General features: G+C 70.0%; 422 protein-coding genes and 6 tRNA genes (2 of these 428 running past the window's edge). 165 read left to right on the forward strand and 263 right to left on the reverse strand.

Annotated features, from left to right (window positions below):
• Window positions 1–718: the 3' portion of a sulfate adenylyltransferase subunit CysD gene (gene cysD / locus ASD84_RS08245; protein ID WP_056708919.1), read on the forward strand. It extends 197 nt beyond the left edge of the window; the window shows 718 of its 915 coding nt (coding positions 198–915); its start codon lies beyond the left edge, outside the window; the stop codon is at window positions 716–718.
• A complete protein-coding gene (locus tag ASD84_RS08250) occupies window positions 718–1,998 on the forward strand; it encodes a sulfate adenylyltransferase subunit 1 (RefSeq protein WP_235531033.1) in 1,281 nt (426 codons plus the stop codon). Before cysD ends, ASD84_RS08250 begins: the two co-directional genes overlap by 1 nt.
• A gap of 96 nt (window positions 1,999–2,094) precedes the next feature.
• Here ASD84_RS08250 and ASD84_RS08255 read toward each other — a convergent pair whose 3' ends face one another.
• Genes ASD84_RS08255 through ASD84_RS08270 form a run of 4 tightly spaced genes read right to left on the reverse strand, consistent with a single transcriptional unit; the run spans window position 2,095 to window position 4,481 of the window.
• Window positions 2,095–3,054, reverse strand: a complete 960-nt coding sequence (locus ASD84_RS08255; protein WP_056708922.1) for a YgfZ/GcvT domain-containing protein — start codon at window positions 3,052–3,054, stop codon at window positions 2,095–2,097.
• Window positions 3,051–3,527, reverse strand: coding sequence for an adenylyltransferase/cytidyltransferase family protein (locus ASD84_RS08260; protein ID WP_056708924.1), 477 nt, complete (start codon window positions 3,525–3,527; stop codon window positions 3,051–3,053). Before ASD84_RS08260 ends, ASD84_RS08255 begins: the two co-directional genes overlap by 4 nt.
• Window positions 3,524–3,994, reverse strand: a complete 471-nt coding sequence (locus ASD84_RS08265; RefSeq protein ID WP_235531034.1) for a Fur family transcriptional regulator — start codon at window positions 3,992–3,994, stop codon at window positions 3,524–3,526. The genes ASD84_RS08260 and ASD84_RS08265 overlap by 4 nt, the downstream gene beginning before the upstream one ends.
• A complete protein-coding gene (locus tag ASD84_RS08270; RefSeq protein ID WP_056708931.1) occupies window positions 3,987–4,481 on the reverse strand; it encodes an FABP family protein in 495 nt (164 codons plus the stop codon). The genes ASD84_RS08265 and ASD84_RS08270 overlap by 8 nt, the downstream gene beginning before the upstream one ends.
• Window positions 4,482–4,524: 43 nt before the next feature.
• Here ASD84_RS08270 and ASD84_RS08275 point away from each other — a divergent pair, with 43 nt between their 5' ends.
• The 3 genes from ASD84_RS08275 to dtd are packed head-to-tail and all read left to right on the forward strand — an operon-like array spanning window position 4,525 to window position 6,204.
• Window positions 4,525–4,887 (forward strand): DsrE family protein, encoded by a 363-nt coding sequence (locus ASD84_RS08275; RefSeq protein ID WP_056708935.1) that lies wholly within the window; start codon window positions 4,525–4,527, stop codon window positions 4,885–4,887.
• 37 nt (window positions 4,888–4,924) lie between these two features.
• The gene (locus ASD84_RS08280) at window positions 4,925–5,776 is read left to right on the forward strand and encodes an SGNH/GDSL hydrolase family protein (RefSeq protein ID WP_056708938.1); all 852 of its coding nucleotides are present in this window, start codon (window positions 4,925–4,927) and stop codon (window positions 5,774–5,776) included.
• Window positions 5,776–6,204: a D-aminoacyl-tRNA deacylase gene (gene dtd / locus ASD84_RS08285; protein WP_056708941.1), complete on the forward strand. Its 429-nt coding sequence runs from the start codon at window positions 5,776–5,778 to the stop codon at window positions 6,202–6,204. Before ASD84_RS08280 ends, dtd begins: the two co-directional genes overlap by 1 nt.
• Window positions 6,205–6,215: 11 nt before the next feature.
• Here dtd and ASD84_RS08290 read toward each other — a convergent pair whose 3' ends face one another.
• From ASD84_RS08290 to ASD84_RS08310, 6 genes are all read right to left on the reverse strand, one after another.
• Entirely contained in the window at window positions 6,216–6,683 is a 468-nt protein-coding gene (locus ASD84_RS08290) for a DUF4395 domain-containing protein (protein WP_056708945.1), read from the reverse strand.
• Entirely contained in the window at window positions 6,683–7,168 is a 486-nt protein-coding gene (locus ASD84_RS08295) for a TlpA family protein disulfide reductase (protein WP_056708947.1), read from the reverse strand. The genes ASD84_RS08290 and ASD84_RS08295 overlap by 1 nt, the downstream gene beginning before the upstream one ends.
• 95 nt (window positions 7,169–7,263) lie before the next feature.
• The gene (locus ASD84_RS08300) at window positions 7,264–7,572 is read right to left on the reverse strand and encodes a DUF1416 domain-containing protein (protein ID WP_056708950.1); all 309 of its coding nucleotides are present in this window, start codon (window positions 7,570–7,572) and stop codon (window positions 7,264–7,266) included.
• Window positions 7,572–8,420 carry a sulfurtransferase gene (locus tag ASD84_RS08305; RefSeq protein WP_056708953.1) on the reverse strand — a complete coding sequence of 283 codons (849 nt, stop codon included), beginning with the start codon at window positions 8,418–8,420 and terminating at the stop codon, window positions 7,572–7,574. Before ASD84_RS08305 ends, ASD84_RS08300 begins: the two co-directional genes overlap by 1 nt.
• A 194-nt stretch (window positions 8,421–8,614) precedes the next feature.
• Complete coding sequence (locus tag ASD84_RS26165) at window positions 8,615–8,746, reverse strand: putative leader peptide (protein WP_414858590.1); 132 nt, start codon at window positions 8,744–8,746, stop codon at window positions 8,615–8,617.
• Window positions 8,747–8,774: 28 nt separating this feature from the next.
• A complete protein-coding gene (locus ASD84_RS08310) occupies window positions 8,775–10,598 on the reverse strand; it encodes a DUF4012 domain-containing protein (RefSeq protein WP_056708956.1) in 1,824 nt (607 codons plus the stop codon).
• 118 nt (window positions 10,599–10,716) lie between these two features.
• Between ASD84_RS08310 and ASD84_RS08315 the strand changes: the two genes are divergently transcribed.
• Window positions 10,717–12,153: a polysaccharide biosynthesis tyrosine autokinase gene (locus tag ASD84_RS08315; RefSeq protein ID WP_268788460.1), complete on the forward strand. Its 1,437-nt coding sequence runs from the start codon at window positions 10,717–10,719 to the stop codon at window positions 12,151–12,153.
• Here ASD84_RS08315 and ASD84_RS08320 read toward each other — a convergent pair whose 3' ends face one another.
• The 4 genes from ASD84_RS08320 to ASD84_RS08335 all read right to left on the reverse strand — a co-directional run bounded on the left by ASD84_RS08320 (window position 12,154) and on the right by ASD84_RS08335 (window position 16,302).
• Entirely contained in the window at window positions 12,154–12,921 is a 768-nt protein-coding gene (locus ASD84_RS08320) for a class I SAM-dependent methyltransferase (RefSeq protein ID WP_156391667.1), read from the reverse strand. It abuts the gene before it with no gap.
• 81 nt (window positions 12,922–13,002) lie between these two features.
• A complete protein-coding gene (locus ASD84_RS08325) occupies window positions 13,003–14,256 on the reverse strand; it encodes a glycosyltransferase family 61 protein (protein ID WP_056708964.1) in 1,254 nt (417 codons plus the stop codon).
• On the reverse strand, window positions 14,253–15,296 hold the full coding sequence (locus ASD84_RS08330; protein ID WP_082573223.1) for a glycosyltransferase: 1,044 nt from the start codon (window positions 15,294–15,296) through the stop codon (window positions 14,253–14,255). The genes ASD84_RS08325 and ASD84_RS08330 overlap by 4 nt, the downstream gene beginning before the upstream one ends.
• Window positions 15,289–16,302: a glycosyltransferase gene (locus tag ASD84_RS08335; protein WP_056708969.1), complete on the reverse strand. Its 1,014-nt coding sequence runs from the start codon at window positions 16,300–16,302 to the stop codon at window positions 15,289–15,291. The genes ASD84_RS08330 and ASD84_RS08335 overlap by 8 nt, the downstream gene beginning before the upstream one ends.
• A 107-nt stretch (window positions 16,303–16,409) precedes the next feature.
• Between ASD84_RS08335 and ASD84_RS08340 the strand changes: the two genes are divergently transcribed.
• Complete coding sequence (locus ASD84_RS08340) at window positions 16,410–17,483, forward strand: putative sugar O-methyltransferase (RefSeq protein WP_156391673.1); 1,074 nt, start codon at window positions 16,410–16,412, stop codon at window positions 17,481–17,483.
• 22 nt (window positions 17,484–17,505) lie between these two features.
• Here ASD84_RS08340 and ASD84_RS08345 read toward each other — a convergent pair whose 3' ends face one another.
• Both ASD84_RS08345 and ASD84_RS08350 read right to left on the reverse strand, forming a co-directional pair.
• Window positions 17,506–18,270 (reverse strand): methyltransferase domain-containing protein, encoded by a 765-nt coding sequence (locus ASD84_RS08345; protein ID WP_056708973.1) that lies wholly within the window; start codon window positions 18,268–18,270, stop codon window positions 17,506–17,508.
• Between the two features lie 23 nt (window positions 18,271–18,293).
• The gene (locus ASD84_RS08350; RefSeq protein ID WP_162251505.1) at window positions 18,294–19,184 is read right to left on the reverse strand and encodes an FkbM family methyltransferase; all 891 of its coding nucleotides are present in this window, start codon (window positions 19,182–19,184) and stop codon (window positions 18,294–18,296) included.
• Window positions 19,185–19,261: 77 nt separating this feature from the next.
• Between ASD84_RS08350 and ASD84_RS08355 the strand changes: the two genes are divergently transcribed.
• Window positions 19,262–20,338 carry a class I SAM-dependent methyltransferase gene (locus ASD84_RS08355; protein WP_056708978.1) on the forward strand — a complete coding sequence of 359 codons (1,077 nt, stop codon included), beginning with the start codon at window positions 19,262–19,264 and terminating at the stop codon, window positions 20,336–20,338.
• Between the two features lie 45 nt (window positions 20,339–20,383).
• Here ASD84_RS08355 and ASD84_RS08360 read toward each other — a convergent pair whose 3' ends face one another.
• Window positions 20,384–21,445, reverse strand: coding sequence for a sulfotransferase family protein (locus ASD84_RS08360; protein ID WP_156391677.1), 1,062 nt, complete (start codon window positions 21,443–21,445; stop codon window positions 20,384–20,386).
• A 140-nt stretch (window positions 21,446–21,585) separates the two neighbouring features.
• Between ASD84_RS08360 and ASD84_RS08365 the strand changes: the two genes are divergently transcribed.
• The 5 genes from ASD84_RS08365 (at window position 21,586) to ASD84_RS08385 (ending at window position 25,593) form a co-directional block, all read left to right on the forward strand.
• Window positions 21,586–22,260 carry an acyltransferase gene (locus tag ASD84_RS08365; RefSeq protein ID WP_056708985.1) on the forward strand — a complete coding sequence of 225 codons (675 nt, stop codon included), beginning with the start codon at window positions 21,586–21,588 and terminating at the stop codon, window positions 22,258–22,260.
• Window positions 22,261–22,341: 81 nt separating this feature from the next.
• A complete protein-coding gene (locus ASD84_RS08370; RefSeq protein ID WP_162251506.1) occupies window positions 22,342–22,608 on the forward strand; it encodes a phosphopantetheine-binding protein in 267 nt (88 codons plus the stop codon).
• Window positions 22,605–23,345 (forward strand): SDR family NAD(P)-dependent oxidoreductase, encoded by a 741-nt coding sequence (locus ASD84_RS08375; RefSeq protein WP_056708991.1) that lies wholly within the window; start codon window positions 22,605–22,607, stop codon window positions 23,343–23,345. Before ASD84_RS08370 ends, ASD84_RS08375 begins: the two co-directional genes overlap by 4 nt.
• Window positions 23,346–23,382: 37 nt before the next feature.
• Window positions 23,383–24,225 carry an SAM-dependent methyltransferase gene (locus ASD84_RS08380; RefSeq protein ID WP_056708993.1) on the forward strand — a complete coding sequence of 281 codons (843 nt, stop codon included), beginning with the start codon at window positions 23,383–23,385 and terminating at the stop codon, window positions 24,223–24,225.
• A gap of 9 nt (window positions 24,226–24,234) precedes the next feature.
• Window positions 24,235–25,593 carry a class I adenylate-forming enzyme family protein gene (locus tag ASD84_RS08385; RefSeq protein WP_056708995.1) on the forward strand — a complete coding sequence of 453 codons (1,359 nt, stop codon included), beginning with the start codon at window positions 24,235–24,237 and terminating at the stop codon, window positions 25,591–25,593.
• Here the strand turns inward: ASD84_RS08385 and ASD84_RS08390 are convergent.
• The gene (locus ASD84_RS08390; RefSeq protein ID WP_056708998.1) at window positions 25,590–26,912 is read right to left on the reverse strand and encodes a hypothetical protein; all 1,323 of its coding nucleotides are present in this window, start codon (window positions 26,910–26,912) and stop codon (window positions 25,590–25,592) included. The genes ASD84_RS08385 and ASD84_RS08390 overlap by 4 nt on opposite strands.
• A gap of 119 nt (window positions 26,913–27,031) precedes the next feature.
• Here ASD84_RS08390 and ASD84_RS08395 point away from each other — a divergent pair, with 119 nt between their 5' ends.
• Window positions 27,032–28,024: a hypothetical protein gene (locus ASD84_RS08395; protein WP_056709000.1), complete on the forward strand. Its 993-nt coding sequence runs from the start codon at window positions 27,032–27,034 to the stop codon at window positions 28,022–28,024.
• Window positions 28,021–28,782 carry a class I SAM-dependent methyltransferase gene (locus ASD84_RS08400; protein ID WP_156391678.1) on the forward strand — a complete coding sequence of 254 codons (762 nt, stop codon included), beginning with the start codon at window positions 28,021–28,023 and terminating at the stop codon, window positions 28,780–28,782. The genes ASD84_RS08395 and ASD84_RS08400 overlap by 4 nt, the downstream gene beginning before the upstream one ends.
• A gap of 60 nt (window positions 28,783–28,842) precedes the next feature.
• On the opposite strand, the gene gmd is transcribed toward ASD84_RS08400, so the two are convergent.
• Window positions 28,843–29,841, reverse strand: coding sequence for a GDP-mannose 4,6-dehydratase (gmd, locus tag ASD84_RS08405; protein ID WP_200954468.1), 999 nt, complete (start codon window positions 29,839–29,841; stop codon window positions 28,843–28,845).
• A 24-nt stretch (window positions 29,842–29,865) separates the two neighbouring features.
• Here gmd and ASD84_RS08410 point away from each other — a divergent pair, with 24 nt between their 5' ends.
• Window positions 29,866–30,924 (forward strand): glycosyltransferase, encoded by a 1,059-nt coding sequence (locus tag ASD84_RS08410; RefSeq protein ID WP_156391681.1) that lies wholly within the window; start codon window positions 29,866–29,868, stop codon window positions 30,922–30,924.
• 52 nt (window positions 30,925–30,976) lie between these two features.
• Entirely contained in the window at window positions 30,977–31,876 is a 900-nt protein-coding gene (locus ASD84_RS08415) for a class I SAM-dependent methyltransferase (protein ID WP_056709008.1), read from the forward strand.
• On the opposite strand, the gene ASD84_RS08420 is transcribed toward ASD84_RS08415, so the two are convergent.
• Entirely contained in the window at window positions 31,873–32,865 is a 993-nt protein-coding gene (locus ASD84_RS08420) for a GDP-mannose 4,6-dehydratase (protein WP_056709011.1), read from the reverse strand. The genes ASD84_RS08415 and ASD84_RS08420 overlap by 4 nt on opposite strands.
• Before the next feature lie 146 nt (window positions 32,866–33,011).
• Here ASD84_RS08420 and ASD84_RS08425 point away from each other — a divergent pair, with 146 nt between their 5' ends.
• From ASD84_RS08425 to ASD84_RS08435, 3 genes are all read left to right on the forward strand, one after another.
• Complete coding sequence (locus ASD84_RS08425) at window positions 33,012–33,995, forward strand: NAD-dependent epimerase/dehydratase family protein (protein WP_056709013.1); 984 nt, start codon at window positions 33,012–33,014, stop codon at window positions 33,993–33,995.
• Window positions 33,996–34,009: 14 nt separating this feature from the next.
• A complete protein-coding gene (locus ASD84_RS08430; protein WP_056709015.1) occupies window positions 34,010–35,230 on the forward strand; it encodes a glycosyltransferase family 4 protein in 1,221 nt (406 codons plus the stop codon).
• Window positions 35,231–35,361: 131 nt separating this feature from the next.
• Window positions 35,362–36,060 (forward strand): sugar transferase, encoded by a 699-nt coding sequence (locus ASD84_RS08435; RefSeq protein ID WP_056709018.1) that lies wholly within the window; start codon window positions 35,362–35,364, stop codon window positions 36,058–36,060.
• A gap of 79 nt (window positions 36,061–36,139) precedes the next feature.
• Here the strand turns inward: ASD84_RS08435 and ASD84_RS08440 are convergent, their stop codons facing one another.
• The 4 genes from ASD84_RS08440 to ASD84_RS08455 all read right to left on the reverse strand — a co-directional run bounded on the left by ASD84_RS08440 (window position 36,140) and on the right by ASD84_RS08455 (window position 39,390).
• A complete protein-coding gene (locus ASD84_RS08440) occupies window positions 36,140–36,853 on the reverse strand; it encodes a TylF/MycF/NovP-related O-methyltransferase (RefSeq protein ID WP_082573226.1) in 714 nt (237 codons plus the stop codon).
• Window positions 36,854–36,957: 104 nt separating this feature from the next.
• On the reverse strand, window positions 36,958–37,710 hold the full coding sequence (locus tag ASD84_RS08445) for an FkbM family methyltransferase (RefSeq protein WP_082573227.1): 753 nt from the start codon (window positions 37,708–37,710) through the stop codon (window positions 36,958–36,960).
• Window positions 37,710–39,029 carry an O-antigen ligase family protein gene (locus ASD84_RS08450; protein ID WP_156391683.1) on the reverse strand — a complete coding sequence of 440 codons (1,320 nt, stop codon included), beginning with the start codon at window positions 39,027–39,029 and terminating at the stop codon, window positions 37,710–37,712. The genes ASD84_RS08445 and ASD84_RS08450 overlap by 1 nt, the downstream gene beginning before the upstream one ends.
• 94 nt (window positions 39,030–39,123) lie before the next feature.
• The gene (locus ASD84_RS08455; RefSeq protein ID WP_056710837.1) at window positions 39,124–39,390 is read right to left on the reverse strand and encodes a MoaD/ThiS family protein; all 267 of its coding nucleotides are present in this window, start codon (window positions 39,388–39,390) and stop codon (window positions 39,124–39,126) included.
• 137 nt (window positions 39,391–39,527) lie between these two features.
• Between ASD84_RS08455 and ASD84_RS08460 the strand changes: the two genes are divergently transcribed.
• Window positions 39,528–40,262: a response regulator transcription factor gene (locus ASD84_RS08460; RefSeq protein ID WP_056709028.1), complete on the forward strand. Its 735-nt coding sequence runs from the start codon at window positions 39,528–39,530 to the stop codon at window positions 40,260–40,262.
• A gap of 8 nt (window positions 40,263–40,270) precedes the next feature.
• Here the strand turns inward: ASD84_RS08460 and ASD84_RS08465 are convergent, their stop codons facing one another.
• Window positions 40,271–41,821, reverse strand: coding sequence for an FMN-binding glutamate synthase family protein (locus ASD84_RS08465; protein ID WP_056709032.1), 1,551 nt, complete (start codon window positions 41,819–41,821; stop codon window positions 40,271–40,273).
• Window positions 41,822–41,912: 91 nt separating this feature from the next.
• Here ASD84_RS08465 and mshD point away from each other — a divergent pair, with 91 nt between their 5' ends.
• From mshD to ASD84_RS08480, 3 genes are read left to right on the forward strand one after another with little or no spacing between them, the layout of a single operon-like run.
• Window positions 41,913–42,782, forward strand: a complete 870-nt coding sequence (gene mshD / locus ASD84_RS08470; RefSeq protein ID WP_235531035.1) for a mycothiol synthase — start codon at window positions 41,913–41,915, stop codon at window positions 42,780–42,782.
• A gap of 30 nt (window positions 42,783–42,812) precedes the next feature.
• On the forward strand, window positions 42,813–47,336 hold the full coding sequence (locus ASD84_RS08475; RefSeq protein WP_056709035.1) for a hypothetical protein: 4,524 nt from the start codon (window positions 42,813–42,815) through the stop codon (window positions 47,334–47,336).
• Between the two features lie 11 nt (window positions 47,337–47,347).
• On the forward strand, window positions 47,348–47,953 hold the full coding sequence (locus ASD84_RS08480; protein WP_056709037.1) for a hypothetical protein: 606 nt from the start codon (window positions 47,348–47,350) through the stop codon (window positions 47,951–47,953).
• 5 nt (window positions 47,954–47,958) lie between these two features.
• Here the strand turns inward: ASD84_RS08480 and ASD84_RS08485 are convergent, their stop codons facing one another.
• A complete protein-coding gene (locus ASD84_RS08485) occupies window positions 47,959–48,993 on the reverse strand; it encodes an alpha/beta hydrolase (RefSeq protein WP_235531036.1) in 1,035 nt (344 codons plus the stop codon).
• An 86-nt stretch (window positions 48,994–49,079) separates the two neighbouring features.
• Here ASD84_RS08485 and ASD84_RS08490 point away from each other — a divergent pair, with 86 nt between their 5' ends.
• The 3 genes from ASD84_RS08490 (at window position 49,080) to ASD84_RS08500 (ending at window position 53,100) form a co-directional block, all read left to right on the forward strand.
• Window positions 49,080–51,263 carry an RNA degradosome polyphosphate kinase gene (locus ASD84_RS08490; RefSeq protein ID WP_082573228.1) on the forward strand — a complete coding sequence of 728 codons (2,184 nt, stop codon included), beginning with the start codon at window positions 49,080–49,082 and terminating at the stop codon, window positions 51,261–51,263.
• Between the two features lie 188 nt (window positions 51,264–51,451).
• Window positions 51,452–52,069, forward strand: coding sequence for a DUF47 domain-containing protein (locus ASD84_RS08495; protein WP_156391685.1), 618 nt, complete (start codon window positions 51,452–51,454; stop codon window positions 52,067–52,069).
• A 2-nt stretch (window positions 52,070–52,071) separates the two neighbouring features.
• A complete protein-coding gene (locus tag ASD84_RS08500) occupies window positions 52,072–53,100 on the forward strand; it encodes an inorganic phosphate transporter (protein WP_056709046.1) in 1,029 nt (342 codons plus the stop codon).
• Here the strand turns inward: ASD84_RS08500 and ASD84_RS08505 are convergent, their stop codons facing one another.
• The 6 genes from ASD84_RS08505 to ASD84_RS08530 all read right to left on the reverse strand — a co-directional run bounded on the left by ASD84_RS08505 (window position 53,101) and on the right by ASD84_RS08530 (window position 58,886).
• A complete protein-coding gene (locus ASD84_RS08505) occupies window positions 53,101–53,841 on the reverse strand; it encodes a response regulator transcription factor (RefSeq protein ID WP_056709049.1) in 741 nt (246 codons plus the stop codon).
• Window positions 53,841–54,620 (reverse strand): phosphate ABC transporter ATP-binding protein PstB, encoded by a 780-nt coding sequence (gene pstB / locus ASD84_RS08510; RefSeq protein ID WP_056709052.1) that lies wholly within the window; start codon window positions 54,618–54,620, stop codon window positions 53,841–53,843. The genes ASD84_RS08505 and pstB overlap by 1 nt, the downstream gene beginning before the upstream one ends.
• Window positions 54,621–54,634: 14 nt before the next feature.
• Window positions 54,635–55,705: a phosphate ABC transporter permease PstA gene (gene pstA / locus ASD84_RS08515; RefSeq protein ID WP_056709056.1), complete on the reverse strand. Its 1,071-nt coding sequence runs from the start codon at window positions 55,703–55,705 to the stop codon at window positions 54,635–54,637.
• Window positions 55,702–56,658 (reverse strand): phosphate ABC transporter permease subunit PstC, encoded by a 957-nt coding sequence (pstC, locus tag ASD84_RS08520; protein ID WP_056709059.1) that lies wholly within the window; start codon window positions 56,656–56,658, stop codon window positions 55,702–55,704. The genes pstA and pstC overlap by 4 nt, the downstream gene beginning before the upstream one ends.
• Before the next feature lie 103 nt (window positions 56,659–56,761).
• A complete protein-coding gene (locus ASD84_RS08525; RefSeq protein ID WP_056709062.1) occupies window positions 56,762–57,850 on the reverse strand; it encodes a phosphate ABC transporter substrate-binding protein PstS in 1,089 nt (362 codons plus the stop codon).
• Between the two features lie 163 nt (window positions 57,851–58,013).
• Entirely contained in the window at window positions 58,014–58,886 is an 873-nt protein-coding gene (locus tag ASD84_RS08530) for an NUDIX hydrolase (protein ID WP_056709066.1), read from the reverse strand.
• A gap of 47 nt (window positions 58,887–58,933) precedes the next feature.
• On the opposite strand from ASD84_RS08530, the gene ASD84_RS08535 reads away from it, so the two are divergent.
• The gene (locus ASD84_RS08535; protein WP_056709069.1) at window positions 58,934–60,007 is read left to right on the forward strand and encodes a hypothetical protein; all 1,074 of its coding nucleotides are present in this window, start codon (window positions 58,934–58,936) and stop codon (window positions 60,005–60,007) included.
• A gap of 6 nt (window positions 60,008–60,013) precedes the next feature.
• Here the strand turns inward: ASD84_RS08535 and ASD84_RS08540 are convergent, their stop codons facing one another.
• A complete protein-coding gene (locus ASD84_RS08540) occupies window positions 60,014–61,459 on the reverse strand; it encodes an MFS transporter (RefSeq protein ID WP_056709072.1) in 1,446 nt (481 codons plus the stop codon).
• A 159-nt stretch (window positions 61,460–61,618) separates the two neighbouring features.
• Here ASD84_RS08540 and ASD84_RS08545 point away from each other — a divergent pair, with 159 nt between their 5' ends.
• From ASD84_RS08545 to ASD84_RS08560, 4 genes are read left to right on the forward strand one after another with little or no spacing between them, the layout of a single operon-like run.
• Window positions 61,619–61,921 (forward strand): metal-sensitive transcriptional regulator, encoded by a 303-nt coding sequence (locus ASD84_RS08545; RefSeq protein ID WP_182380950.1) that lies wholly within the window; start codon window positions 61,619–61,621, stop codon window positions 61,919–61,921.
• Window positions 61,922–61,963: 42 nt separating this feature from the next.
• Window positions 61,964–62,182, forward strand: coding sequence for a heavy-metal-associated domain-containing protein (locus ASD84_RS08550; RefSeq protein ID WP_056709079.1), 219 nt, complete (start codon window positions 61,964–61,966; stop codon window positions 62,180–62,182).
• Window positions 62,179–63,129 (forward strand): hypothetical protein, encoded by a 951-nt coding sequence (locus tag ASD84_RS08555; protein WP_056709081.1) that lies wholly within the window; start codon window positions 62,179–62,181, stop codon window positions 63,127–63,129. The genes ASD84_RS08550 and ASD84_RS08555 overlap by 4 nt, the downstream gene beginning before the upstream one ends.
• A 34-nt stretch (window positions 63,130–63,163) precedes the next feature.
• The gene (locus ASD84_RS08560; protein ID WP_235531090.1) at window positions 63,164–65,404 is read left to right on the forward strand and encodes a heavy metal translocating P-type ATPase; all 2,241 of its coding nucleotides are present in this window, start codon (window positions 63,164–63,166) and stop codon (window positions 65,402–65,404) included.
• 4 nt (window positions 65,405–65,408) lie between these two features.
• On the opposite strand, the gene ASD84_RS25470 is transcribed toward ASD84_RS08560, so the two are convergent.
• The 4 genes from ASD84_RS25470 to ASD84_RS08575 all read right to left on the reverse strand — a co-directional run bounded on the left by ASD84_RS25470 (window position 65,409) and on the right by ASD84_RS08575 (window position 68,401).
• On the reverse strand, window positions 65,409–65,564 hold the full coding sequence (locus tag ASD84_RS25470; RefSeq protein ID WP_200954469.1) for a hypothetical protein: 156 nt from the start codon (window positions 65,562–65,564) through the stop codon (window positions 65,409–65,411).
• 157 nt (window positions 65,565–65,721) lie between these two features.
• Window positions 65,722–65,925, reverse strand: a complete 204-nt coding sequence (locus tag ASD84_RS08565; RefSeq protein WP_056709087.1) for a cold-shock protein — start codon at window positions 65,923–65,925, stop codon at window positions 65,722–65,724.
• A gap of 260 nt (window positions 65,926–66,185) precedes the next feature.
• The gene (locus ASD84_RS08570; protein ID WP_056709091.1) at window positions 66,186–67,262 is read right to left on the reverse strand and encodes an alanine/ornithine racemase family PLP-dependent enzyme; all 1,077 of its coding nucleotides are present in this window, start codon (window positions 67,260–67,262) and stop codon (window positions 66,186–66,188) included.
• Window positions 67,259–68,401 (reverse strand): DUF1611 domain-containing protein, encoded by a 1,143-nt coding sequence (locus tag ASD84_RS08575; protein WP_235531091.1) that lies wholly within the window; start codon window positions 68,399–68,401, stop codon window positions 67,259–67,261. The genes ASD84_RS08570 and ASD84_RS08575 overlap by 4 nt, the downstream gene beginning before the upstream one ends.
• Before the next feature lie 211 nt (window positions 68,402–68,612).
• Here ASD84_RS08575 and ASD84_RS08580 point away from each other — a divergent pair.
• Window positions 68,613–68,685, forward strand: a tRNA-Lys gene (locus ASD84_RS08580).
• 19 nt (window positions 68,686–68,704) lie between these two features.
• Here ASD84_RS08580 and ASD84_RS08585 read toward each other — a convergent pair.
• Window positions 68,705–69,124 carry a Fur family transcriptional regulator gene (locus tag ASD84_RS08585; protein ID WP_056709095.1) on the reverse strand — a complete coding sequence of 140 codons (420 nt, stop codon included), beginning with the start codon at window positions 69,122–69,124 and terminating at the stop codon, window positions 68,705–68,707.
• A gap of 171 nt (window positions 69,125–69,295) precedes the next feature.
• Between ASD84_RS08585 and ASD84_RS08590 the strand changes: the two genes are divergently transcribed.
• Window positions 69,296–70,420 carry a hypothetical protein gene (locus ASD84_RS08590; protein WP_156391687.1) on the forward strand — a complete coding sequence of 375 codons (1,125 nt, stop codon included), beginning with the start codon at window positions 69,296–69,298 and terminating at the stop codon, window positions 70,418–70,420.
• 81 nt (window positions 70,421–70,501) lie between these two features.
• A complete protein-coding gene (locus tag ASD84_RS08595) occupies window positions 70,502–71,185 on the forward strand; it encodes a PaaI family thioesterase (RefSeq protein ID WP_056709099.1) in 684 nt (227 codons plus the stop codon).
• Window positions 71,186–71,194: 9 nt separating this feature from the next.
• Here ASD84_RS08595 and ASD84_RS08600 read toward each other — a convergent pair whose 3' ends face one another.
• Window positions 71,195–72,682 carry an NAD(P)/FAD-dependent oxidoreductase gene (locus tag ASD84_RS08600; protein WP_162251507.1) on the reverse strand — a complete coding sequence of 496 codons (1,488 nt, stop codon included), beginning with the start codon at window positions 72,680–72,682 and terminating at the stop codon, window positions 71,195–71,197.
• 244 nt (window positions 72,683–72,926) lie between these two features.
• Here ASD84_RS08600 and ASD84_RS08605 point away from each other — a divergent pair, with 244 nt between their 5' ends.
• From ASD84_RS08605 to ASD84_RS08615, 3 genes are read left to right on the forward strand one after another with little or no spacing between them, the layout of a single operon-like run.
• Window positions 72,927–73,907 carry an ATP-binding protein gene (locus tag ASD84_RS08605; RefSeq protein ID WP_156391689.1) on the forward strand — a complete coding sequence of 327 codons (981 nt, stop codon included), beginning with the start codon at window positions 72,927–72,929 and terminating at the stop codon, window positions 73,905–73,907.
• A gap of 41 nt (window positions 73,908–73,948) precedes the next feature.
• Window positions 73,949–74,341, forward strand: coding sequence for a fluoride efflux transporter FluC (locus tag ASD84_RS08610; protein WP_056709105.1), 393 nt, complete (start codon window positions 73,949–73,951; stop codon window positions 74,339–74,341).
• Window positions 74,338–74,664 (forward strand): fluoride efflux transporter FluC, encoded by a 327-nt coding sequence (locus tag ASD84_RS08615; RefSeq protein WP_056709108.1) that lies wholly within the window; start codon window positions 74,338–74,340, stop codon window positions 74,662–74,664. Before ASD84_RS08610 ends, ASD84_RS08615 begins: the two co-directional genes overlap by 4 nt.
• Before the next feature lie 8 nt (window positions 74,665–74,672).
• Here the strand turns inward: ASD84_RS08615 and ASD84_RS08620 are convergent, their stop codons facing one another.
• The 3 genes from ASD84_RS08620 to ASD84_RS08630 all read right to left on the reverse strand — a co-directional run bounded on the left by ASD84_RS08620 (window position 74,673) and on the right by ASD84_RS08630 (window position 75,393).
• Window positions 74,673–75,038, reverse strand: coding sequence for a metallopeptidase family protein (locus tag ASD84_RS08620; RefSeq protein ID WP_082573230.1), 366 nt, complete (start codon window positions 75,036–75,038; stop codon window positions 74,673–74,675).
• A gap of 125 nt (window positions 75,039–75,163) precedes the next feature.
• Window positions 75,164–75,237 (reverse strand) — tRNA-Asp (locus tag ASD84_RS08625).
• 83 nt (window positions 75,238–75,320) lie between these two features.
• Window positions 75,321–75,393: transfer RNA gene (locus ASD84_RS08630), tRNA-Glu, on the reverse strand.
• 155 nt (window positions 75,394–75,548) lie between these two features.
• On the opposite strand from ASD84_RS08630, the gene ASD84_RS08635 reads away from it, so the two are divergent.
• From ASD84_RS08635 to ASD84_RS08650, 3 genes are all read left to right on the forward strand, one after another.
• Window positions 75,549–75,622: transfer RNA gene (locus tag ASD84_RS08635), tRNA-Phe, on the forward strand.
• An 85-nt stretch (window positions 75,623–75,707) separates the two neighbouring features.
• Complete coding sequence (locus tag ASD84_RS08640; protein ID WP_056709114.1) at window positions 75,708–76,436, forward strand: phosphatase PAP2 family protein; 729 nt, start codon at window positions 75,708–75,710, stop codon at window positions 76,434–76,436.
• Between the two features lie 507 nt (window positions 76,437–76,943).
• A complete protein-coding gene (locus ASD84_RS08650; protein WP_056709118.1) occupies window positions 76,944–78,329 on the forward strand; it encodes a hypothetical protein in 1,386 nt (461 codons plus the stop codon).
• A 21-nt stretch (window positions 78,330–78,350) separates the two neighbouring features.
• Here ASD84_RS08650 and ASD84_RS08655 read toward each other — a convergent pair whose 3' ends face one another.
• The 6 genes from ASD84_RS08655 to ASD84_RS08680 all read right to left on the reverse strand — a co-directional run bounded on the left by ASD84_RS08655 (window position 78,351) and on the right by ASD84_RS08680 (window position 83,659).
• Window positions 78,351–78,533 carry a DUF3073 domain-containing protein gene (locus ASD84_RS08655; RefSeq protein ID WP_056709121.1) on the reverse strand — a complete coding sequence of 61 codons (183 nt, stop codon included), beginning with the start codon at window positions 78,531–78,533 and terminating at the stop codon, window positions 78,351–78,353.
• Window positions 78,534–78,711: 178 nt separating this feature from the next.
• Window positions 78,712–79,776 (reverse strand): phosphoribosylformylglycinamidine cyclo-ligase, encoded by a 1,065-nt coding sequence (gene purM / locus ASD84_RS08660; protein ID WP_056709124.1) that lies wholly within the window; start codon window positions 79,774–79,776, stop codon window positions 78,712–78,714.
• Between the two features lie 52 nt (window positions 79,777–79,828).
• The gene (gene purF, locus ASD84_RS08665) at window positions 79,829–81,289 is read right to left on the reverse strand and encodes an amidophosphoribosyltransferase (RefSeq protein ID WP_056709128.1); all 1,461 of its coding nucleotides are present in this window, start codon (window positions 81,287–81,289) and stop codon (window positions 79,829–79,831) included.
• 45 nt (window positions 81,290–81,334) lie between these two features.
• Window positions 81,335–82,690: a dipeptidase gene (locus ASD84_RS08670; RefSeq protein WP_056709130.1), complete on the reverse strand. Its 1,356-nt coding sequence runs from the start codon at window positions 82,688–82,690 to the stop codon at window positions 81,335–81,337.
• A gap of 37 nt (window positions 82,691–82,727) precedes the next feature.
• Window positions 82,728–83,087, reverse strand: coding sequence for a sterol carrier family protein (locus tag ASD84_RS08675; protein ID WP_056709133.1), 360 nt, complete (start codon window positions 83,085–83,087; stop codon window positions 82,728–82,730).
• The gene (locus tag ASD84_RS08680; RefSeq protein WP_056709135.1) at window positions 83,087–83,659 is read right to left on the reverse strand and encodes a winged helix-turn-helix domain-containing protein; all 573 of its coding nucleotides are present in this window, start codon (window positions 83,657–83,659) and stop codon (window positions 83,087–83,089) included. Before ASD84_RS08680 ends, ASD84_RS08675 begins: the two co-directional genes overlap by 1 nt.
• A gap of 81 nt (window positions 83,660–83,740) precedes the next feature.
• Between ASD84_RS08680 and ASD84_RS08685 the strand changes: the two genes are divergently transcribed.
• Together ASD84_RS08685 and ASD84_RS08690 are read left to right on the forward strand one after the other, a co-directional pair.
• On the forward strand, window positions 83,741–85,009 hold the full coding sequence (locus ASD84_RS08685) for an MFS transporter (RefSeq protein ID WP_056709138.1): 1,269 nt from the start codon (window positions 83,741–83,743) through the stop codon (window positions 85,007–85,009).
• A 13-nt stretch (window positions 85,010–85,022) separates the two neighbouring features.
• Window positions 85,023–86,054: a hypothetical protein gene (locus tag ASD84_RS08690; protein ID WP_056709141.1), complete on the forward strand. Its 1,032-nt coding sequence runs from the start codon at window positions 85,023–85,025 to the stop codon at window positions 86,052–86,054.
• Window positions 86,055–86,093: 39 nt separating this feature from the next.
• Here ASD84_RS08690 and purL read toward each other — a convergent pair whose 3' ends face one another.
• On the reverse strand, window positions 86,094–88,367 hold the full coding sequence (purL, locus tag ASD84_RS08695) for a phosphoribosylformylglycinamidine synthase subunit PurL (protein WP_056709144.1): 2,274 nt from the start codon (window positions 88,365–88,367) through the stop codon (window positions 86,094–86,096).
• Between the two features lie 207 nt (window positions 88,368–88,574).
• Here purL and ASD84_RS08700 point away from each other — a divergent pair, with 207 nt between their 5' ends.
• Window positions 88,575–90,014 carry a glycoside hydrolase domain-containing protein gene (locus ASD84_RS08700; RefSeq protein ID WP_056709148.1) on the forward strand — a complete coding sequence of 480 codons (1,440 nt, stop codon included), beginning with the start codon at window positions 88,575–88,577 and terminating at the stop codon, window positions 90,012–90,014.
• A 3-nt stretch (window positions 90,015–90,017) separates the two neighbouring features.
• Here ASD84_RS08700 and purQ read toward each other — a convergent pair whose 3' ends face one another.
• The 4 genes from purQ to ASD84_RS08720 all read right to left on the reverse strand — a co-directional run bounded on the left by purQ (window position 90,018) and on the right by ASD84_RS08720 (window position 93,531).
• Window positions 90,018–90,686 carry a phosphoribosylformylglycinamidine synthase subunit PurQ gene (purQ, locus tag ASD84_RS08705; protein WP_056709151.1) on the reverse strand — a complete coding sequence of 223 codons (669 nt, stop codon included), beginning with the start codon at window positions 90,684–90,686 and terminating at the stop codon, window positions 90,018–90,020.
• Window positions 90,683–90,928 carry a phosphoribosylformylglycinamidine synthase subunit PurS gene (gene purS / locus ASD84_RS08710; protein WP_056709153.1) on the reverse strand — a complete coding sequence of 82 codons (246 nt, stop codon included), beginning with the start codon at window positions 90,926–90,928 and terminating at the stop codon, window positions 90,683–90,685. The genes purQ and purS overlap by 4 nt, the downstream gene beginning before the upstream one ends.
• 53 nt (window positions 90,929–90,981) lie before the next feature.
• A complete protein-coding gene (locus tag ASD84_RS08715) occupies window positions 90,982–92,538 on the reverse strand; it encodes a long-chain-fatty-acid--CoA ligase (RefSeq protein WP_056709157.1) in 1,557 nt (518 codons plus the stop codon).
• A gap of 96 nt (window positions 92,539–92,634) precedes the next feature.
• Window positions 92,635–93,531, reverse strand: coding sequence for a phosphoribosylaminoimidazolesuccinocarboxamide synthase (locus ASD84_RS08720; RefSeq protein WP_056709159.1), 897 nt, complete (start codon window positions 93,529–93,531; stop codon window positions 92,635–92,637).
• A 79-nt stretch (window positions 93,532–93,610) separates the two neighbouring features.
• Here ASD84_RS08720 and ASD84_RS08725 point away from each other — a divergent pair, with 79 nt between their 5' ends.
• The gene (locus ASD84_RS08725) at window positions 93,611–94,609 is read left to right on the forward strand and encodes a sulfotransferase family protein (protein ID WP_056709160.1); all 999 of its coding nucleotides are present in this window, start codon (window positions 93,611–93,613) and stop codon (window positions 94,607–94,609) included.
• Here the strand turns inward: ASD84_RS08725 and ASD84_RS08730 are convergent.
• Window positions 94,593–95,486: a hypothetical protein gene (locus ASD84_RS08730; RefSeq protein ID WP_056709163.1), complete on the reverse strand. Its 894-nt coding sequence runs from the start codon at window positions 95,484–95,486 to the stop codon at window positions 94,593–94,595. The two genes, ASD84_RS08725 and ASD84_RS08730, sit on opposite strands and share 17 nt — an antisense overlap.
• An 80-nt stretch (window positions 95,487–95,566) precedes the next feature.
• Here ASD84_RS08730 and ASD84_RS08735 point away from each other — a divergent pair, with 80 nt between their 5' ends.
• Together ASD84_RS08735 and ASD84_RS08740 are read left to right on the forward strand one after the other, a co-directional pair.
• Window positions 95,567–95,929 carry a hypothetical protein gene (locus tag ASD84_RS08735; RefSeq protein ID WP_056709165.1) on the forward strand — a complete coding sequence of 121 codons (363 nt, stop codon included), beginning with the start codon at window positions 95,567–95,569 and terminating at the stop codon, window positions 95,927–95,929.
• A gap of 47 nt (window positions 95,930–95,976) precedes the next feature.
• The gene (locus ASD84_RS08740) at window positions 95,977–96,294 is read left to right on the forward strand and encodes an antibiotic biosynthesis monooxygenase family protein (RefSeq protein ID WP_056709167.1); all 318 of its coding nucleotides are present in this window, start codon (window positions 95,977–95,979) and stop codon (window positions 96,292–96,294) included.
• Here ASD84_RS08740 and ASD84_RS08745 read toward each other — a convergent pair.
• The 5 genes from ASD84_RS08745 to ASD84_RS08765 all read right to left on the reverse strand — a co-directional run bounded on the left by ASD84_RS08745 (window position 96,281) and on the right by ASD84_RS08765 (window position 103,244).
• A complete protein-coding gene (locus ASD84_RS08745) occupies window positions 96,281–97,291 on the reverse strand; it encodes an alpha/beta hydrolase (RefSeq protein ID WP_056709168.1) in 1,011 nt (336 codons plus the stop codon). The genes ASD84_RS08740 and ASD84_RS08745 overlap by 14 nt on opposite strands.
• Before the next feature lie 5 nt (window positions 97,292–97,296).
• The gene (locus ASD84_RS08750; protein ID WP_056709170.1) at window positions 97,297–99,789 is read right to left on the reverse strand and encodes a beta-glucosidase family protein; all 2,493 of its coding nucleotides are present in this window, start codon (window positions 99,787–99,789) and stop codon (window positions 97,297–97,299) included.
• A 74-nt stretch (window positions 99,790–99,863) separates the two neighbouring features.
• On the reverse strand, window positions 99,864–101,651 hold the full coding sequence (locus ASD84_RS08755) for a sulfatase-like hydrolase/transferase (RefSeq protein ID WP_056709172.1): 1,788 nt from the start codon (window positions 101,649–101,651) through the stop codon (window positions 99,864–99,866).
• A 39-nt stretch (window positions 101,652–101,690) separates the two neighbouring features.
• Window positions 101,691–102,317, reverse strand: a complete 627-nt coding sequence (locus ASD84_RS08760; protein ID WP_056709175.1) for a TetR/AcrR family transcriptional regulator — start codon at window positions 102,315–102,317, stop codon at window positions 101,691–101,693.
• Window positions 102,318–102,326: 9 nt separating this feature from the next.
• On the reverse strand, window positions 102,327–103,244 hold the full coding sequence (locus ASD84_RS08765; RefSeq protein WP_235531037.1) for a formylglycine-generating enzyme family protein: 918 nt from the start codon (window positions 103,242–103,244) through the stop codon (window positions 102,327–102,329).
• A gap of 139 nt (window positions 103,245–103,383) precedes the next feature.
• On the opposite strand from ASD84_RS08765, the gene ASD84_RS08770 reads away from it, so the two are divergent.
• On the forward strand, window positions 103,384–104,931 hold the full coding sequence (locus ASD84_RS08770; RefSeq protein ID WP_056709178.1) for a sulfatase: 1,548 nt from the start codon (window positions 103,384–103,386) through the stop codon (window positions 104,929–104,931).
• A gap of 19 nt (window positions 104,932–104,950) precedes the next feature.
• Here the strand turns inward: ASD84_RS08770 and ASD84_RS08775 are convergent, their stop codons facing one another.
• The 3 genes from ASD84_RS08775 to ASD84_RS08785 are packed head-to-tail and all read right to left on the reverse strand — an operon-like array spanning window position 104,951 to window position 108,698.
• Window positions 104,951–106,120: a family 1 glycosylhydrolase gene (locus tag ASD84_RS08775; protein ID WP_056709181.1), complete on the reverse strand. Its 1,170-nt coding sequence runs from the start codon at window positions 106,118–106,120 to the stop codon at window positions 104,951–104,953.
• Window positions 106,117–106,923, reverse strand: coding sequence for an alpha/beta hydrolase (locus ASD84_RS08780; protein ID WP_056709183.1), 807 nt, complete (start codon window positions 106,921–106,923; stop codon window positions 106,117–106,119). The genes ASD84_RS08775 and ASD84_RS08780 overlap by 4 nt, the downstream gene beginning before the upstream one ends.
• Window positions 106,920–108,698, reverse strand: a complete 1,779-nt coding sequence (locus ASD84_RS08785; RefSeq protein ID WP_056709184.1) for a sulfatase — start codon at window positions 108,696–108,698, stop codon at window positions 106,920–106,922. The genes ASD84_RS08780 and ASD84_RS08785 overlap by 4 nt, the downstream gene beginning before the upstream one ends.
• A 75-nt stretch (window positions 108,699–108,773) precedes the next feature.
• Between ASD84_RS08785 and ASD84_RS08790 the strand changes: the two genes are divergently transcribed.
• On the forward strand, window positions 108,774–109,928 hold the full coding sequence (locus tag ASD84_RS08790) for a serine hydrolase domain-containing protein (protein ID WP_056709187.1): 1,155 nt from the start codon (window positions 108,774–108,776) through the stop codon (window positions 109,926–109,928).
• Window positions 109,929–109,954: 26 nt separating this feature from the next.
• Here the strand turns inward: ASD84_RS08790 and ASD84_RS08795 are convergent, their stop codons facing one another.
• The 8 genes from ASD84_RS08795 to ASD84_RS08825 are packed head-to-tail and all read right to left on the reverse strand — an operon-like array spanning window position 109,955 to window position 117,968.
• Complete coding sequence (locus ASD84_RS08795) at window positions 109,955–110,911, reverse strand: ROK family protein (protein WP_056709189.1); 957 nt, start codon at window positions 110,909–110,911, stop codon at window positions 109,955–109,957.
• Window positions 110,908–111,858 carry a DUF3068 domain-containing protein gene (locus ASD84_RS08800; protein WP_056709191.1) on the reverse strand — a complete coding sequence of 317 codons (951 nt, stop codon included), beginning with the start codon at window positions 111,856–111,858 and terminating at the stop codon, window positions 110,908–110,910. Before ASD84_RS08800 ends, ASD84_RS08795 begins: the two co-directional genes overlap by 4 nt.
• A gap of 36 nt (window positions 111,859–111,894) precedes the next feature.
• On the reverse strand, window positions 111,895–112,701 hold the full coding sequence (locus tag ASD84_RS08805; RefSeq protein ID WP_162251508.1) for a glycosyltransferase: 807 nt from the start codon (window positions 112,699–112,701) through the stop codon (window positions 111,895–111,897).
• Window positions 112,694–112,828, reverse strand: coding sequence for a hypothetical protein (locus ASD84_RS26000; protein WP_268788462.1), 135 nt, complete (start codon window positions 112,826–112,828; stop codon window positions 112,694–112,696). Before ASD84_RS26000 ends, ASD84_RS08805 begins: the two co-directional genes overlap by 8 nt.
• Complete coding sequence (locus ASD84_RS08810) at window positions 112,825–113,691, reverse strand: dipeptide/oligopeptide/nickel ABC transporter ATP-binding protein (RefSeq protein ID WP_056709194.1); 867 nt, start codon at window positions 113,689–113,691, stop codon at window positions 112,825–112,827. The genes ASD84_RS26000 and ASD84_RS08810 overlap by 4 nt, the downstream gene beginning before the upstream one ends.
• Window positions 113,688–115,493 (reverse strand): dipeptide/oligopeptide/nickel ABC transporter permease/ATP-binding protein, encoded by a 1,806-nt coding sequence (locus ASD84_RS08815; protein WP_056709196.1) that lies wholly within the window; start codon window positions 115,491–115,493, stop codon window positions 113,688–113,690. Before ASD84_RS08815 ends, ASD84_RS08810 begins: the two co-directional genes overlap by 4 nt.
• Entirely contained in the window at window positions 115,490–116,431 is a 942-nt protein-coding gene (locus tag ASD84_RS08820; protein ID WP_056709199.1) for an ABC transporter permease, read from the reverse strand. The genes ASD84_RS08815 and ASD84_RS08820 overlap by 4 nt, the downstream gene beginning before the upstream one ends.
• 7 nt (window positions 116,432–116,438) lie before the next feature.
• Window positions 116,439–117,968: an ABC transporter substrate-binding protein gene (locus ASD84_RS08825; RefSeq protein ID WP_162251509.1), complete on the reverse strand. Its 1,530-nt coding sequence runs from the start codon at window positions 117,966–117,968 to the stop codon at window positions 116,439–116,441.
• 134 nt (window positions 117,969–118,102) lie between these two features.
• Here ASD84_RS08825 and ASD84_RS08830 point away from each other — a divergent pair, with 134 nt between their 5' ends.
• From ASD84_RS08830 to ASD84_RS08845, 4 genes are all read left to right on the forward strand, one after another.
• Entirely contained in the window at window positions 118,103–118,708 is a 606-nt protein-coding gene (locus tag ASD84_RS08830) for a TetR/AcrR family transcriptional regulator (protein ID WP_056709203.1), read from the forward strand.
• Entirely contained in the window at window positions 118,705–119,067 is a 363-nt protein-coding gene (locus tag ASD84_RS08835; protein ID WP_056709205.1) for a YidH family protein, read from the forward strand. The genes ASD84_RS08830 and ASD84_RS08835 overlap by 4 nt, the downstream gene beginning before the upstream one ends.
• Before the next feature lie 82 nt (window positions 119,068–119,149).
• Window positions 119,150–119,977 carry an SDR family NAD(P)-dependent oxidoreductase gene (locus ASD84_RS08840; protein WP_056709206.1) on the forward strand — a complete coding sequence of 276 codons (828 nt, stop codon included), beginning with the start codon at window positions 119,150–119,152 and terminating at the stop codon, window positions 119,975–119,977.
• A 5-nt stretch (window positions 119,978–119,982) separates the two neighbouring features.
• Window positions 119,983–121,182, forward strand: a complete 1,200-nt coding sequence (locus ASD84_RS08845; RefSeq protein ID WP_056709208.1) for a glycosyltransferase family 4 protein — start codon at window positions 119,983–119,985, stop codon at window positions 121,180–121,182.
• Between the two features lie 10 nt (window positions 121,183–121,192).
• On the opposite strand, the gene ASD84_RS08850 is transcribed toward ASD84_RS08845, so the two are convergent.
• The 14 genes from ASD84_RS08850 to purD form a co-directional block, all read right to left on the reverse strand.
• The gene (locus ASD84_RS08850; RefSeq protein WP_156391691.1) at window positions 121,193–122,479 is read right to left on the reverse strand and encodes an ABC transporter substrate-binding protein; all 1,287 of its coding nucleotides are present in this window, start codon (window positions 122,477–122,479) and stop codon (window positions 121,193–121,195) included.
• A 57-nt stretch (window positions 122,480–122,536) separates the two neighbouring features.
• Window positions 122,537–123,664, reverse strand: a complete 1,128-nt coding sequence (locus tag ASD84_RS08855) for a branched-chain amino acid ABC transporter permease (RefSeq protein ID WP_056709212.1) — start codon at window positions 123,662–123,664, stop codon at window positions 122,537–122,539.
• Window positions 123,661–124,548 carry a branched-chain amino acid ABC transporter permease gene (locus ASD84_RS08860; protein ID WP_056709214.1) on the reverse strand — a complete coding sequence of 296 codons (888 nt, stop codon included), beginning with the start codon at window positions 124,546–124,548 and terminating at the stop codon, window positions 123,661–123,663. The genes ASD84_RS08855 and ASD84_RS08860 overlap by 4 nt, the downstream gene beginning before the upstream one ends.
• On the reverse strand, window positions 124,545–126,380 hold the full coding sequence (locus ASD84_RS08865; protein WP_056709217.1) for an AMP-dependent synthetase/ligase: 1,836 nt from the start codon (window positions 126,378–126,380) through the stop codon (window positions 124,545–124,547). The genes ASD84_RS08860 and ASD84_RS08865 overlap by 4 nt, the downstream gene beginning before the upstream one ends.
• Complete coding sequence (locus tag ASD84_RS08870) at window positions 126,377–127,186, reverse strand: ABC transporter ATP-binding protein (protein ID WP_235531038.1); 810 nt, start codon at window positions 127,184–127,186, stop codon at window positions 126,377–126,379. The genes ASD84_RS08865 and ASD84_RS08870 overlap by 4 nt, the downstream gene beginning before the upstream one ends.
• Window positions 127,183–127,971: an ABC transporter ATP-binding protein gene (locus ASD84_RS08875; protein WP_056709220.1), complete on the reverse strand. Its 789-nt coding sequence runs from the start codon at window positions 127,969–127,971 to the stop codon at window positions 127,183–127,185. The genes ASD84_RS08870 and ASD84_RS08875 overlap by 4 nt, the downstream gene beginning before the upstream one ends.
• Before the next feature lie 100 nt (window positions 127,972–128,071).
• Window positions 128,072–128,566, reverse strand: a complete 495-nt coding sequence (locus ASD84_RS08880) for an SRPBCC family protein (RefSeq protein WP_056709221.1) — start codon at window positions 128,564–128,566, stop codon at window positions 128,072–128,074.
• Window positions 128,494–129,912 carry an adenylosuccinate lyase gene (purB, locus tag ASD84_RS08885; RefSeq protein ID WP_056710846.1) on the reverse strand — a complete coding sequence of 473 codons (1,419 nt, stop codon included), beginning with the start codon at window positions 129,910–129,912 and terminating at the stop codon, window positions 128,494–128,496. The genes ASD84_RS08880 and purB overlap by 73 nt, the downstream gene beginning before the upstream one ends.
• A gap of 59 nt (window positions 129,913–129,971) precedes the next feature.
• On the reverse strand, window positions 129,972–130,463 hold the full coding sequence (locus tag ASD84_RS08890; protein ID WP_056709223.1) for a GNAT family N-acetyltransferase: 492 nt from the start codon (window positions 130,461–130,463) through the stop codon (window positions 129,972–129,974).
• Complete coding sequence (locus ASD84_RS08895; protein ID WP_082573234.1) at window positions 130,463–131,074, reverse strand: hypothetical protein; 612 nt, start codon at window positions 131,072–131,074, stop codon at window positions 130,463–130,465. Before ASD84_RS08895 ends, ASD84_RS08890 begins: the two co-directional genes overlap by 1 nt.
• A complete protein-coding gene (locus ASD84_RS24710; protein WP_162251510.1) occupies window positions 131,067–131,618 on the reverse strand; it encodes a GNAT family N-acetyltransferase in 552 nt (183 codons plus the stop codon). Before ASD84_RS24710 ends, ASD84_RS08895 begins: the two co-directional genes overlap by 8 nt.
• A gap of 98 nt (window positions 131,619–131,716) precedes the next feature.
• Entirely contained in the window at window positions 131,717–132,349 is a 633-nt protein-coding gene (locus ASD84_RS08905; RefSeq protein ID WP_156391694.1) for a hypothetical protein, read from the reverse strand.
• 9 nt (window positions 132,350–132,358) lie between these two features.
• Window positions 132,359–132,850: a GNAT family N-acetyltransferase gene (locus ASD84_RS08910; protein WP_056709230.1), complete on the reverse strand. Its 492-nt coding sequence runs from the start codon at window positions 132,848–132,850 to the stop codon at window positions 132,359–132,361.
• A 4-nt stretch (window positions 132,851–132,854) separates the two neighbouring features.
• A complete protein-coding gene (gene purD / locus ASD84_RS08915) occupies window positions 132,855–134,138 on the reverse strand; it encodes a phosphoribosylamine--glycine ligase (protein WP_056709232.1) in 1,284 nt (427 codons plus the stop codon).
• 84 nt (window positions 134,139–134,222) lie between these two features.
• On the opposite strand from purD, the gene ASD84_RS08920 reads away from it, so the two are divergent.
• A complete protein-coding gene (locus tag ASD84_RS08920) occupies window positions 134,223–136,328 on the forward strand; it encodes a protein kinase domain-containing protein (RefSeq protein WP_162251511.1) in 2,106 nt (701 codons plus the stop codon).
• 51 nt (window positions 136,329–136,379) lie between these two features.
• On the opposite strand, the gene ASD84_RS08925 is transcribed toward ASD84_RS08920, so the two are convergent.
• Together ASD84_RS08925 and ASD84_RS08930 are read right to left on the reverse strand one after the other, a co-directional pair.
• Window positions 136,380–138,275, reverse strand: a complete 1,896-nt coding sequence (locus ASD84_RS08925) for a PAS domain S-box protein (RefSeq protein ID WP_056709236.1) — start codon at window positions 138,273–138,275, stop codon at window positions 136,380–136,382.
• 92 nt (window positions 138,276–138,367) lie between these two features.
• Window positions 138,368–139,651 (reverse strand): adenylosuccinate synthase, encoded by a 1,284-nt coding sequence (locus ASD84_RS08930; protein ID WP_056709239.1) that lies wholly within the window; start codon window positions 139,649–139,651, stop codon window positions 138,368–138,370.
• 215 nt (window positions 139,652–139,866) lie between these two features.
• On the opposite strand from ASD84_RS08930, the gene ASD84_RS08935 reads away from it, so the two are divergent.
• Entirely contained in the window at window positions 139,867–140,241 is a 375-nt protein-coding gene (locus ASD84_RS08935) for a nuclear transport factor 2 family protein (RefSeq protein WP_056709241.1), read from the forward strand.
• 10 nt (window positions 140,242–140,251) lie between these two features.
• On the opposite strand, the gene ASD84_RS08940 is transcribed toward ASD84_RS08935, so the two are convergent.
• Both ASD84_RS08940 and ASD84_RS08945 read right to left on the reverse strand, forming a co-directional pair.
• On the reverse strand, window positions 140,252–140,473 hold the full coding sequence (locus ASD84_RS08940; RefSeq protein ID WP_156391696.1) for a hypothetical protein: 222 nt from the start codon (window positions 140,471–140,473) through the stop codon (window positions 140,252–140,254).
• 63 nt (window positions 140,474–140,536) lie between these two features.
• A complete protein-coding gene (locus tag ASD84_RS08945; RefSeq protein WP_056709245.1) occupies window positions 140,537–141,964 on the reverse strand; it encodes a carboxyl transferase domain-containing protein in 1,428 nt (475 codons plus the stop codon).
• Between the two features lie 23 nt (window positions 141,965–141,987).
• Between ASD84_RS08945 and ASD84_RS08950 the strand changes: the two genes are divergently transcribed.
• On the forward strand, window positions 141,988–142,944 hold the full coding sequence (locus ASD84_RS08950; protein ID WP_235531040.1) for a diacylglycerol/lipid kinase family protein: 957 nt from the start codon (window positions 141,988–141,990) through the stop codon (window positions 142,942–142,944).
• Here the strand turns inward: ASD84_RS08950 and ASD84_RS08955 are convergent.
• Window positions 142,941–144,620 (reverse strand): hypothetical protein, encoded by a 1,680-nt coding sequence (locus tag ASD84_RS08955; RefSeq protein ID WP_056709247.1) that lies wholly within the window; start codon window positions 144,618–144,620, stop codon window positions 142,941–142,943. The genes ASD84_RS08950 and ASD84_RS08955 overlap by 4 nt on opposite strands.
• A gap of 130 nt (window positions 144,621–144,750) precedes the next feature.
• Here ASD84_RS08955 and lysS point away from each other — a divergent pair, with 130 nt between their 5' ends.
• Window positions 144,751–146,472 carry a lysine--tRNA ligase gene (lysS, locus tag ASD84_RS08960; RefSeq protein WP_200954471.1) on the forward strand — a complete coding sequence of 574 codons (1,722 nt, stop codon included), beginning with the start codon at window positions 144,751–144,753 and terminating at the stop codon, window positions 146,470–146,472.
• A 1-nt stretch (window position 146,473) separates the two neighbouring features.
• Here lysS and ASD84_RS08965 read toward each other — a convergent pair whose 3' ends face one another.
• From ASD84_RS08965 to ASD84_RS25045, 3 genes are all read right to left on the reverse strand, one after another.
• Window positions 146,474–147,550, reverse strand: coding sequence for an alkaline phosphatase family protein (locus ASD84_RS08965; RefSeq protein ID WP_056709248.1), 1,077 nt, complete (start codon window positions 147,548–147,550; stop codon window positions 146,474–146,476).
• The gene (locus ASD84_RS08970) at window positions 147,547–148,263 is read right to left on the reverse strand and encodes a hypothetical protein (RefSeq protein WP_156391698.1); all 717 of its coding nucleotides are present in this window, start codon (window positions 148,261–148,263) and stop codon (window positions 147,547–147,549) included. Before ASD84_RS08970 ends, ASD84_RS08965 begins: the two co-directional genes overlap by 4 nt.
• A 331-nt stretch (window positions 148,264–148,594) precedes the next feature.
• The gene (locus tag ASD84_RS25045; protein ID WP_056709252.1) at window positions 148,595–149,014 is read right to left on the reverse strand and encodes a DUF3151 domain-containing protein; all 420 of its coding nucleotides are present in this window, start codon (window positions 149,012–149,014) and stop codon (window positions 148,595–148,597) included.
• Window positions 149,015–149,071: 57 nt separating this feature from the next.
• Between ASD84_RS25045 and ASD84_RS08980 the strand changes: the two genes are divergently transcribed.
• Window positions 149,072–150,568: a DHA2 family efflux MFS transporter permease subunit gene (locus ASD84_RS08980; RefSeq protein ID WP_268788463.1), complete on the forward strand. Its 1,497-nt coding sequence runs from the start codon at window positions 149,072–149,074 to the stop codon at window positions 150,566–150,568.
• On the opposite strand, the gene ilvA is transcribed toward ASD84_RS08980, so the two are convergent.
• Both ilvA and fbaA read right to left on the reverse strand, forming a co-directional pair.
• A complete protein-coding gene (gene ilvA, locus ASD84_RS08985; RefSeq protein WP_056709256.1) occupies window positions 150,565–151,857 on the reverse strand; it encodes a threonine ammonia-lyase IlvA in 1,293 nt (430 codons plus the stop codon). The two genes, ASD84_RS08980 and ilvA, sit on opposite strands and share 4 nt — an antisense overlap.
• Before the next feature lie 4 nt (window positions 151,858–151,861).
• Window positions 151,862–152,893 (reverse strand): class II fructose-bisphosphate aldolase, encoded by a 1,032-nt coding sequence (fbaA, locus tag ASD84_RS08990; RefSeq protein ID WP_056709258.1) that lies wholly within the window; start codon window positions 152,891–152,893, stop codon window positions 151,862–151,864.
• A gap of 138 nt (window positions 152,894–153,031) precedes the next feature.
• Between fbaA and ASD84_RS08995 the strand changes: the two genes are divergently transcribed.
• Together ASD84_RS08995 and ASD84_RS09000 are read left to right on the forward strand one after the other, a co-directional pair.
• Entirely contained in the window at window positions 153,032–153,862 is an 831-nt protein-coding gene (locus ASD84_RS08995) for a hypothetical protein (protein ID WP_056709261.1), read from the forward strand.
• The gene (locus tag ASD84_RS09000; RefSeq protein WP_056709262.1) at window positions 153,859–154,356 is read left to right on the forward strand and encodes a SigE family RNA polymerase sigma factor; all 498 of its coding nucleotides are present in this window, start codon (window positions 153,859–153,861) and stop codon (window positions 154,354–154,356) included. Before ASD84_RS08995 ends, ASD84_RS09000 begins: the two co-directional genes overlap by 4 nt.
• Here ASD84_RS09000 and ASD84_RS09005 read toward each other — a convergent pair.
• The gene (locus ASD84_RS09005) at window positions 154,353–155,018 is read right to left on the reverse strand and encodes a TrmH family RNA methyltransferase (RefSeq protein WP_056710851.1); all 666 of its coding nucleotides are present in this window, start codon (window positions 155,016–155,018) and stop codon (window positions 154,353–154,355) included. The two genes, ASD84_RS09000 and ASD84_RS09005, sit on opposite strands and share 4 nt — an antisense overlap.
• Before the next feature lie 103 nt (window positions 155,019–155,121).
• Here ASD84_RS09005 and ASD84_RS09010 point away from each other — a divergent pair, with 103 nt between their 5' ends.
• Window positions 155,122–155,865: a DedA family protein gene (locus ASD84_RS09010; RefSeq protein WP_235531041.1), complete on the forward strand. Its 744-nt coding sequence runs from the start codon at window positions 155,122–155,124 to the stop codon at window positions 155,863–155,865.
• Window positions 155,866–155,940: 75 nt separating this feature from the next.
• The gene (locus ASD84_RS09015; RefSeq protein ID WP_082573242.1) at window positions 155,941–156,375 is read left to right on the forward strand and encodes a VOC family protein; all 435 of its coding nucleotides are present in this window, start codon (window positions 155,941–155,943) and stop codon (window positions 156,373–156,375) included.
• Window positions 156,376–156,378: 3 nt separating this feature from the next.
• Here ASD84_RS09015 and pyrE read toward each other — a convergent pair whose 3' ends face one another.
• Entirely contained in the window at window positions 156,379–156,924 is a 546-nt protein-coding gene (gene pyrE / locus ASD84_RS09020; RefSeq protein ID WP_056709264.1) for an orotate phosphoribosyltransferase, read from the reverse strand.
• Between the two features lie 43 nt (window positions 156,925–156,967).
• Between pyrE and ASD84_RS09025 the strand changes: the two genes are divergently transcribed.
• Window positions 156,968–158,164: a pyridoxal phosphate-dependent aminotransferase gene (locus ASD84_RS09025; RefSeq protein ID WP_268788464.1), complete on the forward strand. Its 1,197-nt coding sequence runs from the start codon at window positions 156,968–156,970 to the stop codon at window positions 158,162–158,164.
• 4 nt (window positions 158,165–158,168) lie between these two features.
• Here the strand turns inward: ASD84_RS09025 and ASD84_RS09030 are convergent, their stop codons facing one another.
• From ASD84_RS09030 to ASD84_RS09080, 11 genes are all read right to left on the reverse strand, one after another.
• On the reverse strand, window positions 158,169–159,218 hold the full coding sequence (locus ASD84_RS09030; protein WP_156391701.1) for a hypothetical protein: 1,050 nt from the start codon (window positions 159,216–159,218) through the stop codon (window positions 158,169–158,171).
• A 25-nt stretch (window positions 159,219–159,243) separates the two neighbouring features.
• Complete coding sequence (clpB, locus tag ASD84_RS09035; RefSeq protein WP_056709276.1) at window positions 159,244–161,859, reverse strand: ATP-dependent chaperone ClpB; 2,616 nt, start codon at window positions 161,857–161,859, stop codon at window positions 159,244–159,246.
• 102 nt (window positions 161,860–161,961) lie between these two features.
• Complete coding sequence (locus ASD84_RS25475) at window positions 161,962–162,921, reverse strand: Abi-alpha family protein (protein WP_200954472.1); 960 nt, start codon at window positions 162,919–162,921, stop codon at window positions 161,962–161,964.
• A 73-nt stretch (window positions 162,922–162,994) separates the two neighbouring features.
• A complete protein-coding gene (locus ASD84_RS09045; RefSeq protein WP_200954473.1) occupies window positions 162,995–164,302 on the reverse strand; it encodes a hypothetical protein in 1,308 nt (435 codons plus the stop codon).
• 177 nt (window positions 164,303–164,479) lie between these two features.
• Window positions 164,480–165,100, reverse strand: a complete 621-nt coding sequence (locus ASD84_RS09050; protein ID WP_056709280.1) for a hypothetical protein — start codon at window positions 165,098–165,100, stop codon at window positions 164,480–164,482.
• Window positions 165,100–165,861 carry a DUF6230 family protein gene (locus ASD84_RS09055; protein ID WP_056709281.1) on the reverse strand — a complete coding sequence of 254 codons (762 nt, stop codon included), beginning with the start codon at window positions 165,859–165,861 and terminating at the stop codon, window positions 165,100–165,102. Before ASD84_RS09055 ends, ASD84_RS09050 begins: the two co-directional genes overlap by 1 nt.
• Entirely contained in the window at window positions 165,858–166,907 is a 1,050-nt protein-coding gene (locus tag ASD84_RS09060; RefSeq protein WP_156391703.1) for a hypothetical protein, read from the reverse strand. Before ASD84_RS09060 ends, ASD84_RS09055 begins: the two co-directional genes overlap by 4 nt.
• Window positions 166,876–167,394: a DUF6114 domain-containing protein gene (locus ASD84_RS09065; RefSeq protein WP_200954474.1), complete on the reverse strand. Its 519-nt coding sequence runs from the start codon at window positions 167,392–167,394 to the stop codon at window positions 166,876–166,878. The genes ASD84_RS09060 and ASD84_RS09065 overlap by 32 nt, the downstream gene beginning before the upstream one ends.
• Window positions 167,391–168,050 (reverse strand): DUF6230 family protein, encoded by a 660-nt coding sequence (locus ASD84_RS09070; protein ID WP_156391705.1) that lies wholly within the window; start codon window positions 168,048–168,050, stop codon window positions 167,391–167,393. The genes ASD84_RS09065 and ASD84_RS09070 overlap by 4 nt, the downstream gene beginning before the upstream one ends.
• 107 nt (window positions 168,051–168,157) lie before the next feature.
• A complete protein-coding gene (locus ASD84_RS09075) occupies window positions 168,158–168,697 on the reverse strand; it encodes a DUF6114 domain-containing protein (protein ID WP_056709287.1) in 540 nt (179 codons plus the stop codon).
• Window positions 168,698–168,784: 87 nt separating this feature from the next.
• Complete coding sequence (locus ASD84_RS09080) at window positions 168,785–169,426, reverse strand: DUF6230 family protein (protein WP_056709288.1); 642 nt, start codon at window positions 169,424–169,426, stop codon at window positions 168,785–168,787.
• A 338-nt stretch (window positions 169,427–169,764) separates the two neighbouring features.
• On the opposite strand from ASD84_RS09080, the gene lepB reads away from it, so the two are divergent.
• Complete coding sequence (lepB, locus tag ASD84_RS09085) at window positions 169,765–170,388, forward strand: signal peptidase I (protein WP_056709290.1); 624 nt, start codon at window positions 169,765–169,767, stop codon at window positions 170,386–170,388.
• Window positions 170,389–170,392: 4 nt separating this feature from the next.
• On the opposite strand, the gene ASD84_RS09090 is transcribed toward lepB, so the two are convergent.
• Genes ASD84_RS09090 through dnaK form a run of 6 tightly spaced genes read right to left on the reverse strand, consistent with a single transcriptional unit; the run spans window position 170,393 to window position 175,740 of the window.
• Window positions 170,393–171,013 (reverse strand): hypothetical protein, encoded by a 621-nt coding sequence (locus ASD84_RS09090; protein WP_056709292.1) that lies wholly within the window; start codon window positions 171,011–171,013, stop codon window positions 170,393–170,395.
• Complete coding sequence (locus ASD84_RS09095) at window positions 171,010–171,618, reverse strand: TetR/AcrR family transcriptional regulator (protein ID WP_056709295.1); 609 nt, start codon at window positions 171,616–171,618, stop codon at window positions 171,010–171,012. Before ASD84_RS09095 ends, ASD84_RS09090 begins: the two co-directional genes overlap by 4 nt.
• 56 nt (window positions 171,619–171,674) lie before the next feature.
• Window positions 171,675–172,106, reverse strand: coding sequence for a heat shock protein transcriptional repressor HspR (locus tag ASD84_RS09100; RefSeq protein ID WP_056709297.1), 432 nt, complete (start codon window positions 172,104–172,106; stop codon window positions 171,675–171,677).
• Window positions 172,106–173,269 (reverse strand): molecular chaperone DnaJ, encoded by a 1,164-nt coding sequence (dnaJ, locus tag ASD84_RS09105; RefSeq protein ID WP_056709299.1) that lies wholly within the window; start codon window positions 173,267–173,269, stop codon window positions 172,106–172,108. Before dnaJ ends, ASD84_RS09100 begins: the two co-directional genes overlap by 1 nt.
• A 24-nt stretch (window positions 173,270–173,293) precedes the next feature.
• The gene (gene grpE / locus ASD84_RS09110) at window positions 173,294–173,878 is read right to left on the reverse strand and encodes a nucleotide exchange factor GrpE (protein ID WP_082573244.1); all 585 of its coding nucleotides are present in this window, start codon (window positions 173,876–173,878) and stop codon (window positions 173,294–173,296) included.
• A complete protein-coding gene (dnaK, locus tag ASD84_RS09115; protein ID WP_056709300.1) occupies window positions 173,875–175,740 on the reverse strand; it encodes a molecular chaperone DnaK in 1,866 nt (621 codons plus the stop codon). The genes grpE and dnaK overlap by 4 nt, the downstream gene beginning before the upstream one ends.
• A gap of 209 nt (window positions 175,741–175,949) precedes the next feature.
• Between dnaK and ASD84_RS25730 the strand changes: the two genes are divergently transcribed.
• Both ASD84_RS25730 and ASD84_RS09125 read left to right on the forward strand, forming a co-directional pair.
• On the forward strand, window positions 175,950–177,512 hold the full coding sequence (locus tag ASD84_RS25730) for a helix-turn-helix transcriptional regulator (protein WP_156391707.1): 1,563 nt from the start codon (window positions 175,950–175,952) through the stop codon (window positions 177,510–177,512).
• 90 nt (window positions 177,513–177,602) lie between these two features.
• On the forward strand, window positions 177,603–178,151 hold the full coding sequence (locus ASD84_RS09125; protein WP_056709304.1) for a hypothetical protein: 549 nt from the start codon (window positions 177,603–177,605) through the stop codon (window positions 178,149–178,151).
• An 18-nt stretch (window positions 178,152–178,169) separates the two neighbouring features.
• On the opposite strand, the gene ASD84_RS09130 is transcribed toward ASD84_RS09125, so the two are convergent.
• The 6 genes from ASD84_RS09130 to ASD84_RS09155 all read right to left on the reverse strand — a co-directional run bounded on the left by ASD84_RS09130 (window position 178,170) and on the right by ASD84_RS09155 (window position 183,045).
• The gene (locus tag ASD84_RS09130) at window positions 178,170–179,738 is read right to left on the reverse strand and encodes a LuxR C-terminal-related transcriptional regulator (RefSeq protein WP_056709305.1); all 1,569 of its coding nucleotides are present in this window, start codon (window positions 179,736–179,738) and stop codon (window positions 178,170–178,172) included.
• A 152-nt stretch (window positions 179,739–179,890) separates the two neighbouring features.
• Window positions 179,891–180,499 (reverse strand): hypothetical protein, encoded by a 609-nt coding sequence (locus ASD84_RS09135; protein ID WP_056709307.1) that lies wholly within the window; start codon window positions 180,497–180,499, stop codon window positions 179,891–179,893.
• Window positions 180,500–180,554: 55 nt separating this feature from the next.
• Complete coding sequence (locus ASD84_RS09140; protein ID WP_056709309.1) at window positions 180,555–181,508, reverse strand: hypothetical protein; 954 nt, start codon at window positions 181,506–181,508, stop codon at window positions 180,555–180,557.
• Window positions 181,508–182,017, reverse strand: coding sequence for a SigE family RNA polymerase sigma factor (locus ASD84_RS09145; protein ID WP_056709311.1), 510 nt, complete (start codon window positions 182,015–182,017; stop codon window positions 181,508–181,510). The genes ASD84_RS09140 and ASD84_RS09145 overlap by 1 nt, the downstream gene beginning before the upstream one ends.
• A 69-nt stretch (window positions 182,018–182,086) precedes the next feature.
• The gene (locus tag ASD84_RS09150; protein ID WP_056709313.1) at window positions 182,087–182,530 is read right to left on the reverse strand and encodes a nuclear transport factor 2 family protein; all 444 of its coding nucleotides are present in this window, start codon (window positions 182,528–182,530) and stop codon (window positions 182,087–182,089) included.
• Complete coding sequence (locus ASD84_RS09155) at window positions 182,530–183,045, reverse strand: nitroreductase/quinone reductase family protein (RefSeq protein WP_056709315.1); 516 nt, start codon at window positions 183,043–183,045, stop codon at window positions 182,530–182,532. Before ASD84_RS09155 ends, ASD84_RS09150 begins: the two co-directional genes overlap by 1 nt.
• Window positions 183,046–183,091: 46 nt before the next feature.
• Here ASD84_RS09155 and ASD84_RS09160 point away from each other — a divergent pair, with 46 nt between their 5' ends.
• Together ASD84_RS09160 and ASD84_RS09165 are read left to right on the forward strand one after the other, a co-directional pair.
• Complete coding sequence (locus ASD84_RS09160; protein ID WP_056709317.1) at window positions 183,092–183,982, forward strand: TIGR03619 family F420-dependent LLM class oxidoreductase; 891 nt, start codon at window positions 183,092–183,094, stop codon at window positions 183,980–183,982.
• A complete protein-coding gene (locus ASD84_RS09165; RefSeq protein ID WP_200954477.1) occupies window positions 183,979–185,139 on the forward strand; it encodes a hypothetical protein in 1,161 nt (386 codons plus the stop codon). The genes ASD84_RS09160 and ASD84_RS09165 overlap by 4 nt, the downstream gene beginning before the upstream one ends.
• A gap of 13 nt (window positions 185,140–185,152) precedes the next feature.
• Here ASD84_RS09165 and ASD84_RS09170 read toward each other — a convergent pair whose 3' ends face one another.
• The gene (locus ASD84_RS09170) at window positions 185,153–186,001 is read right to left on the reverse strand and encodes an aldo/keto reductase (RefSeq protein WP_056709319.1); all 849 of its coding nucleotides are present in this window, start codon (window positions 185,999–186,001) and stop codon (window positions 185,153–185,155) included.
• Window positions 186,002–186,081: 80 nt separating this feature from the next.
• Here ASD84_RS09170 and ASD84_RS09175 point away from each other — a divergent pair, with 80 nt between their 5' ends.
• Both ASD84_RS09175 and ASD84_RS09180 read left to right on the forward strand, forming a co-directional pair.
• Complete coding sequence (locus tag ASD84_RS09175) at window positions 186,082–186,879, forward strand: SDR family oxidoreductase (protein WP_056709321.1); 798 nt, start codon at window positions 186,082–186,084, stop codon at window positions 186,877–186,879.
• A complete protein-coding gene (locus ASD84_RS09180; protein WP_056709323.1) occupies window positions 186,869–188,026 on the forward strand; it encodes a sulfotransferase family protein in 1,158 nt (385 codons plus the stop codon). The genes ASD84_RS09175 and ASD84_RS09180 overlap by 11 nt, the downstream gene beginning before the upstream one ends.
• Before the next feature lie 10 nt (window positions 188,027–188,036).
• On the opposite strand, the gene ASD84_RS09185 is transcribed toward ASD84_RS09180, so the two are convergent.
• A complete protein-coding gene (locus tag ASD84_RS09185; protein ID WP_056709325.1) occupies window positions 188,037–188,396 on the reverse strand; it encodes a VOC family protein in 360 nt (119 codons plus the stop codon).
• Between the two features lie 94 nt (window positions 188,397–188,490).
• Between ASD84_RS09185 and ASD84_RS09190 the strand changes: the two genes are divergently transcribed.
• Window positions 188,491–188,958 (forward strand): hypothetical protein, encoded by a 468-nt coding sequence (locus ASD84_RS09190; protein WP_056709328.1) that lies wholly within the window; start codon window positions 188,491–188,493, stop codon window positions 188,956–188,958.
• On the opposite strand, the gene ASD84_RS09195 is transcribed toward ASD84_RS09190, so the two are convergent.
• The 3 genes from ASD84_RS09195 to ASD84_RS25050 form a co-directional block, all read right to left on the reverse strand.
• Entirely contained in the window at window positions 188,909–190,327 is a 1,419-nt protein-coding gene (locus ASD84_RS09195) for a cytochrome P450 (protein ID WP_235531043.1), read from the reverse strand. The genes ASD84_RS09190 and ASD84_RS09195 overlap by 50 nt on opposite strands.
• 22 nt (window positions 190,328–190,349) lie before the next feature.
• Window positions 190,350–193,325 carry a helix-turn-helix transcriptional regulator gene (locus ASD84_RS26090; protein ID WP_162251512.1) on the reverse strand — a complete coding sequence of 992 codons (2,976 nt, stop codon included), beginning with the start codon at window positions 193,323–193,325 and terminating at the stop codon, window positions 190,350–190,352.
• A gap of 83 nt (window positions 193,326–193,408) precedes the next feature.
• Window positions 193,409–193,561, reverse strand: coding sequence for a hypothetical protein (locus ASD84_RS25050; RefSeq protein WP_156391709.1), 153 nt, complete (start codon window positions 193,559–193,561; stop codon window positions 193,409–193,411).
• A gap of 119 nt (window positions 193,562–193,680) precedes the next feature.
• Here ASD84_RS25050 and ASD84_RS09205 point away from each other — a divergent pair, with 119 nt between their 5' ends.
• A complete protein-coding gene (locus ASD84_RS09205) occupies window positions 193,681–194,340 on the forward strand; it encodes a nitroreductase family protein (RefSeq protein ID WP_056709332.1) in 660 nt (219 codons plus the stop codon).
• Complete coding sequence (locus tag ASD84_RS09210; RefSeq protein WP_056709334.1) at window positions 194,340–196,301, forward strand: ABC transporter ATP-binding protein; 1,962 nt, start codon at window positions 194,340–194,342, stop codon at window positions 196,299–196,301. Before ASD84_RS09205 ends, ASD84_RS09210 begins: the two co-directional genes overlap by 1 nt.
• 79 nt (window positions 196,302–196,380) lie before the next feature.
• Here the strand turns inward: ASD84_RS09210 and ASD84_RS09215 are convergent, their stop codons facing one another.
• Complete coding sequence (locus tag ASD84_RS09215) at window positions 196,381–197,565, reverse strand: PucR family transcriptional regulator (protein WP_156391711.1); 1,185 nt, start codon at window positions 197,563–197,565, stop codon at window positions 196,381–196,383.
• Between the two features lie 130 nt (window positions 197,566–197,695).
• Between ASD84_RS09215 and ASD84_RS09220 the strand changes: the two genes are divergently transcribed.
• Window positions 197,696–199,387, forward strand: a complete 1,692-nt coding sequence (locus ASD84_RS09220; RefSeq protein ID WP_056709337.1) for a PHA/PHB synthase family protein — start codon at window positions 197,696–197,698, stop codon at window positions 199,385–199,387.
• A 10-nt stretch (window positions 199,388–199,397) separates the two neighbouring features.
• A complete protein-coding gene (gene phaZ / locus ASD84_RS09225; protein WP_056709340.1) occupies window positions 199,398–200,210 on the forward strand; it encodes a poly(3-hydroxyalkanoate) depolymerase in 813 nt (270 codons plus the stop codon).
• A gap of 13 nt (window positions 200,211–200,223) precedes the next feature.
• Here the strand turns inward: phaZ and ASD84_RS09230 are convergent, their stop codons facing one another.
• Window positions 200,224–201,069: an esterase/lipase family protein gene (locus tag ASD84_RS09230; protein ID WP_056709342.1), complete on the reverse strand. Its 846-nt coding sequence runs from the start codon at window positions 201,067–201,069 to the stop codon at window positions 200,224–200,226.
• A gap of 173 nt (window positions 201,070–201,242) precedes the next feature.
• Here ASD84_RS09230 and ASD84_RS09235 point away from each other — a divergent pair, with 173 nt between their 5' ends.
• Complete coding sequence (locus ASD84_RS09235; RefSeq protein ID WP_056709345.1) at window positions 201,243–201,773, forward strand: DUF1992 domain-containing protein; 531 nt, start codon at window positions 201,243–201,245, stop codon at window positions 201,771–201,773.
• A gap of 10 nt (window positions 201,774–201,783) precedes the next feature.
• On the opposite strand, the gene ASD84_RS09240 is transcribed toward ASD84_RS09235, so the two are convergent.
• Window positions 201,784–202,230, reverse strand: a complete 447-nt coding sequence (locus ASD84_RS09240) for a hypothetical protein (protein WP_156391713.1) — start codon at window positions 202,228–202,230, stop codon at window positions 201,784–201,786.
• A gap of 37 nt (window positions 202,231–202,267) precedes the next feature.
• On the opposite strand from ASD84_RS09240, the gene ASD84_RS09245 reads away from it, so the two are divergent.
• Together ASD84_RS09245 and ASD84_RS09250 are read left to right on the forward strand one after the other, a co-directional pair.
• Window positions 202,268–203,353: an HpcH/HpaI aldolase/citrate lyase family protein gene (locus tag ASD84_RS09245; protein WP_235531044.1), complete on the forward strand. Its 1,086-nt coding sequence runs from the start codon at window positions 202,268–202,270 to the stop codon at window positions 203,351–203,353.
• Window positions 203,350–204,216 (forward strand): HpcH/HpaI aldolase/citrate lyase family protein, encoded by an 867-nt coding sequence (locus tag ASD84_RS09250; protein ID WP_056709354.1) that lies wholly within the window; start codon window positions 203,350–203,352, stop codon window positions 204,214–204,216. Before ASD84_RS09245 ends, ASD84_RS09250 begins: the two co-directional genes overlap by 4 nt.
• Window positions 204,217–204,231: 15 nt before the next feature.
• Here the strand turns inward: ASD84_RS09250 and ASD84_RS09255 are convergent, their stop codons facing one another.
• Together ASD84_RS09255 and ASD84_RS09260 are read right to left on the reverse strand one after the other, a co-directional pair.
• On the reverse strand, window positions 204,232–205,113 hold the full coding sequence (locus tag ASD84_RS09255; protein ID WP_056709355.1) for an SGNH/GDSL hydrolase family protein: 882 nt from the start codon (window positions 205,111–205,113) through the stop codon (window positions 204,232–204,234).
• The gene (locus ASD84_RS09260) at window positions 205,110–206,285 is read right to left on the reverse strand and encodes a PucR family transcriptional regulator (protein ID WP_056709357.1); all 1,176 of its coding nucleotides are present in this window, start codon (window positions 206,283–206,285) and stop codon (window positions 205,110–205,112) included. Before ASD84_RS09260 ends, ASD84_RS09255 begins: the two co-directional genes overlap by 4 nt.
• A gap of 105 nt (window positions 206,286–206,390) precedes the next feature.
• Here ASD84_RS09260 and ASD84_RS09265 point away from each other — a divergent pair, with 105 nt between their 5' ends.
• The 4 genes from ASD84_RS09265 (at window position 206,391) to ASD84_RS25485 (ending at window position 209,932) form a co-directional block, all read left to right on the forward strand.
• The gene (locus ASD84_RS09265) at window positions 206,391–207,545 is read left to right on the forward strand and encodes a ferredoxin reductase (protein ID WP_056709359.1); all 1,155 of its coding nucleotides are present in this window, start codon (window positions 206,391–206,393) and stop codon (window positions 207,543–207,545) included.
• Window positions 207,542–208,792, forward strand: coding sequence for a fatty acid desaturase family protein (locus ASD84_RS09270; protein WP_056709361.1), 1,251 nt, complete (start codon window positions 207,542–207,544; stop codon window positions 208,790–208,792). Before ASD84_RS09265 ends, ASD84_RS09270 begins: the two co-directional genes overlap by 4 nt.
• Window positions 208,793–208,830: 38 nt before the next feature.
• A complete protein-coding gene (locus ASD84_RS09275; protein ID WP_056709363.1) occupies window positions 208,831–209,625 on the forward strand; it encodes a crotonase/enoyl-CoA hydratase family protein in 795 nt (264 codons plus the stop codon).
• 154 nt (window positions 209,626–209,779) lie between these two features.
• On the forward strand, window positions 209,780–209,932 hold the full coding sequence (locus tag ASD84_RS25485; protein WP_200954481.1) for a hypothetical protein: 153 nt from the start codon (window positions 209,780–209,782) through the stop codon (window positions 209,930–209,932).
• Between the two features lie 9 nt (window positions 209,933–209,941).
• Here the strand turns inward: ASD84_RS25485 and ASD84_RS09280 are convergent, their stop codons facing one another.
• The 5 genes from ASD84_RS09280 to ASD84_RS09300 form a co-directional block, all read right to left on the reverse strand.
• The gene (locus tag ASD84_RS09280) at window positions 209,942–211,780 is read right to left on the reverse strand and encodes a hypothetical protein (protein WP_056709365.1); all 1,839 of its coding nucleotides are present in this window, start codon (window positions 211,778–211,780) and stop codon (window positions 209,942–209,944) included.
• 137 nt (window positions 211,781–211,917) lie between these two features.
• Entirely contained in the window at window positions 211,918–212,841 is a 924-nt protein-coding gene (locus ASD84_RS09285; RefSeq protein ID WP_056709368.1) for an oxidoreductase, read from the reverse strand.
• 48 nt (window positions 212,842–212,889) lie between these two features.
• On the reverse strand, window positions 212,890–213,705 hold the full coding sequence (locus ASD84_RS09290; RefSeq protein WP_056709370.1) for a maleylpyruvate isomerase family mycothiol-dependent enzyme: 816 nt from the start codon (window positions 213,703–213,705) through the stop codon (window positions 212,890–212,892).
• Between the two features lie 30 nt (window positions 213,706–213,735).
• Complete coding sequence (locus ASD84_RS09295; protein WP_056709372.1) at window positions 213,736–214,461, reverse strand: hypothetical protein; 726 nt, start codon at window positions 214,459–214,461, stop codon at window positions 213,736–213,738.
• A gap of 119 nt (window positions 214,462–214,580) precedes the next feature.
• Window positions 214,581–216,443, reverse strand: a complete 1,863-nt coding sequence (locus tag ASD84_RS09300; protein ID WP_056709374.1) for an acyl-CoA dehydrogenase — start codon at window positions 216,441–216,443, stop codon at window positions 214,581–214,583.
• A 173-nt stretch (window positions 216,444–216,616) separates the two neighbouring features.
• Between ASD84_RS09300 and ASD84_RS09305 the strand changes: the two genes are divergently transcribed.
• Entirely contained in the window at window positions 216,617–217,075 is a 459-nt protein-coding gene (locus ASD84_RS09305; RefSeq protein WP_056709376.1) for an RrF2 family transcriptional regulator, read from the forward strand.
• Window positions 217,076–217,148: 73 nt separating this feature from the next.
• Window positions 217,149–219,755, forward strand: a complete 2,607-nt coding sequence (locus ASD84_RS09310) for a hypothetical protein (RefSeq protein ID WP_056709378.1) — start codon at window positions 217,149–217,151, stop codon at window positions 219,753–219,755.
• A 4-nt stretch (window positions 219,756–219,759) separates the two neighbouring features.
• Here ASD84_RS09310 and ASD84_RS09315 read toward each other — a convergent pair whose 3' ends face one another.
• Complete coding sequence (locus tag ASD84_RS09315; RefSeq protein ID WP_056709380.1) at window positions 219,760–220,437, reverse strand: hypothetical protein; 678 nt, start codon at window positions 220,435–220,437, stop codon at window positions 219,760–219,762.
• A gap of 117 nt (window positions 220,438–220,554) precedes the next feature.
• Between ASD84_RS09315 and ASD84_RS09320 the strand changes: the two genes are divergently transcribed.
• The gene (locus tag ASD84_RS09320; protein WP_056709382.1) at window positions 220,555–221,007 is read left to right on the forward strand and encodes a nuclear transport factor 2 family protein; all 453 of its coding nucleotides are present in this window, start codon (window positions 220,555–220,557) and stop codon (window positions 221,005–221,007) included.
• A 77-nt stretch (window positions 221,008–221,084) separates the two neighbouring features.
• On the opposite strand, the gene ASD84_RS09325 is transcribed toward ASD84_RS09320, so the two are convergent.
• From ASD84_RS09325 to ASD84_RS09345, 5 genes are all read right to left on the reverse strand, one after another.
• Complete coding sequence (locus ASD84_RS09325; RefSeq protein ID WP_056709384.1) at window positions 221,085–221,720, reverse strand: DUF2461 domain-containing protein; 636 nt, start codon at window positions 221,718–221,720, stop codon at window positions 221,085–221,087.
• A 10-nt stretch (window positions 221,721–221,730) separates the two neighbouring features.
• Window positions 221,731–222,327: a hypothetical protein gene (locus ASD84_RS09330; protein WP_156391715.1), complete on the reverse strand. Its 597-nt coding sequence runs from the start codon at window positions 222,325–222,327 to the stop codon at window positions 221,731–221,733.
• A complete protein-coding gene (locus ASD84_RS09335) occupies window positions 222,320–223,111 on the reverse strand; it encodes a DUF3592 domain-containing protein (RefSeq protein WP_056709388.1) in 792 nt (263 codons plus the stop codon). Before ASD84_RS09335 ends, ASD84_RS09330 begins: the two co-directional genes overlap by 8 nt.
• A gap of 36 nt (window positions 223,112–223,147) precedes the next feature.
• A tRNA-Gly gene (locus tag ASD84_RS09340) sits at window positions 223,148–223,220 on the reverse strand.
• Between the two features lie 30 nt (window positions 223,221–223,250).
• Complete coding sequence (locus tag ASD84_RS09345) at window positions 223,251–224,024, reverse strand: SGNH/GDSL hydrolase family protein (RefSeq protein ID WP_056709390.1); 774 nt, start codon at window positions 224,022–224,024, stop codon at window positions 223,251–223,253.
• A 53-nt stretch (window positions 224,025–224,077) separates the two neighbouring features.
• Here ASD84_RS09345 and dcd point away from each other — a divergent pair, with 53 nt between their 5' ends.
• Window positions 224,078–224,653, forward strand: coding sequence for a dCTP deaminase (gene dcd / locus ASD84_RS09350; protein ID WP_056709392.1), 576 nt, complete (start codon window positions 224,078–224,080; stop codon window positions 224,651–224,653).
• Between the two features lie 43 nt (window positions 224,654–224,696).
• Window positions 224,697–225,698, forward strand: coding sequence for a siderophore-interacting protein (locus tag ASD84_RS09355; RefSeq protein ID WP_056709394.1), 1,002 nt, complete (start codon window positions 224,697–224,699; stop codon window positions 225,696–225,698).
• On the opposite strand, the gene ASD84_RS09360 is transcribed toward ASD84_RS09355, so the two are convergent.
• The 6 genes from ASD84_RS09360 to ASD84_RS09380 are packed head-to-tail and all read right to left on the reverse strand — an operon-like array spanning window position 225,695 to window position 231,172.
• The gene (locus ASD84_RS09360) at window positions 225,695–227,599 is read right to left on the reverse strand and encodes a CocE/NonD family hydrolase (RefSeq protein WP_082573247.1); all 1,905 of its coding nucleotides are present in this window, start codon (window positions 227,597–227,599) and stop codon (window positions 225,695–225,697) included. The genes ASD84_RS09355 and ASD84_RS09360 overlap by 4 nt on opposite strands.
• Window positions 227,600–227,652: 53 nt before the next feature.
• Entirely contained in the window at window positions 227,653–227,778 is a 126-nt protein-coding gene (locus ASD84_RS26005) for a hypothetical protein (RefSeq protein WP_268788465.1), read from the reverse strand.
• Between the two features lie 58 nt (window positions 227,779–227,836).
• Complete coding sequence (locus tag ASD84_RS09365) at window positions 227,837–228,670, reverse strand: DUF4097 family beta strand repeat-containing protein (RefSeq protein WP_056709399.1); 834 nt, start codon at window positions 228,668–228,670, stop codon at window positions 227,837–227,839.
• Between the two features lie 49 nt (window positions 228,671–228,719).
• A complete protein-coding gene (locus ASD84_RS09370) occupies window positions 228,720–229,256 on the reverse strand; it encodes a toxin-antitoxin system HicB family antitoxin (RefSeq protein ID WP_056709401.1) in 537 nt (178 codons plus the stop codon).
• A 49-nt stretch (window positions 229,257–229,305) separates the two neighbouring features.
• Window positions 229,306–230,709, reverse strand: coding sequence for a PASTA domain-containing protein (locus ASD84_RS09375; protein WP_056709403.1), 1,404 nt, complete (start codon window positions 230,707–230,709; stop codon window positions 229,306–229,308).
• Complete coding sequence (locus tag ASD84_RS09380) at window positions 230,699–231,172, reverse strand: SigE family RNA polymerase sigma factor (protein WP_056709407.1); 474 nt, start codon at window positions 231,170–231,172, stop codon at window positions 230,699–230,701. The genes ASD84_RS09375 and ASD84_RS09380 overlap by 11 nt, the downstream gene beginning before the upstream one ends.
• Before the next feature lie 135 nt (window positions 231,173–231,307).
• On the opposite strand from ASD84_RS09380, the gene ASD84_RS09385 reads away from it, so the two are divergent.
• The gene (locus ASD84_RS09385) at window positions 231,308–232,318 is read left to right on the forward strand and encodes a type IV toxin-antitoxin system AbiEi family antitoxin domain-containing protein (protein ID WP_056709409.1); all 1,011 of its coding nucleotides are present in this window, start codon (window positions 231,308–231,310) and stop codon (window positions 232,316–232,318) included.
• 32 nt (window positions 232,319–232,350) lie between these two features.
• Here ASD84_RS09385 and ASD84_RS09390 read toward each other — a convergent pair whose 3' ends face one another.
• Window positions 232,351–235,749 carry a (Fe-S)-binding protein gene (locus tag ASD84_RS09390; RefSeq protein WP_056710862.1) on the reverse strand — a complete coding sequence of 1,133 codons (3,399 nt, stop codon included), beginning with the start codon at window positions 235,747–235,749 and terminating at the stop codon, window positions 232,351–232,353.
• Window positions 235,750–235,925: 176 nt separating this feature from the next.
• Window positions 235,926–238,541 carry a hypothetical protein gene (locus ASD84_RS09395; protein ID WP_056709411.1) on the reverse strand — a complete coding sequence of 872 codons (2,616 nt, stop codon included), beginning with the start codon at window positions 238,539–238,541 and terminating at the stop codon, window positions 235,926–235,928.
• Between the two features lie 182 nt (window positions 238,542–238,723).
• Between ASD84_RS09395 and ASD84_RS09400 the strand changes: the two genes are divergently transcribed.
• Both ASD84_RS09400 and ASD84_RS09405 read left to right on the forward strand, forming a co-directional pair.
• A complete protein-coding gene (locus ASD84_RS09400) occupies window positions 238,724–240,208 on the forward strand; it encodes a M1 family metallopeptidase (RefSeq protein ID WP_162251513.1) in 1,485 nt (494 codons plus the stop codon).
• Between the two features lie 51 nt (window positions 240,209–240,259).
• Entirely contained in the window at window positions 240,260–241,804 is a 1,545-nt protein-coding gene (locus ASD84_RS09405; protein WP_056709414.1) for a hypothetical protein, read from the forward strand.
• An 8-nt stretch (window positions 241,805–241,812) separates the two neighbouring features.
• Here the strand turns inward: ASD84_RS09405 and ASD84_RS09410 are convergent, their stop codons facing one another.
• Entirely contained in the window at window positions 241,813–243,054 is a 1,242-nt protein-coding gene (locus ASD84_RS09410) for a serine/threonine-protein kinase (RefSeq protein WP_056709416.1), read from the reverse strand.
• 100 nt (window positions 243,055–243,154) lie between these two features.
• On the opposite strand from ASD84_RS09410, the gene ASD84_RS09415 reads away from it, so the two are divergent.
• Complete coding sequence (locus tag ASD84_RS09415; protein WP_235531046.1) at window positions 243,155–243,433, forward strand: type II toxin-antitoxin system Phd/YefM family antitoxin; 279 nt, start codon at window positions 243,155–243,157, stop codon at window positions 243,431–243,433.
• On the forward strand, window positions 243,423–243,851 hold the full coding sequence (locus tag ASD84_RS09420) for a type II toxin-antitoxin system VapC family toxin (protein ID WP_056709420.1): 429 nt from the start codon (window positions 243,423–243,425) through the stop codon (window positions 243,849–243,851). Before ASD84_RS09415 ends, ASD84_RS09420 begins: the two co-directional genes overlap by 11 nt.
• A 16-nt stretch (window positions 243,852–243,867) precedes the next feature.
• Here the strand turns inward: ASD84_RS09420 and ASD84_RS09425 are convergent, their stop codons facing one another.
• From ASD84_RS09425 to ASD84_RS09475, 11 genes are all read right to left on the reverse strand, one after another.
• On the reverse strand, window positions 243,868–245,238 hold the full coding sequence (locus ASD84_RS09425; RefSeq protein ID WP_056709422.1) for a dihydrolipoamide acetyltransferase family protein: 1,371 nt from the start codon (window positions 245,236–245,238) through the stop codon (window positions 243,868–243,870).
• Between the two features lie 12 nt (window positions 245,239–245,250).
• Window positions 245,251–246,228 (reverse strand): alpha-ketoacid dehydrogenase subunit beta, encoded by a 978-nt coding sequence (locus tag ASD84_RS09430; RefSeq protein ID WP_056709423.1) that lies wholly within the window; start codon window positions 246,226–246,228, stop codon window positions 245,251–245,253.
• Complete coding sequence (gene pdhA / locus ASD84_RS09435; protein ID WP_056709425.1) at window positions 246,225–247,382, reverse strand: pyruvate dehydrogenase (acetyl-transferring) E1 component subunit alpha; 1,158 nt, start codon at window positions 247,380–247,382, stop codon at window positions 246,225–246,227. Before pdhA ends, ASD84_RS09430 begins: the two co-directional genes overlap by 4 nt.
• Before the next feature lie 170 nt (window positions 247,383–247,552).
• Window positions 247,553–248,410, reverse strand: a complete 858-nt coding sequence (locus ASD84_RS09440) for a hypothetical protein (RefSeq protein WP_156391717.1) — start codon at window positions 248,408–248,410, stop codon at window positions 247,553–247,555.
• A gap of 24 nt (window positions 248,411–248,434) precedes the next feature.
• Complete coding sequence (locus ASD84_RS09445; protein ID WP_056709428.1) at window positions 248,435–249,322, reverse strand: hypothetical protein; 888 nt, start codon at window positions 249,320–249,322, stop codon at window positions 248,435–248,437.
• A gap of 10 nt (window positions 249,323–249,332) precedes the next feature.
• Window positions 249,333–250,343, reverse strand: coding sequence for a DUF2510 domain-containing protein (locus tag ASD84_RS25490; RefSeq protein ID WP_056709430.1), 1,011 nt, complete (start codon window positions 250,341–250,343; stop codon window positions 249,333–249,335).
• A gap of 121 nt (window positions 250,344–250,464) precedes the next feature.
• The gene (locus ASD84_RS09455; protein ID WP_156391719.1) at window positions 250,465–250,932 is read right to left on the reverse strand and encodes a hypothetical protein; all 468 of its coding nucleotides are present in this window, start codon (window positions 250,930–250,932) and stop codon (window positions 250,465–250,467) included.
• Window positions 250,929–251,906 (reverse strand): putative zinc-binding metallopeptidase, encoded by a 978-nt coding sequence (locus tag ASD84_RS09460; protein ID WP_056709434.1) that lies wholly within the window; start codon window positions 251,904–251,906, stop codon window positions 250,929–250,931. The genes ASD84_RS09455 and ASD84_RS09460 overlap by 4 nt, the downstream gene beginning before the upstream one ends.
• The gene (locus tag ASD84_RS09465) at window positions 251,907–252,227 is read right to left on the reverse strand and encodes a hypothetical protein (RefSeq protein WP_056709438.1); all 321 of its coding nucleotides are present in this window, start codon (window positions 252,225–252,227) and stop codon (window positions 251,907–251,909) included. It lies immediately after the preceding gene.
• Window positions 252,228–252,456: 229 nt separating this feature from the next.
• On the reverse strand, window positions 252,457–253,347 hold the full coding sequence (locus ASD84_RS09470; RefSeq protein WP_156391721.1) for a hypothetical protein: 891 nt from the start codon (window positions 253,345–253,347) through the stop codon (window positions 252,457–252,459).
• 68 nt (window positions 253,348–253,415) lie between these two features.
• The gene (locus ASD84_RS09475; RefSeq protein WP_082573250.1) at window positions 253,416–253,805 is read right to left on the reverse strand and encodes a GIY-YIG nuclease family protein; all 390 of its coding nucleotides are present in this window, start codon (window positions 253,803–253,805) and stop codon (window positions 253,416–253,418) included.
• A gap of 252 nt (window positions 253,806–254,057) precedes the next feature.
• On the opposite strand from ASD84_RS09475, the gene ASD84_RS09480 reads away from it, so the two are divergent.
• Together ASD84_RS09480 and ASD84_RS09485 are read left to right on the forward strand one after the other, a co-directional pair.
• Window positions 254,058–256,178: a putative bifunctional diguanylate cyclase/phosphodiesterase gene (locus tag ASD84_RS09480; RefSeq protein WP_082573251.1), complete on the forward strand. Its 2,121-nt coding sequence runs from the start codon at window positions 254,058–254,060 to the stop codon at window positions 256,176–256,178.
• The gene (locus ASD84_RS09485; protein WP_156391723.1) at window positions 256,175–256,972 is read left to right on the forward strand and encodes an HDOD domain-containing protein; all 798 of its coding nucleotides are present in this window, start codon (window positions 256,175–256,177) and stop codon (window positions 256,970–256,972) included. The genes ASD84_RS09480 and ASD84_RS09485 overlap by 4 nt, the downstream gene beginning before the upstream one ends.
• A 12-nt stretch (window positions 256,973–256,984) precedes the next feature.
• Here the strand turns inward: ASD84_RS09485 and ASD84_RS09490 are convergent, their stop codons facing one another.
• From ASD84_RS09490 to ASD84_RS09515, 6 genes are all read right to left on the reverse strand, one after another.
• The gene (locus tag ASD84_RS09490; RefSeq protein ID WP_056709442.1) at window positions 256,985–257,863 is read right to left on the reverse strand and encodes a transglutaminase family protein; all 879 of its coding nucleotides are present in this window, start codon (window positions 257,861–257,863) and stop codon (window positions 256,985–256,987) included.
• A complete protein-coding gene (locus ASD84_RS09495) occupies window positions 257,860–260,364 on the reverse strand; it encodes a circularly permuted type 2 ATP-grasp protein (protein WP_056709443.1) in 2,505 nt (834 codons plus the stop codon). Before ASD84_RS09495 ends, ASD84_RS09490 begins: the two co-directional genes overlap by 4 nt.
• On the reverse strand, window positions 260,361–263,720 hold the full coding sequence (locus ASD84_RS09500) for a DUF2126 domain-containing protein (protein WP_056709445.1): 3,360 nt from the start codon (window positions 263,718–263,720) through the stop codon (window positions 260,361–260,363). The genes ASD84_RS09495 and ASD84_RS09500 overlap by 4 nt, the downstream gene beginning before the upstream one ends.
• 104 nt (window positions 263,721–263,824) lie before the next feature.
• Window positions 263,825–264,871 carry a DUF4878 domain-containing protein gene (locus ASD84_RS09505; RefSeq protein ID WP_056709447.1) on the reverse strand — a complete coding sequence of 349 codons (1,047 nt, stop codon included), beginning with the start codon at window positions 264,869–264,871 and terminating at the stop codon, window positions 263,825–263,827.
• On the reverse strand, window positions 264,868–265,269 hold the full coding sequence (locus ASD84_RS09510; RefSeq protein WP_056709449.1) for a hypothetical protein: 402 nt from the start codon (window positions 265,267–265,269) through the stop codon (window positions 264,868–264,870). Before ASD84_RS09510 ends, ASD84_RS09505 begins: the two co-directional genes overlap by 4 nt.
• 76 nt (window positions 265,270–265,345) lie before the next feature.
• Window positions 265,346–266,263 (reverse strand): dimethylarginine dimethylaminohydrolase family protein, encoded by a 918-nt coding sequence (locus ASD84_RS09515; protein WP_056709451.1) that lies wholly within the window; start codon window positions 266,261–266,263, stop codon window positions 265,346–265,348.
• Between the two features lie 139 nt (window positions 266,264–266,402).
• Here ASD84_RS09515 and ASD84_RS09520 point away from each other — a divergent pair, with 139 nt between their 5' ends.
• From ASD84_RS09520 to ASD84_RS09535, 4 genes are all read left to right on the forward strand, one after another.
• Entirely contained in the window at window positions 266,403–267,110 is a 708-nt protein-coding gene (locus ASD84_RS09520) for a GntR family transcriptional regulator (protein ID WP_056709454.1), read from the forward strand.
• Between the two features lie 29 nt (window positions 267,111–267,139).
• Window positions 267,140–267,535, forward strand: coding sequence for a phage holin family protein (locus ASD84_RS09525; RefSeq protein WP_056709456.1), 396 nt, complete (start codon window positions 267,140–267,142; stop codon window positions 267,533–267,535).
• A 2-nt stretch (window positions 267,536–267,537) separates the two neighbouring features.
• Window positions 267,538–268,050, forward strand: coding sequence for a low molecular weight protein-tyrosine-phosphatase (locus ASD84_RS09530; protein WP_235531047.1), 513 nt, complete (start codon window positions 267,538–267,540; stop codon window positions 268,048–268,050).
• Between the two features lie 93 nt (window positions 268,051–268,143).
• Window positions 268,144–268,995, forward strand: a complete 852-nt coding sequence (locus ASD84_RS09535) for a 3-hydroxybutyryl-CoA dehydrogenase (RefSeq protein ID WP_056709459.1) — start codon at window positions 268,144–268,146, stop codon at window positions 268,993–268,995.
• Here the strand turns inward: ASD84_RS09535 and ASD84_RS09540 are convergent, their stop codons facing one another.
• Window positions 268,996–269,499 carry a MarR family winged helix-turn-helix transcriptional regulator gene (locus ASD84_RS09540; RefSeq protein WP_056709460.1) on the reverse strand — a complete coding sequence of 168 codons (504 nt, stop codon included), beginning with the start codon at window positions 269,497–269,499 and terminating at the stop codon, window positions 268,996–268,998.
• A gap of 103 nt (window positions 269,500–269,602) precedes the next feature.
• On the opposite strand from ASD84_RS09540, the gene icmF reads away from it, so the two are divergent.
• From icmF to ASD84_RS09560, 4 genes are all read left to right on the forward strand, one after another.
• Entirely contained in the window at window positions 269,603–272,824 is a 3,222-nt protein-coding gene (gene icmF / locus ASD84_RS09545; protein WP_056709464.1) for a fused isobutyryl-CoA mutase/GTPase IcmF, read from the forward strand.
• 121 nt (window positions 272,825–272,945) lie between these two features.
• Window positions 272,946–273,296 carry a YciI family protein gene (locus ASD84_RS09550; RefSeq protein ID WP_235531048.1) on the forward strand — a complete coding sequence of 117 codons (351 nt, stop codon included), beginning with the start codon at window positions 272,946–272,948 and terminating at the stop codon, window positions 273,294–273,296.
• A gap of 41 nt (window positions 273,297–273,337) precedes the next feature.
• Window positions 273,338–274,645 carry an RNA polymerase sigma factor gene (locus tag ASD84_RS09555; protein WP_056709468.1) on the forward strand — a complete coding sequence of 436 codons (1,308 nt, stop codon included), beginning with the start codon at window positions 273,338–273,340 and terminating at the stop codon, window positions 274,643–274,645.
• A 10-nt stretch (window positions 274,646–274,655) separates the two neighbouring features.
• The gene (locus ASD84_RS09560) at window positions 274,656–275,153 is read left to right on the forward strand and encodes a thioesterase family protein (protein WP_056709470.1); all 498 of its coding nucleotides are present in this window, start codon (window positions 274,656–274,658) and stop codon (window positions 275,151–275,153) included.
• 27 nt (window positions 275,154–275,180) lie between these two features.
• Here ASD84_RS09560 and ASD84_RS09565 read toward each other — a convergent pair whose 3' ends face one another.
• The 3 genes from ASD84_RS09565 to ASD84_RS09575 form a co-directional block, all read right to left on the reverse strand.
• A complete protein-coding gene (locus ASD84_RS09565) occupies window positions 275,181–275,528 on the reverse strand; it encodes a YrdB family protein (RefSeq protein ID WP_056709471.1) in 348 nt (115 codons plus the stop codon).
• A 52-nt stretch (window positions 275,529–275,580) separates the two neighbouring features.
• The gene (locus ASD84_RS09570; protein ID WP_056709472.1) at window positions 275,581–276,471 is read right to left on the reverse strand and encodes a family 16 glycosylhydrolase; all 891 of its coding nucleotides are present in this window, start codon (window positions 276,469–276,471) and stop codon (window positions 275,581–275,583) included.
• A gap of 147 nt (window positions 276,472–276,618) precedes the next feature.
• The gene (locus tag ASD84_RS09575; RefSeq protein WP_162251514.1) at window positions 276,619–277,539 is read right to left on the reverse strand and encodes a family 16 glycosylhydrolase; all 921 of its coding nucleotides are present in this window, start codon (window positions 277,537–277,539) and stop codon (window positions 276,619–276,621) included.
• A gap of 103 nt (window positions 277,540–277,642) precedes the next feature.
• On the opposite strand from ASD84_RS09575, the gene ASD84_RS09580 reads away from it, so the two are divergent.
• Window positions 277,643–278,413: a helical backbone metal receptor gene (locus ASD84_RS09580; RefSeq protein ID WP_056709477.1), complete on the forward strand. Its 771-nt coding sequence runs from the start codon at window positions 277,643–277,645 to the stop codon at window positions 278,411–278,413.
• 5 nt (window positions 278,414–278,418) lie between these two features.
• Complete coding sequence (locus ASD84_RS09585) at window positions 278,419–278,700, forward strand: hypothetical protein (protein WP_056709479.1); 282 nt, start codon at window positions 278,419–278,421, stop codon at window positions 278,698–278,700.
• Between the two features lie 23 nt (window positions 278,701–278,723).
• Here ASD84_RS09585 and ASD84_RS09590 read toward each other — a convergent pair whose 3' ends face one another.
• A complete protein-coding gene (locus ASD84_RS09590; protein WP_235531050.1) occupies window positions 278,724–279,239 on the reverse strand; it encodes a nuclear transport factor 2 family protein in 516 nt (171 codons plus the stop codon).
• A gap of 91 nt (window positions 279,240–279,330) precedes the next feature.
• On the opposite strand from ASD84_RS09590, the gene ASD84_RS09595 reads away from it, so the two are divergent.
• Window positions 279,331–279,573, forward strand: coding sequence for a hypothetical protein (locus ASD84_RS09595; protein WP_056709481.1), 243 nt, complete (start codon window positions 279,331–279,333; stop codon window positions 279,571–279,573).
• On the opposite strand, the gene ASD84_RS09600 is transcribed toward ASD84_RS09595, so the two are convergent.
• The 3 genes from ASD84_RS09600 to ASD84_RS09610 form a co-directional block, all read right to left on the reverse strand.
• A complete protein-coding gene (locus tag ASD84_RS09600; RefSeq protein WP_056709488.1) occupies window positions 279,570–279,899 on the reverse strand; it encodes a contact-dependent growth inhibition system immunity protein in 330 nt (109 codons plus the stop codon). The two genes, ASD84_RS09595 and ASD84_RS09600, sit on opposite strands and share 4 nt — an antisense overlap.
• Complete coding sequence (locus tag ASD84_RS09605) at window positions 279,899–280,441, reverse strand: RNase A-like domain-containing protein (protein WP_056709489.1); 543 nt, start codon at window positions 280,439–280,441, stop codon at window positions 279,899–279,901. The genes ASD84_RS09600 and ASD84_RS09605 overlap by 1 nt, the downstream gene beginning before the upstream one ends.
• A gap of 93 nt (window positions 280,442–280,534) precedes the next feature.
• On the reverse strand, window positions 280,535–282,184 hold the full coding sequence (locus tag ASD84_RS09610) for a helicase HerA-like domain-containing protein (protein ID WP_156391725.1): 1,650 nt from the start codon (window positions 282,182–282,184) through the stop codon (window positions 280,535–280,537).
• Window positions 282,185–282,266: 82 nt separating this feature from the next.
• Between ASD84_RS09610 and ASD84_RS09615 the strand changes: the two genes are divergently transcribed.
• Both ASD84_RS09615 and ASD84_RS09620 read left to right on the forward strand, forming a co-directional pair.
• Window positions 282,267–282,563, forward strand: coding sequence for a type II toxin-antitoxin system VapB family antitoxin (locus ASD84_RS09615; protein WP_056709490.1), 297 nt, complete (start codon window positions 282,267–282,269; stop codon window positions 282,561–282,563).
• A gap of 3 nt (window positions 282,564–282,566) precedes the next feature.
• Window positions 282,567–283,103 carry a LytR C-terminal domain-containing protein gene (locus tag ASD84_RS09620; protein ID WP_056709491.1) on the forward strand — a complete coding sequence of 179 codons (537 nt, stop codon included), beginning with the start codon at window positions 282,567–282,569 and terminating at the stop codon, window positions 283,101–283,103.
• Window positions 283,104–283,127: 24 nt separating this feature from the next.
• Here the strand turns inward: ASD84_RS09620 and ASD84_RS09625 are convergent, their stop codons facing one another.
• Entirely contained in the window at window positions 283,128–284,642 is a 1,515-nt protein-coding gene (locus ASD84_RS09625) for a potassium/proton antiporter (RefSeq protein WP_056709493.1), read from the reverse strand.
• Between the two features lie 80 nt (window positions 284,643–284,722).
• Here ASD84_RS09625 and ASD84_RS09630 point away from each other — a divergent pair, with 80 nt between their 5' ends.
• The 9 genes from ASD84_RS09630 to ASD84_RS09670 all read left to right on the forward strand — a co-directional run bounded on the left by ASD84_RS09630 (window position 284,723) and on the right by ASD84_RS09670 (window position 295,458).
• Window positions 284,723–286,222, forward strand: coding sequence for an FAD-binding protein (locus ASD84_RS09630; protein ID WP_056709494.1), 1,500 nt, complete (start codon window positions 284,723–284,725; stop codon window positions 286,220–286,222).
• 115 nt (window positions 286,223–286,337) lie between these two features.
• Entirely contained in the window at window positions 286,338–287,504 is a 1,167-nt protein-coding gene (locus tag ASD84_RS09635) for a pyridoxal phosphate-dependent aminotransferase (RefSeq protein WP_056709495.1), read from the forward strand.
• Between the two features lie 44 nt (window positions 287,505–287,548).
• Window positions 287,549–287,998, forward strand: coding sequence for a WXG100 family type VII secretion target (locus tag ASD84_RS09640; RefSeq protein WP_056709496.1), 450 nt, complete (start codon window positions 287,549–287,551; stop codon window positions 287,996–287,998).
• 2 nt (window positions 287,999–288,000) lie between these two features.
• Entirely contained in the window at window positions 288,001–288,972 is a 972-nt protein-coding gene (locus tag ASD84_RS09645; RefSeq protein WP_056709497.1) for a hypothetical protein, read from the forward strand.
• Complete coding sequence (locus ASD84_RS09650) at window positions 288,969–290,381, forward strand: hypothetical protein (protein WP_056709499.1); 1,413 nt, start codon at window positions 288,969–288,971, stop codon at window positions 290,379–290,381. The genes ASD84_RS09645 and ASD84_RS09650 overlap by 4 nt, the downstream gene beginning before the upstream one ends.
• Window positions 290,382–290,556: 175 nt before the next feature.
• Window positions 290,557–291,555, forward strand: coding sequence for an AurF N-oxygenase family protein (locus tag ASD84_RS09655; RefSeq protein ID WP_056709501.1), 999 nt, complete (start codon window positions 290,557–290,559; stop codon window positions 291,553–291,555).
• A gap of 24 nt (window positions 291,556–291,579) precedes the next feature.
• The gene (locus ASD84_RS09660; protein WP_056709506.1) at window positions 291,580–293,271 is read left to right on the forward strand and encodes an FAD-dependent oxidoreductase; all 1,692 of its coding nucleotides are present in this window, start codon (window positions 291,580–291,582) and stop codon (window positions 293,269–293,271) included.
• A gap of 28 nt (window positions 293,272–293,299) precedes the next feature.
• Window positions 293,300–294,013, forward strand: coding sequence for a TetR/AcrR family transcriptional regulator (locus ASD84_RS09665; RefSeq protein WP_056709507.1), 714 nt, complete (start codon window positions 293,300–293,302; stop codon window positions 294,011–294,013).
• Window positions 294,010–295,458, forward strand: coding sequence for a flavin-containing monooxygenase (locus tag ASD84_RS09670; protein WP_056709508.1), 1,449 nt, complete (start codon window positions 294,010–294,012; stop codon window positions 295,456–295,458). The genes ASD84_RS09665 and ASD84_RS09670 overlap by 4 nt, the downstream gene beginning before the upstream one ends.
• A 63-nt stretch (window positions 295,459–295,521) precedes the next feature.
• Here the strand turns inward: ASD84_RS09670 and ASD84_RS09675 are convergent, their stop codons facing one another.
• Genes ASD84_RS09675 through ASD84_RS09705 form a run of 7 tightly spaced genes read right to left on the reverse strand, consistent with a single transcriptional unit; the run spans window position 295,522 to window position 303,600 of the window.
• Window positions 295,522–296,679, reverse strand: a complete 1,158-nt coding sequence (locus ASD84_RS09675; RefSeq protein WP_056709509.1) for an acyl-CoA dehydrogenase family protein — start codon at window positions 296,677–296,679, stop codon at window positions 295,522–295,524.
• Window positions 296,680–296,725: 46 nt separating this feature from the next.
• Window positions 296,726–297,865 (reverse strand): CaiB/BaiF CoA transferase family protein, encoded by a 1,140-nt coding sequence (locus ASD84_RS09680; RefSeq protein ID WP_056709510.1) that lies wholly within the window; start codon window positions 297,863–297,865, stop codon window positions 296,726–296,728.
• The gene (locus ASD84_RS09685; protein WP_056709512.1) at window positions 297,862–300,096 is read right to left on the reverse strand and encodes an acyl-CoA dehydrogenase; all 2,235 of its coding nucleotides are present in this window, start codon (window positions 300,094–300,096) and stop codon (window positions 297,862–297,864) included. Before ASD84_RS09685 ends, ASD84_RS09680 begins: the two co-directional genes overlap by 4 nt.
• A 29-nt stretch (window positions 300,097–300,125) precedes the next feature.
• Window positions 300,126–300,995: an SDR family oxidoreductase gene (locus tag ASD84_RS09690; RefSeq protein ID WP_056709513.1), complete on the reverse strand. Its 870-nt coding sequence runs from the start codon at window positions 300,993–300,995 to the stop codon at window positions 300,126–300,128.
• A 17-nt stretch (window positions 300,996–301,012) separates the two neighbouring features.
• On the reverse strand, window positions 301,013–301,882 hold the full coding sequence (locus tag ASD84_RS09695) for a MaoC/PaaZ C-terminal domain-containing protein (RefSeq protein WP_056709514.1): 870 nt from the start codon (window positions 301,880–301,882) through the stop codon (window positions 301,013–301,015).
• Between the two features lie 36 nt (window positions 301,883–301,918).
• Entirely contained in the window at window positions 301,919–302,353 is a 435-nt protein-coding gene (locus ASD84_RS09700) for an SRPBCC family protein (RefSeq protein ID WP_056709515.1), read from the reverse strand.
• 50 nt (window positions 302,354–302,403) lie between these two features.
• Window positions 302,404–303,600, reverse strand: a complete 1,197-nt coding sequence (locus ASD84_RS09705) for a lipid-transfer protein (RefSeq protein WP_056709517.1) — start codon at window positions 303,598–303,600, stop codon at window positions 302,404–302,406.
• 96 nt (window positions 303,601–303,696) lie between these two features.
• On the opposite strand from ASD84_RS09705, the gene ASD84_RS09710 reads away from it, so the two are divergent.
• Window positions 303,697–304,398 carry a TetR/AcrR family transcriptional regulator gene (locus tag ASD84_RS09710; protein WP_056709519.1) on the forward strand — a complete coding sequence of 234 codons (702 nt, stop codon included), beginning with the start codon at window positions 303,697–303,699 and terminating at the stop codon, window positions 304,396–304,398.
• A gap of 97 nt (window positions 304,399–304,495) precedes the next feature.
• Here the strand turns inward: ASD84_RS09710 and ASD84_RS09715 are convergent, their stop codons facing one another.
• Both ASD84_RS09715 and ASD84_RS09720 read right to left on the reverse strand, forming a co-directional pair.
• Window positions 304,496–305,932, reverse strand: coding sequence for a VWA domain-containing protein (locus ASD84_RS09715; protein WP_056709521.1), 1,437 nt, complete (start codon window positions 305,930–305,932; stop codon window positions 304,496–304,498).
• Window positions 305,933–305,936: 4 nt separating this feature from the next.
• On the reverse strand, window positions 305,937–306,824 hold the full coding sequence (locus ASD84_RS09720) for an AAA family ATPase (RefSeq protein ID WP_056709522.1): 888 nt from the start codon (window positions 306,822–306,824) through the stop codon (window positions 305,937–305,939).
• A gap of 146 nt (window positions 306,825–306,970) precedes the next feature.
• On the opposite strand from ASD84_RS09720, the gene ASD84_RS09725 reads away from it, so the two are divergent.
• Entirely contained in the window at window positions 306,971–307,348 is a 378-nt protein-coding gene (locus tag ASD84_RS09725; protein WP_156391729.1) for a hypothetical protein, read from the forward strand.
• 4 nt (window positions 307,349–307,352) lie between these two features.
• On the opposite strand, the gene ASD84_RS09730 is transcribed toward ASD84_RS09725, so the two are convergent.
• Both ASD84_RS09730 and ASD84_RS09735 read right to left on the reverse strand, forming a co-directional pair.
• Entirely contained in the window at window positions 307,353–308,300 is a 948-nt protein-coding gene (locus ASD84_RS09730; RefSeq protein WP_235532839.1) for an alpha/beta hydrolase, read from the reverse strand.
• 12 nt (window positions 308,301–308,312) lie between these two features.
• On the reverse strand, window positions 308,313–309,617 hold the full coding sequence (locus ASD84_RS09735; protein WP_162251515.1) for an ABC transporter substrate-binding protein: 1,305 nt from the start codon (window positions 309,615–309,617) through the stop codon (window positions 308,313–308,315).
• Between the two features lie 90 nt (window positions 309,618–309,707).
• Here ASD84_RS09735 and ASD84_RS09740 point away from each other — a divergent pair, with 90 nt between their 5' ends.
• Window positions 309,708–310,787 (forward strand): GGDEF domain-containing protein, encoded by a 1,080-nt coding sequence (locus ASD84_RS09740; protein WP_056709526.1) that lies wholly within the window; start codon window positions 309,708–309,710, stop codon window positions 310,785–310,787.
• A 30-nt stretch (window positions 310,788–310,817) separates the two neighbouring features.
• Here ASD84_RS09740 and ASD84_RS09745 read toward each other — a convergent pair whose 3' ends face one another.
• Complete coding sequence (locus tag ASD84_RS09745) at window positions 310,818–311,540, reverse strand: DUF922 domain-containing protein (protein WP_056709533.1); 723 nt, start codon at window positions 311,538–311,540, stop codon at window positions 310,818–310,820.
• Between the two features lie 130 nt (window positions 311,541–311,670).
• Window positions 311,671–311,760, reverse strand: a tRNA-Ser gene (locus ASD84_RS09750).
• Between the two features lie 133 nt (window positions 311,761–311,893).
• On the opposite strand from ASD84_RS09750, the gene ASD84_RS09755 reads away from it, so the two are divergent.
• From ASD84_RS09755 to ASD84_RS09765, 3 genes are all read left to right on the forward strand, one after another.
• Complete coding sequence (locus ASD84_RS09755) at window positions 311,894–313,096, forward strand: helix-turn-helix domain-containing protein (RefSeq protein ID WP_056709536.1); 1,203 nt, start codon at window positions 311,894–311,896, stop codon at window positions 313,094–313,096.
• A 128-nt stretch (window positions 313,097–313,224) separates the two neighbouring features.
• The gene (locus ASD84_RS09760; protein ID WP_056709538.1) at window positions 313,225–314,748 is read left to right on the forward strand and encodes an aldehyde dehydrogenase family protein; all 1,524 of its coding nucleotides are present in this window, start codon (window positions 313,225–313,227) and stop codon (window positions 314,746–314,748) included.
• Window positions 314,748–315,116 (forward strand): DUF779 domain-containing protein, encoded by a 369-nt coding sequence (locus ASD84_RS09765; protein WP_056709539.1) that lies wholly within the window; start codon window positions 314,748–314,750, stop codon window positions 315,114–315,116. The genes ASD84_RS09760 and ASD84_RS09765 overlap by 1 nt, the downstream gene beginning before the upstream one ends.
• 48 nt (window positions 315,117–315,164) lie before the next feature.
• Here ASD84_RS09765 and ASD84_RS25060 read toward each other — a convergent pair whose 3' ends face one another.
• From ASD84_RS25060 to ASD84_RS09810, 10 genes are all read right to left on the reverse strand, one after another.
• Complete coding sequence (locus ASD84_RS25060; protein ID WP_156391733.1) at window positions 315,165–315,335, reverse strand: Ig-like domain repeat protein; 171 nt, start codon at window positions 315,333–315,335, stop codon at window positions 315,165–315,167.
• A 481-nt stretch (window positions 315,336–315,816) separates the two neighbouring features.
• Window positions 315,817–317,331 carry a pyruvate kinase gene (gene pyk / locus ASD84_RS09770; RefSeq protein ID WP_082573255.1) on the reverse strand — a complete coding sequence of 505 codons (1,515 nt, stop codon included), beginning with the start codon at window positions 317,329–317,331 and terminating at the stop codon, window positions 315,817–315,819.
• Window positions 317,332–317,408: 77 nt separating this feature from the next.
• A complete protein-coding gene (gene araA, locus ASD84_RS09775; RefSeq protein WP_056710877.1) occupies window positions 317,409–318,899 on the reverse strand; it encodes an L-arabinose isomerase in 1,491 nt (496 codons plus the stop codon).
• Between the two features lie 71 nt (window positions 318,900–318,970).
• Window positions 318,971–319,648: an L-ribulose-5-phosphate 4-epimerase gene (locus ASD84_RS09780; RefSeq protein ID WP_056709541.1), complete on the reverse strand. Its 678-nt coding sequence runs from the start codon at window positions 319,646–319,648 to the stop codon at window positions 318,971–318,973.
• On the reverse strand, window positions 319,645–321,297 hold the full coding sequence (gene araB / locus ASD84_RS09785) for a ribulokinase (protein ID WP_200954534.1): 1,653 nt from the start codon (window positions 321,295–321,297) through the stop codon (window positions 319,645–319,647). The genes ASD84_RS09780 and araB overlap by 4 nt, the downstream gene beginning before the upstream one ends.
• An 11-nt stretch (window positions 321,298–321,308) precedes the next feature.
• On the reverse strand, window positions 321,309–322,364 hold the full coding sequence (locus ASD84_RS09790; RefSeq protein ID WP_056709545.1) for a LacI family DNA-binding transcriptional regulator: 1,056 nt from the start codon (window positions 322,362–322,364) through the stop codon (window positions 321,309–321,311).
• On the reverse strand, window positions 322,361–323,368 hold the full coding sequence (gene yjfF / locus ASD84_RS09795) for a galactofuranose ABC transporter, permease protein YjfF (protein WP_082573257.1): 1,008 nt from the start codon (window positions 323,366–323,368) through the stop codon (window positions 322,361–322,363). Before yjfF ends, ASD84_RS09790 begins: the two co-directional genes overlap by 4 nt.
• Complete coding sequence (locus ASD84_RS09800; protein ID WP_082573258.1) at window positions 323,365–324,495, reverse strand: ABC transporter permease; 1,131 nt, start codon at window positions 324,493–324,495, stop codon at window positions 323,365–323,367. Before ASD84_RS09800 ends, yjfF begins: the two co-directional genes overlap by 4 nt.
• Window positions 324,488–326,059: a sugar ABC transporter ATP-binding protein gene (locus tag ASD84_RS09805; RefSeq protein WP_235531051.1), complete on the reverse strand. Its 1,572-nt coding sequence runs from the start codon at window positions 326,057–326,059 to the stop codon at window positions 324,488–324,490. Before ASD84_RS09805 ends, ASD84_RS09800 begins: the two co-directional genes overlap by 8 nt.
• An 85-nt stretch (window positions 326,060–326,144) precedes the next feature.
• The gene (locus ASD84_RS09810) at window positions 326,145–327,131 is read right to left on the reverse strand and encodes an ABC transporter substrate-binding protein (protein ID WP_056709548.1); all 987 of its coding nucleotides are present in this window, start codon (window positions 327,129–327,131) and stop codon (window positions 326,145–326,147) included.
• A 200-nt stretch (window positions 327,132–327,331) separates the two neighbouring features.
• Here ASD84_RS09810 and ASD84_RS09815 point away from each other — a divergent pair, with 200 nt between their 5' ends.
• Window positions 327,332–328,270, forward strand: coding sequence for a helix-turn-helix transcriptional regulator (locus ASD84_RS09815; protein WP_056709549.1), 939 nt, complete (start codon window positions 327,332–327,334; stop codon window positions 328,268–328,270).
• Here the strand turns inward: ASD84_RS09815 and ASD84_RS09820 are convergent.
• From ASD84_RS09820 to ASD84_RS09835, 4 genes are all read right to left on the reverse strand, one after another.
• The gene (locus ASD84_RS09820; protein WP_162251516.1) at window positions 328,231–329,241 is read right to left on the reverse strand and encodes an aldose epimerase family protein; all 1,011 of its coding nucleotides are present in this window, start codon (window positions 329,239–329,241) and stop codon (window positions 328,231–328,233) included. The two genes, ASD84_RS09815 and ASD84_RS09820, sit on opposite strands and share 40 nt — an antisense overlap.
• A gap of 16 nt (window positions 329,242–329,257) precedes the next feature.
• A complete protein-coding gene (locus ASD84_RS09825; protein ID WP_056709553.1) occupies window positions 329,258–330,295 on the reverse strand; it encodes a LacI family DNA-binding transcriptional regulator in 1,038 nt (345 codons plus the stop codon).
• A gap of 77 nt (window positions 330,296–330,372) precedes the next feature.
• Window positions 330,373–334,065: an immunoglobulin-like domain-containing protein gene (locus ASD84_RS09830; RefSeq protein WP_056709558.1), complete on the reverse strand. Its 3,693-nt coding sequence runs from the start codon at window positions 334,063–334,065 to the stop codon at window positions 330,373–330,375.
• Window positions 334,066–334,093: 28 nt separating this feature from the next.
• Window positions 334,094–338,743 (reverse strand): alpha-L-arabinofuranosidase C-terminal domain-containing protein, encoded by a 4,650-nt coding sequence (locus ASD84_RS09835; RefSeq protein ID WP_056709560.1) that lies wholly within the window; start codon window positions 338,741–338,743, stop codon window positions 334,094–334,096.
• A gap of 127 nt (window positions 338,744–338,870) precedes the next feature.
• Here ASD84_RS09835 and ASD84_RS09840 point away from each other — a divergent pair, with 127 nt between their 5' ends.
• A complete protein-coding gene (locus ASD84_RS09840; protein ID WP_082573262.1) occupies window positions 338,871–343,307 on the forward strand; it encodes a family 43 glycosylhydrolase in 4,437 nt (1,478 codons plus the stop codon).
• A gap of 46 nt (window positions 343,308–343,353) precedes the next feature.
• Here the strand turns inward: ASD84_RS09840 and ASD84_RS09845 are convergent, their stop codons facing one another.
• Both ASD84_RS09845 and ASD84_RS09850 read right to left on the reverse strand, forming a co-directional pair.
• Window positions 343,354–344,349 (reverse strand): aldo/keto reductase, encoded by a 996-nt coding sequence (locus ASD84_RS09845; protein WP_056709562.1) that lies wholly within the window; start codon window positions 344,347–344,349, stop codon window positions 343,354–343,356.
• 60 nt (window positions 344,350–344,409) lie between these two features.
• On the reverse strand, window positions 344,410–345,600 hold the full coding sequence (locus ASD84_RS09850; RefSeq protein ID WP_235531052.1) for an ROK family protein: 1,191 nt from the start codon (window positions 345,598–345,600) through the stop codon (window positions 344,410–344,412).
• A 106-nt stretch (window positions 345,601–345,706) separates the two neighbouring features.
• Here ASD84_RS09850 and zwf point away from each other — a divergent pair, with 106 nt between their 5' ends.
• From zwf to eda, 3 genes are read left to right on the forward strand one after another with little or no spacing between them, the layout of a single operon-like run.
• Window positions 345,707–347,179 (forward strand): glucose-6-phosphate dehydrogenase, encoded by a 1,473-nt coding sequence (gene zwf, locus ASD84_RS09855; RefSeq protein WP_056709564.1) that lies wholly within the window; start codon window positions 345,707–345,709, stop codon window positions 347,177–347,179.
• Window positions 347,176–349,041 carry a phosphogluconate dehydratase gene (gene edd / locus ASD84_RS09860; protein WP_056709566.1) on the forward strand — a complete coding sequence of 622 codons (1,866 nt, stop codon included), beginning with the start codon at window positions 347,176–347,178 and terminating at the stop codon, window positions 349,039–349,041. Before zwf ends, edd begins: the two co-directional genes overlap by 4 nt.
• On the forward strand, window positions 349,028–349,651 hold the full coding sequence (gene eda / locus ASD84_RS09865; RefSeq protein WP_082573264.1) for a bifunctional 4-hydroxy-2-oxoglutarate aldolase/2-dehydro-3-deoxy-phosphogluconate aldolase: 624 nt from the start codon (window positions 349,028–349,030) through the stop codon (window positions 349,649–349,651). The genes edd and eda overlap by 14 nt, the downstream gene beginning before the upstream one ends.
• 15 nt (window positions 349,652–349,666) lie before the next feature.
• Here the strand turns inward: eda and ASD84_RS09870 are convergent, their stop codons facing one another.
• From ASD84_RS09870 to ASD84_RS09885, 4 genes are all read right to left on the reverse strand, one after another.
• Window positions 349,667–350,635, reverse strand: a complete 969-nt coding sequence (locus tag ASD84_RS09870; RefSeq protein ID WP_056914041.1) for a hypothetical protein — start codon at window positions 350,633–350,635, stop codon at window positions 349,667–349,669.
• A 75-nt stretch (window positions 350,636–350,710) separates the two neighbouring features.
• Window positions 350,711–351,286 (reverse strand): TIGR03086 family metal-binding protein, encoded by a 576-nt coding sequence (locus tag ASD84_RS09875; protein ID WP_056709570.1) that lies wholly within the window; start codon window positions 351,284–351,286, stop codon window positions 350,711–350,713.
• A 31-nt stretch (window positions 351,287–351,317) separates the two neighbouring features.
• Entirely contained in the window at window positions 351,318–351,752 is a 435-nt protein-coding gene (locus tag ASD84_RS09880; protein ID WP_056710887.1) for a nucleoside deaminase, read from the reverse strand.
• A 17-nt stretch (window positions 351,753–351,769) separates the two neighbouring features.
• On the reverse strand, window positions 351,770–352,252 hold the full coding sequence (locus ASD84_RS09885) for a tRNA adenosine deaminase-associated protein (protein WP_056709572.1): 483 nt from the start codon (window positions 352,250–352,252) through the stop codon (window positions 351,770–351,772).
• A gap of 87 nt (window positions 352,253–352,339) precedes the next feature.
• Here ASD84_RS09885 and upp point away from each other — a divergent pair, with 87 nt between their 5' ends.
• From upp to ASD84_RS09905, 4 genes are all read left to right on the forward strand, one after another.
• Window positions 352,340–352,984, forward strand: a complete 645-nt coding sequence (gene upp, locus ASD84_RS09890) for a uracil phosphoribosyltransferase (RefSeq protein WP_056709574.1) — start codon at window positions 352,340–352,342, stop codon at window positions 352,982–352,984.
• A gap of 121 nt (window positions 352,985–353,105) precedes the next feature.
• A complete protein-coding gene (locus tag ASD84_RS09895) occupies window positions 353,106–354,638 on the forward strand; it encodes a Re/Si-specific NAD(P)(+) transhydrogenase subunit alpha (RefSeq protein WP_056709576.1) in 1,533 nt (510 codons plus the stop codon).
• 2 nt (window positions 354,639–354,640) lie between these two features.
• Window positions 354,641–356,062 carry a Re/Si-specific NAD(P)(+) transhydrogenase subunit beta gene (pntB, locus tag ASD84_RS09900; protein WP_056709578.1) on the forward strand — a complete coding sequence of 474 codons (1,422 nt, stop codon included), beginning with the start codon at window positions 354,641–354,643 and terminating at the stop codon, window positions 356,060–356,062.
• 139 nt (window positions 356,063–356,201) lie between these two features.
• The gene (locus tag ASD84_RS09905; protein ID WP_056709580.1) at window positions 356,202–356,774 is read left to right on the forward strand and encodes an adenylate kinase; all 573 of its coding nucleotides are present in this window, start codon (window positions 356,202–356,204) and stop codon (window positions 356,772–356,774) included.
• Between the two features lie 19 nt (window positions 356,775–356,793).
• On the opposite strand, the gene thpR is transcribed toward ASD84_RS09905, so the two are convergent.
• The 5 genes from thpR to ASD84_RS09930 all read right to left on the reverse strand — a co-directional run bounded on the left by thpR (window position 356,794) and on the right by ASD84_RS09930 (window position 362,823).
• Window positions 356,794–357,345 (reverse strand): RNA 2',3'-cyclic phosphodiesterase, encoded by a 552-nt coding sequence (gene thpR / locus ASD84_RS09910; RefSeq protein ID WP_056709582.1) that lies wholly within the window; start codon window positions 357,343–357,345, stop codon window positions 356,794–356,796.
• Entirely contained in the window at window positions 357,345–358,085 is a 741-nt protein-coding gene (locus ASD84_RS09915) for a VIT family protein (RefSeq protein ID WP_200954482.1), read from the reverse strand. The genes thpR and ASD84_RS09915 overlap by 1 nt, the downstream gene beginning before the upstream one ends.
• A 132-nt stretch (window positions 358,086–358,217) precedes the next feature.
• Window positions 358,218–359,363: an acyl-CoA dehydrogenase family protein gene (locus tag ASD84_RS09920; protein WP_056709584.1), complete on the reverse strand. Its 1,146-nt coding sequence runs from the start codon at window positions 359,361–359,363 to the stop codon at window positions 358,218–358,220.
• Window positions 359,364–359,435: 72 nt separating this feature from the next.
• Entirely contained in the window at window positions 359,436–360,911 is a 1,476-nt protein-coding gene (locus ASD84_RS09925; protein WP_235531053.1) for an MFS transporter, read from the reverse strand.
• Window positions 360,912–360,975: 64 nt separating this feature from the next.
• Window positions 360,976–362,823, reverse strand: a complete 1,848-nt coding sequence (locus ASD84_RS09930) for a serine/threonine-protein kinase (protein ID WP_056709585.1) — start codon at window positions 362,821–362,823, stop codon at window positions 360,976–360,978.
• A gap of 268 nt (window positions 362,824–363,091) precedes the next feature.
• On the opposite strand from ASD84_RS09930, the gene ASD84_RS09935 reads away from it, so the two are divergent.
• A complete protein-coding gene (locus ASD84_RS09935) occupies window positions 363,092–365,266 on the forward strand; it encodes a sensor histidine kinase (RefSeq protein WP_156391735.1) in 2,175 nt (724 codons plus the stop codon).
• On the opposite strand, the gene ASD84_RS09940 is transcribed toward ASD84_RS09935, so the two are convergent.
• Entirely contained in the window at window positions 365,229–365,867 is a 639-nt protein-coding gene (locus ASD84_RS09940; protein WP_156391737.1) for a response regulator transcription factor, read from the reverse strand. The genes ASD84_RS09935 and ASD84_RS09940 overlap by 38 nt on opposite strands.
• Before the next feature lie 44 nt (window positions 365,868–365,911).
• The gene (locus ASD84_RS09945; RefSeq protein WP_056709588.1) at window positions 365,912–368,089 is read right to left on the reverse strand and encodes an MMPL family transporter; all 2,178 of its coding nucleotides are present in this window, start codon (window positions 368,087–368,089) and stop codon (window positions 365,912–365,914) included.
• A 128-nt stretch (window positions 368,090–368,217) separates the two neighbouring features.
• On the opposite strand from ASD84_RS09945, the gene ASD84_RS09950 reads away from it, so the two are divergent.
• Both ASD84_RS09950 and ASD84_RS09955 read left to right on the forward strand, forming a co-directional pair.
• On the forward strand, window positions 368,218–368,979 hold the full coding sequence (locus tag ASD84_RS09950; protein WP_056709589.1) for a TetR/AcrR family transcriptional regulator: 762 nt from the start codon (window positions 368,218–368,220) through the stop codon (window positions 368,977–368,979).
• A 47-nt stretch (window positions 368,980–369,026) separates the two neighbouring features.
• Window positions 369,027–369,959 (forward strand): hypothetical protein, encoded by a 933-nt coding sequence (locus ASD84_RS09955; protein ID WP_056709590.1) that lies wholly within the window; start codon window positions 369,027–369,029, stop codon window positions 369,957–369,959.
• A gap of 10 nt (window positions 369,960–369,969) precedes the next feature.
• On the opposite strand, the gene ASD84_RS09960 is transcribed toward ASD84_RS09955, so the two are convergent.
• A complete protein-coding gene (locus ASD84_RS09960; protein WP_056709591.1) occupies window positions 369,970–370,662 on the reverse strand; it encodes an NAD-dependent deacylase in 693 nt (230 codons plus the stop codon).
• A gap of 81 nt (window positions 370,663–370,743) precedes the next feature.
• Between ASD84_RS09960 and ASD84_RS09965 the strand changes: the two genes are divergently transcribed.
• Window positions 370,744–371,214 carry a hypothetical protein gene (locus tag ASD84_RS09965; protein ID WP_056709592.1) on the forward strand — a complete coding sequence of 157 codons (471 nt, stop codon included), beginning with the start codon at window positions 370,744–370,746 and terminating at the stop codon, window positions 371,212–371,214.
• 12 nt (window positions 371,215–371,226) lie between these two features.
• Here the strand turns inward: ASD84_RS09965 and ASD84_RS09970 are convergent, their stop codons facing one another.
• The gene (locus ASD84_RS09970) at window positions 371,227–373,116 is read right to left on the reverse strand and encodes an acyltransferase family protein (RefSeq protein ID WP_162251517.1); all 1,890 of its coding nucleotides are present in this window, start codon (window positions 373,114–373,116) and stop codon (window positions 371,227–371,229) included.
• A 134-nt stretch (window positions 373,117–373,250) separates the two neighbouring features.
• On the opposite strand from ASD84_RS09970, the gene ASD84_RS09975 reads away from it, so the two are divergent.
• The 3 genes from ASD84_RS09975 (at window position 373,251) to ASD84_RS09985 (ending at window position 376,272) form a co-directional block, all read left to right on the forward strand.
• The gene (locus ASD84_RS09975; protein WP_056709595.1) at window positions 373,251–373,595 is read left to right on the forward strand and encodes a cupin domain-containing protein; all 345 of its coding nucleotides are present in this window, start codon (window positions 373,251–373,253) and stop codon (window positions 373,593–373,595) included.
• A 205-nt stretch (window positions 373,596–373,800) separates the two neighbouring features.
• The gene (locus ASD84_RS09980) at window positions 373,801–375,159 is read left to right on the forward strand and encodes a helix-turn-helix domain-containing protein (RefSeq protein WP_162251518.1); all 1,359 of its coding nucleotides are present in this window, start codon (window positions 373,801–373,803) and stop codon (window positions 375,157–375,159) included.
• A 255-nt stretch (window positions 375,160–375,414) separates the two neighbouring features.
• Window positions 375,415–376,272 carry an alpha/beta fold hydrolase gene (locus ASD84_RS09985; protein ID WP_056709597.1) on the forward strand — a complete coding sequence of 286 codons (858 nt, stop codon included), beginning with the start codon at window positions 375,415–375,417 and terminating at the stop codon, window positions 376,270–376,272.
• 14 nt (window positions 376,273–376,286) lie between these two features.
• On the opposite strand, the gene ASD84_RS09990 is transcribed toward ASD84_RS09985, so the two are convergent.
• The 5 genes from ASD84_RS09990 to ASD84_RS10010 form a co-directional block, all read right to left on the reverse strand.
• The gene (locus ASD84_RS09990; RefSeq protein ID WP_056709599.1) at window positions 376,287–376,811 is read right to left on the reverse strand and encodes a DUF4395 domain-containing protein; all 525 of its coding nucleotides are present in this window, start codon (window positions 376,809–376,811) and stop codon (window positions 376,287–376,289) included.
• Entirely contained in the window at window positions 376,808–379,669 is a 2,862-nt protein-coding gene (locus ASD84_RS09995) for a copper resistance protein CopC (protein WP_056709600.1), read from the reverse strand. The genes ASD84_RS09990 and ASD84_RS09995 overlap by 4 nt, the downstream gene beginning before the upstream one ends.
• Window positions 379,666–381,870, reverse strand: a complete 2,205-nt coding sequence (locus ASD84_RS10000) for a hypothetical protein (RefSeq protein ID WP_056709601.1) — start codon at window positions 381,868–381,870, stop codon at window positions 379,666–379,668. Before ASD84_RS10000 ends, ASD84_RS09995 begins: the two co-directional genes overlap by 4 nt.
• 291 nt (window positions 381,871–382,161) lie before the next feature.
• Window positions 382,162–382,863, reverse strand: coding sequence for a hypothetical protein (locus ASD84_RS10005; RefSeq protein WP_156391739.1), 702 nt, complete (start codon window positions 382,861–382,863; stop codon window positions 382,162–382,164).
• Window positions 382,860–383,747, reverse strand: coding sequence for a hypothetical protein (locus tag ASD84_RS10010; protein ID WP_156391741.1), 888 nt, complete (start codon window positions 383,745–383,747; stop codon window positions 382,860–382,862). Before ASD84_RS10010 ends, ASD84_RS10005 begins: the two co-directional genes overlap by 4 nt.
• Before the next feature lie 100 nt (window positions 383,748–383,847).
• On the opposite strand from ASD84_RS10010, the gene ASD84_RS25070 reads away from it, so the two are divergent.
• Genes ASD84_RS25070 through ASD84_RS10025 form a run of 3 tightly spaced genes read left to right on the forward strand, consistent with a single transcriptional unit; the run spans window position 383,848 to window position 386,275 of the window.
• Window positions 383,848–384,981: a hypothetical protein gene (locus ASD84_RS25070; RefSeq protein WP_056709604.1), complete on the forward strand. Its 1,134-nt coding sequence runs from the start codon at window positions 383,848–383,850 to the stop codon at window positions 384,979–384,981.
• On the forward strand, window positions 384,978–385,811 hold the full coding sequence (locus ASD84_RS10020) for a hypothetical protein (protein ID WP_056709608.1): 834 nt from the start codon (window positions 384,978–384,980) through the stop codon (window positions 385,809–385,811). Before ASD84_RS25070 ends, ASD84_RS10020 begins: the two co-directional genes overlap by 4 nt.
• Window positions 385,808–386,275 (forward strand): hypothetical protein, encoded by a 468-nt coding sequence (locus ASD84_RS10025; protein ID WP_056709609.1) that lies wholly within the window; start codon window positions 385,808–385,810, stop codon window positions 386,273–386,275. The genes ASD84_RS10020 and ASD84_RS10025 overlap by 4 nt, the downstream gene beginning before the upstream one ends.
• 12 nt (window positions 386,276–386,287) lie before the next feature.
• Here ASD84_RS10025 and ASD84_RS10030 read toward each other — a convergent pair whose 3' ends face one another.
• Together ASD84_RS10030 and ASD84_RS10035 are read right to left on the reverse strand one after the other, a co-directional pair.
• On the reverse strand, window positions 386,288–387,232 hold the full coding sequence (locus tag ASD84_RS10030) for a 1,4-dihydroxy-2-naphthoyl-CoA synthase (protein WP_056709611.1): 945 nt from the start codon (window positions 387,230–387,232) through the stop codon (window positions 386,288–386,290).
• A gap of 10 nt (window positions 387,233–387,242) precedes the next feature.
• The gene (locus ASD84_RS10035) at window positions 387,243–387,707 is read right to left on the reverse strand and encodes an SRPBCC family protein (protein WP_056709618.1); all 465 of its coding nucleotides are present in this window, start codon (window positions 387,705–387,707) and stop codon (window positions 387,243–387,245) included.
• Window positions 387,708–387,782: 75 nt separating this feature from the next.
• On the opposite strand from ASD84_RS10035, the gene ASD84_RS10040 reads away from it, so the two are divergent.
• On the forward strand, window positions 387,783–388,229 hold the full coding sequence (locus ASD84_RS10040; protein ID WP_056709620.1) for a nitroreductase family deazaflavin-dependent oxidoreductase: 447 nt from the start codon (window positions 387,783–387,785) through the stop codon (window positions 388,227–388,229).
• Between the two features lie 10 nt (window positions 388,230–388,239).
• Here the strand turns inward: ASD84_RS10040 and ASD84_RS10045 are convergent, their stop codons facing one another.
• The 5 genes from ASD84_RS10045 to ASD84_RS10065 all read right to left on the reverse strand — a co-directional run bounded on the left by ASD84_RS10045 (window position 388,240) and on the right by ASD84_RS10065 (window position 398,437).
• Window positions 388,240–388,848, reverse strand: coding sequence for an ACT domain-containing protein (locus ASD84_RS10045; protein ID WP_056709622.1), 609 nt, complete (start codon window positions 388,846–388,848; stop codon window positions 388,240–388,242).
• Between the two features lie 63 nt (window positions 388,849–388,911).
• On the reverse strand, window positions 388,912–390,681 hold the full coding sequence (recD, locus tag ASD84_RS10050) for an exodeoxyribonuclease V subunit alpha (RefSeq protein WP_056709624.1): 1,770 nt from the start codon (window positions 390,679–390,681) through the stop codon (window positions 388,912–388,914).
• The gene (locus tag ASD84_RS10055; protein ID WP_235531054.1) at window positions 390,678–394,049 is read right to left on the reverse strand and encodes a UvrD-helicase domain-containing protein; all 3,372 of its coding nucleotides are present in this window, start codon (window positions 394,047–394,049) and stop codon (window positions 390,678–390,680) included. The genes recD and ASD84_RS10055 overlap by 4 nt, the downstream gene beginning before the upstream one ends.
• Window positions 394,049–397,456, reverse strand: a complete 3,408-nt coding sequence (gene recC, locus ASD84_RS10060) for an exodeoxyribonuclease V subunit gamma (protein ID WP_056709626.1) — start codon at window positions 397,454–397,456, stop codon at window positions 394,049–394,051. The genes ASD84_RS10055 and recC overlap by 1 nt, the downstream gene beginning before the upstream one ends.
• Before the next feature lie 12 nt (window positions 397,457–397,468).
• Window positions 397,469–398,437, reverse strand: a complete 969-nt coding sequence (locus ASD84_RS10065) for a patatin family protein (protein WP_056709627.1) — start codon at window positions 398,435–398,437, stop codon at window positions 397,469–397,471.
• 309 nt (window positions 398,438–398,746) lie between these two features.
• Between ASD84_RS10065 and ASD84_RS10070 the strand changes: the two genes are divergently transcribed.
• Window positions 398,747–398,986: a hypothetical protein gene (locus ASD84_RS10070; RefSeq protein WP_056709629.1), complete on the forward strand. Its 240-nt coding sequence runs from the start codon at window positions 398,747–398,749 to the stop codon at window positions 398,984–398,986.
• 45 nt (window positions 398,987–399,031) lie between these two features.
• On the opposite strand, the gene ASD84_RS10075 is transcribed toward ASD84_RS10070, so the two are convergent.
• The 6 genes from ASD84_RS10075 to ASD84_RS10100 all read right to left on the reverse strand — a co-directional run bounded on the left by ASD84_RS10075 (window position 399,032) and on the right by ASD84_RS10100 (window position 404,186).
• Window positions 399,032–400,477 (reverse strand): hypothetical protein, encoded by a 1,446-nt coding sequence (locus ASD84_RS10075; RefSeq protein ID WP_156394683.1) that lies wholly within the window; start codon window positions 400,475–400,477, stop codon window positions 399,032–399,034.
• Window positions 400,478–400,601: 124 nt separating this feature from the next.
• Window positions 400,602–401,555 (reverse strand): hypothetical protein, encoded by a 954-nt coding sequence (locus ASD84_RS10080; RefSeq protein WP_056709634.1) that lies wholly within the window; start codon window positions 401,553–401,555, stop codon window positions 400,602–400,604.
• 74 nt (window positions 401,556–401,629) lie between these two features.
• Window positions 401,630–402,517 (reverse strand): hypothetical protein, encoded by an 888-nt coding sequence (locus tag ASD84_RS10085; RefSeq protein ID WP_056709636.1) that lies wholly within the window; start codon window positions 402,515–402,517, stop codon window positions 401,630–401,632.
• A gap of 2 nt (window positions 402,518–402,519) precedes the next feature.
• The gene (locus tag ASD84_RS10090; RefSeq protein ID WP_200954483.1) at window positions 402,520–403,131 is read right to left on the reverse strand and encodes a sugar O-acetyltransferase; all 612 of its coding nucleotides are present in this window, start codon (window positions 403,129–403,131) and stop codon (window positions 402,520–402,522) included.
• A 3-nt stretch (window positions 403,132–403,134) separates the two neighbouring features.
• The gene (locus tag ASD84_RS10095) at window positions 403,135–403,671 is read right to left on the reverse strand and encodes a PGPGW domain-containing protein (RefSeq protein ID WP_056709638.1); all 537 of its coding nucleotides are present in this window, start codon (window positions 403,669–403,671) and stop codon (window positions 403,135–403,137) included.
• Window positions 403,668–404,186, reverse strand: a complete 519-nt coding sequence (locus ASD84_RS10100) for a nuclear transport factor 2 family protein (protein ID WP_056709640.1) — start codon at window positions 404,184–404,186, stop codon at window positions 403,668–403,670. The genes ASD84_RS10095 and ASD84_RS10100 overlap by 4 nt, the downstream gene beginning before the upstream one ends.
• A 47-nt stretch (window positions 404,187–404,233) precedes the next feature.
• Here ASD84_RS10100 and ASD84_RS10105 point away from each other — a divergent pair, with 47 nt between their 5' ends.
• The gene (locus tag ASD84_RS10105; protein ID WP_056709641.1) at window positions 404,234–405,823 is read left to right on the forward strand and encodes an adenylate/guanylate cyclase domain-containing protein; all 1,590 of its coding nucleotides are present in this window, start codon (window positions 404,234–404,236) and stop codon (window positions 405,821–405,823) included.
• A 36-nt stretch (window positions 405,824–405,859) separates the two neighbouring features.
• Here the strand turns inward: ASD84_RS10105 and ASD84_RS10110 are convergent, their stop codons facing one another.
• The 12 genes from ASD84_RS10110 to ASD84_RS10165 form a co-directional block, all read right to left on the reverse strand.
• The gene (locus tag ASD84_RS10110; RefSeq protein WP_056709643.1) at window positions 405,860–406,498 is read right to left on the reverse strand and encodes a hypothetical protein; all 639 of its coding nucleotides are present in this window, start codon (window positions 406,496–406,498) and stop codon (window positions 405,860–405,862) included.
• A 5-nt stretch (window positions 406,499–406,503) separates the two neighbouring features.
• Window positions 406,504–407,580, reverse strand: coding sequence for an MCE family protein (locus ASD84_RS10115; RefSeq protein ID WP_056709645.1), 1,077 nt, complete (start codon window positions 407,578–407,580; stop codon window positions 406,504–406,506).
• Window positions 407,577–408,659 (reverse strand): MCE family protein, encoded by a 1,083-nt coding sequence (locus ASD84_RS10120; protein ID WP_082573274.1) that lies wholly within the window; start codon window positions 408,657–408,659, stop codon window positions 407,577–407,579. The genes ASD84_RS10115 and ASD84_RS10120 overlap by 4 nt, the downstream gene beginning before the upstream one ends.
• Window positions 408,659–409,729, reverse strand: a complete 1,071-nt coding sequence (locus ASD84_RS10125; protein ID WP_056709652.1) for an MCE family protein — start codon at window positions 409,727–409,729, stop codon at window positions 408,659–408,661. Before ASD84_RS10125 ends, ASD84_RS10120 begins: the two co-directional genes overlap by 1 nt.
• Window position 409,730: 1 nt before the next feature.
• A complete protein-coding gene (locus ASD84_RS10130; RefSeq protein ID WP_056709654.1) occupies window positions 409,731–410,705 on the reverse strand; it encodes an MCE family protein in 975 nt (324 codons plus the stop codon).
• On the reverse strand, window positions 410,702–411,736 hold the full coding sequence (locus ASD84_RS10135) for an MCE family protein (protein WP_056709656.1): 1,035 nt from the start codon (window positions 411,734–411,736) through the stop codon (window positions 410,702–410,704). The genes ASD84_RS10130 and ASD84_RS10135 overlap by 4 nt, the downstream gene beginning before the upstream one ends.
• Window positions 411,729–412,778 carry an MlaD family protein gene (locus ASD84_RS10140; protein ID WP_056709658.1) on the reverse strand — a complete coding sequence of 350 codons (1,050 nt, stop codon included), beginning with the start codon at window positions 412,776–412,778 and terminating at the stop codon, window positions 411,729–411,731. Before ASD84_RS10140 ends, ASD84_RS10135 begins: the two co-directional genes overlap by 8 nt.
• Before the next feature lie 2 nt (window positions 412,779–412,780).
• Entirely contained in the window at window positions 412,781–413,656 is an 876-nt protein-coding gene (locus tag ASD84_RS10145) for an MlaE family ABC transporter permease (RefSeq protein WP_082573275.1), read from the reverse strand.
• Window positions 413,656–414,525: an MlaE family ABC transporter permease gene (locus tag ASD84_RS10150; protein WP_082573276.1), complete on the reverse strand. Its 870-nt coding sequence runs from the start codon at window positions 414,523–414,525 to the stop codon at window positions 413,656–413,658. The genes ASD84_RS10145 and ASD84_RS10150 overlap by 1 nt, the downstream gene beginning before the upstream one ends.
• 121 nt (window positions 414,526–414,646) lie before the next feature.
• The gene (locus ASD84_RS10155; RefSeq protein ID WP_156391747.1) at window positions 414,647–415,450 is read right to left on the reverse strand and encodes a hypothetical protein; all 804 of its coding nucleotides are present in this window, start codon (window positions 415,448–415,450) and stop codon (window positions 414,647–414,649) included.
• Window positions 415,447–416,043, reverse strand: a complete 597-nt coding sequence (locus ASD84_RS10160) for a TetR/AcrR family transcriptional regulator (RefSeq protein WP_056709664.1) — start codon at window positions 416,041–416,043, stop codon at window positions 415,447–415,449. Before ASD84_RS10160 ends, ASD84_RS10155 begins: the two co-directional genes overlap by 4 nt.
• A 48-nt stretch (window positions 416,044–416,091) precedes the next feature.
• Window positions 416,092–416,691, reverse strand: a complete 600-nt coding sequence (locus tag ASD84_RS10165; protein WP_056709666.1) for a TetR/AcrR family transcriptional regulator — start codon at window positions 416,689–416,691, stop codon at window positions 416,092–416,094.
• A gap of 77 nt (window positions 416,692–416,768) precedes the next feature.
• Here ASD84_RS10165 and ASD84_RS10170 point away from each other — a divergent pair, with 77 nt between their 5' ends.
• Genes ASD84_RS10170 through ASD84_RS10180 form a run of 3 tightly spaced genes read left to right on the forward strand, consistent with a single transcriptional unit; the run spans window position 416,769 to window position 420,446 of the window.
• Entirely contained in the window at window positions 416,769–418,151 is a 1,383-nt protein-coding gene (locus ASD84_RS10170) for an aldehyde dehydrogenase family protein (RefSeq protein WP_056709668.1), read from the forward strand.
• A 22-nt stretch (window positions 418,152–418,173) separates the two neighbouring features.
• Complete coding sequence (locus ASD84_RS10175; RefSeq protein ID WP_056709670.1) at window positions 418,174–419,013, forward strand: SDR family oxidoreductase; 840 nt, start codon at window positions 418,174–418,176, stop codon at window positions 419,011–419,013.
• A complete protein-coding gene (locus ASD84_RS10180; RefSeq protein WP_056709672.1) occupies window positions 419,010–420,446 on the forward strand; it encodes a cytochrome P450 in 1,437 nt (478 codons plus the stop codon). Before ASD84_RS10175 ends, ASD84_RS10180 begins: the two co-directional genes overlap by 4 nt.
• On the opposite strand, the gene ASD84_RS10185 is transcribed toward ASD84_RS10180, so the two are convergent.
• Genes ASD84_RS10185 through ASD84_RS10195 form a run of 3 tightly spaced genes read right to left on the reverse strand, consistent with a single transcriptional unit; the run spans window position 420,424 to window position 423,181 of the window.
• Window positions 420,424–421,677 carry a DUF445 domain-containing protein gene (locus ASD84_RS10185; RefSeq protein ID WP_056709673.1) on the reverse strand — a complete coding sequence of 418 codons (1,254 nt, stop codon included), beginning with the start codon at window positions 421,675–421,677 and terminating at the stop codon, window positions 420,424–420,426. The genes ASD84_RS10180 and ASD84_RS10185 overlap by 23 nt on opposite strands.
• Window positions 421,674–422,351 (reverse strand): Abi-alpha family protein, encoded by a 678-nt coding sequence (locus ASD84_RS10190; protein WP_056709676.1) that lies wholly within the window; start codon window positions 422,349–422,351, stop codon window positions 421,674–421,676. Before ASD84_RS10190 ends, ASD84_RS10185 begins: the two co-directional genes overlap by 4 nt.
• 53 nt (window positions 422,352–422,404) lie before the next feature.
• Window positions 422,405–423,181, reverse strand: coding sequence for a MerR family transcriptional regulator (locus tag ASD84_RS10195; RefSeq protein WP_056709678.1), 777 nt, complete (start codon window positions 423,179–423,181; stop codon window positions 422,405–422,407).
• A gap of 109 nt (window positions 423,182–423,290) precedes the next feature.
• Between ASD84_RS10195 and ASD84_RS10200 the strand changes: the two genes are divergently transcribed.
• The 3 genes from ASD84_RS10200 to ASD84_RS10210 all read left to right on the forward strand — a co-directional run bounded on the left by ASD84_RS10200 (window position 423,291) and on the right by ASD84_RS10210 (window position 426,315).
• Window positions 423,291–424,430 (forward strand): acyl-CoA dehydrogenase family protein, encoded by a 1,140-nt coding sequence (locus tag ASD84_RS10200; protein WP_056709680.1) that lies wholly within the window; start codon window positions 423,291–423,293, stop codon window positions 424,428–424,430.
• Window positions 424,430–425,608, forward strand: a complete 1,179-nt coding sequence (locus ASD84_RS10205; protein WP_056709681.1) for an acyl-CoA dehydrogenase family protein — start codon at window positions 424,430–424,432, stop codon at window positions 425,606–425,608. Before ASD84_RS10200 ends, ASD84_RS10205 begins: the two co-directional genes overlap by 1 nt.
• A 77-nt stretch (window positions 425,609–425,685) precedes the next feature.
• Entirely contained in the window at window positions 425,686–426,315 is a 630-nt protein-coding gene (locus tag ASD84_RS10210) for a TetR/AcrR family transcriptional regulator (RefSeq protein ID WP_056709683.1), read from the forward strand.
• 18 nt (window positions 426,316–426,333) lie between these two features.
• Here the strand turns inward: ASD84_RS10210 and ASD84_RS10215 are convergent, their stop codons facing one another.
• A complete protein-coding gene (locus ASD84_RS10215; RefSeq protein ID WP_056709685.1) occupies window positions 426,334–427,155 on the reverse strand; it encodes an oxygenase MpaB family protein in 822 nt (273 codons plus the stop codon).
• A 99-nt stretch (window positions 427,156–427,254) separates the two neighbouring features.
• Here ASD84_RS10215 and ASD84_RS10220 point away from each other — a divergent pair, with 99 nt between their 5' ends.
• From ASD84_RS10220 to ASD84_RS10250, 7 genes are read left to right on the forward strand one after another with little or no spacing between them, the layout of a single operon-like run.
• Window positions 427,255–429,027 carry an AMP-dependent synthetase/ligase gene (locus tag ASD84_RS10220; protein WP_056709687.1) on the forward strand — a complete coding sequence of 591 codons (1,773 nt, stop codon included), beginning with the start codon at window positions 427,255–427,257 and terminating at the stop codon, window positions 429,025–429,027.
• 51 nt (window positions 429,028–429,078) lie between these two features.
• Entirely contained in the window at window positions 429,079–429,990 is a 912-nt protein-coding gene (locus ASD84_RS10225; protein ID WP_056709690.1) for an oxygenase MpaB family protein, read from the forward strand.
• The gene (locus tag ASD84_RS10230; protein WP_056709692.1) at window positions 429,990–430,331 is read left to right on the forward strand and encodes a hypothetical protein; all 342 of its coding nucleotides are present in this window, start codon (window positions 429,990–429,992) and stop codon (window positions 430,329–430,331) included. Before ASD84_RS10225 ends, ASD84_RS10230 begins: the two co-directional genes overlap by 1 nt.
• Complete coding sequence (locus ASD84_RS10235; RefSeq protein ID WP_056709694.1) at window positions 430,328–431,356, forward strand: phosphotransferase family protein; 1,029 nt, start codon at window positions 430,328–430,330, stop codon at window positions 431,354–431,356. Before ASD84_RS10230 ends, ASD84_RS10235 begins: the two co-directional genes overlap by 4 nt.
• Before the next feature lie 23 nt (window positions 431,357–431,379).
• Window positions 431,380–432,534: an acyl-CoA dehydrogenase family protein gene (locus tag ASD84_RS10240; RefSeq protein ID WP_056709696.1), complete on the forward strand. Its 1,155-nt coding sequence runs from the start codon at window positions 431,380–431,382 to the stop codon at window positions 432,532–432,534.
• 5 nt (window positions 432,535–432,539) lie between these two features.
• A complete protein-coding gene (locus tag ASD84_RS10245) occupies window positions 432,540–433,505 on the forward strand; it encodes an oxygenase MpaB family protein (protein ID WP_056709699.1) in 966 nt (321 codons plus the stop codon).
• Window positions 433,506–433,537: 32 nt separating this feature from the next.
• Window positions 433,538–435,259 carry an FAD-binding dehydrogenase gene (locus ASD84_RS10250; RefSeq protein ID WP_056709701.1) on the forward strand — a complete coding sequence of 574 codons (1,722 nt, stop codon included), beginning with the start codon at window positions 433,538–433,540 and terminating at the stop codon, window positions 435,257–435,259.
• Between the two features lie 175 nt (window positions 435,260–435,434).
• Here the strand turns inward: ASD84_RS10250 and ASD84_RS10255 are convergent, their stop codons facing one another.
• Entirely contained in the window at window positions 435,435–437,258 is a 1,824-nt protein-coding gene (locus tag ASD84_RS10255) for a phosphoenolpyruvate carboxykinase (GTP) (RefSeq protein WP_056709703.1), read from the reverse strand.
• A gap of 286 nt (window positions 437,259–437,544) precedes the next feature.
• Here ASD84_RS10255 and ASD84_RS10260 point away from each other — a divergent pair, with 286 nt between their 5' ends.
• Window positions 437,545–438,441: a hypothetical protein gene (locus tag ASD84_RS10260; RefSeq protein ID WP_056709705.1), complete on the forward strand. Its 897-nt coding sequence runs from the start codon at window positions 437,545–437,547 to the stop codon at window positions 438,439–438,441.
• A gap of 125 nt (window positions 438,442–438,566) precedes the next feature.
• Here the strand turns inward: ASD84_RS10260 and ASD84_RS10265 are convergent, their stop codons facing one another.
• The gene (locus tag ASD84_RS10265) at window positions 438,567–439,082 is read right to left on the reverse strand and encodes an Lrp/AsnC family transcriptional regulator (RefSeq protein ID WP_056710898.1); all 516 of its coding nucleotides are present in this window, start codon (window positions 439,080–439,082) and stop codon (window positions 438,567–438,569) included.
• A gap of 118 nt (window positions 439,083–439,200) precedes the next feature.
• Here ASD84_RS10265 and hppD point away from each other — a divergent pair, with 118 nt between their 5' ends.
• Genes hppD through ASD84_RS10290 form a run of 5 tightly spaced genes read left to right on the forward strand, consistent with a single transcriptional unit; the run spans window position 439,201 to window position 444,725 of the window.
• The gene (gene hppD / locus ASD84_RS10270) at window positions 439,201–440,418 is read left to right on the forward strand and encodes a 4-hydroxyphenylpyruvate dioxygenase (protein ID WP_056709708.1); all 1,218 of its coding nucleotides are present in this window, start codon (window positions 439,201–439,203) and stop codon (window positions 440,416–440,418) included.
• Window positions 440,418–441,626, forward strand: coding sequence for a homogentisate 1,2-dioxygenase (locus ASD84_RS10275; protein WP_056709710.1), 1,209 nt, complete (start codon window positions 440,418–440,420; stop codon window positions 441,624–441,626). The genes hppD and ASD84_RS10275 overlap by 1 nt, the downstream gene beginning before the upstream one ends.
• Window positions 441,623–442,351: a hypothetical protein gene (locus ASD84_RS10280; RefSeq protein WP_056709711.1), complete on the forward strand. Its 729-nt coding sequence runs from the start codon at window positions 441,623–441,625 to the stop codon at window positions 442,349–442,351. Before ASD84_RS10275 ends, ASD84_RS10280 begins: the two co-directional genes overlap by 4 nt.
• Window positions 442,348–443,466: a fumarylacetoacetase gene (fahA, locus tag ASD84_RS10285; RefSeq protein ID WP_056709714.1), complete on the forward strand. Its 1,119-nt coding sequence runs from the start codon at window positions 442,348–442,350 to the stop codon at window positions 443,464–443,466. The genes ASD84_RS10280 and fahA overlap by 4 nt, the downstream gene beginning before the upstream one ends.
• Before the next feature lie 20 nt (window positions 443,467–443,486).
• Window positions 443,487–444,725, forward strand: coding sequence for a Glu/Leu/Phe/Val dehydrogenase dimerization domain-containing protein (locus ASD84_RS10290; RefSeq protein ID WP_056709717.1), 1,239 nt, complete (start codon window positions 443,487–443,489; stop codon window positions 444,723–444,725).
• Window positions 444,726–444,737: 12 nt separating this feature from the next.
• Here ASD84_RS10290 and ASD84_RS10295 read toward each other — a convergent pair whose 3' ends face one another.
• Together ASD84_RS10295 and ASD84_RS10300 are read right to left on the reverse strand one after the other, a co-directional pair.
• Window positions 444,738–446,585, reverse strand: a complete 1,848-nt coding sequence (locus ASD84_RS10295; protein WP_056709719.1) for an LTA synthase family protein — start codon at window positions 446,583–446,585, stop codon at window positions 444,738–444,740.
• A gap of 25 nt (window positions 446,586–446,610) precedes the next feature.
• Entirely contained in the window at window positions 446,611–447,762 is a 1,152-nt protein-coding gene (locus tag ASD84_RS10300; RefSeq protein WP_321164022.1) for a glutamate--cysteine ligase, read from the reverse strand.
• A 20-nt stretch (window positions 447,763–447,782) separates the two neighbouring features.
• Between ASD84_RS10300 and ASD84_RS10305 the strand changes: the two genes are divergently transcribed.
• The gene (locus tag ASD84_RS10305; protein WP_056709720.1) at window positions 447,783–448,604 is read left to right on the forward strand and encodes a class II glutamine amidotransferase; all 822 of its coding nucleotides are present in this window, start codon (window positions 447,783–447,785) and stop codon (window positions 448,602–448,604) included.
• Window positions 448,605–448,650: 46 nt separating this feature from the next.
• On the opposite strand, the gene ASD84_RS10310 is transcribed toward ASD84_RS10305, so the two are convergent.
• Window positions 448,651–449,547, reverse strand: coding sequence for an SDR family NAD(P)-dependent oxidoreductase (locus ASD84_RS10310; protein ID WP_056709722.1), 897 nt, complete (start codon window positions 449,545–449,547; stop codon window positions 448,651–448,653).
• Window positions 449,548–449,596: 49 nt separating this feature from the next.
• On the opposite strand from ASD84_RS10310, the gene ASD84_RS10315 reads away from it, so the two are divergent.
• Entirely contained in the window at window positions 449,597–450,385 is a 789-nt protein-coding gene (locus tag ASD84_RS10315; RefSeq protein WP_200954484.1) for a mycofactocin-coupled SDR family oxidoreductase, read from the forward strand.
• Here the strand turns inward: ASD84_RS10315 and ASD84_RS10320 are convergent.
• The 7 genes from ASD84_RS10320 to ASD84_RS10350 all read right to left on the reverse strand — a co-directional run.
• Entirely contained in the window at window positions 450,375–450,599 is a 225-nt protein-coding gene (locus ASD84_RS10320) for a hypothetical protein (protein ID WP_056709723.1), read from the reverse strand. The two genes, ASD84_RS10315 and ASD84_RS10320, sit on opposite strands and share 11 nt — an antisense overlap.
• On the reverse strand, window positions 450,596–450,997 hold the full coding sequence (locus tag ASD84_RS10325; RefSeq protein ID WP_056709725.1) for a cupin domain-containing protein: 402 nt from the start codon (window positions 450,995–450,997) through the stop codon (window positions 450,596–450,598). The genes ASD84_RS10320 and ASD84_RS10325 overlap by 4 nt, the downstream gene beginning before the upstream one ends.
• Window positions 450,998–451,000: 3 nt before the next feature.
• Window positions 451,001–451,642, reverse strand: a complete 642-nt coding sequence (locus ASD84_RS10330) for an MBL fold metallo-hydrolase (protein WP_235531056.1) — start codon at window positions 451,640–451,642, stop codon at window positions 451,001–451,003.
• A gap of 29 nt (window positions 451,643–451,671) precedes the next feature.
• Window positions 451,672–452,784 (reverse strand): S-(hydroxymethyl)mycothiol dehydrogenase, encoded by a 1,113-nt coding sequence (locus ASD84_RS10335; RefSeq protein WP_056709727.1) that lies wholly within the window; start codon window positions 452,782–452,784, stop codon window positions 451,672–451,674.
• 21 nt (window positions 452,785–452,805) lie between these two features.
• Window positions 452,806–454,101 carry an NAD(P)/FAD-dependent oxidoreductase gene (locus ASD84_RS10340; RefSeq protein WP_056709728.1) on the reverse strand — a complete coding sequence of 432 codons (1,296 nt, stop codon included), beginning with the start codon at window positions 454,099–454,101 and terminating at the stop codon, window positions 452,806–452,808.
• A gap of 135 nt (window positions 454,102–454,236) precedes the next feature.
• On the reverse strand, window positions 454,237–455,613 hold the full coding sequence (locus ASD84_RS10345) for an FAD-binding oxidoreductase (protein ID WP_056709733.1): 1,377 nt from the start codon (window positions 455,611–455,613) through the stop codon (window positions 454,237–454,239).
• A gap of 26 nt (window positions 455,614–455,639) precedes the next feature.
• Window positions 455,640–456,331, reverse strand: the 3' portion of a protein-coding gene (locus ASD84_RS10350) for an alpha/beta hydrolase (RefSeq protein ID WP_235531057.1). It continues 232 nt past the right edge of the window; only the last 692 of its 924 coding nucleotides appear in the window; its start codon lies off the right edge, out of view; it ends in the stop codon at window positions 455,640–455,642.

The raw sequence follows: 456,331 nt of genomic DNA on the forward strand, positions 1-456,331 counted from the left end.
GGTCGACACCGGCCTCGACTTCCCCGAGGTCATGGAGACGCGTGACCGGTGGGTCAGCCGCCTCGGCGTGAACCTGGTGGTCGCGAGCATCGACGACGCCATCAAGAACGGCATCATTCCCGACGCCGCGAAGATCAGCCGCAACCGCCTGCAAATCCCGACCCTGCTCAACGCGATCGAGGAGAACGGCTTCACCGCCGCCTTCGGTGGCGGTCGGCGCGACGAGGAGAAGGCCCGCGCCAAGGAGCGCGTCTACTCCCACCGCGACGAGTTCGGCCAGTGGGACCCGAAGATGCAGCGCCCCGAGCTGTGGAGCCTCTACAACGGCCGGCTCCACGAGGGCGAGCACATGCGGATCTTCCCGATCTCGAACTGGACCGAGCTGGACGTCTGGGACTACATCGGCCGCGAGAACATCGAGATCCCGAACATCTACTTCAGCCACCAGCGCCGCGTCTTCACGCGCGACGGCATGTTGATGAGCGAGACCCCGCTCAACCCGCTGCGCGAGGGCGAGGTCGTCGAGGAGCGCACGGTCCGTTTCCGCACCTGCGGTGACATCACGCTCACCGGCTGTGTCGAGAGCACCGCCTCCACGATCGACGAGATCATCGACGAGGTCGCCGTGGCCAGGAAGACCGAGCGCGGCGCCACCCGTGGCGACGACCGGTTCTCCGAGGCCGCCATGGAAGACCGCAAGAAAGAGGGCTACTTCTGATGGGCACCGACACCACCCGCGACACCACCCACCGTATGGACCTGCTGCGCTTCGCCACCGCAGGTTCGGTGGACGACGGGAAGTCGACCCTCATCGGGCGTCTCCTGCTCGACTCGAAGGCGATCTTCGAGGACCAGCTCGAGGCCGTCGAGGCGACCTCGCAGTCCAAGGGCTACGACTACACCGACCTGGCGCTGCTCACCGACGGGCTCCGCTCCGAGCGCGAGCAGGGCATCACCATCGATGTCGCCTACCGCTACTTCGCGACGCCGAACCGCAAGTTCATCATCGCCGACACCCCGGGCCACGTGCAGTACACCCGCAACATGGTCACCGGCGCCTCGACCGCCGACCTCGGCCTGGTGCTCGTCGACGCCCGCCAGGGCCTGACCGAGCAGTCCCGCCGCCACGCGGTGATCCTGTCGCTGCTCCGGGTTCCGCACCTGGTGCTCGCGGTCAACAAGATGGACCTGGTCGACTACGACCAGAAGGTCTACGACGAGATCTACCGTGAGTTCACGCAGTTCGCGACCAAGCTGAACGTGCCCGACCTCGAGGTCATCCCGATCTCCGCGCTCTCGGGCGACAACGTCGTCAACCGCTCCGAGAACATGCCGTGGTACTCCGGTCCCACGCTGATGCACCACCTCGAGCACGTGCACGTCGCCTCCGACCGCGACCTGATCGACGCCCGGTTCCCGGTGCAGTACGTCATCCGGCCCAAGTCCGACGAGTACCACGACTACCGCGGCTACGCCGGTCAGGTGGCCGGTGGCGTGCTCAAGCCCGGCGACGAGGTCGTCGTCCTGCCCTCCGGCATGACCTCGAAGATCTCGAAGATCGACCTCTTCGACCAGGACATCGCCGAGGCGTTCCCGCCGATGAGCGTGACCGTGCACCTCGAGGACGACGTCGACGTCTCGCGCGGCGACATGATCGCCCGCGTACGGAATGCGCCGACGCCGACCCAGGACATCGACGCGATGATCTGCTGGATGACGACCGCACCGCTGCTGCCCCGCCAGAAGCTGGCCATCAAGCACACGACCCGTACGGGCCGCGCGCTGGTCAAGTACATCCAGTACCGCCTGGACGTCAACACGCTGCACCGTGACCAGGAGACCAAGGAGCTCGGCGTCAACGAGATCGGTCGCGTCACCCTGCGCACGACGGTCCCGCTGCTCGTGGACCCGTACTCGAAGAACCGCACGACCGGGTCCTTCATCCTGATCGACGAGGCGACCGGCATCACCGTCGGCGCCGGCATGATCAACGGCTGAGCCCCAGGCACTTCCTGGGCACTTCCTGCGCCTGTTGGGGGTTGCAACCCCCAACAGGCGCAGGAATCCCCGGGCGCCCGGGGAATCCTGCGGCCCCTAGCGCTGCGGACGGAAGTGCAGGCCCACCTCGGGGTCGACCAGGACCTCCTGCGCGGCCGGCAGGCCGTCGACCTCGAGCTGTACAGCGACGTCGGTGCTGCGCTTGAGCAGCGCCAGCGCGATCGGGCCGAGCTCGTGGTGCCGGGCCGAGGATCCGACGGCTCCGACGGCACGCCCACCGCCGGTCGGGACGATCTCGGAGCCCGGCTTCGGCAGCCGGTTCTCCGAACCGTCGAGGTGCAGCAACGTCAGCCTTCGCGGGGGGCGGCCGAGGTTGTGCACGCGCGCCACCGTCTCCTGCCCGCGGTAGCAGCCCTTGTCCATGTGGACCGCGGACCACGGCTCCTCGCTGGCCAGCCACCCGACCTCGTTCGGAATCGTGCGCTCGTCGGTGTCCAGGCCGAGGCGCGGCTCGCCACGCGCGATCCGCAGCGCCTCGAAGGCCCACAGGCCCGCGGCCGGCCCGGCCGCTTCGGCGTACGACGCCAGCTGCTCGCGCGGGACGAGGTCGTACTTGCCGGGCGGGCGCCAGGCCACGGCCAGCTCCGCCGTCACGTCGGCGATCTCGACGCGGGTCATGAACTTCATCCGCTCGAGGAACTCGATCAGCGCCGCCGCGCGGCCGGGCTCGGTGTGCGCCGTGAACGCCTCGCCGTCGTCGACACCGGTGAACGCATGCTCGACGTGCCCCTGCGGGCTGAGCACGAGCGCACTGATCCAGCGGCCCGGCTCGAGGCCCTCGAAGAACTGGGTGGTCAGCGCGTGCAGCCAGGTCAGCCGGTCGGGACCGCTGACCCTGAGGACGTCGCGGTGGGACAGGTCGACGAAGCCCTCGCCCGTGTCCAGCGCTCGCTGTTCGCCGAACAGGCTGCCGTAGTGCGCCGCGACGGGAGCGTCGATGCCGTCGCCGGCGACGGCGCCGGGGAGGGCGAGGAGCGGGCTGGCGGGGCTGGTCATGTGAGATCCCTGTAGTGCTCGAGGAGTCGGGTGAGGGTGCCGAGCGCCGTCTGCATCTCCTCGATGTGCATCGGGTCGAGGGTGCGCAGCATTTCCTTGATGTCCGTGCTGGACACCCCGGAGGTGCGAGGCAGGTACTTCACCTCACAAACGTCGGCGAGGTCGTCGAACTTCCCGGCCCAGTCATCGCCCATCACGAACACGTCGACTCCGTGCTCGACGATGTCGGAGCGCTTCTGCTCCCACGCCCCTTCGGGGATGACCAGGTCGACGCCACGGATCGCGCCGACGATGGCGGCCCGGTCGTCGTACGACACGACCGACTTCTTGCCCTTGCCGGCATTGAACTCGTCGGTGGAGACCCCGACGATGAGCCGGTCCCCCAACGCCGCCAGCCGCTCGATGAGCCGCAGGTGGCCGATGTGGAACAGGTCGAACGTGCCATAGGTCAGCACGGTCCGCGGGGCGGTCATCGGGTTTCTCCTTCGCAGGCGGCACAGCGGCCGAAGACAGTGAGGTGCCCGAGGTCGGGGGTGAAGCCGCGCGCCGCGAGGACCTCGACGAACGGAGCCGCCTCGGCGGTGTCGATCGAGGTGACGCTCTGGCAGCCGCGGCAGACGAGGTGGAAGTGCTCGTGGCCACGAGTCGAGTGGTACGTCGGCGCCCGGTCGGACAGGTGCGCGTGCCGCACCAGGCCGATCTCCTCCAGCACCTCGAGGGTGCGATAGACGGTGGAGGCGTTCACGGCACTGGCCGTCACCTGGACCCTGGCGAGGACCTCGTCCGGAGTCGCGTGCCCGAGCTCGTCGACGGCAGCAAGGATCAGCTCGCGCTGCGGGGTGAGGCGGTAGCCCTTGTCGCGGAGCGCGACCCGCCAGTCAGGGTCTCGAGACGGTTGCTGGGCATCCTCCTCGACCACCGGATCGTGGTGATCATGCACGCTGGAGCCTCGCCCAGAGGTGGGGCTGCAGGGCCTGGCCCATGGCGGCCATGTCGTAGGCGTAGAGCAGGTCGCCGTCGACGTTCCCGTAGAGACGGCGTCCGGCGGTGTACTCCTTGGCGGTCTCGGTGCGTGCCACGGCGTCGGTGACCATCTCGAACTTGCCGTTGCTGGCCTCGGCCGTCCAGATCTCCGCGAAGCCCGTGTTGTGGGTCAGCAGGACTTCGAACTTGCCGTCGCCGACGGCCCGGATGAAGCCGGTCTCGATGGCCGCGTCACGGACCTTCTCCCCCGCCTCGTCGATGATCCAGGCGCGCGCCATGTAGTGGAAGAACGGCCGGCCGTCGTGGGTGAAGATCAGCTCCTGGCCGAACTCGAACTTCTCGATCGTCGGGTAGTCGCCGTGGCCGTTGCCACGCCACGTGCCGAGCATCCACGCGATGGGACCACAGTTGGGGTGCAGGTTCTCGGGGAGTTCGAAGGCCACGCCCTCAGTCTAGAGACGTGCCGGGGTCTCTAGGCTGGCGCACATGGCTCGCGAACTGGTTGTGAAGGTCACCTGCGGCGCGGACGAGCCCGAACGGTGCAACCAGGGCTTCACGGTCGCGGCCACCGCGGCCGCCTCCGGCGTCGCCGTGTCGCTGTGGCTGACGGGCGAGGCAGCGTGGCTCGCAGTCCCGGGACGCGCCGAGGAGCTGGACCTCCCGCTCGCCACGCCGATCGCCGACCTGCTCGACATGGTGCTCGCCACCGGGTCGGTCACGGTCTGCGCCCAGTGCGCCGCACGGCGCGAGCTGGCGGTCGAGGACCTGGTCGACGGCGTACGGATCGCGGGGGCTCCGGTCTTCGTCGAGGAAGCCCTGCGTGACGGCGTGCAGGCTCTCGTCTACTGATTCAGCCCTCTGCCAGCCCTCTGCCTAGGCTGGACCAGTGGTTCGTCTCATCGCCGTCGTCAGCGCACTCGGGCTCACCGGTGCCCTCCTGTCCGGTTGTCTCCTCCCCCGAGGTGGGTCCGGCCCGACGTACGTCGCCATGGGCGACTCGTACACCGCGGCGCCGTACATCGGCCGGCTCGACAAGCGCGACACCTGCTTCCGCTCGAGGAACAACTACCCCCATCTCGTGGCCGACGAGGCGGATCTCGACCTGACCGACGCCAGTTGCGCGGCGGCCACGACCGAAGCCGTCGAGGGCGAGCAGCGCACGCCGCAGGGCAAGGTCCGCCCGCCCCAGCTCGACGCCGTCGACCGCGACACCGACGTCGTGACGCTCGGCATCGGCGCCAACGACTTCAACCTGATCGGCCGGATCATCATCGACTGCGTCAAGGTCGCGCGCACGGTCCCCGCCGGACAGCCCTGCACCGACCTCGACGCCCGCGCGGGCGACGACGCCGTCGACAGCCGTCTCGTCGAGATGGAACAGCGCCTGGTGGCGGTGATCGAAGCGGTCCGCGCCAAGGCACCGGACGCGCAGGTCCTGGTCATCGGTTACCCGCAGATCTTCCCCGAATCAGGCGGGTGTTCCGACCTGCCGATCCCGGCCGCCGATGTCACGTTCGCGCGCCGGCTCAACGTCGGCGCCAACAAGGCCCTCGAGGCCGCGGCCACCGAGACCGGTGTCGACTTCGTCGACGTGTTCGCCGAGACGGAGGGCCACGACATCTGCGGTGACGACCCGTGGATCGCCGGAGCGATCGCGCACGAGAAGGGACAGCCGTACCACCCCTACGCCGAGGAGCAGGAGCTCGTCGCACGCCTCGTCACCGAGGCGCTGGACTGATGCGCGCGGTCCTGCAGCGGGTCTCCTCCGCGTCGGTCGTCGTCGACGGCGCCGTGGTCGGAGCGATCGACGTGCCAGGTCTGCTCGTCTACCTCGGAGTCACCCACGACGACGGACCGCCCGAGGTCGCGTGGATGGCCCGCAAGATCGCTGATCTCCGACTCCTCGACGACGAGCGCTCGGTCGGCGAGGTCGGCGCACCCGTCCTGGTGGTCTCCCAGTTCACGCTGTACGGCGACGCCCGCAAGGGTCGGCGGCCGACGTGGATCGCCGCGGCGCCCGCCCCGGTCAGTGAGCCGCTCTACGAAGCGGTCTGCACGGCACTCGAGGCGGCCGGAACGCACGTCGAGCGAGGGACGTTCGGCGCCCACATGGAGGTCTCCTCGGTGAACGACGGTCCCTTCACCGTCGTCCTGGAGACTCCCTGAATCTGGCTGAATCAGGCCGTACGACGGGTCAGGCGCAGGCCGAGCAGGTACATCTCGCAGCCCAGGCAGAACGCGAACACCGCGTTGAGGAACGCCGCGATCACGGCGAAGCCGGCGAACACCTGACCGAGCAGCACCGCACCGGTGGCGAACCCGATCGTCGCACCGATCGCGAACACCAGTCCGACGGCCTGGGCGAAGCGCGGCGGCGTGGGGTCCTCGAGCTCTGTCGGCAGCGAGAGGCGCGGCCTGATCAGGCTGCGGAACAACAGACCGGTCGGCGTCTTCTGCACGCCCAGTCCGGCCCCGATCGCGAAGAACACCGCCTGCACGCCGGTGATGACGGCCGCGACGCCCGGCGCGGACTCCGAGAGCAGCAGCGCCACCGCGAAGATCACGAGAGTCACGGAGGCGGTGAACCGCGGGCCCCGCGGATCGATGCCCTGGCCAGTGGTACGCAGGTCGGTCGTGCTGGTCATCAGTTCTCCGGGTGGGTGGCGGGGAGTGCGGCGAGCACCTGCTCGCGGCGGGGTGCACCGGCGGCCCGGGTGAGCTCGTTGCCGGCAGCGTCGAGGATCAGGGTGGTCGGCGTACGACGGATGTCGAGTGCCCGGACCAGTGCGAGATGTTCCTCCGCGTCGATCTCCAGGTGCGCCACGCCGTCGTACCGGTCCGCGACATCGGCAAGGACGACGCGGGTCGTGCGACAGGGGGCGCAGAACGCGCTGGAGAACTGCACGAGGGTGGCCTGCTGGCCCAGCTCGGCGGTCGGGAGGGCAGCCGTGACCGAGGACCACGCGGTGGCGTCTCGAGACGCGGCCGGTTCCTCGCCGCTGCTCGACGACCCTGTGGGCTCCCGGTCGTCGAAGCGGTCGTCGAAGCGGCCGTCGACGCGTCGCCGGCGCAGGCCGAAGGCCACCGCCACGACGACGGCGACCACGAGGATCAACAGACCGGGGTTCACAACAGGCTCCAACGCCGACGGCGGCTCCCGGATTCCGGGAGCCGCCGTCGGGTTTCGAGGCTCGCTGACGCTCGCACCTCAACCACCGGGTCGAATCAGATGTTGATCTGGACCTCGGCGACCGAACCGGTCGCCGCCCGGACGACCCGGTCGACCGGGTCGGCCTTCGGGGCCAGGGTGCGCAGCGTCCACTCGCCGTCGCCGGCGAAGAACCGGAAGTGGCCCGTCGCGGAGGTCGGGACCTCGGCGGTGAACTCGCCACTCTTGTCGAGCAGGCGGACGTAGGCACCGGACACCGGGGTGGCCTCGTCGCCCGCGCCGCGCAGGACCTGGCCCTGGATGACGGCCTCCTTGGCGACGTTCACGCCGTCAAGGGAGAGGCCGCCCACCTTCGCGCCGCACATCAGGCGACACCCGGCTCGTCACCGAGAGCGATCGGAACGCCGACGAGGGAGCCGTACTCGGTCCACGAGCCGTCGTAGTTCTTGACGTTCTTCTTGCCGAGCAGCTCCTGCAGCACGAACCAGGTCAGCGAGGAGCGCTCACCGATGCGGCACAGGGCGATGGTGTCGAGCGACTCGTCGAAGCCGACCTCGGCGTAGAGCGCCTGCAGGTCCGCCTCGGACTTGAAGGTGCCGTCGTCGTTGGCGTTCTTGCTCCAGGGCACGTTCACCGAGGTGGGGACGTGGCCGGCGCGCTGCGACTGCTCCTGCGGGAGGTGGGCCGGCGCGAGGAGGCGGCCGGCGTACTCGTCGGGGCTGCGCACGTCGACGAGGTTCTGCACGCCGATCGCGGCCACGACCTCGTCACGGAACGCACGGATCGCGGTGTTCTGCTCCTGCGCGACGTAGGTGGTCGCGGCGCGGGTCGGCAGCTCGTCGGTCAGCTCGCGGCTGTCGAGCTCCCACTTCTTGCGGCCACCGTCCATGAGCTTGACGTCGTTGTGGCCGTAGAGGGTGAAGTACCAGTACGCGTAGGCAGCGAACCAGTTGTTGTTGCCGCCGTAGAGGATCACCGTGTCGTCGTTGGAGACGCCGCGGGCCGACAGGAGGGCCTCGAACTGCTCCTTGTTGACGAAGTCGCGACGGACCTGGTCCTGGAGGTCGGTGGTCCAGTCGAGCTTGATCGCGCCGGCGATGTGGCCCTTGTCGTAGGCGGTGGTGTCCTCGTCGACCTCGATGAGAACGACGTTCGGGGTGTTGAGGTTGTCCTCAACCCACTGGGTGGAGACGAGCGAGTTCTCGCGGCTCATGGCTGATTCCTTCTGGTGGTTGCGATGTGAGGCGGAAGTGCGAATGACTGGCTGTACGGCGGTACGCCGGGGAGGCGGGGCCCTGGGCAGGACACGCCGGGGCTGCGTGAGTACGGCGGCGCCCGGCCATGCTCCGTCATCGAAAGGACGGGCGAATGGACGGGCCCTGAACGCTCAGGCTCGGAAGGGCCCCGTCAGCAGGGTCGACACAGTGCCGAGCTGACGCGGCAGTTGTCCACCGCGCGCCGCTTGGTCAGCAGCAGGATTGTCGACATGGAGAGGAGCGTATGCGCATTCCGGTCACCACCACACGCGACGTCTCTCATCGTGAGATCCGCATCCAGATAGTGAGATTCAGCGGATCCGGCAGGCGGAGTTGACGGTCCCGTTGGAGCTGCCCACGAAGGCGCCCGGGGTGACCGCGAGCTCGACGTCACCCTCCTGGTCCGGACCGCTGCGCATCACGAAGTCGAGGCGATGGCGGTCCTGCGGCTCGAGCTCCACCCCGATCCGCGCGAGCGATCGCCCGGCAAGCTTCTCGATCACCGGATTCACCACCCGTTGTCCGTCGATCGACAACGAGATGATCTCGCCGCCGACGGGCGACGTCACGTAGACCACCAGCAGCTGGTCTCCCGGCTCGACGCGGACCCCGGGGAAACCCTTGCCCGTGATCGAGGGCGGAAGGTCCTCCGCATCGGCCGGGGTGTCGCTGTGGAAGCTGATCGAACCGGCCAGGTCCTGGCGGCCGTCGATGCAGGACCGGGGAACCACCTCGGCGTCGTACTTCAGGTAGTACTGCAGCTTGGTCGGACCACCGTCGTTGATGTAGATGCCCACATGGGGCTGGTCGTCGGCCTCGTCGGAGAACTCACCCGCGATCGTGGTGCCGGCGATCTCGGACTGGTTCTCGGGCTCGAAGCTGTGCATCCGGATCCGGCCCTCCATCACCCCGGCGACCAGCCCACGGATCGACTCGGCCGTGTCGCCGCGGCCGGCCGTGAAGGCGTCGAAGACCGCCTCGGAGACGGCCTGCTGGTAGTCGCTGTGGACGTCCCGGTCGTTGGTGATCCGGTAGACCTCGTTCTCCACCGCCCCCACGACGCTGTCGGCATCGACCGGTGGGTAGCCGGGCACGGGGACCGGCCCGGTGCCGCGCAGGAGGTAGGACACCGCGACCGGGTCGATGAAGAACATGCCGTCGAGGCGCCCGCCGATCTCGCGTTCCCAGCGGGCCCGGATGATCTCGGCCGACCGGACGAAGTCAGGGGTCAACGTGGCGTCCACCGCCGCGATGCCCAGGATCCGACCGAAGATGCGGGTCTCCTCGGGCGTCAGCTTCACGACCGGAGCGAGGTTCTGCCCGATGTCGGCCATGTCGGTCTGTTCGACGATGTCGACCTTCCCGTCCTTCATCCGGACCAGCGAGAGGGCACCGGGCAGGCCACCACCGCTGCGCAGCTCGGCGTTGTTCTGCAGCACCATCAGGTAGTAGCGGGCCCGGTCGGTTCCCATCATTCGCGGGATGATGCGGGCCGCGCGGTACGTCGACCCGAGCGTCGTCTGCGCATCGGTCACCAGGTCCCGCAACTGGTCGTAGCGTCCCTTGATCGGGCCGAGGAAGTGTCTCGAGTCGACTTCGTCGAGGGCACTGGCCGCGCTGCCGAACGCGGCCTCGCTCTGCTCGGCCGGGGCGACCATCCCCTCGATCCGGTCGACCGGGAAGACACCGTCGACGGGCTGGAAGGAGTCCGCCTGCACCAGGTCCGCAGCGTCTGCCACCGGCGGCAGGCCGTCGCGGCCGATGTCGGCCAGCACCTTCGAGACGACGGAGATGCCCTCTGCGTCGTCGCCGAGAAGGGGCACCAGCTCGAAGGCGGACCAGGTCGGGCCCGACGTGCGGGACTCGGCGGTCTCGGCGGCGTCCTTGAACCGCTCAGCCGCTTCACGCACACCCTTGGCATCACCGCGGATCGCGGCGGCACGCAGGATCTCCCCCTGCTGCTCGACCTCGCGCAACTGCTGGGCGGCGGACCAGGCGACCCAGATCGACCAGAGCACGGCGAGGCCCAGCAGCCCGACCCCGATCAGCACCGGCTTGCGACGGGCGATCTTGCGGATCTTCCTGCGGGCCCGCTGCCAGCGGGTGCCATGACGACGACGGACCTCAGGCGACACGACACCGCCGAATCGCCATCTGAAACCCCTTCGCGCGCACCCCGCATCCGACCGCCGTGCGGCCAGCCTAACCGGACCCGGACACCGTCCACGTAGGATCACGCACGGTGTTGCCAGAGTGCATCCTCACAGCAAGGGCGAGGTCTTGGATTTCAAGCAGTTTCTGATGGTGTTGCGTCGTCGCTGGATGAGCGTCGTCGCACTCGTTCTCGTGGCCGTGGCCGCGAGCGCTGCCATCACCTTCACCCGTACCCCCGTCTACGAGTCGAAGTCGCAGGTCTTCCTCACCGTTGACGTTCGCGACACGACCGACGCCTACGCCGCTCTGCTGTTCGCGTCCAACCGCGCCGCGTCGTACGCCGACCTCGCCTCCAGCACGCAGCTCTCCGAGCGGGTGATCCGCCAGCTCGACCTGCCCGTGACCGCGACCGGCCTGGCCTCGCGGATCAGCGCGGAGGTCGTCGAGAGCACCTCGCTCATCCAGATCCGGGTGGTCGACGAGGACCCGCAGGAGGCCCAGAAGATCGCGGACGTCACCACGACCGAGTTCACCAAGTACGTCGCCGAGCTGGAGACGCCGGGCGGCGGTTCCGACTCCCAGATCCTCGCGCAGATCACCGACGAGGCGACCCTCAACACCTCGCAGGTCAGCCCCAACGTCGCGCTGAACCTCGGCGTCGCGTTCCTGATCGGCCTGCTGGTCGGCGTTGCCCTCGCCCTGGCCCGGGAGATCCTCGACCGCACCATCCGCACGGCCGACCACGTCGCCGAGCTCACCGAGTCGCCGGTCCTGGCCAGCATCGGCTTCGACGGCGACATCAAGTCCGCGCCGCTGCTGACCGACCTCGGCGGCTTCGCAGCACGCACCGAGGCGTTCCGCCTCCTGCGGACCAACCTGCAGTTCATCGACCTCGACCACCAGCCGCGTTGCATCGTGATCACCAGCGCCGTGCCCGGCGAGGGCAAGACGATGACGTCGACGAACCTCGCCGTCGCGCTGGCCCAGACCGGCCGCAACACGCTGATCATCGACGCCGACCTCCGCCGTCCCCGCGTGGCCAGCACGCTCGGGCTCGACCCGGCCATCGGCCTGACGACCGCACTGGTCGGCAAGACCGAGATCCACGACGCGATCCAGGTCCACGAGGCCAGCGGGCTGCACGTGCTCGCCAGCGGCGCCAAGCCGCCGAACCCGACCGAGATCCTCCAGTCGAAGATCACCCAGGACCTGATCAAGCGCCTGCGGTCGTCGTACGACATGGTCATCATCGATGCCCCGCCGCTACTGCCCGTGGCCGACGCGTCGGTCCTCGCGAAGCTGGCCGACGGCGTCATCATCGTCGTGCGCCACGGCCGGACGACCAAGGACCAGGTCAACGAGGCGATCAACCGCCTCGGCCAGGTCGGAGGCCGCCTCTACGGCGTCGTGGTCAACATGGTCGCCAAGCGTGCGGTCGGCTCGTACTACTACTACTACTACGAGGAGTCGAGCCCGTCCGGACGCCAGGCGACCGGCAAGGCCTCGTCCTCGTTGAGCGGGCGCCGGAAGGCCTGATCAGGCCTTCTTGACGAAGATCATCAGCGTCGGCGCCAGTCGCGGCGGGGTGAGCCGGTCCACGAGCTGCGCGACCCGCCAGGCCGGCGCTGCGTGGCCGAAGTACGTCGGCTCCGAGGCGTGCCCGTAGACGACCAGCTCGTTCGGCTCGGGGAAGAGCCGCGCCAGGTGCTTGCGGGTGTTCATGCTGTAGCGGACCGGGAAGACGTCCTCGGCCTTGCGCTCCGGCTGGAGCCGCTTCAGCACACGGGTGTGGAGGTCGTTGGGCACCGCACGGGCGCCCAGTCCGATCACGCCCCACTTGTTGGGTGTGCGCGCGGCCAGCCAGCCGCCGGGCTTGAGCACCCGGAGCAGCTCCCCCGCCACCCGCTCCGCGTCCTCTCGGGCGACGTGCTCGAGGACGTGGTCGGCGAGGACCACGTCGAACGACGCGTCCTCGAAGGAGAGGTCGTCGCCCGGTGAGATCACCTGGGCGGACGCGAGGGTCGGGTTCTCCAGGACCACGGGGTCGACGTCGACGCCGCAGACCTGGTCCACCCGCTCGTGGAAGGCGCGCAGCCGCTTGTGCAGGGCCGGCAGCGGCTCGGTCGCCCACAGGCCGCGACCGGCTCCGAAGTCGAGCACCCGGCTGTCGGCCTCGAGCAGTGCGTTCACCCGCGTGTAGAACTCGATGAATCCGTCGTGGCGCGTGTAACCGCCCGCGCGCACCTCGGGGTAGAGGCGGCTCAGGGTCGCGCCGGGTCGGAAGGTGTCGTCCGGTTCAGTCATCTGCTTGCCTTCACTGATCACGGCGCACCACGAGTGCGCATTCGGGTCGAGAATAGGTCGTGCCGGGCATGGGCCGGGCGGTCATGCGGTTTCACCGGCCAACAGTGCGTCCACCGCGGCGAGCACTCGCGCCGGCTGGATCGAGACGTCGTCGAGGACCCCGGCGTTGGGGCCTCTCTGCCCGCTGCCACCGCTGCCACCGTCGCCGATGAGGTAGCGGTAGTCCGCACCGACCGCCTGGCAGATCGCCCACAGCCCGAGGTGGACGTAGCTGCCCGCGAACATCTCGATGACCTTCACACCGGGCTCGCTGAAGGTCAGGTTCGTGAGCGCCGCGCCGTGCGGGGAGACGACGATCTCGGCCGCGTGGAAGAGGTCGATCTGCTCCTGCACGGAGTGCTGCCCGGGATCCACCATCCTGAATCCCCGGCGTTCGAGGTGGGGCCACAGCTCGGCCTCCTCGATGTAGCGCCGGGTGCGCGGGACGTCGCCCCGGGTCACGTAGAGGCGCAGGGGCCCCTCGGCGCCGGCGTCCTTGCTCGGCCGAAGTCGAGCGCGCAGCCAGGCCACGGAAGCCGGTGGCGCCTGCAGCGCCCAGTTGGGATTGCTCGGCACCAGCAGCCGGTCGGCGGAGATCGTCTTGCCGCGCTCGGGCTGGATCAGCGTCCCGGTCACACCGGCCAGCTCGAGGAGCTGGCGCTGGTAGCGGGTCTTGTGCGGCACGATCACGACATCGGGCCGTTCGCCGGGCAGGCAGTCCTCGAGCACCGCCAGCCGGGCGATCGCGTCGTACAGGAAGTGGTAGTAGTTCTCGGCCGTGCCCCGCGTGGTCAGGCTCAGCGCGGTGCCGGCGACGTGCTCGACCGGGCCCAGCGTGGGCCGGAGGAAGATCGGGTGCTCACGCCAGTCGAAGACACCGAAGTAGGTGCTCGTCTCGTGGTCGAGCACCTTCCCCGGAGTGGTGGTCGCGCCGTAGTCGCCGGTGAGCCGCCCGCCCTTGATCTCGAGGGTGAAGGTCGCTGGCACCGTGACGGCCGGCACGTCCGGAGTCGGCTCGGTCGCGGCGTGCACCGCCTCGAACAGCCAATAGTGCGCTGGTTCACCCGACGTGACCGGACGGACCAGCCGCTCCTCCGGTCGCCCGGGGTGCAGCACGACGGCGCCGGGCTCCCGGGCCGCCGTCTCCGTTGCGTGGTACGTCGCGCGCCGTGGCACGCCGCGCGCGCCGAGCAGCGGCGAGATCGCGCGGAACAGGTGGCCCAGCAGGCGCGTCGCGACGAGGTGGAGCCGCTTGAACAGCGGCCACCAGGGCCGCAACCACGAGGGCAGCGTCACCGGGCCACCAGCCGTCGTACGACGGCCCACACCGGCCGGAAGCGCACGATGCGACCGATGATCACGCGCATCCACAGTGGCTTGATGATCCGCTTGACCGCCCGCGACAGCCGGCCGTCGATCTGCAGCAGGACCAGCTCGAGCTCGGCCTCCGCCTGCTCGTTGAGCGCGACCTCTGCCGGATGGACCAGCGGGAAGGTCATGGCACTGGCCGGCATCGGCTCGCGAGCCGTGTGGGTGTGGGTGGCGTCCGGGCCGAATCCGTCGTTCTCCACCAGGTTCAGCGAGGGGGTGATCGACAGGCCACGCTCCGACATGATCGTCACCCACCAGTGGTGGTCCCAGCCGCGGAGGTCGCCGTTGACCTCCCCCGCCACCTGGGTGAAGTGGCGCAGGGCGGCCTCGGTCACCAAGGCGTCCGGATGCGGCAGGACCGGCGTCGGGCGGACCGCGTCAGCAGTGCGGGGGTCGTGGCCGACCCGCTCCTCCGCTCCCGCGTGGTCGCGCGGGAAGACGGCCCGGTGCGCGTGCCAGCGGTCGGCCCAGGTCGCCCAACCCCAGACGCTGGCCCACGTGGTGAACGCATAGCTGGCACCACCGAACATCCCGCGGGGGACGCCCTTGTTGTCGCCGGCGACCTGCCACACGACCGGCTGGTCGGCGTACCTGTCGAGCAGCTCGACGCAGAAGTCGAAGAACGTCGGGTGAGGGACACAGTCGTCCTCCAGGACGATGGCCCGGTCGACCTGCCCGAACACCCAGTCCAGGCCGAGCTCGATGTTGGCCTCGAGCCCGAGGTTGCCCTCGGCAAAGCGGGTGTGGACGCGGCCCGGCCACGCCGCCGTGCTCAGCACCTCGCGCACCTCGGCGCAGCGTGACGCGTCGTCGGGATGGGTCGACCGGGGCCCGTCGACGACGAGGAAGACCTCCTCCGGCTGCGCTGCCAGCACCGCCTCGACGGTGCGCCGCACCACCGCAGGTCGGTTGAAGGCCACGATCACGACCGGGGTGCCCAGCGTGGTTCTCGACGGTTCAGGCACGACGGCCCTTCTCTCGCAGTTGGCTGGCGACGCGGTGGGCGGTCGCTCCGGCCCGGCTGTTGACAGCGGTCCGCGCCACCCGGCGCAGGCGCGGCGAGCGGACCAGGCGGCGGGCGATCGTCGCGGCCCGGCCCCCGACGCGGCTCAGCACGAGCTCGAGCTCGTGCTCCACCGCGGGGTTCAACGCCACCTCCGCCGGATGACGCAACGGGAACGACAGCTCCTCCGGAGCGTGGTCACGCTTGCCCTCGGCGACGCCGTGCGTGGCGTCCTCGCCCCATCCGATGTTCTCGACGAGGTTCGACGAAGGCGAGATCGCCAGCTTGTCGAGCGTCATCATCGTCAGCCACCAGTGCTTGTCCCATCCGTGGGTCACCGTGTCGAGCGACGTGGCCGCCTCGGCGAAGTGCTGCTGGCCCGAACGGGTGACCAGGAGGCCCGGCCGCGGTTCGGCGGCCATCGTGCGCACCGGGGCGTCCCCGTCGCGGTGGTCGCGAGGGAACACCTCCCGGTGGCGCTGCCAGCGGTCGGCCCACGTCGCCCAGCCCCAGACACTCGCCCAGGCGGTGAACGCATAGCTGTCGCCCCGGAACAGGCGGTCCGGGACGCCGAGACCGCTGCCCGAGACCTGCCACACCCTCGGCTCGTCGCGGTAGCGCTCCAGCAGCTCGTCGGCGTAGCGGAAGAACGACGGGGTCGCCTCGCAGTCGTCCTCGAGCACGATCGCGCGGTCGGTCCGTGAGAACACCCAGTCCAGGCCGAGCTCGACATTGGCCTCGAGACCGAGGTTGCGGTCGGCGTACCGGCGGTGGACCTCGCACGGCCAGTCGACCTGTTCCAGGACCGCGCGGGTGGCGGCGCACTTCTCGACGTCGTCGGGCCTGGCGTCCCTCGGGCCGTCGACCACGAGGTAGAGCTCCGTGGGTCGCGCGGCCCGGACCGCGGCCAGCGTGCGCTCGGTCAGGTGCGGCCGGTTGAAGGCGATCAGTGCCACGGGGGCGGTCATCAAGCAAGTCCTCGGGGTGGGCGTGATCGGGCATCGAGCCGTCGGTGGACGACATTCCACCAGATCTCGCATCCGTCCGCGCAGGAGTCCGGTTACAGTTGCCCACCGTGCCCCAGATTTCTGCTGACGCGCTCGTTGCCAAGGCCAAGCGCGCTAACCCCGAACTGGTCCGCGGCTGGCTTCGTCGCCATGCCAAGTCCAGCGCCGCCCGAGCCGGTTTCATGGTCAGCCGTATCGATGAGGAGGGGCGGCGCTACGTCGCGGTCACCCACAACGACGCGGTCAGCCTCCCGGCCGGCAGCGAGGCGGCCCTGCGCGGGGACAACCCGCGCCTGACCGCGCTGCAGGCGACCTACGACGGCCTCGACGTCGCAGCGGCGGTGCACACGCAGTGGCGCAAGTCGTTCCTCAACAAGAACCTCTCCCTGGCCTGGTTCCGCGGCGACAACGCCTACGTCTGGCAGTTCCGCCAGCTCGGCAACGCTGCTCGCCTGCGGATGTACCTCGCGATGCTCGACGTCCTCGAGCGCGACTCGCTCGGCCTGTTCGACAAGGTCACCGAGGACGGACTCTTCGGCGCCTTCACCTTCGAGTTCGGCGACCGCCCCGCGGTGAGCCGCGACCTGCTCGACAGCATCAACGAGATCAACTACCTCAACGACCAGACCGGTCTCGCCTCGATCAAGGGGCTGCGCGTCCTGGACATCGGCGCGGGTTACGGGCGCCTCGCCCATCGCATGTCGACGGCCCTCCCGAACCTCGAGGCCTACGACTGCATCGACGGCGTCGCCACGTCGACCTTCCTCTGCGAGTACTACACCGGCTTCCGCGAGCTGCCGTCCTCGGTCCGGGTGGTCCCGCTGGACCAGCACGAGACGCTCGGCGAGCGCTACGACGTGGCCGTCAACATCCACAGCTTCTCGGAGTGCTCGCTCGACGCGATCCGCTGGTGGCTCGACCGCATCGCCGAGCGCGACATCGAGTGGCTCCTGATCGTGCCGAACACCCCCGACGAGCTCCGCAGCACCGAGCTCGACGGCAGCATGAAGCCGTTCCGCCAGGACGTCCTCGACCGCGGCTACGAGCTGGTCGACGACCGGCCGATCCACCAGTCCGACGAGCTCCGCGAGCTGATCGACCTGCACGACCGGTTCTACCTGTTCCGCAAGAAGCAGGCCTGACGCCTCTGGTGGGTGACGCCGATCAGCGCTTCATGCTGGTCGGCGTCGCCATCCACGGGTGCACCCGGGCGAGGTCCTTGCGGATCGTCGCGCCGAAGATGTTCCCCTGGCGCGACGCGACCCGGTTGAGCATCCGCTGCCCCCGGGCGAACACCCGGCGCGCCTTCTGGTCGGACAGCCCCAGCCGCTCCTGGAGCACACGGGACGCCGCCCGCTCCGCGCCGAGGTTCCACTCCGTGTGGACCTCGATCGGTACGTCGTACGCCGGATCGTAGGCGGCGACGGCCTTGGCCAGCTCGCGCCGCGTCCATCGGTAGACGAAGTTGGGCACCCCGGTGCCGTCGACGCCGCCGGAGACGTAGTCCCCCGCGACGACGGCCTGCAGCTCGTGCCAGGACACGACGCCGGCGCGGGTGGCCAGCCGCATCGCCGCGGAGTCCTGGTTCTCGACGAACAGCACGGTCTTGCGCGCGATCCGGTACATCTCGTGCAGGGCCTCGTGCGGACGCGAGCAGTGGTGCAGGCCGGAGTGGCCCACGACGTGGTCGAAGCTGCCCGAGGGGTAGGGCATGTCGTGGGCGTCGACCGCCGCGCCCTCGATCGCGCTGCTCGGGCTGTCGGGAGCGATGTTGACGAACGTGCAGCTGGTCAGGCCGACCTCGGCGCAGACCTCCTCGTCGAAGGTGCCGGCGAACTGCACCAGCACCGAGTCGTCGACATGGATGACGCCACTGCGGAGATGCTCCCGCAGAAGCCTCGCGAAGGTGCTGGCTCCGGGTTCGGTCACGAGGAGGATGCTAGGCCGTCGCCTCAGAAGGTGGCGGAGACCGGCACGAGCTGGTCGAGGGCCGCGCGTCCAGCGGTGTCGTCGCCGTGCACGACGGCCACGTCCCAGTACGTCCGCGAGCGCGGGCGATCAACCGGTGCGCCCAGGCGCTCGGCCGGGACGATGACGTCCGTCGTCGTCGTACGAGCCAAGGGAACTCCCAGGTGGTCCCACACGGCGATGTCGGTGTAGCCGAGCTCGGCGAGCTGTCCCCAGATGGCGTAGGGGTCATTGCCGGCGAGGCGGGTGAGGTACGGGTCGTACTCGAAGAAGAGGACGGGCCGGGACTCTGCCCAGGTGCTGGCGATGGCCGGCACCAGGATGACCTCGTACCCGTCGGTGTCCGACTTCACCAGCCGCAGACTCTTGAAGTCGGGGAACTCCTCACGGAGCGATCCGGGCGAGACGGTCTTCATCGCGTCGGCGGCGTCACCGTCGGTGAAGCGCGTCGTGCCGCCAGTACGGACAGCCGTCTTCGCGCGCCCGTCGTCGACCGTCAGGAGCGCCTCGACGACGGAGATCCGGGCATCGCTGTCGACGTTGCGGTGGAGGAACTCGAGGTAGGCGGTGTCGGCCTCGATGCAGAGCACCTTTCCGTCGACCGCGTTCAGGATCTGCACCGCCGAGTCGCCCACGTTGGCACCGACGTCCAGCACCGTCAGCGGGTCGGACTGGGCGAGGAGGCGGGCCAGCTCGACGAGGTTCTGGCCGTACTGCGGTCCCCACGCGGCGTAGTCCGGCAACCGGTGCGACCACGGCAGCACCAGCTCGACGCCCTGCACGTGTCGGACGACAGGCCGGAACGGGAAACGGTCCCGCACCAACCAGCCGACACGTCGCTTCACGGTGGAGGCCACCGATCCCAGTCCTGTCACCTGCGGGATGTTAGGGCATCGGAGCCATTCCTGCGCCGCCGGGCGGTGCAAGCCCTGGGGCCTCTAGGATGACCCGCATGTCGGGTCAGGCAGCAAACACGACCACCACGGCCGCTCTCGATGCCGCTCGGTCCTACTACACACACGAGATCGAGCTCGGCGTCGATCGCTACCTCGGCGAGACGTCGACGGTCTGCCCGTGGTGCGGATCGGACCGTCTCCGGCACCGCACGACGTGCCGGGACCTGCGCCAGTTCAAGCCGGGCCGTTTCAACCTCGACGAGTGCCGCGACTGCAAGCACGTGTTCCAGAACCCCGCCCTGTCCGACGAGGGCCTGGGCTTCTACTACCGCGACACCTACGACGGCCTCAACGCCGAGCGCGCGGAGGCCAACCTCGGGTCCATGAGCGAGATCTACCGGGGTCGGGCGAGCACCGTGGCCGACCACCGTCCGGACCGCCCGCGCAGGTGGCTCGACGTCGGCACCGCCTCGGCCCACTTCCCGGCGGCGGCCGCCGAGCTGTTCCCCACCACCGTCTTCGACGGGCTCGACATGTCCGACGGAGTCCTGTCCGGCCACCGTGCCGGACGGATCCAGACCGCCCACCAGGGCCAGCTGCCGGAGCTCAGCGCCAGCCTGGCCGGTCAGTACGACCAGGTCAGCATGTTCCACTACCTCGAGCACACCCGGGACCCGCTGGCCGACCTCGACGCCGTGACCCAGGTCCTCACCGACGACGGCTGGCTCCTCATCGAGCAGCCGGACCCCCAGGCTCGCTCCGCGCGGCTGTTCGGCTCGTGGTGGGCAGGCTGGAACCAGCCCGAACACCTCCACATGATCACGCTCGACAACCTGACCTCGGCGCTCGAGGAGCGCGGCTTCGAGATCGTCGAGGTCGTCCACCGCGAGGCGCACATCCCGCTGGAGGCCTTCATCGTCCTGGCGACGCTGCTGAACCGCGTCGCCCCGGGCGAAGAGGTCCCGTGGCGCGACGGACGACCGCCCCGGTTCGCCGGTCTGCGCCGTCTCGTCGGCAAGGCGCTCTTCGCGCCCTTCGTGCCGGTGGCGCGCTTCGTCGACCGCGTGGTGCTGCCCCGCATGCTGCGCAGCTACCACGCCTACCGGATCCTGGCGCACAAGAAGGTCGCCTGAGCGACGCCGGGCTGGCTCAGCCGCGCACGAGACGACGAACGGTCGTCACAGGGACCAGGTCGCGAGCTCCATCCCCGTCAGCGCCCGCAGCCGGTCGACCTCTGGCTGGAGCGACTCTCGCAGGGCAGCCTCCGTCGCCTCGGAGAGCACCGGCCGCTCGATGAGCGCGCCCGTACGACGCCACGCAGCCTGACTCACGAACAGACGCGGACCGGCGGGAAGGCGCCGGACCGCACGGACCAGCGGGCCACGACGAAGGGCCATCAGCCAGCCCGGCAGTGCCCTCTTCTCCTCCAGCGTGTTGAACCGCCCGTACTCCTCCGCGGGCAGCGACAGGGGTGCCAGGTCGAGGAAGGTGAACACCCGGTCCATGGCGGCCGAGAGGTCGGTCGCGAGGTCGGCGAGGTCGAGCACCAGGACCTGGGACTTCGCAAAGCGCTCGAGGTACAGCGACAGCTGGGTCGCGTAGCGGCTGGACGCGACGAGGCCGTTGGTGGGTTCATCGGGATCGGCGAGCTCCTCCTCGATCGAGCGCGAGGCCGCGTTCCACTGCACCAGCTCGACGTACTCCGCGATGATCCGGTCGACGGGGTCACGCACCAGATAGATGATCCGGGCGTCGGGGACGAGGTCGGCCATCCGCCCGACCACACCGGGGTAGCAGGGTGCCTTGCTGTAGAACGGCGTCGACTCCAGACGGAACCGGGTGCCGGTCGCGAAGTGGGCCTGGTACTCCCCGATCCACTCGCTGCACCGGGGGTCCTGGAAGAAGCGCATCTCCTTCTCGGCCGATGCGCTGATCTCCGGGTGCACAGCGAGGTAGTTGTGCATGCTGGTGGTCCCGGCCTTGGTCGCGCCGACGACCACGAGGTTCGGAAGGCGGGACGGGTCGGGGACGACCGGCGTCCGGTCTCCGCGGACGACCCGGTTCCTCGGGGCGATCCGGACCGAACAGTTCGGACAGGCATCCAGGGATCCCTCGCCCTCACCCGTCGTCCATCCGGAGCGTCGAAGGCCTTCGAGGGTGTCGATGGTGAGCACCGGTGGCGTGCACAGGTCGCACTGCAGCGTCACCCGGTCGTGCGCCAGCCGCGCAAGGATCGTCATGAGCACTCGGCGATCGACAGGGGATCCACGGGTTCACTGGTCAGCTGACAGGCGTCCGGCACGCGAGCAGGATAGTGCTGCCTGTCACTGTGCAACCCTCCGGCGGGTACTCGCGTCCCGCCCTGTGTAGTCTCACGCGAGTGCGCCAGGCCCTCACGACGCTCGTCTTCCTCATGCCGCCCAGCGGCCTGAAGAACCGACTGCTCAACCTCCTCGGTCACCAGGTCCATCCGTTGGCACGGATCGGCATCAACGTCGTGCGAAGGGTGGGGCGCTTCGAGGTCGCCGAGGGCGCGCTCATCGCCCACTTCAACCTGTTCCGCGACCTTGCCCTCGTGCAGATGGGGCGCGGCGCCCGGATCATGATGTTCAACCAGATCCACGGCGACTCCGGCTACGAGCCGGGGGCCATCGACCACGGCACCCTGCGCACCCTGCGCATGGGCGCCCACTCCCACATCATCAGCCAGCACTACCTCGACTGCGGAGGCGGACTGCTGCTGGAGGACGACTGCTGGGTGACCGGGATCCGTACGACGGTCCTGACCCACGCCTTCGACCCCCACGAAGGCGGAATCGTGCTGGAGCCCGTGGTTCTCCGCAAGGGCGCAGTGGTCGCGACCTGTTGCACCATGCTGCCCGGTTCGGTGATCGGGGAGGGATCCCTGGTCGCGGCCGGGTCGACGACCTGGACCCGCCAGGAGGTCGCAGCCGAGTCCCTGGCAGGCGGCGTTCCTGCGCGTCGGCTCTCGGCGATGAAGATCTCGTCCTGGGTCTACCAACGAGCCCGCTACCAGGGCCCGGAAGCACTCTGAATCCCGGCGGCGGATCCCTTCTCGTGTGACCGCACAGGTCTCCTGATACGGTCCGCCCAATCTGCGATGGAGGTCTGGAACATGAACGACGTACAGGGCACGATCCTGGAGATCGTCGGGTCGCTGCTTGAGCGCGCCAACAAGGGCGACGTCGAGGTCACCCTCGACGCCCCGATCCACGGCGACGGGCTCGGCCTCGACTCGCTCGAGACGGCCGAGCTCTCGGCGCTTCTCGAGGACGAGTTCGGCACCGACCCGTTCGGCGCCGGCCTGATGCCGGAGAACATCTCCGAGATCGTCGCGTTCTACGCGACCGTCGAGGGTGCCGGGGAGTCTGCGCTCGCATGACCCAGCGGCCACGCACCATCCTCATCACCGGAGGCAGCAGGGGTCTGGGCGCGGGCATCGTGCAGTCGTTCCTCGACTCGGGCGACCGGGTCGCGACCTGCTCGCGCACCGCGACCGACGCCGTCCGCGCCTGGGAGAAGGACCCGGACCTCGAAGGCCGCTTCCTCTTCCAGGAAGCAGACCTGGCCGACCGGGCCCAGGCATCGGCCTTCGTGCGGACCGTTCTTGACCAGTGGGGATCGGTGGACGTGCTGGTCAACAACGCGGGCATCGCCCGCGACGGCGTGATCGCCCTGTTCTCCGACGAGGACAGCGACGCGGTCATCGACCTGAACCTCAAGGCGACGATCCACCTCACCCGCCTGGTCGTGCGCAACATGCTCGTCCACGGCGGCGGCCGGATCATCAACATCTCCTCGATCGTGGGCCTCACCGGCTACCGCGGCCTGGGCGTCTACAGCGCGACCAAGGCCGCGCTCGACGGCTTCTCCCGCGCGCTGGCCCGTGAGCTCGGATCCCGCAAGATCACGGTCAACAGCGTGGCCCCCGGCTACCTGCGCACCGAGATGAGCCACGGCCTCGACGAGGAGCAGCTCAACCAGATCGTCCGGCGCACACCGGCCGGTCGGCTGGGTGAGCCCGACGACATCGCACGTGCCATCCAGTTCCTCGTCGACGAACGCAACGACTGGCTCACCGGACAGGTGATCGTCGTCGACGGTGGCCTGACCTGTTGACCTGCCGCTCGACGGCCAGCACCCCCCAGAGGACGTCATGACGGACCAGTCCTACCAGCCGGCGGACCACTACGACCGGGTGACCCAGGCATGGCGCCTGCTCCTCGGCGCCGAGCTGCACTACGGCGTCTTCGCCGACCCCGCGGAGCCGCTCGACGACGCGACGCGGCGGCTGACCCAGCTGATGATCGACGGCGCGCGCTTCGAGCCCGGCAACCGCGTGCTCGACGTCGGCTGCGGCACGGGGGCCCAGGCACGTCACAACGCGCAGGCCTTCGGGGTCGACGTCGTCGGCATCACGACCAGCGGTGTGGGCGTCGACCTCGCCCGTGAGCTCACCGCCGGCGAAGGCTTCACCGAGCACGTCACTTTCGAGCAGCGCGACGGCACCGACAACGAGTTCCCCGACGCGTCGTTCGACCGCGTCTGGATCCTGGAGTCCTCGCACCTCATGCGCGAGCGCGAGCGGCTCGTGTCCGAGGCCGTGCGCGTGCTGCGCCCCGGCGGGCGCCTCGTGTGGTGCGACCTGGTCCGGCACCGGACCATCCCGTTCCTGGAGCTGCGCGACCGACGCGAGGACTTCGCAACCCTCCGCACGGCGTTCGGCGACGCCCGGATGGAGCCGCTGGCGTCGTACCAGGGCTGGTTCGAGGACGCGGGCCTGGTGGTCGAACAGGCCGAGGACCTGACCGACGCCACGCTGCCGACCTTCCAGGCCTGGCGCGACAATGCGGCGCTCCACCACGACGAAGCCGTCGAGGCGCTCGGGCTCGACGCCCTACGGGCCTTCGAACGCAGCGCGGACATCCTCGAGGGACTGTGGCGCGACGGCACCTTCGGCTACGGCCTGATCGCCGCTTCCAAGCCGGCCCGAACCTAGAGGCGCACGATGATCGAGCTGGTCCGCAGGTTCGCAGCCGCTGACCCCGCGCGGGTCGCGATCATCACTGAGGACGACCAGTGGTCCTACGGGCGTCTGGCCGCCGAGGCCGACGCGCTGGCCCACGGCCTGCGCGCGTCCGGCACCGACCGCTTCGCGATCGTCAGCAACGACGTGCCCTTCATCGTCGCGCTGATGGCGGCCTCCTCGCTGGTCGGCGCGGAAGCGTGCGTCTACGCGCCGGACATCACGACCGAGGACCTCGTCCGACAGGCTGGGACCTTCGGCCACGAGGTGGTCGCGACGACCCGCACCGATCTCGGTGACCTGCCGGTCACGCTCCGCACGCCCGAGGACCTGCGTGCCGAGGGTCCCCGGATCGACCAGCTGCCCGACAGCCGACCGCTGCTGGTGCTCACCACCGGGACCACCGGCCTGCCTCGCGGCGTACGGCACGACTGGTCGCGGCAGCTGAGCCGTACGACGGCCGCCCGCGACGCCGCCGGCCAGGTGTGGCTGCTCGCCTACGGCCCCCAGCAGTTCGCGGGTCTCCAGGTCCTGATCCACGTGTTCAGCACCGGTGCCACCCTGATGGCTCCCCCGGTACGACGTCCGCAGGCCGTGATGGAAGCGCTGCACACCCACGGGGTGGACCACATCAGCGCCACCCCGACCTTCTGGCGGTTCCTGCTCGCCGAGCTGCGCGCGGACGACCGCCCGGTCCCCTCGCTGCGCCAGATCACCCTCGGCGGCGAGGCGGCGCCCGCTTCACTTCTCGAGGGCCTCACCGAGACCTTCCCGGAGGCGCGGATCTCGCACATCTACGCCGGTTCCGAGTTCGGGTCGACCGGCTCGGTCCGCGACGGCCAGGGCGGCCTCCCGGCCGCTCTGCTGGAGCGCGGCGGCGACGGCGACATCAGCCTGAAGATCGTCGACGGCGAGCTGTTCGTCCGGTCCTCCGCGAGCATGCTCGGCTACCACGGCGACACCGACCTGCCCGAGGGCGAGTGGTGGCCGACCGGCGACGTCGTCGAGGTCGTGGGTGAGCGGATCGAGTTCCGCGGCCGCAAGTCCGACGTGATCAACGTGGGCGGCGTGAAGGTGCATCCCCTCCCCGTCGAGGAACGGGTGAGCTCCGTGCCCGGCGTCAAGGTCGTGCGCGCCTACGGCCGCACGAACGCCCTGGTTGGCGCGGTCGTGGCGATCGACGTGGTACCCGACGGAACCGTGGACGAGCGTGCGCTCAAGGAGAGCATCCGTTCTGCGTGCGCGGACCTGCCGAGGCCTTGGCAGCCGCGGAGCATCCAGGTCGTCGAGGAGACGGCCATGAAGGGCAACAAGATCGTCCGCGGTACCGAGGAACGCTAGGCGCGGCGCCCGGCTCCCGCGGGACGCCGCGCGTGCTTCCCGGGCGTCGCCTTCGGTGCCTGCACTGCCTGCGGTTCGGGCGCGTCGCCGCGGCCCTTCCACCACAACGCGACCCACCAGCACACCGTGGAGATGCCGGTGCCGACCGCCATCCCCCACAACCCGCCCTCGGCATCGCCGAGCGCGGCTCCGACGACCATGCTCACGCCGACGAGGGCGATGCTGATGACATCGGTCCACATGGCGACCTGGATGTGGTGGCGGCCGATCAGGGCGGCCCGCACCCCGCTCTGCGCTGCCATCAGGAGGACCTTCAGGCTGACCGCCAGCATCAGTGGTTCGACGATCTCCCAGGAGTCACCCAGCACGGCGCGGCCCACGACGTCGGGCAGGAACACCAGCAGCACCAGGTTGAGCAGGCCGACGATCGCCGAGATCACGATCGCCCGGCGGACGTGGTGCCAGTAGGCCCCCGGCACCTCCCGGTCGCGGGCGACGTCGGCCGCCGCAGCAGTCGCGACGGCCATCTGCACCGCCGTGCTGGGCGCTGCCAGCAAGGTGGCGGACCTGAAGGCGGCGACGGCCAGTGCGTCGCTGAACACCGTCATCAACGAGGCCGTCACAAGAGCCGTGCCGCTGGCCGACAGGCCGCCGACCAGGGAGCGCCACGAGAAGTGCCAGCGCTCCCGCAGCCACGTGCGCCACGCGCCTGCGGGCAGTCCGTTCTGGGCGAACACCCACAGCGACGCGATCCCGCCGGGCAGCGCCCAGGCGAAGATCAGCCAGCTCAGGGTGGTCCGGTCGAGGGCGATGGTCGCGCCGAACGTGGCCACCATCAGCACGACCCAGATCAGGTCAAGGCTGACGGCGCCCGCCGGGCGCTGGCGCGCGATCGCCAGGTAGCGGCCCACGTCATGGACCAGGAGCAGCGGCAGCAGCGCGCCCAGCACGATGATCGGCATGCCCAGGGGGCTGTCGACGGCGGCGAGGGCGAGCCCGGGCACGACGCACAGCACCCCGGTGAACAGGGACAGGGCGAGGGTCGAGGAGAGGATCGCGCGCGGCTGGTTGTCGGCATCCTCGGGGTGCACCAGGACGGTCGTCGAGATCATGCTGCGCAGCGCGACCTGGGCGACCCAGTACACCATCATCACGAGGCTGAAGCGCCCGAAGTCTGCGGGCGCGAGGACGTGCGCGGCCCAGATCAGCGCCGCGATGTTGGAGACGCTGGAGAGCAGCTGGTCGACGGTGACCAGGCTCAGCCGGCGATCGGCAGAGGCCACCGTCACGTCATCGCTCTGCGCTGCACCTTCGTTCACGCCGAGATCATTACAGACAATCGGGGTGCGACTTCGCAGAACGTCTAGACCGCGTGATCGTTGTGCCAGTGTTGGACGGCCCCCCAGCCGTCGCTGACTCAATGGAGAATGCTCACGCCATGAGATCCACCCTTTTCCGCGCCCGGGCGTCGATACGCGTACAGAAGCAGCTGACGCGCGTTCGCAAGCTCCGCGACCGCTGGATCGACCACCCGTCCCGGCAGATCGAGCAGGCGCGCCGCCAGCTGCTCACCGGCGATGTCGACGTGCTGGTCCTCGGCGACAGCTCGACCCTGTGCTGGTCGCTGCGCGACACCGACCGCACCATGATCCCGGAGCTGCTCGGGCAGCGCCTCGGCAGCAACGTCGTCTCCGTCGCCGGTCCCGGCTACGGCGCCCGTGTCTACAGCGAGGTGCTCCGGATCCTCGGCACCCTCGAGCAGCGGCCGAAGGCAGTGGTGATCGCAACGGCGATCCGGGCGACCTCCGGCACCCACATCGTCGAGCACCCCACGACCAGCTACGCACGGTCCCTGGCGTCCCTGGCGAAGGTCAAGACCGCCAGGCGCCGGGTCCGGTCGCTGGGGCGCGGCGGCAGCTTCATCACCCCCGAGGCGGATGCGGCATACCGCGCACTGCCCGTGCACTCGCGCTGGGCCGACGACGTCACGATCGGTGACTACCGCAAGCAGCTCGAGGGCCAGGGACCGCCGCCGTGGCCGATCGAGCTCGAGAAGCTGCGCTTCGACTTCTTCCACGGCGAGTACGTCCGCGACGATGATCCGCAGCTCGCGAAGCTCACCGAGCTGGGCCGTCAGATCGACGCCTACGGCGTGCCCACGGTCGTGTACTGGACGCGCCCGCCCAAGCAGCGCGGCGAGATGCACTTCCCCGGCGAGTTCGAGGACCACGTCCGCGCGAACCTCGCGGTCGTCGAGGGTGCCCTGGTGAAGGACTGCACCTCGGTCACCGGGATGATCGACGTCGACCTCGAGGACGAGGACTACGAGGACAGCCAGAACGGCAACGAGCACTACAGCTTCTCCGGCCGCACCAAGCTGACCGACGCCATCGCCGACCGCATTCGTGACCTCACCGAGGAGCTTTCTTGACCATCCATGCGTGCCCGGTCTGCGGGACATCGATGGCCAGCTTCGACACCGCGATCGTGCTCGAGAAGCACGAGGCGCACTACCACCGGTGCCCGTCGTGCGGAATGGTCGCAACGCTCGAGACCCCGTGGCTCGAAGAGGCCTACTCGACGGCGATCCACGCTGCCGACACCGGCCTTCTGCGGCGGGCGCGCCGATTCAGCGCCATGACGAACGCCGTGATCGGCTTCGAGGGCCTGAAGCGTGGTCGATTCCTTGACTGGGCCGGCGGGTACGGCGTCTTCACCCAGATGATGCGCGACCGCGGACTCGACTACTGGCAGCACGACGACTTCGCCACCCCCCTGTTCGCCGCCGAGTACGCCGACGACGGCGAAGGTCGCTACGACCTGATCACGGCGTTCGAGGTCATGGAGCACCTGGCCGACCCGCGGGCACAGCTCGCTCCCGTCGCCGCCCGTACCGACCGGCTGCTGTTCACCACGCAGCTCCTGCCCGATCCCGCGCCGCGGGTCGGCGAGTGGTGGTACTACATGCCGCCGGTCGGCCAGCACATCTCGTTCCACACGGTCGCGTCGTTGCGGCTCGTCGGCAAGGACCTCGGGTTCGAGCTCACCAGCAACGGTGCCGGGTGGCACCTCTTCCACCGGGACCCGATCGACCTGCGGACCCGGGCGTTGCTGTCCGAGGCGACGATCACTGGTGGACGGCGGGTCCGTCAGTTGCGCGCACGCGCGACTGCGCTCCTCGGCCGCTGACGCGACCGCGCCTCAGGACGGGCGCACGAGACGTTCGCCTGAACGACCTCGCGAGCGGCCTCAGCCGCGCTCGAGCTCCTGCTTGTGCTGCACCAGCCGGCCGAGGTGCTCGACGTCGGCATCGACCATGATCGCCGCCAATGCCTTGGCGTCGGTGTCCGCCTTCCAGCCGAGCACGTCGCGGGCCTTCGACGGGTCCCCGATGAGCGCGTCGACCTCGGTCGGCCGCTCGTAGGACTCGTTGTAGCGCACGTGGTCCTCCCAGTTGAGGCCCGCGTGGGAGAAGGCTTCCGCGCAGAACTCCCGCACGGTGGTGCCGATGCCGGTCGCGAGCACGAAGTCCTGGGGCTCGTCCTGCTGGAGCATCCGCCACATGCCCTCGACGTACTCGGGCGCGAATCCCCAGTCCCGGACGGCGTCCAGGTTGCCGAGCTCGAGGTGATCGGTGATGCCGAGCTTGATCGAGGCGACGCCCAGGGTGATCTTGCGGGTCACGAAGCTCTCGCCGCGGCGCGGCGACTCGTGGTTGAACAGGATGCCGGAGACCGCGAACAGGTCGTAGGCCTCGCGGTAGTTGACGGTGACCCAGTGGGAGTACAGCTTCGCTGCGCCGTACGGCGAGCGCGGGTAGAACACGGTCGATTCGCTCTGGGGCGGCGGGGTCGCGCCGAACATCTCCGACGTGGAGGCCTGGTAGAACCGGCAGTCCAGCTTGGCCGCACGGATCGCCTCGAGCAGCCGCAACGTGCCGACCGCGTCGGTCGAGGCGGTGTACTCGGGCAGCTCGAACGACACCTTCACGTGACTCTGCGCGCCGAGGTTGTAGACCTCCTGCGGCTCGATGTCGCGGATCTGGTTGCTGAGACTGACCCCGTCGGTCAGGTCGCCGTAGTGCAGGTGCAGCCCGGAGGTGCCGTGCAGGTGGTCGATCCGGCTGCGGTTCAGGGTCGATGAACGACGGACGAGTCCGTGGACCTCGTAGCCCTTCGACAGGAGGAGTTCGGCGAGGTAGGAGCCGTCCTGACCGGTGATACCCGTGATGAGTGCGCGCTTTGTCACGGGGGCACAGTATCGTCGCGCCTCATGCATGTGGTCGTGGACGCCGTCGTTGTCCGGACAGGCAGCGTGACGATCGTGCTGGAGCACCTCGTCCGCGCCTGGTCCGAGACCTTTCCCGAGGACTCGATCTCGGTGCTGTTCGGACCCGAGGGCCAGACCTTCCCGTTGCCCGAAGGCGCCCACGCCGAGGTGCTCTCCCAGCCTGCTGGGCCGCTCGGCGGCCTCTGGCTCCGGTCCGTCGCCGTCCGCAGGGCCGCGCACCGGCTCGGGGCGGACGCCGTCCTTGCCGGCGTCCCCGCGAGCGGCCTGCTCGGCTCGAAGGCGCCTCGTGGCGTGATCCTGTACGACCTGCGCTTCGAGCTGCGCCCGGAGCAGTTCTCCCGGAAGACGCGGATCGCGCGTCGCCTCTCGTGGGGGTGGAGCATGCGGCTCGCCGAGGGCATCTTCACCATCTCCGACCGCACCCTCGACGACCTCGCCGAGCACCACCCACGCCTCGCGCGACGGGCCGTCGCCGCACCCCTCGGCTCCGATCACGCGCTGGCCTGGCACGCTCCGCAGAGCGACGGGACGCCGTACGCCATCGCGTTCGGCCACTACGGCAACAAGAACGCCGATGCGGTCATCGACGGCTGGGCTGCCTTCTGCGCCACCCGCACCGACTGGCAGCTGCGCCTGGTCGGGATGGGCAAGGCAGATCGCGATGCCGCCGCCGAGCAGGTACGACGGCTCGGGATCGAGGACCACGTCGAGCTCATGCCGTGGCTCGACGACGATGCGTTCCAGACCTGCTTCGCGGGCGCCGGCCTGGTGCTCTTCCCCTCCGACTTCGAAGGGTTCGGGCTGCCCGCCGCGGAGGCCCTGCGGCTCGGCATCCCGGCGGTGATCTCGCCGGATCCAGCGCTCGCCGAGGTCACGGGGGGACACGCGGTGACGGCGCGGTCGACCACGGCCGCCGACCTCGCCGACGCGATCCGCGCCGCGCTCGACCTGACGCCCCGACAGCTCGCTGCCGGGCAGGCCTTCGCCGAGACGTTCTCCTGGCGTCGTACCGCGGAAGTGATCCGCGCGGGCCTGCGCTGACGCCGACCTGCTGTACTACCGACCGAAACCCCTGCTGCCACGGAGACCATCGATGCCCACCTGCCCGGCCTGCAACGGACACGACGTACGCACGGCAGTCGCCTCCCGGGCCACCGCCCGACAGATCAGCACCTGCCGGGACTGCCACGCGAACTTCTGGTCCGACCACGAAGCGACCGAGCGGCTCGACGCCATCGAGACCCAGCAGGCGATGAGCGCCGACGACTACAGCGACTGGGTCGACATCAAGCGCGAGCAGGCCGGCCCCGAGGCGTGGCACGACGCCATCGCGTGGATCCAGGACGCCCTGTCCGGACAGGGCGATCTCGGGCGTGCGCCGGTCATCTACGACGTCGGCGCCGGCGACGGCCACTTCCTCAGCGTCGCCCGCGACGAGTTCGGCTTCGAGGTGACGGGCAACGAGATCGTGCAGGGCGCGGTCGAGCTCGCCAAGGAGCGCTACGACGTCGACCTCGACCTCGGAGACCTCGCCAGCCTTGGCCACGTCGAGACGGTCGACGCGGTCACCCTGTGGTGCGTGCTGGCCCACGTCACCGACGGGGACCAGCTCCTCTCCGACTGCCTCACGATGCTGCGGCCCGGCGGCGTCCTCTACCTCCAGACGCCGCACTGGACCAAGGCGGACACCGCCGCTCACGCGATCAAGCGCGCCACCCGTGGCCGGGTCAGCCAGGTTCCCGACCGCCGGATCGCCCAGCACCACTGGATCCTGCACACCCGCGCGAGCATCACGGCGCAGCTCACCCGCCTCGGTTTCGTCGACGTCGTCGCGGAGCCGCGGCTGCGCTACACCCTCACGTCAGAGGCCTACATCGCCTCGATGAACCCGCCGCCGTGGACGGTCCGACCCGCCTCTCGGCTGCTGGACCGCCTGATCGCCAGCCCCGTCGCGCCGCGCATCGTGCTCGACGTGCGGGCCCGCAAGGGCTAACGCGCTCCGCGCCGCCCGGGCAACGGGAGCGACCCGAGGTAGGCCTCGTCCTCGTCGACCCCTGAGCGCAGCCGCGCCAGGTCCGCGGCAACCATCGCGTCGACGGTGTCCTCGAAGGTCGCCGTTGCCCGCCACCCCAGTACCTCCGCGGCAGGCTCCGGGTCCGCGACGAGTACGGCGGTGTCGGCCGGACGTACGAGCGCTGGGTCCTGTTCGACGTACCCCTCGGAACCGTCGAGGCCGGCGGCGAGGAAGGCCCGCTCCACCAGGTCCGTCAGTCGATGCGGGCAACCGGTGCCGATCGGCAGGTCCACGGGGACGTCGGCTGCGACCATCAGCCGGATCGCCTCGACGTAGTCACCGGCGAACCCCCAGTCACGGACGACGTCGAGGTTGCCGAGGACCAGGTGCTCCCGCTGTCCGAGCGCGATCTCCGCGGCCCCGCGGGTGATCTTGCGGCTCACGAAGGTGAGCGCGCGCAGCGGGCTCTCGTGGATGTAGAGGCGCCCGATCGACGCGGCCAGCCCGCGGTCGCGTGCGTCACGCACCACGTCCTCGGCCGCCGCCTTGGAACGCGCATAGGGGCTGGCAGTGGCGTCCCCACTGATCTCCGCGGACGAGGCCTGGAAGAGCCGGACCTGCCGACCGGTCCGGTCCCGCTGCGCGAGCAGCGCCGCGACCAGGATCTCCACGGCCGTCTGGTTGACCGCAACGGTCAGTTCCGGCTCGTGCCAGCTCCGTCCGACCGAGCTGACTGCCGCGAGGTTGTAGACCTCGTCCGGTTCGACGTCGTGAACGAGCGCACGCAGGCCCGCGGCGTCACGCAGGTCGAGCGAGCGCAGCTCGGCCCCGGCAAGGTACACGTGGCGCGGATGACCGTCGACGGCACCCGAGACGGTGCCGACAACGCGAACACCATCAGCGAGGAGGGAACGCGCGAGGTAGATTCCGTCCTGCCCCGCGACGCCGGTGACGAGGGCAGTGCGCACAGCCGCGAGTGTAGGAGACGGCGATCGGCAGACCTGCCGGGAGCCGACCACAACATCCGAAGCCACCGTGACACAGTGCTGGTCTAGTCGTTGGTAGGTCATCGCTGGGGGGCGGTTCCACCATTTCAGATCCTGAGGAGAATTCCATGAGTTCGGGCCCCGTAGACGTCCTGGTTGCCGGTGGCGGCGGATTCATCGGAGGACACCTCGTCGCTGATCTCCTCGCTCAGGGCAAGACGGTCCGCTCGATCGACGTCAAGCCGCTGGACGAGTGGTACCAGGTGCACCCCGATGCCCAGAACGGCGTCGGCGACCTGTCGCTGCTCGCCGATGCCGAGGCAGCGACCGAGGGTGCCCGCGAGGTCTTCATGCTCGCCGCCGACATGGGAGGCATGGGCTTCATCGAGAACAACAAGGCGCTGTGCATGCTGACGGTGCTGACCAGCACCCACATGCTGCAGGCGGCGAAGAAGTTCGACGTCGAGCGCTACTTCTACTCCTCCTCCGCATGCGTCTACGCCGCGGACAAGCAGACCGACACGGCCGTGACCGCGTTGAAGGAGTCCGACGCCTACCCGGCGCAGCCCGAGGACGGCTACGGCTGGGAGAAGCTCTTCTCCGAGCGGATGGCCCGCCACTTCACCGAGGACTACGGCCTGATCACCCGCACTGCCCGCTACCACAACGTCTACGGCCCGGAGGGCACGTGGACCGGTGGCCGCGAGAAGGCGCCTGCAGCCGTGTGCCGCAAGATCGCCGAGGCGGTCATCACCGGCAAGCACGAGCTCGAGATCTGGGGCGACGGCGAGCAGACCCGCAGCTTCATGTACGTCGACGACTGCGTGCAGGGCTCGCAGCGGATCCTGGCCAGCGACCTCGAGGAGCCGATCAACCTCGGTTCGTCCGAGCTGGTCTCGATCAACCAGCTCTACTCGATCGTCGAGGACATCGCCGGCATCAAGTGCGAGCGCAAGTACGACCTCAGCGCGCCCCAGGGCGTGCGTGGCCGCAACTCCGACAACACCATGATCAACGAGGTCTTCGGCTGGGAGCCGTCGATCACGCTGGCCGACGGCCTGGCCAAGACCTATGCCTGGGTCTTCGACCAGGTCAAGCGCGCCCACGGCTGACGGGGACTGAGCAGTTGCGGATCCTGGTCCACGACCACAGCGGACATCCCTTCCAGGCCGAGCTGAGCCGCGAGCTCGCCCGGCGGGGCCATGACGTCACCCATTCGTACGTCGAGGGCTACGTCTCCGGCAAGGGCAAGCTCGAAGCCGCCCCGGGCGAGACGATCACATTCGAGGGCATCGGCGGCGCCAAGCTGATCGACAACCAGCGGATGGCCCAGCGCCTGGTGCGCGAGGTCCGCCGCGGCTTCGAGCTGGTCCGCCACGTGCGTCAGGTCGACCCCGACATCACGATGATGTCGAACGTGCAGATCCCGACCCTGGTGATCTTTGCGTTCGCGATGGCCGTGCTGCGCAAGCCGTGGGTGCTCTGGCACCAGGACGTCTACGCCATCGCCGTGAAGTCGTTCAGCGGCAGCAAGCTGCCGAAGCACTTCGCCGTCGTGGCCTGGGCCTTCGAGGTCGCCGAGCGCTGGTGCTCGAAGCGCGCCGCGGCGATCGTCGTGATCGCCTCGTCGTTCGTGCCCGTCCACGAGAAGTGGGGTACGGCGGCCAAGGTCACCGTGATCCCCAACTGGGCCCCGCTCGACGAGATCCGGCCGGTCGACCGCAAGAACGACTGGGCGATCGAGCACGAGGTCGATGACGTCCGCACGCTGCTCTACTCGGGCACCCTCGGCCTCAAGCACAACCCGGAGCTGCTGGTCCACCTCGCGAAGGCGACGGCCGACGCCGGTCAGCCGGTCCGGCTGGTCGTCGTGAACTCCGGGCCCGCGGTCGACGTGCTCCGGGCGGAGGCAGAGCGGCTCGACGTACCCATCACGCTGCTGCCGTTCCAGCCCTACGAGCGACTGTCCGAGGTCCTCGGCAGCGGCGACGTGCTCGTCGTCCTGCTCGAGAAGGAGGCCGGGGCGTTCTCCGTTCCCTCCAAGACGCTGTCCTACCTGTGCGCCGGGCGACCGGTGCTGGGCCTGATGCCCGCCGAGAACCTCGCCTCGTCGCTGGTGACCCGCGCGGGCGGGCTCGTGCTGCCGCCGGCCGGGGACTCCGTCACGGAGGCAGGCACCTGGCTGGTCCAGGTCCTGCAGGACGAGGAGATGCGCGCCGAGCTCGGCGAGGCGTCGCGCGACCTGGCCGAACAGGAGTTCGCACTCGACGGCTGCGCCACGAAGTTCGAGGACCTCCTGGGTGCCCACGTCCCGGCGCGCGCCAAGGGTGCCGGCCGCCCGAATTGAAGGTTTCCCCTTCAATCCTGCAAGTGACTCGTATCCCATCGCCGACTCGCTCGTTGGGTTGGGTGGCAGGGTCCCCCACCCCGCATTGGGACGACCACAACTCGGGTCTGGTCTGTGGCAGGAGGTAACCGTTGAAGAAGCGCGCGTTCGACGTCGTGGTCATCAGCCTGGCCGCCATCGTCTGGGTGCCCGTGGTGCTCATCTCGGCCCTGGCAGTGCTGGTCCTCTCGGGTCGACCGATCTTCTACAACTCCCGGCGCTGGGTCGGGACCGACCTCGTCATCGAGATGGTCAAGCTCCGCGTGATGGTCCCCAACGCGCACCGCGTGGTGGCGCCGATCGACGCCGGCCGCTTCCTCAACACCCCGCTCGACTCCCCGCTGTACACCCCGATCGGTCGCGTGCTGGACCGTCTGGGGCTCAACGAGATCCCCCAGTTCATCCACGTCTTCAAGGGCGAGATGAGCATCGTCGGCGCCCGGCCCCTCACCCAGGCGGTCCGCGAGGCCCTCGTCGAGCAGCACGAGGACCTGGACGCACGCTGGCTCACCCCTGCCGGGCTGACCGGCCTTCCGCAGCTCGTCGGCCGCCACGGCCTGACCGACCACCAGCGCCTGCACCTCGAGGCGGCCTACGCCCGCCGCACGAGCGAGCACCCCAGCCTCCGACTGGACTTCCTGGTCCTGCTCTACACCGTGCTGATCACCTTCGGCCTCAAGAAGCCGATGGCGTACGACGACGCGCTGACCCTCGCTGCCGGCAAGCAGACCTCGCTCCAGCACCTGCGCACGCAGTCGTTCGCCGCAACCCCCGACGTCGACGTCGCCTGACCGGGTGGCGCCCAGGCGCACCCGGCACTGACGCAACTGTGGGCCGACCCGTCGGGTCGGCCCACAGTCATGCGTGGGGTCAGCGCATCCGGATGGCGAGGTGCCCGAAGTAGTGCCAGGCCGAGGCCAGGACGTCGTACTCGCGCTGGTAGGCGGAGCAGTAGTGCTCGAGGGCAGCGAACTCGTTGAGCACCGACGAGAACTCGTCGAAGATCACGATGGTGCCGGGCACCAGCAGGGCGTTGAGCCGGGTCAGGACGTAGAGCGCGGAGGAGTACAGGTCCGAGTCGATGTGCAGGACCAGCTGGGCCTGCGGCTCGAACTTCTCCAGGAAGATGTCGACGGTGTCCTGGAACCAACCCGGCACGAAGGACAGCCGCTCGTCGTCGATGTCGGGCAGCACGCCGTCGACGTCGAAGTGCGCCTTGACCATCTGTCCGTCGAAGCGCTTCCAGTCCTCGGGCAGGCCCTCGAAGGAGTCGAAGCCGTAGAAGCGTGACTCCGGGCGCTGGTTGAGCTGGGTCCAGTGGCGGAGCGACTGGCCCTCGAAGACCCCGAACTCGAGGTAGTCGATCGCGCCGTCGCCGATCAGCTGCGCGTGGACGTGGTCGTACATCTCCTCGCGCTGAGCGAAGGCGGGCGTGCCGTCCGGCACGTGCTCGCGACGCCAGGTCTCGATCTTCGGGAGGTTGACGATCGTGTCCAGCCTGCGGCTGTCCCGCCCGACGCGGGCGATCGCCACCTTGGACTTGATTCGGACAGCGGCCATGGCGCGCTGAACGGCAACAGACATGAAGTGGCACTCCGAGCCGCGGCGGGTTGGTGGGAGGGGGTCGCCGCAGACGTCAGCATAGGGCTTGGGCCCGCCGCGCCGCAGGAAGAACCCCGTGGCCTGCGTCAGGCGGATCGCACCACGAGGACGTCGCACTGCAGCAGCCGCCCGGACGGGTCGGAGAAGCCCGGTTCGAGGCTCTGGAGGCGGTAGCCGTGACCGCGCAGGACCTCGATCATGCTCTCCGCCAGGTGCTGGCCCTCGTACAGCTCGACGAAGGACATCTCGAGCTGCAACGCGTCGAACCGGGGCAGCAGGTCGCCGGCTCCGGCAAGCACCTCGGTCTCGTAGCCCTGGGTGTCGATCTTGAGGAGGGTACGACCGGGCGTGACGTCGAACTGGTCGGCCAGCTGGGCAACGGTCGTCACCGCGACCCGCTCGACGGCGACGTACGCCGAGTCCTGCGCACCGTCGAGGTGCGCCTGCGTCATCCCGAGGATCGAGGAGGAGTAGGAGTTGGCCGAGACGTTGATGTCGACCTCGCCCGACTCCGCGCCGACCGCGGAGTTCACGGTGTGCCAGGTCGCGTCGCGCGCTGCCCGGCCCGATAGCTCCGCGTAGGCGCCGGAGAGCGGCTCGCAGCTGATGATCCGGCCCTCGTAGCCGGCCCGGCGCAGCCCCAGTCCGTACTGGCCCACGTTCGCTCCGATGTCGAGCACCGTGTCGATCCCGCGTGACTGCAGGGTGCGGTTGACCTGACCGGTGAAGACGCCCCGGCTGACGTCGAGGTCAAGCCGCTGCAGCCCGCCTCGCACGGTGAGCTTGGCTCGCTCCCGAAGGCGGTTCTTCAGGGTCTGGTCCTTGCCCTTGGTGGCCATCAGCTGCTCTCCGTCGTGGTGGTGTCAGGTGAAGTGGAGCCGAGCCTCGACTGGATCGCCAGCAGGATCGTGAGCGACATCGGCACCCACAGGGTGCGGTCCTCCAGACCCGGGACCGTTGGTGTGATGGCGATGAAGGCCCACACGACGTAGCCCAGGCGGCGGTTGGGGTGATGACCGAACAGCGGGCGGGCCAGGACGAAGAGCACCATCAGGTAGCCCAGGAAGCCGATCACGCCGACGCTCGCCAGCACGCCCAGCACGACGTTGTGGACGTAGATCGCGTCCGCGAAGCCATTGCCCGCGATGGGGTGCTGGAGGAACAGGGAGATGCCGAGGTCCTGGGCGTCGAGGCGAGCACGGTCGGCCACCAGGGAGTCCGCGGAGCCCGCGAGGCGACTCAGTGCCGAGGTGTCTCCCGTCGAGTCGACGAGCAGCGGGAGCGAGAAGACGAAGACGGCGCCGCCGATGGCCAGCAGGAATCCGCGGATGGCGGAGCGCTCGACGATGGGGACCATCAGGACCAGGCCCGCGATCACGACCGTGGCGGCTCGACTGCCGCTCGTGACGGCCGAGACGGCACCTGCTCCCGCGGCGCCGGCGACCAGGACGCGGTACCAGACCGCGTCGTGGCGACGCCACAGGTACATGGCGAGCGCGAAGGTCATCACGCCCGCCTCGCCGAACGCATTGGGGTGGTGGGAGAGCCCGATGCGACGATCGGCGATGCCGCCGTCGAGGGGCGAGTAGGCGACGCTCGCCATCTGCCCGACGACGTAGCTCCAGACCAGGAGGTCGACGGCCTTCCACTTCGGTGCCCAGATCGCGACCAGCGTGACCAGACCGACGAGGACCACCAACCACTGCACGAACTGCAGGGCGCTGACGAGGGGATCGGGTGAGAACGCCGTCGAGAGAGTGCCGGTGATCAGGATCAGGGAGACGCCGAGGACGTAGCCGAGCGGCAGGTTGACCTTGTGGCGCAGCAGGCTCGGGAGCAACAACATCACGCTCAGCCCGAACAGCAGGTCGGTGGGCGTGATCGCACTGCTCGGGCTCGGCGCCAGGCCCTTGTACATGGGCGCGGTCGCGAAGGCGGCCATCATCGTGAGCATCGCAGTGCGCTCGCGGCCGATGACCCCCAGCACCACGAGGAAGACAGCTGCGCCGAGGGCGATGAGCGCGAACAGCAGGCCCCGCGTCGCGGCGGCTGTGAGGCCGATGGTCACCAGGCACAGCGTCAGCGCCACCAAGCGCCGCTCGGTGGCCCCGGGCGCATCGGAAGAACTGGCAGGCCGGGTGGATCTTGCGGTCGTCACGCTCGGCACTGCACTCCTCTCCACGCCGGGGTCGTCCCAGTCGACAACGGCCGAGGTGAGTCTAGGGGACGGAGGACTCCTCGGAGGCCTCGACTCAGCCTCCGGCGAACGGGGGCAGGAACTCCACCGTGTCGCCCGGTCGTACGACGACCTCGGCCGGGTCAGCCGACGACACCGGACGGTCGCCGACCAGCACCGAGCACGCCTTGACGACGTCGGGCAGGCGGCCCTCGGGGTGGCGACGCACCACCTCGGCGACCAGTTCGGTCAGCGAGACCGGTCCCGGGACATCGATGTCCTCCTGGGGCAGCCCGGCAGCAGATCGTGCGGCCGCCCAGTAGCGGACCCGGATGACCTGCATCTCATTCACTGTCGCGACCTTCCCCGTTGCACCGTTGTTTCGGTATCGTCCCCCACAGGAAAACCGGCCGGGGCCCAGCGTTGCGTTTCGGTCTCGCACCCGGCACGCGCCCACGCGATGCCAGTGAGGAGACCAGAGTGAGCACTCTCCTGCTTCTGACCAGCGCACTGCAACCGTCAGCCGAAGTGCTGCCCGGACTCGCACTGCTCGGCCACCAGGTCAAGATCCTGCCCGCCGAGGGCAGCGCCCTCCTCGAGGCGCCCGAGTCCGACCTCGTCCTGGTCGACGGCCGTCACGACCTGGCCAGCTCCCGCGACCTGTGCCGGCTGATCCGCACCACCGGTACCGACGTACCCGTCATCCTGGTGGCGACCGAGGGTGGCCTGGCCGTGGTCAACCACGACTGGGGCATGGACGACGTGGTCCTGCACACCTGCGGCCCCGCCGAGCTCGAGGCCCGGATCAAGCTGGCCATCGGCCGGCTGGCCGCGGCCCGCGATGCGGCCGACCCCGACGCCCACGTCATCCGCTCCGGCGAGGTCGTCGTCGACGACGCGACCTACACCGCGAAGGTCGGCGGTCGGGTTCTCGACCTGACCTTCAAGGAGTTCGAGCTCCTCAAGTTCCTCGCCCAGCACCCCGGTCGCGTCTTCAGCCGCCAGCAGCTGCTCCAGGAGGTCTGGGGCTACGACTACTTCGGTGGCACCCGGACCGTCGACGTCCACGTCCGGCGCCTGCGCGCCAAGCTCGGCCCCGAGAACGAGACACTCATCGGGACCGTGCGCAACGTCGGCTACCGGTTCGTGCTTCCGTCGAAGGACGCCGAGGCCGACGCCGCGCGAGTAGCCGAGCGCAACTCGCTCGACGCCTAGCTCGACGATCAGTCCGAGGCGTCCGGCTGCTCGTCGAAGTGGTCGCTGGTGTGCATCAGCCGGATGATCTCGGCCCGCAGGTCCTCCCCCAGCTCACCCCAGCCCTCCTTGTAGCCGTAGACCGACGCCAGTGACCGGGCGTCGTAGTCGCCGTTGAAGATGTCGACGTCGGCGCAGGTGATCAGGGACGGGTGGGCGACGCCGACCGCCGCGGAGATCCGGGTCAGCTCCTTGCGCATCGTGCGCAGGTAGACGCCAGCTCGGTCGGCCTTGGAGGTCACGTCGAGGCCGCGCACCAGCCACGGGTTCTGCGTGGCGACGCCGGTCGGGCAGTGGTCTGTGTGGCACTTCTGCGCCTGGATGCACCCGATCGAGAGCATCACCTCGCGCGCGACGTTGATCATGTCGGCGCCCAGCGCGAAGGCGACCACCGCGTTGTCGGGCAGGCCCAGCTTGGCGGAGCCGATGAACGTGATGTCGTCGGTGAGCCCGAGCTCCGCGAACGTGCCGTAGACCCGCGAGAAGCCCATCCGGTACGGCAGCGAGACCGAGTCGGCGAAGATCAGCGGGGCCGCACCGGTGCCGCCCTCGCCACCATCGAGGGTGATGAAGTCGACGCCCCGGTCGCGCGGCGACATCAGCCGGGCCAGGTCCTCCCAGAAGTCCATCGCGCCGACGGCCGACTTGATGCCGACAGGCAGACCCGTCTCGGCGCCGAGCATCTCGACGAAGTCGAGCATCGAGTCCACGTCGTGGAACGCGGTGTGCCGCGACGGCGAGGAGCAGTCCTTGCCCTCCGGGATGCCGCGGATCGCCGCGATCTCCGGGGTCACCTTCGCCGCCGGCAGCAGACCGCCGAGGCCCGGCTTCGCACCCTGGCTGAGCTTGATCTCGAGCGCCTTCACCGGCGCGGTCTCGATCATGGCCTTGAGCCTGTCGAGCGAGAAGTTGCCGGCATCGTCACGGCAGCCGAAGTACGCCGTACCGATCTGGACGATCAGGTCAGCACCGTTGCGGTGGTACGGCGAGATCGATCCCTCGCCGGTGTTGTGCAGGCACCCGGCAGCCGCCGCGCCCTTGTTGATCGCGGTGATCGCGTTCGAGGACAGCGACCCGAAGCTCATCGCCGAGACGTTGACGACCGAGTCGGGGCGGAACGCCTTGGCCCTCCCCCGTGGGCCGCCCAGCACCTTCGCGCTGGGCAGTGTCCAGTTGTGGTCCTGGTCGCTCGGGAGCTTGTCGGCGAAGGTGCGCTGCTTGATGTACGCATGCCCCTGGGTGTGCTCGACGTCGAGGTCGGTGCCGAACCCGAAGTAGCTGTTCTGCTCCTTGCTGGACGCATAGATCCAGGTGCGCTGGTCGCGACTGAACGGCCGTTCCTCGTCATTGCCCGTGACGATGTACTGCCGAAGCTCGGGACCGATGGTCTCCAGCCAGTACCGGGCGTGAGCCACGACCGGGAAGTTGCGCTGGAGAGCGTGCTTCTTCTGGACGAGGTCGCGCACCGCGACCGCGCCGAGGGCCACGGCCGCCCCACTCACCGCGTGGCTGAGTTTCATGGGCCAGTCCTACAGCGTCACGGTGTCACATGTAAACGGTCTGGCGCCTTCGGGTTCCGGGGCTGTAAAGCCTGCGCGATAGCGTCGAGGTGTGGCCATCGACGAACTGATCACCGGCGAGACGGCGCTGCGTGCCATCGCAGAGGTACGCCGGGCCTGCCGCGAGCACGACGGCGCCGACCCCCTCGACGAGGCCGCCCACCTGCGCCTCAAGCACCACGGACTCGACGGCCTGGACGCCTGGGTGACCGGCGACGGCTTCGCGATGCGGCGCGGGGCCGAGCTCGACCTTGCGGTCTCTCCGGACGCCCGCGGCCACGGCGCCGGACGCGCGCTGGCAACCCTCGCCTGTGCGGCACCCGGGCCGCTCGCTGCCTGGTCCCACGGCGACCACCCCGCAGCGGCCGCGCTCGCCGGGCCCCTCGGCTTCGCCCGCACGAGGGAGCTCTGGGTGATGCGCCGGCCGACCGCCGTACCGCTTGCGGCGGCGGAGCCGCCCACGGATGTCTCCATCCGCGACTTCGGCTCCGGCGACACGGCCGCGTTCCTGGCCGTCAACGCGGCCGCCTTCGCCCACCATCCCGAGCAGGGCGCCCTCGACGTGCACGGCCTCGAGGAACGGATGGCCGAGCCGTGGTTCGACCCGGCAGGGCTGCTCCTGGCCGTCGATCGCGGTGGGCAGCTGCTCGGCTTCCACTGGACCAAGCAGCACGACGCGTCGACCGGCGAGGTCTACGTCGTCGGCGTCTCGCCGACTGCCCAGGGACGCGGGCTGGGGCGCGCGCTGACCCTCGCGGGCCTGCACCACCTCGCCTCACGAGGGGTAGAGGAGGTGTTGCTGTACGTCGAATCGGACAACGTCGCAGCGCGCCACCTGTACGACGGCATCGGCTTCACACACGCTCCGACGGACACCCACGTGCAGTACCGCCGCTCGGACGTTCTGGGTCTTGCACCGTAACTCCGGCGGTCATGAGTAGATTTACCCTTCATGAGTTCGTTCACCGACGACGAGCCCGGGTCTGAGGACTCCGGGCCCGACGACGCGCCCTCGGGTCGCGGTCGTGGACGACGCAACCGGCTGTGGCGGCGCCACGACCAGGACGCGCCACCTGTCGCTGAGCTCGAGCCCGACGAGATCGAGGAGCTGCTCCGCCGCAGCCACACGGCAGCGGTCCTCGACGCCGGAGCGGATGCCCACCCGAGCGCTCCGGCGCTGCACGACCCGGACGGCCTGGTGCCGGAGGACCCGGACAACATCGCCTCACGCGTCGGTCACCGCGCCAACCCGCTGGCGGCCGCGCCGCAGCAGTCCGACGACGTCGACTGGGGCTCGCTGGTCAGTCCCGCGCCGCCGACGGGCTCTGCTCCCGACGACGCAGAACCGCCGGTCGTGCCCGCAGACCCCTCTCCGGCCACACCGTCCGGAACAGCCGACTGGGCCGACGTCATCGATCGCGCGGTCGGCCGCCGGATCGCCGACGTGCCCGTGGACGACGTCATCGACATCGAGGCGGTTGCCACCGGACGCGGACTGTCCGAGCGCCTCGAGCGCCTACGCGTGGACCCGCCGACCGTCGACGACTCCGAGAGCGACGACGAGCCCGTCCCGCCCGCACTCTCCGAGCCGGCACCGGTCGAGCCCGTCGATGACGAGCCGGTCGATCCGACCGACTGGTCCGCGATCATCTCCCGTGCCACGCGCCGCCCGGCCGGCGATCCGCTGACCGACCCGCTGGAGCCGACGCCCGAGACCCTGCCCCTCGGCATCCTCGACGAGCCGATCGAGGCAGCGGCCGAGGCCGTCGAGAGCGACGCCGTGGAACCGGCGGTCGCCGATCACGCGCTCCTCGGTGATCACCCGCTCATCGCCGATGACCCGCTCCTCGCCGAGCAGCCGTTCGAGGCACCCGTGGCCGAGGAGCCGGCGATCGAGGAGACCGCAGAGCGGCCGGCCGTGGTCGACGTACCCCCTGCGGACGAGCCCGTCGCCACCGACGCATCGCCCGAGGACTTCGCGGACCCGGTTCCAGAACCTGACCAGCACCCCCTCGGCGACCGCGTCAGTGACGAGGTGGCCGGTCAGCGGGTGATCGCAGCCGCTGTCGACGGAGGCTTCGCCGAGCCCATCCCGGCCCCCGCACCCAAGGGCCTGGCCCGGTTGCGGCGCCGCGGCACCGGTCCGAGCGCAGCGCCCAAGCCGACGGCCCGCATCATCCCGGACTTCGTCGACGCCCCGATGCTCGAGGAACCGATCCCCAACGCCGACGGCCCGCGCGAAGTCCCTCGCCGGCCGTCGGAGGTGCTGGCCCACGCCCGCGCCGAGATCGAAGCCGAGCTGACCCCGACCCTGACCGACGGCGAGGAAGCCGCCGACGGCGCCGTGCCCGAAGGTCCGGACAACGCGGAGGTCGTGGCTGCTCTCGCTGCCCGTCTGCGCCGTGATGCCGAGATGGCTGCAGCCGAACAGGCTGCCGAGCGCCTGGTCGCCGAGGAGGCGGCCCAGCGCGCCAACGTCGCCCGCGCCGAGGCCGACCGCCTCGCGCAGGAGCAGGCCGAGACCGCAGCGACCGCACACCGGGCCCGGATCGAAGCCGAGGAGCTCGCCCGCGCCGAGTCCGCCGCCCGCGAGTCCGCGGAGCGTGCGGCCCGCGAACGTGCCGAGTCCGCCGACGCCGAGACGGCCCGCCGTGAAGAGGCCGAACGGCACGCCATCGAACAGGCCGAGCGCGCTTCGACGGCCCAGGCCGAACGCCGGGCCGCCGAGGACCGGGCCCGGGAACAGGCCGACCTCGCCGCCGCAGCCGCGGCCGCCCGCCAGGTGGCGGAGACCGCTGCCGAGGCGCACGCCGCCACCGCCCGCCAGGCCCACGAAGATCGGGCGATCGCCGAGGATCGCGCCCGGGTCATGGCCGAGGCAGCGGCGGTCAGCGCAGCCGAGCACGCCGAGTTCGCACGTCGCATGCTCGAGGAGCGCGCCGCGACCGAGCGCACCTCCGCCGAGATCGCCCAGGCTCGCGCGCTGGCCGAGGACGCTGCCCGCCAGCAGGCTGCGCTCGCCCAGGAAGCGCACAAGGCTGCCGAGGCTGCCGAGGACCGTGCGCGGCTCCTGGCCGAGCAGGCCGCAGCCAGCGCCGAGGAGCACGGCGCACTCGCCCGACAGGCCGTCGAGGAGCGAGCGGCGGCCGAGCAGGCCGCAGCCGATCACGCCCGCCTCGCCCAGGACGCCCACCAGTCCCGTCGTGCAGCCGAGCAGGCGGCCCTCGAGCAGGCCGACCTCGCCCGGATCGCACTCGAGACCGCCGAGGCCGCCGAACGACGCGCCGAGGAGGCCGCCGAACGCGCCGAGGTGCAGGTCGCTGCCCGCGTCGCAGCCGACGAATCCGCGACCCAGCAGGCACAGCGGGCCGAAGAGGCCCACGAGGCGCGCCGTCTCGCCGAGGTCGCCGCGCGCGAACAGCTCGAGCTCGCCAGCGAGGCGCAGGCAGCAGCCGCGTCCGCCCACGCCTCCGCTGCCGCCCTCGCCGAGGAGAACCGCGCTGCGACCGAGGCGCTGACCCTGGCCGCCGAGTTCGCGGCGGGTGCCACGCAGGCCCGCATCGATGCCGAGACCCGGGCAGCGGCAGCGCTGGCCGAGCTGGAGGCTTCGGCCGCCGTCCACACGCAGGCGGTGAGCAGCCTGCAGTCGGAACTGCTCCAGGCGCAGCAGACCGCGCTGGAGCACGCCCGCGCACGGGCCGAGGCAGAAGCCATGGCAGCCGCGCAGACACAGGCACGCGCCGAGGCCGAGGCCCTCGCCGCCGCGCAGGTCCGCGCCCGAGCGGACGCCGAGGCACGCGTCACCGAGATCGCCCACGAACGCGAACAGGCGATCACCGCAGCAGCGCTCGCCCGTGCCGAGGCGGAGGCTCTGGCCGCCGAACAGGCTGCAGCCCGCGCCGACGCCGAGGCACGCGTCACCGAGATCGCCCACGAACGCGAGCAAGCCATCGCCGACGCTGCCCTGGCGCGAACTGAAGCCGAGGCCCTCGCCGCCGAACAGGCAGCGGCCCGCGCCGCGGACGACTCACGCGCCGCTGAGCTCGCCCACGAACGCGAAGTGGCCGCCGCTGATGCCGCCGCGGCCCGAGCAGAGGCCGAGGCACTCGCTGCCGAACAGGCAGCCATTCGTGAAGCGGCGGCGACCCGTGCCGCCGAGCTCGCCCAGGAACGTGATCGGGCGATCGCCGAGGCCGAGCGCGCCCGCGCTGCCGCCGAGGCGAATGCCGCCGAACAGATCGCCGCACGCGAAGCAGCCGAGGCTCGCGCCGCCGAGCTCGCGCAGGAACGCGAGCGGGCCATCGCCGAAGCGGCCGCGTCCCGGGCCGAGGCCGAGGCTCGCGCCGCCGACCTGGCCGCTCAGGTCGAGCAGATTCGGTCCCGGGTGGACGCAGCCCCGGCGGCAGCAACCGAGCCTGAGGTCGAGCCTGAGGTCGAACCCGGGCCCGAGCCCGAGCCTGAGGTCGAGCACGAGCCTGACGTCGAGCCCGAGCCTGACGTCGAGCCCGAGCCTGAGGTCGAGCCTGACGTCGAGCCCGAGCCTGAGGTCGAGCTGCTCGCAGCAGCCGAACCGGAGCCACAGCTCTCCCTGGTCGAGCAGTGGCGAGCGGGGTCGACCGCCGGCCACGACGCCGACGAGACCGACGAGCTGATCGACGTCGACACGGATGCCTCGGAGGAGTCGGCTGACGCCGCACCCGCCGCGACGAGCCTCGTGGCCCAGTGGCGCGCATCGGCAACAGAGCCCGAGCTGTTCGAGGAACCCGTCGCCGAGGTCGTGGTCGAGGAGCCGGAGCCCATCGAGGAGCCCGCCGCCGAGGTCGTGGTCGAGGAGCCGGAGCCCATCGAGGAGCCCGCCGCCGAGATCCTGGTCGAAGAGCCCGAGCCCATCGAGGAGACCGTCGCCGAGATCCCGGTCGAAGAGCCCGAGCCCATCGAAGAGCCCGCCGTCGAGGTCCCGGTCGAAGAGCCCGAGCCCATCGAAGAGCCTGAGCGTTCCGACCCGGCCGCCGCGGTGGTCGCGGCCGTCAGCGCCCCGGCGACCAAGGGGATCCCGTTCCACGCCAAGCGTGGCAACGACAGCCTCGGCCCGATCGCGATCCTCGCGGCCCTTGCCTGTGCGGCCGTGGTCGCCAAGATGGCCATCAGCGGCACCCTCCGCGACGACATCGCCCTGAGCGGCACGATGACCGCCGCCGCAGCCATCTTGTTGATGTACGCACTCAAGATGAGCAACACCTCACGCAGCGTGCACATCGACGAGGCCGGCCTGCTCAAGGTGACGATCGGCGACACCAGCAGCCGGTTCGACCTGACCAGCCCGAACACCAAGATCGAGCAGACCGGCACCGCCGGTCAGCGCAACTGGCGGGTCCTGATCCTGCGTCGCAGCATGTCCCCGGTCGCCATCGACTCGCGCATGGTCGACCCCCACACCTTCATGGAGGCTCTGCGACAGTGGAAACCGGACCTCTAGGCACTGACCCGGTGACCGCGCTCGAGGCCGAGCGGGACGCTCTCGCACGCCGCTGCGCGGCCGCCGAGGCAGAGGTACGACGCCTCACCGACGACCTCACCGCCGCCCGTACCCAGATCGAGGCCCAGATCGCGGCCCAGGCCGCCGCAGATGCCGAGGCCGGATCGCTGTCCCTGTTCGACGGCGACGCCACCAGCGACCGGCTGACCGGCGACGGCAGCGATCCCCGCGTCCTGTCACTCGTCCTCGGCGCGACCGCGGTGGTCGCCGGCATGGTGGCCCTGCTGGCGATGCTCAACGGAAAGCTCGGCAGCGTCTTCGGGCTCGCGATGCTCGCACTGACGATCGGTCTGGCCTGGGCTGCGGCGCGGACCCGCGTCGTTCCGGTCGAGGTCGAGGTCGTCCGTGGTGTCGTCTACGTCAAGCAGGGCGAGTCGACCCACCGTTTCGACGTGAAGAAGCCGGACACACAGGTGCTCGTGTCCGGTCGCCCCGGGGATGCCGACTGGGCCGTGCGCTTCCCGCGCCGCGGCCTCGATTCGTTCGTCATCAACGCCTCGATGGTCGACCCGCAGAGCTTCCTGAGCGACCTCCGGGAGTTCCGTCCCGAGCTCTGAGGCGCTCAGCCCAGAGCGGTCCGCACCTTGGCCGCGATCTCGAGGACGGCCGCCCGGCTGCTCCGTCCGGCGCCCACGATGTTGAGGAACCCGTGGATCTGGTCGGCGTACCGGCGCAGCTCCACCTCGGCACCGGCGTCAGCCAACCGGCGCGCGTAGGCCTCTCCTTCGTCGCGCAAGGGGTCGAACCCTGCCGTCACCACGTACGCCGGTGCGATACCTGACGGCAGGTTCGCACGCAGCAGGGCGACGCGCTCGTTGGTGCGGTCGGCCTTCGTGGGCAGGTAGATGTCATTGGCCATGTCGATGTGGTCGGACTCCAGGAAGAAGCCGTCCCCGAACAGGCGAAGGCTGTCGGTGTCCCGGTTCGGGTCCGTGCAGGGATAGAGGAGGAACTGGAAGGCGAGCGGAATCCCCGACCGTGCCGCTGCGATCGCCACCCAAGCTGCCACCGCGCCGCCGGCCGAGTCGCCGGCGACCCCGATCCGCTTGTCATCGACCCCGAGCTCGGCGGCGTGCTCCACGACCCAGGCGAGAGCCGCCTCTGCGTCGTCGAAACCTCCCGGGAAGGGCCGTTCGGGCCCCAGACCCCACTCGATCGACAGGACGGGCACCCGGGACTCCTCCGCCAGCACCCGACACGGCGCGTCGTGGCTGTCCAGGTCGCCGTAGAGGAAGCTGCCACCGTGGAAGAACACCAGCAACGGCTGTGTCGCGCTGGCTGACCGGGCTCCGTGCGGGAGATAGTGCCGTGCGGGCAGGCCGGCGACCGTCAGCTCACGAACTGCGCCGATCGGCTGTTTCCCTGCGACAGCCTCCGCGTTGGCCAACATGTCCGCCCGACCCAGCTCGATCGACGGCACCCGCACCATCGCCCGCTTGCGGGTGAGGCGCTGGAGGCGCAGCATCAGCTGGAGATCGGGGGCGAGGGTCTGGCCGTCGATGACGACCGGGCGGCCGGCCAGCGCACGCACCACCTGGGGAGGGAGTCCCAACAACGTCTTGAGGGTTCGGGCTTCGACCGCTGCGACCAGGCTCACGGGCGTCAATCTACTGAGCGCAGGCAGTCGCGGGCCACCCAGCCGATCGTCACCTCCCGTTCACCCGCCCCTGCCACACTCACCACATGTCCACCGAGCAACACATCGACCTGGCGGCGGCTGACGCGGCTCCTGCGACCGACGCGACCGGCAGTCTCGCCGCTGTCCCGGTCACCGGCGACGCCGAGACGCCCTACGCTCCGGACGCTGCGCAGGTGGCCACCATTACCAGTACTGACGGGCGTTTCCTCGATCGCGAGCTGTCCTGGCTCCACTTCAACGAGCGGGTCCTCGAGCTGGCCGAGGACGAAGAGCTGCCGCTCCTCGAGCGCACCCGCTTCCTCGCGATCTTCACCAGCAACCTCGATGAGTTCTTCATGGTGCGGGTGGCCGGGCTCAAGCGACGGATCGCGACCGGCCTGGCTGTCCGGGCCGCCAGCGGCATGATGCCGCGCGAGGTGCTGGAGGCGATCTGGACCAAGACGTCGGAGCTCAGCCGCCGACAGACCGACATCTTCCACCACCAGGTCGTGCCCGCGTTGCGCGACGAGGGCATCGAACTGGTGCGTTGGGCCGATCTCGAGCGCGACGAGCAGAAGTTCTGCAAGCGCCTCTTCAAGGAGCGGGTGTTCCCGGTCCTGACGCCGCTCGCCGTCGACCCGGCCCACCCGTTCCCCTACATCTCGGGCCTCTCGCTCAACCTGGCGGTCCTGATCCGCAACCCGAAGACCGGCAAGGAGCTCTTCGCCCGGGTGAAGGTGCCGTCGAACTTCGACCGCTTCGTCTCTCTCGGCAACGCCCGTTTCGTCCCGCTGGAGGACGTCATCGGCGCCCACCTCGGACGGCTGTTCCCCGGCATGGAGGTGCTCGAGGTGCACACCTTCCGGGTCACCCGCAACGAGGACCTGGAGGTCGAGGAGGACGACGCCGAGAACCTCCTCGCCGCGCTGGAGAAGGAGCTGCTCCGCCGCAAGTTCGGCCCCCCGGTGCGCCTGGAGGTCGAGGAGTCCATCGACCCCTCCGTCCTGGAGCTGCTCGTGTCGGAGCTCGACGTGACCGAGGAGGAGGTCTTCCGGCTCCCCGGACCACTGGACCTGCGCGGGCTGCACTCCATCGCCGACCTGCCGCGCGAGGACCTGAAGTACCCCTCCTTCGTGCCGGCCACGCACGCGCGGCTCGCCGAGGTGGAGTCGGCCGCACCGGTCGACGTCTTCAAGGCGCTCCGCCGCCGCGACGTGCTGCTGCACCACCCCTACGACTCGTTCGCGACCTCCGTGCAGCGCTTCATCGAGCAGGCAGCAGCGGACCCGCACGTGCTCGCGATCAAGCAGACGCTCTACCGCACCTCCGGCGACTCGCCCATCATCGATGCCCTCATCGATGCGGCCGAAGCCGGCAAGCAGGTGCTGGTGCTGGTCGAGATCAAGGCACGCTTCGACGAGCAGGCGAACATCCGGTGGGCCCGCAAGCTCGAGCAGGCGGGCTGCCACGTCGTCCACGGCCTGGTCGGTCTCAAGACCCACTGCAAGCTGGCCATGGTCGTGCGCGACGAGCCCGAGGGCATCAAGCGCTACACCCACATCGGCACGGGCAACTACAACCCGAAGACCTCCCGGACCTACGAGGACCTCGGCCTGCTGACGACGAACGAGGCCATCGGCGAGGACGTCGCCCACCTTTTCAACAATCTCTCCGGCTGGTCCCGCAAGGCGACCTACGAAGAGCTGCTCGTCGCCCCGGACTCGGTGCGCAGCGGCCTGATCGAACAGATCCACGCGGAGATCGCGCACCACCATGCCGGTCGACCGGCCGGCATCCGGATCAAGGCGAACTCCATCGTCGACGAACCGCTGATCGATGCGCTCTACCTCGCCTCGTGCGAGGGCGTGCCCGTCGAGCTGCTCGTCCGCGGCATCTGCTCGCTGCGCCCCGGCGTCCCCGGGCTGAGCGAGAACATCAAGGTCCGTTCCATCCTCGGGCGCTTCCTCGAGCACAGTCGCATCTTCGGCTTCGAGGGCGGCGGCAAACCCGTCGTCTGGATCGGTTCCGCCGACATGATGCACCGCAACCTCGACCGTCGCGTCGAGGTGCTGGTGCGTCTTCCGGAGCAGAGCCGCGACGAGGTACGACGCCTGCTGGACCTCGCGTTCGACAGCGAGACGCAGGCGTGGGAGCTCGGCGTGGACGGCCAGTGGAAGCGCAACGACGGCCCGGTCCACCTCCAGGAGACCCTGATCGAGGCCCAGCGGCACCGCCGACTTTCCCTCTGATCCGAACAACCTCCGACGCCCCGACGGGCGGCGACACCCTCTCTGACCTGCAACGACACGTCAGGGGCGACCGGGGGCGCCACGGAGCGTGGGGCGTGCCACACTGTCTGCGGTGCTGTGGGTTTGCGTTCATCCGAGCGTTTCCCCCTAGCATGAAGCCGTTCGTTTCCGCCTCAACGGGAGTCCTTGTGGGTCTGCGTCTCCGTCCGGTCGATACCTCCTTCTACCTACTCTTCACGGAGTCGGCTCAGCACCTGGTGGGTGGAGCCGAGCTCCTCGCCGAAATGCTGTCCGACGACTCCGTCAAGGCCGACGTCGCCGAGCGCATGCGCGCGGCCGAGCACGCCTGTGACGAGACCACGCACTCGATCGTCAAGAAGGTCAACAGCACCTTCGTGACGCCGTTCGACCGCGAGGACATCTACGCGCTCGGCTCCGGCCTCGACGACTGCATGGACATGATGGACGAGGCGGTCGACCTGATCCTGCTCTACGAGGTGAAGGCATTGCCTCCCGAGCTCTCCGAGCAGGTCGAGGTGCTCCAGCGCTGCGCCGAGCTGACCGCTGCAGCCATGCCGCGCCTGCAGTCGATGCAGTCACTCGACGACTACTGGATCGAGATCAACCGTCTCGAGAACACCGGCGACCGCAACCACCGGCGGACCCTGGCCAAGCTGTTCTCCGGTGAGTACGCCACGATCGAGGTCCTGAAGCTCAAGGACATCGTCGAGTCCCTCGAGGGCGCCATCGACGCCTTCGAGCGGGTCGCCAACATCGTGGAGCAGATCGCCGTCAAGGAAGGCTGAGCGTGAGCCTCACCCTGGCGATCGTGATCGCCGTGGTCGTCATCGCGCTTGCGTTCGACTACACCAACGGCTTCCATGACGCGGCGAATGCGATCGCGACGTCGGTGTCGACCCGTGCGCTCACGCCGCGGATCGCGCTGACGCTGGCCGCGATCATGAACTTCCTCGGCGCCCTCCTGGGCCAGGAGGTGGCCAAGACGGTGGCCGACGTGATCAGCATCGAGGACAAGACAGGGACCCTGCTGGTCGGGGTCCATCACGGCCTCGTCGTCGTGATGGCGGGCCTGCTCGGCGCCATCATCTGGAACCTGATCACCTGGTACTACGGCCTCCCGTCGTCCTCCTCGCACGCCCTGATCGGTGGCCTGGTGGGCGCAGCGATCGCCGGCGGCGTGGCGGTCAAGTGGGACGTGATCGTGCAGAAGGTCCTGATCCCGATGGTGATCTCGCCGCTCTTCGGCTTCAGCGCAGCGTTCGTGGTGATGACGGCGATCATGTGGATCTTCCGCAAGGGGAACCCCCACAAGATCAACCGCGGCTTCCGGGGCATGCAGACCGTCTCGGCTGCCGCCCTCGCCCTCGGCCACGGCCTGCAGGACGCCCAGAAGACGATGGGCGTCATCCTGCTCACGCTGGTCATCGCCTATCCGGCGTCGTACAACATCGAGACGTTGCCCATCTGGGTCGTCCTCCTTGCTGCAGGCGCGATCTCTGCGGGCACGTACGCCGGTGGCTGGCGCATCATGCGCACGCTGGGCCGCAAGATCATCGACCTGGACCCGCCGCGCGGCTTCGCTGCCGAGTCGGTCGGCGCCACGGTGCTCTACACGACCGCCTTCGTCTTCCACGCGCCGATCTCGACGACCCACACGATCACCTCGGCCGTGATGGGCGCCGGCGCGACGAAGCGCTTCAACGCCGTCAAGTGGGGCATGGCCCGCACGATCCTCACCGCCTGGGTGTCGACCTTTCCGGCCGCGGCGCTGGCGTCGTGGGGCTGCTACGAAGTCCTGTCACTCATTCTGTTGTAGTCAGCCGTTGTCGACCGTGAGGCTGTAGCCCCGGCCGCGGATCCGTCGTACGACGGCAACCTCGCCCAGGCGCCCACGCAACCGCGTCACGTGCATCGCGATGGTGTTGCCACCGGGTCGCCGGCCGCTGGTTCCCCAGATGGCGTCGCGCAGCTCCTCGTCGGTGACGACTCCCGGCGAGGACAGCATCAGGGCCCGCAACAGCTCGAACTCCTTGAGCGGCAGGTCGGCGATCCGCTGGCCACCGACCCGCACCGTGAACGCGGTGGCGTCCAGCTCGATCGGACCCACCTCGAGGCGCGCGTGGTCCGCGACCGAGCGCGGCGCGTGGGTCATCAGGTCCCACACCTGCTCCGCTGCATACGGACGGAGCACGACGGCCGAGGCACCCGCCAGCATCAGCGGACCTATCCCGTCCGACCGGGCGCGCTCACCGTCGCCGAGGTCGTCCGCGCCGGCGATGACGTAGGGAGAGCCGTGCCGGCGGATCCGGCTGACGAAGTCGTCGGCCGCGATGCCCGGCGCCTCCGGGACCACCACGACCGCGTGCGGATCGATGCGCCCGAATTCGACGAGTCCGTCGAGGGTGTCGCCCACCCACGTGACGTGCACGCCGTGTCCGGCCATCGCTTCAGCGAGGCCGCTCTCGTCGCCCGCGGGGTCGACCACGAGGAGCTGCGCGCCCGAGGATTCCGTCCAGCGGTGGAAGTAGGCCCGAACCGACTGCCGCCGGGCGTTCATCAGCCGAATCGACCGGAGATGTAGGCCTCCGTGGCGGGGTCGTCCGGGTTCGCGAACATCTTCTTGGTGGGGTTGAACTCCACCAGGTGGCCGGGCTCGCCCGTCGCCTTGAGGTTGAAGAAGCCGGTCTCGTCGGAGACGCGCGCCGCCTGCTGCATGTTGTGGGTGACGATGACGATCGTGTAGTCGTTCTTGAGCTGGTGGATCAGGTCCTCGATGGCCGAGGTCGAGATCGGGTCGAGCGCCGAGCACGGCTCGTCCATCAGCAGGATCTGCGGCTCGACCGCGATGGCGCGGGCGATGCAGAGGCGCTGCTGCTGCCCACCGGAGAGGCCCATGCCCGGCTTGTTCAGCCGGTCCTTGACCTCGTTCCAGAGGTTGGCACCGCGCAGGGACTTCTCGACGACGTCGTCGGTCTCGGACTTCGACATCCGGCCCGAGTTGAGCTTGAGGCCCGCGACCACGTTGTCAGCGATCGACATGGTCGGGAACGGGTTGGGCCGCTGGAAGACCATGCCGACCTGGCGGCGCACGGCCACCGGGTCCACGCTGGCGTCGTACAGGTCTTGGCCGTCGACGACGATCTTGCCCTCGACGCGGGCGCCGGGGATGACCTCGTGCATGCGGTTCAGCGATCGCAGGAAGGTGGACTTGCCACACCCCGACGGGCCGATGAAGGCGGTGACCGCGCCGGCGCGGATCGTCATGTTGACGCCCTCCACCGCCAGGAAGTCGCTGTAGTAGATGTTGACGTCGGAGACGTCGATGCTCTTGGCCATGATGTAACTCCCTCTCAACCCTTCTTCGGGGCGAAGATCTTGCCGACGATGCGTGCTGCGAGGTTGAGCACCATCACGATGAGGATGAGGATGAAGGCGGCGCCCCAGGCGATCGCCTCGGCGGGCGCGTCGCCGCGGAGGTTCTGACCGTAGATCAGGACCGGCAGGGTCGTCATCGCCCCGTCGAACGGGTTCATGTTCGTCCGGTCGGTCGCACCTGCGATGAGCAGCAGCGGGGCCGTCTCCCCGATGACGCGCGAAGTCGCCAGGGTGATGCCGGTCAGGATGCCGCCGAGCGCCGTGGGGAGCACGATCCGGACGATCGTCTTCCACTTCGGCGTACCGAGGGCGTAGGCGGCTTCGCGCAGCTCGTCCGGGACGAGCATCAGCATCTCCTCGGTCGCCCGTACGACGATCGGGATCATCAGCAGTGCGAGCGCCACCGAGCCACCGAAGCCAGACACGTAGGCCGGCCCGAAGATCAGGGTGAACAGCGCGAAGGCGAAGAGGCCGGCGACGATCGACGGGATCCCCGTCATCACGTCGACCAGGAACGTGATCGCCTTGGCGAGCTTGTTCTTCTTGCCGTACTCGACGAGGTAGACCGCGGCCATCACGCCGACGGGCACCGAGATCAGCGCCGCCCCCAGCGTCACCAGCAGGGTGCCGATGATCGCGTGGTAGATGCCGACCGGCTGGTCGATCTGGGTCTTGAAGAACGAGTAGCTCAGGAACGTGCCGTCGATGCGGCCGGCGCCCTGGTCGATCACGCGCCACAGCAGCGATGCCAGCGGCACGATCGCGACGACGAACGTGGTCCAGATCAGCCCGGTCATCAACCGGTCGGTGGCGCCGCGGCGGCCTTCGACGGCCAGCGACCAGACCGGCAGGACGACCAGGAAGGCGATGCCGGCGAGGATGGCGGCGCCGACGGTCGGCACACCCAGCACGAGCAGCAGCGCGCCGAAGGCGGCGGCGATACCGGCGACGATCCACTCCGCGCGCTGCGGGAGTCGCGGGTGGGTCAGCGGAATGTGCATGCGCTCGGCGGGCGCCTGTTCGAGGGTGGTCGCGGGGTGGTTCATCGGGCCATCCGCCTCTCGCTACGGCCAATGATCCATCGCGCTGCGAAGTTCACCAGGAAGGTCAGCAGGAAGAGCACGAGGCCGGTGGCGACGAGCACGTTGAGCAGGTCGGCGCTGCGCTCCTTGTACTTGAGCGCGATGTTGGCCGCGATCGACGTCGGGCTGGCCGTCGCGAGGACGTTCCACGACATGTCGAAGCCCACGGAGAGGACCATGGTCACGGCCATCGTCTCGCCGAGCGCGCGGCCCAAGCCCAGCATCACGGCGGAGACCATGCCGGAGCGGGCGTAGGGGAAGACCGTCATCCGGATCATCTCCCAGCGCGTGGCACCGAGGGCCAGGGCGGCCTCCTCGTGCAGGCGCGGGGTACGGGAGAAGACCTCACGCGAGATCGCCGTGATGATCGGCAGGATCATGATCGCCAGCACGATGCCGGCGGTCAGGGGCGAGCGACCGGACACGTTCGGCTCGCCGAAGAGCGGGATGAAGCCGAGGTGCTCGTGCAGCCACTCGTGCATCGGCACGAGCTTCTTGGCGAGGTAGAACGCACCCCAGAGGCCGTAGACGACCGAAGGTACGGCGGCCAGCAGGTCGATCACGTAGGCGACCGGAGTGGCGACCCAGCGGGGGGCGTAGTGGCTGATGACCAGCGCGATCCCGAACGCGAGGGGGACGGCGATGATCAGCGCGATGATCGAGGCGGTGAACGTGCCGACGAGCAGCGGGAAGACGTACCCCAGGAAGCTCTCGGCGTGCGGGCCGTAGACGTCGCTCGACTTGCTGAAGCCCGTGGCGCCCTTGATCGCGAGGAAGATGAAGACGCCGGCCAGCGCGGCCATGATCGTCAGACCGGCGGCGAGGGCCAGGCCGGAGAAGATGCGGTCGCCGACGCCACCGCGGACGCTCGCCCAGTCGTTGGGCTGCTCCTCGATCTCGGCGGTGGGGGCTGTCACGGGTTTCACCTCAGGGTTTGGGGGATGTGAACGGTTGCGGGAGCTGGCGCTCCCACGGGTCGAGGGGTGAGGACGGGATCGCCGTCCTCACCCCTCCCGTGGATCACTTGGCGGAGATGCCCGCCACGATCTCCTGCGCCTTGGTGGCCGTCTCCGGCGCGAGCTTCGCGGAACCGGCGAAGTCGGACGACGCGGCCTGGCCCTCGTCGGACACGATGTAGCTCAGGTAGCCCTTGACGTTGGCTGCCTCGGCCGCGTCGTCGTACGTCTCGCAAGCGAGGAGGTACGACAGGAGGATGACCGGGTAGGCACCGGCCTCGGTGGTGGTGCGGTCGACGTCGACAGCGATGTCCGTCTCGTCGCGGCCCTCGACGACCGGCGAGACCGAGACGGTCTTCGCGGCGCCCTCGGGCGACGGCGCGACGAACTCCTCGCCGACCTGGACGGACACCTTCTGGAGGTCAGCGGTCTGGCTCTCGTCGGCGTAACCGATGGTGCCCTCGGTGTCACCGATCTGCTTGACGACACCCGAGGTGCCCTCGGCGGAGAGTCCACCGGAGACCGGGAACGCGTCCTCGGCCTCGTAGGCCCAGTCAGCCTTGGCGGCCTTGCCGAGGTAGTCGGTGAAGTTCTTCGTGGTGCCCGAGTCGTCGGCGCGGTGCACCGGCGAGATCTTCGTGTCGGGCAGGTCGACACCCTCGTTCGTCGCGGCGATCGCGGCGTCGTTCCACTTGGTGATCTTGCCCGCGAAGATCTTGGCGATCGTCGCGGCGTCGAGCTTGAGGTCGTCGACGCCCGGCAGGTTGTAGGCGATGGCGATCGAGGAGATGTAGGCCGGGACCTCGATGATGTTGCCGCCACAACGCTCCTTGGCAGCCGCGAGCTCCTCTTCCTTGATGTAGGAGTCGGTGCCGGCGAAGGACAGCGCCTTGGCGATGAACTGGCCGCGGCCGTCGGTCGAGCCGAGCAGCGAGTAGTCGATGGTCAGGTCGCCGTTCTTGCCCTGGAACGCGGTCTTCCACGCCTCCTGGGCCTTCTCCTGCGACGTCGCGCCGCCGCCCTTGAGGTTGCCGCTCAGGTCGCTGGACGCAGCGTCGTCGCCACCCTCGTTGGAGGCGCCACAGGCGCTCATCAGCAGGGCGAGAGCAGCAACGCCAGGAATCGCGGCACTGCGAATGGTCTTGAAGTTCAAGGAACTTGCCTCTCAGAGGTGAGGGGCGTCGTTGTTCTCGGGGCCCCCCGATTCGTACTGGACAACTGAGAAGTTAGGGAGCGTCGGTAACGCAAGTCCCCGGGCGATCTGAACGCATGGTGAACAGTGGCGGTCGGGGCGGCATTTGTGCGTGGCCTGGGTCTCAGGCCACGAAACGGGGGCGGTGTCGCTCGACCGCGACGACCACTCCCTTGCGCACGTGGAGCACCAGCATCTCGGCAACTTCCAGCGGAGGAGTGCCCCGGGTGCTGTCCAGCCCGAGGGCGTCGTACACCCACTCGAGAACGGGGCGGTGCGTGCACATCACGACGCCCTCGTCAGCCTCCACGAGCTCATCGACGATCCGGTGGACCGCCCGCTCGGTGGCGTGCTCCTCGCTCAACCGACGGCGCAGGTCCAGGTCGTAGCCCGCGGTCTCGGCGAACGGCTGGACGGTCTGCACGCAGCGGGTGCTCGTCGAGGTCACGACCCGCGTGACGTCGTACGCCGCGAGCAACGGGACGAGCCGGTCGGCCTGGAACTCACCGGTGCGCAGCAGGGTGCGCGCTGCGTCGTCGCCACGCCAGGCGTCGCGGGAGCGCGCCTGCGCGTGACGGAGTACGACGACCGCCCGCGTCTTGCGACGTACCCGCAACGCCGCGGCGAGCGTCTCCCGGTCGCGGTCGTAGGTCAGCACCCCCGGCGCCTCGTCGAACGGCACCCACCGGACCTGGTCGATCTCGTGGTTGGGGCGGTAGCCGGACACGTCGTCGTCGCCCACCACGCGACCTGTCCAGTAGTAGACGGTCTTCGTCCGGCGGCCCACCGGGTAGCGCTGGGTCGGCAGTGGCGGGCCGAGCCGCACGTGGACGCCGGTCTCCTCGTCGACCTCCCTCACGGCGGCTGCCGTGGGGTGCTCGGCGCGGTCCAGCTTGCCCTTGGGGAACGACCAGTCGTCGTACTTCGGACGATGGACGAGGAGCACCTCGCGACCGGGACGGAACACCACCACGCCGGCAGCGAGGATGTCGGGCACGTGGCCTAGTCTCACATCAGATCGTCCGAGTTGAGGAGACCCATCCGGTGTTGCGCCGTCTGACCGCCTTCCGGGCCCGGTCTCGCTGGGTCGTCGTCGGCCTCGTCGTCCTGCTCGTCGCCGTGGCCGGTGTGGTGACCTGGCGACTCACGCGCGACGACGCCAGCAGGTTCGCGGCGGCCGCAGCGTTGGCGCCGGCATCGTCCGAACGATTCAGCTGGACCGACTGGGCCGGCGTGCGCGAGGAGGTCGGTGCCGACGTGTCGGCATCGTCCTCGACCGACGAGCTGGCCGACTTCCTGCTCGCGGCCTTCGACCACGACCTGTCGTCGGCGACGGCCCTCGAGGAGTCGGCCCCCACGCTCCACAGCACCTTCGGCTTCTCCCCCGCGAACGTCGACTGGGAGCTGTTCGCCCAGGGCAAGGACGGAGCGGTCGTCATCCTCGGGATGCCGGACGACTACGACTTCGACGACCTCCGTTCCCGCCTCGAGGACATCGGCTTCGAGAAGCCTGACAGGGCCGACGGTGTCTGGCTCGGCGGAGTCGACCTCCTCGAGACCCTCGACGGCCCGGTCACCCCCGAGCTCGCGGCCCTCCAGATCGACGAGGAGGACGGCATCGTGTTCGGCAGCGACGAGCCGAGCTTCCTGGAGGAACGCGCCGACAAGGCCCGCGGAGATGTCTCCGACGGCGTCGCCGCCGTCATCGAGGCGGCTGGTCCGGCACTGAGCGCATCGGCCTACACCGGAGACCAGGCCTGCTCCGCGCTCTCGATGGGGGGCGCGGACCCGGCCGACCGCACCCGCGCCGCCGAGCTCATCGAGGCTGCCGGCGAGGTCCACCCGATGACCGGTTTCGCCATCGCGGCTCAGCCGGCCGGCGACGTACGCGTGGCGATGGCGTTCGAGAGCGAGGACCAGGCCCGTACCGACGCCGACAGCCGCTCGAAGCTCGCCGCCGGCCCGGCCCCCGGTCAGGGCGGCACCTTCACCGAGCGATTCCACCTCGGGAAGGTCGTTGCCGCCGGCGACACCCTGACCATGGACCTCGAGCCCGTCGACGACGCGTTCGTGATGTCCGACCTCAACCACGGCCCGGTGCTGTTCGCCACCTGTTGAGCTCGGTCAGGCAGTCACCTTCTCTGCGTGGTCCTCGGTCCCTGCCGGGGCGCCGTTGGGGCCACGGAAGAGGGCGAGGGTGGCCAGGGCGCCGACGCCAGCGACGATGGCGGCACCGATGAAGGCCGCAGAGAAGCCGTTGGTGAGCGCTGCCCTGTCGCCGATCTGATCCGCGCCATTGGCAGCGGCGATGGCCGTCATCACGGCCAGTCCGAGCGCTGAGCCGACCTGGTAGCTGGTGTTGACGATGCCGGAGGCCAGGCCACCCTCCTCGGGCCGAGCCGCGGAGATCGCCGTGCCCAGGGTCGGGATGAAGGCAAGCGACATCCCCAGCGCCGCGACGAGCGATGCGGGCAGGACGTCGACCGCATAGGAGCCGTCGGGATCGATCAGCGCGAGCCAGCCCAGCCCGGCAACGAGCAGGACCAGCCCGGTCACCGTCGCCACCTTCGGCCCGACACTGACCAGTACACGCGGGGCGATCGCGATCATCCCGACCATGATCAACAGCGTCATCGGCAGCAGGGCCGCCCCGCTCGGGAACGCCGTGTATCCGAGGACCTGCTGCAGGTAGAGGTTCAGGAAGAACCACATCGGGATCCACGCAGCCCCCAGCAGCAACTGTGCAAGGTTGGCGGCCGCCAGGTTGGGAGCGCGGAAGATGCCGAGGCGCACCAAGGGGTCACGCCCCTTGGCCTGTCCGACGACGAAACCGACCAGCAGGACAGCAGCGACGGCGAGGACGCTCCAGGTCTGTCCGGAGTCCCAGCCGACCTCAGGCGCCTGGACGACGGCGTACACCGCGGCACCAAGGCCAGCGGTCACGGTGACGGCACCCAGCAGGTCGACCCGACGGGCCGCAACGGCACCACCGGCTGGCATGACGGAGGGAACGACCGCAAGGATGAGCAGCGCGAGCGGGACGTTGATGTAGAACACCCACGGCCAGGACAGGTATTCGGTGATCACGCCGCCGAGGAAGACTCCGGCCGTACCACCGGCCGGTGCCGCGGCGCCGTACAGCGCGAGGGCCTTGGGCAGTTCCTTCGGGTTGGCGCCGAAGAGCATGAACAGCAGCGTGAGGGCCGAGGGTGCGATCAACGCCGAGCCGGCGCCCTGGACCGCGCGGCCTACGAGCTCGATCTCGACGTTGCCAGCCAGCCCGGCGACCAGTGAGCCGCCCAGAAGGACGGCCCAGCCCGCGGAGAAGACCCGCCGCGCACCGAGGACGTCGGAGAGCTTCCCGCCGAGAAGCAGCAGGCCAGCCAGTGCGACGACGTACGCATTGAAGACCCACGACAGGTTCTCCTGGCTGAAGCCGAGCTCGGCCTGCATGCGGGGAAGCGCGACCCCGATGATCGAGGTGTCCATGATGACCATGAACTGGGCCGCGGCGATCACCGCGAGCCCGAGCCAGCGGCGGTTCGCGCCCGGCGAGGTGGTGGTTGACATCAGATTCTCCTTTGAAGGTGCCCGGTCGTTCCCGGATGTCGTACTTGCGTTGAATACCCTAGGGGGGTAATGTATTTCAACGAAGGCGGACGCTACCACGAAATACCGGAGGGGGGTACCCTGGGAATGACCGAGACACTGATCGAGAAGGACAGCCCGATGACCGAGGCCCACCAGCACAGCTACATCGCCAACAACACCAAGGCGGACTACCTCAAGCGACTGCGCCGGATCGAAGGCCAGGCCCGCGGGCTGCAGCGGATGGTCGAGGAGGAGAAGTACTGCATCGACATCCTCACCCAGATCTCGGCGATGACGAAGGCACTCGAGGCCGTCGCGCTCGGCCTGCTCGACGAGCACATGGCGCACTGCGTCGTGAACGCGGTCGCAGCTGGCGGCGACGAGGCCCAGATCAAGCTCAAGGAAGCCTCCGACGCGATCGCGCGCCTCGTCCGCTCCTGAACACCATCCATCCGCTCACCTGATTCCCGGAAAGAACCTGCCATGAGCCAGACCGCCAACTTCACCGCGAGCTACACCGTCACCGGCATGACCTGCGGCCACTGCGTCGCCTCGGTCACCGAAGAGGTCCGGGAGATCCCCGGCGTCCAGGACGTCGCGGTCGACCTGCCCACCGGTGCCGTCACCATCACCAGCGCCGAGGTCCTCGACAATGCCGCCGTCAGGGCCGCCGTCGAGGAAGCCGGCTACCAGCTCGCATGAGCACCCCGATCAAGGTCGCGGGCTTCCTGGCCGCCATCGCCGCCATCTTCGGGCTCGCCCTCCTCATCGGCCGGGCCGTCGGTCCTGTCGACGACGAGCCCGCCGCTCACGACGACGCGCACGCCTCCGGCGACGGCCGCGTGCACCTCACCCCCGCCCTGGACGGCGGCACCGAGATCCCTGGCGGGCTCATGGTCTCCCAGGACGGCTACACGCTCGCCCTCGCCGAGCCGGGCTCCCCGGCCGGCCGCGACCGAGCGGTCGCGTTCACGATCACCGGACCCGACGGCGACCCGGTGACGTCGTACGACGTCGAGCACGAGAAGCAGCTGCACCTGATCGCCGTCCGTCGCGACTTCACCGGCTTCCAGCACGTCCACCCCGTCCTCGACGAGAAGACCGGGGTGTGGTCGATCGACCTCGACCTCACACCGGGGACTTGGCGCCTCTTCGCCGACTTCAAGGCCAGCGGCGCGGACCCGCTCACGCTCGGCACAGATCTGGGCGTCAGCGGCGACCACCAGCCTGCGGATCCCGCACCTGAGAACCGCACGGCAACGGTCGACGACTACGAGGTCACCCTCGACGGAAACCTGACGGCGGGAGCCGACGCGAAGCTCACGCTGAGAGTCAGCAGGAACGGCGAGCCGGTCACCGACCTGCAGCCCTACCTCGGCGCGTACGGCCACCTCGTCGCGCTGCGCGCCGGCGACCTCGCCTATCTCCACGTCCACCCCGACGGTGAGCCCGACGACGGTGCCACCAAGCCCGGTCCCGAGGTGGTCTTCCACACCGCCGTCCCGAGCGCAGGGACCTACCACCTCTACCTGGACTTCCAGCACGACGGCGTCGTCCGCACCGCGGCCTTCACCGTCACCGCCAGCGGAGCCAGCGATCCCGGGAACTCCAGCGACGAACATGGAGAGAGCAGTGGACACGCACACTGACCCGGAACGGCAACTTGAGCTCGGTCTCACCGGGATGACCTGCGCGTCCTGCGCCAACCGGATCGAGCGCAAGCTCAACAAGCTCGAGGGCGTCACCGCCACGGTCAACTACGCCACCGAGAAGGCGAAGGTCACCTTCACCGACGGCGTCACGCCCGAGGACCTGGTCGCAGCCGTCGAGCAGGCCGGGTACGGCGCCCGACTCCCCCAGCCGCCCGACGCGGGGTCGGCGGCAGACGGGGCCGACTCACCCGAGGAGCACGCGCTCCAGGTGCTGCGCCAACGGCTGGTCATCTCGGTGGTCCTGACGGTCCCGGTGATCGCGATGGCGATGGTCCCGGCGCTGCAGTTCACCAACTGGCAGTGGTTGTCGCTGACGCTGGCCGCACCGGTGGTGGCCTGGGGCGCCTGGCCGTTCCACAAGGCGGCGTGGACCAACCTGCGCCATGGCACCTCGACCATGGACACGCTGATCTCCCTCGGCACCCTGGCTGCGCTCGGGTGGTCGCTGTACGCCCTGTTCTGGGGCACCGCCGGCACCCCGGGCATGACCCACCCCTTCGAGCTCACGATCGAGCGCAGCGACGGCAGCGGCAACATCTACCTCGAAGCCGCCGCGGGCGTCACCACCTTCATCCTCGCCGGCCGCTACTTCGAGCAGCGGTCCAAGCGCAGGGCCGGGTCAGCGCTGCGGGCCCTGCTCACCCTAGGCGCCAAGGAAGTCGCGGTGCTCGGAGCCGATGGCACCACCGAGACGAGCGTGCCGGTCGAGCAGCTCGCTGTCGGCGACCTGTTCGTCGTACGCCCGGGCGAGAAGATCGCCACCGACGGCGTGATCGAGCGCGGTACGTCGGCGGTGGATGCGTCCATGCTCACCGGCGAGTCCGTGCCGGTCGAGGTCAGCCCCGGGGACACGGTGGTCGGCGCGACCGTCAACGCCGGCGGGCGCCTGGTCGTGCGGGCGACGCGCATCGGCAGTGACACCCAGCTCGCGCAGATGGCGCGGCTGGTCGAGGACGCACAGAACGGCAAGGCCCAGGTCCAGCGTCTGGCCGATCGGATCTCCGGCATCTTCGTGCCGATCGTCATCCTCCTCGCGGCCGGGACGCTCGGCTTCTGGCTCGGCACCGGCAACGGTCTGGCAACGGCGTTCACCGCAGCGGTCGCTGTCCTGATCATCGCCTGCCCCTGCGCCCTCGGCCTGGCGACGCCGACCGCCCTCATGGTCGGCACCGGCCGCGGCGCGCAGCTCGGCATCCTGATCAAGGGTCCCGAAGTGCTGGAGTCCACCCGCATGGTCGACACCGTCGTGCTCGACAAGACCGGCACGGTCACCACCGGGAAGATGACCCTGCGTGACGTGATCGCGGCCGACGGCGAGGACGCCTCCGAGGTGTTGCGGTACGCCGGCGCGCTCGAGGACGCCTCGGAGCATCCGATCGCCCGGGCCATCGCCGACGCCGCCCGGGACCAGCACGGCTCGCTCCCCGAGGTCGAGGACTTCGCCAACGTCGAAGGACTCGGAGTCCAGGGTGTCCTCGTCGACGGCCCCGACAGCACCGCGAGCCACGCCGTCCTGGTCGGGCGCCCGCAGCTGCTCGCGGAGTGGTCGCAGCACCTCACCCCCGAGTTGCAGACGGCGCTCGAGGACGCCCAGTCGACGGGCGGCACCGCCGTCGCGGTCGGTTGGGACGGCAAGGCGCGTGGAGTCGTCGTGGTCGCCGACGCGGTCAAGCAGACCTCGGCCACCGCGATCCGTGAACTGCGCGCACTCGGCCTCCGACCAGTGCTCCTCACCGGCGACAACGCGGCCGTGGCGCGGACCGTGGCCGCCGAGGTGGGCATCGACGAGGTCGACGTCTTCGCCGACGTCCTGCCCGCCGACAAGGTCGACGTGGTCAAGCGGCTCCAGGGCGAGGGCAAGGTGGTCGCGATGATCGGCGACGGCGTCAACGATGCCGCGGCCCTGGCACAGGCCGACCTCGGCCTGGCGATGGGCACCGGCACCGACGTGGCGATCGAGGCCAGCGACCTCACCCTGGTCCGAGGGGACCTGCGGGTAGCGGTCGACGCCATCCGCCTGTCCCGTCGCACGCTCGGCACGATCAAGGGCAACCTGTTCTGGGCGTTCGCGTACAACGTCGCCGCGCTGCCCCTGGCTGCCGCCGGTCTGCTCAACCCGATGCTCGCCGGCGCGGCCATGGCGTTCTCATCGGTGTTCGTGGTGTCGAACAGCCTGCGGCTGCGTGGGTTCAGGGCCCACTCCGCCAGCTAGAGGATCAGGCGCTCAACGGAGCGACGCCCAGGATCCGGTCGATCTCCTCCACCGGCAGCCGGTCGTCGGAGGCGCTGGCGGCGATGATCAGGTTCGTGGTCAATTCGACCTCCACCAGGAGGTCGCCGTCCTCGAGGGTCACGTCGAACTGGTCGCCCACGGTCCCTCCTCACAACTCGTGCAGACGGTCTTCAGCCACCATCTTCCCTCCTACTGGCCCTTCAAAACCTGAAAGTTCAGCAAAAGTTCGTGGGGCCCCGCCTGCCGGCGGGGCCCCACGGAAGACACGAGGTCTTCTCAGATCAGATCGATCCCGCTCAGAGGGGACGGACGTTCTCGGCCTGCGGACCCTTGGGCCCTGCGGTGACGTCGAACTCGACCTTCTGGTTGTCCTCGAGGGACTTGTAGCCGGAGGACTGGATCGCAGAGTAGTGAACGAAGACGTCGTCGCCGCCGCCCTCCTGCTCGATGAATCCGAAGCCCTTCTCGGCGCTGAACCACTTGACGGTGCCCTGAGCCATTGTGCTCGTTACTCCTTGTGTCGGGGCGAGAGCCGCCACCTCGGCGACCCGCAACTCATGCGATGACACGTCGCTCCGACCCGTGATGGGACACCACAAACCAGATACGCCGTCGGCCACATTGCTCCGCAGGCGTTCACCTTCGAACTGCATTCGCTGCGAGATCGAGCCTATCAATCCGGAACGACAGGGAAACCTCTCGAATGCCACGATCTTGGGCTCGGGCATGAAGGTTCTGCTACGCACACGTGACGTCCCTGCTAACAGCCCGCACGGTCGACTGTCGCGACGAAGGGTGACGTCGCCGCCCGGACCAGGGCGCCGTACCCGAGCCCGAAACAGATCTCGTCGCCGACCACGGCGGGGTGGTCGCCGAGGTCGAGCACCAGGTGGTCGCTGCTCATCCCGAGGATCGTGATGCCGTCGGGCGGCACCAACCCGTCCGGGTCCGCGTCCTGCCGGCCGAGCGCGACGATGGCCTGCCGAACCGTGCCGGTGCCGACTCGTTCGGGTACGCCGCCGAAGGCGGACTGCGCCCGGTCACCCCAGGGCGCGAAGGGCTTGTCGACGCGTTCGATGACCTCGCCGAACAGCGCGAACGCGTCCTGATGGAGGCCGTCAACGGGAGTGCGCCGAAGAGGCTCGACGCCGAGCAGGATCGCCTCGCCGAGTCGCAGGTCGTTGATCCGCCCCACGTTCGCCGACGAGGTCGCCCAGTCGAGGTTCGCCGAGTTGCCGCCGGAGACAGTGGTGAGCGCGACGTCGTACGACGTCTCGATCGTGTCGGCCAGGTCGCTGAGGACAGCCATGTTCCTCGCGTCGGGCACCACGCCGTTCTGGCAGGCCAGGTTGGCCCCGAGACCGGCCAGGCGGAGGGACGGTGCGGCCAGCACCAGACGTACGGCGGCGGCCACGTCGTCGACGGGGATGCCCTCGCGCAGGTCGCCGAGCTCGACCATCAGGACGACGTCGTGGCGGAGCCCGGCCCCTCCGGCGGCGCGGTCCAGCGCCCGGAGCACGACGGCCTCCGTGTTCAGGCTGCACGTCGCCGTGCGTACGACGTCCGCCGCCTGGCTGAGCATGGGCGAACGGATCAACGTGCGTGACGTCGGCCCCTTCAACCCGCCCAGCCCAGCCAGTCGAGCGAGGTTGGCGACCCGCGAGTCCGCCAACCCCCGAGCGCCGCCGCGGAGCATGGCGGCTCCGACCGCGGGCGAGCCGAGGACTGCCTTGGTGACGCCCGTGACCTGGATCCCCGACGGAGCGAGACGCTCCACCAGGACCCGGGTGTTGTGCTCGACCTTGCCGAGGTCGATCTCGAGCCGGGGCGCGCTCACACGGAGGCGGCTGCGGTGGCCCCTACGCGCTCGCGGAGTGCCGGGTAGGCCTTGAGGACCATCTCGACCAGCTCGGAACCCGGCCGCGTCAGCGGGTCGGTGACCGGGAGGCCCAGGTGCCGGTGGTGCTCGGCGATCGCGTCGGTGAGCTCCTCGGCGGTCATCTCTTCGTGGTTGATGGTGACGCCGATGACGCGGGTGTCCGCGAAGGCCTCGATCAGCTTGATCTCGCTCGCCGCGGTCGGCATCGGCATCATCGGGAAGTCTCCGAGGACCTTGCGCTTGGGAGCGTGCTGGACGATCACCCCGTCCGGGCGACTGCCCCGCAGGATGTGGCCCGAGCTCAGGTAGGCAGGGTGGCTGAGCGCGCCCTGGCCCTCGACCACGATCACGTCAGGGTCCTCGTTCTCGAACGCGAGCACCATCTGGTGCTCGACCTCGCCGGAGATGAACTGGGGGACCATGGCGTCCAGCGCGGCGCCGTACTTGCCGCCCTGGATCAGGGTGGTCTGGCCGGTGCCGACCATGACTGCCCTGATGCCCTGGTCGTTCAGTGCCTGGACCAGGATCGTCGCGGTGGTGCGCTTGCCGATCGCGCCGTCAGTGCCGAGGATCGCGATCCGCGGGCAGGTCACGTCGAAGATGCGGCCGGTGAACAGGTGCAGGTCGCGGGTGTCCTTGGGGCGTCGTACGTCGGTGATGGTGACCCCGGCGATGAGCGCGGCAGCCACGAACTCGGCGTCGTCGTTGAGGAACTCGTGCAGGCCGTTGATGATGTGCATGCCGCGGGCGATGCCGTCGAGCAGCACGACGCGCTGCGTGTCGGAGAGCAGGCCGTCGGCCGGGGCGACCCCGCAGATCAGGTAGTCCGGGACGTGGCCGGCGTGCGCGATCGACTCACGCAGGGATGCCAGCACCGGGATGCCGTTCGGGACGCTGTCCAGGAACTGACCGGAGTCGACGCCGGCCCGGGTGCTGTCGATGACGCTCAGCACGTCGTACTTCTCGGAGTGCCGGACCAGGCCGTTGGCGGTCTTGCCGTCCTGCTCGCCGAACTGGGCCTCGCAGTAGACCACCGCGGTCGACCCGACCGGCAGGCCGAGCGGCGGGGCAGGGACGTCGGCATCGCGCGTGAGCACAGACAAGGTGATTCCTCTGATCGGCTCAGAGGAGGCGACGGGCTTCGTGGCCGGGCCTTGGGCCCAACGGTCAACGAGGCGTCTGCCCTGAGGTGGCCGACAAGAGTGTCGACACCTTGACTGTAGCCGCCGAACCTCGAAATCCCGCCTCGGCGGTGCCCTCCACCCGCCGTGCGGAGCGCGCTTGGCTACAGTTCCCCGGTACCGATCTGGGCCCCTAGCTCAATTGGCAGAGCAGGAGACTTTTAATCTCTTGGTTGTGGGTTCGAGTCCCACGGGGCCTACTGGAGGCTGATTTTTCGCCTACTCGTCACGCTGGGCCGCGCAGTCGGCGCACAGGCCCACCAGCTCGACGGTGTGGCTGACGTCGACGAAGCCGTGATCGTCCGCGACGGCGTGTGCCCACTTCTCGACGGCCGAGCCGGTGATCTCCACGGTCCGCCCGCAGGAGCGGCAGACCAGGTGGTGATGGTGGGAGGTGCTGCACCGGCGGTACGTCGTCTCGCCCGCCGGGGTGTGTCGTACGTCGACGTCGCCTGCGTCGGCCATCGCCTGGAGGGTCCGGTAGACGGTGGCCAGGCCGACCTTCTCCCCGGCCTGCCGCAGGCTGTCGTGGATCTCCTGGGCGCTCTGGAAGTCCACCCCCGCACGCAGGGCGTCGGTGATGGCCAACCGCTGCCGCGTCGGACGCAGGGAGCTCGCTCGCTCGTCGATGCCGGACATCACTCACCTCCAGGAAATGGGAACCGATCTCAATCTACCCGCCCAGCGATGCCGTCGAAGGACCAGTCCATCTAGTCACAACGGGCCATGCTGAGGGGTCCTTCGAACCCAAGACGAGGAACTTCTTGCGGAGTACGCTCGACCGTGGGAGAGGGAAGGGAGGACTCTGTCATGGGGAGCAATGACGAGTTCGGACCGGACACTGAAACTATTCGTGCCTGGTTGAACAAGCGCGCCAGCTACGCGAAGGACGCCCGGGTGATCGGAGCGCCTCGCGGTGGCGGCGGCGTGGCGACCGCTACGGCACCCCCGCCGACCGCTTCCCGGGTCGAGGCCACGCGCGAACCCTTCGCGAAGCCGACCCTGCCCGCCGGACCCGACAGCACCTCCGCGGGCCGCTCGGTCCTCGCCGCCCTCGGCGTGGAGGACAGCACACCCCCGGTGGTCGAGCCGGCCACCAGCGTCGACACCACCGCCGCCGGGCGTTCGGTCGTCGACGCCTTGAACGGCTCCGCCGAGTCGCCGCGGCGCGAAGCCCGGGCCAGGGCCAAGCAGGACAAGCAGCCGAAGCCGGACAAGCAGGTCGAGCAGGCCGAGCGGACCGAGAAGCGCAAGCCCGCCCCCCGCCCGAGCCGCGGACCCACCGTCCGCGTCACCCGGCCGGCTCCGTCGGCCGGCTCCACGACACGCGACGAGTCCGGTACCACGACGCCTGCGCGCGCGCCGTCCCTCGTGCCCACCACGGCCACTCCCCAGGTCCGGCAGAGCCGCTGGACCGAGCCCGAGGAGCACCTCAACGCGAACCACGCCACCACGGACGCGGACTTCCCGGCTCGCGGCACCGCCCGGCGGGTGCTGTCGCTGGTCCTGCTCGCCGCACTGGCGGCGACCGCCGCGACGTCGTACGTCGCCTACCAGGACCGAACGGTGGCCGCCCTCGGCATCGCCGGGACGCTGGGCTTCCTGACGCTCGTGGTGTGGGCCGTGCGCGCGGGTTCCACGACCACGAAGATGTCGATCCGCCGCGGCAAGCTGTCGATCGAGCGCGGCGGGCACGTCGACCTGATCGACGTGGGCAGCTCCTACACGCCGATCGCGATCATCGGCGAACCCGGCCACCGCCGCTGGACCGTCCTGATCGAGCGCCGGGGGATGCCGCTGGTGGTCATCAACTCCTCGATGGTCGACCCGCACTGGTTCACCAGCGCGCTCTACCGCCTGCGCCCCGAGCTGCGGCCGGGCGCTGCCGAGGACGACGACTACGCCGACGACGACACCTACGCCGGGAGTGTCTGAGCCGCACCGGGTTCGGTCCGGGCTCCCGCTCTCCGGGGTCGCGAACCGGCGCCAAACGAGAACGTGTTCTATTCTGGTTCGATGAGCTGGCCCTTCGCTGTTGACGACACCCCGGACGCCGTGGTCGACGAGGAAGCCGCGGTCTGGCGGCCCTTCACCCACTCCGTGCGCGAGCTCATCGATGCCTGCGTGCAGAGCGCCGTGGACCTGGACGAGGTCCGCGCCGCCCAGGCAGACGTGGATGCCGCCGTCGCACGCCTCAACAAGGCCCGGATGGCCGCCACGCTCGGCCAGGCGCACAGCCCGTCGGGCCGCCGCCGGCCGTGGGGCAACCCGGTGATCGGCCTGCGCAATCCCATCGCACCTCCCCTCGAGGTCCACAGCGATCCCTCGGGGCGCGCCGAGTGCGACTTCCACTGCGGGGCGGCGTACGAGGGACCACCCGGACTCGTCCACGGCGGCGTGGTGTCGCTGATCCTCGACCAGGTGCTCGGCCACGCCGTCGGGGCAACTGGTCGCCCGGGCATGACCGGGACGCTCACCATCGTCTACCGCAAGGGCACCCCGTTGGGCGACCTGCGCATCGAGGCACAGGTCGACCGTCGCGACGACGTGAAGACCTGGGCAAGCGCCCGGATCATCGGTCCGGACGGTGTGACCGCGGAGGCCGAGGGCGTGTTCCTTCTCCCGCGCGCGATTCGCGAGCGACTGGCCCAGGCCGAGGCGGAAGGGATCTCCCTCCCGATGCCCGAGATCCTGGAGTGAGCCGTTCGCTCAGACCTTGACGCCGCGCTTGTTCTCGTCGCTCAACCGGGCCTCTTCGGCTGCCTGCGCCTCGAGCTCGGCGCGGCGCCGCTCGGCGTCGTCGAACTCACCGGGCTGGGACACGAGGTCCGTCGCTCCGCGAGCCAGGCGCTGCAGGGCCACGCGGGCAAAGATCTGCTGCTCGGTCGAGGTGCGCTCCGAGCGGCCGGTGCCGATGAACGAGATCAGCCAGTGGAGCACGGCCGTGAACTGGTTCTTGAAGCCGGTGATGTAGAAGAGGTGCACGACCAGCCACATCAGCCAGGCGATGACACCGGTCAGGCGCAGTCGACCCACCATCGCGACCGCGCGGAAGCGGCTGATGATCGCCATGGAGCCCTTGTCGAAGTACTTGAACGGCGACTGGGCGGGCTTGCCCTTGAGCCGGCCGTCGATCTCCTTGGCGGCGTACTTCGCACCCTGGATGGCCACCTGGGCCACACCGGGAAGGTTGTCGAGGGAGATCATGTCGCCGACGACGAACACCTCGGGGTAGCCCGGGAGCGTGAGGTCGGGGTTGACCGCGATCCGGCCCGCGCGGTCGAGCGGCGCGCCGGTCTGGGCCGACAGCTGCTTGCCCAGTGCGTTGGCCTGGACCCCTGCGGCCCACACCTTCGCGACGGCGTCGATGCGCTTCTCGGTGCCGTCCTTGTACTTGACGACCAGGCCCCGCTCGTCGACCTGCGACACGAGCGCACCGAGCATGACCTCGACGCCGAGCTTCTCCAGCTTCTCCTGGGTCCACTTGCCGAGCTTGGCGCCGAACGGCGGCAGCACCTGGGGCGCTGCGTCGACGAGGATGACGCGGGCCTTGCGGGTGGTGATCGCCCGGAAGTCCCGGGTCAGCGTGCGGTGGGCGAGCTCGGCGATCTGGCCGGCCATCTCCACACCGGTCGGACCGGCGCCGACCACGACGAACGTCAGCAGGTGGTCGACGTTCTCGCCGCGCGAGGCGCCCAGCTCGGCCATCTCGAAGGCGCCGAAGATCCGCCCGCGCAGCTCGAGGGCGTCGTCGATGCTCTTCATGCCGGGCGCGAACTCGGCGAAGTGGTCGTTGCCGAAGTAGGACTGGCCCGCTCCGGCCGCCACGATCAGCGAGTCGTAGGGCGTCACGAGCTCGCGACCGAGCACGTGCGAGGTGATCAGGCGGTTCTCGAGGTCCACGGTGGTGACCTCACCCAGGAGCACCTGGGCGTTCTCCTGGTTCGCCAGGACCTCGCGGGTCGGCGGGGCGATCTCGCCCTCGGAGAGGATGCCGGTCGCCACCTGGTAGAGCAGCGGCTGGAAGAGGTGATGGGTCGTCTTCGCAATCATGGTCACGTCGACGTCCGCCTTGCGGAGCGCCTTGGTGCCGAAGAGTCCGCCGAACCCGGAGCCGATGATCACGACCTGGTGGCGGTCGGACCGGCGCACGATCGCGCGATCCGACATTTCCGGCGTGATGTCGCCTGCTGCCATGGCTTCCTCCTGGACGCTTGTGACGTCTCTTCGATGAACCTCTACGGGCATTCTTCCGCCTCCGGGCCGCACGTCCCAACCCGTGGCCATCGTCTGGTCGGTCACATCCTTCGGCAACCGTCACCAAATCTCCGGATTGCTGTTGGTTTAGTTGCGAGTTCAACGGGGTATCGGCTCCGGGATCGGGACCGTGAGGAACCGACCGCAGGACTCGGGCACTGAAACCGCAGTGGAAGGTTCACCCGTGCAGCACCGGCAGACCCTGGAGTTGGCCCCCGGGCCGCGCAGCGTCCACGACGCGCGCCGCTGGGCTGTGGAGACCTGCCATGAAATCGACCGCCCCGAGCTCGTGGACTGCGCCGAGCTCGCCATCTCCGAGCTGGTCACCAATGCCGTCCTGCACGCCGAGGGACCGATCAGGACCCAGCTGCGCGGCACCGCCGAGCACCCCCGTTTCGAGGTGCACGACGCGACCACCATCGCGCCGCAGCCGGCGACCCGAGCCGGCGGATTCGACCTCGATGCCTTCGACCTCGACATGTTCGACGCCCTCGACGAGGAACAGCTGCTGACGCTCACGACGGTCGGGCGTGGTCTCGACATCGTGGCCCGGGCCTCGGTGGCCTGGGGCGCCGAGATCGAGGAGGACGGCAAGGCGGTGTGGTTCGAGCCGGCGACCGAGCTCTCGGAGACCGCCGGAGCGCCGTACCAGCTCACCTACAGCTTCGGGGCGCTCCCCGAGGAGCACACCCGCGTCGGCGAGGTCGCCGTGCAGATCAACGGTGTCCCGGTCCGCGAGTTCGGTCAGTTCCAGCGACACCACCGCGACCTGCGCCGCGAGATCCGCCTGCTCGCCCTCGCCCACGAGCAGGACTACCCGCTCGCCCGGGTGCTCTCCGAGCACTTCGACGCGCTCGAGCGTCCGCTGCGCGCCAACATGGGTCGCGAACAGGTCGACACCGCCCACGCGGGCGGTCACGCGGCCGTGGACCTGCGCCTGCGGATGCCGCGAGAGGCCGCACGCCAGATCGGCGGGCTCGTCGACCTGCTGGACGCTGCCGACGACTTCAGCCGCGCCCAGCGACTGCTGACCGCCCCGCGGACCCCTGAGCAGCGCGCGTTCCAGATCTGGTTCCTCGGAGAGTTCCGCCGCCAGTCGGCGGGAGCGCCGCCGGTGTCCTGGCAGGGCAACGCCGGCTCGGGCGCTCCGTCCCGCGCGCTCTGACCTGCGCCTGCTCGACCACGGCCCGGCACTAACCTCACCCCATGAGTCCCTCGCCGCGACTGCTGCTCGTGGTGGCCGCTGGCGGCGCCGTCGGGTCCCTGCTCCGCTACCTCGCCGGCGAGGTCGCCCCGGACGGCTCCGGGTTCCCCTGGACCACCTTCGCGATCAACGTCGCGGGGTCCACGCTCCTGGCCGGCCTGCTCCTGCTGCCGCTCGCTCGACGTTCCCCGACCTGGGCCGCGGGTCTCGGCCCCGGGGTGTTGGGTGGCTTCACGACCTTCTCGGCGACCTCTGAGCAGGGCCGCGCCCTGCTCGCCGACGGCCGTACCGGCCTGGCTGCGGCCTATCTCCTCGGCACGCTCGCCGCGTGCCTCCTCGCCGCGACCGCGGTGGGAGCGCTGGCCCCTGCCCTGCCCGTGGAGGACGAGTGGTGACCGCGCTGCTGGTCGCCCTCGGTGGGGCCATCGGCGCCCCGCTCCGCTTCACCCTCGGCCAGCGGTACGACGGCCGGTGGCACCACGGGACGCTGGCGGCCAACATCGTGGCCAGCCTGGGCCTCGGCGCCTGCGTGGGCTGGTCGCTGGACGGGTCCGCGCTCGGCCTGGTCGGGACCGGATTCTGCGGCGGCCTGTCGACGTACTCGTCGCTGGCGGTGCAGGCCCGCGACCTGGGACCAGCCAGGGGCGCCGCCTACGCGGCCCTGACGATCCTGACCGGTCTCGCCGCCTGCACGCTCGGTTTCGCTCTCGCGGGGTAGTCCCTGGCTCAGGCGTAGCCGAGGTCGTGCAGACGGGCGTCGTCGATGCCGAAGTGGTGGGCGACCTCGTGGACGACGGTGATCCGGATCTCCTCGGCCAGGTCCGCGGCGTCGTCGCACATGTCGAGCAGCGGACCGCGGAACAGGAAGATCCGGTCGGGCAGGTGACCACCCATGGCGCTGTCGCGCTCGGTCAGCGCCACGCCGTCGTACAGGCCCAGCAGGTCGTCGGGCTCACCTTCCGGCGGCTCCTCCTCGACCAGCACGACCACGTTGTGCACCAGGCGGGCCAGCTCTTCGGGGATCCCGTCAAGAGCTGCGTCGACGAGGGCGTCGAACTCCTCGGGGCTCATCTCGACCGGCACAGGGTTCATTCTGCACGCCAGGTGTTCGCGCAGGCGTGGGGTTGGGGTCCCGCCCCTCGAGGCCGGAGGCCGCCAAAAACACCAAAGGCGACCCGGTCTGCGATTTCCGCAGACACAGGCCACCTGAGACTTTGCGACCCTGACGAGACTCGAACTCGCGACCTCCGCCGTGACAGGGCGGCGCGCTAACCAACTGCGCTACAGGGCCTTACTTGGTACTGGTGAAGCGGTGGAACTCTAACCCAAGGTTCTCCGTGGAATCCAATCGGCAACCACTTCGAACTCAGGCCGTACCCCCAACGGGATTCGAACCCGTGCTACCGCCGTGAAAGGGCGACGTCCTAGGCCGCTAGACGATGGGGGCCCTGCCACGCCAGACCGGAGTCAGGCACGGCCGGGACAGCATAGTGCGACCACGCGCGAAGCACCCAACTGCCATCGCGTGCGGGCCCACCCACGGCCACTGTCGCCCTCACTTTCGTACGACGGCACCCCCTCCGGTAAGGTTTGCGACTGCCTGGCCAGGTAGCTCAGTTGGTACGAGCGATCGACTGAAACTCGATAGGTCGGCGGTTCGACCCCGCCCCTGGCCACAGCGCAGACGAACACCCCCGTCGGTCTCCGGCGGGGGTGTTCGCATTCAGGTGGGAGTCAGGTTGCTCCCCGCATCCTGCTCGCATGCCGCTGCTGCCGACGCTTCCCGCCTGGTCCATCGAACACGGACTGGTTCCGCTGCTGCTGTTCGTCGAGAGCACGACGGCGCCCCGCAACGTGCTGGTCGTCGGCTTCCTGCTGGCGGCCGCGTGCGTGGTCCGCGGGCAGGTGCGCGCGTCGGTGTTCGTCGCCACGACGGTCTGGCTGACGTCGTACGCGACGACCGAGCTGAAGCAGGTGTTCGGGCGCGAGCGACCGCCGTGGCAGCTCGGCGAGCACGTCCACAACGGCGGGTCCTTCCCGTCGGGCCACAGCGCCGCTGCAGCGGCCCTCGTGGGCGTGGTGGTGGTGCTCAGCGTCCTCGAAGCCGGGACCGTCGTCCAGCGCCGTCAGCGGGCCCGCCTGGCCCTCATGGCCGGCGCTGTGGCCCTACTCGTGGTCGGCGCCGACCGGGTCCTGCTCGGCCGTCACTACCCCACCGACGTGCTCGCCGGCTTCGTGCTGGCCGGCGTCATCACCGTCGTCGTGGCCTTCTGCACCGGCATCGCACCGCGCGTGCTGACGGGCGCAGCCTCACTGCGGGACGGGCACCGGGCTACCCCGGACTCCCCACGCGAGCAGGCCACCGGCCAGCAGGCCCGTCACGGTGCCGGCAACCAGCAACCCGATCCACACCAGGCGCCAGGTGCCGTTGATGTCGTGCACGATCATCGGCAGGTCGCGCTCGTCCCCGAAGACGTCCTTGCTCGTTGACGTGCAGTCCACCACCGTCTCGCCACCCTGGCCCCTGAAGGTGCCGACCGTCGCGTAGTTGTGCCGCGAGACCGACGTGCCCTGCCGGTCTCCGCGCATCCTGTCCGTCGTGCCGTCGGAGTGCGTGATGGTGCACCGGATGTCGCTGGCGATGGTCTCGTTGAACCCTCGCCGCCGTCCCTGTTCGTTGAGGCGTCCGTTGCCGAGAGCAACGACGTACTTGCGACCGTCCTCCGCGTCGAGCGTCATCCTGCCGGGCACCCGCCCCTCGGCTTCGGGGTCCGAGGCATTCCAGGCCGACGAGGCGATCGCGACCACGAGACCGCCGACGAGCAGGGGCAGTGCGACCAGGAGCAGCCCCAGCGACCCGGTCACGATCCGGCCCCAGCGCCGCTTGCGCACCGGCGGAGCGACGGAGGGCTGCCAGGCAGCGCCAGAAGATCCCGTGGAGGCCATGGGCTGATCATGGCCGTCCCGGACGCTTCTGGGGAGCCCTAGAGTCAGCGGGTGCTCCCCCGCTTCGAGGTCATCGCCCGGCACCGACCGGTGGCGATCGTGGGCTCTCCGTTCGTCCAGGAGGAGTGCGATCCCACCACCGGAACCCGCTCGGGAACCGCGGCAACACCCTTCCTGGCGCCGTACGCCGCGATCGAGGTGGCCCTGGCCTCCGGCGCCGGTACGACGACCCTGGCCCTGACCGCCGCCGACGGCTCCACGCTCAGCGTGAGCCTCGTCGAGGGTTCCGTGTCGCTGTCGGTGGCCGTCGGTGGCTCCGGGAGTCGGCACCGCAGCCGTCGCCACGGCCGGGTCCGGGCGGCGCCGACGCGGTTCGCGCTGACCCTCACCGGTACACACCTCGCCGCGCTGACGTTCGAGAACGACGCCTGGCTGGTCCGCGGGCGGGTCGACGTCGCGGGGCTCCTCGACACCCGGGACCCTGCCTGGCTCGGCGGGCTCACCAGCTCGTGGGTCTCGACCGGCTCGACCGGCCCCGTCGGCGCTGTCACGGGCTGGTCGGCGGGAGCATTCGGGCAGCTCGGCCTGCGCGACATCCGGCTCGTGTCACACGCCGACGGGTCGCCGTACCGCGACGAGGGAGCGGTGCTGTTCACCGCCACCAGCGCCGGACCTGGCTTCTTCGACACCGGGCACACCTCGCTGTGGCGGCTGGACGGGACGCGCCTGACGCACTGTTCCGACCTGTTCTTCGAGCGCCCGGACCGCACCGGCAGCTTCGGCGACCATGCCACCCACCTGGTGCGCGACGGCGAGCGGTGGCTGGTGGCGACGAGCACGTGGGCCGACTTCCCCGGCGCCAAGGCGCAGCGCCGCGACGCGACCGTCCAGATCTCCCTGGCCGAGTCGACCGACGACCTGCTCCGGGGACAGCACGTCCTGGCCACGCGGTTCCTGGCGCTGCCGACCGACGGGCCGAGCGTGGGCGTGTGGGACCCCCACCTGGTGCGCACGGCGACCGGTCAGTGGCTGGTGGGCTACGTCAGCGCGAGGAAGTTCTTCGACTTCCACCCCGTGCTGGCATCCGGGCCGTCACTCGACGAGCTCACGCTGCGTGGCGCAGCGACCGACCGCCGGGCGACCGAGGGCACCACCATCGTGCGCATCGGTGACGACTGGCGAGTGCTCGCCAGTGACGGCAGGGACAGCTCGAGAGCGACCCGCGGCCGGTTCCCGGTCTTCGACCTGGAGCTCCGCGAGGTCGGTGCCCTCGAGGCGCCGTACCCCACGAACATCCCGTGGCCGACCGTCATCGCGCCGGACGAGTCCCGGCCCGATGACGAGTGGTCACTGGTGACGTTCGACGGCACGCCCGCAGGCGGGCGGCTCGCCGGTTACGGCACCCACGGGGATGTCGTGGTGATGCGTGCGCGGTGAGACGCACGCGAACTGCTCAGCTCAATCGCGACGGTCGGAATAGTCCGACCACTCGTCGCGCTCGTCGACCTTCTCGACGACCTCTCGCGGAGCGGGCTCACCATGGAGCTCGCGCGCAAGGGCCGACAGATCGGTCTCGTGCGTCTGGTACTTCAGGTCGCGTGCGACCTTGGTCTGCTTGGCTTTCGCTCGGCCGCGGCCCATAGGGTCCAGCCCCCTCGCACACTTGGCCGGTAGCCCTCAGGGCCCCGGACTGCTGAATCTGAGTCTCGTGGGCACAACATTACATGGCCCGTGGGTGTTCCCGTACTCCGGTCCCAGCGATCCGCCGGGTTTGAGGCCCATGTCACCTACCGGGTCCCCAACTGGGCCACCGAGGCAGTCACCAACCGGGGTGCTGGCCCACCAGCTCGACGGTGCCCTTGAGCTCCGGGTCGGCGGTGACCTCGCCGGCGACCCAGGCGTTGATGCCGAAGTCGGCAAGGCGAGCGATGGCAGCATCCACGGAGTCGGGCGCCGTCAGGGCGACCATGCCGACGCCGCAGTTGAGCGTGGCCTCGAGGTCGGGCTGCGAGACGTTGCCGAGCTTGCGGACGACGTCGAAGACCGGGCCGGGCGTCCAGGTGCCGCGGTCCAGGGTGGCCTTGAGCTCGGGCGGCATGACCCGCGCGAGGTTGTTGGCCAGGCCACCACCGGTGACGTGCGCCATCGCGTGGGTCTCGGTCTCGCGGGCAATCGCCAGCGACGGCTTCGTGTACAGCCGGGTCGGCACGAGGAGCTCCTCGCCGAGCGTGTGGCCGAACTCGTCGACCTGGCGGTCGACCGTCCAGCCGGCCTGGGTGAAGAAGACGTGGCGGGCCAGGGAGTAGCCGTTGGAGTGCAGGCCGCTGGCCTCCATCGCGATGACGACGTCTCCGGAGCGGACCAGGTTGGCTCCGAGCAGGGCGTCCGCCTCGACGACACCGGTCGTGGCACCCGCGACGTCGTACTCGTCAGGGGCGAGCAGCCCGGGGTGCTCAGCGGTCTCGCCGCCGACGAGCGCGCAGCCCGCCTCGACGCACGCCTCAGCGATGCCCTTCACGATGGCGGCGATCCGTTCGGGGACCACCTTGCCCGTCGCGATGTAGTCGGTCATGAAGAGCGGCTCGGCGCCGCAGACGACGAGGTCGTCGACCACCATCCCGACCAGGTCGAACCCGATCGTGTCGTGCTTGTCCATCATCTGCGCGACCGCGACCTTCGTGCCGACACCGTCCGTGGAGGTGGCGAGCAACGGGCGCTTGTAGGACAGCAGGGCCGACGCGTCGAAGAGGCCGGCAAAACCGCCGAGGCCACCGAGCATCTCGGGGCGGCGGGCCTTCTCGATCCACTCCTTCATGAGGTCGACGGCGCGGTCCGCGGCGTCGATGTCGACGCCGGCGCGGGCGTAGGCGTTGTCGTTGCTCATGGTTTCTCCGTCAGCGAAAGGGTCTCGACAGGCTCGACCAGCGGGGCGGGGGTCAGGGGTTGTTGAAGACCGGGAGGGCTTCGCCGTGGGTGCTCGGCTGGAGCGTTGCTTCGAGCAGGTGCTTGCCGAGCAGGCTCTCGTCGGGCAGCTCGATCGGGTACGTCCCCGTGAAGCAGGCGGTGCACAGGGTGCTCTCCTGCTGGCCGGTGGCGTTGATCATCCCGTCGAGCGAGATGTAGCCGAGGCTGTCGGCGCCGACGCTGGCGGCGATCTCGGCGGCGTCCAGGCCGTTGGCGATCAGCTCGGCGCGGGTGGCGAAGTCGATGCCGTAGAAGCACGGCCACTTCACCGGCGGGCTGGAGATCCGCACGTGGACCTCCAGGGCGCCCGCCTCGCGGAGCATCCGGACCTGGGCGCGCTGGGTGTTGCCGCGCACGATCGAGTCGTCGACCACGACGATCCGCTTGCCGCGGATCATGTGCTCGAGCGCATTGAGCTTGAGCCGGATGCCGAGCTGGCGCAGGGTCTGGCTGGGCTGGATGAACGTGCGCCCGACGTAGGCGTTCTTGACGAAGCCCTGACCGAAGGGGATTCCGCTCTCCAGCGCGTAGCCGGACGCAGCCGGGGTGCCGGACTCGGGCACCGGGATGACCAGGTCGGCGTCGACCGGGAACTCGCGGGCCAGCTGGCGGCCCATCTCGACCCGGGCCTCGTGGACGCTGGTGCCGGCGATGGTCGCGTCCGGGCGGGCGAGGTAGACGTACTCGAAGACGCAGCCCTTGCGGCGCGGCTCGGCGAACTTGTGGGAGCGCAGGCCGTCCTCGTCGATGACGATCAGCTCACCGGGTTCGATCTCGCGGATCACGCTCGCGCCGACGGTGGCCAGTGCCGAGTCCTCGCTCGCGACGACCCAGCCACGGTCGAGCCGGCCGAGGACGAGCGGCCGGATGCCCTCCGGGTCGCGGGCGGCGTACAGGGTGTTCTCGTTCATGAAGACGAACGAGAACGCGCCGTTGACCTGCGGCAGCAGCTCCATGGCCCGGGCCTCGAGCGACTGGTCGGGGTGGTGCGCGAGCAGCGCGGTGACCAGGCTGGTGTCGTTGGTCGCGGCCTCGAGGTTGCGCGCGTGGATGTCCAGCTCGCCCTCGTCGCTCGGCAACGCGGCGACCATCTCGGCCAGCTCCGCGGTGTTGATCAGGTTGCCGTTGTGGCCGAGCGCGATGGACCCGTCAGCGGTCGGACGGAAGGTCGGCTGCGCGTTCTGCCAGGTGCTGGCACCGGTGGTGGAGTACCGGCAGTGGCCGACGGCGAGGTGACCGCCGAAGGACGCGAGGGTGTTCTCGTCGAAGACCTGGGAGACCAGTCCCATGTCCTTGTAGACGAGGATCTGCCGACCGTTGCTGACCGAGATCCCTGCGGACTCCTGCCCTCGGTGCTGCAGGGCATAGAGACCGAAGTAGGTCAGTTTGGCGACGTCTTCACCCGGGGCCCACACACCAAAGACTCCGCACACGGTGCTGAGCCTACCGGCCGAGCGCGCTGATCTTCATTTCGGCGATCAGGAGGTGCCGAGGTTGCGGAGCAGGAGGGCTTCGGCGAGCAGGACCTTCTCGAACTCGGCCAGGTGCAGGCCCTCGTTGGGGCCGTGGGCCCGGGTGTCGGGGTCCTCGACTCCGGTGACGAGCACGGAGGCCTGCGGGAAGGTCTCGAGGAACTCGGCGATGAACGGGATCGAGCCGCCCACGCCCATGTCGACGGGCTTGGTGCCGTCCCAGGCCTCGGCGAACGCTTCACGCGCGGCGTCGTACGCCGGGCCGGTGGCGTCGATCTGCGTGGCCTCACCGGTGTCGACGACCGTGGTGGTCAGCGTGGCACCCCAGGAGACGTTGGCCTCGAGGTGGCGCTGCAGGCAGGCGAGGGCGTTCTCGGTGGTGTCGCCGGGGGCGATCCGGAGCGAGATCTTCGCGCGCGCCGCGGGGACGAGCGTGTTCGAGGCGCCGTCGACCTTGGGGGCATCGAGACCGGTGATGCTGAGCGCAGGCTTGGTCCAGAGCCGCTCGACCGCCGAGCCCTCGCCGATCCACTCGATGCCGGCCGCCGCACCGGACTCGGCCCGCAGGCGCTCCTCCGGGTAGTCGACGTCGGCCGCGGATCCGCTGAACAGGCCCTCGACGGCCACGTTGCCGCGGTCGTCGTGGAGCGTGGCGATCAGGCGGGACAGGGTGATCAGGGCGTCGGGCACCAGGCCGCCCCACATGCCCGAGTGGACGGCGTGGGTCAGGGTGCGGACCTCGACGTCGACGCGCACGAGCCCGCGCAGCGAGGTGGTGAGGGCGGGGACACCGATGTCCCAGTTGCCGGAGTCGGCGATCACGATGACGTCGGCAGCGAGGCGGTCCTGGTAGGCCTTGAGCAGCGCCGGCAGGGTGTCGGAGCCGACCTCCTCCTCGCCCTCGATGAACACCTTCACCGTGACGGGCAGCTCGTCGCCGAACGCGCGCAGTGCAGCGATGTGGGTGATGATCCCGGCCTTGTCGTCGGCGGCACCGCGGCCGTAGAGACGGCCGTCCCGCTCGGTCGGCTCCCACGGCGGGCTGTCCCACTCGGCGTGGTCGTTCTCGGGCTGCACGTCGTGGTGCGCGTACAGCAGCACGGTGGGCGCGCCTTCGGGTCCGGCACGGTGGCCGATCACGGCAGGCGGGGCGCCGTCGTACGCACGAACGATCTCGACGTCGACGCCTTCGGCGGCGAACAGGTCGGCCGTCGCCTGGGCGCTGACCTCCACCTGGTCGAGGCGGTCGGGGTCGGCGCTCACGGACTGGATGCGGACGAGGGCCTCGAGGTCGGATCGGACGCCCGGGAGGAGCTCGGTGAGACGCGTACGCAGGTCATGGGTGGAGACAGGTGCGGTCATGGGCCCCAACTTATGACGTGGCTGCGTGTCGCCGAAATCACCCCAGCGGGAGGTACGGCGCCAGGTCGGTCCGCTCGCCGCTCGCCCTGACCCGTCCGCTGTCCACGGCCTCGGTCCAACCGACCTCGCCGGTCGCCAGGGCGAGCCAGGTCACGGCGTCGGTCTCGATGACGGCGGGCGGCGTGCCGCGCGTGTGCCGGACGCCTTCGATGACCTGGACGGCGGCGTACGGCGGCACCCGGACCTCGACGGACCGGCCGGGCGCGCGCTCCTCGAGCACCGCGAGATAGTGCTTGGTGAGGAGCCGGAGGTCGGCGCGGTCAGGCGTCCCCGCCGCGATGCGCGCCTGCGCGGCAGCCACCTCGGCGGGGTCGGCGGGCTTCAGCCGGGACGCCATCAGGCCTCGTCCGGCACGGGGAGCTCCGGGTACGGCTGGATCAGCTGGAAGACCGAATAGGTCTCCCGGTCCGCGTCGGGTCCGCCCGTGCGGCCGGCGTCGCGGTAGCGCTCGATCACCTCGCTGAGCTCCTCGAGCAGCTGTTCGGACTCGTCGGCGGACAACAGGAGGGACCACTCGGACACGCTCTTGCGCACCGGCGTCTCCGTCTGGTCCAGGGCCCGTTCGACCAGGTGCCGGCCCCATTCGATCGCGTTGCGCTGGAAGACGGTGTACGCCGCCCGACCGCCCGGGCGGGCGAGCATGTCGGACGTGCGGAACCGGATCCCGTCGGGGTCCACGAGGCGCCACACGCGGTCGCGCTTGTCGCGCCCGGCTTCGGGGTCCTCCTCCACCAGACCGTACTTGGCGAGCTGACGCAGGTGGAAGCTCGCCTGGTTGGCCGGTACGTCGATGCGGCGGGCGACGTCCGCGGCCCGCAGGGAACCGGCGGCGGAGAGCTCGTGCAGCACCCGGTTGCGCGTCGGGTGGGCGATCGCGCGCAGGATCCGCGGGTCGTCGTACATCACCATGGGCACAGCCTAGCGACATGCGCACCACTCTTTGCGCAATATATGTTGCGCAATGGTTCTTGCGCATCTTATGGTGCGGGGATGGCCTCCTTCCGATCGCTCTCGCGGAACCGCGACTTCACCGCGCTGTGGGTCGGCGCCACGGTGTCCGAGCTCGGCACCCGGATCACCGCCTTCGCCATGCCGCTCGCGGCGTACGCGATCTCGGGGTCGGCACTGTGGGCGGCAGCGGCCGAGGGGATCTTCCTGCTCGGAATGGTGGCGATGCTGCTCCCGGCCGGGGTGCTCGCGGACCGGAGGCACCGCTTGCGGTTGATGCGCTTCTCGCTCGGCGCCGGCGTCCTGCTCTACGGCTCGCTCGTGGTCGCCGGCGTGAGCGGTGCGCTGACGCTGCCCCACCTGCTCGCCGTCGCCCTGGCCACCGGCGTCGTCACCGGACTCTTCAGCCCCGCGGAGTACTCCGCGATCCGGAGCATCGTGTCCCAGGAGGAGCTGCCGACCGCCCTGAGCCAGCAGCAGGCCCGCCAGCACGTCGCCGGCCTGCTCGGCGGCCCGGTCGGCGGGGCGCTGTTCTCCCTGGCGCGATGGGCACCGTTCGCCGCAGACGCCGTCACCTACGCCGCCGGGTGGCTGCTGCTGGGCCGCGTCCGCGCCGACCTCTCCCCCGCACCCGCCGCCAGCGACGCCCACCCGGTCCGCGACCTCGGCGAGGGACTGCGCTTCCTGTGGGACCGGCCGTTCCTGCGTGTGCTGCTCGTCTGGTCGCCTGCAGCGAACCTCTCGATCAACGCACTCTTCTTCCTCGCCCTGCTCCGGCTGATCGAGGCCGGATTCCCGGCCTGGCAGATCGGCCTCGTCGAGACGGCCATCGGGGGCTTCGGCATCCTGGGCGCGCTGGCCGCGCCCCGACTGATCGACCGCTACGCGACCGGGCCGCTGACGATCGTGGTCGCGTGGAGCTTCGTGCCGTTGTCGCTCCCGCTCGCGCTCTGGAACCATCCGTGGGCGCTGGCGCTGGCCGCCTCGGTCGGCATGTTCCTCAACCCGGCCGGCAACGCGGGCGTGATGGCCTACCGGATGGCGATCACGCCCACGGCTCTCATCGGTCGCGTGCAGTCGACCATGCAGTTCACCTCGATGCTGACCATGCCTGTGGCGCCGGCGCTCGCGGGCGTCCTGCTCTCCGTGTTCGACGGCGGCACGGCCGTCCTCGCTCTGACCGCGTTCGTGGCAGCAGTGGCCCTGATCCCGACCCTGTCCCGCTCGGTGCGGCAGGTCCCGCGTCCACCGGACTGGCCGCGGATCGCGGGCCCAGAGGTGGACCAGACACCCGCCCTTGCCAGCACCTGAGCAGAATGGGTCCATGCTTCTCCGCCGCTGTGCCGCCACCGCCTTCGGACTCCTGGTCCTCGCTCCGGGCCTCGCCGCCTGTGGCGGCGGGACCGACCTCGAGGTCGGTGACGTCGTTCCTGCCCGGGACGACGCCCAGTTCGTCGACGGCACCGCGTCCTCGGTGACCCTTCCGGTCGGCCGGCTCGAGGTCACCCTCGGCAAGTCCACCACCCAGCTCGCCGCCAGCGACAACCGCCAGCTCGAGGAGATCGCCGCGCCCGACGGCAGCACCTTCGTCCCGCTGACCTGGCAGTACGACGCCGCGACCTTCGGGGAGTACGCCGACTACATCACCAACGACGACGGTCCGACCATCGACCTGGTGTCCGACGGGGCGTCGTACCGGCTGCCCGCCCCACGGGAGATGGGCGAGGGCTCGACCTCCTTCTACGTGCTGGTCTCCGGCTCGGGCAAGGAGCCGAGCCTCGCGGTCGACTTCGACGGCGTCACGCAGACCCTCGACCTCAACACGGGCGAACGCGACACCGGCGCCGCGGCGCCGCTCTACGACCTCGAGGCGCCCAAGGACAAGCGGCGTCCCTGCCAGGCCGACGTGGAGTTCACCACCAAGCGGGTGGCGAAGGACTTCACCTGCAGCGTGCGCCGCGTCGCACGCTTGCCGTACGCCGGCGACGCGTGGGCCGAGCCCGGCCACACCTGGCTGGTGATCACCATCCGTACCTCGATCCGACGCTTCGACCAGGTGGCGAAGGACTTCCGCTCCGGCGCCGTGTACTTCGCCAGCGACGTCGAGTCGACGTTCAGGCTCGGCGACGTCGAGGCCAGCGCGGTCATCGAGGACCAGGACGAGCGCGTGTGCCCGGATGTTCGCCAGGGTGGTTGCACGACGGTGAACCATGTCGTCTTCGACCTGGCCGACAAGGCCTCGACCCGCCTCACGGTCGAGCAGAACTACGAGCTGACGCTCAACTCCGTGTACGGCGGCGCCGACGCCAGGGAGACCCTCGAGCTCCCGCTGACGACCACCACGACGGTGCGCTGACCTCAGGCCGCCCCGGGTCAGCCGGGGGTCAGTCGGGGGTCAGCCCAGGGCCGCCGGCAGGGTCGCCGTCCAGGCGTCCCGCAGGTCGGCGACAGCGACGTCGAACTGTCCCTCGACGACGAGGGCGTCACCGCCCGTGGTGCCGAGCTCGGTCATCGGCACGTCGTGGCGGGCACACAGGGCGCGCAGCTCCTCGATGTCGACGTCCTCGACGGTGATCACGGCACGGGCGACCGACTCGGTGAAGAGCGCGACGAACGCGTCTCCTTCGAGGGTCACGGTGGCCCCGATCCCGCTGACCATGGCGCCCTCGGCCAGCGTCTGCGCCAGACCACCGTCGGACAGGTCGTGCGCGCTGGTGGCCACGCCCACGAGGTCCTTCAGGAGCCGGGCGAGGTTGCGCTCGGCGTCGAGGTCGACCTGCGGCGGCAGGCCACCGAGGTGGCCGTGCACGACGTTGGCCCACTCGGAGCCGGACAGCTCCTCACGGGTGGTGCCGAGCAGGACGATCTGCTCGCCGGCCGCCTGGAAGGACGACGGCGTGCGGCGTCGTACGTCGTCGATGACGCCGAGCACGGCGACGACAGGAGTCGGCAGGATGGCCGTCTCGCCGGTCTGGTTGTAGAGGCTGACGTTGCCGCCGGTGACCGGGATGCCGAGCTCGAGGCAGGCGTCCTTGAGGCCACGGCAGGCCTCGGCGAACTGCCACATCACATCGGGGTCCTCGGGGGAGCCGAAGTTCAGGCAGTCGCTGACGGCCAGCGGCATGGCGCCGCCGGTGGCGACGTTGCGGTAGGCCTCCGAGAGCGCGAGCTGCGCGCCGGCGTACGGGTCGAGCTTGGCGAAGCGACCGTTGCAGTCGGTGGCGACAGCGACACCGAGGTTGCTCTCCTCGTCGACGCGGATCATCCCGCTGTCGGAAGGCTGCGCGAGGACGGTGTTGCCCTGCACGTAGCGGTCGTACTGGTCGGTGATCCACGACTTGTCGCACAGGTTGGGGCTCGCGACGAGCTGGAGCAGCGTGGCCTTCAGCTCCTCGCCGGTGGTCGGGCGCGCGAGCGCCTCGGCCTTGTCGGCCTGCAGCGCGTCCTGCCAGTCGGGGCGGGCGAAGGGCCGGTTGTAGACGGGGCCCTCATGGGCGACGGTGCCCGGGGGGACGTCGACGACGCGCTGGCCGTGCCAGTCGATCTCGAGGCGACCGGTGTCGGTGACCTCACCGATGACCGCGGCCTCGACGTCCCACTTGGCGCAGATCGCCAGGAAGGCGTCGACGTTCGCCGGTTCGACGACCGCCATCATCCGCTCCTGCGACTCGCTCATGAGGATCTCCTCGGGCGAGAGCGTGGAGTCGCGCAGCGGCACCTTGTCGAGGTGGACGTGCATGCCGCCGTCACCAGCAGACGCGAGCTCGGAGGTCGCGCAGGAGAGCCCGGCGCCGCCGAGGTCCTGGATGCCCGCGACGACGTGGGCCGCGAAGAGCTCGAGGGTGCACTCGATGAGCAGCTTCTCCATGAACGGGTCGCCGACCTGGACGGCGGGGCGCTTGGCCGGGCCGTCGGCGTCGAAGGTCTCGGAGGCGAGGACCGAGACGCCGCCGATGCCGTCGCCGCCGGTGCGGGCGCCGTACAGGATGACGAGGTTGCCCTTGCCCGTGGCGTTGGCCAGGTGCAGGTCCTCGTGGCGGAGCACTCCGACGCAGAGCGCGTTGACGAGGGGGTTGCCGAGGTAGGTCTCGTCGAAGACGGCCTCGCCGCCGATGTTGGGCAGCCCCAGGCAGTTGCCGTAGCCGCCGACGCCCGCGACGATCCCGGGCAGCACCCGGTGGGTGTCGTCGGCATCGAGCGGGCCGAAGCGCAGCGGGTCCATCACGGCGACCGGGCGGGCACCCATCGCGATGATGTCGCGGACGATGCCGCCGATACCGGTCGCGGCGCCCTGGTAGGGCTCGACGTACGACGGGTGGTTGTGGCTCTCGACCTTGAAGCTGACCGCGTAGCCCTGGCCGATGTCGAGGACGCCGGCGTTCTCGCCGATCCCGGCGAGCATCGGACCGATCGGCGTCACCTGGGGGATCTCGCCGAACTGCTTGAGGTGCACCTTGGAGGACTTGTAGGAGCAGTGCTCGCTCCACATCACCGAGTACATCGCCAGCTCGGAGCTGGTCGGCCGGCGCCCGAGGATCTCCTTGATCCGGTCGTACTCGTCGGTCTTGAGACCGAGGTCGGCCCAGGGCTGCTCGCGCTCCGGGTCGCCGGTCGCGACCGCGACGGTGTCGAGCGCAGGACGGGACGGTGCAGGAGCGGAGTCGGCCACGGGGCAAATCTATCGGCCGTGGTCGCCGGCCCCTCCGCCCGCTCCCCCATGAGATCGGTCACCGGGCTGCTCACGCTGCGCTCCGCCCGCTCCTGCCGCGAATTACAGGTCTGTAGTTACCCCGGAAGGCTGTTACTGGTGTGAAAGTTGGGGTTACCGTGACGTGGCCACCACGGCTCTTCCTTCTTCCCCTGGAGTTGTTCCGCCATGTCTGTCCGGCTCGTTTCCACCTCGGTACGACGACCCGCGCCGCACGCACGCCTGCGCCAGCGGTCCGGTCGGATCGCCACCGGCGTCCTGGCGGCCGCGCTCGCGCTGACACTGCTCGGACAGCTCCGCAGCGACACCCCGACCCGCGACCCGCGGCCGATCGACCTGACCGCCGCCGGCACCAACCCCGCGACCCCCGGCAGCTTCACCGGCTACGGCTTCGACCAGTGCCTGACCCCGTCCCAGGCCGCGATGACCGCCTGGCTCGAGCACTCGCCCTTCCTCGCCGTGGGCGTCTACATCAGCGGCAACTCCCGCGCCTGCCGCAACCAGCCGAACCTCACGCCGGCGTGGGTGAGCACCCAGCTCGCGAAGGGCTGGCGGATCCTGCCCATCACGCTCGGCCCCCAATCCACGTGCGTGGGCCGGTTCCCCCGGTACGGCCCGAGCATCGACCCGACCATCAGCAACAGCAGCACCAGCGGCTACGCCGCCGCCCGCAAGCAGGGCGGCCTCGAGGCGATCAACGCCGTCGCCGCCGCCCAGGCGCTGGGCATCACCCCGGGCAGCACGCTCTGGTACGACATCGAGGGCTGGTCGGACTACCGCAACGCGACCTGCCGGGAGTCGGCTCTCGCGTTCCTCTCCGGATGGACGATCAGGATGGGCAAGAACGGCTACGTCTCGGGCGTCTACTCCAGCGCCGGCTCGGGCATGCGGATCCTCGACGACGCCCGCGCCGCGGGCCGTACGGACGTCACGCTGCCCAGCAGGATCTGGCTCGCTCGCTACGACAACGTCGCCAACACCTCGGCCTCGCAGTACTTCAGCGACGCCGGCTGGCAACGGGCCCGCGTGAAGCAGTACACGGGTGGACACAACGAGACCTGGGGCGGCGTGACGATCAACATCGACCGCAACTTCCTCGATCTCGGCAACTCCACCCCGGCCGCGGAGTCCCACTGCGGCGGTGTCCGGATCGATCTCTACCGGTACCGCGCGGTCACCTTGCCGACGGCGGCCTCGGTCCCGAACCCCGACCTGGTCAAGGCCCTGCAGTGCCTGCTCCGGGAGAAGGGCGTCTACGTCAGCGGCCCGATCAACGGGAACTACGGCCCGCGCACCCGCGCGGCAGCACAGGCCTGGCAGAAGCGCACCGCCTCGCGGGTCAGCACGACCTTCGCCCTGCGTGACTGGATGACGCTGCTGTCCGACGGCCCGCGCAACGTCATCAAGATCGGCTCACGCGGCGTCGACGTACGACGGGCGCAGCGGGCGATCCACGCCGCGATGCCGACCCTGGGCATCAAGATCGACGGGATCTTCGGCACCGACATGGCCGCCGACGTCCGCTCCTACCGGAGCAAGGTCGGTCTGACCTCGGCCGGGATCGTCAACACGAGCACCTGGGCGAAGCTGCAGACCGGACGCTATTGAGCGTCAGGCGAAGCTGCGCTCGACCAGCGACGTGAAGAAGCCCAGCCCGTCCAGGCCGCTGCCGGTGAGCTCCTCGACGGCGTGCTCCGGGTGCGGCATCAGGCCGACCACGTTGCCGCGCTCGTTGGTGAGTCCGGCGATGTCGTTGAGCGAACCGTTCGGGTTCATCTCGAGGTAGCGGGCCACGACCTGGCCCTCGCCCTCGATCCGGGCGAGCGTGGCGGCGTCGGCGACGAAGCCGCCCTCGCCGTTCTTCAGCACGATCCGGATCTCCTGGCCCTGGTCGTAGGCAGAGGTCCACGGCGTGCGGTTGTTCTCGATGCGCAGCAGCTGGTCGCGGCACACGAACTTGCGGTGGTGGTTGCGGATCAGCGCACCGGGGAGCAGGTGCGACTCGCACAGGATCTGGAAGCCGTTGCAGATGCCGAGGACCGGCATGCCCTGCTGGGCCTTGGCGATGACCTCGGTCATCACCGGGGCGAAACGCGAGATGGCGCCGCAGCGGAGGTAGTCGCCGTAGGAGAAACCGCCGGGCAGGATCACCGCGTCGACACCCTTGAGGTCGGCGTCGCCGTGCCACAGGGCGACCGCTTCGTTGCCGCCGATGCGGACCGCGCGCTGCGCGTCGACGTCGTCGAGGGAGCCGGGGAAGGTGACGACCCCGACCTTCACTGCTCGACGCTCACGGCGTAGTTCTCGATGACGGGGTTCGACAGGATCGTCTCGGCCATCTGGCGCACCTCGGCCAGCACGGCGTCGGTCACCTCGCCGGCGAAGTCGATCTCGAACCGCTTCCCCTGGCGGACGTCCGTCGCGCCGGTGAAGCCGAGCCGGGGCAGGGCACCGAGCACCGCCTTCCCCTGGGGGTCGAGGATCTCGGGCTTCGGCATGACGGAAACGACGACTCGGGCCACGGGCCGCAGTCTAGTGACTGCCGACCGTGGCCCGAGCATCGCGTCCGCGTGAGCTACGACAACTCGCGCTTGAGGATCTTGCCCGTCGCGGTCATCGGGAGCGCGTCGACGAACTCGACGATGCGCGGGTACTTGTACGCCGCCATCTGCTCCTTGCTCCAGGCGATGATCTCCTCGGGCGTGGCGGTGGCACCCGGCTTGAGAATGATGACGGCCTTGATCTCCTCGCCGTGGCTGTCGTGCGGGACACCGATCACCGCGGCCAGCGACACCGCCGGGTGGGTGAGCAGCACCTCTTCGATCTCGCGCGGGTACACGTTGAAGCCGCCGCGGATGATCATGTCCTTGGACCGGTCGACGATGTAGTACCAGCCGTCGGCGTCCTTGCGGCCGAGGTCGCCGGAGCGGAACCAGCCGTCCTCGCTGATCGACGCGGCCGTCGCGTCGGGCCGCTTGTAGTAGCCCTTCATGATGTTGTGGCCCTTGATCGCGATCTCCCCGATGCCCTCGGGGTCCTTGACCTCGTCCCAGGTGTCGCCGTCGAGCAGCTTCATCTCGACACCGGGGATCGGCGTACCGATCGAACCGACCCGGGGCGGCTGGCCGAAGCGGGAGAAGCTCGCGACCGGGGACGTCTCGGACAGGCCGTAGCCCTCGAGGATCGTGACACCGAAGCGTTCCTCGAACTGGTGGTGCACCTCGACCGGAAGGGCAGCGCCACCGGCGACGGCGACGCGCAGGTTCGCCGCGAGGGTCTTGACGTCCACCGTGTCGTCGAGGGCGCCGAGCAGGCCCCAGTACATCGTGGGGACACCACCGAAGAAGGTCACCTTCTCCTTCAGCATGAGGGCGAGCGCCGGCGCGGCCTCGAAGCGGGGCAGCAGGACCACGGTGCCGCCGTAGGCGAACGCGCCGTTCTGGATGCAGGTCTGGCCGAAGGAGTGGAACAGCGGCAGCACGCAGAGGTACGTGTCCGGGTTCGCGGAGTCCGCACCGAAGAGCGCCTCACCCGTGAGCGCATTGTCGCGCATGTTGCGGTGGCGCAGCTCGGCGCCCTTGGGCTGGCCGGTGGTGCCCGAGGTGTAGAGGATGACGGCGGTGTCGTCGTCATCGACGTCGACGGTGTCGAAGGTCGGGGCCTTTCCGGCCACAGCCTGTCCGAACGTCTCGGTGCCCTCGATCGGGGACGGCGCGGTCGGGTCGGCGGTGATCACGAAGAAGTTCTCGCAGCCCTCGGTCGCCTCGAAGCCGGCGTGGCACTCGGCACCGATCGGGAGGTCCGGCGTGCCCTGGAACGCGAAGAGCGCCTTCGCGTCGGAGTCGGCCAGGTGATAGGCGACCTCGCGGCCCTTGAGCAGGACGTTGAGCGGGACGACCGTCGCGCCGGCCTTGAGGATGCCGTAGTAGACGATCGTGAAGTACGGCAGGTTCGGGCAGCTCAGGGCGACCTTGTCACCCGGCTTGATGCCGCGCTCGACGAGCAGGTTGGCGACCTGGTTGGCGGCGCCGTTGACCTGCGGGTACGACAGGCGGGTGTCTCCGAAAACGATGGCGGTGCGGTCGGGGAAGTCCTGGGCGCTCTTCTCGAGAAAGCCGGCGAGGTTCGTCATGGCGAAAACCTACTTCGCCTCCGTGACCGCGGTCACTGTTCCCGGGACCACAACGTCCCCACGCGGATTGTGCACCCGACCAGCGGCCGGGACAGATCAGAACTGCTGACCGGTGAGGCGCTCATAGGCCTCGAGGTACTTCGACCGGGTCAGGTCGATGACCTCCTGGGGCAGCGCGGGCGGCGCCTCCCCGGACGCCTTGTCCCAGCCGGACCCGGCGGACGACAGCCACTTGCGGATGACGTCCTTGTCGTACGACGGCGTCGGCTGGCCCGGCACCCACAGGTCAGCGGGCCAGAACCGGCTCGAGTCGGGCGTGAGCACCTCGTCGGCGAGCACGACCGTGCCGTCCGGGCGGGACCCGAACTCGAACTTCGTGTCGGCGAGCAGGATGCCGCGCTCGCGCGCGATCTCCTCGGCGCGGCCGTAGACCTGCAACGTCAGGTCGCGCAGCGTGGTCGCCGACGCCTCGCCGACAGTGGCCACCACGGCCTCGAACGAGACGTTCTCGTCGTGGTCGCCGAGCTCGGCCTTCGTGGCCGGGGTGAAGATCGGCGCCTCCAGCCGGCTGCCGTCGACCAGGCCCGCGGGCAGTGGGATGCCGCAGACCTCTCCGCTGGCGTCGTACTCACGAAGGCCGGAGCCGGTGAGGTAGCCGCGGGCGACGCACTCGACCGGGAACATGGCGAGCTTCTCGCAGATCACCGCCCGACCGCGGACCGACTCGGGGACGTCGGTGGACACGATGTGGTTCGGCACGAGCTCGGCCAGCTGGTCGAACCACCACAGCGACATCCGGGTGAGGATCTCGCCCTTGTCGGGGATCGTGGTGCCGAGCACCCAGTCGAAGGCCGAGATCCGGTCGCTCGCGACCATCAGCAGCTTGCCGAGGTGCGGTCCCTCGGTGATCTCGTAGAGGTCGCGCACCTTGCCGGAGTGCAGGTGGCGGGCTCCGGGGAGCTCGGGTGCGGGCGGGATGTTGGCGAGCGTCACGGGCGACAGCCTATGAGGCCCGCCGCCGATCCCGGACGGGCGCTCGCACGTTCGTTCAAATGTATCTAGACTGATCTACATGACTATGGATCGGGAGCCCCGGCCTGACTTCCTGTTGGTCGGCGCCCCGAAGGCCGGCACCAGCGCCCTGCACCTCGCACTGGCGGCGCATCCTGACGTGTTCGTCACGACGCCGAAGGAGCCGAAGTACTGGCTCTGCGAGAACGCACCGCCGCCGCACTGGAGTGGTCCCGGGGACCGTCACTCCCAGCGCGAGTGGATCTGGCAGACCGATGCCTACTCGGACCTGTTCCGGCCCGCGCCGGTCGACGCCCTGCGCGGCGAGAGCACGCCGTTCTACCTGTGGCACCGCGGCGCCCAGCGCCGCATCGCCGAGTCCCTGCCGGACATCAAGCTGATCGCCGTCGTCCGCGACCCGATCGACCGCGCCTACAGCAACTGGATGCACCTCTGGTCCGACGGCCTGGAGCCCGAGGCCGACTTCGAAGCCGCCTTCGCCCGCCAGGACCAGCGGATCACTGCCGGCTACGCGCCTTTCTGGCGCTACCGCGAGCTCGGCCTGTACGGCGAGCAGTTCCGCGACCTGTTCAAGCTGGTGGAGCAGTCGCGCGTCCTGGTGGTGCGGTACCGCGACATCGTCGACCAGCCCGTGCAGACGATCGATCGCGCCTGCCGCTTCCTGGGCCTTCGCGAGGGCCAGGTGGCCGAGATCCCGCGGGACAACTCACGCCCCTACGTCGCCCCCGGCTGGCGACCGCAGGTGGTCGGCCCGCTGGTCCGGGCCGGTGCGTGGGCAGGGCAGTTCGCTGCACCCGAGGTGTGGCGCGCGGCGAGCGTGCCGCTGATCGCGCGACTCCAGACCCGCGACGCACACCGTCCGTCGTTGACCTCCGAGCAGCGCGAGCGCCTGCTGCCGCACTTCGCCGACGACATCGCCCTCCTCGCCGAGCTCACCGGCGAGGACTTCTCCGACTGGTTGTCGACCCGCGACCGCGGGTCCTTCGCCGAACGGCAGGCGCGTCAGCAGAGCCAGCCAGGACTCAGCGCACCAGCGTGACCAGGTCGTGCGCGCCGTCCGGTCGCGCCGCCTCGACGTAGAAGCGGGTCCGGCCGTCCGGGAGGGCGACCGCGCTGGCGTAGCGCCACGCACCGTCGCTGTGCGGCGACGAGAGGGGCGGTCCGTCGAGCGGGACGAGGCGGTCGCCGTCCCACGTGGCCACACCGGTGGTCTCGAACCAGTTGGACTCGGCATCGGGGCGGCCGTCGTACAGGACGGCAGGGGGTGAACCCACTCGCCACGGGAGCACGGTGGTGACGCGGGCGCCGCGCGCATCCCACTCCCCCGCCTGCCCGGCGAGGACCTCGCCGTGATCGGTCCAGGCCAGGCCGTCAGGGCTGCGCATCAGACGCGTCGTCATCCGGTCCTCGTGGCCCGCGTCGGTCAGCGGGTGGCAACAGACGAACATCTGCCAACTGTCGGCGTGCTGCACGATGACCGGGTCCTTGACCGCCACGGTCTCGTCACCGGGCAGCACCACGCGTCGCTCGCCATGGGGGATCTCCTCCGGCGTCGCGGCGGTGAGGCTGTCGATCCACCAGTGCTTGGACCCGGGGGTCGCGCACGACAGGTACAGCCGCCATCCGATGCCCGGAACCGGCACCAGGACAGGGCGTTCGAACGATTCGCACCCGAACGCTTCACGCTGGACCTCGGCCACGGTCGTGAACTGCTCGCCGTCCCCGGACCGCGCGATCACGACACTCACACCCCGCCCCTCGGACAGGGGGCGACGCACGCGATAGGTCAGCCAGTAGGTGCCGTCGACCAGCACGGCGCTGGCCGCTCCGGCCCAGTTGCCGGCACCGGCCGCCGGCGCAGGTACGACGACCAGCGGGTCGTCGTACGTCGGAACGGAGAGGGCGCCCAGGGTCATGGGGGAATGATACTCGACCAAACCACTCCAGTTTGGGGGTCGATGCTCGACGAACACGAGCCGGGTGGCACAGTGTCGCCATGACGGAGTCCGCCCCGACGCGCACCGACAGCCCGACCGTTCCCGGCGACCAGGTCGTCTGGGATGACGAGATCTGGCTCCTCGCGGTCCACACGCCCGCCGCCGGCCTCGGCCTGGTCCTCCAGTCCCGCGAGGCGGAGGCACTCGGCCAGCTCGACGACGAGCACGCCTCGCAGCTGGGTCGCATCACGAACCGCCTGGTCCGGATCATCGAGCACCTGCCCGGCGCAGGCACGGTGACCCTGGGCCGGCTGCCCGGACCGCACGTCAACGTCACCTTCGAGGTCGACGGTGTCGCTCCCGGCCAGCTCCACGACGTCGCCCTCAAGCTCGCCAACTGGGGCGGCGAAGCGCGCGTCTGACGCGCCTGCTCGACCACTCGCAGCCTGACCGACCAAGGAGAATTCCCATGTCTGTCGTGAAGATCAACGCCATCCACGTTCCCGAGGGTGCCGGCGCGGAGCTCGAGCAGCGCTTCGCTGCACGTGCCGGCGCGGTGGAGGGCTCCCCCGGGTTCCTCGGTTTCCAGCTGCTCCGCCCGACCGCGGGCGACGCCCGCTACTTCGTCGTGACCCAGTGGGCCGACGAGGAGTCCTTCGCGGCCTGGCGCGACGGTCAGGGCAAGGCCGCCCACGCCGACAAGCCGGGCGAGGCGCCCAAGAAGCCCGTCGCCACCGGCGCGGACCTGCTCGAGTTCGAGGTCGTGCTCGAGGTCAAGCCGGCCTGAAGCCACCGTCGGCATGAGCTCGGCGCACGAACGTGGCGTGGACCAGCTCGCAACGTCGCGATGAGTCGGACAGGGCCGTGAGACCGGCCGCACCGTGGAAGAGATCCGGCGCGTGATGGGTGCTCACCTCGACTCCGGCGGCAGCAAGACGTGCGGCGTGAGCGAGGTCCTGGTCCCGGAACAGGTCGAACTGCGCCGAGATCAGGTAGGTCGGAGGCAGGTGGTCGACCCGCAGCCGCGCGGGGGACATGGCAACAAGAGCCTCCTCGTCCGGGCCGTCTCCGAAGAAGAGGTCCCGCATGACGACCGAGTCCTTGCCGGACGGCGTGCACCGGGAGTCGTGGTCCGTCGCGTAGATCACCGGGTCCGTGAAGTCCACGAGTGGGATGTTGAGCACCTGCGCCAGCAGTCCCGGTGCCGCATCCGACTCGGCGAGATCGGCGTAGTACAGGGCGGTCATCGCCGCGGCGTGGCCACCCGCACTCTCGCCGCCCACGGACACCTTGTCCGGGTTGATGCCGAGGACCTCGGCGTGGTCGCGGACCCATTGCACGGAGGCGATGCAGTCCTCCACCGGCGTGGGGCACGGCTGCTCGGGAGCGAGCCGGTAGCCAACCGACAGCACCGGCACTCCTGACGACGCGGCGAGCCATCGGCACCGGTTGTCGTCCTGGTCGATGCTGCCGAGCCAGTAGGCACCGCCGTGGAAGTAGACATGGCATCCGTCGCTCACCTGCGCGGCCGGCCGGTACAACCTGGCCGGGATCTCCGCGCCCGCCACCGGTATCCGGTGGTCCACGACGTCGCCCCCCTCGGGCGCAGCAGCCTGGATCATGGGCGCCGCCGATCGCCACATCTCGTCGGCTGCCGCTCGGGCCTCCGCAGTCGGGACCGACGGATCGAACAGTGTGGTGTCGACCATGGCCTCGAGGATCCAGCGCAGCTCCTCGGCGACCTCACCCTGCCGACGCTCCACCGCGGTCCCGCTGCCACCCACGAAACTCAGCCGACCTCGACGGCGGTCTGCAGCTCGAGGTGGTCCAGGCTCGTGCCGACCGAGAGGTCGAAGGTGCCGGGCTCGAACCACCAAGCGCCGTCGACCCAGGCGGCGAGGCTGCGGGCCGCGATGTCGATGTCGAGCGTGGCCTCGTCGCCGGCCTCGACCCGGACGACTCCCCAGCCAGCGAGCCAGCGCACAGGCCGCAGGACGTCGCTGGTCTCGCGGGAGGCATAGACCTGGACGACCTGCTTGCCAGCCCGGTCGCTGGTGTTCTTGAGGGTCACCCGAAGAGTGATCGGTTCGCCGGCGGCAACGGCCGTCGGGCCGGCCAGGTCCGACATCTCCCAGGTGGCGTAGCCCAGGCCGTGTCCGAAGCAGTACGCCGGCGTCCCGCCGTCGCGCAGCCAGGCCCGGTGACCGATCTCGATGCCCTCGTCGTAGTGCACCTTGCCGTCGACCGGTCGGTCGGGGCCGATCGGAACGGACTGCTCGTCCGCCGGCCAGGTCGTGGGCAGGCGGCCACCCGGCTCCCGATCCCCGGCCAACACGTCGGCGAGCGCGGTCCCGGTCTGCTGACCCCCGAACCAGGTCAGCAGGACCGCGGCGGCCCGGTCGTGCCAGGGCATCAGCACCGGGCTGCCCGAGTTGACGACGACCACCGTGCGGGGGTTGGCGGCGAGAACGGCCTCGACCAACGCGTCCTGCCCACCGGGCAACGCGAGCGTGCTGCGGTCGAAGCCTTCACTCTCGGTCCGCGAGCTGGTCCCGACCACCACGACTGCCACCTCAGCAGCCGCGGCCGCGGCAACGGCTTCGGCCACCATCTCGGCGTCGGTGCCCGATCGGGGCGCCATACCGAGCATGATCGCGTGCACCATCGGCAGCGGTGCCGTCGTCAGGTCACAGACGACGAGCAGCTCGACGGACTGTCCGGCCACCAGCTCGACGGGGACGCTGCTGACCGGCGGAGCAAAGATGTTGGCGGTGATGTCCGAGGTGTCCAGGTCACCGTCACCGAGGCCCACACCGTCGATCGTGCTGTTCCGGTCGATGGCAACCACGCCGTCGATCGAGAGGGAGACCTGGCCGGCGACAGCAACACCGACGACGCAACGCTCCGTCGTCACGGGACTGAACCGGGTCTGCATCGTGAGGGTCGTCGCGTTCTCGGGCATGGTTCCCAGCCAGGCCAGCTCTGCGCTCAACCGGACCTCCTCGAGCAGCACGCTCCCGCCTGCATCGGTGAAGACGACGTGGACGCCAGGGGTGTTCGTGACGGGGTCGTGGAGCAGCTCGCGGTCCATGGGGAAGATCTCCGTCGGCGCAGGAACGCCCATGTCGAAGGAGACCTCTGCCGCAGGGAAGTGCTGACGCAGGCCCTGGAGCGGTGAGATCACCCGTTCGGGAACCACCGTCGCACTGCCGCCCCCCTGGCTCCGGGCACAGAGCGCGTTCGGCCCGATCACGGCGATCGAGGCGGGCGCCGCCGCCCACGGCAGTTCGCCGGCATTACGCAGCAGCACCATGCTCTCCGTCCCCAGCTCGGTGACCAGGTTGAGCGGGTCGGGCGCCTCACCAGCAGTCCGGGGAGCGGGCTTCACACCGTCGAGCGCTCCCACCCGCGCCGCGAGCCGAAGGACCCGCAGGACCTTGTCGTCGATCGCCGACTCCTGCACGCGACCCTCGCGAACTGCCTCGACCAGCGCGTCGCCCCACGGGCTGAACAGATCAGGCATCACGACGTCCTGGGCCGAGTTGGCCGAAGCGTCGGTCGTCTTGACGGCGATCCAGTCCGAGAGCACGACGCCGTCGAAGCCCCACTCGGTCTTGAGCGGATCACGGAGCAGGTCGTTCTCGCTCATCGTGGTTCCGTTGACGCCGTTGTACGCCGACATCACCACCCACGCACGCGCTTCGACGATCGCGTCCTCGAACGCCGCCAGGTAGAGCTCTCGCAGTGCTCGTTCGTCGACCTCCGAGCTCGCCGTGTTCCGCTCGACCTCGTAGTCATTGGCCACGTAGTGCTTCGGACACGCGGCCACACCGTGCGCCTGGACGCCCTCGACGTACGCCGCCGCCAACCGGGCCGTCAGCAAGGGGTCCTCGGACATCGCCTCGAAGTGACGACCGCCGTACGGCGAACGGTGCAGGTTGATCGTGGGACCGAGCACCACGTCCGCCTCCTTGCGCAACGCTTCGCGCCCGAGCAGGTCGCCGTACCGACGCGCGACATCGACGTCCCACGTCGCCCCCAACGCGCTCCCGGACGGCAGGTTCAACGACGGATTCCGCTCATCTCCTACCTCGCCTCGCACGCCTGCCGGACCATCCGAGAACACGATGGACCGCAGTCCGATCGACTCGTCCGCCGGCAACGTCCAGAAGTCAGCGCCGCTCAGCAACCGCACCTTCGCTGGCAGGTCGAGCAGGTCGAGCCGCTCGCGCAGCACCACCTCGAGATCGTCAAGCTGGACGGACGGCGGCACGGTCGACATGGCACTCCTCGGTTCGATGGAGACCACAACCTACCAACCGAGTAGTAGGTAGGCTAGCCCTTCGTTGAGCTTTCTCAGAAGAACCGGGCCCACGACCCGACCGGGACGTCCGGCGCGTACCGCCCCTCGACCAACAGGGTGAGGTGCTCGAGCGCCTGTGCGAGGTACTCGCCGTCGTCATCGCCCGCCGCCGGAACGGACAGGTCCCGCAATCGATCGGGCTCGAGCGCCGTGAGAGCGTTGAGCGCCTCGAGTCGCACACCGAATGACTGCGACGGATCGGCCAGCACCACGAGCTCGCCGACACCGACGGCACCGCCGGGGTCAATCCGCGCCAGCGCCTCGGCGATGGCGACCCGAACCGTCGCGTCGCCCTCCCGGTCAAGCGCCGCGCCAAGCAGTCCGGCCACCACCCCACCCGCATCTCCCAGCCGATCGGCGATCATCAGCAACCCCAGCGCGGCCCAGCGCCTGTGCAGGGGATCGGCGTCCTCCAGTCGCCGCACGAAGGCCTCTGCATGGGCAGGGTCTCGCTGCCCGGCCATTCCAGCCAGGTCCAGCAAGCCGGGGAGGTCGTAGGCACCCGGCCGACGACTTGCGTCCCATCCCTCAAGGGGCGAACCTTCCGGCAGGAACCCGTTGTCGTTGATGGCAAGCATGTGGTCGCGCAGGGCAGCAGCCAGTCGCCGCTCCACCGTGGCGGCCTCGGGCCGGCCCGCCAGGTTCACGAGCTGGTCAGGGTCGGCGATCACGTCGAAGAACTCGACGGCCGGGCGCTCCTGCCAGAAGCGGTCCTGGTCCGTCGTCAGTCGGCCAGCGAGGTGCTCCCGCTCCCAGGACCGATAGCCCGCCGCGATCCAGGCGAAGCCGTTGTACTGGCCGCTCGGACGGTGCGGCAGGAAATTGCGGATGTACCGATGGCGGCCGTCACTGACGGTTCGGACGAAGTCGTATCGTTCGTCCATCCGGTTGCGGGCGCTGAACGCGAGCGCGTCGGTCGGCGGTTGCGGTGTGGCCAGGCTGGGTTCGACCATGTGGTCGGGCACCGTCCCGCCCGCCAGGTCGATGAGGGTCGCCGGGATGCTGGCAGTACTGACCGCGGAGACGACGCGAGTGCCACGCAGGGGCAGCCGGTCCGCGAAGCGAGAAGGCGCATGCAGCAACAGCGGCACGTGCAGCCCCTCCTCGTAGCAGTGGCGCTTGGACCGGGGATTCACGCCGCCATGGTCCGAGGTGTGAAGGACGTAGGTGGTCTCCTCCAACCCGTCCTCGGCGAGCTGCGCCAAGAGTTCGCCGACCCGCGCGTCCATGCGCTCGATGTCCTCGTAGTACCGCGCGAAGTCAGCGCGGATCTCCGGGGTGTCCGGGAGATAGGCGGGCAGCTGTATCGACGCCGGATCGAGGAGCGGCTGCGTGCGGCGAAACACAGCTGACTCATGGGTCCCGTCGATGTTGAACACGGCGAGGAAGGGCGTGTCTGCAGGGCGCCCGCGCCAGTGCGCCTCGGTGGAGCAGTCGTCCCACAACGCAGCCGGGTCCACATCGGCGTTGTAGTCGGTCTTCGCGTTGTTGGTGAGGTGATAGCCGAGAGCGCGGAGCTCCTGCGGATAGGTCGTCATCCAGTCCGGCAGCACCGCCTGCGCACGCATGTGGATCGCCGGGGCGTGCGCTTCCGGAGGTACGCCCGTGAGGAGGGCAAATCGCGACGGTGCACACACGGGCGCCGCCGCGTACGCGTGCTCGTAGAGCACGGACCGTTCCGCCAGGGCGTCCAGGTTCGGCGTCCGCGCGAGCACGTCGCCGTAGCACCCGAACCGCGGCGGGCAGTCCTCACTGACGATCCAGAGGAAGTTCGGCTTCATCCGCCGACCTTAGCCGACCGAATGGTCAGTAGGCCAGCGTCAGGACTTGCGCTTCACGGGAGCCAGGTCGCGACGCAGCATCGCTGCGAACTCGGCGAACTCGCCCGCCAGGTCGACCGACGGGTCGACCAGCCACTGGTTCTCCAGCCCCTCGGAAGCGGCGATCAGCATCGTGGCGACGGTCCGCGGATTGACTCCCTTGCGGACCCGACCACTGTCGATTCCGTTCTGGACCGCCGATGCACACAGGTCGCGGAAGTAGCTCGTTCGGAGCACCACCCAGTCGTGCGCCGGATGGTCCGGGCCGGTCGCTTCCGCAGCAGTCAGGTGGGCCAGCTGGACCATGTTCCGGTTGTCGGCGTTGTGGCGGACGAGACCTTCGAAGAAGTCGAGCAGCTGCTCGACGTCCAGCTCCGCGATCTTGTTGACCTCCATCCCGACCGCCTGGAGGTCGCGGGTGTCGCGCTCGAGCAGGACGGACTTGAAGAGGGTCGCCTTGTTCGGGAAGTGGTGCAGCAGGCCCGGTTGGGAGAGACCGACCTCAGCTGCGATCTTGGCCAGCGACGCGCCGCGGTAGCCGTTCGCCGCGAAGTGGTCGAACGCGATCTCGATGATGCGCGCCCGGGAGAGCTTCCCCGACCGTTCGGCGGTTTCGGTGCTGGCCATGCCCCGAGCCTAGGCGACCGGGAGGGCGACCGTACGGAAGCCCGCATTGCCCACCGACGAATCGGGGGTGTTCGCCGAGCGCGCCGCGTTGCGGTAGCGGTTGCAGTACGAGTCGTGACAGAGGTAGGAACCACCCCTCAGGACCCTGGCACTCCCGGCGCCCGGGCCGCGCGGGTCCCGCAGCGGCGCGCGGGCGTAGTACCCCGGGTCGAACCAGTCGGCACACCATTCCCAGATGTTGCCGACGCTCTGCCACACGCCGTACCCGTTCGGTTGGTACGTGCGCACCGGGGAGGTCGCGAGCCAACCGTCGTCCTCCGTGTTGACACCGGGGAACGAGCCCTGCCAGATGTTGCACGGCCAGTCCCCCTCGCCGTCACGGGCGGGCAGGTCGTCACCCCACGGGTAACGCGCGCGCTCGATGCCCCCACGAGAGGCGACCTCCCACTCGGCTTCGGTGGGCAACCGGCGCCCCGCCCACTGGCAGTACGCCTGGGCATCGTTCCAGCTGACGTGCACCACCGGATGGTCATCGAGGCCGTCGATCGAGCCGTGCCGTCCACCGGGGTGACGCCAGTCGGCACCGCGGACACCGAGCCACCACGGCGTCCGGGGCGCGCGGCTCACGACGTCCTCGGGGTCGGCCGACAGGAGGAGGTGGAACACCCCGGACGTACCGAACACCTCAGCCTCGGTGACATGACCGGTGGCGTCCACGAAGACCGCCCAGTCGGCGTTGGTCACCGACGTCGCATCGATCTCGAAGCTGTCGAGCTCGACGGCGTGAACGGGCGTCTCGCCGTCGCCGGGCCGCCCGTCGCCGTGCGCATCACCCATCCAGTAGGTGCCGCCCGGCACCGTGACCTGGGAGATCGCGTGCGTGGCTCCGGACACGGACGGCACCGCGAGGGACGTGAGCGCAGCCAACGACTGATCGCCTTCCCCGGGCATGCGTTGCGGACTGCAACACCCATGATCCATGGCCTACCTCCCAGCCCTTCCCCAGCGACGGTCCATGAACTAACCTACCGACCTATAAGTCGGTTCGCAATCATCCGGAGGCACCGTGAAGATCATCTACGTCGACGTGGACACGCTACGACCCGACCACACCGGTCCGTACGGGTACCAACGTCCGACGACACCGAACCTCGACGCCATGGCGGCCGACTCCGTGCGCTTCGACCACTACTACTGCTCCGACTCTCCGTGTCTCCCCTCGCGCACGGCACTGATGAGCGGCCAGTTCGGGATCACCAACGGCGTGGTCGGTCACGGCGGACCCGCCGCCCAGTACCGGATGGACACCGGGCACGCGATGCAGTTCGACCGGCCGCTGCTCGGACAGTGGCTGGCGTTCCACGGCTACTACACGGCAGCGGTCTCCAGCTTCGCCGAGCGCCACCGGGCGCACTTCTTCCACGGCAACTTCCGCGAGAGCATCCGCTCGACACCGGAGATCGGCGACGAACCCGCCGACGCCGTCACCGACGTCGCGATCGACTGGATCGAGCGCAATCGGCACCGCGAGGACTGGTACCTCCACCTCACCTACTGGGACCCGCACACGGACTACCTCCAGGACGTCACCTGGACCGAGGCCGCGGCGGCTTCCGGGCCCGCGCCGGCCTGGCCGGACCAGGAGGCGATCGACGTCCACCAGGACATCTACGGCCCTCGCTCGGCACGGGACCTGCACTACTCGATGGCCCCGCGCCAGAGCCCGGTCCCACACAACATGCCCGACCAGATCGCCACCAGGGCCGACTTCGAGCACCTGATCAACGGGTACGACGGCGCGATCATGTACTGGGACAGCCAATTCGGCAGGTTGCGAGCCGCACTGGCGGAGATGGGGCTGACCGACGAGGTCGCCATCGTGGTCAGTGCCGACCACGGTGAGTCCTTCGGCGAGCAGGGCTCGTACGCCGAACACGGTCTGGCGAACGAACCCACCCACCACGTGCCGATGGTGGTCTTCTGGCCGGGCGTCACCGACCGCGCCGAGCAGCGCAGCCACGACGCCCTTCTCTACAACATCGACTACGCACCGACGATCTGCGACCTCCTCGGCCTCCCCATCCCCGAGAAGTGGCAGGGCACGTCCTTCGCCGACGCCGTACGCGGGGAGACGATCGAGTCGCGCGACCACCTGGTCTGGGGCCACGGTGCCCACACGTTCCAGCGAGCCGTGCGCACGCGCACGCACCTCTACATCCGGACCTACCACCCCGGGTCGTTCAAGGCCGAGTGGGAGTCGTTGTTCGACATGGTGGCGGACCCGAACCTCACCACGAACCTGATCGAGGCCGAGCCGGACCTGGCCGATCGGATGCGGGCGCGACTCTTCGAGTGGTGGAACTTCCACGCCGGTACACCGGGCGCGCTGCCGGACCCGATGCAGATCTCGCTGCAACACGGCCCGACCCTCTACTCGGACCCCGAGGACTACATGGCGCACCTGCGTGCCACCGGCCGGGCCGACCAGGCCGACGACCTGCACGCACGGCTCCACCCCGGCAACGGCGCCGTGGTGGCGTCGTGGAACGCCGAAGGCCCGCCCCTGCGTCCCCAGGAGCGGGCCCTGTTCAAGGCATTCGCCGGCGGGAACTGACGCCGTTCCGGCCGACCCCTCAGGGTCGGCCGGAACGCGCCACCTCGCCGAGCCATGCGAGGCTGGGTTTGGGCGTGCGCAGGAACGTCTGCCGGTCCACGGCGATCAGGCCGAAGGTCGGCGCCCAGTGGCCCCACTCGTAGTTGTCGACGGCGCTCCAGTGCAGGTAGCCCCGTACGTCGACTCCGTCAGCCATCGCGTCCCGCAGGTGTCCCAGCGCCACCTCGGTGTAGGCGATCCGGCGCTCGTCATCGTCGGTGGCGATGCCGTTCTCGGTCACCAGCACCGGCACCCCGCCCGTCACGTCCCAGGCATGACGGATGGCCATGCCGAGGGCGTCGGGACGGTAGGCCCACCCCGTGATCGTGTTGTCCGGACTCGGCGGGTGCGGGACCGGACCGTCGGGGCCGACCGGCTGGCTCGTGTAGGACTGGGTGCCGACGTAGTCGTCGCCACGGGAGGCCTCCAGGTACATGTCCTCCCAGACCCAGTTGGTCTCTCGAAGGACCTGTTCGTCCTCGGGCGTTGCCGCGGTGAAGGCCTGCTGGGCGATCGACCATCCGACCGCCGCGGTGGTGCGCTCCCGGAGGACCCGAACCGCCGCACGGTGGGCATCCAACAGGACGACGCCGATCTTCTCGTCGGGGGCGGGCATCCCCTGGGCGAGGTTCTCCATCCCGCCGGGCTCACTCAGGAGCTTCTGGACGCCCCCCATGATCGCGACCATGTTCGGTTCGTTGATGGTGCACACCCACTCGACGCCGTCGAGGATCGATGACACCTCTTCGACGTACCGGGTGAACAACTGAACCGCGTCCGAACGCCCCCAGGCGCCCTCGGCAGCGAACCAGCGCGGGTTGCTGAAGTGGTGGAGCGTCACGACCGGGGTGAGCCCGAGCTCGATCGCCGTGTCGATCATCCCCCGGTAGTGAGCCAGGGCCGCACCCGAGAAGCGGCCCTGCTCCGGCTCGATCCGCGCCCACTCGACACCGAACCGGTAGGCGTTCAACCCGGCCTCGGCCAGCAGTGTCATCTCCTCGCGGTAGCGGTGGTAGCTGTCGAGGGCATCACCACTGCGCTCGGGCAGGAACGACGGCTCGGCGTTCTCCAGCTCCCACCAGTCGCTGTTGATGTTGTTGCCCTCGGTCTGGTGCGGCGAGGTGCTGGCTCCCCAGAGGAACGGGCTCATGCCGGGTACTTCCCATCTTCGATGCGGCCACCGCATTCGGGGTCGGCCGTGAGGGTGAGCAGGAACTTCTCGATGAGCTCCGCGGTGCGGTCGAACGCCGGGTTGCCCTCGGGCCGCGGCAGGAAGAAGCCGTGCCCGACGCCGTCGAACTCGACGAGTTCGCAATCGTTGTCCGCCGCACGCATGGCGTCCTCGAACTGCCGCGCGAGACCGATCGGCACGATCCGGTCGCGCGTGCCGTGCATGACCAAGGCGCGCGGTGCGCCCGACCTGACGTGGTGCAGGGGCGAGACCGCACGGGCGGTGTCCCGGGTGAGACCCACCTTGCGGCGGAAGAGCGAGGCGACTGGCCCGCGGCCACAGCACATGTCGACCGCCGGATTGAGAAGCACCAACCCGTCGTACGCACGGGGCCGCTCGCCCCCAGGGGGCATCGCGAGAGCCAGCGCGAGCTGGGCTCCAGCAGAGCCGCCACCGATGGCGATGTGGTCGAGACCGGCGCGGGAAGCGATCTCCCGGAACAGGTCGTCGGCGCGCGCGGCATCGGCCAGGCAGTCCGCCGGCGACGACGCGCCCTTGCCGACCAACCGATATCCGGCACTGGCCACGAGAACCCCGGCGTCGGCCAGCAACCGGGCGTGGGGCTCCAGCATCTCCGGCTTCCCACCCACCCAGCCACCTCCGTGGAACAGCAGCAGCGCAGCGTGCGGAGGCTCGACCGGCGAGCACACGAGCATCTCGACGCGGGTCGCGTCGTCAGCTGCCAGGAAGTGCTCGACCGTCTGCGTGTGCTGCGTCGTCACACCGATGCCTGGTCCTGGCCCGTGATCGACGCGTCGAGCGCGTACAGCAGCTCCAGGGTCACCGCCGGAGTCGTGGCGGCGAGCTGGTACGGCGACATCCCGCCGATCCGCGCCCGGAGGTCGTCGTTGGCCAGGATCGGCATGTGGTCCGCGATCGCTTCCCGACCACGAGCGTCCGCGAGGATGTCGTCGAGGGTGCTCAACACGCTCAGCCCGTCGCTCCGGAACGTCTCCCGGGCCGGCAATGGACGCGACGAGGCGATCACCTGCTCCTGTTGTCCGCGGGCGAGCAGGTGCTCGGACGTGACGGGTCCGGCCACCGGTAGCCCCAGTCTCTCGAACTGGCTGACCGGCGCCTCGCTCGAGCGCAGCAGCTCCACCATGAGAGTGGCCATCCGCAGCTCGAGCTCGTCATCGACGAGCGGCTGCCGTTGCGCCGGATCGTTGACCAGGTCGAACAACAGCGTTCCGAAGGCATACGGGTTGCCCCAGCTGGAGCCAGGCAGCTTCAGCAACGGGACGTCCTTGGTGAAGCCGAAGGCTGGCGCCAGCTCGGCTCCACGCAGCTCGCTGGGGTCGAAGCGACTCTTCATGTGGGTCGGCATCAGCGTGAACTCCTCCAACGGGGCGTTGGAGGCCCCGGCGCTGGCGCGCATGTACACGTAGCGCCCGTCGGTGACGTTGACGTGACCGCCGAAGACGCCGAACAGCCCCGCCTCCCGGACCGGTTCGTCCGCAGCGACGGCGCCCGCCAACGGGACCCCCTGCATGTCGGGCGTCGGTTCCAGCCCGAACCAGTCGAGCAGGGTCGGCCCGAAGTCGATCGTCTGCACGAGGCTCCCGCGTCGCTCGTCACGAGAGCCCGCGCGCGGGTCCCAGATGAACAGGGGCGTGTGGATCGTCTCGTCGTACCAGGGCTGCACCGACTTGCCCCACCAGCCGCGCTCGCCCAGGAGGAACCCGTGGTCGGTGCAGACGATGAGCATCGTGTCGTCCCACAAGTTGTGCTCGTCCATGGCATCCAGGACCCGGCCCAGGGACTTGTCGCACATGGTGAGGAGTGCGGAGTACTCAGCGCGGATGTGCTCGATCGCCTGCTCGTCCTCGGTGACCCTGCCGTACGCCGGCCAGTCGAACTCCGGCCCGTCGTACTCGTGCACGTAGTGCGCCCGGTGCTCGTCGTAGCTGAAGAACGGCTCGTGCGGGTCGAAGGTCTCGATCTGGAGGAACCAGTTGTCCTCCGCCCGGTTGGTCGCGAGGAACTCGACGCCGGCATCGAACGTGAGGGTCTGGCAGTGCCGGTCCTCGGTGGCCATGTACTGCCGGTTGATGGTGTCCTGGCGGGCACCGCCCATGCCGCGAGTCGCGTTCGCCAGCACCTCGGGGTCAGCCACGTGACCCTTCCACTTGTCGCCCTCCTGGCCACGGAAGAGCTCGTAGCTGTCGAAGCGGTTGTGGTAGGTCGCGCCGCCGTCCTCCCAGTAGTGGTAGTGGTCGGTGCTCAGGTGGGTGTAGACGCCCGCACGGGAGAGCATCTCGGGCACCGAGTCGTCGAACGGCTCCAGCGGCCCCCAGCTGCGGTGCAGGAAGTTGTGTCGTCCGGTGTGCAGCTCACGACGCGCGGGCATGCACGGCATGCTCCCTGCGTAGCAGTTGTCGAAGGTCACCGAGCGCTGCTGCAGCCGTTCGAAGTTCGGCGCGTGGATGCCCTCCGCGCCGTACGGCGGGAGGTAACGACGGTTCAACGTGTCGAACATGACCATGATCGCGCGCACGAGGGTTCCTTTCGAAGGGGCTTGCCACTAACCTACCTACCTATTAGTCGGTCAGCAAGCGTGAGGGACGAGAAAATGACGGCGATCAACGGGCACTGCAAGCCGGACTTCGCACTGGTGCGCCAGGCCTTCGAGTCCAACTTCGACCAGGGCCTCGAGGACGGCGCGAGCGTCTGCGTGACCCTCGACGGAGAGGTGGTGGTCGACCTGTGGGGCGGCACGGACGGCCACGGGCAGCCTTGGCAGGCAGACACCCTGGTCAACGTCTGGTCGGTCACGAAGACGATGAGCGCGACTGTCCTCCTGATGCTCGCCGACCGCGGGGAGCTCGACCTCGAGGCCCCGGTCGCGCGGTACTGGCCGGAGTTCGGCACGGGCGGCAAGGACGAGGTCCTCGTCCGTCACGTCCTCTCCCACACCGCGGGGCTGCCCGGATGGTCGACGCCCATCACGCCGCGAGACCTCGCCGACCACGAAGCAGTGGCCGACGCCCTGGCCAGGCAGGACCTGTGGTGGCGTCCCGGCACCCGCGGCGGCTACCACCCGCTCACCCAGGGATTCCTGGAGGACGCACTCGTCCGCAAGGTCACCGGCCAGAGCCTCGGCTGCTTCTTCGACAGCGAGATCGCCCAGGCCCTCGGCGCCGACTTCCACATCGGCCTGCCCGCCGAACACGACGGTCGAGCAGCCCGCATCACTCCCCCGGCGTTCGGCATCGGTGGCGATCCGGCCACAGCGGTCGACGACGCCGCTGACGCAGCGATGGCCGCCCGCGTCGCGGCCAGCTGCCCCTTGACCGGCGACGAACCCAACGAACGGTGGTGGCGCGCCGCCGAGATCCCCGCCGCCAACGGCTCGGGCAACGCGCGCTCGATCGCTCGGGTGCACGCTGCCCTCGCCTGCGACGGCACCCTCGACGGCGTGCGCCTGATGGCGCCCGCGATGCTCGACCGGGTCCTGGAGGAGCAGAGCAGCGCGATGGATCCCGTCATGCGCTACCCGCTGCGGTACGGCATCGGGTTCGGCCTGGTCAGCGCCGGCGTGCCCCTGAGCCCGAATCCTCGATCCTTCTGGTGGGCGGGCTGGGGCGGCGCGATGGCGCTGGTGGACCGCGACGCCCGGATGACCGTGAGCTACGCGATGAACAACATGTCCTCCGAGGCGCAGGACCTGCGGGCGATCAACTTGATCTTCCATGCCTACGCCGCCCTGGAGGCCCGCTCCGGCTGAGCGGGCCTCCCCGTACGGTCAAGCCCTCATTGGTGCACCGCGGACCGCGCAAGGTCGGCCGCGCCGATGATTCCCGCATCGGTGCCGAGCTCGGCGGGAATGACGCGCACCCGGGTCATGCCGGGACGCTGCACGAGCGAGGCGTTCAGCGCCCGTTCGGCGGGCTCGAGGAGAAGGCTTCCGGCCTCCGCGACCCCGCCGCCGACGACAACGGTGTCGAGATCGAGGACCGTGATCAGTCCGGCAAGCACCTCGCCCAGCCAGCTGCCGATGACGGCGAGCTGCCCCCGAGCGAACCGGTCGCCGTCCTGGGCTGCGTCGGTGACGTCCGACCCCGTCAGCGTCGCAACATCCCGGTCCACGCGATCGAGCAGGGCAACGGTCTCCGGACCCCGTTCGTCCAGCAGGTGTCGCGTGTTGCGCACGAGCGCACTACCACTGGCGTACTGCTCGAGACAGCCGTGGCGCCCGCAGCCGCACAGGAGGCCACCGCGTTCGGCGGGGAGGTGGCCGACCTCGCCCGCCACGCCCGTCGCTCCGCGCCTGAGACGTCCGTCGAGGATCAGGCCAGCGCCGACGCCGGTGCCGACGGTCACCACGAGACACTCGTCCCGGCCGCGCGCGGCGCCGTACCGGAACTCGCCCCACCCAGCGGCATTGCTGTCGTTCTCCAGGGTCACCGGAGCGCCGATCGCGTCCTCGAGCATTCGCCGCAGGGGTACGTCGACCAGGCCCAGGTTGGGCGCGACGAGGACGCGCGACTGCGTGATGTCGACGAACCCGGCCACAGCAACACCGATCCCTGAGACCGGAGCGTCGTCGGCCACATCCGCAACGACGCGCCGAACCCCCTCGACCATGCTGCGCACGTCCTCGGACCTGGTGTCCTCACGGGAACGCCGAACGACGCGGCCCGCGCCGTCGACCACGCCGGCGAGCACCTTCGTGCCACCGAGGTCGACACCGACCCGGACCGGGTTCACTGGCCGGCCCGGCGACCCGACCGGCCGGTCGAACCACGCATCAGCAGGATTCCCGCGCCCAGCGCGAGCAGCCCGAACACCAGCGAGCCCGCAGGGATGTCGCTCTGGAAGCGCTTCAGCGTCGCGGCGCGGTCGCCGTACTTGTCGACGTTGGCCTTGACCTGCGCGTCGGTGTACGCGAGCTTGCCGGAGAACAGCGTGCGAACCTTCTGTCCGTCGATCGTCAGGGTGTCGTTCACGTCCTGCACGTCGTTGAGGATCGCGCCCGTACGCGGCTCGACGAAGAGGGTCCGGTTGATGCCGTAGGTCCGGTCGGCCGGGACCTTGCCATCGGCCGTCAGACCGACGGACTTGGCGGCCACCTCCTGGCTGCCGACCACGGTCGCGGGCATCTTGATCTCGAACCGGTACGCCGTCATGCCTTCGACCTCGGCCGTCCCGCGGTAGGTGGCCTTGACGGACTTGCCCGACGTGCTGTCCCACATTTCGTAGGTCTTCTTCTCGGTACCGAACGGGAACTTCAGCACCAGGCTGTTGCGCTGGTCCTTGCTGATCGCCTGGTCGACGACCTCGGCGAAGCTCTCGCAGCAGGGCTTCGCCATGCCGGTGGAGGCGTCGAGAGCGGTGCGCGCCATGCTCTGCTGAACGACGACACCCTCGGACGTCGAGCGTGTGGTCGTGGTGAACCACACCACGACGCCGCCCGGCGCGTCCTTCGCTGCCTCGAGGTCACCGACCGTCTTCTGCTTCACGGTGAGGTCTGTCGTCACCTCGCTCTGGCTCGACGGCACGAAGACCGTCGCGTTGCTCGCGTTCATCGTGATGACGTCACGCGGGTCCTTCTCGGCAACCGCGAGCTGCGCGGAGCCGTAGAACCGCAGCACCAGGGCAGCAGTGACGAGGAAGGCGCCGAGTCCGATGAGGATGACGGGCAGGTGGCGACGCATGGGTTCTCCTAGAGGCGAGAGAGGTGGGGCCGAGTCCTAGAGGTGAAGCTGGGCAAAGCACTGTTGCGGTTGCAGGGGGTCGGTCAGGTCGACCCGGAAGAGGTCCCGCAGGGACCGCGAATCGGGCCGGGTCCGCCAGTAGATGCCGGCCAGCTCGGCGAACGCCGCAGCGCCATGGCGGGCCGGGTGGAAGGTGGAGCCGGGTACGTCGGTCCAGGTGACGGGGAGCTCGACGATGTCCGCCCGCCGTTCACGCAGACGCGCCAGCAGCTCCACGTCGAAGCTGAATCCGGTGGCGTGGACGTCGCGGAAGACACGGCGAGCCAGGTCGCCGCGCATCACCTTGAAGCCGCACTGCGTGTCGGAGATCCCGCTGACCAGGCGCGCGGCAGCGGCACGGTAGGCGGCAGCACCGAGTCCGCGCACTGCGAGGTGCCGGGCACTGACGACGGAGTCCGGATGGGCACGCGAGCCGACGGCAACATCTGCACCCGCAGCGAGGCTCGCCAACGCGCGGTCCAGCGCGTCCAGCGACGTGGCACCGTCGGCGTCCATGAAGGCGACGTAGTCCGCGTCGGATGCCGCGACGCCCGCAGCCACGGCGGCGCCCTTGCCGCGACGTGCGCAGCTCAGGACGGTCACCGGGAAGGGTGCACTGGAGGCCCGCGCTGCGACTCCGGCAGTGTCATCGGTGCTGGCGTTGTCCACGACGATGGTCTCGATCCGGGCGATGACGCCGGACGGCCTCGCTGCGACGTGACGGCGCAGGAGCTCCAGGGTTCCGGGCAGCCGCGCGGATTCGTTGTACGCCGGGATGACCACCTGGAGGCGCGACTCACTCATCGGCGTAGCTGACGACCATCCCGGGAGACTGCGTGGACGGTTCCTTGGGCTCGGCCGCATGCACGCCCGCCACCGAGGTGACGGCGGCCAGCAGGACAGCAGCGATGGCAGTGATGACGACGTTCATGGGGCGCTCCTCTGGATGGTGATCGGGGACATCGAAGTGGCGGACGTGCGTTCGCGATGTGCCAGCCGCATCTCGCGGCGTTCGCGCTGACGTCCTGGGTCGGCGACCGGCGACGCGAGCAGCAGCTCCTCGGTGAAGGCATGCTCCGGTCGTGATGTGACCTGGGCGCACTTCCCGAACTCGACCAGGCGGCCCTGCTTGAGCACTGCGACCCGGTGGCTGATGTGCCGCACGACTCCGATGTCGTGCGAGACGAAGAGGTACGCAACCCCGGTCCGCTCCTGGATGTCGACCAAGAGCTGCAGGACGCGATCCTGGGTCGAGAGGTCCAGCGCCGAGACCGGCTCGTCGCACACGATCAGCTCTGGCTCCAGGGCGAGGGCACGCGCGATCGCCACCCGTTGCCGCTGGCCCCCGGAGAACTCCCGGGCGAAGCGATCTGCAGCGCCTGTCGGGAGACCGACCTGGTCGAGGAGCTCGACGACGCGACCCCTGGCCGTTGCCCTGGACCACCCGGCTGCCCTGAGGGGTTCGGACAGGATGTCCTCGACGGTCATCGCCGGGTTCAGCGAGGTGTACGGGTCCTGGAAGACCACCTGGATCCTGGCTGCCAGCGGACGGCGCTGCGCCCGGGTCAACGACTGGATCTCCTGCCCGTCGTAACGGATGCGACCCGACGTCACCGGCGCGAGGCCCAGGACTGCACGACCGATGGTCGTCTTCCCCGAGCCGGACTCACCCACCAGACCGACGGTCTCGTGCGGACGAACGTCGAGGTTGACGTGGTCAACGGCCGTGAACGAGCGACCACGACGGCGACCCGGGTAGCGGACGACCAGGTCATCGATCTCCAGCAGGCTCATCGGTGGGCCTCTCCTGTGTGGGCACCCTGTCGCGCCGAGCGAGCCTCGACGTAGTCCGGGCGCACGTGGTTCTCATCGGGCACGGCATCGAGCAGCATTCGCGAGTACTCGTGTCTCGGGCGCGCGAAGAACTCCTCGACCGGCGCCGTCTCGACCACCTGGCCGTCGCGCATCACCGCGACGTCGTCACACAGGTCGGCGATGACACCGAGGTCGTGGCTGACCAGGATGATCGACATGCCGAACTCCTCCTGCACGCTGCGGAGCAGATCGAGGATCTCGCTCTGCACCGTCACGTCGAGTGCGGTGGTCGGCTCGTCCGCGATGAGGATGCGCGGCTCGGTCGACACCGCTCCGGCGATCAGCACCCGCTGCGCCATCCCTCCAGAGATCTGGTGGGGGTAGGACTTCATCACCCGTTCCGGGTCGCGGATCTCCATCCGCGACAGGAGCGCCACCGCGCGATCCCGAGCCTCGGCACGGCCGACTCCCCGGGCACGCATCGGCTCGATCAGCTGGTAGCCGATGGTGAAGGTCGGGTCCAGGTTGCTCATCGGCTCCTGCGGGACGTAGGCGATCGCCTCCCGCACCCGCCTGGCGCGGTCTCGAGGGGCCAGACGGAGGATCTCCGTACCGTCCAGCCAGACCTCCCCGGCTGTCAGCATCGCCTGGCGCGGCAACAGGTCCAGCAGTGCGAACGCAGTCTGCGTCTTGCCGGAACCCGACTCGCCGACCAGGCCGAGGGTGTGGCCGCGGCGCAACGTCAGGTTGGCCGAGCGCACCACTTCGACGACCTCCCCACCTGAGGGATAGCCAACGGTCAGGCCGCGAACGGCAAGAACGTCATCTGCGCCGGGCGGGGCGTCCGACGAAGCAGGAACCGGCTTGAGATGAGTCGCCTTCGAGCGCGACGCCGCGGCCGCGCCCCCGTCCGTCCGCTGCAGCGCATCGCGCGCGCCGCTCGCGATGAGGAAGAAGGCCGCGACCGTCACGGCCATCGCCAGACCGGGCCACACGAACAGGACAGGATTGGCGCTCATCGCGGCGAAGCCCTCGCCGAGCATGCCTCCCCAGGTGATCGTCGTCGAGTCGCCGAGTCCAAGGAAGTCCAGACCCGTCTGGACCGTGATGGCGACCCCGGCCATCACGCTGACCATCAGGACGAGCGGTCCGCGCACCACCCTGAAGACGTGCCGCGCGATGATGCGGAGGTCGGAGAGCCCAGCCACCTTCGCGGCATCGATGTAGAGGTCGTTGCGTACGGCGTGCACCTGCGCGCGGAGCAGCCGGAACACCGCGGGGGCCATCATGCAGCCGAGTGCCGTCATCGAGATCCACATCGAGGTGCCCAGGCTGGACACGATCGCCAGCAGCACGATGATGGAGGGCAGCGACATCACCATGCTGGACAGCCAGTCCAGCGCCATGTCGATCCGGCCGCCGTAGTAGCCAGCGACGAGTCCACCGGGCAACCCGAGCAGCATCGCGACGACCAGGGCGATCACGCCACTGAACATCGTGGCCTTCGTCGCCACGACCAGTCGTGAAAGCACGTCGCGTCCGCCGCTGTCCGTACCGAGCAGGTGGCCGTCTGTTCCGGGAGCCTCGTTGAGGTGGTAGAGATCAGCGCTCCAGGGCGCATCAGGGGCGACCCAGTCCATCACGATCGCCGCCACGAGAGCGCACATCACGACGACAAGGAGGACGACCCCCACTCGCGACAAGGGATTGCGCAGGATCATGCGGAAGGTCGATGGCCGGTTCGGGGCGTCCATCGCCTGTGCGGAAATCTCGATGCTCATGCTGTCCTTGCCTTCGGGATGAGCCACATCTGGGCGAGGTCGACGAGCAGGTTGACGAGGATCACCAGGCCACCGGTCAGCAGCACCATGCCCATGATCACGGGCCGGTCGCCAGCGGTGGTCGCCTCGACGGACAACGCTCCGAGGCCGGGCAGCGCAAAGACCTTCTCGACCATGAACGCCCCTCCGAGCATCGCCACGAACCCGAGCGACAGTGAGGTCAGCCAGGGCGGCGCCGCGTTGCGCAACGCATGGCGGAACAACAGCGAGCGACCCGAGATCCCTCGCGAACGGAGCGTCCTGATGTAGTCGGCGTCGAGCACGTCCATGAGCGAACCGCGAGCCTGGAGCGATGCGCCAGCAACGCTGCCGAGGGTGAGGGACAGGACTGGCAGCACCAACGACCGCGCCCACTCGACGGGAGACTCCCCCAGCGGCACGTAGCCGAAGACGGGGAACACCTGGATCTTGACGGCGAGAACCAGGAGCAGCAGCAGCGCGAGGAGATATGCCGGCAGGACGTGCCCGATCACGGCGAGCGACTGCACGAACCGGTCCACCGACTTGCGCCCGTAGACCGACGCAACGGCCAGCGCCAGGCTGAGCACGGCGATCACGACCATGCTGAGCGCGACCATCGACATGGTCACCGGCAGGTTGGCCCGGATCTTGTCGGCGACCGGTTGGTCGCCGATGTAGGAGTTGCCCAGATCGCCGTGAGCGACACCTCCCACCCAGTCGGCGAACTGTTCGAGCATGGGCCGATCGACACCAAGGCGGTGGTTCTCGGCCGCGACCTGGGCATGGGTGGCCTCCGGCCCGAGGATGTTGCGGGCAGGGTCTCCGTCACCGAGGCCAGTGATCACGAACCCGACGACGCACACCGCCACGAGCAGGATCACCGCGGCGACCAACCGCTTGAGCAGGATCATCAACATCGACAGATCACTTCTCCGAGCGCTGGAACCGCACCAGGTCGATGCCCTGGACCTGCGGCTCGACAGTGACGCCGTCCACCGAGGCCCAGTTGGCGGAGCTCGCGAACATGGGCGCGAACCAGGCGTTCTGCACCAGCCAGGTGTTGATCGCTCGGAAGTCCGCGTCCTGCGCAGCGCCGGGCGCTTCCTTCTTGGCGGCGGAGAGGAGCCGGTCCAGCGCGGGGTCCTCGCTCCCGTACGGGTTGAAGGTCGCCTTGGGAAGGACCGAGAGCTGGATGTCCTGCCAGGGTGCCTTCGTGCCCAGCGACATGAAGAACATCGGGAACTTTCCGTCCTGCATCGAGGTGAGCAGCTCCAGCACCGGAACCTTCTTCCAGACGACGTCGATGCCGATGGCGCCGAGCTGCTGCGTGATCGCCGTGTTGAGCGCCGGGCTGCCGACGAACTGGCTGAGGTCCGGCATCTCCGCCTTGAAGCCGCCGGAGTAGCCCGCCGCGTCCATCAGGTCCTTCGCCTTGGCGACGTCACGTTCGTACTGCTTGTTGAGCTCGTCGTCGTACGCTGCCCCACCCGGAGCGAAGATCTGCGTGCTCAATGTGGATCCGCCGGGCAGGAGCTCCTCGGTGAACAGCTTGCGGTCGACGGCGAGGTTGATCGCCTGGCGGACCCGGAGGTCGCCCAGAGCAGGCAGGACGTCACCGGCGCGGTCGGCAAGGATCAGGCCGTACCACGCACCTGCGGACTCCCGAATGGTGAAACCGGCTTCCTTGACGGCCTTGAGCTGTTGGCTCAGGACGCCTGCGGCGTCGATCTGACCGACCTTGAGCGCATTCAGCAACGTGTTCGGGTCGGCGAGCTGCACGAGCTTGACGTGGTCGAAGGGGAAGGCCTTTTTGTCCCAGTAGGCGTCATTGCGGTCGAAGACCGTCGAACCGGTCTGCGACTTGCCGGCGTTGTAGACGTACGGCCCCGAGGTGACCGGAGCCTTCTTGAGCTCGTCGGGCTTCAGTGCCGCCGGCGAGGTCATGATCCCCAGGTTGTCGGTCAGGTTGACCAGCAGAGCGGGATCCTGCTCCTTCAGCTTGATCACCAACTGGTTCGCCGAAGGAGCGGTGACACTCGCGATCGAGTCGGCCATGGCGGTCCGCGGACCATCGGTCTTTCGGAACCAGTCCATCACCGTCTTCGCGGCGGCCGCGTCGAAGGTGGCGCCGTCGCTGAAGGTGATGCCCTCACGCAGCTCCAGGGTCAACTGGGTCCGCGTGTCGTCGTAGGCGAACGAGGTCGCCATGCCCGGCTCAGGGCTGCCGTCGGCGCCCGGGTGGAGGAGGGTGTCGTACGCCGCCTGGCAGTACAGCCGACCGGAGCCGCAGTCCATCTGCGTCGGGTCGAAGGTCGCCAGGGGCGTCGGGGTCGCAAGGGTGAGGGTGTCCTTGGACGCACCGCTCTCCTGGGCGGTGCCCCCACACGCGGCCAGTGCCGCAGCACTCAGCGCAGTGACGGACAACAGGGAGACCAGCTTCATGGGCTTGCGCAAGATCGCACTCCTCGGGCGAGGGGCGGGACCGGGAAGGGCCCGCATCGGACATGGTGCGGTGTGGCGGGCGCCACATGCATGAGCTAACCTACCTATCAATAAGTCGGTTGGCAATGCCCCATTGAAGGAGCTCCATGGCACGCACCCAGGAAGCCGAGCGCGCAGGCATTCAACGCCGCGCCCAGATCGTGAATGCCGCCCTCGAGCTGTTCGCCGCGCGCGGGTACGACGCGACATCCCTGGCCTCGGTGGCGCGAGCCGTCGAGATCAGCCAGCCGGGGCTGCTGCACCATTTCAACGGCAAGGAGGCCCTCCTGGCCGCCGTACTGGACGAGCGGGACCAGCGCGCGTTCACCGCGGTCGAGATCGAGCGCGACTACGACGGCACCGCATTCGAGCGCGCGCTCGAGGTCGCCGCGGACATGGTCGCGTGGAACGTCCACCATCGCGACCTGGCGCGGCTCGGACATCTTGGCGCCGCCCACCACCCCCCCATGGCAACGGCCTGGGCCCGCGAACGAACCGTCCGCCTGCGCAGGCAGATTGCCGGCGTGGTTGCTGGCGCCATCGCCGAAGGCACCGTGCGCCCCACCGCGGACCCCCAGCTCGTGGCGTCCTTCGTGATTGCCGGCGTCGGGGGGCTCGAGTCCCAGTGGCTCGTCGACGACTCCTTCGACATGGTCTCCGCGATGCAGGAGTTCACCCAGATGCTCCGCCGGGACCTCCTGGTGAGCCCGTGAACCGGCGCCCACGTTCGGTCTACTCCTACGGCGACGAGCCGGACCCGCGCTTCTCACTGGCCAACGAACGCACCTTCCTGGCCTGGATCCGGACCAGCCTGGCCCTGGTCGCAGGGGCAGTCGCCTTCGCCGCCGTCGTGCCCGACCTCCCCGACCTGGCGCGTGGCGCGAGCTCGGGCGCACTGTGCGTGGGCGCGGTGATCTGCTCCCTTGCTGGCTGGAAGCGCTGGCGGCACACCGAGCTCGCCCTGCGCACCGGCGCACCCCTGCCGGGCTCCGCGCCGACCGCCACCCTGGCGATCGCCACCGCAGTGGCCGCCGCCGTGGCTCTCGCGTGGGTGATCGGAACGATCTGGTGAAGTACTTCCCCGATGATCACATGCCTACTTATCGATTGGTCAGTAGGCTGTCGCGACGCTCAACCACTCCAGGAGGAATCCGATGCTTGCCCCCGACGACTTGAAGAACCGCACCGCCGTGGTGACCGGAGCGGCCAGCGGCATCGGTGCCGCCCTGGCTGCCGAGCTCGGAGCCCATGGCATGGCCGTGGTGGTCGCCGACATCGATGAGCAAGGGGCCCAGCGCACGGCCGACGCGTTGACTGCCCGTGGCACCGCGGCCCTCGCGGTCCGGGTCGACACCAGCGACGCTGGGTCGGTCGAGCAGCTCGCGACAGCGGCGTACGAGGCCTTCGGCTCCGTCGAGCTGGTCTGCAACAACGCCGGCGTCCTGACCTTCGGCAACGTCGCCGACTCCCCCGTTGACGACTGGCGCTGGCTGCAGTCGGTGAACGTCGAAGGGCTGCTCAACAGCGTGCACGCCTTCGTGCCGCGGATGCGCGGCCAGCAAGGGTGGCGTCACATCATGAACACCGCGTCCACGCACGCGTTCCTCGCAGATCCGGGATTCACGGGTCTCTACAGCGCGACCAAGCAGGCAGTGGTCGCCATCAGCCGCGGGCTGCGCCACGAGCTCGCCTCGGACGGCATTGACGTCAGCCTGCTCTGCCCCGGCCAGGTCGCCAGCCGGATCCTCGACTCCCAGCGCAGTCGCCCCGAGCGGTTCGGCCCTCGTGCCGCCGAGCCCTTCGGGACCGGAGTGATTCCCGTCGGCACGATCGAGCCCGAACAGGTCGCGCGTCGCGCGGTCGCCGGCCTGCTGGCCGGCCATGAGGTCACCTTTGCGCTCGGCGAGCCCGGCACCTTCCGCGAGCAGGTCGCCGACTGGGGACGCCTGGTCGACCAGGCGATCGTCGCCGGCGGCAGCTGAGACCCTTGCCTTCGTCGGCCCCGAGCGAGCTCGCCGGTCGTCGCGCCGTCGTGGTGAACTGGCGCGACCTCGAGCACTCGCGCGCAGGCGGGGCAGAGCGCTACGCGTGGGAGGTCGCCCGCGCGCTGGTCGGCGCCGGCGCCCAGGTCGAGTTCCGGACCGCCCGCGATCGGGGGCAGGCTCGCCGCGAGCTCCGCGACGGCATCCGGATCATCCGCGCAGGTGGGCCCATCACGTTCCTGCCGCGCGCCCTCCTGGGCCTCGCACGAGCCCGCGGTCGGCTCGACCTGGTCGTCGACGCCGACTGCGGGCTACCGGCCTTCTCTCCGCTCGTGCTCTCCCGGCGCCGGACGGCCGTCCTGCTGGTCGTCCACCATGTCCACCAGCAGCAGTTCGGCGCGATGCGCCAACCCTTCGCCGGCCTCGCCCGACTGCTGGAGCGACGCGTCATGCCGTGGGTCTATCGCCGGGCGACGGCCGTCGCCGTCTCCGAGTCGACGCGCTCCGAGATGGCCGCCCAGCTCGGCTGGTCGGGCCCGGTGATCGTCATACCCAACGGGACCGACAGCCCACCGGAACTGTCGATCCGTCCCGTCGGCGAACGCGTGGTCATCCTCGGTCGGCTGTCCCACCACAAACGCGTCGATCTCGCCCTGCGTGCCGTGGTCGCGCTCCGGGCGAGCCGCCCCGGCCTCGAGGTGGACGTCGTGGGCGACGGACCGGAGCGAGCCCGGCTGGAGGCACTTCTCGACACCCTCGGAGCAGCGAGTGGGGTGAGCCTGCACGGCCGCGTGAGTGAAACAGACAAGCACCGCTTGCTCGCCAATGCCCGGGTGCACCTGTGCGCGTCGGACGCAGAGGGATGGGGCCAGGTCGTGCTCGAGGCCGCGTCCCACGGGGTGCCCACAGTGGCTCGTGCTGTTCCCGGCCTCAGGGACTCGGTACGACCCGGCTCGACCGGCTGGCTGGTCGCCGACGGCAGGGACGACGAGGCCACCGTCGCTGCGCTGACCGAGGCCCTGGGCAATGCGCTCGACCAGCTCGGCCGGGTCTCACGCCGTATCGAGATCGCCGGGGCTTGCCGATCGTGGGCGGCGCGGTTCAGCTGGGCTGAGACCCACCGAGCGGTCATCGCCACGGCATCCGAGTCGCTCCAACGGACAGCGGCCCGCCGATCCAGAGGATCGACGGGCCGCTGCCGGTGAGCCGCGCTGGCTACTTCTGCAGGTAGCAGGGCTCCTTGAAGTCGTAGCCCTCCGCGGTCTTTCCGGTGAACGGTTCGACGGCGACCGACACCTTCGACGACGCGGACTCGTCGACCTTGTTCAGCTGGGTCACCCGTACGGCGGCCTCGTTCGGGTCGCCTTCGTAGTTGGCCGTCCCTTCCGGGAGCGTGCCCTCGCTGTCGATCCCGGTCAGGCTGTTGGCCGCGTCGACCATGCCTTCGCGGTCGAGCGAGTCGTCGGCGATGGCCTTCTCGATGACCGCCTTGAGCACGTAGCCGCTGCTGTAGCCGATGGAGTACCAGTCGTTCGGTGCCTGGTCACCCGCGGCGGCCCGCATCTTCTCCATGCCGGGGACGTCCGCGTCCCAGGCCGGGAACGAGGTGGCCTGCTGGTAGAGCGCCGTGATGGCCGGGCCGGCCGGAGAGGCGAGGACGGCGGAGTTCCAGCTGGGGATGGAGCCGATGAACTTGCCGGTGAACTTCTGTGCCGCGCTGCCACCGACGACCGCTGCCATCTCCTTCGGGCTGGTCGCGATCACGACGTAGTCGGGCTTGGCCTTGAGGAGGGCACCGATCGCGGCGGACTGGTCGTCGCCCCCGTCGACCGTGCCCGTCGTGATGTCGGTGAACTTCAGGCCGCGCTCCTTGGCGGCGATGCGCGCACCCACCATCGCGTCGTCGCCGTAGTCACCGGGGAAGTGCACGACGGCCACCGACTTCGCGCCTTCATCGGCGGCGTAGTCGACGATGTTCATCGCCTCGGTGCAGTAGCTGGAACCGACCTCGAGCGAGATGTCGTCGAAAATCCAGTTCGAGCCGAGCGAGGCCGGGCCGACCAGGATCGACTCGTTGGTGGCGTCCTCGAGGATCGCGTTGGTGTGCGCGGTGCCCAGCGACTGGGTGACCGCGAGGATGTCGTCCTTGATCTCGTTGAACAGCTCCGCGTGCTTCTCGGGGTCGTACCCGCTGTCCTTGACGTACTTGGTCACGTCGATCTCGTAGTCACCGATGCCACCGGCCTTGTTGACCTCGTCCCAGAACGACTTCTGGCCCGCGGTGAACGGTTCGCCCACGCCCTTGAAGACACCCGTCAGGTCGGTGATCGTGCCGAGGTAGATGCAGCCCTTGTCCTTGTCGATGGCGTTCGGACACGCATCGTCGGTGACGCCCGGCGCGGCTCCGCCGCTCGAGTCGTCGTCGCGGCCGCAACCCGCGACGGCCATGGTGACGGTCAGGGCAGTCGCAATGACCCCCAGTGATCTCGACCTTCGGTTCACGGTTCCTCCTGGTGGTTGTGCTGCTGTTGTTGTGGTGGTGCGGCCCGGTTGGGCGGGTCAATACGAGAAGGGGAAGCTCTTCCAGTAGGTGCGAATGCGGTGCCAGATGCCGAACAGGCCGCGTGGCTCGAACAGCAGGAAGGCCACGATCAGGACGCCGTACATGATCTGCTCGAACTCGAAGATGTTCGGGTGCTCGCTGGCGGAGCTCGACAGGAACGGCACGAAGGCCGGCAGCTCGCTCGCCAGTCGCGGCAGCAGCGCGATGAGCATCGCGCCCATGATCGTTCCGGAGATCGTCGCGACTCCACCGATCAGCACGATGGCGATGAACTGGACCGACATCAACAGGCTGAACGACTCCGGCGTGAAGTGCCCGCTCGCCGAGAACATCAGGGCCCCGCAGATGCCTGCGTAGAACGAGGAGATCGTGAAGGCCACGATCTTGTAGCGGGTCAGGTTGACCCCCATCACGCCGGCCGCCACGTCACGGTCGCGGATCGCGGAGAACGCGCGCCCGATCCGGGAGCGCGCGATGTTGCGCGCGAGCACGGCGGCCACCACCAGCACCCCGAGGAACAGCCAGTAGAGCTTCTGCTCCTCGGTCCAGCCACCCTTGAACCCGTTGTCGACGGTGAACTGGATGCCGAACAGCTCGGGCCTGGCGGCCTCGCGGCCGACCTGGGGACCGCCGCTCATCTCGTTCCACTCGAAGAAGAAGTACTGCCCGATGAACACCAGGCCAAGGGTGACGACAGCGAGGTAGAGCCCACGCAGGCGGGTGGCCAGAGGCGCGACCAACGCACCGAAGATCGCGGCGACCAGACCCGCGCCGATCAGCCAGAACGGCATGAAGTCGACGCCGAGACCGAGGTAGCGCCCGTCCGGGTCGCCCGAGAGCACGGCGGCTGCGTAAGCGCCGATGCCGACGAAGAACGCGTGGCCCAGGGAGACCTGGCCGGCGTACCCGGTCACGAGGTTGAGGCCGATGGCGCCGATCGCCAGCACCAGGCCGCTGCCGAGGATGATCAGCATGTTGTCGGAGACCAGCATCGGCATCATCGCCGCCACCACGAGCACGGCAACCGTGCCCAGCACCTTGGAGCGCGTGTTGAGCAGCGCCATGTCCTGGCGGTAGCTCGTGTAGAGCTCCGGTCGGCCCCACCGGGTCGTCAGGCTGGTCATACTCGTTCGACCTCTCTGGTGCCGAACAGGCCGTACGGCCTGACGAGGAGCACGACCAGCATCACCAGGTACGGCGTGATCGACCCGATGTTGGTGTCCAGGCCCGGGAACCAGTCACGGTGGTACGACGTCACGATCTGCTGTGTCACTCCGATGATCAGCCCGCCGAGCACTGCACCACCGAGGGAGTCGAGCCCGCCGAGGATGATCACCGGCAGGGCCAGCAGCGCGATGTGCCAGTGGTTCTGGTCGACCGTACGGCCGGACGCAGCGAAGACGCCGGCCACCGTGGCGAGGGCACCGGCCAGTCCCCACGACACGGCGAACACCGTGCCGACGCTGACTCCCTGGGCCATCGCGGCCTCCTGGTCGAGCGCCGAGGCCCGCATGGCCAGCCCGATCGGCGTCCACCGGAAGAACGCGAACAGCGCCAGGACGAGCACCGTGGTCACGGCGAAGGCCGCCAGGTCGCGGTGCTCGATGTAGACCCCACCCACCTCCCAGGCGTCGAGTCCCCACGGATCGCCGACGGTGCGCTGGTCCGAGCCGACGAACATCCCGGACACGATCCGCACGATGATGTCGATGCCGATCGTGATGATCGCGATCACGAAGACGGCCTTGCCGACCATCGGCCGGATCGCGATCCGTTCGACGACCAGTGCGACGGCCGCGATGGCGATCGCACCGACCACCACCGCAGGGACGAAGCCGATCTCGGGCGACAGGTAGGTCACCAGCACCGTGCCCGCCAGCAGGAACGCAGGCTGCGCGAAGCTGATCACGCCCATGGCCTTGTAGATGATCACGAAGCCCAGTGCGAGCAGGGCGTAGATCGACCCCAGGCCGACTCCGCCGGCGATGGCGCCCACGAACTGCGTCATGCCGTCCCTCCCCTGGCCGAGGCGTACATCGATTCCACGAGGTCGTGGAACGTCGCGTCGATCGAGGCCCGCTTGACCTTCTGCGTGGCAGTCAGCTCGCCGTCCTCGTGGTCCAGCTCCTTGGGGAGCATCCGGAAGTACTTGATCTGCTCGACCGGGTTGTGACGTGCGTTGACCTCGTCGATGATCGACTGCACCAGCGCGCGCACCTCGTCCTTCTCGGCGAGGTCGCGATAGGTCGTGAACCCGAGATTGCGCTGCTGGGCCCAGGCCCCGACGGTGTCGAGCTCGATGCCGATCAGCGCGGTGAGGAACTTGCGACCGTCACCGATGACGATGGCCTCCTTGACGAACGGCGAGGCCTTGATGCCGTTCTCGATCTCCGACGGCGCGATGTTCTTCCCGCCGGCGGTGATGATGATGTCCTTCATCCGGTCGGTGATCCGCAGGTAGGTTCCGTCCCACTCGCCGACGTCGCCCGTGTGCAACCAGCCATCGGCCGACACGGTCCGGGCCGTGGCCTCCTCGTCGGCCCAGTAGCCGGCGAAGACAGCGGGGTGCCGGGTGAGGATCTCGCCGGTCTCCTCGTCGAGGCGCACCTCGATCCCCTCGTGCACCTCACCGACCGTGCCGAGGCGCACCCGGCCCGGACGGTTGGCGGTCGCGATCGCGGCGTTCTCCGTCATGCCGTAGAGCTCGTGCATCGGGACACCGATGCCCATGAAGAACTGCAGCACCTCCGGCGCCACCGGCGCCGCGCCGCAGCTCGCGTGCCGTACCCGGCGCAGGCCGAGCCGGTCGCGGAGCGCGCGGTAGAAGAAGAACCAGCCGACGGCGTACGCGAGGCGGGTGCCGAAGGTGTGCCGACCACCGTTCGCTGCGAGCTGGGCCCCGAGCCGGTCGGCTCGGGCCAGCCAGAACCGGGACCAGCGCCGCTTGGCCCAGGTCGCCGAGTCCAGCTTGATCCGGGCCGTCGCGAGCAGCTTCTCCCAGATCCGCGGGACGGCGAAGAACAGCGTGGGCTGCACCTCGCGCAGGTTCTGCGGGACCGTCTCGATCGACTCGGCGAAGTTCACCTGGGTGCCACCACCCGCGTTGTACCAGGTGGTCAGGACCCGCTCTGCGACGTGGCACAGCGGGAGGTACGACAACGTCAGGTCCTTCGGCCCGGGCGCCGGCCTGGCGAACGGGCTCCGCTCCAGCACGGTCTCCAACGCGAACTCGGCGTTGCCGATCGTCAGCATCGCGCCCTTCGGCGGACCGGTCGTGCCCGAGGTGTAGACGAGCGTCATCACGTCCGCCGGGTCGGCCGCGTCGACGAGCGCCTCGACGGCGCCGGGGTGCGCCGCCCGGTGGGCGCGGCCCATCGCGACCAGGTCCTCCCACTTCAGCAGGCGCGGGTCGTCGTAGGACCGCAGGCCGCGCGGCTCGACGTACACGATCTTGCGCAGGTGGGGCAGATCGCCCGACTCGAGGGCCTTGTCGACCTGTTCCTGGTCCTCGGCGAAGTGCAGGCAGGCGCCGCTGTGCGAGAGGAGGTACGACGTCTCGGCGGTCGGGTTCGTCGGGTAGAGGCCGACGGTGGTGGCCCGGATGGCCACCGTGGCCATGTCGAGGAACAGCCACTCCGGCCGGTTCTCGCTCTGCACCGCCACTCGGTCACCGGGCTTGACCTCCAGCGCCAGCAGGGCGTGCGCGACGTCGAGGACGGTGTCCCAGTAGGTCGCCCAGGGGATCTCGTGCCAGATGCCCAACCGCTTCTCGCGCATCGCGACACCCTTCGGCGACTGCGCGGCACGATCGCGGATCCGGGTCACCACGGTGCGGGTCATGGGTGGGCCCCCTCGGCATCGCTGAGGTCACCGAGATCGCCGGCATCGCCACCGAGGTAGGCGCGGATCACGTCAGGGTTGCGCTGGATCTCCGCCGGTGTGCCCGTTGCGACCGGCGTGCCGAAGTCGATCACCATGATCCGGTCGGCGATGTCCATCACCAGGCCCATGTCGTGCTCGACCATGATCATCGGGATCCTCAGCTCGTCGCGGATGTCGAGGATGTAGCGGGCCATGTCCTCGGTCTCCTCGAGATTCATGCCGGCGACCGGCTCGTCGAGCAGCAGCAGCCGTGGCTCCATCGCCAGCGCGCGGCCGAGCTCGACGCGCTTCTGCACGCCGTACGGCAACAACCCGACAGGGAACTTGCGGTACTGCTCCAGCTCGAGGAAGTCGACGATCTCCTCGACCTTCAACCGGTGCTTGAGCTCCTCGTTGCGCGCCCGACCGACCCAGTGCATCGCGGCGAGCGTTCCGTAACGCAGGTGCTGGTGGCGCCCGAGCATCAGGTTGTCGAGGACGGTGAGGTTCGCGAAGAGCTCGATGTTCTGGAAGGTGCGGGCCATCCCGAGCCGGGCGATCGCCGGCGGCCGCATGCCGAGCAGCGACTGGCCTTCGAGCTGGACGCTCCCCTGCTGCGGGCGGTAGACGCCGGAGAGGACGTTGAAGATGCTGGTCTTCCCAGCGCCGTTGGGGCCGATGACGGCGAAGAGCTCGTCCTCCTCGACCGTGAAGCTCACGCCGTTGACGGCCTTGACCGCCCCGAAGGAGAGGTGGACGTCGTCGAACTGCAGGACCGTCGTCACGAGGCCCACCTCTTGCGACGGCGGTAGTGCTTGACGGACTTGAAGGAGCGCGCCGCCTCGCCCTCGGCGCCCAGGCCGAGGTAGAACTCGCGCACATCGGCGTCGTCGCGGAGCTGTTCGGCGCTGCGGTCCATGACCACGCGACCGTTCTCGAGAACGTAGCCGTGGTGGGCGATCGCCAGCGCCATGGTGGCGTTCTGCTCGACGAGCAGGATCCCGGTGCCCTGGCTGTTGATCTCCACGATGATGTCGCGGATCTGCTCGACCACCTTGGGCGCCAACCCCAGCGACGGCTCGTCGAGCAGCAGGTAGCGCGGGTCCGACATGAGCGCCCGGCCGATCGCCAGCATCTGCTGCTCGCCACCGGACAGAAGGCCGGCCTGTCCGTCGCGGCGATCGCGCAGGATCGGGAACAGACCATAGACCCGCTCCAGGTTGGCCTTGAGGTTGCGGCGATCGGCGTACCCGCCGACGCGGAGGTTCTCCTCGGCGGTCAGCTCCTTGAAGACCCGGCGGCCCTCGAGCACGTGCTTGATGCCCTTGCGGGCGAGTGTCGAGGGCTTCAGCTCCCCCACGGAGTCGCCGTCCAGGGTCACCGATCCCTTGCGGATCTCGCCGTCGTGGATGTCGAGCAGGCCCGACAACGACCGCAGCAACGTGGACTTGCCACCACCGTTGGCGCCCAGCAGGGCGATGATCTTGCCGTCAGGAACTTCGAGGCTCACGCCTCGCAGGGCGAGTACGACGTCGTCGTACACGACCTCGAGATTCTGTACGGCGAGCACCCGACTCCCTCCGACTGTGACCGGCGTCACAGGTGGGTGGAATGTAGCCGTACCCGTCGTCCCACGGGAACTGTTACTCGCCAGTAGGTCGAAATGGTTATCAGCGAGCGGCTGCGAGGACCCTTGCAGCGCGGCGCAGATCGGCACCGATCGCCGGCCGGCTGAGGACCGTCACGAGCCAGCCGAGACCGAGGGCGTGCACGTCGAACTCCGCCACGACCCTGGTGCCTCCCGGGCACGGGCTGAAGGCGAGCGCCAGCCGCGCACGCGCCGGGCCGCACCGGCCCTCCTCGACCCAGAGCAGGGGTGCCTCGGACTGCACCGTCCGCATCCGTGGCCGGACGCCGGGCACGACGGTGACGTCGGTCCAGGTGACACCGGCAGCGGTCGGCGCACCTTCTGTTGCCGCCGACAGGTCGGCAACGGCGCGCAGGCTCGACTGCCACTCCGGTCGGTTGCGGGGGTCGGCGAGGTAGGCGAACGCCCGGTCCGGTGGGACCGGGAAGGTGATCTCGAGGCGGGTCAGAGGATCGCGCCGGGGTTGTAGGCCGCGGCGGCCGGGTGCTGCTCGACCAGCGCGGCGACCTGCCGGCACACGGCCTGGGTCTGCGCGACGGCCGCACCAGTGAAGGTGATCGGGTCGGCGACCAGCGACTCGAGCTGCTCGGTCGTGAGTCCGAGTCGGTCATCGGCGGCCAGCTTCGCGAACACGTCGTTCGTGGCCTGGCCCTGGCGCATCGCGAGCGCCGTGCCGACGGCGGCTTCCTTGATCGCCTCGTGCGCGGCCTCGCGGCCGACGCCGTTGCGGACGGCGGCCATCAGCACCTTCGTCGTGGCGAGGTAGGGCAGGTAGCGGTCGAGCTCGCGCTGGATCACTGCCGGGAAGGCGCCGAACTCGTCGAGCACGGTGAGGAACGTCTGGAACAACCCGTCCACGGCGAAGAACGCGTCCGGCAGCGCCACCCGTCGTACGACGGAGCAGGAGACGTCACCCTCGTTCCACTGGTCGCCGGCGAGCTCGCCGACCATGGAGAGGTAGCCGCGGGTGATGACGGCGAGCCCGTTGACCCGCTCGCAGGAACGGGTGTTCATCTTGTGGGGCATCGCCGAGGAGCCGACCTGGCCCTCCTTGAACCCCTCGGTGACGATCTCGTTGCCGGCCATCAGCCGGATCGTGGTCGCGAGGTTCGACGGCGCCGCGGTCAGCTGGACCAGCGCGGAGACCACGTCGAAGTCGAGGGAGCGCGGATAGACCTGGCCGACGCTGGTGAGGACGCGGTCGAAGCCGAGGTGCGCGGCGACGCGCTGCTCCAGGTCGGCCAGCTTGTCGGCATCACCGCCGAGCAGGTCCAGCATGTCCTGGGCGGTGCCCATCGGGCCCTTGATGCCGCGCAGCGGGTAGCGCGCGAGCAGCTGCTCGATCCGCTCGACACCGATCAGCAGCTCGTCAGCGACCGTCGCGAACCGCTTGCCGAGGGTGGTGGCCTGGGCGGCCACGTTGTGGCTCCGGCCGGCCATGACGGTGGTCTCGTGCTCGGCGGCCAGCCGCGCGAGGCGCGCGAGGGTGGCGACGGCACGGTCACGGAGGAGGTGGAGCGACTGCTTCACCTGGAGCTGCTCGACGTTCTCGGTGAGGTCGCGCGAGGTCATCCCCTTGTGGATGTGCTCGTGGCCGGCGAGGGCCGCGAACTCCTCGATGCGGGCCTTCACGTCGTGGCGCGTGATCCGCTCGCGAGCAGCGATGCTCGGCAGGTCGACGACGTCGATGACCTTCTCGTAGGCCTCGATGACACCCTCGGGTACGTCGATGCCGAGGTCCTTCTGCGCCGTGAGCACGGCGATCCAGAGCTGCCGCTCGAGGACGATCTTGTGCTCCGGCGACCAGATCTGCGCGAGGTCGGCGGCGGCGTAGCGGGTGGCGAGGACATTCGGGACGGTCACGATCCCCGATTCTCCCATGGTCGGCTGCTCGGTCCGATTCTGCGCGGCCGGGCCGGACGTCAGCGAGCGGGACGCACCAGCACCAGCTCGCCGTCCTCGTTGGCGCCTCGCAGTCCGGTGAAGCCGGCCTTCGCCGCGACCCGGAGGCTGGCCTTGTTGGTCGGTTCGATGCTGGCGCGGAGCCGGACGTGCTGCAGGTCGACGGGAACGAGCAGCGCCTCCAGCGCCTCGGTCGCGAGGCCCCGTCCGCGAGCGTCCTCGACCAGCCCGTAGCCGACCTCGGTCTCAGGGACACCGTCGTCAGCGGTCTCGGGTGGGCCGAAGAAGCCGATGGAGCCGACGACCAGCCCGTCGTGGACGATCGAGCGCGGACCCCACGGGTCGCCGTCGTGCCACAGCGAGGCGGCACCCAGGTCGTCCTCGCGCGGGAAGTCCGGGTGCCACTCGGGCTGACGGTCTCCGGCCCTGATCGCCTCGACCGTGGCTGCGTCCCAGAGAACCAGGCGCAGCCGGGACGTCACGAGACCCTGCGGTGACGGGGACTCCGACATCAGTCCACCACCCGGTCGTCGTACGACGCCAGCGACGCGGCCACGGCAGCGAGGTCCTCGCGCCAGGGCTCCTCCGGGCCGGGCGGGAGGATGTCGTCCCAGTCGACGGCGAAGGATCCGCGCACCGAGGGCAACCCCTTGGTCCGCGCCATGAACCAGACGTGCAGGTGGGTCGCACCGTCGCCGATCCGCGAGGCATGGCAGCGGGCGATGTTCGGCAGGGCCTCGACGGCCCGGACGATGCGCACGGCGAGGGTGCCGAACTCGGCCGCCATCTCGTCGTCGAGGTCGGGCAGGTCGAGGTGGGCGAACGGTTCGAGGATCAACACGAGCGGGAGACCACTCCGCTCGTCCAGGTGCTTGAGGCGCCACCGTTCGTTCGACCAGATGACCCGAGCGGAGTCAGTGCTGCAGATGCGGCAGTCCGCGGCCGCTTCGCCTTCGCGGGGTTCCTCGGGAGCCGGCGGGGCCAGGGGCCTGGTCACCAGCGCACCGTCGACGACCTCCCACGGAAAGATGTCCCACTCGGCGACCGACGGCAACGGCATCCGGCCGTGCTCGTCGGCGGCAGCCAGCACGCGGGCATGGACCTGTTCAGCAGATTCAGCCATGGCGCCACTCTGCCAGCAGGATCGCGAAGACCAGTTCGTCACGCCGCTCGTCGCCCACTGGTGTGACCTCTCGCAGGTGTCCTTCGCGAATCAATCCGAGGCGCTGGCACAACCGGATCGACCGGGCGTTGCGCGGATCGGGCCTTGCCTCGATTCGATGCATCTCCAGCTCGCCGAACCCGAGGTCGAGCAATGCTGTCGCAGCCTCGTAGGCGATCCCTCGCCCCTCCACGCTCGGATCGAGAACCCAGCCAGCCTCGGCCGTATCGGACTCGCCACGATCCAGGCTGACGAATCCCACGTGGTGCCCGTTGATTTCGATCACCAACCGCAGCCATCGGCGGGACACGATCCCGTCGAACGTCCAGTGCTCCACATGACGTCGGCACTCCTCAAGGCCGAACGGTTCGTGCCGTAGGTAGCGACATACCTCGGCATCAGACATGTAGCGATACAGGTCATCGACGTCATCTGCACGTGCCGCTCGCAGCACGAGGCGCTCGGTCCGTATCGGAACGTTCAGTGGCGCAGGCACCGAGAACACCGCACTCCTCCCTTCTGGGCCGACAGCCTGATCCTGAAGGTTTCCATGCACGACCGACAGCTCTCGCGACTGTCCACAGGCTCAGGTACGCCTGCGACTCAGCGGGCGAAGTAGGCCTTCACGCTGACGAAAGCATCCGGAAAACGCGTGGGGCCAGGAATCGTCGTCGTGCCCTTGCCGGGCACAGAGACGAGACCGCCCAGCTGCTGGACATCGACGGCCTGTTGCGACGCTCCGGGCGGCGGGTCCTCGTACTCGATCAACGCGACACGAACCGCGACCGCGTCGCGGCTGCGATTCGTCAGCCGCACCTGCTCGTAGACGCCGCCGCTGACCACGTCGCCCCACGCGTCGATCCGCTCGGTGAGGACGACGTCACGAATCTTCGCGGGGAAGGAGACGCTGTCGACCGCCTCAACCTGCACCCGGACGTCGGCGACGTCGCGGAAGCCAGGACCGTGGAAGGCAAGGACATCGATGTCGGTGAACGCCGCGGGGATGACGTGGTTCCCGATCTCGGTGCCGTACGCACTGGTCGTCGTCAGCCCGGACACCTCACGCCCGTGGGCATCGAGCGGCACGACCTTCAGTCGGAGCACGACGGCCGACGGGCCGGCGTTGCGTATCGCCAGGGTCTGGTCGATGACGCCACTGCGGCCCATCCGGTCGTACTGGAACGACAGGTCCGCTGCCGTCGTCGTCCGTCGGTCGTCCCGAGCCCTCCATCGCATCCGCACAGACTAGGCGAGCAGCTTCTGCCACCACACGACGTCGATCCAGCGGTCGTGCTTGCGACCGACCTCCCGCAGCACGCCCTGCCGCTCGAACCCGCACGCGCGATGCAGCGCCTCGCTCGCGTCATTGGGCAGGGAGATGCACGCCAGCGCCGTACGCATGCCGCCAGCAGTGAGGCGGGCCAGCAGGTCGTCGTACAGGCGCCGGCCGAGGCCGCGGCCGGCGGCGGCCGGGTCGAGATAGATGGTCACCTCGCGGGTGCCGTCGTAGGCGCCCTTGGGCCGGAAGGCCGACGAGTAGGCGAACCCGAGCACCTGCTCTCCGGAGGTCGCCACCAGGAAGTGGTCGCCCGGGTGGTCCGACGTGAGCAGGCCCTCCCACTTGGAGCGGGGTGGCGGCGCCAGGTCGAAGGTGGCGGTGCCTTCGTGGACCTCGCGGGCGTAGATCGCAGCGACGTCGTCGAGGTCGGCGTCGGTGGCCGGCCGGATGGTCGTCACGTGCTCAGTCGTCCTTGAGGGAGGCGCCCTCGATGACGCCGAGCGGCTCGGCGGCGATGTCGGAACGGCGCTGGAGCCCGTCGAAGGAGACCAGGTCGGCTGCGGCATAGGCGCGCGCACGAGCGTCCTCGACGTCGTACCCGATGGCGCGGACGGCGAGCACACGGCCACCGTCGGTGACCAGCTGCTGACCGTCAGGCCCGTCGACGAGCTTGCTGCCGGCGTGGATCACGTCGACGTCGGCGACGCCGTTGGCGACGCCGACCCCGGTGATGACGTCGCCCTTCGAGGAGGACTCCGGATAGCCGGCGGACGCGAGCACGACGGTCACCGACGCGCCGTCGCGGAAGGTCGGAGCAGGCGTCTCGGCGAGGCGGCCGTTGGCGGCCGCGGACAGCAGCTCACCGAGCGGGGACTCGAGAAGGGCCAGCACCGGCTGGATGTCCGGGTCGCCGAAGCGCACGTTGAACTCGATGACCCGCGGTCCGGACTCGGTCAGCGCGAGACCGACGTAGAGGCAGCCGACGAACGGCGCACCACGACGGTTCATCTCGTCCAGCGTCGGTTGTACGACGGCCGCCATCACCGTCGACGCCAGGTCGGCCGGCGCCCAGGTCAGTGGTGAGTACGAGCCCATGCCGCCGGTGTTCGGGCCGCGGCCACCGTCGAAGATCCGCTTGAAGTCCTGCGCGGGCTGCAGGGGGTGGGCGGTGTTGCCGTCACACACCGCGAACAGCGACACCTCGGGCCCGTCGAGGAACTCCTCGATCACGACGCGTCCACAACCGGCCGCGTGAGCGATGGCCTCGTCGCGGTCCCGCGTGACGACGACACCCTTGCCCGCGGCGAGCGCATCGTCCTTCACCACGTACGGCGGGCCGAACTCGTCAAGCGCAGCAGCGACTTCGTCGGCGTTCGTGCAGGTGTAGGAACCGGCGGTCGGCACACCGGCTGCGGCCATGACCTCCTTGGAGAACGCCTTCGAGCCCTCGAGCTGCGCAGCGGCACCGGACGGTCCGAACACCGCGATGCCCGCGGCCCGCACGGCGTCGGCGACACCAGCGACGAGCGGCGCCTCGGGGCCGATCACCACGAGCCCCGCACCGATCTCGACAGCGAGAGCCGCGACCGCCGTACCGTCCATCAGGTCGACGGGGTGCAGCGTCGCGAAGGCACCGATGCCCGGGTTGCCCGGCGCTGCGTGGACCTCCGTCACCGAGGGGTCGCGGGAGAACGCGAGGGCGAGCGCATGCTCGCGGCCGCCGGTGCCGATGACGAGGGTCTTCACGACCCCGATCCTAGAGGTGTCGGCCGTACCCCCTTCGGGCACACTGGGCGCGACGTTCCACGACAACTCGGGAGAATCATGCGCGTGCCCACTGTGGGTGAAGAGTTCGGTCGCTACCGGCTGGACCGGGTTCTCGGCCAGGGCGGGATGGGCATCGTCTTCGCCGCCACCGACCTGCGTCTGAACCGCACCGTGGCACTCAAGGTGATCACCGGCGTGCTCGCCGAGTCACCGGAGTTCCGGGCCCGCTTCCAGGCGGAGGCTGCGTCGCTGGCGCGGCTCGACTCACCGCACGTGATCGCCATCCACGACCACGACGAGATCGACGGGACGCCGTACATCGTCACGCAGTACGTCGAGGGCGTGGACCTGTGGACGCAGATCAACGAGCACGGCGCGATGCCGGCGAAGCAGGCCCTGCAGCTGTGCGCGCAGCTGGCGCGCGGGCTCGCCGACGCCCACCGCGTCGGGGTCATCCACCGCGACGTGAAGCCCGGCAACGTGCTCATCCGCGGCGCGGGTACCCCTGACCAGCACGCCTACCTCTGCGACTTCGGCATCGCGCGCGCCGACGGAGTCGAGGGTCCCGCACCGACCGCGACCGGCATGGTCGCCGGCACGTGGTCCTACCTCTCCCCCGACCGGACGGCCGGTGCCCCGGCGACCCCGTCCAGCGACATCTACGCGCTCGGCTGCGTGCTGTGGGCCTGCGTCACCGGTCGCGAGCCCTACCAGGGCACCGACGTCCAGGTCGCTCTCGCCCACCAGCAGGCACCGATCCCGCGGCTGCCCGGCAACGGCCCCTTCACCGACCAGCTCAACGCGGTCGTCGAGCGCGCCCTCGCCAAGGACCCCGCAGACCGCTACACCGACGCGTCCGTGTTCCGGGCCGACCTCGAACGCCTCGCTGCGATCGCGCCGGCCGACACGCTCGACGCTCCCGTTGCCGCACCGGACGGGCCCACCGTCGTACGACCGCAGCCGGGAGGGGCCGCACCCACCGTCATCCCCGGCGGCAGGGGTTCGGTGCCGCTCCGGCACCGGCGCTGGCCGCTGTTCGTCGCGGCCGCAGCGGTGCTCGCACTCCTCATCGGCGGCATCACCTGGCTCACCCTCCGCAACGACGACGCCGACGGCGACGACGACCGGACCGCGCCCGGGATCGCCGAGGACCTCGACGGCGACGGCCACGGCGACGCGCTGGTCCAGCAGTCCCGCTTCGACGCCCTCAGTCCTCTGCCGAGCTGGACCCTCGCGTCCACGGGCAAGCTGTTCCAGAAGGCCCAACGCACGGCCAGTGCGATCGGGACGCCGGCGCGCGGCGATGTGGATGCGGACGGTCGCCCCGACATCGCGTGGGTCGAGGAGACCTCCGACGAGATCCTCGCCGTGCACGTCGAGCCCGGGAAGGGCGAGCCGTGGGACACCGAGGTCCGGATCGACCCCGACGCCGACCTGCAGGACTACTCGGCCCAGGTCGGTGACGTGACCGGGGACGGCCGCAGCGACATCGTGCTGATCGGTGACGCGGGCGACGTGGACACGATCTGGGTCGCGGTGGGACGCAAGGACGGCTTCGCTGACCCGACGCCCTGGTACAAGTCCGAGCTCGCCCAGGGGACCATCCTGATCGGCGACTTCGACGGCGACGACACCGACGACGTCCTCTACGCGGCCGACCGCGACGACGTCGCCGTCGACGCCGATCCCGAGGTCGATGACATCGCCGGCCTGGTCCGGGTGCTCGTCGCCGACGACAACGGTTTCACGGCGTCGAAGGACCTCGACCTGACCAATGCGGCCCTGGCGCCGCTCGTCTCCGACTGGTCCGTCGGGGACGTCGACGGCAACGGGGACGACGAGCTGGTCATCGTCGGGGCCAGCAACACCGGGATCATCGTCCACGACTTCGTCGACGGGGCGTTCACCGCGCAGAAGATCTGGTGGAGCGTCAGCCGGACCCAGGAGGAACGGCGCGAGGAGTACGCCAGGGACGCGCTGGCCGACGCCACCGTCTCGGATGTCGACGGCGACGGCGACGGCGACCTCGTGCAGCTGATCAACACCGAGACCGAGGCCTTCGCGCTCAGCGTGCGCATCTCGGACGGCTCGAAGTTCGCGGATGCCGAGGACTGGGGGGCCCTGGCCTGCGGGACCGAGTGCGAGGACAGCTTCGACTTCATCGACTGACCGCGTGCGTGGTCTCGACCGGCTCTGCCCAGCCGGTCGCACACCGACTGGTCACACGCCGGGCACCCGCGGCCGGTGGGGCAGGTCCAGCACGAAGGTCGAGCGCCGGGACCCGTCGGGCGGCAGGTAGGCCACGTCGCCCCCGTGGCTGCGGGCGATCTCGCGCACCAGGTGCAGGCCGAGACCGGTGCCAGCGGTCGGACCGGCATGCGCGAACCGCTCGAAGAGGTTCTCGACCAGCCGTCGGTCGACGCCCGCGCCGTCGTCCGAGACCAGCACCCGCGCGCCGGTGGCCGTGGGCTCGCCGCAGACCAGGACCGGTGCGCGACCGTGCCGGACGGCGTTCTCCAGGAGGTTGTCGAGCGCCTGGCCGATGCGAGCCGGATCGACCGAGAGCTCCACGTCCTGTCCGATGTCGACCACGATCCGTGCCGCCGGGTGCACGGCCCGGGCACGATCCGCGGCCCGCCCCAGGGTGTTGCGGAGCGAGACCCGCTCCGGCTGGAGCGAGAGCGCGTCCGAGCGCAGGTCCGAGGCGCTGCTGAGGTCGTGCACCAACCGTTGCAGGCGATGCGCGCTGCTCGCCATCGCCTCCAGGAGCTGGGTCCGCTCGTCGGCGTCGAGGTCGTCGCCCCGGTCCCGGAGGATCGACACCGATCCCTCCACGACCGCAGTCGGCGTGCGCAACTCGTGCGCCGTGATGGCCATCAGGTGCGCCTGCTGCTCGATCGCGCGACGGTGCTGCTCCTCATGGATGCGCTCCTGGGTCTGGTCGCGGGTGACCTTCGCGAACCCACGGTGCCGGCCCGCGTCGTCGTACACCGCAGTGATGACCACGCTCGCCCAGAACTGGCTCCCGTCGCGCCGCACCCGCCAGCCCTCCTCGGCGTAGACGCCATTGAGCAGCGCCAGCTCGAGGTTGCGCTCCGGGTACCTCGACGCTCGGTCGGCTTCCGGATAGAACACGCGGTAGTGCCGACCCAGGATCTCCCGCTCCGGGTAGCCCTTGATCCGCTGCGCGCCGGCGTTCCAGGTCGCGACCCGCCCCTCGGTGTCGAGCATGTAGATCGCGTAGTCGGTCACGGTGGTCACCAGGAGGCGGAACATCTCCTCGCTGCGGCGCAGCTCCACCTCGGAAGTGATGTCCTGCACCTGGGCGAAGACGTAGAGCGGCTGCCCACGCGAGTCTCGGATCGGCGCGAGGCTCACCCGCAGGGTGTGGGCTCCCTCCTCGGAGACCAGCGGGTGCTCGAAGGTGGCGAGCTCCTGGCCCTGGTCGGAGATCCGGGACAGCGCATCGTCGAGCTGGTCCCCGTGCTGCCGGGTGAGGACGCCGTAGTCCAGGCCGACCAGGTCCTCCGCGGCGACACCGACCATCCCGGAGAGCTCGGCATTGGCCCGCACGATGCTGCCGTTGAGCGTCAACGTGGCCATGCCGATGGCTGCCTGGTGGAAGACCTCCCGATAGCGCTCGAGGTGCTCGTCGAGCGCCGCCTGGTCACGCGCACCCGACTCGTCCACGTCGTCAGCCAGCCGGAGGCCTCCGACGGCAGGCTCGCGCCCGACCGGGGCGGCCTGCCCGACGTGCTGCCACAGCAGTCCGGACAGCCGGTCGATCGGCGTCGACTTCTCGATGAAGTCGGTGGCGCCGAGCTCACGGGCGCGGTCGGCCAGCCCCCGCTCGTCGAAGCCGGTGTAGACGATCACCTTGGTCTCCGGCGACACCGCCAGCACCAACGGCAGTGCCTCGAGCCCGTCCATCACGGGCATCGAGGTGTCCAGCAACATCAACGTGGGCGTGTGCTCGTGGGCGAGGAGCATCGCCGCTCCCCCGTCGGCACCCTCTCCGACGACGTCGAACAGTCCGGAGGCGTTCAGCCGCGACCGCACGATCAGGCGTAGCTCTGCGGAGTCGTCGACGATCACCACGGTGGGTCGTTTCGTCACCGGACCTCCTCAGGGGCCACGCGGGCTCTGAAGGGACAGTCCCCCGTTACGGCGATCGCAGACGGGTTCGGCCGGGATCCTCTGACCAGGACTCAGCGCAGCGGGTGCCGAACGATCGCCTGCTCGCGCTCGGGGCCGACGCCGATGACCGAGATCCGGCCGCCGGAGCGCGCCTCGACGTACTCGACGTAGTCCTGCGCGGCCTTCGGGAGGTCCTCGAAGGTGCGGCAGCCGGTGAGGTCCTCGGACCAGCCGGGGAGGTTCTCGTAGATCGGGACGGCGTGGTGGAAGTCGGTCTGGTTGACCGGCATCTCCTCGTGACGGACCCCGTCGACGTCGTAGGCGACACAGACCGGCACCACGTCGAGGCCGGTGAGGACGTCGAGCTTGGTGAGCACGAAGTCGGTGACGCCGTTGACCCGTGCGGCGTAGCGGGCGATGACGGTGTCGTACCAGCCGCAGCGACGCGGGCGGCCGGTCGTCGTACCGAACTCGAAGCCCTGCTTGCGCAGGAACTCCCCCTTGTCGTCGTTGAGCTCGGTCGGGAACGGGCCCTCGCCGACGCGCGTGGTGTAGGCCTTGACGATCGCGATGACCTGGTCGATCCGGGTCGGCGGGATGCCCGAGCCCGTGCACGCGCCGCCGGAGGTGGCGCTGCTCGAGGTCACGAACGGGTAGGTGCCGTGGTCGACGTCGAGCAGCGTGGCCTGGCCGGCCTCGAGCAGCACGACCTCGCCGCGGTCGAGGGCCTGGCCCAGCAGCAGCGTCGTGTCGCAGACGTACGGCGCCAGCCGCTCCGCGTGGCTGCGCAGCTCCTCGACGGTCTGCTCGACCGAGGGTGCGCGGCGGTTGTAGATCTTGGTGAGGATCTGGCCCTTGAGCTCGAGGGCGCCCTCGACCTTCTGGGTCAGGATCTTCTCGTCGAAGAGGTCCTGGACCCGGATGCCGATCCGGTTCATCTTGTCGGCGTACGTCGGACCGATGCCGCGGCCGGTGGTGCCGATCTTGCGGCTGCCGAGGAAGCGCTCGGCGACCTTGTCGACCTGACGGTTGTAGTCGGCGATGACGTGCGCGTTGGCGCTGAGCTTGAGCTTCGACGTGTCGATGCCGCGAGCCTCGAGGCCGTCGATCTCGTGGAACAGCACGTCGATGTCGACGACGACGCCGTTGCCGATCACCGGCGTGCAACCGGCGGTGAGGATGCCGGACGGCAGCAGGTGGAGGGCGTACTTCTCGTCGCCGATGACGACGGTGTGGCCGGCGTTGTTGCCGCCGTTGAACTTGACGACGTAGTCGACCTGGCTGCCCAGGTGGTCGGTCGCCTTGCCCTTGCCCTCGTCGCCCCACTGGGCTCCGACGATCACGATCGCAGGCATTTGGTTCTCCTTCGCTCGGGACGGAGTCCCTCCGTCCCGAGACGGCTGCTCAACGCGCCACTTGTTCTTGTGGTGGTGGTGCTGGTGGTCCTGACATGCAAGAAGCCCCGGCAAGGACCGGGGCTCTTGCGGCGACACGTTACCAAACCGAGGCGGACGCGCTAGATTTCACAAACAAGAACACGTTCTACTTTCGATGTGCCAAGGAGAAGCAAGTGGCTGCCAGCAGGGAAACCATCCTCGAGACCGTCCAGAACTACGTCGACCTCGTCGCGAACGGCACCTCCGCCGAGGTCGTCGCCCTGTACGCCGACGGCGCCACCGTCGAGGACCCGGTCGGCACGGAGGTGCGCACCACCCGCGAGTCGATCGCGGAGTTCTACGGCGCCCTCGACGGGCTCGAGCAGGAGGCGCGGATGATCCACGCGCGGGTTGCCGGCAACGAGGCCGCCTTCGCGTTCGAGCTCGTCACCAAGGTCGGCGACCAGTCCTACACGCTCGCCCCGGTCGACGTGATGACGTTCGACGACGACGGCAAGATCCTGAGCATGCGCGCCTTCTGGTCGTCCGAGGACATGATCGTCAGCTAGCGTCCCCTCGTCAGATCCTGGGGTCGATCCGGGGGTCCTCACCCCGACCCACGAAGGTGCCGCGCCGCCACGGCGGCGCGTAGATGAGCGACAACACGATCGCGACCAGTCCGGCCACGATCAGGATCGTGCCCAGGGCGTCCTCGTTGACGTACTTGATGTCAGCGGTGATGACGTCCAGGGCAAGGATCAGTCCGACCACGAGCAACACAATTCCTAGTCCGATGTACATGAGGCGGCAGTACCCGATGGGCGCCTGTCCATACGGGTGCAGGGCATGCCGAGGTCGGGCTCGTCAGCCGAGGCGGGCCGCGACCTCGGCGGCCACGGCGCGCGCCAGGGCCTCCGGGGTGTCGTCGTCCCGCTCGGGGATGACGGCGTGCACGTCGCCGGACGCGAGCAGGTCGAGCGCACCCACCTTCTGCTCGGCGGCCATCTCCGCCGCACGGCTGGTGTCGCCGTGCACGATCACGCTCGCACCCTCCGGCGGCAGCGGTGACAGCCAGCCGCGCTCGGTGGCCAGCACGGTGCGGGCCGGGAGCAGCGCGAGCGCCCCGCCGCCGCAGCCCTGACCGAGGATCACCGACACCGTCGGCACGGTCATCGTCACCAGCCGGGCGATGCAGCGGGCGATCTCCCCCGCGATGGCACCTTCCTCGGCTTCTGCCGACAGCTCCGCGCCGGGGGTGTCGATGACGGTGACCAGCGGGAGGCCGAGCTCCTCGGCGAGGTTCATCGCCCGCAGCGCCTCGCGCAGGGCACCAGGACCCATCGGCGTCGAGGCCGACTGCCGAGACCTGTCCTGCCCGACCAGCACGCACGGCTGCCCGTCGAGACGGGTCAGTGCGATCAGGACCGAGTCGTCCCGCTCCCCCTCGTCGGTGCCCCGCAGGCGCAAGGTGCCGGCGGCGCCGTACCGGAGCAGGTCGCGGACCCCCACCCGGCCATCGGCCCGGGTGGCCACGATGTCCTCCCAGACCGTCCGGTCGGAGGTGGTGCCGAGTGCGATCGGCGTACGGCGTTCGAGCCCGGCAGCGGTGGCCGGGTCCACGAGGACACCGAGCGCGTGGTCGACCAGCGCCGGCAGGTCCTCGGCCGGTACGACGGCGTCGATGATCCCCTTCGCAGCGAGGTTCTCGGCGACCTGGATCCCCTCGGGGAACGGTTCGCCGTTGAGCGCTTCGTAGACCTTCGGGCCCAGGAACCCCACCAGTGCGCCCGGTTCGGCGACGGTGACGTGGCCCAGCGATCCCCACGACGCGTAGACGCCGCCGGTCGTCGGGTGTCGCAGGTGCACCATGTACGGCAGTCCCGCGGCCCGGTGCTCCATCAACGCACGGGAGATCTCGACCATCTGGACGAACGCCCGGGTGCCCTCCTGCATCCGGGTGCCACCGGACGCCGTACTGGCCACCACGGGAAGGCCTTCGGCCGTTGCCCGTCGTACGGCGGCCGCGATCCGGGTGGCAGCGGCGATGCCGATCGAGCCGGCCAGGAACCCGAACTCGTTCACGACGAAGGCGATCGGACGTCCCCGGACAGTCCCCCGGCCGGTCAGGACGGACTCGTCGGTGCCGGCCTTCTCGGCGGCAGCCCGGAGGGCGTCCTGGTAGGCCTCGGGGTGGCCGGAGATGTCGACGGCGGAGTCCCACGACTCGTAGCTGCCGTCGTCGAGCACCAGGTCGATCAGTTCACGCGCGGTCCACCGGCGACTCGTCCCCATGGGCGCAACCCTAGGCTGATCGGGTGACCGACTCGATCGTGGTGATCACCAACGCCGACGCCGGCACGGCGGACGACGAGGCGCTGGAGACTGCCCTCGGCGTGCTCCGTGGCGCGACGACCGTCGAGGTGCACGCGACCTCGTCGCCGGACGAGCTCGACACGGTGCTCGACGGCCTCGGCGACCTCGGTGACCGGCGGCTGGTCGTGGTCGGCGGCGACGGCAGCATCCACGCCGTCGTGGCCGCGCTCCACCGCCGCAACGAGCTCACCGGCCGAGTGCTCGGACTGGTCCCGCTGGGCACGGGGAACGACTTCGCGCGCACCCTCGGCATCCCGCTGGACCCGGAGGAAGCAGCTGAACTCGTCCTCGCCGGCGCGACCCGGGCCGTGGACCTGGTCGTCGACGAACGAGACGCGGTCACGGTCAACGGCGTGCACCTCGGCGCAGGCGCCGAGGCCGGGGAGAAGGGGGCCCGGTGGAAGAGCCGGCTCGGCTCCGTCGGCATCGGCAAGGTCAACCTGGGCAGGATCGGCTACCCGATCGGCGCGCTGCAGACGGCCCTGAACCCGCCCACCCTCCGGGTCCGCGTGGAGGTCGACGGCGAGGTCGTGGTCGACGTCGACCACCAGGTGCTGATGGTGGCCCTCGGCAACGGCGCCTCCGTCGGCGGCGGCACCGAGCTGACGCCCGACGCCCATCCGTTCGACGGCCTGGTCGACGTCCTCATCGCCACCCCGGTCGGCACCCTGTCGCGCCTCGGCTACGCGCTGCGGCTGCCGTTCGGGCGCCACGAGGAGCACGCCGACGTCCAGATCGTCCGCGGCCGCACGGTCCGGGTCACGGGGTGCGAGTTCACCTGCAACAGCGACGGCGAGATCGACGGCCCGGTGCGGAGCCGGTCGTGGCGCGTGCTGCCGTCGGCGTACGCCATGGTCGTGCCGGTGAGCGAGTCTGGGAACGACGCCTCAGGCACCTAGTTCTTCATCGTGTTGTGCATGACCTCGTTGATGATGGCGTCCCGGTTGACCATGACGTTGACCAAGGCGCCCTCCCAGGAACGAGCCATGTCGACCACCATGAAGGCCTCGGCCTGCGCGTCCATCGCGTTCGCCCACTCCACCGGGTCGATCACCGGCTGGTAGCGCCTGATCTCCGCGAGACCGAGCCCGTTCCAGTGCCGGGCCATGTCGTGGATGGCGTTCTGGAGCAGGACCGTGCGCTTGCCAAGGGCGTGCTGGACGCCGCCACCCGGGCCACCTTCTCCCCGCTCCATGAGCGCCTCCACCCGCAAACGGGCTTCCGTCACGCGCGACGCGGCGTGGTCCAGGCCCTTCTCCTTGAGCCCGCCGATCCGCTTCATGCCCTCGATCTCGTCGGTGACCTCGACGGCGGAGAGACCGCCGACGACCGCTGTGTAGCCGTACTCGGCGAGCGCCTTGTAGCTCTTGTAGGTGATGGCAGCGCCTGCCAGCGGTGCAGCCGCGGCACCCGCAGCACCCGCAACGGCTTCTGCCCCGACGGCCTCCGCGCCGGCGGCGATCAGTCCCACCCCACCGCTGGCGACCTCCAGCCCACCCTCGATCTTCTGGCTGGCCGTCGCATTGTCGTCGAGCAGCACCAGGGTGCCGTGGATCAGGTCGAGGGCAGCGAAGGCGCTCGAGAACTTCGACAAGCCCTCGACTGCCCGGCCGAGCACGGCGGCCTGTTGGGCCATGCCACGCATCGAGAAGACCTTCTGCAGTCCCATGGCGAGCAGGGTCAGGGACTGCGTGGTGAAGTCCGCGGCCTTCTTGACGTGTTCGAGCACCGTGGCGCTCGCGCCCAGCATGCGGTCTGGATCCGTGCGCGCCAGCTGCTTGTCGAGGTCCTCGACCATCTTCGAGTACGACGGATAGTCGTCGGTCTTGCAGAGGGCGATGATGCCTTCGAGAACCTTGATCCGGGAGTCGCGCGACTTCTTAGTGGCACCCTCGACGTCCGCCGTGCCCAGGAACTTGTCCGCGGTCGCGAAGACCGCGAGTCCGTCGGTCGCCAGGGCGATCAGTCGCTGACGCTCCACCTTCGCCTTCGGTGACTGCAGCTCGGCCGCCCGACCGACGTCGGCAGTGGCGGCGTCGACGACCGCGGACTCGAGGACCGTGCCTGTCTTCATGAGCAGCTGCTGGGCATGCGCGGCCTGGTCGAGCTGGCCGCCGGCCGCCACGTGGGCACGAAGCAACAACGCCTTCAGCACCGGAGCGGCAGCCTGGAAGTGCGTGAGCCGACCGACAGGAGGAAGCCCGTTCCCATCGGGGCTACGGCCGTGAAGGCTCTCCCAGAGTGCCTCACCGGCAGCGTGGTCCTTCGCGCTCAGGTCGGCCACCCGCTCGCGCCCACCCCGGTGCGACAGGATGTCGTCGACGGCGATGGCCGCCATCATGTCGGTCCCGTCCGCGACCCGCACGGACGACTTCCGCTTGCGCTGCACGGATGCTACGCCTGCTGCCACGCGACGGTTGCCGATCTGACGCTGCAGGGCGTGGACGTCGCTGGCCGTGCTTGTTCCCGTGGCAGTTCCAGCGGTGTCGCCGGACTTCAGCTCGGACGTCAGCGGGGGCGCGCGGCGTGGTGCCCGTTGGCGGATCGGACCCGGACCGGGTCGTTGACCGACCACGTGGAGCCCCCTGTCGACAGCTTCGATGCTAGCAGCGGCCGACCCTGGGGGAGCCGGTCCCGGAGGTAAAGACCGGCGCCCGGTCGGGACGAATCGGAGCCGGACGCTCGGTCCAACTAGGCTTCGCGCCGTGGCACGAGGACAGCGCAACCAAGACGACGAGTCAGGCGGCAACCAGGGTCGCACGCATCAGCCCAGCGACTGGGTGACCCGGACCGCCGACCTGGCGCTCCGGCACGCAGAGGCGGTCAACGGAGGCACCCTGCCCGACGTCGTCACCTGCGCGTCCGGGATCAGCCCCTCCGGCCCCATCCACCTGGGCAACCTGCGCGAGTTCCTCACCGTGCACTTCGTCGCCGAGGAGATCCGGCGTCGCGGCATCACCGTGCGCCACCTGCACAGCTGGGACGACTACGACCGGTTCCGCAAGGTCCCGGCGGGCGTCGACCCGTCGTGGAGCGAGCACATCGGCAAGCCGCTGTCCGCTGTCCCGGACCCGACCGGCGAGTTCCCGAACTGGGCCGAGCGCTTCAAGGCGCCGCTGCGCGCTGCACTCAAGGACCTCGGTTGCGAGATGGTCGAGGTCGACCAGACCGAGCTGTACGCCGCCGGCACCTACCGCGAGCAGGTCCTCACCGCCATCGCGAAGCGCGGCGAGATCGAGACCGTGATGGCGCGGTTCCGGACCAAGAAGGCTGCCGAGCCGGTCGAGGGCGAAGAGGAGTCGACCGCGGAGGAGGACTCCGGCCACGGCGCGACCGAGGACCTGGCCCGGTTCCCCTACAAGCCCTACTGCCGCGGTTGCGGCCGCGACACCGTCACCCTCACGTCGTACGACGACGACACGACGGACCTGGCCTACACCTGCGACGTGTGCGGCGACTCCTACGTCACCAACGTCGCCACGCAGAACGAGGGCAAGCTGGTCTGGAAGGTCGACTGGCCGATGCGCTGGACCTTCGAGGGTGTCCACTTCGAGCCCGGTGGCGTCGACCACGCGAGCCCCGGGTCGTCGTACACGGTCGGCAAGGAGATCGTCGGCCCGATCTTCGGCGGCACCGCCCCGTCGTTCGTCGGCTACTCGTTCGTCGGCGTCGCCGGCATGCCGAAGATGTCCTCGTCCAAGGGCGGCGTGCCGACCGCCGAGGAAGCCCTGCGCATCCTCGAGGCGCCGATCCTGCGCTGGCTCTACGTCCGCCGTCAGCCCAAGCAGGCGTTCAACGTCGACTTCGGCCAGGAGGTCCTGCGCCTGTACGACGAGTGGGACGCGCTGACCAAGAAGGCAGCCATCCCCGAGAAGCGCGACGCCGCGGTGCTCGCCTGGGAGCGCGCGTCCGCGACCTCGACCGCCGGCGCGCTGCCGACGCCTGCCGTCGTCGTACCGTTCCGGATGCTGTCCTCGGTCGCCGACGTGACCGCGGGATCGCGTGAGATCACCGCGCGCACCGTCGGTGCGAGCGAGGCGGACCTCGAACCGCGGCTGTCGAAGGCGGCCACCTGGATCACGGCCTACGTCGACCCCGAGGACCGCACTGTCGTGCGCGAGTCCGCCGACACCGAGCGCCTGGCCGCACTCTCCGAGGACGAGACGCTGTGGCTCGGCCAGCTGCTCGACCGGCTGCCCGACTCGTTCGCGGACGCCGACGAGCTGACCACCCTGATCTACGGCGTCCCGAAGCTGGCACGCGGACTGGCCCTGGACGACCCGCCCACCGACGAGGTGAAGACGGACCAGAAGGCGTTCTTCAAGCTGCTGTACGAGCTCCTGGTCGCTGCCGAGCGCGGCCCGCGCCTGCCCACGCTGTTCATGGCGCTCGGGCCGGAGAAGGTGCGCGCGCTGCTCACGCCGTGAGTCACCAGCGCAGGTCGGGTGGACCTGCATCGGGCGGGACCGACGGCAGGCCGAGCACGTGCATCGCCGCGTCGGCGAGGTCCAGGTTCCGGATCGGCTGCGCTCCGTCGTACGACGGCCGCCCGGTGCCCGGGTCACGACGTTGCGGGTTGCTCGCGTAGAGGTCTCCCGCCGCCACGTCCGGTCCCCAGACCACGAACGGGATCGTGTAGTTCGCGGGCACCGGGGCCCCGTGGTCGCGGGTGCCGGCCGCGAATCCGTGGTCGGCGGTGAGGATCACCGTGGTCGTGCCGTCGAGTGCGGGCGTGTGTTCGATCGCCGCGACGACCTTGCCGACGAGTCGGTCGATCTCGCGAACTGCATCGAGATACGCCACGCCCATGCCTCCGGTCCGGTGCCCGGCCGCGTCGGGACCGGCAAGGTGCAGGAACGTCAGGTTGGGCTGTGCGGACACGAGATGGGCAATGGCGTCGGCGACCAGGCGGCCTTGGGGCTTGCGCACCTCGAAGTCGTCGATCGACCGCGGCCACGAGTCCCGCATGATGTCGAACTTGGTCTTGCCTGCGAACAACGCCGTCGTCAGGTGGTGACGATGCGCGACGGAGAAGATCGACGCGACCTTCTCGCCCGCAGCGGCCTGCACCGTGTCCCCGACGGGGTTGCCGTTCCAGGTCACGCCATGGCCACCTCCGGCGGCGTCGATCCGGCGTCCCGTCACCATGCCGACGTGATTGGGGAGGGTGACGTTCTTCTCGTAGGCGGTGCGGGCGTTCAGGGTCGAGGCCCCCTCGTCGAGGAGCCGATGCAGGTGCGGCGTCTCCTTCGTGCCCAGCTCGAGGAGCGCTTCAACGGCCAGGCCGTCGACGGAGATGGCGACGACGTGCGCCGGCTCGGTGGGCGCGGTGCTCGACGGGGTCGCCGTCGGCTCCACCGAACTGGGCGAGCTGGCCGGCGTGGACGAGCTGGGCGAGCTGGTCGGCGCAGACAGGTCCGGGTCGCCCGCGCTGCAGGAGACCAACCCGAGACTCGCTGCACCGAGGCCAGCGACCACTGCCCACGCGCCGAAGCGATCCTTCACTGCGTCGCGATGTCGACGACCGGGGACCACACGTGGCGGCCCGGGACGTAGTCGTAGAACTCCGCATCGCTGACCATCTGCACGTTGACGCTGACCTTGTCGACGGGGCTGTCGCCCTCCCGGAACCGGAAGGGGAAGGCGAGGCCGTCCCGGGGAGCTGCGGAGTAGTCACCCGGGAACCGGGGATCGTCGGTCTGGGAGCCGTCGAGGATGTCGCGACCGTGGCCCCAACCGTCGACCGCGCCGGATCCGGTCGCGCCGGTGGTCACGTGACGCCAGGAGACGAAGTCGGGATTGTCGTCACCGTTCACGTCGAACTGCACGATGACACCGACGGGCGGCGAAGCGGCGCCGACGAACTCCACGATGACCCAGCCGGGCGTCCCCTCCTGCTGCGGGTAGACCTGGACCTGCAACAGATCGCCCTCAGGGCTGGTCTCCGGACCCTGTCCGCGCAGGAGCGCGTCGCTCGTGGTGTCGATGAGATCCAGCGGCGGGAGCGGCACCGACTGCTGGGTCGGCGACGTGCTCGAGGTCGTGGTGGGGTCCGAGGTCGCCGTCGAGTCCCTGTCCTGCGCGCCGGTGTCCGTGTCGTCCGAGCCGCTGGTGCCGACCAGGTAGGCGCCGACTCCCACTGCCACGAGGAGGAGTGCCGCGGCCACCACGATGCCCAGGACCAGGGGCGCGCGACTGCGTGACGTGGGCGGCGGCATGAAGGGGGGCGGCGTTGGTGACTGCCTTGGCGGGAGGTTAGGCGGGAAGTTCGCCGGCGGTGGAACCGGCGGCGGCGGGGTGGGCGCAGCCATGACGGTCATGGAGGAGGTCGGCGATCCGTCCCCGGCTCCCTGCGGGGCCGGCTGCCCACAGTTGGAGCAGTGCTGGTGCCCCTTCATGGGCGCACCGCAGTGCGTGCACCAAGCAGCCTTGGGAGCAATGTCCACGGCGTCCGCCACTCTCCTCATCGACCCGACCGTCGTACCTGACGATTCTGTCGTCAAACGGCCGATTTCACGACCGTTTCGTCAGGTACGACGCGCGAGGGGATCAGAGCAGGACGTCGGCCGCCGTCGGGCTCGAGTCACGCAGGAAGGCGGAGCAGCGCTCCCACTCCTCGGTCTCACCGATCGCGCGGGCGGCGAGGGCGAGCAGGGCCAGCGAGCGCAGGAAGCCGCGGTTGGGCTCGTGCTCCCACGGCACCGGGCCGTTCCCCTTCCAGCCGTTGCGGCGCAGCATGTCGAGCGAGCGGTGGTAGCCGACGCGGGAGTAGGCGTAGACGGTCACGTCATCGGCACCCTGGTCACGGGCCTGCTCGGCGAAGGTCGCCCAGGCGAGCGGCGAGGCCGGCAGGCGTCGTACGACGGCAGCGGGCGCCTCGCCCGCGGCGAGCAGCTCGGCCGCGGGGTCGACGGGAAGGTGCGTGGGCGGGGGGCCGGCCATCAGGTCGGCACCGGGAGTGAGGCTCATGGAGCCATTGTGGTCACAGGGGGAACGGATGTCGGCGATCGGGTGTTGACTCGTCCCGTGACCCAGAGCGAAGCCCCGACTCCCACGGCGTCGACCGACACCCCCGACGAGATCAATCCGTGGCCGGCCCTGTGGGCCCTGGTCCTCGGGTTCTTCATGATCATGGTCGACACGACCATCGTCACGGTCGCGACGCCGGCCATCATCGAGGACCTCCACGCGGAGGTGAACAGCGTCGTCTGGGTGACCAGCGCCTACCTGCTGGCGTACGCCGTCCCGGTGATGATCACCGGTCGGCTGGGCGACCGGTTCGGCCCGAAGAATCTCTATCTCATCGGCATGGTCGTGTTCACGCTCGCCAGCCTGTGGTGCGGACTGACCTCGACGATCGAAGGGCTGATCATCGCCCGGGTCGTCCAGGGCTTCGGCGCCAGCATGATCACCCCGCAGACGATGGCCATCATCACGCGGATCTTCCCGGCCGAGCGGCGCGGCCAGGCCATGGCGCTGTGGGGCGCGACGGCCGGTGTGGCGTTGCTCGTCGGGCCGCTGGTCGGTGGCCTGCTGGTCGATGCGCTCTCGTGGGAGTGGATCTTCTTCATCAACATCCCCGTGGGGATCATCGGCATCGCCCTCGCGCTGCGCAACGTGCCCTCCCTGCCGACCCACCAGCACAAGTTCGACTGGCTGGGCGTCGTGCTGAGCGGCATCGGCATGTTCCTGCTGGTGTTCGGCATCCAGGAGGGCCACCAGTACGACTGGGGCAAGGTCACCGGCTTCGTGACCGTGCCCCTGCTGATCGTGGGCGGCATCGTGGTGCTGGTGCTGTTCGTCCTCTGGCAGCACTTCAACAAGCAGGAGCCGTTGGTCCCGCTCAGCCTGTTCCGCGATCGCAACTACTCACTGGCCAACATCGCGATCAGTGCCATCAGCTTCACGTTCACCGCGCTCGGCTTCCCGCTGATGCTCTACGCCCAGCTGGTGCGGGGCTACTCCCCCACCGAGTCGGCCCTGTTGATGGTCCCGATGGCGCTGCTCTCGATCGTGCTGGCTCCGCCGGTGGGCAAGCTGACCGACCGCGTGCACCCCCGCTACCTCTGCAGCGTCGGCTTCGCCACCGTCGGCATCAGCCTGGTCTGGCTCTCGGCCGTCCTGACGCCCGACTCCGCCGTGTGGGAGCTCGCGCTGCCCATGGGCCTGATGGGTGCCGGCAGTGCTGCGATCTGGGCTCCACTGGGAGCCACCGCCACCCGCAACCTGCCGATGCAGATGGCGGGCGCCGGGTCCGGTGTCTACAACGCCACCCGCCAGGTCGGCGCCGTTCTCGGCGCGGCCGCGATCGCGCTGTTCATGGACAGCAGGCTCGCCGCCAACGGGCTGACCTTCGACCCGTCGAAGGCTCCCGAAGGCACAGCCGGCGGCACCGCCCTCCCGCCCCAGGCCCTCGATCCGTTCGCGACCGCGATGGGGCAGTCGATGCTCATCGCGCCAGCAGTGATCCTGATCGGCCTGGCCGCAGTGCTGTGCTTCGCGCGCCCGAAGGCCGACTTCTAGCTCACGAAGCCGAAGAGGGGGCTGTCCGGCGGGACCTTCTCGACCCGCAGTCGCGACTCCTCCATCCGGGCGAGCAGCCCGGTGAGGTCGTCGGCGTGCTGCATCTCGATGCCCACCAGCGCCGGACCGGTCTCCCGGTTGTTGCGCTTGGTGTACTCGAACAGCGTGATGTCGTCGTCGGGACCGAGCACCTCGTCGAGGAAGCGGCGCAGTGCACCGGGCTCCTGGGGGAACTCGATCAGGAAGTAGTGCTTGAGGCCCTCGTGGATCAGCGCTCGTTCCACGATGTCGGCGTAGCGCGAGACGTCGTTGTTGCCGCCGGAGACGACCACGACGACCTTGCTGCCGGGCGCCAGGGCGCCGGAGAGCTCGGGCAGGCGAAGGGCAGCCGGAGCGAGCGCTCCCGCAGGCTCCGCGATGATGCCGTCCACCTGGTAGAGGTCGAGCATCTCGACGCAGATCAGCCCCTCGGGCACCGCGATCACCGACAGGTTCACGGCCGACCGCGCACCGGCAACGGCCGCGTAGGTCAGGTCCCCCACGCGTCGTACTGAAGCTCCGTCGACGAAGGGGTCGACGGACTCCAGCTCGACCGGGCCACCGGCCTCCAGCGCAGCCGCCAGCGACGTCGCGCCCGACGGCTCCGCGGCCACGACGGCGACGCCCGGCAGGCGTTCGGCGAGCACCGTCAGGCAACCGGCGATCAGGCCGGCGCCGCCGACTGGCAGCACCAGGGCGTCGGGAGTCCAGCCGTGCGCAGCTGACTGGGCCAGGATCTCGGCCGCCACCGTGGCCTGCCCGGCAATGATCCCGGGGTGGTCGAAGGCGGGGATGACGGTCGCCCCGGACGCAGCAGCGAAGTCGGCAGCAGCGACCGCGGCGTCGTCGTACGCCTCACCGGCGATGACGACCTCGACCTGGTCACCGCCGAGCGCGGCCACCCGGTCGCGCTTCTGGCGCGGGGTGGTGCGCGGCAGGAAGATCGTGGCGTGCACGCCGGCCCGGGCGCAGGCAAAGGCGACGCCCTGAGCGTGGTTGCCGGCGCTGGCGCAGGTCACGCCGCGCGCTCGCTCCTCCTCCGACAGTCCGGCGAGGACGGTGTAGGCACCGCGCGCCTTGTAGGACCGGACGGGGGTCAGGTCCTCGCGCTTGAGCCAGACCTCCAGCCCGGTCAGGGCGGAGAGCCGGTCGGCGCGCTGCAGTGGCGTGGTCGGGATGACTGGCGCCAGCAGCTCGGCCGCCCGGTCGACGTCGGCGGCGGTCGGGAGGGTCGGGACAGGCTGGACCACCGGACTAGCCGACGGTCTTGCCGGCCGACCGCAGGTTCTCCGCGGCCTCGACGACCCGGGCAGCCATGCCGGCCTCGGCGGCCTTGCCCCAGGCGCGCGGGTCGTAGGCCTTCTTGTCGCCGACCTCGCCGTCGACCTTCAGGACGCCGTCGTAGTTGCGGAACATGTGCTCGGCAGCCGGGCGGGTGAAGGCGTACTGCGTGTCGGTGTCGACGTTCATCTTCACCACGCCGTAGTCGACCGCCGCGGCGATCTCCTCGGCCGAGGAGCCGGACCCACCGTGGAAGACCAGGTCGAACGGCTTCGAGCCCTCGGGCAGGCCGAGCTCGGAGACGACCGCCGCCTGCGCGTCGCGCAGGATCTCCGGGCGCAGCTGCACGCCGCCCGGCTTGTAGACGCCGTGCACGTTGCCGAAGGTGAGGGCCGTCATGTAGCGGCCCTTCTCGCCGATTCCCAGCGCAGCAACGGTCTGCAGCGCGTCAGCCGCGGTCGTGTAGAGCTTCTCGTCGATGGCGCCGACGACGCCGTCCTCCTCGCCACCGACGACACCCACCTCGATCTCGAGGATGATCTTCGCGGCGACCGAGAGAGCCAGCAGCTCTTCGGCGATGACCAGGTTCTCGTCCATCGGTACGGCGGAGCCGTCCCACATGTGCGACTGGAACAGCGGCGCCTCACCCCGGGCGACCCGTTCGGCCGACAGGGCCAGCAGCGGGCGCACGAAGCCGTCCAGCTTGTCCTTGGGGCAGTGGTCGGTGTGCAGCGCGATGTTCACGGGGTAGTTCTTCGCGACCTCGGCGGCGTACGCGGCGAAGGCGACCGAGCCACTGACCATGTTCTTCACCGACGGGCCGGAGAGGTACTCCGCGCCACCGGTCGAGACCTGGATGATGCCGTCGGCGCCCGCGTCCGCGAACCCCTTGAGGGCAGCGTTGAGCGTCTGGGACGACGAGACGTTGATGGCCGGGAAGGCGAAGGCGCCTGCCTTGGCGGCGTCGAGCATCTCGGCGTACTTCTCGGGAGTTGCGATGGGCATGCTGGCTGGCTCCTGCGCGCGATCCGGTGCGGACGTGGTGGTGGTCACTTCTCACTGGCCAACCTACCGTGGCAACCGATCGGCAGTGCGTTGCGTATCCCTCGTTGAGTGACCGCTGCGCACCCATCGGAGGCAACCGTGCAGGACTTGATCGACAGACTGGCGAGCGAGCTCGCCACGGCGCCGGAGCCCGGCTTCGACATCGCGAGCACCGTGGCCTCCGGCCGCACCGTGGTACGACGCCGCCGGATCGCCGCAGGCGGGGCCGCCCTGGCTGCGGTGCTGGTCGCCGGGGGCACCGCGTGGCTGGTCGTCCCGGGCGCCGACGGCAGGTCCGAGAGCAGCTCGGTGGCGGTCGAGCCGACACCGACACCGACGCCCACGGCGACCAGCGGAGCGGGCCCTGAGGAGGAGGTCGAGCCGGTGGTCACCGGCACCGACGGTGAGCCGGCCATCAACCCCGCGGCCGAGGTCATCGAGCGAGACGCCTTCACTGCAAGCGACGGCCAGGAGGCCGAGATCTACCACGTGCGGCTCCGCGCCGCGGAGTACTACGTCTACCTGCAACCGGATGGCGCTTCCTCCTTCCCGCTGCCAGCGCAGGGCCTGACGTTGCGTGAGTGGGCCGAGGTCCAGCTGGTCGGCCCGGACATCGAGGACGACCAGTGGCTTCGGTTCGACCGCGGCTCACATGTCACTCCCGTGCTCTTCGGGCTGGAGATCGTCAAGCAGGTGCCGGACCCTGACCTCGGTGCGAACTTCGCACCTGCAGGCACCCCGACCGCCCTGGTGGAGGCTCGCCTGGACGGCGCCACCTTCTACCTCGCCGTCCGGTCGATCGGCGGCGGCAAGGCCGAGGCGATCTCCTACCGGCGCGACGACCAGATCACCACCCTCCAGCAGTTCCGCACCCACACGATGCACTCGTACGCAGAGAACGAGTCCGGCGGCAGCGAGGGCCTGCGATGAGGCGCGAGGACCGGGAGCTCGCCTACGTCGAGTTCGCTGCGAGCAGGCGCGACCAGCTGCGCCGGATCGCCTACGGCATGTGCGGCGACTGGTACAAGGCCGACGACCTGGTGCAGAACGCGCTGATCAAGCTGTACGTCGCCTGGCCACGCGTGGTGCGCGGCGGGCGCGAGGACGCCTACGTCCGCAAGATCCTGCTGAACGCGGCGATCGACGACTCACGTCGTCCGTCCCGGCGGGAGCGGGCGACGGAGGTGCTTCCCGAGAGCGTCGCCCCTGCACCGACCTCCACCGAGGACCACGCCTCCCTCGTGTCCGCCCTTCAGACGCTGCCCGCCCAGCAACGGGCCACGGTGTTGCTGCGGCACTGGCTGGGACTGTCGGTCGCCGAGACCGCCAGCGAGCTGGGCATCGCCGAGGGGACGGTGAAGAGCCACTGCTCGCGCGGGCTCGAGACGCTGAGGGGTCTGCTCGCGGAAGCCGGGACTGCCTAACCGCGCCAGGCCTCGACGCTGCCCAGGTCGGCGTGCTGGCGCACCCACGCGTGCATCGCGATCGCGGCCGCCGCCGACGCGTTGATCGAACGGGTCGAACCGAACTGCGCGATCGAGAAGGTCGCGTCGCACGCCTCGCGCGCAGACTCGGAGAGCCCTGGCCCCTCCTGCCCGAACAGGAAGCAGACCCGGTCGGGGATCTCCATGGTCTCGAGATGGTCGGAGCCGGGCAGGTTGTCGACGCCGAACAACGGCACCGGACGCCCGGCCGCGCCGTCGTACGACGAGAGGTACTCGGCGAGGTCCTCGACCGTGGCGTGGTGGCGGACGTGCTGGTAGCGGTCGGTGACCATCGCGCCGCGCTTGTTCCACCGCCGGTTGCCGACGATGTGGACCTCGGCCGCGAGGAACGCGTTCGCCGAGCGGACGATCGTGCCGATGTTGAAGTCGTGCTGCCAGTTCTCGATGGCGACGTGGAAGCCGTGGCGACGCTGGTCGAGGTCGGCACGGATCGCCTCGAGGCTCCAGTACCGGTAGCGGTCGACGACATTGCGTCGATCCCCGTCCCGCAGCAGCGCGTCGTCGTACACCTCGGAACCGGGGCCTTCGGGCCACGGGCCCGCCCAGGGACCGACGCCGACCTCGGGCTGGCCGTGTGGCATCGGGTCGTACGGCGCCCGGCGCTCCTCGGGGCCCTCCGCATCCGCGTCCACGAACTGCACCCTATTGCCCACGGGGTTGGGACCCGGCCGGTACCGTTGCGCCGTGAACTCGCTGGTCGCGACCCCTTTCGTCGTGCCGATGCTGTTGGGCATCAAGTGGCTGGATCCTGAGTGGCTCCAGCACGAGTACGGTGCCGCCTTCATCTGGATCGCGATCGGGATCGTCTTCGTCGAGTGCGGGCTGTTCTTCCCGTTCCTCCCCGGTGACACGCTGCTCTTCGCGCTCGGGCTCTTCATCGCCGGCAGCAACACCACCGGCTACTCCGTCGTCGGCATCGAGCACGAGGCGACCGAGCTGGTCATCGCGATGGTCCTGCTCACCGTGGCGGCGTTCGCGGGCAACGTCGCCGGCTACGAGATCGGGCGCAAGCTGGGGCCGCCGCTCTACCACCGCGACGGCAAGATCCTGAAGAAGAAGTACTTCGACAACACCAGCGCGTTCTTCGAGAAGCACGGCAACAAGGCGTTGGTCATCGGGCGGTTCGTCCCGTTCGTGCGGACCTACATCACCGTCGTCGCCGGCGTCACCCAGATGGAGCGTCGCCGCTTCTTCGTGTGGAGCGCCATCGGAGCCGTGCTCTGGGTCGTCTCGATCACCCTGCTGGGGTACTTCCTCGGCGCGGCCATCCCGGCGCTGGGCGAGAACATCGACTACGTCACCTTCGCCATCCTGGCGTTCTCCGCGGTGCCGCTGGCCTGGGAGTGGTGGCGGCACAAGCGCCCCGGTGCCAAGGGCAAGAAAGTGCTCGCCCCAGCGACGGAAGCGCCGGTCGCCGAAGAGCGATGACTCCGGCTGTCGGTGCCGGTCGTTAGGTTCGGGACAACCGTTCCACCCGACTTCCACCTCACCGAGGAGCACATCGTGGCGATCAACCTCAACCCCTACATCAACTGGCGCGGCCAGGCCCGCGAGGCGATGGAGTTCTACCAGTCCGTCTTCGGCGGCGAGCTCACCGTGATGACCTTCGCCGACATGGGCGGCACCGCGATGGGCGTCGCCGAGGACGAGGTCAACTGGGTCATGCACTCGGCCCTGACCGTGTCGGACTCGGTGCTGCTGATGGGCGCCGACCACCCGAACCACGTCCCCGGCGAGCCGCAGACCCAGCAGGTCAGCCTCAGCGGACCTGCTGAGGACGAGGCCACCCTCCGCGCGTGGTGGGAGGGCCTGACGGACGGCGCGACCGTGCACGAGGCACTCGCCCAGGCACCGTGGGGCGACACCTTCGGCATGCTGTCCGACAAGTACGGCGTCGACTGGCTGGTCAACATCGCGGGCGCCCAGCCCGCGGAGTAGGCCTCAGGCCCGGGCAGCCGCCCTGGCCGCGTCGAGCTCGACCTTGGTCAGTACGGCGCGCAGCTCGAGCGCCACGTCGTCCAGCGGGTTGTCGTCGCCCGGGCTCCGGTCGATGGCGCACACGACGGTCTCGACGACCGCGCCGCGCTCGCGCAGCGCGTTCGTCGCGTCGCGGACCGCGCCGCCCGTGGTGATGACGTCCTCGATCAGCACGATCCGCTTGCCGTCGACGTCGGGGCCTTCGGCGAGCTTGGCGGTGCCGTACTTCTTGGCCTCCTTGCGGACGAAGACCACCGGGATGCCGACCAGCTGGCTGACGGCGGTGGCGATCGGGATGCCACCCATCTCCAGTCCGCCGAGCAGGTCGGCGTCACCGGGGAGCAGTTGGGCGACCTCGCGGGCCACCCGGGCGAGCAGCCCCGGGTCGGCCTCGAAGAGGTACTTGTCGAAGTACTCGTTGCTGACCTGGCCCGAGCGGAGGGTGAACTCACCCGTGAGGCGGCAGGTGGCGTCGATGTCGGCGGCGAGGGCGGTGTCCGTGGTCGTCACGGTCCTGAGCCTAGGACGTCCCCGCACCCCTTAGGGTCGAAGGGTGCCCGGTCCCCCGCACCCAGCCGCCCGCCACGTCGCCGCCCGTGTCGCCGCGATGGGCGAGACGATCTTCGCCGAGATGTCGGCGCTCGCCATCCGCACGGGAGCAGTCAACCTCGGCCAAGGGTTCCCCGACACCGACGGACCGCCCGAGCTGATCGGTGCGGCCGTCGACGCGCTCCGCGGCGGCGCCAACCAGTACGCCCCCGGTATCGGCGTCCCCGCCCTCCGCCAGGCCATCGCCCGCCACCAGCAGCGGCACTACGGCATCGAGCTGGATCCCGACACCCAGGTCGTCGTGACGACGGGATGCACCGAGGCGATCGCGGGCGCCCTGCTCGGACTGGTCGACCCGGGCGACGAGGTGATCGTCCTGGAGCCCTATTACGACTCCTACACCGCGATGATCGCCTTCGCCGGAGGAGTACGACGACCCGTCACCCTGCGCGCGCCCGACTTCCGCCTCGACCCGGCCGAGCTGGAGGCCGCGGTCACCCCGCGCACCCGGCTGATCCTGCTGAACACGCCCCACAACCCCACCGGCCGCGTCCTCGACGCCGACGAGCTGGCCGCCGTGGCCCGGGTGGCCCAGGCGTACGACCTGACCGTGGTGACCGACGAGGTCTACGAGCACCTGACCTTCGACGACCGGGTCCACGTGCCGCTCGCGACCCTGCCCGGCATGGCCGAGCGGACCCTGACCCTCTCGAGCGCGGGCAAGTCCTGGTCCGTCACCGGCTGGAAGGTCGGCTGGGCGACCGGACCGGCCCACCTCGTCGCGGCGGTGACCGCCGCCAAGCAGTGGCTGACCTACACCTCGGGCGCGCCCCTGCAGCCGGCCGTCGCGGCGGCGCTCGACAGCCCCTCCGACTTCCCGGCGCGACTCCGGGCCGACCTGCAGGCGCGCCGCGACGAGCTCGTCGCCGGTCTGAGCGGGGCCGGCCTGACGTCGTACACACCGGAGGGGACGTACTTCGCCACCACCGACGTCAGCGCCCTCGGCTGGGCGAGCGGCGGTGACTTCTGCCGCGCCCTGCCGGAACGGGCGGGCGTCGTCGCGATCCCGTCCGAGGTCTTCTACGACGAGCCCGACGCACCCGGCGCCGGACGGCACCTGGTCCGCTGGGCGTTCTGCAAGCGCCCCGAGGTGATCGCCGAGGCGGTGCGCCGCCTCCAGGCCGCTGACCTGCGCGCCTGAACCGTCAGCGCTGGTACCAGCGACCCACTTCGGGTCGCAGCAGCATCCACGCAGTCGCGCCGAAGACACCCACCAGGGCGAGCAGGGGCCAGGCACCGATGGCCATCACGACGAGCAGCAGGGCGCCGGTCACCGCGGAGATGACGAGGATGATCCGGGCCCAGTTCTGGCCGATGAAGGCGAGTCCGGCGAGCACGATCGCGGCCACCGCCCACAGGGCGAACCCGACGAGCACGACGTACATCGCGGCCAGCAGGCTGTTCTCGGTGAGCTGGTAGGTCTCGACCATCTTGGGCTGTTCGCGGGTGACCTCGGCGAAGAAGTCCTCGGCCTGCGAGGGCAGCACGGCCATCATCAGGCCGATCCCCAGCAGCACCAGCGAGCAGCTGATCCACGTGAGCGCGCAGGCAGCGACCAGCGCCTGCGGCCGGGTCCGTCGTACGACGGCGGGCCGGTGGGCGGGTGCGGACGTTGCCGCGGCCGGAGCATCGGCCGGCGTTGCCGCTCCCTCCGGTGCCGCCGGTGCCGCCGGTGCGACCGGTGCGACCGGAGGGGGCCACTCCGCGGCCGGCCCCGGTGGGCGGAGACCGAGCTTCTCGGCCCGGCGTGCCTCGTAGGCCTGCACCCACGGCCGACCGGCGTACCAGTCGCGCGTCGGCCGCAGCCACAGCAGGACGATGCCGAACACCACCATCGGTGCGAGGAATCCGGCCGTGGCCATGCCGCCGACCAGCAGCAGCGGCGCCAGCAGCGTGAGCGCGAGCCGGGCACTGGTGGAGCGCTTGAAGACCTGGAAGCCCAGGATCGCGGCCGCCGCAGCCGATCCCGCACCGATCAGGCACAGGACCTGGATCAGGGAGGCGAGGCTGTCCGCAGTCAGGCCCAGGCCGCTCATCGGCGGGTCCGCGAGGACCCGCTGCAGCTCCTCCTGGGCCTCGAGCGTGTGCAGCGTCGAGATCCGCTCCCACGCGGACAGCACGACGATGATCGAGCCGCCGATGATCAGCGAACCCGCGAGCGTCGCGTGTCCCGGTCGTGGCTGTTCCTGGCTCATGCCGCCCATTCCATCAGACGGCCCCTCAGCCCTTGACGACCAGTCCGTCCTCGCCCCGGTCCACCGTCACCGCGCCACCGTCGACGACCTGACCGCCGATGAGCAGCCGCGCGAGCGGGTCGCCGAGCGCGGACTGGATGAGCCGGCGCAGCGGCCGGGCGCCGTACGCCGGGTCGTAGCCGACGTCCGCCAGCCACTCCCGGGCGGCCGGGGTGACCTCGAGCGTGATCCGCCGTCCGGCCAGCCGGTTCTCCAGCAACCGCAGCTGCAGCTCGACGATCGTCGCCAGGTCGTCGCGGGTCAGCGCATCGAAGGTGACGATCTCGTCGAGCCGGTTGAGGAACTCGGGCTTGAAGGCCTGGCGCACCGTCGCCATCACGCCCTCCCGCTGCGCCTCGGGATCCAGGGTGGGGTCCACGAGGTACTGCGAGCCGAGGTTGGACGTCAGGATCAGGATCGTGTTGCGGAAGTCCACCGTCCGGCCCTGCCCGTCGGTCAGTCGACCGTCGTCGAGCACCTGCAGCAGGATGTTGAACACCTCGGGGTGCGCCTTCTCGACCTCGTCGAGCAGCACGACCGCATAGGGACGGCGGCGGACGGCCTCGGTGAGCTGGCCGCCCTCGTCGTACCCGACGTAGCCGGGAGGCGCACCGACCAGGCGCGACACCGAGTGCTTCTCGGAGTACTCGCTCATGTCGATGCGGACGATCGCCCGCTCGTCGTCGAAGAGGAAGTCGGCCAGCGACTTGGCGAGCTCGGTCTTGCCGACGCCGGTCGGGCCCAGGAACAGGAACGAGCCGGTCGGCCGGTTGGGGTCGGAGATCCCGGCCCGGGACCGTCGTACGGCGTCGCTGACGGCACCCACGGCGCCGCGCTGGCCGATCAGGCGCGCACCGATGACCTGCTCCATCTCGAGCAGCTTGGCGGTCTCGCCCTGCAGCAGCCGTCCTGTCGGGATGCCGGTCCAGGCCTCGACCACCTCGGCGATCTGCGGGGCGCCGACCTCGTCACCGACGAGCTTCTCCTCCTTGCCGGCAGCCGGGTCGGCAGCCCCGTCCGTGGCACCCTCGCTGGCCTCGACGGCCCTGATCTGAGCCTCCAGTGCAGGGATCTGGCCGTACTGGATCTCGCTGGCACCGGCGAGGTCGCCCTCGCGCAGCTTGCGGTCGGCCTCGCTGCGCAGCTGGTCGAGCTGGCGACGCAGCTCGCCCTCGCCCTCCAGGGACGCCTTCTCCCGCTCCCACCGGGCGTCCAGGCCGCGCAGCGCCTCCTCCTTGTCGGCGAGGTCGGCGCGCAGGGTCTCCAGCCGGTCGCGTGACGCGTCGTCGGACTCCTTGGCGAGGGCGAACTCCTCCATCCGCAACCGGTCGACCTGGCGTCGCAGCTGGTCGATCTCCTCGGGCGACGACTCGATCTCCATCCGCAGCCGCGACGCGGCCTCGTCGATCAGGTCGATCGCCTTGTCGGGCAGCTGGCGTCCGGTGATGTAGCGGTCGGACAGGGTCGCCGCGGCCACCAGGGCGGCATCGGTGATCCGCACACCGTGGTGCGCTTCGTACTTCTCCTGGATGCCGCGCAGGATCTGGATGGTGTCCTCGACGCTCGGCTCCCCCACGAACACCTGCTGGAAGCGGCGCTCCAGCGCGGGGTCCTTCTCGATCCGCTCGCGGTACTCGTCGAGCGTGGTCGCACCGATCATGTGCAGCTCGCCGCGCGCCAGCATCGGCTTGAGCATGTTGCCCGCGTCCATCGCGGAGTCACCGCCCGCGCCGGCACCGACAACGGTGTGGAGCTCGTCGATGAACGTGATGATCTGCCCGCCGGCGTCCTTGATCTCCTCCAGGACGGCCTTGAGCCGTTCCTCGAACTCGCCGCGGTACTTCGCGCCGGCGACCATCGCGGCCAGGTCGAGCGAGAGCACCCGACGGCCCTTGAGGGAGTCGGGGACGTCGCCGTCGACCACCCGCTGCGCGAGACCCTCGACCACCGCGGTCTTGCCGACCCCGGGCTCGCCGATGAGCACCGGGTTGTTCTTGGTACGACGCGACAGCACCTGGATGACACGACGGATCTCGGCGTCCCGGCCGATCACCGGGTCCAGCTTCCCGTCCTCGGCGGCCGAGGTGAGGTCGACGGAGTACTTCTCGAGCGCCTCGTACGTCGACTCGGCGTCCTGCGACGTGACCCGGCGGTTGCCCCGGACGGCCGTCAGCGACTCCTGGAGCCCCCCGGCCGTCAGGCCCGCGTCGGTCAGCACGGTCTTCGCGCTCGACTCGACGGTGGCGAGGGCGATCAGCAGGTGCTCGGACGCGACGTACTCGTCCTTCATCGACTGCGCGAGGTCCAGGCCGGACGCCAGGACCCGGGTCAGCGCGGGCGACGCAGCGGGCTGCTGGACGGTGGCACCGCTCGCGCGGGGCAAGCCGTCGCGAACCGCCGACGCTGCATGCACCAGCGCCGACGCGTCGACGCCGGACTTCGCGACCAGGCTCGACGCGATCCCCTCGGTCTGCAGCAGCAGCGCGACGAGAAGGTGGATCGGCTCGACGCTGGTGTTGCCCGCCGTCGTCGCGGCGAGCTGGGCAGCCTCGATCGCCTCGCGGCTACGGGTCGTGAACTTGTCGGCCCCAAAGGCGCTCATGGACAGTGACTCTCCTCAAGGTGCGTGGAACTGGATCGTGACACTCATTCCAACGCGCGCAAAGTTGAGTCTGTTCCACTCAACTTTGCGGAAATTCGAGGATCAGTCGGCGTCGATCTCCGGCGGTGCCTCGTGCGTCGGCAGCGCGACACTCGTGGCGGTCCGCTCGTCGACGAGGGCCAGCTTGCAGAACTCCTCGCCGAACGGCGTGAGGTGCACGCTGCGACGCACGACCTTGGCGAACTTCACCGAGTGCATCGCGGCGAGCACGTCGGGCTGCGCCTCGAGCACCTGGTACTCCAGGTGGTCGTGCACGGCCTCGCGGGAGAACCAGATCAGTCCGAGCCGGAACAGGTTGTTGAGGTACGACGGCACCTGCTCGATGTAGCGCAGCCCGGCCCGGGCACCCACCATGTTGAGGCCGGGGGCGATCAGCTGGCTGCTCATCATGCCGATCGGGCCACCGGTGCGGATGTCGACACTGGGCTGCGGCCCGTCGCGCAGCAGCATCACCAGGACGCGTGCCTCGTCGGGCGCGAGCTCGTCGAGGATCCGGTCGAACGCCGGATGCCGGTCGTTCTGGCCCCACACGTCGCGGGACTTCTCCAGCAGCTCGTTGCCCCGATCGCGCAGCGACAGCTGGCGGCTCGCGACCACCTGGCCGTCAACGACCGTCGCGACGGGCGTGGTCTCCCGCGAGCGATCCGAGCCGTTGCCGTTGCCGTTGGCACCCAGGGACTCGCCGACCCGGAGGAAGGCCGTGGCGACGGGGGTTCCGTCGGCCAACGTGCGGGCCAGGTCGCCCACGGCACCGACGACGGAGCCGACCTCGCGGATCAGCGTCGCCGCCTCTTCACGGTTCGTCACTGCCTTGCCGACGCGCATCCAGTTGCGGGCCGTCGTACGCATGCCCCAGCCGGCAGTGTGCAGCGCGGCCGAACCGGCGACCCGGGCCAGGCCGGGAAGGGACTCGACAACGGTGGGACTGGCGATCGCAGGCAGCCGCGGCAGGTCCTCGCCCCCGACGCCCCTGTTCTCCGAAGAGCTTGATTCTCTTGCCACGGTCCCATCCTCCATCAACAACACCTCGGGCGATCCGCCCCGCACCCTGCTGGTCACACCCATCAGGGACGACTCACGGCGGGAAGCCGGGAATCAGGCCCCAGTTGAAGATCGCCAGGTGCAGGAAGCCGCCCGCAGCGCCCATCACCGCGCCATGGAGGTAGAGCATCCACTCGTCCTCCTTGATCGCCGAACGCATCATCTCGACGAAGTCCTTCGGCGGCAGCTCCTTGGTACGGCGCGCGATCAGCACCCGGATCTTCTCCGACTGCTTGCGACTGAACTCCGCGTCACGGAACGGAGTGATCGTGCGACCCACCGCCTCCAACGCGAAGGAATCCTTGATCCGGTCGTACCGCTTGCCGCCCATGGCAACGTTGACGGCACCACGCAACGGGCCGGCCGCCTTGTCGATCGCCGGCCGCATGGCGGTCGCGATCATCTGACGGGTCCGGTCACCCCGGGGACCGTCCATCAGGAAGTCACCGATCCGTTCGAGGGTGACCACGTCGTCGGCGATGATCCGCGCATAGACCTCGGCACACTCGTCCTGGCGGCGCAGGAACAACCCCTGGACCTTGATGCCGAGGACCCGCCTGGGCTCCGGCGGGTCGAAGATCAGCCACATGCCGAGCAGGTTGGTCGTCCATCCGACGAAGACGCCCAGCAGCGGGAGCAACCACCAGATGTGCCAGGTCTGGTCGACGATCGCGACCGGGACACCGAGCAGGAAACCGAAGATGAACCCGAAGGCCACCATCAGGTTCAGCTCCTTCTGGCCCACGTCCTTGAACACCCGCACCACGAGGTCGGGGTTCTTGCGGAAGTGGTCGATGACCATGATCTTCGGGTCGAGCAGCTGGTCGATGTGGATGCCGATCTCGTCGGTGATCGTCTTGACGACGGCCGGCAGCTGGGCCTGCACGCGGTCGATGACCGCCGTGCGGACCGGACGCGGGAGATCGCTCCACAGGCGCGGGTGCTCGCGCATCATGACGTCGTTGACGAGCTCGGGGAGATCGGGCCGGAACACGTTGACGATGTGTTCGGCGATCTGGTCGGGCTCGAGCTGGGCGTAGAACTCAGCGGGCGTGCCGAGCTTCGCGATCACCTTGTCGACGGCGATGCTGCCCATCTTGGCGGCGCGCGCAGGCACGATGCCCTGCCAGCCCAGGCCACCCTCCATCCAGCCGGGGATCTCCTGCAGCTTGCGCGGCATGAGCCCGGTGACTTCCTTGAGACCGGGGACCTTGAAGCCGTGGAACTTGATGGGCGAGAACAGCATCCAGAGGCCGGACCAGTTGATCAGCCAGCCGATGATGCCCGTGAAGAACGGGATGGAGATGAACGCGAACCAGTCGACGCCGTGGCTTCCGGTCAATTCACCGCTCGCCCAGTCCCTGAAGAAGTCGCCTATCGCGTCCACACGTGCCTCTCGTCCTGTCGAGCTCTGCCGCGCCCCATTGCCACGGACGGTCCCGACGGGCTGAGGCTAGTGCCTCGAGTCGCGATTGGCACGAAGATCTCAGGTCACGGTGTCGCAGGAACCTGCGCCGAGTCAGCACGTCAGGGTCCCGAAGGACGGCCTGGCGCTGAGGCTGGAGAGCCGGAGTCCACCGTCGAGCACGATGCCGTGGACGGACATGTCCGTCTGGCCCAACTGAATTGCCTCGTGCGACGCGTCAATCAGCACGGTGAAGGCGCCCGGCGTCTCCCCCACCCCCCGGGAAGCCCCGATCGTCGTACGTGGCGTCCCGAGCGCCTGGACCGTGCCGTCCGTGACGGCGAGGGCTGCAGCCGGCAGACGCACCGGGCGCGAGGTGACCAGGCGCAGGCTCAGCCGGCCCCCGATGATCGGCATGTCCACGGTGGGGATCAGGCACAGGTCCACGAAGCGACCCTCCTCCAACCGGACCAGCGCCGCTCCCTGCTCAGAACCCACTGCGTCCCGGCCGGCCACGCCGCTCACCGAGTCGATGCCGAGCGTCATCTCGTCGGCAGAACCACCGCTGGTTGCCATGACGATCGGGTGGACCGTGGTGATGACGACCTGGATGTAGCCGAGCACCGCGAGTGCTCCGATGGCGAGGCACGCAAGCGCAGCGGGAACGGTCAGCCGCAGGAACAGGACCGGATCGACTCGACCCGTCCCCTCCGGTGGCATGTCAGCGGCGCCCATCAGTACTTGATCGGGAGGTTCTTGCAGCCCTGGGTCGCTGCACCGCCGGGAACCACCTCGATCTTCAGCTTCTTGAGGTTCACCGGACCCTCGATGACGGCGTCGTACAGGTCACCCTTGACGTTGTAGAGGTCGCCGACGTCGGAGTCGACACTGAACAGCCGACCGTTGATGCCGGCGTAGCTCTCGGGCCCGTCGAGCGGGTTCACCACGTCGACGCCGCCGGACTGCCACGTCGTGACGCTCTGGACGGCGACCCCGAGCTCCACGTTTCCGCGCAGCGCGACACCGTTGCCGTTGGTGTTGGGCAGGCTGGTCGACGTCACCGACGTGACGTCGAGCTGGACGTTCTTGCCGGACACGTCGGTGACGTTGATGTCGTTGCCGCCGGAGGTGATCCTGATGGTGTAGTCGACTCCGAGGAAGCTCTCGGTCTGGGACACGCAGAGACCGTCCAGGCTGCCGTTCGCAAAGCCCATCCGAAGGACGTACCTGGTGCTGTCCCCGCTGCCGGACCGCAACGTGACGGGCATGATCCCGAAGGCGACGTTGCTGGTGCTCAGCCGCGCGCTGCTGAACTGTGACTTCTGACCCTGGACCACCAGCCCCGCGCCCAGTCCCATCACCGTGCCGCCCCAGAGCTGGGAGACCATCCAGCCGAGGACTGCGAACGCGCCGAGATTCATCACCGCGACCCGGCGCCAACGAGTGCCCGTGCGGGTCACGGCGTCCGTTTCCACTGCGGCTCCCGTCGACGTCATGGGGACACCTGGATGACCGTGTCAGGCAGGTTGAGGGTCGTCGGAGATCCGGTGCAGCTGCTCGCCTTGTTGGTGTTCATGTAGTAGACCCACGCGTCGAGCTCGAGGCCCGGGATGTTGTCCAGGCTGGCGATGGAAGCCAGGATCGATCCCCACAGGCTGTCGTCCCCGGCCAGGGCTCCGACGGTGGTGCTGATGCCGAACACGTTGACCTTGATGTGGGTGTCGGCCCGCAGCCACAGGTCGGTGAAGACGCAGGAGTCTCCGACGTTCCACCCCGCGCTGCTCTGGTTGCTCGGGACGAAGGTCAGCTTGTACTCCCCCGTGCCGTTGGTCGTGGGCGAGGCGACCGAGGACTGCGGCACCACCGTCATGTAGGAGTTGCGGCTGATCTCCAGGTTCTTCAGCCGCATGTGGACGAGCATGGCGTTGTCGTTCTCCTCGAACGCCGTCGACCAGCCGTTGTCCTGATAGAGCGTCCGGTCGAACGGGCAGGTGCCGAAGGCACCCCACCTCGAGCTGGTGGAGACGTTGCTCGGACCTGCCGTCTGGCTGCCGTCGGCGAGCTTCAGGATGGTGGGCCTGGCAATCGTCGAATCGTTGCGCTGGAAGGCGCCGCAACTGGTGTATTGCCGGGTGAACTTTCCGTCGGGGAACGTGATGCCGTCGGTCGTGAACGCCGTGCTGCTGCCGGTCGCACTTCCGGTGTCGCTGTCGCTGTAGCCGAGACGCATGTGGATGGGCGCGTTGGGGACGCACGGCGTGACCGTCGTGCCGTTGCCCAACGACAGGGTGTTGCCGTTGACCAGGCCACTCAGGGCAGCCGAGCTCCTCGCACAGGCCGGCATCGCCGCCGAGGCGTCCAGCATTCCGTTCGAGTCGCCGCCACCAGCGCCCGGACCGAACGGCGGCGCCGACACCACCGCGCAGCTGAGGACGAGCGTCGCGGACACCACCAGGAGTCGCTGTCGACCGACCCCCTGCCCGACGACCTGACCTCGGCGCGCGGCCCGCTCAGATCGCCTGACCAGGAGTCGCATCGTCATCGGCCAGGACCTCCTCCGATGGTCTCTTCCGTGCGCCCCGGACCGCCGCCCTCCTGCGGCGGCTACGACGTGGTCGCTTCTCGCCCCAGCCCCAGATCATCGAACCCCCGATGATGGCGAAGAGGGTGCCGATCAGGAAGCCACCGAGATTGGCCGCAATGAAGGCGGCCAGGCCCAGCAGCACACCGACCAGGCCGCACAGGCCGCGGTACAGCGGCGCGAAGAGCGCGACCGACGCGAACATCACCATGGCGCCGCCGAGGATGTAGCCCGCCGAGGAGTTCCACCCGCCGCCGATCACCATCGTCAGGGGCGATCGCGAGAAGTGGATCACCGCCGCACCCCCCAGCCCCAGCCAGAGCGCACCCCAGAACGGCCGCGACCGACGGAAGTCCCGGAACCACCGGCGAGTGGCGCGCAGGCCGCCGACCGTGCGGGCGAGCACCTTCTTCTCGATCTTCTCGATGTCGTCAACGACAGCGCTCACGACACGCAGCTCGCCTTCGTTGCCGTTCCGGGAACCATGCGGATCTTCAGGTCCGGCAGGTTGATGTTGCCCTGGAGATCGATCCCGTAGGACTTTCCGTCCAGGTTGCCGATCTGCATCAGCTTCGCCTGCAGACCGAAGGCACCCGCTGCTCCGGGATTCGGGTTGCCCGCGCCCATCATCAGGGTGTCCGCCGACTGACCCAGCGTCATCTGTTCGATGTTCTCGCCGTTGCCCACCAGGCTGTCCGAGGCCAGGAACAGCTTGTTGGCCGTGATCTTCTTCGTCGGGTCCGTCACCGTGCCATCCACGGGCTCCCCGCCGGTGACCACCAGCGAGACAGTGCCCAGCACGCCGCCCAGGTCCTGCTTGGCGATCGCACAGAAGCCATAGAGGTCGGCCTGCTGGAAGCCGATCTGCGCCACCGCCGTGGAACCGGACTTCTGCGCCTGGGCGTTGATGTACCCGGCGGCGTACTGCCCCACGACCCGGTCGGTGTAGATCTGGTGCGCCTGGTCCGCTGCGGTGAAGTTCACGGCCAGGACGCCACTGCCGACCATCGAGAACAGGCCGGCCACCGCCACGATCCCGCCCACGAGCGGCATCAAGGTACGCCGACGGGTGCCCATCCGCGCCTGACTCGACACTGCGGACATCGCCTCCGACCGTTTGCGCACCGTGCGAATGCCGCTTCCGAGGACCGACCTGCCTGTGTCCCGTACCCGTTCGCGCACGGACCGGCTGCGCTTTCGTGCGCTCACCGCTACGCCCCCGCCTCGGCGCGCCGCGCCCGGCGGGCGTCGCGCGCCGCAGCACGGCGCTCGGCGCGGGCGGCGAACTTCGCAAGCTGCCTGTCGGTGTAGGGCGTCCAGGCGAACACCATGCCGGACCCGATGATCCCGAGGACCATGCCGATCAGCCATCCCCCCAGGTTGGCCAAGGGCAGCGACGCCACCGACATCATGGTGGCCATCAACGCCGGGAAGTGGCGCTGCGCGGGCAGGACGAGCGCGATCAGGGCGGCGAGGATCATGCCGCCGCCGAGCAGGTAGCCGGCGACGGCGCCGGCGCCGAGCTCGAGGGTCATCGACGCTGAACCGATGACGGGCCTGACGACGAACCATCCGCCCAGGGCCAGGATCACGCATCCCGCGAGAGGACGTGTACGTCGCCAGCGATTCGCGGCGTGCAGGACCGAGCCGACGTACGTTCGCCCGGTCTCGGTGTGGTCATGTTCCGTCACGGGGGAGGCCGATTCGTCCGGCCCGGTCTGCGCGACGACATTGACTTCGGGAATGCTCACAGGTCTCTCCTTGGTGCTCAGCAACACGGATCGCTCGGGAGAGCGGGCAGACCGGGGTCACCGATCTGCCCGCTCGATTCCGATCGATCAGCAGTGCTGAGTGCCTGCCTTGACGCCGATCTCGAGCGCGTCAACGTCGAGGCCGTTGTTGAGCGTGAGCTGGTAGGCAGTCGCCGCGAGCGCGTCGATCTGCACGGCTGACGTGACACCTTCGTCAGTACCTTCGACGCCGGCGGTGTCGTTGGTCCGAAGACCGAAACCACCTGCGTTGGTCGGGTCGACGGGCTGGTCGAGCTCGTCGGCGGCGACACCGATGGTCGTCGAGGGCAGCGAGGCCGCGCCCGAGTTGACCTGGCTGGCGTTGAGATCGATCGTGCCGACTCCCACCACACCCTGCGGGACACCCAGCATCAGGCTGACGTCACCGATGAGCGGCAGCTTCTGGTTGACCGCGAGGCACATGCCGTTGAGGTAACCGTCGGACAGGGTCACCAACGCGGCTTCCTTGTTGGCGCCCACTGCGTCCGCCTCGTTGGCCGCGACCGTGGTCTTGGTCAACGACAGCTGCATGCCGTCCGCACGCGCCTGGTCACCCCCGACCTCGAACCCACCGGCCGACGAGACGGTCGCGGACACCATGCCCGAGACGATCGCGAAGCCGAGGCCGAGGCTGGCTGCGGTGGCAGGCACCGTGACTGCGGCGAAACGTCCCAGACGGGTACGTCCCATGCCAGATTCCTTCATGAATTCCCCTCCCAAGGAATTGCTCCGGAGGCGCATTCGCGCACCTCCGGCCACACGCGCAGCGGAAGGTCACGAGTGAGCACGATGGCTGCTCGAGGCGATCCCAGGCGGGGCTCCCAACCCACCTGCACCGAGCGTCCCCCAACGCTCGACAAACTGCGCGTGATGGACGTTACCCCAGGTTTCGTCCACCTGTCGACAGCACGGTGTCGCTGTTCAGTTGCTTTACATCAGAGGCATGACGTCAAGTAGGGATCGGCCCGGGCGCAGCGCTACCCTGACCGCCGATGGCGGGGTCCCCGCCCCCACGGAAGCGAAGAACCATGACGTCCGACTCCCCCCGCGACTTCGGGCCACTCGGCAGAATTCTGGGGCTGGCTGTCATCGGTCTCGTCCTGGTCGCGATCCTGGTCCCGGTCGGCGCGCTCACCTTCTCGGTGCGCGTGGAGGGCTCGAGCATGGCGCCGACGCTCGTGCCCGGTGACCGGCTCCTGGTCAACTTCCTGGGTCGCGACGACGTACGGCGCTTCGACGTGGTCGAGGTCGATCTCCCCGACGGGCAGCAGATCGTCAAGCGCGTGATCGGCATCCCCGGCGACGAGATCATCGTGCGCAACGACGGCAAGCAGCCGGTCGTCCTGGTCACGCCCGCAGGTGAATCCACGCAGCAGCGGGTCGACAGTCCGGCGTGGTCCGCGCAATGGGGCGATCGCGCTGGGCAGGTGTGCTGCTCCGCGACCGGCACCACGAGCACGCAGCCGACAGCCCTGACCATTCCCGCCGACCAGTACTGGGTCATCGGCGACAACTGGGGCGGCTCCGACGACTCCCGGGTCTACGGCCTGGTCAAGGCAGAGGACATCGGCGCCATCCTGAACCGCCGGATCCAGCCGTTCGACCGCATGGGGAAGGTCGACAACCCCGCTTCCCTGGTACCAGCGAGCTGAACGGTCAGCCGGGACAGGGCCCGAGCGCCCGGGGACAGCGAACGACCTCGTTGACGTAGCGGCGAATCGCGTCGGTCTCGTCCGCCTCGCCGGTCGGCGCGTAGTAGACGATCAGGGAACCCGCCCGGAAGGTCCGTCGAGCACGCTCCTGCGCATCGTCGACGAAGATCCGGTTGTTCTCGAGCAGCCAGTCCTGGGCGGGGTCGAGCCGGTTCACCGAGACCAGGTAGAACGCGCCGTGGACGCGCACGGATTCGTCGGACGCCAGGTTGGTCATCACGCCGTCGACGGAGTACCTCTCGACGTCAGGAACCGTCACCACGGCGGACAGCTCCGCGATCCGTTCGGGCGTGAGGGTCGTGGGCTGCGAGGGAATGGACGAGCGACTCAGCAGCGGTGCCTGCCATGCCAGTCCGGTGCTGCTGTCGAGCCGCGCCGCGACCACCGACAGGCGCGGGGTGAGCGGGTCGACGTCGCTGACCACCGTGACGTAGTCCAGCTCGTCACCCGTGTCGGGCGCCAGGCCGGAGATCGCCCGGATCGCGACGGGGACCAGGAGCGCCAGTACGACGCCCAGCACGAGCCCGCCGGCGAAGATCCTGGTGTCACGCCAGACATCCCTCACCTGGCCGTCTCCGGCAGCTGGATCCCCATGGCCATGCGGATCATGGCCTCGATCAGGGACGAGCGATCGAGGTCCGACGGGCACACGATCTGGCCGAGCACGAACCGCACCATCAGGTCCGCGCCGACCGTGGCTTCATCCAGACCCAGCTCGGGCCAGCGGCCTCGCACGATCTCGACCAGACGCGTTCGGACCGGCTTGATGATGACGTCGGCCCGAACGGTGAGCACCGGCACCAGCGGGTGGGTGCCCGCCCGGCCCTCGGTCACCATCCGGGTGAGCAACCGGTGGTCGTCGGCCTCACGCAACAGCCAGTGCACGATGTCGCGCAAGGCCGCATCCTGCCGTTCGGCGCGCGCGACCAGCTCCTCGATGCCGACCATGTAGCGCTCGATCTCGCGCTCGAACAGGACCATGGAGAGCTGGTCCTTGGTGCCGAATTCGTTGTACACGGTCTGCCGACTGACGCCGACGTCCTCGGCGATGTCGGCGATCCGGACGCGCTCCCACGCAGTGTCGCTGGCGCGCTCCCACGCGGCGTCGAGGATCGACTTCCGCAACATGCCGTGGACCCGTTCCTTGAAGGACTCACTGGATCCGGGCATGCAATGAACTTTACCTCAATGGGGAAAAGTCAAGGAGCTCGACACCCCAAGGCCGATCACGGACGGCGACGCCAGACCACCACGGACTGGCCGATCGCGGCCTGCGGTACGGCCGGAAGGTTGCTGCGCTGGGCCGTCGGACGAGCGGCCAGCGCCTGGTGGAGCGCCTCACGGACGGCGTCGAGCTCGGCGACGAGCTCGGCATTGCGCGCCCGGAGTGCTGCCGCGGCGTTCTCCAGCTCGAGGATGCGGCGCACGCCCTCGATACCGATGCCCGCCGCGGTCAGGTGCGCGATCTCCCGCAGCCGCTCGATGTCCAGGTAGGAGTAGCGACGACCACCGCCCCCGGTGCGCCCGGGCGTGATCAGGCCGACGCGCTCATAGGTGCGCAGGGTCTGCGGATGCAGGCCACTGAGCTGAGCCGCGACACTGATCACGAAGACCGCATCGCCCTCGCCCGGCGGGCCCTGCGTCGATCCGGCGTCCATCACTGGCCGTCCGCGAACAGACCTGCCCGCAACGTCGTACCCGACGTGGCGGCGGCGAACGCCTCCAGCGCCTCGCGGGCCTCGGCGTCGAGGGTGGCGGGGACCTGGACCTCGACCGTGGCGAGCAGGTCACCGCGGCTGCCGTCGGCCTTCTGCGCGCCCTTGTTGCGGACCCGGAAGGTCCGGCCACTGGGCGTGCCGGCAGGAATGCGCAGCGTCACCGGTGCGCCACCCAGGGTCGGGACCTTGATCTCCGCACCGAGCGCGAGCTCGGCGAACGAGACCGGGACGTCGACGGTGAGGTGCTCGCCCTTGCGGCCGAACACCCGGTGCGCGGAGACCTTGACGACGACGTAGAGGTCGCCGGCCGGACCGCCGCCCTCCCCGGGAGCACCCTTGCCGCGCAGCCGGATCCGCTGGCCGTCCTTGACCCCGGCCGGGATCTTCGCCTGGATCGTGCGGGCCGCCTTGCCGCGACCGGAGCCGTGACAGGTCGGGCACGGCTCGTCGTACACGAGCTGGCGACCACCGCAGGCGGGGCAGGTCTCGTTCATCGTGAACGCCCCACCCACCGACGCCGTGATCGAACCGGTGCCGTCGCAGGTCGCACACACGTGCGGCCTCGTGCCGGGCTTGCCGCCCGTGCCGTTGCAGGTGCCGCACGCGCTGTCGGAGCTGATCCGCAGCGAGACGGTCACCCCGTCGAGCGCGTCGGAGAACCCGATCGTCGCGGTCGTCTCGAGGTCACCACCCCGGGCGGGGCGCGGCGCACGCCGGCCCTGGCCGAAGCCGCCACCGAACAGGTCGCCGAAGAGGTCGCCGAAGCCGCCCCCACCGCCCGCGCGGTCGCGGAGCAGGTCCTCGACGTTGACGCCGCCACCACCGAACCCGCCGCCCGCGGGGAAGCCTCCGCGCCGGAACATCTCCCGCGCCTCGTCGTACTTCGTGCGCTTGGCGGGCTCGCCGATGACGTCGTAGGCCTCAGCGACAGCCTTGAACTTCTCGTGCTTGGCCTTGTCGTCGGGGTTCGAGTCGGGGTGGTTGGCGCGCGCCAACTTCCGATAGGCCTTCTTGATCTCGTCCGTCGTCGCCGTCTTCGAGACGCCGAGCTCGGCGTAGAAGTCCTTCGTGGCCCAGTCGGACCGGATCCCGTCGTCACTCATCGCACACCCCTCCCTTCTTCTGACTTATTCGACAGGGTCGACCACCAGGACCTGCGCAGCGCGCACGACCCGGTCGCCGAACTTGTAGCCGGCCTTGGCGATCAGCTTGCACGTGGTGACCGTGACCTCCGGGTCGGTCCCGATGTGCGACAGCGCCTCGTGGACCGTGGGGTCGAAGGCGTCACCGACCTCACCGAACTTGACCAGACCCAGCCCGGCCACGGTGCGCTCGAGCTGCTCGGCGACGGCCTTGAAGCCACCCTCCAACGGCTCGTGCTCCCGCGCCCGCTCGATGTTGTCGAGGACCTCGACGATCGGCGCGAGCGCGGAGTACGTCGCGTTCTCCCGCAACAGCTCGCGGTCGCGGTCGACCCGGCGCTTGTAGTTGAGGTACTCGGCCTGCAGGCGCTGCAGGTCGAGCGTGCGCTCCTCGAGGGCCATCTTCGTGACCGTGAGCTCGTCGGCCTCGGGGGTCTCGTCGGGGTCTCGAGACGGTTGCTGCGCAACCTCCTCGACCAGCGACGGATCGACGTCGACCTCGGGGACCTCCGGGGAGGGAGCAGCCGCGTCGGGCTGCTCCCCCTCCGGTACGACGTTGTCGTCGGTCACTTGGCGTCGCCCTCGGCGTCAGGCTCGTCGTCGACGATCTCGGCCTCGACGACGTCGTCGTCGGCCTCGCCCGTGGCGCCCGTGCTGCCACCGGCAGCGGCGGACTCGGCCTCCGCGGCGGCGTACATCGCGGCACCCATCTTCTGGCTGGACTCGCCCAGCTTGCTGATGGCGGCGGTGAGCGACTCGGCGTCGGCCTCGGCGTTCTCGAGGACGGCCTTCAGCGCGTCGACGTCGGCACTGACCTCGGTCTTGACCTCGTCCGGGATCTTGTCACCGTTGTCGGCCAGGAACTTCTCGGTCGTGTAGACGAGCTGGTCGCCCTGGTTGCGGACCTCGACGGCCTCGCGACGCTTGGCGTCCTCCTCGGCGAACTGCTCGGCCTCCTTGACCATGCGGTCGATGTCGTCCTTGGACAGCGCGCTGCCACCGGAGATGGTCATCGACTGCTCGCGGCCCGACGCCTGGTCCTTCGCGGACACGTGGACGATGCCGTCGGCGTCGATGTCGAAGGTGACCTCGATCTTCGGGACGCCGCGCGGGGCCGGCGGCAGGCCGGTCAGCTCGAAGTTGCCGAGCTGCTGGTTCTGCGACCAGATCGCCCGCTCGCCCTGCGCCACCTTGATCTCGACCGACGGCTGGTTGTCGTCGGCGGTGGTGAAGATCTCCGAGCGCTTGGTCGGGATCGTGGTGTTGCGCTCGATGAGCGTGGTGAAGACGCCGCCCTTGGTCTCGATGCCGAGGCTCAGCGGGGTCACGTCGAGCAGCAGCACGTCCTTGACCTCACCGGCGAGGACGCCGGCCTGGAGTGCGGCGCCGACAGCGACGACCTCGTCCGGGTTGACGCCCTTGTTGGGCTCCTTGCCGCCGAGCATCTCCTTGACCAGCTCGGTCACGGCGGGCATCCGGGTCGAACCACCGACGAGGACCACGTGGTCGATCGCGGAGAGCGCGACGCCACCGTCCTTGAGGACGTTCTGGAACGGAGCCTTGGTGCGCTCGAGCAGGCTGGCGGTCAGGCGCTGGAACTCCGAGCGCGAGAGGCGCTCCTCGAAGTGCAGCGGGCCGTTCTCGCCGTGGGTGATGTAGGGCAGGTGGACCGTCGTGTCGGCCGAGGACGACAGCTCGATCTTCGCCTTCTCGGCAGCTTCCTGGAGACGCTGCGCGGCGATCTTGTCCTTGGACAGGTCGACGCCGTTGGCGTCCTTGAACTTCTTGACCATCCACTCGACGACCGCGTTGTCCCAGTCGTCACCACCGAGGTGGTTGTCACCACTGGTGGCCTTCACCTCGACGACGCCCTCGCCGATCTCGAGGAGGGACACGTCGAACGTGCCGCCACCGAGGTCGTAGACGAGGATCGTCTGGTCGTCGCCCTTGTCGAGGCCGTAGGCCAGCGCTGCAGCCGTCGGCTCGTTGACGATCCGGTCGACCTTGAGGCCCGCGATCTCGCCGGCTTCCTTGGTCGCCTGGCGCTGCGCGTCGGAGAAGTACGCCGGGACGGTGATCACGGCGTTCGTGACCGTCTCGCCGAGGTAGGCCTCCGCGTCGCGCTTGAGCTTCTGCAGGATGAACGCCGAGATCTGCTGCGGCGTGAAGTCCTTGTCGACGGGGTCGCCGACGTGCTGGGTCCAGTCAGTGCCCATGTGGCGCTTGACCGACCGGATGGTGCGGTCCACGTTGGTGACGGCCTGGCGCTTCGCGACCTCGCCGACGAGCACCTCGCCGCTCTTCGCGAAGGCGACCACCGACGGCGTCGTACGGGCGCCCTCTGCGTTCGCGATGACCGTGGGCTCGCCGCCCTCGAGGACTGCGACGACGCTGTTCGTCGTGCCGAGGTCGATGCCGACAGCTCGTGCCATGGTGTTGTTCCTCCGTGTTGATTCAGGGTTTCGGCGTCAGGTTAGTTGAGCCGGATGCACTCAAGTCTGACACAGGTCACAACGGGCGGCGAAGGGGGGTTTGTTCCCGCCCGCCGACACCGATTTTCCGACAGTGTCGACAGCCCTCCCCCCGGCCTACGATCGACGTGGGGCCTGCCCTGAACGGGACCCGCCCCAGGGGGACGGCCATGAACCCTGAACAGCTGTCCCGCAGGAACGCCATGTGGGACCGGATAGGTCGCGGGGAGCTCAACAACGCGGCCACCGACGCCCTGCTCCTGCTCCACACCCTCGACTCGTCCGCCGACCAGGCCGAGATCCACAGTGCCCTCGGCCTGATGCTGCAACGCGTCGGCCGGGTCGCGGAGTCGCGGGACCGCTTCGCCCTCGCCGCGGAGCTCACCGCCCACGACCCCCGCCTGCAGGCGTCGTACGTCGCCGACGAGGCGGGCTCGCGGTTCCTGCTCGGCGACCTCGCCGGCGCGGCCAGCCAGGCCGAGCACGCCCGACGCCTCGGCGACAGGTACGCCAACCGCTTCGCGGCCTGCGAGGCCCTGAACACGCTCACCGGGATCGCCCTGAGCGAGGGGCGCGCGTCGGACGGCCTGCGCCTGAGCAAGCAGGGCGTGGCCATGCAGGCGGCCGAGCAGGAGAGCACGGGCGGCGGCCCGCTCTCGCACCTGTACCACGGCCTCGCCCTGATCGAGCTGGACCGTTTCGCCGACGCCGACGCGGCCTTCGCCGAGGGGATGCGTCGCAGCGTGATCGCCGGGTCGGCCGGGCAGCTGACCTGGTACCACTGCATGCGCGCGCTGGCGCGCTACCTCTCGGGGCGCTGGGACGAAGCGGTCGGCGACGCGCGGGCGGGGCTCGACGACGCCGACCGGACGGGCACCCTGATCGCCCGGCCGATCGGCTGGGCGGTCGTCGCGCTGGTCGAGGGTGGACGCGGCAACGTGACGACGGCCGCGCGCCTCGTCGCCCCGCGGGAGGGTGCGCTGACCGCGATCGGCTTCCCCGGCGAGGAGTGGCTGTCGATGGCGCGCGCCGCGGTGGCGCCTGACCCGGGCACGGCGTACGACGTGCTCGTCGAGGGCTGGCTGCACGCGCTGCGCACGCCGTACTTCCTCGGCTGGCGCTCCCTCGCGCCCGCGCTGGTCCACAACGCCGTGCTGCTCGGCCACCTCGACATGGCCAGGCAGGCCACCCTCCACGCCGAGGCCGGGGCGGCTCTCTCCGGCCGCGTCCCGTCCGCCCTCGGCGCCGCGCTGCGCTGCCGGGCCCTCCTCGACGGCGACGCCGACACGGCAGTCGCCTCGGTCGAGGCGTTTCGTCGATCGGGCCGTCCGTTCGCCCTCGCATCGGCCTGCCTGGACGCGGCCCGCCTGCTCCGCACGAGCGGGTACGACGACCGGGCGGTCACCTACGTACGCGAGGCTGCCGACGTCTTCCACGCCCTGCGCGCCACACCGTGGCTCGCCCGCGCAGGACAACGACTGATGCACCTCCCGACCCCTTCCCCGGTCGCACGGCAGGTCGTCGGCACGCCGCCCGGATGGCTCGACCTGACGGCAACCGAACGCGAGGTGGCGCGCCACGTGGCGCGCGGGCTGACCAACCCCGGGATCGCCGCGGTGCTCTTCATCTCCCCCCGGACCGTGCAGACCCACACCTCGCACATCTACGCCAAGCTCCGGATCGGCTCCCGGGTGCAGCTCACGTCCGTCCTGCGCCGGCACGGCCTCGACTGATATCCGCCACATGGCGGATGCGGAGAAGGGCCGTGACACGGCACTGTCCGGGCATTCAGTCGAGCAGCCCGAACCCAGCAGGAGCCCACCGTGAAGCAAGCCGCCCTCTCCTTCGCCCCCTCCGAGACCCAGGCGCGGTGGCAGCAGATGCACCGTCGCTACGCCGTCGTGCACCGCGTCATCGACGCGGGGCGGATCGACGACCAGGATCCCGAGATCAAGGCGGTCTTCCCCGATCGCGCCGAACTGGTGCGGGCCCTGTTCCAGCAGTGGACGACCCTGATGGGCGGCTGTGTCGACTTCGCGCTCGAGGTCGGCCAGGACCACGAGGGCGAGGAGACCCTCCGCGCGGCGCACCGGGCAGCCCTGCGCCGGAGCCCTTCGCTCTACCGCCTGATCGTCCAGGAGAGCAGCACCCCACTGGGCGAACGGCTCAACCACCAGGAGAACGTGCGTCTCGCCTGCGCGGTCGGCATTGCCCACGCGGGTGAGACGAGCGCACAGGCCGCTGCCGTCGTCAGCCGGATCCTCGCGTCGGTCGACACACCGAGCGCCGTTCCGACGCCCGGCTGGTTCCGCTCGGCGGTCGACTGGATCGCCGGCCGCGAGGTCGAGGGTCCGGAACGACTGCTCCGCTGACCAGGGCGGACACCGGCGTCAGGGCTGGCCGGCGAACAGACCGGCCAGCTGGACGCGGCCACTGACGCCACACTTGCGGCAGGCCGAGGCCAGCTGCGACTGGACGGTCCGCGGCGAGACCCCGAGACGCGCGGCGATCAACGGGTTGGTCAGCCCCTCGACCGCCAGCGCCACGACCCGGCACTCGCCGGCCGTCAACAGGTGCCACGGTCCCGGATCCGGTGCGAACCCCGGGTCCGGGGCCGTTCCAGAGGCACGGAACATGCTGCGCGCCACCTGTGCACTCCACGTGGTGGCGCCGAGCGCGTGGAAGACGACCGCGGCCTCTCGCAGGGCCTCGATCCGGCGCGACGGGTCCGTCGCCGTGCGCGCTGCGGCGACACAGCCGAAGGCGAGCGGGAGCGGACGGCCCACCGTCCGCAACAGGTCCAGCCCCTCGACCAGTGCCTGCTGGTCTCCCGTCAGGGCCGCACGGCAGCACAGCGCAGTGGCCCGCGCGCTCGCCGTACCGGCCGTCTCCGCAGCCGCGACGACCCGTTCGCTGACGGCCTCGGCAAGAGCCCGGTCGCCGCGGTGCACCGCGAGCACGACCAGCGGGTGCGCGAACACCTTCCAGGCCAGGTAGCTCGGCGTTCCGCGCAGCCGGAACCACGCCTCGCACAGTGCGTCGTAGCGCTCGTCGGCGTCCATGGTGGTCGCCGCGACCGCAAGCGCCACCCACTCCTCGCCCAGGCCGCCGCCAGGGCCGAGCCGGTGCGTCCGGGCGGCAGCGACCAGTCCGCGGGCCACGGCGACGTTGCCGCGCAGCCCCTCGATGCACGCCGCGACGCCGGAGGCCAGCGGCCGGCTGGCGAAGGCGCCGGTCCGGTCGGCACCCGCCAGCGAACGAGCAGCCTCGTCGCGCGCCTCGTCCCAGTGCCCGTCGAGGAAGTGGAGCAGTGCCTGCGAGGCGAGGTACCACGCCACCTGGCCCGTGTCGCCCTCCTCCTCCGCGATCCGCACTCCCTCGGCGATGGCGGCATGTGCCTCGTCCATGCGGTCGAGCTCTGCCAGCGACATGGCCAGCAGGATGTGGGCGGTCGATCGGTACTCCGCCTGCCCGATGCCGTCGTCGTCGTACGACGTCGCCTCGACGGCGCACGCGAGCGCCCGGTCGAGGCGGCCGCGGCCCAGGTGCACCGCGGCCATCGTGGTGCGGCCCTGGCGCACGGCGAAGTCCACACCGTGGGCCAGCCCGAGCTCGATGGACTCGAGCGCTTCGCGCTCGGCGCGGTCGAGGTCGCCGGCGAGCACACCGGAGATCGACGACGCCGCGAGGACCATGCCTCGCTCTGCGCCGGCATCCCCGATCAGGGCGAGAGCCCGGGCAAACTGACTGTCTGCATCGGCTATGAGGCCCGAGCGCTGCATCATCAACCCGATCACTGCCTCCACGCGACCGCGCTGGAGCGGATCCCGGCTCACCATGAGGAGCCGCGTCACGCTCGCGAACGCCCGGTCGAAGTCACCGGCCTCGACGGCCAGCCACATCTCCATCTCGAGGTCGGGCGTACCGGCTGCACCGGCTGCGGGCGAGGGTTCGGACATGGTCGGCTCCGGCGGACAGGCAATGGGTGTGTGCCCGAGAACCGGGTGCGGCAGGGCCGACCCTCATCCCATGGTCACCCGCCTCGCGTGCGTCCACCATGCCCCATCCGGGCCATTGCGCCGCCACTTCGCGGGCGGGTCAGCCCGGTCGGTCAGCCGACCTGGACGCGGATCTCGTTGCTGACCGTGCCGTCGTCGCGGTCGATCACCCGGAACCGGTTGAGCCCGCCCTGGCCGGTGAAGATGTAGCTCGAGAAGGTGCCGTTGGTGACGCCGACGCTGGCCGGGAAGTCTGCCCAGTCGCCGTTCTCGAAGCGCTGGAGCCAGAGGATCGCGCCTTCGCCGCCGGGATAGACGCCACTGAAGTAGATCCGCTCGTCAGCCGCGACGCTGCTGTCGACGGCCTGGAGCGAGATCTCACCGGACCCGGGCGACTCGGACTCGGTCGCCTCGGACGTCTCCTCGGTCTCCTCGAAGTCCGACTCGTCGGTGGACTGGGACTCCTCGGGGGACTCGGTGTTCAGCGTGATCCGCGGTCCCCCGGAGCCCGCTGTCTCGACCGGGGTCGGCAGGTACATCGACTCGCGCACCGTCGATCCGGCAGCCGAGGAGTCCCCGCCGTCACCGATGCCCAGGAACCGCGACCCCATCAGGGCCACCAACGCGAGGATCAGCCCCACCCCGAGGGCGACGGCGAGCAGGGCCACCAGCCCGTTGAGCACGGGGCGGTCGAACCTGGGCTCCTGCTGCGGGTCACTCACCGGGCCATTCTCCGCGACGCGGGCGACGCAACCAAACCCGGTGACCCCCGGAGTGTCACCGGACGTACGGCGGCCGCACCTGGTCATCGCCGGTCAGGGAAGGGATCTCCCGCCCGCTGTCCGGGTCCACGATCGGCGCGGTCGCCGGCCTGTCGTACCACCACTGGGCACCGACGCGGAGCATCTCGAGGAAGGCCGGCTCCTGGGCCAGCGCGACGAGCTCCTCGACGCTGATGCCGGCCGGACCGTTGTCCTCGACCTCGTCCCAGCCGAGCTCGGACACGTTGAGCTCGGCCCGGATGCCGTCGTTCATGATCGTCAGGGCCGTGCCGTAGGACCATTCCTCGGGCGGGTTGGCGGGGTCGTGCGACGGCAGCTCGATGCGCTCGCCCTCGGCGAACCCGCGATTGCCGGGCGGCAGCAGGTCGACGGTCGCGACGGCGAACCAGCCGTCCCCGAAGGACGCCTGCGCGCAGTCGTGCAGCTCACGGGCCTGGTTGATGGCCGCACAGCCCTGCTCGACGAAGCGGCGCGACGGGTCCTCCTCCTTCAACCAGCCGAAGACCCCGATCCGGGCCTGGATCTGCGGCAGACCGCCGGCCGTGGCGAACAGGTCGACCCGGCCGGGTTCGGTCGGCAACATGGTGACGGCGCCGTACCTCGCGGGCAGGACTTGCGCCAGGGTCGACCGGACCGTCTCGTTCCACTCGCTCGCGGTGACGTGCCCGTCGTCCAGCGGACCCGGCTCCGTCGTCGGCGGGCTCGGGTCGTTGGCGATCGGCGCGTGGCCCCGGTCGCCACCGGGTTCGGCGCCGCCACCGACCACACCGGTGGCCAGGACCCCGCCGGCGACGGCGACCATCGCCAGGGCGGCACCGGCCATCGCGCGGCGCCGCCGGACGCGCACGACGCCCCGCGCTGTCGCGGCAGGGACGAGATCAGGTCCGGGCCCCAGGAGGTCGAGCTCGCGATCCAGCCGTGCACGGAATTCGTCGGTCGAGATGCTCATCAGGTCTCCTCGGTCACTGTCGTCACTCGTTCGGCGAAGGCGTCACCGAGCAGCACCCGCAGCCGGTCCAGCCCCCGGCTCGCAGTGGACTTGACGTTGCCGGTGCTGCAACCGAGGGCCGCCGCGGTCTGTTCGACGCTGAGGTCCTCCCAGTAGCGCAGGACGACGACGGCGCGCATCCGCGGCGCCAGCTCGGCCAGTGCGGCCCGGACGGTCAGGGCGTGCGCATGGTCCGTGTCGCTCGGCCGGACGTCGACGGCCCGATGGAGCTCTCGCTCACGTTGCTCCCTGCGCCGGCCCTCGAGGAACGTACGGACCATGGTCCGGTGCGCATAGGCGCCCGGAGTGTCGATCCGCGGCCAGGCGAGGTACATCTTGACCAGCGTCGCCTGCACCAGGTCTCGCGCCGAGTGCGGGTCTCCGGTGAGCAGCACACCCTGGCGGTACAGCCGCTGCTGCGCCTGCTCCGCCCAGGTGCTGAACCCGTCGGCCCTGCCGGTCCCTGCCATCGCGTCCCTCGTGGGTCGGTGAACTGCCTTCACCCATGTTGAGGGACCGCGCGCCGGTTTGGTTGCCTGTCAGAAGCCGCGGGTCCAGACGACCTGTTCGTGCAGCCGGTCCGAGCGCCAGCCGTCCGCGGTCCGGACGAAGTGGTGGCGGTACAGGCCGCCGACCTCGACGATCTTCTCCCCACCCCTGCCGTCCGAGACCCGCATCGGGTTGTAGAAGTACGCCGCCACGTCGGCGGCGTCGCGACCGTCGGCGCCATCAGGGAGGAAGTCGAACGCGATCTGCCCGACGCTGTGCTGGCGGTGCCGGGAGAAGCCCGGGAGCGCCTCGGCGAGCCACGCCTTGACGACCGGGAACGTGTCGACGACGCCGCCGCTCTCGGTGTAGTCGATGTGCGCATCCGCGGTGAAGACGGTGTCCAGGTCATCGAAGTCACCCTCGTCGACGGCCAGTGTGTAGCGGGTGATCGCGTCGGTGATCTCGGCGCGGTCGATCAGTTCCTGCACGTCCATCATTTCCCCCCGGTGGTCGAGCCTGTCGAGACCCGCGGTTCGAGGACGACGACCGGGATCTCCCGGTCGGTCCAGGACTGGTAGTTGTCGAAGTCGGCATAGAGGTCGACGAGGCGCGGCCAGAGGCTCGCCCGTTCGGCGGAGTCGGCCACCCGGGCCCGCACCGCACGACGGCGTTCGCGCGGCAGGTCGACCGTGGTGTCGGGCGAGGCCACCAGGTTGTGGAACCACTGCGGATTCTTCGGCATCCCGCCCTGCGAGCCGACGATGACGAGGTTCGGCCCGTCGGCGAGGAAGAGGAGCGGCGTGGTGAAGGACGTGCCGCTCTTGCGGCCGACGTGGTCGAGCAGGAGCACCGGGACCGGCTTCTTCCAGCCAGCGCCGACCCGCCACTTCGCGCCGATCCGGCCGTTCGTGAGTCGGTAGATCTTCACGTTGGCCTTGGCGCCGTACTTCATGATCTTGCCGACGATCGGCTTGTCGAGACCGTCCGGTCGAGCCTTGGGTTCTGCCATGGGACTCACTCTGGCAGAAATCTAGAACACGTTCTAGTGTTGGGGGATGAGATTCACCTACGCCGAAGGCATGACCCAGGCGAAGTACTACGCGCCCCTCGCCCAGGCCGTCGAGGCCACCGGCTACACGTCGATGTCCGTCGCGGACAGCCTGATCTACCCACAGGTGTCCGACTCGAAGTACCCCTACACCGACACCGGGGACCGCGAGTTCCTCCTCGGCAAGGAGTTCATCGAGACGTTCATCCTCTGCGCCCAGCTCTTCGCAGTGACCTCGACACTGCGCCTCACGCCGTTCGTCCTCAAGCTCCCCGTGCGCCCGCCGGTGCTGGTCGCCAAGCAGGCCTCGTCACTGGCCTTCCTCTCCGACAACCGCCTCGGCCTGGGCGTCGGCCTGTCCCCCTGGCCGGAGGACTTCCTGGCCCTCGGCGTGCCGTGGGAGAAGCGGGGAAAGCGGATGGACGAGTGCATGGACATCCTCACCGGCCTCATGCAGCCCGGCGACGAGCCGACCTTCTTCGGCTACGAGGGTGAGTTCTTCCAGTTCGAGCCCCTGCAGCAGTGCCCCGCACCGACCGAGAAGATCCCGCTGCTCGTCGGCGGCCACTCGGACGCGGCCCTGCGCCGCGCCGTACGCAAGGGCGACGGCTGGATGCACGCCGGCGGTGACGGCGAGGAGCTCGACCGCCTCCTCGTCCGCCTCGCGGAGATCCGCAAGGAGGAGGGCGACACCCGCGACGACTTCGAGGTGCACGTGATCTCGTACGACGCCTACACCCTCGACGGCGTGAAGCGCCTCGAGGACAAGGGCGTCACGGACTGCATCGTCGGGTTCCGCGTCCCCTACATCAAGGGTCCGGACACCGAGCCGCTCGAGACGAAGATCAAGCACCTCGAGGGCTACGCCGAGAACATCATCGCCAAGGTGAACCCGTGAGCGAGGCCCTCGGGCTGACCAAGCCCCTCCAGGACGCCATCGCCGAGGCCGAGGAGCTGATCGCCAACGCGCCGTTCATCCGGACCGAGGCCGACCGCCTCGAAGGCTACGAGTACCTCTCCGGCCGGATCCGGATGGCGATGCAGACGGCGTTCGACTACGACCTCGAACAGCCGCTCTTCGTCAACCCGACGCACCAGTTCTCCAAGCAGGGCCTCGACAACCCCGATGCCGTCTACCTCAACGCCTTCCTCCGCGAGGGTGTCGAGTACGTCGTCAGGGGCCGCCGCGGCACGTCCGCCGACCTGTCGTTCCAGGTGATGGGCGGCGCCTACAGCGCCGACTCGGCCGCGACCTCGCTGATGGCGTTCGACGAGCGCGAGCTCGAGGTGGACGCCGACGGGAACTTCTCCTTCACGTACGTCGCTGAGCCGGGCGCGAAGACCCTGATCGTGCGCGAGGTCTTCAACGACTGGGACACCGAGGCGCGGGGCACAATCACGATCGAGCGCACCGACACCCTCGGTCGCCCGCGTCGCGAGCTGACCGCAGAGCTCCTGAGGAAGAAGTACGACGTGGCGGCGCGGTCACTGGTCGGGTCGATCCAGACCTGGTTCGCCTTCCCGCACTTCTTCCAGTTCAAGGAGCCGGTCAACACGCTCACCGTGCCGGCATCCACGCCCGGTGGCCTGTCCTCGCAGTTCTCCTCGATCGGGCACTACGAGCTCGCCGAGGACGAGGCGATGATCGTGACCGTCCCGCGGTGCGACGACTGCACCTACCAGGCGATCCAGATCGGCTCGGACTGGTACGCGTCGACCGACTACGAGACCCACCAGACCTCGCTCACCAAGGCCCAGGCCGTGGCGGACGACGACGGGGTGATGCGGTTCGTGATCTCCGAGCGCCCTCCGGGCCCCGGTGGCGCGCCGGTCGCGAACTGGCTGGAGACGACCGGTCACCGCACCGGCCCGATCATGCTGCGCTGGCAGCAGCTGACCCGTGACCTCACGGCCGCGGACGGGCCGGTGGTCGAGATCGTGCCGGTGGCAGAGGTTGCTGGCCGGCTGCCGTCTCTGGTCGCACTGACCGAGGCGGAGTACGCCGGGCGGATCACCGCGCGTCAGCGTGGAATCGCCCGCCGAATGCTCAGCTGACCGGGCCGACCGCTCAGGCGGGGACCCAGTCGAAGGTGTCCGGATTCGGGCCCTGACGGCCGGCCTCACCCTTGTCGAGGGCAGTCAGCGTGGCCACCTCGTCGGCCCCGAGCGCGAAGCCGAAGACGTCGAAGTTCTCGGCCAGCCGCGCTCTGCTCAGCGACTTCGGGAAGACGATGTCGCCACGGTCCAGCGCCCAGCGCAGCAGCACCTGGGCGGGCGTCCTGCCGTGGCGCTCCGCCAGCGCGACGACGGCGGGGTCGTCCAGCTCGCCGCCGCCCTGGCCGAGCGGCGACCACGCCTCGACCACCGCGCCGTGGCGGACAGTCGCGGACCGGGCGGCCTCGTTGGCGAAGTAGGGGTGCACCTCGACCTGGTTGACCACCGGCACCACACCGGTCGCCGCGACGACGCGGTCGAGGTGCTCCGGCTGGAAGTTGGAGACGCCCACCGAGGTGGCCAGGCCCTCCTCGCGCAGCTCGAGCAGCGCCTCCCACGTCGAGACGAAGTCGCCGTCGTACCGCGTGGGCAGTGGCCAGTGGATGAGGAGCAGGTCGACCCGGTCGAGCCCGAGCTTCTCCAGCGAGATCTTCGCGGAGTCCTTCGCGTCGGCAGGGCGGTGCCGGTTGTTGTTGACCTTGGTGGTCACGTAGAGGTCCTCGCGGGCGAGTCCTGAAGCAGCGATGGCAGCGCCGACGCCCGCCTCGTTGCCGTACATCTGCGCGGTGTCGACGTGGCGGTATCCGATCTCGAAGGCCTCGGACACGACCCGCTCGGTGTCATCGGCAGGCACCTGCCACACGCCGAGGCCGAACTGGGGGATGGACGTGCCGTCGTTGAGTCCGATCGTGGGAGTGCTCATGGGGAATTGCAACGACACCGGGCGCTGACTATTCCGGGCACCCCTTTCCGAAAACTGAAACACGTTCTAGTCTGTCCGCCATGGTGGATCTGCTGACCGACAAGGTCATCGTGTTGTCAGGTGTCGGACCCGGCCTCGGCCGCGCCCTCGGAGAAGAGGCCGCGAAGATGGGCGCCGACCTGGTGCTCGCCAGTCGCACGCCCAAGCGGCTCGAGAAGGCCGCAGAGGTGGTCCGGTCGTTCGGGCGACGGGCTCTCGTCGTACCGACGGACATCACGGACGAGGCTGCCCGGCAGAACCTCGTCGACGCGGCGCTCGCGGAGTTCGGCAAGGTCGACTGCCTGATCAACAACGCCTTCGGCATCCCGCCGATGGACCCGCTGAGCACCCTGTCGCTCGAGAGCCTGCGCGCCGCGAACGAGACCAACGTCTTCGCGCCGCTGCGCCTCTCGGCCCTGTTCGCCGACGCCCTGGCCGCGACGCCGGAGAAGGTCGGCGGCTCGGTCATCATGGTCAACTCCTGCGTCGTCTACAGCAGCCAGCCGGAGTACGCCGGCTACAAGCTCTCCAAGGGCACGCTCAAGCACATGGCGTCCTCGCTGGCGACCGAGCTCGGCCCGCGCGGGATCCGCGTCAACAGCGTCGCGCCGTCGTACATCTACGAAGACGTGAACAAGGCGTACTTCGACTGGATCGCCTCGGAGTCCGGCCGCACCCACGAGGAGGTGTACGCCGAGAAGGCCGAACCCACCGACCTCAAGCGGCTCGCCACTCCCGACGAGGTCGCCCGCGCCACCCTGTTCCTCGCCTCGGACCTGGCGTCCGCTGTGACCGGTGTGATGCTCAACGTCGACTGCGGAGAATTCCATGTCGACTGAAGAAGGCCCGCGCCAGCGCGCCGATGTCGGCTCCTACGAGGACATCGCCGCCGCTGCCAGCCGGACGACCGGGCTGACCGACTTCGGCGGCACCGCGCATGAAGAGGGCCTGCGCGTCCTCGTCGAGGACCTGGCCTCCCCCGAGGCCGGGCTGACCCCGGTCGGCAACTACTTCCACCGCGCCGAGGTGAAGAGCGCACTGGTCGGGCGACTGCTGACCGAGGCCCGCTTCACCGAGTTCCCGGAGCACGCCGACGTCGCGATCGAGCGACCGATCTTCGTGGTCGGTCTGCCCCGCACGGGCACCACTGCCCTGCACCGCCTGTTGTGCGCCGATCCGGGACACCAGGGCCTCGAGGCGTGGCTCACGGAGTTCCCACAACCCCGCCCGCCGCGGGACACCTGGGAGCAGGACCCGGTCTTCAACGCCATGCAGGCAGCGTTCCAGCGCCACCACATCGAGAGCCCCGAGTTCATGGGCATCCACTACATGGATGCCACCTCGGTCGAGGAGTGCTGGCGCCTGCTGCGCCAGACCGGCAAGTCGATCTCCTACGAGTCGCTGGCCAACGTGCCGCGCTACTCCGAGTGGCTGGCCGGTCAGGACTGGACCGACGCCTACGCCCGCCACAAGCAGAACCTGCAGCTGATCGGCCTCAACGACACCGACAAGCGCTGGGTGCTCAAGAACCCCTCGCACCTGGTCGGCCTCGACGCCCTGATGACGGTCTATCCCGATGCCCTGGTCGTGATGACGCACCGCGAACCACTGACCTCGATCGCCTCGGCGTGCTCGTTGTCCGCCGAGGCCACCGCCGACACCTCGACGACCTTCGTCGGCGAGACCATCGGAAGGACCCAGCTCTCGATGCTGGCCCGTTCCTGGCAGACGTTCTGGACCTCCCGCCAGAAGTACGACGCCCGCCAGTTCTTCGACGTCGACTACCGCGAGTTCGTGCAGGACCCGGTCGGCACCGTCGGCTCGATCTACGAGGCCTTCGACATCGACTGGACCGACGCCGCCCGCAGCGAGGTCGTGCGGATCGACTCCGAGTCCCGCACGGGCAAGGCCCGCCCGTCGCACCGTTACGACCTGGCCGACTACGGCCTCACCGAGGAGCAGGTGCGCGAGGCGTTCGTCCTCTGAGCAGCACGGGTCAGCAGGCGCAGAGGCAGAACGGGTGCCCCGCCGGGTCGAGGAAGACCCGGAAGGTCTTGCCGGGCTGGTGATCGTGCTTGCGGGCTCCCAGCGCGAGCACCGCACCCTCGGACTCGTCGAGGTCGTCCACGTCGACATCGAGGTGGACCTGCTGCGGGTGGTCCTGGCCGGGCCACTGCGGCGGCTGGAAGTCGGCGACCCGCTGGAAGTGGATGGTCTGGTCCCCTGAAGTGATCGAGGCCCAGGTCCCGTCAGGGTCCGGCTCCGGCGCCCAGCCGAGGATCGCGCCGTAGAACTCCGCCAGCACGATCGGTTCGGGGCAGTCGAGGACGAACTGCGGGTTGCGAGCGATAGCCATGGTCCGACCCTAGATCGAGGCACGGCCCGCGGTCATCCACAGGGCGGCCGCGACGCTGTTTCACGGCAGCCGGCTCCGGCGCAGGCTCCTGCGCATGAATCCTGACCACGACGTCACCGTCGCCATCCCGCGCCGCTGGGCGACCCGCGCCGACCTCGATCACGGCATCGTCGTCGCCGCGCGCGCGACGGCAGTGCCGCGCAGCGGGTTCCTGCCCGAGATCGTGCTCCGCTCGGTCGCGGTCGCGACCGACCTCGACGTGTGGCGCGACGACGCGATGACCGCCCTGTCCACCCAGCTCGACGGCTTCGAGGTGGAGGACTCCGACGAGTTCGAGCTCGGCGGACGACCGGCCGACTACCGGCGCTTCGCCCATCGGGTCGGGCCCACCGAGGTGATCTGCGACCAGTGGGCGTGGCTCGTCGACGGGGTCGGCGTGACCCTGACCGCGTCGGTCGCCCGCGAGGACTACGCCGACTACTGCGACCTGTTCGAGGACGTCGCGGCGACGGTCAGCGTCGCTGCACCCGGATCCGCGCGCCGCGACGCGGCACGCTGGTGATGTTGCGGACCTTGGGCACGTCGGTGCCGACGGTCGTGACGTCGTACGCCGTGAAGACGGCGCGGAGCACCTCGACTCCCTCCATCACGGAGAAGCCGGCGCCGATGCAGCGGCGTACTCCCCCACCGAACGGGATCCAGACGTTCAGCGCCGGCACCGCACTGTCGCCGTCGGCGAGGAAGCGCTCGGGGCGGAAGGCCTCGGGATCAGGGAAGTTCGACTCCAGCTGGTGGCTCATGATGATCGAGGGCCCGACGGTGGTGCCGGCCGGGAGGTCCCAGCCGCCGACCGTGGTCGGCTTCATCAGCGTGCGCACCACCATCGGGATGACCGGGTGCAGGCGCATCGACTCCTTGAAGACCGCTTCGAGCCATGCGTCGTCACCCTCGTCGACGGCCCGCAGCGTGCGAGCACGCAGCTCGGGGCTGCGGCCGATCTCGACGAGCGCCCACGACAGCGCCGAGGCCGTCGTCTCGTGCCCGGCCAGCAGCAGGGTCACGAGCTGGTCGCGCAGCTCGGTGTCCGTGAGGCCGCCGCGCTCGTCGTCCGGATCCGTCGCTGCGAGCAGGCGGGAGAGCACGTCGGGGCGCTCGGCCAGGTCGGAGGCGGTACGACGCCCGCGGATCTCGGCGTACATCAGCCGGTCGAGCTCGACTGCGTTCTCGATCGTGCGGCGCCACGGACCGAGGCGCTGGAGCCGCGGGTATGCCCAGCCCAACAGGATCACGGGGTTGATGTCGATGGTCTGCCTGACGGCGGGACGCAGGCGTTCGAGCCGGTCCTCGTCGGTGATCCCGAAGACCACCCGGAGGATCACCTCGAGGGTCAGCGCGTTCATCCGGTCCAGTGACCGGAAGGTCTCCCCCTCGGTCCAGTCTCCGACCTCCGCCGTCGCGACGTCGGAGACCACCGAGCGGTAGCCGCGCAGCGCCTTGCCGAGGAACGCCGGCATCAGCAGCTTGCGGGCGCGGTGGTGCTCGGCGGAGTCCTGCAGCAGCAGCGAGTGCTCACCCATGATCGGTCCGAGGATGGCGTTGCCCTTGCCGGCGTGGAACACCTCGGGATCGGCGGCGAAGATCTCCTTGGTGACCGCCGGCGACGTGAACAGCACGAGCGGACGGTTCCCGGGCACGAGGTTCACGGTGTAGGCGTCGCCGTACTTGCGCTGCAGCCAGGGGTGGAACCGGTGGCGGAACCGCATCAGCGCCGCAGTCTGCACGAGCGAGGGCCAGCGCGGTCCGGGCGGGAGCTGGTCCCTCGGCACCGGGGGCAGCCCGTTGCCTCCCGTGGCGCTGGACCGGCCGAAGCGACGCATCGTCAGCGCGCGGGTGTCGTCCGCAGGCGTGGCCTGCTCTGCCTCGATCGTCACGGTACGACGGTACGCCTGGCCATCACGTCTGGAGCAAGCCGTCGCGGCGCGCGATCGCCGCCGCCTCGGTGCGCCCGGCGGCACCGAGCTTGCCGAGGATGTTGGAGACGTGGACACTCACCGTCTTGGTGCTGATGAAGAGCTGCTTCCCGATCTCGCCGTTGGACCGGCCCTCTGCGACGAGGGCAAGGATCTCGACCTCGCGTGCGGTCAGTGCGGGAGCGCCGGGCACCGCCGCAGCGGCCGCGCGGGGACCGGCACCCTCGTTCAGGTCGCGCAACAGCACGCTGGCGCCGAGTCGCTCCGCGAGGGCGTGTGCCTCGTCGGCCTCCTCGCGGGCCTGCGCGGAGTCGCCGACGAGCCGCAGGATCTGGGCGAGCGCGGTCCGCACCCGGGCCTGCTCCGGCACGTGGCCGAACTTCGTGGCAGCGTCGAGGGCAGCGGCCCAGGCAGCCAGGAGCTCCTCGCGGGACCCGGGGTCGACGCCCGCCAGCCAGCGCACGCGGTGGTGCTCCGCGACCAGCCGCGTGGACCACATGCGGCCCTCGGGGCCCCAGGTTGCCCCGCTCTCGCGCAACGACGCGAGCACGTCCTCGCCGTCGGCGCGGAGCCGGTCCGCGTGGGCCGCCAGCGTCCGGCGCTCGGCAGCGCTGGCAGCCGGGATGGCGCGAGCGATCGCGCGCAGGGTCTGCGCGGCCAGACGGACACGGGCACCGAAGCGCTCGGTCCAGATGCGGGTGAGGACCTCGACCACGTCGTCGTAGACCGCGAGGGCGGCGGCTGCGTCGCCACGGCCGCCGTGGACCTCGATCTCGACTCCGGCGCTGAAGACCGCGACCCCACCCTCGTCCTCCCACAGGTCGCGCAGCGCGGTCACCCGGTCGAGCACGTCGACACCACGGGCCGCGAGCACCGACAGCCGGGCCGGTTCAACGACGCCGCGCGGGATCGCGGGGCCGGCCACCGCGTCGAGGGGGGCGACGAGGGCGAGCACCTCGTCCCAGTCGCCGAGGATGTAGCGGATCCAGGTGAGCTGCCACCGGGAGTCGATGCTGAACGGCGCCCAGACCAGGCCGGCCCGGACCCCCAGGTCGAGGGCGGAGGTGAACCAGCGCACCGCCTGCTCCCACTCACCGTGGTCCTGGTGGGACCGGCCCAGCAGCCAACGGCCGCGGATCTCGGCCTGGAAGGCGCCGGCTCCGGCCGCGTGCTCCACGGCCCGCTCGAGGGCGGCGCGCAGCGCGTCCTGGTCGTTGCCTGCGGCGGTCTTGACCCGCATGCCGGTGAGGGTGGTCCGGATGTCGGAAGCCAGCACCGGCATCGCCAGGCGCTCGGCGAGGGCCAGCGCCTCGGTGGCGTAGGCCTCGGCCTCGTCCACGGTGCCGTGGCGGTAGCCGATGATCCTGGCGTGCGTCGCGAGGATCCTGGCGCGCAGCATGCTGTCGCCCTCGGGGGCCAGCGAGACCGCTTCGGCGGAGAGCTCGCGGGGGTCGAGCTCGGTCTCGGTGATGGAGAGGACCTCGGCGTACTCGCTGAGCAGGCGGGCGCGGGCGGTGTGCGGGGCGGCCGGGGACAGCCGGTCGAGCTGCTGGGCGAGCAGCTGGCAGGCCCGCTGGGCGTCGCCGCCGGCGGTGAGCGCGCCCGCCGCCTTGACGACGAGCTTGGCGTGGTCGAGGCCCAGGCGGGCCACCCGGTCGGGGTCCTCGAGCAGCTCGAGCGCCTGCTGGAAGTGGTCAGCGGCCTCGTCGGGGCCACCGACGGCAAGCGCTTCGTCGCCCGCTTCGATGCTCGCAGTGACGGCCCGGTCGAGGTCGGTGGCCCGGCGCGCGTGCAGGGCCAGCTCGGCGGAGCTGCCGCGCGCTGCCTCGTCGACCAGAGCCCAGACGTAGCGCGCGTGGAGCCGGACCCGCTCACCGGGCAGCAGGTCGTCGTAGACCGCCTCGCCGAGCAGGGCATGGCGGAAGTTGTAGAAGACGCCGCCGGCTTCGAGGACGTTCATCTCGACGGCTTGGCGCATGCCGGCCTCGAACTCGTCGACCGGCAGCGCTGCGGCGGCGGCCAGCAGGTCGTGGCCGACCCGGCGACCGGCCACGCTCGCCACCCGCACGACCTGGCGGGCCGAGTCGGACAGACGGTCGAGGCGGACCAGCAGGAGGTCGGCGAGGTCGCCGGGCACGTCGCCGTCGGCACAGGAGCCCGAGGCAACCAGCTCCTCGACGAAGAAGGCGTTGCCCTCCGCACGCTCCACGATGCGGTCGATCGACCGGTCGTCGAGCAGCGTCGGCTCGAGCTCGCGGACCAGCGCCCGGACAGAGGCCTCGGGCAGCGGCCCCAGCGCGAGCCGGGCGACCTGCGGCAGTCGCGACCACTCGGCGACCTGGCGACGCAGCGGGTGCCGACGGTGCAGGTCGTCCGAGCGGTACGACGCCACGATCGCGACCGGCTGCGTGAAGGCACGGGTGAACAGGAAGCCGAGCATGTCGCGGGTGGACTGGTCGGCCCAGTGGAGGTCCTCGACCACCAGCAGCACCGGTGACTCGGTGGCGGCCGCCTCGAGGAGGGCGTGGACGGCCTCGAAGATGTCGCCCCGGTCGGTGGCGTGGGTGAAGTCGCTGTCGGCAGCGTCGTCGCCGACCGTGCGGGCCCGGCGGCCGGGCTGCAGGCGGGTGATCGCGGGGTGGCGCGCGGCCACGGCAGCGACCAGCTCGGGGTGCGCCGCACCGATCCGGCCCAGCACCTCGCTGAACGGGAGGTAGGGCAGGGCGCTGTCACCGAAGTCCAGACAGTGCCCGGCCAGCACCTGCCAGTCGCGCTCGAGCGCCTGGTCGCGCAGGGCTCGCAGGAGCCGGGTCTTGCCGACTCCGGCGTCACCGGACAGCAGCACGACCCGGCGGGACGTGCCCTCCCCGGCGGCGCGTACGGCGTCGTCGAGGACCGCGCTCGCCTCGGCGAGCTCGTCGTCACGCCCGACCATGGTCAGGCTGCTGTGTGCGGCCACGGGCACCATCATGGCGTCCCGCGCCGACAGGCGCGTAGTCAGTTTCCTGCTCGGTCCGGGCTCGGTGCGGGCTCGGCCCGGACTCAGCGGGTGTGGCGCTCGATGGCGGGGTCGGCCGCGGCGACGCGACGCAACCAGGAGGACCGGCTGCGGCCCGACCGGCTGGCGGCCACGCCCCTGACGACGCGCTCACGGCGGTATTCGTTCTCTGCGTTGAGGAAGTAGTTGTTGCTCATGTCGTAGAGATTCGTCCCCTGAGGTAGGCCCGCACATCGGGCAAGTGCCTTAGTTCCTCGAACCGCTGGTCCGGGACGCTCCGCAGCTACCTCAGACGAGGCGGCAATAGGCTGAGGCGGTGGAGTTCTCCGAGGTCGTACGACGGCGCCGGATGACGCGCGCCTACACCTCCGAACCGGTGGATCCCGCCGTGCTCGCGCGGGCGCTGGAAGCCGCCACCCGCGCCCCGAGCGCCGGCTTCTCCCAGGGCTGGGCATTCATCGTGCTGGACACCCCGGAGACGGTCCGCGGCTTCTGGACCGCCCAGGCTCCCGACGCCGTCGCCGGCACACCCGATCGCTGGCTCGCGGGCATGATGACCGCCCCGGTCGTGGTCGTGCCGTGCAGTCGGCGCAACGCCTACCTGGCGCGCTACTCCGAGGCCGACAAGACCAGGGCCGGCCTCGGCGGCGACGAGTCCCGCTGGGCGATGCCCTACTGGCACCTCGACACCGCAATGGCCTCGCTGCTGATCCTCCAGTCGGTGACCGACGACGGGCTCGGCAGCTGCTTCTTCGGGCTGGTCCCGGACCGGGTCGACGCCGTGCGCACCCAGCTCGGCCTGGTCGACACCCCCGGGCAGGAGGCGCCGCATCCGATCGGCGCGATCACGATCGGCCACCCGGCCCCGCGCGCCACGGGTGCAGCGGGATCGGCGAGCCGGCGGCGTCGTACCCCCTGGGACGAGGTGGCGCACCGCGGCCGGTGGGGCAACGGCTGGGACGCCGGGAACGACTGATGCGACCGAGCCCCAACGTCACCCACCTGACGCCGGACGACCTGCGCGGCAACCAGCAGGTGCTCCCCCGCGTGGCCCGGATGTTGCGGCCCTACCGCGGCAAGATCGTGCTGGTCCTGGTCGCCGTGGTGGTCGCGGCGGCGCTGCAGTCCGTGGTGCCGTTCCTGACCCGCGCGGTGTTCGACGACGCCCTGTTCCCGCTCGACGGTGGCGATCCCCGGCTCCATCTGCTGGCCTGGCTGGTCGCCGGCATGTGCGTCATCCCGGTCGTCACGGCCCTGATCGGGATCGGGCAGAACTGGCTGACCTCCACCATCGGGAACTCGGCGATGGCCGACCTGCGCGGCGACCTGTTCGAGCACCTGCAGCGGATGGAGCTGGCGTTCTTCACCGCGACCAAGACCGGCGCGATCCAGTCGCGGCTGGCCAACGACGTCGCCGGCGTGCGGACCGTGCTGACCGACACCGCGACCACGATCGTGCAGAACTCCGTGACCGTCGCCGCGGCCTTCGCCGCGATGGTCGTGCTCTCGTGGCAGCTCACGATCCTGACGTTGATCCTGATGCCCCTGTTCGTGTTCCTCCAGCTGCGGGTCGGGCGGCGCCGGCAGCGACTGGCCCGGCGTACCCAGGAGTCGCTCTCGGAGATGACGGCGATCACCGAGGAAGCCCTGTCGGTGAGCGGCATCCTGCTCGCGAAGGTGTTCAACCGCTCCGAGTCCGAGGTCGACCGCTACCGCGAGGCCAACCACCGCCAGACCCGGCTGCAGGTCGAGCAGGCGATGACCGGCCGCTCGTTCTTCGCGGTGGTGCAGACGTTCTTCGCCATCACACCGGCCCTGATCTACCTCGCGGCGGGATGGATCATCACCGGGTCGCTGCCGGTCGGCGAGGACGCCCTGACGGCCGGCACCCTGGTCGCGTTCACCACGCTGCAGGGCCGGCTCCAGATGCCGCTGCTGCAGCTGATGCGCGTGTCGCTGGACGTGCAGACGTCGCTGGCGCTGTTCCGCCGGATCTTCGAGTACCTCGACCTCGAGCCCGCCATCACCGAGCGCCCCGGCGCAGTCTCCCTCGACCCGGACCGGCTCCGCGGACGGGTCGAGTTCCGCGACGTGCGCTTCCGCTATCCCGAGCCCCGCGCCCTGTCCGGCACCGTCAACCGCGACCGGTTCGCCGACAGCGGCGTACGCATCGGTGGGGGTGACGAGGGGGTCCGGGAGGGACCGACCTGGGCGCTCGACCACGTCTCGCTGGTGGTCGAGCCGGGCGAATTGGCCGCCATCGTGGGCCCCTCCGGAAGCGGCAAGACGACGGCGACGTACCTCGTCCCGAGGTTCTACGACGTCACCGAGGGCGCCGTCCTCATCGACGGGTACGACGTCCGCGACCTCACCCTCTCCTCGCTCGCCGACGCGGTGGGGATGGTGACCCAGGAGCCGTACCTCTTCCACGGCACCATCCGCGACAACATCGCCTACGCCCGGCCGTCGGCGACCGCCGAGGAGATCGAGCAGGCAGCGCGGGACGCCAACATCCACGACCGGATCCTCAGCTTCACCGAGGGCTACGAGACCATCACCGGCGAGCGCGGCTACCGGCTCTCCGGCGGCGAGAAGCAACGCCTGGCGATCGCCCGCGTGCTGCTGAAGGACCCGGCGATCCTGATCCTCGACGAGGCCACGTCCGCCCTCGACAACGAGACCGAGCGGCTCGTGCAGGAAGCCCTCGAACGCGCGACCCGCTCGCGCACCACCATCGCCATCGCGCACCGTCTCTCGACGATCCGCTCGGCCGACGTCATCTTCGGCCTCGAGGACGGCCGCCTGGTCGAACGGGGCAGCCACGAGGACCTGATCACCGCCGGTGGTCTCTACAAGCGGTTGTACGACGAACAGTTCTCCCGCGCACCCCTCCCCACCGGTGCGGGCGACCCCCGCCGGGCCGACATCCCGCTGTAGCCTCCGGGTTCACCTACCGAATTCGTCGTCAGCAGGCGACTGAAGCAGCAAATCTGGTTGGTGCGTCGAGTGGAGAAGGTCAGCCCAGCCCGAGGATCCGGACCGCCTCCAGCGCGACGTACAGCTCGGCGGCGTCGACCGGCCGGGCGAGGTCGCGCCCGGTCACCTCCTCGAGCCGCCGCACCCGGTAGCGCACAGTGTTGCGGTGCACGTGCAGGGCCTTGGCGGCTGTCGACGTGGAGCCGCCGGCCTCGAGCCAGGCCCGCGCGGTGTCGAGGACGACCGCGCGGTCGTCGGGCGGCAGGTCGAGCACCGGACCCAGCACGGCGTCCACGAGCGCCCGGGCCTGGTCCGGCCCTCCTGCCAGGAGTACGGCGAGAGGTCGGTCGCCGAACCGGAGGACCTCCTGTGATCCGGGCGACCCGGCAGCACAGGCCGTGCGCGCCTGGCGGCGGCCGTCCTGGACGTCCTCGAGGCGCGGCAGCACGCCGCTGACGCCCACACGACCCTGGGCCAGCTCGTCGAGGACGCCGACGAGGTGCTCGACACCGAAGCCGACCCGCAGGGCGACGATGCCCTCCTGGTGGTCGTGCTCGAGACGCCAGGCGGAGGTCACGTTGGCGCGGCGCAGCACTCGCTCGACGTCGGGCAGCCCCTCGGCACCGGCGGTCGGCGACTCCGCGCACACGACCACGAAGTCGCCATCGGCACGAAGGGCGAGGATGCCGGCCGCCTCCCAGACCTGCTCGGCACCGGACGTCTCTCCGTCGAGAAGGGTGCCGACGAGCACCGCCCGCATCTGGCCGTCGCGCCGGGCGCGGTCGGACAGGGCACTGCGGTAGGCGTCGGTGACGGACGCGGCGAGGTCGTCGGTCACTGCCCAGATGTCGGCGGCCGCGAGCAGCAGCACGTCGCGCGCCTCCGGCTCGGCGCGCTCGACGAGGGTCTCCCAGATGAACCGGCCGCCGATCCGGAACGCCTGGAGCACGGCGGCGTAGGGCGCGCCCTGGTCCGCTCGCGTCGTACCCGTCAAGCGAGGCCTGTCGAGGTCGATGCTCTCGTCGCCGGCGAGCTTGCCGAGGATGAAGCGCACGTTGTCGGTGCACGAGTCGACGACCTCGTCGAAGGCGACGACCGCGCTCGACTCGTAGAACGGGATCTCCTCGCGGAGCCGTTCGGCGATGCGGAGGCCCAGTTGGTCCGCCTCGGGGAGAAGGCGGCGGCTGAGCGCGCTCACCTCGGGATCGACATCTGCTCCATGCACGAGCGAAAGGTAACGCGCGCTTGTGCTGCAGCACAGTGCACCCACCCGAAGTCGGTGCGCCGGGCCGAAGCGCTGGAGGCACGAATCGGGAGACGCTGGTGCGGTCAGCCCGAGGACCCAGGAGACTCGCATGAGCACGATCCCCACCGCCACCTTGGCCGAGACGGCCGCCCCGCTCGACGCCCTCCTCGTCAACGCTGCGCTCGGCACGGTCCGCCGCTTCGTGCCCGATGCGTCGACGGCGCGGTGGGCGATCTCGCTCGCCCGCAAGCCGCGGACGACGGTACGACGCCTCGGTGATCTCGCCGGCGAGGCCGCGAAGATCGTCGCCGGCACCTCCGAAGTCACGCCCCGCCGCGGCGACCGGCGGTTCACGGACGTCGCCTGGACCGACAACCCGCTCCTGCGCCGCCTCGTCCAGATCTACCTCGCGGGCGGGAAGACCGTCGAGCAGCTGATCGAGGACGCCGACCTCACCCAGCGGGACCGCGAGCGGGTCCGGTTCCTGCTGGAGAACATCGTCGAGGCGGTGGCACCGAGCAACGTGCCGTTGGTCAACCCGGCGTCGGCCAAGGCGGTCATCGACACCGCCGGCCTCAGCCTGGTCCGGGGTGGAACGCAGCTGGTCAAGGACCTCGCGTCCTCACCCCGCGTGCCCGAGATGGTCGACACGTCGGGCTTCGTGCTCGGCGAGAACGTCGCGGCCACGCCCGGTTCGGTCGTGTTCCGCAACGACGTGCTCGAGCTGATCCAGTACCAGCCGCAGTGCGACGAGGTCTACGAGGTCCCGGTGATGATCGTCCCGCCGACGATCAACAAGTTCTACGCGATCGACCTCGCGCCGGGCCGGAGCCTGGTGGAGTTCAGCACGCAGGGCAACCGGCAGATCTTCGTCATCTCGTGGCGCAACCCGGATGCCCGGCACGCCGCATGGAACTTCGACACCTACGCCCGGGCGATCCTCGACGCGCTCGACGCGGTCGAGGAGATCACGGGCAGCACGAAGACCGTGCTGGCCGGCATCTGCTCGGGCGGCATCCTCGCCAGCATCGTGGCCGCCTACCTCGCAGGGATCGGGCGCCAGGACCGGCTGGCCGCCATCGTGCTGGCGGTGACCGTGATCGACAATGCCGCGGCAGGTGCCGTCTCCGCCCTGACCGATCCGCGGATGGCGGCGCTGGCCAAGGCCCGCTCAGCGAAGAAGGGCTACCTCGACGGCCGCGCCCTCGCCGAGATCTTCGCGTGGCTGCGCCCCAACGACCTGATCTGGAACTACTGGGTCAACAACTACCTGCTCGGCAAGAAGCCGCCCGCGTTCGACATCCTCTTCTGGAATGCCGACACCACACGGATGACGGCCGGGCTGCACGCCGACTTCGTGGACATGGCGATGGAGAACCAGCTCACCCGCCCGGGTGCGCTGACCGTGCTCGGCGTACCGATCGACCTGGGCTCGGTCACCGTCGACAACTACGTCGTCGCCGGCATCGCCGACCACATCACGCCGTGGGAGAACTGCTACCGCACCACCCAGCTCTTCGGGGGCAGGAGCCGCTTCGTGCTGTCGACCAGCGGCCACATCGCCGCGTTGGTCAACCCGCCCGGCAACCCGAAGTCGACCTACTACACGAACGACGACCACGGCGCGGACGCGAAGGCATGGCTCAGCGGCGCACAGACGCAGCAGGGCACCTGGTGGAATGACGTACCGGTGTGGCTCAACGAACGATGTGGCGACCTCAAGGCGGCACCCAAGGAGCTCGGCTCCACCCGCCTCCAGCCCCTGGTCGACGCCCCGGGCACCTACGTCTACGACAAGTGAGGCCTCCTCTGTGAACCAGCTCCGCCAGGGCCTCCGTCATGTCACCGTGCTCGGACACTCGATCCGGGTGTCGGTCCGGCCGGGCAGCGAGCCCGGACCGCCGTTGCTGCTCTGCAACGGCATCGGCGCGAGCCTCGACCTGCTGCAGCCCTTCGTCGATGCGCTCGACCCGCGGATCGAGGTGATCCGGTTCGACGTGCCGGGCGTCGGCGGCTCGCCCGACCCGCGCGCGCCGTACAACTTCGCCCTGCTGGCGCACGGCATCGGCAAGCTGATGACCCAGCTCGGTCATCAGGAGTACGACGTCCTCGGCATCTCGTGGGGCGGCGGGCTCGCCCAGCAGGTCGCCTTCCAGCACCCGCGCCGGTGTCGGCGGCTGGTGCTGGTGAGCACCGCGACCGGCGCCCTGATGGTGCCCGCGCACCCACGGGTGCTGCGCAAGATGGTCACCCCGAAGCGCTACCGCGACGCCGAGTACGCCGTGCAGGTCGCTGCCGAGCTCTACGGCGGACAGATGCGGGACCGGCCCGACGACGTACGACGGTTCATGCACGACCAGTCGCGCGTCGGCTCGCGCCGCGGCTACCTGCTGCAGCTGCTCGCCGGCGCCGGCTGGTCGAGCCTCCCGGCCCTCCCGCTGATCCGGCAGCCCACGCTGGTCCTCGCGGGTGACGACGACCCGATCATCCCGATGGTCAACGCCCGGATCCTGCAGCGCCTGCTCCCCCACGCGCGCCTCCACGTCTACTCCGACGGGCACCTCGGCCTGGTCACCAGTGCCGACGAGCTGGCACCGCTGATCGCCGACTTCCTGCGCGCGTGAGGGTCTGACCGGATCAGCTCAGGGGCAGGACCAGCTGGCACCTCACCGACGTCGCATGCGCCGGGTCGAGCGCGTTCAGCACGAGCTGACCGACGTTCGGCGACCTCGGCAGCCGACCGTGCTCGGAGAAGTCCAGGGGGCACACGTCCTGCAGGACGACGTTCGTCATGCCGGGCTCGAACCCGCTCGTGTACGGGAGCACCGCTTCGTCGTACCGCGTCATGATGTTGGTGTAGGTGATGCCGGGGACCTTCACGCCCGTTCCGCCACGCATCTTCTCCATGAAGGCTGAGCCGGGGGCCATTTGGCCGCACGCCGGGCAGTTTAGGAGCGCCCCGTCGGGGAGGCCGAGCAACGAGGTCAGCAGCTGCACCGGCATGAGGGCGAGGGTGCCGTGCCACAACGGCGCCAGCGAGACGTAGTTCTGGACGGACGTGCCGCCGCCGAGGAAACGGGCGTAGTAGTCGGGCATCATCGTGCCCTGCGAGTGGCCCACCAGGTCGACCTTCTTTGCCCCGGTCTCGCGGCGGACCTGGGCCACGAAGGTGGCGAGCTCGGCAGCGCTGTCCTCGATCGACCCCAGCGCATTGAGCGGTACGCCGGGCACGACCTCCACCGTTCCGTACGTCAGCGCGAACACGCAGTAGCCCTGGTCGGCGAGCAACGGGATGATCGTCTGCCAGTCCTCGGGTGCGCCGGCCGTGCCGTGCACGAGCACGACAGGCCGCGGATGGGCCGCGCTGGGACGACAGTCCCAGTCGTTCAGGACCGGTGCATCCGGTGTGTCGGCCCCGGCGGGCCCCGCGCCGAGCGACCAGCAGGTCAACAGGGCGAGGATGACGGCAAGTGTTCGACGCATTGCAAGTTGTCCTTCGGAGGAGCGCGGCGACAGGGAATGTGACGGCGATCACTGTGCACACACATCCGTCGATTTGAAAAGCGAACTACGCTCGGTTTTGAGACGGACACGGCGACACGGCCGCCAGCGTGGAGCCCCATGGCACCCTTGACGGCAGGAAATGGGGTGGCGCGATGACCGAGGACCAGCACGACGTCCCGGCCGACCACGCCGAGGTGCGGGCGGCCGAGAAGGCTGCTGCACGCGCCCGCATCGAGCACCAGCAGACGTGGGTCGACCTCCAGGTCAGGCAGGCCATGGAGCGGGGCGACTTCGACAACCTGCCCGGCGCCGGCAAGCCGATCGAGGGCCTCGGCGAGACCTACGACCCCGAGTGGTGGATCAAGCGGCTGGTCGAGCGGGAGCACATCACCGTCCTGCCGCCGGCCCTCCAGCTGCGCAAGGACGACGCCGGGCTCGACGACCACCTCGACACCCTCGGCTCCGAGAAGGAGGCCCGCACGTTCGTCGAGGAGTTCAACGCCCGCGTCCTCCGCGCCCGCTACACCCCGGTCGACGGCCCGCCGCTGATCACGATGCCGCGCGACGTCGACGCGACGCTGGCGGCCTGGCACGAACGCCGAGCCGCCCGCCGTCGTACGACGCCCGCGGCTGTTGCACCCGAGCACGCACCTCGCGCCCGCTGGTGGCGCCGCCCCCGCTGAGCGGATCGACTCAGCGGGCCTCGCGATCCCGCTCGCACCCCTCTGCACCGTGCTTCGCCCACTGTTGGTCGGTGCACGCCTCCGGAAGGGCCAGCGACGCGATGCCGATACCCATCGGCAGCAGCGGCGCGAGGACCACGGCGACGACGAACCAACGCACGTGCCGACGCCACCACTGCCACAGGGCGACGACGAGGAGCACCACCCCGAGTCCCAGGACCACGGCGACGTACCCGCTGGAGAGCAGGTCGTCGCCGCACAGCAGCTGGCCCTTGGGTGACACCGGCGCGGCCATGGTGCCCTCGTCGTCGTATCCGGGGCAGGCCTCGGCGTCAATGAAGATGGCGGTGCAGACCGCGATCACGACACCGAGCGCGGCCACACCGACGAACAGGCCGACCACGACGTGAGTCCACCAGGGGCGGCGCGTGGCCACGTCTCGCGAGACATCCGTCATACCCGCAAGGTACGACCCGCCGGTAAGTTGTCGGCCCGTGAGCCACAAGAGCGCCAAGGACTTTTTCCGCCCGCTGGCCGTGGGCGCGCCCATGCCGCCCCGCGAGATCCCCGCCCGGCCGAGCCGCGCGATCCACTTCTTCGACCCCAGCAACGAGAAGATGGCCGCGAAGATCCCGGGGATGGTCGGCACCGTCGACGTGCTCCTCGGCAACCTCGAGGACGCCGTCAAGGCGGACAACAAGGTCGCGGCACGCGAAGGCCTGATCCGGATCGGCCAGTCGACCGACTTCGGTCCGACGCAGTTCTGGACGCGGATCAACTCCCTCGACAGCCCGTGGGTGCTCGACGACCTGACCGCCCTCGTGCCGGCCATCGGCGACAAGCTCGACGTGATCATGGTTCCGAAGGTGCAGGGCGCCGAGGACATCCACTACATCGACCGCCTGCTCGCCCAGCTCGAGGCCAAGGCCGGCATCACCAAGCCGATCCTCGTGCACGCGATCCTCGAGACCGCCCGCGGCGTGGCGAACATCGAGGAGATCTGCGGCGCCAGCCCGCGCATGCAGGGGCTCTCGCTCGGCCCCGCGGACCTCGCGGCCGACCGCAAGATGAAGACCACCCGCGTCGGCGGCGGCCACCCCGGCTATCTCGTCCGCGAGGACCCGCCGAAGGGCGCCGACGGCACCAGCCAGATCGACGCCCCGCGCGCGATCTTCCAGCAGGACCTGTGGCACTACACGATCGCCAAGATGGTCGACGCGTGCGCGACGCACGGCATCTACCCGTACTACGGCCCGTTCGGTGACATCGCCGACGTGGTGGCCTGCGAGGACCAGTTCCGCAACGCGTTCCTGCTCGGCTGCGTCGGCACCTGGAGCCTGCACCCCAAGCAGATCGCCATCGCCAACCGCGTCTTCGCGCCCAGCGTCGAGGACATCGCCCACGCCCGCCGGGTCGCAGCCGCGATGGGCGACGGCACCGGTGCGGTGATGATCGACGGGAAGATGGAGGACGACGCCTCCCTCAAGCAGTGCCTGGTGCTCGTCGCCCTTGCCGAACAACTGGCCGAGATCGATCCCGAGCTCAAGGCCGCCTACGACGCCATCGAGGTCCAGTCATGAGTGAGTTCAAGCCGCTGCGCTCGGTCCTGTACATGCCCAGCGCCAACGAGCGGGCGCTGGAGAAGGCCAAGTCCCTCGCGGCCGACGCGATCATCTTCGACCTCGAGGACTCCGTCGCCCCCGACGCGAAGGTCGGCGCCCGCGCCGCCGCTGCTGCCGCCGTGCAGTCCGGCGAGTACGGCCGCCGCCACCTGATCATCCGCGTCAACAGCATCGGCACGGAGTGGCACGACGACGACATCAAGGCCGCGGCCGCGGCCGGCCCCGACGTCGTGCTCGTGCCGAAGGTGAACTCCGCCGAAGAGGTCCGTCAGCTCACCGATGCCCTCGCTGCGGCCGGTGCCCCGGAGAAGACCACCCTGTGGGCGATGGTCGAGACCCCGATCGGCATGCTCAACGCCCTGTCGATCGCCACCGCGTCCGAGCGCCTCACCGGCTTCGTGATGGGCACCAACGACCTCGTCAAGGAGCTGTACGCCGAGCACGTGCCCGGCCGCCAGCCCGTGATCACCGGCCTGGGGCTCGCCCTGCTGGCCGCCCGCGCCGCCGGCATCGTGATCATCGACGGCGTCTACAACGACGTGAAGAACATCGACGGCTTCCTCGCCGAGTGCGAGCAGGGCCGGCAGATGGGCTTCGACGGCAAGACCCTCATCCACCCCGGTCAGGTCGAGGGCGCCAACACCACCTTCGCCCCGAACGAGCAGGCCGTCGAGGACGCCCGCGGGCTGATCCAGGCCTGGGAGGACGGCAAGGGCGCCGGCGTAGTGACCTACAACGGCAAGATGGTGGAGAACCTCCACGTCGAGTCGGCCGAGCGCACCCTCTCGATCCACGAGGCCATCAGCGCACTGCAGGGCTGAGCAGGGCCCGAAGACTCAGTCGCCGACCCGCGCCTGCAACAGGTCGGCCACGGCCTGCTGTTCCGCGGCGTACGGGTGGTACGACAGCGCCCGGCCGACGGGGGTGATCCCGGCGACCCACGGTTCGTCGGCGCAGATGTCGCGACCGTCGGTGGCGGCCCAGACGTCGACGTACTCCACCCTGGCCTGCTCGGCGCCCGCCTCCTGGGCCGCGACGATGCGCTGCATCAGGTCGCGGGCGAAGGGGTAGTCACCCGTGGCGAGCGGCAGCTCGTCGCAGGTGCCTGTCGCGGGGAAGACCTGCGGGTAGCCGATCACCACGACCCGGGCCTCGGGCGCCCGCTCCCGGACGGCCTTCGCCGCGTCGGCGACCTTGTCGGCCAGGCCCGCGATGGCGGAGGCGAGCTCGGCATCGGCGGATCCGGCGAGCGTCGCGCACGGCGACCCCTCCGGATCCCTGGACGCGAGCCCGACGCAGGTGGTGACCAGGTTGCCGAACACCTTGCCGTCGTTGCCGCCGATGCTGAGCGTGACCAGGTCGGTGTCCGTCGTGAGGGCGTCCAGCTGTGGCGCGACCGGCTTCCCGTTGGGCGGGGTCTGCGATTCCGTGAGGCTCTCCGTGGTCGCACCGCCGCAGCTCACGTCGACCAGGTCGAGGTCCAACGCCGCGGCCAGCAGGTGCGGGTAGTTGCCCGTCGTCTGCTCACACCCCGGCTTGCCGGAGGTCTCCCCGATGCGCGGACCCGACGTGTAGGAGTCGCCGATGGCGACGTACCGGTCGCCGGCCTCGATCGTGGGCGGCGCGGTGTCGGCAGGCTCGTCATCGCCACAGCCGGCCAGCCCGAGCACCGGGGCCAGGCACGCCGCGACCGCCCACCGGGACCGCATCCACTTCATCCGGGCTCCACCTCCACGCCGAGCGCAATCGTCAGGGCCAGGACGGTATCGGGGTCCTCCAACCGGTCGCCGAACAGGTCGCGCAGCTGGTTCATGCGGTAGCGGATCGTCTGCGGGTGCAGGAACAGCGCCTCGGCGATGTCGTCGCGCCGCCCCTGGTGCAGCAGCCACGCTCGCAACGTCTCGCGCAGCTTGGCCGCGGCTGTCGGCCGCAACCCCTCCAGCGGCGCCAGCACCTGGGCGCGCAGGTCGGCCAGCGCACCGAGGTCGGCGGTGAGCACCAGCCGCGGCAGGTGGGTCTCCGTGTCCCCGGTCAGACCGAGCGCACGCGCCCGCAGCACCCGGTCGTACGACGCCCGCACGTCGAGCCAGTCGCGGGCCGGCCCGACGAGGCAGTCCCGGTCGCGCACCATCCGCAGCAGCGTCGTACGACGCCGTCCGTGCGCGTCCGGCACCATCAGCAACGCCGAGCCGTCGAGGTCCGGCAGGTCGGTGACCTGGAGGGTGCCGCGCCGGAACAGCTCCTGCAGCGACCCTGCCTGGGACTCCGGCGCGATGACGGCGGTGAGGGTCGAGGGCGGCGCCCACTCGGCACGCTCGGCGGCTGCCAGCACGGTCGCCTCCGCGGCGCCGGCCAGGAGGTTGCGACCCAACCGCTCCATCATCCGCTGCCGGATCCGGCCCTCGGTGGCGGACTCGTCGCGGTGGCCGGCCACGCTCGCAGCCGAGAGCTCGTCGATGTAGGCGAAGACGAGCTCGGCGAAGGAAGCCATCGTGGCCGGGTCGATGCCCTCCGTGACGGCGCGAGCGGACAGGTGCTGCCAGGAGACGCGGGCGCCGATCCGATAGGCCGACAGCAGCGCGTCGGCGGTCCGCCCGCTGCGGACCTCGCCCCGACCCAGCTGGTAGGCGCCGTCCACGGCCGAGGAGCGCGGCGCGGGTGCGTCCCGACCGCTGATCATCGACAGGAAGCCGCCGAGGGCGACCTGCACGGCGCCACGGATGGTCTCGCCCATCGGGCCGCCGAAGGCATCCTCGTAGGCCGGCACTTCGCGGATGATCTGGTCGACGACGTCGTCGGCGACCATGGCCAGGTCGGCACGCAGGGCGGTGACCGTGGTCGCTGGAAGTAGGGCGGCGCCGTCGGGGCGCCGTACCGAACGTCGAGGCATCGCGGGCGGCCTTTCCTCGATTTTGTTCCTGGCGAACAAAACCGAGCAGTAGATTCACCATCTGGTGTCATGAGTTTAGCGCCTTTGACTGCGACGCTTGATGACATGAGCACAACGACCGCGGCCCCCACAGCGGCCGCCCGCGCCGGCAGGCTCACTACCCGGCTGCGCAGCGTCCTCGACGCTGCGGTCACGCCGCTGACCGTCGATGACGTCCTGGACCACTTCGCCCCGCTCCGCCCGGGTGCGGCGGTCGGCCTGCAGGGCCGCATCGTGTCGGTCCAGGCAGAGACCGCCGACGCCGCGACCATCCTCATCAAGCCCGGCAAGGACTGGGCCGGCCACATCCCCGGCCAGTACGTCCGGATGGGTGTCACCGTCAACGGTGTCCGCCTGTGGCGCACCTACTCCCTGACCCACGGCCCGCGCCGCGACGGCCGGATCTCGATCACCGTCAAGGCCATCCCCGGCGGTGTCGTCTCCCAACACCTCGTGCACCACGCCAAGGCCGGTCAGATGGTCCACCTGGCCCAGGCCGAGGGCGACTTCGTCCTCGACACCTCCGGCGCCGGCCCGACCAAGCTGCTCCTGCTCACCGCGGGTTCGGGCATCACCCCGGTCATCGGGATGCTCCGCAACCTGTTCAACCGGTCGACCGCCCACAGCGTCGCCGCGGACTACGACATCGTCCTGGTCCACTCGGCGATGAGCCGCGACGAGGTGATCTTCGGCGCCGAACTCCGTGAGCACGCCGACGCCGGCCGGATCCGTCTCATCGAGCGCCACACCGACACCGACGGCCTGCTCACCACCGCCGACCTCGAGGCCGAGGTCGGTGACCTGGCCGAGCGTGCCGCGTACGCCTGTGGCCCGGCCGGCCTGCTCGACACCCTCGAAGCGTTCTACGCCGAGCGCCGCCTGACGCTGAACACCGAACGGTTCCGCGCGGCCATCGTCGACACCGACGCCGAGGGCGGCACGGTCGCCTTCTCCAGCGGCCAGGTCGTCGATGCCGACGGCTCCACCCCCCTGCTCGACGCCGCCGAATCGGCCGGCGTCCTGATGCCCAGCGGATGCCGCATCGGCATCTGCATGGGCTGCGTACTCCCCATGAAGTCCGGCGCCGTGCGCGACCTGCGCACCGGCGAGCTCACCGTCGCCGTCCCGGGCGAGACCAACGCCGGTGGCGTCCCGATCCAGACCTGCATCAACGCCGCCGCCGGCGACTGCCACATCGATCTCGAAGGAGCATCCGCATGACCACCATCACGCAGAAGCCCACCAACCCGACCGCCCACCTCAGCGAGGAGCAGATCGAGGCCCTCGGTGCGGAGCTCGACGCCATCCGCCAGGAAGTCATCGACACCCGCGGCGAACGCGACGCGGCGTACATCCGCAAGATCGTCGACGTGCAGCGTAAGCTCGAGCTCGGCTCCCGCGCCGTACTCCTGGCGAGCATCTTCCCGCCCGCCTTCGTCGCCGGCACCGTCGGCCTGAGCATCGCCAAGATCCTCGAGAACATGGAGATCGGCCACAACGTCATGCACGGCCAGTGGGACTGGATGCGTGACCCGAAGATCCACTCGACGACGTGGGAATGGGACAACGCCACCCCGTCGGACGCGTGGAAGCACTCGCACAACCAGGTCCACCACGCCCACACGAACATCGTCGGCAAGGACAACGACCTCGGCTACGGCATCATGCGCGTCGACGAGGAACAGCGCTGGCACCCCTTCTTCCTCGCCCAGCCCGCGTGGAACTTCATCAACGCCTGCTTCTTCGAGTACGGCATCGCGGCCTACGACCTCGAGCTCGGCCGCAACCTGAAGATCCCCAAGGACAAGCGCAGCGAAGAGTTCAAGAAGAACCTCCAGGGCACCCTGACCAAGATCCGCAAACAGGCCACCAAGGACTACCTCGTCAACCCCGCCCTCGCGATCCCGACCGGCTCGTTCCTGCCCGCCCTGGCGGCGAACTTCACCGCCAACCTGGTCCGCAACGTCTGGTCGCACTCGGTCATCATGTGCGGCCACTTCCCCGAGGGCGTCGAGACCTTCGAGCTCAAGACGATCCCCAAGAACGAGACCCGCGGCCAGTGGTACCTGCGCCAGATGCTCGGATCGGCCAACTTCTCCGGCTCCAAGCTGCTGCACATCATGAGCGGCAACCTGTCGCACCAGATCGAGCACCACCTCTTCCCCGACCTGCCCTCCAACCGGTACGCCGAGGTCGCCCCGAAGGTGAAGGCCGTGTTCGACAAGTACGAGCTGACCTACCTCACCCGCCCGTTCATCCCCCAGGTCGCCAGCGCCTGGCACAAGGTCCTGCGCCTGTCGTTCCCCAACGGCTGGCTCGAGACCACCACCCCCAAGAACCTCCCCACCCAACTCGTCGCGCTCTACAAGATCTCCACCGCCGACAAGCGCAAGCGCCGCGTCATGCTCAAGCTCCTCGAGCGCAAGGCCAAGCAGGAGCAGGGCGACGTGGCTGCGAAGGCTGCCTGATTCCAGCGAACGTAGTTACCGGGCAGTAGTATTGCTCCATGAGCTACGTGACCTGCACGATCACCGACGGCATCGCGCACGTCCGGCTGGACCGGCCGGACAAGCTGAACTCGCTGACGCTGGACATCCTCGATGACCTCGTCGCGACCGCCACGATGCTGCGCAAGGACAAGTCCCTGCGCGCGGTGATCGTCAGCGGCGAGGGCGACGCGTTCTGCGCGGGCCTGGACTTCGCGTCGGTGCTCCGCAACCCCGTGGGGGTCGCCAAGGCCTTCGTGCCGCGGCCGTTCCGGGGCACGAACACCTTCCAGGAAGCGCCCTGGGCGTTCCGCCGGATCCCCGTGCCCGTGATCGCCGCGGTGCACGGTCACTGCCTCGGCGGCGGTCTGCAGATCGCGCTCGCCGCGGACTTCCGGATCGCCACCCCCGACTCCCGGTGGTCGGTGCTCGAGGGCAAGTGGGGCCTGATCCCCGACATGTCCGGCATCCAGGCGCTCAAGGAGCTGGTCGGCATCGACCAGGCCAAGCTGCTGACGATGACGGCCGAGGTGTTCGACGGCTCCCGTGCCCTCGAGCTCGGACTGGTCACGAAGCTCGACAACGACCCGGTCGCCGGCGCCTTCCGGCTCGCCGAGCAGCTCAGCCAGAAGTCCCCCGACGCCCTGGCCGCTGCCAAGCGCCTGTTCAACGACACCTGGAACTCCTCGCCGCGCAGGACGTTCGCCCGCGAACGCATCGAGCAGGCGTTCCTGCTGGCCGCCCGCAACACCAAGGCTGCACGCGAGGCCGCCTTCAAGAAGGCCGACGCGACCTACGGCCCGCGGGTGCGCTGAGCCTGAGTCTCTGCAACAACGGCAGGGATTCGATCAACCTGGTTGATCGAATCCCTGCCGTTCCAGATTTTTCGCTCCAAACCTGTCGTATCTGGACGTGGCCGTCCGTAGTCCTAGTGAAGGAACCTCACGACTCGGCCAAGGAGACAGGACCATGTGGGACACGACACCGAACACCCAGCAGCACCTCAGCCACGACCTGCCCTGCCCTGCGTGCGGGCACGCCGTGCACACCTACCTCGCCTGCAGCGACACCTGCTCGTGCCGGCCGACGATCATGCCCGGCTCCGTCGCGCTCGCGGCTTGAGGACCCAGCTCACCGCTTCGGGCTGGGCCAGTGCCGGTGGAGCGACGGCTGCAGGAGTACGGCGACCAAGGCTGACCACACGGCGAGGGAATGCAGGAACCAGTGGGCGGGCAGGGCAAGTGCGGCGAAGCCGACCCGCCAACCCCGGCGGCGGGCCAGGACCAACCATGCCGCACTGACCGCCACCAGCAGCACCAGCACCGCCGCGGCGAGCCCAAGCCATGCGACCGGTTCAACCGGTGGCCGCTCGACGCGCCGGGACCGAACGGTCGCGAGGAGCGAACCCACGAGCACGAACGGATAGGCCAGGAACATCGCTGCAGTGCCGAGTCCGATCGCGAGAGCACGGACCCGGGCACGCTCGGCGCGGCGGGGGCCGTGCAGTCGCGCCAGGCTCCGGACCTGCACCACCGTGTCCAGCAGGATCAGGGCGGTCGATTCGGCCCGATTGCTGGTCCACAGCAGCGGTCCCGGGGCGGCTGCTCGTGTCGAGGTCGAGTCCAGCTCCTCGATGCGGGGACGAACCGCGCCGTCGACCCTCTCCATCGTCGGTCGCCGGACCAGGCTGGCGAACCCTCCGAACCGGCGCAGCAACCGCATGTTGCAGTGGACCGAGGTGATGTTGGGTTCGCGGCCCGAGGACGACGCCGCCCCGGAACCGTGGTCCAGGCGCAGCGCCTCGTCGGCGGCGGTCAGCCGCCCGAACGTGGTCCGTGCCGAGCTGATCCGGCGGGCGACGCGCAGCGCGAGCAGCGGCGGGACGGCGTCGCGCCGGTCCACCCGCTCCTCGAGATCCCGCTCGAAGGCGGCCACCGCACGTCGTACCTGGTCGCGCGCAGGCGTCTCGTCCTGCTCCCAGGCGACCAGGTACCGGCCGCGCGCCAGGGCCAGGCCGTGGTCGTAGGCCCGCACGGGGTCACGGAAGTCCGCATCAGGAACGCGCACCACCCGCGTCCACGCGCGCCGCGTCGTACGACGGAGCGCACCCAGGGTCTCGAGGTCGCTGTCGGCGACCAGCAGGATCGCGTCGGTGCGGGCCCACGGGTAGTCGACGACGCTGAAGTTCTCCAGCAGCGCCTGCAGGGCCCGGTCACCGCCGGTGAGTCGCACGATCACGGTGTAGACCGGCAGCCCCTGGTCGGCGGGCACCGGCTCGTTCACGAGGTCGAAGGGCAGGGACGCCATCACGCGCAGCTCCGCCCGCGGGTGGGCCCGGAGATCGTTCACCAGCACCGGGTAGCCGGCTTTCGAGGAGACCAGGGCGCCCACCACGAAGACCACGACCGCGACGAGCAGGGTCCACCCCACCAGCGCGATCGGCAGTACGAACCCGGCGGCGACGGCGAGCATGGCGATCGCCAGGGCGAGGAGATGGTGCCGGAGCCGGACGATCGGCGCAGGCGAAGCGCGGTCCGCCCCGGCTCGCTGGCGGCGTACCCCCATGGCAACGGCGTCGAGGTCGTGCTGCGTGCAGGCCACGAACTCGACGTCTCGACCGGGAAAGTGTTCCTGCACCTCGACGACCAGCTCCTCGGCTGGTGGGACCGACGTGGCGACGACGACGGTGTCATCGAACAGGTCGCACGCGATCCAGCCGAGCTCGACGGTCTCCTCGACGTCGAGCTCCGCCAGCAGCTCGGGCTGGGGTGGGTGGTGCAGGAGGTCGCGCTGCTCGCTGCGCCACAGGTCGACCAGGGCGGCATAGAAGTCGCCACGGGAGAGGAAACCGGCACTGATCAGGTGGTTCCCGAGGAAACCGCCTTCGCGGCGCTGCCGATCCCGAGCCGTCGCAAGTTGCGAAGGTTCGACCAAACCGTCGGCAATGAGCCGACCGCCGATGTCCGCCACGGTTCCTCGATCCCCACCACACACGGGGACCTGTCCCGGGCCCTCGTGCTTCGAGGGTAGGGCGCGCCGGAGCGCTCATCAGCACGTGAGGAAAACCTTTACTTCGCAGGTCAGGAGGGGTGCGCGGGGGAAAACCGCTACGGGTACTGCAGGTCGACGGTTGCTTCGCTGATCTCCCACAGCTTGCGCGCCGCTTCCTCGTCCCGGGCCAGCTTGCTGCGTCCGACGATGCGGGGCGTTCCGATCATCTGGTTGAGGCCGCTCGGCCCGACGAAGGTGTTGCCGGGCAGGTCGTCGGTGGCCGCCATCAGGGACGGCCAGGCACCGGCCGCCGCAGACTGGGAGACCGCCTTGACCGTGGCGTCCAGGATCGACGCGATTCCCCCGGCGGGCCGGCCGTACTGACCGTTGGCCGCGAGGTGGGTGCCCGCGAAGCCGGGGTGTGCGGCGAGCGCCCGCACCGGCAGGTCTGCCGCCCGAAGGCGCCGGTCGAGCTCCGCGGTGAAGTGGAGGTTGGCCAGCTTGGACTGTCCGTACACGCGCCACTTGCTGTAGCGGCCCGTCTTCTCGCGCGGGTCGCCGAGCGGTGCCCTGCCCGCGAAGTGGTGGAACATCGACGCCACCGTCACCACCCGCCCGTCCTCGCTCTGCACGAGCTGCGGCAACAGCAGGCCGGTCAGCAGGAACGGACCGAAGTGGTTGGTCGCCAGCTGGAGCTCGAGCCCGTCGGCCGTCCGGGAGTACGACGTCCCCATCACCCCGGCGTTGTTGACCAGGACGTCGATCGGGCCGACCTGCGCGGCCGCGGCTGCGGCCGTACGGACCGACGCGAGGCTGGCCAGGTCCAGATGCAGGGCTTCGAGCCTCGCGTCCGGGACCTCGGACCTGATCGCCGCCACCGTCTCCTCGACCCGGGCCGGGTTCCGGCCGGCGAGCACCACCCGGGCGCCGCGCCGGGACAGCTCGAGAGCCGTGTGATGGCCCAGGCCACCGAGGGTCGGACCCGTCACCACGATCGTCCGGCCGGTCTGGTCGGGCAGGTCGGCGATGTTCCAACTCATCGTTCTCCTCGGTGGTTGAGGTGCGAGCGCAGCGAGCCTCGAAACCCCTCAGGGCGTGGTGGCGAGTCGCTCGACGATGCGTTGGCCGAGCGCCTGGTCTCCCGAGACAACGACGGACCCCGGCTCCGCGGCACGTCGTCCCCCAGCCAACACGATGAAGCTTTCCCGATCGCTGTCGATCCGGACCGTCGGCGCGTCGGGCACGGCAGCCAGGCGGCGGCCGCGGCCGTCCTCGCCGATCTCGACCGCGACAGTGGGGCTGCCCTCGACGGCGAGCACCGCCGTCGTACCCACGGGTGGTGCAACGCGCTTGCCGACGACGAAGCCAAAGGTCTCGGACAGGTAGTCGGCGGTGTGCTGGGCGCCCACGGTGTCCATCCCGCCCGGTCGGCCGACCGCGCGCCGGATGTCCTGCTCGTGCATCCAGATGTCGAGCGGGCGGTTGCGCAGCAGGGTCCGCAGGTTCCAGCCGATCAGCCCGAAGAGGCCGTCGGCCATCGCCGCCGGGTCACTCGGCGGCTCCGCCAGGAGGCGGTCGTGACGGGCGGTCGTGGTCGACCGGATCTCCTCGATGATCGACGCCGGCTCGCGGTCGCGGCGAGTCAGCACGCCGATCTCGGTGAACTGGCTCATCGGACTGGCGACGTGCGGCGCCTCGCCGACGTCAGCGGTCTCGTCCGGACCACCGGCCAGGAGCGACTCGAGATGGGCGGCGTGCGAGGCGATGGCCTTGACGTCCCAGCCGGCCAGGTCCGTGGGCAGCGCCCAGTCGTCCGGGCCGAGCTCCTCGAGCAACGTCACGAGGTCCGTGACCGAGGCCCACCAGGCGTCGACGTATCCGGCCAGCAGCTCCTGATCACCCATGGCGCCGATGCTAGTGGCCGAGGCTGGTGCTCAGTACGACGCCGCGACCTCGACGTGGTCGTAGGAACCCGTGAACTTCGAGTAGTTGGTGCAGGTCAGCTCCTCGGTGTTGCCGTAGGAGATGTCACCGCTCGAGCTGCACGAGACCTCGCCGACCTCGGTGTCGTCGCTGTCGATGAAGGTGAAGTTCAGGTAGACCGACTCGCCCGACTCGTCACCACGGTCATTGGTGCCCTTGAGCCCGGTGATGGTCTCGCCGGAGTACTCGTCCTTGGGCGGCGCGACGCTCCACCCCTCGGCGTACTCGATCCCGTCGATCTCGAAGTCCTCGCCGACGTCGACACTGATCGGGTTGTCGCTCCCCCCGACCCGCGAGGGGTCGAACTCGTCGAGGGCGTCATCGACGCTCTTGGCGCCCCAGATGACCAGACCGACGGCGCCACCGCAGATCAGCAGCACGAGCAGGAGGATGACGCCGACCACGATCGCGATCACCTTGCCACTGCCACCCGACGGCTTCTGCCCGTACGGCGACGGGGCGCCGTACCCACCACCCGGCGGCGGGGTGTACCCACCCGGCGGTGGCGTGTAACCACCGCCCGGCGGAGGCGTGTAGCCGCTCCCCGTGGGCGGGCCGTACGGGCCCTGTCCCTGCGCGGGCGGCGGAGCGACCGGCCACTGCGGCGGCTGCCCGGGCTGGCCGGGCTGGCCGTAGGGCGTGTTCTCGTTGGGCGGCTGCTCCGGCGGTTGCGTCACGAGACTCTTCCTACCCCTGCAAGGGCCTGCACAACCAGTCCCATCGGTCCAGAAAAAGGGCAACGGCCGCCCCGGGCGAACCCGGAGCGGCCGTCGACGTGAAGCGGTTCAGCCGTGCATCAGAACGCGGCCTCGTCGAGGTCCATGATCGCGAGGTCGGTGGCCTCGGCGATCCGGAGCTCGGCCGTGATCCGCGGCAGGTTGAGCTGCGCGAACCACTGGGCAGCGGCGACCTTGCCCTCGTAGTAGGACTTGTCACCGCCCGCGCCGTCGAGCTTCTCCAGCGCCACCTCGGCGCCGCGGAGCAGCAGCCACGCACAGACGACGTCACCGAGCGCCATCAGGATGCGCGTGGTGTTCAGGCCGACCTTGTAGATGTTGCGGATCTCGTCCTGCGCCGACATGAGGTCGTTGATCATCAGACCGACGAGCGCCTCGGTGTCCGCGAGCGCGGTCGCGAGGAGCTCACGCTCGTTCTTGAGGCGGCCGTTGCCGGCCTCGGACTCGATGAACGACTTGATCTCCGCCGCGACGTGGCCCAGCGCCTTGCCCTGGTCCTTGACGATCTTGCGGAAGAAGAAGTCCTGGCCCTGGATCGCGGTCGTGCCCTCGTAGAGGGTGTCGATCTTGGCGTCGCGGACGTACTGCTCGATCGGGTACTCCTGCAGGAAGCCCGAACCACCGAAGGTCTGCAGCGACTCCGTGCCGAGCAGCACCCACGAACGCTCCGAGCCGTAGCCCTTGACGATCGGGAGCAGCAGGTCGTTGACCGCCTCAGCCAGCTCGTCACGCTCGCCGGCAGCCTTGGCGATGGCGACCTTGTCCTGCCACGTCGAGGTGTAGATGACCAGCGAACGCATCGCCTCGGCAAACGACTTCTGGGTGATCAGCGAGCGACGCACGTCGGGGTGGTGGGTGATCGTGACGCGGGGCGCAGCCTTGTCGGAGGCCTGGGTCAGGTCAGCACCCTGGACGCGCTCCTTGGCGTACTCGAGCGCGTTGAGGTAACCCGTCGAGAGCGTCGCGATGGCCTTCGTGCCGACCATCATGCGGGCGTTCTCGATGACGTCGAACATCTGGCGGATGCCGTCGTGGACCTCGCCGAGCAGCCAGCCCTGGGCAGGCTCGCCGCCACCGATCTGCGGGTCGCCGAAGGTGAGCTCGCAGGTGTTGGACACCTTGATGCCCATCTTGTGCTCGACGTTGGTGACGTAGACGCCGTTGCGCTCGCCGGTCAGCTCACCGCTCTGGTGGTCGAAGTGGTACTTCGGGACCAGGAACAGCGAGAGGCCCTTGGTGCCCGGTCCACCGATGCCCTCGACGCCCTTCGGGCGGGCGAGGACCAGGTGCATGATGTTCTCCTGCAGGTCCGACTCGGCGCTGGTGATGAAGCGCTTGACGCCGGAGATGTTCCAGGAGCCGTCCTCGTTGGGCGTGGCGAACGTCTTGCCCGCACCCACGTCGGAGCCCGCGTCGGGCTCGGTGAGCACCATCGTGGCGCCCCACAGGCGCTCCACCATGATCTCGGCGACGCGGATGTCGCGGGCGACACCGTTGGCGTTCTTGAAGACGACCGAACCCATCGACGGGCCGGTGCAGTACATCCAGATCGGCGCCTGCGCGCCGAGGACCATCTCGCCGGTGCTCCACACGAGCGACGGCGGCGCGGTGGTGCCACCGATCTCCTCGGGCAGGCCCAGGCCCCAGAAGCCGGACTCCATCCAGGTGTCGTAGGACTTCTTGAACGACGCCGGCAGGGGCGCGGTGTTGGTCTTGGGGTCGAAGACCGGCGGGTTCCGGTCCGAGTCGACGTACGACGCGGCCAGGTCCTCGCGGGCGATGCGCTCGACCTCGCCGAGGATGTCGCGCGCCGTGTCGGCGTCCATGTCCGCGTAAATGCCGGTCCCGAGGTACTCCTGGACCTTGAAGAGCTCAAACAGGTTGAACTCGATGTCGCGGAGATTGCTCTTGTAGTGGCTCACTGTCCCACCGTTTCTAGCTCGATTTGAAGAGTTCTACTCGTCAGTAACTTAATGATACGGGGGGTGCTTGCAACCTGCAAGCACCGGGCGGTCGGTTACTCCTCACACCGAGTGACCACGCACAGACCACTAGGTCGAGTGAATCGATCGAGCAATCTGACACACTTGGGTCCATGCGCGTCTCCGCGAAATCCGACTACGCCCTGCGCGCCCTGATCGCGATGGCGTCGCGTTCCGACGGGCGCGCGGTCAGCGCCGAAGAGCTCGGTCGCCTCCAGGACATCCCCCACGGATTCCTCCAGGCGATCCTCGCCGACCTGCGTCGCGCCAGCATCGTGATGTCGCAGCGCGGCCAGTCCGGCGGCTGGCGGATGGCGCGCGAGGCCGACACCGTCTCCGTCGCCGACGTCATCCGCGCGGTCGACGGACCCCTGGTCTCCGTCTACGGCCTGCGCCCCGAGGCCGTGAACTACAACGAGTCGGCCGAGGTCCTCCAGCACGTCTGGATCGCCGCGCGCCGCGCACTGCGTGAGGTCTTCGAGGACGTCTCGATCCAGCAGCTCTCCGACGGCGTGCTCCCCGAAGCAGTCACGTCCCGCACCGCCGACGAAGACGCCTGGCAGCCTCACTGAGCCGTCTGGGACCCCCCGCCTGACTTGAGGTGCATTCGCTCAGGCGGATGAGGGCCGGGCCAATCGGACGGACATGGTCCGCCGTGTGCTCGCCTCGCTCGTCCTTGCCGCCGCGGTCGTCGTACCGGCGGCGGTCGGCCTGTCCGGCTCGCCGGCGCAGCCGGCTCGGTGCGCCGAGGGAAGCGCGCTGAGCTGGGTCCTGCCGGGTGCCTGCCAGCACACCGACGAGGCGCCGCCGGGTGTGGACCCGACCGAGCCGGTGACGACCGCCGAGCTGCGCACCCGCGAGGGCGGGACGGCCGGCGCCTACGCCGCGGCCGAGGAGCTCGGCGTCCCCGCACCCACCGCAGCGGCCGCGTCCAGCCCGGCCGTGGCCTGCGAGGGCGACGGCACCGCGGGCTACCGCGTCCAGGCGATGTACGTCGTCGAGGCCGGTCGGACCAACCGTTTCGCGGCCCTCCAGTCCAGCTTCCAGCTGTGGGCCGCCGGGGTCGACGACGTCGTCAATCGCTCCGCCGCCCTGACCGGCGGGGTACGACGGGTCCGCTTCGTCACCGATGCCGCCGGAGGAACCTGCGTCGCGCGGGTCCTCAATGTCACCGTTCCGGCGGGCTCCCTGTCGTCGTTCAACGCGAGCATCGCGGCGGTGCAGGCGCTCGGCTACACCGACCCGAGCCGCAAGTACCTCATGTGGACCGACGCGACCGTGCTCTGTGGTGTGGCGTCGATGTATCCCAACGACGCAGACACCCAGGCGAACCCGAACAACGGCAGCTACGCGCAGTACGCCCGTACCGACTCCGGCTGCTGGGGATTCGGGGACGGCGCGGCGCAGCACTCCGTCGAGGCCCACGAGTTCCTGCACACCCTCGGCGGCGTCATGAGCACGGCGCCGCACGGGACGCGCGCGGGCCACTGCTGGGACGAGTCGGACACGATGTATTACGCCGACGGTGGCGGCTTCGCCATGCAGCAGGTCTGTCCGGCCGAGCGGGAGTACCTCTACGACTGCAACAACGACGACTACTACTCGACGTACCCCGACCCGGGCAGCTACCTCGACAGCCACTGGAACGCCGCCGACTCGCGCTTCCTCATCGGGGGCGGCAACGGCGCAGGCGGCGGTACGCCCGGCTCCCCCACCGTTCTCGGCGCGACGATCGCCGTGAACAACCCGGCGGTGCCCGGCCTGGCCACCCAGGCGTCGGTCGCACCGAGCCTGCCCGCCGGGCGCACGGTGACGGCGGTGCAGTGGAAGTCCGCACGGGCCGACTGCTCGTTCACGACACCGACAGCGCTCCAGACCGAGGTCGCCTGCGGCGCCGGCGCAGCGGCTGCCACGACCGTGACCGCCACCCTCACCGACTCCTCCGGAGCCACCAAGGTGGTCACCAGTCCACTGACCTTCGCCACCGGGACTGCCCGCCCGGTCACGGTGAGCCTCGGCGCAGCAGGGCAGTGGCCGTCCGGCGGCACGGCGTCCGTGTGCACCGGCGCCGCCTTCCCCCTCAACGCCCGCGTGATCGACGTGGCGAGCGGACAGCCGGTTAAGGGTCTCGCGACAGCGCTGACCAAGCAGACGGCGACGATGACCGCACCCGCCAGCGCCGGATCCCCGGTCACCGCCGCGACAGGTGAGGCCTCGCTGAGCCAGACGGCGACCGTCAGCACCACCTATCGCGCCCGGACCGCCGCCGGCACCGTCTATGCAGCAGGCGCGCAGGTCGCGCTCGTCGCCAGCCCTGCGCGCTGCACGACTGCGCTCTCGGCCGGCCTGAGCGACGACGACGTCCACTACGCCGATCCGGTGACCGTGTCGGGCACCCTGACCGCCTCGGTCGGGGCAACTCCCGTCGCCGCATCCGGCGTCGCGCTCGCCGTACGCCTGACGACGGCGACCGGAACGGTCCTCACGCTCGGATCGGCGAAGACGACGGCCGACGGCACGTACGCCCTGGTGATCAAGCCGACCGCTTCCGGGACCGTCTCCGTCGCCCTCGCCACCAGCACTGCCTACACCGCGTCCACGGCGTCGGCGGGCGCGATCACGGTCCGCGTCCCCGCGACGGTGATCACCGGCGCGGTCGACAGGACCGACGTCGGCTACGGGCAGCCGGTGGTCGTGACGGGCACCCTGCGCCGGGATGCGGGAGGCGTCATCACGGCCCTGGCCAGCAAGCCGGTCGCGATCTACGTCGCGCCCACGACCGGCGCCGCGGTGAAGGTCGGGTCAGCGACCACCACGGCCAACGGCACGTTCACCGTGTCCGTGCCGCTCAAGGTCAGCGGTGTCCTGTCGGTGGTGTACGCCGGCGCGGCCGGCCAGCCGGCGGCACGGACCGACGTCGGCGCGGTCGTGGCCGGCACCTGGACGACCACCGTCACGGCGTCGAGGTCGGCGGCCTCGGTCGTGCTCGGCGGGTCGGTGACGATCAGCGGGTCGGTGACCCGGGCCTACCTGGGCGCGACCCTGCCGGCGCCCGGACTCCGCGTGAAGGTGTCCTTCCGACCGACGGGCGGCGCGACGACCACTCTCGTCGCCACGGTGACGACCACGGCGACCGGCACCTTCAGCGCACGGGTCTACCCGAAGGCCAGCGGCACGTGGACCGCGACCGTCTCGGGCGTGGCCGGGTACACCGAGGACTCCTCCGACCCGCTGACGATCACCCTGACTTGAGGGTTCAGGCGACTTCGTCCAGCTTGCCGAGCTTGCGCTTGAGCTTGCGGCGCCTGCGGTCGAGCTCCTCGAGCCGGACCTCGAGCGACGCGTTGCGGCGCGCGAGCTTCTCCAGCTCGCGCATCGCCTCGGGCAACGACTGCACCGCGGGCGCCGCCTGCGGGACCGCGTCGAGTCGCAGGGACGCCGTACCGAAGCCGACGACCTTGCCGAAGGCCTTCCACACGTGGGCGGGGTCCATGCCGTCGGTCTCGATGACGTGCAACCGCTCGGGCTTGCGTACGGCGGCCGACCACCGCGTGACGACGTCGGCTTCGTCGTCCAGGCCGGTGGTCACGACGACGTGCACCTGGTGGCTGGCGAGGGCATCGATCAGGAGGGCGATCTGGTCCGCCGTGGCGGTGGCGAGCAGCGGCTGGCTGAACACGAGATCGGCGCGGGACTTCTGCGCGCGGCGGACCATCCGGGTCCACTGACCCTCGACGTCGCTGCGCTTGAGGCCCCAGGCCTTGTGGGAGCGGGTGAGCTCAACGGCCGCACGGAAGCTCTCCGCGGGCGTCTGTGCGACGGAGGCGACGCCGAGCTCGACGAGCGCCTCGTGGTGGTGGGCGAGGGCAGGCTCGATCGCATCGGCAGCGCCTGCCATCCCGACGTGGATCCACGCCTTGTGCTTCTTGGGCATGTCCTGACGGTCGCAGGGGCCGGTGAGCGCGACATGAACCGCTGGTGGCCGGAGGGCGTGCGCTGCATGTGCGGTCCGCCACTAGAACACGTTCTAGATTCGGTCTACGATCCCCCCATGATCACCTCCGACGCCATCGTCTGGAACGCGCCCAACGACCCGCACCCGGCCCGCGCCGCCTCCCAGCGTTCGTACTCCGCCGTCGCCAGGGGCGACCTGGCCGAGTGGCTGACCGTCTACGCCGAGGACGCGGTCCTCGAGGACCCGGTCGGTCCGTCGATGTTCGACCCCGAGGGCGCCGGACACCGCGGGCACGCCGGTATCTCGGCCTTCTGGGACAAGGCCATCGCACCGATCGCGAAGTTCGAGTTCACGATCAGCGACTCGTTCGCCAACCCGGGCAGCAACACGTGCGCCAACATCGGCCAGATCCGCACCACCTTCCCGGACGGGTCGTCCGCGGTGACCGACCTGATCATGGTCTACGTCATCCACGACGACGGCCGGGTGAAGTCGATGAAGGCGTTCTGGGAGCCGGACCGGACGATGGCCAGCTTCACGCCGGCCTGAAGCTGATCGCGGTAGTCCCGGGCCAAAAGCACCGAAACCCCGCGTGCCGCGGTGCTTTTGACCCGGGACTATCCCAGTCAGACGGCGGTGGCGTCGGCGATCCAGTTGACCAGCGGACGCAGTCGCCGCCAGTCCGCACGCACCCGGTCCAGCAGCTCGGCGGTGTGGATGAACGGCTCGAAGCCGTACTCCCTCATGCCGAGCACCGTCTTCATCCGGAGCAGGTCGATGCGCGGGTGGTCCTTGTCGTAGCCGCGGGGCGCGGTCTTCAAGGTGTCGCCCGCGATCCCGAAGCCACCGCGCTCCAGGGTCGCCAGGATCTTCTGCAGCGCCGGGCCCGACTTGTCGTCGGCCATCGCCTCGCGCAGCGCCGCCAGCCGAGGACCTGAGGCCTCGTAGATGCCGCCGCCGATCCGGACGCCCGGTGCCGCCACCTCGACGTACCAACCGGTGGCCGGGCCGACGCCGACGAACGCACCCTGGTGGTTCTTGTACGGCGTCTTGTCCTTGGCGAAGCGCACGTCGCGGTACGGCCGGAACACCTTGGCAGCGCCGAACTCCTGCCCGAGCGCGTCGGTGAGCGCCACCATCGGCGCCTTCACGTTCTCGTCGTAGATGGCCTTGTGCGCGTCCCAGAACGACTTGGTGTTGTCGACCTCGAGGTCGTCGTAGAAGTCGAGGGCCGCGACGGGGAACCCGGTGAACTCAGCCATGCCCGGAAGCCTATGCGTCGCCCGTGTCGGTCAGGGTCGCGCCCGACAAGGTGACCGCCCTGCGCAGGTCGGCCTCCGCGCGGCGAGCGCGTTCCTTCCCCCACAGCAGGATGCGGCGCTGACGTTTGGGGCCCACGAGCAGCCGCGTGGTCGGCCAGTCGTTGCGGTCGATCACGAGGCTGGGCCAGGGAGCGGTCTGCCAGTTCCGCAACAGCAGTGCCTTCCACGTCATCGCGTCGTCGATCTCCAGATGCGTGATGCCCGCACACGGAAAGCGCTTGAGCACCTTGTGGCCCCGACAGACCATCAGGTCTCCGTCGTGCACGACGTACGAGATCCGCCCGGGGCCAAGGCCCCACGACAACGTCGCGAGGGTGCCCATCAGCACGGCGATCGGCACGATGAGGAGCAGGAGTACGCCGAATGCTTCAAGGGGATGGAACTCGCCGGAGGCGGCGGCCACGGTCGCGAGCACGATCCAGACCGGAATGCACCTCGTCCACCAGAAGACGAAGCCGACCCAGGCCTGGTGGGTGTCCGGCTCCACCCGGAGGTCCGCACCGCCGTAGACATCGAAGGCAGCGGGGAAGCCGGCGGACTCAGCCATGCCCGGCAGCCCAGGGGCCGACGACACCACGCGTGGCAGGAACGGGGACCGGGACGTTCCAGCGCAGCGCGTGCTGGATGCCGACGACCATCGCCTTGTCGTTCATCGGGTCGTCCGGGTCGTACCAGACCGTGGTGTGCTGGCCCTGCTCGATCGGCGCCCGGGAGGGGATCGTCACCCGTCGGCGGACGAGGTACGACGCCCCGCCCGGACCCACGAAGCGGAACGTGGACGTGGTGATGACGTTGCTCGCCTCACCGAAGTCGTCCGGTTCCCAACCCGGGTCCACGACGGTCGCGTCGACCGGAACACCCCGCCCCATCAGGGCAACCTCGTGCGCGAACCTGCGACGACGCGCCGCGACGCGGGTGGCACCGATGGCCAACGCGGCCACCCCGACAGTGGCAGCGACGCCCGCCGCCGCGACGTACCTGCCGTCGACGTCGAGCTCGGTGACCGCGAACAGCTGACCGAGAGCGGCGGACAGGCCAAGGGTCCCGAAGGCGTGCCACTCGCCGAACTCGAGCGGATGGCTGTCGACCAGGAGCGACCAGGCGACGAGGCCGAGCACGGCGAGGACGCAGCCGCCGATGGTCGCCAGACCGGCTTCGTCACCGGCGACGTACGACGCCGGACCGTGGCCGTTGGCGTCGATGATCGTGCAGCCGATGCCGTACCCGGCCGCCACCCCACCGACGAGCATCATCAGCTGCGCGACAGCCAGGGTGACGGGACGACGTGGTCGCGGGTCGAACGTGAAGGGGGGAGGCTCCGAGCTGGCCATGGGCCCATTCAACCGGAGTACAGGGAGGAGCAGCGGAGCGGACGACGAGATTCGAACTCGCGACATCGACCTTGGGAAGGTCGCGCTCTACCAACTGAGCTACGTCCGCATGCCTCGGTCTCCCGAAGCGTTGAGGATGCTACCCGATGGGTTCGAGGGCCGGACGCTTCGGCTCCACGGTGTCACCGGACGAGCGGCCGGTGACCCGGCGGTGCACCCACGGGGCCACGTGGGTGCGCGCCCAGGTGAGGTTCGCCTGTCGCTGTTCACGCGTGGAGAGCACGGGCAGTTCGATCGGCGGCAGGGGCTCGAGGGTGTGCTCGACCCGCAACGCGTCGAGCACGGCCATCGCGATCCGCTGGTGCCCGACGGGGTTGAGGTGGAGCCGGTCCTCGTCGAAGACCTCGGCCGGGGTCCAGCCGCGCATCCGCCACATGTCGACCACGGTGGCGTCGTGGCGATCGGCGATCTCGCGCACCCATTCGTTGAAGATCGCGAACCGGCCGCGGATCAGCCGGAACACGCCGCTGTCGCGGGGATCCGCGATGGTGAACATGACGACGTGGGCTCCCGACGCGGTCAGCCGCTCGACGGCTGCGTCGTAGTCGGCGGCCAGGGTGTCGAGGTCGACCTTCGGCCGCAGTACGTCGTTGCCGCCGCCGTGGATCGTGACGAGGTCGGGCTGCAGCGCGATCGCGTCGTCGACCTGCTCCGCGACGATCGCGGGCAGCTTGCGGCCGCGGATGGCGAGGTTGGCGTAGCCGAAGTCGGCACCGGCAGCCGCGGCGTCGGCCGCGAGCACCTCGGCCGTCCGGTCCGCCCAGCCGCGCAGGCCGTTGGGACGAGCCGGGTCGGGGTCGCCGACGCCTTCGGTGAACGAGTCGCCCAGGGCGACGTACTTCTGAAAAGTCACCTGAGCATTGTGCGCCCCGCAGCGTGCAGTCCCAACACGGGTAGGGTGCCGTCGTGCTGCTCAGCGACCGCGACATCACGGCGGAACTCAACGCCGGCCGAATCGCCCTGGACCCCTACGACCCCTCGATGCTGCAACCGTCGTCCATCGACGTGCGGCTCGACCGGTTCTTCCGGGTGTTCGAGAACCACCGCTACCCGCACATCGATCCGGCCGAGGACCAGGCGGACCTGACCCGCGAGATCGAACCGATCGGCGACGAGCCGTTCATCCTGCACCCGGGCGAGTTCGTCCTCGGCTCGACCTACGAGGTCGTCACGCTCCCCGACGACGTCGCCGCGCGACTCGAGGGCAAGTCCTCGCTCGGCCGACTCGGACTGCTGACCCATTCGACCGCGGGCTTCATCGACCCCGGCTTCTCGGGCCACGTGACCCTCGAGCTCGCCAACGTCGCCAACCTGCCGATCAAGCTGTGGCCGGGCATGAAGATCGGCCAGGTCTGCTTCTTCCGGCTGTCCTCGGCCGCCGAGCACCCGTACGGCTCGGAGAAGTACGGCTCGCGCTACCAGGGCCAGCGCGGCCCGACGCCTTCGCGGTCCTTCCAGTCCTTCCACCGCACACCCATCTAGGACGGACATCCGAAGTAAGGGCAGCCTAGGTTAGGCTGCCCTTATGTCCACGGATCAGAACGAGTACGTCGCCACCCTCCCGCTGTTGCTGACGGAGGTCGAGGTACGACGCGTCGACGGGGTCTCCCCCTCGTTCGTCCGGATCGAGCTGGGCGGCAGCGCGCTCGCCGAGTTCGGCGTCGACGGGCCGGTCCACGACCAGCGCATCAAGGTGATCTTCCCCAACGCGGCCGGGAACCTGCCGGACTTCACCGGTGCCGACGAGTCGTGGTGGACCAGCTGGATGGAGATCCCCGAGGACGAGCGCGGCTCGATGCGCACCTACACCGTGCGCGACGTGCTCGGCGAGGGCGCAGACACCCGGCTGGTCGTCGACATCGTCACCCACGCCCACCACGGCCCTGACGCCGACGGGCACGGCGACGCCCTCGACGGCGCAGGCAACGCCTGGGCCCAGCAGGCCGCGGTCGGACAGCGACTGGTGCTGATGGCGCCGCGACGCGGCCACGACTTCGGCGGCATCGAGTGGGCCCCCGGCCAGGCGACCCGACTCCTCCTCGTCGGCGACGAGACCGCCCTGCCCGCCATCCGCGGCATCCTGCGCGACCTTCCCGCCGACGCGTCGGGCGCCGCCTTCGTCGAGGTACCCGTCGACGGCGACGTCTCGAGCGACGTCACGATGCCGAACGACGTGACGCTGACGTGGCTCCCCCGCAACGGCGCTGCCCGGGGCGAGGCACTGCACGCCGCCGTACTCGCGCACCTGACGGGCGAGGCCCCGACCGAGGCCCTGACCGTGGCCGACGACGAGATCGACCCCGACCTGTGGGAGACCCCTGTCTACTCCTCCTCCGGCGAGGCGGTCGCCGAGGCGACGGCCGTGCCCACCGGCCAGGCGCCGTACGCCGGCCTCTACGCCTGGATCGCCGGCGAGTCCAGGGTCGTGACCGGCCTGCGGCGCAAGCTGGTCAACGACCTCGGCCTGGACCGCAAGCAGGTCGCGTTCATGGGCTACTGGCGCGAGGGCGTCTCGATGCGTTCCTAGCGCACTGCCAGCGTGATCGCGGACGGGTACGCCGGACCGGTGTGGACCGTCGTCGGAACCAGCTGGGCAAGCAGCGCGGACAGCGGCGAGAGCAGGTGCGGTACGTCGAACGCCTGCACCGAGATCCGCAGCTGGTGGCCCGGCTGGATCACCGCACCGGTGGGGAACACCTCGACGTCGACAGGTGCGATCTCGCCGCCGGCGAGGTTCTTCTGAGCCGCCTTCGTGAACGGGTGGTACGGCTGGAGCAACTGGCCGCCGAGGTAGCGCGACCTGGTCTTGTCGAGCGCGCGGTGCGAGATCACCTGCCAGCCGCCCGTGAGGCGACTGACCTTCCCGTCGGGCGCGACGTCCTCGATCGCGACCGAGAACATCCCGTCACCGCTGAACGACGAGGCGTAGAGACGGGCGTTGATCGGGCCCTGGATCCGTACGGCCTTGCTCACCGGCACGGTGTCGAAGGTCAGGCCGCCCAGGTCGTTGAGCTTGTTGTCGTGGAAGCACGGCAGGCCGGGGAGCAGCAGGTTCACGACACCGGCGGTCCACTGGTTCGCCGAACGCGTGCACAGCCCGGTGACCGGCAGCGCCGGCACGATCGACTTGCCGGCGGCCGGGGTGCCGGTCGTGAGGGTGCCGGCCTTTCCGCCCGCGGACGAGGTCCCGGACAGGGCGTACTTCCTGGCGGTGAGATCCGTGTCCATCCACTTGCTCTTCTTCACCCAGGCTCCCGAGCCCTGCTCGAAGTAGGTGAGGGGCGCGATCGCGTCGAGCTTGCCGTCGATCCCCTTGATGTAGTGGTCGAACCAGCGCAGCTGGAGCTCGGCCAGGGTGCCATAGCCAGCCTTCGCGACCTCGGCGCCCGACGAGCCCTGCAGGTGGTCCCACGGCCCGAGGATGAACTTGGCCGGCACGCCGTTCTTCTGGAGCCGCTCGAAGTCCAGCGGCGTCCCCCGCTGGAACAGGTCGTACTCGCCACCGATCAGGAACGTCGGCACCTTCACCTTGTCGATGACCGAGATCGGCGAGCGCTCGGCGTAGAACGGACCGTCGTAGGCCGGCTCGCCGCCGAGCACGGCCTTGAGGGCGAGCGGGAGCGTGAAGTTGAGGCCGCCCTTCAGGTGGTCGAGGGCCATCTTCAGGCCCGCGGCGGGCTCCTGCGCGCCGTACGCCGGAGGAATCACGCCGGTCGCGGTGACCAGGCCCAGCCACAGCGGGATGAAGCCCACGTCGATCTGGCCGCCGGAGGCGACCACGTCGCGGTAGACATCCGCGGCGGGCACCTGCGGGAAGATCGCCTTGAGGCCCTTGGGCTGGTGGGCGGCCGCGAACAGCTGCGAGATGCCCATGTACGACGGCCCGGTCATGCCGGTCTTGCCGTTGCTCCAGGGCTGGGACGCCGCCCAGTCCATGATCGCGCCCGCGTCCTTGCCCTCGCGCGCGCTGAATGCGCCCCACTGGCCCTGCGAGGAGCCGGTGCCGCGGGCGTCCACCGTGAGCTGCGCGTAACCGCGCTTCACGAGGTAGTCCGGTCCGGAGCCGGCGAGGCCGCCGCCACCCGAGGCCATCACGGTCTTGTTGTAGGCGGTGATCGTGACGATCACCGGCAGCTTCGTGGTGACCGGGTTGCCGAGGAGGCCCGCCGGCCGGACCAGGTCGGCACGCAGGACGACGCCGTCGTCCATCACGATCGGGATGTCCTTGGTGGTGACGGTCGCCGTGTACTGCTCACCCCGGGGCTTCCAGGGCGTAGGTGCCAGCTGCGGCAGCACGGGAGCCGCGGCGACACGGTTCGTGGCCGGCTGCGCGGGGGCGGCGTACGCCGTACCCGCCGGCAGCAGGGTGGCTGTGGCGAGCACGGCGGTGAGTACGGCCGCGGCGGCGCGGGGCAACACTGAAGTCATGGGGGTCCCTCTCCCTGGAATCTCCAGGGACAACGACGGACCCGTGACAGTCGTCACGCCAGGCGGTCAGGCCTGCGGCGAGCGGACTTCACGCGGGCCACGAGGCGGCGTTGACGAGCCCGGCGCATGCGGTCGTCGAGGTCCTGGCGGACCCGGGTCTCGGTGAGCATCTCGAACATGGCGTTCCTCCTCTCGTGCTTGGATTTTCGTGGGTTCGGCTCAGGTTGGTTCAGTTGGTCAGGCGGGGACGAGCGCGATGTCGCCCGACAACGTCGTGGCACGCAGCTCGAGGTGGTCGGCGCCGGGCTCGGGCTCACCCACGGCCTGGAGCGTGGAGGTGATCCGGCCGCTGAGCGTGCTGACGTCAGTCCACACCGGCGTGCCGACGGGTACGCCGACGCAGATGTCGCCCGAGGCGCCCTTGGCGCTGATCTTGCCGCGGTGGGCGGCCCGGACCAGGACGTCACCCGAGGCCGTCGTACTCGCGACGTCGGACTCGGCCTCGCCGATCTCCAGGTCACCCGATCCGGTCTTCACGACGACCGGGCCCCGGGCATGGGCGATCCGGATGTCCCCCGAACCGGTCGAGATCGAGGCCGATCCACCGGTCCGGTCCAGCGCCACGTCCCCGGAGCCACTGCGGATCTTGAGGTCGCCCGCGGCGCCGGCGATCCGGACGTTGCCCGAACCGGTGTCGACGACGAGGACGCCGTCGACCTGGTCGAGCACGGCCTCACCGGACCCGCTCTTGAGGCGGACGTCGCCCAGCGGGCCGGACACGGACAGGTCGGCGCTACCGGTCTTCGCGACCAGGTGGCTGCCCTCGCCGGCATTGATCTCGATGTCGAGGTGCTGGTCGCCACCGAAGAAGCCAGTGCGGTTCTTCGGGGCGATCACGCTGATCCGGTCGCCCTCCTCCAGGACCGTCACCTCGGCGGCGCGGGCACCGTGCACCCGCACCTCCGTGCTGGTGCGGTCGGACGTGGTGACGACGACGCGGCCGGAGCCGTTCTCGACGTACAGGTGGACAGGGGTGGGGGTGTCGAAGACGCGGGTGACGGGTTCGGACATGGCGTGCTCCTGGTCTGGTCTGGGTGTGGGGGGAACGGCGAGCTGGCGGTCAGAGCCAGCCGGTCATCCGCCGGTTGCCGCGCTTGCCCCCGAAGGGGAAGTCGCCACCGAAGGGCAGGCTCGTGAGGTCGACGTCGACGTGGATCGCGCCGTCGCGGGTGGCGCCGCGGATCAGGCTGACCAGCCAGGTGTTCAGCGACTGGCCGGCCTGCGCCGCGGCGTCGTCCGCGCGGGCCTTGAGGGACTCCGGGAGGCGGAGGCTGACACGCGCCAGACCCTCCTCCTCGGCACCCGGGGGCAGCGGCGGGGCGGGCGGGGGCGGCGGGGCCGGCGGCTCCGGACGCATCCCGGCATCGACGACGAAGTCGAGCTCGCGCCCGTCCAGTCGTACGTCGACGCTCCCGCTCGACATGGCCGCCGTGATCTCGGACGCGGCCTGGCTGATCGCCTCCATCACCGCGAGCCGTACGGCGGGATCGAGCGCGTACCCGAGCCGCTCGGCGATCTCGCGGGCCTCGGGGCCGGCGCTGTCCGCAGCGGCCAGGAGGTCGCGTCGAAGGCTCTCGACGAAGGGGGTGATGTCCATGTGCATCACTATGACGTCATAGTGACGTCATTGTCAAGGCATCATGGCGTCACGGAGCGGGTGGCGTGACCGGGAGCACCAGCGCGACGGCATAGATCTCCCCGTCAGGGTGGATCCACAGGTTGATCAATGTTCCCTCCGCACAGCCAGCGGCGCCGACGGGCTGGAGCCGCACCGCGTCGGCCTCCGCCCCGGGAGTCAGGAAGCGTGCTGGCAATCCGATCGGTTCGCCGGCAATGGGGTCGGGGTTCGGCTCCTCCGACCACGGGCACTGCAAGCGCCCGGCCAACGCGACAATCTCGGAGGGGTCGTGCAGCAGCGACGCGATCGGGTCGATGCCGCAGTCGGGGAACCCGAGCCCTGAACAGCCCGACCAGTACTCGCGACTCTCGGGTTCGGTGTTGGGGTCGCCCACAAATCCGGGCCCCAGGTTCCGCACGCTGTCGGCGAAGTCAGGCGCGCCGCCCGTGCCCCGGGCCCAGGCCACGAACTGCTCGGCGGACTCCCGACGGGGCTCCGTCGGTTTCGGGGGCTCGACGGCCTCGGCGGGCGGGTCCTCCACCGGGATGCTCAGCTCCAGGCCGGAGATGTGACCGTCCCCGTCGAAGGTCAGCCAGACGGCCTTCCGCGGGCAGATGCCAACGCCGTCTGTGTTGACCTCGACCGTCAGGGCAAGGTCGCTGGAGGACTTCTTCCTGCACAACTGGCTGAGCGCGTCGAGACGGACGTACGGCGACACCGGGTGGCCGCCCGACGTGAACGGGGTGGTGACGAGCTCCTCCAGCGCAGCAATCGCGGAGTGACACTCGCCGGCGTCGCAGACCACCCACAGCGGCGACCTGCGGTCCCGCAGCGCACTTCCCGCGACCTTCCGGCTCGCTCCCCCCGGCGTCGTGAGCGTCACGCTGTCGGCGAACTCCGGCGCCTCATCGAGCCCCCGGGCGAACCGCACCATGCTCCAGCCAAGGAAGCCCGGCGAGTCGCAGTCAATGACCTGCTGAGCCGCGTAGACCCGGACGACGACCGTGTCGCCCGGTTCGACAACTGCACCGGCTGGGGGCATGGAACCCCAGACCACGCCGCTGGGCTGGCACCCGTCCGGCTCCTCCACCACCTTCGCCCGCAGCCCCCTGCTCTCGAGGTCGGCCACCGCAGCGTCCCGGTCGAAGCCGAGGTACGACGGCACCTGGTCGGCCGGGTAGGTGTGCGGCCGCTCGACCGGTTCACCGGTCACGGCCGGGGACGGCTCGTCGACCAACCGCTCGACGACGACGGCCGCTCCCGCAATCAGGGCGACAGCGGCGGCGACGCCGAGCAGCCCGCGCACCCGCCGACGGCGCGGCTCGGGCAGTCCGGTCAGCGTCAGCGCGGCCGGCTCGATCAGGGTGATGGTCGCGGCGGCACGCGCGAGCAGGTCGCGTGCCTGCTGCTCGGTCACGTCGTCAGTGGGCATCGGTGGCCTCCACCAGAGGGGCGAGCGCGGCGAGCGCCCGTGAGGTGCGGGACTTGACCGTGCCCGGCGCGACACCCAACGCCAGTGCGGTCTCCCGCTCGGACAGGTCGGCGAAGTAACGGAGCACGAGCACCTCACGGTGGTCGACGCTCATGGCGGCGAGGGCTCTGCGGACGGCCAGGCCTTCGGCCCACTGCGGATCGGCAGTGGGTGACTCGGGCAGCTCCTCGGTCGGCAGCTCGCCGTTCCAACGGCGCTTGCGGGCGTCGTACAACGTCGTGACGAGGACGCGATGGACGTAGGCGTCGGGATGGTCGGCCCGGACCACCTTGCGCCACGAGCGGTAGCACTTCAACAGCGCGCTCTGCACGATGTCCTCGGCATCCGCGCGCGGACAGCCCAGCAGCACCGCCGTCCGCACGAGCCGCGGACGCCGTTCCGCGACGTAAGCGCTGAAGTCCACTGGGCTCCTTGAATCGGTGTCACCCAGTGTGACCGCCGAGGCCCTCGTGTTGGTTCCGAACGGGCGGGACCACGGTCATCCACAGGCAACGCCGAGCGACGTGTCAGACCCTGAAGCCGCGGGCAGGTCGCCACAATGCAACATCTCGCGACGCTCCTCGACGATCAGGACGGCGTCATCAGCCGACGTCAGGCCATCAAGTGCGGACTGACGCCGACCGCCGTGGCCAAGCGCATACGACGGCGCGACTGGGTCCCGATTCACGACGGCGTCTACGTCATCCACAACGGACCGCTGACCTGGCGCCAACGTGCGTGGGCGGCGGTCCTCGCCTGCTGGCCGGCAGCCCTCAGCGGCGAGTCCGCACGCCGCGCACACGAAGGCCCCGGTCGCAGGTTCGTCAGGGACGACGCGCCGATCGAGCTGGTGGTCGCGCATGACCGCAAGGTCCAACCCCCAGCGGGCGTGACGGTCACCCGGGTGCGCCGGATCGACCAGGTGGTCCAGTGGAACCTCAGCCCGCCCCGGATGCGCTACGACGACGCGATCATCACGATCGCCGACGCGGCCAAGGACGAGCTTGCCGCCATCGCTGCCCTGACCGACGCGTGCGCAGGGCGTCGTACGACGGCAGTGCGGCTGCTCGCGTGCGCGGCAAGCATCCCCCGGCTCAGGCGTCGTGCCTGGCTTGCTGCCGTGCTTTCCGACGTAGCGGAGGGAACCTGCTCCGTCCTCGAGCACGCCTACCTCACCCGGGTCGAGCGGGCGCACGGCCTGCCGCCCGGACTGCGTCAGGTGGTCGCGCTCAACCCCCAGGGCCGGCGCATGTATCGCGACGTCGTGTACGGCGGCAGCCGACCTCGCTGGCGTCAGATCGTCGAACTCGACGGCCTCCTGGGACACGACTCCCCCGCGGACCGGGACCGTGACCTCGAGCGCGACCTGGACGCGGCCCTCGATCGCGAGGACACCGTGCGGCTGGGATACGGACAGGTAATGGGACGGCCCTGCTCGACGGCCGCCAAGCTCGGTCGGTTGTTCCAGCTCAGGGGCTGGAAGGGTGTCCCGACGCGTTGCCCGGACTGCGTTCCGAATTCACAGGAGCCCAGAACCAGTCAACGGGGAAGTTCTGATCAAGCAGGTTGATCAGAACTTCCCCGTTGTTGATCGGCGGTCGATCAGAGGTCGAAGAGCGAACCCGTCTCGTTGATGTCGGCATCCGTGCGGGGCTGGTGGGCCTCGCCGGAGGACACCGGCGGTGCGGCGGGGGTGGCCGGGGCGGAGGGAGCCGCCGGGGCGGGCTTCTCCTCGGCGACCGGCTCCTCGACAGCCGGCTCGACCACCTCGGGCTCGGAGGCCGGCTCCGGCTCGGAGGCCGGCTCGGGCTCGGCCTCCTCGACCACAGCCTCCTCAGCAGCAGGCTCCTCGACCGGCGCGGCGACGGGGGCCGGGCGGTCGACAGCGGCGGCCTCGGGGGCGGCGATGTCGAAGAGCGAGCCACCCGAGCTGATGTCGACGTCGGTACGGGGCGTGCTGGCCTCAGCTGCCCCGGACACGACGGCCGGCGCCGCAGCGGGCGCGGCCTCGACGGCTGCCGCCTCCTCCGCACGCGCCTCCACCTCGACCGGCTCGGCCTCGGGCGTCGGTCCCGGCAGCGGAGCCTCACCCGCGGTGTCGTCCGACTCGGTCACGGCCACCGGCTCGGGCGTCGCCGGGGCGGCAGCCGGGGCAGCAGGTTCGGGAGCGGCGATGTCGAACAGCGACCCACCGGAGGGGATCTCGGCCGACGGCGTCGACGCAGGTGCGGCAGCCTTCGGCTCCTCTGCCTTCTCGACCTTCTGCTCGTCCGCCGCAGGTACGGGCGCAGGCTCGGCCGTCTCGGTCGGGGCGACGTCGAACAGCGAGCCACCCGCGCCCAGGTCCGCGACCGGCTCGGCCTTGGCCGGAGCGGGAGCAGCCGGAGCAGCCGGAGCGGCCTTGGCCTCGGTCGGCGCAGGCGTGTCGAACAACGACCCACCGCCATCGAACAGCGATCCACCCGAGGCGGGCTTCGCCTCCTCGGCCTTGGGGGCTTCGGGAGACGCCGGGGCCGGAGCAGCGGGCGCCGGGGTGTCGAACATCGAGCCGGCGTCGTCGAAGAGCGAACCGCTCGAGGCGGGCTTCGGCTCAGCCGGGGCAGGCGCGGCCGGGGCAGGCGTGTCGAACATCGAGCCCGGGTCGTCGAACATCGAGGATCCGCCGGAGGCCTCGGCCGCAGGACCCACGTCCTCGGTCTTCACCACGGTGTCCTCGGTGATGGTGACGTCACCCGACTCGGGCTCGGCCTTGGTCTCGACCGACTGGGCAGCAGCAGCCGGAGCGGCCTTCGCAGCAGGCGCACCCACCGGCGTACCTTCGCCGGGCTTCAGCTTGGTGGCCTGCTCACCCTTGACCGACGCGAGCAGCATCTGCGCGACGTCGAGGACCTCGACCTCTTCGCGGGCCTCGCCGTCGGCCTGCATCTTGGTGAGGCCGTCGGAGATCATCACCCGACAGAACGGGCAGCCGACGGCGATCTGGTCGGCCTCGGTGCCGACGGCCTCGGCCGTGCGGTTGAGGTTGATCCGCTCGCCGATGGTCTCTTCCATCCACATGCGGGCACCACCGGCGCCACAGCAGAAGGACTTCTCCTTGTTGCGCTCCATCTCGGCGAACTCGGCGCCGGGCAGGATCTCCAGCAGGTCGCGCGGCGGCGTGTAGACCTGGTTGTGCCGGCCCAGGAAGCAGGGGTCGTGATAGGTGACCTTGCGCTGGTGGGCTCCGGCACCGTCAGCGACCGGCGTCAGCTTGCCCTCGCGCACGAGGCGGTTGAGCAGCTGCGTGTGGTGGATGACCTCGAGCTCGATGCCGAGCTCGCGGTACTCGTTCTTGAGGGTGTTCATGCAGTGCGGGCAGGTCGAGACGACCTTCTTCGCCCGCGCCTCGGTCAGCGTCTCGATGTTCTGCTGGGCCAGGCCCTGGAACACGAACTCGTTGCCCGCGCGGCGCGCGGAGTCACCGGTGCACGTCTCGCCGTTGCCGAGTACGCCGAAGGAGACACCTGCGAGGTCGAGCAGCTCGGCCACGGCGCGGGTCGTCTTCTTCGCCCGGTCCTCGTAGGCGCCGGCGCAGCCGACCCAGAACAGCCAGTCGACCTCGTCGAGCGTCTCGATCGAGTCACCGACGACCTTGACGTCGAACGGCAGGCCCTTGGCCCAGTCGAGGCGGACCGTGGGCGACATGTTCCACGGGTTGCCCTTGTTCTCCAGGCCCTTGAACAGGCCGTTGAGCTCGGAGGGGAAGTTCGACTCGACGAGCACCTGGTAGCGACGCATGTCGACGATGTGGTCGACGTGCTCGATGTCGACAGGGCACTGCTGGACGCAGGCGCCACAGTTGGTGCAGGCCCAGAGCGCGTCCTCGTCGATGACGAAGTCGCCGCCCTCGGGGTTGTAGAACCACTCGCCGTTGGCCTCGTCGGCCTTGCCGATCAGGACCTTGTCGGCCGCACCATCGACGCCACCGGCGGCGGCGTACGCCTGCTCGCGCAGCGCCATCATCATCAGCTTCGGCGAGAGCGGCTTCTCGGTGTTCCACGCGGGGCACTGCGACTGGCAGCGTCCGCACTCGGTGCAGGTGGTGAAGTCGAGCAGGTCCTTCCAGGAGAAGTCCCAGATGGAGCCGGCGCCGAGGACGGCGTCCTCGTCGAGGTCATCGACGTCGTCGAGGGTGATCGGCTTGCCGCCGACCGTCAGCGGCTTCACGGCACCGAGCGCCGTACCGCCGTTGTCCTCACGCTTGAACCAGATGTTGAACCAGGCGGTGAAACGGTGCCAGGCCACACCCATGGTCAGGTTGGTGGAGATGACGATCAGCCAGATCATCGCGGAGACGATCTTGAACATCGCGATGCCGAAGATGACGTTCTTGATCGTGTCGGGGTCGGTCTGCGAGTAGAGCTCGCCGAAGGCCCGGGAGATCGGGAAGTGCCCGGCGGTGGCGTGGTGCGGGTCCTCGAGCTTGGCCAGGTTGTACTCGGCGCCGCGGATGAAGAGGATCGCGGAGCTCTCCAGCAGCACCATCGCCTCGACGAAGAAGGCCTGCCACATGGTGGAGCCGAAGAAGCGGCTCTTGCGGCCGAGCTTCGAGGGCAGGTGCGTGAGCCGGTAGTAGATCAGCGGGATGATCCCGAGCGTGCCGAGCAGGCCGAGGATCTCGGCGGTCCATTCGTAGACGACCCACTTGCCGATGAGCGGGATCGTCCACTCGGGATCCCACAGCTGCGGGAAGGCCGCGGCAACGGCGGTCGAGAGGAAGAGGAACGCGGCGAACGCGAACCAGTGCAGGATGCCGACCCAGGTCCACTGCAACATGCGCGTGTGGAGAAAGGTCTCCTTGACCATCGTCACCGTGCGGCCGACCGGGTTGCCGGCACGGCCGGGCGCGGGCTGGCCGCGGCGGATCACGCCGAGCATCGAACGGACCGCAAGGGTCGTCAGCGCGATGGCGACGACCGAGACCGCCAGTGACACCACGATCGCAATGGTCTGGAAGGACATGTCCAACAGCTCCTCGTCCACAGGGGGCTCAGCGTGCACACACGAGTGCGCGCGTCGAGCCTATTGCCATGGAGCGGTTTCGCGGATGAAAGGCAACCCTTACCCGCGACGCCCACAGCAGGCTCGCGCCGGTCATCTTACCGGTCGGTAACTTCCCTGCCGACGTGACGATCGCCTCAGGAGAAGGTGAGGGAGGTGACCCTTCCGGCGGGCGAGAAGGTGACCTTGACCGGCACCCGGGACCGGGTCGACGTCTTCGCGCAGAAGACGTACGCCGACCCGCGGCGCCGGTAGGGCTGACCGACGGCCTTCAACACCGACCGTGTGGTCATGCCGACCTTGACCGCCTGCTTCACCGTGCCCGTGCTCCGGCGCAGTGCGGCGTTGCGGCACGAGTCCGGCTTGATCCCGGATGTCCGCTCCCACATCTGCAGGTACGCCTCGGTGCCGCGCGCCATGTCGTCGACGATCTTGACGCCGTCGCCGGCGTGCTGCTTCTCGGCGACCTTGCGCAGGTCCTCGACCCAGTCCGGGTAGAGGCCGTACTGCGCGACCCCGTCGACGTTGATGTCCCAGGTCCGCTGGCCGGCCTGCTGCTTGCCGATGGTCACACCGCCCAGACCCGTGAAGGGGTAGCGGACCGGGTTGGTCACGCCGGCGCCGCGGGGACTGCCCTGCGCGCCGAGACCGTTGATGTCCGCGCCGAAACCGAAGCCGAAGTAGTAGCGCGGATCGGCCCAGCCGAGGTGCCGCCGCCACTTGTCCACGAATCCGGTGGAGTCGCCGGCGTAGGGCGTGATGAAGCCGCCCGCCTTGTAGATCCGCGGGTAGGTGTCGGGGGTGGACCACGAGTGGCTCGAGATCACGCCGGGGTAGCGCAGCGCCTCGATCACGTCCATCGACGCCGCGCGCGCCTTCACCGAGAGGTGGTCGGGGTCGAACACCATCTTCCGCTGGGCCAAGCCCTTGATCGTGTGCACGCCGAGGTCGGTGAGGCCGCGCTTGTTGCAGTGCGCCGGCTGCGGGTACAGCGGGAGCGCCGGCAGCAGGCCGAGCAGCTGTCCGACCGCGCCGAACAGCGCGTCCTGCTGCCCTGCACTGATGTCGGGCAGGGTGATCTGCGGGTTGTCGGCGGACTCCCCGTCGGCGGGCTCGCAGTGCTCCATCGCCCAGAACGACCCGGTCTCGAGGAAGTTGGCGGCGTTGACGACGACGCCGACCTCGCCGCTGTCGCCCGCGACGCCGGCCAGGGCGTTGTCGAACTTGTTGACCAGCTCCATCTGGCGAACACCCAGCGCGTGCATCTCGTCGAGGTTCGCGTCGATCTCCGCCGCCGTACAGGCGGGGAAGTCGGCGCCGAGCAGCTTCTTGTAGGTGCAGCCGAACGGGATGGAGGTCTCGATCCCCATCACCACGGCCATCTTCCCGGAGTTGATCACCTTCCGGGCCGCGAACGGGTCCTTGACGATCCGGTAGAAGCCCTTGCCCGGGCCACCGAACTGGGCGTCGATGTAGGACTGCATCTTCAGCATGTCGGCGGCCTGCAGCCGGATCGAGTCCATGTCGTCGCAGGAGTTCTTCTTGAGCGGGTAGAGCTCGCACAGCTTGTTGTTCTCGACGAGCAGGTTGACGAACAACCGCTGCCCGCCGCGCCAGGCCCGCTCGAGCCAGCGGTAGTACGTGCCCTCGTGGGTCAGTGACTCCGGCGCCGGCCAGTCCTTGAAGGTCGGCCAGCCGACCGGGTCGTGGGACGCCTCTCCGGACAGCAGTGCCTCGAGCAGCGCGCCCTTGCCGCCGGTGAGGGTGTGGTCGGCGCAGTCGACGAGCGCGTACGGCGCGCCGTACTGGTGCCATGGACGCCCGCAGTGCACCTTGCCGCCGAGGAACTCGAAGGCCATGCCGTGGGTGTGGGCATCGACGAACCCGCGGACTTCCTGGTACGACGACGCGCCGGCGTGCGGATCGCCGGTGATGTTGATCGCCGCCTCGGGGTAGGCGGGGCAGCCGGTCGCGAGGGCGAGGCGGAAGGGCGTGCCCGCACTGCTCCTGCCGAGCTTGCCGCCCGACAGGACCGTGAGCTGCTTGTCGGCCGCGATCTGGAACCGGAAGCCGCCGCTCACCTGGGTGGCCGTCCAGTCGGCGGCCGGGCCGGGCTTGGCCGCGATCGCCACCGAACCGTTGGATGCGAGCGTCACCTCGCCGGACTGGGCGTGGAGCAGGTAGCCGCCGAGGCGGGTCGCCTTGAAGTAGAAGGTCGCGGCGGACGTGCGGGACACCGCGGCGACCGCGAGCGCCGTGCCGGTCCGGGTGACGTAGCGCCCGGACGCGGTCTGCAGGGTGTAGCAACCACCCGCCATCGCGTAGCGGTCACCCGGCACGCTCCGGCGCGGCGGGTAGGCCCGGACCTTGACCAGTGGCGGGTCGGGAAGCGCACGCTCGCGCTCGACGTAGGCCTCCGCGGCGGTCCGCTCGACCGAGGTCGTGGGATCGATGACGTTCTCGCCGACGGCCAGGCCGCGGGCAACGTCGTTCTTCGTGGCCGGATCGTTGTGGTCGTGGGCCGGCAGCATCGCGTCGTCGTGGGGCAGGCCACGGTCCGACCGGGCCTGTTCCGCGGCGACGGCCATGGTCGTCGTACCGCCGCCGGTGGCGACGGGGATGGCGAGGGCCGATCCGATCACGGCGAGGGCCGCCACCAGCGCGAGGCCGACACGCTGCCCCGGGCTGCCTGCCTCCGGGCTGCCCGCCTCCGGGCCGCCCGCCTCCGGCTCCTGACGTCGTTGCATCGTCACGACCGATCTCCCCTTCTCCGGACACTCCTCCGGGCACCGCGAAGTGACCCCGATCACTCTGCCAACGAGCGAGCGTCGATGACGGTACGCGCAAACGTGAACAACTGTCACCTTTCTCGTCCGCCGGGAACCCGATGGACCCGGCAGGCATGATGGCGGCACGGATCGGGGAAGGGACCTCCATGACCAGCACCACGCGCGCGGTCAGCGCGCTCTCGGCCCTCCTGCTGACCGCGGCGCTCGCCGGCTGCAACGGTGACGCCGGCATGAAGCCCGCACCCGACGCCTCGCCCGCGGCGAGCCGGACGCCGTCGCCGTCGCCGTCCAGCACGACCCCGGCAGGCACCACCGACCTGGCCCTGGCCGAGAGCGAGACCCGTGAGGACTCGGTCTACCCCGACGTGGGCGATCCCCTGGTCGACGCACTGAGCTACGACCTCGACCTGGACTGGAACCCGGAGACGGACACCCTCACCGGCCAGGAGACGCTGGTCTTCCGCGCCACTGCGGACGCCGCGAAGGTCCCGCTGGACTTCAACGAGCAGCTGCAGATCTCGTCGCTGACCGTCGACGGCAAGGCCGCGGAGCACCAGGTCGACGGCAACCACCTGATCATCGACGCCCCGATCAAGGCCGACCAGCGCCATCGGGTCGAGCTCGCGTACGCCGGCGTCCCGGCCCCAGCGCCGGCCCCCAGCCAGCGGACCGACTTCGCGACCGGAGTCGGCTGGAACATCACCGACGAGCACGAGACGTGGACCGTGCAGGAGCCGTACGGCGCCTTCACGTGGTACGCCGCGAACGACCAGCCGGCCGACAAGGCGTTCTACGACTTCAGCCTCACCGCACCGGACCCGATGCAGGGCGTCGCGAACGGCGAGCTCACGTCGTCGACCAAGGCCGACGGCACCACGACCAACACCTGGCACCTCGCGGAGCCCGCGTCGTCGTACCTCGTCACCGTGGCGTTCGGGGACTTCCAGCGCACCGACCTGAAGTCGAGGAGCGGCGTGCCGATCCAGATCTGGACCGACCCCGACGGCAAGGCACTCCCCGGTGGCCTCGCCACCACCCCGGACGCGATCGACTGGCTCGAGAAGTACCTCGGCCCCTACCCGTTCGACACCTTCGGCATCGTGGTGGTGGACAACGAGAGCGGCATGGAGACCCAGACCATGATCACCCTCGGGAGCACGTCCTACAGCCTGTCTCCGGCAGTGGTCGTGCACGAGGCCGCGCACCACTGGTACGGCGACACGGTGTCCCCCGCCGACTGGTCGGAGGTGTGGATGAACGAGGGCATGGCGATGTACCTGCAGGGCATGTGGGAGGCCGAGCAGGAGGGCCGGAGCGTCGCGCAGAAGATGGACGAGTGGGCCGCCTTCGAGACCGATCTGCGCGACTCGGCGGGACCGCCCGCGAACTACGACGCCGACAAGTTCGGCGACGGCAACATCTACTACGGACCGGCGCTGATGTGGCAGGAGCTGCGCGAGAAGATCGGCGACAAGCTGTTCTTCGAGGTACTGCGCGAATGGCCGGCCTCCCAGGAGAACGGCAACGCTGACCGCGAGGAGTACTGGGCCTGGATCGAGGAGAAGACGGGCGAGGAGCTCACGTCGTTCTTCGAGGACTGGCTGCTCGGCGAGCAGACACCGACGCGCTGACCCTTCCCGCAAACCCTTCCGCAGAAGTGGAACACGTTCTACTCTCACGGGATGCGCAAGCTCCGCTCCGTGCTGGCCTCGGGGGCCGCCACCGTCCTCGCCCTGACCCTGGCCGGCTCGCCGGCGACCGCTGACGACACGACGCCGGCGCTGCCCGGACTGTCGGGCCTGCTGCCCGGGTTGCCGGCACTGCCCACGATCCCCGGGCTGCCGATCCCGTCACTGCCGACCGACCTGCTGGTGCCGCGATTCACCGGCGCTGCAGTCACCCCGCAACCGATCAGCGCGCCCGTCGTACCCCAGAACCCGTACCTCGCGCCCAACGGGCGCAGCAGCATGCACAACGACGCCTACAGCACCGACGCGTACGCCGTGTCGGGCCCGACCGGCCGCTCCCTCACCCTGCGTTCGGCGTCGTACGGCGTCCGCGAGTGCGCCACGATCGCCTTCGACTCCCACGACCGGATCGTCGGGCTGTGCGGCGGTCTCGAGGGCTTCACGATGATGGTGATCGACCCGGTCACCCTGCGGGCGATCTCGCAGCTGCAGGTCTCGCAGCGCGACTTCACCAGCGGCGCGAACCCGCTGACCGACATCTGCGGTGGCACGTACTTCTTCCTCGACGGCCAGGACCGGGCGTACGCCACGACGACCCGGTCCTCGATCGCCGAGGTCACCGTCACCGCCGCCGGCGGACTCGTGAAGGGTCGCGAGTGGCCGCTGGCCGGACACCTCCCCGCCGGCGACTGCCTGGTCGCCACCGGCGTCGACTGGTCGGGCCGGGTCTGGTGGTTCAGCCAGCAGGGTGTCGTCGGGACCCTCGACCGCGAGTCCGGCGCCGTGCACGCCATGGCCCTCGGCGAGGGCATCTTCAACTCCGTGTCGACCGACGAGACCGGCGGCGTCTACTTCGTCACGACGCACCAGACCTACCGCGCCGATGCGGACAGCGATGGAGTGCCCCACGTGACGTGGGCGATCCCGTACGACCGCGGGAGCGTCAAGAAGCCCGGCATGCTCTCGCAGGGATCCGGGACCTCCCCCACCCTGATCGGCGAGCGCTGGATCGCGGTGGCCGACAACGCCGACCCGCAGAGCCACGTGCTGGTCTACGACCGGCGCGTCGGCGTGACCGACCGCCTGCACTGCTCGGTGCCCGTGCTCGCGGACGGCGCCAGCACGACCGAGAACAGCCTCGTCGCAGCAGGGAATTCGCTCATCATCGAGAACAACTACGGGTACGCCGGCGTGCAGTCCACACTGCTCGGCAAGACCACGACCCCCGGTGTCTCGCGGGTGATGATCGAGGACGACGGCTGCCACGTCGCCTGGACCAACCCGACGTCGGCGCCCACCTCCGTCCCCAAGGCCTCCCTGGGCAACGGCCTGGTCTACGTCTACTCCAAGCCGCCCGGCACGCTGCTCGACGCCTGGTACGTCACCGCGATCGACATCCGCACGGGCAAGACCGCCTGGTCGCGCCTGACCGGCACCGGCATCCAGTGGAACAACCACTACGCATCCATCTACCTGGGCCCGGACGGCACGCTGTACGTCGCCACCCTCATCGGCCTGGTCCGCCTCGCCGACGGCTGAGCCCCGCGCTACTGCGTGGACTCCTGCCAGAGGCAGGAGAAGGTCGAGGTGAAGATGTCGGCCAGGATGCGCGGCTCCACCTGGCCGTTGCCGTCCTCGACGAGCATCAGGTCCTCGTCGATCAGGCCCTGCTCCTGGAGGCCGTCCACGCCGTGCTCGTCGACCAGCTCGCGGGCGGTGCAGTCGGCGTCGCGGGCATCGAGGTCACTCTCGTCCTCGAGGGTCCGGGCGATGTTGGCGATCGCGGTCTCCTCGCGGGACGCGGTCGGTCCCGGGGACGAGGTGCCGTCGCCACCGCGACCGATCAGGACCGCCGCCAGCGCGATCAGCACGACGAGCGCGGCGATGCCCCCGACGGTCGCAGCCACCACAGCGGCTGACCTGCGAGGCCGAACGGGCGTCGTACCGGGGAGGGACCGGAGGTCGTCGCGGAACGCGGCCGCCGACGGGTGGCGCTCGTGCGGGTTCTTGGCGAGGGCGGTGCGCAGGACGCGGTTGAGCTCGCGGTCGAACGCAGTGCGCCCGGTCGCCTGCGGGATCGGCGCCCCGAGGTGGGCCTCGACGACCTGGTGGTCCGTCGTGCCGAGGTACGGCGCCCGGCCGGTCAGCGTCGCCCAGAGCAGGCAGCCGAGCGAGTAGACGTCGCTCGCCGGCCCGGCCGGCCGGCCCTGGTGCAGCTCCGGCGCCATGTAGCTCGGGGTGCCGGCGACGACGCCGCCCGTCGTGCTGCGGTCGGCTCCGATCTGGCGCGAGATCCCGAAGTCGGCGAGGTAGGCGACGGTGTCGGTGCCGCGGTTGCGGAGCAGCACGTTCGCGGGCTTGATGTCGCGGTGCACGAGGCCCACCCGGTGCGCCTCGGCGAGACCGTCCGCCACCTGCGCGATCAGCTCGACGGCGACTGCGAGTGGCGGCGGACCGTGACGCCGCAACGTCGCGCCGAGGTCACCGTCGGGGATCAGCTGGCTGGCGATGTAGAGGCGGCCGGCGACCTGGCCGTGCGCGAAGACCTGCACCACGTGCGGCGAGTCGAGCGACGCCTGGGCCTGCGCCTCGCGGACGAACCGCGCACGGAAGCCGGGGTCGCCGGCGAGCACGCTGGTGATCACCTTCAGTGCGACGTTGCGGTGCAACGCCGTGTCCACCGCTTCGTAGACCGTGCCCATCCCGCCGGCGCCGAGCTCGCGCACGATCCGGTACGGACCGATCAGCTCGCCCGGGGGCAGGGCGCGATGGTGGGACGGGAGGGACACGTCCTCGTTTCTACCCCGCAGTCGGCGAGATACGCGAACGGTCATCCCCAGCCTGGATCGCGTGATGGCACGGTGTGCTACACGGTGCTACCGTCGACACGTGAGCTCCTCCGAACCCCAGCCCGAGGTCAGCCAGCGCGACCTGCGCCTGCGGTCCCGCGAGATCATGGACGCCGTCGAAGGTGGCCAGACGTTCACGGTGACCCGCGACGGTCGGGGCATCGGCGAGCTCGTCCCGCTCCGTGCCCGCCGCAGGTTCGTCGCACGCGCGGACTTCGTCTCTGGGTCGGCCCTCAGCGTCGACATCGACCTCGACGCGTTCCGCGCGGACCAGGACAAGGCGTTCGAGACAACGTTGACCGACCCGTATGCCCGCTGATCACGAACGCGGCCTGCTCGACACCAACGTCCTGATCCTGCGGTCGCGGATCGAGCCGGCTCAGCTCCCCCGCGAGATGGCGATCTGCGCGATCACCCTGGCCGAGCTGTCAGCCGGGGTCCACCTCGTCTCTGGCGACGACGCCGACGCTCGATCCGAGCGCGCCCGCCGCCTCACCGTGCTGCAACAGGTCGAGCACGAGTTCGACTCGTTGCCCTTCGACGACGCAGCCGCCCGCGCATTCGGTCGCATCAGTGCGGCTGTCCTCGATGCTGGCCGAACCCCACGACGGCGGGTCGCCCACCTGATGATTGCCGCGGTTGCGGCGACGCATCGACTACCGCTCTTCACCACCAACCCGGATGACTTCACCGGGCTCGCCGGGATCGTGGACGTCGTCGCGATCGACCATCCCTGATCCTGCGCGGCGTCGATCAGAACAGCAGCGCCGTCGCGGGATCGCTGACGATGCCGGCGACGTCGGCAAGGAACTGCGAGCCGGTGGCGCCGTCGACATGACGGTGGTCGAAGGACAGCGCGAGGGTCATCACCTGGCGCGGAACGACCTGGTCGCCCACGACCCAGGGCTGCGGCTTGATCGCGCCGAGGCAGAGGATCGCGGACTCGCCCGGGTTGATGATCGGCGTACCGCCGTCGATCCCGAACACCCCGACGTTGGTGATGCTGAAGGTCCCGCCGGCCATCTCGGCCGGCTGGGTGCGGCCCTCACGCGCGGTGGCGGTCAGCGCCTCGAGCTCCCGCGCGAGGTCGACCAGCGACAGCGCGTGGGCGTCCTTGACGTTCGGGACGACCAGCCCGCGGGGAGTCGCGGCGGCGATGCCGAGGTTGACGTAGTGCTTGATCACCACCTCCTGGGCCGCTTCGTCCCACGTGGAGTTCACCAACGGCGTACGACGAAGGGCGAGCACGCACGCCCGCGCCACCACGAGCAGCGGACTGACCTTGATGCCCTGGAACTCGCGCCGGTCCTTCAACCGGGCCACGAGCTCCACCGTCGCGGTAGCGTCGATGGTGATCCACTCGGTGACGTGGGGCGCGGTGTATGCCGACGCAACCATGGCGTTCGCCATCTGCTTGCGGACACCCTTGATCGGCTCGCGCGTCTCGCGCTCGCCGGAGGTTTCGAGGCTCGTCGCTTGCGCTCCTCGCACCTCAACCATCGGGCCACCCGCCGCGGCGAGCACGTCGTCCTTGCTGACCGTGCCCTTCGGCCCGGTGGGGACCAGCGCGGTCAGGTCGATGCCGAGGTCGCGGGCCAGGCGCCGGACGAGGGGCTTGGCGAGGGCGCGGGCTGCGCCGGGAGCGGCGGGGGGAGCTGGTGCCGCGGAGGTTTCGAGGCTCGCTGGCGCTCGCACCTCAACCACCGGCTCTGCGTCACCCTTCCGCGTGCGGCGCTTGAGCGCGCGCTGCCTGGGGCCGTAGCCCACCAGGGTCGCGTTGCCCGTGGGCGGGATGTTCGTGTCGATGACCTCGGTCCCGCGGGCGTCAGCAACGGCCGGCTCCGGGGTGGCCGGCTGCACCGGACCCGGCGCCACCGCGCCCTTCTCGCCGATCCGGATGATCGGCGTACCGACCTCGACGGTCTGCCCTTCGGCCACCAGCAGGGCCAGTACCTCGCCGGCGTACGGCGAAGGCAGCTCGACGATCGACTTGGCCGTCTCGATCTCGACGATCACGTCGTTGATGGCGACCGTGTCGCCCTCCTTGACCCGCCACGCCACGATGTCGGCCTCGGTGAGGCCCTCGCCGACATCAGGGAGCTTGAACTCATTCACACCAGTCATCGCGGAATCTCCTCAGAACCCGAAGGTCCGGTCGACGGCATCGAGCACGCGGTCCAGGTCGGGGAGGTAGGACTCCTCGATGCGGGCCGGCGGATAGGGAGTGTCGTAGCCACCGACGCGCAGCACGGGCGACTCGAGGGAGTGGAAGCACTCCTCGGTCACGCGGGCGGCGATCTCCGCACCCATGCCGAGGGTCATGTGGGCCTCGTGGACGACGACCAGCCGGCCCGTGCGTCGTACGGACTCCAGGACGGGAACCAGGTCGAGCGGGGACAGCGTGCGCAGGTCGATCACCTCGATCGACCTGCCCTCCTCGGCGGCGACCGTCGCGGCGTCCAGGCAGGTCGACACGGTCGGACCGTAGGCAACGAGGGTGGCGTCGGTGCCCGGGCGGACCACCCGCGACTGCCACAGCGGCGCCGGCACGGCGGTCTCGTCGACCTCACCCTTCACGGAGTAGTAGAGCCGCTTCGGCTCGAGGAAGATCACCGGGTCGTCGGACCGGATGGCCTGCTGGATCATGCCGTAGGCATCGGCGGGGTTGGAGCACGCGACCACCTTGAGGCCGGGCGTGTGCACGAACTGCGCCTCGGGCGACTCGCTGTGGTGCTCGACGGCACCGATGCCGCCGCCGAACGGGATCCGGATCACCATCGGCATCTTGATCCGACCGCCGCTGCGGTAGTGCAGCTTCGCGACCTGGCACACGATCTGGTCGTAGGCGGGGTAGACGAAGCCGTCGAACTGGATCTCCACGACCGGGCGGTAGCCACGCATGGCGAGCCCGACCGCCGTACCGACGATGCCGGACTCGGCCAGCGGGGTGTCGATGACGCGATCGTCCCCGAAGTCCTTCTGCAGGCCGTCGGTGATCCGGAAGACGCCGCCGAGGGTGCCGACGTCCTCACCCATGACGAGGACCTTCTCGTCGTCCTCCATCGCGCGGCGAAGACCGTTGTTGAGCGCCTTGGCGAGGGTCATGGTGGTCATACCGGCACCTCCTCGCCGTCGAAGGACGCGACGTGGGCGTCGAAGGTGGCCTGCTGGGCGGCGAGCTCCGCGGTCTGCTCGGAGTGGACGAGCGTGAAGATGTCGCGCGGGTCCGGGTCGGGCAGTGCGTGGCACTCGCGCCGCATCCGCTCGCCGAGCGCGTCGGCCTCGGCAGCGACCTCGGCGACGAAGTTGTCGTCGGCCATGCCGTTGCGACGGAGGTAGACCTCCACGCGGGCGATCGGGTCCTTCAGCTTCCAGTTCTCGACGTCGTCGCTGAGGCGGTACCGGGTCGGGTCATCGGTCGTGGTGTGCGCACCCATCCGGTACGTGTAGGCCTCGACGAAGGTCGGGCCCTGGCCGTCGCGGGCGCGCTGCAGCGCCGTCTGCATGACGGAGTACGTCGCGAGGACGTCGTTGCCGTCGACGCGGATGCCGGGGAAACCGAAGCCGTGGGCGCGGCGGTAGAGCGGGATCCGCGACTGGCGCTCGAAGGGCTCGGAGATCGCCCACTGGTTGTTCTGGCAGAAGAACACCACCGGTGCGTTGTACGACGCCGCGAACACGAACGCCTCGTTCACGTCTCCCTGCGACGAGGCTCCGTCGCCGAAGTGCGCGACGACCGCGGTGTCCCGTTCGGGGTCACCCGTCCCGACCGCGCCGTCGCGCTGCACGCCCATGGCGTAGCCGGTCGCGTGCAGGGTCTGCGCGCCGATGACGATCGTGTAGAGCCCGAAGTTGTGCTCGGCGGGATCCCACGACCCCTGGTCGACGCCCCGGAACAGCGACAGCAGCCGCACCGGGTCGACGCCGCGACACCAGGCGACGCCGTGCTCGCGGTAGGTCGGGAACACGAAGTCCTGCGGACGGAGTGCCCGGCCGGCGCCGATCTGCGCAGCCTCCTGGCCCAGCAGCTGCGCCCACAGGCCGAGCTCGCCGTGCCGCTGCAGCGCGGTGGCCTCGATGTCCACGCGCCGGACCAGCGTCATGTCGCGGTAGAAGCCGCGCAGCTGGTCGGGCGAGAAGTCGAGGTCGAACGCCGGGTGGTGGACCCGCTCCCCCTCCGGCGTGAGGAGCTGCACCAGCTCGGGGTCATCGGCCGTCTGTTCGGGGGCCGGTCCGAAGACGGGGTCAGCCAGCGCGGGTTCGATCATCGGGGTCCCACTCCTAACGTCCGTTGCCTCCGGGGTCTCCGGCGGCACTGGTCCGGTCAGTCAGTGGGTTCGAACCTGTCACAGGGATGGCGTGACTGTGACCCGAACCACACTGCCCGCCACGATACCCGCCCCGCGCATGCGGAGCGGGACCTGCGGGTCCTGCCCGGTTACTTCTCGACGTACGTGTAGCCGCTGACCAGCCAGGACCCCGACGTGCCGTCGAGGATCCAGGTGGAGTCGAGGGTCTTGCCGGTGTTCGGCGCGTAGACGTCACCGGTCACCGTGGAGACCGAGCCGAAGGTCGTCGGGTCGTCGAAGGTGTACTCCGCGTTCGACATCTCGAGGTCCCCCGAGCTGGCTTCGCAGCCGGCCTGGTCGGTGAACTCGCTGGAGAAGTACGTCGGCGTGGTCAGCCCCTCGACGGCGAGGCAGTCACCCTCGAGCAGCGAGTCCAGGAAGGCGCGCGCGATGATCGTGGGGTCCTCGTCCGGCGAGTCGCCGAAGCCCGACGTCTCGCTGGTCTCCTCGGTCGGGGTGGACTCCGACTCGGACTCGGACGACTCGTCCGAGGGCGAGGTGGACTCCGAGGAGTCCCTGTCCCGCGCCGAGTCGTTGTCGTCGCCGTCGTCATCGCCGCCGAGAACCAGGATCAGCACCACGGCACCGGCGACCACGAGCGCCAGCACGCCCGCGATGATGCCGATGATCAGGCCCTTCTTGCCGCCGCCGCTCGGCGGCGGGGCGCCGTACCCACCGGGCGCACCGGGGAATCCGGGGCCACCGGGGAATCCCCCACCGGGCGCACCCTGCTGGGGCGGATAACCGCCCTGCTGGGGGTAGCCCTGCTGCGGCGGGTAACCGCCCTGCTGGGGCGGGTAACCGCCCTGCTGCGGGTAACCGGGCTGCGGCGGGCCGCCCGGCGCACCGTACGGCGGCGGGGGCGGCTGCGGACCGCCGCTCTGCGGTGCCATCTGGGTCGGCGGCTGCTCGCCAGGTTGCCCGGGGCCAGGGAACTGGTTGCTCACGCGTTGAGCGTAGTGCTTGAACGACTAGACCGGGTCGACTTCTTGTGGATCCCATGAGGGCGAATCGTGCCGTCGTCGGGGCAGCAGGGAGAGCCCGATCAGGACCAGGCCCAGCGGCAGGCCCAGCAAGAACCCCTTCGCGTACGGCGACAGGGAGCCCGTCATGGTGTCGACCATGATCCGGGCCATCTCCTGTTGCCCCGAGTCGGTCCGGTCGGCGATGAACTCCCCGATCGGATCGGTCGCCAGTCGCACCAACGCAGCGGCCGCGGCGACACCGAGCAGGGCCAGCCCCGCGATCCGCACGCGCCCGCGCCACCCTGCCGCCACCAGGATCGCAAGACCGACGAGCCCGGCCCAGACGAACGGCAGCCAGCCGGCCACCCGGTCGGCGCTGCGGTACGCCGGACCCGCCTCGACCACGCGGGAACGCGGCGCGACCGCCACTTCCAGCGGGATCACGGGAAGCGCGGCGACCGGGATGCCCCGGTCCTCGAGCATCAGCAGCACCTGCGCCATCAGCGGCGCCGCGTCGACGGTGAGGTTGCCGTCCGGCGAGGCGTCCGGGTCCTCGAGCAACGTCATCACGTCGCGGTGCAGGTCGTCGTTGGCCTTGCGCCAGAACTCCGGGAAGTCCGGGCTCTCGACGACCTCGGTCGACGCCGTACGCGCCCACTGCGTCACCGCGTCCGGAAGCCCCACCGGCACGTGCTTCTGGAGCGCCGCGACGGCACCGGCAGCAGCAGCATCGGCCATCACGCGCCGCACGTCGGGGTCGTTCGCGAGCGGCGCCACCGTGGCGACGTACTCCTGCTGGTCCTCGACCTTCGCGTTCAGCCACGCGGTGGCGATCACGAACGGCGCCACCACGGTGGCAACGAGGACCAGCAGTACTGCGGAAGTGAATCTCACGCGGGCGAGATCACTCGTCGCCGTTGGGGAAGTAGGACCCGTCGACCTTCCAGTCGCCGTCCTCCTTGACGAGCTTCAACGTGGAGTCATAGGTGTTGTCCGCCTCGTCGTCGCCGCCACAGTCCTTGACGTCGTCCTCGTCACCGGTGAACTCCGACTTGATCGTGTAGTCGACGAGGGCCTCGTCGTCGCCCTTCTCGTTGACGTCCTTGATCTCCACGTCGTAGGCGATGTCGCCACGCACGTCGTCGAAGGTCACGTCGCAGTCGTCGTCGCTGGAGAGGTTCTCGTCGAGGTTGTCGTCGAAGTCGTCCTGCGACTTCTCGGCATACTCGCCACAGTCGTCCGAGTCGCTGCCGTCGAGCAGGTCGTCCTGGCTGTCCTCGGTGAGCAGTTCGCACTGCGCCTCGAAGTTGGGGTCGGCGAAGTTCTGCGCCTCGAGGTACTCCTTCGCGACGCCGTCGGGGCCGCCGCCGCCGAGGACCTTGATCAGGACCACGACGAGGATGATCGCGAACAGCAGCGCAGCAACGGCGCCGCCGATGATCGCGAACAGCTTGCCCTTGCCCTTGCCGCCCGAGCCGCCCGAGCCGCCGTAGCTGGGCTGGCCGAACTGCTGGCCGTAGCCCTGCTGGCCGGCGGGGGCGCCGTACACCTGCTGGCCGGCGGGCTGGCCGTACACCTGCTGGCCGGCGGGCTGGCCGTAGCCCTGCTGGCCGGCGGGAGCGCCGTACTGCTGCGGCTGACCGCCCTGGGCGGGCTGGCCGCCCGGCTGGCCGCCCTGCTGGCCGTAGCCCTGCTGCGCACCGCCCTGGTTGAAGTCGGCGGCGCGGTTGGGCGCGACGACGGTGGCCTGGTCACCCGGGAGGTTCGGCGCCTGCGGGGTCTGCGGCGCCTCGGGGGCGGCACCCTGCGCGGGCTGCGTGTGCTCGGTCCACTGCGTGCCGTCCCACCAACGCTGGCCGCCCTGGCCGTCGGGGTACCACCCGGGAGGGGTCGTGGGCTGGTTGGGGTCAGACATCGGCTTCTCCTCGCAAACAAGCGGTTCTTCCGCTCGAACTCGCCCGCATCATGCCACGGTGCAGGGGTTCTCAAGCCTGCGCGTGACGACCAACTCGTCGGGCGCACCGGGTTTCGCCCGACTATCCGACAGCGACACCCGCGACGCGCCAGTTCCCGTCGACCTCCACGAGCTCGATCGTGCCGCGCTCCAGGCCCGTGTCCTCACTGTCCGCACCCTCGTACTCGACGAGGTACGACACCCGCGCCCGACCGTCGCCCTCGCTCAGCTCGACGACCGTGATCGTGAACTTGTCGGCGTCGACCGTGACGACGCCGTCCCCCGCGTCGGCGTCCTCGGCCTTCTCGGACGCCTGGCGGTACTGCTCGCAGGTGCCGAACGGGTACCCCTCGAAGATGACGGGCCGCCACTGCTCCGACGCCAGCTCGCACTGGGTCTCCCAGTCCCCCGACCACACGGCGTCGAGGTAGTCCTCGGCCACGTCCTCGGCACCCTCACCCCTCAGCAGCAGCACGCAGGACGCCGCCACGGCGAGCAGGAGTGCGGCCACGATCGCGACCACAGCGGTACGGCGACCCGGTCGCCTCATCGCGTGCCCGCCAGCCCCGCGACGAAGTCGAGCTTGTCGAGGACCGGCGCAGGAATGACGAACGGGTAGAGGTCGTCCTTGCCCATCGACCGGTTGATCTGGTTGAGCGCCACGGAGAGCGGGATCCAGACCGTCCGGACGAGGTCACGGAAACGGTCGTCGCCCGCGCTGTCGACGGACACCAGGCCGTAGGCGGCCGCCGTGTCACAGGTGTCACTGATGTGCAGGTAGTGCGCGAAGGTCTCCGCGAAGTCCTCGAAGGGGTGCATCGTCGCGTAGGTCGTGATGTACGACGTCGCCCAGTCGGGCGGCGGTCCCTCGGCGTAGTGGCGGTCGATCTCCGCCTGGTAGTCGAGGGTCTCGTCGCCGAAGAGCTCGCGGCAGCGGGCGAGCCGCTCCGGGCGGTCGGGCGTCACGAGCTGCGACTCGACGTAGTGGCCGACCTCGTGGCGCAGGTGGCCGAGCAGGGTGCGGTACGGCTCGTCGAGCTGTTGGCGGATCCGCTCGCGCCGGGCGTCGTCGGTCTCGGCGAGGTCGATCGTGATGACCCCGTTCTCGTGGCCGATGACGACGTCCTCACCGGCGACGTCACTGCTCGAGAGCATGTCGAAGACGAGTCCGTTGATGTCGAACCCGAGGACGTCGAGCTCGACGACGAGGTGCCGCTTGGCCGCCTCGGCCTCGGGGAACTGCGCCGTACCCTCGAGGTCGGTCTCCGAGGGTCGGGTGCGGGTCAGGTCGCAGGCCGAGCACTGGCCGCCCTCCAGGGGGGCCAGCCAGGTGCAGCCGGACAGGTTCAGGTTGCGGCACACGTGCCACACGAGACCGGCCTCGTCGACGTACTCGCCAGCGTCATCGACGGGGACGATGTCGCGCTCGGCGCGCGAGAAGCCCAGCGCCGTACCGCACGAGACGCAGACGGAGTTCTCGAAGAACAACGGGCTCTGGCAGAGCCGGCAGGCGAACGAGCGCACTCAGTTGTTGAGCGTGATGAGCGCGACCAGCACGACGAACCCGATCAGGGCGAGCGCCGTGAGCAGCCCCATGATCAGTCCGATGCGGCGCGGCTTGCTCGCCGGCGCGAGGCCGCGGAGGCCACCGCCCTGTTGCGGTGCACCGCCGTACGCCGGCGGGCCGCCCTGGAACTGCGGTGGGCCGGCAGGCGCTCCACCACCGAGGTACGCCGGCGGCGGGGCCGCCTGGCCGGGCTGCCCGTAGGCGGGCGGTTGGGGCTGGCCGGGGTGGCCCTGCGGGGCTCCGTGCTGGGGCGGGACTCCGTACGGCGGCTGGCTCATGCCCCCAGCCTAGGAGGGACCGGGCCTGCGCTCCACCCGTTGCGCGCGAAATCGGGTGACCTCGCCGGTCGAGGAGGTTGCGCAGCAACCGTCTCGAGACCCGGTCACGCTGGTCGAGGAGGTTGCGCAGCAACCGTCTCGAGACCCGGTCACGCTGGTCGAGGAGGTTGCACAGCAACCGTCTCGAGGCCACTGGATCAACGAGCGACCTGTCGTCGCCTGCGCCAGCCTAGGAGGCCCGCAGCGACGGCCGAGCTGCGACCTCAGTAGTCAGGTACGGGCTCGGGCCATCACCCAGGCGCGGATGGAGTCCTGCTCCCGATGCAACCTGCAGGCCCTCAACGCAATCGACGCGACTGCCCACGTACACGTGGTAGTCGTAGCCGACGTTGACGTAGAAATCCAGATCCTCAGAGCTCCACCAGTATCCAGATCCTTGCTCCTCGCGCAGCGCTGCACGGACCTGGTCGAGCAACTCGTCAAGTCCGATCGTCGAACTGCGGTCGGACTCGACTCGAAATCGGGTCGCCCCAGATTCGACCGCCATGGCGCGTAGGGAATCGAGATGCGCCCTTTCGGTGGCGAGGTAGTCATCCATGGTGAAGACGATGCCGTCGAACTCTCGACCGACATCACTGATCGCAGTCCAGGAACCATCGTCGTAGTGACCGTTGACCGAGCGGTCCGGGTCGTACTTGATCAGGTGGCAGTGGAACGGAAGAGCACGCAGACCTTCCACCATGAACTCGTGCCACCAGCGGAAGATCGACAGGGGCAGCCAGCGGGTGAGATGCCCCCACAATTCCTCGATTGACTCATCGGTGAGGAATGAGCCCGGCGCAAATCGGTTGTTGTTTCTCAGGCGGCGCGCGAACACTTCACGGTCGTCACCCATCCAGAGGCCAAGCACGATGGATTGGGCCTCTGAGTGATAGTCCAGCGCACTGATCGGGTAGTCGTTGGCGACGCCGTCGGGGTCCCAACGGAACAGCAAGAGCTGCGCCAATTCCGCGTATCCGTGGGCGGACGACCAGCGTGCGAATTCATCCTTGGTCAGGTCATGAAGGCGCACGACTGGAATGTCCGCCACTCCTTCGTCCTCTCGACCACTGTCATCCACGCGCATCACCTTGCCACGCGCCGCCAGGGGTCTCGAGACGGTTGCTGCGCAGCTCCTTGACCAACGGGTCAGCCACCGCTGGTCTCACGGCCCGTCTCGAGCCCCTCACCCTCTGCGACCTCCGGCGACCAACGGTCGACTCGGGCTTCCTCTTGGGCTCGCAGTCGCGCGGCCGTTCCGGCGTACCCACGACTGCCCAGTCCCGGCAGGTCGGTGAACCGGCCTTCGATGAGCGCGATCCGCTTGGCCCTCCCCCAGCCCTGGACCTGCTTCTCGAACAGGTACGCGTCCGTGGTGCGTTGGAAGTCACCCGCCCACACGAGCTCCACAGGACGGCGACGGCGCGTGTAGGCAGCACCCAGCCCCGCGTTGTGTTCGGAGATGCGCCGCTCGAGGTTCCCGGTGCTGCCGACGTAGAACGAGCCGTCGGAGCACCGCACGATGTAGGTCCATGGCATGAATGAACGGTCGCCCGCGCCCGGCCGACGAGCAACTGCGTCTGCACCGGGCTGTGGATGACCGCGTGATCGGCTGCCGGTCCGGTGGTCTCGAGACGGTTGCTGCGCAACCTCCTCGACCAACGAGAGGCACGCGGTGCTGCTCAGGTCCGCGCGATGAGCGCCGATGGGAGGTCCATGCGTGGGGCGACCCCCCCTCGGCGGGTCACCGATCCGGCGGCCCCGCACAGGATCCACCGGAGCGAGGACGGCATGACCCTCAACTCGTCGTCAGGCCGTGCCGCTGAAAGCGGCGCGGGTCGTCGGCGACCCCGCGACGTCGTGGCTGCTGTACTGCACGCCGCTGCCGCGGACCCCGATGTCGCGCTGATGGTCACCGAGCTCGACGAGGAGAACCCGGAGCCGATCATCAGGTGGAGCAACCTCGGGACCACCGTGTTGCTCGGCCTGGCCCGCTCCGACCTGGACGGCGAGCCGCTGTCCGCGTTCGTGACCACGCCTGACGGGGAGTCGGTCACGACGCTGTACCGACGCGAGCGACCCACCACGACGTCCGTGACGGTGCGGACAGCGGTCGGCGAGGCCGTGGCCTGCCGGATGAGCGCCGTACCCGCCCCGGACGGCAACCTGTGGACGCTGCAGATCCAGCCGGCCCAGACCGACCTGGAGCTCGCCCTGCGCGCCTCGGCCGACGCCCACGAGCGGCGGTTCAAGGTGCTGGCGGAGCGGTCCCCCGTGCCCACGATGATGTCGGAGCAGGGGATGCGCCTGGGCCACGTCAACGACGCCCTCTGTGCGCTCCTCGGCGTCCCCGCGGACAAGCTGATCGGTACCGGCTGGATGTCGTACGCACACTGCGAGGACCTGGAGCTGATCACCGACACCGTCGTGGCCGTCCTGTCCGGACAGGAACGCGAGATGCAGGCCCGTTTCGTCGACAGCCACCGCCGCGTACGCCACACCGACGTCCGGTTCACTCCCCTCCACACCCCGGGACTGGGTGACGGGTTCGTGGCCACCCTGGAGGACGTCACCGAGCGGCGGGCCTTCGAGGAGCAGCTCAACCACCAGGCCACCCACGACTCCCTGACCGGCCTGCCGCGTCGCGCCCGGTTGTGGGACCACATCACCGAGGCGATGAAGGAGCCCGACGCCGACCTGACCTGCATGTTCCTCGACCTGGACAACTTCAAGTTCGTCAACGACAGCCTCGGGCACAAGGCCGGCGACGCACTGCTGGTGGAGGTCGCGCACCGCCTCACCGGAGCGGTGCGCCCCGGAGACCTCGTGGCACGTTTCGGAGGCGACGAGTTCGTGGTGGTGTGCGGCACCGGGTCGTTGGATGCGGCACTCGAGGTCGCCGACCGGATCCTGCGGGTGCTGTCCGACCCGGTGGTGCTCGACGGTGTCGAGATCCGCCCCAGGGCCTCGATCGGCGTGGTGCTGCGCGGGCCTGACCACCACTCCGCCGACGACCTGATCCGCGACTGCGACATCGCGATGTACCAGGCCAAGTCCAGCGGAAAGGGACGACTCATGGTGCTGGACGAGGACGCTCGCAGCGCTGCCCAGGACACCCTCGCCCTGGTCTCCGACCTCCGCCGGGCCCTCGGCGCGGGCCAGATCACCCTGAACTACCAGCCGATCATGAGCTACGGCGGCGAGAGCCCCCAGCTGGTGTCGGTCGAGGCGCTCGCGCGGTGGCACCACCCGGACCGTGGCCCGGTCCCGGCCGAGACGTTCGTCAGGCTCGCCGAGGAGCACGGGATGGTGCGGGAGCTGGGCGAGGTGGTCCTCGACCTCGCCTGCGCCGCCATGGCCGAGTGGCAGCACCTTCTCGGGCCGCTCGCACCACCGCACGTCAACGTCAACCTGTCGGCACTCCACATGAACGATCCCACGCTGGTGCAGACGGTGAAGCGGACTCTTCGACGGTTCGGGCTGCAGCCCGGGCAGATCTGCCTGGAGATCACCGAGTCGGCGCTGATGAAGGATCCCGACACCGCCTCGATGATCCTCGGTCAGCTGCGCGACCACGGGGTGCGCGTCGCCATCGATGACTTCGGCACCGGGTACTCCTCGCTCGCCTACCTCCGCCGCCTGCCCGTCCACTACCTCAAGGTGGACCGCTCCTTCGTGGCCGAGCTCCAGGACGGCCACATCGCCGTCGCCCAGGCCGTCATCAGCCTGGCGCACAGCCTCGAGCTCGGTGTGGTCGCGGAAGGGGTGGAGACCACGTCCCAGATGCAGATGCTGGAGGAGATGGGCTGCTCGCTGCTCCAGGGCTACGGCATCAGCCGTCCCCTGAAGAGCCCGGACTTCGTCGACTGGTGCCGGGCCGGCTACCCCGCCGCGTTCGCGAGCGTGCCGTGAACACGGCCGGCGTCGACGTCGACGCCCTGCTGACCGGCCTGGACCAGATGGCGTCCCAGCGCCCGGTGGCGGCACAGATCGTGGCCACCAGCAACAACGACAACACGGGGGCGACGGAGCTGGCAGCCATCCTCGGCGCCGACGTCGCGTTGGCCGCCAAGGTGATGAAGCTGGCCAACTCTGCCTACTTCGGGTTGTCGGGGAAGGTCACCGGTCTGCCCTTCGCGGTCACCGTCGTGGGGTTCAACACCGTGAGGGCGATTGCGACCGTCTCGCTCTCCGGCATCGACAGGGCAGAGGTGCTGCCCGCCGGGTTCTGGGACACCTCGATCCACCTGGCGGCCGCCGCGGGATCACTGGGGCCGGCGTTCCAGGAGACCACCGCCGACGCGATGTGCCTGGGCCTGCTGGCCCAGCTGGGCGCGGCGCTGCTGCACCACAACGACGTCGAGGGGTACGACCAGCTCGTGGCCACGACGAGCCTCGGCCAGGAGCGCTTCATCGCCGAGACCTGCCGTTACGGCATCAGCACGCCGCAGGTGACCGCGGAGGCGTTGCAGCAGTGGCACTTCCCCGCACCCATGGTGGGTGCCCTGCGTGCGGTGCAGGCCGGTCCCGAGGGTGCCCTGTTGCGTACGGCGTACGAGGTCACGGCGCGCCTCCTGGAGCCCGGCCACAAGGTGGTCTCCATCGGCGGGTTGTCGCAGAACAGGATCCCGGACTCCCAGGCAGCTGCGCGGCTGGCCGCGGTCCGTGCCGACGTCAAGGCGCTGCGCGCGGCGCTCGGACTCTGAGCCTGCACGTCCTCACAAGGGGGCGACGTCGACGGAGACCGCGAGCTGCGACTTCTTCGCCTCGGTGAAGATGACGCCCTTGAGGGGCGGCACGTCGCCGTAGTCGCGCCCCCAGGCCAGGGTGACGTAGCGGTCGTTCTGCCACTGGTCGTTGGTCGGGTCGAGGGCGAGCCACTCCTCCCCGCCGAGCCAGACCGCGACCCAGGCGTGCGAGGCGTCGGCGCCCACGATGCGTTCCTTGCCGGGCGGGGGTTCGGTGGCGAGATAGCCGCTGACGTAACGGGCCGCAAGGCCGTGGGCGCGCAGCGCGGACAGGGTGAAGTGGGCGAAGTCCTGGCAGACGCCGGCCCGCTTGGCGAGGATCTCCGGGACCGTCGAGGTCACCGTGGTGGCCGTCGCGTCGTAGTCGAAGTCCGCATGGATGCGGTGCATCAGGTCGGTGAGGGCCTCACCGATCGGTCGACCGGGGGCCAGCGAGGTCGCCGCGTAGTCGCGGGCACCCGCGTGGATCGGCACCGCTGTACTGGCGAGGGCGAAGTCCGTGGCCTGCCACGCGCCGGACTGTGACGGGTTGAGGAGGGGCCGCGGCAGCTCCCACGGCTGCCCCAGCTTGCCGTCGTCGACGATCGGTACGGCGACGTCGACCTCGCCGCTGCCCACGACCACCAGCTCCTTGTGCGGTGCGGTGACCTGGAAGTAGAGGACGGTGTTGCCGTAGTAGTCGGCGTCGCGGCTGATGTCACCGGGCTCCGGGGTGACCACGACGTCGTACGCGTCGACCTGCTGCCAGGGCAGGCTCCGCGGGACCAGGTGACCGATGCCGAAGCTGTCGGTGACGTCCTCGTCGTAGGTGTACGTCGTGCGGTGCTCGACGCGGTAACGGGTGCTCATGGTGCCGCCTCGGCAAGGGTGGGCATCACGCCGAAGACACGCGGCTTCGGGCCCGTGGCGAAGTGCAGCTCGTGGATCGCGTCGCCCAGGCGCTCGAGCTGGGCGGTGATCCCGTCGAGGAACGCCACGAGGTGCGGGCGCGCGACGCCGCCGATCGCGCCGAGGGCCGACACATCGGTCTGCTCCACCTCCGCGATCAGGTCCGCGAGCAGCCGCTCGGGACGCGTCGAGCCGGTGGAGGCCGACTGCGCCGCGAGGTGCTCGCGCATACGGTTGAGGCTGAACAACAGGGACCGCGGGTTCTCCTCGTCCATCAGCAACAGGTCGAGCACCCCCGACGGCCGGACGTAGTCGCGGTAGCGGCGCCGGTGGGTGACCGAGCTCTCCGCTGCCGTGAGTACGGCGGCCAGCACCTCCCGGTCGACGTCGAGACCGCGTCGCTCGGTGATGAGGCGGAGCAGGTGACACACCTGGACGCCTCGTTCGAGGTACCGCCCGACGCCGCCCATGTGCCACCCCGCGTCGCGAATCATGCTCGCCGTCACGCCCTGCAGCGCGAGGACACCGGTGAGCATCCGGCCGGCGGACTCGGCGACCTGGTGGCTGTGGGCCGAGCCCTGGAGCACCGAGGTCGCCCGCTCCACCGAGCCGAGCGCGCGCCAGACGTCGAGCGACAACTGGTCACGCACCTCGGTGAGGACGTCGCGCAGACCCTCGAGAGAGTGCGCGGCCGACCCGACCCGGGTCTCGTCGAGCAGGATCGACCGGAGATCCGCCTCGTCATCGTCGTGGACCTTGCCGGCGAGGCGGTGCACCCCGGACATCAGCACGTCGAGGCTGACACCGCCGGACGTGCTCCGCCTGCTGCGGTAGTCGGTGACGAGGACGTGCGTCGCGAGCACGAGGCGCAACATGTCCTCGGAGCGCTCGGCGTACCGACCGAACCAGAACATGTCGTCGAGCACGCGCGGGACGGTCGCGGGCAGCGACCGCACCGACGTCATCGGCATCACGTCCGTCAGTCCCTGGTCGGGCTGCGCCGTGTCGGCCTTGAGGACCCACACGTCCTTGCTGCCGAGCGACTTGTCGCCGTCGCGGACGTTGGCCAGGCCGCCCAGCAGCGGCCGGTAGGCCGAGCCGTAGCGAAGCGTGAAGGTGCGCAGCGTCATCTCCGCGGGCCGCGCCGTGCGGCCACGCCAGGTCGGCGACTGGGAGAGGGCGAACGGCTGCTGGCCGACGAACGCGTGCGGTCGGGCCAGCACCGTCAGCCGGATCCGTTCCGGCGATGCGCCCGCGAGGGTCAGGTCGGAGCCGTCGATGGTGCGCACGACCAGCTCGTCGAGGTGGTCGAGCACGTGGTCGAGGCCGTCCGGGTCGCCGCACCACCACGTCGGGACGGCCTGCAGCCGCAGGGGCTCGCCGAGCAGGTGCTCGCACGCGGCGGGCAGGAACGGCAGCAGGCCGGGGTTCTCGAGCACCCCGGCGCCGAGTCCGTTGACGACCCGCACCCTGCCCCGTCGTACTGCCTCGGCAAGGCCGGCGACACCGAGCTGTGAGTCACCGCGCAGCTCCAGGGGGTCGCTCCAGGCGGCGTCCACACGGCGCAGGATGACGTCGACGCGCTCGAGACGCTGCGGCGTCTTCATCAGCACCCAGCCGTCGCGCACGGTGAGGTCGCTGCCCTGGACGAGGGGGAAGCCGAGGTTGGTCGCGATCGACGCCTGGTCGTAGTAGGTCTCCGAGTGCAGGCCCGGGCTCATCACGACGACCCGCGGATCAGGGAGGTCACCGCCGGCCGACTGCAGCAGTGCGGAGCGCAGCGCCCAGAAGTACGGCGCCATCCGGTGCAGGTCGGCCTCGCGGTAGAGCTCCGGCATCACCCGGCTGAGGACGCGACGGTTCTCCAGCGCGTAGCCGAGGCCCGAGGGTGCCTGGGTGCGGTCGCCGAGCACCTTCCAGGTGCCGTCCTGGTCGCGCCCGAGGTCGGTCGCCGACAGGACGAGTGGCCGCGGGTCATTGGCCGAGGCACGCGCCATCACCCGGGAGAAGTCGCGGTGGCCCAGGACGACCGCCGCCGGCACGATGCCCGACGACAGCAGGGTCTGGTCGCCGTACAGGTCGGCGAGGACCGCGTTGAGCAGCTCGGCGCGCTGGGCCAGGCCGACCTCGAGGACCTGCCACGACGCGGCGTCCAGCACCAGCGGGACGGGGTCCAGCCGCCAGCGGGAGGGGCGTTCTCCCGGCCGGGAGTAGGTGACGCCGTCGTCCTCCAGGAACCGGGCGATCTCCTCGGCGACCCGCCGCATGTCGTCGGGGCTGATCTGGGTCGCGATCTCGGCGAGCCGCTTCCACGGCGCGCGCAGCGAACCGTCCGGGCCGACGACCTCGTCGTACCTCGGGCCGACAAACGGAGATTCGTTGTCGCCGCCCAGCTGATCAGTTGACCCCTGGGTGAGGGTCGGTTGGGTCAATCCCGCGGCGTAGTCGCGCAGAACGGTCACGGGCCGCTCCGGCCCCTCACCCTGCGCAGGTCGAGGGTGTGGGGATATTCGGTCGACGCGACCTCGCGAGCAGTACGACGAAGGGCAGCCACGTCGATGCGGCCGGCCGTGTTGCGGGCGGTCTCGAACCGGGCCGCGCGCCGTGCCTCGGCCTCCTGCGCGTTGATCGGCGGGTGGTCGTAGTTGCGGCCACCGGGGTGGACCACGTGATAGGTCGCACCACCCAGGCTCACGCCCGCGTCGAGATCAACCACGTCGAAGGTCAGCGGCGAGTCGACCTCGATCGACGGGTGCAGCGCCGACCACGGCTGCCACGCCTTGTAGCGGACGCCACCGTAGAAGGTGTCGCTCGCGTCGACGCGGGTCATGGGCACGGGAACACCCTGACACGTCACCAGGTGCCGATCGGGGTTGATTCCAGCAACGGTCACCTGGACCCGCTCGACCGACGAGTCGACGTACCGCGCGGTGCCGCCGCCCGTGGCCTCCTCACCGAGGACGTGCCACGGCTCCACGCCCTGGCGCAGCTCGAGGTGGATCGCACCACCACCGGCCGCGGTGAAGTCCGCGAAGCCGATCCGCGGGAAGCGGAACTCGGTGAACGGCGCCAGCCACGCGGGGTCGAAGTCGATGCCGAAGTCGGCCAGGTCGGCGACGACCTCGGCGATGTCCGCGATCGCACCCTGCGGGAGCAGGAAGTCCTCGTGCAAGCGGGTGCCCCAGCGGATCAGCGGCGTGGTCGACGGGTCGATCGGCCGGTCCCAGAACATCGCGACCAGGCTGCGCACCAGCAACGCCTGCACCAGGGCCATCTGCGGGTGCGGCGGCATCTCGAACCCGCGCAGCTCGAGCAGGCCGAGCCGCCCGCGCGACGAGTCGGGGCTGTAGAGCTTGTCGATGCAGAACTCGGCGCGGTGGGTGTTGCCGGTCAGGTCGGTGAGCAGGTGCCGCAGGGCGCGGTCGACCAGCCAGGGCCGGGGGCCGCCGACCCACTCGTCGTCCTCCTCCGCGACGTCGTCGAGGCTCGCGAAGCTGTCCATCAGCCGCGCCACCTCGGCGCACGCGATCTCCATCTCGTAGACGGCTTCGGGGCGGCCTTCGTCGAACCGCGGGGCCTGGCTGGTCGGGCCGATGAAGCGCCCGGAGAAGAGGTACGACAGGGACGGGTGCCGCTGCCAGTAGGTGATCAGGCTGACCAGCAGGTCCGGTCGCCGCAGCAACGGGCTGTCAATCGGTTGTGGCCCACCGAGCGTCAGATGGTTGCCGCCACCGGTGCCCGTGTGGAGTCCGTCGTGGTCGAACTTCTCGGTGGTCAGCTGCGCCAGCCGGGCCTGCGAGTAGAGGGTCGTCGTCAGGTCGCGCATCTCGGACCAGCTGCCGGTCGGCTGCACGTTGACCTCGATGACGCCCGGGTCCGGCGTGACGGACAACTGGACCAGCCGCGGATCGGGCGGTGGCTGGTAGCCCTCGAGCACCACCGGGCAGCCGACAGCCGCGGCGGCGGTCTCGACGAGGTGCAGCAGGTGGACGTAGTTCTCGAGCTCGCTGGTCGGCGGCAGGAACACGTGGATGTGGCCGTCGCGCTCCTCGAAGGCCAGGGCCGTCCGCTCCGCACCCTCGGGGTCAGCGAGCTCGACGGTCGGGATCTGCGCGACGAGCGGCTCGCGCGCCTCGAGGTACGACGGCTCGGCTGGTGCCTCGGGATCAACCCAGGCGATCGCGTCGAGCGGCAGGCGGAGGCCGACCGCGCTGGTGCCCGGAGTGAGGACGAGTCGCCCGCGACGGAACGTCCAGACCGGGCTCGTCCACCCGGTCTCGCCCGTCGTGAGCGGCAGCACCCAGCCAGTCGGCGTCGTCACGTCCGCATCCAGCCGCGCGACGAGGTCCTCGGTGGGATCCTCGCCGTCGGGCGCCTCACCCTCGGGCTTGCGCACGTGGTCGGCGAGAGCGGAGAACGGGTCCTCGAACGCGGGGCGCAGTTGCGAGTCGGGGAGGGCGAGCAGGCGGACGACCTCGCGGCCCAGGGCCTCGGCCCGTCTCGATACACCGATCGCTCGTTCCTCGCGATCGGCACTCGACGACCTTGTCTCCCACGGGTCGGCGAGCAGCGCCGGGTCCGACCACAGCGCCGTACTGTCCTTCAGCCACTGCAACCCGATGCTCCACCGCGGGAGCGGCTCGCCCGGGTACCACTTGCCCTGCCCGCGATGCACGACCCCGCCGCGGGCGTACAGGTCGCGCAAACGGTCGGCGAGGTCACTGGCCAGTGCCCGCTTCACCTCGCCGTCGGCGTCGGTGTTCCACTCCGGTGTCGACGCGTCGGCGATCGACACGAAGGTCGGTTCGCCGCCCATGGTGAGCCGCACGTCGCCGGCATCGAGGCGCTGGTCGACCGCGGCGCCGAGTGCGTCGATGCGCTCCCACTGGGCGGTCGTGTACGGCGCGGTGACGCGCGGATCCTCGTGGACGCGGGTCACGGTGTTGCTGAACCCGAAGGTCACCTCTGCGGGTTCGGTCGCGCCCTCGATCGGGGCGGCCGAGCTCGGGTGCGGTGTCGCGGACAACGGGATGTGGCCCTCGCCCGCGAACAGCGCGCTGGTGGGGTCCATGCCGACCCACCCGGCGCCGGGCAGGAAGACCTCGGTCCAGGCGTGCAGGTCGGTGAAGTCCTCCTTCGGGCCGGTCGGTCCGTCGAGGCCCTCGGTGGCGTACGGGTCCGAGGCCAGCTGAACGAGGTAGCCCGAGACGAACCGGGCGGCGAGGCCGTACTGGCGCAGCAGGCTCACCAGCAGCCAGGCGGAGTCGCGACACGATCCGATGCCGAGCTCCAGCGTCCGGTCGGGCGACTGCACGCCCGGCTCCATCCGCACGGAGTAGGCCACGTCCCCGTGCACCGCGTTGTTGAGCTCGGCGAGGAAGGTCACGGTCGGTACGCCGTCCGCGGGCAGCTCGGGGAGCGCGGCCTTCCACGCCGCCGCGGCGCTCGACTCCTCCACCGGACGGAGGTAGGGCGCCAGGTCGGAGGCGACCTCGTCGTCGTACGTGAAGGGGAAGCGTTCGGCGTACTCCTCGATGAAGAAGTCGAACGGGTTGATCACCATCAGGTCGGCCACCAGGCCCACCGTGATGTCGAGGGTCTCGACCTTCTCGGGGAAGACCAGGCGCGCCAGCCAGTTGCCGAACGGGTCCTGCTGCCAGTTGATGAAGTGGCCGGCCGGCTCGACCTTCAGGGAGTAGGCCTCGATCGGTGTCCGGCAGTGCGGAGCCGGCCGCAGGCGCACTACGTGCGGCGCCACTGCGACCGGACGGTCGAAGGCGTACGTCGTGCGGTGCTCGAGGGCGACCTTGATGGACATGACGATCAGACTAGAGAGGTGAACGCGACCGCGGGTTTCGGCAAGGTCACGACGTCGTCCCGGTCGGGCCGGTCGAGCGGGCAGAACGGGCCGAACGGGCCGCGCTAGTCGAACTCGTTGACCCGCCAGGAGCCGTCGACCTTGACCAGCTTGACCGTCGAGGAGTCCTTCGAGCCGTCGTAGTCGACCGCAACGGGCACGGTGGCCGTGCCAGCCGCGTTGTTCACGGTCGCGTTGCCGACGGTGTACTTGACGTGATCGGCGAAGTCCGACGGGATCTCACTGGCGTCGCACTCGCCCTCTTCCGCGATGTACGCCTCGGTGGCGAGGTCCTCCGCGGTCGCGCAGTCCCCGCTGACGATGGAGTCGAGGAACGCCTCGACAACGGCCTTCGGCTGGTTCGGTACGGCGTCCGCGGTGCTGGTGCCGCCGCCCGAGCCGGTCGAGGGGTCGACCGGGCCCGCGGACGGGCTGCCGTCGGTGGCGGACGGCGACGGGCTGGGGACGTCGGTGGAGGCGACCGCGTCGCCGTCGTACGACGCGACCAGCCAGGCGCCGTCGACCTGCTCGAGCTCGAACACGTAGTCCGAGGTCCCGGCCGGGCTGGTGAAGGTGACGGGCACCGTGGCAGTGTCACCGTCGATCGTGGCGTCACCGACCTCGGCGTCGACGTCGTCACTGGACAGCAGCTGGAATTCGTCCGACTGGCAGGGGTCCTGGGCCTTCGCGGCCTCGGTCAGGAAGGCAGTCGCGGCGTCGCAGTCGCCCTCCTCGGCGGCGTCGATCAGGTCCTCGACGACCTCGTCGGGCGCGGCGTCGGACGTCTGCGTGGTCTCGTCGTCGGCGCCGTCCTTTCCGTCGTCGTCATCGTCACCGGTGAGCAGCAGGACCAGTCCGACGACGAGTCCGACCAGGGCCAGCGCTCCCACGATCGCGAGCGTGATCCAGATGCCCTTGCCCGACTTCCCGCTGCCACCGGAGCCGGGCGGCGGGAACGGCGGCGGGAACGACGGCGGTCCGCTCGGGGGACCACTCGGCGGGCCGCTCGGGGGACCACTCACGGGCCCGCTCGGGGGACCGACCGGCGCCGCACCCGGAGGCGGGAACGGCGGCGGGGGGACGGCGCCGTACGGCTGGTTCGGGTCGCTCATGGATTCACCTGTTCGAGATAGTCGGAGAACCAGTCTTCCCACCCGGACGAATCGGTGGGGAAGGACGGCACGTCCGGGAAGCCGGTGGGGAGGCGGCTGGGGGGATCCGGCAGTCCCGGGTCGCTGGACAGCGCGGTCGTCGGCAGGTCGCTCGGGAAGTCGGACGGATCGATCGTCGGCACGTCGAGCGAGGACGAGGCCTTGTCCGCGGGCGTCGTCGTGCTGGTCGTGTCGCTCTCGTCGGTCGAGATGCCCTTCGACGCCTCGTCACCACCGAGGAGCACGATGCCCGCGACCACCGCGACGGCGATCAGCAGCAGCACCGCACCGACAGCGATCGCGATCCGGCCACCGCGGGTGATCCCGAGCTGCGGCTCGCTGGGCGTGGTTCCGGGCACCGGGGCTCCTGGCGGGGGGTCATCGGGAGAGAACGGGTCCCACCGTATCCCGCGAGCGCGCCCGACGGTTTCGCGGTCAGGCAGCCACGGCGCCGGGTACGACGACGCGTCCGCCGCTCACGATCTCGAGGTCGCGCCCCACGGTGATGTCGAGCGGGTTGGTGAGGCAGCGGATCGAACCGCCGCCGAGGTGGAACTCGCTGACGTCGACCAGGACGATCTCGAAGCCGAGGGTCTCCAGCCAGTTCCGCACCCGCGGCGGGCAGGCAGGCATGACGACCGTGCGCCCCACGACCACCGAGTTGGCGCACCAGGTGCCGAGGGCCTCCTCCTCGCTGAGCACGATCGGCTGCGGGATGGCGGCCATGAGAGCGGCGGCCGAGGCCTCGTCGAACGCCGAGGGACAGATCAACGCGTGGTCGTCGTCGAGGGGGCAGAAGGCGAGGTCGAGGTGGTACATCCCGGGATGCACGATGTGGACGCCCCGGACCTGCACGCCGAGGTCGTCGGCGAGCTGCCTGAGCGCGAGCTCGTCGGTGCGCGGGCCGTGGCCGACGACCAGCTCGCCCCGGAACGGGAAGGCGTCGCCGGACTCGAAGTCGGCGCCGATCCCGTCGCGGCCGATGTGGGTGGCGGCGAACGCGTGCGACTCGAACCAGGCGCGGGCTGCCGGGGTCTCGATCCGGCGCTGCGGGTAACGCATGTGCGACATGACGACCGAGCGGCGGCCGGGTCCGGTCCAGTCGGGGCGGAGCGCGACGAGCCCGAGGTTCATCGCGTAGACCATGTCGGGCGCCTCGGGCAGCGCCGGGATCTCGTCCACGGTCGCGCCGAGCGCGCGCAGGGTGGCGGCGAGCTCGTCCCACTGGGCCCGCGCACGGCCGGCGTCGGGCTGCACGGCCGGGTCCATGTAGGGGTTGATCGCATAGTCGATGCGGAACGCCGAGGGCTCGACCATCGCGTAGTGCTGACCCCACTCCAGTGTCGCCGTCATGGTGACTCCCTCTTCGCAGTCCGTGGTGCACGGACGTCCCTCGGGTCACCGACGACCCACCGTAAGTTGTCAGACAATCTGACAGTCCGAGGATAGCGTCCCTCGACGCAGAAGGGTCAAGTGGCGGCACAATGGCCCCATGCCCGCATCCACGTCGACATCAGCCCGGGCCCCGTTCGCCTCCCTGAGCGTCGAGCACGCCTCGACCGTCTCGCGGGTGGCGACCGAGCTGCGTCGGGCGGTCTTCGAGGGCGAGCTCGAGAGCGGCACGCCGTTGCGCGAGATCGCCCTGGCCGAATCCCTCGGGGTGTCCCGGCCCACTGTGCGCGAGGCGCTCACCGTGCTGGTCGCCGAGGGCCTGGCCACCCGCGAGCCACACCGGGGCGTCACCGTCGCCACACCACGCGCCGAGTCGGTGCGCGACGTGTGCCGGGCGCGCTGGGTGCTCGAAGGGGCCGGCGTCCGCGCCTGGGCCACCGCTGACGACGTACGACGCGAACGCGTGCGGGAGACCCTGGTCGCCTACACCAGCGCGGTGCGCGGCGGCGACGCGTCGTACGAAGAGCTCAACGAGCGCCACCTGTCCTTCCACGTCTCCCTCGTCGAGCTCACCGGAAGCCCGCGGCTGGTCCAGATGGCCGAGGCGCTGATGGACGAGCTCAAGCTGGCGCTCGCACAGGTCGACCGGTTGAGCCGCAACGCCCACAACGAGGCGGAGTCCCACGAGGGGCTGGTCCGCCTGCTGGAGGCCGGCGACCTCGACGGTCCGAACGGCGCGTACGAGTTCCTGCGCCGCCACATCGACGACGCCGAGGTCGAGGTCATCGAGGCGCTCGGGCTCGAGTAGGCCACCCGCCCACCTGACAGACTGGCCAGATGCTGGCCTTTCTCTCCCGTTGGGCGATCACGGCCGCCGCCGTCGCCCTCGCCGCGCAGCTCATCGACGGCATCTGGTTCACCGGTCCGGAGACGGGCCGCGCCGAGATCGAGCACAAGATCCTCCCGCTGCTCGCGGTCGCCCTCATCTCGTGCGCCGTCACCTCGCTGGTCAAGCCGGTCCTGGTGCTGCTGTCGATCCCGTTCATCCTGCTCACGCTCGGGCTGTTCCTGCTGGTCCTGAACGCACTGCTGCTGCACCTGACCGCCTGGCTGGCCGACGCCGTCGACATCGGCTTCCGCGTCGACGGCTTCTGGCCGGCTGTCGGTGGCGCGATCATCATCAGCATCACCACCTGGTTCCTCGACGCCATGGTCGGCGTCGAGGACGACTGACCGTGCCGAGCGCACCGCCACCGCGCACGCCCGGCCGCTACCGGGTCGCGGTGGTCTGCCTGGGCAACATCTGCCGCTCCCCGATGGCCGACGTGGTGCTCACCGCTAGCGTCGCCGCCGCAGGACTCGACGACGCGGTCGAGGTCGTCAGCGCGGGCACCGGTGGCTGGCACGCCGGCGATCCGATGGACGGGCGGGCAGCAGCGCTGCTCACCACCGAGGGGTACGACGCCAGCAGGCACCGCGCACAACAGGTGCAGCCGGCCTGGCTCGACGAGCTCGACCTCGTCCTCACCATGGACCGCGACAACCTGCGCGACGTACGCAGTCTCGCCGCCGGCGAGGTCGACGCGACCCGCGTCCGGCCGTTCCGCGACTTCGATCCGGAGGAGCCGGGCGGCGAGGTGCCGGACCCCTACTACGGCGGTGCGTCCGGCTTCCGCGACGTACTCGCGATGGTCGAGCGGACCACCGAGGCACTGGTGGCCGAGATCACCACCGTCCTCGGTCGTTGAGGACAGCGCCGGCTGGTGCTACTCACCAGTCACCCTTACTTTACTAGGACGTCCTACTAAATGGGACGGGCAACCCGAGCTGAGGAGAAGCGGATGAGCATCGAGCGCGTCGGAGTGGTGGGCTGCGGCCTGATGGGATCAGGCATCGCCGAGGTGTGCGCCCGCGCCGGCAAGGACGTCGTCGTCCTGGAGTCCTCCGCCGCGGCCGTCGAAGCCGGCCGCCACCGCCTGGAGACCTCGCTCAAGCGCGCCGAGAGCCGCGGCAAGATCGAGTCCGCCGACGCCGTGCTCGCCCGGATCCGGGTGGTCGAGGACATCGAGACGCTCGCCGACCGCGACCTGGTCATCGAGGCGATCGTCGAGGACGAGACCGCCAAGACCGACCTGTTCCGCCGCCTGGACGCGGTCGTCACGAGCCCGGACGCGATCCTCGCGTCCAACACGTCCTCGATCCCGATCATGAAGCTCGCCGTCGTGACCCAGCGCCCGAGCCACGTCCTCGGCATCCACTTCTTCAACCCGGTCCCGGTGCTCAAGCTCGTCGAGCTCGTGCCCTCGCTGATGACCGACGAAGCAACCGTCGAGCGGGCCCGCACCTTCGTCGAGGAAGACCTCGGCAAGAGCGCCATCGACTGCCAGGACCGCGCCGGCTTCGTCGTCAACGCCCTGCTCGTCCCGTTCATCCTCTCGGCCATCCGGATGCTCGAGTCCGGCTTCGCCACCGCCGAGGACATCGACCAGGGCTTCGTGCTCGGCGCCGCCCACCCGCAGGGCCCCCTCGCGCTCGCCGACCTGATCGGCCTGGACACCACCCGCGCGATCGCCGAGTCCCTCTACGACGAGTTCAAGGAGCCGCTCTACACGGCCCCTCCGCTCCTCAACCGCATGGTCGAGGCCGGCCTGCTCGGCCGCAAGACCGGCCGCGGGTTCTACACGTACAGCTGATCAGTTCGGGAAGTCGCCCGACGCACGCCGCAGGCGACGCAGCAGCTGGTAGGCGTCGTCCTGCTGGCGATCGGTGAGCCCGGTGATCGCGAAGTCGATGTCGCTCACCGCGTCGGTGGCCTTCTTGACCGTCGAGCGACCCTGCGCGGTCAGCCGGGCGAGGGTGCGGCGCCGGTCGTCCTGGTCGGGGACGCGCTCGACGAAGCCCTGGGCCTCGAGCCGGTCGATCGCGCTGGTGACCGAGGTCGGGTGCACCATCAGGCGCTCACCGATCTTGCTCAGCGGCAGCGACCCGCTCTTGCTGAAGTGCAGCAGGACCAGGACCTCGTAGCGCGAGAAGGTCAGCGCAAACGGCTTGAGTGCCGCATCGAGGGCGCTGATCATCAGCTGCTGGACCCGCATCACGGAGGTCGCCAGACGCATGGCGGTGGCGTCACCGAAGTGCTCTTCCCACAGGTCCCCTGCGCGATCGATGGGATCGAACGGGAGGCGTGACTCGGGCATACCCTGACCCTAGATGATCGCAAGTGGCCCACAGCACACCGACTTCACATATTTAGTAGGACGTCCTACTATCGGAAGTCCAATGACTTCGGAGGACTCCTGCATGTCGGACATGACGCTGCACACGCCACAGCACCCCGTTCGCTTCGTGACCTCGTCGGCACTGTTCGACGGCCACGACGCCTCGATCAACATCATGCGGCGCATCCTGCAGAGCCAGGGCGCGGAGGTCATCCACCTCGGCCACAACCGTTCCGTCCAGGAGGTCGTCGACGCGGCGATCGAGGAGGACGTGCAGGGCGTCGCCGTGTCGTCGTACCAGGGCGGTCACGTGGAGTACTTCGAGTACCTCGTCGAGTCCCTGCGTGAGCGCGGTGCCGGCCACATCAAGGTGTACGGCGGCGGCGGCGGCGTGATCGTGCACGAGGAGATCGAGCGCCTGGCCAAGATCGGCGTGAAGATCTTCTCCCCGGAGGACGGCGTCAAGCTCGGCCTCGTCGGCATGATCAACTCGATGGTCAAGGCGTGCGATGTCGACCCGTGGGCCCTGGGCTCCGTCGAGGCCGACGCCGTCGTCTCCGGCGATCGGTTCTCGCTGGCCCGCGCGCTCAGCGGCGCCGAGTCCGGCCAGCTCCCGGCCGAGATGCTCACGAAGCTCAAGGAGGTCGCCGCCAGCCGCGAGGTGCCGGTCCTCGGCATCACGGGCACCGGCGGCTCCGGCAAGTCCAGCCTCACCGACGAGCTCGTGCGCCGGTTCCGCGTCGACCAGCAGGACAAGCTCCGCGTCGCCGTGATCGCCGTCGACCCGACCCGCCGTCGTGGCGGCGGCGCGCTCCTCGGTGACCGGATCCGGATGAACTCCCTCGACGGGGACCGCGCGTTCTTCCGCAGTCTCGCGACCCGCGGCGCCCACGAGCTCCCCGAGCACCTCGACGACGTGATCGACGTCGTGAAGGCCGCCGGGTTCGACCTCGTCATCGTCGAGACCCCCGGCATCGGCCAGGGCGACGCCGCGATCGTGCCGTTCGTCGACGTGAGCATGTACGTCATGACGCCGGAGTTCGGCGCCGCGTCCCAGCTCGAGAAGATCGACATGCTCGACTTCGCCGACGTCGTCGCGATCAACAAGTTCGAGCGCCGCGGCGCGATGGACGCACTGCGCGACGTGGGCCGGCAGATGGTCCGCAACCGCGAGGCGTTCGGCAAGAAGCCCGAGGACATGCCCGTCTTCGGCACCTCCGCTGCCCACTTCAACGACGACGGCGTGACCGCGCTCTACCAGGAGCTCAAGGCCCAGCTCACCGGCAAGGGACTCGTCTTCGACGACGGCGTGCTCCCCCACGTCGACGTCCGCCACTCGACCGAGGCCGGCCACATCGTGCCGCCGAACCGGGTCCGCTACCTCGCCGAGATCGCCGAGACCGTCCGTGGCTACCACCACGACACCGACCGCCTCGCCGACGCCGCCGTCCGCCTGCAGCGCCTGGAGTACGTCCAGGGCGAGGTCGTCTCCGACGAGCTCGACGAGCTGGTCGAGAGCGCCCGCAAGACCCTGCCGCACGAGATCACCGACCAGATCGAGCGTTGGCCGGCCGTCGTTGCGTCGTACGAGGGCGACGAGCAGGTCGTCAAGGTCCGTGACCGGGAGATCCACACCGCGCTCACGCGCGAGTCCCTGTCGGGCAACAAGATCCGGCGCGTCGCACTCCCTCGCACCACCGACCACGGCGAGCTGGTGAAGTACTGGCGCCGCGAGAACCTGCCCGGCTACTTCCCCTTCACCGCAGGCGTGTTCCCGTTCAAGCGCGACGGCGAGGACCCCGCGCGGATGTTCGCGGGCGAGGGCGACCCGTTCCGCACCAACCGCAGGTTCAAGAGGCTCTCCGAGCACGCCGACGCGACCCGCCTGTCGACCGCGTTCGACTCGGTGACGCTGTACGGCCGCGACCCCGACCCGCGCCCCGACATCTACGGCAAGGTCGGCACCTCCGGCGTCTCCGTCGCGACCCTCGACGACATGAAGGCCCTGTTCGACGGCTTCGACCTGGTCGCCCCTTCGACCTCGGTCTCGCTGACCATCAACGGCCCGGCCCCGACGGTGCTGGCGTTCTTCCTCAACACCGCCATCGACCAGCAGGTCGAGGCGTTCGTCGAGCGCGAGAAGCGCCAGCCGTCGGTCTCCGAGCTCAACGAGATCAAGGCGTTCGCCCTCGCGAACGTCCGCGGCACCGTGCAGGCCGACATCCTCAAGGAGGACCAGGGCCAGAACACCGCACTGTTCTCGACCGAGTTCTCGCTGCGGATGATGGGCGACATCCAGCAGTACTTCATCGACAACGCGGTCCAGAACTTCTACTCGGTCTCGATCTCCGGCTATCACATCGCCGAGGCCGGGGCGAACCCGATCAGCCAGCTCGCCTTCACCCTGAGCAACGGCTTCACCTACGTCGAGTCGTACCTCGCACGCGGCATGGACATCAACGCGTTCGCGCCGAACCTGTCCTTCTTCTTCTCCAACGGCATGGACCCGGAGTACTCCGTGCTCGGCCGCGTCGCCCGCCGCATCTGGGCCGTCGCGATGCGTGACAAGTACGGCGCCAACGAGCGCTCGCAGAAGCTGAAGTACCACGTCCAGACGTCCGGCCGGTCCCTGCACGCGCAGGAGATGGACTTCAACGACATCCGTACGACGCTGCAGGCGCTCATCGCGATCTACGACAACGCGAACTCGCTGCACACCAACGCGTACGACGAAGCGGTCACCACCCCGACCGAGGAGTCCGTGCGCCGTGCCCTGGCGATCCAGCTGATCATCAACCGCGAGTGGGGCCTCGCGATGAACGAGAACCCGCTCCAGGGCTCGTACATCATCGACGAGCTCACCGACATGGTCGAGGCGGCCGTGCTCACCGAGTTCGACCGGATCAACGAGCGCGGCGGCGTGCTCGGCGCCATGGAGACCGGCTACCAGCGTGGCCGGATCCAGGACGAGTCGATGCTCTACGAACACCGCAAGCACGACGGCTCGCTCCCGATCATCGGCGTCAACACGTTCCGCAAGCCGGTCGTGGAGGACGAGGAGCCGCAGACCATCGAGCTCGCGCGGGCCACCGAGGGCGAGAAGGAGTCGCAGCTCACCCGGGTCCGCGCCTACCAGGTCGACCACAAGGACGACGGCGTACGCGCACTCGAGGCCCTCAAGGCAGCGGCGATCAGCGGCGAGAACGTCTTCGCCGTGCTGATGGACGCCGCCCGGGTCTGCTCGCTCGGCCAGATCACCGACGCGTTCTTCGAGGTCGGTGGCCAGTACCGCAGGAACGTCTGACAAATCTTTTCCAGGTCGCATGTCGAAGACCGGTCCCCCCGTTCGACGTAGGTTCGGAACCACTCACCTACGAGCAACAGAAGGACTGATCGAGATGCCGCGTTTCATGGGATTCGTGCGGATGGAAGAGGGACAGGGCAACCCGCCGCAGGCGCTCTTCGACGCCATGGACACCTACATCGGTGAGCAGGCGCAGCAGGGCCACTTCCTCGACGGGGGCGGGCTGTTCGGCCTCGAGGACGCCGTGAACTTCGTCGTCCGCAAGGGCGAGGTCACCCGCGTCGACGGGCCCTACGCCGAGGCCCGGGAGGCCGTCGGCGGCTGGGCGCTGCTCCAGTACGACAGCCTCGAGGAGGCCATCGCAGGTCAGCAGGAGTTCGCCGACCTGCACGCGAAGCACTGGCCCGACTGCTCGATGGTCGCCACCCTGCGCCAGGTCCCCGACGAGGGTCCCACACCGGCCGACGCCTGACTCACCGCTCGACCGTGCGGCCGGCCTCCTAGGCTGGCCGCATGGCCGATGCCACGACAGTCGACGCGATCACCGCCACCTGGCGACTCGAGTCGGCTCGCCTCGTCGGCGCCCTCGTCCGGATGACCCGGGACGTGGAGCTCGCCGAGGACCTCGCCCAGGACGCGCTCGTCGCTGCCCTGGAGCACTGGCCGACCGGTGGCGTCCCCGCCAACCCCGCTGCCTGGCTGATGACGACCGCCAAGCGCCGCGCGGTCGACACCTTCCGGCGCGCCGACACGCTGCGTCGCAAGACCGAGGAGCTCGGCCACGCCGCGGCGGAGGAGGTGAGCGCGATGCCCGACCTGGACTCCCAGGTCGACCACATCGAGGACGACGTCCTGCGACTGGTCTTCCTCTGCTGCCATCCCGCGCTGACGCCCGAGTCGCGCGCTGCCCTGACCCTGCGCCTGGTCGGGGGCCTCACCACGTCCGAGATCGCGCGCGGCTTCCTCGTCCCCGATGCCACGATGGGCCAGCGGATCTCGCGTGCCAAGCGCACTCTCGCCGAGGCAGGCGCCCAGCTGGAGCTGCCGACCGGCACCGAGCGCACCCAACGCCTCGACGACGTGATGGCCGTCGTCTACCTCGTCTTCACGGAGGGGTACGTCGCCACGGCGGGTGACGACTGGACCCGACCGGACCTCGCGATGGAGGGCATCCGTCTCGCCCGCCTGCTGGCCGACGTCGCGCCGGACGAGCTCGAGGTGCACGGACTGCAGGCGCTCCTGGAGCTCCAGGGGTCGCGGCTCCATGCCCGGACCGACGCCGCCGGGAATCCACTGCTCCTCGACGACCAGGACCGCAGTCGGTGGGACCACCTGCTGATCCGGCGCGGCGTCACCGCCCTGCGAACGGCGGAGGACATGGCCGCCCGCGGGGTACCGGTGGGCCGGTACTTCCTGCAGGCCCAGATCGCCCACGAGCACGCCCGTACGGCGACGCCCGAGGAGACGAACTGGCCGCGCATCGCAGCTCTCTACGACCTCCTCCGCGAAGCCGCGCCCGGGCCGGTCGTGGAGGTCAACCGGGCCGTGGCCCACGGTCGGGCCTTCGGTCCCGCGGCGGGCATGAAGGTGCTCGACGAGGTTCCCGCCGGTGCCGTCGGGGTCTCGCCGTTGATCCCGAGCGTGCGCGGGGACCTGCTCAGCCGGGCGGGCGAGCACGACGCCGCGGCCGCATCGTTCGACGAGGCGGCACGCGTCACGAGGAACGCGGCGGAGCGACTCCTCCTGGAAGGCCGGGCAACAGCCAGCCGGTCCGCGGCTCACCGTCGGACCGGGGCCACCGGGCCGTCCGGTCTTCAGTAGTGTCGCGCTCATGAGCAACCAGCCGACCTTCGAACAACTCGTCACCCTCCCTGCCTACGCCGAGCAGCCGGTGCCGATGGCGTTCGAGGACAGCAACGGGCACCTCAACGTGCGCCACTACCTCGGCATCGGCAGCGAGGGACTCGACGAGTCGTTGCTCGAGGTCGGCATCCCGTTCAACTGGCCGCTCACGACCGGCCTCGCGGTGCTCTCGGCCGAGCACCACCTCACCTACCTGCACGAGCTGCGCACCGGCGACCTGATGTCGGTCCGGGTGCGCCTGCTCGGCCGCTCGGACCGCGCCGCCCACGCGCTGGTCTACATCCTCGACGACGTGAACAAGCGCGTCGCCTGCGTGTTCGAGGAGATCCTGCTGTGCGTGAAGCTCGACCCGCGCGGAGCAGCCTCATGGCCCGAGGACGTCGCAGCACGGCTGGACGCACGCGTGGCCGAGCACGCCGCCCTGCCCTGGGAGCCCGCGACGTCCGGCTGCCTGGGCCTGCGCTGACCCGGGGGCTGTTCCCCGGCCCCCGGCCTACTCGTTCTCGACGAGCACCCGGATGCTCGGCAGCAGCGCCAGCGCGTTGATCACGACCGAGAAGGCCAGCAGGGCGATCGCCCAGTCCTCGTGACCGGCGTCCCACAGCGCCAGCGACGCCAACCCGAACACGACGACCTTGGCGACCGGGCGCACCCACGTGCCGCCGTACGGCGCCCGGGGCGACGCGAACGCGTACCAGACGGTCATCGCCAACCCGGGCAGCAGCCACACGAGCAGCGCCCGCGGATCGTGCTGCCAACCCCACACGCCGAAGGCCGCCATGGCCAACAGCTCGTCGAGGAAGACCAGCGCCAGCACCGACCACCCGAAAATCGCGTTCACCCCTCGATCATGCCCGAGGGGTGAACGCGACAGTCAGTGCCACACGCGGCGATCAGCGCCAGACGCGGACCCAGTCGACCTTGAGGGTTGCGGCGTTGGGTACGCCGGTCGCGACGGCGTCCCAAGCGCCGTAGAGCAGCTGGGTCAGGACGAGGTAGAACGGCTTGTCGAACGGCTGGGACCCGCTCAACGGAGAGCTGGGCGTCCACGCGTGCTCGAAGCAGAGCTGGCCGTCGTAGTAGAACCGCATCCTGGTCGCCGACCAGTCGACGGCGTACCGGTGGTAGGACGTGCTGGCCGAGGCGACCGGACAGTTGGGGCCGGTGCTCAGCGCGGTGTTCTCGCCGGCGTAGTGAACTGACGGGTAGACCTTGTCGGGGTACTCCCCCCACCACTCCGCCACGTCGATCTCCCCGGAGTTCGGCCAGCCACCGTAGGTGTTGTCCTGCGGGTAGAGCCACAGCGCGGAGTGGACACCTGCGCGCTGGACCGAGGGCATCTGGGCACGGAACTCGAAGCGCCCGTAGGTCTGCCCGAACTTGCCCCGGGACGCCACCGTCGCGGCCTTGTACTGTGCCTGGAAGTCGCCGTACGGGCTCTCGCACGTGAAGGGCTCCGCAGTGCGGTAGGCCGTCAGGTTCGCGGTGCCGTTGGCCACCGCGATCGTGCTGGCGTCGTCGACGTAACAGCCGTAGTTGCCAGCCGGGAACCCGCTGAGCGAGGTGTCCTGGACCAACCACTTGGTCGTGTCGAGCCTCGAGCCGTCGAAGTTGTCCTCGAACGAGCAGGTGTAGCGGCCACCACCCGGCTTGGCCGGCCGCTCGCCGCCGCACGACGGCCTCGCCGTCCCGCCGGCCGAGGTCGGCTCGACGCCGACGACGGCCGTGGTGACGAGGACGGCGCTGGCCGCGGCCAGGACGCTCAGCAAGCGCGCGCGAAACATGTGTCCCTCTATCCCCCCAGGAGCGCCGACCGTGCGTCGCCGCTCGACTCCGAGATTCATCCTGCAGCGTCGGTGGGCCAAACGTCAGGGACCGCGCGCCCGGCATCGTATGGTCAGTTCGGACTACCGGGCAAGGGCGAACGCCCCTCAGCGCCAGACGCGGACCCAGTCGACCTGCAGGACCGACACGGCCGGCGTCTTCGCGGTCTTCGCGTTCCAGCCCTGTCCGATCACCTGTGTCATGACCAGGTAGAAGGGCCTGTCGAACGGCCGTGACCCGACCATCGGGGACGCAGCGACCCACGAGTGGATGTGGCAGACCTGGCCGTCGTACAGGAAGCGCATCGTCGTCGGCGTCCACTCGACGGCATAGCGGTGATACGCCGTGCTGGCGGTGGGCATCGTGCAGTTGTAGCCCGAGCTGAGCTTGCGGTTCTCCCCGGCGTAGTGCACCGACGGGTAGACCTTGCTGGCAGCCGCACTGAACCACTCGGCGACGTCGATCTCACCGGAGTAGGGCCACCTGCCATAGGTGTGGTCCTGGGGATAGAGCCACAGGGCCGAGTGCGATCCGGCGACCTTCGTCCAGGGGAGCCTCGCCCGGAATTCGAATCGGCCGTAGGTCTGGGTGAACCGCGTCGAACTGGTCACGGTGCCAGCCGTCGACGTCGCGTAGAACCTGCCGAACGGCATCTTGCAGAGCACGGGCCTCGCTTCCACCCGGGAGGCCAGCAGGAGATTCCCGTTCGCCACCAGCACGTTGGCGGGCCTGTTCAGGTAGCACCCGGCACGACCCGCACGGATGCCACTCAGGGCCGTGTCCTGGACGAGCCACTTCCGCTGGTCGAGCGTCGTGCCGTTGAAGTCGTCCTCGAACGAGCAGGCGTACGTCCCACCGCCGGGCCTGACCGGCCGCTCACCACCGCAGGTGGGGACCACGGCCGCAGCGAGCCTGTCCCCCGGGACACCCGCCTGCGAGGCGGACGACGGCACCGTGCCCACCGAGGCCAGCACCATGACCGACCCGGTTGCGACCGCACCGACGAACCACACGCCAAACCGGGTCATGCCTGCTCCCCCCCATGAACACACGGTCCGCCCGCGCCAAGAGCGCATTCTCCTCCATCCGGGCCGATCCGACCAGTGGCAGTTGCCCGGATACGGTGACCGGGTGACCAGGGACGACCGTGCGGCGACCACGCGATCCGACGATCTCGGGGACCCGGTACCACTTCCCGGAGAGCCCCGGCGGATCGTGTCGCTGGTGCCGTCGATCACCGAGGCCCTGGCCACCGACGTGCCCGAGCGCCTGGTCGGCGCCACCGACTGGTGCACCCACCCGGCCGACCTCGACGTCACGCGGGTGCGCGGCACCAAGAACCCCGACCTTCGGGCGATCCGCAGCCTGGAGCCCGACCTCGTCGTGGCCAACAAGGAGGAGAACCGCGCGCTCGACGTACGCCGACTCCGCGACGCCGGCGTGCCGGTGTGGGTCACCGACATCGAGACCGTGCCGCAGGCGCTCGACTCGCTCGACCGCCTCTACGAGGTCGCGCTTCAGGCAACGCGACCGGATTGGCTGGCCACGGCACGGGCGCGCTGGGACGTCCCGCCACCGCCCGCACGGGGGCGGGTCGTCGTACCCATCTGGCGGGATCCGTGGATGGTCGTCGGACCGCGCACCTACACCGGTGACCTGTTGCGGCGCCTCGGCTGGACCCATGTGTACGACGCCGGGGAGGACCGGTATCCCGCCGTGGACCTGGCCGCGATCGACCGCCCTGACGTCGACCTGGTCCTGCTGCCCGACGAGCCCTACGTCTTCACCGAGGACGACGGACCGGAGGCCTTCACGCAGGTGCCGACGCGACTCGTGTCCGGACGCCTGCTGACCTGGTACGGCCCGGCCATGGTCGAGGCGTACGACGTGCTGTCATCCTGAGCGACGTGCGCTTCCTCCTGCTCGGCATCGCCCTCGTCGTCGTCGGCTGCATCGCGCTTCCGGTCTCGGCCTACTTCCTCGACACGACCGAGATCGGCGAGAACCTGATCCTGCCCGTGGATGCGGCGTTCACCGCACTGGCCGGGGCCGTCCTCGGCGCGGCCGTGCTCCCCCGGGAGCACTCGCCGCGGCGGCGGGCGCTCGTCGGAGCCGGCCTCGGCCTCCTCGGTGCCGTGGTCGGTCTGGTCGCGTTCTTCCTGCTGCTGAACGGGTTCGACGGCGCCTGATCGGTCAGCAGCACCCGCGCGGGTCAAGCGTGGACGTGCTCGCCAGGGCCGTGCACCTTGACCGCAGCCGGGTCGTCGAGGTTCCACGACATCTCGAACGTGCGCCGGTAGCCCGTGTGCTGGATGCGCCAGCCGTCGACCGTGCGCACGTAGCGGTCGGTGTAGAGCGCACCTCCCTCGAGCGCGAACCGGAACGCGTCGACGACGACCTTGTCGTGCAGGTACCAGTGCGCCGTGGCGGCATCGGGGTCCTCGGGATCGAGATCGATCTCCGGGTGGTGCGCCTGGTGCAGGGTGAGCACGCCCTCGCCCATGTGGGCGCGCATGTAGTCCACGAGGGAGACCGGGTCCGCGAAGACGAGGCCGTTGTAGTCCGCCGTTGCGTCCGCGGCGAAGCAGGTGGCGAATTCGTCCCACTGCTTGGTGTCCAGGCACCGCAGGTAGCGGTACTTGAGGCGGGTGATCGCTGCGACGGCGGTCATTTCCGCAACGGCAGCAGCAAGGTCAGCGACGTCGTCCGTGTCATCCAGGGCGGCCATGGCGCGGACTGTAGTGCTGATCACACGCCAGGACACCGAGTCGTAACCACTGAGCAGGATTTCAGAAACCTCACTGGATCACAGTGGATGCATGAAGAAGACGACCTCCCCTGAGACCCAGACCGCGGTTCGTCACCTCGAGTCGGTCGCCGCCGCCACCTCTGGCGCGACCACCGACGCCGAGGCCGATGCCGCCTCCGCCATCGCCCGACGGGCCGCCCTCCGCGACCGCCACGCCCAGCGCCTCACCACGTTGATGGAGCAGCGCCGCGACCTGCGCGGCGTCCACAAGCTCGCTGACTTCGTGGACGACGCGATCCGCTGGACCGCCTAGCGTCTCGGACCGTCGCCCTCACCTGGCGGCTCGGACTGCTCGACGACTCCGGAGTGAGTGCTGATCGCCTGGCGGATGCTGTCGAGCCACGCTGTGGTGCTGGTGTCGTCGGGCAGCCGGTGGTTGGCGAGGCGCTGCACCTCCTCGGTCGGGGGATCCGGCCGGGACAGCACGGCATCCAGGTCGGCAAGCGCCTGGCGTACGACGCTGCTGTCGTTGGTGTCGACGAACTCGGCGATCCGCTCGGCCTGGCTCATCTCGCCCACGCTCTGGTCCAGGTAGGCCGCGAGGAGGGTGCGCAGCACCGGGTGCTCGTCGGCGATCATCAGCCCTGGGTCGGGTACGCGGTCAGGATCTGCCACTGGCCCGCCCCCTGCCGGGTGAACACCACCTTGACGCCGTAGATGCTCTTCACCTTCTGGCCTTCGCTGGTGACGCCGTAGCCGACCGAGCGCTTGGTGGTCGCCGAGAAGTCCATCTTGTTCGGCCCCTTGGTGCCGTTGACGAACTCGCTGATCGCGTCCTTGTTCACGATCCGGCAGTGCTCGACGGCCTCGTTGGCCGCCTCCTCGCTGGTGAAGCTCGTCGCGAGATCGAGCCCGTCCTTGACAGCGCGCGCATGGAGCCATTCCGTGGTCTTCCCGACGTGCTTGTCGAGGACGTGCCCGCGGACTCCCTCCCGGGCACCCTTCTCATGCTCTCGCACCGCGACACCGCGCCCCCGCTGCAGCATCAGGCAGGTGGCGGCGTTGCCTGCACTCCGCTGGAGGTCGAGCAGTGTGCCCGTCGGGGTCGACAGCGAGTGGTGCTGGACCTGCTTCGGCGACGCCGCGCTCTCCTCGGGCTCCTGATACCGAGGTGAGCGCATCACCTCACGATGCCACCCGTGCCGAGCTCCTGGAATGTCCGAACGGGCAGGGTCCGGGTCCTCGCCCGGCGGCGGCCAGCGACGAGCGTGGGGTCAGCGGCGTCGGCGCGCGGTGCCGAACATGCCGCGCGCGATCTCGGCAGCGGCGGTGCGCATGAACTGCTTGAACGCCGAGGACTTCACGACGTCGCTGACCACGCCGCCAGCGCCACCGCCGTCCTTCTTGCGGACGCCGGACCCGCTCGACTTCGGGCCCGCCTTGGCCTCCGCCTTGGCGGCGGCCTCCTTCTCCTGGGCTTCCGCCTCGGCCTTCGCCCCCTCCTCGAGCTTCTTGGCGAGGATCTCGCGAGCCGACTCGCGATCGACCACGGTCGAGTAGACCGCGTTGCGGGGGCTGGCCTTGACGGTGGCCTCCATGGACTCGGTGGTGCTCGGCGCCATCAACGACTCCGGCGCACGCAGGCGCGTCCAGGCCACCGGGGTCGGCGCACCGCGCTCCCCCATCACCGTCACGATCGCCTCGCCGGTGCCGAGCGTCGTCAGCACCTCGCCGAGGTCGTCGTACGCACTGTTGGGGTAGGTGTTCACGGTCGCCTTGAGCGCCTTCGCGTCGTTCGGGGTGTGCGCACGCAGGGCGTGCTGGATCCGCGAGCCGAGCTGGGCGAGCACCTCGTCCGGTACGTCGGTGGGGCTCTGCGTCACGAAGAAGACACCCACGCCCTTGGACCGGATCAGCCGCACGGTCTGCGCGATCTGCTCCAGGAACGGCTTGGACGCGTCGCGGAAGAGCAGGTGCGCCTCGTCGAAGAAGAACACCAGCTTCGGCTTGTCGACGTCGCCGACCTCGGGCAGGTCGTGGAACAGGTCGGCGAGCAGCCACATGAGGAAGGTCGAGAAGATCGCCGGGCGCTCCTGCAGGTTCGGCAGCTCGACCAGGCTGATCAGGCCCCGCTCGTCGCCCGCCATCTGCAGCAGGTCCGCAGAGTTGAACTCCGGCTCGCCGAAGAACGCCTCGGCGCCCTGGTCGGCGAAGGTGATCAGCTCGCGCAGGATCACGCCGGCGGTGGCGGCCGACAACCCGCCGAGCTCCTTGAGCTCCGGCTTGCCCTCGTCGCTGGTGAGGTGCTGGACGACCGCCCGCAGGTCGGACAGGTCCAGCAGCGGCAGGCCCTGCTTGTCGGCGTAGTGGAAGACCAGGCCGAGGCTGGACTCCTGGGTGTCGTTGAGACCGAGGATCCGGCTGAGCAGGATCGGGCCGAACGAGGAGATCGTCACCCGGATCGGGATGCCGATGCCCTGGCCACCGAGGGCGTAGTACTCGACCGGGAAGCCGGTGGCCGTCCACGCCTGGCCGACCGACGTGGTCCGCGCGATGAGCTTCTCGTTGGACTCGCCCGGAGTGGCGAGGCCGGACAGGTCGCCCTTGATGTCGGCCGCGAAGACCGGGACACCGGCGGCGCTGAGCTGCTCGGCCATCAGCTGCAGCGTCTTGGTCTTGCCCGTGCCGGTCGCACCGGCCACCAGGCCGTGCCGGTTGAGCATCGAGAGCGGGATCCGGATGGTGCTGCTGGTCAGCCCGTCCGGTCCGGTCATCAGGCCGCCCAGCTCGAGGGCAGGGCCCTCGAAGGCATAACCGGGTGCGACGGCCGCCTCGATGGCGCTGGTCGCGGCGGGGGCGGGCGCGGCGGGGGCGGGCGTCTCGACAGCGGGCGTCTCGACAGCGGGCGTCTGCTCCTGGCTCATGTCCCGAACTCTAGATGGCTGCGTCCAAGGGGAAGTGGGACGAACCGCGGTGGCTCGGGCGTGGCACCTAGACTCGCCAGCAGTGATCTTCAAGCGCGTGGGCGTCGGGCGTCCCTATCCCGACCATGGCCTCACCTCCGGGGGATGGGCTGCCGTGCCCCCACGCCAGGTCCGCCTCGACGAGCTGGTCACCACCAAGGAGACGCTGCAGCTCTCCTCGCTGCTCGACGACGACTCGACCTTCTACGGTGACCTGTTCGCGCACGTGGTGTTGTGGAGGAATGAGTTCTACCTGGAGGACGGGCTGCACCGCGCCCTGCGCGCCGCCCTGCAACAGCGCAACGTGCTCCACGCCCGCGTCATCCGGATGGAGGGCTGAACGGTGACCGACGTGCGTGACAGCAGCCGATCCGCCATCACCCTCGGTGTGCTGGCCGTGGTCTTCCTGGCCGGGCTGACCTGGGCGTGGTCCCGCGTCACCGAGCCGTTCCCCGAGCGCGCGGAGGCAGCACCGTGCACCAGCACGCTGATCCGCGCGGGCGAGGACGTCGCCCCGCCCCAGGTCCTGGTCACCGTGCTCAACGCCGGCGGCAGCAACGGGCTCGCGGGCAACACCATGGACAAGCTCGCCCGCTTCGGTTTCGTGGCCGGCGCCACCGGCAACGCCCCGAACGGCACGGGCCCCCTGTCCGCCCAGGTGTGGGCGAGCGACCCCGAGGACCCGGCCGCGATGCTGCTGGCGTCGTACCTCGGCAAGGACGTGGAGGTCGTCGACCAGCCCTCGGGCTACCCCGGCATCACCATCGTGGTCGGCAAGCAGTTCAAGGGCGTCCGGAAGGGTCACCCGACGGTGACCGCGCGCAACGACAGCTACGTCTGCACGCCGCCGCTGAGCACCGTTCCCGACGCAGCCGGCTGATCCGCGGCCGTCCCCCGCTGACCGCTACCGGCGCCCCGGCGGGGTCTCGTCGCCCAGCCACTGGGCGAGCCGGCCTCCGAGACTGACCTGCCGCAACCGCTCCTCGGTCGCCTCGCGCAGCTTGCGCGGCGTGACCACGATCAGGTCGTCGCCATGGCGCAGGACGGTACGACGCTCGGGCACCTTCGCCTCGCCGTCACGCACGATCATCGACACGTTCGCCCCCACCGGGAGCCGGAGCTCACCGACCTCGACGCCGTGGAGCTTGGAACGTGGACTGATGGTGACCTGCAGCAGGTCGGCCGCGACCCGGTCCAGCGGGGCGGCCTCGACCTCGATGTTGCGCGGCTCGGAGCGGCGGCTCACCCGCAGCACCTTGGCGACCCAGGGCAGCGCTGGGCCCGTGACACACGTGTAGACGATCACCAGCACGAAGACGATGTCGAAGAGCCGCTCGGCGCCGACCACCCCGTCGGCCAGCGGGATCGTGGCGAAGACGATCGGCACGGCGCCGCGCAGCCCCGCCCACGACAGGAACGCGAGCTCGCGCCACGGCCGTGGACTCACCACCGAGCTGACGGCCATCGAGATCGGGCGGGCCACGAAGGTCAGCAGCAGGCCGGCGAGCACCGCCGTGACCACCGTTCCCCAGGTGAGGCGACCCGGCGAGAGCAACAGGCCCAGCATGACGAAGAGGCCGATCTGGGCGATCCAGGCCAGGCCCTCGATGAAGGAGCGGGTGGCGTTGCGGTGGGGAAGGTCGGTGTTGCCGAGCACGAGCGCCGCGACGTACACGGCAGCGAAGCCGCTCGCGTGCAGGGCCGGGCCGGCGCCGTACGCGAGCATCGTCAGGCAGGTCACGGCGATCGGGTAGAGACCGGAGGAGGGCAGCGCGGCACGGCGCATCAGCCAGGCGCCGCCGAACCCGACGGCCAGGCCGAGGACCACGCCGACCGCCAGCTCGTAGAGCACGATGCCGGCGACGGTGAGGGGTCCGTGGTCAGTGAGTGCGCCGCTCGAGATCAGCGTCACCAGCACCACGGTGGGCGCGTCGTTGAGACCGGACTCGGCCTCGAGCACCCCGGTGATCCGCTTCGGCAACGGCACGGCGCGCAGGACCGAGAACACTGCCGCCGCGTCGGTGGCCGACGTGATGGCCCCGAGCAGCACCGCCAGCTCCCAGGAGAGCCCGAGCAGGTAGTGCGAGCCCAGGGCGACGATGCCCACCGACACGGCCATCCCGAGGGTCGCGAGCGAGGCGCCCAGTCGCATGGACGGCTTGACCTCGCGCCAGCTGGTCGTCAGTCCACCCTCGGCGAGGATCACTGCCAGCGCCCCGAACCCGATCGCGTGGGCGAGCTGCGCATCGTTGAAGCCGATCCCCACGACGGACTCGCCCAGCAGGACGCCGATCAACAGGTAGAGCAACAGGCTGGGCATGCCGACGCCGGAGGACAGTCGCACCGCCAGGATGGCCAGCAGGAGCACTCCGGAACCCACCAGGACGAACGTGTCGAGCTGATGGACGTCGAACGTCAACTGGGCACCTCAGGGTCACTCGGCTCTCGTCGGGTGGCGGGGTCATAGCCTATCGGTAGAACATGTTCTAGATTTGGCCCATGAGTGCTTCTTCCCCCGCCGGGCTGACCATCCCCGCGACGGTCCCTGCAGACCAGCTTCCCGACGACACCGAGACCTTCGACGTGGTCGTCGTCGGCTTCGGCATCGCCGGCGGCTGCGCCGCTCTCGAGGCCGCCCGTGACGGCGTCCGCGTCCTCCTGCTGGAGCGGGCCGCGGTGCACGGCGGCACGTCCTCGATGTCGGGAGGGCACTTCTACCTCGGCGGCGGTACGGCGGTGCAGCAGGCGACCGGGCACGACGACCCGGTCGAGGAGATGGTGCGCTACCTGATGGCCAGCACCAAGGACCCCGACGAGCAGAAGATCCGCGCCTACTGCGAGGGATCCGTCGCCCACTTCGACTGGCTCGAGGCGCTCGGCTTCGAGTTCGAGCGCTCCTTCTTCCCCGGCAAGGCCGTCATCCAGCCGGGCACCCAAGGCCTGATGTACACCGGCAACGAGAAGGTCTGGCCGTTCCGCGAGGACATCGCGCCCGCGCCGCGCGGCCACAAGGTCCCGGTGCCCGGCGACACCGAGGGCACCCGGATCGTGATGGACCTGCTCCGCGACCAGGTCGAGAAGGCAGGCGTCGAGGTCCGCTACGAGACCGGCGCGACCAACCTCGTCGTCGACGGGGACCGCGTGGTCGGCCTCGCGTGGAAGTCGTTCGAGCGCACCGGCCTGGTCCGCGCGGGCGGCGTGGTCGTCGCCGCCGGTGGCTTCGTGAACAACCAGGACATGGTCGACCGCTACACGCCGGCGCTGAAGTCCGTGACCTTCACCCTCGGGTCGACGTACGACGACGGGCTGGCGATCCGGCTCGGCGAGTCCGTGGGCGCGGCGCTGGAGAACATGGAGGAGCCGTTCATCACCGCCCCGTTCTACCCGCCCTCCGGGCTGGTCAAGGGGCTGATCGTGAACCGCGACGGACAGAGGTTCGTGGCCGAGGACAGCTACCACGCGCGGACGTCGTACGAAGTGCTGCGCCAGCCCGGCTCCGTCGCCTACCTGATCGTCGACAGCGCGCACTTCGAGGAGCAGCGCATGGGACTGGCCCCCCTCAAGGACGGGTTCGAGACCATCGAGGAGATGGAGTCCGGCCTCGGCCTGCCCGAGGGATCCCTCGTCGCGACGATGGCCAGCTACAACAAGCACGCCGCCGTCGGCGAGGACCCGGACCTGCACAAGCACCCCGACTGGCTGGCCCCGCAGACCGAGGGCCCGTGGGCTGTGCTGGAGCTGAGCCTGGGCGCCGCCTTCTACTCGGGCTTCACCCTCGGCGGCATGGCCACCACCGTCGACGGCGAGGTACGACGCCCCGACGGTTCGGTCATCCGCGGCCTGTACGCCGCCGGCGCCTGCGCCTCGAACATCGCCCAGGACGGCGCCGGCTACTGCTCCGGCACCCAGCTCGGCGAGGGCTCGTTCTTCGGGCGACGGGCTGGCGCGGCGGCGGCGAGGGCGAGGGCGAGGGCGGGAGTTTCACCGGCCGGCCGGTGAAACTGTCGACCCTGGACGACGGAACTCACGCTTGGACGAGGAACCTTCGTCGTCCAAGCGTGAGTTTCACCGGCCGGCCGGTGAAACTCATTCCGGCCCAGCCTAGGTTGGACCCATGAGCAGGTACGCCGCAGCGGCGCGGGCCAACGTGCCCCCGTTCCACGTGATGGACCTGCTCGCCGGAGCCGCCGAGCGGCAGCGCACCCACGGCGACCTGGTCAACCTCGTCGCGGGGCAGCCCAGCACCGGTGCGCCTGCGCCGGTCACGGCCGAGGCGATCCGCCTGCTCGGCACGGGCGACCCGCTCGGCTACACGACCTCTACCGGCATTCCCGAGCTCCGCGCCGCGATCGCCGGCCACTACCGCCGGTCGTACGCGCTGGAGGTGAGCGCCGACGACGTCATCGTCACGACCGGTTCGAGCGGCGGCTTCCTGCTCGCCTTCCTCGCCGCCTTCGACGCGGGCGACCGCGTGGCCATCGCCCGGCCGGGCTACCCCTGCTACCGCAACGTCCTCAGCGCCCTGGGCTGTGACCTGGTCGAGATCGCGACCGGTCCTGCGACCCGTTTCCAGCCCACGGTCGAGCAGCTGGCCCGGGCCCACGCGGAGACCCCGTTCGTCGGCCTGGTCGTGGCGAGTCCGGCCAACCCCACGGGCACGATGCTGCTCCCCGAGGAGCTCGCCGCGATCGCACGGTGGTGCGAGGAGCACGGCGTACAGCTGGTCTCCGACGAGATCTACCACGGAATCGAGTACGGCGAGAGTCTCGCCAGCTCCGCCTGGGCGACCTCGCGGGAGGCGGTCGTCTTCGGCTCGTTCTCGAAGTACTTCTCGATGACCGGCTGGCGGCTGGGCTGGATGCTGGCGCCCGAGCGACTGCGCCGGCCGGTCGACGTGCTGACGGGCAACTTCAGCATCTGTCCGCCCGTCCTGGCCCAGCACGCAGCACTCGCGGCCTTCGACGACGCGTCGTACGCCGAGCTCGACGCGCACGTCGGTCGCTACGCCCACAACCGCGGGCTGCTGCTCGACGGACTGCGCCGCCTCGGCATCACCGAGCTCGCCCCGGCCGACGGGGCGTTCTACGCCTACGCCGACGTGCGCCACCTGACGACCGACTCGATGGCCTATGCGCGCGACCTGCTCGCCCGCACCGGCGTCGCCGTCGCCACGGGCATCGACTTCGACACCGTCGACGGGGCGAAATTCCTGCGCTTCAGCTTCGCCGGTACGACGGCCGACATCACCACGGCTCTCGACCGTCTGGACGGACACCTCTGAATCGCTAGGTTTGAGGACATCGATTCAGGGAAGGGGCGCGTTTCATGTACGGCGACACGGAACTGATCCGGCGCCGCGTCTCGGCGTTGCGCGACCAGGGCGCCGAGGTGCGGGCCCTGGCCGACGAGCTCGTCGCGCGGGTCGAAGGCCTGGGCTGGTCGGGCCGCGCGGCTGATGCGATGACCGAACGCGTCTCCGACCGCGCCCGCCACCTGCGCGCCGCAGCCGACGGCCACGTGTCCGCCGCCGACGCACTCGCCTCGCACGCCGAAGCCGTCGACGCCGCCACCGACGACATCGACGCCGTCGAGACCCGGGTGACCGCGATGGTCGCCGATGCCCGGAGCAGGATCGCGGCGATCGCCGCCGCCAACGAGGACGGCCGACCCGCCGTCACCCCCGATCCCACCGACGAGGCCCTGGCCGCGTTCGTGGCCCCGCCTCGCGGGCACCGCGACTGGCTCGACGTCGACGTCCCCGGACTGGAGCGCTGACCGTGCCCACCATCGACCTGACCCGGATCCCTTCGCGGGAGCCGGCCCCGCCCGCCCCCGTCCTCCTGCGCAACGCGCTCGACGCAGCGCCACGACGCCTCGGCGTCACCCTCCCCGAGCTCCAGCACGCCGCCCACCTGGCCGGCGACGCGCCACTGCCCTTCGACGTGGCGCCGCCCGCAGCCGCCGACGCCATGCAGTCCCGCCTGGGACAGAGCCCGGCCACCACCGAGGACCAGTCGTACCGATCCGTCGTCGAGGCGCTGCACCAGCCGGCGGAGTCCCTGGCCCGTCGCGGCCTGGTCGTCGACGGCGTCCTCGACCCCGGTGTCGCCGGCGCCATCGGCCTGCTCGCCGCACCCCGCATCGCCCTCGATGCCGACCTGAGGATCGGGGAGGTCCAGGCCAAGGTCTGGCACCGCCAGGACGGTCCGGCCGTCGCCTCGCTCTCCACGGTCGACGGCATCGTCTTCGAGCTCGGCTGGTTCGGCACCGACGCCTGGGCAGCCGAGCTGGCCCGGGTCGCTGCTCCGTCGGAGGAGGTCGCGCTCACGACCTCCGCCCTCCCGTCGTACGTCGACCTCCCGCTCGAGCTCGCTGACGCGGCTGCCGAAGCGGTGCGGGTGGGCCGGGGCGACCTCGTCCCCGTGCTGACCTCCCGTCACTCCGGGGCCACTCGTGGTGCCGACGGCGCACTGCCCGACGACGTGGTGTCGCGCCTGCTGGTCGCCCTGTCGGGCGAGGCGCAGGGCAGGTTGCGCGCGCTGGTGGCCGATGTGTCCGGCGAGGAGGTCGACACCGTCGGCGTCGTGTCCTGGACGCTGCTCGCCGACGGCTGGCGGGCCCTGCGGCCGCACCACGAGGACGGCGTGCTGCGCCTGGAGATCCGTGCCGTCGAACCCGCTGACCTGGCCGGGGTGATCGCTCCCGTGATGGCTCCCCTCGTCGCGAACACGTCCGGGGAGGACCGATGACCCGCGACACCCAGACCACCCACGACGCCACCGCCGTCGACCCGGTGCCGTCGGCGGCCGCCACCGAGCGCCGCGGCGTTCCGGCGACGGCAGTGGAGGCAGCCGACCTGGCGGACAAGTACGACCAGATGCTCCGCCTCGCCGACCTCTTCGACGACGCGGGCGCCCAGATGCGCGAGTGGGCCAAGCTCGGTCGCGACGTGTTGACGGATCCCGAGATCGCCGCGTCGACGACCCTCTCCCCCCGTACCTGGGCCACCGCCGAGGAGGCGCTGCGGGCCGCCACCACCGGCAGGGACGGCCTGCTGAGCCGTTCCATCGAGCTCGACGCCGATGCCCTCGTCCTGCGGGCGACGGTGCTGACCTACCGCTGGATCGACGAGCTCCAGGCCGCGGCCTACGAGACCCTGGGCTCGATCGCTGGCCGGGCGATCGGCTACCTCGCCCCGCAGGTCAGCCTCGGCGGTGCGATCGTCGCCGCCGGCCTGATCGAGACCGACGCGCTCGACCGCGACGGTGTCGCGTCGTACCTCAACGACCTCGCGGCCGCCAACCCCGAGCTGATGGACCACGTCACCACCGGTGGCGGACTGCTCGACAGTCTCCAGATGCGCGGACTGCTGACGGCCGGCGTCCTGTCCGGCGAGAGCGGCCGCGCCGCGCGCGCCGGTGGCCTGCGCGCTGCCGGGGTCCCCGAGCTGACCTCGGACTGGGGCGCAGCACTGCGCGACGTCGCGATGGGGGCCACCGACCCGGTGGAGCCCGCAGCGGCCACACCGGCACCGGCAGCCGAACCCCGCTCCGGGGCTCCGGAGGGGCTGGGCGACCTGATGACCCTGCTCACCGGCAGCGAGAGCACGAGCGACCCCGTCCGCATCCTGCAGGTGGGACCGGGCCGGCTGGTCGCGCTGCTGACGGGTCCCGCCGGCACCGGCCCCGCTCCCGGGCGTCTCCGCCTGGTGTCCGGCGACCAGTCCGGCTACGCCGCTGACGTGATCCGGGCTTTGGCCGCCGCAGCCGGCGCCTCCGACGAACCGACCCGCGTGATGCTGGTGGGCCGCGGCACGGGCGGCGCGGCAGCGCTCGAGATCGCCACCCACCCGGACCTGCCGGGCTTCGTGGTCGACCAGGTGGTCACCGCGAACGCGCCGTCGGCGCAGATCCCCCACCTGCCGGCCGACGTGCTCGTGCTGTCCCTGGAGGACCGCTCCGACCCCGTCGCGCTGCTCGGTTCGCTCATCAACGCGGCCTCGGACAACCGCCTCACGGTCGTCTACGACGCCGCGTCCGACCCGGAGCTGCCGGCCCTGGTCGCCGGGGGCCGGGCCGCGGACCGTGCCGACCACCCCGCCCTGCTGGCAGCGCTCGCGCGCTGGCGCGAGCAGGGCTACCTGCGCACCTCCGCCTGACCCACCGCGCAAGCGATCTGCGCCACACCCGCCGCCTGCTCAGGCGGCGGGGGTCGACGCGCGCCCGGACGTTGTCCCCAGTTCCTTGACAAAACCGGGGTCAATGTATGCAACATAGTGTTGCGCTAACAGAGTGCATGCTCCCGCTTTTCGATGACGAGAACGGATCTGAACCATGACTGCCACCGCCGACCGCACCGCTGACATCGCTCCCGACACCACGGGGCTCAGCTACCAGGACACCCTCCGGGTGCTGTCCGAGGCCTCGGTGCACCAGCACTTCGACGCGTTCCTCGACATCGCGTGGGACAGCCCCGAGTTCGAGATGATCCCGGACGACCCGCGCTGGGTTCTTCCGGAGATCGACTCGCTCGGCCGGACCGAGTGGTACCAGTCGCTGCCGCTCGACCGGCAGATCGAGGTCGGCAAGTACCGCCTCTCCAACATCATGAAGGTCGGCCTGCAGTTCGAGCAGGTGCTGATCGGCGGCATCATGAGCCACCTCATCGGCATGGGCAACGACCGCGCCGAGTTCCGCTACTCCACGCACGAGGTGACCGAGGAGTGCCACCACACCCAGATGTTCCAGGAGGGTGTGAACCGGATCGGTGTCGACGTCCAGGGCGGGCCGAAGTGGTTCGTCAAGGTGGCGCCGTTCCTGTGCCTGGCCGGCGGTCCGCTCACCAACATCTTCTTCATCGGCATCCTCGCCGGCGAGGAGCCGATCGACTACCTGCAGAAGTCGGTGCTGCGCTCGGGCCACGACCTGCACCCGATCGTCGAGCGCGTGATGCAGATCCACGTCGCCGAGGAGGCGCGCCACATCGGCTTCGCGCACAGCTACCTGATCGAGCGCTCGCAGGACTGGGGCCGCGTCCAGCGCTTCGGCCTCTCGCTGGCCTACCCGGTCATCATGCGGGTGCTGTGCGACGTGATCATGAAGCCGACCCGCCAGATGCAGAAGGACCTCGACATCCCGAAGCACGTCATGCGCGAGGTCTACTGGAAGAGCCCCGAGTCGCAGAAGCTGCTGCGCGACACCTTCGGTGACGTGCGCATGCTCGCCGACGAGCTCGGCCTCATGAACAAGGTCTCGCGCCAGATCTGGCGTGCCCTGGGCATCAGCGGCCCCTCCTCGCGGTTCCGCAGCGAGCCCAAGTCCGCCGCGGTCTGACCGCGGCCTGCGTCAGAGTCCGCCATGGCCTACGTCGTCACGCAGTCCTGCTGCGCCGATGCCTCGTGCGTCGTCGCCTGCCCGGTCAACTGCATCCACCCCGCTCCCGGTGAGCCCGGCTTCGGGACCTCCGAGATGGTCTACATCGACGCCGACTCCTGCGTCGGCTGCGGTGCCTGCGCCACGGCCTGCCCGGTCGGCGCGATGGTGCCCGACGCCGCGTTGACGACCAAGCAGCTGCCGTTCATCGACCTCAACGCGGCCTACTACGACGCGTTCCCGCACGCCGATCGCACGCCACTGGCGCTCGTGCCGCCACAACGGCGACTGACCCGCCCGGGTCCCTACCGGGTCGCCGTCATCGGCGCCGGCCCGGCCGGCCTGTACACGGCCGACGAGCTGCTCAAGCACCCCGAGGTCGAACGGGTCGACGTGTACGACCGGCTGCGGACGCCGTACGGCCTGGTCCGGCACGGGGTCGCGCCCGACCATGCCTCGACCAAGCAGGTCACCCGGCTGTTCGAGGCGATCGAGCGGCAGCCGCGGTTCCACTACGTGCTCGGGGCCGAGGTCGGCGCCGAGGGTGCGGTGACCCTCGCGGACCTGCGGACCAGCTACCACGCCGTGGTGTACGCCGTCGGCGCCTCCTCGGACCGCAACCTCGACATCCCCGGCGAGGACCTCACCGGTTCGATCCCCGCGACCGCGCTCGTGGGCTGGTACAACGGCCACCCCGACCAGACCGGGCTCGCCGTGCCCCTCACGGCGGCAGCCAACCCGTCGGGGCGCGCAGTGGTCGTCGGCAACGGCAACGTCGCCCTGGACGTGGCGCGCATCCTCACCCGCCCGCTGGACGTGCTCGAGAGGACCGACCTGGCTCCGGACCCGCTCGAGCAGCTGCGGGCCAGCGACCTCCGCGAGGTCGTCGTGCTCGGCCGCCGCGGACCGGCGCAGGCCGCGTTCACGGTGCCCGAGCTGATCGGTCTCGCCGGCCTCGACGACATCGACGTGGTCGTCGATGCCGACCCGGCCCTGCTGACCGGCGACGACCAGAAGAGCGTGCTCCTGCGGGAGCTCGCCGAGCGCACCCCGTCCGACGACCCGCAGCGGCGCCGGATCGTGCTCACCTTCACCGCGTCCCCGGTCGAGATCCTCGGTGAGGACGGACGGGTGAGCGGTGTCCGCGTCGCGCGCAACGAGCTCGTCCCGAGTGCCGACGGCGACGTCCGCGCCCGGGCCACCGACGACGTGCGTGTCATCGAGACGAACCTGGTCATCCGCTCCGTCGGCCATCGTGGCCTGCCCGTTGCCGACCTCCCCTTCGACGACACCACGGCGACGGTCCCCAACGACGGTGGCCGCGTCGAACCCGGCGTGTACGTCGTCGGCTGGATCAAGCGCGGCCCGAACGGCTTCATCGGCACCAACAAGACCTGCGCGCAGGAGACCGTCGAAGCGATCCTCGACGACCTCGACGGCGGGCTCCCCGAGCCGGCCGGATCCGCGAAGGAAGGTGCAGCGCTGGTCCGCGCGCGCCATCCCGAGGCCACCGGCCTGTCCGGCTGGCAACGGCTCGACGCCGCGGAGCGGGAGCGCGGCGTACGCAACGGCCGCCCCCGGACCAAGATCGTGGACCCCGTCGAGCAGCACACGATTGCCGCGACACCGGCTGGAACGGCGCGCCGGCGCGGGTTGCTACGGCGTACGGTGTCGTGACGCCGTGCTGAGCCGAGGAGGTGCCGTCATGGGGACGCCCAGGAGCGGATCCACCGACGGCCGGAAGCGGCGCTGGGAGGAGCACAACGCCGCCCGCCGCCAGGCGATCATCGACGCCGCGATCGTGGTGCTGCAACGCGACATCGCACCCGGCGACGAGATCAGCGTCCAGCAGATCGCCGACGAGGCGTCGGTGCACCGCACCGTGCTCTACCGCTACTTCGAGGACCGCACCGACCTGGACCTCGCCATCCAGCGCGAGATCTGCGTGCGCGCCGCCGACCCGCTGCTCAACGCCATCACCCTCGAGGGAACGCCCCGGGAGATCGTGCGCCGCATCGTCGGCGCCTACGTCACCTGGGCGGTGGAGAACCTCGCACTGCTCCGCTTCGCAGAGCGCGAGGTGGCCGGTGCACCGTCCAAGCCGCTGGACGAGGCGATCAACCAGTTCGCCGAGCAGATCGAGCTCGTGATCGGCGCCTTCATGGAGATCCTCGACGCCCAGGTCTCCGAGGACGACCGCGACTCGCTGACCCCGTGGGTGTTCCTGCTCGTGGGTGGCGGCATGGCCGCCGTACGGAGCTGGACCTCCCGCGAGGAGCTCCGGCCCTCCGCCGAGGCGTTCACGGCCCTGCTCGCCGACGTCACCTGGCTCCAGGTCGAAGGCCTGGCCCGGACCCGTTCCATCGATGTGCCCGACCTCCCGGTCGAGCAGATCCTCAACCTGAAGGAAGCACCATGACCGACCACGTCGACGTAATCATCGTCGGCGCCGGCCTCTCCGGCATCGACGCGGCCTACCACGTGGGCAAGGCGTTCCCGGACAAGTCGTACGCCCTCCTCGACATGCGCGGCTCCCTCGGCGGCACCTGGGACCTGTTCCGCTACCCCGGAATCCGCTCGGACTCCGACATGCACACCCTCGGCTTCGGCTGGAAGCCGTGGCGGGGCAACAAGGCGATCGTCGACGGCCCGGACATCCTCGCCTACCTCAAGGAGGCGGCTGCGGAGAACGGCATCGACGAGCACATCCGCTACCACCACAAGGTCGTGCACGCGGAGTTCTCCACTGCCGACGCCCGCTGGACGGTCACCGTCGAGCGCGCCGACACCGGCGAGACCATCGAGCTCACGTCGAGCTTCCTGTGGTCGACCTCCGGCTACTACAACTACGAGCGTGGCTACACGCCGGACTTCGAGGGTCGCGACGACTTCGAGGGCCAGGTCGTCCACCCCCAGGACTGGCCCGAGGACCTCGACTACGCGGGCAAGCGGGTCGTCGTGATCGGCTCGGGCGCGACTGCGGTGACCCTGATCCCCGCGCTCGCCAACTCCGGCGCCGGGCACGTCACCATGCTGCAGCGGACCCCGAGCTACATCATCAGCCAGCCGGAGTACGACCACGTGTCGGCACGGATGTACAAGACGCTGCCCGACGGCATCGCGAAGAAGCTCATCCGCACGCGCTACCTGACCAGCCGGATCGCGTTCTACGAGTTCTGCCAGGCCCGGCCGAAGGAGTCGCGGGCGCTGCTGCGCAAGCTGCTCGAGCGCCAGCTGCCCGACGACGTCAACTTCGACGAGCACTTCAAGCCGCCGTACGACCCGTGGGACCAGCGACTGTGCGCCGTCCCCGGCGGCGACCTGTTCAAGGCGCTGCGCCACCACACCGTCGACATCGTGACCGACCACATCGACCGGTTCACGCCGAAGGGCATCCTGCTGAAGTCGGGCAAGGAGCTCGAGGCCGACATCATCATCACCGCCACCGGGCTCAACCTGAACCTGTTCGGCGGCGCGACGCTCGGGATCGACGGTGCGAAGGTCAACCCCGCCGACACCATGGCCTACAAGGGCCTGATGCTCAGCGAGATCCCCAACTTCGCCTTCATCATCGGCTACACCAACGCTTCCTGGACCCTCAAGGCCGACCTCGTGTGCGAGTACGTCGTCAAGGTGCTGCGCCAGATGGACGCCACCGGCGCCCGCACCGTCGTACCCCGCCGCGACCCCTCGATGGCCGAGGAGCCCTTCCTCGACTTCGAGGCCGGCTACGTGATGCGGTCGATCGCGGCCATGCCCAAGCAGGGCACGGCGTACCCGTGGCGGTTGAAGATGAACTACTTCAAGGACGTGCTGGTGTTCCGCAAGCCGGTCGACGACCCGGCGCTGGAGTTCTCGGACTGAGGCAGGCACGAAGAAGTCCCCGGACGCCATGCGTCCGGGGACTTCGCTCTGTTTGTACGTCGTTCAGGTCGGAACGGGCATCGACCGCGCGATGATCTCCTTCATGATCTCGCTGGTGCCGGCGTAGATCTGGGAGACGCGGAGGTCGGCCCAGGCGCGGGCGATCGGGTACTCGGTCATGTAGCCGTAGCCGCCGTGCAGCTGCAGGCACTTGTCGGCAACCTTCTGCGCGCGCTCCGAGCACCACAGCTTGGCCATCGCGACGGTCGGGATGTCGAGCTGCTTCTCCAGGTGCAGCGTGATGCACTCGTCGACGAACGACCGCGCGACCCGGGCCTCGGTGGCGACCTCGGCCATCTTGAACTTGGTGTTCTGGAAGCCCCAGATCGGCCGGTTGAAGGCGTGCCGGTCGTGGACGTAGCGCAGGGTCTCCTCGAAGCAGAACTCCATGGCGGCCACGTTGGAGACGGCGACGATCAGTCGCTCCTGGGGCAGCTGCTCCATCAGCTGGATGAAGCCCTGGCCCTCCTCGGTGCCGAGGAGGTTGGTGACGGGGATCCGTACGTCGACGAAGCTCAGCTCGGACGTGTCCTGGCCCTTCATCCCGATCTTGTCGAGCACGCGACCACGGGAGAAGCCGGGGGTGTCGGTCGGCACGATGACCAAGGAGATGCCGGCTGCGGACTCCTCCGGGTTCGTCTTGACGACGGTGACCACGACGTCGGCCTGGGCGCCGTTGGTGATGAACGTCTTGGACCCGTTGACGACGTACTCGTCACCCTCACGGATCGCCTTGGCCTTGATGCTCTGCAGGTCCGAGCCGGTGCCGGGCTCGGTCATCGCGATGGCGGCCACGACCTCGCCGCTGGCCATCTTCGGCAGCCACTCGAGCTTCTGCGCCTCGGTGCCGTAGTTGAGGATGTAGTGCGCCACGATGCCGTTGTGGAGCGAGACGCCCCAGGAGCTGTCGCCCGCGCGGGCCTGCTCCTCGACGAGGATCGCCTCGTGGGCGAAGGTGCCGCCACCGCCGCCGTACTCCTCGGGGACCGAGAGGCACAGCAGGCCGACGTCGCCGGCCTTGTTCCAGAGCTCACGGTCGACCTGCTTGTTCTCGATGAACCGGTCGACGTTGGGCTTGACCTCCTTCTCGCAGAAGGTGCGCGCGAGGTCACGGAAGTCGTCGAGGTCGGTGTCCATCCAGGGCGAACGACGCTGAGGCATGGGATTTCCTTCTCTTGCAGTGGTGGGTGGAACGGGAAGGCGAACGTCAGCCGACGACGCCGGCGGAGCGGAGCTCGGCGATGGCCTCGGCGCTGAGGCCGAGCTCTGCGAGGAGGTCGTCGGTGTGGGCACCCATCCGGGGTGCGGCAGACGGAGTGGGCGGGGCGCTGCGCGAGAAGCGCGGCGCCGGGGCCGGCTGGAGGCGCCCGCCGACCTCGACGAAGCTCTGCCGCGCGCGGTTGTGCGGGTGGTCGGGGGCCTCGCTCGGCGAGAGCACCGGCGTGACGCAGGCGTCCACACCGTCGAACACCTCGGTCCACTCGTCGCGGGCCTTCGTCAGGAACACACCCTGGAAGACCGCGCGGAGCTTGCCCGCCTGGTCGAGGTCGAACGGCGAAGGGAGGTCCTCGTCGCTGAGTCCGAGCCCGGCCAGGAGCTCGGCGTAGAACTGCGGCTCGAGCGCCCCGACAGCAACGTACTTCCCGTCGCTGCAGACGTAGGTGTCGTAGAAGGCGGCGCCGGAGTCGAGGAAGTTGGTGCCACGCTCGGGCATCCAGAGGCCGGTGGACGCCATCGCGTGCACGAAGGTGGTGAGCAGCGCGGCGCCCTCCACCATCGAGGCGTCGACGACCTGCCCCTTGCCGGAGAACTCCCGCTCGCGCAGCGCAGCGAGCACCCCGATCACCAGCAGGAACCCGCCACCGGCGAAGTCCGCAACGAGGTTGAGCGAGGGCAGCGGACGCTCGCCCACCCGACCGATCGGCTCGAGCGCTCCTGCAAGGGCGATGTAGTTGATGTCGTGGCCGGCGGCCTGGGCCATCGGACCGTGCTGGCCGTAGCCGGTGAGCCGGCCGTAGACCAGTCCGGGATTCCACGCCCGGCAGTCCTCGGGGCCGACGCCGAGCCGCTCGGCTACACCGGGCCGGAAGCCCTCCACGAGGACGTCGGCATCGGCGATGAGGTCGCGGACGATGTCGACGCCACGCGGGTCCTTGAGGTCGACCGCGATCGACTTCTGGCCGCGGTCGAAGTACCCCGACGGTACGGCGAGCGCGTCGCCACCCCCCGCGCGGTCGACCCGGATCACCTCCGCCCCGAGGTCGGCCAGCACCATGCAGGCGAACGGAGCCGGCGCGAGGCTGGTGAGCTCGACGACCTTGAGTCCGGCGAGCGGACCGGCGCTCACTGCGCATCCCGCGGCAGCCCGAGCATCCGCTCGCCGATCACGTTGAGCTGCACCTCGGTCGTGCCGCCGTAGATCGTGGTGGCGCGGCCGGCGATCAGCTGCTCGATGGCGTGGTCGCTCGGCTGGCCGGGCACCGCGACGGTGCCGGCGATCCCGAGCTCGGCCACGATGAACTCCGCGATCTGCTGGCTGATGCCCATCGCCAGCAGCTTCCCGGCGCTGGACGTCGTACTGACGTCCGCACCGGCGAGCTGCTTGAGCACGACCCGGGCGCTGATGACGTCGATCGCCTGGCTCTGCGCCAGGAGCTCCCCCAGGCGGTGGCGGGCGATCGGGCCGAGGTCCGGTCCCTTCGCGACGCGGTTCCTGGCGAACCGGAGCAGGTCGCCGTCGTTGGCGTAGGCCTCCATCTTCTGGCTCAGGGCCACCCGCTCGCCGGCGAGCGTCGTCCGCGCGACCTCCCAGCCGTGGTCGACCTCGCCGACCACGTTCTCGTCCGGGATGAAGACGTCGTCGAGGAACACCTCGTTGAACAGGGCCGACCCGGTCATCTCCCGCAACGGGCGCACGTCGACGCCCTCGCTCGACATGTCCAGGACGAAGTAGGTGATGCCCTCGTGCTTCGGCGCAGCGGGGTTGGTGCGGGCGATCAGCATCGCCCAGTCGGAGAACTGGGCGACGGTGGTCCAGATCTTCTGGCCGGTGACCTTCCACCCGCCGTCGACCTTGACGGCCTTCGTCGCGATCGACGCCAGGTCGGAGCCGGCGCCGGGCTCACTGAAGAGCTGGCACCACACGACCTCGCCGCGCAACGTCGGGACCACGAGGTCCTGGCGCTGTTGCTCGGTGCCGTGCGGCACGATCGCGCCGACGGCCCACGTGCCCATCAGCAGCTGCGGCAGGTTGATGCCGGCCCGCTTGACCTCCTGCATGATCACGATCTGCTCGAGCGGACCGGCGGCCCGACCGTAGGGCGTCGGCAGGTGCGGCTGCACCCAGCCGCCGTCGCCGAGCGCGACCAGCTGCTCGTCCTCGTCGGAGATGGTGGCGATGGCCTCCAGCGCCGAGCGGATCGCGGGACGGATCGTCTCGGCCTCCTCCGGGAGCTCGATCTCCAGGGCTCGTCCGACACCGGCCAGGGCCAGGTCCGCGAGGCGCAGCGTGTGCTCCTCGCGGCCGCCGAGGACACCCCGGATCGAGAGCGCGCGGCGGTAGTAGAGGTGCGCGTCGTGCTCCCAGGTGAAGCCGATGCCGCCGTGCACCTGGATGCAGTCCTGGGTCACCTCGACCGCAAGCTCCGGTACGACGACCGCCGCGACCGTCGCCGCGTAGTCGGCGTTGTCGTCGCCCTTGTCGATCGCGACGGCAGCGTCCCAGACGGCCGCGCGGGCCTGCTCGAGGGCGATGCCCATCCGGGCGCACTTGTGCTTGACGCCCTGGAACTGGCCGATCGGGCGGCCGAACTGGACCCGGATCTTCGCGTACTCCGCGGCCGCCGCGACCGCCCACGCCATCACCCCGGTCGCCTCGGCACCGAGGACGACGGTCGCGATGGACCGGGCTCGCTCTGCGGGCAGGGATCCGAGCACGTGGTCTGCGTCGATGCGCAGTCCTTCGGCCGTGACGCGGGCCGAGCCGCGCACGACGTCGATGCTGTCCTGACGGGCGACCTCGACCGCGGCAGCCCCCACGACCACCCACGTCGTGCGGCCGTCGTGCGACAGCGGCAGCACGAAGTGGTCGGCGTGCTCGCCGTCGAGGACGCCCTCCCAGGTGCCGGAAACGGTCAGCGCGCCGCCGGAGCCGTCAGCGCCGACAGCCGTTGGCACACCAGATGCGTCGAGCGCGACAGCAGCGGTCGTCGTACCGTCGATCAGGCGGGGCAGCAGCTCGACGGCCTGCTTGCCGCCGTCGGCCTGGATGAGGGCCGAGGCCAGCACCGTCGGGACGAACGGGCCCGGCGCCGCATGGCGACCCAGCGCCTCGAGCGCCACGGCGAGCGTCAACAGGCCCCCGCCTGCGCCACCGGACTGTTCCGCGACGTGCAGGCCGAGCAGGTCGTAGTCGACCAGCGACGACCAGAAGGACGGGAACTTCTCCCCCGCGCTGTCGAGGTCCTTGCGGACGACCTCGGCCGGGATCAGTGCCGCCGCGAGGTCGGCGACCGCGTTGGCCAGGTCGATGTGCTCGTCGATGAGCCCGAGGCCCAGCTCGTAGGACTGGCGTGCCATGTCAGGTCTCCTGCTGGTGGTGGGTGGGCTCAGCCGAGGCGATCGGCGAGGTCGCCGATCTCCCACGGGCCGTCGGACTCGATCGTGGCGACGTCGTGCCAGCCCGCGAGCTCGGAGATGCCGCCACCCTGGACGGCGAAGACCTTGCCGGTGAGCTTGCAGTCGGGGGCAGCCAGCCGGGCCACCAGCGGCGAGATGTTCGACGGTGCGAACGCGTCGAACTCCCCCTCGGCGACCTCGGCCGCGAACAGGGCACCCATGCCTGGGGTGGCGAGGGTCAGCCGGGTGCGGGCGATCGGTGCGATCGCGTTGACCCGGACGCCGTACCGCTCGAGCTCGTCGGCCGCGACCAGCGTCAGGGCTGCGATGCCCGCCTTCGCGGCGCCGTAGTTGGCCTGGCCCGCGTTCGGCATGAAGGTGCCCGACGCGGACGCGGTGTTGACGACCGCCGCGTTGACCTCGACACCCGCCTTGCTCTGCGCCTTCCAGTACGCCGCCGCGTGATGGAGCGGCGCGGCGTGACCCTTGAGGTGGACCGTGATGACCGAGTCCCACTGCTCCTCGGTCATCGACGGGAGGAAGGCGTCGCGCAGGATGCCCGCGTTGTTGATCAGGATGTCCAGGCCACCGAGCTCGTCGATCGCCTGCCGGACCAGTGCTTCCGCGCCGACCCACGACGCGACGTTGTCGGTGTTCGCGACCGCGCGCCCGCCGGCGGCGATGATCTCGTCGGCGACCTCCTGGGCAGGTCCGGCGTCGGCGCCGGTGCCCTCGTTGGAGCCGCCGAGGTCGTTGACCACGACCGCGGCGCCCTCCCACGCGAGGAGGAGAGCGTGCTCACGGCCGATGCCGCGGCCAGCGCCGGTGACGATGGCGACGCGTCCGTCAAGAGTTCCCATGGTGCAGTCCTTCGGTGTCAGTCGGTGAGGACGGCCAGGCCGTCACGGATCACGAGGTCGTCGCCGACCGCGGTCTGGAAGCCGTACGCCGTGGTGCCGGCGTCGACCGTGGGGTCGTCGAGTCGCCAGAAGCTCGTCGTGATGTCCTGGCCCGGCAGCACCGGCCGGGCGAAGCGGACGGCCAGACGCTTGAGACGCGAGACGTCCCCGGCCGCGAACTCCTCGAGCGCCGCCCACGAGGTGAAGGCCATCGTGCACAGGCCGTGGTTGATGATCCCGGGCAGACCCGACAGCTGCGCGATCTCCTCGTCGAGGTGGATCGGCATCGGGTCACCCGAGGCCGGGGAGTAGCGGAAGGTCTGGTCGTCGTCGACGTGCTGGGTGACGACGGCGACCGGCTCGGCGGCGGTGACCGACCCCGCAAGTCCGTGCCCGGGAGCCTGCTCGCCGATGGTGCTGCCGGCATCGACGCCACGGAAGAAGGCCGAGAGCCACTGCTCGTTGACCAGCTCGCCGTCGGCGTCGCGCGTCTCGGCGTACACCGTCACCGTCGAGCCGGTGCTGAGCGCGGCGTACCCGGTCGCGCGGGCGCGGCAGGTGAGCACGTCGCCCGGCCGGATCGGCCGGTGGAAGTGGAAGTCCTGCTCACCGTGGACGAGCTTCATCAGCAGCTCCACCGGCGCCACCCCGAGGGCGGCCGGTGCGAGCGAGAAGAAGGTCGGCACCACGGCGAACACCGGGGAGGCCAGCTCGCCCTTGAGGTGCGCCTCGATCGGGTCGTTGGTCGCCGCCGCGTACTCCGCGATCCGCTCGGCGGTGACCTCGAAGACCTGGTCCTCGGTCCACTCACCCAGCCCGGAGTCCTCGAAGGTCACTGCCGTCGTCATCGCTTCGTCCCCGTCAGCCCCGTCATCCCCGTCAGCTCAGGCGGAGACGAGCTCGGAGAACTTGGCCAACGACTTCTCCAGGTCTCCCTGGGCGTTCTTCGCGACGGCCTTGCCGATCGGGCCGACGATCATCGCGCCGTTGAAGTCGGCGTCGATGGTGGCGGTCGAGCCGTTCGCGTCAGGGGCGACCGACAGGACGAACTTGATTTTCACGCCGGCCATGCCGAGGCCTTCGATGGTCACCGTGTTCGGCGCCTCGAGCTCGGTGATGGTCCACTCGATCTTGTTCGCCATGCCCATGACCGAGACGACCTCGGTCACCTGGGTGCCGACGGTGATCTCGGCGGGGAGCTCGCTCTTCCAGTTCTGGTGGATCGAGAGCCAGTTCTCCCACTCGCCGAGGTTGGACAGGTTGTCCCACGCGGTCTGCGGGTCGACGGGAAGGGTCTGGGTGACGGAAACGCTGGCCATGGTTGTTTCTCCTGTTTGCGGTGTGGGTGAGGTGTGCTGGAAGGGGTGGGTCAGGCGCGGCGGTAGGCCGTCACGACGACGGCACCACCGAGACCGATGTTGTGCTGGAGCGCGACGCCGCCCGTGCCTGCGGCCGACTCGACCTGACGGGCGTCGGCGGTGCCGCGCAGCTGCCAGGTGAGCTCGCTGCACTGGGCAAGGCCGGTCGCGCCGAGGGGGTGGCCCTTGGAGATCAGGCCGCCGGACGGGTTGACGACCCAGCGGCCGCCGTACGTCGTGTCGTCGTTGTCGATGAGCTTGCCGGCCTCGCCGTCGGCGCACAGTCCGAGCGCCTCGTAGGTGAGCAGCTCGTTGGCGGAGAAGCAGTCGTGCAGCTCGATGACGTCGACGTCCTCCGCGCTGATGCCGGCCTGTGCGTAGACCTCGTTGGCCGCGCGACGCGACATCTCCTTCCCGACCAGCGACTGCGCCGACTTGTCGGTGAAGGTGCTGTCCATGTCGGTCACCATCGACTGACCGATGACCTCCACGGCCTGGTCGCCGAGCCCGTGCTTCTCCACGAACGCCTCGCTCGCGAGGATCACCGCGCCCGAGCCGTCCGAGGTCGGCGAGCACTGCAGCTTGGTCAGCGGTCCGTACACCTGGCGGGACGCGAGGATCTCCTCGAGCGTGTAGACGTCCTGGAACTGGGCGTACGGGTTGTTCGCCGAGTGGCGGTGGTTCTTCACCCCGACCTTCGCGAACTGCTCCACCGTCGTGCCATACAGCTCCATGTGCTCGTTGCCGGCCGCGCCGAACATGTACGGCGCCGGCGGCATCGCGAACTCCTGGAGCTCCGCGAGCGCGAGGAGGTGCTTCATCAGCGGCTGCTCGCGGTCGTCGTACATCGACCCGAGCGAGCCCGGCTGCATCTTCTCGAAGCCGAGCGCGAGCGTGCAGTCGGCGAGACCGCCCCGGATCGCCTGGGTGGCCAGGTAGAGCGCGGTGGAACCGGTCGAGCAGTTGTTGTTCACGTTGACGACCGGCAGGCCGGTCATCCCGAGCTCGTAGACCGCCCGCTGGCCGGCGGTGGACTCGCCGTAGACGTAGCCGACATAGGCCTGCTGGACCTCGCGGTAGTCGATGCCCGCGTCCTCGAGCGCCTTGGTGCCCGACTCGCGCGCCATGTCGGGGTAGTCCCAGTCCCGGGATCCGGGCTTCTCGAACTTCGTCATCCCGACTCCGACGACATAGACCTTGTTCGCCATCTGACGGCTCCCTCATTTTTCCTCGGACACGATGTCCGGGCAAAAGTACGTCGGACAGGCTGTCCAGTCAAGAGCATCGGCGGTAATGTGCGCCCCGTGGCGAGGACGACGGTCGATGCGAGCACGACCCCGGACGGTCGCGACACCCGCTGGGACGACCACCGCGCAGCGCGGCACGAGCGGATCCTCGCGGCAGCGATCGACGCGATCGATGCCGAAGGTGGGGCGATCGGCGTCGCCGCGATCGCCGACCGGGCCTCGGTCCCCCGCTCGGTCGTCTACCGGCTGTTCGAGAACCGCGACGACCTCGACGAACAGATCCGGACCCGGATCATCGACACCCTGATGGCCGACCTCGCGCCCGCGCTCGACCCCACCGGCACCATCAGGGAAGCGATCAGCCGCGCCACCACGACCTACGTGGGCTGGGTGGCCGACCACCCCCGGCTGCAGCAGTTCCTCGGCACCGGGTCAGCCACCCGGCGTCGTACCGGCTCGCGCGTCGTCACCGGCACCAGGACGGCGATCGCACTGGGGCTCGTGACTCTCCTCGAGTCCGAGCTCGCGCAGCTGTCCAGCGAACCACCACCGCCGGGTGCCGCCCAGAACCTGGCGTTCGGGATCGTCGGCCTCGTCGACGGCAGCGTCAACCGGTGGGTGGCCCACCCGGAGGCGCGCAGCAGTGCCGAGGAGCTGGTCGAGTTCCTGACCGACGCGGTGTGGAGTGTGCTGTCCTCCCACGCCGACCGGCTCGGCGTACCGATGACTCCGGACCAGCGGCTGGTCTCGCGTCGGTGAGAGTTTCACCGGCCAGCCGGTGAAACTCCCGCTGGGACGAGGAAGTTTCATCGTCCAAGCATGAGTTTCACCGCTCGGCCGGTGAAACTCCCGCCGCCTACCAGGCCAGCTCGTGCACGAACTCGCTGAGCTGGTTGAGGTTGCGGCACTCGATCATCCGCACGATCTCGCCGTACGTCGGCGCGGCGGAGTCGCCCGTGCCCCAGTTGCGCTCGTGCTCGGGGTTCAGCCAGAACGCCCGCTTCACCTGGCCGGCGAGCTGCTTGAGGGTGTCCTCGTGGAGGTCGCTGTAGTTGGAGCGGGCGTCGCCGAGGATCAGCAACGTGGTCTTCGGACCGAGGGCGTCGGCATGCTGCTCGGCGAACTTGGTGAACACGCGGCCGTAGTTGGTGCGACCCCACAGGGCTGCGTGGCTGGCGCTCGCGGCGAGGTCGGCGAGGACGTCGACGGGGTCGGCCCCCGGACGGAAGTGGCCGGTGACCTCGTGCACGTGGTCGATGAACGTGAACGCGCGCATGCTCTGGAACACCTCGCGCAGGGCGAACACGAAGAGCAGGGTGAACTGCGCGAAGTTGGCGGTCGAACCGCTCACGTCGCAGAGCACGACCAGGTCCGTGCGGTGGGGACGCTTGGGCCGGTGGTGGGTGGTCATGGGTACGCCGCCGGTGGCCATCGAGGCACGGACGGTCCGCCGGAAGTCCAAGGGGGCCGAACGCGCGTGGCGTGAGTGCTGCTCCTTCGCGAGCCGGGTCGCGAGGCGCCGGGCGAGCGGGAAGATCTCCTTGCGCATCTCGTCGAGGTCGGTGCGCCGCGCGGCCATGAACGCGAGCTGGTCGATGCTGGGGCGCACCGCCACTTCAGCGACGTGATCGGGGCCCTTCTCCTCGGCGATCCGGCGACGCGCGTCGCCCTCGACCATCGCGGTGAAGGCCCCGATCCGCTGGTTGGCCACCCGCCGGGCGTCGTCCTCATCGGCTCCGTCGGCCATCAAGCCCTGGACCAGCCGGTCGATCAGCTCCTGCGGGGCCACTCGCTGCAGGGCGGTGTAGGCCGACCACGAGGACAGTCCGGGGCCACGGCCGGGCATCGAGCCGAAGGTGCCGACCATCTCGGCCGCCATCCGCTGCATCTCCGCCGGGTCCATCTCGCCCGCTTCGAGCATCTCGGCGAGCCGGTCGCGGAAGCTCAGCAGCGCCTCGGCGTTGTCGCGGACCGGGCCACCCTCACCCTGCTCGCCGTCGCCGTTGCCGTCCCCGTCGGTCGCCCCTGTCGCGGCCGCGCCGTTGCCCACCATGCCGGGGAAGTAGACGTCGAAGAGCGCGTCGAACGTCGTACGTTGCGACTGCTTCTTGACCATGGTGGCGGCGAACGCATCCCGCACGGTGTCGCGGCTCGTCCAGTGCAGTGCCGAGAGGGCAGCCACGGCATCGAGGTCCTCGGCCAGCGACACGGACAGCCCGGCACCGCGCAGCGCCTCGACGAACGCGAGGTGGCGGTCCAGGAGCCCGGAGCGGCCTGAGCGATCAGGGGTCATGTCGTCACGCCCGGTTGAGCTTGAGCTCCTTGACAGCCCGCTCGTGGTCGGACTGATGCTTGAGCACCGCACCGAGGGTGTCGCGGATCGCCTTCTCGTCGAGGTCGCGGATCTCGAGCGCGATCAGCGTGCGCGCCCAGTCGACCGACTCCGCGATCGAGGGCGCCTTCTTGAGCTCCAGCTCACGCATCCGGGCGACCGTCGCGACGAGCTGCTCGGCGATCCGGTCGTCCAGACCGGGGACCTGCTGCTGCAGGATCTCCCGCTCACGCGCGGCGTCGGGGTAATCGAGGTGAAGGTAGAGGCACCGGCGCTTGACCGCCTCGGACAGCTCCCGGCTCGCGTTCGAGGTGAGTACGACGAACGGCCGGCGCGTCGCGGCGACGGTCCCCAGCTCGGGGATGGTCACCTGGAAGTCGCTGAGCACCTCGAGGAGCAACCCCTCGACCTCGATGTCGGTCTTGTCGACCTCATCGATCAGCAGCACCGTCGGCTCGTCGCGACGGATCGCCGTGAGCAGCGGCCGGGTGAGCAGGAACTCCTCGGTGAAGATGTCGTCGTGGGTGGCGTTCCAGTCCCCGCCCGCGTTGTTCGAGGCGTTGGCGGCCTGGATGCGCAGCAGCTGCTTCTTGTAGTTCCACTCGTAGAGCGCCCGGGCCTCGTCGAGTCCCTCGTAGCACTGCAGCCTCACGAGTTCTGCACCCGTGGCGCGCGACACCGCCTTGGCGAGCTCGGTCTTGCCGACACCGGCCGGACCCTCGAGCAGCAGCGGCTTCTCGAGCGCGCCCGCGAGGTAGGTCGTCGTGGCTGTTGCAGCGTCGGCGAGGTAGCCGGCGGCACCGAGCCGAGTGGCCGCGTCGGCCGGTGATTCGAACCAGGTCATGCGCCCCATAGTGCCGGTCCGGTGGGTGGTCCGGACATCCACGTCCCGGTTGATGTCTGGTGGATCACCCGTTCCGGGTCGTGACTCCGACCCTTCCGACTCGTTGAGATCGACAACAGACCGTCGACCAAACAGAACGCGCAGGGGGGCCACCAATGACTGATGAAGTCATGCCCGCCCGCCGCTTCCGGGTCGTGGTCCAGGCGATCCGTTCGGCCAGTACGGCGGGCGCGCTGACCCTCCTCGTCGGCTTCGGCGCCATGAACGTGATCACCTCGCCCCAGCCGACCGAGCCTGCCGAGCAGCTGGGCATGCAGTCAGGTCCGCTCGACGACATGATGCAGCTCAACCGGTGCTCCTTCACCGGCTTCGACCGCGACGTGATCCCCAGCAAGGCGATCGTGCGCACCCCCGAGGGCGACACCGAACTGGTGTCCTTCGACCACGGCTGGGCGGTCTTCAGCGGCGAGGTCGCCGGCGAGCTCGTCGCGGTGTGTCTCGGTGCCGCCGCACCCACCACCGCCCCCGGCTGAGAAGTCACCGCTGGGCGATGGCGCCGCCCAGGAACGCCAGCACCGACGGAGCGATCCGTCGCCAGTAGCCGCTGTCGTGGTCACCGAGCTCGAAGCCACCAGCGGGCCGGCGGTCGAACCCTTCGACGTACTCCTTCGACGTCGCGTAGAACGGGTCGCCCTCACCGCAGTCGACCCGCACCGCGATGCCGTCGAGGTCCTGCTGGCGACCCATGACCGTCGTCGCGTCGAAGTCGGCCTCGTCGTCGTACGCGCCCGGCGCCGTGTCGTCGTACTCGCGCCACAGCGCGGGCGACAGGGCCGCCACCGCGGGGACCCGATCGGGACCGAGGAGCGAGGCGAAGCGGAGCGCGCCGAAACCGCCCATCGACCAGCCGAGCAGGCCGATCCGGCGCGTGTCGAAGCCGTGGTCCGCGAGCAGGGGCAGGAACTCGTCGATCACCATCGTGCTGGCGTGATCGCCGTCGGCCCGGTCGTGCCAGTACGAGTCCCCGCCGTCGACACTGGCGATCGCGAAGGGCGGGACGCCGTCCGCCACGGCCGCCGCGAGGAACCGGTCGAGGCCCAACCGGTCGGGTCGGAACGCCGAGGTGTGGTCCTGCCTGCGTCCGTGCAGTGCCACCACCACGGGCAGCGTGCCGGTGGCGCCGGGCGGGCGAGAGATCGCCCAGCCGACGTCCTTGCCACGCGCCCGGGACGCGAAGGTGCCCGACGCGAAGGCGCCCGCCTCGACATCGGGTACGACGCCCTCGGCTCCGTCACGCCCGAGGCGGTGGTAGAGCCAGGCTCGGCCGGGCAGCACCTCGGTCTCGATCCCGGCGAGTGCCGCGCCCCCTGCGACGGCGGCACCGGTCCCGCCGAGCAGGAGCCCCCGCCGACTGATCCGTGTACCTCTTGCGTCGCCCATGTCGAAGATGATGACGCCCGAGGCACCCGGCCGGTTGACCGGCACGGGCTCCGAAGGTCAGCGGAACCCGTCGTTGTCCTCGAGGTCGGCCCGTACGAACGCCACCGCCTCCAGCAGCGCCGGGCCAGCAGCCCTTCCCGAGAGCGCCACGGACACCGCCTGCGCGAACTGGCTGCTCAGGACGGCGTAGCCCGGAGTGACCGGTCGCGCCACGGCCACGCAGGTCGCGGTCGGCGCATCGATGCCGCAACTGCGGACCAGTTGCTCCGCGAAGAGCGCCAGCGGGCCGTCCTCGGCGTAGAGCGTCGAATCCTCCAGCGCAGTCGAGCTGCCCGGGACCGCGCCGTTCGCGTCCGCCATCCTGAGCACCTCCTCGTCCTGCAGGAGATGGGCCAGGAACGTTGCAGCCGCGTGCTGCCGAGCGTCGCCGCTGGCGGTCACGGTCCAGGCCCACGAACCCTGACCGGTCTTGCTGCCGTTGCCGAGATCGGGCAGCGGCAGCACGAGCAGGTCGTCGCCGAGCGCCGCTGCGTAGTCGCGGTAGGTCCAGTGCCCGACCCAGGAAAGGGGTGCCCGTCGGGAGACGAACGCGTCGTCCTTCTCGTTCGGGTCGACGTACGGCGCCCACCCCCGCAGCGTGTCCAGCGCACTCCGGGTGGCCGCGCCGTCCAGATGACCCGCCGGCGAGAGCGTGTCCTGGTCGATGAGGTCACCGCCCGCTGAGGCGACGAGCGGCGCGAACCCGTAGGTCAGCCACTCCCCCACGCCGTAGTTGAGCTTCACGTCCAGGACCTTCCCGTCAGCGTCCTTCTTCGCGAGCGCCGCCAGTGCAGCGCTGAACTCCTCGGCGGTCCAGGCGTCATCGACGGTCGTCGGCCACTCCACTCCGGCTGCCCGCAACGCCCGGCGGTCGGCGTACAGGCCGAGACCGGAGTCGAAGGTGCCGACGGCGTAGGTGCGGCCGTGGTGCGAGCCCTGCGCCTTGAGCGAGGACAACTGGTCGGTCAACACCTGGTCAGGGAGCAGACCGTCGAGAGGCACGAGCGCATCCTGGTGGACGTAGCCGGCCAGCAACGGGCCGTCGACCTCGGCGACGTCGGGCAGGTCGCCACTCGCCGCCGCGGTCTGGAGCGCGTCGTTGTAGTCACCCTCCGCGATCATCCGGAGCTCGACCTCGACGTCGTCGTGGCTGTCGTTGAACGTCGCCACCTGCTGCTCGAGCACGGCCCGTTCCGCATCCGTGCCGTCATGGGCCCACACCTCGACGGCGACACGTTCGGGCCCGGGGTCGGCTCCGCAGCCGGCGAGCGCCACCAGCAGGCAGGGCAGACCGGCCAGCAGGAAGGACCGCAGGGATGTCACGACCACAGGCTTCGGCCGGGATCCGGCTCATCTGAGGACCCGTTCGGCCGATCAGTCAGCAGGAGGACTGGCAGGGAAAGGGCGCCGCACATGCACAGGGTCACATCGCTGGTGACGTCGCTGCTGGTGGCTGTCGCGCTGCTCGGGCTCGCGGGCACGACGGCTGCTGCCCTGACCGCCATCTCGCGTGCCAACGATCGCGTGACCTCCACGCGCGAGCTGGTCTCCCAGTTCGCCCTGCTGCGCGAAGCACTGTCCGAGGAGGCGTTCGCCGAGGCGGGCTACCGCCGCTCTGGCAGCGACGAGGCGTGGCAACGCGTGGAGGCGGCGGTCGCGGCCATGCCGCTGCTGATCCAGGAGGTGCGCCAGCAGGTTCCCAGCAGCAACGGCCTCGCCCTGTCGCAGTTCGCCGTCCTCAACGCCCGCTACGTCCGCCAGCTCCGGGCCACCCGGGACTCCATGACCACGGATGCCGACGACCGCGTCGCCGGCCCGGCACTCGACGCCATGCGCACCCTGCTGGAGGCCATCATCAGCAGACATCGCGATGCCGTCACCGAGGCGACCGTTCAACAGGCCGACCTGACCCGGCGTCTCAGCCTGCTGCTGCCGATCGTGTTCGTCCTCGCGTTCGCGGTCCTGGTGTGGGTCTTCCGACTCGACCGTCGCGAACAACGCAGGCTCCGTCACGAATCGGCCGACCACCGGACGCGAGCGCTCACAGACCCCCTCACGGGCCTGCCGAACCGCGCCGCCCTGCTCGGAATCATGGCAGGCGAACTGGGCCGCCCGGACTCGCAGGCAGCGCTGCTGTTCCTCGACCTCGACCGGTTCAAGCCGATCAACGACACCTGGGGACACCACGCGGGCGACTCCGTCCTCCAGCAGGTCGCGGACCGGCTGCAGGACGCCGTACGGGACGACGACTTCGCTGCCCGCCTCGGAGGTGACGAGTTCGCGGTGTTCCTTCCCAGGGGCAGCGGGGCCGAGTCGGTCGAGGCGCGCATCCTCGCTGCGTTCGCGACGCCGTTCGACGTGGCCGGTGAACCGTTCGAACTGCACACCTCGATCGGCATGGCCCGCTCGAGGGGCGCGGAGCAAGGTCCCGACGATCTCCTCCGGCTGGCGGACGAAGCGCTGTACCGCGCCAAGCGAGCCCGTTGCCGCTGAGACCCTCAGGGGGGACGGGGCCGCGTGCGGTCACTCCTCGATCGGCGGCGGGTTCTCGCCGGACTCCGGCGCCGCTTCGGGAGCCGCCGGGGCCGGCGGAGCCGGCGGGGTCGGGGGCGCACCGATGGTCACGGCGTACGGATCGAGCTTGTCCTGGTCGTCCTGGTGCTCCTGGATCCAGGTGGCCCACAGCGCATTCAGCTCCACGCCCGCCTTCGCCGTGGCGTCGTCCCACGACGACGCCGCAGTGGTGTGGGTGAACGTGGAGAGGCGTCCCTCGAGCGTGGTCTTCCACTTGTCGGCGACCCCCTCGTGGAGGGCCTCGTGCGCCCGAAGCGCCGAGTGAGCGGCATCCCACTCCGCCTTGATCTTGGTCGGAGCCCAGGTGGGCATGTCGACCGACTTCGTCATGGCGACCGACGACGACTTCACCGTGACGGTCCAGGTCCCGGGGCTCTCCTTGCTCTCCGTCGCGTCGAAGGCCCGCTTCATGGAGAAGGCGGCCTTGGTGTGCGCGGCCTCCGGCGCGTAGGGGCTGTTGGCTGCCAGCCAGGCGAGGACGGTCGCGGAGTCGGCGTCCTTCTTCGCGCCGACGGCGTACCGCTGGACAGCCATGAGCCGAGCCACGGCGCCGTTGCCGGCCGCGCGTTGCAGGGCCAGCACGCCCTGCGGCGTCTGGCTGGGAGTCGTGTCGCGGGCGTACTGGTCAGGTCGTTCCTGTTCCGCACCGTGCTGGTGCCCGGCGACCGCCATGGAACCGACTGTCGCACCCAACCAAGGGGACTTCAATGAAGGCAGTGCTGCCCGTTCGGGCAGACCCCGGAACCAGAAGATCCGAACCCTCGAGGAGGGTTCGGATCTTTCGATCTCTTGCGAGATCACCTGGCGGTGGCGGTGGGATTTGAACCCACGGTGGGTTTGACCCCACACAACATTTCGAGTGTTGCACCTTCGGCCGCTCGGACACGCCACCGCGGGAGAGATTAGCGGAGCGAGGCGGGGGTCCTGAAATCCGGCACCCCTCGCAACGTCGTTGCAACGTTGCGACGGCAGGGTCAGGGGACGAGACGCTGGTCACACGAGGGATGGCGATGTCTACTGGATTCATGACGGACACCGAGCCCACACAGATGCGGGCCGAGGTCGCCGCATCCTGGGAGCGCTCGGCCGCAGCCGGCGTCGACATCACCCAGCTCGAAGCGCCGATCGCGCTGGAGACCCCGGACCTGCGCGGCCTCCGCCAGGCCCATCCCCTCGCTCGCGTGTTCCCGCTGCTCGACGACGTCCTCGGCAACGAGGTCCGCGACTGCGGCGCCGTGATGGCGCTCGCCGACCACGAAGGCACGCTGCTCTGGGTCTGCGGCACGCCGGAGAAGCTGCGCCAGGCCGAACGGATCGGGTTCGTCGAGGGCAGCAACTGGGACGAACGACTGGCCGGCACCAACGCGCCCGGTCTTGCGCTGGCCACCGGCCGCGACGCCTTCATCACCCGCGACGAGCACTTTCGCTCGTCGGTGCGCTCGTGGAGCTGCGCGGCCACACCGATCCACGATCCCGCCACCAGCCAGGTGCTGGGTGTCCTCGACGTGACCGGCGGCGACGCGATCGTCGTACCCCAGACGATGGCGATGGTCCGCGCTGCGGCACGCCTGGCCGAGGCCGAGCTCGCCCGGCTCCTGCCCCCGCCACCCGCTCCGGAGCGGGCGACCGGCCTGCGCCTGGTGCTCGAGCTGCTCGGCCACAACGAAGCCCTCATCACCATCGACAACGGCCAGGGCAAGGTCAGCCGCCTCCGGTTGTCCCGCCGACACAGCGAGATCCTGGCCCTCCTGGCGGCCTACCCCGCCGGTCTCAGCGGCGACGAGCTCGCCGTGATGCTCTACGAGGAGGACGGCGGTACGTCGACGCTGCGGGCCGAGCTCAACCGGCTCCGCGGCCTGCTGGGCGACGAGATCCTCGCCTCCCGGCCGTACCGGTTGACCGCTCCCGTGGCCGGCGACTGGCTCGCCGTGGAGGCCCAGCTCGCTGCGGGCGACCTCCGCTCCGCGATGCGTGGGTACGGCGGCCCGATCCTGCCGCGCTCGAGCGCTCCCGGCGTCGTACGACTGCGCGACGGGCTCGCGGCGTCGCTGCGCCAGGGCCTGCTCCGCTCACGGATGCCGGAGCTGATGTCGGCCTGGACCCGCTCGGGCTGGGGCCGCGACGACTACGACATGTGGCTCGCCCAGCGGGCCGTCGTACCGCCGACCTCGCCGATGTTCGCCCTCGTCGAGGGTCAGCTCGCGCGGCTCGACAGGGACCTCGCGTAGGTCTCGAGACGGTTGCTGCGCAACCTCCTCGACCAACGGGACGCGGCGCAACCAGCCTGCAACGTTGCTCTTCGTAACGTCGTGATCACCGTCACACAACGGCCCAACGACGACACCTGGAGGACGCCATGACCGTCTACGCAGCACCCGGACAGCCCGATTCGCTCGTTTCTGTCGAGCCCCGCTACGGCCACTTCATCGGTGGCGAGTGGGTCGACCCCATCAAGGGCGAGTACTTCGAGAACATCTCGCCGGTCAACGGCAAGGTGTTCACCGAGATCGCCCGCGGCACCGCCGAGGACATCGAGGCGGCGCTGGACGCCGCCCACGCCGCGGCACCGTCGTGGGGCAAGACGTCGCCCGCCCACCGGGCCAACATCCTGAACAAGATCGCCGACCGGATCGAGGAGAACCTCTCCGCGCTGGCCGTCGCGGAGACGTGGGACAACGGCAAGGCGGTCCGCGAGACCCTCAACGCCGACCTGCCGCTCGCCGTGGACCACTTCCGCTACTTCGCCGGGTGCATCCGGGCGCAGGAGGGCGGCATCTCCGAGATCGACGACAACACCTACGCCTACCACTTCCACGAGCCGCTGGGCGTGGTCGGCCAGATCATCCCGTGGAACTTCCCCATCCTGATGGCCGTGTGGAAGCTCGCGCCCGCCCTGGCCGCCGGCAACTGCGTGGTCCTCAAGCCCGCCGAGCAGACCCCGTGGTCGATCCTCAAGCTGCTCGAGGTCATCGGCGACCTGCTGCCGGCCGGCGTCCTCAACATCGTCAACGGCTTCGGCGTCGAGGCCGGCAAGCCGCTCGCCTCCAGCTCGCGGATCGCGAAGATCGCCTTCACCGGCGAGACCACGACCGGCCGGCTGATCATGCAGTACGCCAGCCAGAACATCATCCCCGTGACCCTCGAGCTCGGCGGCAAGAGCCCGAACATCTTCTTCGACTCGGTCAACACCGAGAAGGACGCCTTCTACAACAAGGCGCTCGAGGGCTTCACCATGTTCGCCCTCAACCAGGGCGAGGTCTGCACCTGCCCGTCGCGGGCCCTCGTGCAGCGCAGCATGTACGACACGTTCGTGCCGGACGCCATCGAGCGGGTCCGTGCGATCAAGCAGGGCAACCCGCTGGACGACACCACGATGATGGGCGCCCAGGCCTCCAACGACCAGCTCGAGAAGATCATGTCCTACATCGACATCGGCAAGCAGGAGGGCGCGAAGGTCCTCATCGGTGGCGAGCGCGCGATCCTCGAGGGCGACCTCGCCGGCGGCTACTACGTGCAGCCGACCGTGTTCGAGGGCGACAACTCGATGCGGATCTTCCAGGAGGAGATCTTCGGCCCGGTCGTCTCGCTCACCAGCTTCGACGACGAGGCCGACGCCCTCAAGATCGCCAACGACACGCTGTACGGCCTCGGTGCCGGCGTGTGGTCCCGGGACGGGTCGCAGGCCTTCCGCGCCGGCAAGGAGATCCAGGCCGGCCGGGTCTGGACGAACAACTACCACGCCTACCCGGCCCACGCGGCCTTCGGCGGCTACAAGCAGTCCGGCATCGGCCGCGAGAACCACAAGATGATGCTCGACCACTACCAGCAGACCAAGAACCTGCTCGTGTCCTACAGCCCGGACGCGCTCGGCTTCTTCTGATGGATCGTGTGGCTGTGACCGGTGAGGCGGCGGAGCTGATCCGCCGCCTCACCGAGGCCAACGGGCCGGTGATGTTCCACCAGTCCGGCGGCTGCTGCGACGGGTCGTCGCCGATGTGCTTCCCGGACGGCGACTTCCTGCTCAGCGATGCGGACGTCCACCTGGGTGATCTCCCCGTCGGCCTCGACAGGCCGGTGCCCGTGTGGATGTCGAAGGCGCAGTTCGAGTACTGGTCGCACACCCACCTCACCATCGACGTCGTTCCCGGCCGCGGGGCGGGCTTCTCCCTCGAGGCGCCGTACGGCGTCCGGTTCCTGATCCGCTCGAGGCTGTTCACCGACGAGGAGTCCGCGGAGGCGGTCTCGTGATGATCAGGGAGGTCGCGCTCCTGGTGCGCGACCTCACCCGCTGGTTGCTCAGCGCACCCGGATCGTCGTCCAGTCCCGGCTCGGCGCGATCCACGACGCTCCGGGGTACCTGACCACGATCAGGTGCCGCCCGGACCGCCTGGGTCGCAGTGCGACCCGGGCGACGCCGTCGACGAGTGCGGGTCGGGCCACGAGGCGTCCGTTGTCGTAGACGCTCACCCGACCCGCATTGTTGCTCCACGGTCCAGGAAGTGATGGCCATCTCAGTACTGTTAGCGCTAACATGACGTCAGACCGGAATCGGATTCGTCCGAGAAATCGGCCTCCACACGAATGGGGACTGAATGTGACCGCTCACGGCAGGCAGCGAGGCACGAGCGACCGGCGGCACCGGGAAGCGCCGTACGGCGTCCGGTTCCTGATCCGCTCGCGGTTGCTCACCGACGAGGAGTCCGCGGCGGTCGTGCCGGTGACGCACAGGTGATCGTGCGCGAGGTGGCCCTCCTGGTGCGCGACCTCACCTGGTGGGCCGTCGGCCGAAAGGCCTCCGCGGCGCGGGGCTGTAACACGCTGTCCGCGTGACTACCCGCCGCTTGTCGTATGCAACACGCTGTCCCAGCGGGGGTTTTGCGACGACAACGGTCAGGTAGTCGAGCGGACGACGTGTTACAGCTCGTCCGAGCGGGAGCGGGAGAACGAGTCAGCGCTGCCCGATCCGGTGGATCCAGAGCGCGTTGGTGGAGCCGGGAACGCCGGGCGGGCTGCCGGCGACGATCACGACCAGGTCGCCCTCACGGACGCGACCGCTGCGGAGCAGCTCGTGGTCGACCTGCCGGACCATGTCGTCGGTGTCGACCGGCGGCGCGGTCGTGTAGGCCTCGACACCCCAGCTGAGGGCGAGCTGCGCGCGCACCTGCGGGTCCGGGGTGAACGCCAGGACGGGGATCCGGCTGCGCAGTCGAGCAACCCGGCGGGCCGAGTCACCTGACTGCGTGAAGGCCACGACGTACGACGCCCCCACGCGCTCGGCCACTTCCTCGGCCGCCTTCGTGATCACGCCGCCGCGCGTGTGCGGATCGAAGTCGATCCGGTCGAAGCGCCCGAACTGCTGGCTGTCGAGCGCGTGCCGCTCGGTCGCCGCGATGATCCGCGCCATCGTCTCGACCGTCGTGATCGGGTGCGCGCCGACGCTGGTCTCGCCCGACAGCATCACGGCGTCGGCCCCGTCGAGCACGGCGTTGGCGACGTCGCTGGTCTCGGCGCGGGTGGGCGCCGGGCTGATGATCATCGACTCGAGCATCTGGGTGGCGACGATGACGGGCTTCGCGTTGCGCCGGGCGGCGACGATCACCTGCTTCTGCAGGAACGGCACCTCCTCGAGCGGGCACTCCACCCCGAGGTCACCACGGGCGACCATCACGCCGTCGAACGCGGCGACGATGGCGTCGAGGTTGGTGATCGCCTGCGGCTTCTCGATCTTGGCGATGACCGGGACGCTGATGCCCTCCTCGCGCATGATCGCGCGCACGTCCTCCGCGTCGGCCGCGTCGCGCACGAAGCTCAGCGCGACCACGTCGACGCCCAGGTGCAGCGCGAAGCGCAGGTCCTCGGCGTCCTTCAGCGACAGGGCCGGGACCGAGACCGCGACGCCGGGCAGGTTGATCCCCTTGTGGTCGCTGACCTTGCCGCCCACCAGGACCTCGGTCACCACCTCGGTGTCGGTGACCTCGACGACGCGCAGGCGGACCTTGCCGTCGTCGATCAGGACGGGGTCACCGGTGCGGACGTCACCCGGCAGACCGACGTACGACGTCGCGCAGGTCTCGCTGTCCCCGAGCACGTCGCGCGTGGTGATCGTCCAGCGCTGGCCGCGGCGCAGGAGGACCGGTCCGTCACCGAACCGGCGCAGCCGGATCTTGGGGCCCTGCAGGTCGGCCAGCACGGCGACCGCGTGGCCGCTGGCCAGGGCAGCGTCGCGGACGTGCTGGTAGACCTCGGCGTGGTCCGCCTGGGTCCCGTGGCTCATGTTGAGCCGGGCCACGTCCATGCCTGCGTCGACCAGGGCGCGCACCTGCTCCGCGGACGCCGTCGCCGGCCCGAGGGTGCACACGACCTTCGCCCGGCGACCTCGCGGCAGTGCCGGCAGGGCTGGCTGGGCCGGCTGCCCTGAGGGTCGGTCCTGGACGCTGTCGGGTCGCTCGAGCAGGTCGGTCATCGGTGTGGCTCCTGGGTGGTCGGTGCCGGGCAGTCCGGCACGCGGACGATCCTACTTGGATCGATCCAACGCCGCGTTCACAGCCCTGCCGCGAGGCGGTGGTAGGCGGCGCTCCAGCGCAGCTCGCGCTGGAAGCTCCGCGGCGTGGTGTCGGCGTCGATGACCGCGACCTCGACGCCGGTCATCTCGGCGAAGTCCGCGATTACCTCGACGCCGACGGCCTTCGACAGCACCGTGTGGTGCGGCGCTCCGGCCATCAGCCACGACTCGGCCGAGGTCGCCAGCGACGGCCGCGGCTCCCACACGGCGCAGGCCACGGGCAGCTGCGGCAGCGCCTCGTCCGGCTCGACGACGTCGATCTCGTTCACGGTGAGCCGGAACCGGTCACCGAGGTCCGAGAGGCCGGCGACGATCGCCGGACCGGGGTCGGCTGTGAACCGCAGCCGCACCGGGTCCTCGCGCCCGCCGATCGACAGCGGGTGCACCTCGAGCGAGGCGCGGGTCTCGGTGAGGGTCGGGCACACCTCGAGCATGTGCGCGCCGAGGATCTTCTCCTCGCCCGGCACCAGGTGGTACGTGTAGTCCTCCATGAAGGACGTCCCGCCGGGCAGGCCCGCGGCCATCACCTTCGTGGCGCGCAGCAGCACCGAGGTCTTCCAGTCCCCCTCGCCACCGAAGCCGTAGCCGTCGGCCATCAGCCGCTGGACGGCCAGGCCCGGCAGCTGGCGGAGCCCACCGAGGTCCTCGAAGTTCGTGGTGAACGCGTGGAACCCGCCGTCCTCGAGGAAGGCGCGCAGTCCGGCTTCGACGCGGGCGCCGTACCGCAGCGACTCGTGGCGGTCCCCGCCCGGCAGCAGCTCGGGCGCGATGGCGTACAGGTCGGCGTACTCGATGACGAGCTTGTCGATCTCGGCGTCGGACACGGCGTCCACGACGGCCACCAGGTCGTTCACGCCGTGCGTGTTGACCGAGACGCCGAAGCGCAGCTGGGCCTCGACCTTGTCGCCCTCGGTGACGGCGACGTCGCGCATGTTGTCGCCGAAGCGCGCGAGCCGCAGCTGGCGCAGCTCGGCCCGACCGCGGGCAGCCCTGGCCCAGTCCTCGATCCGCCGACGCACCGCCGGGTTCTCGACGTGGCCGGCGACGGTCTTGCGCGGCACGCCGAGGCGGGTCTGGATGTAGCCGAACTCGCGGTCGCCGTGGGCGGCCTGGTTGAGGTTCATGAAGTCCATGTCGATGCTGGACCACGGCAGCGCGACGCCGGCCTGCGTGTGCAGGTGCAGCAGCGGCTTCTGGAGCGCATCGAGGCCCGCGATCCACATCTTGGCCGGGGAGAACGTGTGCATCCAGGTGATCAGGCCGACACAGGCCGGGTCGCTGTTGGCCTCCAGCACCTGGCGGTGGATCGAGACCGCGTCGAGCAGCACCGGCTTCCACACGACCCGGACCGGGAGGTCCGCGAGCTCGGCGAGGCGCTCGGCGATCGCCCGGGACTGGGCCGCGACCTGGTCGAGGGTCTCCGGTCCGTAGAGCGACTGGCTCCCGGTCAGGAACCACACTTCCTGCATGTCGGCGGAGGTGGGTCGGGTGGCGTCGGTGGGCACGTGGTTCTCCTGGTCGAGTTGCTGGCGAGCGCTGGTCAGCGCTGGCCGTAGACGTTCTGGTAGCGGTGGTTGAGCGCGTCGATGGCGCTCTGCTCGATCGGGACCGCCTCACCGACCTGTCGCAGGAGATGCACCTGGCGCGCCGTCTCCTCGCACATCACCGCAGCGGCGACAGCCTTCCGGGCCGTGGCACCGATCGTGAACGGGCCGTGGTTCGCCATGATCACCGCGGGTGAGCGGCTCCCGCGCAGGGTCTCCACGATCCCGCGACCGATCGAGTCGTCGCCGATGATCGCGAACGGACCGATCGGGATCTCGCCACCGAACTCGTCGGCGCACATCGTCGTCACGCACGGGACCGGCTCCCTGCGCGCGGCCCACGCGACGGCGTACGGCGAGTGCGTGTGCACCACGCCACCCACCTCGGGCATGTGCCGGTAGACGTAAGCGGCCGCAGCCGTGTCCGAGGACGGTGCATGCTCGCCCTCGACCACGCGGCCCTCGAGGTCGCAGACGACCATGTTCTCGGGCGTGAGGTCGTCGTACGAGACTCCGCTCGGCTTGATCACCATCAGGTCGTGGCCGGGCACCCGGGCCGACACGTTGCCCGCTGTCCACACCACCAGCCCGTACCTGGGCAGCTCGGCGTGCAGCGCGGCCACCTCGCGGCGGACCCGCAGGATCGTCTGGTCGACGTCGGTCACCACGCTCATGTCCTTGCCTCCCGTCGGATCGCCTTGAGCCGGCGCATGGCGCCGACACCGCGACCGAAGTGGTCGTGCAGCTCGCGGTACTCCGCGAACAGCCGGTCGTAGGCCTGCGCACGGTCGTCGTCCGGCACGTAGACCGCCTTGCGGACCTTGCCCATCGCCTTCGCGGCCGTCGGTACGTCGGCGTAGGCGCCGGCGGCCACCGCGGCATGGATGGCCGAGCCGAGGGCCGGCCCCTGCTCCGAGTCGATGATCGACAGCGGCAGGCGGGTGACGTCGGAGTAGATCTGCATCAACAGCGCGTTCTTCTGCAGGCCGCCGGCGACGATGAACTCCTCCACCGGCACGCCGCTCTCGCGGAAGGTCTCGACGATGACCCGTGTGCCGAAGGCGGTCGCCTCGAGCAGCGCGCGGTAGACGTCCTCGGGCCGGGTCGCCAGGGTGAGGCCGACGACGAGGCCCGAGAGCTCGTGGTCGACCAGGACCGAGCGGTTGCCGCTGTGCCAGTCCAGGGCCACCAGCCCGTGCTCGCCGATCTGCTGCCCCGCGGCGAGCCGCGTCAGGTGCTCGTGGACCGACTCGCCCGCGGCTTCCGCCGCCAGGGAGTACGACGCCGGGACGGCGTTGTCGACGAACCAGCCGAAGATGTCGCCGACCCCGCTCTGGCCCGCTTCGTAGCCCCAGCGGCCGGCGACGATGCCGCCCTCGACGACGCCGCACATGCCGGGGACCTCGCGGAGCACGTCGGCGCTCATCACGTGGCAGGTGGAGGTGCCCATGATCGCGACCATCTGACCGGGGTCGACCGCCTGCGCCGCGGGCGCGGTCACGTGCGCGTCGACGTTGCCGACGGCGACCGCGATCCCTTCGGGAAGTCCTGTCCAGGCCGCAGCCTCGGCGGTGAGGTGTCCGGCGACAGACCCGAGCTCACCGATCGGGTGCGCCACCTTGTCGTCGACGAAGCCTCCGAACCCGGGCGACAGGGCCTCGAGGAAGTCGGTGCCCGGGTAGGCGCCGTCCTGGAGGATCCCCTTGTAACCGGCGGAGCAGGCGTTGCGGACGTAGCGGCCGCACAGCTGCCACACGATCCAGTCGGCAGCCTCGACCCAGCGCTCCATCCGGTCGTAGACCTCGCGGTCCTCCTCGAAGACCTGGAGGCCCTTGGCGAACTCCCACTCCGAGGAGATCAGGCCGCCGTAGCGCGGCAACCAGGCCTCGCCGCGCTCCGCCGCGAGCCGGTTGATCCGGTCGGCGTGCGCCTGCGCAGCGTGGTGCTTCCACAGCTTCACGTAGGCGTGCGGCCGGTCGCGGAAGTCGTCGAGCTCGGACAGCGGCGTGCCGTCGGCAAGGGTCGGGACCATCGTGCACGCGGTGAAGTCGGTGGCGATGCCGATCACCGCCGTCGGGTCGATCCCGGCAGCCGCAACCGCCGCAGGTACGGCGATCCGCAGCACCTCGCGGTAGTCCTCGGGCACCTGCAACGCCCACTCGGGCGGCAGCTCCTCGTCCGATCCCGGCAGCCGCCGGTCGACGACCGCGTGCGGGTAGGCGTGCACCGCGGAGCCCACCTCCGCACCGTCGGACACCCGGACCACGACCGCGCGACCCGACAGAGTCCCGTAGTCGACGCCGATGGCGTACTGCTCCTCCAGCTGGCCCGAGCTCATGCGAGCACTGCTCCTTCTCGTCGTGCGGATGCGTTTCGTGGTGCGGCCGAGCTGGCCCGGACGACCAGCTCCGGACCGATCAGGCGTTCCGGTGCGGGCTCGTCACTGAGCGCCGAGCGCAGGATCCGGATCGCCCGGCGGCCCACCTCGTCGAAGTCCTGGCGGACGGTCGTGAGTGGCGGGATGAGGTACGCCGCTTCTGGGATGTCGTCGAAGCCGACGACGCTGATGTCGTGGGGCACCGAGCGGCCGGCCTCGGAGAGCGAGCGGAGCAGGCCGAGCGCCATCTGGTCGTTGGCGCAGAAGACGGCCGTGACGTCGTCGCGTGCCGCGATCCGCTGGCCCGCCTCGTAGCCACTGCGGGCCGACCAGTCGCCCTCCACCTGCAACTGCGGGGGCAGCCCGGCGTCGTACATCGCCGTGCGGTAGCCGGAAAGTCGGCCGCGGGCCTCGGTCCAGGACGACGGTCCGGCGAGGTGCAGGACCTTCTCGTGACCGAGTTCGATCAGGTGCCGGGTGCCGAGGACGGCACCGGCGACCTGGTCGACACCGACGGTGAGGTGCGCCTTGGACTCGTCACCCTCGACCACCACGACCGGGACGCCACGTCCGGCGTGCGCGCTCACGGCGTCGATCGCGTCGTCGTTGGCGGCGATCAGCACGATGCCCTCGACGTGCTGGTCGCGCAGGTGGTTCATGGCATCGGTGAACTCCGCGCGGCTCAGCACCTGCACGTTCACGGAGCTGACGAAGTAGCCGGCCTCGCGGCCGGCCGCCTGGATGGCGCGGTGCACGGTGCTCGGGCCCCAGAACCCGCTGCGCGAGCCGATGACGCCGATGGTGCCGGAGCGCCGGGTGACCAGGCTCCGGGCCGCGGTGTTGGGGCGGTAGCCGAGCTGCTCGATCGCCCGCAGCACGCGGTCCCGCGTCTCCGGACGGAGGTTCGTCTGCCCGTTCACGACCCGCGACACGGTCTGGTGGGAGACCCCCGCCAGCCGGGCGACATCGGCCATCACGGGGATACGGCGGGCCGCTCCCTGGGGTGACGTCATGTCTGCCGCCGGGTCATCAGCCGCTGGACGACGACGAACACCAGGAGCAGGACACCGATGGCGATCCGGGTCCACCAGGAGCTGAGTCCGCCGTCGAACGAGATGAAGGTCTGGATCGTGCCGAGCACCAGCACGCCGATCAGCGAGCCGACGACGTACCCGCGACCACCGGTGAGCAGGGTGCCGCCGATGACGACGGCCGCGATCGCGTCGAGCTCCATGCCGACGGCGTGCAGGCTGTAGCCCGACAGTGTGTAGAGCGCGAAGAGCAGCCCGCCGAGACCGGCGCAGAAGCCGCTGATCGCGTAGACGCCCACCTTGACCCAGGCGACGCGCAGGCCCATCAGCAGCGCCGAGGCCTCGTTGCCACCCACGGCGTAGACCGTGCGCCCGAAGCGGGTCCGGGCCAGGACGTACGCCGCCACCACGACGGTGGCGATCGCGATGACCACGGCCCACGTCGTGTAGTAGCCACCCGGCAGCTCGATCGTCTTGAATGCCAGCTCGCTGAAGGTGGCGTCGGTGATCGGGATCGACTCGACGCTGATCAGGTAGGTCAGGCCGCGTGCCAGGAACAGGCCGGCGAGCGTCGCCACGAACGGCTGGATCTCGAAGTAGTGGATCAGCAGGCCCATCAGCGTTCCGAGCAGCGTCGCGACCGCGAGCACTGCCACGATCGAGAGGTACGGCGACCAGCCCATCTGCAGCGTCTTCGCGGCGATCATCGTGGACAGCGCGACCACGGACCCGACCGACAGGTCGATGCCACCGGCCAGGATCACGAACGTCATCCCGACCGCGAGCACGATGAGGAACGAGTTGTCGAGCAGCAGGCTCAGGAAGACCTGCGGGTCGGCGAAGCCGTCGTAGCGCACGCCGCCGGCTCCGAACATTCCGACGAACAGGGCGAAGGTGACGATCACCGGCAGGAAGCGGGCAGGCGGCGAGAAGCCGCGCACGCGGTCCCAGAGCGAAGTGGTGACGGGAGCGGTGAGGGTGCTCATGCGTGCGATCCCTTCGGTGCCGTCAGGGCGGCGGGTGCCGGGCGTCGTACCCGGAGGACGGAACGGGCGCGGGGCGACTGGATCAGGCAGACCGCGACGACCACGACCGCCTTGAAGAGGTAGTTGGCCTCCGACGGGATCCCGATGTTGGGGATCGTGCGGGCCAGCGTGGTGATGAACAGCGCGCCGACGACCGTGCCCAGCAACGAGAAGCGCCCACCGGTGAGGGCGGTGCCGCCGATCACGACGGCGAGGATCGCGTCGAGCTCGATCCAGAGGCCCAGGCTGTTGGCGTTCACGGAGTTCGTGTTCGCGGCGATGATCAGGCCGGCCAGTCCCGCGCACACGGCACCGAAGACGTAGACCGTCCAGATGATCGTGCGGGAGCGGACTCCTGCGAGCCGGCTCGCCTCGGGGTTGATCCCGACCGCCTCGATCAGCATGCCGAGGGCGGTACGACGCGTCAGCACCGCGGTCACGGCGACCATCGCGAGGGCGACCAGGAACGCCAGCGGCAGGCCGAGCACGTAGCCGGAGGCCAGGTCGCTGAAGGCGTCGTTGTGCACCGTCGTGATCTGGCCGTCGGTCACCAGCATCGCCAGGCCGCGGCCGGCGACCATCAGCACCAGCGTCGCGATGATCGGCTGGATGCCGATGACCGAGACCAGGAAGCCGTTCCAGAGCCCGAGCAGGACGCACATCGCGAGGGCGATCGTGCAGGCCATGATCGCGGTGGTGGCCGCGCCCTCGTCACCGGCGCCGACGATCCGGGTGCACGCGACGGCACCCGCGATGGCCGCGATGGCGCCCACCGAGAGGTCGATGCCGCGGGTGGCAATGACCAGGGTCATCCCCAGGGCGACCAGCAGCACGGGCGCGCTGTTGCGGGCGATGTCGACGACGTTGCCGTAGAGGTGGCCGTCCTGGATCCGCACGTCGAGGAACGACGGCGTCGCCGAGACGTTGACGACGAGCAGCGCGACCAGTGCCAGGACCGGCCAGAGCAACGGGTTCGCCAGCACCCGGCTGGCAACACCCGGCCTCGACGGAGGTACGGCGTCCGGTCGGCCCGCTGCGGGTGGGCTGGGCGGCGTGGGCGGGTTGCGTGGATGCAGCGTGTCAGTCATGGGGAGACTCCTCTGCGCGGCTCTCGCCCGCGATGATCTCGAGGACGTCGCTGATGCTGACGCCCTCGTTGCGGCGCTCGGCGATCTTGCGGCGGTCACGCATCACGACGACGCGGTCGCTGAGCCGGAGGACCTCCTCGAGCTCGGCGGAGATGAACACCACCGACATGCCGCGCTCGGCGAGCTCGGCGACCTTCGCCTGGATCTGCGCCTTGGCGCCGATGTCGATGCCGCGGGTGGGCTCGTCGAGGATGAGTACGTCGGGCTCGGTGATCAGCCAGCGCGCCAGCAACACCTTCTGCTGGTTGCCTCCCGACAGGTTGCGCATCAGCGCCTGCGGGTCGGCGGGCCGGATGTCCAACGCCTCGATGTACTCCGCGACGAGACGGTTGCGGGTTGCCTGCGGGATCGGACGGAGCCAGCCGCGGGAGGCCTGCAGGGCGAGCAGCATGTTGTCGGCGACGCTCAGGTCGCCGATCACGCCCTCGGCCTTGCGGTCCTCGCTGGAGAACGCGACCTTGCGGTCGATGGCGTGGCGCGGGCTGCGCAGCCGGCGACGGTGGGACCGGATCTCCAGGGAGCCGTGGTCCGCGGTGTCCGCGCCGAAGAGCAGGCGGGCCAGCTCGGTGCGGCCGGACCCGAGCAGGCCGGCGACGCCGACCACCTCGCCGTCGTACAGGCTGAGGTCGGTGGCCTCGAGGGATCCCTTGCGGCTGAGACCGATCGCCTGCAGGACGGGTACGGCGTCCTCGTGGGTGCGGGCGCGCTGCCGGTCGAGCCGGTCGAGCACCTCGAGCTCGCGGCCGATCATCAGCTTCACCAGCTCGAGCTGGGTGGTCGCGGCGACCATCCGCTCCTCGACCAGGCGGCCGTTGCGCAGGATCGTCATCCGGTCGGCGATCTCGTAGATCTGGTCGAGGAAGTGGGAGACGAACACGACGGCGACACCGGTGTCGCGGAGGCGTCGCATGACCTCGAACAGCTTGACGACCTCGTCGGTGTCGAGGCTGGAGGTCGGCTCGTCGAGGATGAGCACCCGTGCCTCGACGTCCACGGCACGGGCGATCGCGACGAGCTGCTGGACGGCGATCGGGTGGTCACCGAGGGTGGAGCGCGGGTCGATGTCGAGGCCCAGACGCTCGAGGGTCGACCGGGCCCGGCGGTTCATCGCCCGGACGTCGATCCCACCGAAGCGACGGGGCTCGCGCCCCAGCAGCATGTTCTCGGCGACGGTGAGGTTCGGGACCAGGTTCACTTCCTGGTAGACCGTGCTGATCCCGGCGGCCTGTGCCGCAGCGGGAGTGCTGAAGCGGTGGTCCTCGCCGCCGACGAGGATCGTGCCGGAGTCGATCGAGTAGACACCCGTGAGCGCCTTGATCAGGGTGGACTTGCCGGCGCCGTTCTCGCCCATGAGGGCGTGGACCTCGCCGGGCAGCAGCCGCAACGAGACGTTGTCGAGGGCGCGCACGCTGCCGAACGTGATCGAGATGTCGCGCATCTCGACCACGGGCTCACCCGCTGATCGCGGTGCGGTCACCGGGGGCTCCTCGTACATCGTCTTCATCGTTCATCTCCGCAGGGTCGGGGCCCGGCGGGTCGCACCACAAGGGGGAGGTGGTGCGAGCCCGCCGGGACTGGGTGGGGAGGCCTCAGTACTTGCGGTCGGCAAGTACGGCGGTGGCCTGCTCCTGGGTGAAGGTGCCTTCCTCCGTCACCACACGCTCGGGGACCTCTTCGCCGGCGATGACCTTCTCGGCGAGGTCCATGAGCTGGTCACCGAGGAGCGGGTTGCACTCGACGATGAAGTTGATCTTGCCCTCGGACAGGGCGGTCATCCCGTCCTTGACGGCGTCGACGGTGATGATCTTGATGTCCTTGCCGGGCACCAGGCCAGCGGCCTCGATCGCCTCGATCGCACCGAGACCCATGTCGTCGTTGTGCGCGAACACGACGTCGATGCCCTTCTCGGAGTTGAGGAACGACTCCATGACCTGCTTGCCACCGTCACGGGTGAAGTCACCGGTCTGGGAGGCGGACACCTTGATCTTCGAGTCCGAGCCGATCGCCTTCGCGAAGCCCTCGGCACGGTCGATCGCCGGCGCGGCACCGGTGGTGCCCTCGAGCTGGACGACGTTGATGTCGCCGTCCCCGTCGACGTCGGCGTCAGCGGCGTTGTCCACCAGCCACTCGCCGGCCTTCTCGCCCTCGAGCACGAAGTCCGAGCCGAGGAAGGTCTCGTAGAGCGAGGTGTCCTCGGTGTCGACGGCCCGGTCGGTGAGGATCACCGGGATCTTGGCGCGCTTGGCCTCCTGCAGGACCGTGTCCCACCCGGTCTCGACCACCGGGCTGAAGGCGATCACGTCGACCTTCTGCTGGATGTAGGAGCGGATCGCCTTGATCTGGTTCTCCTGCTTCTGCTGGGCGTCGGAGAACTTCAGCTCGACTCCTGCAGACTTGGCCGACGCCTTGATCGAGTCGGTGTTCGCCGTCCGCCAGCCGCTCTCGGCGCCGACCTGGGCGAAGCCCATGACGATCGTGCCGTCGTCGCTGGCCGAGCTGTCGTCGCTCCCGCAGGCCGACAAGGCGGTGGCACAAATGAGGACCGCGCTCGCGGCGGTCACGGTCTTCTTCAGCACTGGTTTCCTCCAACGTCCCTGGGCCGTTTCGCCCTGTGACCGGTGTCACTGTTGACGAGTGTGAGCGCTAACATTAATCCGCGTCAAGGGGTTCGGGACCACCAATCCGAAGAAATGTGAACGCTCACCCTGCGCTCACCCTGCCAGCCGCCGGAATCCGGCCGGCTCGCGGGTGAGCCCTGCACGAAAGGCACCCACCGGTGACCACGCTGTTGCGCTCCGAGCGCGCCCGTCGAGGCCTGCGGGCCAGCGATCTCGCCCGCGAGATCGGCGTCCACCCGATGTCCATCCTGCGCTGGGAACGTCGCGAACGACTGCCCGGTCCCGTCCACATCCACGCCCTCGCGCGGGTGCTCGAGCTCGAGCCGGCCCGGATCGCTGGCTTCTTCGACGACGTCCGGGAAGCGGCGCCGAGCGCGGCACCGGCGGGCCATCGCGGCCACGGCCTGCGCCCCCTTCGCCTCCGGGCCGGGGTGGCCGTCACCACCATCGCAGCGGCACTCGACGTCCCGGCCTCGACGGTCTACAACTGGGAGGCCGGACGGGTCCGGATCCCGGAGGTTCGGCTGCCCGGCCTCGCCGCGATCCTCGGCCTCACCCCCGCCGGTCTCGCGGCCGGCCTCGCCTCGCCCGTCCTCGTCAACCACCGCCCCGACGCACCCCCGAGTCCGCTGCGCCGCCTGCGGCACAGGAGCCGGCTCAGTCAGTCACGCGTCGCGGCCCTGGCCGGGATCGACCGGCGCTCCCTCGGCGCCTGGGAGCGCGGCGAGGCGGAGCCGCCCCTGGCCGCACTGCGCCGGCTCGGCCGGGTGTACGGCGTCCCGGTGTCGGCCGTGGCGCGCGCGGCCGGCGTGACTCCGCCCCGCCTGCTCGATCGTCGCCAGTGGCAGCCGGGCGACCTGCCCGCCGTGCTCCGCACGCTGCGGCAGTGGACCGGCCTCACCCAGGGCGAGCTCGCCGCACGATGTGGGTGCAGCGTGGCCGCGGTGCGCGGCTGGGAGGCCGGCCGCGCTGAACCCGGCGCACGCCTGCTCGCCGGCCTCGAGCGCGCGCTCAGCCTGCCTTCCGGCGCCCTGGACGCGACCCGCTCAGGGAGCGCTCAGAGGGCCGAGAACACCCACGCCATGCGGGATCGGTAGGTCTCCCCGGGCCGCAGGACGGCGGAGGGCCAGTCCGGGCCAGGGGCGTGGTTCGGGCTGTCCGGGTGGAGCTGGGGCTCGAGCGCGATGCCGTCGCCCTGGCGCAGTGCGCGACCGCCGCGGTCCCGCGCGGACCCGTCGAGGAAGTTGCCCGTGTAGACCTGCAGCCCCGGCTGGTCGGACCACAGCTCCATCCGGGTCAGCGTCGCGGGCCCGTCGAGCACCGCCATCCGACGCCAGCCGACGCCGTCGACGACGAAGTTGTGGTCGATCCCCCGGGCCTCCCGCACCTGCGGGTGGTCCGACCGTACGACGTCCCGGAGTGCCGCACCCGCGCGCAGGTCGAACGGCGTGCCGTCGACGGGCTGGTGCGTTCCGACGGGGATCGAGGTGGCGTCGACCGGGGTGTAGGCGCTGGCGGCGACGGCCAGCCGGTGGTCGTCGATGGTGCCGGAGCCGTGGAGGTTGAGGTAGGCGTGACTGGTCAGGTTGACGACGGTCGGTGCGGTGGTGGTGGCGGTGAGCTCGAGCTCGACCGTGTCGTCGGTGACGGCGTAGCGGGCCCGGGCCGTGAGCTCGCCGGGATACCCGGCGTCCCCGTCCGGGCTGACCAGCTCGAGCACCACGGCTGACTCCACCTGCTCGACGACCTGCCAGGTCCGGGTGTGGAAGCCGTCGGGGCCACCGTGCAGGTGGTGGCCGCGGTCGTTGGCGGGGAGGCTGAACGAGCTCCCGTCGAGGGACCACCGGCCACCGGCGATCCGGTTGGCGTAGCGCCCGACGATGCTGCCGATGTAGTCCGGCGACGAGCGCACGGCTGCTGCGTCCGGGAGGCCGAGCGCGACGTCGCGGCGCACGCCGTCACCGCACGTCACGACGAGCCGCTGGACGGTGGCGCCGACGGTCAGCAGGTGCAGCTCGGGGCCGGGGGCGCGGCCGAGCACGAGGGAGGGAGAGGGTTCTGCGGGCACGATGTGAACGCTAACATCAACGGGTGGGCGCCGGGCCCGACGACGCCCGCACGACGAGCTGCGGCGGCGCCAGCGCAACCATCGGCCGGTCCTCGCCACCGAGGGCTCGCACCGTCAGGTCCACCGCCCGGCGGCCCAGCTCGCGGAAGGCCTGCGCGACCGTCGTGAGCGCCGGCCAGTAGAACGCCGACTCCGGCACGTCGTCGAACCCCACGACGCTCACGTCGGCCGGCACCGACCGGCCGGTCTCGTGCAGCGCCTTGAGCACGCCGAGCGCCATGGAGTCGTTGCCGACGAAGATCGCCGAGACGTCGTGGCTGCGGGCGAGCCGCAGCCCGGCGTCGTACCCACTGCCGGCTGTCCAGTCACCCGCGAGCTCGGGGCCCGGCAGCAGCCCGCGTGCCTCGTGGGCGCGCTGCCATCCCTCGCGACGCTGGGCAGCCTCGATCCAGTCCGCCGGGCCACTCACGTGGGCGACACTGGGATGGCCGAGGTCGAGCAGGTGCTCGGTGGCGAGGCGCGCCCCGGCGACCTGGTCGATGCCGGCCGACATCGAGTCGCCCGCACCGACGCCCTGCACCAGGACCACGGGGATCGGCAGCGACAGGCCGCGGACCTGGGCCAGCGCGTCGCGATGAGCCACAGCGACGACGATCGCCTCGACCGCCTGGTCCAGGAGGCGGTCGACCGCGTCGCGCAGGGCATCCTCGGAGAGCTCGAGCACACCGACGACGGCGACGTCGTAGCCCGCCTCGCGGCCGGCCTCCTGCACCGCCGACGCGATCATGCTCGGGCCGTAGAGGGCCAGGTGCGCGGACACCATGCCGATCCGCCCGGACTGGTTGGTCGCGAGCAGGCGCGCGGCCGCGTTGCGCCGGTAGCCCAGCTCGGCGATGGCGGCGTGCACCCGCTCGCGCGTGTCGTCACGCACCAGCGGGGAGTCGTTGAGGACCCGCGACACCGTCTGGTGCGAGACACCGGCGAGCGCCGCGACGTCCGCCATGCTCGGCGAACGCCGTCGACCTGCCTCGCGCTGCCCGTTCTCCCCCGCCATGGCGGCCACCCTAGTGGCGCAGGCCGCCACCGGAGCCGATTTTGGCGAGCGCTCACATTCGCGGCGCGCGTCCCGGATCAGCGCACCCGGAGTCGCTGCACCGCCGTCGACCCGACGAGCACCGTGCTGCGTACGACGCTCGCCTGCACCGACCAGGTGCCGGAGCGCAGCCGCGGCAACCGCCAGGTGGCCCGTCCGGCAGCGTCCAGGGCGACCGTGACGCGGCGGACCAGGTGGCCGTTGCGGCGCAGCACCAGCTGGACCCGGTCGACGTCCACCCCGACGGGATCCGTGAGGACACGGACCCGCGCGACGGCACCACGGCCGGAGCGGTCCGTAGCCGTGACACCCAGCCTCGTCGTGGACCGGGCGGCGCCGAGCTGCAGCGTCACCACGTCCTCACCGGCGCGGTGGGTCGCGTCGCCGTCGTACCGGATGACGACGGACTTCTCCCCGACACCGGCGATCCGTTCGGTGTCGACGACGATCCGCGCCCGGCCGTTGGCCAGGTTGGCGGATGCCAGCACCTTGCCGTCAGCGATGGCCCGCACCGTTCCTGTCGGCACACCGTCGGGTGCGGTGACCCGGACCGAGATCCCGACGTGGGCTCCGCGGCGCACCGACGTCTCGTCGGCTACCGCAGCCACTGCGGTCGGGACCAGGTGGTCGCCGACGGCCGGCACCACGAGGGTGTTGGCGTTCTCGGCGGTGCCGGCCCGGTCGACCGCGCGGTACTCCACGGTGACGGCACCGGCACCCACGACGAACGGGGCGTCGTACGGCGTCCAGGTGTCGCCGGTGCGGTACTCGACCCGACCCACGCCCGAACCCGCGTCGGCCGCCCGGACGGTGACCGTCCGGTCCGTCCCGGCAGTCGCCCGGCTGACCGGTGACTCCGTGTCGATCCGGACCTGACCGCTCACCACCGCAGACACGTTGCCGGTGACGTCGTGGGCGCGGGCCCGCACCTCGTGCGCTCCCTCTCCCTCGATCGTGAGCACCGCGTCGTCGCCGTCGGTCGCGACCCACGGGCCGCCATCGAGAGACGTCTCGACCCGGTCCACCCCGGTGTCGTCGGTGGCGGAGACCGTGGCGCTGGCCGGCGACGTCACCCACCAGCCCTGCTCGCCGTCGGCCGCCGAGGCGATCTCGACCACCGGGTCCGCCGCGTCCGTGACCGTCACGGTCGCAACGGCCCGGTCGGCCGAGCCGCGGCTCACGGTCCCGGTCACGCTGAACGTCCCCGCGCCGTCGTACGACGACGGGTCGATGTCGTCCCAGACGACGGCGACCTGTCCGGTCGACCCGTCACCGAACGTCGCGGCGACGGTGGCCGGCAGCGTCGGGGCCGTGCCGGCCCGGGTGCTCGCCGTGACGTCCGCGACCTCCTCGATCAGCAGCTCGGGCTGGAAGCCGCCGCGGAGCGCGTCGAGCTCGGCCTGGGTCACCGGGATCACCGTGCCGTGGCGCGGGCTGCTCGGGAGGTCGGCCGTGGGCACCGAGGTCCAGCTGCCGGAGCCGATGTCGTCGGTGGTGAAGGCGAGATAGCCCTGGCCGCCGTGATAGCTCGGCTGGTCGATGAAGAGGTACCACCGGTCGGGGTCCTCGTTGTCGCGGAAGACCGTCGGTCCCTCGCCGTTGGTGAACGTGCCGCCCCACGGGTTCGGCTGGCCGACCCCGATCCGCTCCTTGACCAGCTGCCAGCCGGGCGTGGACGTCGTGGTCGGCAGCGAGCCACTGACGGTGGCGCGCAGGTCGGTCGACCGCTCCTGGCGCGGCGTCATCGACGCCTCGTCCTTGACCACCCGGTAGAAGGTGTCGCCGTCCTTGACGACCGTCGCGTCGATCATGCCGCGACCGGTGCCGCGCTTGACGTCGATCCACGGCTGCGGGTCGGAGAAGGTCACGAAGTCGCGGGTCGTCGCGTACATCATCCGCTGGTACTGGGTGTTGATGTCGCGGCCGACCACCTCGGTCGTCGGGTAGAGCGCGGAGGCCCAGTAGACGACGTACTCCCCTGCCTCCTCGTCGTAGAAGGCCTCCGGCGCCCAGGTGTTGCCGGCGAAGTCGGAGGACACCTTGACGTGCCGCTGGTCCGACCAGTGCACGAGGTCGGTGGACTCCCAGACCTCGACGTACTTGCTGCCGCTCTCCTGCGCCTGGCCGAAGTCGACGGCCGGGTAGGCCTTGAGGTCGGTGGCGAGCAGGTAGAACCGGTCGCCCTCGTGGGAGCGGATGATGAAGGGGTCGCGCAGGCCCTGCTCGCCGTACGTCGAGGAGAGCACCGGCTCGCCGTCGTTGAGCGCGTCGTAGGCCAGCGGGTCGTTGCCCTGGCTCGCGCCGAGGTGGATCTTCTCGCCGTCGTCGGTGCTCTCACCGGCGAAGTAGGCGAAGGCGTAGCCCTGGTAGTCCGGTGCCTCGGGGGCAGGCTGGACGCGGACCACGATGTCGCGCGACGCGGAGGCTGTCCCCTTGATCGCGGTGACGGTGAGCGCGACGTCGACCGGGGACTCACCGAACGCTGGGCGGGTCACCTCACCGGTGGCGCTGACCACGTCGTCGGCCGCGGACGACCAGGTGAGGGTGGTGTCGTGCAGGCCGTTGGTCGGCAGGGTCAGGTTGCCCCGCACGTCGTCGGGGTGGACCAGGGCGACCGCCGCGACGGCCTCCTGCGCGTTGCCGGTGTCGTCGAGCTCCTCCGGCAGCACCGTCACGTCGAAGGTGCGGGTGCGGGTCTCGGCGCCCCGCGCCAGGGTGGCGGTCAGGGTCACGTCCCCCGGCGCGGAGCCGTGGGCAGGTCGGGTGACCGTGCCGTCGTCACCGACGACAGCCGGGTTGCTGCTGGCCCACGTCACCGTCGTCGTTGCGGACGCTCCGGTCGTCGGCAGCGCGAGGTCCGCCACGACGGCGCCCGTGTCGCCGAGCGTCAGCGCTGCGGCATCGGCATCGAGGGCGGGCGTGACGACGTCGCCGGCGAGAGAGGCCGACTCCTCGGCCGTCAGGACCCTGTCGTAGAGCCGGAAGTCGCGCAGCTTCCCCTTGAAGGAGAGGTCACCGGAGTACGCCGACCGGCCCAGCACGTTGAGGGTGGTGGTCCCGTCCGGGGTGCCGAGCAGTGCAGGGCTGGTGGTGACGTTGGCGTTGGTGGCCACCAGGACGCCATCGTCGTAGACACGGGCGGTTCCGGGCGCACCGACAGAGCCGCCGTCGATCGTGTAGGTGACGTGCTTCCACGATCCCGTCGTCAGCCTGCCGGTCCGGGCCGTGCTCTGCTCGGTGGCGAAACCCGCCTCGGCGATCGTCGAGCGGTAGCGGCCCTGCGCGTCGTTGGTGGTGAACAGGTACCCCGTGCCGTTGGGGTACGTCGCCTGGTTGCCGAGGTTGTACATGAACCAGTTCCCCGACAGCGTCGGATCGACCCAGACGTCGAAGTCGACCGTGAGGTCGTTGACGCCGGCCAGCAGGTTGTTCGGCAGCCGGATCGCGTTGCCCGAGCTGTTCGAGCCACCGCTGAACGTGAACCCGTCGCCGGAGGCCCAGCTCGCCGTACCCGTGACCGTGCCGTCACGGCCGTTGCCCGAGGAGTCCGCCGCAACAGTGCCGCTGGTCTCGTCGAGCTTCCACCGTGCGATCAGGCCGGTGTCGGTGTCGGCCGGTTCGCCTTCGGCCCGGGCCGGCACCGGGCCGGACAGGGTCGCGGCGACGGCGATCGCGGCGGCAAGGCCGGCGAGGGCACCACGCCAGTGCCGCCGGGGATGGGTTCGAGTCACGTTGTTTCTCCTGGGCTTCAACTGGGCTTCAGCGGATCCGCAGGCTGCTGCGGGTCGAGGACGTGCCGACGGTGGCGGAGCCGGCGTACCGGGTGAGGAGGACGTAGCTCCCCCTCTTGAGGCGAGGCAGGCGGACGGTGCCGCGGCCGCCCGAGAGGCTGACGGTGCGGTTGAGCACCGTGCGTCCGTTGCGCTGCACGACGACCTGCACGGCGCCGGACACCGGTACAGCAGCACTCACGCGGACGGTGACCTGCGGCCGGCGCGTGGCCACCCTGGTGATCCGCAGCGCCGTGCTGGCGGCGGCCTTGACCACGGTGACCCGCACACTGTCGCTGGAGCCGGCGTGGGTGGCGCTGCCCGCGTAGTCGGCGACGAGCTGGTGCGAGCCCACCCGGAGCCGGACTGCCGGGACCCGGAGGACGGCCTTGCCACCGACGAGGTCGGCAGTGGCGAGCACCGTGGCGCCCTCGCGCAGCGACACCGTGCCGGTCGGGACGCTGGACGCACCGGCGACGGTCACCCGCACCGCCACGTCCTTGCCGAGCGCGACGCGGGTGGCGACGGCGACGGCCGCCGTGGTCGACGGCGCAGCCTCCACACCTGCGGCCGGGACCTCCAGGCGACCGGGCTCCTCGGCGTTGCCGAAGACGTCCGTCGACCGGAACTCGACGACCGCGGGCTGCGCGCCCACGACGATCGGGTCGTCGTACGACGTCCAGGCTCCGTCGCCCAGGCGGTACTCCGTGCCGCCGGCAGGGATGCCGGCGCCCGTGTCGGCGGCCGTCAGCGTGATGGTGCGCGCAGTGGCGTCGAAGGTCGCCTTGGTGACCGGCGCAGCGGCGTCGACTCCGACCGCCAACGGCCGCGCCTCGCCCACGTTGCCGGCGGTGTCGACCGCACGGACCGTCAGCTCGTGGCTGCCGTCGCCGGCGACCTCGATGTCGGCCTCGGCACCCGCTGCCTGCTGCCAGGCACCGCCGTCGAGCGACCACTCGACGTGGTCCACCTCCCGGTTGTCAGCTGCCTCGACGTGCACCGTGGCGGGGTCGCGGTACCAGCCGCGCACGCCCTGTCCCTGGACCGTGAGCTCCTCCACCGTCGGAGCCACACCGTCGGCGGTGTGCATCCGCAGGAAGGTCACCGAGGAGCCGGGGAACTCGTACTCGAAGTCGTTCGAGAGCCCGCCGACCGCGCGCTCCTTGGGCCAGATGACCTGCGGAGCGCCCTTCGTGTTGGTCGCGCCCCGCGACGGTGCCGTCAGCGTCGTGACCGTGCCGGTCGGCTCGATCGCGGCGTCGGAGACCCGCACCTGCGTGCGGACCGGACCGGTCGCGGTGTTGACGACCTTGGCGACCAGGTCGCCGGTCTTCTCGTCCTTCGTGACGACCTGGAACAGCTGCTCGCTCGTGTCGACCTGGTCGTAGGTCAGCTTGAGGACGCCGTCCTGGAAGAGCCGGATCGTCGAACCGTCCACCTCGATCTTCAGGTGGTACGTCGTCCCGGTGGTCACCCCCTCGCCCTCGAGCGCGACGACCTCGCTGGCGTTGCCGCCGTCGGCCCGCTGCAGCACCGACCGGGTGTTGTTCCAGCCGCCGAGGTTCCACCAGTAGAAGTTGTTCGCACCGGTCGCGCCGAAGCCGACCAGGAAGCCCTCCGAGCCGGACAGCTTGGTGGCGTCGAGCTCGAGCGTGTAGTTCGTCCAGCCCTTGTCGTAGGCGCCGGTCATGATCGAGCGCGCGTCGGTCGTGCTGGTCGAGGACTGCACGTACCGCCCGCCGTTGACGGCCCAGGAACCCTGCTGGGAGGCCCATTTCGACGCATCGGCGAAGTCGTCGCTGAACAGCGTCGCGCCGGTCTCGTTGTCGGTGACGACCACGTTGTCGTAGGCCGCGCTGGTGTTCCACGTCGAGAGGAACGCGCCACCACGCACGTCCTGCGCGTCGTTGACCGCGCCGTCGAAGGTGCTCGGCACGACCTGGTCGCCCACGTTGTTGCCGAACATCTTCTGGACCTGCCAGTCGGCCGACTCCCACGACTCGTCGTTGTCGAACCAGATGGCGTCCGGCGACCACTGCACGTGGTTCTCGTGCGCCAGCAGCGGTGCGTACGACGCCAGCTGCACCACGTCACCGTTGCGCTGCAGGCCGGTCATGTACGCCGCCTCGACGAGCGCGTTGTTGAAGGTGTTGCCGCGGCTGGCGTACTCACCGAGGAAGACCTTCGGACCGGAGCGGTCGTAGTCGTCGTAGCGGTGGTTGTTGTCGAGGAACCAGTCCGGGTCGTTGTAGTAGTGCTCGTCGACCATGTCGACGCCCTGGGCGCGGTTGAAGCTCCACAGGGTGTCGAAACGCGTGCCCGTGTCGTCGGGGCCGGAGTTGGAGATGATCGCGATGTCCGGGTACGCCGCCTCGACGGCCTGCTTGAACTGCGGGAAGTTCGCCTCGAACGTGGTGGTGTTCTCCTCGTTGCCGAGGCCGATCATCTTCATGTCGAAGGGCTCCGGGTGGCCGAGCCCGGCACGCACCGCGCCCCACTCGGTGTCGACGCCGCCGTTGGCGAACTCGATCAGGTCGAGCGTGTCCTGGACCCAGCGGTCGATCGACGCCTGGTCCTTCATCTCGGGGATGGTGCTGCCGCAACCGTTCGCGCCGACGGAGAGGACAGGAAGGGGCTCGGCACCGAGGTCCTCGGCGAGCTCGAAGTACTCGAGGTAGCCGATGCCGTAGGTCTGGTTGTAGCCCCAGAAGTTCTTGTTGGTCGGGCGTTCCTCGACCGGGCCGATCGTCTCCTTCCACTGGTAGGTGCGCTGCCGGTCGACGTAGCCGCTCTCCTCGTAGGACTTGAACGTGCCGACGTTGGTGACGCAGCCACCCGGGAAGCGGACGAAGCCGGGGTCCATCGCGGCGACCCGCTCGGCGAGGTCCTTGCGCAGCACCGAGCGGCCGTTGACCGGCCCGACCCAGGTGTCACGGGGCATCACGGAGACCATGTCGACGGCAAGCGTCGACGGAGCCCCGGCGAGGACGGCGATCCGCGCGTTGTTGCTCGTCGCGGTCGCGGTGACCGGGACCTCGACCTGGTGCCAGCTGCCGTCACCGAGGACCTGCACGGTGCCGGAGCCGAGCATCGTCGTACCGGCGGCGTCCTCGAAGGCGATCGTCAACGACTGGGGCGTGGTCGTACGGACCCACACCGAGGCGTCGTGGACGGCACCCTGCTTGATCGCGACCGCGTCGAAGCCGGTGTTGCGCACGCCGTCGCCGGCGGCAGCAGCGACGACCTGGAGGTAGTTGCGGTTGAGGTCGTTGAGCCGACCGGCGTCGTTGACGACGGTGGCGCTGGACGCGCCGCCGCTGCGATTCGCCAGGCTCCAGGCGGTCATCGCGTTGAACGAGCCGTTGTCGGTGCCGTTGAACTCGAAGGAGCGGTTGCGGACCAGCTCGGCGTAGATGCCGCCGTCGGCTGCGTAGTTGATGTCCTCGAAGAAGATCCCGAACATGTCGGGGTTGAGCTCGGCGCCGGCACCGTCGGCATCGATGTCCAGCGTCGCCGTGCCGTCCTCGACCTCGGTCAGCACGAACCTGATCGCGTCGGCCTCGGCGCCGGTGGCCAGATGACCGTCGCCGTCGGCGACGACGTACCCGTCAGCGCCTTCGGTGCGCAGCACCACCTTGCCGCCGCCCGCGTCGGTGATCCGGAACGGCGTCGGCTCAGCGCCGGGGTCACCGATGGTCACCGCAGCGCCGTCGAGGACGAGCGGACCGGCGGGTGTGGCGATCCCGAGGGCACCGTCACCCAGGACGGCCGCGAGGAGCCGCAGGCTCGAGGTGGGCTGGTCGGCGGTCAGGGCGAGCCGGTCGCCGTCCGTCACGAGGTACGACGCGTCGCGGTCGGCCTGGAGCGTGAAGGTGCCCGACGGCACGACGTCCGCGCCCTGCGCGTGGGTGATCTCGACGTCGTCGAACACGGCCGCGGTGGGCGTGCCGTCCTGCGCGGCGAGGGCGTAGAGGCCCACCTGCGTGGTGTCGAAGGCGACCGTCGTCGTCGCGGCCGTGACCCAGGTGCCGGTCCCGGCCTCGCGGTAGCTCGAGGTGATCGTGTCGCCGGTCCGCTGCAGGCGCAGCGTCTCGCCGGTCGAGGCAGGGCGGTCCGCGAAGGCGACGGCACCGAACGCGGCGCCGACCTCGCGGTCGGTCTCCACGGCGACGCCGGACGGCGACAGCGCGCCGACGTACGTCAGCCCGGCTCGGACGTAGTTGTCCATGTCCTGCCACGCGATCAGGCCGGCGCCCTGGTAGACCTTCGAGACGGGCGCGGCGACGGTGGCCGTGGCGGTGAAGTCGCCGGCCGGTACGTCGAGCATGACGATGTTCTTCGCCGTGTTGACGCCCTGATAGGTGTCGCCGGGCTGGCCGCTGATGCGCAGCGCACCGCCGCTGACCTCGAGGGCGCCGGGGTCGGGGTTCACGACGTCCCAGCGTTCGTCGAGGGAGGCGCCGTCGAAGGCATCGGTCCACGTGACCGGGGTGTCCGCGGGCGCGGCAGCGGCCGCAGGGCTGGCGGCACCGAGACCGGCGGCCGCAGCCAGGGTTCCGGCGAGGAGGGCGAGGGCGGCACCGGAGGCGGCCAGCAGGCGGCGGCCGGAGCGGGGCGAGGGCGATGTGACGGACGACACAAGGGCGATTGTTAGCGCTAACACTTGGTCTTGGCAAGGGCAGTGGCCAGATTTCAAGGCACTCTTGACGTTTCGTGGTGACCGTGGTCACACTCGATTGTTAGCGTTCACACATCGGAGGACCGCAATGCCCCGTTCCACCTCAGCTCTCCGCCGGCTACCCGCCCTGCTCGCCCTGGCGCTCGTGGCGAGCCTCCTGCTGCTGTTGCCGACGACGCGGCCGGCGGCGGCGTCAGCGGGGGCGACCGACGTGACCGACGGGCTGGTGCTGCGCTACGACCTCGACCAGGTGTCCGGCACGACCGTCGAGGACTCCTCCGGCCACGACCGCGACGGCACCGTGGTCGGCGGCGGCACGTGGAGCGACGGAGCGCTGGCCCTGGACGGGGTCGACGACCACGTGAAGCTCCCGAACAACGTGCTGACCGGGCTCGACGCGATCACCGTGCACCTCGACGTCTTCGTCGAGACCAGCCAGGCGACGCCGTTCTTCCTGTGGGGACTGGGCAACTCCGCCACGTCCGGCGCGGGCACCGGCTACCTCTTCGCGAGCGGCAACAGCTTCCGCGCCGGCATCACCCCGACGAACTGGTCCGGCGAGAAGGTCACCGCGCGCACCAGCGGCGGCAACCTGGCCCGCGGCGCCTGGAAGGGCGTGACCTACACGCAGGCCGGCACGACGGGAACGCTCTACGAGGACGGCACCCAGGTCGGGCAGAACACTGCGGTCACCGTGAAGCCGAGCGACCTCGGCGCGGGCAGCACCGTCAACAACCTGCTCGGTGAGTCGAGCTACGCCACCGACAACAGCCTCAAGGGCAAGATCCGCAACTTCCGGATCTACGACCGGGCCCTGACCCCGGCCGAGGTCTCCGACATCACGCTGCTCGAGCCCGAGCTGCCCGCCGACACCGAGCTCGCCGAGGCGGCCGCGGCTGCCATCTCGATCGTCCACGCCGACGACGTACGCGGAAACCTCACGCTGCCCACGACCGGCGCCGGCGGCGCCACCATCACGTGGGCCAGCGACGACACGTCCGTCGTCGACACCGAGGGCCTCGTGCACCGTCCCGCCCACGGAGCGGGCGACACGACGGTCACCCTGACCGCCACCGTCACCGCCGGGACGGCCACGACGACGCGCGCCATCGAGCTCACCGTGCGCGAGCTGCCCGCGGACGCGGCGTACGAGGGCTACGCCTTCAGCTACTTCACCGGCAACTCGATCGCCGGGGAGAAGATCTACTTCGCGGCCAGCCGCGGCAACGACGCCCTGACCTGGGACGAGCTCAACGGCGGCCAGCCCGTGCTCGAGTCCACGATGGGCGAGATGGGCCTGCGCGACCCGTTCCTGATCCGCTCGCCCGAGGGCGACCGCTTCTTCCTCATCGCCACCGACCTGTCGATCGGCCGCAACGGTGACTGGGACCGCTCGCAGCGGACCGGCAGCCGCTACCTCGAGGTCTGGGAGTCCACCGACCTCAAGACGTGGTCGCAGCAGCGCCACGTGCTGGTGTCCCCGCCGACCGCCGGCAACACCTGGGCACCCGAGGCGTACTGGGACGAGGACCTGCAGCAGTACGTCGTCTTCTGGGCGTCGAAGCTCTACGCCGAGAGCGACACCAACCACACCGGCAGCACCTACAACCGGATGCTCTACGCCACCACGCGCGACTTCGTGACGTTCAGCGAGGCGAAGATCTGGCAGGACCGTGGCGAGTCCCGGATCGACTCGACGGTGATCCGCGACAACGGCCACTACTACCGCTTCACCAAGGACGAGGGCGGCGGCGGCACCGGCTGCTCCGACATCATCCAGGAGACCGCCGACGAGCTGACCGCCGTCGACCTGCCCGGCAACCCGGCGTGGACCATGCAGGACTCCTGCATCGGCCGTGACGCCGGCACCTCCGCGGTCGAGGGACCGACGGTGTTCCGCGCCAACGAGGGCGACACGTCGGGCAACGCCTTCTACCTCTTCGTCGACGAGTACGGCGGCCGCGGCTACATCCCGCTGGGGACCGACGACCTCGCCGACCCCGACTGGAAGGTCGCCACCGGGTACGACCTCCCCGCGAGCCCGCGCCACGGCACCGTCATCCCCGTCACGAAGGCCGAGCTCGACAGCCTGCGCGAGGGCATCGTCGTCCCCGAGCCGGTGACCCCGGTCGAGGCGAACGAGGACGGGCTGGTGGCTCACTACGAGCTCGACGCGACCAGTGGCAGCACCGCTGCCGACAGCTCGGGCCACGGCTACGACGGCACCGTCTCCGGTGACACGACGTGGTCCGGCGAGCCCGACGGCGGCCTGGCGCTCGGCGGCACCAACGGCCACGTGCGACTGCCCGACAACATGATGGCCGGGCTCGATGCGATCACCGTGTCGACCGAGGTCAAGGTGGACCCGACCCAGCCGACGCCGTACTTCGTGTGGGGCCTGGGCAACACCGACGGCGGTGGGACAGGCAACGGTTACCTCTTCACCACCGGCAACAGCGCCTACCGGTCCTCCATCGCCACCGGCAACTGGACCACCGAGCAGACCGTCACCAGCGGCGCGGCCCTGGCCCGCGGCACCTGGAAGACACTGACCTACACGTTGCAGGACGGCACCGCCATCCTCTACCTCGACGGCGTGAAGGTCGGCGAGAAGACCGGCGTCACCATCGAGCCCGGCGACATCGGCGACGGACGCACGACCGCCAACTACATCGGCCGTTCCGTCTACTCCGGCGACAAGTACCTCAAGGGCGCGGTGCGCGACTTCCGTCTCTACAACAGGGCGCTGACGACCGCGGAGGTCCGCGACCTCGCGGCCGATCCGACCGCGATCCTGGGCGTCGAGCTCGACAGCCTCAAGGTCCCGGCCGTCATCGACAGCGCCACCTCGACGGTCACCCTGCCGGTGACGCCGGGGACCGACGTCACGAGCCTCGACCCGTCGTACGACGTCAAGGGCGGCTCGATGCTCGACGTCGACGGACCGGCCGACTACTCGGCGGCGCGCACCGTCACCGTGACGGCACCTGGCGGGGCGACCCGCGAGTGGACCGTGCGGGCGGTCGAGATGAAGTCGCCGGTGCTGCCGGGGCTCTACGCCGACCCGAACATCGCCGAGTTCGACGGCACCTACTACCTCTACGCCACCACCGACGGCGTGGCCGGCTGGGGCGGCAAGGAGTTCTACGTCTGGAAGTCGACCGACCTCGTCGACTGGACCCGGTCCGCGGAACCGTTCCTCACCCTGGACGGCGCGAACGGCGACGTGCCGTGGGCAAGCGGCAACGCCTGGGCGCCGACCATCATCGAGCGGGACGGCAAGTACTACTTCTACTTCTCCGGCCACAACCCGACGTACAACCGCAAGACCATCGGCGTGGCCGTGGCCGACAGTCCCGAGGGTCCGTTCACGGCCCAGCCGGAGGCGATGATCCTCAACAACGAGGCGGTGACCTCAGGCCAGGCCATCGACCCCGCGGCCTTCCGTGACCCCGCCACGGGCAAGTACTTCCTGTTCTGGGGCAACGGATCGCCCGTCTACGCCGAGCTGGCCGACGACATGGTGTCGATCAAGCAGGACACGATCAGCGCGATCAGCGGCCTGACCAGCTTCCGCGAGGGCACCTTCCTCAACTACCGCGACGGGACCTATCACCTGACCTACGCGATCGACGACACCGGTTCGCCGGACTACCGGGTCGGCTACGCGACGTCGACGAGCATCAGCGGACCGTGGACCTACCGCGGCGTGATCCTCGAGAAGGACGCCTCGCAGGGCATCCTCGGTACCGGGCACAGCTCGATCGTGCAGGTCCCCGGGACCGACGACTGGTACATCGCGTACCACCGCTTCGCCATGCCCACCTTCTCGTCAGCCGGCGGGGACGGGACGCACCGGGAGACCACCATCGACCGGCTGACCTTCGGCGAGGACGGCCTGATCCAGAAGGTGACCCCGACGCTCACGAGCGTCGACCCGCTGGAGGAGCCCGAGCCGCCGGTCGTCGCGCCGGTCAACGAGGCGAAGCCGACGGTCACCGGAACCGCCCAGGTCGGTCGCAAGCTGACCGCCAGTGCCGGGATCTGGGACCAGCCGAACCTGACCTACGCCTACGAGTGGCTGCGCGGCAGTACGCCGATCGCAGGCGCCCGGTCGGCGACGTACACACCACGGGCGACGGACGTCGGCCACCGACTCTCCGTCCGGGTCACGGCCAAGGCGTCGAGCGGGCTCTCGGGTGTCGCCACCTCGCTGCCGACCGCCACGGTCGTCCGCGCCGGAGCGACGACGCGACTGCGGCTGTCCGACACCACCCCACGGGCCGGCCAGCGGGTCGCGGTCCGGGTCACCGTGGCGACGTCTCCGTCCACCATCGCTGCGACCGGGCGGGCCGTGATCAAGGTCGACGGCCGCGTCGTCGCTCGCCCGCTGCTGAGCAACGGCACCGCCCGGATCGTGATCCGGCTGCGCCGGGGCGTGCACACGATCACGGCCGGCTACGCCGGGTCGTCGACCGTGGGCAGTGACTCAGCGACGCCGGTGCGGGTACGCGTGCGGCCGTAGCCCGGTGGTTGAGGTGCGAGGAGCGCCAGCGACGAGCCTCGAAACCTCACCAGCGCGGGTGGATGGCCTCCCGCAACCGGGCGTCGTAGATGGCCCGCACCCCGTCGAGGAGCTCGGCGGGGAGCGGGCCGAGGGCGCCGGCGGCTGCGTTGGACCGCGCCTGGGCGACGTTGCGGGCGCCGGGGATCACCGTGCTCACACCGGCCTGCTGCGCGCACCAGGCGATGGCGGCCTGCGCGGGCGTGACGTCGTCGCCGAGCGTCGCGCGGACGAGAGCGGTGAACTCCGCGGCAGCTGCGATGCCGACGCGGTAGTCCACGCCGGAGAAGGTCTCGCCCACGTCGAACGCGCTGCCGTCGCGGTTGTAGTTGCGGTGGTCGTCGGCGGCGAAGACGGTCGTGTCGTCGTACCGACCGGAGAGCAGGCCCGACGCCAGCGGCACCCGCGCGATGATGGCGACGCCGGCCGCGGCGGCGGCCGGCAACACCTCGTCGAGCGGCTTCAGCCGGAACGCGTTGAGGATGATCTGCACCGACACGACACCGGGGCGCGCGATGGCGGCGAGGGCCTGCGCGCAGGTCTCGACGCTGACGCCGTACGACGCGATGACGCCGTCGGCGACGAGCGTGTCGAGGGCGTCGTACGTCGCGTGGTCGTCGATCACCGCCGACGGCGGGCAGTGCAGCTGGACGAGGTCGATCCGGTCGACGCCGAGGTTGGTGCGCGAGCGGTCGAGCCAGCCGCGGAAGTTCGCCAGCGTGTAGTTGTCGGGCACCTGCTCCGCGCGGCGGCCCATCTTGGTCGCCACCGTGAAGCCAGCGTCCGGGTGCGCGGCGAGGAAGCGTCCGACGACCTGCTCGCTGCGGCCGTCGCCGTAGACGTCGGCGGTGTCGTAGAAGGTGACGCCGGCGGCAGCCGACTCCTCGAGCACGGCGCGCGCCTCGTCCTCGCTCACGTCACCCCAGTCGGCGCCGAGCTGCCAGGTGCCGAGGCCGACGACCGACGTGTCGCGTCCGATGCGCCCGAGATTGCGCTGTTCCATCAGTTCTCCTTGTGCCGTTGCGAGGTTCAGTTGGGAGGTTCAGTTGCGAGTCAGTGGAGGTCAGTTGCGGGCCCGGGCGAGCCGGGAGTCGACCGCACCGGGGCTGAGCACAGCGTCCAGCGCCAGGGCCGCGCACCCGACGAGGCCGGCGCGATCGCCGTACGTCGACGGCAGGAACTGCAGCTCGCGGGTCGCGAGCGCGGACGACCGCGCATAGACGGACTCGCGCACGCCGGCGGCGTAGACGTCGTACGCGGCAGCCATGTCGCCCCCGAGGACGACGGCCTGCGGGTTGAGCAGGTTGATGGCCACGGCGAGCAGCTCGCCGACCTGCCGCCCGCTCTCGCGGAGCAGCTGCTTGGCCTCCGCATCGCCGGCCAGGGCATGAGCGACGAGGTCACGGACGTGCCCGACGTCGCGTCCCTCTTCCTGGAGCCGTGCCACCAGGGCCCACCCCGACGCGAGCGTCTCCAGGCACCCGGCGTCGCCGCAACGACACGGCCGGCCGACAGCCTCCGGCACCTTGGTGTGGCCGATGTCCCCGGCCCCGCCGCGCGATCCCGTGATGATCCGACCGCCGGCGAGCACGCCCAGGCCGATGCCCGTCGACGCCTTGAGGACCAGCAGGTCGCGGATCTCGCGGGCGTGGCCGAGGTACTCCGAGCGGGCCAGGGTGTCGGCGTCGTTGGCGAGGAAGAGGGGGGCGTCCGCCACCCCGGCGAGGTACGGCGCCAGCGGGATGCCGTCCCAGCCGCCCATCACGGGCGTGTCGACGCTGACGCCCCGTGCGGAGTCGACCACGCCGGGGAGCGAGCAGCCGATGCCCAGCACCGGCGGGAGGTCCACGGTGAGCAGCTGTGCGAGCTGGTCGGCGACGACGGGCATCACCTCGTCGGGACCGGCGCCGACCTCGTGGTCGACGGCCGACGCCGCCAGCTCGGTGCCGCCGAGGTCGAAGACGGCGACCTGGGACCGGGAGCGCCCGACCGCGGCGGCGAGGACGACGCCGGCCTCGGTGTTGAAGACCAGGCTCCCCGGAGGGCGGCCTCCCGTGGACGCCAGCTCGGCGCCGAGGCGCAGCAGGCCGGCGTCGGCGAGGGCGTTGACCCGGGCGACGACGGCCGTGCGGGACAGCCCGGTGACGGTGCGCAGCTCGGAGCGCGTGGATGCCCGGCCGCTGCGCAGCAGGGCGAGCAGGTCGCCGGCCGACGCGGACTCCCGCACCGCCGGCGGGGTCGTCTCGTCGGTCACGAGAGCCGATCCTAGGGCATCGATCCCACCGGATCGTCGTACTTTGATCACAAAAAGTCCTAAGTAGGGGTTCTAAAGGACAGAGTTACGCACTACCGTTGTGCCAGTGACCGCGCCCCTCCCTGATCTCGACCTCCCGGCCTGCGACTTCACCGTCTTCGGCGCCACAGGCGATCTGGCCCTGCGCAAGCTGCTCCCGGGGCTCTACGAACGTGAGCGCCAGCGCCACCTGCACCCCGACACCCGGATCGTCGGGGTCTCGCGGCACCCGCTCGACGACAACGGCTACCGCGCCCTGGTCACCGAGGCCCTGTTCGAGCACGTGCCCGAGGACCACCTCGAGGCCGGCGCCGTCCACCGGCTGATCAGCCGGCTGCACCACCTCTCGCTCGACGCCACCACGCCCGAGGGCTGGGACCTGCTGCACGGGTTGCTGAAGGAGCGGGTCCCGACAGGCTCGACCACCGAGGAGCCGGTCCGGGTCTACTACCTGGCCGTCGCGTCCGACCTCTTCGGACCGATCTGCGACCGCCTCGACGACCTCGGCCTGGTGACGCCGCAGTGCCGGGTGGTCCTCGAGAAGCCGATCGGCTGGGACCTGGCGTCCTCCCGGGTCGTCAACGACGCCGTCGGCCGGGTGTTCGAGGAGCGGCAGATCTTCCGGATCGACCACTACCTCGGCAAGGAGAGCGTCCAGAACCTCCTCGTCACCCGCTTCGCCAACACCTTCCTCGAGCCGGTGTGGAACTCGCGCTGGGTCGACCACGTGCAGATCACCGTGTCCGAGACCCTCGGCGTGGCGGGCCGCGGCGAGTACTACGACCGGGCCGGCGCGATGCGCGACATGGTGCAGAACCACCTGCTGCAGCTGCTCTGCCTGGTCGCGATGGAGCCTCCGACGTACGTCGGCGGAGACCCCGTGCGCGACGAGAAGCTCAAGGTGCTGCGCGCCCTGGTGCCGCTCACCGGCACCGCGGTGGACCGCAACACCGTGCGCGGGCAGTACACGACGTACGGCGAGGAGCTCGGGCACCCGAGCACCAGCGAGACCTTCGTGGCGTTGCGCGCAGAGGTGCAGAACTGGCGATGGGCCGGCGTGCCGTTCTACCTGCGCACCGGCAAGCGGATGGCGCGCCAGGAGTCGACCATCGAGGTCGTCTTCAAGGAGCCGCCGCACGCGATGTTCCCGCACAGCGAGGGCACCACGACCCCCAACCGACTGACCGTGCGGATGCAGCCCGACGAAGGCATGCAGCTGCACCTGACGGCCAAGCACCCCGGCCCCGGCGGCATCCGGCTGCACCCCGCGTCGCTGGACCTCAGCTACGCCGACACCTTCGACGAGCGGTGCCCGGACGCCTACGAGCGGCTGCTCATGGACGTCATGCGCGGCATCCCGACCCTCTTCATGCGCCGCGACGAGGTCGAGGCCGCGTGGTCATGGGTCGAGCCGATCCTCGAGCAGTGGGACCGCGACGGCGTCGAGCCGGTCCGCTACCACCCCGGCACCAACGGCCCGGCCGCGGCAACGCGGCTGCTGGCACGTGAGGGCCACACCTGGCAGGAGCCCACCACATGAACACACCCGTCCCCCTCCACCCCGTGCTGGACGACGTCACCCGCCGGCTGACCGAGCGCAGTGCAGCGACCCGGGCCACCTACCTGGCACGGATCCGTGCGGCAGGACACCGCGGCCCGGCCCGCGGCCGGCTCGCCTGCGCCAACCTCGCGCACGGCTTCGCTGCTGCCGAGGGTGCCGAGAAGACCGAGCTCGCGCGCGGCCAGAAGCCGAACCTCGCGATCATCACCAGCTACAACGACATGCTGTCCGCCCACCAGCCGTACGGCGACTACCCGCCCGTGCTCAAGAAGGCCGTGATCCGCGCCGGCGGGCTCGCCCAGGTCGCTGGCGGCGTGCCCGCGATGTGCGACGGCGTCACGCAGGGCCGTGACGGCATGCAGCTCTCCCTCTACAGCCGCGACCTGATCGCCATGTCGACGGCGATCGCGCTCTCGCACGACATGTTCGACGGCGCGCTGCTGCTGGGCGTGTGCGACAAGATCGTCCCCGGCCTGCTGATCGGCGCCCTGTCGTTCGGCCACCTCCCGGCCGTGTGGGTGCCCGCCGGGCCGATGGAGTCCGGTCTCCCGAACAAGGAGAAGGCCGCCGTACGACAGCTCTTCGCCGAGGGCAAGGTCGGGCGTGAGGAGCTGCTCGAGGCCGAGGCGGCGTCGTACCACTCGCGCGGGACGTGCACCTTCTACGGCACCGCCAACTCCAACCAGTTGCTGATGGAGGTGCTCGGCCTGCACCTTCCGGGGTCGTCCTTCGTCAATCCCGGAACGCCGCTGCGCGAGGCCCTGACCCGCGAGGCCGCTGCCCGAGCGGTCCGCCGGACCGTGCAGTACGACGCCGCGCCGGCCCTGGGCGAGATGGTCGACGAGAAGGCCATCCTCAACGCGTGCGTGGCACTCCTCGCGAGCGGCGGATCCACCAACCACACGCTGCACCTCGTCGCCATCGCCCGCGCCGCCGGCATCCTGCTGACCTGGGACGACCTGGCCGAGCTGTCGGCCGTGGTGCCGTCGCTGGCGCGGATCTACCCCAACGGCGCAGCGGACGTGAACCACTTCCACGCAGCCGGGGGCATCGGCTTCCTGGTCCGCACCCTGCTCGACGCGGGCCTGCTGCACGAGGACGTCGAGACCATCGTCGGCCACGGCCTGCGCCGCTACACCGAGGAGCCGGTGCTGGTCGACGGCGAGCTGACCTGGCGGCCGGGTCCCGCCGAGAGCCTGGACCTCGACGTGCTGCGCCCGGCAACGGACCCGTTCGCCGCGGACGGCGGGGTGAAGGTGGTCAGGGGACCGTTGGGCACGGGCGTTGTGAAGACGTCGGCCGTCGCGCTCGAGCACCGGTTCGTCAGCGCACCGGCGCGCGTCTTCGACGACCAGCACGACTTCCTGCTCGCCTTCGCCGACGGCGACCTCGACGGGCACGACCTCGTCGCGGTGATCCGCTACCAGGGACCGGCGGCCAACGGCATGCCCGAGCTGCACAAGCTGACCCCCGCGCTCGGCGTGCTCCAGGACCGCGGCCAGAAGGTCGCGATCGTCACCGACGGGCGGATGTCCGGCGCGTCGGGCAAGGTCCCGGCCGCCATCCACGTGACGCCGGAGGCCGCCCTCGGCGGTCCCCTGTCCCGCGTCCAGGACGGCGACCTGATCACCCTGGACTCCGATGCCGGGACGCTGACCATCGCGGCGGACCTCACCCACCGCACACCGACCGGCAACCCGCCGACCGGCGACGAGTGGGCCGGCACCGGCCGCGAGCTGTTCGCGGCCTTCCGCAGCACCGTCGGCCCGGCCGACGAGGGCGCCTCGGTCTTCCCCGCACCCAACGCCACCGACCTGGAGGTCCGCCTTGTCCACTCCTGAGAGCGTCCTCGACGTCGTACCGGTGATGCCGGTCGTCGTCATCGACGACCTGGCGTCCGCCGTCCCCCTGGCCAAGGCGCTCGTGGCGGGCGGCCTGCCCGCCATCGAGCTGACCCTGCGCACCCCGGTGGCGCTCGACGCGCTCCGCGCCATCGCCGCCGAGGTGCCCGACATCCTGCTCGGCGCCGGCACCATCACGACGCCGGCCCAGGCGGCCGCGGCGGTCGAGGCCGGCGCGCGCTTCCTGGTGTCCCCCGGCCTGACGCCGGACCTGCTCGCCGCGATGGTGGACACCGGTGTGCCCTTCCTGCCCGGCACGTCGACGGTGTCCGAGGTGATGCGGGTGCTCGAGGCGGGGCTCACCGAGATGAAGTTCTTCCCCGCCGAGGCGGCGGGCGGGACGCCGTACCTCAAGTCCGTGGCGGGCCCGCTCCCCCAGGCCCGCTTCTGCCCGACCGGCGGCATCAGCCCGGCGTCCGCGCCGACGTACCTCGCGCTGCCGAACGTCGGCTGTGTCGGCGGCAGCTGGATCACGCCGGCCGACGCCGTCGCGGCGGGCGACTGGGAGCGGATCAGCAAACTCGCCGCGGAGGCGGCGGCGCTCCGCTGACTCCTGGAGAAACGCCTATTCGGCGGCTGCGCAGAGCTCGACGTCGCCGTCCGGAAGCAGGGCCTCACGCTCACTCGGGTCCATCTGGGTCAAGGCGGTGATGTCCATGCCTCCCAGCGCCGTCGCATCGATGAGGCGCGACGCTGGTGGGGCCTCGATCTCGACGGGGTCACTGGCCCCGTACTCGATCGTCACGACCCCCGACATGGCGGTCTTCAGCTCGCCTCGGGACGCACCCGCCGGTACGCGAGCGCCCGCCTCGACCAGTGCGTCGATGGCGGCACCGAGCTCGTACTCGGCCTTGACGGGGCGCCCGTCCCGGAGCGTGATGACGACCGGCACCGGGACGTCCTTCTCGACATAGAGCAGCCGTGCCGTCTTCGGCCAGATAGCAGCAACCAGGTTGACTGCGTCCGCGTCGATGACGATCACGTCGGGGTCCTCCCGGGTGAATCCACGCGCGTATCCGTCCGCCACCAGCAGGGCAGGTGGGTACCACCCGATGTCGCCTGGGCCCGCCATCTGGCCGAAATCGAACCAACATCCTTTCAGCTCAGGGACGGCGACCTGTCCGTACGAGCGGCCGGCGATGTAGCGGGTTCGCGTCTGGAAGCCTTCGACTGCCTCGCTGAGATGCGCGAGCGCCTCGGGGACGTCGTTGATCTCGGTTGCTGTTCTCGACCGCTCGACTTCGGGGTCGCCTGCTCCCGAGATGGACACCGTTCCCATCACCATCCTCACCCTTCCCTGGTAGGTCACGGGGCTGGAGATGAGGGCGGTCAGCGCCTTCGTGTGGAGAGCATCGGCGTCCTGCTTCGTGGATCCATCGACGTCAGGAATTGTCCAGGCGGCCACCTCCGGAGGCACCGAAGGTTCGCCCGCCGAGGGAGATCTGTCGCGGTCGCTGCGATCAGCATCACCGCCGCATGCGCCCGCCATGAGAGACACGGCCAGCAGGATCGAGGCGCCACGTCCGCGGATCACGCCGGCGACACTAGCGCGCATTCGTCGTCACGCACTCCGAAACCCGCACGGTCCGGGCAGGGCTGCCCGCGGCAGTCAGGCCCGGCGGCCCATCATCGCGAGCAACCGGGTCAGCGGTGCGTCGTCGGCGGCGTACGGCAGCACCGGACCGAACGCGTCGCCCCGCTCGCCCGCCACCTCCGGGGTCGAGAACGGCTCCGCGAACGCCATGCATCCGGCGACGTCGGCATCGGTCACCGCGAACGGCTGGCCCAGCGCCGTGGCGAGGTCCCACCCGTGGACCACCACCTCGTTGAGCGCGACCGAGGCCGCGACCTCGCCGGGCAGGTCGATCCCGCCGGCGGCCGTCATGCCCTCGTACGCCGACGGGTCGCGCCAGGCCTCGGCCAGCTCCGCGAGGTCCCCGTCGATGCGGTCGCGCCACCCCGGCTCGAGCCGCGACGCGTCACCGCTCCCGCCCTGGTCCGAGCCGGGAGCCGGCTGCTTGCGGGCCGCACCCGTGAACGCGGCAGCGAGGCCGCCGACGTGCTCCACCAGGTCACCGACGGTGTACTTCGTGCACGGCGTCGGGAGGCTCAGCTGGTCATCGGTGACCGAGGCCACCAGGCCACGCAGGGTCGTCGTGGCCGGTCCGAGATCGAGAGTGGTCATGTCGGGAACAGACCGTCCCCGGCCACCGGACTCATCGGCGCTGTTCGGCGAAGAACTTCTCGAGCAGGGCGGCCGACTCGTCGGCCAGCACCCCGGCCACCACCTCGGGACGGTGGTTCAGCCGGCGATCGCGTACGACGTCCCACAGCGAACCCACGGCGCCCGCCTTGTCGTCGTACGCACCGAAGACGAGGCGGTCGACCCGGGACAGCACGACGGCGCCGGCGCACATGGTGCACGGCTCGAGGGTGACCACCAGCGTGCAGCCCGTCAGCCGCCACTCGCCGCGAGCCCTTGCCGCCTCGCGCAGCGCCACCACCTCGGCGTGGCCGGTGGGGTCGGCGTCCTGCTCGCGCACGTTGCGACCCGTACCGATGACCGCGCCCGCGGGGTCGAGGACCACCGCTCCGATCGGTACGTCGCCAGAGACGACCGCAGCCTCTGCCTCCGCGAGTGCGGCACGCATCGGCTCGAGCCAACGGCTCACGCCGAGGTGAGTCCGACGACGTCGTCGAACAGGTCACCGAAGCCGAGGGCACGGGCCACCTCGGACAGCATCTCGTCGGGGTAGAGCTCGTCGTCGTCGAGGATCTCCGCGAGGTCCATCGCGTCGACACCGAGGTCGCTCAACAGCTCGAGGTCGCCCGCCGGCTCGGCCTCGTCCTCGTCGTCGACCAGCGCCAGGCCGAGGTGCTCGACGACCGTGGCCGCCAGCTCCCACTCGGTCGCGGCACTGATGTCGGACAGCATCACGCGGGTCCGGGGTCCCGCGACGCGGACCACGACGAAGAAGTCCTCGTCGACCGCGACGAGTCCGACCGCTCCCCCGTCGCCCGGGAACCGGCGCAGGGCCGAGGCCAGGGTCTCGACGTCGACCGCATGGTCGGGGGTGAGCTCGGCAACCTGCCAGACGCCTTCCTCACGGTAGGCGGCCAACGCGAAGTCGACGGCGTCGGTTGCGGTCATGTCATCAGCGTGACACGCGAACCCCCACAGGGCTAGGGGATTCTGGGTGACGGGCACCCGTTCGGGCCGGGGACTAGGCTGCCGGTCATGCGCACCCAGGTGGTGGACCACCCACTCGTCGCCCACAAGCTGACCGTGCTGCGGGACCAGGAGACGGACTCCCCGACCTTCCGGTCCCTCACCGACGAGCTGGTCACCCTGCTCGCCTACGAGGCCACCCGCGACGTCCGGGTCGAGCCGTGCGAGATCGTCACGCCGGTCTCCCCCGCCACCGGGACGCGGCTCGCGACGCCCCGGCCCCTCGTCGTACCCATCCTCCGGGCGGGGCTCGGGATGCTCGACGGCATGATGCGCCTGCTGCCCACGGCCGAGGTCGGCTTCCTGGGCATGGTCCGCAACGAGGAGACCCTCGAGGCCGCGACGTACGCCGAGCGACTGCCGGACGACCTGTCCGGCCGCCAGTGCTACGTCCTCGACCCGATGCTCGCGACGGGCGGCACCCTCGCCGCAGCCATCCGCTTCCTGGTCGACCGTGGGGCGGATCACATCACCGCGGTCTGCCTCCTCGTCGCGCCCGAGGGCGTCGCCCGGCTCGAGGAGGAGCTCGCCGACCTCGCCATCCCGGTCACCGTGGTCACCGCAGCGCTCGACGAGCGGCTGAACGAGAAGGGCTACATCGTCCCGGGTCTCGGCGACGCCGGCGACCGGCTGTACGGGATCGCCGGGGGCTAGCGGACATCCCACCCAGTGGGCAGCGACCCAGTAGACGGATGTCACACGTAAGACGGGGACCTCACGAGCCAACGGCTGTGTAGGTTGAGCGGCGCTGTATCCACGAATGGCTGGAGGCTCGATGCTCATCGGCATCCCCCGCGAGTCGAAACCGGGCGAAACCCTCGTTGCGGCGACCGCGAAGACCGTAACCCAACTGACCAACCTCGGCTACGACGTCGTCGTCGAGGCTGGAGCAGGCAACGCTGCCGACCAGCCCGACTCCGCGTTCACCGACGCCGGTGTGCGCGTCGGGACGTCCGAGGAGGTGTGGGCCGCCGACGTCGTCGTCAAGGTCAACGCCCCCTCCGCCGAGGAGATCGGGCGGCTCCGACGGGGCGCCACGATCATCTCGATGATGGCTCCCGGACGCAGCCCCGAGCTGCTCGAGCAGTTCCAGGCAGCCGGCGTCACGGCCCTGGCCATGGACGCGGTGCCGCGGATCTCGCGCGCCCAGTCGATGGACGTGCTGTCCTCGATGGCGAACGTCGCCGGCTACCGCGCCGTCGTCGAGTCGGCTCACGAGTTCGGACGGATGTTCACCGGCCAGGTGACCGCTGCCGGCAAGATCCCGCCCGCGCGGGTCTTCGTCGTCGGTGCCGGCGTCGCCGGCCTCGCCGCGATCGGTGCCGCATCGGCGATGGGCGCCATCGTGCGCGCCTTCGACGTGCGTCCCGAGGTCGCCGAGCAGGTCGAGTCGATGGGCGCCCAGTTCGTCTCCGTCGACATGGAGCAGGAGGTCTCCTCCGACGGCTACGCCAAGGAGATGACCGAGGCCCAGGTCGCCGCGACGGCTGCGATGTACGACGAGGAGGCCCGCGAGGCCGACATCGTCATCACCACCGCGCTGATCCCGGGACGCCCGGCCCCGAAGCTGCTCTCGGCCGAGACGGTCGCGGGCATGAAGAACGGCTCGGTCATCGTCGACATGGCGGCGGCCAACGGCGGCAACGCCACCGGCACCGTCACCGACCAGAAGATCGTCACCGACAACGGCGTCACGATCCTCGGCTACACCGACCTGGCGGGTCGCCTCGCGGCCCAGACGAGCCAGCTGTACGGCACGAACATCGTGAACCTGCTCAAGCTGCTGACCCCGGAGAAGGACGGCGCCCTCGCGCTCGACTTCGACGACGTCGTACAGCGGGGCATCACGGTGGTCAAGGAGGGTGAGTCCACGTGGCCGCCCCCGGCCGTGCAGGTCTCGGCCGCCCCGGCAGCCGTTGCTGCTCCGGTCGAGGTCAAGGAGCCCAAGGTTCCGATGTCGGCCGGCACGAAGGTCGGCCTGGTGCTCGGCGCGATCGGCCTGTTCTGGCTGGTCAACGCGCTGGCTCCGACCGACGACCTGCGTCGCCACTTCACGGTGCTGATGCTGTCGATCGTGATCGGCTACTACGTCATCGGCAAGGTCGCGCACGCGCTGCACACGCCGCTGATGTCGGTCACCAACGCGATCTCCGGCGTGGTGGTCGTGGGTGCGCTCGTCCAGGTGGCCAGCGACGACAAGCTGATCGTCGGACTGTCCGCAGCGGCGATCCTGCTCGCGTCCATCAACATCTTCGGTGGCTTCGCGGTCACCCGACGCATGCTCGCCATGTTCAGCAAGGGAGCATGACCATGGACATCTTCTCCATCACCGGAGCGGCGTACATCGTCGCCGCGCTGCTGTTCATCCTGTCCCTGGCGGGCCTCTCGAGGCACGAGTCGGCCAAGAACGGCCTGACCTACGGCATCGTCGGCATGGGCGTCGCCCTGGTCGCCACCGTTGCCGGCACCGTCGACGCCAGTGAGTTCATCGAGGACCGTCCCCTGGTCATCGGCCTCCTGGTCGCCGCCGTCGTGGTCGGTGCCCTGATCGGCCTGTGGCGCGCCAGGATCGTCGAGATGACCGGAATGCCCGAGCTCATCGCGGCCCTGCACTCCTTCGTGGGTCTGGCCGCCGTGCTGATCGGCGTCAACGGCCACCTCGAGGGCTCGCACTTCGAGCTCGACAGCCTCAACAACATCCACGAGGCCGAGGTCGCGATCGGCATCTTCATCGGTGCGGTCACCTTCACCGGATCGATCGTCGCCAACCTGAAGCTGTCGGCGAAGATGAGCTCTGCCCCGCTGATGCTGCCGGGCAAGAACTTCATCAACGTCGGCTCGCTCGGACTGTTCGCGATCCTGACCGTCGTCTACGTCGCGGTCGAGGAGGGCACCGGCCAGGACATCGTCCTCGCGGTGCTGACGGTCCTCGCCCTCGCGCTCGGCTGGCACCTCGTCGCCTCCATCGGCGGCGGCGACATGCCGGTCGTGGTCTCGATGCTCAACTCGTACTCCGGTTGGGCCGCGGCCGCCTCGGGCTTCCTGCTCGGCAACGACCTGCTGATCGTGACCGGTGCACTCGTCGGGTCCTCCGGTGCCTACCTGTCCTACATCATGTGCAAGGCGATGAACCGCTCGTTCATCTCCGTCATCGCCGGTGGCTTCGGCATCGCCGCCCCCGCAGGCGACGACAAGGACTACGGCGAGCACCGCGAGATCCAGGCCGATGCTGTCGCCGAGCTGCTCGCCGGCGCGTCCTCGGTCGTGATCACGCCCGGCTACGGCATGGCCGTCGCGCAGGCGCAGTACCCCGTCGCCGACCTGACCGCGAAGCTGCGGGCCAAGGGCATCAACGTCCGCTTCGGCATCCACCCCGTCGCGGGTCGCCTGCCCGGACACATGAACGTGCTCCTGGCCGAGGCGAAGCTGCCCTACGACATCGTCCTCGAGATGGACGAGATCAACGACGACTTCCCCGACACCGACGTCGTGCTGGTCATCGGCGCCAACGACACCGTGAACCCGTCCGCGGCGGAGGACCCGTCCTCCCCGATCGCCGGCATGCCGGTCCTCGAGGTCTGGAACGCCAAGGACGTCATCGTGTTCAAGCGGTCCATGGCCGCCGGCTACGCCGGTGTCCAGAACCCGCTGTTCTTCCGCGAGAACAGCCAGATGCTGTTCGGCGACGCGAAGGACAAGGTCGAGGAGATCGTCCGCCACCTCGGCGACTGACACAGCTGTACGACGAAGGGCCGGTTCCGTTGGAACCGGCCCTTCGTCATCTGCCACGCAGCTGGACGCGGGCAACGTCAGTGCAGCGTCAGCTCGCCTACCGTCCAGTCATCCGAACCAGACGTGAAGGAAACCCCACATGCGCCTCCTCCTGATGGGCCCGCCCGGAGCCGGCAAGGGCACCCAGTCCGCCGCACTCGCTGCTCACCACCGCATCCCCGCCATCGCAACCGGCGACATCTTCCGCGCGCAGGTCAGGGACCGCACGCCGCTCGGGCTGACGGCCCAGGGCTACATGGATCGCGGCGAGTACGTGCCGGACGAGGTGACCAACGCGATGGTCGCGGTGCGGCTCGCCGAGCCCGACTGTGCGGACGGTTTCCTGCTGGACGGGTACCCGCGCACCGTTGACCAGGCAGCCGAGCTCGACACGATGCTGGCCGGGGCCGATGCCTCACTCGACGCAGTGGTGGTGCTCACGGTGGATGCCGAGGAGCTCGTCGGGCGGCTGCGACGGCGCGCCGAACTGGAGGATCGGGCCGACGACACCGAGCTGGTCGTCCGCCGACGGCTGCAGGTGTACGCCGAGCAGACCGCTCCGCTCGTCGAGCTGTACGCCGCGCGCGGGCTGGTCCGGGAGATCGACGGGGCCGGCACGGTCGTGGAGATCGCGGCACGGATCGACCAGGCCCTGGCCCGGCCGGTGGTCTGACCGCGACTCAAGGCACGGCTCAGAGCACGACCTCGGCGAGCGTCTCGTAGCGCGGCGAGCGGCGCGGCCCCTCGCCGAGGTGCGAGGCGATCACCGCAACCGAGTCGAACGTCCAGGCCGGCCCCTCGTAGGTCTCCAGCAGGCGCACCCAGTTCGTCATCTCGACGAACCTGCCGCCCGTGCGGGCGACGGTGACGTGGGGACGGAAGCGCTGGCCGTCCACCTCGACACCACTGACCACCGCGGCGTTCCGGGCGCGGACGGCGGCCGTCGTCAAGGTCTCCGGCGCCGTGACCCCGGTGGCGAGGACCCGTGCCTCGGCGACGTTCGGGAACGCGACGGCACCAGCGAGCCGGAGCTCGGCCGCGGGGAGACCTTCGAGCGACGTGGCCAGCCGGTCGACGTACTCGTCGACACGGTGGCTGGCGGCGTCGGCCATGAAGGCCAGCGTGATGTGGAGCTGTTCGGGTCGGGTCCAGCGGAACTCGGCCGCATCGCGACGCGGGTCCAGGAACGCATCGAGGTGCTCGATCGCGTCGGTCGACGGGATCACGGCGGTGAAGAGTCGCATCAGACCTGGGTCCCGACGAGCTGGCCGATGCCATGGGTGACCGCCATCGCGATGAGGCCGCCGAGGATGTTGCGCACCACGGCCATCCGCGCCGAGCCGTAGCCGAATCGGGCGCTGGCCCAGCCGGTCAGCGCGAGGGCGGCCACGACCGCGACGACGGTGATCGCGACCCGGAGGTCCTGGGACGCGAGCAGGATGGTGAGCAGCGGCAGCAGCGCACCGAGCGTGAAGGACAGCATCGAGGCGATCGCCGCGTTCCATGGGCTGGTGAGGTCGTCGGGGTCGATGCCGAGCTCGACCTCGGCGTGCGCCGCCAGCGCATCCTTCTTGGTCAGCTGCTTGGCGACCTCGAGCGCGAGGTCGGGCTCGAGCCCCTTGTCGACGTACAGGCCGGCGAGCTCGGCGAGCTCGTCCTCGGGGTCCTCGGCCAGCTCCCGACGCTCCTTGGCGAGCAAGGCGTCCTCGGAGTCGCGCTGGGTGCTCACCGAGACGTACTCACCCGCCGCCATGCTCATCGCACCGGCCACCAGGCCCGCGATGCCGGCGACGAGGATCGTGGTCCGGTCCGTGGTCGCACCGGCGACGCCCAGCACGATGCCGGCGGTCGAGACGATGCCGTCGTTGGCGCCGAGCACGCTCGCCCGCAGCCAGTTGAGCTGGTTGTTGAAGCCTTCCTGGTGCGGCTCGTCGTCGTGGGGACCGATTGCCTCCCCTGATCCGGTCTCCGTGTTCGCACTCACCCCTGCATGATCCCCGATCCTGCGGTTGTCATGCGACCCGATTGCCGATGAGCGTGCACGAACGGAGGGAAACAACGAGAAACCGGTCGCGACGAGTGCTCGTCGCGACCGGTTTCCCTTGGTTCGTGCTGGCTACAGGCCGAGGTCGCGCCCGATGAGCTCCTTCATGATCTCGTTCGAGCCGGCCCAGATCTTGGTGACGCGGGCGTCGCGCCAGGCGCGGGCCACGCGGTACTCGTTCATGAAGCCGTAGCCGCCGTGCAGCTGGACGCAGGCGTCGAGGACCTCGCTCTGGGCCTGGCTGGACCACCACTTCGCCTTGGAGGCGTCGATAGCGGTGAGCTCGCCCTTGCTGTGCGCGAGCACGCACTTGTCGATGTAGGCCTCGGCGACCTCGATCTGCGTGAAGAGCTCGGCGAGCAGGAACTTGTTGCTCTGGAACTTGCCGATCGACTGGCCGAAGGCCTGGCGGTCCTTGGTGTACTGCAGGGTCTCGATCAGGATCTGCTTGGCCTGCGCGACGTTGGCGACGGCGCAGCCGAGGCGCTCCTGCGGGAGCTTCTGCATCATGTGGATGAAGCCCATGTTGAGCTCACCGATGATCTCGGCGTCGGTCACCCGGACGTTCTCGAAGAACAGCTCGGCCGTGTCGGACTCCTCCATGCCGACCTTGTCGAGCTTGCGGCCGCGGGAGAACCCTTCCTTGGTCGCCTCGATGCCGAACAGGGTGATCCCCTTCGGGCCCCGCTCCGGGTCGGTGCGCACGGCGGTGACGAACAGGTCGCCGGAGAAGCCGTTGGTGATGAAGGTCTTCGAACCATTGATGATCCACTCGTCGCCGTCGCGCACAGCGGTGGACTTCAGGTTCGCGAGGTCGGAGCCGCCGGAGGGCTCGGTCATGCCGATGCCCAGCAGGATCTCGCCGGAGACGACGCCCGGGAGCCAGCGCTCCTTCTGCTCCTCGGTGCCCAGCTCGACGATGTACGGCGCCGTGATGTCGGCGTGGATGCCGTGACAGGTCGGGTACGCCGCACCGACCTTGGCCAGCTCCTCCTGGAGCACGGCATTGAACCGGAAGTCATTGGCCTCGGCGCCGCCGTACTGCTCCGGGACCTCGAGGCCGAGCAGGCCCTGCTTGCCGGCTTCCAGCCAGAACTCCCGGGGCAGCGCCTTGGCGGCGATGTGCTCCTCGGTGTGCGGCAGGACCGACCGGTCGATGAATTCCTTCACGGAGGACCGGAAGGCCTCGTGGTCCTCGTCGTAGATCTCGCGCTTCATGCACCCAACACTACTGGTGGGTCACATCGCCCGTCGCTGTCCCCGAGCACAAGATTCCGGGGCGCGGATTGGTCATTCCGTCACGGAGGAGACGCGTGACGGCATCACCAGCCCGGCGACGACCAGCGCGACGGACGTGCACGCCACCACCACGAAGACCGTGTGCAGGGCCGGGTCGAGGATGCTGATCGGGAGCGCGTCGAGGTCCACCTCACCGGCTCGCTGCCCGCCGCCGAGACGCGAGGCCACCACACCGTTGGCCACGGCACCGAACACGGCGACGCCGACCGCGCTCCCGACCGAGCGCGCGAACATGTTGGTGCCGGTGGCCACGCCCCGGTCGCGCCAGCCGACCGCGGACTGCGCCGCGATGATGCTCGGGCTGGCGACGTAGCCGAGGCCGAGCCCGAGCACCAGGCAACCGAGCGCCAGCAGCCAGACCGGGCTGCCGGGTCCCACGCTGGCAACGATGCCGGTGCCGACGAGGCCGAAGGCGGCACCCGCGAGCAGGCAGGGGCGATAGCCCCAACGCAGGTAGAAACGCCCGGCCGTGCTCGCTGCGATGGGCCACCCGATGGCGAGCGCCGCGACCGCGAGGCCGGCGACGACAGCTCCGGCGCCGAGAACCCGCTGGGCGTACACCGGGACGTAGGAGGTGACGCCGAGCATCAGCATTCCGACCACGAACGCCCCGATCGTGGCGGCGTTGAGGACCCGGTTGCCGAACACCCACAGCGGCAGGACGGGATCGGGGACCCGCCGCTCGACGGCGACGAAGGCCAGCAACAGGACCGCGGAGGCGACGAAGATGCCCACGCCGGCCGGCGACCACCAGGGCCACCGGATGCCACCCTCGAGCAGGCCGAGCAGCAGCAACAGGGCCGCCCCGGCCAGCAGGAGGGCTCCGACGACATCGATGGATCGACGCTCCGCGCGGGCCTCGTGGGCCGCGGTCTCCTCGAAGCGACGCACCAGCACCACGGCGGCCAGCACCCCGAGCGGCACGTTGATCCAGAAGATCCAGCGCCAGGACGTGTGCTCCGACAGCAGACCGCCGAGGGTCGGGCCGACGACCGCCGCGACGGCCCACACGCCGGCGACGTAGCTCTGCGCGACCGCGCGCTCGGCAACGGAGTAGATGTCGCCCATGATCGTGACGGCCGCGGGCTGGATCGCACCGGCGCCGAGGCCCTGGACCGCGCGGAAGACGATCAGTGCGGTCATGCTCCACGAGAGCGCGCAGAGCACCGAGCCGAGGACGAACAGCGTGATCCCGAACAGCATCAACGGCTTGCGGCCGAAGACATCGGCCAGCTTGCCGTAGATCGGGGTGGTCACGGCCTGCGCCAGGAGGTACGTCGAGAACAGCCACGGGAACTGGGTGAAACCGCCCAGGTCCTCGACGATCGCGGGGACAGCAGTCGCGAGGATCGTGGTGTCGATCGCGACGAGCGCCACGCTCAGCATCACCGCGCCGAGGATCGGGCCCCGCTCGCTGCGCAGTCCCACATGGGCCCGCGTCACGGGAGCGGGCGCGGAGAGGGTCACGTCAAGCGGCAACCGGCGGCCGCGGTTCGGCATTCCCTCGACACGTGACCGGAACGTGATCGGGCTACCCGAGGCCGTCCTCGGCCTTGTCGAGGAACCCCTGGAGGTCGAAGACGTCACCGGAGGGCGGCGCCGCGATCTCGACCTCCTTGTCGAAGTCGGAGAACTCGAAGAAGTCCACGTCGCTCTCCTCGATCCTCAGCAGGTAGTGCGGTTCGTCGAGCCGGACGTGGAGGACCTCGCGCTGAGAACCCTCGGTCTGCTCGATCTTCACGGCGTCCTCGTCGCCGACCTCGTCCTCGCCGAGGCTGGTGGCCGTGGCGTCCTCGCGACCGTCCCGCTCCAGGAACTCGTCGAGGTCGCAGAAGGCATCGGTCGTCTCGAGCAGGCTGTTCTCGAGCACCCAGCGATCCCCGATGACCGGCAGCACCAAGGCCGCCGCGTCGCCGCCGCTCGTCGAGTTCCAGAACGCTGCGTCGGCGCGGAGGTAGAGGTTCTCGTCCACCCGCAGGATCTCGGCGACCCCGCCGGAGGACTTCTCCGTCATGGTGCCCTTGCAGTCGCCGCGACTGGTCGCCGTGACGTCCACCTCGACCGGCGAACCGTCGTCATCGAACTGCCCGCGGATGCGCGCGCTCTCGACGACGGCCATGTCGCGTTCGGAGGCCCGGAGGATGTCCTTGGGCTCCAGTGCCAGGAACGACTCCTCCGCCGGCGAGGGGTCGTCGCCACCGCTGCCACTGGTGAGGAGCGCGGCGCCGATGCCGGCGCCGAGGGCGACCGCCGCGGCAGCCCCACCGAGGGCCCACCACTTCTTCGAGGAGGTACGACGTCCGGTGGGCGTCGCGCTCAGGAAGGCCGGCGGCGGCGGATTCGCGGCCGCGGGCACGTAGGCCGTCACGGGCACGGGGCGCGCGGCCGGCGCGGGCGTGGGTGTCGGCGTCGGCGTGGGTGTGGGCGTGGGCGTCGGCGTCGGCGTGGGGCGGATCGGTCGCATCGCCGTACTCCCCTTGGCCTCGGGCACCGCGGCACCCGGGGTGATCGGGAGCCGGAGCGCGGCGTGCAGGTCGGCACTCATCTCGCTGGCCGCCTGGTAGCGCTCGGCGGCGTCCTTGGCCATCGCGGTGCGCAGGATCCGGTTGGTGGCGTTGACCATCGGGCTGCTGCCCGACAGCTGGGGGACCGGGTGGCTCACGTGGGCGGCGACCAGCTGGTACTCGGAGGTGCCCGCGTAGGGCGGGGTCCCCGTCAATGCGACCCACAACAGGCAGCCGAGGGCGTAGATGTCGGTCGATGCGCTGGCCTTGGCCCCGCCGTGGAGCTCGGGCGCCATGTAGGACGGGGTACCGACGGCCGAGGCGCTGAACCGGGTGGCGTCGGCGTTCATCTTGCGGGCGATACCGAAGTCGGCGAGGTAGGCCCGCACTGAACCGGGCCTGCGCCGCACCAGCACGTTGCCGGGCTTGATGTCGCGGTGCACGAGGCCCGCGTCGTGGGCGTCCGCGAGACCGCTGGTGACCTGCTCGATGATCTCGAGCGCCTCGACCAGGCTGGGCGTCCCGTGGGTCCGGATCAGGTGCCCGAGGTCGCCGCCCGGGATGAGCTGGCTGGCGATGTAGAGGTAGCCGTCCTCCTCCCCGTGGGCGTACACCGACACGACGTGGGCGGACTCCAGGGACGCCTGCGAACGTGCCTCACGGGTGAAGCGCTCACGGAACTCCGGGTCGTGCGCGAACAGCGGCGTGATGACCTTCAGCGCGACCTCGCGCCCGAGGTTCTCCTCCATGGCGCGGTAGACCACGCCCATTCCGCCCTGGCCCAGCTGCTCGACGATCCGGAACCGGCCGATCCGCGACCCGGGGACCGGGTCGCCGGAGCCGGAGCCAGAGCCGGAGCCAGAGAAGGAGGACACGCCCTCTGTTCTACCGGACGACCGTGTCGGCGACATGACGCGGCGGTCAGTGCCGCGCTCCGACTGCTCTGGAAATCCCCCCAGGGTTGTCCCCAGAACCACCGACGGTGTGGTCAGGGAGCGCGGCACGCCGTACTGCACGGGCCACTCCCCCACGGTGCGACCCGTGCGAATTGTCTCGCTTGCGCAGTGGCACCGATACCCGCGATTCCGAGGACAGCCACCCAATCCGGGGTCGCACCCCCACCATTGGGCCTAGCATCCGGCCATGAGGCGCGGGCGGTCCGAAGGTCGTTCCTTCGCCGCGTCCGTGGAACGCGGGCTGCAGCTGGCCATCGGCATGGTGATCCTGGCGAAGACCCTCGTCTGGGCCGGCCAGTTCGCCCTCCAGCCGTCGTACGACGGCGAGGACCTGACGCTCGCAGCGGTCCTGGTGTGCTCGGTCCTCATCGCCGGGATCAACTGTCTGCGGGGGCGCGCGTCCACCGCGGACGTCGTGCTGTGCACGATCGCGATGGTCGCGGGCGCCCTGATGCATCGCGACGACGTGCCTCTGTCCGGGGCTGCGGACTCCCCGATCATCCATCTGGCCGAGCCGATGCTGCTGGTGATCGCCGCCCGTCGCCGCGGCGCGGTGGCGACGATGGTGCTCATTGCCGCACTGTTCGTGGGCCTGCGCTGGATCACGGGAGGTGACGACGGCCTCGTCTACGGGCTCCAGGAGGCCGCGCTCATCGGCGGCTCCGTGTTCGGCGCCCTGTTCCTCGTCACGCACATGCGGCGCGCCTCAGGCCGCGCGGAACGTGCGCTCGCCACCCGTCGGGTCGACGAGGCCGAGCGCATGTCGTCGGCCGAGGTCGAGGCGACGTCGTTCCTGCACGACGACCTGATCCCGACCCTGCTGGCCGTCGCCGGCCTGCCCGGGGACCCGGACACGTGGTCCGCGGCAGCCAACGCGCTCGAGGAGATCGAGGTCCCGGCGGCCGAGCAGGGACTCGGCGACCTGGTCGCGGAGATCCGGACGGCGGCGGATCGCGAGCACCTCAAGGCCCGGTTCGTGGTGCGCGGGCGACGCCAGCGACTGCCCGACGTCGTACAGGACGCCCTGCTGGGCGCGGCGACCGAGGCGCTGCGCAACGTCGCGCGGCACAGTGGGCAACGGCGCGTGCGCGTCACCGTCGTACGACGAATTGGCTCGATCCGCGTGGTGATCGCCGATCCGGGTCTGGGGTTCACCGCGGATCCCGGCGTCGGGCTGCGCGTCGCGATCGCTGGACGGGTGTCCGCCGTGGGCGGGACGTCGCGCGTGGACAGCGTCCCCGGCTCGGGGACGACGGTGGTCCTGATGTGGCGCTACCGCCGGCTCGCGCGCCTGCTCGGCATGTCGCCCGCCCACGACCAGGTGATCCGGGCGGTGGTGCCGGACCCGGGCCGGGTGGCCCTGGTGGCCAGCGCGGTGCTCGCCGGCGGGTACCTCGCGACCGCGGCGCTGTTGACGCTGGACAACCCGGTGCAACCGGAGTCGTACCTGGGCGCCGTCGCCATAGCTGCGCTGGTCGTGCTCCTCACCAATGCGATGACCCGGGGGCCACTGTCGCCGGCCCACCTCGTTCTCGCCGCGGCGGCCCCGACCGCGATCCTGGCCGCGGCGCTCCCCTCTGTTCCGGCCGAGGGTCTCGGCGGTGCCCAGTCGTGGTTGATCGAGTTCAGCGCCCTGCCGGCGCTCGCGGTCGCCTGGGTCGTGTCGCAACGCATGATCATGCTGCTCCTGGTGCCGAACGCGCTCGTGATCACCGCGGTCGCCCTGCACCTGGATCGGCCTGTCAGCGACCTGCCGCACCTGCTGTTCGTCCAGCCGCTCAACGCCCTGTTCGTCGGGATCATCGTGTCCGTGTGTCGGCGCGCCGGACACATGGTCACGAACCGGGCCACCCCCCGGACGTCCGATCGCCGGGTCGCCCTCGAGAGTCTCCTGGGCAATTTCCTCGCGCCCGTGCAGGAGATCCTGATCCGAGGAGCGCTGGGCAGGGTGACCACCACTGAGTCGACGCGGGCGGCGCTCCTGGCGCACGCCGCGAGGGACTGCCTCTACCTTCCCGGGACCGAGCACGCCGACCTGCGGGCCGAGCTCACCGCGCTACGGGCCGCCGGCGCCCAGGTGGAGAGCCGGATGACCGAGTACCCCGCGGCCACGCGCACCCTGGCCTCCGCGCTCCGGGCGCTCGTCGGCAGCAGCCCCGGTCAGGTCACCATCTCCGGCACCGTCGACGAGTCGTCCGTGGTCGTGGTGCCCGGCCTCGCGGCCGACGCCGCTGCGCGGGTCACCCGCTCGCTGCCCATCTCCTGGCAGGCGCGAGCCGAACCGGAGGCCCTGGTGCTGACGGGGCCGCCGGACCTCGCTTCGGTCATTCGTCGAGGTGGCCGTCGGCTCGTGCGCGACTGATCAGGCCGTGCACGTTGCCGGGGTCGACGCCTCCGGACCGGTAGGCACGGGCCGCCCGGAACAGGTGTTCACGCACCGTCACCTCGCTGATCCCCAGGTCGCGCGCCACCAACCGGTAGGGCAGGCCGGTGCTCACGGCCCGGAGGATCTCGATCTGGCGCTGCGACAGGCGCGTGCCGAGCCCGTCATCGGTCAGCAACATCGCTGCGAGCTGGCCCGAGCAGGCGAGCTCGCCCGCAACGCCGTCCCGGATGGCCTGGGCGATGGTCTGGATCGGGTCCACCTTGAGGACCAGGCCAGCCGCGCCGGCCTGGATGGCCCGCCGGACCGGCATCGGCCGCTCCTCCGCGGTGAACAGCAGGACGACGATGTCGCGGGCCACGAGCGCGGCCACCGATTCCTCGGCGACGGGCTGGTCCGGGATGTGCAGGTCCAGGAGGACGACGTCGAGCCCGTCGGGAGTGTTCTCGAGGAGCTCGTCCACCGAGCCGGCGATGGACACGAGCGCCATGTCGGGGGCGTGCTTCGCCAACGCGGCACCCACACCAGCAAGCACCACTGGATGGTTGTCGATCGCCCCGACCCTGATCACTGCGGACACCACGCCAGTATGGCCAGCACGCACGGTCCCGCGTGCCAAAACGGTCAGACCCCGACAGGTTCCTTGTCCGCCGACGCGGCGCCGCCGTCGGGATGCGGCAGGTCGTCGTACTCCTCACGGAAGCCGTGGCGCTGCCACCAGCGGGCCATCGGCGCGGGCGCCCACCAGTTCCAGCGACCGAGCAGCTTCATCGTGGCCGGCACCAGCAGGGCCCGTACGACGGTCGCGTCGACGAGGATCGCCACCAGCATCCCGAGGCCCATCATCTTCATGAAGACCACGCCGCTGAGGCTGAAGGCACCGATGACGACCGCGAGCAGCAGGGCAGCACTGGTGATGATGCGACCGGTCTTCTGCACACCCGTCTGGACGGCGAGATCGTTGTCGCCCGTGGCGTCCCACTGCTCGCGGACCCGCGACAGCAGGAAGACCTCGTAGTCCATCGAGAGGCCGAACAGCACGGCGAGCATCACGATCGGGTTGGTCAGGTCGAGGAAGCCCTGCGGCGTGAAGCCGAGCAGGCCCGACAGGTGGCCGTCGCTGAAGATCCAGGTGACCACACCGAAGGAGGCGGTGATCGAGAAGGCGTTCATCAGCACGGCCTTGAGCGGGAGCACCAGCGACCCGAAGGCCATGAAGAGCAGCAACAGCATCACGCCGATGACGATCCCGCCCATCAGCGGCAGGTGGTTCCCGACCGATTCCGCGAGGTCGACCGTGTCGGCCGTCAGGCCGCCGACGAGGGCCTCCGAGCCGTCCGGGCTGGCCACCGCGCGGACGTCGCGCACGATCTGCTGCGACCCCTCGGTCTGGCTGTTGCCCTCCCAGGTGACGCGGAGCAGGGTCGTGTCGCCCTCCGTCACCACGGGACGGACGTCGGTCACGCCGGTGACGTCGCGCTTGATCGCACTCTCGTACGACGCCACGCCGGTCTCGTCCGCTCCGGTCAGCAGCACGTTGGCGGTCGAGCGCTCCTCGCCGAACTCGGAGTTGAGTCGCTCGGCGGCCTGGTGGGACGGGGTGTCCGCAGGGAGCACCCGGTAGTCGACGCTGCCCCACTTCACGCCCAGGAAGGGCGAGGCGACGGCGAGCAGCACCACGGTGACGGCGGTGGCGACGATGACCGGACGGCGCATCACGGCGCGCGCGAGGCGGGCCCAGGCGCCGGTGTCGGACTCGGTCGGGGTGGAGCGCTGCAGGAACGGGATCCGCACCGAGTCGATCCGGGTGCCGAGCACGGCCAGGGCGGCGGGCAGGACGGTCAGTGCGGCGACCATCGCGATGAGCACGGCCGCGATCCCGCCGTACCCGATCGACTTGAGGAAGGTCTGTGGGAACACCAGCAGCGAGCTCATCGCAGCCGCGACGGTGAGCGCCGAGAAGGCAACGGTGCGGCCAGCGGTCGCCATCGTGCGCAGCAGCGCCCGGCGGGTGTCATCGGGGGTCTTCGCGATCTCCTCACGGAAGCGCGAGACCACGAAGAGGGCGTAGTCGATCGCCAGGCCCATGCCGAGCAGGGTGATGATGTTGGGCGCGAAGATCGAGACCTCGACGAGCTCGTTGAGCCCGGCGACCGTGGCGCGGGCACCGAGCACCGCGATCAACCCGACCAGGACCGGCATCAGTGCCGCGACCACGCTGCGGAAGATGATCAGCGACAGGATCAGCACGATCGGGAGCGAGACGATCTCGGCCCGGAGCAGGTCGTTCTTCGTCTCCTCGTTGACGTCGTTGTAGACGGCGTAGGGTCCGGCGATCCCGGTCTCCAGCGAGCTCTCCCCGATGATCGGCTTCAGCGCCTTGGAGGCGTCGAGGAAGTCGTTCTGGGTCTCACCGGCGAGCGAGATGTAGACCGCGGTGGCGTGTCCGTCCTCGCTGAGCATCGCCGGGTCCTGGACGTCGTAGTAGGTGACGTCCGAGGCCGCGATGTCGCCCGGGACCTGGGCGAGGGTCCGCTCGACCTCCGCCTGGAAGGCGGGGTCGGTGGCCAGCTCGTCGTCACTGGAGAAGATGACGATCGCGTCGATCGACTGGTTGCCGAAGGTCTCGCGTTCGAGGGCGAGCTCGCGTGACGACTCCGACGCCGGGTCGTCGAAGCCCCCGGAGGCGAGCTTGTCCTCGAGTCCGATGCCTGCAATTGCGGCAGCGGCCGTGACGGCGAGCCCGACCAGCAGGATCACCACCGCGCGCCGTACGACCAGGGCGCCCCATCGCTCGATCATTCCGACTCCTTCGCACCCATCCGTGGAAACCTCCTGTGACAGCCAGTCAGTTTCGTTAACACTGTTCACGGTAAACGGTGTAAACTAATCTCGTCAAGTGCTCTCACCCCCACATCTCGAGGAGCCCCGTGCCGCACATCCGCGTCCCCGTCACTCGCCGTGAACGCCAACGCGAAGCGACGTACGACGAGATCGTGGCCGTCGCCGCCGAGCTCCTCGACGCCGGCGCCGACCTGTCCCTGCGCGCCGTGGCCGCGAAGATGGGCCTGACCGCGCCGGCGCTGTACCGGTACGTCGCCAACTACCAGGAACTCGTCGACCTGGTCGCCTTCGAGCTCGACAAGGCAGCCACCGCGGAGTGGGCCGCGGCCGCCGAACGCTTTCCGGCGGACGACCCGGCTGCCCGGCTCGCCGTCGGCTGCGCCCGTTTCCGCAACTGGGCCCTGAGCAAGCCGCGCCAGTTCGCCCTCGTCTTCGCGAACCCGATCGCCGCGGGAGACACCGACCGGCGCGAGCTGTTGACCATCTCCACGTCCGGCCACTTCTTCACCGACCTGGTCTGGCAGGTCTGGGAGCTCTACCAGTTCCCCTTCCCGGCACTGGACGACCTCGACCCGGTCGTGCGTGAGGCCGTGCTCGACCCGCTGATCCCCGCGAAGTCCGAGCACATCCCCCGTGAGGACCGCGGCCTGATGTGGATCTACATGCGCTCGTGGTCAGCGCTGTACGGCGTGGTCACCCTGGAGTCGACCGGCCACTGCGACCCCCGGGTCATCGAGTCGGGCCAGCTCTTCCGGGCAACGGTCCTGGACTGGCTCGGACCCCTGGGCCTGGATGGCGAGCGAGAACGACTGACGAAGATCCTCGACGAGGAGCTCGCTCGACGCTGAGCACCTGGGCTCACGCCCTTCGGGTGGTCCGCACCCATGCTGAAGACATGAAGACGACCCTCGCCCTCGCCAGCATCTTCGCCCTCTCCGTCCCCGTCCTGGCCGGGTGCGCCGACCCCAGCCGCGCCGTGGAGGCGGGCGACCTGCGGGACGAGCTCGCCTCGATGCCCGGGGTGGTCTCGGCACAGCTCGACTACACCGAGCCGCTCACGCTGGACTCCGGGAAGCTCGAGCTCCGCGTCGAGATGGACCCGGGTGCGAGCGCCGACCAGGTCAGCGAGGTGGTGGCGACGACGTACACCGCTTTCGAGGGCGTGCACCACGACGAGGAGGGCGACCTCCACGTCACGATCGGGGACGATGCCGTCCACCTGCGCAGCTTCCAGCCCGACGCGGAGACCGCCGACGTCGCGGCCGCCGCCGAGCGAGCGGTCGCGGTGCTCCCCAGCGGCACCGTCAGTGCGGGCATCGACACCCAGGACGTGTCCGCTGCGCCCCACGTCCACACGCAGTACGACGTGGTCGTTGCCGAGCCCGGCGCCGAGGGCCTGCTCAGCACACTGGCCAGCCTCGAGGCTGCCCACTCCGGGATCCCGCACGCCGGGTGGACGGTCCGGTCGAGCGACGACAGCTGGGGAATCACGGCCGCGGACGGGTTCCCCGACCACGGCCAGCTCGACCGCTTCGACCAGCTCCGGGAAGGGCTGCCCGCGAACGCGGCGATCTGGTTGGGCGAGGACGACCTGACGCTGCGGCTGTCGCCCGACACCTCACCGACCGATGCCTCCGCGGTCGTCGGCCGGCAGCTGGCCCTGGTCGGTGGCGCCCGCAACGCGTTCTACGAGGTCCAGCAGGGAGAGGACTCGCTGGCGATGTTCCTCGACGGCGAGTGCTTCTTCGACGACGGCACGGCGGGCGCCCTCCTCGAGAAGGACCACGGCGGGGAGTGCACGGACGTGAAGCACCCCGAACCTGCTTGAGCGTCCGCGGTCAGGACCAGAGCATCTCGCGCACCCACACCGGGACGAGGTCTCCGGCACGGCCCTGACGCGACTCGTGGAAGAAGTGGCTGCCCTCGCTCGGGTCGAGATTGAGCTCGAGGGTCCGCGCCCCGTGCCGCCGGGCGTGCTGGACGAAGCCGGCCGCGGGATAGACGGCTCCCGAGGTGCCGATCGACACGAAGTGCGTCGCCTCGGCGAGCGCATCGGTGATCCGGTCCATCTCGTAGGGCATCTCGCCGAACCAGACGACGTCGGGACGCAGGTCGTGCGCGCCGCAGCCCGGGCACGCCGGCTCGTCGAGAAGGGTTCCCTCCCAGGGCGAGACCACCTGGCACGCGCGGCACAGGGCCTTGAGCAGCTCCCCGTGCATGTGGATCACGTTGCGCGAGCCGGCCCGCTCGTGGAGGTTGTCGATGTTCTGGGTGACGACGAGCAGCGCGTCGCCCACGGCGTCCTCGAGCTCGGCGAGAGCGACATGGGCCGGGTTGGGGTCGACCAGCTTGAGCGCAGCCCGCCGGTCGTCGTAGAAGCGCTGGACCGTGGCGCGGTCGGCCTCGAACCCCTCGGGCGTCGCGACGTCCTCGACCCGGTGGCCCTCCCAGAGCCCGTCGGCGTCCCGGAACGTCGGCACCCCGCTCTCGGCGGAGATGCCGGCACCGGTGAGGACGACGATCTGGGGCACGGACGGGAGGCTACCCGCCGACGGGGTGACCGTCGTCACCCGTCCGCGGATGCTCGGACCCGGCTCGGGTACTGGCCGGACATGAGCCACCTCGCGCGCTACCTGCGCACCCACCTCGCCGGATCGACCGCCGGGGTCAACCTCTTCGACCGAGCGGCCGGCGAGCACCCGGAGCCGGCCGCATCCGTCCTCAGGCGCATCCACGGCGAGCTGGTCGAGGAGCGGGTCGCACTGCGAGCAATGATGGCTGCGGTCGGCGTGCACGAGAATCCGGTCTTCAACCTCGTGGCCAGCGCTGGCGAGCGCCTCGGCCGGCTCAAGCCCAACGGCAGTCTCCTGCACCGCACGGCGATGACCGACCTCGTCGAGCTCGAGACGATGAGCATCGCGCTGGCCGGGAAGCTGAACGGCTGGGAGTCACTGCTGACGCTCGTCGACGACGAGCCGCGGTGGAGCCGTGACGAGCTCGAGTGTCTGGCCCAGCAGGCGCGCGACCAGCGCGACGTCGTACGGGATCTGCACGCCGAGGCCGCCGCCCGCGCGCTGGGCTGACCGGCCCCCACCTCAGGGTTGCGCGGCGAGGTCCCGCACGGCCCGGCGGATCACCGCGGCGTAGATTCCGCCACCGCGCGGTCCCGGGTGGATGCCGTCAGCGAAGTCGGAGACCTGACGGGACGCCGAACGCCAGTCGGCGAGGGCGCACCCGGGGTGGGTGGCCACGAAGGCACGGACGCTCTCGTTGTACGGCCGCACCCAGGAGCGCGGCGCATGGGCAGTGACGAAGACGAAGCGATGCCCGGGACCAGCAGCATCGACGATGCTGGGGAAGGTGCCACGGGGCGCAGCGCCATTGGTACCGAGCGCGATCACGACGTACTTCCTGAGCCGACCCGCCTTGCGCAGACGCTTCACCTGGTCCACGACGTCCCAGACCTGGGCGCCCACCTTGGCCCGGATCGCGATCCCGGCCATGTCCTTGAGCAGGGCGGGCGCACTGGCCACCGCGACCGAGTCCCCGAACAGCGTGATCTGCCTCCCCAGCGGGACGTCCTGCGCCGGCGCCGGGGCGGACGCGGCGGGCTCGATCACGGCGGGCTCCATGACAGCGGGCTCCATGTCGGCGACGTCGGTCTGCTGGCTGCGGAGGATGGCCTCGGCACCGGCCGCAATGCTGTCCTCGGCGACGGTCCTCGCAGGCGAGTCCGCCACCGTGTGCAGGCCGATCGCCATGACGACCGTGGCCGCCATCGCCGGCACCAGCCAGCGATCAGGCCGCTCCGGCCAGGCCCACCGGATGCCGCTCAGGAACGGCTTCTCGACGTACTTCCAGCTCAGGCTGGCGAGCAGCACCGAGATCGCCAGGATCACCAGGCCGCGCACCGCCAGGCCCGAGCCCGACGTCGCCGCCCAGCGCTCGGCAACGAGTACGACGACCGGCCAGTGCCACAGGTAGAGCCCGTAGCTGCGTTCGCCGAGCCACACGAGGGGTCCCAGCGGAAGGGCCTTCGCCACTCTCCGGTGGTCCACCGTCTCCAGCACGATGATCAACAAGCCGGTCATTGCGGCAATCACCGCGATTCCGCCGCGGTAGGCGAAGGCGCTGGTGTCACTCATCGATGCGAAGGCGACCAGCAGCGCCGCAAGCGCCAGCGCGACCGACGACTTCACCGCCGCTGGCCGGCGGACCGTGAACCGGTCCGACGGGAGCTGGATCGACAGGAGCTGGATCGACGTGAGCTGGATCGACGCGAACTGCGCGACGGGGACACGCACGAGGGCGGCCAGTGCCCCGAGCATCAGGGAGAAGCCGTGCGTGTCGGTCCCGAAGTAGAGACGGCTCGGATCGACCGAGCCGGAGAATCCCACGGCCATCGCGAGGATGCTCGCCACGGCCAGGACCGCCACCACCATCCAGCGGTGGCGCTCGCGACGGACCAGCCGCAGCAGCACCAGGAGGAGCAGTGGCCAGAGCAGGTAGAACTGCTCCTCGATGGCCAGGGACCACAGGTGCTGGAAGATCGGCGGGTTCAGGCTGGCGAAGTAGGACTCCCCGGTGCTGATCTGGTGCCAGTTGGTCGTGAAGGTCAGTCCGCTGACCACCTGCCCCCGCAGGCGCACCGCACTCATCGCGCCGAGGACGCCCGCAGCCGCGCAGGTGACCGTCATCATCACGACCAGGGCCGGCAGGATCCTGCGGGCCCGGCGGATCCAGAACCGCTGGAACGTCCGCGCGCGGGACGCCCCGAGGTCCCTCGACAGCCCGACGGTGATCAGGTAGCCCGAGATCACGAAGAAGACGTCCACGCCGAGGAATCCGCCCGGCACCGCGCCCGGCCAGATGTGGTAGGCGACGACCCCGCTGACCGCGATCCCGCGCAGCGCGTCGAGGAGGTGGTTGCGTTCCCTGGGCACGGCTTCGGGCGTCGAATTCGACGTGCGAGGGGCGGCTCTCATGACAGGCGCCAGCCTACGTTCGGAGGGCCCCGGACTCTGCATCTGAGGCGGCGGTTCGATTCGTCACACCAACTGTCCAGCGCAGGCGCGCTGGGGGATCGACCGACGGTCCGCTGCGGGTGGATGATCCGGAGATGAGCGAAGAACCGGAAGTGCCGGAGACCAGGGGCGTCACGATGGAGCTGCTGTCCTCGATCGACCTCGGTCCCGAGATCCCGGGCATGGCAGGCCACCAGCTCCGGACGCGACTTTTCACCTTCGAGCCGGGAGCGGTGTTCGGCCCCCTGCACGACCACGTCGGCAGGCCGGGGAGCGTCTACGTGCTGCAGGGCACGATCACCGACCACCGCGACGGGATTGCCACCGAATACGGCCCGGGGCCGGGTTGGCCCGAGGACCGCAACACCCGGCACTGGCTGGAGAACCGGGGCACGGAGACCGCGATCGAGGTGTCCGTCGACGTGGTCCGCCAGCCCTGATTGTCAGATTCAGTCATTCCAATTGACAACTTTGGACATCATCCCGCAGTCTGGTCACGTCGCATCGGCCGGGCGTCCGTTGTGGGGACGGGCGTCCGGCTGACACAGAGGCGTGGCCGCAGCTCCCGTTCCCGGGGAGGGAGCTGCGGCGGACACCTCTGGATGAATCGGACATCCCTGTCACCGACGAGGCACAATGGGACACGTGGATCTACACCTCGCAGAGCTGAGCCGCACCATCGATCCGGCGGTGCTCGGGCAGCGCATCCGTACGGCGCGCGTCGCTGCAGCCATGACCCAGGCCCAGGTGGCTGCCGGCGAGGTCACCGCGGCCTACCTGTCGCGGATCGAGGACGGCCAGCGCCGCCCCGAGGCAAGTCTCCTCGAACGGATGGCGACCCGGATGGGCGTCAGCCTGGACGACCTGCTCCTCGGCGTCTCGCGGGACCAGGTGCAGGAGCTCCAGCTGGCCGTGGACCACGCCGAGCTGTCACTCGTGTCCGGCGACGGCGCCGGCGCGCTCAGGGCGATCGACGCCGTCCTCGCCGACCCGGCGATCCAGGGAACACCGCTGGTGCTGCGAGCAGCCCAGCAGGTCCGTGCCGGAGCCCTCGAGGCGACCGGAGACCTCGACAGCGCGATCGTCCTGCTCGAGAAACTCACGGCGAGCCCCACACCCGACGCGATCTGGCTCAAGGGACTGATCGCGCTCAGCCGCTGCTACCGCGAGAGCGGCGACTACCCCCGTGCCATCAATGTCGGCGAGCAGGCCCAGGCCATCGTCGACGAGCTGGGCATCGGCGGACTCACCGAAGCCATCCAGCTCACCGTCACCACGGCGGGCGCCTACCACTCGCAGGGCGACCTCGGACAGGCGATGCGGACCTGCATGCGCGCCCTCGAAGCAGCCGAGAGGTACGACTCGCCCGTGGGCAAGGCGTCGGCGTACTGGAACGCCAGCATCGTGGAGGCGACCCGCGGTTCGGCCAGTGCGGCGATCGACCTGGCCCGCAAGGCCCTTGCCCTCTTCGAGCTGAGCGACGACAGCCGCAACCTGTCCCGGCTCCGCGCCACGGTCGCGAACATGCTCCTCCTCCAGGATCCACCGGACCCGGAGGCCGCCCTCGAGATGATGTCGACCATCGAGCGCGAGATGAGCTGGTCGAACGCATCGGCGTGGGACATCTCCTGGCTCCACCTCTGCCGCGGGAAGGCGCACTTCCTGCTGGGAGACCACGACGCAGCGCTGGCGAGCGTCGCCAGGGTCGAGGAGACGAAGCCGACCGGTGCGCCGACCCTGGAGGCACAGTGCCTCGTCCTCGAAGGGCGGATCGCATTCGCCGGCGGCGATCGCGACCGCGCACGGAGCCTGTTCCGGGCCGGCGTGCACGCCCTGACCGCGGCCGGAGCCGACCGGGGAGCCGCACAGCTCTGGTTCGAGCTGGCCGACCTGCTCGCCGAGGTGGGCGACCACGAAGGAGCCGTGGAAGCCTTCCGCAGCGCCGGCGCCTCGACCGGACTTCGACTCCCGAGCCGCACGGCCGCCGTACCCGCGCAGCGCTGACGTACGACTTCCGGCCGCACACCGGTGATCGGTGTGCGGCCGGAAGGCAGTTGAACGGGATCAGTGGAACGTGTCGGCGGCGTTCTTGTTGGCCAGCTTGGCGGTGGTGCGGAAGACGGCGGAGGTGGTCATGATGTGTCCTTGGAGTGTGAAGGTCTGCTCCGGACGTCTGCCGGGCTCATGGGTAGGAGCACCGGGCCGGCCCGACCTTGCAAGAACTTCCGCACCAATTCCGAGCAAGCGAACGGAGGGGTCGTGAACATTCACGACTGGTGGACCGAAGGTGACCGGGCACCGCTGGGCTTCAGCGGTTCCGAACACCAGATCTTCTGTCGCAGCCTCGGATCCGGGCCGTCGATGACGCTCCTGCACGGCTTTCCGAGCTCGTCCCACGACTGGGCCGGGATCGCGGCTCCGCTGTCGGCCGACCACGCCCTCCTGATGCCTGACCTGCTCGGCTTCGGCGCGTCGGACAAGCCCGTCGGCCACACGTACTCGATCCACGAACAAGCTGACCTCGTCGAGGCCCTCTGGGACCGGGAAGGGATCACCGAGACCACCCTGGTCACCCACGACTACGCCGACACGGTCGCCCAGGAGCTTCTCGCACGGCGAGCCGTTGGAGGACTGGCCGTCGACATCGTCGAGCTGTACCTGCTCAACGGCGGGATCTATCCCGACCTGCATCGGCCCGAGCCGATCCAGGTCGCGCTGCTCGACCCGGAGCAGGGGCCATCGATCAGCGCAGCGATCACGCCCGAGCTCACCGCACAGGCGTTGCAACCGACCTTTGCGCCCGGCTTCGACTCCACCGGGGCCGCCCAGGACGCATGGATCGCCAACTCACGCGATCACGTCAACCTGCACGAGCTGATCACCTACATCACCGACCGCCAGGTCCACGAACGCCGCTGGGTCGAGGCACTCGAGTCGACCGACGTACCGCTCACGTTCGTGTGGGGGATGCTCGACCCGATCTCGGGCGCCCACATGATCGAGCGCGTGCACGAACGGATCCCCCACGCGACCGTCATCGAGCTCACCGAGGTGGGCCACTGGCCCGCGATCGAGGCGCCCGACGCGGTGGTCGCAGCCGTCACGTCGGCTCAGTAGTACCCCGGGTGAACCTAGGCGCGCCGCAGAGCGAGGTTGTTGCACGCCTCGCAGGTCTCCTGCGGGACCAGTCCGGCCCGCATGAGCCAGCCGAAGATGGTGCAGCCCAGGCAGAACGCGAGGAACGCCTCGAGCCCGGCGGCCACGATGATCAGTCCCAGCAGGACCTCGGCAAGGACGAACTGGTCGAACGCGACGGCGGCAGCGGCAAACCCGGTGACCACGGCGCCGATGACCTGGGCGAAGCGCTTCGGAGGCCCAGCGACGGATTTCGCCGGTCCCAGACGAGGAGCGATCACGCTGCTGGCGAGGCGTCCGAGCGGGCTGAGCGTCGGGCCCGTCAGCGCACGGGCGACGAAGCCCAGCGCCAGCGGGAGGCTCAGCCAGAGCCAGTCCGTGCTGACCAGGCGGCCCAGCAGCAGGGCGGACGTGGCGATGGCGACGACGCCACCCGCGACCACCCGGGCGGCCTTCTCGTTGACCGGGTGCGGGAAGCTGAAGGTACGGCGGAGCAACGACTCCGGAACACCTGTTGTCATGGTCGGGGACTTCCTTCCGATGAGAGGCCGAGACCTGGCACGAGCCCGAGCGGTGCGGTGGAGGTGACGGTCCAGTTCCCCTCGGGGAAGTAGGAGTCGTCCTGCCGCTCACCACCGGAGGAACCGGGGATCAGCGTCGGCGCCAGGAACTGCGGCTGGAGGGGCACGACCGCGGTCGATCCCAGGCCCGGAGAACGCCGGCTCCACGGCGCGAGCAGCGCCGAGCTGAACACGTCCGGCGAGCTCAGGTACGCGACGATGTCCTTCGAGGAGGTCCCCGTCTCCAACGCCTCCGCGATCGCTCGGCCGGCCGCGTACCCCCGCAACCCGTCGAGCGAGGCGAGCTCGCCGCGGAAGAGCTGCGGAACGGCCATCCGGTAGAGCACGCCGTCGGTCGACGAGGTCGAGACCTCGCTCACCCCCTGCACCGCGCCGAGGTGACCGAGGGCACCCGAGGCACGGACCACCGTCTCGGAGAGCACCCGCTCCGACAACAGGATCGGCGAGGTCAGGACCTTGTCGCCCCTGGCCCGTCCCAGTCGCTCGATGGCGCCGACGTCGGCACCTCCGGCATTCGGCAGGTCCACGACCAGTGCCGTGGTCCGTCGAGCGTCGATGACGCGCGTCAGGGCACCGTCGTCGAGCGCAGCCAGGGCACCCGGCTCGAGCTGGACGACCTCGGGAATCGGTCGCGACGAGGGGTCAGCGAAGCCCTCCGGCGCTGCCTCCGGCGTGATTCCGAGCTTCAGGCCAGCGAGCAGGCGTCGGCCCTGGAGGTCATCGGCGACGAGAGCGCGTACGACCGGCTCGTCGGCAACGCCGGCCGGCTGGATCCGGCCCCGGATCAGCTGTCCGAGGGCGATGCCCTGCGCGAACGGGTCGGCCACCAGGCGGAACACGCCCGGCGTCTCGGTGGGGTCGACGGCGGGATCGCCCACGACCACCGGGATGTCGGCATCGGCCATCGCCTCGACAGCCTCGGAGCCACCCCCGCCGCAGGTGCCGGCGGAAGCGATGCCGCCCGCACGCAGCGCCCGGGCCACGGCCTTCCTCGCGCCGTCGGCGGTGCCGCCGCTGTCGAGCGTCAGCAGTGCCACCTTCCGTCCGCCGTCGAGCCCGCCGTCAGCGTTGACCCTGGCCAGCGCCATCTGGACCCCCAAAACGTGAGCACGGCAGCGTTCAGCCGCGGGCCCACTGAGGTCGGCCACAGCGATCACGTTGACGGGTGTTGCGCCCGGCGCCTCGGGGACACCGACCTCGAGAGCCACGGCCTGGGCGGGCTCGCCGCCGTTCACCGTGACCTCGGCACGCCACTGACCGTTCGACGAGACGTCCACCGGAGCCGACCAGGTACGCCCTCCGTTCTGCTGCAGCTCGAGGGTGCGCGGTTGCTCGCCAGGTCCGGACAGCAGCACTGACACCTTGCCCGCCGTCGGGGTCTCCGGCGGCAGGGCCACGGTGAGGACGTTGTCGCCCACCCGGGCAGGTGCCAGACCGACCGCCGCCGTACCGGTGTCCAGCACTGCCGTGGCAGCCGCCGGACCGGCGAACAGCGTCCCGACCTGCGCCGGGAGCGGACGCTCGCGGCCCTGGACCAAGGCGCCCAACGTGACGGCGAGGGCGAGCACGACGACGCCGACCACGAGCTCGAGGCCCACGGCACGACCGGGTCCGGCCTCACGCTCGCGTTGGGAGCGACGCCAGGCGATCAGGCCGATGACCGCGATCACGACGACCAGTGCGGCCTTCGCGATCACGACGCGTCCGTAGCCCGACCACGTCAGGAAGTACCAGTGCGCGACCTCCCGGATCGCCGCAGCCACGCCGGTGAGGACCACCACGACGAGCGCGCCGATCGCGATCCCCGCATAGCGCCGTAGCGCCGTGCGCACCTCGACGCCGCCGACACGTGCGGCGAGCGCGACCGCGCCGAGTCCGCCGAGCCAGAGGCCGGCGGCGAGCACGTGGACGACGACAGCCAGCAGATAGGGCACGGACGGCTCGGTCAGCACGTGGCCGGAGAACGCGTAGCTTGCGAGCACGCCTCCCGCGGCGACGAGGCCGGCCCAGGCCCGCACCCGGCGCTGGCGTCGTACGACGAGCAGGGCGACGGTGGCCACAGCCACGAACGCGAGCCGGGCGAGATCGGCCCGCCCGGTGGCTGAGTCGGTCAGCAGCCCGACGTCGAGCTCTCCCGTGGCGCCGGCCGTCGCCGAGGTGAGCGCACCGGCGAACGCGGCCAACACAGTCACCAGCCAGGCGATCGGCGCGAAGCGCAGGATGCGTGATTCGGCTGCGGGCGTGATCTCGTCCGCCCGGCGCAGCCGGTGCAGGAGCAGCAGGCCCGCGAACAGGACGGAGGCGACCAGGATGCCCGCCCAGCGGCCCGCCCAGCGGATCGCGCTGTCCCCGGCGGCGCTGCTCTCGGGCCGTTGGCCGGCACCGGTGAGCGACGCCGCCCCGGGCGGGTCGTCGCCGTTGGCGGCCGCGACGCCGAACCGGAAGGATCCGGACACGACGTGGCCGTCGTCGCCGAGGGCGGACCAGCGGACCGTGTAGATGGCACTGGCCAACGTGGTGCGTGGCACGACGGAGAGGATCTGCCCGTTGGCCTTCTCGGTGACGGGTCCGGTCGCAACGACCTTGCCGTCGGGGCCGGTGACCTTGAGCGTCGAGCCGCGGGCGACCGCAGGCTCGCTGAGCGCGATGGAGATCGCCTTGGGTGCCTCGGGGGCGACGGAGCCCGCCTCCGGCGTGGACTGGATTGCGTTGGGGTGCGCCGCCGCGGGCGCCGCGCCGCTGCCCAGGAGGGCAGACAGCGCGACGACCGCGACGACGACGAACTGCCGAAGGATCAACGGTAGTCCCGGTAGGAGAGGTCCTTGCCCGACGCGTTGGGGGTGGAGATCCCCGGCGGCGTCACCCACAGCTCGGAGTGCGGCTTGTAGAAGCCCGCATCCGGGTTGCCTGGCCAGTTGCGACGGTTGAAGTTGACGCCGAGACCGCCGGTCTTCTCGTCACGGAACGAGTCGTCGTAGCTGAGCTTGCCCGACGGCGTGATGTTCACCGCGTACAGGCGGTGGTCACCGTCGACACCCGTGCGGGAGACGAAGTAGTCCGTGAACTGGAGCCGCCACGGCGTACCCCACTGGTCGACGGTGTGGTTGTCGAGGGCACCCCAGTGCGGGCCACCCGTCGTCACGTCGGCGACAGGCAGGGCGGAGATGAATCGCGGGCAGTCCGCGACCGTCTGGCCCTGGGCGAGCTTGTTCCACAGCTGGATGCCCGTGATGTCGAGGGTGCCGTTGTGGATGCCTCGCGACAGGTCGCAGTCGACCTTTCCGTCGGCAGCGCTCTTGATGAGCGGCGAGATGTCGATGTCGTAGACGATCTTCGCCGAGCCCTGGTCGAAGTAGTTGTCCGACCCGGGGTTGCGGCCCTGGACGGCTCGGAAGAGGATCCGGTTGCTGGGCGACACCTGGTGCCAGGCGCCGCCGGCGCAGCCACCGGGCTCGTCGTACTTTCGACCCTCGTCCGTCTGCACGATCGACAGGCCGTCGTTCCACACCTGGACGATCTGGTCGGAGAAGTCGCCCTTCGCCTTGGTCAGGTCAGGGACGAAGAACAGGCCACCGCCGCACATCGAGCCGAAGAACGCGCCCTTGGACGACAGGCCGTTCTTGTACCGGTCGGCGTTCGGCCACGTCTTGGCCGCCTCCATGATCCCGTACTGCTCGTGTGCCCGCTGCGCGGGCTCGGTCGGGCCGTTCGGGACGTGGGCGACACCGATCAGCTTCGGCTTTCCTGCATGGGCTCCCGTGTTGTCCCACGTCCGGACCGTCGGGCGGAAGGCGTACTTGTCGATCGTCTTGACCGGGTCGAGGACGATCTCGCGGGGCTCGGCGTAGTCCGAGGTGATGCCGACGCCGAGGTCGTTGCGGAACTGGATGCCGTGCGGGTTCGCGCAGGTCCCGAGCGGGCGTGCCTCACGCAGCGAGCAGGGCTCCTTGATGCCGTTCGGGTTGGCGCCGAGCACGCCGCCGGCCGGGGACTCGGACTCGACCACGACACCCTTGGTCGGGTGCGGCTTGAAGGTCACCACCTCGCCGGGCGAGCCACCGAAGTTGGCGAGCGGACCACCCATGAGGGTCAGGTAGAAGCGCCCACCGGGGCCGTTCTCGTACGCGTCGGCGATCGAGCCGCCCGGCGTCGAGGTCACCGGGATCTCGTTGAGCAGCTTGAGGTTGGGGATGTCCGACGCGCCGAGCACGTGCGTCGTGCCGGTGAAGAGACCTCCGGCGAGGATCGGGTCACCGTCATTCCACTCGTACTGCATGTGGTGCGACTCGTTCTCGAGGCCCCAGGGCAGCGGGAGCTGCACGAAGTTCACCACGCGGCCGTAGTCCGGGTTGTCCGTGCCGTCGAGGTTCTTGGCCCGACCGTCGATGACCTGGAATCCGTCGAGACCCGGCAGGAACTGCGGGTTCAGCAGGTCGAGCAGGCCCTGCGGGTTGATCGTCGCGTTCTGGACGAACTTGCTGATGACGTCGGCGTTGATGTCCGCAGCGTTCTGCTTCGCCGACCACACCACGGAGTACTCGGGCTTCGCCAGCGGGTTGGGCTGCGGGCCCTTCCCTGCCTCGTACTTCGCCTGGGCAGCCTTCCACTCGGCGGTGGCCTTGTCGCGACGCGCGATCGCGCCGGGAACCGTGTTGTTCTTCACCTTGCCGAGGCTGGTCGCGTTGCTGAGCGTGTTGACGAGCCACTCCGCGCTGATCGGCAGGTCACCGAGCAGGCCCAGCGCGCCGTCCCCGTCGAGACCGGCGCCGTCCAGTACGTCGAGGCCCGGCAACGGCAGACCCCCTTCGCCGAGCGCGTCGAGACCCGGCAACGCCAGGCCTCCGCCACTCAGGGAATCGAGACCCGGTACCGGGACGCCGCCCGGATCTGTGGTGTCGTCAGCTGCTGCGGTGCTGGTGGTCGCGGTCAGGAGACCGAGACTGAGCAGGCCAACGGCGATACCGCGTGTGACGCGGTTCTTCCTGTGCATGCTGTGCATGTGCCTTCCTCTGTACGTGCGGTGACGTGACCGATCGGCCGACGTCGAGAAAATGGACAGGTACGACGCCGTGACGCACCGCTCCCAGCTCCGCACCCGAGCAGGCCAGGTCGTGCTCCCAGTTCGACCCGACGCGGTCCACGCCGTACATGTCCAGCAGTTCTCGACTGCCTCCCATCGATGGCCGCAGCGGCCATCGACTCCCTACAGACGATGGTGACATCTAACCATACTATTTTAGGTGACTTAGAGGTGATTGGGTTTTGGTGGCACCCCCACCTGCCACGCCATTCACTTCGACGCGACGAACGTCCCCTCGAGGTGCCAGTTGCCGCTGAACCTGTCGAAGGGTCCGCCCTCGATGGTGCTCGACCACGAGAGCTCGAAGCGCCCGGATTCCTCGTCATAGGTCCCCACGACCGGGCTCGTGAGGCCCTCGGTCGTCCCGTCGGGCTTGGGCGATCCCTGGTTGAAGTAGAGGTTGTTCCAGGCTGCCGTCCACGCCGTCAGCTGTCCCGACAGCTTCCCGTCGTCGTTGCGGACCTCAGGCGCTGGAAGCTTCTCCCCCGTCCCCGGGTCGACCGACTGCGTCGAGATGGCGAACTTGATCGCGGTGAAGGTGCCCGGTCGGGTGATCTGCCCTGCGAGCGCGTCGCCTCGCGCATTGAACGCCGGATCGGGGCCTGGCTGGAAGGTGCCGGTCACCAGGCCACGGTCGGTTCCCGCGATCGCGACCGAGTAGGACTGGTCGGGGCACTTCGAGTCGGGATTGAGGAAGTACCCGCCCTTCTCGACGGTGCCTCCGGGCTGGATCATGCGGAAGTACGAGCCGGTCGCCCCCTTCGCGTCACAGTGGCCGGGGTCGAGCTGGAACGTGCCGACCAGTGCCTCTCCTGCGGGCTTCTCCTCCTCGGACGATCCGCACCCCGTGAGGATCGTGAGGATGAGTGCGCCGACGGCAGCGATCCGCAACGACGGTCCAGTGATTTTCATGGTCGTGCCTTTCGAGGGATGAACGAGATCAGGACGAGGACGGCACCTGGAGCGACGAAGAACCAGGGGAAGAGCCGGAAGCTCGGCAGCGAGGCGACCGCCTGGTAGTTGTCGACGCTGTCGCTCATCGCGCCGATCATCGGGGTCATGTCGTTGAGGATGCCGATCCACTCGGCGTCCAGGCGCTCGGTTGCCGGGTGCGGCACGCCGGCGCGGACGAGCTCGGGAGCGATGTCCAGCCGGATCGCACCCTGGCCCGACGCCATCGTGGCGAAGTAGCCCTGGATCCGGGCGACGTTCTCCGTGGTCTCGATCGTCTCGAAGGCGCCCATCATCTGCGCCCCCTGGGGCGCCTTGTGGAACATCCCGACAGCGAAGGGCAGCACGACCAGGGCGACGCCGATCGCGGCAGCAGGCCCCCGCAGCCACCACCCGTCACGCCCCGTCACCGCGGCGTACCCCGCCAGGAGGAAGATGATCACCCCCGGTACGGCGAAGAACCACGGGAACAGGCGGAAGTCCGGCAAGGACGCCACGGCGTCGTAGCCCTCGCGATTCGCCGCGACCTGGTCCATCAGGGACGTCATCGTGGTGTGGATCTCGGGCCAGTCCTTGCTGAACGTCGCGTACGACGGACTGCCGATGTCGGGTTGCTCCTCCACCAGCGGGTCGAGCTCCTGCACCGAGGCGTCGATCCCGGCGAGGTGCCCCTGGAAGCCCGCCAGCCGCTCCTTCGTCATCAACGGAGCGAAGTCCTGGATCATCTCGGCGCCCAGGGGCGCGCGATGGAACATCCCGAAGACGACCGGGGCGAGAGCCAGTCCCAGTCCCACCAGTGCCAGCGCCACCGCGACCGGCCGTGCCGAACCTCCACGCGTCGTCACCACATTCCCCACCCACCCGCTTCTTTCTTATTGTCCACTAGATCACTATACTTTATCGGGTTCCCTCCCCGGGCTGCTCCGCCCTGACAGAAACGACGCCATGACGACCCTCCCCCTGCGCCGCGCGCACTCACGTCACCGGTGGCTGGCACTGCTGCTCGCCCTGATCGCCGGCACGCTCGCATCTCTTTCGACCGCGGCGGCGCCGCCCTCGGAGGCCGACACCGCATCTCGGCTGGTGGGCGTCTTCCGTCTCTCGGCGGGCAGCTGCAAGGGCGGGAAGATCGCGGGCACCTACCTGCGGATGATCCTGCCCAGCGGCACCGTCAACGGTCCGTACATGTCGAACGGCGACTCACCCTGCAGCGACCAGTCGTACACACCGCTCGGTCCGGGCGTGGACGGCGGCCTCAGCACCGTCGCCCACCAGGCCGCACCCCAGCCTGCGTTCGACTCGGCGGGCAACGCACGAGCAAACCGAATCACCGCGCCAGCGCAGTACTACGGCACCGCCTTCACCACCGCGACCGCCGCCAAGGAGCCCCAGACCGGGCGGTCGGTGCCGGTCCCGACGGTGACGCTGCGCGGGGACAAGCTCACGGCCGACCTCCGGGCGTTCACCGTGAGCTGGAACAAGCAGTACTTCAACCAGGGTGCTCCGAAGCCCGACGGCTCGACACCCGGCAACACGAAGGTCGCGACGGGCACCTACGACCGCGCCACGGGCCGCTTCACCCTCGAGTGGGCCAGCCAGGTGCAGGGCGGCCCGTTCGACAGGTTCACCGGCAAGTGGCACCTCGAGGGCGTCTTCGTCCCGGCCGTCGCGAACGGGGCCGGCTCGCCCGGCTCCACGCAACAGGGCTCGGCGTCCGCGGGCTCCGGCTCCGCGGCCAACCCTGGCCAGGCGCAGCCCGGTGCGGCGGTGCCCGGTGCGGCGGTGCCCGGTACGGCGGTGCCCGGTACGGCGGTGCCCGGTCAGGCACCGGTGGCCGGCGCACCGGTCGCAGGTGCGCCCGCCGCTGGTGCGCCCGTCGCCGGTGCGCCCGTCGCAGGTGCGCCCGTTCCGGTCGCCGGTGCAACTGCCGGCCAGACCATCACGCAACGACACACGGAGTGGCGCGTGTCCGGCCCGCTGACCGCCTTCGCCATCGGCCTCGCCGTCGTCGCGCTCGGCCTGGTCGTCGGCACCCGGGTCCTGGAGCGTCGCGGGGCGCGGAAGGCCGCCGCGTCATGAACCTGCCCCTCATCCGCAAGGTCGCGCTGGGCGTCCTGCTCCTCGACGTCCTCGTCATCGGCGCGGCTGCCGTCCAGGTCGACGACGTCAGCTCCACCACGAGCGCCCCACTCGCGGGCGTCCCGGTGCCCCTGGTCCACGGGGCGCCCACCGCGGTGCCGGTCGACGCGTCGGCCGTCGAGGTGTTCCCCGCCGTGCCCGGGACCCCGCTGCCCGCCGCCGTACCCATCGGTGACGGTGGCGTCTCCGCCGGCACGGACAAGCCGTCGTCCGACGGCAGAGGACCAACCCCGCCACCCGAAGGCCCCGAGACGCCCGGTGAGGAAGGCGTGCCCGGGGGGCGGGGCATCCCGCCCTGCCCGGTCAAGCTCGACGACGACCCGCAGAGCGGCGGCCTCCAGTCGCTGGTGCCCTTCGCGCCGGCCTTCGGCCCGTTCTCCGCCGAGGCCTTCGCCCTCGCGTCTGCCTACCAGCCGGAGCTCCAGCTCCTCGGACCGATCCTCGCCCAGTACCCCGGCATCGAGCCCGCGGTCGCGCCGATCATCGACCCGCTGGTCACCAGCCTGGGCACGCTCCTCACCCGTGGGCTGGACGTCATCGCGCCCCTCTACGGTCCCTACCGGACCCAGTTCCTCGAGGCCGAGACCAAGCTGGCGGCAGCCCTGGCGCCGTACTCCCAGGCGCTGGCCCACAACGAGCTGGGCGGATGCATCGTCGAGCTGCAGAGCGCACTCCTCGCCGCCAGCAAGCGCGGAGCGCCGAGCGTGTCCAGCCCGACGGGGCTCGACCTGTCCGCCCTCGACCTGTCCGCCCTCGGCGGGTCCCGGTGAGCCCCCGCGGTCCCCTGGCAGGGATCGCCCTGGCGCTGGTCAGCGTGGTCCTGGCGGGGTGCACCTTCTCCTCCGGCAGCTCCACCGAGATCACCGAGGTCGCCGCGCCGGGCCAGGAGGCGTCCGGACCGCAGGGTGCGGGCGGTTCGAGCGACCAGGCACCCGACCGCAAGGCCGCCCAACCCACGCCTTCGGCCGCCCACGTCTCGGCGCTGTGCGACAGCCTCACGGCCGTCTACCTCACCAACATCTCCGACGCGGAGAACGCAGCCAGCATCGTCAACGACTGGGTGGAGGTCACCGCAGCCGCGCCAGCGTCACTCAAGGACGACCTCAACACCGTCGGCGCGTACCTGGTGGCAGCCGCGAAGGGCGACTACGCGCGGATCAAGGGGGCTTCCGACCTGGTCGGCAAAGCACTCGACCAGATCGACAAGTACGTCACCAAGGTCTGCCGCGCCTAGCCCCGAGGTCGGTCAGTAGTACCAGGGGTACGGCGACCAGTCCGGCTCACGCTTCTCGAGGAACTGGTCGCGTCCCTCCTGGGCCTCGTCGGTCATGTAGGCCAGGCGGGTGGTCTCGCCGGCGAACAGCTGCTGGCCGACCAGGCCGTCGTCGAGCAGGTTGAAGGAGTACTTCAGCATCCGCTGGGCGGTCGGGGACTTGCCGTTGATCTTGCGCCCCCAGTCGAGGGCGACGGTCTCGAGCTGCGCGTGCTCGACGACCCGGTTGACGGCGCCCATCGTGTGCATCTCGTCGGCGGTGTACTCCTCGGCGAGGAAGAAGATCTCGCGGGCGAACTTCTGGCCCACCATCTTGGCGAGGTACGCCGAGCCGTAGCCGCCGTCGAAGGAGCCCACGTCCGCGTCGGTCTGCTTGAACCGTGCGTGCTCCTTCGACGCGAGCGTCAGGTCGCACACGACGTGCAGGGAGTGGCCGCCACCGGCTGCCCAGCCGGGCACCACGCAGATGACGACCTTCGGCATGAACCGGATCAGGCGCTGGCACTCCAGGATGTGCAGCCGCGCCAGCTTCGCCTTGTCGATCACGCTGGGCTCCTCGGCCCCCGTGTCGGACGCACCGATCGACTTGTCCTCGTACTGGTAGCCCGCCTTGCCGCGGATCCGCTGGTCACCGCCGGTGCAGAACGCCCACTTGCCGTTCTTCGCACTCGGGCCGTTGCCCGTGAGGATCACGCAACCGACGTCCGCGCTCATCCGCGCGTGGTCCAGCGTGCGCAACAGCTCGTCCACGGTGTTGGGGCGGAAGGCGTTGAGCACGTCGGGCCGGTCGAAGGCGATCCGGACCGTGCCGTGTTCCCTGGCGCGGTGGTAGGTGAGGTCGGTCAGGTCCTCGAACCCGGGCACCACGTCCCACTGGCTCGCGTCGAAGATCTCGCTGACACCGTCGATGGCACTCATGGGAGGAACGCTAGTCCCCCGACTTGTCGCCCTCGACGTAGGCCTTGAGCGCAGCAACGGTGCGCTCGATCTCCTGCCGGAACGCCCGCATCACGACGGGCCGGAACGGCTTCATGGGGAGCGGCAGCGTCAGCTCGACGACCCGGAGCACGTGCGTCGTGGCACCGGTCTGCGTCAGGGCGTAGGTCACCGTGATGTCGACGGTTCCCAGCAGCCGCGGACGCATGGTCATGGGCTGGTGGAACGCAACGGCGGTCGGCCGGACGAACGTGGTGACCGTGCCACGACGAGTGCCGTCGGCACTCGACTCGACGTACGTCGTACCGACACCGACCGGGCCCTCGCTGATCTCGGTCGTGCCCGGGAACGCCTTCGACGTCGGCAACCAGCGCGTGTAGCCACGCAGGTCGACGATCAGGTCGAAGATCTCCTCGGCACTGCCTGCGATGTCGGTCTCGACGCGGATTTCGGCCATGCCGCATTGAACCGTACGGCGGCTCGTGGCCGCGGGTCCCTGGAATACCGGTCGGCCGCGTGGTCTTGTGGAGGTATGACACTTCAGGGCACGTATGTTCCGAGCAGCTGGGACTGGGTCCGCGACCAGGTCGCGGAGTACGAAGCATCGGGCGGCGCCAAGGCGAACACGCTGCGTGGCTCCAAGGACCCGATCGTGGTGATCACGTCCGTCGGCGCCAGGTCGGGCAACCTCCGCAAGAACCCGGTGATGCGGGTCGAGAAGGACGGCGTCTACGTCGCCGTCGCTTCCAAGGGCGGTGCCCCCGAGAACCCGAGCTGGTACGACAACTTCGTCGCCCACCCGGAGGTCGAGCTCCAGGACGGCCCGAAGGCGAAGTCGTATCGCGCCCGGATCGTCGAGGGTGAGGAGCGCGCCGTGTGGTGGGCGCACGCCGTCGCCACCTGGTCGACGTACGCGTCGTACCAGGAGAAGACGGACCGGGAGATCCCGGTCTTCGTCCTCGAGCCGATCAGCGACTGACCAACGCTGGTCAGGCGTTCGCGATCGTCACGGTGAGGCCGCACAGGTGGCCGAGCCGGGCGATCTCGGAGTCCGCGAACTCCGGGCCACCACGACGGCCGACGACGACGATCTCGTTCCCGTCGAGCCGGGCTGCGGCGAACAGGGTGACCTCGTCCTCCGGTGACTCGAGGCGCTGCGGCGTCTCGATCTCGATGAACTCGAAGTCGTCCGGAGCAGCGCCGGTGCCGTAGACGACACCCTTCGCGCGGTGCACGCGGGCGCCCCAGTCGACGCGGAAGGTCGCGGGGAGCAGGTCGATCAGCTTGTCGTACGCCGTCTCGGGCGAGGCCGTGAGCTCCTCGACCGCCTCGAGGTCCATCACGAGGCTGCCGCCGGCGGGATAGCGACTGATCCACAACACCTCGACACCCTCGATCGAGGTGCACGCCGAGACCACCGAGTCGGGCATCATGCCCTGCTGCAGCTCGAGCAGCACATCGTCGACCGCGGTGCCGTCGTCACGCTTCTCGACGATCTCGATCGCCTCGATGTCGCCCCCGGCCATACCGATCGCCGTCGCGACGCGACCCAGCGAACCGGGGACGTCGGGCAGCAGTACGCGCAACAGGAACGGCATGGCCTCGACACTAACCCGCGAGCGTTTCCAGCGGATTGCGGGGCCACGCGTTGAGCGCAGGCGTCACAGGCGTTGACGCAGGCCGGTCGCACGCTGGGCGGTGGTGTCCACCGCAGCGCGTACGGCGGCCTCGGAACCCACCACGACGACGCTCTCCTGGGCGCGCGTGACTGCCGTGTAGAAGAGCTCGCGGGTCAGGAGACGCGAGTCGGCCTCGGGCAGCAGCACCGCGATCCGGCGCGCCTGGCTGCCCTGGCTCTTGTGGATCGTCATCGCGTGCATGGTGTCGATCGCGTCGAGCCGACCCGGGGCGAAGGACCGGGGCGCGTCCGCGCCGGCAATCCAGGCGCGCGGGCGGCCCTTGGCGTCGGCGACCACGACGCCGGTCTCGCCGTTGTAGATGTCGAGGGCGTAGTCGTTGCTGGTCACCAGGAGCGGACGGCCGGCGTACCAGGCGGAGCCGAGCGGGGCACCCAGCTCCGCGGCCAGCCACTGCTCGACGTGGTGGTTCCAGACGCGGACACCGTGCGGACCCTCGCGGTGGGCGCACAGCAACCGGAAGCCGTCGAGCGCCGCGATGGCCTCCTGCGGGCCGGCGTCCTCCGCGGCACGGCGGACCGCGAGCGCCGAGGCCGTGCACTCGGCCCGCAACGCCGAGACCGGGTCGTCGGTCTCGACGTACTCGACCTCGCCGGTGCCCGCACGAAGCACCTCCAGGACCCGGTCGGCGGCGTCGGGGCCGTCGTCGCGCAACGCGGCGGCGAGGTCCTTGATCTCCTCCGTCGAGCGGTGGTTCCTGGTGAGGGCGACCACCGGCGAGTCGTCGTGGCCGGCGAAGCCGGCGACGAGGTCGGACAGGACGGCGCCGGCGCCGACCGAGGTCAGCTGGCGGGGGTCGCCGACCAGCACGAGGCGGGTCTCCGGACGGACCGCCTCGAGGAGCCGGGCCATCATCGTGAGGTCGACCATCGATGCCTCGTCGACCACGACGAGGTCGTACTTCAACCGGTTGCCGCGGTCGTGGCGGAACCGGGTCGTGTTGTCGGGGCGCCAGCCCAGGAGCCGGTGCAGGGTCATCGCCTCGGGCGCCGGGATCTGGTCCGGGCCGTCGCCGAGGGCGCCCAGGGCGCCGAGCTCGGCGCTCACCGCCTCCTGCAGCCGGGTCGCGGCCTTGCCCGTCGGTGCCGCGAGCGCGACCGACATCCGGCGGCTGTGGTCGGTCCGGAACTGGTCGGCCAACGCCAGCACCAGCCGCGCCACCGTCGTGGTCTTGCCCGTGCCGGGGCCGCCCGTCAGCACGGTCGTGCGGTGCCGGGCGGCGTGCTCGACGGCGCGGGCCTGCTCCTCGCTGAGGTGCTCGCCGCTCACCCGCTGCAGCGTCGCCGTCAGCATCGCCTCGTCAACCGGCGGGGCACCCAGCGCGATCCGCTCGGTCAGGTCGTCGGCCACCTGGCGCTCGAGCCGGTGGTAGCGATCGAGGTAGACCAGTCCGAGCTCGTGGTGGATGACGCCAGCGGTCACGAGGGGTGAGGCGTCGATCGCCGCGGTCCACTCGGCGAGGTCCGGCCAGGCTCCATCAACACCCAGCTCGACGAGGTCCGGAAGTCCCTCGAGGTCGAGGCCCACGGATCCGGCACGCACCGATCGGACCGCGAGCGCCACGGCGAGCTTGACCCGCTCGTCGCTCTCCCCGCCCAGCGCGGCGACGCGTTCGGCGACCCGGACGTCGGCCGCGTCGATCACACCAGCGGCGTTGAACGCGCCGAGCGAGCCGGCCACGCGCCGCGCCACGCGCGGGTCGTGCGGCGAGGTCACCTCGAAGAGCCCGGTCATCGGCGCACCCCCTCCAGTGATCCGTCCAGCAGGTCGGACAGGTCGGTGACCAGCGCGGCGGGCGGCTGCCACGTGAAGATGCCGCAGGGTGCGCCGTCGACGGACGGGTTGTCGGGCCCGCACATGCCCCGCAGGTAGAGGTACGCGACGCCGCCGAAGTGCTGCTCCGGGTCGTAGCCAGGCTGGCGCCAGCGCAGGAACCGGTGCAGCACCACGGCGTACAACAGCGCCTGGAGCGGGTAGTCCGAGTGACCCATGGCGTCCACCAGCTCCGAGGGTCGGTACGACGCCGCGGTGAGCGGCTCCTCGCGCGGGCCCAGCCAGTTGGTCTTGTAGTCGACGATGACGTAGCGGGGCGCATCGAGCGACCCGAGCCGCAGGACGACGTCGACCGACCCGGTGAGGTAGCCGCGCAGCGTCTGTCCGCCGAGCAGGGGGTTGTCGAGGGAGTCGGCGTAGGCCCGCACCGGGTCGCCCTCGGGCAGGTGGCGGCGGAGCAGGCCGGCAATGTCACCGAGCAGGACCGTGCTCTCCCCCGGCGCGTCGGCGGCGTCGCCACCGGCGAGCGGCAGCTCGAAGTCGAGCTCGCAGAGCCGGTCCCGGACGCCGATCCGGCGCAGCGTCGTACCGTCCATCAACGGGCCGAGAGGCGTGTCCAGGACCGCCACCAGGGCATCGGCGAGCTCGCCCGGGTCGACCGGAACCGGCCACCAGGTGAGCTGTTCGTCGATGTGGGTCAGCAGCTCGGCGCGCAGGTCGGCAGCGGTGGGATCGGTGTGCTCGAGGACCGCGTGGACGAGGGAACCGAAGGTGGCTCCGACGGGGAGGTCGGCCATGGGTGACGAGACGTCCAGGCCGGGGGTCTCGACGGGCTCGATCGACGGGACCTCCGCGAGGTGCTCGTCGTCCTTGGCCTCCACCTCCGGCTCGCTGTCGACCGCCGGCTGCCCGACCTCGGCGGCGAGGTCCACGTTGCTGAGGGAGGAGTACGACGTCCGCCGCCAGCCGGTGTCGACGGACCGCGTGAACGTGCGGGCCGCCAGGTCGGCCGGCGGCTCGATCGCGAGCGGAGCGGTCGCCGCGGCCGGCTGGGACACCTCGGGGCTCGGTCCGCCCCGGTCGCGCCAGCTGGCGAACAGCGCGGTGACGGCGTCCTCGTCGGGGACGGGTGGCGCGGTGGGCACGTCGGCGCGCAGCTCGCCGTCGGCGCCGGACTGCCGCATGAGCAGGCGGTGCAGCGGGGAGGCCTCGGCGTTCTTGGTCGGTGCCCACCATGCGACCACCTGGCTCTGGGCGCGGGTGACGGCGACGTACAGCAACCGCAGCCACTCACCGGCCTCCTCGTCGGCCCAGCGCCGGACGTGGTCACCCCAGTCGGGCCCGGAGCCGCCGATGTCGAGGCAGCGCTGTCCGGTGGCGTCGTGGAACAGCGGCCGCTTGGGCTTGCCGACGAACCGGTCGCCGAGCGCCGGGAGGTAGACGATCGGGTACTGCAGGCCCTTGCTCGCATGGATCGTGACGAGCTGCACCGCCGCGGCGTCGGAGTCGAGCCGGCGGGTGCGTTCGGCGCCGCGGCCCTCGCGCGCCTCGAGCACCTGCTGGCGCAACCAGGCGAGCAGCGCGACCGCACCCATCTGCTCGCGCTGCGCGACCTCGTGCAGCACCTCGCCGATGTGGCGCACGTCGGTCAGCGTCCGCTCGCCACCGATCCGGCCGAGCATCCGGGCCGGCATCCCGCCGGACGTGGCCGCCTCGAGCACCGCGGCCACACCGCGGCGGGCCAGGGCTTCGGACCAGGACCGGACCCTGTCGCCGAGGTCGTCGGCGAGGTCGTCGCCACCGTCGGCGAGCCCGGCGGCGTCGTACCCGAGGAAGCAGGTCAGCGCCGCGGCGCGCACGCGGGCCATCCGGTGCGGCTGCTCCAGCGCCTCCAGCAGGGACAGCCACTCGGTGGCCGCGGGCGTCGCGAAGACACTGCCGCCGCCGGCGATCACGGCCGGGACCCCGACCGCCTGGAGCGCGGCGCGCGCGGCCGAGAGGTCCGCGTGGCGGTAGCAGATGACGGCGACGTCGCTGGGTCGCAACGGACGCCCCTCGAAGGTCGCGTCGCTGGTGATCAGCGCCCGGATGTCGTGGGCGAGGTCGTCGGCGATGTGGGGACGCACCTTCGCCACCGGAAGCATCGTCGCCGGCCCCCGACGGAAGGTCTCGCGCCGCACCACCCGCAGGCGGAACGGCGTGGGGTTCGGTGCGCCTGCGAGCCGCGACTCCTGGTGGTGGGCGGTCACGTCGTGCACCACGATCTCCGGGTCGCCCAGCTCGGCTCCCTGCAACAGCTTCTGGAACGCGCCGAGCAGGCCGGCATCGCTGCGCCGGTTGATCCCCAGGGTCTGCTGGGTCGTGGCGGTTGCCGCGGCTGCGAGGTACGTCGTCACGTCGCCGCCGCGGAACGCGTAGATCGCCTGCTTCGGGTCGCCGATCAGCACCATGGTGGCGTGGCCGGAGAACGCACGGTCGAACACCTGCCACTGCACCGGGTCGGTGTCCTGGAACTCGTCGACCAGCACGATCTTCCAGCGGGCACGCATCCGCGCCCGGGCCGGGGAGTCGGGGTGCGCGAGCGCCTCCGCGAGTTGGCTGAGCAGGTCGTCGTACGACAGGACGCCGAGGCGGCGCTTGCGCCGTTCCAGCTCCGTTCGTACGGCGGCCGCGAAGGCCACGCGCCGACCAGCGGGCTGCTCGCGGGGCAACCCGGCGGGCTCGAGCTGCGACTGCGGGTCGTTGACCACGGCGCGGGCGATGGCCAGCGCCTCGCTGTGCGTGAAGGGCGGAGCAGACCCGTCGGAGGACTGCGCGAAGGCGCGGAGGTAGAGGTCGTCGACGACCTCGACCAGGCGGTCGTCGAGGTTCTCGACGAGCCGGGCGCGGGCGTCGGTGTCGCCGGCGACGCCGAGCGAGTCGAGGACCAGCGAGCAGAACTGGTGGATGGTGGCGACGGTCGCGGCGTCGAAGTCGGCGAGCGCCTGCACGACGCGGCTGTGCCGGAGGGCGCGATCGGCATCGGAGCAGTCGAGGATCTGGGCGATCAGCTCGGTCTGCCCCGTCGATCCAGCATCCGCGGGGAGGTCTCCGGCCAGCGCCTGCTCGGCCTCGACGAGCTGGCGACGGACCTGCTCGCGCAGCTCCTGGCTGGCAGCGCGGCCGAAGGTCACCACGAGCAGCTGCTCAAGCGGGATGCCCTCCTCGGCGACGTAGCGGGTGACGAGGGCGCCGATGGTCCAGGTCTTCCCGGTGCCGGCGCTGGCCTCGAGCAGGGTGGTGCCGGTGGGGAGGTCGGCACGGATGTCGAACGGGTTCAGCTGGGCCACTAGAGGACACCCACCCTCTCCGCACCGGCGAGCAGCGGCTCCCACAGCTGCCACGCCCACGTGGTCAGGCCGGCGTCGACGAGCACGTCGATCGGGGCATCGGGCCCGTAGATCCGGCGGTGTGAAGGGTCGTCGTCCTCGCCCTTGATCCCCCAGTCGTTCCAGGGGTCGGTGACCCACGACCGGGCAGCGGCCTCGACCGGGTCGATGTCCATGCCCCGCAGCGACTTGGCCTGCGCCTCGGCCCATGCGTTCGCCGTCGCGAGTGGCAGGGGCAGCGGTCGGGTCAGCCCCTGGTCGTGGAGCTCCACGATCGAGGTGAGCCACTCGAGGGCGCGGTGGTCGAGCGGACCGACCAGGGCGCGTTGCGGCCCGGCCTTGGAACGGGCGATCGCGTGGGCGGTCCAGTTCTCGTCGGGATGGGAGGCGCTCAGCGCGAGCACGTCGAGCCAGGAGGACAGCCGCTGCTTCGGCTTGAGCCGCGAGTAGGACAGCGACACGACCTGGTTGCCGTGCACCTGCGGCACCGTGCCCGTCAGCCGTCGCCCGCCGCCGAGGTCGATGTCGACGTCGATGCTGCGGGCCGCACCCGTGCGGACCGGTGCGCTGCGGGTGAACAGCTCCTGACACTCCGCGACCACCTTGGTCAGCTCGCCGCGGCCCAGCTCGAACGGCGGCAGGGTGCCGCGCAGCTGCTCGGCCACCATCACTGCCGTCGCCGTGGCACCCGGGTCCTCGGCAGCGAGGACCTCCCGCAGCAACCGGTCGCCGATCTGCCACACCTCGAGGCCGTTGAGGGTCACCGGGATCGCGTCGGCCACCTGGTCGGGCTCGAACGGTGTCGCCACCTCGAGCCGTCGGCGCAGGAAGTAGCGCGCCGGGTGATGCAGGAACGCACGCAGGTCGGCGAGCGACACGTCTGCTGGCGGTTGGGCGGGCAACGCGTCGGGCAGGAACGCCGGGACCGGCACGCGCTCGGCCACCGAAGCCAGCGCACCGGCCAGGGACGAACGGTCGAAGCTGAACGGACCGTCGGTGGCCAGCGATCCCGGCACATGGTTGCGGACGTCGTACGGCTGCAGGGGGTGGCGTACGACGACGTCGGCGCGCACCGGCGCGGCAGCAGTGCGGTCGAGAGCATCGAGCAGCTCGCCGAGAGGTACGGCGGGGGGCCGCTCCTGGCCGGTGTGCTCGGCGGCGCCGGTGTAGGTGATCACGAGGCGTTCGCCGGCGGCGAGCACCGCGTCGAGCAGCAGCTGCCGGTCCTCGGCGCGCAGGTCGCGCTCGCCGACGACGGGACGGCGCGCGAGCACGTCGTCGCCGTCGATGCCGGTCGCGCGCGGGAAGACGCCGTCGTCCAGCCCGACCAGGCAGACCACGCGGTGGGGCACCGAGCGCATCGGGACCATCGTGCAGACGGTGAGGGTGCCGGTGCGGAAGTTCGCCCGGGTGGGCCGGCCGGCGAGGCGGGCCTGCAGGAGCGCGCGGACGTCGGCCAGCCGGAGCGGGACGTCGGGGCCGGTCTCGTCGGCGCTGGCCCGTGCCCGGGCGAGCTCGCGCTCGAACTGGGGAAGCTGCCACGCGGCGTCGGGGTCGACCTCACACAGGTCGCGCACGCCCCCGGTGATCGCGTCGAACCAGTCGTCGGCCGCGGTCGCCGTGCTCAGCGCCGCGAGGCACGCACCGAGGCGCGCCACGGCTTCGCTGAGCCGGCCGACGAGCTCGATCTCGCCGCTCGCGACGTCGTCGACGGGCAGTCCGCGTCCGAGGTGCTGGTGCTCGTCGTCGCTCATCGCGACACCCAGGAGCAGCCGGTCGAGGCCGGCGCGCCAGGTGTTGTGCTCGAAGCCCTCCATGGCGTACGACGTCCGCTGGGTGCCGTCGATCCCCCACCGGATGCCGGCTTCAGCGACCCAGCGGGTGATCCGGGCGAGGTCGTCGTCGCTGAACCCGAACCGGCGGCGGCAGACCTCCCGCGAGAGCAGGTCGATCACCTGCGACGCGGTCGCCCGGCCACCGGCCAGCTCGACGAGCGCGACGGCGACGCCGAGCAACGGGTTGGTGCTGCTGGCGGCGCGATCGGCGAGCCGGACCCGCAGCCGGTGGGCGGGATGCAGCACATCGGCCACGCCCTTCGCGGACTCGTCGGTGATCAACTCGCCCAGCCCGAAACCGGCCGAGATCAGGGGCGCGAAGGTCTCGATGTCGGGGCACATCACCACGATGTCGCGGGGCTCCAGGGTCGGGTCGTCCTCGAGCAGGCCGACCAGCACCTCGCGCAGGACGTCGATCTGACGGGCCGCGCCGTGGCAGGCGTGCACCTGCACGGTGCGGTCCCTGGGGTCGAAAGCACGGGCGGCGCGTGCCCCGGCCTCGGGTGCGTGGTTGGCACGGAGGTCGGCCTGGAGCCAGCCGAGCAGGTTCTCCGGGGCTTCTGGATCGGGGGCAGCGCCGGCATCGATGGCGTCGCCCTCGCGTACGCGCGCGCCCAGGACGGTGGCGAGCTCGCGGGCGTCACGACCGAGCGAGGCGAGCAGCGGGTGGCCGACCAGGTCGGCGGACCGAGAGGCGTCGCGCGGAGTGACCGCCGCTTCGGCCGAGGCCACCGCGTCCCACAGGGCCGCCGACGGCTGCGCGAGCCAGAGGTGCACGTCGCGGTGCTGGCCGAGTGCAGCGAGCAGGTCGATCTCGGTCTCGGGCAGCCGGGTGTGCCCGAACAGGGACAGCCGGTCGGGCAGGTCCAGGCCGGCCATCTCTCCCGCTCGCAGGGCAGTGCAGACCCGCGCATGCCGGACGTCCGGCGGCTCGGTGTGCCCGGCCTCGGCCATCCGCGCCAGCAGCCGCCGCCACAGCTCGGCCTCCCAGCGCAGGTCGCCCACCAGCTCCCCGGCACCGTCGCCACCGATGCCGTCCGTGTCCCGCCCCTCACGCCAGTCGGTGACGAGCGCCGGCCGCTGGACGGCGTACGACGAGAACCGCTCCGCGAGACGCCGGGCGACCGACCAGCGGCGGCTGCGCCGCAGCTCGCCTTCTTCCCCGGCGAGGCCGTGGCCGAGGTGCGTGGCCAGGGTGGCGCACCACGGCTCGCCGAGGTGCGCGTCGATGGTGGCCAGCAGTGGCCAGACGAGCCGGTCGGGGTGCCACGGGTCGTCGCGGTCGCGACCGAGCAGCAGCCCCACCAGCGATGCAGGTTGCAGGAACTGCACGCCCGCGCACACGCCGTCGCCGCCGCACGGTCCGACGCCGAGGTGGTGGGAGAGGCGCTGGGTGAGCCAGCGCTCCACCCCCTTCGCCGGCACCACGACGACCTCGCTCGCGAACGGATCGGCCAGCGGCGTCGCCAACAGCGCGCCGAGCTCGTCGGCGAGCAGGTCGGTCCGCGCGGCGCGGTGCAGGTGGAGGGCCATCGTGGCCCGAGGTTAGTGCGCGGGTCCGACTTCTGGTGACGGCATGTCGGCGAGCACGGCCGCCATCGTGGTCCGGCCGACCTCGATGGCTGCCTCGATGGAGGGCAGGTCGCTGCTCAGCCGGCCCACGTCGGGCGAGCCGACCGGCGGACGTACCTCCACCAGCGTGGCCACGGGGGCGGCCGTCGCCTCCGCCAGGTGGAGGTCATCGGCGGCGTAGGTCTGGTGCCGCTCGACGTGGGCGCGGCCCGACTTCCAGCCGTGCCTGAGGAAGTACGGCGCCAGCAGGGCCCGCTCGAACCGGGACGGCGGCGTCGCGTACTGGTCGGAGCGGCGAGTCCGCAGGACGAGCACGTGCGTCGCGCCGTCAGCCAACGCGCTGCGATACGGCACGCCCTCGGAGAGGCCGCCGTCGACCCACGTGCGCCCACCGAGAGGAACCGGGCGACCGGCCAGCAGTGGCAGGCACGAGGTCGCCCGCAGTGCGGTCTGCAGGCTGCGCCGATCGGTGACGTACGGCGCCAGGTCGACCCCCTCGCCGGTGCGGGCATCGGTCGCCATCGGATGGAAGCCGATCGGGTTGGCGATGATCGCCTCGAAGTCCATCGGCGTGATCGCCTCGTAGACGTGGTGGACCAGGCGCCCGAGGTCGATCAGCGGCCCGCCCCGCAGCACCCGCCGCGGGTCGGTGATCCCGGCGGCGGCGACCTCCGGCCACGCCCAGCTACGCATCCACCGCTGCGCCTCACCCGTCAGCAGCCACGCCCCGTTGAGCGCACCGCCCGACGTCCCGTAGACGTCGTCGAAGGCGTCGGTCAGTCCGGCCTCGTCCAGGGCCAGCGCCATTCCCGCCGAATAGGCAGCCCGGTTGCCGCCACCTTCGATGGCGAGTGCCACGCGGAAGTCGTCCTCGCGCGCACCCGGCCGGCTGGCCGTCGTACGACGGCTGCGGAGGACGTCGAGGACCGAGAGTGCGTTCACCTGTCCGACGTTAGCGAAGCCGCCAGCGCGCCCACGGAACCGAATCGTTCGCGCCGTCGTCTTCAAGAAGTGCAGCAGCCGTTCAGATCCGTGGCCCTGGCGCCGCTCTGCGTCGTGTTCAGCTCGTGCGCTGGGGGCGGCGAGAGCCCAGACGAGGATGCAGCATCGGGAGGTGCCCGTACGACGGGACCGACACCGGACACGAGTGCAGGCGACGCAGCTGTTTGGTTCCTGCACCAGGACGCGCACCTGACACCCGACTCCACGACTCTCCCTGTCGGCGTCGCACGTCTGGGCTGCAACGGTGGCGTGACCGGCGAGGTTCTTGAGCCTCACGTCGTCTACGAAGACTCACGGGTGGTGCTGACCTTCCGCGTGGGGCCACACAGCGACGGCGGCACCTGCCCCAGCAACAAGCGGGTGCGCTACGACGTCACCCTCGCCGAGCCGTTGGGGGACAGGGCCCTGATCGATGGCCAGTGCATGGCTACGGGAGAAGCCGGCAGCACCAGTCACTGCCTGCCCGACGCAGTCCGCTGGAAGCCCTGATCGTGGTTGCAACCGGCGATCTGAACCTCCGCACCGACAGAAGGATCAGGCGGCGGTGAAGTCGTCGGCGAGGTGCACGGCAATTCCCCTGAGCGCGAGGTACTCGCCTCGGGTGATGGCGGTGGTGCCGTGGGTGGTGACGAGGCGGTGCAGGCCGTGGGGCGTACGCCAGATCCAGCGGTCGGGTCCGAGCTGATGCACCGAATAGCCGGCATGCGTTTTGGCGCGGTGGTGGTGTCGCCGGAGCGGGGTGTCGTTGTGATCGCCGGTCTGGCCGGGTGGGCCGTGTTTGTCATATGGCGTCGTGTGGTCGTGGTCCGGTGGCCGGCCTGTCTTGGTGAAGAGGCCGGTGGCGTGGGGGAACACGTCGCCCAGGGTGCGGAGCTCGGTGCGGGTCTTGACGTCGGTGGGGTGTTCGTAGCCTCCGGTGTGCAGGTCGATGACCGGGGTGATGGTGATGTTGGCGTGGCGGCGGAGCAGGTCGCGGACCTGGGACAGGAGTCTCGGTCCCAGGCCCTCGACCCTGGCGACGGGGCCGAGGGCGCCGGTGTCGGGGTCTTCGGCGACGTGCACGACCACCACCGCGGAAGGCCCCGCGGCCGGGCCGGTTGCAGGCGCCTCGGGTGCGGGTGCCTCGGCGGGCTGGTCGAACTCGTCGGTGGGTTCGTCGACGGGCTGATCGGTCTCGCCGCGCAGGAACGCCAGGACGGCGGCGGGGTCAGCAAGCATCGCGAAGGCCTCGGCCCGCCAGTGGTCCATCGACAACGGCTCCTCACCCTCAGCGGGCGGGCCAGCGTGGGTGGCCAGGGCCTGGGCGAGTTCTTCGATGAACTCGCGGTGGGCTTCGAGGTCGACCTCATCGATCCGCGCCACCACACTCCCGATGCCGGCGGTGTCACCTTCGATGGACTCGCCGGGCTTGGGTCGTGAGTGCCACACGCCCTTACGGGCCCGGTTCGCCTCGATGCGTTCGGCGTGGGCGATCGGGTCGGCCTCGATGATCTTGGCCTCGGCGATCTCCAAGATCCGTGCCGGCGCCTCATCCAGTGCTTCAGCGACCGCGACATCCACGATCACAACCTGCTCAGCAGTGAGTTTGCGGGACATGGCCGCGACCTTGGTGCCGACCCAGGTCTCGCAACGCAACGCCTGCAACCCGGCCCACACCAAGGGGAGTCGGTGGCGCAGGTCGAACGCATCAGCGGCGCGGCGCCGGGTGGTGAACACCGACTCCCGGCGAGCGACCGCGATCTCCACCAACGCCAGGTCCGAGACCTTCGGAGTGCCCTCCCCACCCAGGGTGATCAGTCGCGGGCCGCCGTACCGGACCGGGACCGCATTGGGTTCGTCCTGCGGGTCACCGGAGAACGCATCACCCCACGCCAACAGCACTTCAAGCTTGCGAACCTCGACCCGACGACCATCGAGCACAGCCTCGTCAGCCGCCTGGAGCAACCGCTTCGGCGACATTTCCGCGAGAGCCGAGATCATACATAGATGATACCGAACAGATGTTCGATCGGCAAGTGACTCAAGGACCTTGTGGATTGTTCATGTCTCAGGACATCGGTGACAGTTCTGGATCAGGACATCGGTGGCAGGGCGAACTCTTCGATCACCGAAGCCGGTCCGGAGTGCGTTCTCCGAGACCCGACCGGACGACGTGAACTGCTTCGCCGAGCACCCGCCGGAGCACGCGTATCTCGGCCGCCGTCCATCGCGGCGCGTAGGTCTCGACGCCGAAGGCCCGTGGCACGTTCGCGGCCGTCAGCTTGTGGTGGCAGCGGTCAGCCAGGCGTCCGCGGTGACGGAACGGCCGCCCCAGCGAGTGGGCGACGTCGATCGCGAAGTTCCACAGGTCAAGGCCCGCCTTGGTGTCCAGCGAGGTGGACGCTCCGCGTAGCCACGACTGGGCTGGTTCGAAGTCGAGTTCGGTGACGTCGGTGTTCTCGACGCCATCGTCGTCGGCGAGACGCCAGCCACGCTCGCGGACGGTACGCAGACACTCCTCCGGGCTGCTCCACAAGGCGACGTGGCAGCCCTCCGTGGCAAGGATCTCGTCGCCGTGAGGTCCAGTGCCCCACCACGCGACCGGCGACCAGCCGTCGAAGCGCACGGTCGTGACGAATCCGTCGACCGGAACCAGGCCCGCATGTTCAACTGGAGGCGCATCGTTCACCGCAACATCAGCGCGCGACTGACTCGCCAGGATCTTACGGATCAGCGGCCTCGTGAAGGCCAGTTCGGGATCTTCTGTCCGATCAGAGTCGTGGAAGTACTCACCCTCGTCGAAGGCGTCGAAGACGCTGTCGAAGACCTCCGGGCGGTTGGCATCCTGCAGCGTCACGTAGAAGTGGAGTGAGTTGGCGACAGCGTCGGCAATCTCGAAGGTCAACGCATCGGCGTCATACCGGCGTGCGAGTTCCAGCGCAACGTCGCCGAGAAGGGCGTCCCGGGTCAGACCGGTGCCTGCGACCCACTCAGTCATGTCCGTCGAGGAGATGTGCCAGCCCGGCTGGTTGGCAACGGCGCGGCGTACGAGTTCGCCCAACACCTCGATGACGCTCACAAGCGGAAGTTCATCACGCGACGCTCCGGGCGCTGTCGTCCCGAGCAGCGCGGCATGCCAGGACGCCAGACGGATCACGCAATGGCGATCCTGTTCTCGTCACCAGGATCCAGCCACACCGAGATCTCCTTGCCCACAGCCACCCGCTTGGCTGGCCCCTTCTGCAGCGGCAGCTCCAGCGCAACCACCCGCGGCCCCGACAAGTCCTGAATCTCCACCTCGATCCGCTTCACCTCCACGCCGACAAGCGTCCGCCCGGTAGGGACGACAGCCACCACCCGACCGGTGACCTGGCGGCCGGTCGCGTGGATCCGCTGCAGTTCCGCCGCCATCGCGTCGAAGACGGCCTTCTCGTCCTTGTCGACACCGGCCCAGGTCGCGCCCGCGGCAGCTTCGACGGCCGCTGCCTTCTGCACCGCGAGCTCTGCCTCCTCGGCCGCGAGCACCTCGGCAGCCTCGGCACGATCCGCGTCGGTCGGCGCCACCCCGAAGGGGTTGGCCAGCCGCCCGACGACCTTGTCGAACCCGCCGCGCTGGTCGGCCACCGCACGATCGAGCGCAGCCTTCCGGTCCCATGCCACCTCGTGGTTGCGGTACGCCGCGTCCCAGTCGATCCACAGGTCCAGCGGATCCTTCGGGTTGACCCGGCACGGCACGCCGACACCCGGCATCAAGCCGTACGTCCGCTTGAGGCGGACCTTGTACCAACGCTTCCCGGTGCCACCCACCTGCGTCTCGATGGTCCAGGTCGGCACCTTGCGCTCGTCGTTCTCCACGACGTACGGCGCCCGCCCGGGCACCCGGACCTCCCAGGTGACGGCGAGCCGGCTGCTCGTCTCGACGCCCGGGGCACCGCCCTCACCCTCCTGGGTCCAAGTCGCCGCACCCACGGACCGAATCACGACCGCCACCGCCTCCAGCCAGCCGGACGGCGGGTTGCGGAGCAGACCGAGATCACCCACGGTCAGTCCAGCTCGCGAACCACCCGCGCCGGATTCCCCACGGCCAGCACCCCAGCCGGCAGGTCCTTCGTCACGACCGACCCAGCCCCGACCACCGTGTTCGCACCGATGGTCACACCGGGGCAGACGATCACCCCACCGCCGAGCCACACGTTGTCACCGATCGTGATCGGCTTCGCGGACTCCCACTTGGCCCGGCGCAGGTCCGCTCCCAGCGGATGGATCGGCGTCAGCAGCTGGCAGTTCGGACCGATCTGCACGTCGTCCCCGATGGTGATCGCCACGACGTCGAGCGCGATGAGCCCGAAGTTCACGAACGAGCGCGAGCCAATGGTGATCTGCGTTCCGTAGTCGACCTGCAGCGGCGGCCGGATCTCCGTGTCCTCGCCGATCTCGCCGAGGAGCTCAGCCAGCAGCGCGCGGCGGCGCTCGACCTCGCGAGCAGTCGTGGCGTTGAACTCCGACGTCAGGTCGCTCGCCCGGTGATACGCGAAGACGATCTCCGGGTCGTCGGCCAGGTAGAGGTCGCCGTCCACCATCCGCTGGTGCATGCCACGCGGGTCGTCCGGGTCCCGCGGGTCGAGCGGATCACGGGGGTACGCGGGATACGTCATCGCTCACTCCTTCTCGTGGTGCCGGCGTTCCTCGACCTTCTTGCGCAACCGTTCCCGCTCCTCGTGCGCGGCCACCTCGGCCTCGTCGATCTTGCCCTCCAGGGCCGCGACCGCTTCGGGCTTGCCGTGGAAGCGACGGAAGGCGTAGACCAGCAGGGCCAGGGCGAGGACGCACGAGAAGAGCAGGGTGACGCCCGTCCAGACGCCGCCGAACAGCCACCACTTGTCGCCGATCGGCCACCACGACGGCACGTCCGGGCCAACGATCCAGAGCACGCCGAACGCGCCCAACCCGAGCCCCGCAAGAGTCGACATGATCACCCGCGGCCAGGTCGCGACACCCTCGGCTGCTCCGCGCAGCGCGCGCAGCATCACCGGGTCCAACAGCCGCTCGGCCCACGTGTACTGCTGCGACAACACGGCCAGACCGGCCGCCATGAGCAGCAGGCCGGGACCGGGCAGCACCATCGCGGCCACACCGGCGAGCAGCAGGACCCAGCCGACGACCTCCAGCAGGAGCCGCTTCGCCGTACCGGTCATCGTCCGCCACCGAAGCGGTCCAGCCAGGCCAGGACGTCGTCGTCCGCATTGCCGTGCGCGGCCGCGATCCGGGCCCAGGTCACCGCCATGGTGTGGAACCGCAGCGGGTTGTAGACGTCCTCCTCGCCGGAGAAGAGCCCGTCGCCGGCGTACGTCATGATCGTGATGTTGGGCTCGACGAGCATCGTCCCGTCGCCGGGGTCGGGCATCGGGTTGAGCACCTCGCAGACGAGGCGGTTCTGCTCGGCGTCGACCACCTGCCACGAGAGCGGGAAGCCGGTCATCACCCGGCCGGGGTACGACGTCATCGTCTTCATCGACCAGGCCCGGATCTCGTCGCGGCCGGTGAAGGTCCCCATCGCATGTTCGACGTAGACGGCGTCGGGCGTGAACAGGTCGGCGTAGCCGCTCCAGTCACCACTCGCGACGAAGCCCGCGACCTTGCCGTGGAAGGTGGCGTACGCATCGGTGATCTCGGCGGCCGAGAAGCCGGTGGCCGTGGGTGAACCGCTCATGGGTTGATTCAAACAGGTGGGCCCACACCCGACACTAGGCTGCGCCCATGCCCCGCGGATCCAGCCATCGACGCAGCCCGTTCGGCTCGCGCCTGCTGGGTCCGCGCGACCAGCCTCCCCGTCGGTTGCGGATCCGCATCCAGCTGCTGCTGACGTTCCTGCTGATCTCCACCAACGTCATCGGCGCCGTCGTCGTGTTCGTGCTGAACACGTGGGCGGTCCCGTCACCCGATCCGAACAAGGAGATGGTGATCGCACTCGCGATCGCGATCCCGACGTACGTCCTCGTCGCCGCCCTGGTCGGAGCCGTCTGGGGTACGACGACCTCGCTGCGCGCGCTGCGCTGGGCGACCCAGCCCGGGGTCGATCCCGACCACAGCCAACGCGCTCGCGCCCTGCGGGTGCCGCTCGTGCTGACCACCATGCAGTTGGGCATGTGGGGCGTGGGCACGGCGTTGTTCACGATGCTGACGGTGATGCTGCAGCCCTCGCGTGCCCTGGGCACCGGGCTCACCGTGGGGATCGGCGCCGTCGTGGTCGCCGGGATCTCCTACCTGCTGACCGAGTTCTCCCTGCGTCCGATCGCGGCCCGCGCGCTGTCCGACGTACGGGTCACCGGCAAGCTCCGCGGGGTCGGTGTCGGCCCCCGCATGGCGATCTTCTGGACCCTCGGAACGGGCACTCCGATCATCGGACTCCTGATCGTGGCGATCCTTGCCCTGACACCCAGCGGCAAGGACGTCACGTTGCAGGACCTCGCCGTGGTGACGATCATCGTCTGCGGCATCGTGCTGGTGTTCGGCCTGCTGCTGACCGACCTCAACGCCCGCGCGGTCGTCGCGCCCATCCTGTCGGTGCGCGACGCGATGCGCGCCGTCGAGGGCGGGGAGCTCGCGAGCGACGTGATCGTCTACGACGGCACCGAGCTCGGGCAGCTCCAGAGCGGGTTCAACGAGATGGTGGCGGGCCTCCAGGAGCGCGAGCAGATCCGCGACCTGTTCGGTCGCCACGTCGGCCAGGAGGTGGCCGCCGCGGCCGCGGCCCTCGGTGCGGGCGAGATCGAGCTCGGCGGCGAGACCCGCGTCTGTTCGGTGCTGTTCGTCGACCTCGTGGGGTCGACGACGTACGCCACCGAGCACGGGCCGGCCGAGGTCGTCGCCGTGCTCAACCGGTTCTTCGGGGTCGTGGTCGACGAGGTGGACCGCCACTACGGGCTGGTCAACAAGTTCATCGGCGACGCGGTGCTGGCCGTGTTCGGCGCGCCCGTCGAGCTCGAGGAGCACGCCAGCGCGGCACTGTCCGCGGCCCGGGCGATGGCGGTCCGGCTGGCGATCGAGGTGCCGGAGGTCGGCGCCGGGATCGGCGTCGCCACCGGGCAGGTGGTGGCTGGCAACGTCGGCCACGAGCAACGGTTCGAGTACACCGTGATCGGCGATGCGGTGAACTCGGCGGCCCGGCTCACCGACCTCGCCAAGGACGTGCCCGGCGGCGTGCTCGCGGCGTGGGAGTCCGTCGAGACGGCACACCTGGCAGGTGCCCCCGAGGCGGCGCACTGGATCGAGAACGGCGAAGCCACGCTGCGGGGCCGTTCGACGCCCACCCGCCTCGCCGTACCGCGCCCCAAGGTCGTCGAGTAGTCGCGAGGCACGAGCGACGTATCGAGACGCAGGACCTCACTGGAACTGGAGCTGGACCATCTCGTCGACCAGCCACTTGCCGTCGACACGGACCATGGACAGCTCGACACCGCTGCGCGCGTGGAGCGGCTCGGCTCCACCGCTGCGGATGTCCTTGTCGGTGAGGGTCTGGTCGGTGAAGACGAGGACCCGCACATGCTCGGCGTCCTTGGTCGTGGCGGCGGAGTTGACCACCCGCCCGCGGCTCACCAGCTCCTGCGGACCGATCATCTTCTCGCGGAGACCCTCGAGCGCCTCCGGGGAGTACTCCTTCTGGAACTTCTCGGTGCCGCTCGACGTCACCCACGTCATGTCGTCCTCGTAGGTGCGGTAGTCGTAGGTCAGCCACGAGACGACGATCCGCTCGGCCTCCTCGGTGGCCGCGCTCTCCGCGCTGGCGCGATCCTCGAGGTCGGACCGGTCCTGCGCAAGGACGAAGCACCCGACGGCCGCAGCGATCAGGAGCAGCGCCAGCACTGCGCAGAGGATCGGCCAACGCCGGTCGGACCTCGGCGCGGCATCCGTGTCGGCAGCACCCGTGTCGTCCACGACATCCGGGTCGACTGCATCCCCGTCGACGTCCACGACATCGGGGTCGACGGCTGGTTCAGCGGTTCGTTCCACGTCGTCTGTCATCGCTTTCATCGTAGGGGCTCCGGCGCCCATTGAGCGCCGCGTTGGGAGGCCGGGTAGCTCTTCAGGCACTGCCCGTCGTCCTGGAGGGGATGACGCTTCAGCTCGCGGGCACTGCGCTCGACGTGGCCGTAACCGCAGTACGTGTAGTACTCGAAGAAGGCATCGAGGTGGACCGCTCCGCCGTGGACGGCGTTGCCGAGCGCCCGGAACCCGCGCGGGTAGTCACGCAACAGCGCCCGCAGGTGCGGATCGCGTGCAGCCACGACGTCGGCGAGCGTGATGTAGGGATCGAGGTACGCCGGCAGGATGTCCTCGACGTCGCGGACCAGGCTGCGCATCTCCTCGATCTGGCCCGGAGCTCGTTCGAGCAACCGGACGAGGACCGGGTCGATCTTGCGCAGCCAGTCGGCGAAGACCGTCGCGTTGCGGGTGATCGTGTCGAAGTCCGGCACCAGGTCCGCGCCGAGGCGCAGCAGCCGGTCGCCGTTGTCGAGGAGCCGCTCGGTCAGGTCCGAACGAGCGTCGAACTCATGGAGGATCGATGACCCCTGCACGACCATCCGCTGCAGGTCGTCCTCGGTCCCCTTGAGCCCCTCGGCGGTCTCGGTCAGCACGGTTCGCAGTGCCTTGACGTCGATCTGCTCGATCAGGTTGTTCAGGTTGGTCGCTGCCGTGGCCAGGCTCGTCGGCAGGTCCCCGGCCTTGCCCTCGACGATGTCGCCGCTCTCGAGGAAGGGCGGCTTGTCCGTGGTGGGCTGGAAGTCGATGTACTGCTCGCCGACCGGCGACAGGCTCCGCACCTTGGGGCGGGCATCCACGGGGATGTCGGCCGAAGCGTCGAGCCGGACCGATGCCTCGATGCCGGTGTCCGAGAGGTTGAGGTCGGTCACCTTGCCGACGCGGACACCCCGATAGGCCACCTCGGAGCCCGCGTACAGGCCACCGCTGCTCGGGAACGTGACGGTCACGACGACCGGTCGCTCCGTCAACGGCGTCCTGAGCGCGACGCCGAACAGGTAGAGCAGGCAGAGCACGAACGACACGACGATGCCGGCGACGCTGGCGATGTACTTGCGCTTCATCGCCGTCCTCCCAGGAGGTCGAGACCCGGAAGCAGTGGCGCTCCAGCGTCGCCGGGAACCGGTGCGCGTGGTGCGCTTGCGATGGAACCGAGGAGGTTGAGCTGGGTCTTGGTCAGGTTGAGCCTGGCGCGCAGCGGCAGCACTTCGCTGGGCACCGTCTTCTCGAGCTGCGAGGCCACCGCGATCAGGTTGTCCAGGCCCGAGCGGAGCGACGAGCGGGTCGACAGCACGGCGTCGGCGATCGGCCCGAGGTCCCTCAGGATGGTGAGGAGCGGGTCGTCGACCTTGAGCGCGAGACGCTTGGCCGTCGCGGCGAGGTCCTTGGCTCCGGCGAGGAGGGCGATGACCTTGTCGGTGTCCTCGCCGAGGGTCTCGACGGCAGGTCCCACTTCACGCAGCGCTCGCTTGATCGTGCTCTGCCGCTTGGAGAGGACGTCCGACACGGACCGCAAGGCGGTGAGGGCACGGGAGATGTCCCCACGGCTTGCGTTGGCCTGGCGCAGGAACTCGGTCACCCGCTGGACGCTGGCCCGGATCTCGTCCTCCCGGCCACCCAACGCGGCGTTGAGCTCCTCGGCGATCACCTGCAGCTCGCCCAGACGACCACCGTTGATGAGGGTCGACGCCGACGCCAGCGCGTCCTCGACCGACGGGGCAGTGGCCGTGTTGGCCACCGGGAACTGGTCGTCGCCGGCGAGGTTCCTCGGCGACTTCCCCGGCGTGACCTGGATGAAGAGCTCACCCAGTGGCGTGTCGTAGCGCAGCCGGGCAGAGGAGTCGTCCGGAATCTCGACGGACGCCTTGATGTCCATGGTGACGTGCGCCTTGAAGTCCTTGACATCCACCGTCTGGACCCGCCCGACAGACACTCCGTTGACCTTCACCTGCGCGCCCTGGGCCAGGTTGAGGGCCTGGTCGAACACCGCTGACACCTGGTAGGTCTCGCCACCCACCGCCGAGCCGGGCAGCGGAAGGTCCTTGTAACCGGTCGAGCATCCCGCCAGCCCCACGACCAGCAGGAACGCCGACACCACGGCCAGCACCCGGCCCCTCGGGCCGGCCACGACTCCGGGCCTCATCAGTTGCCTCCCTGGTTGCCGCCGCCGAGGAGCGGGCCGAGGACACCGTCCAGAATCCCGGAGAGGTCCGGGAAAGTGGCCAGGTTGCAGACGGGACCGAGGAGCTGGCAGACCTTTTCGAAGAGCGGGCCGAGCGGCGTCAGCTGCGTCGGAATGGCGCGGACCAGGACGTGTCCCGAGGGTGTCGCCGTGTTGGCGACGTTCTGTGTCGCCAGGGGCAACACCTCGATCGTCTCCTCCAGGTCCCGGCGACTCGCCAGGATGTTGCGGAAGAGCTTCTGCACGTCGGTGAGACTGGCCTTGACCGCACCCCTGTTCTCCTTGCTGAACTTGGCGATCCGGTCGGCCGTCGCCGACACCCCCTCGAGGGCATCGGCGATGGTGTCCCGCTCCGAGTTGAGCAGCTCGATCGCGCCGCCGAGGTTGGCGACGAAGGTGCGCACCAGCTCCTCGTTGCTCACCAGGCCGCTCGCGAGCGTGTCGAGCGACTCCATCGTGGCGAAGATGTCCGAGCGCTGGCCGTGCACCGTGTCCACCAGGCTGGCGAGCCCGCTGACGGCTCCCCGCAGCTCGTCGCTGTTGCCGCTGAACGCCGCGGCGGTGACCTGGAGCATCTCGCGCAGCCCGTTGGCGACCTTCGGCGAGCTGAGTGATTCCGCCAGGTCCGAGATCGATCCGAGCACCCGGTCGAAGTCGACGGGCGTCCGGGTCCGTTCCATGGGGATCGTCGCACCGGAGGCCATCTCAGCGCCGCCGGAGTAGGCCGGCGTGAGCTCGACGTAACGGTCGGTGGCCACCGAGCGTGACACCACCACCGCCGCAGCATCGGCAGGGACCTTGATGTCGTCGTCGGTGACCGCCAGGGTCACCTCGACGACGCCGCCGCGCGGCTCGATCGCGGTGATCGTCCCGACCGGGACACCCATGACACCGACGTCGTTGCCGACGTAGAGGCCGGCGGCGTCAGCGAGGACCACGGTGATCTCACGGTCCTCGCTGCCGAACGGCACACATCCGGCGAGCGGGACGGCGGTCATCACGACCAGGGCTGAGGTGAGCAGACGGCGCATGTCAGCACCCTCCCGTCGGGCCGCAGCGAACCTTGTCGGGCAACGGGTCGATGAGCAGCAGGTTGACGAACGGGCCGTCGCCGGTCGCGTTGGCGAAGTACCGGGAGGTCACCGCGAGGTTGTGCAGGGCCGAGCGCAGCGCCTCGTCCCGGTTCACCAGCACGCTGACCACCGTGTTCAGGTCGCGCAGCATCGGCTTCAGGTCCGCCTCGTTGTCGTCCATGATCCCGTTGATCGATGCGGTCACCGAGGTGATGTCGCCCAGCAGGTCACGGATCGCCTCGCGGCGCCGGACCAGCTCGCCGATGACCAGGTTCGACTGCTCCATCAGCTTCACCAGGTCGGCCGTCCCGCTCGACAGCTGGTCGGAGATCTGCCGGGACGCCTCCAGCAGGTCACCGAACTGCTCGTCGCGGGCGGTGATCATCTCCGAGATCCGGGCCACGCCGTCGAACGCAGGACCCAGCTGCGGTCCGGCCACCTTGAGGGTGTCGGCGACCACGCTGAGGGCCTCGCTGATCTTCGTGGCGTCGATCTCGTCGACCGCCCCGGTGCCCTTGTCGATCACGTCCTGGAGGTTGAACGGAACCGAGGTGTGGGCGAGCGGGATCGTGTCGGCGGACAGCTCGCCGCTCCCTCCGGGGACGATGTCGAGGAAGTGGGTGCCGAGCAGGGTGCCCACCTTGATCGATGCCTCGGTCTGCGAGCCGAGGTCGATGTCGTTGGACACCGTGAACTCCACGACCACGTGATCACCGGCGACGCTCACCTTGCGTACCTCGCCGACCTCGACACCCGCGATCTGGACGCCTTCGGTGGCACGCAGCCCTGCGGTGTGGCTGAACTCGGCCTGATAGGTGCGGGCGCCGAACGGGACCACACTGATGGCGATCACGACGAGACCGAAGACTCCGAGGGCGACGAAGGCGGCGATCCCGATCCGGAAGGGTTCGTCCCGACTGAAGATCCTCTTCATCGACACGCCTCCGAGTTCGTTCCCGGCAGAGCCGTGGTGCTGATGGCGATGGCGCCGAGGTCGAGATCGAGGTCGCAGAAGTAGAAGGTCAGTGCGTTCCGGTACGACAGCACCCGCGAGAGGGTGCCCATGAGCGATCCGAAACCGTCGATCGCTCCTCCGAACCGGACCTTCTCGGACGCGAACATGTCCAGCAGCGCCTTGGCCTTCTCGACATCGGCGTTCAGCGGTCCCCGGACGTTGCGCAGGAAGCTCTCACTGGTGTCGAGGAGCTGGGAGATGTCGTCGATGGTGTTCCCGAAGTCCTTGCGGTGCTTCGCGAGACCGGTCATGAAGGTCGTCAGCTGCCGGATGGTGCCCCGCAGCTCGTCCCCCTGGCCGGCGAGATCGACGAGCACCGGGGTCAACCCGTCCATCACCTGGCCGAAGAGCTCGTCGCGGTCAGCGAGGTAGTTGGTCAGCTGCGCGGTCTGGGTGAGGAGGTCCGACACGGTGCCGCCCTCGCCCTGGAGCACCTTGATGACCGACTCGGAGAGCTTGTTGACGTCCTCCGGCTTGAGTACGTCGAACAACGGCCGGAAGCCGTTGAGCAGGGCGGTCAGGTCGAAGCCGGGACTCGTGCGAGCGATCGGCACAGCGGCGCCCTCGGCCATCTCCGAGCCGTGCTCGGCCGGTTGCACGATCGAGACGTACCGCTGCCCCAGGAGGTTCTGGTAGCGCATGACCAGGGTCGAGTTCGACAGGAGCGGCTGGTCGGCGCGCAGGGTGAAGTGCACGAGCGCTGTGGTCTTCGTGTCCTTGTCGACCTCGATACCGGTGATCTTGCCGACCTGGACGCCCGCGACCCGGACGTCGTCGCCCGAACGCAGGCCACTCACGTTGGCGAACTCCGCGGTGTACTCGCGGACGTCACCGTCGACCTCGTCGGCCATCGTGTTGGCGAGCAGGAGCAGCAGGATCGCGGACATCGCGAAGAACGCGATGACCTTGACGTAGACCGCCTTGACCCGGAACTTGGGTGCGTCAACCACAGTTGCCTCCGCGAGCTGAGCCGTAGCGCGGGCAGTCGGCGCGGGTGTAGTCGCCCGGACCGGTCAGCTGGACGTAGCCCTCGACGCGGGCGTAGCCGTCCTCCAGGACCGAGGAGAGCTTCTTCGAGACCGTGCCGGTCTCCAGCAACGTGTCGCGCAGGCCCCCACGCTCGTCGTACAGCGCGTCGACCAGGGTCACCGACAGCGACAGCGCACGGAGATAGTCGCTCTCGTGGGTGACGAGGAGCTTGTTGGCCTCCTGCGTCAGTGCGAGACCGCTGTCGAGCACCGTGGTGAGCTGCTCGCGCCGATCGATCAGGTTGTCGAGGCTGAACAGGGCGTCGTCCGTCGCGTCCAGCAGCTCCGGGGCGTTGCGGGCCACGGCATCGAGGTTCACCGCGAGCAGGCGCAGGTCCCCGCGAAGGCGCGGGATCAGCGGGGCGAACCTGGTCGTGTAGGCGTTCAGCGTGTCGAACGCGACGCCCAGGTCGTCGCCGCGTCCGTCGAGCACCGTCGACAGCGTGTGCAGGGCGGTCGCGAGCTCGGCCGGGCCGAGCGCGTCGACGAGGGTGTCGATGCTGTCGAGGGCAGTCTGGAGCTCGAGGGTCTTCGCCGAGGTGTCCTGGACGATGGTGCTGTCCGCCTTGATCGGGTCACCGGCCTGCTCGCCGCGAGGCACGACGAGGTCGACGTACGACGTCCCGAACACCGAAGCGGGAAGGACCCGGACGCGCACTCCGCCCGGGATCTTGTCGACCTGGTCCTTGTCGAGCTCCAGCCCGAGGCGCACCTGCCGGGCGTCGCCCTCGACGGAGATCACCTTGCCGACCACCATGCCGCGCATCTTGACGTCGACACCGCCGCGGATGGCGCCGCCGGCGGACTCGAGCTGGGCGGTGACGGGCACCCGGTCGGAGAACGAACCGTTGAGCTTCAGGTTCAGCACGACCACCATCGCGACCATGACACCGAGCACGACGGCACCCTGGAGCGCGAGCTCGTGACGGGACGGCTCTCCCTGGTGGGAACGGAAGATCGCCACGACTACCCCGAGATCCTGATGCCGGGGTCGGTTCCGTAGAAGAACAACGTGAACAGCATGTCGATCAGGATCACCGTGACGATGCTGGCCCGGATGGCACGTCCGGTCGCCTCACCGACGCCGGCCGGTCCTGGCGGAGCGGTCATGCCGTACCAGCAGTGGATCAACGCCACCATCAGCGTGAAGACGAGGATCTTGATCGTCGAGATGAGCAGGTCACGACTCGACAGGAACTGCCCGAAGTAGTGGTCGTAGGTCCCGCCCGACTGGCCGAACAGGATCGTCACCACGGACCTCGACGCGATCCACGAGCCGATCAGCCCGATGAAGTAGAGCGGCAGGATGGCGGTCATGGTGGCGGTCACGCGGGTGGCCACGAGGTACTGGATCGGCGGCACCGCCATCACCTCGAGGGCGTCGATCTCCTCGTGGAGCTTCATCGAGCCCAGCTGCGAGGTGAAGCGACAGCCGACCTGCGAGGCGAGCGCGAGCGACGCGATCAGCGGCGCGAGCTCGCGGGTGCTGACGCCGGCATTGATGGCTCCGGTGAGCGGACCGAGGCTCAGCAGCTCGAGCCCGCTGAAGCCCTCGATGCCGAGCGAGGTGCCGGCGGCGACGGACAGCAGGACCATGATGCCGATGGTGCCGCCGCCGACGAGGAGCGCGCCGGTACCCCAGGCGATGTCGGTCAGCTGACGGAGGTACTCCGTCGGATAGCGCTTGAGCGTGGCCGGCACGGATGCCAGGACCCGCGCACTGAAGAATCCGAACGACCCCAGCCGGGCCAGGATGTCGAGTGCGCCGTCGGCGACGCTGACGACGCGGTCCCCGACGGCGCGACCGAAGCCACCCCGGCCCAGGCCGGTGACGGTGGCCATCAGACGAGCCTCTGCGGGACGAGCATCACGTAGACCTGGGTGACCCCCACGTTGACCAGCGCGAGCAGGATCACGCTGAGCACGACGGACTGGTTGACCGCGTCGGAGACACCCTTCGGTCCACCGCGCGCATTGAGCCCCTTGTGGGCGGAGACCATCACCGCGATGAAGCCGAAGATCGCGGACTTGAGGACCGCCATCACCAGGTCGAGGGTCTGTCCGAACGAGATGAAGGCGCCGAGGTAGGTGCCGGAGCTGACGGCACCGGAACCCACGACGAGGACGTAGCCGGTCATGATGGCGGTGGTCGCCACCACCGCGCTGAGACAGACGCCGACGAGCACAGCGGCGACCAGGCGCGGGGCCACCAGTCGCTCGACCGGCGAGATGCCCATGACCATCAGGGCGTCGATCTCCTCGCGAACGGTGCGCGCACCCAGGTCGGCCGTGACCGCGGCGCCGACCACGCCCGCGATCATGATGGCCGCGACGAGCGGGGCCGCCTGCCGCATGACACCGATCGCGTTGACGGCGCCGATGAAGGAGTTGGCCCCGATCTGGCCGGCGACTCCACCGACCTGGACCGACACGATCACCCCGAAGGGCACGGAGACCAGGATCGTGGGCAGCAGGGAGACCCGCGCCATGAACCAGGCCTGGAGGAAGAACTCGTCCCACGAGAACGTGCGGCCCAGGATGCCGGTGATCGCGGCGATCGTGGAGTCCCAGCCAAGGACGACGATCTCACCGGCGGTGTTGATGCCGGTCGTCGCGTGGTCGACGAGGAAGTCGACAGCGTCCCGGGCGCCCGTCACCGCACTCGCCACGACCCCACCTGCCTGATCTCGCGCGCCACTGGCCACCCCCATGGATGTGAGCCTTAACAGATGCTAAGACCAGGACAGGACCATAGCCGACGCGAGACCACCTGTGACCCGTCTCACCGAAAAATCCCACGGGCGGCGATCCGCCCGGGAAGTCACCGGGAAGTCACTTGCCCTGCTGGCGCCGCAGCTGCTCGAGCTTCTCCAGCGTGATCAGCTGCCGGGCCGGGGGAGGCTCGATCGCGACCGCCGCGTCCCAGTCGACCCAGGTGAACTGGGCGCCGCCGGTGCCGATGTCGTTGGAGCGGCGAACGATCCGACCGGACTCGTCGAACCAGAATTCCGTGACGTCGACGCCGCTGCTCGCGTCGGTCGCGCTCGCGTCGGTCGCGCTCGCGTCGGTCGCGCTCACAGCCGGTTCCGCCACGACCTGGTAGCGCCGCGTCGGCACGTCGCCGACCAGGTCCTCGCCGCTGAACCGGACCTCGGTGATGGCGTCACGCAACAGGTCTGTCTGCCCACGCGGGTCCGCCTCCTGCATCACGGCCCCGGCCAGGTCTGCGTCCTCCGCCCCGATGTCGACCCAGAGCCCACGGGACTCCGGGACCGACATGTAGGCGGTGTCCCCCACGGTGCGCAGCCTGATCCAGCCGCCCTTGACCTGCCAGTCGGTGATCTTGACGTCGACGTTCATCCCGCTGTCGACGTACTCGACGACCCCACTTCCGTTCAGCGGGGTCGGGCCCTGCACCTCGAACGCGACCCGGGCCGAGGCGTCCTGGTCGAAGCTCGCCTCGATCAGGTCGACGAAGGCATCGACGTCGACGCGCTCACCCTTGGCCGCGTCCCCCGGCTTCGACAGTCCGGGGCCGGGATCGTCCTTGCCGCAGCCGGCGAGACCGGAGACCGCCACGATGACCGCGGCCAGCGTGGCGCCGAGCCGCACGGCCGGACGCACCTGTCGTGTCATTGCGCGACCTCGGGCGCGAGCTCGATGAGCGTCGCGAGCGCCTTGCAGAGCACGAGGTGCACGTGGTCACGGTCGAGCCGCCCGGTCTCCAGCCACTCGCGCAGCGCCTGCCAGGTGAGCTCGCCGAAACAGGCGACCAGGGCCCGGGTGGCGGGCGTCGCCTGCTCCGGGTCGCGGGTCACGGACGCCAGCACGCTGTCGATGGTGGCCTCGTTCATCTCACGCAGGTGGCCGCGGACCACCGGGTCACTGTGCGATCCGGAGTGCACCGGCCGCAGGGCCAGGTAGGACTCACGATTGACCTCGATCCGGCTCAGCCACACGTCGATCACCTCCGAGATCGACGCAGCGAGATCCTCCGACCCGCGGACCCCCGCCAACGTCGGCAGGGTGGGCGTGCGCACCGTCTGGTTCAGCACGGCCAGATAGAGGTCCCTCTTCGAGCCGAACTCGTGATAGATCCAGCCCCGGTTGACGTCAGCCTCGGTGGCGATCGCCACCGTCGACACCTTGTCGTAGTCAGTGCTGGCGAAGTGGCGCGACGCGGCCCGCAGGATCCGTTCGCGCCTGTCGGTGCCGACATCGGTGGACATGGCCACAAGGTACAGGCTGGCCGGACAGGTGCTAACGCCGTGCCCGGCCTAGTACTCGCTCCCCATCAGGGGCACCAGGTAGGCGGCCGCGAAGGCGCGCGTCGCGGCGTCGTCGTGCATCGGGATCCTGCCCTCCGGCGCGAGCACGAGGCTCAGCGCGAGCCTCGCCTCGATCTCGGCGACGATGTCCGCGTCGGCGCCGAGGTAGCGGCCCTGCGCCTGCAACTCGCGGATCCAGCCGGCGAGGTAGTCGCGGGCACCCGCCATGATCTGGTCGAGCAGGTCCCCGGGCGCCACGGCTTCCCCGTCACGCTCGTTCTCACCGCGCAACAGCCGGACCAGCAGGGGCCGCTCCGTGACGGCGTGCGCGAAGGCCGTGAAGCCGGCCGCCGCCTGTTCCTCGACCGCGCCCGGCCCCGCCAGCGCCGCGTCCACCGCCGCGATGACGGTGGTGGCTTCACGCAGGATCACCGCGCGCACCAGCTGCGCCTTGCGCGGGAAGCGCCGGTAGACCGTTGCCACGCCGAGGTCGGCGGCGGCGGCCACCTCGTTCATCGTCGTACGACGCACGCCGTGATCGGAGAACAGGGACAGCCCGGCGTCCAGGATGCGCGCACTGGCGGCATCGGCGGGATCGGCGAGCTCCATGGTGGAGACCCTAGTGCCGCGGCGACTCCGGTGATAGATTCGAGAGCAGTTTCTATCACCCTCAACGTGGAGGTCCCATGTCGACAGAGCCCGCCGAAACGCTGGTCGCCCGGCTCCGAGAGACGTTCGACAGCGGTCGGACCCGTGACCTGGACTGGCGCCGCGACCAGCTCGGGGTACTCGCACGGATGCTGAGGGAGAACGAGGAGGCGCTCCTGGCCGCGCTTGCCGAGGACCTCGGCAAGCCGCGCTTCGAGGCGTGGGCAGGGGACGTCGCGTCCTCGGCCTCGGAGGCCGACCACCTGCGCAAGCACCTGGGCAGCTGGGCCAAGGACTCCTCGGCTCGCCTGCCGCTGCCGTTCCTTCCGGGCCGCGCGAGCATTCGGCACGAACCGCGCGGCGTGGTGCTCGTCATCGCCCCCTGGAACTACCCGGTCTACCTCCTCGCGACGCCCCTCGCTGCAGCCCTGGCGGCGGGCAACGCCGTCGTCTGCAAGCCGTCCGAGCTGGCGCCCGCCACATCGGCGCTGGTCACGAAGCTGGCCGGCGAGTACCTCGACCCGAGCGCCGTCGCGTTCGTCGAGGGCGGTGTCGAGGACACGACCGCGCTGCTGGAGCAGAAGTTCGACCACATCCTCTACACCGGCAACGGGACGGTCGGGCGCATCGTCGCCTCGGCCGCGGCGCGCCACCTCACGCCGACCACGCTCGAGCTCGGCGGCAAGAGCCCCGCGATCGTGGACCGTGACGCCAACCTGAAGCAGGCCGCCAGCCGGATCGCGTTCGCCAAGTGGTCCAACGCCGGACAGACCTGCATTGCCGTCGACCACGTGTGGGTCCACCACGACGTGCACGACGAGCTCGTCGAGCGCCTGGCGACCGAGGTGCGCGAGCGCTACGGCGACGACCCGAAGCAGAGCCCGGACTTCGGCCGCATCGTCAACGAGCGGCACACTGCCCGGATCGCTGGTCTGATCGACGCCGGTGGCTACGACGAGGTCGCCGTCGGGGGCGACGTCGACCTCGCGGGTCGGTACGTCGCACCGACCGTCCTCACCGGCGTCAAGCCCGATGCCGCCGTGATGGGCGAGGAGATCTTCGGACCGGTCCTGCCGGTGCTCGGCTTCGCCGACATCAGCGAGCCGATCGCCCACATCAACAAGGGCGACCACCCGCTCGCCCTCTACGTCTTCTCGCGCCACAACGCCGACCGGGTCCTGGGCGCCACGACGTCCGGTGGCGCCTGCGTGAACGACACGATGATGCAGGTCTTCCCACCGTCGCTCCCCTTCGGCGGCGTCGGCGAGAGCGGGTACGGCGCGTACCACGGCAAGTGGGGCTTCGAGACGTTCAGCCACCGGCGAGCGGTCTACCGCCGTCCGGGGTTCTTCGTCGAGCCGGCGCTCGCCAAGGCGCCGTACACCGACCTCAAGCAGCGGCTCGCCCGCTTCGTCTACTGATTCCACGGCCCAGGAGAACACCATGAGCAAGCGACTCACCGGCCGTGTCGTGGCCATCACCGGCGCCGGACGGGGCATCGGCGCCGCGACGGCGGAAGCCCTCGTCGCCGAGGGCGCGAGCGTCGCCATCGGCGACATCGACCTCGACATCGCCAAGGCGACAGCCGAGCGCATCGGCGGCGGCACACTCGCGCTCCCCCTCGACGTGACGTCAGCAGAGAGTGTGACCAGCTTCCTCGACACGGTCGAGTCGACGCTGGGTCCGATCGACGTCTATATCAACAACGCCGGCGTGATGCCGCTGTCGGCCCTCCTGGACGAGGACGACGCCACCATCGACCGGATCTTCGCCATCAACACGCGGGCGATGATCCACGGCACCCGCGAGGCGGCCCGGCGGATGCTCCCCCGCGGACGCGGCCACATCGTCAACGTCGCCTCCACCGCCGGCAAGGCAGGGATCGCGGGCAGCGCGACGTACAGCGCGTCGAAGGCAGCCGTCATCCAGTACACCGAGAGCGCCTACGCCGAGCTGCACCCCCGGGGACTCGACTTCTCGGTGGTGATGCCCGGGATCACCCGGACCGAGCTGACGGCCGGGGTCGAGGACATGCCGGCGTTCCGGGCGATCACGCCGGAGTCGGTGGCGAACGCGATCGTCGCCACCGTGGCCAAGCCCCGCTTCGAGGTCTACGTGCCGTCGTCGGCACGACCGCTGCTCAACGTGACGCGTCTGCTCCCGTTCTCCGTCGGCCAGTGGATCGGCAAGAAGATGGGCGCCGACCACGTGTTCATGGACGCGCTCGACCGGCCCGAGCGCTCGACGTACGAGGCGCGAGCGACAGGCAAGGACGAACAGTGAGGAGGCCGACGCTTCTCCACTTCCCGGGCGACGCACTGCTGACGGCGGCCGGTGAGCACATCGGCACCAGGTCGGTCACCCTCGCCGAGCCCCCAGCGGGAAGCCAGCTGAAGCCGGTCCGCGGTGAGCGCGGGCTCCCGCTCATGGGAAAGACGCTGGAGATCATCCGCAACGGCTTCCACGCGGCCGAAGTGATGAACCAGAAGTACGGCGACGTCTACTGGAGCCGCGCCTTCGCCAAGGACATCGTGTGGGCGATCGGGCCGGACGCCGTGCAGGAGGTGCTCCAGAACAAGGGCAAGGTCTACTCGCAGTCGGGCTGGGAGTACTTCATCGGCCCGTTCTTCACCCGAGGCCTGATGCTGCTCGACGGCCAGGAGCACCTGCTGCACCGCCGGATCATGCAGGAAGCATTCGCGAGGCCCCGCCTGGTGGCCTACCAGGACCGGGTCCAGCGGATCATCGACCGGACCGTTCCGAGCTGGCCGACCGACGAGCCGATGCCGATGTACCCCGCGGTCAAGGGCCTCTCCCTGGACGTGGCGACCGAGATCTTCATGGGCACCGAGCCCAACGACGAGACCCACGGACTCACCCAGGCCTTCATCGACGCGGTCCGCGCCGGCACCGGACTGATCCGCACCGAGGTGCCGCTGCTCCCGACCCGGTGGGGCAAGGGCCTGCAGGGACGCAGGGCGCTCGACGCGTACTTCCGGGCGCAGATCCCCGCGAAACGGGCCTCGGACGACGACGACCTGTTCGCCGCCCTGTGCCACGTCGAGACCGAGGACGGTCTCAAGTTCACCGACGACGACGTCGTCAACCACATGATCTTCCTGATGATGGCAGCGCACGACACCACGACGATCACCGCAACCGCGATGACCTACTACCTCGCCAAGCACCCGGAGTGGCAGGACAAGGCACGCGCCGAGTCGCTCTCGCTCGGGACGTCGGCGCCGACGATCGAGGAGCTCGAGACGCTGACCACGCTGGAGCTGGTCTTCAAGGAGGCGATGCGGCTGGTCGCTCCCGTCCCCGCCCTCGTCCGGAAGACCACCGAGGACACCGGGCTGCTCGGGCACTTCGTCCCGGAGGGCACCATCGTCGTCGTCGCACCCGGCGCCACGCACGCGCTCGGCGACCACTGGGTCAACGTCGACGACTTCGACCCGCTGCGCCACACGGATCCCCGCAACGAGCACAAGGCGCACCGCTTCGGCTACGTCCCCTTCGGCGGCGGCGCCCACAAGTGCATCGGCATGGCCTTCGGCACCAACGAGGTCAAGGCGCTGCTCCACACGATGCTGACGACCTTCGAGTTCGAGGTCCCCGCGGACTACGAGATCGAGTGGGACAACACCTCGCTGGTCATGCCGACGGACGAATTCCCGGTCACGCTGCGGCGGCTCAGCGAGCGTAGTGCTCGATGACGAGGACCTGGATCTCGCCGACGATGCCGCCCAGGACGGCGCCGACCGAGATCATCAGCCACTCGTCGTCCTTGAACACCGGTCGCATGATCGACTCGTACTGCTCGGGCGTGAGCTGGCTCATCTTGTCCACGATGAGGTTCTCGACGTCGAACGTCCGCTCGGCGTAGCTGGTGGCCTGGGCCATGGTGTCCGGGATGAGCGCGATGACCTTCTCGACCACCGCGTCCTTCGCCGCGCGATAGCGCTGGGTCCCGACCGCGAGGCGGACCAGCGGCTGCGCGATGCCGGACTGGGCGTCGATGCTCCGCGAGATCTCGCGCTCGATGGCCGAGAAGAGCCGGTCGGCGGTGGGACCGTGGAGGACTGCTTCGAAGATCACCTCGGGAGCGAAGATGTCGGTGGCCAGGATGCGGGCATAGCCACGGGTGATCTTGTCCCGCTTGGCGTGCAGCACGCCCTGGAACGGGAAGATGCCGAGAGCCTTCTTCTTGTCCAGGGGCCGGAACAACATGTTGAGGGCGACGTAGTCACTGACGAACCCGACGAGGAAGCCGAACGCCGGCATGATCCAGGGATTGTGGAACCAGGCCCAGCACGCCAGCTGCACGAAGCCGATCGCGAAGCCGAAGACGACCCCGCTGCGGCGCACGAAGGTCATTGCATCGGAGGCAACCGACCGGATCAGGTCGTTGAGCTGGTCCTTGTTCTTCACCAGGATCGTCACGGCGAGGAACTGCAGGTCGAGGAACTGGCTCAGGTCCGCGCGCATCTCGGCGAGCAGGTTGTCCACGATCTTGGGCGCCTGCTGGTGCACCCGGGCAGTGATCGCCCGACGACCCGCCTCCGGCAGGGAGTCCCACAGGCCGGGGCGGAGCTGCTCGGCCAGGTCACGGACGACGATGTCGATGGCCTCGGTCAGCGGCTCGCGGAGCTCCTCGACCGCCTCCGCTGCGTCGACCTTGTCCAGCAGCTCCTCAGGCTTGAGCAGGTTCTCGGTGAGCAGCTCGATCGTGGTGGCAGCGACCTTCCCGGCACGCCGCGGCACCAGCCCCTGCCAGCCCAGGATCCCGATGCCCCGGAACTCCAGCGGCCGGTACAGCATCTGCAGCGCCAGCAGCTTCGTGACGTAGCCGATGAACGCCGCCACGAGCGGCATCGACGCATAGATGATCCAGTTGGCGGAGAAGTCCGCCTGGATCTCGGGCCAGGTCTGGACCAGGCTGGTCATGCGTTGTCACCCGAGGTCGCCGCGTCCCAGAGGTCGCGACCGAACGCGGAGAGCCTGATCGTGTACCTCTCGACCCTCGCCTCCATCGGACCCCGTTTGCCTGCCTTCAGCGCCCGCAGGACCGCGGAGTCAGCGCCCAGGATCTGGTAGTCGTTCTTGAGCTGCGGGTCCTCCGGACCGGTCTCGACCAGCCCGAGCGACAGCAGGTGGCTGACGTAGACCGGCGTCATGTGCGGGAGCGACACGTTGGCCATCTTGCCGACGAGCGAGGCGTTCTCCAGGATCGGTTCGCCACCGATCCCACTGATGGTCCGTGCGAACACGTGCATCATCGGCGACGCGGACCCGTCGGAGAGGGCGCCGACGATCCGCGCCTCATCGGGCACCAGCTGGTCGATGATCTTGTGGAACAGCTCCTGCCGGCCTGCGCGGCTGTTCTGCTCCAGCGCCCGGTCCAGCAACTGGTCCATCTTGCTGCGCAGCGGCGAACCGCCACGACTCTCCGTGCTCGCGGCGAGCTCCCGTGGCGGGCGCGGCGGAGCGGCGATGTCGAGGCGCGAGCGGAGCGCGCCGAGGACCTGGCGTTCGGTCCAGATGGCCACCTGCGTGCCGGTGGCGACGACCGCGCGGGTCGTGGGACCCCAGAGTCCGAACGGGTCAAGTAGCGAGGCCATGGGTCGAAAGGTAGTGCCAAGCCGCGGCGAGCGCGACGGCTCTTCGTGATCGGTCACGGGCGCTCGCTCCCAGCCGGTCGATCGGCCCGCAGGGACCGGTTGATCACCTGGTTGGCGGCGCGCTGGAACCCACTGACGACGGCCTCGAGCGTGAGCTGTCGCAGCTGGACGATGGTCGACTGGAAGGTCGCGGCTTCCTCGGGCGTGTGGTGCGCTCGCGCACGGTAGGGACCGACCACCTGGTGCGCGAAGATCTCGGTCAGCTCCTCCGCGAGCGCCTCGGTGTGGCGGCGGACCGCGAGCCCGGCCGCGGTGATCCCGTCGATGCTGACGTCGAGCGACAGCAGCTTCACTGCGGAGTCGAACCCGGGCTGCAGCTCGAACTCGCCGCCAGCGTGCCCGACGACACCGAGCTCCGTGAGCAGGTCGAGCGTCCGCGCGTCGAGTGGTCGACCCGCGCGTCGCTCGAGCGCGGCGCGGTTCATCACCTCCGGAGGTTGTGGCGACCAGGTGGTCAGCGACAGAGCCCGTACGGCGACCTCGTCGGCATCTCCGTCAGCGGGGATCCGCGCGAGGTAGTCCTCGATCGCGGTGAGGCTCAGTCCGTGGTCCTGCAACGCCCGGACCAGCTCGAGGCGGGCGACGTGGAGGTCGGCGTAGTAGGCCTGCCGTCCTCGTCGTTCCGGAGCCGGGATCAGGCCGAGGCCCGCGTAGTAGCGGACCGTCCGGACCGTCATCCCGGCCCGCGCGGCCAGCTCGTCGACGGTCAGCGCGGCGGCCTGACGGGCGGCCTGGCGGGCGGTCTGGCCGGCCGCGGTGTCGTTCGACACGTTGCTCCCCCGATCTCGTCACCCAACATTGTGACAGTGATACTGTCACAGTACATTGACGGTTGAACTGTCACCGTCAGCACCGCACCCTACGTCAGGAGCCCCTTCCATGCGCGAGCTCTTCCTTCCCGAGCACGAGGACTTCCGCGACTCCGTGCGGACCTTCTTCGCCAAGGAGGTCGTCCCCAACAACGAGCAGTGGGAGCGCGACGGCATCGTTCCGCGCGAGCTGTGGCTGAAGGCCGGCGAGGCCGGCCTGCTCTGCTTCGACGTCCCCGAGGAGTACGGCGGCCCCGGGATCGACGACTTCCGCTTCAACGTGGTGCTGTCCGAGGAGCAGACCCGGGCCGGCGCGAACGGGCCCGGCTTCTCCGTGCACACCGACATCATCGTTCCGTACCTGATCTCCCTCGGCACCGAGGAGCAGAAGCAGCGCTGGCTCCCCGGCTGCGTCACCGGCGAGACCATCACGGCGATCGCCATGACCGAGCCCGGGGCGGGCTCCGACCTGCAGGGCATCCGCACCAACGCGGTCGACCAGGGCGACCACTACCTGCTCAACGGGTCCAAGACCTTCATCAGCAACGGCATCAACGCCGACCTCGTGATCGTCGTGGCCCGCACCAACCCGGAGGCTGGCCACCAGGGCATCAGCCTGCTCGTCGTCGAGCGCGGCATGGAGGGCTTCGAGCGCGGCCGCAACCTCGACAAGATCGGCATGCACGCCCAGGACACCGCCGAGCTGAGCTTCACCGACGTCCGGGTCCCGAAGGAGAACCTCCTCGGCGCCGAGGGCAGCGGCTTCATCTCGCTGATGATGAACCTGCCGCAGGAGCGGCTGATCATCGCCGCCCAGGCTGCAGCGGCGTGCGAGGGCATCGTCGAGATGTGCCTCGACTACGCCAAGACCCGCGAGGCCTTCGGCAAGCCGATCGGCAAGTTCCAGCACAACCGGTTCCTGATCGCGGAGATGGCGACGGAGGCGAAGATCACCCGCGTGTTCGTCGACGAGTGCGTCAAGAAGCACGTCGCCGGCACACTCGACGCCGTCGAGGCGTCGCAGGCGAAGTACTGGGCGACCGAGCTGCAGAACAAGATGGTCAACCAGGGCGTCCAGCTCCACGGCGGCTACGGCTACATGCTGGAGTACCCGATCGCGCGCGCCTACCTCGACAGCCGGATCTCGACGATCTACGGCGGCACGACCGAGATCCAGAAGGAAATCATCGGAAGGAGCCTGGGTCTCTGATGGACTTCAACCTGCCTGAGACCGCGCTCGCCGTACAGGACGGCGTCCGCGCCGTGGCCGCGAAGTACGACAACGCCTACTGGTCGGAGTGCGAGGAAGCCCACCGCTTCCCGATCGAGGTCTTCAACGACCTCGGCAAGGGCGGCTGGTTCGGCCTCAACATCCCTGAGGAGTACGGCGGCGGCGGGCAGGGCCTGCTCGAGGTGGCGATCGCCAACGAGGCGCTGTGCGCCTCCGGCGGCGGCGCCGGCACCTTCTTCTACGTGACGACGCCCGGCTTCGGAGCGACCACGCTCGTGCGCCACGGGACCGACGAGCAGAAGGCCGAGATCCTGCCCGGCATCGCCTCGGGTGACGTGCAGTTCTGCTTCGCACTCACCGAGCCCGACGCAGGCAGCAACGCCCTCGAGATCAAGACCTCGGCCCGCCGCGACGGCGACGACTTCGTGATCAAGGGCCAGAAGGTCTGGATCTCCAACGTCGAGAACGCCGACTGGATGATCGCGGTGACCCGGACCGTCCCGGCCGCCGACGCGAAGCCGCGCACCCACGGGTTCACGCTCTTCCTGATCGACGTGAAGGAGGCGCTCGCCGCCGGCACGCTGACCTACACGCCAATCCCCAAGATGGGCAGCAACATCCTGTTCTCCAGCCAGGTGTACTTCGACGACGTACGGGTCCCTGCCCGCAACGTGATCGGCGAGGTGGACGCCGGGTTCATGGTGCTGTGGGACGTGCTCAACCCGGAGCGGATCCTGGCGGCCGCGGGTGGCGTCGGTGCCGCTGACGCTGCTCTGGCGTACGCCGCGAAGTACGCCTGCGAACGTGAGGTCTTCGGGCGTCCGATCGGCGCCAACCAGGGCATCCAGTTCCCGCTGGCCCAGATCAAGGCGAAGACCGAGCTCGGCCGGCTGATGGCCTACAAGGCCGCGTGGCTCTTCGACCAGGGCCTGCCGTGCGGCAACGAGGCCAACGTCGCCAAGCTGACCGGTGCCCAGGTGGCCTGGGAGGCCGCGGACCAGGCGTTCCAGACACTCGGCGGGATGGCCTACTCCAAGGAGTTCCCGGTGGAGCGCTGGTTGCGTGATGCCCGCATCGGCAAGAACATCCCGGTGGCCGAGCAGCTGGTGCTCGCCCACATCGGGACGTCGATGCTCGGCCTGCCCAAGTCCTACTGACACCGCCTGCTGACACCACCTGCTGACACCGCGACCGCGGGCGGGCCATCTGGACTCAGTCGTCTAGGCTCGCCCGCGTGTCGGTGAGTCGTTCGTATCGCGGGGTCACCGCCGACGAGCGACGGAGCCGTCGCCGGGCGGCGCTGCTCGAGGCTGCCCTCGACCTGCTCGGGAGCGACGACGGGGACCTCGGCGTGCGCGCGGTGTGCGCGCAGGCGAAGCTGACCCAGCGGTACTTCTACGAGAGCTTCTCGAGCCTCGACGAGCTCCAGGTGGCGCTGTTCACCCAGATCGCCGACGAGGTGGCCCTGCAGGGAGCCGCAGCGGTGCGCGGGCGCGCGCCGGCGGACCTGTTCGACGCCTGCCGTACGGCCTTCGAAGGTGCCTACTCGGTGTTCCAGCAGGACCCACGCAAGGCACGCGCGGCGATGATCGTGTCGGCCAATGCCGAAGGCCTGACGAGGGCCCGGCGCAACGTCGTGACGTCCTATGCCGACGCGATGCGGGCCTTCCTGGGCCCGGCGCTCGGGCTGGGCGCGGACTCACCCCGCGGCCGAGTCACCCTCCTGTACGCCGTCGGCGGTGCACTGGAGGTGACCCAGGGGGTCCTGAGCGGCGAGGTGGACCTGACCCACGCCGAGCTCTGCGACACGGTCGGGCACCTGTTGGCGTCCTCGGTCCAGCAGCTGACCGAGAAGCCCTCCTGACCCACGAGTCAGGCCAGGTCAGGTCAGGGACCGGCCCCGGCGCATCCGCAGCCGGACCTCGGCGAGCTGCAGCTGGATCGGCAGCATCCGCACCCAGCGCGGGAGCAGCCGCGACCCGAACCGCAGGACCTTCACGAACCTGTCGAACCTCTTCTGGTCGGACGCGGTCCAGGTCAGCTGCATCGCCTCGCGGAACTCCTGCGGGAGGAAGCCCACCGTCGCGAACCGGTTCATCGCCCGGTTGCCGAACCGCATCCAGCGGGGGACCATCCGCAGGTCCACGATGGCGAGCAGGTGCTGGCGCACCGGCTCGTCGTACCGGACCCTCTCAAGGCCCTCGGCCCAGTAGACCTCGAAGGCCTCGCGGTCGGCTGGCCACATCTCGAGGGGCACCTGGAGCGAGGTGCCGAGCCGGCTGCAGTAGACGTAGAGCGCCTCCGCGTCGGTCTCGGTCATCGGCCCCAGGAACGCCAGGCGCATGTCGCGGAAGCCGATGTAGAGACAGGCGGCGACCCACAGCTGCAGGGCAGGATCGAACGCGTTGTACTTCACCGGGCTCTCCGGCCCGGACCGCACGGGGACGTGCGAGCGATTGACGGCCTCGCGGTACGCCGCCCGGTCGGCCTCGGTGCCGAAGAGGGCGACGACGAGGTAGCTGATCGTGGTCCGCAGCCGCTTCCAGGGGTGCAGCATCACGTTGCCGCTGTCGACCTTGCTCTCGACGACGCCGTACCCCACCTCGCGCCAGCCGAGCTGCATGATCACGTTCGCGGCCGACCCCAGGAGGCCTGCCGGGCCGGCGATGTGGTCGCGGATGTCGAACGGACGGGGCTGCGTCATGGCGCCATCCTGCTTGGTCTTGCAGTGTGGTGCACGCCCCACCCACGATTCGGACATCAACCGTTGTCAGATTGGGCGGATCCGGGGTAGTTTGCCGAGGTGGCCACTGACAACCGCACGCTCTGCGCTGCCTTCCAGCAGACGGCCTCGGCTCGCCCCGACGCCGTCGCCGTCCGCACCCCCGACGACAGCGTCGCCCTGACCTGGCGCGAGTACGCCGACCGGGTCCGCGGTGTCGCGGCAGGCCTCGCCGCCCTCGGTGTCACCCGCGGCGACACCGTCGCCCTGATGCTGACCAACCGACCGGAGTTCCACGTGGTCGACACGGGTGCGCTGCACGTCGGCGCGACGCCGTTCTCGATCTACAACACCCTGGCCACCGACCAGATCACCCACCTGTTCCACAACGCCGGCAACAAGGTCGTGATCACCGAGCAGCAGTTCCTGGAGAAGCTGAAGCTGGCCAACCCCGAGGGCCAGGTCGAGCACTTCGTCTGCATCGACGGTGACGTCGACGGCGCCATGACCCTCGCGGACCTCGAAGCCGCCGGCGACCCGTCGTACGACTTCGACGCCGGCTGGCAGGCCGTCGAGACCTCGGACGTGCTCACCTTGATCTACACCTCCGGAACGACCGGTCCGCCGAAGGGTGTCGAGCTCACCCACGCCAACCTGATGGCCGAGATGGACGCCCTCGAGGGCTGGTTCCCGCTGAACCACGACGACCGGCTCGTGTCGTACCTCCCCGACGCGCACATCGCGAACCGCTGGGGTGCGCACTACAACAACCTGCGCTACGGCATCCAGATCACCACCGTCGACGACCCGAAGCAGCTCGTCGCCACCTTGCCGAGCGTCCGGCCGACGTTCTTCGGTGCCGTGCCCGCGGTCTGGTACAAGGTCAAGGCGGGCATCGAGGCCGCGCTCGCAGCCGAGCCCGACGAGAAGAAGCGCAAGATCGCGAACTGGGCGATCGCCACCGGCACCAAGGTGGCGTGGCTGAAGTCCGACGGGAAGTCGGTGCCCATCGCCCTCGCGCTGCAGCACGCCATCGCCGAGCGGCTGGTGCTGAGCAAGCTGCGCGAACGCATGGGCCTGGACCAGGTCCGGGTCGCCGCCACCGGCGCCTCGGCCATCGCTCCGGACGCACTCGCCTTCATGCTGGCGCTCGGCGTCCCGGTGCTCGAGGTCTGGGGGATGTCGGAGACCTCCGCGGTCGTCACGATGAACCCGCCCGACGGCATCCGCATCGGCACCGTCGGCAAGGTCGTGCCGGGTGGCTCGGAGATCATGCTCGCCCCGGACGGCGAGCTGCTCGTCCGCGGCCCGCTGCTGATGAAGGGCTACCGCAACGACCCGGTCAAGACCGCCGAGGCCATCGACACCGACGGCTGGATGCACACCGGCGACATCGCGACGATCGACGACGAGGGCTACGTCCGCATCGTCGACCGCAAGAAGGAGCTGATCATCAACGCGGCGGGCAAGAACATGTCGCCGCAGAACATCGAGGGTGCGGTCAAGGTCGCCTGCCCGCTGGTGATGAGCGTCGTCGCGATCGGCGACGACCGCCCCTACGTCACCGCGCTGCTCACCCTGGACCCCGACGCCTGTGCTGCGTACGGCGCCAAGGCCGGCCTCGCCGACGCCTCCCCCGCCGTCCTGGCACAGGACGAGACCGTCCGGGCCCTCGTGCAGGCCGGTGTCGACCGGGCCAACGAGAAGCTCGCCCGGGTCGAGCAGATCAAGAAGTTCGCCCTTCTCGGGTCCTCGTGGGAGCCCGGTGGCGACGAGCTCACGCCGACGATGAAGCTCAAGCGCACCCCCATCGCCAAGAAGTACGCCACCGAGATCGACGCCCTCTACAGCTGACGCCGTGGTCGCGAACGCCGACCACATCCCCACAGACCAGGAGGTCCCCTGATGGGAGCCGAACCGATCCACCTCCACCAGTCCGTCGCCCATCCGGAGGCCGGCGAGGAGTCAGCCGCGTTCATCCGCGCCGACCAGTCAGCGCTGCGTGCCGAGGAGATCAAGCTGCTGCGCCGCAAGCTCGACGGCGTGGTCGTCTTCGCGGCGGGTACGGCGAACGTCGTACTGCAGCTGTCGTGGCCCGAGGTCGGCTACGGCGTCGTGGAGAGCCGGGTCGAGAGCGGTCAGGTCACGCGCCACCCGTTCAAACGCTTCCGGACCACGATCGGCTACATCGGCGTTGCCCTGCTGGGCAGCGACGAGATGCGCGTCGCGTTCCGCGAGGCCGTCAACGGCCAGCACCGCCAGGTCCGGTCGACCCCCGACAGCCCGGTCAAGTACAACGCGTTCAACCGGGACCTGCAGCTGTGGGTCGCCAGCTGCATCCACTACGGACTCGTGGATGCAGCCACGCGGATGCACGGCCCGCTGACCAGCGACGAGGAGATCGTCCTGCTCCGCGCGAGTGCCCGGCTCGGCACCACCCTCCAAGTGCCGGCGGACATGTGGCACCGCACGCCCGAGGAGTTCTGGGCGTACTGGGAGGAGGGCCTGGAGCGCGCCCAGATCGACGAACGGGTCGGCGACTACCTGCGCGGCCTGCTGCGGGTGGACTTCCTCCCCGCAGCGCTCGCTCCCCTCGGATCAGTCCTCGAGTGGCTGAACACCGGGTTCCTTCCCGGGCCCGTCCGCGACCAGCTGGGGCTCACCTGGACCGGCAAGGACGAGCGGCGTCACGCGAAGCTGATGCGCATCCTCGGTGCGGTCTCGCGCCCGCTGCCCCACCCGGTCCGGATGTACCCCACCAACGCCATGTTGTGGAACCTGGAGCTGCGCCGCCGGCTCGGTCGACCACTGGTCTGATGGGCGAGACGCACAGCATCATGAAGCGCACCTTCCGCAGCCGGGTCCGGACCGTCCTCGACGTCGACCAGACCCTCGCCCGCGTCGACGACGTCGCCCTGGAGATGGGTCCCCTCCTGGTGACCTTCACCGGCGTCCTCGCCGACTTCAACGCCACCCTGGACCGGTTCGGTCAGTCGCTGGACCGGTTCTCCCACGCCGCCGAGACCATCGACGGCACGGCGGCGAAGCTGGACACGCTGATCGCCACGCTGGAGACGACCGTCGACGCGATCAACGTGGTGACCTCGCCGATCGCGATGGCGCGCGAGGGTGTGCGCCGCGTCCGGTCCAAGGAATGACGTCCGCCCTCGACCCCGTTGAGCACTGGATGGACGAGCAGGGGCTCGGGCACGGCCCGCTCGAGTCCGTGGTCCCGATCTCGGGCGGCACGCAGAACGTGATGCTCCGGTTCCAGCGTGCCGGTCGGTCCTACGTCCTGCGGCGCGGTCCGGAACACCTGCGTCCACGCAGCAACGACGTCATCCGGCGGGAGTGCCGGGTGCTCCGCAGCCTCGGCGGCACGGCCGTCCAGCACCCGGCGTTGATCGCCGCGTGCGAGGACGAGTCGGTGCTCGCCGGCGCCGTCTTCTACCTGATGGAGCCGGTCGACGGCTTCAACGCGAGCACCGCTCTCCCCGCGCTGCACCAGGAGGACGCCGCGATCCGGCACGAGATGGGGCTGCGACTGGTCGACGCCCTCGCCACCCTGGCTGCGGTCGACCACGTCGCGGTCGGGCTCGGCGACTTCGGCAAGCCCGAGGGCTTCCTCGAACGGCAGGTCCCTCGGTGGCTGGCCGAACTGGCGTCGTACGACGCCTTCGCGGAGTACCCGGGCCCCGACATCGGACCGGTCGCCGAGGTGGCGGCCTGGCTCGACGCCCACCGCCCGACCGACTGGACGCCAGGCATCCTGCACGGCGACTTCCACGCGGCCAACGTGATGTTCTCGCGGACCGGCCCCGACGTCGTCGCCGTCGTCGACTGGGAGATGTGCACCATCGGCGACCCGCTCCTCGACCTGGGCTGGTTGCTGGCGACCTGGCACCTGCCCGGAGCACCGGACGAGTTCGCGGGGCCGCTCACCCGCGCCGGCGGACTCGCGTCCCCCGACGAGCTGGTCCGGCGCTATGCCGAACGCAGCAGCCGCGACCTCTCGGCCATCGACTGGTACGTCGTCCTCGCCTGCTTCAAGCTCGGCATCATCCTCGAGGGCAGCCACGCCCGTGCGCTGGCTGGTCTCGCGCCGAAGGACATCGGCGACCGGCTGCACCTGACCACCCTGCGCCTCTTCGAGCGCGCCCATGAGCTGATCCAGCAGAGCTGAACCATGCCGATGAGAGGGCAACCATGATCGACTTCGAGATCCCCGCCGACCTTGCCGCACGACGCGACGAGGTGCTCGCGTTCGTCACCGAGAAGGTGGTGCCCTTCGAGAAGGACCCGCGGGTGACTCCGCACGGCCCCACCGAGAGCCTGCGCAACGAGCTCGTGGCCCTCGCGCGGGAGGCCGGCCTGCTCACCTTCCAGGCCCCCCGTGACGGCCGAGCCGCTCCGACCCACGTCGAGCAGGCGATCCTTTTCGAGGCCGCCGGTTGGTCGTTCCTGGGCCCGGTCGCCCTCAACTGCGCGGCTCCGGACGAGGGAAACATGTTCCTGCTCGACAAGATCGCGAACGCCGAGCAGGCGATGCAGTTCCTGCGTCCGGTGGTCGAGGGCAGGCAGCGCTCGGTGTTCGCCATGACCGAGCCGGACGGTGCCGGGTCCGATCCGCGGCAGCTCGCGACGACCGCCGTACGCGATGGCGACGGCTACGTGATCAACGGCCGCAAGTGGCTCATCACCGGCGCCAACGGCGCCCAGACCTGGATCATCATGGCCGACCTCGAGGGCGTCGGCGCGACGTTGTTCCTCTGCCACGGCGATGCTCCCGGCATCGTCATCGAGCGGACGATGGACACGATGGACCGCAACTACGTCGAGGGCCACTGCGTCGTGCTGTTCGACGAGCTCCGCCTGCCGGCCACGGCTCTCCTCGGCGAGGAGGGCGAGGCCTTCCGCTACGCCCAGCTGCGCCTCGCCCCCGCACGGCTCACGCACTGCATGCGCTGGCTCGGTGGCGCCGTCCGCGCCCAGTCGATCGCGATCGATTACGCCAAGACCCGCACCGCCTTCGGCAAGCCGATCGGCCAGCACCAGGGTGTCGGCTTCAAGCTCGCCGACAACGAGATCGCCATCCAGCAGTGCCGGATGATGATCTGGTGGGCGTGCTGGGTCCTCGACCAGGGCCACCAGGGCCGGCACGAGAGCTCGATGACCAAGGCCATGGTCTCGGAGGAGCTGTTCAAGGTGGCCGACCGCTGCGTGCAGGTCCTCGGTGGCATGGGCATCAGCGACGAGACGCCCGTCGCCGGGTTCTTCCGCGACGTCCGGGCGTTCCGGTTGTACGACGGCCCGACCGAGGTCCACCAGTACGCCATCGCCAGCCGGCTCCTGCGCGACTGACGACGATGTTCTCTCCCATCCCGGTCAGCCAGGACGAGTTCCGCGCCTGCATCGACGAGGTGCGTCAGTCCGTCACCGACCCGTTGGTCGGGCTCTACGGACCGGACTCGCTGATGTGGGAGGTCAACCGCCGCACCGCGCCGTACGTCCTCGCCACCGCGCAGGCCGCCTTCCTCGACGTCGCGCACCCTTGGATCGCGAAGGGCGTTGCCGAGCACTCCACGATCTTCACCGACCCGAAGATGCGCGCCCGCAAGACCTACAACATGCTCACGACGGTCGTGTACGGCGACCTCCCGTCGGTCATCCGCGTCAGCCGCGCGGTGTACTCCCTCCACCGCGGCGTCGAGGGCACCGTGCACGCCGACACCGGGCCCTTCGCCGCGCACGCGCCGTACGCCGCCAACGAGCGCAACGCGCTCATCTGGGTGCACGCGGCGTCCTGGTACTCCCGGCTGGGCATGTACGAGCGCGTCGTCGGGCCGCTGTCCGATGCCGACCGCGACCGGTTCTGGCAGGAGACCAAGCTCTACGCGCTGTGCTTCGGGATCCGGCGCGAGACGCTTCCGGCGACCTACGCCGACTTCGAGGCCTACGTCGCGGACATGTGCGGCAACGGCCAGCTCGCTGCGTCCGACTCTAGCCGCCAGGTGATGTCGTTCCTCAGCGACACCATCCCGCCCGGCGCACGTGGCTCCCTGCTCGCGTTCTACAGCGTCTGCCTGCCGGAGCCGGTGCGCGAGATCCTCGAGCTCCCCGCCGTCGATGCCAGGACCCGGGCGGGCCACCGCCGTACCCTCGCCGGCCTGCGCGCCACCAACCGGCTCCCGGCCGCGGTGCGCGACCTGCCGCCGTACCGCGAGGCGATGGCGCGCATCAGCGGCGGCTTCGTCGGGCCGGTCACCCGGGGCATGAAGGTTCTCGTCGGCGGCCGGGCGAGCAGCCGCGCGCCACGCGCGGCATCGGACTGATACGTCTGGGGTCGTGTGGCAGGCTCCCGGTCGTGACCAACGGCGCAGCAGAGCAGGCATTCGAACCCGACGCAATCGTGGTGGGAGCCGGCCTCGCCGGGCTCGTCGCCACCTACGAGGCGACGAAGGCGGGCAAGCGGGTCCTGGTCATCGACCAGGAGAACCGCGCCAACCTCGGCGGCCAGGCATGGTGGTCGCTCGGCGGCCTGCTCTTCATCGACTCCCCCGAGCAGCGCCGGATGGGCATCAAGGACTCGAAGGCACTGGCCTGGCAGGACTGGCAGGGCTCCGCCGGCTTCGACCGTCTGGAGGCACAAGAGGACGGGACCCCGGGCGAGGACCACTGGGCCCACCAGTGGGCCCAGGCGTACGTCGACTTCGCCGCCACCGAGAAGCGCGACTACCTGCGCGCGCTCGGGCTCAAGTCGCTGCCGTTCGTCGGCTGGGCCGAACGCGGCAGCGGCGACGCCGCCGGCCACGGCAACTCGGTCCCCCGCTTCCACCTGACCTGGGGCACCGGCCCCGAGGTGGTCCGGATCTTCGTGGAGCCCGTCCTCGCCGCCGAGGAGCAGGGCCTGGTGCGGTTCGCGTTCCGGCACCGCGTCGACGCACTCGTCAAGGACGGCGATGCCGTGGTCGGCGTCAGCGGTGCCGTGCTGGAGCCCTCGGAGACGGTCCGCGGGTTCGAGTCGACGCGCGTCGCGGTCGGCGAATTCGAGCACCGCGCGGCGTCCGTCGTCGTCACCACCGGCGGCATCGGCCACAACCACGAGATGATCCGCGCCAACTGGCCCGTCGAGCGGCTCGGCCCCGTCCCGACCCACATGATCTCCGGCGTGCCGGCGTACGTCGACGGCCGCGGCCTCACGATCGCCGAGGAGGCCGGCGCCCGACTGGTGAACTCCGACCGGATGTGGCACTACACCGAGGGCATCCACAACTGGGACTCGGTCTGGCCCGACCACGCGATCCGGGTCATCCCGGGTCCGTCGTCACTCTGGTTCGACGCGACCGGGAAGCGGCTGCCCGCCCCCAACTTTCCCGGCTTCGACAGCCTCGGCACGCTCGCGGCCATCGGGGCGACCGGCTACGACTACACGTGGTTCGTGCTGACCCAGTCGATCATCGAGAAGGAGTTCGCTCTCTCCGGCTCCGAGCAGAACCCCGACATCACCAGCAAGGACCTCAAGTTCATGCTGAAGTCGCGGGTCGCGAAGGGCGCACCCGGACCGGTCGAGATGTTCAAGCAGCACGGCGTCGACTTCGTCGTCGCCGACACCCTCGACGAGCTGGTCGACGGCATGAACGGCATCGTCGACGGCGACTCCCCGGCGCGCGGTCCCCACCTGGACGCCGACGTGCTGCGCCACCAGATCGAGGCGCGCGACGCCGAGCTCGACAACGCGTTCAGCAAGGACTTCCAGCTGATGGCGATCAACAACGCGCGCCAGTCGCGGACGGACAAGCTGATCCGGGTGGCGAAGCCGCACAAGATCCTGGACCCCGAGAAGGGCCCGCTGATCGCCGTACGGCTCAACATCTTGACCCGCAAGACCCTCGGCGGGGTGGCCACCAACCTCGAGTCCCAGGTCGTCGACCGCACCGGTGCGGTCATCCCCGGCCTGTACGCCGCCGGCGAGGTCGCCGGCTTCGGCGGCGGTGGCGTGCACGGCTACAACGCACTCGAAGGCACCTTCCTCGGCGGCTGCATCTTCTCGGGTCGCGCCGCGGGCCGCGCCATCGCCGGCGCCTGATCTTGGGGCCGTGCGTGGAGTGAGTTTCACCGGCCGGCCGGTGAAACTCATGCTTGGACGAGGAAGTTTCATCGTCCAAGCGCCAGTTTCCCCGGCCGACCGGTGAAACTGGCGCGCGGCAAAAAAGACGAACCCCCGGCTCCGAAGAACCGGGGGTCCGCTCAAGCGGTAGGACTCAGGCGTTGTCGAGTGCTTCTGCGACGCGACGGTGCGCGGCCCAGATCTCCTCGGACAGGCCCTCGAACTGCGCGAGGTGCTTCTCGCGGAAGCCCATCTCCTGCTGCCAACGCGGCACGTCGATGGTGAGGAGCGTGTCGAGGTCGGCGAGCGCCTGCTCGTCGAGCCCCTCGAGGTTGAGCTCCTCGCGCTTCGGCAGGACGCCGACGGCGGTCTGGACGCCCTCGACCTCACCGTTGAGGAACTGCATCAGCCAGTTCAGCGGGCGCAGGTTCTCGCGGTAGCCGGGCCACAGGAAGCGGCCGTCCTCGCCACGCTGGAACCAGTTGACGTGCGCGAAGATCGGCTTGGTCGTCGCACGGCCGATGACCTCGAGCCAGTGCGCGGCGTAGTCGGCCTCGGAGTACGACATGAACGGACGCATCGACATCGGGTCGTAGCGGAGCACGCCCTCGAGACCGTCCGCAGCAGCGGTCGCCTCGGCGCCCAGCGTCAGGCCGTCGTAGACACCCTCGGCAACGTCCTTGATCGCACGGATCAGCGGCTCGCGGTCGCGGGTGCGGCCACCGAAGATGATGCCGTGGATCTCGACGCCCTGCGGGTCCTCGAAGTCCTTGGCAACGTTCGGGACGTTGGCCAGCGTGGTGGTGAAGCGGCTGTTCGGGTGCGCCCACGGAGCGTCGGCGTCGTCGGCAGACCGGTCGGCGATGATGTCGCCCTTCCAGTCCTCCCAGCCGTCGAGGTCGGTCGGCTTGTCGCTCTTGCCTTCCCACCAGACTTCCTGGGTCTTCGAGTTGTAGGCAACGTTGGTGAAGATCGCGCCGGTGCCGGGAACGATCGAGTCGATCGCGGTCGGGTTGGTCTGCTCGTTGGTGTCCTTGGCGACACCGAAGACACCGTTCTCCGGGTTCATGCCGTAGAGCTTGCCGTCGTCGCCGACCCAGATCCACGCGATGTCGTCGCCGTAGAACTCGACGTAGTAGCGGTCACCGAGGGCGTCGGGGGCCAGCGTCATCGCGAGGTTCGTCTTGCCGGAGGCCGACGGGAAACCACCGCAGATGTTGTACTTCTTGCCGGTCTCCTTGTCGGTGATGCCGAGCAGCATGAACTGCTCCACGAGGAAGCCGTTCTTCCAGCCGTCGTAGGCACCCTGACGCAGGCCGTGGGCGATCTTGCCGAGCAGCGCGTTGCCGCCGTAGGACGAACCGAAGTGCAGGATCGTGCGCTCGTCGGCGACGGTCACGAAGTAGCGCTTGTCGTCCGGGGTGCCCTGGCCGAGGTTCTCCAGGTCACCGGTGACGTGCACGGCCTTGACGAACGAGTCGCCCAGGTCGTTGATGTACTCCACGCCGACCCGCGACATGCGGATCATCTGGAGCACCACGTTGCGGTTGTCGGTGAGCTCGACACCTGCTGCGAAGTTCTGCAGCGGGGAGCCCTTCGGCGCCATCAGGTAGGGGATGACGTACATCGTCTTGCCGACCGACGCACCGGTCATCAGCTCGACGAGCTTCGGCTTCATCTCCGAGGACGGGCGCCAGTTGTTGTAGATGCCCTTGTCCGCCTCGTCGCTGGTCGCGACGATGGTGCGCTCTTCAGCGCGAGCGGTGTCCTTGAAGTAGGACCGGGAGTAGTAGAGGCCTTCGCCGGCGGGCAACAGCTCGCCTGCTTCGAGGGACTCCTGCACCAGCCGGGCGTCGTCGGTCGCAGAAACGACCTCGATCCGGTCGGCGCCGGTGATCCCGGCCCAGTGTGCGACGTATTCCCGAACGTGGGGGTTCGTGAGGCCCGCCTCATCGAGCGTCCGCTCCACATCCACCATGCTTCTCGCCAGCCTTTCGGTCCTGTTAAAGGTGTGGGCACGCTACCCCACAGCCCACCCGTAAAAATCCGGGGTTCGAATCATCTGATCCGTGGACACCGTCGTCCGCGTGGCATCACCATGACACCGCTCGCGCGATGACGCACATCGGCGCCGGTCACCCTCGATGAGGCGTTCGCCACCCTCAGGATCTTTTGATCGTTCGAATCCCCGGGACGTCGGTTGACCCGCGTACGGCGGGGTAGGAACCGGCCCGACGTGGAACGCCACGACGAGAGGAGCCTTCATGAGTCACCCGCCGCAGCCCCCTTCCGGCCAGCAGTGGCCGAATCCGCAGCAGGGCTGGGGCGGACCCCCGAGCGGCCCGCCCATTGGCCCTCCGGGCTTCCCGCCCCAGGGACCTCCCGGCTTCCCGCCGCAGGGACCTCCCGGCTTCGGTCAGTACGGCGGCGGCTTCGGCGGCCCGCCGAAGAAGAGCCGGACCGGGCTGGTCATCGGCCTCGTCGTCGGCCTCGTCGTGCTCCTCATCATCGGCATCGTGGTCACCGCCGTGCTGGTCACCGGTGGCGACGACGGCGACGACAAGGCGGGCAAGGACCGCTCCAGCGCCTCCAGCACCTCGACCACCGACGGCACGCCGTCGCCGACCGACCCGTCCAGTGCCACGACCCCCGCGACGCCGTACTCCCCCACCGAGGACGAGGGCACCGACGACCCCGCCGCCCACATCGACGTCGAGGCAGCCGAGTTCGCTGACGACTGGGACTTCAAGTTCGGCGACGTCGAGCACAAGGCGACCTACCTCGAGTCGTGGAAGTACGACACCTGCGGGCCCGTCGAAGAGGGGTCGGCCCTGACCCAGCAGCGTTGCGAGTACGCCGTGCAGTGGACCTACTCCGCCCTCGGGGGCAAGGCCCGGGTGACCTACATCGCCCTGGTGTTCGACACCGAGGCCCACGCCAAGGCCGCCGACGCGTCGCTCAGCGACAAGGACTTCGACCTGCGCGCCGAGGCCCAGTTCCCGAACTTCGTGCAGGGCAAGTGGAACAGCGGCGTCGTCAGCAACGTCGTCGGTGTCACGGTCGGCACGACGAAGACGAAGGTCGACGAGAAGCGCCTGCAGTCCCTGGTCAACTACATGACCACCGACTACAAGCTGGCCCTGCAGTTCAAGCAGTTCTGAACCCTCAGTGCCCGCCGGAATTTAACCTTCATCCCGCAGACAAACCGGGGCGCGATCTGGCAATCTTCAATCGCCGCCGTAGGAGACCCGAGACTCCTACGGCGGCTCTGTTTTTGCTGCCGGGCTCAGCCCTTGCGGTACGCCGGCGCGCGCCGGCTGGGCGCCGTGTCAGCGGCCGCGAGCAGCGGCAGCACCCGCGGCGGGACCAGCACGGACAGCACCATCACGCTCGTCGAGCGCACCACCGACGACGACTGGTCGATCCGCACCAGCGTCGCCTGGAGCTCGGGGTGGGAACGGGTCGCGACCCGGCACAGCACGTCGAACGAGCCGGTCGTGACGTACGCCTCCAGCACCTGGGGGATCGCTGACAGGTCGTTCGACACCTCGTCGAGGGCGCCCTGGGAGATCTCGAGGGTGACGTACGCCTGCACCTCGAAACCGGCGGCGGCGACGTCGACCGTGGGGTCCCAGTCGGCGATCACGCCGGCCTCCGCCAGCCGGCGCAACCGGCTCTGCACCGTCGCCCGGGCCACCTGGGTGATCCGGGAGAGCTCGAGGTCACCGGCCCGCGGGTGCTCGGTCAGCGCGGTCAGCAGTGCGAGGTCGATCTCGTCGAGCGGGTGCGGTCCGGCGGCCATGGCTCCAAGGTAGCCGTTCTGCATAGTTCACCGGCCACCAATGCGGCAGAACTGACCGGATTGCCTACCCCCGAATAGGCAGGTTGTGAGGCTCGAGCCCGTCTGTTGTGCTGCTCACATGTCCCTCCAGGAGACCCTCACCAGCGAGGAGCGGCTCGCCGACCTCGACCTCGACACCCTCAAGCAGCTCGTCGGCCTCGTCGAGTACGACGACCAGGAGGACCCGTTCCCCGTCACCGGCTGGGATGCCGCCGTGTGGTCGGTCGGCAACGCCACCCAGGCCGCCCACTTCTTCATCTCCGCGTTCGGCATGGAGCTGGTCGCCTACTCCGGCCCCGAGACGGGCAACCGCGACCACGTCGCGTTCGTGCTCAAGAGCGGCGCGGTCCGCTTCGTGTTCAAGGGCGGCGTCGACCCGAACAGCACGCTGCTCGACCACCACCGCAAGCACGGCGACGGCATCGTCGACATCGCGCTCGAGGTGCCCGACGTGGACCGCTGCATCGCGCAGGCACGCGCGGCCGGGGCGACGGTCCTCGAGGAGCCGCACGACCTGACCGACGAGCACGGCACGGTCCGGATGGCCGCGATCGCCACCTACGGCGACACCCGGCACAGCCTGGTCCAGCGCACGGTGGACGGCCGGTCGTACGACGGGCCCTACCTGCCCGGATACGTCGCCCGCACCTCCACGTTCACCAAGCGCGACGGTGCGCCGAAGCGGCTGTTCCAGGCCCTCGACCACATCGTCGGCAACGTCGAGCTCGGCCGCATGGACCACTGGGTCGAGTTCTACAACAAGGTCATGGGCTTCACGAACATGGCCGAGTTCATCGGCGACGACATCGCCACCGACTACTCGGCGCTGATGTCGAAGGTCGTCGCGAACGGCAACCACCGGGTGAAGTTCCCCCTCAACGAGCCGGCGATCGCGAAGAAGAAGTCGCAGATCGACGAGTACCTCGAGTTCTACGACGGCCCGGGCGCCCAGCACCTCGCGCTGGCCACCAACGACATCCTCGACACGGTCGACCGGCTGCGCGCCGAGGGCATCGAGTTCCTCGCCACCCCGGACTCGTACTACGAGGACCCCGAGCTGCGCTCCCGGATCGGCGAGGTGCGGGTGCCGGTCGAGGAGCTGCAGAAGCGCGGCATCCTGGTCGACCGCGACGAGGACGGCTACCTGCTGCAGATCTTCACCAAGCCGCTCGGTGACCGGCCGACGGTGTTCTTCGAGTTCATCGAGCGACACGGCTCGCTCGGCTTCGGCAAGGGCAACTTCAAGGCGCTCTTCGAGGCCATCGAGCGCGAGCAGGAGCGGCGAGGCAACTTCTGATGGCGCACTACCAGCGGATCGGGAACGTGCCGCCGAAGCGGCACACGCAGCACCGCGCCCCCGACGGGGCGCTCTACTTCGAGGAGCTGATGGGCGAGGAGGGCTTCTCGTCCGACTCCTCCCTGCTCTACCACCGGCACATCCCGTCGGCGGTCGTCGAAGCACGCACCTGGGACCTGCCCGACCAGGCCACGACCCCCAACCACCCGCTGATCCCGCGCCACCTGACGTTGCACGACCTCTTCGGTGACGACTGGCAGGGCGTCGACGCAGTGACCGGCCGACGCCTGGTGCTCGGCAACGGTGACGTCCGGATCAGCTACGTCGTGTGCGGCGCGACGTCCCCGCTGTACCGCAACGGCATCGGCGACGAGTGTGTCTACGTCGAGTCCGGCACCGCCGTCGTCGAGACGGTCTTCGGTGCACTCGAGGTCGGTGAGAGCGACTACGTCATCCTCCCCCGCGCCACGACGCACCGCTGGGTGCCGACCGGCCGCGACCCGCTGCGGCTGTACGTGATCGAGGCCAACAGCCACATCGGCCCACCCAAGCGCTATCTCTCGAAGTTCGGGCAGCTGCTCGAGCACGCGCCGTACTGCGAGCGCGACCTGCGGGTGCCCTCGGAGGTGCTGCTGGTCGACCCCGTCGCGGACGAACAGGTCGAGGTCTTCATCAAGCACCGGGGCAGTGGCCCCGGCGGGATCGCCGGCACCGTGCACGTGCTGCCGCACCACCCGTTCGACGTCGTCGGCTGGGACGGCTGCCTCTACCCCTACGTCTTCAACGTCGCCGACTTCGAGCCGATCACCGGCCGCGTGCACCAGCCGCCGCCGGTCCACCAGGTGTTCGAGGGCAACAACTTCGTGATCTGCAACTTCGTGCCGCGCAAGGTCGACTACCACCCGCTGTCGATCCCGGTGCCGTACTACCACTCGAACGTCGACTCCGACGAGGTGATGTTCTACGTCGCCGGCAACTACGAGGCCCGCAAGGGATCGGGCATCGGGCCGGGCTCGATCAGCCTGCACCCGGGTGGTCACGCCCACGGTCCGCAGCCGGGCGCCTACGAGGCGTCCATCGGCGTGGAGTTCTTCGACGAGCTTGCCGTCATGGTCGACACGTTCCGGCCGCTCGAGCTCGGTGAGGCCGGCACGGCCTCCGACGACGGCGTCTACGTCACCTCGTGGGTCCGCGGAGCGGCCGAATGATCCCGTTGCTGTTCGACGATGCTGCCGTCTTCCCACCCGGCAACCTGCCGCTCGCCGAGGCCGTCGCCGCCCACCGCCAGCACCGCACCCGTTGGTACGCCGACCTGGTCGGTCCGTTGGTGGTGCCCGCTGCCGCACTGCCCGCTCTCGCGGGTTCGGGGCCGCTCGACGTCGCGGTCGTCGTACCGGATGCGGAGGGGGCGGCTGCCGCGCTCGGTGCCGCGCCCGACGGCATCCGCATCGTGGGGCTGGAGGTCACCGGGGCCAGTGTGGCCGCGCTGCGGGCCGCCATCGGCGAGCCCGCCGGGGTGACCGTCCACGTCGAGATCCCGCGCGACGACCGACGGGACGCGGCCATCGCGGACCTGGTCGGGACGTCGTACCTCGCGAAGCTGCGGACGGGTGGCGTGCGCGCCGACCTGTACCCCGACGAGGCCGAGCTGGCCGCCACGGTCGCGGCCCTGGTCGAGGCCGGCGTGCCGTTCAAGGCGACCGCGGGCCTGCACCACGCGCTGCGCAACACGGACCCGGAGACGGGCTTCGAGCAGCACGGTTTCCTCAACCTGTTGGCGGCGACCGCCGCCCCCGACCCGGCCGTGCTCGCCGAACGCGATGCCGTGCCCGACCTGCCGACGACCTCGCTGCTCCGCTCCATCGGCACCTGCAGCATCACCGAACCGATCGACGAGCTGACCGCGCTCGGTCTCCTGGAGCTGACCCGATGAATGACCTGTACGGCATCACCAACCTCCCCTACGGCGTCTACTCGGTCGGGGACTCGGCTCCCCGCTGCGCGACCCGGTTCGGCGACCAGGTGCTCGACCTCGCACTGCTGCTCGACGACCCCGTCTTCGCGCAGCCGAGCCTCAACGCGTTCATGGAACAAGGGAAACAGCGCTGGGACGAGGTCCGCGCCCGCCTGATCGAGAAGCTGGTCGATCCGTTTCCCTCGTTCTGTGCTCACTCGGTCGACGACGTGACGATGCACCTCCCGTTCGAGGTGGCCGACTACGTCGACTTCTACGCCTCCGAGCACCACGCCTCGAACCTCGGGCGGCTGTTCCGCCCGGACAACCCCAACCCGCTGCTGCCGAACTGGAAGCACCTTCCGGTCAGCTACACCGGCCGCGCCGGATCCGTCGTGGTCTCGGGCACCGACATCGTTCGGCCGTGCGGCCAGCGGCTGCCCGCGGGCGCCGAGACACCGGTCTTCGGACCATCGGTACGCCTCGACATCGAGGCCGAGCTCGGCTTCGTGGTCGGCACCGGCAACCCGATGGGCAGCTCCATCTCCACCGAGGACGCCGCCGACCACATCTTCGGCGTCGCCCTGTTCAACGACTGGTCGGCCCGCGACATCCAGGCGTGGGAGTACGTCCCGCTCGGCCCCCACCTGGGCAAGTCCTTCGCGTCGACGATCGCGCCGTGGATCGTGCCGCTGGCCGCGCTCGACGCCGCCCGCGTCAGCACGCCCACCCAGGCCCCGTCTCCCCTGCCCTACCTGGCGATGGGCGACGCCTGGGGACTGGAGATCGACCTGGAGGTCGAGTGGAACGGTGACGTGGTCACCCGGCCGCCGTACGCGTCGATGTACTGGTCGCCCGCACAGATGCTGGCGCACCTGACCGTCAACGGAGCGCCCACCCGCACCGGTGACCTGTACGCCTCCGGCACCATCTCCGGCCCCGACCCCGACCAGGTCGGCTCGCTCATCGAGCTCGGCAAGGGCTTCCTCGAGGACGGCGACGAGGTCGTCCTCCGCGCCAGCGCCCCCGGCATCAACGGCACCCGCATCGGCTTCGGCGAGGCCCGCGGCCGGATCACGGCGGCCCGCTCATGACTGAAAGAGAAGGAACCACGATGAAGGAACTGCTCGACCGCTTCGAGGCCAAGGCCCCCGAGATCGTCTTCGAGTGGCACGACGCCGAGACCGACGCGAAGGGCTGGGCGGTCATCAACTCGCTGCGCGGAGGCGCCGCCGGTGGCGGCACCCGGATGCGGGTCGGCCTGGATCGCCGCGAGGTCGAGTCGCTCGCCAAGACCATGGAGGTCAAGTTCACCGTCTCCGGACCGGCGATCGGCGGCGCGAAGTCCGGCATCGACTTCGACCCGAACGACCCGCGCCGCGAGGGCGTGCTCGCGCGCTGGTTCAAGGCCCTGGCGCCCCTGCTGAAGACCTACTACGGCACCGGCGGCGACATGAACGTCGACGAGATGCACGACGTGATCCCGCTGACCGAGCGCTACGGCCTGTGGCACCCGCAGCAGGGCATCGTCAACGGCCACTTCGCGGCCGACGAGCGCGAGCTCGTGCAGCGCGTCGGCATGCTGCGCCTGGGTGTCTCGAAGGTCGTCGAGGACCCGCGCTACACGCCGGACCAGAAGGCGAAGTACACGATCGCCGACCTGGTCACCGGCTGGGGCGTCGCGGAGTCGGTCGTGCACTACTACGCGACCTATGGCACCGCGCAGGACCAGTCCCTCGAGGGCAAGCGGGTCATCGTCCAGGGCTGGGGCAACGTCGGCTCGGCCGCGGCCTACTACCTGTCCGAGGCGGGCGCCCGCATCGTCGGCATCATCGACCGCAACGGCGGGCTGATGAACGCCGAGGGCTTCACCCGCGAGGAGGTGCACGACCTCTTCGTGAACAAGAAGGGCAACACGCTGGTTGCCGACGACCTGATCCCGTTCGACCAGCTGGACGACGCGATCTGGGACATGGATGCCGAGATCTTCCTGCCCTGTGCAGGTTCTCGCCTGGTCACCGTCGAGCACGTGAAGCGGATGGTCTCGGGCGGCCTGGAGCTCATCTCGGCCGGCGCCAACGTCCCGTTCGCCGACCCGGAGATCTTCTACGGGTCGACCTACGAGTTCGCCGACCAGCACGTCGCGGTGATCCCGGACTTCATCGCGAACTGCGGCATGGCGCGCACGTTCACGATGCTGATGGAGGGCATCGCGGAGGTGTCCGACGAGGCGATCCTCGGCGACGTGTCACGGACCATCCGGACCGCGCTGGAGAAGTGCCACGAGCGCTCGCCGCACCCGACGCTGCTCGCGGCCACGGCGCTCGAGATCGCACTGGACCAGCTGGTCTGACCCTCTGGTGAATCACCGCTTCGGCAGCGACCTGACGTAGGCATCGGAGAGGTCCATCAGGTCGAGCACGTAGTCGTAGTCGTCCCGCATCCCCTTGATCGGGTACGACGACCCGTCGGTCAGCGACGTCGCCGAGCCGTCGTCGAAGCCGCGACCGGGCGCGAAGTACGCCTCGTCGTTGACGAAAGTCCCCGTGGGTGCGTGGAATCGTTCGCCGAACGCGTGGCCGCCGGTGTTGAGCAGGTCGACACCGAACGCCACGAACCGCTCCTCGGCCAGGGCGATCCCGAGCAGGTTCGCGATCGTCGGCAGGAGGTCGACCTGTGAGGCGACGTGCTCGCTGCGGAACGCCTCGCCGCCGGGGACGTGGATCACCAGCGGCGTGTTGAAGCGGCGCGCGAAGCTGTAGTCCGGGTCGAGCGCCCGGACTCCCGGGACGGTGTCCTTTTCGTTGAGTCCGGCATGGTCGCCGTACGCGACGAACAGGGACTTCTCCCACAGGCCGGTCTGCTGGAGGCCCCGGATGAACAGGCCGAGGGCGTGGTCGGCGTAGTTCTGCGCCTGGAGGTAGGCGCCGACCTCGGTGCCCTCGAGCTTGCCGGGCAGCCGCAGCCGCACCTTGTCGGCGGGCACCTGGAACGGGCCGTGCCCGGAGGCGGTGACGAGCTGGGCGTAGAACGGCTGGTCGGCTGCGTCCAGCTCCAGGAGACGCAGCAGCGAGCGGCCGTAGAACTCCTCGTCGGAGACGCCCCAGAAGTTGAACTTCGGGCCGGGGTACTCGTCCTTCTCGTGCCAGTGGTCGAAGCCCAACGCCCGGAACAGGTCGTCGTGGTCCCAGAACTTCGCCCAGTTCACGTTGAACGTCTCCGAGACGTACCCGCGGGGGCGCAGCAGCTTCGGCAGGCTCGGCAGGTCGCGGTCGCCGTACCCGGTGGACATGGCGACGTCGCCCACCGGATAGATCGACGTGTTCGAGATGAACTCAGCGTCGACCGTGTTGCCCTTGCCGATCTGCTGGAAGTGGCGCGGGAAGTACGCACTCTCCGCGACCAGGTCGTTGAGGTGCGGGGTGACCTCCTGGCCGTCGACCTCCAGCCCGATGACGAACTCCTGCAGCGACTCCAGCTGTACGACGACGAGGTTCTTGCCCTCGGCGGCACCGAAGCCGCGGGCCTTCGCGGGGTCGGTCTCGGTGGAGTGGTTGCGCGCCTTGAGGTCGGTCACCTGGTCGTACGCCGTCGCGAGATCCAGCGTCTGGTGGGTGCGCAGTGCACGGATCAGTGCGTCGGCCTCGTAGCCGAGCACCCCGAGCTGCTCGGCGCGGTACTGCTCGTTGCGCACGTCGACGCTGCTGTGCAGGACGACCGCGGTGACCAGCGTCCCCGTCACGACGACGGCGCCGAGGCGTCGGAGGCGATGCCGTCCGGCCATCCGGAACGGAGGCAGCCAGCGGTCCCCGTGGAGCAGCAGTCCGACGGCGGGCGCGAACGCCAGGTCGACGTAGAAGAACACCAGCCGCCAGTCCAGCAGGCTGGCGATGCTGGCCCGCACGTCGTCGGCCTGGTCGGCCTCGTCGAGCGCCGTGAAGGTGGGCAGCGTCTGGTAGTAGCCGAAGTAGAGGACGGCAGCGGTGAGGAAGACGCTGACCGCCGCGTTGAGGGACCACAACGCCGGGGACGTCGCCGGTCCCGGCGCGAGCAACGCCACCACGCCCACCAGGACGGCCGCCGCGGCCACGTCGGCGAGCAGCATCGTGGGACCGGGAACGCCGAAGACCAGCAGCCGGAAGAGCACCAGCTTGGCCACGACAAGACCCAGGACGAGGCGCTCCGGCCGGGGGCGCCGACGGGTCGCGGCCATGGAAGGAAACCTAGTCGCTGCAGCCTCAGGTGAGACCGGCCAGTCGCACCACGACTCGCTCCATGTCGCGCTCCTCGAGCCACACGGCCCGCTGCCGTGCGGCGCCGGTCCCCACGGCGAACAGCTCGTCGACCGCGTCCTCCACCCGCACCAGGTCGCCACTCGCGCCGAGCGCCTCCGCGGCGTGGTCGACGAGCGCGTCGACCACGGCCCGCGCCGATCGGGGTCGGTGCGTGAGCGGGTCCAGGAGGTCCCCGGACAGACCCCACCTGCTGGCCTGCCACATCGCCAGCCGCAGCAGGGCGACCGGTGCATCGACGGGCGGTTCGTCCGTGCGCCACTCGTCGGCGGCGGTCTCGACCAGCGCCCGGCACAGGCCGGCGACGAGTACGGCGACCTTCGGGTCCAGGCACACGTCGGCCACCCGGATCTCCAGGGTCGGGTAGTGCCGGGACGGCCGAGCGTCGTCGTAGACCATCCCCTCGTCGAGCGGGACGCCGGTGTCGAGCATCCGCTGCACGTGGTCCCGGTAGGCGCTGGCGGTGCCGTGGACGTCCGGCGGCCCGGCCGTCGGCCACCGGCTCCACACCTGGTTGCGGTAGCTCTCGTAGCTCGAGTCGGTGCCCTGCCAGAAGGGTGAGTTCGCGCTCAGCGCCATGAGGGTCGGCAACCACACCCGGATCCGGTCCATCGCCCCGACCGCCTCGTCGGCCGACGCGACCGAGACGTGGACGTGACAACCGCAGGTCAGCTGCTCGCGGGCGGTCAGCCCGAACCTCCGGGCGATCTCGGCGTAGCGCGGCGTCTCCGAGGCACGCGGCTGCACCCGGACCGGGGAGGTGCCACTGGCCAGGACGAGGGCTCCGGCGTCGAGGGCGGCCGAACGCGCCTTCTCGCGCCACGTGACGAGATCGGTCTCCAGGGCCGCCAGGTCGTCCTCGGGGGGCGTGTCCGTCTCGATCATCTGCTGTTGGAGCTCGGGGCCCAGCGAGCCGCCCAGGGCACCGTGGCGATCGGTGTCACCCCGGCCCCGTGCGACACGAAGGACCTGGCTGGCGACCGAGAGCGGGACACCGGTCTCCGCGTCGACGAGCAACAGCTCCTCCTCCACCCCGACTGTCCGGAGCCGACCCGGGGTACCGCCTGGGGAGCCCTCGCGACTCACCACGACCTCCACCCGGAAAGGCAGGAACCCCGATGTGCCGACTCTTCGGCTACGTGACCGAGGCCGACCGATCCGTGGCCAGCCTGCTCGGGGACGACGGGCTCGACGCGTTCACGTCGCTGACGGCTGTCCACGACGACGGCTGGGGTGCTGCCTGGCACCCGCCCTCCACGGACGGCTCGGTGACCACGCGCACCGTCACCTCGCCGCGCTCGGCTGCGCTCGACCCGGCGTACGACGCCCTCGTCCACGAACCGCTGTCGTGTGCGGGCCTGCTGCACCTGCGCTGGGCAACGGGCGGCCTTCCCGTACGGGCCGAGAACACGCACCCGTTCCACGCCGACAACTACGCGTTCGCGCACAACGGGCACGTCGCTCCGATCAGCGAGCTCGAGGCCCTGCTGAGGCCGGAAGTCCGCGCGCAGCTCGTGGGCGACACCGACAGCGAGCGCTACTTCCACTTCGTCCTGCAGACCATCGGCGACGTCGGGGACGAGGTGGAGGGCGTCACCCGGGCCCTCGCCACCCTGGTCGAGAAGTTCCCCCGATCGAGCCTGAACGCGTTGCTGCTGGCGCCTGAGCGGATCTTCGCGATCCACATCAACTCCCGCGCGGACTCGCCCAGCGACCTGCGCGACCTGCCCGCCGACGACCCCCTCCCCCTGCGCCACTCGACCGACTACTTCGCGATGGACTACCGGATCCGCGAAGGCAGCATCGAGGTCGTCTCCAGCGGTCTGGACGAGCCGGGCTGGACGCCCGTTCCGCTCGACACCGCCGTGGTGGTGGACCTGACGACCCGCGAGGTCACCCGTCTCGACCTGGCGGCCGTGCTGGAGGAGAGGTCGCAGTAGGGGCACGGGACTGCAGTACCCGCGCACCCGCTTTCGAACGGGTCCGTCAGAACGGGAACTGCACGCCCGTCAGCTCCTCGCTGAGCGACCAGAGCTTGCGACCGAGCTCGGCGTCCGACGAGTACCTGCTCAGCCGCGCGGGACCGACCGGGCCGCGGGTCTCGCGGAACCTCCGCGAACCGCTGTAGGAACCGGGCTCGGCCAGCGTGGCGGCGTACAACGAGGGGAGGGCGCCCTTGGCGGCCGGCTGCAGCACGATCGGCAGGACGAACGGCGCCAGGCGGGCGACCAGCTTGTTGGCGCCCATGCCGTCCGGGGACGCGACCAGGTTGGTCGCGGAGACGCCGGGGTGGGCGCCCGTGGAGGTGAGCTTCCCGCCGGCGGCGGTCGCCCGGTGGTGCAGCTCGCGCATGAACAGCACGTTGGCCAACTTGCTGTTGCCGTAGTAGGCCTCGGGCTTGTACGACGCCTCCGGGTTGGCCGCCAGGACCTTGTCGGTACCGCCGTGGTGGGCGATCGACGCAACCGTGACCACCCGCGGGGCCGGGGCCTCGAGGAGCGCGGGCAGCAGCCGGCCGGTCAGCGCGAAGTGGCCCAGGTGGTTGGTGCCGAACATCAGCTCGTGGCCGTCCTCGGTCGCGCGGTACGTCGGCGGGTTCATCACGCCGGCGTTGTTGACCAGCAGGTCGAGCGGGCCGTCCCAACGCTCGGCGAACGCCTGCACCGACGCCTGCGACGACAGGTCCAGCTGCTCGACACGGACGTCGCCCTGCATGCCGGCTGCGGCCTCGCGGGCCTTGTCGAGGCTGCGGCAGGCGAGCACGACGCTGGCGCCGTGTGCGGCGAGCTCTCGGGCGGTCACCTCTCCGATGCCGGTGTTGGCTCCCGTGACGACGGCGGTGACGCCGGTGAGGTCGGGCAGGTCGGCGGGGCTGAAGGCCATGCCTGCACGGTAGCGCCGCGTCGGCTGCGCAGGCCCCTAACCTGTGCCCATGACCTCTCCTTCAGGCATTGCCGCCACCCGGACGGCCCTGGTCACCGGCGCTGCCCGCGGCATCGGTGCCGCGACGGTGCGGCGCCTGGTCGCCGATGGCTGCCACGTCGTGGCCCTGGACTCGTGCGAGGGGCCGCCCCTGGCGGATGCGGAAGACCTCCACGCCCTCGCCGACGAGCTGGGTGAGTACGTCGTCCCCGTGGTCGCCGACGTCCGCGACCGCTCGGCTCTCGACAAGGCGGTCGCCGATGCCGTTGCCCGCTGGGGACGCCTGGACGTCGGGGTGGCGGCGGCGGCCGTCGTACGTGGCGGCATGCCGTTGTGGGAGACGACCGACGCGGACCTCGCGGATCTCTGGGACGTCGATGTCCGGGGCGTGTGGAACACCGCCGCGGCCGTCGTACCCGCCATGCTCGCCGGCCCCGACCCGAGCGGTTGCCGTTTCGTCGCGGTCGCCTCGGCGGCTGGGCACACGGGCCTGTTCCACCTCGCCGGCTACAACGCCGCCAAGCACGCAGTGGTCGGTCTGGTCCGTGGGCTGGCCGCCGACCTGCAGGGCACGGGAGTCACCGCGTGTGCGGTCTCGCCGGGCTCCACGGACTCACCGATGCTCGACGCCACCGCAGCCCTCTACGGCGTCGACCGGGCGGAGCTGGTGTCCCACCAGCCGCTGGGGCGCGCACTGAGCCCCGACGAGATCGCCGCGACCATCGCCTTCGGATGCTCGCCGGCCGGCCTGGTCTGGCACGGCGCCGACATCCACGCCGACGGCGGGTTCAACGGCTGACAGCCGCCGGACCTTCGTCGGTCGCACCACCTTCGTCGGCCCAGTCCGACGACGATCCGTCGTCCTTCGCAGGATCCGACTGGACATCGGGATCGGCGTCGGAGTTCTCCACGACGTCGTCGGGGCCGTAGGTCAGGTCCTCCTTGTCGAAGGGGACCTCGCGCTTCGGCGGCTCCTCGGCAGGCGGGGTGGCTGTCGGGTCGGGAGTGGTCATGCCTCGGCGGTACCCGCGCGGGAGGGCGGCATACCGAGTTCGCGGTAGACGACGAAGAACTTGCGGATCTGCTCGGTGATCTCCCAAGTGCCGACCCAGCCGAGCGGGAACACGGCGGCGGTGCCAGCGGTCAGGACGAGCGATTCACCCTCGTCCGGGGTCACGACCATCCGTCCCGACAGCACGAGGATGACTTCACCTCGGTCGAGGAACTCCCAGCGCGAGATTCCCGGGTTCGCTTCCCAGACCCCCGAGAGCACGCGCCCATCCCCGGATGTGAAGGGCACGGTCGACCGGACCGGGATCTCGCCTTCGAGCACGACTGCGCTCGGCGGACCGAGGAGGTCCTCGTCCAGGAGTCCCCAGAAAAGGTCAGCGGGAGCAAAGGTGATCGCCATGGGTCAGGTGTTCCTTCGAGAGGTTGGATGAGCGGACGAACCGAGCCTCGCTACTTGTTCGGCAGCCATCTGCGCCCGTTCCTTCCCGATCGTGGTGCTGTTGCCGTGGCCGGTGTGAACGGTGGTGTCGTCAGGCAGCACGAACAACTTCGCGCGGATCGAGCTCTCGAGCGTGGTCAGGTCGCTGTGGGAGCGGCCGGTGGCGCCCGGACCGCCGTCGAACAGCGTGTCGCCCGTGAACACACAGTCCAGGTCGGGGGCGTAGAGGCAGACGGCGCCCGGCGCATGGCCGGGCGTGTGCAGGACAAGGAGGCGCGTGCCGGCGACGCCGATGTCCTGACCATCAACGAGGTCTGAGCTCCACCTGCGGTCGGGGTGGGTGAGGTTCCACAGGGGCTTGTCGTTCGGGTGGAGCAGGATCGGGGCGTTGACAGCCTCGCTGAGGTCCGGGGCGACGCGGACGTGGTCGTCGTGCGCATGGGTGCACACGATCGCCTTGACCTTCCGGGTCCCGACCACCGCGATGATGTCGTCAACCGAGTGGGGCGCATCGATGACGATGCACTCCTCGTCGTCACCGATCACCCAGATGTTGTTCTCGACGTCGAAGGTCTCCCCGTCAAGGGAGAAGGTGCCGCTGGACACCGCATGATCGACCCGCACTTCCCCAGCCACTAGAGGACCACCACCGAACGCAGGACGTCACCGTGGTGCATCCGCTCGAACGCCGCCTCCACCTCACCCAACCCGATCTCCTCGGACACGAACGCGTCCAGGTCCAGCCGCCCCTGGCGGTACAGGTCAACCAGCATCGGGAAGTCCCGACTCGGCAGGCAGTCGCCGTACCAGCTCGACTTCAACGAACCACCACGACCGAACACGTCGATCAACGGGATCTCCGGCACCTTCATGTCCGGAGTCGGTACGCCGACCAGGACCACCGTGCCCGCGAGATCGCGGGCATAGAACGCCTGCTTCCAGGTCTCGGGCCGGCCCACGGCATCGATCACCACGTCGGCACCATCGGCGCCCTCGTAGGTCTGCGCACAGATCCGCTTGATCTCCACGACCGGATCCACCACCGACGAGTCGACCACATGGGTCGCGCCCATCCGGCGCGCCGTCTCGAGCTTCTTCGCATCAATGTCGACCGCGATGATCGGACTCGCACCAGCCAGCGCCGAACCGGCAATCGCGGCCACCCCGACACCACCGCACCCGAGCACCGCGACACTCCTGCCACGCGTCACCGCACCGGTGTTGATCGCCGCCCCGATCCCGGCCATCACCCCACAACCCAGCAGCCCGACCGCCGCGGGACGTGCCTGCGGGTCGACCTTCGTGCACTGCCCCGCAGCCACCAGGGTCTTCTCCGCGAACGCACCGATACCCAACGCCGGCGAGAGCTCCGTCCCGGCACCCTCACCATCGGCGAGCGTCATCTTCTGCTTCGCGTTGTGGGTGTTGAAGCAGTACTGCGCCTCACCGCGCCGACAAGCCCGACACTCACCACACACAGCCCGCCAGTTCAGCACCACGAAGTCGCCCGGCACCAGACCGGACACTTCAGGCCCCACGGCCTCGACGACCCCGGACGCCTCATGGCCCAACAGGAACGGGAAGTCGTCATTGATGCCACCCTCCCGGTAGTGGAGGTCGGTGTGGCACACCCCGCACGAGGCGACCTTGACGACGGCCTCGCCGGGACCCGGGTCGGGCACGTTGATGGTGACGATTTCGACCGGTTCGCCCTTTGCGCGGGCGATGACGGCCTTGACCTGCTGCATTGTTGGTTCTCCTTGGTGGTTTCAGCCGAGCACGGTTCCCGACGAGGCCGCGTTGGGCTGGCGGCGTCGCGAGAAGGCTCCGAGATTGATGACATGGCCGGTGTGGGGGGCGGTGTACGTCAGGGGCCGGCCATCGTGGTCCGCGCCGTTGGTGACTCCGTCGATGATCGTGGTCATCAGGGACCCGATCAGCGGAGCATTCTTGAACTGGTTGCCACTGGTGCCCATGGCGACGTAGTACCCGGCGGCCTCCGTCCGGTCGTAGATCGGCGCCCAGTCGTCAGTTGCGTCGTACACGCCTGCGACACCACGGGGGCGGTTGGGAACGGCGAGGTCAGGGAGTCGGCGTGCGCCTCGGAAGACCTGTGCCTCGAAACGCTCGGTCGTGGGGTGGGGATTGGCGGCATCGGGGTCGTCGATCCACTCCAGCGGGTCGCACTCGGGTTCGGTGCCGCCGATCAGCATGTTGCCGCTGGACTCGCCACGGATGTAGATGCCGAGGTCGGCGTCGGCGATGATCGGGAAGCCGGAGGGCAGCGACGGCGGCGCTGCGAGGTGGTGCACCTCCTGCCTCACGGGCCCGACCTTGACGGTGAAGTCCGCCCCGATCCCCGCGAGCCGGTTCAGCCCGGTCGACCAGGGGCCGGCAGCGTTGACGACGATGGCACCTTCGAGGACGTCGCCGTCGTGGAGGGTCACCCGCCACGACTGGTGCCGTCGCTCGACGGCCGTGACGGTCTTCTTGTAGCGGAGCGTCGCCCCGATGTGCGCGGCAGCGGCAGCGAGGTTGGCGGCAGCGAGCTGCGGATCGTCGACGTACCCCGCATCAGGGGTGTAGATGGCACCGAGGAGGCCCGACGGATCATCGAAGAACTCGTCGGACGCGACGGGCTTCGGTGGGAAGTAGCGACCGGGGTCGATGTGGGGGAAGGCCTTCGCGAGCTCGGCAGGCCCCCATTCCTCGAACGGGATGCCGGCCTCGATGAACATCTTCGCCATCCGGTCGCGGGGCATGATGTCGACGTCGAGGAACGCCAACCCGCAGCGCTTGAACGACGCCAGTCCTGTCGTGTCGACGTGGCCGAGGTGGTCGGCCCAGGCCTCCCACCGGAACTTGGATTCCCACGCGGCAGCCATGCCGTCCCAGGTCGAGTAGTTGAACCGGACCACCGCGCTCGACGCGCTGGTGGAGCCGAAGCCGGGTCCACCAGCCTTGTCGACGACGATCACGGAGTACCCGGCTCGGGTCAGTTCCAGCGCGATGGACGTACCCACCACGCCAGCCCCGACGATGATGGCGTCGGCGGTCCTGTTCATGTGTCTCCTCCGAAGTCTTGTATGCGTGCCCGGTTGCAGCCATCGCCAGAGATGCCGTTTCCGGGCATGCCGATGACAGCTCTTGGGGAGACGGTCGCTCCCCTCGACGTACTTCTCGCCCGACCGGGCGGTGACTCATCCCTCGGCAGCGATGACCTTGCCGGGGTTGAGGATGCCGTGCGGATCCAGGGCGGCCTTCACCGCGCGATGCAGATCCATCACGTCCGCGGAGAGCTCCCTGGCGAGCCCGTCCATCTTCAGCAGGCCGACACCGTGCTCCCCGGTGACCGTGCCGCCCAGTGCGATCGCTTCCTCGATGATCTCCTCGAAGGCCCGCTGCGCCCGTTCCCTGGCCTCGTCGTCGTCACGAGGCGTGATCAGGAGGGGGTGCAGGTTGCCGTCGCCGGCGTGGGCGATGTTGGCGATCAGGATCTCGTGCTTCTTCCCGATCGCCTCGATCCGGGAGAGCATCTCCGGGACCGCCGCCTTGGGCACGCAGACGTCCTCGGTGAGCACGGGCCCCAGTCGCTCGAGGGCTGGATACGCCAGGCGCCGCGCCTCGAACAGGGCGTCCGCCTCGGTCTGATCGGTCGAACGTGCCGCCCAGGTCGCACCCGCTTGCTCGAAGCAGTCGCGGATCGCGTCTGCTTCGTCCTCACCTGCCGCGCCCGGGACGTCGCACCGCGCCAGCAGGATCGCTTCGGCCTCGACAGCCAGGTCCATCTTCTTCCACTGGTCGACAGCCTCGAGGCAGTGCCGGTCGATCAGCTCCAGCGCGGACGGCACGATGCCCGCAGCGCCCACAGCCGTGACGGCACGCCCTGCATCCACGATCGATGAGAAGTACCCGGCAACGGTACGCTCCGGCGGTCGTTGAGGGCGGAGTCTGAGCGTCACCTCGGTGATGACGCCCAGTGTCCCCTCGGAGCCGACGAGCAGCCTGGCGAGGTCGTACCCTGCGACGCCCTTCGCCGTACGCCGGCCGAGGCGGACCAGCGCGCCGGTTCCGGTGACGACCTGCACTGCGAGCACGTAGTCCGCAGTGACGCCGTACTTCACGCAACAGATGCCGCCCGCGTTGGTCGCGACGTTGCCGCCGATCGTCGACCATGGCGCCGAGGCGGGGTCGGGTGGGTACCAGAGCCCGTGCTCGGCACACGCACTCCGCAAGTCGTCGTTGACGACGCCGGGTTGCACGACCGCCAGCCGTTCCACCGGGTCGATCTCCGTGATGGCCGTCATGGCCTCGGTCGACAGGACCACGCACCCGTCGACGGCGTTCGCTCCGCCGGAAAGTCCGGTGCCCGCCCCGCGAGGTACGACGGGCACCTTGTGGTCGATGCAGGCGCGCACGACCTCCAGTACCTCTTCGGCAGTGCGCGGTCTGACGAGGACGAGTGGTGTCCCGTGGGACGCCCACTCGGCCTCGTCGTGGGCATAGCTCGCCATCACCGCGGGATCGAGCTGAATGCGATCAGGTGGGATTCGCTCCTGCAATCGTTCGATCAGCATCTGTTGCCTCCGTGTCCCGTCGCTGCTCAACGGACGGCGGGGCTCGACCAACAGGTGCGCATGAAGCTGAGGAACGCAGGCTGGAGGCCGGTGAGGTGGGTCTCGCCCAGAACCTGCGTGGTCAGCGCGAGTCCGGAATCGGTCGAGCGCAGGGAGTCGACAAGAACGGTGAATCCACGTCCCATGGTTCGGTAGATGGGCAGCTCCCCCGTCATCTCGGGGGCGTTGATCGTGAGGTGGAGTCGCTTGCCGGTGAGATCGAGAGGCTTCTCGGCGAGCGCCAGCGCGGTGCTCTCCGGCGATGCGATGCCCGGACTCCCCGCGCCGTAGGCGGTGAACAGGTGACACCCGGTGAGAAGCGCGTACAACGAGAACAGGCCGCCGTAGGAATAGCCGAACAACCCGTGGCCCTCCGGCGCGACCCGGTACCGACGGGTGATCTCCGGGTGGAGCTCGTCGGTGATGAAGGAGAGGAAGGCGTCGGCTCGGGTGTTCGTCAGGTCCTCGAGATAGGCATCGGCCTCCACCTCGGTCATCAGGCCGTTCTCCACAGCCAGGTCCAACGAGCCCCGCATCGCTGGCGGCACGGGCTCGCCCGGCGGCACGAGATCACGGTTGCGCACGCGACCCCAGTCCTGGGCGTCGTCACCGGCATAACCCACGGTCACCTGCAGGTAGGGCGCGATCGGAAGTGCCAGGTCGCTCTGCATCACTGCCA

The sequence above is a fragment of the Nocardioides sp. Root682 genome, from assembly GCF_001427795.1.
Taxonomy (GTDB): domain Bacteria; phylum Actinomycetota; class Actinomycetes; order Propionibacteriales; family Nocardioidaceae; genus Nocardioides.

Coding starts and splice junctions, on each gene's coding strand:
- ASD84_RS08250 (WP_235531033.1), top strand. CDS start 718: ATGGGCACCGACACCACCCGCGACACCACCCACCGTATGGACCTGCTG.
- ASD84_RS08255 (WP_056708922.1), bottom strand. CDS start 3,054: ATGACCAGCCCCGCCAGCCCGCTCCTCGCCCTCCCCGGCGCCGTCGCC.
- ASD84_RS08260 (WP_056708924.1), bottom strand. CDS start 3,527: ATGACCGCCCCGCGGACCGTGCTGACCTATGGCACGTTCGACCTGTTC.
- ASD84_RS08275 (WP_056708935.1), top strand. CDS start 4,525: ATGGCTCGCGAACTGGTTGTGAAGGTCACCTGCGGCGCGGACGAGCCC.
- dtd (WP_056708941.1), top strand. CDS start 5,776: ATGCGCGCGGTCCTGCAGCGGGTCTCCTCCGCGTCGGTCGTCGTCGAC.
- ASD84_RS08290 (WP_056708945.1), bottom strand. CDS start 6,683: ATGACCAGCACGACCGACCTGCGTACCACTGGCCAGGGCATCGATCCG.
- ASD84_RS08300 (WP_056708950.1), bottom strand. CDS start 7,572: ATGTGCGGCGCGAAGGTGGGCGGCCTCTCCCTTGACGGCGTGAACGTC.
- ASD84_RS08305 (WP_056708953.1), bottom strand. CDS start 8,420: ATGAGCCGCGAGAACTCGCTCGTCTCCACCCAGTGGGTTGAGGACAAC.
- ASD84_RS26165 (WP_414858590.1), bottom strand. CDS start 8,746: ATGAGAGACGTCGCGTGTGGTGGTGACCGGAATGCGCATACGCTCCTC.
- ASD84_RS08320 (WP_156391667.1), bottom strand. CDS start 12,921: ATGACTGAACCGGACGACACCTTCCGACCCGGCGCGACCCTGAGCCGC.
- ASD84_RS08335 (WP_056708969.1), bottom strand. CDS start 16,302: ATGACCGCCCCCGTGGCACTGATCGCCTTCAACCGGCCGCACCTGACC.
- ASD84_RS08355 (WP_056708978.1), top strand. CDS start 19,262: ATGTCGGGTCAGGCAGCAAACACGACCACCACGGCCGCTCTCGATGCC.
- ASD84_RS08360 (WP_156391677.1), bottom strand. CDS start 21,445: ATGACGATCCTTGCGCGGCTGGCGCACGACCGGGTGACGCTGCAGTGC.
- ASD84_RS08370 (WP_162251506.1), top strand. CDS start 22,342: ATGAACGACGTACAGGGCACGATCCTGGAGATCGTCGGGTCGCTGCTT.
- ASD84_RS08375 (WP_056708991.1), top strand. CDS start 22,605: ATGACCCAGCGGCCACGCACCATCCTCATCACCGGAGGCAGCAGGGGT.
- ASD84_RS08380 (WP_056708993.1), top strand. CDS start 23,383: ATGACGGACCAGTCCTACCAGCCGGCGGACCACTACGACCGGGTGACC.
- ASD84_RS08385 (WP_056708995.1), top strand. CDS start 24,235: ATGATCGAGCTGGTCCGCAGGTTCGCAGCCGCTGACCCCGCGCGGGTC.
- ASD84_RS08395 (WP_056709000.1), top strand. CDS start 27,032: ATGAGATCCACCCTTTTCCGCGCCCGGGCGTCGATACGCGTACAGAAG.
- ASD84_RS08410 (WP_156391681.1), top strand. CDS start 29,866: ATGCATGTGGTCGTGGACGCCGTCGTTGTCCGGACAGGCAGCGTGACG.
- ASD84_RS08415 (WP_056709008.1), top strand. CDS start 30,977: ATGCCCACCTGCCCGGCCTGCAACGGACACGACGTACGCACGGCAGTC.
- ASD84_RS08425 (WP_056709013.1), top strand. CDS start 33,012: ATGAGTTCGGGCCCCGTAGACGTCCTGGTTGCCGGTGGCGGCGGATTC.
- ASD84_RS08440 (WP_082573226.1), bottom strand. CDS start 36,853: ATGTCTGTTGCCGTTCAGCGCGCCATGGCCGCTGTCCGAATCAAGTCC.
- ASD84_RS08445 (WP_082573227.1), bottom strand. CDS start 37,710: ATGGCCACCAAGGGCAAGGACCAGACCCTGAAGAACCGCCTTCGGGAG.
- ASD84_RS08455 (WP_056710837.1), bottom strand. CDS start 39,390: ATGCAGGTCATCCGGGTCCGCTACTGGGCGGCCGCACGATCTGCTGCC.
- ASD84_RS08465 (WP_056709032.1), bottom strand. CDS start 41,821: ATGAAACTCAGCCACGCGGTGAGTGGGGCGGCCGTGGCCCTCGGCGCG.
- ASD84_RS08475 (WP_056709035.1), top strand. CDS start 42,813: ATGAGTTCGTTCACCGACGACGAGCCCGGGTCTGAGGACTCCGGGCCC.
- ASD84_RS08490 (WP_082573228.1), top strand. CDS start 49,080: ATGTCCACCGAGCAACACATCGACCTGGCGGCGGCTGACGCGGCTCCT.
- ASD84_RS08505 (WP_056709049.1), bottom strand. CDS start 53,841: ATGAACGCCCGGCGGCAGTCGGTTCGGGCCTACTTCCACCGCTGGACG.
- pstB (WP_056709052.1), bottom strand. CDS start 54,620: ATGGCCAAGAGCATCGACGTCTCCGACGTCAACATCTACTACAGCGAC.
- pstA (WP_056709056.1), bottom strand. CDS start 55,705: ATGAACCACCCCGCGACCACCCTCGAACAGGCGCCCGCCGAGCGCATG.
- ASD84_RS08540 (WP_056709072.1), bottom strand. CDS start 61,459: ATGTCAACCACCACCTCGCCGGGCGCGAACCGCCGCTGGCTCGGGCTC.
- ASD84_RS08545 (WP_182380950.1), top strand. CDS start 61,619: ATGACCGAGGCCCACCAGCACAGCTACATCGCCAACAACACCAAGGCG.
- ASD84_RS08550 (WP_056709079.1), top strand. CDS start 61,964: ATGAGCCAGACCGCCAACTTCACCGCGAGCTACACCGTCACCGGCATG.
- ASD84_RS08555 (WP_056709081.1), top strand. CDS start 62,179: ATGAGCACCCCGATCAAGGTCGCGGGCTTCCTGGCCGCCATCGCCGCC.
- ASD84_RS08560 (WP_235531090.1), top strand. CDS start 63,164: ATGACCTGCGCGTCCTGCGCCAACCGGATCGAGCGCAAGCTCAACAAG.
- ASD84_RS08565 (WP_056709087.1), bottom strand. CDS start 65,925: ATGGCTCAGGGCACCGTCAAGTGGTTCAGCGCCGAGAAGGGCTTCGGA.
- ASD84_RS08585 (WP_056709095.1), bottom strand. CDS start 69,124: ATGTCCGGCATCGACGAGCGAGCGAGCTCCCTGCGTCCGACGCGGCAG.
- ASD84_RS08590 (WP_156391687.1), top strand. CDS start 69,296: ATGGGGAGCAATGACGAGTTCGGACCGGACACTGAAACTATTCGTGCC.
- ASD84_RS08595 (WP_056709099.1), top strand. CDS start 70,502: ATGAGCTGGCCCTTCGCTGTTGACGACACCCCGGACGCCGTGGTCGAC.
- ASD84_RS08600 (WP_162251507.1), bottom strand. CDS start 72,682: ATGGCAGCAGGCGACATCACGCCGGAAATGTCGGATCGCGCGATCGTG.
- ASD84_RS08610 (WP_056709105.1), top strand. CDS start 73,949: ATGAGTCCCTCGCCGCGACTGCTGCTCGTGGTGGCCGCTGGCGGCGCC.
- ASD84_RS08620 (WP_082573230.1), bottom strand. CDS start 75,038: ATGAACCCTGTGCCGGTCGAGATGAGCCCCGAGGAGTTCGACGCCCTC.
- ASD84_RS08640 (WP_056709114.1), top strand. CDS start 75,708: ATGCCGCTGCTGCCGACGCTTCCCGCCTGGTCCATCGAACACGGACTG.
- ASD84_RS08655 (WP_056709121.1), bottom strand. CDS start 78,533: ATGGGCCGCGGCCGAGCGAAAGCCAAGCAGACCAAGGTCGCACGCGAC.
- purM (WP_056709124.1), bottom strand. CDS start 79,776: ATGAGCAACGACAACGCCTACGCCCGCGCCGGCGTCGACATCGACGCC.
- ASD84_RS08670 (WP_056709130.1), bottom strand. CDS start 82,690: ATGACCGCACCTGTCTCCACCCATGACCTGCGTACGCGTCTCACCGAG.
- ASD84_RS08675 (WP_056709133.1), bottom strand. CDS start 83,087: ATGGCGTCCCGGCTGAAGCCCGCCGACCCCGCCGAGGTGGCTGCCGCG.
- ASD84_RS08680 (WP_056709135.1), bottom strand. CDS start 83,659: ATGGTGATGTACGACGACCCGCGGATCCTGCGCGCGATCGCCCACCCG.
- ASD84_RS08685 (WP_056709138.1), top strand. CDS start 83,741: ATGGCCTCCTTCCGATCGCTCTCGCGGAACCGCGACTTCACCGCGCTG.
- ASD84_RS08690 (WP_056709141.1), top strand. CDS start 85,023: ATGCTTCTCCGCCGCTGTGCCGCCACCGCCTTCGGACTCCTGGTCCTC.
- ASD84_RS08700 (WP_056709148.1), top strand. CDS start 88,575: ATGTCTGTCCGGCTCGTTTCCACCTCGGTACGACGACCCGCGCCGCAC.
- ASD84_RS08715 (WP_056709157.1), bottom strand. CDS start 92,538: ATGACGAACCTCGCCGGCTTTCTCGAGAAGAGCGCCCAGGACTTCCCC.
- ASD84_RS08725 (WP_056709160.1), top strand. CDS start 93,611: ATGACTATGGATCGGGAGCCCCGGCCTGACTTCCTGTTGGTCGGCGCC.
- ASD84_RS08730 (WP_056709163.1), bottom strand. CDS start 95,486: ATGACCCTGGGCGCCCTCTCCGTTCCGACGTACGACGACCCGCTGGTC.
- ASD84_RS08735 (WP_056709165.1), top strand. CDS start 95,567: ATGACGGAGTCCGCCCCGACGCGCACCGACAGCCCGACCGTTCCCGGC.
- ASD84_RS08740 (WP_056709167.1), top strand. CDS start 95,977: ATGTCTGTCGTGAAGATCAACGCCATCCACGTTCCCGAGGGTGCCGGC.
- ASD84_RS08750 (WP_056709170.1), bottom strand. CDS start 99,789: ATGTCGACCGTGCCGCCGTCCGTCCAGCTTGACGATCTCGAGGTGGTG.
- ASD84_RS08755 (WP_056709172.1), bottom strand. CDS start 101,651: ATGAAGCCGAACTTCCTCTGGATCGTCAGTGAGGACTGCCCGCCGCGG.
- ASD84_RS08760 (WP_056709175.1), bottom strand. CDS start 102,317: ATGGCCAGCACCGAAACCGCCGAACGGTCGGGGAAGCTCTCCCGGGCG.
- ASD84_RS08775 (WP_056709181.1), bottom strand. CDS start 106,120: ATGAGCCCGTTCCTCTGGGGAGCCAGCACCTCGCCGCACCAGACCGAG.
- ASD84_RS08790 (WP_056709187.1), top strand. CDS start 108,774: ATGACGGCGATCAACGGGCACTGCAAGCCGGACTTCGCACTGGTGCGC.
- ASD84_RS08800 (WP_056709191.1), bottom strand. CDS start 111,858: ATGCGTCGCCACCTGCCCGTCATCCTCATCGGACTCGGCGCCTTCCTC.
- ASD84_RS08805 (WP_162251508.1), bottom strand. CDS start 112,701: ATGAGTGAGTCGCGCCTCCAGGTGGTCATCCCGGCGTACAACGAATCC.
- ASD84_RS26000 (WP_268788462.1), bottom strand. CDS start 112,828: ATGAACGTCGTCATCACTGCCATCGCTGCTGTCCTGCTGGCCGCCGTC.
- ASD84_RS08810 (WP_056709194.1), bottom strand. CDS start 113,691: ATGAGCCTGCTGGAGATCGATGACCTGGTCGTCCGCTACCCGGGTCGC.
- ASD84_RS08815 (WP_056709196.1), bottom strand. CDS start 115,493: ATGAGCATCGAGATTTCCGCACAGGCGATGGACGCCCCGAACCGGCCA.
- ASD84_RS08820 (WP_056709199.1), bottom strand. CDS start 116,431: ATGTTGATGATCCTGCTCAAGCGGTTGGTCGCCGCGGTGATCCTGCTC.
- ASD84_RS08830 (WP_056709203.1), top strand. CDS start 118,103: ATGGCACGCACCCAGGAAGCCGAGCGCGCAGGCATTCAACGCCGCGCC.
- ASD84_RS08840 (WP_056709206.1), top strand. CDS start 119,150: ATGCTTGCCCCCGACGACTTGAAGAACCGCACCGCCGTGGTGACCGGA.
- ASD84_RS08855 (WP_056709212.1), bottom strand. CDS start 123,664: ATGACCAGCCTGACGACCCGGTGGGGCCGACCGGAGCTCTACACGAGC.
- ASD84_RS08860 (WP_056709214.1), bottom strand. CDS start 124,548: ATGACGCAGTTCGTGGGCGCCATCGCCGGCGGAGTCGGCCTGGGGTCG.
- ASD84_RS08865 (WP_056709217.1), bottom strand. CDS start 126,380: ATGACCCGCACCGTGGTGACCCGGATCCGCGATCGTGCCGCGCAGTCG.
- ASD84_RS08890 (WP_056709223.1), bottom strand. CDS start 130,463: ATGTCGGAGTCCCCGTCACCGCAGGGTCTCGTGACGTCCCGGCTGCGC.
- ASD84_RS08895 (WP_082573234.1), bottom strand. CDS start 131,074: ATGGCTGAATCTGCTGAACAGGTCCATGCCCGCGTGCTGGCTGCCGCC.
- ASD84_RS08905 (WP_156391694.1), bottom strand. CDS start 132,349: ATGCGATGGAGGGCTCGGGACGACCGACGGACGACGACGGCAGCGGAC.
- ASD84_RS08930 (WP_056709239.1), bottom strand. CDS start 139,651: ATGCCTGCGATCGTGATCGTCGGAGCCCAGTGGGGCGACGAGGGCAAG.
- ASD84_RS08940 (WP_156391696.1), bottom strand. CDS start 140,473: ATGTACATCGGACTAGGAATTGTGTTGCTCGTGGTCGGACTGATCCTT.
- ASD84_RS08945 (WP_056709245.1), bottom strand. CDS start 141,964: ATGGGGACGAGTCGCCGGTGGACCGCGCGTGAACTGATCGACCTGGTG.
- ASD84_RS08970 (WP_156391698.1), bottom strand. CDS start 148,263: ATGCCGCCGCCCACGTCACGCAGTCGCGCGCCCCTGGTCCTGGGCATC.
- ASD84_RS25045 (WP_056709252.1), bottom strand. CDS start 149,014: ATGAGCCTCACTCCCGGTGCCGACCTGATGGCCGGCCCCCCGCCCACG.
- fbaA (WP_056709258.1), bottom strand. CDS start 152,893: ATGCCCATCGCAACTCCCGAGAAGTACGCCGAGATGCTCGACGCCGCC.
- ASD84_RS09000 (WP_056709262.1), top strand. CDS start 153,859: ATGAGGCGCGAGGACCGGGAGCTCGCCTACGTCGAGTTCGCTGCGAGC.
- ASD84_RS09005 (WP_056710851.1), bottom strand. CDS start 155,018: ATGCCACACGGCCAGCCCGAGGTCGGCGTCGGTCCCTGGGCGGGCCCG.
- ASD84_RS09030 (WP_156391701.1), bottom strand. CDS start 159,218: ATGAGCCAGGAACAGCCACGACCGGGACACGCGACGCTCGCGGGTTCG.
- clpB (WP_056709276.1), bottom strand. CDS start 161,859: ATGAGCGCCTTTGGGGCCGACAAGTTCACGACCCGTAGCCGCGAGGCG.
- ASD84_RS09050 (WP_056709280.1), bottom strand. CDS start 165,100: ATGGGCGCCGCTGACATGCCACCGGAGGGGACGGGTCGAGTCGATCCG.
- ASD84_RS09055 (WP_056709281.1), bottom strand. CDS start 165,861: ATGACGTCGACGGGAGCCGCAGTGGAAACGGACGCCGTGACCCGCACG.
- ASD84_RS09060 (WP_156391703.1), bottom strand. CDS start 166,907: ATGACGATGCGACTCCTGGTCAGGCGATCTGAGCGGGCCGCGCGCCGA.
- ASD84_RS09070 (WP_156391705.1), bottom strand. CDS start 168,050: ATGTCCGCAGTGTCGAGTCAGGCGCGGATGGGCACCCGTCGGCGTACC.
- ASD84_RS09080 (WP_056709288.1), bottom strand. CDS start 169,426: ATGGGACGTACCCGTCTGGGACGTTTCGCCGCAGTCACGGTGCCTGCC.
- lepB (WP_056709290.1), top strand. CDS start 169,765: ATGACGTCCGACTCCCCCCGCGACTTCGGGCCACTCGGCAGAATTCTG.
- ASD84_RS09095 (WP_056709295.1), bottom strand. CDS start 171,618: ATGCCCGGATCCAGTGAGTCCTTCAAGGAACGGGTCCACGGCATGTTG.
- ASD84_RS09100 (WP_056709297.1), bottom strand. CDS start 172,106: ATGGACGCCGGATCGACGCAGGGCCCGCCGGGCGAGGGCGATGCGGTC.
- dnaJ (WP_056709299.1), bottom strand. CDS start 173,269: ATGAGTGACGACGGGATCCGGTCCGACTGGGCCACGAAGGACTTCTAC.
- dnaK (WP_056709300.1), bottom strand. CDS start 175,740: ATGGCACGAGCTGTCGGCATCGACCTCGGCACGACGAACAGCGTCGTC.
- ASD84_RS25730 (WP_156391707.1), top strand. CDS start 175,950: ATGAACCCTGAACAGCTGTCCCGCAGGAACGCCATGTGGGACCGGATA.
- ASD84_RS09130 (WP_056709305.1), bottom strand. CDS start 179,738: ATGTCCGAACCCTCGCCCGCAGCCGGTGCAGCCGGTACGCCCGACCTC.
- ASD84_RS09140 (WP_056709309.1), bottom strand. CDS start 181,508: ATGAGCATCTCGACCGACGAATTCCGTGCACGGCTGGATCGCGAGCTC.
- ASD84_RS09145 (WP_056709311.1), bottom strand. CDS start 182,017: ATGGCAGGGACCGGCAGGGCCGACGGGTTCAGCACCTGGGCGGAGCAG.
- ASD84_RS09150 (WP_056709313.1), bottom strand. CDS start 182,530: ATGGACGTGCAGGAACTGATCGACCGCGCCGAGATCACCGACGCGATC.
- ASD84_RS09155 (WP_056709315.1), bottom strand. CDS start 183,045: ATGGCAGAACCCAAGGCTCGACCGGACGGTCTCGACAAGCCGATCGTC.
- ASD84_RS09160 (WP_056709317.1), top strand. CDS start 183,092: ATGAGATTCACCTACGCCGAAGGCATGACCCAGGCGAAGTACTACGCG.
- ASD84_RS09170 (WP_056709319.1), bottom strand. CDS start 186,001: ATGAGCACTCCCACGATCGGACTCAACGACGGCACGTCCATCCCCCAG.
- ASD84_RS09175 (WP_056709321.1), top strand. CDS start 186,082: ATGGTGGATCTGCTGACCGACAAGGTCATCGTGTTGTCAGGTGTCGGA.
- ASD84_RS09180 (WP_056709323.1), top strand. CDS start 186,869: ATGTCGACTGAAGAAGGCCCGCGCCAGCGCGCCGATGTCGGCTCCTAC.
- ASD84_RS09185 (WP_056709325.1), bottom strand. CDS start 188,396: ATGGCTATCGCTCGCAACCCGCAGTTCGTCCTCGACTGCCCCGAACCG.
- ASD84_RS09190 (WP_056709328.1), top strand. CDS start 188,491: ATGAATCCTGACCACGACGTCACCGTCGCCATCCCGCGCCGCTGGGCG.
- ASD84_RS25050 (WP_156391709.1), bottom strand. CDS start 193,561: ATGAGCAACAACTACTTCCTCAACGCAGAGAACGAATACCGCCGTGAG.
- ASD84_RS09210 (WP_056709334.1), top strand. CDS start 194,340: ATGCGACCGAGCCCCAACGTCACCCACCTGACGCCGGACGACCTGCGC.
- ASD84_RS09220 (WP_056709337.1), top strand. CDS start 197,696: ATGAGCACGATCCCCACCGCCACCTTGGCCGAGACGGCCGCCCCGCTC.
- ASD84_RS09230 (WP_056709342.1), bottom strand. CDS start 201,069: ATGCGTCGAACACTTGCCGTCATCCTCGCCCTGTTGACCTGCTGGTCG.
- ASD84_RS09235 (WP_056709345.1), top strand. CDS start 201,243: ATGACCGAGGACCAGCACGACGTCCCGGCCGACCACGCCGAGGTGCGG.
- ASD84_RS09240 (WP_156391713.1), bottom strand. CDS start 202,230: ATGACGGATGTCTCGCGAGACGTGGCCACGCGCCGCCCCTGGTGGACT.
- ASD84_RS09250 (WP_056709354.1), top strand. CDS start 203,350: ATGAGTGAGTTCAAGCCGCTGCGCTCGGTCCTGTACATGCCCAGCGCC.
- ASD84_RS09255 (WP_056709355.1), bottom strand. CDS start 205,113: ATGAAGTGGATGCGGTCCCGGTGGGCGGTCGCGGCGTGCCTGGCCCCG.
- ASD84_RS09260 (WP_056709357.1), bottom strand. CDS start 206,285: ATGCCTCGACGTTCGGTACGGCGCCCCGACGGCGCCGCCCTACTTCCA.
- ASD84_RS09265 (WP_056709359.1), top strand. CDS start 206,391: ATGAGCACAACGACCGCGGCCCCCACAGCGGCCGCCCGCGCCGGCAGG.
- ASD84_RS09270 (WP_056709361.1), top strand. CDS start 207,542: ATGACCACCATCACGCAGAAGCCCACCAACCCGACCGCCCACCTCAGC.
- ASD84_RS09275 (WP_056709363.1), top strand. CDS start 208,831: ATGAGCTACGTGACCTGCACGATCACCGACGGCATCGCGCACGTCCGG.
- ASD84_RS25485 (WP_200954481.1), top strand. CDS start 209,780: ATGTGGGACACGACACCGAACACCCAGCAGCACCTCAGCCACGACCTG.
- ASD84_RS09285 (WP_056709368.1), bottom strand. CDS start 212,841: ATGAGTTGGAACATCGCCGACCTGCCCGACCAGACCGGCCGGACGATC.
- ASD84_RS09290 (WP_056709370.1), bottom strand. CDS start 213,705: ATGGGTGATCAGGAGCTGCTGGCCGGATACGTCGACGCCTGGTGGGCC.
- ASD84_RS09305 (WP_056709376.1), top strand. CDS start 216,617: ATGCGCGTCTCCGCGAAATCCGACTACGCCCTGCGCGCCCTGATCGCG.
- ASD84_RS09310 (WP_056709378.1), top strand. CDS start 217,149: ATGGTCCGCCGTGTGCTCGCCTCGCTCGTCCTTGCCGCCGCGGTCGTC.
- ASD84_RS09315 (WP_056709380.1), bottom strand. CDS start 220,437: ATGCCCAAGAAGCACAAGGCGTGGATCCACGTCGGGATGGCAGGCGCT.
- ASD84_RS09320 (WP_056709382.1), top strand. CDS start 220,555: ATGATCACCTCCGACGCCATCGTCTGGAACGCGCCCAACGACCCGCAC.
- ASD84_RS09325 (WP_056709384.1), bottom strand. CDS start 221,720: ATGGCTGAGTTCACCGGGTTCCCCGTCGCGGCCCTCGACTTCTACGAC.
- ASD84_RS09330 (WP_156391715.1), bottom strand. CDS start 222,327: ATGGCTGAGTCCGCCGGCTTCCCCGCTGCCTTCGATGTCTACGGCGGT.
- ASD84_RS09335 (WP_056709388.1), bottom strand. CDS start 223,111: ATGGCCAGCTCGGAGCCTCCCCCCTTCACGTTCGACCCGCGACCACGT.
- ASD84_RS09355 (WP_056709394.1), top strand. CDS start 224,697: ATGTCCACGGATCAGAACGAGTACGTCGCCACCCTCCCGCTGTTGCTG.
- ASD84_RS09360 (WP_082573247.1), bottom strand. CDS start 227,599: ATGACTTCAGTGTTGCCCCGCGCCGCCGCGGCCGTACTCACCGCCGTG.
- ASD84_RS26005 (WP_268788465.1), bottom strand. CDS start 227,778: ATGTTCGAGATGCTCACCGAGACCCGGGTCCGCCAGGACCTCGACGAC.
- ASD84_RS09365 (WP_056709399.1), bottom strand. CDS start 228,670: ATGTCCGAACCCGTCACCCGCGTCTTCGACACCCCCACCCCTGTCCAC.
- ASD84_RS09370 (WP_056709401.1), bottom strand. CDS start 229,256: ATGGACATCACCCCCTTCGTCGAGAGCCTTCGACGCGACCTCCTGGCC.
- ASD84_RS09375 (WP_056709403.1), bottom strand. CDS start 230,709: ATGCCCACTGACGACGTGACCGAGCAGCAGGCACGCGACCTGCTCGCG.
- ASD84_RS09385 (WP_056709409.1), top strand. CDS start 231,308: ATGCAACATCTCGCGACGCTCCTCGACGATCAGGACGGCGTCATCAGC.
- ASD84_RS09390 (WP_056710862.1), bottom strand. CDS start 235,749: ATGTCCTTCCAGACCATTGCGATCGTGGTGTCACTGGCGGTCTCGGTC.
- ASD84_RS09400 (WP_162251513.1), top strand. CDS start 238,724: ATGACCAGCACCACGCGCGCGGTCAGCGCGCTCTCGGCCCTCCTGCTG.
- ASD84_RS09405 (WP_056709414.1), top strand. CDS start 240,260: ATGCGCAAGCTCCGCTCCGTGCTGGCCTCGGGGGCCGCCACCGTCCTC.
- ASD84_RS09420 (WP_056709420.1), top strand. CDS start 243,423: ATGCCCGCTGATCACGAACGCGGCCTGCTCGACACCAACGTCCTGATC.
- ASD84_RS09425 (WP_056709422.1), bottom strand. CDS start 245,238: ATGACTGGTGTGAATGAGTTCAAGCTCCCTGATGTCGGCGAGGGCCTC.
- ASD84_RS09430 (WP_056709423.1), bottom strand. CDS start 246,228: ATGACCACCATGACCCTCGCCAAGGCGCTCAACAACGGTCTTCGCCGC.
- pdhA (WP_056709425.1), bottom strand. CDS start 247,382: ATGATCGAACCCGCGCTGGCTGACCCCGTCTTCGGACCGGCCCCCGAA.
- ASD84_RS25490 (WP_056709430.1), bottom strand. CDS start 250,343: ATGTCTGACCCCAACCAGCCCACGACCCCTCCCGGGTGGTACCCCGAC.
- ASD84_RS09455 (WP_156391719.1), bottom strand. CDS start 250,932: ATGAGGCGACCGGGTCGCCGTACCGCTGTGGTCGCGATCGTGGCCGCA.
- ASD84_RS09465 (WP_056709438.1), bottom strand. CDS start 252,227: ATGAGCCAGCCGCCGTACGGAGTCCCGCCCCAGCACGGAGCCCCGCAG.
- ASD84_RS09475 (WP_082573250.1), bottom strand. CDS start 253,805: ATGCCATGGACCTACATCGTGCGGTGCTCCGACGGCTCGTTCTACGTC.
- ASD84_RS09480 (WP_082573251.1), top strand. CDS start 254,058: ATGACCCTCAACTCGTCGTCAGGCCGTGCCGCTGAAAGCGGCGCGGGT.
- ASD84_RS09490 (WP_056709442.1), bottom strand. CDS start 257,863: ATGAGCACCCGTTACCGCGTCGAGCACCGCACGACGTACACCTACGAC.
- ASD84_RS09500 (WP_056709445.1), bottom strand. CDS start 263,720: ATGTCCATCAAGGTCGCCCTCGAGCACCGCACGACGTACGCCTTCGAC.
- ASD84_RS09505 (WP_056709447.1), bottom strand. CDS start 264,871: ATGAGCGACCCGAACCAGCCGTACGGCGCCGTCCCCCCGCCGCCGTTC.
- ASD84_RS09515 (WP_056709451.1), bottom strand. CDS start 266,263: ATGACGGCGACACTGGAGTGGGGTCAGCACTACGCGATGGTCGAGCCC.
- ASD84_RS09520 (WP_056709454.1), top strand. CDS start 266,403: ATGCCCGCATCCACGTCGACATCAGCCCGGGCCCCGTTCGCCTCCCTG.
- ASD84_RS09525 (WP_056709456.1), top strand. CDS start 267,140: ATGCTGGCCTTTCTCTCCCGTTGGGCGATCACGGCCGCCGCCGTCGCC.
- ASD84_RS09535 (WP_056709459.1), top strand. CDS start 268,144: ATGAGCATCGAGCGCGTCGGAGTGGTGGGCTGCGGCCTGATGGGATCA.
- ASD84_RS09540 (WP_056709460.1), bottom strand. CDS start 269,499: ATGCCCGAGTCACGCCTCCCGTTCGATCCCATCGATCGCGCAGGGGAC.
- icmF (WP_056709464.1), top strand. CDS start 269,603: ATGTCGGACATGACGCTGCACACGCCACAGCACCCCGTTCGCTTCGTG.
- ASD84_RS09550 (WP_235531048.1), top strand. CDS start 272,946: ATGGAAGAGGGACAGGGCAACCCGCCGCAGGCGCTCTTCGACGCCATG.
- ASD84_RS09555 (WP_056709468.1), top strand. CDS start 273,338: ATGGCCGATGCCACGACAGTCGACGCGATCACCGCCACCTGGCGACTC.
- ASD84_RS09560 (WP_056709470.1), top strand. CDS start 274,656: ATGAGCAACCAGCCGACCTTCGAACAACTCGTCACCCTCCCTGCCTAC.
- ASD84_RS09570 (WP_056709472.1), bottom strand. CDS start 276,471: ATGTTTCGCGCGCGCTTGCTGAGCGTCCTGGCCGCGGCCAGCGCCGTC.
- ASD84_RS09575 (WP_162251514.1), bottom strand. CDS start 277,539: ATGACCCGGTTTGGCGTGTGGTTCGTCGGTGCGGTCGCAACCGGGTCG.
- ASD84_RS09590 (WP_235531050.1), bottom strand. CDS start 279,239: ATGGCCGCCCTGGATGACACGGACGACGTCGCTGACCTTGCTGCTGCC.
- ASD84_RS09595 (WP_056709481.1), top strand. CDS start 279,331: ATGAAGAAGACGACCTCCCCTGAGACCCAGACCGCGGTTCGTCACCTC.
- ASD84_RS09600 (WP_056709488.1), bottom strand. CDS start 279,899: ATGATCGCCGACGAGCACCCGGTGCTGCGCACCCTCCTCGCGGCCTAC.
- ASD84_RS09605 (WP_056709489.1), bottom strand. CDS start 280,441: ATGCGCTCACCTCGGTATCAGGAGCCCGAGGAGAGCGCGGCGTCGCCG.
- ASD84_RS09610 (WP_156391725.1), bottom strand. CDS start 282,184: ATGAGCCAGGAGCAGACGCCCGCTGTCGAGACGCCCGCTGTCGAGACG.
- ASD84_RS09630 (WP_056709494.1), top strand. CDS start 284,723: ATGAGTGCTTCTTCCCCCGCCGGGCTGACCATCCCCGCGACGGTCCCT.
- ASD84_RS09635 (WP_056709495.1), top strand. CDS start 286,338: ATGAGCAGGTACGCCGCAGCGGCGCGGGCCAACGTGCCCCCGTTCCAC.
- ASD84_RS09640 (WP_056709496.1), top strand. CDS start 287,549: ATGTACGGCGACACGGAACTGATCCGGCGCCGCGTCTCGGCGTTGCGC.
- ASD84_RS09650 (WP_056709499.1), top strand. CDS start 288,969: ATGACCCGCGACACCCAGACCACCCACGACGCCACCGCCGTCGACCCG.
- ASD84_RS09655 (WP_056709501.1), top strand. CDS start 290,557: ATGACTGCCACCGCCGACCGCACCGCTGACATCGCTCCCGACACCACG.
- ASD84_RS09660 (WP_056709506.1), top strand. CDS start 291,580: ATGGCCTACGTCGTCACGCAGTCCTGCTGCGCCGATGCCTCGTGCGTC.
- ASD84_RS09665 (WP_056709507.1), top strand. CDS start 293,300: ATGGGGACGCCCAGGAGCGGATCCACCGACGGCCGGAAGCGGCGCTGG.
- ASD84_RS09670 (WP_056709508.1), top strand. CDS start 294,010: ATGACCGACCACGTCGACGTAATCATCGTCGGCGCCGGCCTCTCCGGC.
- ASD84_RS09675 (WP_056709509.1), bottom strand. CDS start 296,679: ATGCCTCAGCGTCGTTCGCCCTGGATGGACACCGACCTCGACGACTTC.
- ASD84_RS09685 (WP_056709512.1), bottom strand. CDS start 300,096: ATGGCACGCCAGTCCTACGAGCTGGGCCTCGGGCTCATCGACGAGCAC.
- ASD84_RS09690 (WP_056709513.1), bottom strand. CDS start 300,995: ATGGGAACTCTTGACGGACGCGTCGCCATCGTCACCGGCGCTGGCCGC.
- ASD84_RS09695 (WP_056709514.1), bottom strand. CDS start 301,882: ATGACGACGGCAGTGACCTTCGAGGACTCCGGGCTGGGTGAGTGGACC.
- ASD84_RS09700 (WP_056709515.1), bottom strand. CDS start 302,353: ATGGCCAGCGTTTCCGTCACCCAGACCCTTCCCGTCGACCCGCAGACC.
- ASD84_RS09705 (WP_056709517.1), bottom strand. CDS start 303,600: ATGGCGAACAAGGTCTATGTCGTCGGAGTCGGGATGACGAAGTTCGAG.
- ASD84_RS09715 (WP_056709521.1), bottom strand. CDS start 305,932: ATGACCCCTGATCGCTCAGGCCGCTCCGGGCTCCTGGACCGCCACCTC.
- ASD84_RS09720 (WP_056709522.1), bottom strand. CDS start 306,824: ATGGGGCGCATGACCTGGTTCGAATCACCGGCCGACGCGGCCACTCGG.
- ASD84_RS09725 (WP_156391729.1), top strand. CDS start 306,971: ATGACTGATGAAGTCATGCCCGCCCGCCGCTTCCGGGTCGTGGTCCAG.
- ASD84_RS09740 (WP_056709526.1), top strand. CDS start 309,708: ATGCACAGGGTCACATCGCTGGTGACGTCGCTGCTGGTGGCTGTCGCG.
- ASD84_RS09745 (WP_056709533.1), bottom strand. CDS start 311,540: ATGGCGGTCGCCGGGCACCAGCACGGTGCGGAACAGGAACGACCTGAC.
- ASD84_RS09755 (WP_056709536.1), top strand. CDS start 311,894: ATGACGGACACCGAGCCCACACAGATGCGGGCCGAGGTCGCCGCATCC.
- ASD84_RS09760 (WP_056709538.1), top strand. CDS start 313,225: ATGACCGTCTACGCAGCACCCGGACAGCCCGATTCGCTCGTTTCTGTC.
- ASD84_RS09765 (WP_056709539.1), top strand. CDS start 314,748: ATGGATCGTGTGGCTGTGACCGGTGAGGCGGCGGAGCTGATCCGCCGC.
- pyk (WP_082573255.1), bottom strand. CDS start 317,331: ATGACCGACCTGCTCGAGCGACCCGACAGCGTCCAGGACCGACCCTCA.
- araA (WP_056710877.1), bottom strand. CDS start 318,899: ATGCAGGAAGTGTGGTTCCTGACCGGGAGCCAGTCGCTCTACGGACCG.
- ASD84_RS09780 (WP_056709541.1), bottom strand. CDS start 319,648: ATGAGCGTGGTGACCGACGTCGACCAGACGATCCTGCGGGTCCGCCGC.
- ASD84_RS09790 (WP_056709545.1), bottom strand. CDS start 322,364: ATGACGTCACCCCAGGGAGCGGCCCGCCGTATCCCCGTGATGGCCGAT.
- yjfF (WP_082573257.1), bottom strand. CDS start 323,368: ATGAGCACCCTCACCGCTCCCGTCACCACTTCGCTCTGGGACCGCGTG.
- ASD84_RS09800 (WP_082573258.1), bottom strand. CDS start 324,495: ATGACTGACACGCTGCATCCACGCAACCCGCCCACGCCGCCCAGCCCA.
- ASD84_RS09805 (WP_235531051.1), bottom strand. CDS start 326,059: ATGAAGACGATGTACGAGGAGCCCCCGGTGACCGCACCGCGATCAGCG.
- ASD84_RS09825 (WP_056709553.1), bottom strand. CDS start 330,295: ATGGCGGGGGAGAACGGGCAGCGCGAGGCAGGTCGACGGCGTTCGCCG.
- ASD84_RS09840 (WP_082573262.1), top strand. CDS start 338,871: ATGCCCCGTTCCACCTCAGCTCTCCGCCGGCTACCCGCCCTGCTCGCC.
- ASD84_RS09845 (WP_056709562.1), bottom strand. CDS start 344,349: ATGGAACAGCGCAATCTCGGGCGCATCGGACGCGACACGTCGGTCGTC.
- edd (WP_056709566.1), top strand. CDS start 347,176: ATGAACACACCCGTCCCCCTCCACCCCGTGCTGGACGACGTCACCCGC.
- ASD84_RS09875 (WP_056709570.1), bottom strand. CDS start 351,286: ATGACCACTCTCGATCTCGGACCGGCCACGACGACCCTGCGTGGCCTG.
- ASD84_RS09880 (WP_056710887.1), bottom strand. CDS start 351,752: ATGCGTGCCGCACTCGCGGAGGCAGAGGCTGCGGTCGTCTCTGGCGAC.
- ASD84_RS09885 (WP_056709572.1), bottom strand. CDS start 352,252: ATGACCGCAACCGACGCCGTCGACTTCGCGTTGGCCGCCTACCGTGAG.
- upp (WP_056709574.1), top strand. CDS start 352,340: ATGCGCACCCAGGTGGTGGACCACCCACTCGTCGCCCACAAGCTGACC.
- ASD84_RS09895 (WP_056709576.1), top strand. CDS start 353,106: ATGCTCATCGGCATCCCCCGCGAGTCGAAACCGGGCGAAACCCTCGTT.
- pntB (WP_056709578.1), top strand. CDS start 354,641: ATGGACATCTTCTCCATCACCGGAGCGGCGTACATCGTCGCCGCGCTG.
- ASD84_RS09905 (WP_056709580.1), top strand. CDS start 356,202: ATGCGCCTCCTCCTGATGGGCCCGCCCGGAGCCGGCAAGGGCACCCAG.
- thpR (WP_056709582.1), bottom strand. CDS start 357,345: ATGCGACTCTTCACCGCCGTGATCCCGTCGACCGACGCGATCGAGCAC.
- ASD84_RS09920 (WP_056709584.1), bottom strand. CDS start 359,363: ATGAAGCGCGAGATCTACGACGAGGACCACGAGGCCTTCCGGTCCTCC.
- ASD84_RS09935 (WP_156391735.1), top strand. CDS start 363,092: ATGAGGCGCGGGCGGTCCGAAGGTCGTTCCTTCGCCGCGTCCGTGGAA.
- ASD84_RS09945 (WP_056709588.1), bottom strand. CDS start 368,089: ATGATCGAGCGATGGGGCGCCCTGGTCGTACGGCGCGCGGTGGTGATC.
- ASD84_RS09955 (WP_056709590.1), top strand. CDS start 369,027: ATGAAGACGACCCTCGCCCTCGCCAGCATCTTCGCCCTCTCCGTCCCC.
- ASD84_RS09965 (WP_056709592.1), top strand. CDS start 370,744: ATGAGCCACCTCGCGCGCTACCTGCGCACCCACCTCGCCGGATCGACC.
- ASD84_RS09970 (WP_162251517.1), bottom strand. CDS start 373,116: ATGAGAGCCGCCCCTCGCACGTCGAATTCGACGCCCGAAGCCGTGCCC.
- ASD84_RS09975 (WP_056709595.1), top strand. CDS start 373,251: ATGAGCGAAGAACCGGAAGTGCCGGAGACCAGGGGCGTCACGATGGAG.
- ASD84_RS09990 (WP_056709599.1), bottom strand. CDS start 376,811: ATGACAACAGGTGTTCCGGAGTCGTTGCTCCGCCGTACCTTCAGCTTC.
- ASD84_RS10000 (WP_056709601.1), bottom strand. CDS start 381,870: ATGCACAGCATGCACAGGAAGAACCGCGTCACACGCGGTATCGCCGTT.
- ASD84_RS10005 (WP_156391739.1), bottom strand. CDS start 382,863: ATGAAAATCACTGGACCGTCGTTGCGGATCGCTGCCGTCGGCGCACTC.
- ASD84_RS25070 (WP_056709604.1), top strand. CDS start 383,848: ATGACGACCCTCCCCCTGCGCCGCGCGCACTCACGTCACCGGTGGCTG.
- ASD84_RS10020 (WP_056709608.1), top strand. CDS start 384,978: ATGAACCTGCCCCTCATCCGCAAGGTCGCGCTGGGCGTCCTGCTCCTC.
- ASD84_RS10030 (WP_056709611.1), bottom strand. CDS start 387,232: ATGAGTGCCATCGACGGTGTCAGCGAGATCTTCGACGCGAGCCAGTGG.
- ASD84_RS10035 (WP_056709618.1), bottom strand. CDS start 387,707: ATGGCCGAAATCCGCGTCGAGACCGACATCGCAGGCAGTGCCGAGGAG.
- ASD84_RS10040 (WP_056709620.1), top strand. CDS start 387,783: ATGACACTTCAGGGCACGTATGTTCCGAGCAGCTGGGACTGGGTCCGC.
- ASD84_RS10045 (WP_056709622.1), bottom strand. CDS start 388,848: ATGCCGTTCCTGTTGCGCGTACTGCTGCCCGACGTCCCCGGTTCGCTG.
- recD (WP_056709624.1), bottom strand. CDS start 390,681: ATGACCGGGCTCTTCGAGGTGACCTCGCCGCACGACCCGCGCGTGGCG.
- recC (WP_056709626.1), bottom strand. CDS start 397,456: ATGGCCCTCCACCTGCACCGCGCCGCGCGGACCGACCTGCTCGCCGAC.
- ASD84_RS10075 (WP_156394683.1), bottom strand. CDS start 400,477: ATGATCTCGGCTCTCGCGGAAATGTCGCCGAAGCGGTTGCTCCAGGCG.
- ASD84_RS10090 (WP_200954483.1), bottom strand. CDS start 403,131: ATGACGTATCCCGCGTACCCCCGTGATCCGCTCGACCCGCGGGACCCG.
- ASD84_RS10095 (WP_056709638.1), bottom strand. CDS start 403,671: ATGACCGGTACGGCGAAGCGGCTCCTGCTGGAGGTCGTCGGCTGGGTC.
- ASD84_RS10100 (WP_056709640.1), bottom strand. CDS start 404,186: ATGAGCGGTTCACCCACGGCCACCGGCTTCTCGGCCGCCGAGATCACC.
- ASD84_RS10105 (WP_056709641.1), top strand. CDS start 404,234: ATGCCCCGCGGATCCAGCCATCGACGCAGCCCGTTCGGCTCGCGCCTG.
- ASD84_RS10110 (WP_056709643.1), bottom strand. CDS start 406,498: ATGACAGACGACGTGGAACGAACCGCTGAACCAGCCGTCGACCCCGAT.
- ASD84_RS10115 (WP_056709645.1), bottom strand. CDS start 407,580: ATGAAGCGCAAGTACATCGCCAGCGTCGCCGGCATCGTCGTGTCGTTC.
- ASD84_RS10120 (WP_082573274.1), bottom strand. CDS start 408,659: ATGAGGCCCGGAGTCGTGGCCGGCCCGAGGGGCCGGGTGCTGGCCGTG.
- ASD84_RS10125 (WP_056709652.1), bottom strand. CDS start 409,729: ATGCGCCGTCTGCTCACCTCAGCCCTGGTCGTGATGACCGCCGTCCCG.
- ASD84_RS10130 (WP_056709654.1), bottom strand. CDS start 410,705: ATGAAGAGGATCTTCAGTCGGGACGAACCCTTCCGGATCGGGATCGCC.
- ASD84_RS10145 (WP_082573275.1), bottom strand. CDS start 413,656: ATGGCCACCGTCACCGGCCTGGGCCGGGGTGGCTTCGGTCGCGCCGTC.
- ASD84_RS10150 (WP_082573276.1), bottom strand. CDS start 414,525: ATGGGGGTGGCCAGTGGCGCGCGAGATCAGGCAGGTGGGGTCGTGGCG.
- ASD84_RS10155 (WP_156391747.1), bottom strand. CDS start 415,450: ATGACACGACAGGTGCGTCCGGCCGTGCGGCTCGGCGCCACGCTGGCC.
- ASD84_RS10160 (WP_056709664.1), bottom strand. CDS start 416,043: ATGTCCACCGATGTCGGCACCGACAGGCGCGAACGGATCCTGCGGGCC.
- ASD84_RS10165 (WP_056709666.1), bottom strand. CDS start 416,691: ATGGAGCTCGCCGATCCCGCCGATGCCGCCAGTGCGCGCATCCTGGAC.
- ASD84_RS10170 (WP_056709668.1), top strand. CDS start 416,769: ATGTCGACAGAGCCCGCCGAAACGCTGGTCGCCCGGCTCCGAGAGACG.
- ASD84_RS10175 (WP_056709670.1), top strand. CDS start 418,174: ATGAGCAAGCGACTCACCGGCCGTGTCGTGGCCATCACCGGCGCCGGA.
- ASD84_RS10185 (WP_056709673.1), bottom strand. CDS start 421,677: ATGACCAGCCTGGTCCAGACCTGGCCCGAGATCCAGGCGGACTTCTCC.
- ASD84_RS10190 (WP_056709676.1), bottom strand. CDS start 422,351: ATGGCCTCGCTACTTGACCCGTTCGGACTCTGGGGTCCCACGACCCGC.
- ASD84_RS10200 (WP_056709680.1), top strand. CDS start 423,291: ATGCGCGAGCTCTTCCTTCCCGAGCACGAGGACTTCCGCGACTCCGTG.
- ASD84_RS10205 (WP_056709681.1), top strand. CDS start 424,430: ATGGACTTCAACCTGCCTGAGACCGCGCTCGCCGTACAGGACGGCGTC.
- ASD84_RS10215 (WP_056709685.1), bottom strand. CDS start 427,155: ATGACGCAGCCCCGTCCGTTCGACATCCGCGACCACATCGCCGGCCCG.
- ASD84_RS10225 (WP_056709690.1), top strand. CDS start 429,079: ATGGGAGCCGAACCGATCCACCTCCACCAGTCCGTCGCCCATCCGGAG.
- ASD84_RS10230 (WP_056709692.1), top strand. CDS start 429,990: ATGGGCGAGACGCACAGCATCATGAAGCGCACCTTCCGCAGCCGGGTC.
- ASD84_RS10235 (WP_056709694.1), top strand. CDS start 430,328: ATGACGTCCGCCCTCGACCCCGTTGAGCACTGGATGGACGAGCAGGGG.
- ASD84_RS10240 (WP_056709696.1), top strand. CDS start 431,380: ATGATCGACTTCGAGATCCCCGCCGACCTTGCCGCACGACGCGACGAG.
- ASD84_RS10245 (WP_056709699.1), top strand. CDS start 432,540: ATGTTCTCTCCCATCCCGGTCAGCCAGGACGAGTTCCGCGCCTGCATC.
- ASD84_RS10255 (WP_056709703.1), bottom strand. CDS start 437,258: ATGGTGGATGTGGAGCGGACGCTCGATGAGGCGGGCCTCACGAACCCC.
- ASD84_RS10260 (WP_056709705.1), top strand. CDS start 437,545: ATGAGTCACCCGCCGCAGCCCCCTTCCGGCCAGCAGTGGCCGAATCCG.
- ASD84_RS10265 (WP_056710898.1), bottom strand. CDS start 439,082: ATGGCCGCCGGACCGCACCCGCTCGACGAGATCGACCTCGCACTGCTG.
- hppD (WP_056709708.1), top strand. CDS start 439,201: ATGTCCCTCCAGGAGACCCTCACCAGCGAGGAGCGGCTCGCCGACCTC.
- ASD84_RS10275 (WP_056709710.1), top strand. CDS start 440,418: ATGGCGCACTACCAGCGGATCGGGAACGTGCCGCCGAAGCGGCACACG.
- ASD84_RS10280 (WP_056709711.1), top strand. CDS start 441,623: ATGATCCCGTTGCTGTTCGACGATGCTGCCGTCTTCCCACCCGGCAAC.
- fahA (WP_056709714.1), top strand. CDS start 442,348: ATGAATGACCTGTACGGCATCACCAACCTCCCCTACGGCGTCTACTCG.
- ASD84_RS10290 (WP_056709717.1), top strand. CDS start 443,487: ATGAAGGAACTGCTCGACCGCTTCGAGGCCAAGGCCCCCGAGATCGTC.
- ASD84_RS10295 (WP_056709719.1), bottom strand. CDS start 446,585: ATGGCCGCGACCCGTCGGCGCCCCCGGCCGGAGCGCCTCGTCCTGGGT.
- ASD84_RS10305 (WP_056709720.1), top strand. CDS start 447,783: ATGTGCCGACTCTTCGGCTACGTGACCGAGGCCGACCGATCCGTGGCC.
- ASD84_RS10310 (WP_056709722.1), bottom strand. CDS start 449,547: ATGGCCTTCAGCCCCGCCGACCTGCCCGACCTCACCGGCGTCACCGCC.
- ASD84_RS10315 (WP_200954484.1), top strand. CDS start 449,597: ATGACCTCTCCTTCAGGCATTGCCGCCACCCGGACGGCCCTGGTCACC.
- ASD84_RS10320 (WP_056709723.1), bottom strand. CDS start 450,599: ATGACCACTCCCGACCCGACAGCCACCCCGCCTGCCGAGGAGCCGCCG.
- ASD84_RS10325 (WP_056709725.1), bottom strand. CDS start 450,997: ATGGCGATCACCTTTGCTCCCGCTGACCTTTTCTGGGGACTCCTGGAC.
- ASD84_RS10335 (WP_056709727.1), bottom strand. CDS start 452,784: ATGCAGCAGGTCAAGGCCGTCATCGCCCGCGCAAAGGGCGAACCGGTC.
- ASD84_RS10340 (WP_056709728.1), bottom strand. CDS start 454,101: ATGAACAGGACCGCCGACGCCATCATCGTCGGGGCTGGCGTGGTGGGT.
- ASD84_RS10345 (WP_056709733.1), bottom strand. CDS start 455,613: ATGCTGATCGAACGATTGCAGGAGCGAATCCCACCTGATCGCATTCAG.